This is a genomic window from Macrococcus sp. 19Msa1099 (assembly GCA_019357535.2).
Taxonomy (GTDB): domain Bacteria; phylum Bacillota; class Bacilli; order Staphylococcales; family Staphylococcaceae; genus Macrococcoides; species Macrococcoides psychrotolerans.
The window spans coordinates 634,387-1,095,759 of record CP079955.1 but is presented as its reverse complement, the minus strand read 5'-3'; the positions used below and the strand labels follow the sequence as shown (position 1 = coordinate 1,095,759).

The 461,373-nt window shown below is 37.3% G+C and carries 445 protein-coding genes, 2 pseudogenes and 3 riboswitches (2 of these 450 cut by a window edge); of the genes and pseudogenes, 125 read left to right on the top strand and 322 right to left on the bottom strand.

Features of this window, described 5'->3' with window-relative positions; genetic code table 11:
- Together KYI10_05550 and KYI10_05545 are read left to right on the top strand one after the other, a co-directional pair.
- A protein-coding gene (locus KYI10_05550) for a class I SAM-dependent RNA methyltransferase (GenBank protein ID QYA31862.1) crosses the window boundary here: on the top strand, positions 1-504 show its end. 615 nt of this gene lie to the left of the window's left edge; only the last 504 of its 1,119 coding nucleotides appear in the window; its start codon lies off the left edge, out of view; its stop codon occupies positions 502-504.
- Between the two features lie 113 nt (positions 505-617).
- Entirely contained in the window at positions 618-1,628 is a 1,011-nt protein-coding gene (locus KYI10_05545; protein QYA31861.1) for an MsnO8 family LLM class oxidoreductase, read from the top strand.
- A 46-nt stretch (positions 1,629-1,674) separates the two neighbouring features.
- On the opposite strand, the gene KYI10_05540 is transcribed toward KYI10_05545, so the two are convergent.
- The 3 genes from KYI10_05540 to KYI10_05530 form a co-directional block, all read right to left on the bottom strand.
- Positions 1,675-3,330, bottom strand: coding sequence for a b(o/a)3-type cytochrome-c oxidase subunit 1 (locus tag KYI10_05540; protein QYA33919.1), 1,656 nt, complete (start codon positions 3,328-3,330; stop codon positions 1,675-1,677).
- A gap of 71 nt (positions 3,331-3,401) precedes the next feature.
- On the bottom strand, positions 3,402-3,878 hold the full coding sequence (locus tag KYI10_05535; protein ID QYA31860.1) for a cytochrome B5: 477 nt from the start codon (positions 3,876-3,878) through the stop codon (positions 3,402-3,404).
- A 12-nt stretch (positions 3,879-3,890) separates the two neighbouring features.
- Positions 3,891-4,058 carry a cytochrome c oxidase subunit 2A gene (locus KYI10_05530; GenBank protein QYA33918.2) on the bottom strand — a complete coding sequence of 56 codons (168 nt, stop codon included), beginning with the start codon at positions 4,056-4,058 and terminating at the stop codon, positions 3,891-3,893.
- Positions 4,059-4,189: 131 nt separating this feature from the next.
- Between KYI10_05530 and KYI10_05525 the strand changes: the two genes are divergently transcribed.
- The 4 genes from KYI10_05525 (at position 4,190) to KYI10_05510 (ending at position 10,771) form a co-directional block, all read left to right on the top strand.
- Positions 4,190-7,585 carry a dynamin family protein gene (locus KYI10_05525; protein ID QYA31859.1) on the top strand — a complete coding sequence of 1,132 codons (3,396 nt, stop codon included), beginning with the start codon at positions 4,190-4,192 and terminating at the stop codon, positions 7,583-7,585.
- A 526-nt stretch (positions 7,586-8,111) separates the two neighbouring features.
- Positions 8,112-8,984 carry a 5'-3' exonuclease gene (locus KYI10_05520; protein QYA31858.1) on the top strand — a complete coding sequence of 291 codons (873 nt, stop codon included), beginning with the start codon at positions 8,112-8,114 and terminating at the stop codon, positions 8,982-8,984.
- 63 nt (positions 8,985-9,047) lie between these two features.
- Positions 9,048-10,004: a hypothetical protein gene (locus tag KYI10_05515; GenBank protein QYA31857.1), complete on the top strand. Its 957-nt coding sequence runs from the start codon at positions 9,048-9,050 to the stop codon at positions 10,002-10,004.
- A complete protein-coding gene (locus KYI10_05510; protein QYA31856.1) occupies positions 10,001-10,771 on the top strand; it encodes an HAD-IIB family hydrolase in 771 nt (256 codons plus the stop codon). Before KYI10_05515 ends, KYI10_05510 begins: the two co-directional genes overlap by 4 nt.
- A gap of 1 nt (position 10,772) precedes the next feature.
- On the opposite strand, the gene KYI10_05505 is transcribed toward KYI10_05510, so the two are convergent.
- Positions 10,773-11,165 (bottom strand): ribonuclease HI family protein, encoded by a 393-nt coding sequence (locus KYI10_05505; GenBank protein ID QYA31855.2) that lies wholly within the window; start codon positions 11,163-11,165, stop codon positions 10,773-10,775.
- Positions 11,162-11,842, bottom strand: coding sequence for a queuosine precursor transporter (locus KYI10_05500; GenBank protein QYA31854.1), 681 nt, complete (start codon positions 11,840-11,842; stop codon positions 11,162-11,164). Before KYI10_05500 ends, KYI10_05505 begins: the two co-directional genes overlap by 4 nt.
- A 117-nt stretch (positions 11,843-11,959) precedes the next feature.
- Here KYI10_05500 and KYI10_05495 point away from each other — a divergent pair, with 117 nt between their 5' ends.
- From KYI10_05495 to brnQ, 26 genes are all read left to right on the top strand, one after another.
- Positions 11,960-12,151 (top strand): zinc-finger domain-containing protein, encoded by a 192-nt coding sequence (locus KYI10_05495; GenBank protein QYA31853.1) that lies wholly within the window; start codon positions 11,960-11,962, stop codon positions 12,149-12,151.
- A 9-nt stretch (positions 12,152-12,160) separates the two neighbouring features.
- Entirely contained in the window at positions 12,161-13,285 is a 1,125-nt protein-coding gene (locus KYI10_05490; GenBank protein QYA31852.1) for a virulence factor, read from the top strand.
- Positions 13,282-13,716: a BrxA/BrxB family bacilliredoxin gene (locus KYI10_05485; protein QYA33917.2), complete on the top strand. Its 435-nt coding sequence runs from the start codon at positions 13,282-13,284 to the stop codon at positions 13,714-13,716. The genes KYI10_05490 and KYI10_05485 overlap by 4 nt, the downstream gene beginning before the upstream one ends.
- The gene (locus tag KYI10_05480) at positions 13,700-14,494 is read left to right on the top strand and encodes a hypothetical protein (GenBank protein ID QYA31851.1); all 795 of its coding nucleotides are present in this window, start codon (positions 13,700-13,702) and stop codon (positions 14,492-14,494) included. Before KYI10_05485 ends, KYI10_05480 begins: the two co-directional genes overlap by 17 nt.
- 247 nt (positions 14,495-14,741) lie before the next feature.
- Positions 14,742-15,692: a thymidylate synthase gene (locus KYI10_05475; protein ID QYA31850.1), complete on the top strand. Its 951-nt coding sequence runs from the start codon at positions 14,742-14,744 to the stop codon at positions 15,690-15,692.
- Positions 15,693-15,701: 9 nt separating this feature from the next.
- On the top strand, positions 15,702-16,184 hold the full coding sequence (locus tag KYI10_05470; protein QYA31849.1) for a dihydrofolate reductase: 483 nt from the start codon (positions 15,702-15,704) through the stop codon (positions 16,182-16,184).
- On the top strand, positions 16,177-16,905 hold the full coding sequence (locus tag KYI10_05465; protein ID QYA31848.1) for a lysophospholipid acyltransferase family protein: 729 nt from the start codon (positions 16,177-16,179) through the stop codon (positions 16,903-16,905). The genes KYI10_05470 and KYI10_05465 overlap by 8 nt, the downstream gene beginning before the upstream one ends.
- Before the next feature lie 4 nt (positions 16,906-16,909).
- A complete protein-coding gene (locus KYI10_05460; GenBank protein QYA31847.1) occupies positions 16,910-17,755 on the top strand; it encodes a DegV family protein in 846 nt (281 codons plus the stop codon).
- A complete protein-coding gene (locus KYI10_05455; GenBank protein ID QYA31846.2) occupies positions 17,748-18,296 on the top strand; it encodes a DUF2140 family protein in 549 nt (182 codons plus the stop codon). The genes KYI10_05460 and KYI10_05455 overlap by 8 nt, the downstream gene beginning before the upstream one ends.
- A gap of 4 nt (positions 18,297-18,300) precedes the next feature.
- Positions 18,301-18,831, top strand: coding sequence for a peptide-methionine (S)-S-oxide reductase MsrA (gene msrA, locus KYI10_05450; protein ID QYA31845.1), 531 nt, complete (start codon positions 18,301-18,303; stop codon positions 18,829-18,831).
- Positions 18,821-19,252 carry a peptide-methionine (R)-S-oxide reductase MsrB gene (msrB, locus tag KYI10_05445; GenBank protein ID QYA31844.1) on the top strand — a complete coding sequence of 144 codons (432 nt, stop codon included), beginning with the start codon at positions 18,821-18,823 and terminating at the stop codon, positions 19,250-19,252. The genes msrA (KYI10_05450) and msrB overlap by 11 nt, the downstream gene beginning before the upstream one ends.
- A gap of 14 nt (positions 19,253-19,266) precedes the next feature.
- On the top strand, positions 19,267-19,767 hold the full coding sequence (locus KYI10_05440) for a PTS glucose transporter subunit IIA (GenBank protein ID QYA31843.1): 501 nt from the start codon (positions 19,267-19,269) through the stop codon (positions 19,765-19,767).
- The gene (locus KYI10_05435) at positions 19,767-19,988 is read left to right on the top strand and encodes a YozE family protein (protein ID QYA31842.1); all 222 of its coding nucleotides are present in this window, start codon (positions 19,767-19,769) and stop codon (positions 19,986-19,988) included. The genes KYI10_05440 and KYI10_05435 overlap by 1 nt, the downstream gene beginning before the upstream one ends.
- Before the next feature lie 82 nt (positions 19,989-20,070).
- On the top strand, positions 20,071-21,537 hold the full coding sequence (locus tag KYI10_05430) for a S41 family peptidase (GenBank protein ID QYA31841.1): 1,467 nt from the start codon (positions 20,071-20,073) through the stop codon (positions 21,535-21,537).
- Between the two features lie 12 nt (positions 21,538-21,549).
- Complete coding sequence (locus KYI10_05425) at positions 21,550-22,611, top strand: undecaprenyldiphospho-muramoylpentapeptide beta-N-acetylglucosaminyltransferase (GenBank protein ID QYA31840.1); 1,062 nt, start codon at positions 21,550-21,552, stop codon at positions 22,609-22,611.
- 11 nt (positions 22,612-22,622) lie between these two features.
- Positions 22,623-23,246, top strand: a complete 624-nt coding sequence (locus tag KYI10_05420; GenBank protein ID QYA31839.1) for a phosphatase PAP2 family protein — start codon at positions 22,623-22,625, stop codon at positions 23,244-23,246.
- A gap of 195 nt (positions 23,247-23,441) precedes the next feature.
- Positions 23,442-24,038, top strand: coding sequence for a GNAT family protein (locus tag KYI10_05415; GenBank protein QYA31838.1), 597 nt, complete (start codon positions 23,442-23,444; stop codon positions 24,036-24,038).
- An 11-nt stretch (positions 24,039-24,049) separates the two neighbouring features.
- Positions 24,050-24,721 (top strand): response regulator transcription factor, encoded by a 672-nt coding sequence (locus KYI10_05410; GenBank protein QYA31837.1) that lies wholly within the window; start codon positions 24,050-24,052, stop codon positions 24,719-24,721.
- Positions 24,718-26,088: a HAMP domain-containing histidine kinase gene (locus KYI10_05405; protein ID QYA31836.1), complete on the top strand. Its 1,371-nt coding sequence runs from the start codon at positions 24,718-24,720 to the stop codon at positions 26,086-26,088. The genes KYI10_05410 and KYI10_05405 overlap by 4 nt, the downstream gene beginning before the upstream one ends.
- Positions 26,089-26,181: 93 nt before the next feature.
- Positions 26,182-28,956, top strand: a complete 2,775-nt coding sequence (locus KYI10_05400) for a 2-oxoglutarate dehydrogenase E1 component (protein QYA31835.1) — start codon at positions 26,182-26,184, stop codon at positions 28,954-28,956.
- Between the two features lie 13 nt (positions 28,957-28,969).
- Complete coding sequence (odhB, locus tag KYI10_05395) at positions 28,970-30,205, top strand: 2-oxoglutarate dehydrogenase complex dihydrolipoyllysine-residue succinyltransferase (GenBank protein ID QYA31834.1); 1,236 nt, start codon at positions 28,970-28,972, stop codon at positions 30,203-30,205.
- A gap of 68 nt (positions 30,206-30,273) precedes the next feature.
- On the top strand, positions 30,274-31,125 hold the full coding sequence (locus tag KYI10_05390; GenBank protein QYA31833.1) for a VOC family protein: 852 nt from the start codon (positions 30,274-30,276) through the stop codon (positions 31,123-31,125).
- 40 nt (positions 31,126-31,165) lie between these two features.
- Positions 31,166-31,372 (top strand): DUF6501 family protein, encoded by a 207-nt coding sequence (locus tag KYI10_05385; protein QYA31832.1) that lies wholly within the window; start codon positions 31,166-31,168, stop codon positions 31,370-31,372.
- A gap of 157 nt (positions 31,373-31,529) precedes the next feature.
- Positions 31,530-32,312 carry a MoxR family ATPase gene (locus KYI10_05380; protein ID QYA31831.2) on the top strand — a complete coding sequence of 261 codons (783 nt, stop codon included), beginning with the start codon at positions 31,530-31,532 and terminating at the stop codon, positions 32,310-32,312.
- Positions 32,312-34,153 (top strand): hypothetical protein, encoded by a 1,842-nt coding sequence (locus KYI10_05375; protein ID QYA31830.2) that lies wholly within the window; start codon positions 32,312-32,314, stop codon positions 34,151-34,153. Before KYI10_05380 ends, KYI10_05375 begins: the two co-directional genes overlap by 1 nt.
- Before the next feature lie 84 nt (positions 34,154-34,237).
- Positions 34,238-35,566 carry a branched-chain amino acid transport system II carrier protein gene (brnQ, locus tag KYI10_05370; GenBank protein ID QYA31829.1) on the top strand — a complete coding sequence of 443 codons (1,329 nt, stop codon included), beginning with the start codon at positions 34,238-34,240 and terminating at the stop codon, positions 35,564-35,566.
- Positions 35,567-35,578: 12 nt separating this feature from the next.
- On the opposite strand, the gene KYI10_05365 is transcribed toward brnQ, so the two are convergent.
- From KYI10_05365 to KYI10_05355, 3 genes are read right to left on the bottom strand one after another with little or no spacing between them, the layout of a single operon-like run.
- Positions 35,579-36,736 carry a toxic anion resistance protein gene (locus KYI10_05365; GenBank protein QYA31828.1) on the bottom strand — a complete coding sequence of 386 codons (1,158 nt, stop codon included), beginning with the start codon at positions 36,734-36,736 and terminating at the stop codon, positions 35,579-35,581.
- A 2-nt stretch (positions 36,737-36,738) separates the two neighbouring features.
- Positions 36,739-37,446: a 5-bromo-4-chloroindolyl phosphate hydrolysis family protein gene (locus tag KYI10_05360; protein QYA31827.1), complete on the bottom strand. Its 708-nt coding sequence runs from the start codon at positions 37,444-37,446 to the stop codon at positions 36,739-36,741.
- Between the two features lie 18 nt (positions 37,447-37,464).
- A complete protein-coding gene (locus tag KYI10_05355) occupies positions 37,465-37,731 on the bottom strand; it encodes an acylphosphatase (protein QYA31826.1) in 267 nt (88 codons plus the stop codon).
- 126 nt (positions 37,732-37,857) lie between these two features.
- On the opposite strand from KYI10_05355, the gene KYI10_05350 reads away from it, so the two are divergent.
- Both KYI10_05350 and cspA read left to right on the top strand, forming a co-directional pair.
- Positions 37,858-38,157, top strand: coding sequence for a DUF1033 family protein (locus tag KYI10_05350; GenBank protein QYA31825.1), 300 nt, complete (start codon positions 37,858-37,860; stop codon positions 38,155-38,157).
- A 214-nt stretch (positions 38,158-38,371) separates the two neighbouring features.
- The gene (gene cspA / locus KYI10_05345; protein QYA31824.1) at positions 38,372-38,572 is read left to right on the top strand and encodes a cold shock protein CspA; all 201 of its coding nucleotides are present in this window, start codon (positions 38,372-38,374) and stop codon (positions 38,570-38,572) included.
- 144 nt (positions 38,573-38,716) lie between these two features.
- Here the strand turns inward: cspA and lysA are convergent, their stop codons facing one another.
- The 9 genes from lysA to KYI10_05300 all read right to left on the bottom strand — a co-directional run bounded on the left by lysA (position 38,717) and on the right by KYI10_05300 (position 48,741).
- On the bottom strand, positions 38,717-39,988 hold the full coding sequence (gene lysA, locus KYI10_05340) for a diaminopimelate decarboxylase (GenBank protein QYA31823.1): 1,272 nt from the start codon (positions 39,986-39,988) through the stop codon (positions 38,717-38,719).
- A complete protein-coding gene (gene alr / locus KYI10_05335; GenBank protein ID QYA31822.1) occupies positions 39,966-41,051 on the bottom strand; it encodes an alanine racemase in 1,086 nt (361 codons plus the stop codon). Before alr ends, lysA begins: the two co-directional genes overlap by 23 nt.
- Positions 41,048-42,193: a M20 family metallopeptidase gene (locus tag KYI10_05330; GenBank protein QYA31821.1), complete on the bottom strand. Its 1,146-nt coding sequence runs from the start codon at positions 42,191-42,193 to the stop codon at positions 41,048-41,050. The genes alr and KYI10_05330 overlap by 4 nt, the downstream gene beginning before the upstream one ends.
- A 54-nt stretch (positions 42,194-42,247) precedes the next feature.
- On the bottom strand, positions 42,248-42,967 hold the full coding sequence (gene dapD, locus KYI10_05325) for a 2,3,4,5-tetrahydropyridine-2,6-dicarboxylate N-acetyltransferase (protein QYA33916.1): 720 nt from the start codon (positions 42,965-42,967) through the stop codon (positions 42,248-42,250).
- 12 nt (positions 42,968-42,979) lie between these two features.
- On the bottom strand, positions 42,980-43,702 hold the full coding sequence (gene dapB, locus KYI10_05320) for a 4-hydroxy-tetrahydrodipicolinate reductase (protein ID QYA31820.1): 723 nt from the start codon (positions 43,700-43,702) through the stop codon (positions 42,980-42,982).
- The gene (gene dapA, locus KYI10_05315) at positions 43,699-44,589 is read right to left on the bottom strand and encodes a 4-hydroxy-tetrahydrodipicolinate synthase (GenBank protein ID QYA31819.1); all 891 of its coding nucleotides are present in this window, start codon (positions 44,587-44,589) and stop codon (positions 43,699-43,701) included. Before dapA ends, dapB begins: the two co-directional genes overlap by 4 nt.
- A gap of 11 nt (positions 44,590-44,600) precedes the next feature.
- Positions 44,601-45,590, bottom strand: coding sequence for an aspartate-semialdehyde dehydrogenase (locus tag KYI10_05310; protein QYA33852.1), 990 nt, complete (start codon positions 45,588-45,590; stop codon positions 44,601-44,603).
- An 18-nt stretch (positions 45,591-45,608) separates the two neighbouring features.
- Positions 45,609-46,832 (bottom strand): aspartate kinase, encoded by a 1,224-nt coding sequence (locus KYI10_05305; protein ID QYA33851.1) that lies wholly within the window; start codon positions 46,830-46,832, stop codon positions 45,609-45,611.
- A 71-nt stretch (positions 46,833-46,903) separates the two neighbouring features.
- A riboswitch (Lysine riboswitch) is annotated at positions 46,904-47,077 on the bottom strand.
- Between the two features lie 62 nt (positions 47,078-47,139).
- Complete coding sequence (locus tag KYI10_05300) at positions 47,140-48,741, bottom strand: ATP-binding cassette domain-containing protein (GenBank protein ID QYA33850.1); 1,602 nt, start codon at positions 48,739-48,741, stop codon at positions 47,140-47,142.
- Between the two features lie 174 nt (positions 48,742-48,915).
- On the opposite strand from KYI10_05300, the gene KYI10_05295 reads away from it, so the two are divergent.
- Positions 48,916-49,782, top strand: coding sequence for a S1-like domain-containing RNA-binding protein (locus tag KYI10_05295; protein QYA33849.1), 867 nt, complete (start codon positions 48,916-48,918; stop codon positions 49,780-49,782).
- Between the two features lie 31 nt (positions 49,783-49,813).
- Here the strand turns inward: KYI10_05295 and KYI10_05290 are convergent, their stop codons facing one another.
- Together KYI10_05290 and pepF (KYI10_05285) are read right to left on the bottom strand one after the other, a co-directional pair.
- Positions 49,814-50,515 carry an SDR family oxidoreductase gene (locus KYI10_05290; GenBank protein QYA33848.1) on the bottom strand — a complete coding sequence of 234 codons (702 nt, stop codon included), beginning with the start codon at positions 50,513-50,515 and terminating at the stop codon, positions 49,814-49,816.
- Between the two features lie 17 nt (positions 50,516-50,532).
- Positions 50,533-52,332 carry an oligoendopeptidase F gene (gene pepF / locus KYI10_05285; GenBank protein QYA33847.1) on the bottom strand — a complete coding sequence of 600 codons (1,800 nt, stop codon included), beginning with the start codon at positions 52,330-52,332 and terminating at the stop codon, positions 50,533-50,535.
- A 153-nt stretch (positions 52,333-52,485) separates the two neighbouring features.
- Here pepF (KYI10_05285) and KYI10_05280 point away from each other — a divergent pair, with 153 nt between their 5' ends.
- Positions 52,486-52,869, top strand: a complete 384-nt coding sequence (locus KYI10_05280) for a hypothetical protein (GenBank protein ID QYA33846.1) — start codon at positions 52,486-52,488, stop codon at positions 52,867-52,869.
- Between the two features lie 98 nt (positions 52,870-52,967).
- Here KYI10_05280 and KYI10_05275 read toward each other — a convergent pair whose 3' ends face one another.
- Positions 52,968-54,242: an aminoacyltransferase gene (locus KYI10_05275; protein ID QYA33845.1), complete on the bottom strand. Its 1,275-nt coding sequence runs from the start codon at positions 54,240-54,242 to the stop codon at positions 52,968-52,970.
- A 21-nt stretch (positions 54,243-54,263) separates the two neighbouring features.
- Positions 54,264-55,505, bottom strand: coding sequence for an aminoacyltransferase (locus KYI10_05270; GenBank protein QYA33844.1), 1,242 nt, complete (start codon positions 55,503-55,505; stop codon positions 54,264-54,266).
- A 210-nt stretch (positions 55,506-55,715) separates the two neighbouring features.
- On the opposite strand from KYI10_05270, the gene KYI10_05265 reads away from it, so the two are divergent.
- Both KYI10_05265 and KYI10_05260 read left to right on the top strand, forming a co-directional pair.
- Positions 55,716-56,387: a hypothetical protein gene (locus KYI10_05265; protein ID QYA33843.1), complete on the top strand. Its 672-nt coding sequence runs from the start codon at positions 55,716-55,718 to the stop codon at positions 56,385-56,387.
- Positions 56,378-56,743 carry a hypothetical protein gene (locus KYI10_05260; protein QYA33842.1) on the top strand — a complete coding sequence of 122 codons (366 nt, stop codon included), beginning with the start codon at positions 56,378-56,380 and terminating at the stop codon, positions 56,741-56,743. Before KYI10_05265 ends, KYI10_05260 begins: the two co-directional genes overlap by 10 nt.
- A gap of 28 nt (positions 56,744-56,771) precedes the next feature.
- Here KYI10_05260 and KYI10_05255 read toward each other — a convergent pair whose 3' ends face one another.
- The 3 genes from KYI10_05255 to KYI10_05245 all read right to left on the bottom strand — a co-directional run bounded on the left by KYI10_05255 (position 56,772) and on the right by KYI10_05245 (position 59,780).
- Positions 56,772-57,428, bottom strand: a complete 657-nt coding sequence (locus KYI10_05255; GenBank protein ID QYA33841.1) for a type 1 glutamine amidotransferase domain-containing protein — start codon at positions 57,426-57,428, stop codon at positions 56,772-56,774.
- Positions 57,429-57,497: 69 nt separating this feature from the next.
- Complete coding sequence (locus KYI10_05250; protein QYA33840.1) at positions 57,498-58,538, bottom strand: M42 family metallopeptidase; 1,041 nt, start codon at positions 58,536-58,538, stop codon at positions 57,498-57,500.
- 153 nt (positions 58,539-58,691) lie between these two features.
- Entirely contained in the window at positions 58,692-59,780 is a 1,089-nt protein-coding gene (locus KYI10_05245; GenBank protein ID QYA33839.1) for an MFS transporter, read from the bottom strand.
- Between the two features lie 227 nt (positions 59,781-60,007).
- Between KYI10_05245 and KYI10_05240 the strand changes: the two genes are divergently transcribed.
- The gene (locus tag KYI10_05240; protein QYA33838.1) at positions 60,008-61,612 is read left to right on the top strand and encodes an ABC transporter substrate-binding protein; all 1,605 of its coding nucleotides are present in this window, start codon (positions 60,008-60,010) and stop codon (positions 61,610-61,612) included.
- A 64-nt stretch (positions 61,613-61,676) separates the two neighbouring features.
- On the opposite strand, the gene KYI10_05235 is transcribed toward KYI10_05240, so the two are convergent.
- Positions 61,677-62,864 carry an MFS transporter gene (locus tag KYI10_05235; GenBank protein ID QYA33837.1) on the bottom strand — a complete coding sequence of 396 codons (1,188 nt, stop codon included), beginning with the start codon at positions 62,862-62,864 and terminating at the stop codon, positions 61,677-61,679.
- A gap of 109 nt (positions 62,865-62,973) precedes the next feature.
- Here KYI10_05235 and KYI10_05230 point away from each other — a divergent pair, with 109 nt between their 5' ends.
- On the top strand, positions 62,974-63,525 hold the full coding sequence (locus tag KYI10_05230) for a helix-turn-helix domain-containing protein (protein QYA33836.1): 552 nt from the start codon (positions 62,974-62,976) through the stop codon (positions 63,523-63,525).
- A gap of 165 nt (positions 63,526-63,690) precedes the next feature.
- Here the strand turns inward: KYI10_05230 and KYI10_05225 are convergent, their stop codons facing one another.
- From KYI10_05225 to KYI10_05215, 3 genes are all read right to left on the bottom strand, one after another.
- Complete coding sequence (locus KYI10_05225) at positions 63,691-64,953, bottom strand: Y-family DNA polymerase (protein QYA33835.1); 1,263 nt, start codon at positions 64,951-64,953, stop codon at positions 63,691-63,693.
- 195 nt (positions 64,954-65,148) lie between these two features.
- Positions 65,149-65,580: a hypothetical protein gene (locus tag KYI10_05220; protein ID QYA33834.1), complete on the bottom strand. Its 432-nt coding sequence runs from the start codon at positions 65,578-65,580 to the stop codon at positions 65,149-65,151.
- Positions 65,581-65,769: 189 nt separating this feature from the next.
- Complete coding sequence (locus KYI10_05215; GenBank protein ID QYA33833.1) at positions 65,770-66,264, bottom strand: isochorismatase family cysteine hydrolase; 495 nt, start codon at positions 66,262-66,264, stop codon at positions 65,770-65,772.
- A gap of 517 nt (positions 66,265-66,781) precedes the next feature.
- Here KYI10_05215 and KYI10_05205 point away from each other — a divergent pair.
- The 3 genes from KYI10_05205 (at position 66,782) to KYI10_05195 (ending at position 68,607) form a co-directional block, all read left to right on the top strand.
- Complete coding sequence (locus tag KYI10_05205; GenBank protein QYA33831.1) at positions 66,782-67,954, top strand: MFS transporter; 1,173 nt, start codon at positions 66,782-66,784, stop codon at positions 67,952-67,954.
- Between the two features lie 130 nt (positions 67,955-68,084).
- Positions 68,085-68,342, top strand: a complete 258-nt coding sequence (locus tag KYI10_05200; protein QYA33830.1) for a type II toxin-antitoxin system Phd/YefM family antitoxin — start codon at positions 68,085-68,087, stop codon at positions 68,340-68,342.
- Positions 68,335-68,607 carry a Txe/YoeB family addiction module toxin gene (locus KYI10_05195; protein QYA33829.1) on the top strand — a complete coding sequence of 91 codons (273 nt, stop codon included), beginning with the start codon at positions 68,335-68,337 and terminating at the stop codon, positions 68,605-68,607. The genes KYI10_05200 and KYI10_05195 overlap by 8 nt, the downstream gene beginning before the upstream one ends.
- 27 nt (positions 68,608-68,634) lie before the next feature.
- Here KYI10_05195 and KYI10_05190 read toward each other — a convergent pair whose 3' ends face one another.
- From KYI10_05190 to KYI10_05175, 4 genes are all read right to left on the bottom strand, one after another.
- Complete coding sequence (locus tag KYI10_05190) at positions 68,635-69,393, bottom strand: hypothetical protein (protein ID QYA33828.1); 759 nt, start codon at positions 69,391-69,393, stop codon at positions 68,635-68,637.
- Between the two features lie 5 nt (positions 69,394-69,398).
- Positions 69,399-69,884, bottom strand: coding sequence for an NUDIX domain-containing protein (locus KYI10_05185; protein ID QYA33827.1), 486 nt, complete (start codon positions 69,882-69,884; stop codon positions 69,399-69,401).
- A gap of 109 nt (positions 69,885-69,993) precedes the next feature.
- On the bottom strand, positions 69,994-70,806 hold the full coding sequence (locus KYI10_05180; protein ID QYA33826.1) for a phosphotransferase: 813 nt from the start codon (positions 70,804-70,806) through the stop codon (positions 69,994-69,996).
- 9 nt (positions 70,807-70,815) lie between these two features.
- On the bottom strand, positions 70,816-71,556 hold the full coding sequence (locus KYI10_05175; GenBank protein QYA33825.1) for a hypothetical protein: 741 nt from the start codon (positions 71,554-71,556) through the stop codon (positions 70,816-70,818).
- Positions 71,557-71,599: 43 nt separating this feature from the next.
- On the opposite strand from KYI10_05175, the gene KYI10_05170 reads away from it, so the two are divergent.
- Positions 71,600-72,088: a GNAT family N-acetyltransferase gene (locus KYI10_05170; protein ID QYA33824.2), complete on the top strand. Its 489-nt coding sequence runs from the start codon at positions 71,600-71,602 to the stop codon at positions 72,086-72,088.
- Here KYI10_05170 and KYI10_05165 read toward each other — a convergent pair whose 3' ends face one another.
- The 3 genes from KYI10_05165 to KYI10_05155 form a co-directional block, all read right to left on the bottom strand.
- Positions 72,089-72,349: a Txe/YoeB family addiction module toxin gene (locus tag KYI10_05165; GenBank protein QYA33823.1), complete on the bottom strand. Its 261-nt coding sequence runs from the start codon at positions 72,347-72,349 to the stop codon at positions 72,089-72,091. It abuts the gene before it with no gap.
- Positions 72,349-72,600 (bottom strand): type II toxin-antitoxin system Phd/YefM family antitoxin, encoded by a 252-nt coding sequence (locus KYI10_05160; GenBank protein QYA33822.1) that lies wholly within the window; start codon positions 72,598-72,600, stop codon positions 72,349-72,351. Before KYI10_05160 ends, KYI10_05165 begins: the two co-directional genes overlap by 1 nt.
- Before the next feature lie 85 nt (positions 72,601-72,685).
- Entirely contained in the window at positions 72,686-73,150 is a 465-nt protein-coding gene (locus KYI10_05155; GenBank protein ID QYA33821.1) for an NUDIX domain-containing protein, read from the bottom strand.
- Between the two features lie 92 nt (positions 73,151-73,242).
- Here KYI10_05155 and KYI10_05150 point away from each other — a divergent pair, with 92 nt between their 5' ends.
- Positions 73,243-73,383 (top strand): hypothetical protein, encoded by a 141-nt coding sequence (locus KYI10_05150; GenBank protein QYA33820.1) that lies wholly within the window; start codon positions 73,243-73,245, stop codon positions 73,381-73,383.
- 178 nt (positions 73,384-73,561) lie between these two features.
- Here the strand turns inward: KYI10_05150 and KYI10_05145 are convergent, their stop codons facing one another.
- Positions 73,562-73,948, bottom strand: a complete 387-nt coding sequence (locus KYI10_05145) for a sporulation protein (protein QYA33819.1) — start codon at positions 73,946-73,948, stop codon at positions 73,562-73,564.
- A gap of 160 nt (positions 73,949-74,108) precedes the next feature.
- On the opposite strand from KYI10_05145, the gene KYI10_05140 reads away from it, so the two are divergent.
- Together KYI10_05140 and KYI10_05135 are read left to right on the top strand one after the other, a co-directional pair.
- Complete coding sequence (locus KYI10_05140; protein QYA33818.1) at positions 74,109-75,113, top strand: cation diffusion facilitator family transporter; 1,005 nt, start codon at positions 74,109-74,111, stop codon at positions 75,111-75,113.
- Between the two features lie 48 nt (positions 75,114-75,161).
- Positions 75,162-75,350 carry a 2-hydroxymuconate tautomerase gene (locus KYI10_05135; protein QYA33817.1) on the top strand — a complete coding sequence of 63 codons (189 nt, stop codon included), beginning with the start codon at positions 75,162-75,164 and terminating at the stop codon, positions 75,348-75,350.
- Between the two features lie 30 nt (positions 75,351-75,380).
- Here KYI10_05135 and KYI10_05130 read toward each other — a convergent pair whose 3' ends face one another.
- Positions 75,381-76,322, bottom strand: coding sequence for an LCP family protein (locus KYI10_05130; GenBank protein QYA33816.1), 942 nt, complete (start codon positions 76,320-76,322; stop codon positions 75,381-75,383).
- 121 nt (positions 76,323-76,443) lie between these two features.
- Between KYI10_05130 and msrA (KYI10_05125) the strand changes: the two genes are divergently transcribed.
- Positions 76,444-76,947 carry a peptide-methionine (S)-S-oxide reductase MsrA gene (gene msrA / locus KYI10_05125; GenBank protein QYA33815.1) on the top strand — a complete coding sequence of 168 codons (504 nt, stop codon included), beginning with the start codon at positions 76,444-76,446 and terminating at the stop codon, positions 76,945-76,947.
- Here the strand turns inward: msrA (KYI10_05125) and mprF are convergent.
- The 4 genes from mprF to KYI10_05105 form a co-directional block, all read right to left on the bottom strand.
- Positions 76,944-79,478: a bifunctional lysylphosphatidylglycerol flippase/synthetase MprF gene (gene mprF / locus KYI10_05120; GenBank protein ID QYA33814.1), complete on the bottom strand. Its 2,535-nt coding sequence runs from the start codon at positions 79,476-79,478 to the stop codon at positions 76,944-76,946. The two genes, msrA (KYI10_05125) and mprF, sit on opposite strands and share 4 nt — an antisense overlap.
- 131 nt (positions 79,479-79,609) lie before the next feature.
- Positions 79,610-80,746 carry an AI-2E family transporter gene (locus KYI10_05115; GenBank protein QYA33813.1) on the bottom strand — a complete coding sequence of 379 codons (1,137 nt, stop codon included), beginning with the start codon at positions 80,744-80,746 and terminating at the stop codon, positions 79,610-79,612.
- Positions 80,747-80,898: 152 nt separating this feature from the next.
- Entirely contained in the window at positions 80,899-82,938 is a 2,040-nt protein-coding gene (gene ptsG / locus KYI10_05110) for a glucose-specific PTS transporter subunit IIBC (GenBank protein QYA33812.1), read from the bottom strand.
- Between the two features lie 114 nt (positions 82,939-83,052).
- The gene (locus KYI10_05105) at positions 83,053-83,913 is read right to left on the bottom strand and encodes a PRD domain-containing protein (GenBank protein QYA33811.2); all 861 of its coding nucleotides are present in this window, start codon (positions 83,911-83,913) and stop codon (positions 83,053-83,055) included.
- An 89-nt stretch (positions 83,914-84,002) separates the two neighbouring features.
- Between KYI10_05105 and KYI10_05100 the strand changes: the two genes are divergently transcribed.
- Positions 84,003-84,974: a DUF1002 domain-containing protein gene (locus KYI10_05100; GenBank protein QYA33810.1), complete on the top strand. Its 972-nt coding sequence runs from the start codon at positions 84,003-84,005 to the stop codon at positions 84,972-84,974.
- Positions 84,975-85,006: 32 nt separating this feature from the next.
- On the opposite strand, the gene KYI10_05095 is transcribed toward KYI10_05100, so the two are convergent.
- The 3 genes from KYI10_05095 to parE form a co-directional block, all read right to left on the bottom strand.
- Positions 85,007-86,443, bottom strand: coding sequence for an alanine/glycine:cation symporter family protein (locus KYI10_05095; GenBank protein QYA33915.1), 1,437 nt, complete (start codon positions 86,441-86,443; stop codon positions 85,007-85,009).
- 130 nt (positions 86,444-86,573) lie between these two features.
- A complete protein-coding gene (gene parC / locus KYI10_05090; protein QYA33809.1) occupies positions 86,574-88,985 on the bottom strand; it encodes a DNA topoisomerase IV subunit A in 2,412 nt (803 codons plus the stop codon).
- Positions 88,978-91,014, bottom strand: a complete 2,037-nt coding sequence (parE, locus tag KYI10_05085) for a DNA topoisomerase IV subunit B (GenBank protein QYA33808.1) — start codon at positions 91,012-91,014, stop codon at positions 88,978-88,980. Before parE ends, parC begins: the two co-directional genes overlap by 8 nt.
- Before the next feature lie 196 nt (positions 91,015-91,210).
- On the opposite strand from parE, the gene plsY reads away from it, so the two are divergent.
- Entirely contained in the window at positions 91,211-91,798 is a 588-nt protein-coding gene (gene plsY / locus KYI10_05080; protein ID QYA33914.1) for a glycerol-3-phosphate 1-O-acyltransferase PlsY, read from the top strand.
- Positions 91,799-91,907: 109 nt separating this feature from the next.
- Here the strand turns inward: plsY and KYI10_05075 are convergent, their stop codons facing one another.
- The 3 genes from KYI10_05075 to KYI10_05065 all read right to left on the bottom strand — a co-directional run bounded on the left by KYI10_05075 (position 91,908) and on the right by KYI10_05065 (position 96,864).
- Positions 91,908-92,345, bottom strand: a complete 438-nt coding sequence (locus KYI10_05075) for a thioesterase family protein (GenBank protein QYA33807.1) — start codon at positions 92,343-92,345, stop codon at positions 91,908-91,910.
- Between the two features lie 86 nt (positions 92,346-92,431).
- On the bottom strand, positions 92,432-95,140 hold the full coding sequence (gene acnA / locus KYI10_05070) for an aconitate hydratase AcnA (GenBank protein ID QYA33806.1): 2,709 nt from the start codon (positions 95,138-95,140) through the stop codon (positions 92,432-92,434).
- 173 nt (positions 95,141-95,313) lie between these two features.
- Positions 95,314-96,864 (bottom strand): BCCT family transporter, encoded by a 1,551-nt coding sequence (locus KYI10_05065; GenBank protein ID QYA33805.1) that lies wholly within the window; start codon positions 96,862-96,864, stop codon positions 95,314-95,316.
- Between the two features lie 194 nt (positions 96,865-97,058).
- On the opposite strand from KYI10_05065, the gene mscL reads away from it, so the two are divergent.
- Positions 97,059-97,421 carry a large conductance mechanosensitive channel protein MscL gene (mscL, locus tag KYI10_05060; protein QYA33913.1) on the top strand — a complete coding sequence of 121 codons (363 nt, stop codon included), beginning with the start codon at positions 97,059-97,061 and terminating at the stop codon, positions 97,419-97,421.
- Between the two features lie 28 nt (positions 97,422-97,449).
- Here mscL and KYI10_05055 read toward each other — a convergent pair whose 3' ends face one another.
- The 5 genes from KYI10_05055 to KYI10_05035 form a co-directional block, all read right to left on the bottom strand.
- Positions 97,450-98,073, bottom strand: coding sequence for an SCO family protein (locus tag KYI10_05055; GenBank protein ID QYA33804.1), 624 nt, complete (start codon positions 98,071-98,073; stop codon positions 97,450-97,452).
- Between the two features lie 92 nt (positions 98,074-98,165).
- A complete protein-coding gene (locus tag KYI10_05050; GenBank protein ID QYA33803.1) occupies positions 98,166-101,192 on the bottom strand; it encodes an SMC family ATPase in 3,027 nt (1,008 codons plus the stop codon).
- On the bottom strand, positions 101,179-102,297 hold the full coding sequence (locus KYI10_05045; GenBank protein QYA33802.1) for an exonuclease SbcCD subunit D: 1,119 nt from the start codon (positions 102,295-102,297) through the stop codon (positions 101,179-101,181). The genes KYI10_05050 and KYI10_05045 overlap by 14 nt, the downstream gene beginning before the upstream one ends.
- A gap of 78 nt (positions 102,298-102,375) precedes the next feature.
- Positions 102,376-102,594: a DUF2922 domain-containing protein gene (locus tag KYI10_05040; protein ID QYA33801.1), complete on the bottom strand. Its 219-nt coding sequence runs from the start codon at positions 102,592-102,594 to the stop codon at positions 102,376-102,378.
- 23 nt (positions 102,595-102,617) lie between these two features.
- The gene (locus KYI10_05035; protein ID QYA33800.1) at positions 102,618-102,818 is read right to left on the bottom strand and encodes a DUF1659 domain-containing protein; all 201 of its coding nucleotides are present in this window, start codon (positions 102,816-102,818) and stop codon (positions 102,618-102,620) included.
- Positions 102,819-102,911: 93 nt separating this feature from the next.
- Between KYI10_05035 and KYI10_05030 the strand changes: the two genes are divergently transcribed.
- Positions 102,912-103,397, top strand: a complete 486-nt coding sequence (locus KYI10_05030) for a DUF2621 domain-containing protein (GenBank protein QYA33799.1) — start codon at positions 102,912-102,914, stop codon at positions 103,395-103,397.
- 10 nt (positions 103,398-103,407) lie between these two features.
- Here the strand turns inward: KYI10_05030 and KYI10_05025 are convergent, their stop codons facing one another.
- Both KYI10_05025 and KYI10_05020 read right to left on the bottom strand, forming a co-directional pair.
- Positions 103,408-103,887, bottom strand: a complete 480-nt coding sequence (locus KYI10_05025; protein ID QYA33912.1) for a cytochrome c biogenesis protein CcdC — start codon at positions 103,885-103,887, stop codon at positions 103,408-103,410.
- A gap of 11 nt (positions 103,888-103,898) precedes the next feature.
- Positions 103,899-104,573, bottom strand: coding sequence for a cytochrome c biogenesis protein CcdA (locus tag KYI10_05020; GenBank protein ID QYA33911.1), 675 nt, complete (start codon positions 104,571-104,573; stop codon positions 103,899-103,901).
- Positions 104,574-104,725: 152 nt separating this feature from the next.
- On the opposite strand from KYI10_05020, the gene KYI10_05015 reads away from it, so the two are divergent.
- Positions 104,726-105,259 (top strand): hypothetical protein, encoded by a 534-nt coding sequence (locus KYI10_05015; protein QYA33798.1) that lies wholly within the window; start codon positions 104,726-104,728, stop codon positions 105,257-105,259.
- Between the two features lie 85 nt (positions 105,260-105,344).
- Here KYI10_05015 and KYI10_05010 read toward each other — a convergent pair whose 3' ends face one another.
- From KYI10_05010 to KYI10_04995, 4 genes are all read right to left on the bottom strand, one after another.
- Positions 105,345-105,575: a YneF family protein gene (locus KYI10_05010; protein QYA33797.1), complete on the bottom strand. Its 231-nt coding sequence runs from the start codon at positions 105,573-105,575 to the stop codon at positions 105,345-105,347.
- Between the two features lie 102 nt (positions 105,576-105,677).
- Positions 105,678-107,663, bottom strand: coding sequence for a transketolase (tkt, locus tag KYI10_05005; GenBank protein QYA33796.1), 1,986 nt, complete (start codon positions 107,661-107,663; stop codon positions 105,678-105,680).
- 23 nt (positions 107,664-107,686) lie between these two features.
- On the bottom strand, positions 107,687-107,923 hold the full coding sequence (locus KYI10_05000) for a DUF896 domain-containing protein (protein QYA33795.1): 237 nt from the start codon (positions 107,921-107,923) through the stop codon (positions 107,687-107,689).
- A gap of 84 nt (positions 107,924-108,007) precedes the next feature.
- Positions 108,008-108,229 carry a hypothetical protein gene (locus KYI10_04995; GenBank protein ID QYA33794.1) on the bottom strand — a complete coding sequence of 74 codons (222 nt, stop codon included), beginning with the start codon at positions 108,227-108,229 and terminating at the stop codon, positions 108,008-108,010.
- Between the two features lie 144 nt (positions 108,230-108,373).
- Between KYI10_04995 and lexA the strand changes: the two genes are divergently transcribed.
- A complete protein-coding gene (gene lexA / locus KYI10_04990; GenBank protein ID QYA33793.1) occupies positions 108,374-108,994 on the top strand; it encodes a transcriptional repressor LexA in 621 nt (206 codons plus the stop codon).
- A gap of 315 nt (positions 108,995-109,309) precedes the next feature.
- Positions 109,310-109,519: a PspC domain-containing protein gene (locus KYI10_04985; protein ID QYA33792.1), complete on the top strand. Its 210-nt coding sequence runs from the start codon at positions 109,310-109,312 to the stop codon at positions 109,517-109,519.
- Between the two features lie 26 nt (positions 109,520-109,545).
- On the opposite strand, the gene KYI10_04980 is transcribed toward KYI10_04985, so the two are convergent.
- Positions 109,546-109,686, bottom strand: a complete 141-nt coding sequence (locus tag KYI10_04980; GenBank protein ID QYA33791.1) for a hypothetical protein — start codon at positions 109,684-109,686, stop codon at positions 109,546-109,548.
- Between the two features lie 123 nt (positions 109,687-109,809).
- On the opposite strand from KYI10_04980, the gene KYI10_04975 reads away from it, so the two are divergent.
- Positions 109,810-110,514 (top strand): ZinT/AdcA family metal-binding protein, encoded by a 705-nt coding sequence (locus KYI10_04975; protein ID QYA33790.1) that lies wholly within the window; start codon positions 109,810-109,812, stop codon positions 110,512-110,514.
- A 336-nt stretch (positions 110,515-110,850) separates the two neighbouring features.
- Here the strand turns inward: KYI10_04975 and KYI10_04970 are convergent, their stop codons facing one another.
- The 4 genes from KYI10_04970 to KYI10_04955 form a co-directional block, all read right to left on the bottom strand.
- The gene (locus KYI10_04970; protein QYA33789.1) at positions 110,851-111,231 is read right to left on the bottom strand and encodes a VOC family protein; all 381 of its coding nucleotides are present in this window, start codon (positions 111,229-111,231) and stop codon (positions 110,851-110,853) included.
- An 8-nt stretch (positions 111,232-111,239) separates the two neighbouring features.
- On the bottom strand, positions 111,240-111,653 hold the full coding sequence (locus KYI10_04965) for a hypothetical protein (protein ID QYA33788.1): 414 nt from the start codon (positions 111,651-111,653) through the stop codon (positions 111,240-111,242).
- A 119-nt stretch (positions 111,654-111,772) separates the two neighbouring features.
- Entirely contained in the window at positions 111,773-112,042 is a 270-nt protein-coding gene (rpsN, locus tag KYI10_04960) for a 30S ribosomal protein S14 (GenBank protein QYA33787.1), read from the bottom strand.
- A 13-nt stretch (positions 112,043-112,055) separates the two neighbouring features.
- Positions 112,056-112,985, bottom strand: a complete 930-nt coding sequence (locus KYI10_04955; GenBank protein QYA33786.1) for a zinc ABC transporter substrate-binding protein — start codon at positions 112,983-112,985, stop codon at positions 112,056-112,058.
- Between the two features lie 179 nt (positions 112,986-113,164).
- Here KYI10_04955 and KYI10_04950 point away from each other — a divergent pair, with 179 nt between their 5' ends.
- The 4 genes from KYI10_04950 (at position 113,165) to KYI10_04935 (ending at position 116,532) form a co-directional block, all read left to right on the top strand.
- The gene (locus KYI10_04950; GenBank protein QYA33785.1) at positions 113,165-114,358 is read left to right on the top strand and encodes a GTP-binding protein; all 1,194 of its coding nucleotides are present in this window, start codon (positions 113,165-113,167) and stop codon (positions 114,356-114,358) included.
- A gap of 28 nt (positions 114,359-114,386) precedes the next feature.
- Positions 114,387-114,536 carry a 50S ribosomal protein L33 gene (gene rpmG / locus KYI10_04945; protein ID QYA33784.1) on the top strand — a complete coding sequence of 50 codons (150 nt, stop codon included), beginning with the start codon at positions 114,387-114,389 and terminating at the stop codon, positions 114,534-114,536.
- Positions 114,537-114,712: 176 nt separating this feature from the next.
- Complete coding sequence (locus KYI10_04940) at positions 114,713-116,152, top strand: amino acid permease (GenBank protein ID QYA33783.1); 1,440 nt, start codon at positions 114,713-114,715, stop codon at positions 116,150-116,152.
- A gap of 62 nt (positions 116,153-116,214) precedes the next feature.
- Complete coding sequence (locus tag KYI10_04935) at positions 116,215-116,532, top strand: hypothetical protein (GenBank protein QYA33782.1); 318 nt, start codon at positions 116,215-116,217, stop codon at positions 116,530-116,532.
- 136 nt (positions 116,533-116,668) lie between these two features.
- Here KYI10_04935 and KYI10_04930 read toward each other — a convergent pair whose 3' ends face one another.
- From KYI10_04930 to KYI10_04915, 4 genes are read right to left on the bottom strand one after another with little or no spacing between them, the layout of a single operon-like run.
- A complete protein-coding gene (locus KYI10_04930; protein QYA33781.1) occupies positions 116,669-117,478 on the bottom strand; it encodes a Cof-type HAD-IIB family hydrolase in 810 nt (269 codons plus the stop codon).
- 26 nt (positions 117,479-117,504) lie between these two features.
- A complete protein-coding gene (gene thrB, locus KYI10_04925; protein QYA33780.1) occupies positions 117,505-118,407 on the bottom strand; it encodes a homoserine kinase in 903 nt (300 codons plus the stop codon).
- A complete protein-coding gene (gene thrC / locus KYI10_04920; GenBank protein QYA33779.1) occupies positions 118,407-119,468 on the bottom strand; it encodes a threonine synthase in 1,062 nt (353 codons plus the stop codon). The genes thrB and thrC overlap by 1 nt, the downstream gene beginning before the upstream one ends.
- 1 nt (position 119,469) lies before the next feature.
- Positions 119,470-120,684 carry a homoserine dehydrogenase gene (locus KYI10_04915; protein ID QYA33778.1) on the bottom strand — a complete coding sequence of 405 codons (1,215 nt, stop codon included), beginning with the start codon at positions 120,682-120,684 and terminating at the stop codon, positions 119,470-119,472.
- A 191-nt stretch (positions 120,685-120,875) separates the two neighbouring features.
- Between KYI10_04915 and KYI10_04910 the strand changes: the two genes are divergently transcribed.
- The 3 genes and pseudogenes from KYI10_04910 to KYI10_04900 all read left to right on the top strand — a co-directional run bounded on the left by KYI10_04910 (position 120,876) and on the right by KYI10_04900 (position 123,214).
- Complete coding sequence (locus KYI10_04910) at positions 120,876-122,222, top strand: aspartate kinase (protein QYA33777.1); 1,347 nt, start codon at positions 120,876-120,878, stop codon at positions 122,220-122,222.
- A gap of 117 nt (positions 122,223-122,339) precedes the next feature.
- Complete coding sequence (locus tag KYI10_04905) at positions 122,340-122,867, top strand: hypothetical protein (protein QYA33776.1); 528 nt, start codon at positions 122,340-122,342, stop codon at positions 122,865-122,867.
- Positions 122,868-122,968: 101 nt separating this feature from the next.
- Positions 122,969-123,214 (top strand): annotated as a pseudogene (locus tag KYI10_04900) (IS3 family transposase).
- 153 nt (positions 123,215-123,367) lie between these two features.
- Here KYI10_04900 and KYI10_04895 read toward each other — a convergent pair.
- Together KYI10_04895 and KYI10_04890 are read right to left on the bottom strand one after the other, a co-directional pair.
- Positions 123,368-123,718 (bottom strand): hypothetical protein, encoded by a 351-nt coding sequence (locus KYI10_04895; GenBank protein ID QYA33774.1) that lies wholly within the window; start codon positions 123,716-123,718, stop codon positions 123,368-123,370.
- 101 nt (positions 123,719-123,819) lie between these two features.
- Positions 123,820-124,323, bottom strand: coding sequence for a hypothetical protein (locus KYI10_04890; GenBank protein QYA33773.1), 504 nt, complete (start codon positions 124,321-124,323; stop codon positions 123,820-123,822).
- Between the two features lie 268 nt (positions 124,324-124,591).
- Between KYI10_04890 and KYI10_04885 the strand changes: the two genes are divergently transcribed.
- Positions 124,592-124,981: a hypothetical protein gene (locus KYI10_04885; protein QYA33772.1), complete on the top strand. Its 390-nt coding sequence runs from the start codon at positions 124,592-124,594 to the stop codon at positions 124,979-124,981.
- Positions 124,982-125,193: 212 nt separating this feature from the next.
- Here the strand turns inward: KYI10_04885 and glnA are convergent, their stop codons facing one another.
- The 4 genes from glnA to hflX all read right to left on the bottom strand — a co-directional run bounded on the left by glnA (position 125,194) and on the right by hflX (position 129,529).
- The gene (gene glnA / locus KYI10_04880; GenBank protein ID QYA33771.1) at positions 125,194-126,531 is read right to left on the bottom strand and encodes a type I glutamate--ammonia ligase; all 1,338 of its coding nucleotides are present in this window, start codon (positions 126,529-126,531) and stop codon (positions 125,194-125,196) included.
- Positions 126,532-126,547: 16 nt separating this feature from the next.
- The gene (locus KYI10_04875; protein QYA33910.2) at positions 126,548-126,922 is read right to left on the bottom strand and encodes a MerR family transcriptional regulator; all 375 of its coding nucleotides are present in this window, start codon (positions 126,920-126,922) and stop codon (positions 126,548-126,550) included.
- 65 nt (positions 126,923-126,987) lie between these two features.
- On the bottom strand, positions 126,988-128,247 hold the full coding sequence (locus KYI10_04870; protein QYA33770.1) for a methionine gamma-lyase family protein: 1,260 nt from the start codon (positions 128,245-128,247) through the stop codon (positions 126,988-126,990).
- Between the two features lie 4 nt (positions 128,248-128,251).
- The gene (gene hflX, locus KYI10_04865; protein ID QYA33769.1) at positions 128,252-129,529 is read right to left on the bottom strand and encodes a GTPase HflX; all 1,278 of its coding nucleotides are present in this window, start codon (positions 129,527-129,529) and stop codon (positions 128,252-128,254) included.
- A gap of 58 nt (positions 129,530-129,587) precedes the next feature.
- Here hflX and KYI10_04860 point away from each other — a divergent pair, with 58 nt between their 5' ends.
- Positions 129,588-130,061 carry a glutathione peroxidase gene (locus KYI10_04860; GenBank protein QYA33768.1) on the top strand — a complete coding sequence of 158 codons (474 nt, stop codon included), beginning with the start codon at positions 129,588-129,590 and terminating at the stop codon, positions 130,059-130,061.
- 229 nt (positions 130,062-130,290) lie between these two features.
- On the opposite strand, the gene miaA is transcribed toward KYI10_04860, so the two are convergent.
- From miaA to KYI10_04800, 12 genes are all read right to left on the bottom strand, one after another.
- On the bottom strand, positions 130,291-131,229 hold the full coding sequence (gene miaA, locus KYI10_04855) for a tRNA (adenosine(37)-N6)-dimethylallyltransferase MiaA (protein QYA33767.1): 939 nt from the start codon (positions 131,227-131,229) through the stop codon (positions 130,291-130,293).
- Positions 131,222-132,118, bottom strand: a complete 897-nt coding sequence (locus KYI10_04850) for an alpha/beta fold hydrolase (GenBank protein QYA33766.1) — start codon at positions 132,116-132,118, stop codon at positions 131,222-131,224. Before KYI10_04850 ends, miaA begins: the two co-directional genes overlap by 8 nt.
- A 128-nt stretch (positions 132,119-132,246) precedes the next feature.
- Positions 132,247-133,920 carry a glycerol-3-phosphate dehydrogenase/oxidase gene (locus tag KYI10_04845; protein ID QYA33765.1) on the bottom strand — a complete coding sequence of 558 codons (1,674 nt, stop codon included), beginning with the start codon at positions 133,918-133,920 and terminating at the stop codon, positions 132,247-132,249.
- A gap of 20 nt (positions 133,921-133,940) precedes the next feature.
- Entirely contained in the window at positions 133,941-135,434 is a 1,494-nt protein-coding gene (glpK, locus tag KYI10_04840; protein QYA33764.1) for a glycerol kinase GlpK, read from the bottom strand.
- A 17-nt stretch (positions 135,435-135,451) separates the two neighbouring features.
- Complete coding sequence (locus KYI10_04835; protein QYA33763.1) at positions 135,452-136,270, bottom strand: MIP/aquaporin family protein; 819 nt, start codon at positions 136,268-136,270, stop codon at positions 135,452-135,454.
- Between the two features lie 133 nt (positions 136,271-136,403).
- The gene (locus KYI10_04830) at positions 136,404-136,946 is read right to left on the bottom strand and encodes a glycerol-3-phosphate responsive antiterminator (GenBank protein QYA33762.1); all 543 of its coding nucleotides are present in this window, start codon (positions 136,944-136,946) and stop codon (positions 136,404-136,406) included.
- A complete protein-coding gene (gene mutL, locus KYI10_04825) occupies positions 136,946-138,847 on the bottom strand; it encodes a DNA mismatch repair endonuclease MutL (GenBank protein QYA33761.1) in 1,902 nt (633 codons plus the stop codon). The genes KYI10_04830 and mutL overlap by 1 nt, the downstream gene beginning before the upstream one ends.
- 9 nt (positions 138,848-138,856) lie before the next feature.
- A complete protein-coding gene (gene mutS / locus KYI10_04820; GenBank protein ID QYA33760.1) occupies positions 138,857-141,397 on the bottom strand; it encodes a DNA mismatch repair protein MutS in 2,541 nt (846 codons plus the stop codon).
- 89 nt (positions 141,398-141,486) lie between these two features.
- Positions 141,487-141,912 (bottom strand): RicAFT regulatory complex protein RicA family protein, encoded by a 426-nt coding sequence (locus KYI10_04815; protein QYA33759.1) that lies wholly within the window; start codon positions 141,910-141,912, stop codon positions 141,487-141,489.
- A 2-nt stretch (positions 141,913-141,914) separates the two neighbouring features.
- Positions 141,915-143,444 (bottom strand): tRNA (N6-isopentenyl adenosine(37)-C2)-methylthiotransferase MiaB, encoded by a 1,530-nt coding sequence (gene miaB / locus KYI10_04810; GenBank protein QYA33758.1) that lies wholly within the window; start codon positions 143,442-143,444, stop codon positions 141,915-141,917.
- 143 nt (positions 143,445-143,587) lie between these two features.
- Complete coding sequence (locus KYI10_04805) at positions 143,588-145,438, bottom strand: ABC transporter ATP-binding protein (GenBank protein QYA33757.1); 1,851 nt, start codon at positions 145,436-145,438, stop codon at positions 143,588-143,590.
- Complete coding sequence (locus KYI10_04800; protein ID QYA33756.1) at positions 145,431-147,149, bottom strand: ABC transporter ATP-binding protein; 1,719 nt, start codon at positions 147,147-147,149, stop codon at positions 145,431-145,433. Before KYI10_04800 ends, KYI10_04805 begins: the two co-directional genes overlap by 8 nt.
- Positions 147,150-147,287: 138 nt before the next feature.
- On the opposite strand from KYI10_04800, the gene KYI10_04795 reads away from it, so the two are divergent.
- Positions 147,288-147,965 (top strand): DedA family protein, encoded by a 678-nt coding sequence (locus KYI10_04795; protein QYA33755.1) that lies wholly within the window; start codon positions 147,288-147,290, stop codon positions 147,963-147,965.
- Between the two features lie 50 nt (positions 147,966-148,015).
- Here the strand turns inward: KYI10_04795 and KYI10_04790 are convergent, their stop codons facing one another.
- The 7 genes from KYI10_04790 to KYI10_04760 all read right to left on the bottom strand — a co-directional run bounded on the left by KYI10_04790 (position 148,016) and on the right by KYI10_04760 (position 154,443).
- On the bottom strand, positions 148,016-148,726 hold the full coding sequence (locus tag KYI10_04790) for an ABC transporter ATP-binding protein (protein ID QYA33909.2): 711 nt from the start codon (positions 148,724-148,726) through the stop codon (positions 148,016-148,018).
- Entirely contained in the window at positions 148,723-149,460 is a 738-nt protein-coding gene (locus KYI10_04785) for an ABC transporter permease (protein ID QYA33754.1), read from the bottom strand. The genes KYI10_04790 and KYI10_04785 overlap by 4 nt, the downstream gene beginning before the upstream one ends.
- Positions 149,457-149,744, bottom strand: a complete 288-nt coding sequence (locus tag KYI10_04780) for an MTH1187 family thiamine-binding protein (protein ID QYA33753.1) — start codon at positions 149,742-149,744, stop codon at positions 149,457-149,459. The genes KYI10_04785 and KYI10_04780 overlap by 4 nt, the downstream gene beginning before the upstream one ends.
- A complete protein-coding gene (locus tag KYI10_04775; GenBank protein QYA33752.1) occupies positions 149,744-150,745 on the bottom strand; it encodes an ABC transporter substrate-binding protein in 1,002 nt (333 codons plus the stop codon). Before KYI10_04775 ends, KYI10_04780 begins: the two co-directional genes overlap by 1 nt.
- A gap of 34 nt (positions 150,746-150,779) precedes the next feature.
- Positions 150,780-150,878, bottom strand: a riboswitch (TPP riboswitch).
- Between the two features lie 68 nt (positions 150,879-150,946).
- The gene (locus tag KYI10_04770) at positions 150,947-151,810 is read right to left on the bottom strand and encodes a 2-oxoacid:ferredoxin oxidoreductase subunit beta (protein ID QYA33751.1); all 864 of its coding nucleotides are present in this window, start codon (positions 151,808-151,810) and stop codon (positions 150,947-150,949) included.
- The gene (locus KYI10_04765; protein QYA33750.1) at positions 151,811-153,544 is read right to left on the bottom strand and encodes a 2-oxoacid:acceptor oxidoreductase subunit alpha; all 1,734 of its coding nucleotides are present in this window, start codon (positions 153,542-153,544) and stop codon (positions 151,811-151,813) included. It abuts the gene before it with no gap.
- A 104-nt stretch (positions 153,545-153,648) separates the two neighbouring features.
- Positions 153,649-154,443, bottom strand: a complete 795-nt coding sequence (locus KYI10_04760) for a TIGR00282 family metallophosphoesterase (GenBank protein ID QYA33749.1) — start codon at positions 154,441-154,443, stop codon at positions 153,649-153,651.
- Between the two features lie 95 nt (positions 154,444-154,538).
- Between KYI10_04760 and KYI10_04755 the strand changes: the two genes are divergently transcribed.
- Positions 154,539-154,721, top strand: a complete 183-nt coding sequence (locus KYI10_04755; protein ID QYA33748.1) for a hypothetical protein — start codon at positions 154,539-154,541, stop codon at positions 154,719-154,721.
- A 75-nt stretch (positions 154,722-154,796) separates the two neighbouring features.
- On the opposite strand, the gene rny is transcribed toward KYI10_04755, so the two are convergent.
- The 18 genes from rny to rbfA all read right to left on the bottom strand — a co-directional run bounded on the left by rny (position 154,797) and on the right by rbfA (position 174,726).
- Positions 154,797-156,356, bottom strand: coding sequence for a ribonuclease Y (rny, locus tag KYI10_04750; protein ID QYA33747.1), 1,560 nt, complete (start codon positions 156,354-156,356; stop codon positions 154,797-154,799).
- Positions 156,357-156,682: 326 nt separating this feature from the next.
- Entirely contained in the window at positions 156,683-157,744 is a 1,062-nt protein-coding gene (gene recA, locus KYI10_04745) for a recombinase RecA (GenBank protein ID QYA33746.1), read from the bottom strand.
- A 277-nt stretch (positions 157,745-158,021) separates the two neighbouring features.
- On the bottom strand, positions 158,022-158,603 hold the full coding sequence (gene pgsA, locus KYI10_04740) for a CDP-diacylglycerol--glycerol-3-phosphate 3-phosphatidyltransferase (GenBank protein ID QYA33745.1): 582 nt from the start codon (positions 158,601-158,603) through the stop codon (positions 158,022-158,024).
- 16 nt (positions 158,604-158,619) lie between these two features.
- Positions 158,620-159,441, bottom strand: a complete 822-nt coding sequence (locus KYI10_04735; GenBank protein ID QYA33744.1) for a helix-turn-helix domain-containing protein — start codon at positions 159,439-159,441, stop codon at positions 158,620-158,622.
- A 15-nt stretch (positions 159,442-159,456) separates the two neighbouring features.
- Positions 159,457-160,248: a YmfK family protein gene (locus KYI10_04730; protein ID QYA33743.1), complete on the bottom strand. Its 792-nt coding sequence runs from the start codon at positions 160,246-160,248 to the stop codon at positions 159,457-159,459.
- Between the two features lie 10 nt (positions 160,249-160,258).
- On the bottom strand, positions 160,259-160,966 hold the full coding sequence (locus KYI10_04725) for an SDR family NAD(P)-dependent oxidoreductase (protein ID QYA33742.1): 708 nt from the start codon (positions 160,964-160,966) through the stop codon (positions 160,259-160,261).
- Positions 160,959-162,227 (bottom strand): pitrilysin family protein, encoded by a 1,269-nt coding sequence (locus tag KYI10_04720; protein ID QYA33741.1) that lies wholly within the window; start codon positions 162,225-162,227, stop codon positions 160,959-160,961. The genes KYI10_04725 and KYI10_04720 overlap by 8 nt, the downstream gene beginning before the upstream one ends.
- Positions 162,227-163,459, bottom strand: a complete 1,233-nt coding sequence (locus tag KYI10_04715) for a pitrilysin family protein (GenBank protein ID QYA33740.1) — start codon at positions 163,457-163,459, stop codon at positions 162,227-162,229. Before KYI10_04715 ends, KYI10_04720 begins: the two co-directional genes overlap by 1 nt.
- Before the next feature lie 9 nt (positions 163,460-163,468).
- Entirely contained in the window at positions 163,469-164,182 is a 714-nt protein-coding gene (locus tag KYI10_04710; protein ID QYA33739.1) for a GntR family transcriptional regulator, read from the bottom strand.
- An 11-nt stretch (positions 164,183-164,193) separates the two neighbouring features.
- Positions 164,194-166,434 (bottom strand): DNA translocase FtsK, encoded by a 2,241-nt coding sequence (locus tag KYI10_04705; protein QYA33908.2) that lies wholly within the window; start codon positions 166,432-166,434, stop codon positions 164,194-164,196.
- Between the two features lie 59 nt (positions 166,435-166,493).
- Positions 166,494-168,167 carry a ribonuclease J gene (locus KYI10_04700; GenBank protein ID QYA33738.1) on the bottom strand — a complete coding sequence of 558 codons (1,674 nt, stop codon included), beginning with the start codon at positions 168,165-168,167 and terminating at the stop codon, positions 166,494-166,496.
- 120 nt (positions 168,168-168,287) lie between these two features.
- Positions 168,288-168,542, bottom strand: a complete 255-nt coding sequence (locus tag KYI10_04695) for a hypothetical protein (protein ID QYA33737.1) — start codon at positions 168,540-168,542, stop codon at positions 168,288-168,290.
- Between the two features lie 67 nt (positions 168,543-168,609).
- Positions 168,610-169,800 (bottom strand): pitrilysin family protein, encoded by a 1,191-nt coding sequence (locus KYI10_04690; GenBank protein ID QYA33736.1) that lies wholly within the window; start codon positions 169,798-169,800, stop codon positions 168,610-168,612.
- Positions 169,801-169,860: 60 nt separating this feature from the next.
- Positions 169,861-171,972 carry a polyribonucleotide nucleotidyltransferase gene (gene pnp / locus KYI10_04685; protein QYA33735.1) on the bottom strand — a complete coding sequence of 704 codons (2,112 nt, stop codon included), beginning with the start codon at positions 171,970-171,972 and terminating at the stop codon, positions 169,861-169,863.
- A 115-nt stretch (positions 171,973-172,087) separates the two neighbouring features.
- A complete protein-coding gene (gene rpsO, locus KYI10_04680) occupies positions 172,088-172,357 on the bottom strand; it encodes a 30S ribosomal protein S15 (protein QYA33734.1) in 270 nt (89 codons plus the stop codon).
- A gap of 107 nt (positions 172,358-172,464) precedes the next feature.
- Positions 172,465-173,418 (bottom strand): bifunctional riboflavin kinase/FAD synthetase, encoded by a 954-nt coding sequence (locus tag KYI10_04675; GenBank protein ID QYA33733.1) that lies wholly within the window; start codon positions 173,416-173,418, stop codon positions 172,465-172,467.
- Positions 173,419-173,427: 9 nt separating this feature from the next.
- On the bottom strand, positions 173,428-174,324 hold the full coding sequence (truB, locus tag KYI10_04670) for a tRNA pseudouridine(55) synthase TruB (protein QYA33732.1): 897 nt from the start codon (positions 174,322-174,324) through the stop codon (positions 173,428-173,430).
- A 57-nt stretch (positions 174,325-174,381) separates the two neighbouring features.
- The gene (gene rbfA / locus KYI10_04665) at positions 174,382-174,726 is read right to left on the bottom strand and encodes a 30S ribosome-binding factor RbfA (protein QYA33731.1); all 345 of its coding nucleotides are present in this window, start codon (positions 174,724-174,726) and stop codon (positions 174,382-174,384) included.
- A gap of 352 nt (positions 174,727-175,078) precedes the next feature.
- Here rbfA and ilvD point away from each other — a divergent pair, with 352 nt between their 5' ends.
- The 5 genes from ilvD to ilvA are packed head-to-tail and all read left to right on the top strand — an operon-like array spanning position 175,079 to position 180,955.
- Positions 175,079-176,767, top strand: a complete 1,689-nt coding sequence (ilvD, locus tag KYI10_04660; GenBank protein QYA33730.1) for a dihydroxy-acid dehydratase — start codon at positions 175,079-175,081, stop codon at positions 176,765-176,767.
- A gap of 11 nt (positions 176,768-176,778) precedes the next feature.
- Positions 176,779-178,446, top strand: coding sequence for a biosynthetic-type acetolactate synthase large subunit (ilvB, locus tag KYI10_04655; GenBank protein QYA33729.1), 1,668 nt, complete (start codon positions 176,779-176,781; stop codon positions 178,444-178,446).
- Positions 178,443-178,688 carry an ACT domain-containing protein gene (locus KYI10_04650; GenBank protein ID QYA33728.1) on the top strand — a complete coding sequence of 82 codons (246 nt, stop codon included), beginning with the start codon at positions 178,443-178,445 and terminating at the stop codon, positions 178,686-178,688. The genes ilvB and KYI10_04650 overlap by 4 nt, the downstream gene beginning before the upstream one ends.
- Positions 178,688-179,680 carry a ketol-acid reductoisomerase gene (gene ilvC / locus KYI10_04645; GenBank protein QYA33727.1) on the top strand — a complete coding sequence of 331 codons (993 nt, stop codon included), beginning with the start codon at positions 178,688-178,690 and terminating at the stop codon, positions 179,678-179,680. Before KYI10_04650 ends, ilvC begins: the two co-directional genes overlap by 1 nt.
- Positions 179,681-179,692: 12 nt before the next feature.
- Positions 179,693-180,955 (top strand): threonine ammonia-lyase IlvA, encoded by a 1,263-nt coding sequence (gene ilvA / locus KYI10_04640; protein QYA33726.1) that lies wholly within the window; start codon positions 179,693-179,695, stop codon positions 180,953-180,955.
- An 82-nt stretch (positions 180,956-181,037) separates the two neighbouring features.
- Here ilvA and infB read toward each other — a convergent pair whose 3' ends face one another.
- The 26 genes from infB to ylqF all read right to left on the bottom strand — a co-directional run bounded on the left by infB (position 181,038) and on the right by ylqF (position 211,494).
- On the bottom strand, positions 181,038-183,218 hold the full coding sequence (gene infB, locus KYI10_04635; protein ID QYA33725.1) for a translation initiation factor IF-2: 2,181 nt from the start codon (positions 183,216-183,218) through the stop codon (positions 181,038-181,040).
- Entirely contained in the window at positions 183,211-183,543 is a 333-nt protein-coding gene (locus KYI10_04630; protein QYA33724.1) for a YlxQ family RNA-binding protein, read from the bottom strand. The genes infB and KYI10_04630 overlap by 8 nt, the downstream gene beginning before the upstream one ends.
- Entirely contained in the window at positions 183,540-183,827 is a 288-nt protein-coding gene (locus KYI10_04625) for a YlxR family protein (protein QYA33723.1), read from the bottom strand. Before KYI10_04625 ends, KYI10_04630 begins: the two co-directional genes overlap by 4 nt.
- A gap of 10 nt (positions 183,828-183,837) precedes the next feature.
- Positions 183,838-184,899, bottom strand: a complete 1,062-nt coding sequence (gene nusA / locus KYI10_04620; GenBank protein QYA33722.1) for a transcription termination factor NusA — start codon at positions 184,897-184,899, stop codon at positions 183,838-183,840.
- Between the two features lie 9 nt (positions 184,900-184,908).
- Entirely contained in the window at positions 184,909-185,376 is a 468-nt protein-coding gene (gene rimP / locus KYI10_04615; GenBank protein QYA33721.1) for a ribosome maturation factor RimP, read from the bottom strand.
- 114 nt (positions 185,377-185,490) lie between these two features.
- On the bottom strand, positions 185,491-189,789 hold the full coding sequence (locus tag KYI10_04610) for a PolC-type DNA polymerase III (protein ID QYA33907.1): 4,299 nt from the start codon (positions 189,787-189,789) through the stop codon (positions 185,491-185,493).
- 77 nt (positions 189,790-189,866) lie between these two features.
- On the bottom strand, positions 189,867-191,573 hold the full coding sequence (locus KYI10_04605) for a proline--tRNA ligase (protein ID QYA33720.1): 1,707 nt from the start codon (positions 191,571-191,573) through the stop codon (positions 189,867-189,869).
- An 83-nt stretch (positions 191,574-191,656) separates the two neighbouring features.
- Positions 191,657-192,937, bottom strand: coding sequence for an RIP metalloprotease RseP (gene rseP / locus KYI10_04600; protein ID QYA33719.1), 1,281 nt, complete (start codon positions 192,935-192,937; stop codon positions 191,657-191,659).
- Between the two features lie 2 nt (positions 192,938-192,939).
- Positions 192,940-194,070: a 1-deoxy-D-xylulose-5-phosphate reductoisomerase gene (locus KYI10_04595; GenBank protein QYA33718.1), complete on the bottom strand. Its 1,131-nt coding sequence runs from the start codon at positions 194,068-194,070 to the stop codon at positions 192,940-192,942.
- 156 nt (positions 194,071-194,226) lie between these two features.
- Positions 194,227-195,012, bottom strand: coding sequence for a phosphatidate cytidylyltransferase (locus KYI10_04590; GenBank protein QYA33717.1), 786 nt, complete (start codon positions 195,010-195,012; stop codon positions 194,227-194,229).
- 10 nt (positions 195,013-195,022) lie between these two features.
- Positions 195,023-195,772, bottom strand: a complete 750-nt coding sequence (locus KYI10_04585) for an isoprenyl transferase (GenBank protein ID QYA33716.1) — start codon at positions 195,770-195,772, stop codon at positions 195,023-195,025.
- 140 nt (positions 195,773-195,912) lie between these two features.
- A complete protein-coding gene (frr, locus tag KYI10_04580) occupies positions 195,913-196,470 on the bottom strand; it encodes a ribosome recycling factor (protein QYA33715.1) in 558 nt (185 codons plus the stop codon).
- A gap of 25 nt (positions 196,471-196,495) precedes the next feature.
- Positions 196,496-197,218: a UMP kinase gene (pyrH, locus tag KYI10_04575; protein ID QYA33714.1), complete on the bottom strand. Its 723-nt coding sequence runs from the start codon at positions 197,216-197,218 to the stop codon at positions 196,496-196,498.
- A gap of 144 nt (positions 197,219-197,362) precedes the next feature.
- Complete coding sequence (gene tsf / locus KYI10_04570) at positions 197,363-198,244, bottom strand: translation elongation factor Ts (protein QYA33713.1); 882 nt, start codon at positions 198,242-198,244, stop codon at positions 197,363-197,365.
- Between the two features lie 125 nt (positions 198,245-198,369).
- Complete coding sequence (gene rpsB / locus KYI10_04565) at positions 198,370-199,137, bottom strand: 30S ribosomal protein S2 (protein QYA33712.1); 768 nt, start codon at positions 199,135-199,137, stop codon at positions 198,370-198,372.
- 208 nt (positions 199,138-199,345) lie between these two features.
- Entirely contained in the window at positions 199,346-200,119 is a 774-nt protein-coding gene (gene codY, locus KYI10_04560; protein ID QYA33711.1) for a GTP-sensing pleiotropic transcriptional regulator CodY, read from the bottom strand.
- Between the two features lie 16 nt (positions 200,120-200,135).
- Positions 200,136-201,509: an ATP-dependent protease ATPase subunit HslU gene (gene hslU, locus KYI10_04555; GenBank protein QYA33710.1), complete on the bottom strand. Its 1,374-nt coding sequence runs from the start codon at positions 201,507-201,509 to the stop codon at positions 200,136-200,138.
- Between the two features lie 10 nt (positions 201,510-201,519).
- Complete coding sequence (gene hslV / locus KYI10_04550; GenBank protein ID QYA33709.1) at positions 201,520-202,062, bottom strand: ATP-dependent protease subunit HslV; 543 nt, start codon at positions 202,060-202,062, stop codon at positions 201,520-201,522.
- Between the two features lie 11 nt (positions 202,063-202,073).
- Positions 202,074-202,946, bottom strand: a complete 873-nt coding sequence (locus KYI10_04545) for a tyrosine recombinase XerC (protein ID QYA33708.1) — start codon at positions 202,944-202,946, stop codon at positions 202,074-202,076.
- A gap of 59 nt (positions 202,947-203,005) precedes the next feature.
- Positions 203,006-204,307 carry an FADH(2)-oxidizing methylenetetrahydrofolate--tRNA-(uracil(54)-C(5))-methyltransferase TrmFO gene (gene trmFO / locus KYI10_04540; GenBank protein QYA33707.1) on the bottom strand — a complete coding sequence of 434 codons (1,302 nt, stop codon included), beginning with the start codon at positions 204,305-204,307 and terminating at the stop codon, positions 203,006-203,008.
- Between the two features lie 164 nt (positions 204,308-204,471).
- Entirely contained in the window at positions 204,472-206,541 is a 2,070-nt protein-coding gene (topA, locus tag KYI10_04535; GenBank protein ID QYA33906.1) for a type I DNA topoisomerase, read from the bottom strand.
- An 85-nt stretch (positions 206,542-206,626) separates the two neighbouring features.
- The gene (gene dprA / locus KYI10_04530) at positions 206,627-207,514 is read right to left on the bottom strand and encodes a DNA-processing protein DprA (protein ID QYA33706.1); all 888 of its coding nucleotides are present in this window, start codon (positions 207,512-207,514) and stop codon (positions 206,627-206,629) included.
- Between the two features lie 130 nt (positions 207,515-207,644).
- Positions 207,645-208,553 (bottom strand): succinate--CoA ligase subunit alpha, encoded by a 909-nt coding sequence (sucD, locus tag KYI10_04525; protein QYA33705.1) that lies wholly within the window; start codon positions 208,551-208,553, stop codon positions 207,645-207,647.
- 15 nt (positions 208,554-208,568) lie between these two features.
- A complete protein-coding gene (sucC, locus tag KYI10_04520; GenBank protein ID QYA33704.1) occupies positions 208,569-209,738 on the bottom strand; it encodes an ADP-forming succinate--CoA ligase subunit beta in 1,170 nt (389 codons plus the stop codon).
- Positions 209,739-209,846: 108 nt separating this feature from the next.
- Complete coding sequence (locus KYI10_04515; protein ID QYA33703.2) at positions 209,847-210,635, bottom strand: ribonuclease HII; 789 nt, start codon at positions 210,633-210,635, stop codon at positions 209,847-209,849.
- Positions 210,622-211,494, bottom strand: coding sequence for a ribosome biogenesis GTPase YlqF (gene ylqF / locus KYI10_04510; protein ID QYA33702.1), 873 nt, complete (start codon positions 211,492-211,494; stop codon positions 210,622-210,624). The genes KYI10_04515 and ylqF overlap by 14 nt, the downstream gene beginning before the upstream one ends.
- Positions 211,495-211,616: 122 nt before the next feature.
- Here ylqF and KYI10_04505 point away from each other — a divergent pair, with 122 nt between their 5' ends.
- From KYI10_04505 to KYI10_04490, 4 genes are read left to right on the top strand one after another with little or no spacing between them, the layout of a single operon-like run.
- The gene (locus KYI10_04505; GenBank protein ID QYA33701.1) at positions 211,617-212,573 is read left to right on the top strand and encodes a glycosyltransferase family 2 protein; all 957 of its coding nucleotides are present in this window, start codon (positions 211,617-211,619) and stop codon (positions 212,571-212,573) included.
- Entirely contained in the window at positions 212,570-212,947 is a 378-nt protein-coding gene (locus KYI10_04500; protein QYA33700.1) for a GtrA family protein, read from the top strand. Before KYI10_04505 ends, KYI10_04500 begins: the two co-directional genes overlap by 4 nt.
- Before the next feature lie 3 nt (positions 212,948-212,950).
- Entirely contained in the window at positions 212,951-215,545 is a 2,595-nt protein-coding gene (locus KYI10_04495) for a YfhO family protein (protein ID QYA33699.2), read from the top strand.
- Positions 215,529-218,129 carry a YfhO family protein gene (locus KYI10_04490; protein ID QYA33698.1) on the top strand — a complete coding sequence of 867 codons (2,601 nt, stop codon included), beginning with the start codon at positions 215,529-215,531 and terminating at the stop codon, positions 218,127-218,129. Before KYI10_04495 ends, KYI10_04490 begins: the two co-directional genes overlap by 17 nt.
- Before the next feature lie 16 nt (positions 218,130-218,145).
- Here KYI10_04490 and rplS read toward each other — a convergent pair whose 3' ends face one another.
- The 21 genes from rplS to KYI10_04385 form a co-directional block, all read right to left on the bottom strand.
- On the bottom strand, positions 218,146-218,493 hold the full coding sequence (gene rplS, locus KYI10_04485) for a 50S ribosomal protein L19 (protein QYA33697.1): 348 nt from the start codon (positions 218,491-218,493) through the stop codon (positions 218,146-218,148).
- A gap of 122 nt (positions 218,494-218,615) precedes the next feature.
- Positions 218,616-219,338 carry a tRNA (guanosine(37)-N1)-methyltransferase TrmD gene (gene trmD / locus KYI10_04480; GenBank protein QYA33696.1) on the bottom strand — a complete coding sequence of 241 codons (723 nt, stop codon included), beginning with the start codon at positions 219,336-219,338 and terminating at the stop codon, positions 218,616-218,618.
- Positions 219,338-219,835, bottom strand: coding sequence for a ribosome maturation factor RimM (rimM, locus tag KYI10_04475; GenBank protein ID QYA33695.1), 498 nt, complete (start codon positions 219,833-219,835; stop codon positions 219,338-219,340). Before rimM ends, trmD begins: the two co-directional genes overlap by 1 nt.
- A 48-nt stretch (positions 219,836-219,883) precedes the next feature.
- The gene (locus KYI10_04470; GenBank protein QYA33694.1) at positions 219,884-220,111 is read right to left on the bottom strand and encodes a KH domain-containing protein; all 228 of its coding nucleotides are present in this window, start codon (positions 220,109-220,111) and stop codon (positions 219,884-219,886) included.
- A 5-nt stretch (positions 220,112-220,116) separates the two neighbouring features.
- Entirely contained in the window at positions 220,117-220,392 is a 276-nt protein-coding gene (gene rpsP / locus KYI10_04465) for a 30S ribosomal protein S16 (protein QYA33693.1), read from the bottom strand.
- A gap of 142 nt (positions 220,393-220,534) precedes the next feature.
- Positions 220,535-221,887: a signal recognition particle protein gene (ffh, locus tag KYI10_04460; GenBank protein ID QYA33692.1), complete on the bottom strand. Its 1,353-nt coding sequence runs from the start codon at positions 221,885-221,887 to the stop codon at positions 220,535-220,537.
- An 11-nt stretch (positions 221,888-221,898) separates the two neighbouring features.
- Entirely contained in the window at positions 221,899-222,243 is a 345-nt protein-coding gene (locus tag KYI10_04455; protein ID QYA33691.1) for a putative DNA-binding protein, read from the bottom strand.
- Positions 222,236-223,486, bottom strand: coding sequence for a signal recognition particle-docking protein FtsY (ftsY, locus tag KYI10_04450; protein ID QYA33690.1), 1,251 nt, complete (start codon positions 223,484-223,486; stop codon positions 222,236-222,238). Before ftsY ends, KYI10_04455 begins: the two co-directional genes overlap by 8 nt.
- Positions 223,483-227,061: a chromosome segregation protein SMC gene (gene smc, locus KYI10_04445; protein ID QYA33689.1), complete on the bottom strand. Its 3,579-nt coding sequence runs from the start codon at positions 227,059-227,061 to the stop codon at positions 223,483-223,485. Before smc ends, ftsY begins: the two co-directional genes overlap by 4 nt.
- Positions 227,061-227,789, bottom strand: coding sequence for a ribonuclease III (gene rnc / locus KYI10_04440; GenBank protein ID QYA33688.1), 729 nt, complete (start codon positions 227,787-227,789; stop codon positions 227,061-227,063). The genes smc and rnc overlap by 1 nt, the downstream gene beginning before the upstream one ends.
- 151 nt (positions 227,790-227,940) lie before the next feature.
- A complete protein-coding gene (locus KYI10_04435) occupies positions 227,941-228,174 on the bottom strand; it encodes an acyl carrier protein (GenBank protein ID QYA33687.1) in 234 nt (77 codons plus the stop codon).
- Positions 228,175-228,204: 30 nt separating this feature from the next.
- The gene (gene fabG, locus KYI10_04430; GenBank protein ID QYA33686.1) at positions 228,205-228,939 is read right to left on the bottom strand and encodes a 3-oxoacyl-[acyl-carrier-protein] reductase; all 735 of its coding nucleotides are present in this window, start codon (positions 228,937-228,939) and stop codon (positions 228,205-228,207) included.
- Between the two features lies 1 nt (position 228,940).
- Positions 228,941-229,837: an ACP S-malonyltransferase gene (gene fabD, locus KYI10_04425; protein ID QYA33685.1), complete on the bottom strand. Its 897-nt coding sequence runs from the start codon at positions 229,835-229,837 to the stop codon at positions 228,941-228,943.
- Complete coding sequence (plsX, locus tag KYI10_04420) at positions 229,830-230,810, bottom strand: phosphate acyltransferase PlsX (GenBank protein QYA33684.1); 981 nt, start codon at positions 230,808-230,810, stop codon at positions 229,830-229,832. Before plsX ends, fabD begins: the two co-directional genes overlap by 8 nt.
- Before the next feature lie 2 nt (positions 230,811-230,812).
- Positions 230,813-231,376, bottom strand: a complete 564-nt coding sequence (gene fapR, locus KYI10_04415) for a transcription factor FapR (GenBank protein ID QYA33683.1) — start codon at positions 231,374-231,376, stop codon at positions 230,813-230,815.
- Positions 231,377-231,539: 163 nt separating this feature from the next.
- Positions 231,540-232,169, bottom strand: a complete 630-nt coding sequence (locus KYI10_04410; protein QYA33682.1) for a class A sortase — start codon at positions 232,167-232,169, stop codon at positions 231,540-231,542.
- A gap of 12 nt (positions 232,170-232,181) precedes the next feature.
- The gene (recG, locus tag KYI10_04405; protein QYA33681.1) at positions 232,182-234,218 is read right to left on the bottom strand and encodes an ATP-dependent DNA helicase RecG; all 2,037 of its coding nucleotides are present in this window, start codon (positions 234,216-234,218) and stop codon (positions 232,182-232,184) included.
- Positions 234,187-235,077, bottom strand: a complete 891-nt coding sequence (gene sdaAA / locus KYI10_04400; GenBank protein ID QYA33680.1) for an L-serine ammonia-lyase, iron-sulfur-dependent, subunit alpha — start codon at positions 235,075-235,077, stop codon at positions 234,187-234,189. The genes recG and sdaAA overlap by 32 nt, the downstream gene beginning before the upstream one ends.
- A 12-nt stretch (positions 235,078-235,089) precedes the next feature.
- Entirely contained in the window at positions 235,090-235,755 is a 666-nt protein-coding gene (sdaAB, locus tag KYI10_04395) for an L-serine ammonia-lyase, iron-sulfur-dependent subunit beta (GenBank protein ID QYA33679.1), read from the bottom strand.
- Between the two features lie 67 nt (positions 235,756-235,822).
- Positions 235,823-237,472 carry a DAK2 domain-containing protein gene (locus KYI10_04390; GenBank protein ID QYA33678.2) on the bottom strand — a complete coding sequence of 550 codons (1,650 nt, stop codon included), beginning with the start codon at positions 237,470-237,472 and terminating at the stop codon, positions 235,823-235,825.
- A 10-nt stretch (positions 237,473-237,482) separates the two neighbouring features.
- Positions 237,483-237,857, bottom strand: coding sequence for an Asp23/Gls24 family envelope stress response protein (locus tag KYI10_04385; protein ID QYA33677.1), 375 nt, complete (start codon positions 237,855-237,857; stop codon positions 237,483-237,485).
- A 253-nt stretch (positions 237,858-238,110) separates the two neighbouring features.
- On the opposite strand from KYI10_04385, the gene rpmB reads away from it, so the two are divergent.
- Positions 238,111-238,299, top strand: coding sequence for a 50S ribosomal protein L28 (gene rpmB, locus KYI10_04380; GenBank protein QYA33676.1), 189 nt, complete (start codon positions 238,111-238,113; stop codon positions 238,297-238,299).
- Positions 238,300-238,345: 46 nt separating this feature from the next.
- Here the strand turns inward: rpmB and KYI10_04375 are convergent, their stop codons facing one another.
- The 4 genes from KYI10_04375 to KYI10_04360 form a co-directional block, all read right to left on the bottom strand.
- The gene (locus KYI10_04375) at positions 238,346-238,984 is read right to left on the bottom strand and encodes a thiamine diphosphokinase (GenBank protein QYA33675.1); all 639 of its coding nucleotides are present in this window, start codon (positions 238,982-238,984) and stop codon (positions 238,346-238,348) included.
- A complete protein-coding gene (gene rpe / locus KYI10_04370) occupies positions 238,981-239,631 on the bottom strand; it encodes a ribulose-phosphate 3-epimerase (GenBank protein QYA33674.1) in 651 nt (216 codons plus the stop codon). The genes KYI10_04375 and rpe overlap by 4 nt, the downstream gene beginning before the upstream one ends.
- Positions 239,631-240,506 carry a ribosome small subunit-dependent GTPase A gene (gene rsgA, locus KYI10_04365; GenBank protein QYA33673.1) on the bottom strand — a complete coding sequence of 292 codons (876 nt, stop codon included), beginning with the start codon at positions 240,504-240,506 and terminating at the stop codon, positions 239,631-239,633. The genes rpe and rsgA overlap by 1 nt, the downstream gene beginning before the upstream one ends.
- A gap of 79 nt (positions 240,507-240,585) precedes the next feature.
- Positions 240,586-240,882, bottom strand: a complete 297-nt coding sequence (locus KYI10_04360) for a hypothetical protein (protein QYA33672.1) — start codon at positions 240,880-240,882, stop codon at positions 240,586-240,588.
- Positions 240,883-240,948: 66 nt separating this feature from the next.
- Between KYI10_04360 and KYI10_04355 the strand changes: the two genes are divergently transcribed.
- Positions 240,949-241,248: a rhodanese-like domain-containing protein gene (locus KYI10_04355; GenBank protein ID QYA33671.1), complete on the top strand. Its 300-nt coding sequence runs from the start codon at positions 240,949-240,951 to the stop codon at positions 241,246-241,248.
- Positions 241,249-241,276: 28 nt separating this feature from the next.
- Here KYI10_04355 and KYI10_04350 read toward each other — a convergent pair whose 3' ends face one another.
- The 12 genes from KYI10_04350 to gmk form a co-directional block, all read right to left on the bottom strand.
- Positions 241,277-242,554 (bottom strand): cytochrome P450, encoded by a 1,278-nt coding sequence (locus KYI10_04350; protein QYA33670.1) that lies wholly within the window; start codon positions 242,552-242,554, stop codon positions 241,277-241,279.
- A 48-nt stretch (positions 242,555-242,602) separates the two neighbouring features.
- A complete protein-coding gene (locus KYI10_04345) occupies positions 242,603-243,472 on the bottom strand; it encodes a hypothetical protein (GenBank protein ID QYA33669.1) in 870 nt (289 codons plus the stop codon).
- Positions 243,473-243,543: 71 nt separating this feature from the next.
- Positions 243,544-245,514, bottom strand: a complete 1,971-nt coding sequence (pknB, locus tag KYI10_04340) for a Stk1 family PASTA domain-containing Ser/Thr kinase (protein ID QYA33668.1) — start codon at positions 245,512-245,514, stop codon at positions 243,544-243,546.
- Between the two features lies 1 nt (position 245,515).
- Positions 245,516-246,253, bottom strand: coding sequence for a Stp1/IreP family PP2C-type Ser/Thr phosphatase (locus tag KYI10_04335; GenBank protein ID QYA33667.1), 738 nt, complete (start codon positions 246,251-246,253; stop codon positions 245,516-245,518).
- Between the two features lie 4 nt (positions 246,254-246,257).
- On the bottom strand, positions 246,258-247,349 hold the full coding sequence (gene rlmN, locus KYI10_04330) for a 23S rRNA (adenine(2503)-C(2))-methyltransferase RlmN (GenBank protein QYA33666.1): 1,092 nt from the start codon (positions 247,347-247,349) through the stop codon (positions 246,258-246,260).
- Entirely contained in the window at positions 247,349-248,653 is a 1,305-nt protein-coding gene (gene rsmB, locus KYI10_04325) for a 16S rRNA (cytosine(967)-C(5))-methyltransferase RsmB (GenBank protein QYA33665.1), read from the bottom strand. Before rsmB ends, rlmN begins: the two co-directional genes overlap by 1 nt.
- Positions 248,643-249,575 carry a methionyl-tRNA formyltransferase gene (gene fmt, locus KYI10_04320; GenBank protein QYA33664.1) on the bottom strand — a complete coding sequence of 311 codons (933 nt, stop codon included), beginning with the start codon at positions 249,573-249,575 and terminating at the stop codon, positions 248,643-248,645. Before fmt ends, rsmB begins: the two co-directional genes overlap by 11 nt.
- Positions 249,568-250,050 carry a peptide deformylase gene (gene def, locus KYI10_04315; protein ID QYA33663.1) on the bottom strand — a complete coding sequence of 161 codons (483 nt, stop codon included), beginning with the start codon at positions 250,048-250,050 and terminating at the stop codon, positions 249,568-249,570. Before def (KYI10_04315) ends, fmt begins: the two co-directional genes overlap by 8 nt.
- A gap of 152 nt (positions 250,051-250,202) precedes the next feature.
- The gene (priA, locus tag KYI10_04310; GenBank protein QYA33662.1) at positions 250,203-252,584 is read right to left on the bottom strand and encodes a primosomal protein N'; all 2,382 of its coding nucleotides are present in this window, start codon (positions 252,582-252,584) and stop codon (positions 250,203-250,205) included.
- On the bottom strand, positions 252,581-253,759 hold the full coding sequence (gene coaBC / locus KYI10_04305) for a bifunctional phosphopantothenoylcysteine decarboxylase/phosphopantothenate--cysteine ligase CoaBC (GenBank protein QYA33661.1): 1,179 nt from the start codon (positions 253,757-253,759) through the stop codon (positions 252,581-252,583). Before coaBC ends, priA begins: the two co-directional genes overlap by 4 nt.
- 55 nt (positions 253,760-253,814) lie before the next feature.
- Positions 253,815-254,024 (bottom strand): DNA-directed RNA polymerase subunit omega, encoded by a 210-nt coding sequence (rpoZ, locus tag KYI10_04300; GenBank protein QYA33660.1) that lies wholly within the window; start codon positions 254,022-254,024, stop codon positions 253,815-253,817.
- Positions 254,024-254,644, bottom strand: coding sequence for a guanylate kinase (gene gmk / locus KYI10_04295; GenBank protein ID QYA33659.1), 621 nt, complete (start codon positions 254,642-254,644; stop codon positions 254,024-254,026). The genes rpoZ and gmk overlap by 1 nt, the downstream gene beginning before the upstream one ends.
- A gap of 133 nt (positions 254,645-254,777) precedes the next feature.
- Between gmk and KYI10_04290 the strand changes: the two genes are divergently transcribed.
- Positions 254,778-256,460, top strand: coding sequence for an NFACT RNA binding domain-containing protein (locus KYI10_04290; GenBank protein QYA33658.1), 1,683 nt, complete (start codon positions 254,778-254,780; stop codon positions 256,458-256,460).
- A 95-nt stretch (positions 256,461-256,555) separates the two neighbouring features.
- Here the strand turns inward: KYI10_04290 and KYI10_04285 are convergent, their stop codons facing one another.
- Entirely contained in the window at positions 256,556-258,583 is a 2,028-nt protein-coding gene (locus tag KYI10_04285; protein QYA33657.1) for an ATP-dependent Clp protease ATP-binding subunit, read from the bottom strand.
- 531 nt (positions 258,584-259,114) lie between these two features.
- Here KYI10_04285 and KYI10_04280 point away from each other — a divergent pair.
- Positions 259,115-259,810 carry a transglycosylase family protein gene (locus tag KYI10_04280; GenBank protein QYA33656.1) on the top strand — a complete coding sequence of 232 codons (696 nt, stop codon included), beginning with the start codon at positions 259,115-259,117 and terminating at the stop codon, positions 259,808-259,810.
- A 45-nt stretch (positions 259,811-259,855) separates the two neighbouring features.
- On the opposite strand, the pseudogene KYI10_04275 reads toward KYI10_04280, so the two are convergent.
- From KYI10_04275 to glgB, 11 genes and pseudogenes are all read right to left on the bottom strand, one after another.
- Positions 259,856-261,151, bottom strand: a pseudogene (locus KYI10_04275) (alkaline phosphatase).
- A 255-nt stretch (positions 261,152-261,406) separates the two neighbouring features.
- Positions 261,407-261,991, bottom strand: coding sequence for a signal peptidase I (gene lepB, locus KYI10_04270; protein QYA33654.1), 585 nt, complete (start codon positions 261,989-261,991; stop codon positions 261,407-261,409).
- 96 nt (positions 261,992-262,087) lie between these two features.
- Entirely contained in the window at positions 262,088-263,098 is a 1,011-nt protein-coding gene (locus KYI10_04265; GenBank protein ID QYA33653.1) for a PTS sugar transporter subunit IIC, read from the bottom strand.
- A 179-nt stretch (positions 263,099-263,277) separates the two neighbouring features.
- Positions 263,278-263,955 carry a thiaminase II gene (gene tenA, locus KYI10_04260; protein ID QYA33652.2) on the bottom strand — a complete coding sequence of 226 codons (678 nt, stop codon included), beginning with the start codon at positions 263,953-263,955 and terminating at the stop codon, positions 263,278-263,280.
- 36 nt (positions 263,956-263,991) lie between these two features.
- Positions 263,992-264,087, bottom strand: a riboswitch (TPP riboswitch).
- A gap of 144 nt (positions 264,088-264,231) precedes the next feature.
- Entirely contained in the window at positions 264,232-265,233 is a 1,002-nt protein-coding gene (locus KYI10_04255) for a DUF1648 domain-containing protein (protein ID QYA33651.1), read from the bottom strand.
- Position 265,234: 1 nt separating this feature from the next.
- Positions 265,235-265,609, bottom strand: a complete 375-nt coding sequence (locus KYI10_04250; GenBank protein QYA33905.2) for a GntR family transcriptional regulator — start codon at positions 265,607-265,609, stop codon at positions 265,235-265,237.
- Positions 265,610-265,738: 129 nt separating this feature from the next.
- Complete coding sequence (locus KYI10_04245) at positions 265,739-268,144, bottom strand: glycogen/starch/alpha-glucan phosphorylase (protein ID QYA33650.1); 2,406 nt, start codon at positions 268,142-268,144, stop codon at positions 265,739-265,741.
- 10 nt (positions 268,145-268,154) lie between these two features.
- Positions 268,155-269,555, bottom strand: coding sequence for a glycogen synthase (locus KYI10_04240; GenBank protein QYA33649.1), 1,401 nt, complete (start codon positions 269,553-269,555; stop codon positions 268,155-268,157).
- A 17-nt stretch (positions 269,556-269,572) separates the two neighbouring features.
- Complete coding sequence (gene glgD, locus KYI10_04235; protein ID QYA33648.1) at positions 269,573-270,676, bottom strand: glucose-1-phosphate adenylyltransferase subunit GlgD; 1,104 nt, start codon at positions 270,674-270,676, stop codon at positions 269,573-269,575.
- Positions 270,676-271,824 carry a glucose-1-phosphate adenylyltransferase gene (locus tag KYI10_04230; protein QYA33647.1) on the bottom strand — a complete coding sequence of 383 codons (1,149 nt, stop codon included), beginning with the start codon at positions 271,822-271,824 and terminating at the stop codon, positions 270,676-270,678. The genes glgD and KYI10_04230 overlap by 1 nt, the downstream gene beginning before the upstream one ends.
- Positions 271,825-271,860: 36 nt before the next feature.
- The gene (gene glgB / locus KYI10_04225) at positions 271,861-273,780 is read right to left on the bottom strand and encodes a 1,4-alpha-glucan branching protein GlgB (protein ID QYA33646.1); all 1,920 of its coding nucleotides are present in this window, start codon (positions 273,778-273,780) and stop codon (positions 271,861-271,863) included.
- A gap of 198 nt (positions 273,781-273,978) precedes the next feature.
- On the opposite strand from glgB, the gene pulA reads away from it, so the two are divergent.
- Positions 273,979-276,018 (top strand): type I pullulanase, encoded by a 2,040-nt coding sequence (gene pulA / locus KYI10_04220; protein ID QYA33645.1) that lies wholly within the window; start codon positions 273,979-273,981, stop codon positions 276,016-276,018.
- A gap of 70 nt (positions 276,019-276,088) precedes the next feature.
- Positions 276,089-277,744, top strand: coding sequence for a phospho-sugar mutase (locus KYI10_04215; GenBank protein QYA33644.1), 1,656 nt, complete (start codon positions 276,089-276,091; stop codon positions 277,742-277,744).
- Between the two features lie 56 nt (positions 277,745-277,800).
- On the opposite strand, the gene KYI10_04210 is transcribed toward KYI10_04215, so the two are convergent.
- The 13 genes from KYI10_04210 to lspA form a co-directional block, all read right to left on the bottom strand.
- On the bottom strand, positions 277,801-278,520 hold the full coding sequence (locus KYI10_04210) for a hypothetical protein (GenBank protein QYA33643.1): 720 nt from the start codon (positions 278,518-278,520) through the stop codon (positions 277,801-277,803).
- A gap of 63 nt (positions 278,521-278,583) precedes the next feature.
- Positions 278,584-279,195, bottom strand: a complete 612-nt coding sequence (gene pyrE, locus KYI10_04205) for an orotate phosphoribosyltransferase (protein ID QYA33642.1) — start codon at positions 279,193-279,195, stop codon at positions 278,584-278,586.
- Entirely contained in the window at positions 279,185-279,883 is a 699-nt protein-coding gene (pyrF, locus tag KYI10_04200) for an orotidine-5'-phosphate decarboxylase (protein ID QYA33641.1), read from the bottom strand. The genes pyrE and pyrF overlap by 11 nt, the downstream gene beginning before the upstream one ends.
- Positions 279,880-280,797: a dihydroorotate dehydrogenase gene (locus tag KYI10_04195; protein QYA33640.1), complete on the bottom strand. Its 918-nt coding sequence runs from the start codon at positions 280,795-280,797 to the stop codon at positions 279,880-279,882. The genes pyrF and KYI10_04195 overlap by 4 nt, the downstream gene beginning before the upstream one ends.
- The gene (locus KYI10_04190; GenBank protein ID QYA33639.1) at positions 280,794-281,552 is read right to left on the bottom strand and encodes a dihydroorotate dehydrogenase electron transfer subunit; all 759 of its coding nucleotides are present in this window, start codon (positions 281,550-281,552) and stop codon (positions 280,794-280,796) included. Before KYI10_04190 ends, KYI10_04195 begins: the two co-directional genes overlap by 4 nt.
- Before the next feature lie 11 nt (positions 281,553-281,563).
- Complete coding sequence (gene carB, locus KYI10_04185) at positions 281,564-284,737, bottom strand: carbamoyl-phosphate synthase large subunit (protein ID QYA33638.1); 3,174 nt, start codon at positions 284,735-284,737, stop codon at positions 281,564-281,566.
- Positions 284,730-285,824, bottom strand: coding sequence for a glutamine-hydrolyzing carbamoyl-phosphate synthase small subunit (gene carA / locus KYI10_04180; protein ID QYA33637.1), 1,095 nt, complete (start codon positions 285,822-285,824; stop codon positions 284,730-284,732). The genes carB and carA overlap by 8 nt, the downstream gene beginning before the upstream one ends.
- Positions 285,817-287,100 carry a dihydroorotase gene (locus tag KYI10_04175; GenBank protein ID QYA33636.1) on the bottom strand — a complete coding sequence of 428 codons (1,284 nt, stop codon included), beginning with the start codon at positions 287,098-287,100 and terminating at the stop codon, positions 285,817-285,819. Before KYI10_04175 ends, carA begins: the two co-directional genes overlap by 8 nt.
- 11 nt (positions 287,101-287,111) lie before the next feature.
- Positions 287,112-287,993, bottom strand: coding sequence for an aspartate carbamoyltransferase catalytic subunit (locus KYI10_04170; protein ID QYA33635.1), 882 nt, complete (start codon positions 287,991-287,993; stop codon positions 287,112-287,114).
- Between the two features lie 11 nt (positions 287,994-288,004).
- Positions 288,005-289,315, bottom strand: coding sequence for a solute carrier family 23 protein (locus tag KYI10_04165; GenBank protein ID QYA33634.1), 1,311 nt, complete (start codon positions 289,313-289,315; stop codon positions 288,005-288,007).
- A 106-nt stretch (positions 289,316-289,421) separates the two neighbouring features.
- A complete protein-coding gene (gene pyrR / locus KYI10_04160) occupies positions 289,422-289,946 on the bottom strand; it encodes a bifunctional pyr operon transcriptional regulator/uracil phosphoribosyltransferase PyrR (protein ID QYA33633.1) in 525 nt (174 codons plus the stop codon).
- A 156-nt stretch (positions 289,947-290,102) separates the two neighbouring features.
- On the bottom strand, positions 290,103-291,008 hold the full coding sequence (locus tag KYI10_04155; protein QYA33632.1) for an RluA family pseudouridine synthase: 906 nt from the start codon (positions 291,006-291,008) through the stop codon (positions 290,103-290,105).
- Positions 290,995-291,486: a signal peptidase II gene (gene lspA / locus KYI10_04150; protein QYA33631.1), complete on the bottom strand. Its 492-nt coding sequence runs from the start codon at positions 291,484-291,486 to the stop codon at positions 290,995-290,997. The genes KYI10_04155 and lspA overlap by 14 nt, the downstream gene beginning before the upstream one ends.
- A 205-nt stretch (positions 291,487-291,691) precedes the next feature.
- On the opposite strand from lspA, the gene KYI10_04145 reads away from it, so the two are divergent.
- Complete coding sequence (locus KYI10_04145; protein ID QYA33630.1) at positions 291,692-292,792, top strand: IS30 family transposase; 1,101 nt, start codon at positions 291,692-291,694, stop codon at positions 292,790-292,792.
- 101 nt (positions 292,793-292,893) lie between these two features.
- Here the strand turns inward: KYI10_04145 and ileS are convergent, their stop codons facing one another.
- The 19 genes from ileS to KYI10_04050 form a co-directional block, all read right to left on the bottom strand.
- Entirely contained in the window at positions 292,894-295,638 is a 2,745-nt protein-coding gene (ileS, locus tag KYI10_04140) for an isoleucine--tRNA ligase (protein QYA33629.1), read from the bottom strand.
- Positions 295,639-295,887: 249 nt separating this feature from the next.
- Positions 295,888-296,454: a DivIVA domain-containing protein gene (locus tag KYI10_04135; GenBank protein QYA33628.1), complete on the bottom strand. Its 567-nt coding sequence runs from the start codon at positions 296,452-296,454 to the stop codon at positions 295,888-295,890.
- Positions 296,455-296,468: 14 nt separating this feature from the next.
- The gene (locus tag KYI10_04130; protein QYA33627.1) at positions 296,469-297,242 is read right to left on the bottom strand and encodes an RNA-binding protein; all 774 of its coding nucleotides are present in this window, start codon (positions 297,240-297,242) and stop codon (positions 296,469-296,471) included.
- 74 nt (positions 297,243-297,316) lie between these two features.
- Positions 297,317-297,610 carry a YggT family protein gene (locus KYI10_04125; protein ID QYA33626.1) on the bottom strand — a complete coding sequence of 98 codons (294 nt, stop codon included), beginning with the start codon at positions 297,608-297,610 and terminating at the stop codon, positions 297,317-297,319.
- Positions 297,607-298,128, bottom strand: a complete 522-nt coding sequence (locus tag KYI10_04120; GenBank protein ID QYA33625.1) for a cell division protein SepF — start codon at positions 298,126-298,128, stop codon at positions 297,607-297,609. The genes KYI10_04125 and KYI10_04120 overlap by 4 nt, the downstream gene beginning before the upstream one ends.
- 9 nt (positions 298,129-298,137) lie before the next feature.
- Complete coding sequence (locus KYI10_04115; protein ID QYA33624.1) at positions 298,138-298,800, bottom strand: YggS family pyridoxal phosphate-dependent enzyme; 663 nt, start codon at positions 298,798-298,800, stop codon at positions 298,138-298,140.
- A complete protein-coding gene (pgeF, locus tag KYI10_04110; protein QYA33623.1) occupies positions 298,778-299,584 on the bottom strand; it encodes a peptidoglycan editing factor PgeF in 807 nt (268 codons plus the stop codon). The genes KYI10_04115 and pgeF overlap by 23 nt, the downstream gene beginning before the upstream one ends.
- A 67-nt stretch (positions 299,585-299,651) precedes the next feature.
- Entirely contained in the window at positions 299,652-300,785 is a 1,134-nt protein-coding gene (ftsZ, locus tag KYI10_04105) for a cell division protein FtsZ (GenBank protein ID QYA33622.1), read from the bottom strand.
- A gap of 32 nt (positions 300,786-300,817) precedes the next feature.
- Positions 300,818-302,194, bottom strand: coding sequence for a cell division protein FtsA (gene ftsA, locus KYI10_04100; protein ID QYA33621.1), 1,377 nt, complete (start codon positions 302,192-302,194; stop codon positions 300,818-300,820).
- A gap of 117 nt (positions 302,195-302,311) precedes the next feature.
- Complete coding sequence (locus KYI10_04095; GenBank protein QYA33620.2) at positions 302,312-303,202, bottom strand: FtsQ-type POTRA domain-containing protein; 891 nt, start codon at positions 303,200-303,202, stop codon at positions 302,312-302,314.
- Positions 303,203-303,209: 7 nt separating this feature from the next.
- Entirely contained in the window at positions 303,210-304,547 is a 1,338-nt protein-coding gene (gene murD, locus KYI10_04090; protein QYA33619.1) for a UDP-N-acetylmuramoyl-L-alanine--D-glutamate ligase, read from the bottom strand.
- Positions 304,548-305,516, bottom strand: coding sequence for a phospho-N-acetylmuramoyl-pentapeptide-transferase (gene mraY, locus KYI10_04085; protein ID QYA33618.1), 969 nt, complete (start codon positions 305,514-305,516; stop codon positions 304,548-304,550). It abuts the gene before it with no gap.
- A gap of 36 nt (positions 305,517-305,552) precedes the next feature.
- Positions 305,553-307,745, bottom strand: coding sequence for a penicillin-binding transpeptidase domain-containing protein (locus tag KYI10_04080; GenBank protein ID QYA33617.2), 2,193 nt, complete (start codon positions 307,743-307,745; stop codon positions 305,553-305,555).
- Positions 307,746-307,788: 43 nt separating this feature from the next.
- Positions 307,789-308,157 (bottom strand): cell division protein FtsL, encoded by a 369-nt coding sequence (gene ftsL, locus KYI10_04075; protein ID QYA33616.1) that lies wholly within the window; start codon positions 308,155-308,157, stop codon positions 307,789-307,791.
- Between the two features lie 12 nt (positions 308,158-308,169).
- Positions 308,170-309,102 (bottom strand): 16S rRNA (cytosine(1402)-N(4))-methyltransferase RsmH, encoded by a 933-nt coding sequence (gene rsmH, locus KYI10_04070; GenBank protein ID QYA33615.1) that lies wholly within the window; start codon positions 309,100-309,102, stop codon positions 308,170-308,172.
- Between the two features lie 9 nt (positions 309,103-309,111).
- Positions 309,112-309,543, bottom strand: a complete 432-nt coding sequence (mraZ, locus tag KYI10_04065) for a division/cell wall cluster transcriptional repressor MraZ (protein QYA33614.1) — start codon at positions 309,541-309,543, stop codon at positions 309,112-309,114.
- Between the two features lie 138 nt (positions 309,544-309,681).
- Positions 309,682-311,271: a bacillithiol biosynthesis cysteine-adding enzyme BshC gene (gene bshC / locus KYI10_04060; protein ID QYA33613.1), complete on the bottom strand. Its 1,590-nt coding sequence runs from the start codon at positions 311,269-311,271 to the stop codon at positions 309,682-309,684.
- A 144-nt stretch (positions 311,272-311,415) separates the two neighbouring features.
- On the bottom strand, positions 311,416-311,589 hold the full coding sequence (rpmF, locus tag KYI10_04055) for a 50S ribosomal protein L32 (protein QYA33612.1): 174 nt from the start codon (positions 311,587-311,589) through the stop codon (positions 311,416-311,418).
- A 19-nt stretch (positions 311,590-311,608) separates the two neighbouring features.
- Positions 311,609-312,124, bottom strand: coding sequence for a YceD family protein (locus tag KYI10_04050; protein QYA33611.1), 516 nt, complete (start codon positions 312,122-312,124; stop codon positions 311,609-311,611).
- A gap of 124 nt (positions 312,125-312,248) precedes the next feature.
- Between KYI10_04050 and KYI10_04045 the strand changes: the two genes are divergently transcribed.
- Positions 312,249-313,322, top strand: a complete 1,074-nt coding sequence (locus KYI10_04045) for a nucleotidyltransferase family protein (GenBank protein ID QYA33610.1) — start codon at positions 312,249-312,251, stop codon at positions 313,320-313,322.
- A 1-nt stretch (position 313,323) separates the two neighbouring features.
- Here KYI10_04045 and coaD read toward each other — a convergent pair whose 3' ends face one another.
- Together coaD and rsmD are read right to left on the bottom strand one after the other, a co-directional pair.
- A complete protein-coding gene (coaD, locus tag KYI10_04040; protein QYA33609.1) occupies positions 313,324-313,821 on the bottom strand; it encodes a pantetheine-phosphate adenylyltransferase in 498 nt (165 codons plus the stop codon).
- A complete protein-coding gene (gene rsmD / locus KYI10_04035) occupies positions 313,818-314,354 on the bottom strand; it encodes a 16S rRNA (guanine(966)-N(2))-methyltransferase RsmD (GenBank protein QYA33608.1) in 537 nt (178 codons plus the stop codon). The genes coaD and rsmD overlap by 4 nt, the downstream gene beginning before the upstream one ends.
- Before the next feature lie 71 nt (positions 314,355-314,425).
- Between rsmD and KYI10_04030 the strand changes: the two genes are divergently transcribed.
- Entirely contained in the window at positions 314,426-314,812 is a 387-nt protein-coding gene (locus tag KYI10_04030; protein ID QYA33607.1) for a hypothetical protein, read from the top strand.
- Here KYI10_04030 and KYI10_04025 read toward each other — a convergent pair.
- A complete protein-coding gene (locus KYI10_04025) occupies positions 314,793-315,038 on the bottom strand; it encodes a YlbG family protein (protein ID QYA33904.1) in 246 nt (81 codons plus the stop codon). The two genes, KYI10_04030 and KYI10_04025, sit on opposite strands and share 20 nt — an antisense overlap.
- An 85-nt stretch (positions 315,039-315,123) precedes the next feature.
- Here KYI10_04025 and KYI10_04020 point away from each other — a divergent pair, with 85 nt between their 5' ends.
- Positions 315,124-316,035, top strand: a complete 912-nt coding sequence (locus KYI10_04020) for a glycerophosphodiester phosphodiesterase (GenBank protein ID QYA33606.1) — start codon at positions 315,124-315,126, stop codon at positions 316,033-316,035.
- 43 nt (positions 316,036-316,078) lie between these two features.
- Here the strand turns inward: KYI10_04020 and KYI10_04015 are convergent, their stop codons facing one another.
- From KYI10_04015 to KYI10_04005, 3 genes are read right to left on the bottom strand one after another with little or no spacing between them, the layout of a single operon-like run.
- Positions 316,079-316,642: a methyltransferase domain-containing protein gene (locus KYI10_04015; GenBank protein QYA33605.1), complete on the bottom strand. Its 564-nt coding sequence runs from the start codon at positions 316,640-316,642 to the stop codon at positions 316,079-316,081.
- A gap of 8 nt (positions 316,643-316,650) precedes the next feature.
- Positions 316,651-317,073 (bottom strand): YlbF family regulator, encoded by a 423-nt coding sequence (locus KYI10_04010; protein ID QYA33903.2) that lies wholly within the window; start codon positions 317,071-317,073, stop codon positions 316,651-316,653.
- Positions 317,074-317,084: 11 nt separating this feature from the next.
- Complete coding sequence (locus tag KYI10_04005; protein QYA33604.1) at positions 317,085-318,143, bottom strand: CAP-associated domain-containing protein; 1,059 nt, start codon at positions 318,141-318,143, stop codon at positions 317,085-317,087.
- Between the two features lie 152 nt (positions 318,144-318,295).
- Between KYI10_04005 and KYI10_04000 the strand changes: the two genes are divergently transcribed.
- Positions 318,296-318,655: a YugN family protein gene (locus KYI10_04000; protein QYA33603.1), complete on the top strand. Its 360-nt coding sequence runs from the start codon at positions 318,296-318,298 to the stop codon at positions 318,653-318,655.
- Positions 318,656-318,725: 70 nt separating this feature from the next.
- Positions 318,726-319,775 (top strand): sporulation integral membrane protein YtvI, encoded by a 1,050-nt coding sequence (gene ytvI / locus KYI10_03995; GenBank protein QYA33602.1) that lies wholly within the window; start codon positions 318,726-318,728, stop codon positions 319,773-319,775.
- 60 nt (positions 319,776-319,835) lie between these two features.
- On the opposite strand, the gene KYI10_03990 is transcribed toward ytvI, so the two are convergent.
- The 7 genes from KYI10_03990 to cyoE all read right to left on the bottom strand — a co-directional run bounded on the left by KYI10_03990 (position 319,836) and on the right by cyoE (position 326,288).
- Positions 319,836-320,297: a DUF420 domain-containing protein gene (locus KYI10_03990; GenBank protein QYA33601.1), complete on the bottom strand. Its 462-nt coding sequence runs from the start codon at positions 320,295-320,297 to the stop codon at positions 319,836-319,838.
- Positions 320,298-320,306: 9 nt separating this feature from the next.
- On the bottom strand, positions 320,307-321,260 hold the full coding sequence (gene ctaG / locus KYI10_03985; protein QYA33600.1) for a cytochrome c oxidase assembly factor CtaG: 954 nt from the start codon (positions 321,258-321,260) through the stop codon (positions 320,307-320,309).
- Between the two features lie 123 nt (positions 321,261-321,383).
- Complete coding sequence (locus KYI10_03980; protein QYA33599.1) at positions 321,384-321,731, bottom strand: cytochrome C oxidase subunit IV family protein; 348 nt, start codon at positions 321,729-321,731, stop codon at positions 321,384-321,386.
- Positions 321,731-322,360, bottom strand: a complete 630-nt coding sequence (locus tag KYI10_03975) for a cytochrome c oxidase subunit 3 (GenBank protein QYA33598.1) — start codon at positions 322,358-322,360, stop codon at positions 321,731-321,733. The genes KYI10_03980 and KYI10_03975 overlap by 1 nt, the downstream gene beginning before the upstream one ends.
- Entirely contained in the window at positions 322,360-324,222 is a 1,863-nt protein-coding gene (locus KYI10_03970) for a cytochrome c oxidase subunit I (GenBank protein QYA33902.1), read from the bottom strand. The genes KYI10_03975 and KYI10_03970 overlap by 1 nt, the downstream gene beginning before the upstream one ends.
- Before the next feature lie 52 nt (positions 324,223-324,274).
- Positions 324,275-325,336: a cytochrome c oxidase subunit II gene (gene coxB / locus KYI10_03965; GenBank protein ID QYA33597.1), complete on the bottom strand. Its 1,062-nt coding sequence runs from the start codon at positions 325,334-325,336 to the stop codon at positions 324,275-324,277.
- Between the two features lie 31 nt (positions 325,337-325,367).
- Positions 325,368-326,288, bottom strand: a complete 921-nt coding sequence (gene cyoE, locus KYI10_03960) for a heme o synthase (protein QYA33596.1) — start codon at positions 326,286-326,288, stop codon at positions 325,368-325,370.
- A gap of 249 nt (positions 326,289-326,537) precedes the next feature.
- On the opposite strand from cyoE, the gene KYI10_03955 reads away from it, so the two are divergent.
- Positions 326,538-327,440 (top strand): heme A synthase, encoded by a 903-nt coding sequence (locus KYI10_03955; GenBank protein QYA33595.1) that lies wholly within the window; start codon positions 326,538-326,540, stop codon positions 327,438-327,440.
- A gap of 58 nt (positions 327,441-327,498) precedes the next feature.
- On the opposite strand, the gene KYI10_03950 is transcribed toward KYI10_03955, so the two are convergent.
- The 3 genes from KYI10_03950 to KYI10_03940 form a co-directional block, all read right to left on the bottom strand.
- On the bottom strand, positions 327,499-330,921 hold the full coding sequence (locus KYI10_03950) for a pyruvate carboxylase (GenBank protein ID QYA33594.1): 3,423 nt from the start codon (positions 330,919-330,921) through the stop codon (positions 327,499-327,501).
- A gap of 166 nt (positions 330,922-331,087) precedes the next feature.
- Entirely contained in the window at positions 331,088-332,287 is a 1,200-nt protein-coding gene (locus KYI10_03945; protein QYA33593.1) for an FtsW/RodA/SpoVE family cell cycle protein, read from the bottom strand.
- A 47-nt stretch (positions 332,288-332,334) separates the two neighbouring features.
- Positions 332,335-332,610 carry a YlaN family protein gene (locus KYI10_03940; GenBank protein ID QYA33592.1) on the bottom strand — a complete coding sequence of 92 codons (276 nt, stop codon included), beginning with the start codon at positions 332,608-332,610 and terminating at the stop codon, positions 332,335-332,337.
- A gap of 120 nt (positions 332,611-332,730) precedes the next feature.
- Between KYI10_03940 and KYI10_03935 the strand changes: the two genes are divergently transcribed.
- Complete coding sequence (locus KYI10_03935; GenBank protein ID QYA33591.2) at positions 332,731-333,207, top strand: hypothetical protein; 477 nt, start codon at positions 332,731-332,733, stop codon at positions 333,205-333,207.
- A gap of 27 nt (positions 333,208-333,234) precedes the next feature.
- On the opposite strand, the gene KYI10_03930 is transcribed toward KYI10_03935, so the two are convergent.
- Both KYI10_03930 and typA read right to left on the bottom strand, forming a co-directional pair.
- Positions 333,235-333,579 (bottom strand): YlaH-like family protein, encoded by a 345-nt coding sequence (locus KYI10_03930; protein QYA33590.1) that lies wholly within the window; start codon positions 333,577-333,579, stop codon positions 333,235-333,237.
- 10 nt (positions 333,580-333,589) lie between these two features.
- On the bottom strand, positions 333,590-335,434 hold the full coding sequence (gene typA, locus KYI10_03925) for a translational GTPase TypA (GenBank protein ID QYA33589.1): 1,845 nt from the start codon (positions 335,432-335,434) through the stop codon (positions 333,590-333,592).
- A 115-nt stretch (positions 335,435-335,549) separates the two neighbouring features.
- Here typA and KYI10_03920 point away from each other — a divergent pair, with 115 nt between their 5' ends.
- The 3 genes from KYI10_03920 (at position 335,550) to KYI10_03910 (ending at position 336,803) form a co-directional block, all read left to right on the top strand.
- Positions 335,550-335,735, top strand: a complete 186-nt coding sequence (locus KYI10_03920) for a DUF5325 family protein (GenBank protein QYA33588.1) — start codon at positions 335,550-335,552, stop codon at positions 335,733-335,735.
- A gap of 191 nt (positions 335,736-335,926) precedes the next feature.
- A complete protein-coding gene (locus tag KYI10_03915) occupies positions 335,927-336,475 on the top strand; it encodes a hypothetical protein (protein QYA33587.1) in 549 nt (182 codons plus the stop codon).
- A 157-nt stretch (positions 336,476-336,632) separates the two neighbouring features.
- Positions 336,633-336,803, top strand: coding sequence for a hypothetical protein (locus KYI10_03910; GenBank protein ID QYA33586.1), 171 nt, complete (start codon positions 336,633-336,635; stop codon positions 336,801-336,803).
- Here the strand turns inward: KYI10_03910 and KYI10_03905 are convergent.
- The gene (locus tag KYI10_03905) at positions 336,800-337,621 is read right to left on the bottom strand and encodes an inositol monophosphatase family protein (GenBank protein ID QYA33585.1); all 822 of its coding nucleotides are present in this window, start codon (positions 337,619-337,621) and stop codon (positions 336,800-336,802) included. The genes KYI10_03910 and KYI10_03905 overlap by 4 nt on opposite strands.
- 103 nt (positions 337,622-337,724) lie before the next feature.
- Between KYI10_03905 and KYI10_03900 the strand changes: the two genes are divergently transcribed.
- The 3 genes from KYI10_03900 (at position 337,725) to KYI10_03890 (ending at position 342,147) form a co-directional block, all read left to right on the top strand.
- The gene (locus KYI10_03900) at positions 337,725-338,336 is read left to right on the top strand and encodes a DUF1054 domain-containing protein (protein ID QYA33584.1); all 612 of its coding nucleotides are present in this window, start codon (positions 337,725-337,727) and stop codon (positions 338,334-338,336) included.
- Between the two features lie 179 nt (positions 338,337-338,515).
- Positions 338,516-341,482 carry a formate dehydrogenase subunit alpha gene (gene fdhF, locus KYI10_03895; protein ID QYA33583.1) on the top strand — a complete coding sequence of 989 codons (2,967 nt, stop codon included), beginning with the start codon at positions 338,516-338,518 and terminating at the stop codon, positions 341,480-341,482.
- Positions 341,482-342,147, top strand: a complete 666-nt coding sequence (locus KYI10_03890) for a hypothetical protein (protein QYA33582.1) — start codon at positions 341,482-341,484, stop codon at positions 342,145-342,147. Before fdhF ends, KYI10_03890 begins: the two co-directional genes overlap by 1 nt.
- A 77-nt stretch (positions 342,148-342,224) precedes the next feature.
- On the opposite strand, the gene KYI10_03885 is transcribed toward KYI10_03890, so the two are convergent.
- The 12 genes from KYI10_03885 to KYI10_03830 form a co-directional block, all read right to left on the bottom strand.
- Positions 342,225-342,992, bottom strand: coding sequence for a DUF4064 domain-containing protein (locus tag KYI10_03885; protein ID QYA33581.1), 768 nt, complete (start codon positions 342,990-342,992; stop codon positions 342,225-342,227).
- Between the two features lie 92 nt (positions 342,993-343,084).
- Positions 343,085-344,158, bottom strand: coding sequence for an ABC transporter substrate-binding protein (locus KYI10_03880; GenBank protein QYA33580.1), 1,074 nt, complete (start codon positions 344,156-344,158; stop codon positions 343,085-343,087).
- Positions 344,155-344,964: an ABC transporter permease gene (locus KYI10_03875; protein ID QYA33579.1), complete on the bottom strand. Its 810-nt coding sequence runs from the start codon at positions 344,962-344,964 to the stop codon at positions 344,155-344,157. The genes KYI10_03880 and KYI10_03875 overlap by 4 nt, the downstream gene beginning before the upstream one ends.
- Positions 344,961-345,767 (bottom strand): ABC transporter permease, encoded by an 807-nt coding sequence (locus KYI10_03870; GenBank protein ID QYA33578.1) that lies wholly within the window; start codon positions 345,765-345,767, stop codon positions 344,961-344,963. Before KYI10_03870 ends, KYI10_03875 begins: the two co-directional genes overlap by 4 nt.
- Before the next feature lies 1 nt (position 345,768).
- On the bottom strand, positions 345,769-346,851 hold the full coding sequence (locus KYI10_03865; GenBank protein ID QYA33577.1) for an ABC transporter ATP-binding protein: 1,083 nt from the start codon (positions 346,849-346,851) through the stop codon (positions 345,769-345,771).
- A 9-nt stretch (positions 346,852-346,860) separates the two neighbouring features.
- A complete protein-coding gene (locus tag KYI10_03860; protein ID QYA33576.1) occupies positions 346,861-347,403 on the bottom strand; it encodes an XRE family transcriptional regulator in 543 nt (180 codons plus the stop codon).
- Positions 347,404-347,498: 95 nt separating this feature from the next.
- Positions 347,499-347,777, bottom strand: a complete 279-nt coding sequence (locus tag KYI10_03855; GenBank protein QYA33575.1) for a UPF0223 family protein — start codon at positions 347,775-347,777, stop codon at positions 347,499-347,501.
- Between the two features lie 67 nt (positions 347,778-347,844).
- Positions 347,845-349,251 (bottom strand): dihydrolipoyl dehydrogenase, encoded by a 1,407-nt coding sequence (lpdA, locus tag KYI10_03850; GenBank protein QYA33574.1) that lies wholly within the window; start codon positions 349,249-349,251, stop codon positions 347,845-347,847.
- A gap of 4 nt (positions 349,252-349,255) precedes the next feature.
- Positions 349,256-350,542, bottom strand: a complete 1,287-nt coding sequence (locus KYI10_03845) for a dihydrolipoamide acetyltransferase family protein (GenBank protein ID QYA33573.1) — start codon at positions 350,540-350,542, stop codon at positions 349,256-349,258.
- Positions 350,543-350,635: 93 nt separating this feature from the next.
- Positions 350,636-351,613, bottom strand: coding sequence for an alpha-ketoacid dehydrogenase subunit beta (locus tag KYI10_03840; GenBank protein ID QYA33572.1), 978 nt, complete (start codon positions 351,611-351,613; stop codon positions 350,636-350,638).
- Positions 351,614-351,616: 3 nt separating this feature from the next.
- Positions 351,617-352,732 (bottom strand): pyruvate dehydrogenase (acetyl-transferring) E1 component subunit alpha, encoded by a 1,116-nt coding sequence (gene pdhA, locus KYI10_03835; GenBank protein ID QYA33571.1) that lies wholly within the window; start codon positions 352,730-352,732, stop codon positions 351,617-351,619.
- Positions 352,733-352,907: 175 nt separating this feature from the next.
- Positions 352,908-353,540 carry a YkyA family protein gene (locus KYI10_03830; protein ID QYA33570.1) on the bottom strand — a complete coding sequence of 211 codons (633 nt, stop codon included), beginning with the start codon at positions 353,538-353,540 and terminating at the stop codon, positions 352,908-352,910.
- Between the two features lie 109 nt (positions 353,541-353,649).
- Here KYI10_03830 and def (KYI10_03825) point away from each other — a divergent pair, with 109 nt between their 5' ends.
- Complete coding sequence (def, locus tag KYI10_03825) at positions 353,650-354,204, top strand: peptide deformylase (protein ID QYA33569.1); 555 nt, start codon at positions 353,650-353,652, stop codon at positions 354,202-354,204.
- A 26-nt stretch (positions 354,205-354,230) separates the two neighbouring features.
- On the opposite strand, the gene KYI10_03820 is transcribed toward def (KYI10_03825), so the two are convergent.
- Together KYI10_03820 and KYI10_03815 are read right to left on the bottom strand one after the other, a co-directional pair.
- Positions 354,231-354,497 (bottom strand): hypothetical protein, encoded by a 267-nt coding sequence (locus KYI10_03820; protein ID QYA33568.2) that lies wholly within the window; start codon positions 354,495-354,497, stop codon positions 354,231-354,233.
- Positions 354,494-355,273, bottom strand: coding sequence for a Cof-type HAD-IIB family hydrolase (locus KYI10_03815; protein QYA33567.1), 780 nt, complete (start codon positions 355,271-355,273; stop codon positions 354,494-354,496). Before KYI10_03815 ends, KYI10_03820 begins: the two co-directional genes overlap by 4 nt.
- Before the next feature lie 207 nt (positions 355,274-355,480).
- Here KYI10_03815 and KYI10_03810 point away from each other — a divergent pair, with 207 nt between their 5' ends.
- On the top strand, positions 355,481-355,693 hold the full coding sequence (locus tag KYI10_03810; GenBank protein QYA33566.1) for an RNA polymerase epsilon subunit: 213 nt from the start codon (positions 355,481-355,483) through the stop codon (positions 355,691-355,693).
- Positions 355,693-357,381: a ribonuclease J gene (locus tag KYI10_03805; protein ID QYA33565.1), complete on the top strand. Its 1,689-nt coding sequence runs from the start codon at positions 355,693-355,695 to the stop codon at positions 357,379-357,381. Before KYI10_03810 ends, KYI10_03805 begins: the two co-directional genes overlap by 1 nt.
- Positions 357,382-357,453: 72 nt before the next feature.
- Here the strand turns inward: KYI10_03805 and KYI10_03800 are convergent, their stop codons facing one another.
- Genes KYI10_03800 through KYI10_03790 form a run of 3 tightly spaced genes read right to left on the bottom strand, consistent with a single transcriptional unit; the run spans position 357,454 to position 360,503 of the window.
- Positions 357,454-358,116, bottom strand: coding sequence for a TrkA family potassium uptake protein (locus KYI10_03800; GenBank protein ID QYA33564.1), 663 nt, complete (start codon positions 358,114-358,116; stop codon positions 357,454-357,456).
- A gap of 15 nt (positions 358,117-358,131) precedes the next feature.
- A complete protein-coding gene (locus tag KYI10_03795; protein ID QYA33563.1) occupies positions 358,132-359,151 on the bottom strand; it encodes a cytochrome d ubiquinol oxidase subunit II in 1,020 nt (339 codons plus the stop codon).
- On the bottom strand, positions 359,151-360,503 hold the full coding sequence (locus tag KYI10_03790; GenBank protein ID QYA33562.1) for a cytochrome ubiquinol oxidase subunit I: 1,353 nt from the start codon (positions 360,501-360,503) through the stop codon (positions 359,151-359,153). The genes KYI10_03795 and KYI10_03790 overlap by 1 nt, the downstream gene beginning before the upstream one ends.
- A gap of 139 nt (positions 360,504-360,642) precedes the next feature.
- Here KYI10_03790 and KYI10_03785 point away from each other — a divergent pair, with 139 nt between their 5' ends.
- The gene (locus KYI10_03785; GenBank protein QYA33561.1) at positions 360,643-360,867 is read left to right on the top strand and encodes a glutaredoxin family protein; all 225 of its coding nucleotides are present in this window, start codon (positions 360,643-360,645) and stop codon (positions 360,865-360,867) included.
- The gene (locus KYI10_03780; protein ID QYA33560.1) at positions 360,860-361,687 is read left to right on the top strand and encodes a metallophosphoesterase; all 828 of its coding nucleotides are present in this window, start codon (positions 360,860-360,862) and stop codon (positions 361,685-361,687) included. Before KYI10_03785 ends, KYI10_03780 begins: the two co-directional genes overlap by 8 nt.
- A gap of 88 nt (positions 361,688-361,775) precedes the next feature.
- On the opposite strand, the gene ptsP is transcribed toward KYI10_03780, so the two are convergent.
- The 5 genes from ptsP to KYI10_03755 form a co-directional block, all read right to left on the bottom strand.
- Positions 361,776-363,488, bottom strand: a complete 1,713-nt coding sequence (gene ptsP, locus KYI10_03775) for a phosphoenolpyruvate--protein phosphotransferase (protein QYA33901.1) — start codon at positions 363,486-363,488, stop codon at positions 361,776-361,778.
- On the bottom strand, positions 363,485-363,751 hold the full coding sequence (locus tag KYI10_03770; GenBank protein QYA33559.1) for a phosphocarrier protein HPr: 267 nt from the start codon (positions 363,749-363,751) through the stop codon (positions 363,485-363,487). The genes ptsP and KYI10_03770 overlap by 4 nt, the downstream gene beginning before the upstream one ends.
- A 156-nt stretch (positions 363,752-363,907) precedes the next feature.
- On the bottom strand, positions 363,908-364,435 hold the full coding sequence (locus tag KYI10_03765) for a DUF697 domain-containing protein (protein QYA33558.1): 528 nt from the start codon (positions 364,433-364,435) through the stop codon (positions 363,908-363,910).
- Between the two features lie 59 nt (positions 364,436-364,494).
- Positions 364,495-365,661: a class I SAM-dependent rRNA methyltransferase gene (locus KYI10_03760; protein QYA33557.1), complete on the bottom strand. Its 1,167-nt coding sequence runs from the start codon at positions 365,659-365,661 to the stop codon at positions 364,495-364,497.
- Between the two features lie 191 nt (positions 365,662-365,852).
- The gene (locus tag KYI10_03755) at positions 365,853-367,115 is read right to left on the bottom strand and encodes a hypothetical protein (GenBank protein QYA33556.1); all 1,263 of its coding nucleotides are present in this window, start codon (positions 367,113-367,115) and stop codon (positions 365,853-365,855) included.
- A gap of 139 nt (positions 367,116-367,254) precedes the next feature.
- Between KYI10_03755 and KYI10_12625 the strand changes: the two genes are divergently transcribed.
- The gene (locus tag KYI10_12625; protein XBW67571.1) at positions 367,255-367,383 is read left to right on the top strand and encodes a hypothetical protein; all 129 of its coding nucleotides are present in this window, start codon (positions 367,255-367,257) and stop codon (positions 367,381-367,383) included.
- A 78-nt stretch (positions 367,384-367,461) separates the two neighbouring features.
- Here the strand turns inward: KYI10_12625 and purD are convergent, their stop codons facing one another.
- Genes purD through purE form a run of 11 tightly spaced genes read right to left on the bottom strand, consistent with a single transcriptional unit; the run spans position 367,462 to position 378,585 of the window.
- Entirely contained in the window at positions 367,462-368,697 is a 1,236-nt protein-coding gene (gene purD / locus KYI10_03750) for a phosphoribosylamine--glycine ligase (GenBank protein QYA33555.1), read from the bottom strand.
- A 9-nt stretch (positions 368,698-368,706) separates the two neighbouring features.
- Positions 368,707-370,185: a bifunctional phosphoribosylaminoimidazolecarboxamide formyltransferase/IMP cyclohydrolase gene (gene purH, locus KYI10_03745; protein QYA33554.1), complete on the bottom strand. Its 1,479-nt coding sequence runs from the start codon at positions 370,183-370,185 to the stop codon at positions 368,707-368,709.
- Between the two features lie 11 nt (positions 370,186-370,196).
- Positions 370,197-370,763 carry a phosphoribosylglycinamide formyltransferase gene (purN, locus tag KYI10_03740; GenBank protein QYA33553.1) on the bottom strand — a complete coding sequence of 189 codons (567 nt, stop codon included), beginning with the start codon at positions 370,761-370,763 and terminating at the stop codon, positions 370,197-370,199.
- A complete protein-coding gene (gene purM / locus KYI10_03735; GenBank protein QYA33552.1) occupies positions 370,756-371,787 on the bottom strand; it encodes a phosphoribosylformylglycinamidine cyclo-ligase in 1,032 nt (343 codons plus the stop codon). Before purM ends, purN begins: the two co-directional genes overlap by 8 nt.
- Positions 371,788-371,789: 2 nt before the next feature.
- Entirely contained in the window at positions 371,790-373,208 is a 1,419-nt protein-coding gene (gene purF, locus KYI10_03730) for an amidophosphoribosyltransferase (GenBank protein QYA33551.1), read from the bottom strand.
- The gene (purL, locus tag KYI10_03725) at positions 373,187-375,373 is read right to left on the bottom strand and encodes a phosphoribosylformylglycinamidine synthase subunit PurL (protein QYA33550.1); all 2,187 of its coding nucleotides are present in this window, start codon (positions 375,371-375,373) and stop codon (positions 373,187-373,189) included. The genes purF and purL overlap by 22 nt, the downstream gene beginning before the upstream one ends.
- A 2-nt stretch (positions 375,374-375,375) precedes the next feature.
- The gene (gene purQ, locus KYI10_03720) at positions 375,376-376,038 is read right to left on the bottom strand and encodes a phosphoribosylformylglycinamidine synthase subunit PurQ (GenBank protein ID QYA33549.1); all 663 of its coding nucleotides are present in this window, start codon (positions 376,036-376,038) and stop codon (positions 375,376-375,378) included.
- Positions 376,038-376,298: a phosphoribosylformylglycinamidine synthase subunit PurS gene (gene purS, locus KYI10_03715; GenBank protein QYA33548.1), complete on the bottom strand. Its 261-nt coding sequence runs from the start codon at positions 376,296-376,298 to the stop codon at positions 376,038-376,040. Before purS ends, purQ begins: the two co-directional genes overlap by 1 nt.
- Position 376,299: 1 nt before the next feature.
- The gene (gene purC / locus KYI10_03710) at positions 376,300-377,001 is read right to left on the bottom strand and encodes a phosphoribosylaminoimidazolesuccinocarboxamide synthase (protein QYA33547.1); all 702 of its coding nucleotides are present in this window, start codon (positions 376,999-377,001) and stop codon (positions 376,300-376,302) included.
- The gene (gene purK, locus KYI10_03705) at positions 376,998-378,116 is read right to left on the bottom strand and encodes a 5-(carboxyamino)imidazole ribonucleotide synthase (GenBank protein ID QYA33546.1); all 1,119 of its coding nucleotides are present in this window, start codon (positions 378,114-378,116) and stop codon (positions 376,998-377,000) included. Before purK ends, purC begins: the two co-directional genes overlap by 4 nt.
- A complete protein-coding gene (purE, locus tag KYI10_03700; GenBank protein QYA33545.1) occupies positions 378,103-378,585 on the bottom strand; it encodes a 5-(carboxyamino)imidazole ribonucleotide mutase in 483 nt (160 codons plus the stop codon). Before purE ends, purK begins: the two co-directional genes overlap by 14 nt.
- 204 nt (positions 378,586-378,789) lie before the next feature.
- Between purE and folD the strand changes: the two genes are divergently transcribed.
- Positions 378,790-379,638 (top strand): bifunctional methylenetetrahydrofolate dehydrogenase/methenyltetrahydrofolate cyclohydrolase FolD, encoded by an 849-nt coding sequence (gene folD, locus KYI10_03695; GenBank protein ID QYA33544.1) that lies wholly within the window; start codon positions 378,790-378,792, stop codon positions 379,636-379,638.
- 180 nt (positions 379,639-379,818) lie between these two features.
- On the opposite strand, the gene KYI10_03690 is transcribed toward folD, so the two are convergent.
- The gene (locus tag KYI10_03690) at positions 379,819-380,709 is read right to left on the bottom strand and encodes a nuclease-related domain-containing protein (GenBank protein ID QYA33543.1); all 891 of its coding nucleotides are present in this window, start codon (positions 380,707-380,709) and stop codon (positions 379,819-379,821) included.
- Positions 380,710-380,922: 213 nt separating this feature from the next.
- A complete protein-coding gene (locus KYI10_03685) occupies positions 380,923-382,065 on the bottom strand; it encodes a globin domain-containing protein (protein ID QYA33542.1) in 1,143 nt (380 codons plus the stop codon).
- Between the two features lie 142 nt (positions 382,066-382,207).
- Between KYI10_03685 and KYI10_03680 the strand changes: the two genes are divergently transcribed.
- The gene (locus KYI10_03680) at positions 382,208-382,618 is read left to right on the top strand and encodes an Rrf2 family transcriptional regulator (protein ID QYA33541.1); all 411 of its coding nucleotides are present in this window, start codon (positions 382,208-382,210) and stop codon (positions 382,616-382,618) included.
- Between the two features lie 153 nt (positions 382,619-382,771).
- Here the strand turns inward: KYI10_03680 and KYI10_03675 are convergent, their stop codons facing one another.
- The 23 genes from KYI10_03675 to KYI10_03565 all read right to left on the bottom strand — a co-directional run bounded on the left by KYI10_03675 (position 382,772) and on the right by KYI10_03565 (position 407,837).
- Positions 382,772-383,932, bottom strand: coding sequence for an O-antigen ligase family protein (locus tag KYI10_03675; protein ID QYA33540.1), 1,161 nt, complete (start codon positions 383,930-383,932; stop codon positions 382,772-382,774).
- A gap of 20 nt (positions 383,933-383,952) precedes the next feature.
- Positions 383,953-385,101, bottom strand: a complete 1,149-nt coding sequence (locus KYI10_03670; GenBank protein QYA33539.2) for a hypothetical protein — start codon at positions 385,099-385,101, stop codon at positions 383,953-383,955.
- A gap of 41 nt (positions 385,102-385,142) precedes the next feature.
- Positions 385,143-386,249 carry a glycosyltransferase family 4 protein gene (locus tag KYI10_03665; protein QYA33538.1) on the bottom strand — a complete coding sequence of 369 codons (1,107 nt, stop codon included), beginning with the start codon at positions 386,247-386,249 and terminating at the stop codon, positions 385,143-385,145.
- 82 nt (positions 386,250-386,331) lie between these two features.
- On the bottom strand, positions 386,332-387,546 hold the full coding sequence (locus tag KYI10_03660; protein QYA33537.1) for a glycosyltransferase: 1,215 nt from the start codon (positions 387,544-387,546) through the stop codon (positions 386,332-386,334).
- A 1-nt stretch (position 387,547) separates the two neighbouring features.
- Complete coding sequence (locus KYI10_03655; GenBank protein ID QYA33536.1) at positions 387,548-388,723, bottom strand: ATP-grasp domain-containing protein; 1,176 nt, start codon at positions 388,721-388,723, stop codon at positions 387,548-387,550.
- Position 388,724: 1 nt separating this feature from the next.
- Complete coding sequence (locus tag KYI10_03650; protein ID QYA33535.1) at positions 388,725-389,237, bottom strand: GNAT family protein; 513 nt, start codon at positions 389,235-389,237, stop codon at positions 388,725-388,727.
- Positions 389,238-389,250: 13 nt separating this feature from the next.
- Positions 389,251-389,838: a sugar transferase gene (locus KYI10_03645; GenBank protein QYA33534.1), complete on the bottom strand. Its 588-nt coding sequence runs from the start codon at positions 389,836-389,838 to the stop codon at positions 389,251-389,253.
- The gene (locus KYI10_03640; protein ID QYA33533.1) at positions 389,831-391,051 is read right to left on the bottom strand and encodes a DegT/DnrJ/EryC1/StrS family aminotransferase; all 1,221 of its coding nucleotides are present in this window, start codon (positions 391,049-391,051) and stop codon (positions 389,831-389,833) included. The genes KYI10_03645 and KYI10_03640 overlap by 8 nt, the downstream gene beginning before the upstream one ends.
- 21 nt (positions 391,052-391,072) lie before the next feature.
- Positions 391,073-392,350: a nucleotide sugar dehydrogenase gene (locus KYI10_03635; GenBank protein QYA33532.1), complete on the bottom strand. Its 1,278-nt coding sequence runs from the start codon at positions 392,348-392,350 to the stop codon at positions 391,073-391,075.
- Positions 392,343-394,154, bottom strand: a complete 1,812-nt coding sequence (locus tag KYI10_03630; GenBank protein QYA33900.2) for a nucleoside-diphosphate sugar epimerase/dehydratase — start codon at positions 394,152-394,154, stop codon at positions 392,343-392,345. The genes KYI10_03635 and KYI10_03630 overlap by 8 nt, the downstream gene beginning before the upstream one ends.
- A 17-nt stretch (positions 394,155-394,171) precedes the next feature.
- Positions 394,172-394,894 carry a CpsD/CapB family tyrosine-protein kinase gene (locus tag KYI10_03625; protein ID QYA33899.2) on the bottom strand — a complete coding sequence of 241 codons (723 nt, stop codon included), beginning with the start codon at positions 394,892-394,894 and terminating at the stop codon, positions 394,172-394,174.
- Between the two features lie 8 nt (positions 394,895-394,902).
- Positions 394,903-395,580, bottom strand: a complete 678-nt coding sequence (locus KYI10_03620) for a Wzz/FepE/Etk N-terminal domain-containing protein (protein ID QYA33531.1) — start codon at positions 395,578-395,580, stop codon at positions 394,903-394,905.
- Positions 395,581-395,747: 167 nt separating this feature from the next.
- Positions 395,748-397,868: a glycosyltransferase gene (locus KYI10_03615; GenBank protein ID QYA33530.1), complete on the bottom strand. Its 2,121-nt coding sequence runs from the start codon at positions 397,866-397,868 to the stop codon at positions 395,748-395,750.
- Positions 397,869-398,072, bottom strand: a complete 204-nt coding sequence (locus tag KYI10_03610) for a hypothetical protein (protein QYA33529.1) — start codon at positions 398,070-398,072, stop codon at positions 397,869-397,871.
- Complete coding sequence (locus KYI10_03605; GenBank protein ID QYA33528.1) at positions 398,072-399,241, bottom strand: glycosyltransferase; 1,170 nt, start codon at positions 399,239-399,241, stop codon at positions 398,072-398,074. The genes KYI10_03610 and KYI10_03605 overlap by 1 nt, the downstream gene beginning before the upstream one ends.
- A gap of 2 nt (positions 399,242-399,243) precedes the next feature.
- Entirely contained in the window at positions 399,244-400,197 is a 954-nt protein-coding gene (locus tag KYI10_03600) for an ABC transporter ATP-binding protein (GenBank protein ID QYA33527.1), read from the bottom strand.
- Positions 400,169-402,349: a hypothetical protein gene (locus KYI10_03595; protein ID QYA33526.1), complete on the bottom strand. Its 2,181-nt coding sequence runs from the start codon at positions 402,347-402,349 to the stop codon at positions 400,169-400,171. The genes KYI10_03600 and KYI10_03595 overlap by 29 nt, the downstream gene beginning before the upstream one ends.
- Positions 402,350-402,358: 9 nt before the next feature.
- Entirely contained in the window at positions 402,359-402,997 is a 639-nt protein-coding gene (locus KYI10_03590) for a hypothetical protein (GenBank protein QYA33525.1), read from the bottom strand.
- Positions 402,998-403,007: 10 nt separating this feature from the next.
- Positions 403,008-403,367, bottom strand: coding sequence for a hypothetical protein (locus KYI10_03585; protein ID QYA33524.1), 360 nt, complete (start codon positions 403,365-403,367; stop codon positions 403,008-403,010).
- Positions 403,364-404,497 (bottom strand): glycosyltransferase family 4 protein, encoded by a 1,134-nt coding sequence (locus KYI10_03580; protein ID QYA33523.1) that lies wholly within the window; start codon positions 404,495-404,497, stop codon positions 403,364-403,366. The genes KYI10_03585 and KYI10_03580 overlap by 4 nt, the downstream gene beginning before the upstream one ends.
- A 13-nt stretch (positions 404,498-404,510) precedes the next feature.
- A complete protein-coding gene (locus tag KYI10_03575; protein ID QYA33522.1) occupies positions 404,511-405,317 on the bottom strand; it encodes an ABC transporter permease in 807 nt (268 codons plus the stop codon).
- A 22-nt stretch (positions 405,318-405,339) separates the two neighbouring features.
- Positions 405,340-406,527: a glycosyltransferase family 4 protein gene (locus tag KYI10_03570; protein QYA33521.1), complete on the bottom strand. Its 1,188-nt coding sequence runs from the start codon at positions 406,525-406,527 to the stop codon at positions 405,340-405,342.
- 53 nt (positions 406,528-406,580) lie between these two features.
- Entirely contained in the window at positions 406,581-407,837 is a 1,257-nt protein-coding gene (locus KYI10_03565) for a nucleotide sugar dehydrogenase (GenBank protein ID QYA33520.1), read from the bottom strand.
- 295 nt (positions 407,838-408,132) lie between these two features.
- Between KYI10_03565 and KYI10_03560 the strand changes: the two genes are divergently transcribed.
- Entirely contained in the window at positions 408,133-409,269 is a 1,137-nt protein-coding gene (locus tag KYI10_03560) for an LCP family protein (GenBank protein ID XBW67570.1), read from the top strand.
- 87 nt (positions 409,270-409,356) lie between these two features.
- Positions 409,357-410,301, top strand: a complete 945-nt coding sequence (locus KYI10_03555; protein QYA33519.1) for an NAD-dependent epimerase/dehydratase family protein — start codon at positions 409,357-409,359, stop codon at positions 410,299-410,301.
- Between the two features lie 42 nt (positions 410,302-410,343).
- Here KYI10_03555 and KYI10_03550 read toward each other — a convergent pair whose 3' ends face one another.
- The 3 genes from KYI10_03550 to KYI10_03540 are packed head-to-tail and all read right to left on the bottom strand — an operon-like array spanning position 410,344 to position 414,004.
- The gene (locus KYI10_03550) at positions 410,344-411,777 is read right to left on the bottom strand and encodes a CDP-glycerol glycerophosphotransferase family protein (protein ID QYA33518.1); all 1,434 of its coding nucleotides are present in this window, start codon (positions 411,775-411,777) and stop codon (positions 410,344-410,346) included.
- 13 nt (positions 411,778-411,790) lie between these two features.
- The gene (locus tag KYI10_03545; GenBank protein QYA33517.1) at positions 411,791-412,897 is read right to left on the bottom strand and encodes a glycosyltransferase family 2 protein; all 1,107 of its coding nucleotides are present in this window, start codon (positions 412,895-412,897) and stop codon (positions 411,791-411,793) included.
- A gap of 9 nt (positions 412,898-412,906) precedes the next feature.
- Positions 412,907-414,004 carry a CDP-glycerol glycerophosphotransferase family protein gene (locus KYI10_03540; protein QYA33516.1) on the bottom strand — a complete coding sequence of 366 codons (1,098 nt, stop codon included), beginning with the start codon at positions 414,002-414,004 and terminating at the stop codon, positions 412,907-412,909.
- A 63-nt stretch (positions 414,005-414,067) separates the two neighbouring features.
- Between KYI10_03540 and KYI10_03535 the strand changes: the two genes are divergently transcribed.
- Both KYI10_03535 and tagD read left to right on the top strand, forming a co-directional pair.
- The gene (locus KYI10_03535) at positions 414,068-415,249 is read left to right on the top strand and encodes a glycosyltransferase family 4 protein (GenBank protein QYA33515.1); all 1,182 of its coding nucleotides are present in this window, start codon (positions 414,068-414,070) and stop codon (positions 415,247-415,249) included.
- Positions 415,246-415,635, top strand: coding sequence for a glycerol-3-phosphate cytidylyltransferase (gene tagD / locus KYI10_03530; protein ID QYA33514.1), 390 nt, complete (start codon positions 415,246-415,248; stop codon positions 415,633-415,635). Before KYI10_03535 ends, tagD begins: the two co-directional genes overlap by 4 nt.
- A 29-nt stretch (positions 415,636-415,664) precedes the next feature.
- Here tagD and tagH read toward each other — a convergent pair whose 3' ends face one another.
- The 5 genes from tagH to KYI10_03505 form a co-directional block, all read right to left on the bottom strand.
- Positions 415,665-416,468 carry a teichoic acids export ABC transporter ATP-binding subunit TagH gene (tagH, locus tag KYI10_03525; GenBank protein ID QYA33513.1) on the bottom strand — a complete coding sequence of 268 codons (804 nt, stop codon included), beginning with the start codon at positions 416,466-416,468 and terminating at the stop codon, positions 415,665-415,667.
- A 23-nt stretch (positions 416,469-416,491) separates the two neighbouring features.
- On the bottom strand, positions 416,492-417,361 hold the full coding sequence (galU, locus tag KYI10_03520) for a UTP--glucose-1-phosphate uridylyltransferase GalU (protein QYA33512.1): 870 nt from the start codon (positions 417,359-417,361) through the stop codon (positions 416,492-416,494).
- A 17-nt stretch (positions 417,362-417,378) separates the two neighbouring features.
- Positions 417,379-420,018: a CDP-glycerol glycerophosphotransferase family protein gene (locus KYI10_03515; protein QYA33511.1), complete on the bottom strand. Its 2,640-nt coding sequence runs from the start codon at positions 420,016-420,018 to the stop codon at positions 417,379-417,381.
- 10 nt (positions 420,019-420,028) lie between these two features.
- Entirely contained in the window at positions 420,029-420,838 is an 810-nt protein-coding gene (locus tag KYI10_03510; protein QYA33510.1) for an ABC transporter permease, read from the bottom strand.
- Positions 420,839-420,907: 69 nt separating this feature from the next.
- The gene (locus KYI10_03505; protein QYA33509.1) at positions 420,908-421,675 is read right to left on the bottom strand and encodes a WecB/TagA/CpsF family glycosyltransferase; all 768 of its coding nucleotides are present in this window, start codon (positions 421,673-421,675) and stop codon (positions 420,908-420,910) included.
- Between the two features lie 241 nt (positions 421,676-421,916).
- On the opposite strand from KYI10_03505, the gene KYI10_03500 reads away from it, so the two are divergent.
- From KYI10_03500 to KYI10_03480, 5 genes are all read left to right on the top strand, one after another.
- Complete coding sequence (locus KYI10_03500) at positions 421,917-423,209, top strand: LCP family protein (GenBank protein ID QYA33508.1); 1,293 nt, start codon at positions 421,917-421,919, stop codon at positions 423,207-423,209.
- Positions 423,210-423,220: 11 nt separating this feature from the next.
- Positions 423,221-423,691 carry a DUF2538 family protein gene (locus KYI10_03495; GenBank protein QYA33507.1) on the top strand — a complete coding sequence of 157 codons (471 nt, stop codon included), beginning with the start codon at positions 423,221-423,223 and terminating at the stop codon, positions 423,689-423,691.
- Positions 423,692-423,905: 214 nt separating this feature from the next.
- Complete coding sequence (locus tag KYI10_03490; protein QYA33506.1) at positions 423,906-427,511, top strand: GW dipeptide domain-containing protein; 3,606 nt, start codon at positions 423,906-423,908, stop codon at positions 427,509-427,511.
- Between the two features lie 250 nt (positions 427,512-427,761).
- On the top strand, positions 427,762-428,745 hold the full coding sequence (locus KYI10_03485) for an acyltransferase family protein (protein ID QYA33505.1): 984 nt from the start codon (positions 427,762-427,764) through the stop codon (positions 428,743-428,745).
- Between the two features lie 99 nt (positions 428,746-428,844).
- Positions 428,845-430,401 carry a M20/M25/M40 family metallo-hydrolase gene (locus KYI10_03480; protein QYA33504.1) on the top strand — a complete coding sequence of 519 codons (1,557 nt, stop codon included), beginning with the start codon at positions 428,845-428,847 and terminating at the stop codon, positions 430,399-430,401.
- Here the strand turns inward: KYI10_03480 and KYI10_03475 are convergent.
- Positions 430,398-430,871: a competence protein ComK gene (locus tag KYI10_03475; protein QYA33503.1), complete on the bottom strand. Its 474-nt coding sequence runs from the start codon at positions 430,869-430,871 to the stop codon at positions 430,398-430,400. The genes KYI10_03480 and KYI10_03475 overlap by 4 nt on opposite strands.
- A gap of 212 nt (positions 430,872-431,083) precedes the next feature.
- On the opposite strand from KYI10_03475, the gene KYI10_03470 reads away from it, so the two are divergent.
- The 3 genes from KYI10_03470 (at position 431,084) to KYI10_03460 (ending at position 432,389) form a co-directional block, all read left to right on the top strand.
- Positions 431,084-431,539: a sigma-70 family RNA polymerase sigma factor gene (locus tag KYI10_03470; GenBank protein ID QYA33502.1), complete on the top strand. Its 456-nt coding sequence runs from the start codon at positions 431,084-431,086 to the stop codon at positions 431,537-431,539.
- 65 nt (positions 431,540-431,604) lie between these two features.
- Entirely contained in the window at positions 431,605-431,787 is a 183-nt protein-coding gene (locus KYI10_03465) for a DUF2187 family protein (protein QYA33501.1), read from the top strand.
- Between the two features lie 2 nt (positions 431,788-431,789).
- The gene (locus KYI10_03460) at positions 431,790-432,389 is read left to right on the top strand and encodes a CPBP family glutamic-type intramembrane protease (protein ID QYA33500.1); all 600 of its coding nucleotides are present in this window, start codon (positions 431,790-431,792) and stop codon (positions 432,387-432,389) included.
- Between the two features lie 56 nt (positions 432,390-432,445).
- Here KYI10_03460 and KYI10_03455 read toward each other — a convergent pair whose 3' ends face one another.
- The gene (locus tag KYI10_03455; protein QYA33499.1) at positions 432,446-433,306 is read right to left on the bottom strand and encodes a hypothetical protein; all 861 of its coding nucleotides are present in this window, start codon (positions 433,304-433,306) and stop codon (positions 432,446-432,448) included.
- A 41-nt stretch (positions 433,307-433,347) separates the two neighbouring features.
- Here KYI10_03455 and KYI10_03450 point away from each other — a divergent pair, with 41 nt between their 5' ends.
- Positions 433,348-434,811: an ATP-binding protein gene (locus tag KYI10_03450; protein ID QYA33498.1), complete on the top strand. Its 1,464-nt coding sequence runs from the start codon at positions 433,348-433,350 to the stop codon at positions 434,809-434,811.
- 81 nt (positions 434,812-434,892) lie between these two features.
- Here the strand turns inward: KYI10_03450 and KYI10_03445 are convergent, their stop codons facing one another.
- The 6 genes from KYI10_03445 to KYI10_03420 all read right to left on the bottom strand — a co-directional run bounded on the left by KYI10_03445 (position 434,893) and on the right by KYI10_03420 (position 441,793).
- Positions 434,893-436,242, bottom strand: a complete 1,350-nt coding sequence (locus tag KYI10_03445) for a TrkH family potassium uptake protein (GenBank protein QYA33497.2) — start codon at positions 436,240-436,242, stop codon at positions 434,893-434,895.
- 6 nt (positions 436,243-436,248) lie between these two features.
- On the bottom strand, positions 436,249-437,655 hold the full coding sequence (locus KYI10_03440) for a trypsin-like peptidase domain-containing protein (GenBank protein ID QYA33496.1): 1,407 nt from the start codon (positions 437,653-437,655) through the stop codon (positions 436,249-436,251).
- A gap of 66 nt (positions 437,656-437,721) precedes the next feature.
- Positions 437,722-438,492 (bottom strand): TerC family protein, encoded by a 771-nt coding sequence (locus KYI10_03435; GenBank protein ID QYA33495.1) that lies wholly within the window; start codon positions 438,490-438,492, stop codon positions 437,722-437,724.
- 15 nt (positions 438,493-438,507) lie between these two features.
- Complete coding sequence (locus KYI10_03430; protein QYA33494.1) at positions 438,508-440,070, bottom strand: peptide chain release factor 3; 1,563 nt, start codon at positions 440,068-440,070, stop codon at positions 438,508-438,510.
- A gap of 11 nt (positions 440,071-440,081) precedes the next feature.
- The gene (locus tag KYI10_03425) at positions 440,082-440,321 is read right to left on the bottom strand and encodes a YueH family protein (protein ID QYA33493.1); all 240 of its coding nucleotides are present in this window, start codon (positions 440,319-440,321) and stop codon (positions 440,082-440,084) included.
- Between the two features lie 2 nt (positions 440,322-440,323).
- On the bottom strand, positions 440,324-441,793 hold the full coding sequence (locus tag KYI10_03420) for a UDP-N-acetylmuramoyl-L-alanyl-D-glutamate--L-lysine ligase (protein ID QYA33492.1): 1,470 nt from the start codon (positions 441,791-441,793) through the stop codon (positions 440,324-440,326).
- A 348-nt stretch (positions 441,794-442,141) separates the two neighbouring features.
- On the opposite strand from KYI10_03420, the gene KYI10_03415 reads away from it, so the two are divergent.
- Positions 442,142-443,311, top strand: coding sequence for a diglucosyl diacylglycerol synthase (locus KYI10_03415; GenBank protein QYA33491.1), 1,170 nt, complete (start codon positions 442,142-442,144; stop codon positions 443,309-443,311).
- Positions 443,289-444,473 carry an MFS transporter gene (locus tag KYI10_03410; GenBank protein ID QYA33490.1) on the top strand — a complete coding sequence of 395 codons (1,185 nt, stop codon included), beginning with the start codon at positions 443,289-443,291 and terminating at the stop codon, positions 444,471-444,473. The genes KYI10_03415 and KYI10_03410 overlap by 23 nt, the downstream gene beginning before the upstream one ends.
- A gap of 145 nt (positions 444,474-444,618) precedes the next feature.
- On the opposite strand, the gene KYI10_03405 is transcribed toward KYI10_03410, so the two are convergent.
- Entirely contained in the window at positions 444,619-445,719 is a 1,101-nt protein-coding gene (locus KYI10_03405) for an AI-2E family transporter (GenBank protein QYA33489.1), read from the bottom strand.
- A gap of 129 nt (positions 445,720-445,848) precedes the next feature.
- On the opposite strand from KYI10_03405, the gene KYI10_03400 reads away from it, so the two are divergent.
- Together KYI10_03400 and KYI10_03395 are read left to right on the top strand one after the other, a co-directional pair.
- Positions 445,849-446,526: an alpha/beta hydrolase-fold protein gene (locus KYI10_03400; GenBank protein ID QYA33488.1), complete on the top strand. Its 678-nt coding sequence runs from the start codon at positions 445,849-445,851 to the stop codon at positions 446,524-446,526.
- A gap of 46 nt (positions 446,527-446,572) precedes the next feature.
- Positions 446,573-447,082 (top strand): YjcG family protein, encoded by a 510-nt coding sequence (locus tag KYI10_03395; protein QYA33898.1) that lies wholly within the window; start codon positions 446,573-446,575, stop codon positions 447,080-447,082.
- 49 nt (positions 447,083-447,131) lie between these two features.
- On the opposite strand, the gene fabI is transcribed toward KYI10_03395, so the two are convergent.
- The 7 genes from fabI to KYI10_03360 all read right to left on the bottom strand — a co-directional run bounded on the left by fabI (position 447,132) and on the right by KYI10_03360 (position 453,935).
- A complete protein-coding gene (gene fabI / locus KYI10_03390) occupies positions 447,132-447,905 on the bottom strand; it encodes an enoyl-ACP reductase FabI (GenBank protein ID QYA33487.1) in 774 nt (257 codons plus the stop codon).
- Between the two features lie 158 nt (positions 447,906-448,063).
- Entirely contained in the window at positions 448,064-449,893 is a 1,830-nt protein-coding gene (locus tag KYI10_03385; GenBank protein ID QYA33486.1) for a monovalent cation:proton antiporter family protein, read from the bottom strand.
- 9 nt (positions 449,894-449,902) lie between these two features.
- A complete protein-coding gene (gene mgtE / locus KYI10_03380; protein QYA33485.1) occupies positions 449,903-451,279 on the bottom strand; it encodes a magnesium transporter in 1,377 nt (458 codons plus the stop codon).
- On the bottom strand, positions 451,254-452,147 hold the full coding sequence (locus KYI10_03375; GenBank protein ID QYA33484.1) for an RluA family pseudouridine synthase: 894 nt from the start codon (positions 452,145-452,147) through the stop codon (positions 451,254-451,256). Before KYI10_03375 ends, mgtE begins: the two co-directional genes overlap by 26 nt.
- Complete coding sequence (locus KYI10_03370) at positions 452,144-452,941, bottom strand: NAD kinase (GenBank protein ID QYA33483.1); 798 nt, start codon at positions 452,939-452,941, stop codon at positions 452,144-452,146. Before KYI10_03370 ends, KYI10_03375 begins: the two co-directional genes overlap by 4 nt.
- An 11-nt stretch (positions 452,942-452,952) precedes the next feature.
- Positions 452,953-453,579, bottom strand: coding sequence for a GTP pyrophosphokinase family protein (locus KYI10_03365; protein QYA33482.1), 627 nt, complete (start codon positions 453,577-453,579; stop codon positions 452,953-452,955).
- A gap of 14 nt (positions 453,580-453,593) precedes the next feature.
- Positions 453,594-453,935, bottom strand: a complete 342-nt coding sequence (locus tag KYI10_03360) for a hypothetical protein (protein ID QYA33481.1) — start codon at positions 453,933-453,935, stop codon at positions 453,594-453,596.
- 148 nt (positions 453,936-454,083) lie between these two features.
- Between KYI10_03360 and KYI10_03355 the strand changes: the two genes are divergently transcribed.
- Genes KYI10_03355 through KYI10_03345 form a run of 3 tightly spaced genes read left to right on the top strand, consistent with a single transcriptional unit; the run spans position 454,084 to position 455,879 of the window.
- Positions 454,084-454,668 (top strand): CYTH domain-containing protein, encoded by a 585-nt coding sequence (locus KYI10_03355; protein ID QYA33480.1) that lies wholly within the window; start codon positions 454,084-454,086, stop codon positions 454,666-454,668.
- A gap of 41 nt (positions 454,669-454,709) precedes the next feature.
- Positions 454,710-455,081, top strand: a complete 372-nt coding sequence (locus KYI10_03350; GenBank protein ID QYA33897.1) for a globin — start codon at positions 454,710-454,712, stop codon at positions 455,079-455,081.
- A gap of 15 nt (positions 455,082-455,096) precedes the next feature.
- Positions 455,097-455,879, top strand: a complete 783-nt coding sequence (locus tag KYI10_03345; protein QYA33479.1) for a ClpXP adapter SpxH family protein — start codon at positions 455,097-455,099, stop codon at positions 455,877-455,879.
- Between the two features lie 326 nt (positions 455,880-456,205).
- On the opposite strand, the gene pepF (KYI10_03340) is transcribed toward KYI10_03345, so the two are convergent.
- From pepF (KYI10_03340) to spxA, 4 genes are all read right to left on the bottom strand, one after another.
- The gene (pepF, locus tag KYI10_03340; GenBank protein QYA33478.1) at positions 456,206-458,014 is read right to left on the bottom strand and encodes an oligoendopeptidase F; all 1,809 of its coding nucleotides are present in this window, start codon (positions 458,012-458,014) and stop codon (positions 456,206-456,208) included.
- 35 nt (positions 458,015-458,049) lie between these two features.
- On the bottom strand, positions 458,050-459,045 hold the full coding sequence (locus KYI10_03335; protein ID QYA33477.1) for a competence protein CoiA family protein: 996 nt from the start codon (positions 459,043-459,045) through the stop codon (positions 458,050-458,052).
- Between the two features lie 66 nt (positions 459,046-459,111).
- On the bottom strand, positions 459,112-459,774 hold the full coding sequence (gene mecA / locus KYI10_03330; GenBank protein QYA33476.1) for an adaptor protein MecA: 663 nt from the start codon (positions 459,772-459,774) through the stop codon (positions 459,112-459,114).
- Between the two features lie 126 nt (positions 459,775-459,900).
- On the bottom strand, positions 459,901-460,296 hold the full coding sequence (spxA, locus tag KYI10_03325) for a transcriptional regulator SpxA (protein QYA33475.1): 396 nt from the start codon (positions 460,294-460,296) through the stop codon (positions 459,901-459,903).
- Between the two features lie 420 nt (positions 460,297-460,716).
- On the opposite strand from spxA, the gene trpS reads away from it, so the two are divergent.
- Positions 460,717-461,373, top strand: partial view of a tryptophan--tRNA ligase gene (trpS, locus tag KYI10_03320; GenBank protein ID QYA33474.1) — the 5' portion only. It continues 336 nt past the right edge of the window; only the first 657 of its 993 coding nucleotides appear in the window; it begins with the start codon at positions 460,717-460,719; its stop codon lies beyond the right edge, outside the window.

Below are 461,373 nucleotides of genomic sequence, written 5' to 3'. Positions count from 1 at the left end.
GCTGCAATGATCGCTCAAAATATCGCACCTGGATTCAATCGTGACTTCGTAAGTGAGGACTGGGATATCATTCCTGAAGGTATGTATGATGAAGAGCGAGTTAAAGCAGAAGAAGTTGCTGAATATGATAAAGAAATATCGATTACAGCAAGTGATATAGATCCGAATATGGTTGAAATTGCCCGTAACAATGCGATTGAAGTAGGGTTTGGAGATATTATTGAATTCAAGCAGATGAATGTCCATGACCTTACTCTAAATGGTGAGAAAGGTGCAATAGTAGGTAATCCACCTTATGGAGAGCGTATCGGTGAAAGAGCAGAGGTAGAAGCGATGTACAGTTATCTAGGGGAACTGATCGAAAAGAATCCTAAATGGTCGTTGTATATATTAACTAGTTTGAAGACATTTGAAGTATTAGTAGGTAAGAAGGCGACAAAACGCCGCAAGTTGTTCAATGGATATATTGAATGTACCTATTATCAATATTGGGGCGAGAGATAAAAGGATTTGAAAGCAATACGTAAAAATGTTCAAGTTACCCACACAAAGTATAAATTTATGTTTTGTGTGGGTTTATATTTATGATAAATATATTGAATAGCAGGTGAAATTATATGAAATTAAGTATATTAGATCAAGTACCGATGTCACGAGGCGAAACGCCGATGGATGCATTGATGCAAACGATAGAACTTGTTCAATTTGCTGAAGAAATAAAATATGATCGCTATTTTGTTGCTGAACATCATAATACGACTGGTTTAATCAGTCATGCACCAGAAATTCTTATGACGAGATTATTATCGATAACGTCTTCAATTAATATAGGTTCTGCAGGCATCCTTCTGCCACAATATAGTCCTTATAAGGTAGCTGAAAATGCAAATTTATTAGAAGCAATGTTTCCTGGTCGAGTGACGATTGGCCTAGGGAACTCTCCTGGCGGGAGTGAAATCACGAGACAAGCTTTAACAGATGGTGCCCAAAGTAAGGTGAGAGATTATGATAGAATGCTAGAAGAATTTTTAGGTTTTATGCGTAACACTTTGCCTTTAGAACACCATTATCGAAGTGTTAAAGCAGGACCGAGAATAGAAACACATCCTGAGGTATTTACGTTAGGGCTGACTGATAATGGTGCTAAAAGGGCAGCAAAATTAGGTATTGGTTTTGTGTTCGGGAATTTTATCAGTGATAAATATCAAGAGAGTGCAATTAAAATTTATCAGCGAGAATTTGTTCCTAATGCATTTATGCAGCGCTCCTATACAATATTTTGTTCCTTTATCATCGTTGTGAAAGATGATGCAGAAAAAGAGATGCAAAGACGTATTTTGGACCATTGGCTATTAAATGTCTCTAAAGGAAGAGATACAGTCATTCCTTCTATTGAGCAGGTTAATAAAATGCACTATAGTGATCAGGACAAACGTATCATTGACAAGAACAGAGGACGATATTATATCGGTAGAAAAGATGAAGTTAAGAATGAGATTAATAGATTGTATCAAACATATCAATTTGATGAATTGATGGTAATTAACAATACTTTTGACTTTGCATTAAAAATAGAGAGTTTCAGATCTATTAAAGAAATTATAGATGAGATTAATAGTGAAGAATAATTAAATTAAAAATAAAAACCATCAAGCGTATGCTTGATGGTTTTTATTACCAGAGTTTGCCTTCACCCATACCAGCTGCACCCGGTGGTGGATCCATAAACATTTGACCAATAGGTACTGTGTAAGCAACTAAAATTAATGCAATCGTTACAACAAGCAAGAACTTCCAGTTTTCAACGAATTTATAAACTGGTGCATGTTCATCCATTGCCTCTGACACAGGGAATGCTTCGTATCCTTTTGGTGCAAAGAATGCAAGCTGTATAAATACGATAACAACTAAGATAATGGATACGAAAAGAATTGTTCCACCAATCGCCTGAATTACTTGATATGGAATCCATTCTGCTGCTATTTTAGAGCCGCCATATTCAGAATATGTTGAACGACGTGGTGCACCGAATAATCCGATGTAGTGCATTGCACCAGACATAATTGACATACCGATTGCCCATAGCACACCTTGTGCGATAGCGAGTTTATTCATTGCTTTTGTCATAACACGGCCAGTAGCATGTGGTATTAACCAGTACATTGTTCCAAAGAACGTTAAAATGACTGCTGTTGCAACTGTTAAATGGAAGTGACCTGTAATCCAGATTGTATTATGTACTACCTGGTCCATTTGAGCAGAAGCATTAACTAATCCACCGGCACCACCAGGAATGAATGCGGCCATTCCGATAAACGGCAACACGAAACGTGCATCGTTCCATGGTAATGTTTTAATCCATCCAAATAAGCCTTTAGCACCTTTATTTCGTCCATATGCTTCAAATGTAGCAAAGAGACTGAATGCAGTCATTAAAGAAGGAATAACGACCATAAATGTTAATACGACCTGTACATATTTCCATGTAACGTCAATTCCTGGTTCAGTTAACTGGTGGTGAATACCAACAGGAATTGAGAAGAACAAGAATAACATAAAGCTCATACGCGCAAGATTATCACTGAATGCTTTAGCACCTATAATCTTTGGTACTACTGCATACCATGACATATAGGCTGGCAGTAACCAGAAATATACTAATGCATGACCGAAGTACCAGAATAACGTACGACTAAGTGAAACATCGATGCGCTCAACTAATCCTAGAGACCATGGAATCATCTGGAATAATACTGTAGAAGCAACACCTATTGAACATACAATCCACATGACATTGTTAATTACTACCATGTAAGATAAAAGAGGTGATTTTTGGCCTTTATGTTCTTTTTTCCATTGTGCGTAACGCATAATTTGTCCAGCTGCAGAAATCCATGAACCAACAATAACTAATGCCATACCTACATAGAAGATAACATGCGCTTTAAGTGGAGCATAGAAAGTATATAACACAGTTGCTTTATTAAGTAGAACCATTGTTGCTGCCATTGCAGTACCGATTAGCATTACCCAAAAACCGATCCACACAAGCTTACGTTGTAATGGACTAAGCTTTCCGCAAGTACGAATGACTGCAGCAGTCTGGAATCCCATGATAAAGAATGTAGTCAAAACTAATGCGAGAATGATCCCATGTACCGTAAGAATCTGATAATATCCAATACCAGCGGGTAACTCTAAAGTTCCAGAGCGGACTAAAGTCTGAACTAATCCTGCCAATCCACCGATGATTAAACAAACTATCGCAACATACATATGAGCCATAATCAACTTACCATCTGGTTTGGACATTTCAACTCGATTTTCCATTTCTTCTCTATGATGATTTCTGAACGAAGCACGTTCATCAAAAGTCCCACTATCCAATTTATATTCGCTCATTATTGATCAACCACCTTAATGTTTGATTTCATATCTGCGTGACCTGTGCCACAGTATTCATTACAAAGTAACAGATATTCACCTTTTTTATCAAAAGTTTTTATAAATTTAGAAATGTGACCTGGTTCAATCATCATATTGACATTTGTCTGTGCAATTTCAAAGCCATGTACAACATCTCTACTTGTTGCTATAATTTTTACTTTTGATCCTTTTGGAATTTCAACTTTACCTGGGTTGTAGTTAAATGCTGAAACAACAAACACAAGTTCGTAATCCCAGTCTTTTCCTTCAACTTTATGTAATCCTGGGTTACTAAATACTTCATCTTTATCAATAAGCTCCGGCGCAATAAATTCACGGCCGCTTGCGATAGGCTCATGACCATTATGTAATGCAGAAACAAAAATAATCCCTAAAAATAAAATTAATGAGCCCATACCTAGACCAAGCCAGATTTTTTCAAACTTATGCAATGTATTCCCCTCCTAAATTCGTTCTATAAATAGTACAAAAATTGCAAACCAAGTGATAACAAATATTGCTCCTAAAGCAAGTACAGCAGCCATTGTTCCACGCAAATCTAAATCATGATGAACGTCTTCATTGACTTGAATTGGATCTTTAGTTTGATTCAAATTTTTATCATCATTCACATTGAACATCCTTTCTTAATAGCTTTTCTTTCTTTATAATAATAGAGTAACTGGTTTATTAATGTGATAAATATCACACTTTTGGATATTTCGTTATATTTTTCACAAATAAAGAGGTAATGAGGTAGAACATGGATAATAAAGAGCAGATCAAACGATTATATCAACTGAAAAAAGAAGTGGAAAAGTCAGACAACACTTTATTATTGAATCAAATCAATGAAGTGATAAAAAAAGTTTATTCAGATTATATTGTATTAAGTTTTATAGGTCATTTTTCTTCAGGGAAATCATCTTTGATTAACAAGATATGTGATGAGGATATTTTACCTAGTTCTCCGATTCCGACAACGAGTAATACCGCTCAAATTATTAGAGATAACATAGATCTAATAAGAATAAATATGGACAACCAGACATACAGTGACGTCGAAAGCTATGCCACTGTTAAAAAGGTGAATACATTGAATACAGATATAGAATCGGTAGAGATTCATAAACAAAACCTTGCATTCCCAGAAGGTACAGTAATTCAGGATACACCAGGTATTGATGCAACGTTCAAAAATCACGAGCAGAGCACAATGAAATATCTACTCATCAGTGACATCGTTTTTTATACGGTGGAATATAATCATGTGAACGCAGAAAAGAACTTCAGCCAGATTAAGATGATGAATGAACTGGGAGTTCCAGTTGTTCTCTTGATTAATCAGATTGATAAACATGATGAAAATGAAATACTCTTTACGGCATTCAAAGAAAAAGTAGAACAAAATATTAAGATGTGGAACTTAAACGTTGAAGCTATTTATTATACTTCAATCTACGCTTCTGAACATAATCAGTTTGATCAATTAAAGGAACAACTCAATCAGCAAGTAAATGAGTTAACTGCAGATAGAGATTTCTACAATAGAATCATCGATTATATTGAACGCGCACAGATAAACTATCTAAATCAAAGAAAAGATAGGCTATTAGAACAGCTCGAGGTAGATGAAGCAGACATATCTCATGCCCTAGATGAGCTTCATATACAGCAGAGTCTGAACAGTGAGCAGCAACTATTGATACAGGATAATCGTACGGAACAATTATTAAAAGAAGTACGGAACATTGTTAAGAATGCTTATTTAATCCCTTTTGAACTGAGGGAAAAGATAGGTGCGATGCTTGAGACCTTTGCTACAAACTATAAAGTAGGTGGATTCTTCAATAAACAGGCAAAGCTTGAGAGTATTCAAAACGAAAAAATAGATAGTGTCATCGAAATGCTTAATGATCTACTGGATAAACAGATTAATTTCCAACTAAAAAATTATTATGAACAGTATATGAAATATAGTGAACAACCAGCGTTACTTGATGATATTTACTATCATATTACAAAAGAGGATGTTAAAGCGCTGAGCAAACCACAGCCGGAAGTTACAAAAGAATATATTCTAATCTATTCTGAACAATTAAAGACATTCATAGAGAAAAAGATTGTGCAGCAACAAAAAGTCTGGCTTGAAAAGTTCATAAAAAGTATAAATATGTCTAAATTAAATACTACAAATCATACTTCAGATAAAAGCATCCTATTTGATGATTATCTAAATAATGAAAAGTTAATGGAGTCAGTCACTACTAAAAATTATATGCATTACTATATTCATCTGGAAGAATCTATCGATAAATTAATAGATAGAAGGTATGTAACATTGTCTATTAATGAAACTGATGAAGTGGTGAACAAGCAGAGCATTATTAATGATAGAAAAGGTAGACAAGATTCACTGAATATTGAAGTCTATGAAACCTTTAAAACGGTTGACTATTTTAAATCAGATATGCGTAAGCTAGAAGCACAGCTTGATAGAATTCACAATGATGAAACTAAAATAGTTGTATTCGGAGCATTTAGTGCGGGTAAAAGTGCCCTCATCAATGCGTTGTTACAGGAAAGAATCTTAATTTCTTCTCCGAATCCTACAACAGCAAGTATTACCGAACTGTATTATGGTCAACAGCATTTTGTAACATTTAAGACAGAAGATATGCTGCTTAACAAGCTTAATGGGATATCATGTTCAGTAAGTGAAAATATGAATACCATTGAGTCATGGATAGAAAAAAATAAAAACAAGATAAATGATTTTTCTGATGAAGATAAAAGCTTCGCATCTGGTGTGATCAAACAATATCATCACTATAAAGCATACTTATCAAATGGACAGACGATTGAAATAGATAAAAATGAGATTGATAAATATACGGCACAAGATGAGCACGCAGCGTTCGTCAATCGTATAAAAATAGGTCTAGAAAATGATTTCCTTAAAAACAAGGTTATTATAGATTCACCTGGAACAGGAAGTACGAATAGCAGACATACGATGGAAACGACAGAGATTATTGCGGATAGCGATTTACTCATATATGTTTCATATTATAATCACGTGTTCACAGAGAAGGACAAAGCATTTCTATCTTACTTAAATGAAATTGAAGTAATGAATGAAGCGAGTGAAAATTTCTTTGTTATCAATGCAGTGGACTTAAGAAAAAATGACGAAGAACTAGTTGCAGTAGAGGATTATTTAAGAACTGAACTCGACCAGCTGAACATTGAAGATAGGATTTATTCAGTTTCTAGTAAACAAGCATTAGGTGGTTATGATGAACGTTTTAACGTGTTTGCTGAAGCAATTGAACATTTCGTAGATTCTACGAGTAAAATTCAAAAGATACATCAGTTTAATAGCAATGCATCGCGTATCGTTCGAAGTGCGCAATTTATGAGAGATGATTATAAAGCGTATATTGCAAAGCAAAATAGAAGAAATTTACAGTATGATGTGTGGCAGAAAGAGCCGCCATTAGAATGGAATATAGTTAGTAGAGTATTAAGTGATATAAAACAACTACTGCATGAACAGGTAAGTTACTTACGTGATAAGATGAAGATCCAGCTTTATGATGTTATCAAGTCAGAAGTAAATACTTCTCAAAAATTGAATATAATCGAAAAAAGTTTTAAAGCATCTGTAGAAAGTAAACTACTTAATGAATTTCAGTTCATTGTACCGAGAATCAATAAAGCTGCGATCCAGAGTTATAGAGACGAAACTTCTCTCACGAAGGCAGCCCTTATAGAATATGAGATTGCAGAAGATATAGTATTTGACTCATTTATTTTGAAATTAAATCAAATGAAGCTGAATCCCATTGTCAATGAAATAGAACAACTCGTATTTCCAGTAGTAAAGGAAAAGCAGCTTAAGAATATGAATTCAAGAAATGAGCTATTTGAAAATATACATGAGCAATCCATGACGGTAATCAATCAAGTACTCCTTAAATATGAAAGCTATATAATAACTGAAATCGAAAATGGTATCGGAGCATTAGAAACACATATTGATGAGAAGAATAAAAATATATCTGAAGAAATTATCGAAAAGCGTGCTACTTCAATTGATGATAGTATCATTTCTGAAATTAAATCAGCATTAAAGCAATTAGAGCTGAATTCATGAAAATATGGATAATGATACACAGAAGCTTGAACAGTTTAATCAGAAACACATACAAAATAGTATTTTTACCTATCCTATATTTATGTCATCTCGTCGGATGAGATTGCTATATTATTGATGGAAGTTATGAAGATTTGGATGCTTTTCACAATATTTTGTATCATAAAATATTTTTCATCCGTCAATAGATGATATATGACGGATGAAAAATTAATATTGACGATGAAAATTTGAATTATAACAAATCAATATTTTTAGATATAGAACCCTTGTTGAAAAATGATGAAGAACGTATACTTGTAGATGCGAGATCTTAGGAGAGGTTTATAGGATTGCTTGAACCAATCGATGCGGTTGGTGGTCACATTCCTTCAAATCAATATTCCGTATAATTATTGATTTGAAGGCGGATATATAAATGACCGTGCGGCATTAAGATCTGTGGATAGAGACGTGGCATTATATGCAGATAGCTTTTCTGAATGGATATCGTTTTATCCTGATAAAATTGAGACTGGAGATTAATATGAAAAATGTACTGATTATAGATGGGATGGCATTGTTATTTCGACACTTCTTTGCAACAAGTCTTCATGGAAACTATATGAGAAATCATGAGGGTATACCTACGAATGGTGTGCAAGGGTTTATAAAGCATGCAATTAGCGCGATCGAAGACACGCATGCAGCACACGTCATCGTATGCTGGGATATGGGTGCCAAAACTTTCAGAAATGACATCGATAGTAATTACAAGGCGCATCGTCCTGCACCACAAGAGGAGATGATTCCACAGTTTGAAATGGCGCAGCGCATTTCAGAAGAACTAGGATTTGTTAATATAGGGGTTCATCAATTTGAAGCAGACGACGTTATTGGTACGTTAGCGAAATATCTTGATAAGGAATACCATATCACTGTAATAAGCGGCGACCGAGATCTACTGCAGATATTAGATGAAAATATTGAAATTTGGCTTATAAAAAAAGGTTTCAGTATATATAGCAAGTACGATTTGAATCGATTTGAAGAAGAATATCACCTTAAACCAAAGCAACTTATCGATGTTAAAGCATTTATGGGTGATACATCGGATGGTTATCCCGGCGTTAAAGGTATAGGAGAAAAAACGGCGGTAAAATTGATCCAGTCTTATCGAGATGTGAGCGGCGTTCTAGCTTCATTAGAAGAATTGCCAAAAGGACAGCAAAACAAAATCATGACATCGATCGATGCTTTGAAAATTTCGAGACGTTTAGCTGAAATTCATACAGAGGTACCTATCAACCTTGAGGATATAAAAAAACGTATGTCGTATGTTTCTGATTATGAGTTTATAAGAAGTGTCTGTGATAAGCATGAGTTAAAATCTGTAAGTAGATTTCTGATTGGAAAATAATTTTTAGATTGATATCATTTCCTCAGTCAATTATAATTAATTGACTGAGGAAAGGGTGGGATTATGAGTTATATATTCGAGACTAAACAACTGAAAATATTGGATCTTGCAACACAGATATATGAGTATAAAGGCATGCAGCGTCTTATCGGCGAGAGACATCACACTGCTTTGCAAAAATTACAAAGAATTACAATGATTAATGCTCTTAAATATACAATGCAATTAGATAGCTTCTATTTTGCAAATACCAAACTGATTCAGATGGTGGACTATAAAAGTAGTATTAAAAATAATGATGATATGATTTTAATGGGTTATCGAGATGCGTTAGTATACATATTTAATGATTATGAGTTTATTGATTTATTACCTATAGAAATTGAACGTATTTATCTTGAAATGTCATTGGGTAATAATGCAATGATTGAAAAGATAAAACAGCAAAATACATCTATGTTGCACACTTCAACTCAAGCATATTATGAACAGATAAGTGATCATTATAATGCGCTTGAACGAGTTCTCACCTTTATATACTCTTTTAATAAAGAACATATATTTGAGGAAGATAATCGTAAATTAACCCATCTACTCTTAACATTGCTGCTGCTTAAAAGCGGATTTATTGTTGTGAAGTACCATAATATAGAGCAATACATAGCCGAAAGAGCAGATGAGTATCTTGAAGTGATGCAGCCAGATAGTCCGTTTGTTGACTTTTACTGTTTTTATCTCGAGATTATCCATCAATGTTATGAGCAGTTTTTTAATCAGTTCGAACTGATTAATATGAACAAATACGATCCTTATTATAGAGTGCTGGAAGTAATTAATCAGTCATTTACACCTTTATCTAGAACGGATATTGAACTTAAGCTGGCTGATATCAGCAGAAAAACAATAGAGCGCGCCTTAGTGAGCCTTCAAAAAGATGATGAGATAAAGAAGGTTGGTATAGGAAAATCAACAAAATATACTTTGAATACGATGTTTCACGTGAAAGGAAAATCTAAATGAAGTTAGTTGCGGTAGATATGGATGGTACTTTTTTAAATGATAATAATGAATATGACGAGGTAAGGTTTAAACATATTTATGATAAAATGCTGCACAATAATATTCGTTTCGTTGTAGCCAGCAGTAATCACTCTTCGTATTTAAAATATTTTTTTGCTGAGTACAATGACATTATTTATATTGGTGCCAATGGCGCATCGCTTGAGTTAGATGATATAAAGAGATATAAGTTGATTGCGCAACGTGATGTTTGTACAGCGATAACACGTCTTATCGATACAAATTATGAGTTTGTAGTATCAACGATAAACAATGCCTTTATTCACCAGACAGCTTCAGAAAGTTACCGAATGATGATACAGCCCTATTATCCAGATATCAAGGTGTTTACTGTTAGTGATGATATTGATGAATCTGTATTGAAAATTACAGTCACGGCTGCCGCTGATGAACTTTCAGATATAATTGAGTTGCTTCCTGCAAGTTTAGATTGTGTCTATAGCGGAGCGCACTGTATAGATATTACAGCCTATGCAGATAAAGCGCATATGCTTAAAATAGTGATGGAACAATTAAGTGTAAGTAAGGATGATCTTGTTGTCTTTGGTGATGGAGAAAATGATATAGAAATGTTCAAACTGTCAAGTCACAGTTATGCAATGATAAATGCACCTCATAAGGTGAAATCTTACGCGAGTGCTATCGCGCCTTCTAATAATGAGAGTGGTGTACTTTATATATTAGAACAGAACATTAAACAGATATAGCTCAGCTATATCTGTTTAATGTTCTTCTTGCGATTGTATCTGCATGCTTATTCTCTGCTCTAGGTATCCAGTCTAAAATGATAAGTTCAAACTGAGATTCAAGCACTAGATATTCCTTGAGATAATTTTTATAGGCTTCTTTTCTCACAAACTTTTTCTGTACAGAATCAGCGACAATTTTGGAGTCTGTTTTTATAAGTAATGACGTGTAGTTATTTTGTAGACTCAATTTGAGAGCGATAATCAGGCTCTGCCATTCCGCATGATGATTATCAATATCTCCTAGATACTCACCGTACTCTACAATGTCAGAATTATGTCTGAAAATAATACCACAAGCACTTTGTAAAGGATCTTGTCTCGTTGCTGCGTCTATATAAACTTGGGTCATCATGCTTCCTCTTTATGGAACGATTTCGCCCAGTATCCGAACGGGACATTGAAAATAGTAGACAAAAGTTTAAATAGATATGTGGTCATAAAGATTTCAAAAAGAACATTTCCTGGCATGAGGCCTGTAAAGGCAATCAATGTGAATAGTGCGGTGTCGATAATTGAGCTGAATACTGTACTGCCATAAGCTCTTACAATGAATGTACGATCAGAAGAAAAACGTTTTTTAATCAAATTGAAAAGATAGACATCCACGTACTGCCCGATAATATAAGCAACAATTGAACCGAGTACGATTCTTGGTACAACCCCGAACAATGTCTTAAGACTTTGCTGTGCAATATCGTTTGCAGCTGGATGGAATTGTAAAGATATCGTCATTAAAACGGTCATTATTATTGCGGATGAAAAGCCTAACCATACAGCTTTCTTAGCAACTTGTCTGCCGTAACGATCATTCAAAATGTCTGTTGCCAGGTAAATTGATGCAAATAATACATTTCCTAGCGTTGCAGTGATTCCGAAAAGTTCAACTGATTTAGTGACTTGAATATTTGCGATGACTGTGCCCACTGCAACCCATACAAAAAGTCCTTCTTTGCCAAAGAACCTATACATAATAACGAGCATCACAAATGTCATGATAAATGCAGCGATAGCCCATAGTTCATTTGTCATAATAAACCTCCTTTTAAAGTTAACTTAAGTATTATAGTGGTATAAATGTATTAATGCAACATGTGTTAAGCAAAGCATCATGCTTAAATATATAAATTTGTTATAATATCGTATGAGGTGGATTTATTGAATAGTGATCAGCAAATTACGTTACGTACTATTGATAAGCTCAATGACCATTATTGTAGTCATTGTCTCTTAAAAGAATATCATCGTAAAGAACATAATAAGACGTTCGCACATAATTACTGTATAAAGAAATGTACGGTTGGAATAGAAATCAAAAGACTAGGAAACGTATTGCAATAGGAGGATAAAATGGAAATAAAAAAGATAGAACCTACACCAAGTCCAAACACATTAAAAATTACGCTCGATTTTAACAAAGAAGATATGAAGAGTACAACTTACCAAAGTATTGAAGCATCTAATCCTACATTTATCAATGAATTACTGAATATTAAAAATGTAAAAGCAGTATTTCATGCATTAGATTTTATTTCAGTGGATAAAAATCCGAGCAGCGACTGGGATATACTGCTACCAGAAATAAAACAGGTATTTGCAAGTGAATCGATAGCGGATGTTAATCATCAGCCAGTTAGTGATTCGGGTGAAAAGCAGGTAGAAGTATTGGAATTCAAAAATATCCCATATCAGATTAAGATAACTTATCTGGATAGTGAAGTACGTAAACAACTTGATTTACGCTTTATTGACGCAATGCTCGACAGTCAGAATGATGATGATAATGTTATATTATTAAGACGCTGGGTCGATTATGGAATAAGGTATGGTACAGATGAAGAGATTGTTAATACTGTAAAAGAAGAGATTGATGCACTATATCCTGCTGAAAGATTACAGGAACTTGTTGAAGCGGGTAAAGCAAATAGATACGAAGATCATTCTAAACAGCTGGAACGTGTTTCAATAGAGACTTATTTAAGTACAGATGACTGGAAGGAACGCTATCGTATGCTGGATCATTACCCGACACCTGATATCAGCGATATCCCGTTCCTGAAAGTGGTATTAAGTGATGATAAACCTCAGCTAAGAAGACTTGCTGTAATGTTCCTTGGCATGATAGAATCACGTGATGTCCTTCCATTGCTGGATGAGGCAATGAAGGATAGAAATATTGCGGTACGAAGAACTGCAGGAGACACAATTAGTGATCTAGGATATAAAGAAAGTCTTGATACGATGCACCAGGCATTAAATGATAAAGCACCAATCGTCAGATGGCGTGCCGCTATGTTTATCTATGATGAAGGTGACGAAACTAGTCTTCCATATTTAGAAGCTCATTTAGAAGACGAAGCATTTGATGTAAAGTTACAAGTGCAGATGGCTTACGAACGTATCAAGAATGGTGAAAGCGCAGCCGGATCAGTATGGAAACAAATAGCTAACAGAAATAAAGGAGAATCATTATGAATGCATACGAACAATATATGAAACAATTATCAGAGGGTATGAGAAGTGAGTTAACAAACAATGGTTTTAAATCATTAGAAAGTAGTGAAGCGGTCGATAAACATTTTAGTGAAGCAGGGGATGCTACTACGTTTGTTGTCATTAATTCTGTATGTGGCTGTGCAGCAGGCCTTGCAAGACCTGCTGCTGTTACGGTTGCGACACAAAATCCAGTTAAACCAGACCATATTGTTACGGTCTTTGCTGGACAGGATAAATTGGCGACTGAAACAATGAGAGGTTATATCGGGCAAGCGCCTTCAAGTCCATCTATGGCATTATTCAAAGGAAGTACGCTCGTAGGCTTTATACCGAGAGAACATATTGAAGGACGACCGGTTGAAGAATTATGTATGGATATTAAAGAGCAGTTTGATGAACACTGCGTATAAGCTGAGGATAACAACGTGTGTTAATCCGGATGAAAGTGTTCTTGATTACGTCAGTATGATCTTAAAGGATCTGGAAAATTATTATTCTGATACGAAGGTTATCATTAGAGGGAAAAAGACAGTAAAGTCTTTCTTCATTGAAAGTGATATACCGCTTCTAATCATCCAGAAAAACGGTATCTATCTATATACTCAAATTGATAACAAAATCAGTTACCAGGAAAGTACGATGAATATTAAATATAAACAGTACGTAAAAACAGGCATACTTCCACCGCTTGTTGCTGCGGTTACTGATAATGCTGATACCCCTCTTCTTATCGCAGACTGTACAATGGGATTAGGTAACGACCTGATGCTGATGGCCAGAACATTACAGCGCGCAAACTTTTATGCCTATGAACAAAATTTTTATATACATTTTGCGATAAAATGGAGCATGAATTACTATTGTAATGCTATCAACCCAGAACTGAGAGAAGCTTTTAATTCGATTAATTTTGTCTTTGGCTCCATTGAACAGGATGATACACTATTTGATGTGATATATGTGGACTGTCTTTATCAGAATACTGTTGATACTTCTAATATTAGTGCGTTAGTCAATTTTTTGACTGGGGATATGCAGGATGCAAGATCGTTACTGGATAATGTTGTTCAAAGGGACGCCAAATTAGTCTTACGTGCAGAATATAATTCACCATTAATTTCGCAGTACCCATTTGAAATGAATATCAGAAGAAATACGATTACACATTATGGCATATTAAAAAAATAAGGATTCAGGAATTGTCCTGGATCCTTATTTTTTATGCACCGAATAATAACTATTCAGTAATACACATACTGATCATATAGCATAATAAAAGAAATAATCCTGAAACTACCATGATTGAAGCATCCATGCAATTCACTCCTCTGTTATACAAATATGCGCGTTTAATATTACAATATGTAATTCTTTAAATGTCGCCTATATATCTGTATTATAATGTATATAAGTAAAAATAGAAAGAGGTGGCGATATGAATTCTTTTGACCTTGAATATCATAATTTATTAAAACTTATTTTAGAGACCGGTAAGGATAAGGATGATAGAACGAATACTGGGACATTGTCAGTTTTTGGACATCAGATGCGATTCGATCTTTCTAAAGGATTTCCATTGCTGACAACAAAGAAAGTATCTTTCAAACTTGTAGCAACTGAACTGATCTGGTTTATCCGTGGGGATACGAATATCAGATACTTGCTTGAATATAATAACAATATATGGAATGAGTGGGCTTTCTTAAAATGGATTGAAAGTGATGAATACATGGGTCCGGATATGACTGATTTTGGTCATCGTGCATTGCGAGACGCTGAATTTAATGAACAGTATCGAGAGCAGCTGAATATTTTTAAAGAAAAGATTCTGACGGATGATGATTTTATGCAACGCTATGGCGATCTAGGGAATGTGTATGGTAAACAATGGCGTCAATTTGAAACGAAGGATCGCGTGACTGATCAGCTAAAGGAAGTGATTGAGCAGATTAAGTTGAATCCACATAGTAGACGTCATATTGTATCAGCCTGGAATCCAGGAGAAATTGATTCGATGGCACTGCCACCTTGTCACACAATGTTTCAGTTTTATGTAAATAATAATAAGCTTTCATGTCAGCTGTATCAACGCAGTGCAGATGTATTTCTTGGCGTGCCTTTTAATATTGCAAGCTATAGCCTACTAACACATTTAGTTGCGAGAGAATGTGGGCTAGAAGTGGGTGAATTTATCCATTCTATGGGAGATGCACATATTTATTCGAATCACATCGAAGCGGTTGAAACACAGTTGATGCGGTCATCTTATGAAGCACCTGAGCTTCAAATTAATAGCGATAAGGATATATTTAATATTGAGTATGAAGATCTAGAAATAATCGATTACACAGCACATCCGGCGATTAAAGCGCCGATTGCAGTCTAAGGAGCAGATATGTTATCTATAATTGTTTGTCATGATAGAAATAGAGTAATTGGATTTGAGAATAAGATGCCATGGCACCTTCCGAATGATCTCAGACGAGTGAAGACATTAACAACGCATAACACGATAGTAATGGGGCGCAGAACATATGAATCATTAGGTAAAGCATTACCTAATCGCCGAAATGTCGTACTCACACGAGATAAAGATTTTAAACCGAATGATGCAGATGTGATTTATAGTCTAGAGGAAATTGATCTGCTTGAAGGTCATGTATTTATATTCGGTGGACAAAACTTATACGAACAGATGATTGATAAGGTGGATGATATGTATGTCACGGTTATTGAAGAGAAATATCCTGGAGATGCATTTTTCCCTGAATATACATTCAAAGATTTTAAAGTTAAATCCATAGAAGAAGGTGTACTTGATGAGAAGAATGTGATACCTCATCACTTTATGCATCTTGTGAGGTATACAAATGATTAGAATGATGAAGACAGTCAGTGTAATTATCGGTTATGCTGCATTTATTACCCCGCAATTTAAACGAATTGAAAAAAAAATACTTGAACAGGATGATGTGTATAAAAGAGATAGGCTTGCTTTTATCGAACCTAAGAAGTGGGCACATGCTGTACTGAAGACTGCGGGTGTCACAGTTCGAGTTAAGCAAGAAAATGCACTTCCTACAAATAGTGTCCTATTTGTCAGTAATCATGAAGGTAATTTTGATATTCCTGTACTGATTCACGCGATTGATAAGCCATTTGGATTTGTATCCAAAGTCGAAGTCAAGAAAATACCGTTTCTCGATAAGTGGATGACAATGATGAACTGTATATACCTTGATAGAACAAATCGCCGTTCTTCATTACAGATGATAAAAGATGGAATCGCATCATTAAAAGCAGGGCATAGTGTACTTATATTTCCTGAAGGAACGAGAAGTAAAGGACATGGTATAGGAGATTTTAAAGCAGGGTCACTGAAGCTTGCAAAATCAGCACAAGTGCCGATTATACCAGTGGCTATAAAAGGTACTTCAAATATTATGGAAAAACATGATAGTAAGAAAATGGTTCCGGGAACTGTGAAAGTGACTATTCTGCCCGAAATTTCGCCAGATATATTTAATGATCTGACGTTACAGGAAGCAGCTGATTATATCAAGAATATAATTGCAACAGAAATAAATAAAGAGGGATGACGACATGAGTAAAATTAAATTAATCGTAGATTCTACACACGATTTGCCAGCGCAATATTTAAAAGATCATGGTATCGTACAAGTACCATTAAATATTGTAATGGAGGGTAAAACATATCTGGATCAGGAAGAAATCACATCAGATGAATATTTAGAAAAACTAATAGCACTTAAGGAAATTCCTAAAACGAGTCAGCCAGCCACAGGTAAGTTTGTCGAAATATACCAAAAATATATCGAGGAAGGTTACGAAATATTAAGTCTGCATATGACGCATCGTCTGAGCGGGACTATTGGCAGTGCGCAGACAGCCGCCGGTATGGTAGATGGAAAGGTCACAGTTATCGATTCTGGATTTATCGCACAATCATACGGATTTATAATACAAAATGTAGCAGAGTTAATCATCAAGCATAAATCGATGGATGAAATAGTAGCGGCTATTGAAAATATGAAAACTCAATCAAAGCTCTTTCTAGTGATTTCTCAGCTTGATTATTTAAAAAAAGGCGGAAGAATTTCGCGAGGAAAAGGCTTTATTGGTGGACTGATGAATCTCAAGCCTGTTGCAGAAGTGGTAGATGGCGAGATTCATGTTCTTCAGAATGTACGTACAATCAATTCAGTCGTTAAGCTTCTGACTAAAGAAGTAAAAGAAATGAGCGAACAATATAAATATTTGAGAATTGGTATATCAGAAGCACAGGCTAATGATTTACTTACGAAAGTGAAATCTGCAGTGGAACCTTTTACTGATGAAAATATATCGATTCATACTACGACACCGATTGTGTCAACGCATACCGGACCAGGTGCAATAGGATTATCGGTATTTGGCTACAATGACTAGAATAATTAAATCACCCATCTGGTTTATACTCTCAATCTTATTAGTTACTGTTATCATTGTTGGATTCACTATCTTTAATCTTAGGCTGACCGATGAGGTATCAAAACAGAATTTTAAGACGAATCATTTATCGAGTAATGACACACTGATTCTTTCGGAATCTACGGTAGCAAAGTATTTACCTCAAGATAAAGATAATAAAATTTATTTTAAGTCAAGCAAGATTTTAATCCACAACAAATCGAAATTTTTAAATCAAGATGTCCACGTATCTTTTATCACAACACCAGAAGTGTATATGGACGGAATTTTAAAGCTTAAAATTGATGATGTAATCATTGGAAAGCTGCCTTTTGGCAAACAGAAACTATTGGCTATCGTTTCTGAATTTGGTAATCTGCCCGATGGTGTAAGCTTAAATAAGAAGGAAGCTGCTTTTTACTATGATTTAGGAGTGATAGAATATGGTAAAACAAATTTATTGCTCAAGGAGATTAATCCCTCAAAGAAATGGGTATTTGATATAAAAATAAAGGAGTGATTTCATGCAAAAAGCAACTTTTGCAGGTGGATGTTTCTGGTGTCTTGTGAAACCTTTTGATACATTTCCTGGTGTTCAGTCAGTAGTTAGTGGATACAGTGGCGGACATGTCGATAATCCATCTTACGAAGAAGTATGCACTAATACAACCGGTCATAGAGAGGCAGTACAAGTCACTTATGATGAATCCAAAATTTCTTACGAAGATATATTAAAGGTTTATTTTATGACTTTTGATCCTACAGATGATAAAGGTCAGTTTTATGATCGAGGTGAAAGCTATACGCCGGCAGTCTTCTATCATAACAATCAACAAAAAATTGAAGCGTTAGAGTATATTAGAAAGCTCGATGATGCGGGCATATTCGCTCAAAAGATAACAACACCGGTATTACCTTATAAGAATTTCTATGCTGCAGAAAAAGAGCATCAAGATTATTATAAGAAGGCGCCGGAACATTATGAACGTTATCAGGTGGGTTCTGGAAGAAAAGCATTTATTGAAAAGCATTGGGGGAATAAAGATGAAAGATAAAGACTTAAATGAACTTACAGAGATGGAATATTATGTGACTAAAGAAAACGGTACGGAGCCACCATTTCAAAATGAATACTGGAACCATTTTGATAAAGGACTCTATGTCGATAAACTGAGTGGTAAACCGCTTTTTACTTCTGAAGACAAGTTTGATTCATCTTGCGGCTGGCCGAGTTTTTCTAAGGCAATTTCTGATGATGAAATCATTGAACTCGTTGATAAATCTCATGGTATGACACGCACAGAAGTAAGGAGTGATGCAAGTGACAGCCACCTTGGGCATGTCTTCAATGATGGTCCAGCTGATAGAGGTGGGTTAAGATACTGTATCAACTCTGCAAGCATCCAGTTTATACCTTACGATAAACTTGAAGCGTTAGGATATACACAATATCTATCTTTGTTCAATAACAAATAAATAGGAGTGGTATAATGTTTAAGAAATTGTTTGGTAAAGGGAGTCAGCCTGAGAAGAACATAGAGATCGTCGCCCCTATTACAGGGAGTTTTATAGCAATCGAAGATATACCAGATCCAGTCTTTGCTCAGAAGATGATGGGTGAAGGTTTTGGTATCAGACCATCCAATGGTCTGGTCGTTGCCCCTGTCGATGGTGAAATTATCAATGTATTCCCAACGAAACATGCCATTGGTATAAAGGCCAATAATGGTGTAGAACTGTTAATCCATGTTGGTCTTGAGACTGTTACAATGAAGGGTGAAGGTTTTAATGTATTAGTTGCCCAAGGAGATCAAGTGACAAAAGGTGATGCACTGCTTGAATTTGATATCAAAAAAATTGAAGAACAAGCGTCATCTATTATCTCTCCAGTAATTATCACAAATTCAGATACTCTGAAATCTATTACTGTAGACGCACCAGAATTGCTGATTCAAGGCGAAACTGTCGTTCTGTCTGTTGAGACAAATTAATGGTAAGGTCTTCATTTTATCATTTTGTTTTAACTGAGCGAGGTGCGGGCAATGAGTTTGGTCAGTTTGCTGAAGCGGTGTTCCTGGATTTAATGTTTCCAAAAGATGAAAGCGATTATAATCAGCTATCAACATATATCGAAGAGTATGGAACAGCAAGCATGTCTTTATCAACATATGATCGTTTATATGAGAAATATTTAGAATGGTTAAAATTTTAGCACGTATCTTATATGATACGTGCTTTATTTATATATTTTTTATATACTAAAATAATAATCAATAGTATATGGATGTGAAAATATGAAAGACAATAACAAGAATGACAAATCTTCAACCGAAAATGTAGAGAGAAACTATGTGATATCTCCATTTAAATTTATCATGATGCTTTTATCAACTATAATAATTACAGCAGCTGTAACAGCATTTGCGATACTCAGTGGCAACGAGAAGATTATAAGCGACGATACGCAAAAAAGATCGGAGTTTGTAAAGTTATATGCCGTATATGATACGTTAAATAAAAAGTATTATAAGAAAGTGGAAAAAGATAAACTGATTGATGGTGCAATCAAAGGAATGGTCAGTGGACTTGACGATCCATATAGTGAATATATGACGAGTGCTGAACAAAATGATTTTACGGAATCAATGCAAGGAGATTTTCAGGGGATAGGAACTGAGATTGAAGAGAAAGATAACAAAATTATGATCAGCAGTCCTATCAAGGGTGCCCCAGCTCAGAAGGCTGGAGTGAAATCTGGTGATATTATCATGGCGGTTGATGATAAATCTGTCGAAGGAAAGTCGACGCAAGATGTAGTTAAACTTGTGAGAGGCAAGAAAGGGACGGTTGTCACACTAACGCTAAAAAGAGGAGATGCTGAACCTTTCGATGTTAAAATTACGCGTGATAAAATACATATGAACAGTATTGAATATACTTTCAAAAAGGATGGTACAGGGGTTATTACCGTAATGAAATTCCAGGAAGGTACCGCTGATGAATTTACCGATGCACTTAAATCCCTACGTGATAAAGGGATGAAACAAGTTGTAATTGATTTGAGAGATAATCCAGGGGGCTATTTAGATGAAGCAGCAAAGATGGCCGAAACTTACTTAGAAAAAGGTAAGGTTATTGTTCAGATGGAAGATGTATCGGGTAATAAAGAATTATTGAAAGCTTCTAAAGATGAAGACGCACTTACAAAGAATCTTCCAACAGTTATTCTCTTAAATGAAGGATCGGCGAGTGCATCGGAAGTCTTCGCAGCGGCGTTGAAAGATAATGGTAAGGCGAAGATTGTTGGTCATAAATCATTTGGAAAAGGAATCGTACAGACAACATCGACGTTTAAAGATAAATCAATGATTAAATATACTGAACAGAAGTGGTTGACACCAAACAGTACATGGATCCATAAAAAAGGAATTACCCCAGATATTAAGGTCGATCTTCCGTCTTATGTGCATGGTCAGATGCTCGATGCGGATGAAGTACTCACACTGCATGTAAAAAGTACGAAAGTAAAATCCATGGAGATGGGCCTTAAAGCATTAGGTTTTGATCCGGGTAAAGTTGATAACACGTTTGATGAATCTACTTTGTATGCTGTCCAGAACTTTCAAATGGAAAATAATCTTACCGTAGATGGCATAATGACAGGTAAGACTACAGATAAATTTATGACACAGCTTGCAAAAAAGATTGAAAATGATGATGTACAGCTTAAAAGAGCGATACAAGAAGCAAAGAAAAAATAGGAGGTTGTCTAATTGAAAATTGCATTTACTGGTGGAGGAACGATTGGGCATGTTGCCGTTAATATGGCACTCATTCCTGAAGCGGAAAAAGAAGGAGTGAGCTGTCTTTATATCGGATCAAAAAATGGAATAGAAGCAGAGGTCATAAAGGAGCAGTTTCCTCAAATTAAATATTATGCGATTTCGAGCGGAAAATTACGTAGATATTTTTCGGTTGAAAATGTCAAGGATATATTTAAAGTTCAAAAAGGTGTATTAGATGCTTTAAGGATACTTAAGAAGGAAAAACCGGATATCATTTTTTCTAAAGGTGGATTTGTAGCTGTCCCTGTTACAATTGCAGCAAAGATTTTGAATATAAGAACGATAATCCATGAATCTGATGTTACACCGGGTCTTGCCAATAAGATTGCACTCAAATTTGCTGACAGAATGTACACGACATTTAAAAAGACGCTGGACTATATCCCTGCTGAACGCGGAGATCATGTCGGTAGTATCATCAGAACGGATCTCTTTGAGGGGCATATTAAAGAAGGATATGCCATCACGCAATTGAATGAACATAAGCCTGTTGTAATGATAATGGGAGGTTCATTAGGTTCTAAGAAAATCAACGATGTGATATTTGAAAATCTAGATATGCTGCTTGAGAATTATCAGCTCATACATCTAGTAGGTAAAGGGAATTCTAATGATATTTCAAGACAAGGATATTATCAGATAGAATATGCAGGTGAAGAACTGAATCATCTGTTCAAGATTACAAACTATGTTATTTCAAGAGCGGGTTCAAATGCTATCTTTGAATTTCTTGCATTAAAGAAGCCTATGATCTTAGTGCCACTCGGCAAAGATCAAAGTAGAGGAGACCAAATTGAAAATGCTGCTCAGTTTGAGAGCCAGGGATATGCTATGGTCATACAGGAAGAAGAATTCACGCTGAATAATTTAATGGATAAGCTGGAATATTTAAATGAACATCAACACGCAATCCAGCAAAATATGAGTTCGCAAAAATCATTATATACAGCTAATGATCTATTGATGAAAATAATAGCCGATGCTAGTTAAGGAGTAGAATTATGTCTCAGGCGAAAAGAATTTTGTTGATATTAATATTCAGTTTTATCTTTGGATTGATTGCATTTTTCCATGAATCACGCATTGGAAAATGGATTGATAATGAAGTCTATGAATTTATATATTCTTCAGAAAGTTTCATTACAACTACAATTATGCTCGGGTTCACAAAGATCGGTGAGGTCTGGTCTATGATTCTGCTGTCTTTACTCATAGTATGTTATCTTCTGCTTAAAAGGTTAAAAATAGATGCGCTATTCTTCGCATTATCTATGATCTTGTCTGGCGTGCTTAATCCTCTGCTGAAAAATATCTTTGATAGAGAGAGACCGACATTATTGCGTCTTATAGATATTACAGGATTTAGTTTTCCAAGTGGCCATGCTATGGGATCTTGTGCGTTTTTCGGTAGTCTGGCAATCTTGATTAAAAACCATTCGGATAGCTCCTTTAAGCCTTATTTAATCGGTATGTGTGTGTTTGCTATCCTTATGATTTCAAGTAGTAGAGTTTATCTTGGCGTACATTATCCGACTGATATTATTGCTGGGATAATTGGAGGAGTCGTTTGTATATTATTATCACAATTAATTTTAGATAAAGTAATTGACAATCGTTCTCAATAAGGTATAATAATAAATGAAAATGATTCTCATTTAAATAGAGTTCCCCCTCTGATGAGCATTTTCACCCCCTTTTATGCCCAAAAGCACCTGACTTGCCCGGTCAGGTGCTTTTTATTGTTCCTTTCTAAAAAATAGCTAATTTTAAACTTTTTGTGGTATTATTTTTTTATAAATTAATGATATGAGGTAATTGAATTGAGCATACATACATTTGAATCACTTGTACTGGAAAATGACAGAATAAAATTAATTCCGATGCAGATTGAGCATGCAAAAGACCTTCATGAAATCAATCACGAATCCATCTGGAGCTATATGTTGTTTCAGGCCACCAGTATGGATCTTATGGAGCAATGGGTGATCGATGCAGTCCATCTTAGAGAAACGTTGAAGTCTATTCCTTTTATCGTAGTACTGAAAGCAACGAATGAAGTAGTGGGGTCCACACGCATTAAAGATATTGACTATGAGAATGATGCCTGTGAAATCGGAACGACCTGGTTTGGTGTAAAAGCTCAGAAAACCTTTGTAAATACTGATAGTAAATATTTATTGCTCGAATTCTGTTTTGAGACACTTAATATGGTACGTGTACAGATTAAAGCGGATGAACGTAACGAGAGATCAAATAGAGCGATCGAAAGACTTGGTTTCCAAAAAGAAGGTGTGATACGTAAGGAGCGCAATTTACATGGTGTTAGAAGAAATTTGATCATTTATTCTGTCATTGATGATGAGTGGCCTGATGTAAAGAAAAAGATACAAGAAATTCAAAAGAAATATTTAACATAGGAAGTGTCCCGATGAAACGTATTCTAGTAGTTGAAGATGAAGCGAACTTAGCGAGGTTTATCGAGCTGGAGCTCACACATGAATCTTACGATGTAACTGTAATGTATGATGGAGAAAATGGTCTGCAAGAGGCACTTAGCTCGGAATATGATTGTATATTACTCGATATAATGCTGCCTAAACTCAATGGACTTGAAGTTTGTAGAAAACTTAGAAGTGAAAAGGACACGCCTGTAATCATGATTACTGCAAAAGGTGAGACATATGACAAAGTAATAGGGCTTGACTACGGTGCAGATGATTATATCGTTAAACCATTTGATATTGAAGAATTGTTAGCGAGATTAAGAGCATTACTCCGTCGCAATAAGAATGAATATGATGGTGAACATCTGCTTGTTGTAGGAAACCTCCAGATTGATAAGGAGGCGTTTACTGTCTCGTGTGATAATCAGCTTATCGAGCTGACTAAAACTGAATTTGAACTGCTGAAATTACTTGCGATGAATAAGAGACATGTTATGACAAGAGAAAAAGTGCTTACAGCTATATGGGGCTATGACAATGAGGTAGAAACAAATGTCGTAGATGTTTACATCCGTTACTTAAGAAACAAACTGAAACCTTTTGGTCAGCATCAACTGATAGAAACTGTTCGCGGTGTAGGGTATGTTATTCGATGAAGGTATCACAGTCTTTAAGAATTAAGTGGATGCTGCTTACAACGACAATTTCATTTATCGTTTTCATGCTCTTTAGCTTCTTAATCATTTATCTGATCGGTGTTTATCAAAAGGAGCAGGAAGCTGAAATAGCAAAAAGAAGCTTGTCTGATATATCAGTGATTATGGCTACTAAAAATATTGCGGAATTGAAGATTGATGATCTTAGTAGATCTCTATCGTCGAGTGATACGTTTGTTTATTTTAATAGGCAAGGAGAACAGCTTTTCAGTATTTCGGGTCAATCTGCGGAGAAGGTTGATATCGCATTCAATCCAACAACTAAGATAATATCTAAAGACGAAGTACATCAAGGCAAAAATTATATCGTTATGTATTCACCACTTAATAATGCCAACTTTCATGGCTATGTTGTATTAGTGCACTCTTTAAAAAACCATGACGATGTCATCGAATTCTTAATCATTATCAGCAGCTTCTCCAGTTTAACCGCACTATTTTTGACGGCCATGCTAAGCTATGTGTTCTCAGGCCAGATTACGAAACCTATTCGTATGATTGCTGAACAGATGAAACGGATAAAAAGAGATGGCTTTCAAAATAAACTCGCTTTTTCAACTCAATATCATGAAACAAATGATCTCATTGAAACTTTCAATGAGATGATGACACAGCTTGAGCAGTCATTTGACCAACAAAAACAGTTTGTTGAAGACGCATCACATGAACTTAGAACACCATTACAGATTATCAATGGCCATCTTAATCTTATAAAGAGATGGGGCAAGAATAAACCGGAAGTACTTGAAGAATCTTTATCGATATCTATTGAAGAAATGGCTAGAATCAATAAACTCGTTGAAGAACTATTAATTTTATCGAAAGATTTGTCGCTGGTTGAGTCTTCGCCGCAAGAAGTAATTGATATTAATGAAGAAATAAAGTCAAGAATTAATGCCTTCTCGCAATTAAAATCTGAATACACTTTTGATTTCCATAGTTCGGAAAAATTGATCAGACTGACGATTAATCGATTTCATTTTGAACAGATATTAACGATATTTTTAGATAATGCGATTAAATATGATGAGAAAAATAAACACATTATTGTTAGGACAACAAAAAAAAATAAATTCGCACAAATCGAAATCATAGATTATGGTATCGGTATTCCTGAAGAAGATCTGCTGAATATTTTTGACAGGTTCTATCGTGTAGATAAATCACGTGCACGCTCTAAAGGTGGAAATGGACTTGGTCTGTCGATTGCAAAGAAATTGATTGAGACGTATTCAGGTACTGTTTCTATTGAAAGTGAATTACATGTCTATACAAAAGTTAAGATACAGCTACCAATTCGCTCATAATATTTCACAAAGTTATGTTTTACCTCTTTAATTTCATGCTTTGCTTTGTTAAAATAAAAATGTAAACGTTTTATAAAAATGGAGGGTGGAACCATGACAAAAGGTAAGAACCTAGAAGAAGCACCTCCTAGATTTGGTACAAATTTAGGAATACTTCTTGAAATGTTCGATCAATATCAAAATGATCCTTCATCAGTCTCTGATGAACTACAGGAACTGTTTTCTAATATTCAGGGGAGTAAGGGGAATTCTGGAATAGGTAATACAGACGCAGATATCATCAAGAGATTGATGCGCCTTGTAGATAATATCAGACAGTACGGGCATCTAAAAGCTGATATTTATCCCTTATATAAACCGAAGCGTGATCAGCATCTCAAGCTTTCTGTAGAAGATTTCGGACTTTCTGAAGAAGTATTAAAGCAGTTACCTGCTTCTCTTGTTTCTGAGCATTATGGAGAAAGATTAAACAATGCTTTTGAAGCAGTTACTGAAATGCAGCAGACTTATCAAGGTCCGATTGCTTATGAAGTTTCTCATATCAACAATAGTGAGGAACGCGAGTGGCTGAAAACTACAATTGAAAGTAAGGTAAAAAGAGATTTCAGTAAAGAAGAGAAAGTTGAATTGCTTAAAAGCGTCGCACGTGTAGAAGGCTTTGAAAAGTATATCCATAAGAATTTCGTCGGTGCAAAACGTTTCTCTATTGAAGGGGTAGATGCGCTTGTACCAATGCTTGAGAATGTTATAAAGTTTGCCAGTGAAAATAATATTCAGGACATTGAAATTGGAATGGCACATCGCGGTCGACTAAACGTTCTGACACATATCCTTGAAAAACCATACGAAATGATGCTTTCAGAATTTATGCATACTGATCCAATGAAGTTCCTTCCTGAAGATGGTTCTCTAGTTGTCACAAAAGGATGGACTGGGGATGTTAAATATCATCTAGGTGGTACAAAAACAACGACACGCTTTGGTAAAACGCAGACCATTTCTTTAGCAAACAACCCGTCTCATCTTGAAATAGTTGCGCCCGTTGTACTAGGAAAGACAAGAGCGGTACAGGAAGTTACAGATGGTGTCAATAAACCAGAACAGGACTTTAATAAAGCACTTGCTGTGTTAATACATGGTGATGCAGCATTTCCGGGTCAAGGTATCAACTTCGAAAGTATGAACTTAAGTAATCTTAAGGGGTATTCAGTTGGAGGATCACTGCACATCATTACAAATAACCGTGTAGGTTTTACAACAGAATCTTATGATTCACGTTCAACTACATATGCTACAGATGTTGCTAAGGGCTACGATTTACCAATCATCCATGTTAATGCTGATGATCTGGAAGCATGTATCGAAGCAATTGAACTTGCGATGGCTTATCGACAGAAATTCAATAAAGATTTCGTTATTGATCTTGTAGGTTACCGACGTTACGGACATAATGAAATGGATGAACCTACAGTGACGAATCCAATGCTGTATAAAGAGGTTAAAGGTCATCCAAGTATAGAAATTCTATATGGTAAGTCACTAGTTGAAGCTTCCGTAATTACTGAGGATGAAATGAATGCAATCTTTGAAGATGTAGCTTCCAGACTTCGTTCAGCTCATGATGCAATTGATAAATCTTCAGTCAATAATGACAGTGAGATGCAAATGCCGGAAGCTGTTGAAGCTGGATATGAAAAATTAGATACAGGTGTAGCATTAGAACAGTTGAAACAGTTAAATGAGGATATGTTATCAACGCCAGAAGAATTCACAGTGTTCAATAAGCTGCAGAAGATTTTAGAGAGACGTAATGATCCATTTACGAAGGATGGACTTGTTGACTGGGGTCATGCAGAACTTTTAGCTTATGGAACAATTATTCAAGATGGTAATCCAGTACGACATACTGGGCAGGATGCTGAACGTGGAACATTTGCACACCGTCACGCAGTACTCCATGATGTTAAGAATGGTGATAAGTATATCCCTTTACAACACATTGAAGGTGCCCAAAGTTCATTCGATATTCACAACTCACCGTTATCAGAAGCGGCTGTTGTTGGATTTGAATATGGATATAACCTGCAAAACAATAAAGCTTTAGCGGTTTGGGAAGCGCAGTATGGTGACTTTGCTAATATGGCGCAAATGATCTTTGATAATTTCATTAGTAGTGCTGAAGCAAAATGGGGAGAAAAAAGTGGTCTTACATTATTGCTCCCGCATGCATATGAAGGACAAGGTCCAGAGCACTCTTCTGCTAGATTGGAGCGATTCTTACAACTAGCAGCTGAACACAACTGGACAGTTGCGAATCTATCGAGTACGGCAAACTATTTCCATTTATTAAGACGTCAAGCTCAATATTTAGGAACAGACAGAATGCGTCCTCTTGTAATAATGAGCCCAAAAAGCTTATTACGTAATAATTTTGTTTCTGATACGATTGAGAAATTCACTGAAGGCGGCTTTAAAGCGATTATTTCTAGTGAATACAAGAAGACAAAAGTTAAGAAACTCTTAATTGCAAGTGGTAAGGTTGCTGTGGACCTTATGACAGAGCTTACTAAAAATCCAAATGACGAAGTTCATGTCATTCGCCTTGAGCAGATTTATCCGTTCCCAGAACAAGATATTAAAGCGATTATAGATGATCTAAAAGGATTAACAGAAATCGGTTTCGTACAGGAAGAACCGAAGAATCAAGGTTCATGGCATTATATTTATCCATTATTAAATAACATTAAGCCTGCTAAGGTAAAATTATCATATTATGGGCGACCACATCGTGCAGCACCAGCTGAAGGTGATAATGAAATTCATAAAATCGTACAATCAAAACTTATTAGCGAAGCGTTAAACATTTAAGGGGGAAATTAAATTGGCTGAAATCAGAGTTCCAGAATTAGCAGAATCAATTACAGAAGGTACAATATCGACTTGGTTCAAACAAGTTGGAGACAGTGTTGAAAAAGGCGAAAATATCGTAGAACTTGAAACAGATAAAGTGAATGTTGAAGTTATCTCAGAAGAAGCGGGGGTTGTTACAGAGCTTAAAGCTGCTGAAGGTGATACAGTTGAAGTAGGTTCAGTTATTGCAATTGTTGAAGCTGGGGAAACACAAAAAGCTACCAATGATGCGTCTCAACAAGAAACATCAGCACCTGAAGAGCAGTCAGAATCTAAAGAAGAGGTAAAATCTGAGGAGAAAACGGAAGCTGCTGATAAATCATCAGAACGTATCGTAGCTACACCATCTGCACGACGCTATGCACGTGAAAATGGTATTGATTTAAGTGATGTAAATAGTAAAGATCCACGAGGACTTATTCGTTCGCATGATGTTAAAAATACACAATCAGCGCCTGCACAAAAATCAGAAGCACCAAAACAAACGGCATCTAACCCGGAGAAACCCATAATAAGAGAAAAGATGTCTCGTCGTCGTCAGACTATCGCAAAGAAATTACTGGAAGTATCTAACAATACTGCGATGTTAACAACATTCAACGAGGTAGATATGACGAATGTTATGGAACTTCGTAAGCGTAAAAAAGATAAGTTCCAGGAAGATCATGATGGAACGCGTCTAGGATTTATGTCATTCTTTACGAAAGCGGTTGTAGCAGCACTCAAGAAATATCCTGCTGTAAATGCTGAGATTGATGGAGATGACTTAATCTTAAAGCAATTCTATGATATTGGTGTCGCTGTTTCTACTGAAGAAGGATTAGTAGTACCAGTCGTTCGTGATTGTGATAAGAAGAACTTCGCTGAAATAGAAGGGAGTATCTATGACCTTGCCGTCAAAGCGAGAGATAAGAAACTGTCCTTAGATGATATGATGGGTGGATCATTTACAATCACAAATGGTGGGGTATTCGGTTCATTGATGTCAACGCCAATCATTAACGGAACACAAGCAGCTATTTTAGGTATGCATTCAATTGTTACTCGACCTGTTGCAATTGATAAAGAACGTATGGAAAATCGTCCGATGATGTATATCGCATTAAGCTATGATCATAGAATCATCGACGGTAAAGAAGCTGTCGGATTCTTAAAGACAATAAAAGAGCTGATCGAAAGCCCTGAAGATTTATTGCTTGAAAGCTAATATTGATTTACGTTCGTCCACTATACATTGTATAATATGTATAGTGGACTTATTTTTTGGAGGTTTATATGCAGACGAATGGATTACATCATGTTACGGTTGTTACACATGATATACAGCGATTTTATAATTTCTACAATAAGGTACTTGGATTTAAACTACTCAAGGAAACTGAGAATATAGAAAATACGGCGATGAAAAACTTGTATTTCGGTGACAATAAGGGCAATGCAGGAACATTACTGTCTGTAATAGAAGTTGTGAATCCTCTATTTGTTAAATATACAACGGATGAAATTTATGCCTATTCACTCAGAGTACCAACGGACTATAGCCTCTATGTATTTAAACTCCGTTTTGACGAAATGAATATCAAATATGATACCGTCATTAAATTAAATGGCAAGCATGCATTACCATTTTACGACTGTGACGGAAGATGCGTATATCTCATTTCTGATGAACATAATAAAGGGATTCCTTTAGGGGAGCCTGATGATGACAGTAATGTAGATGCGATTCATCAAATTCTCGGTTTAGGGCCAGTTCTGATTAATGCTTCAAATCGGTTATTAACATCCAGTATACTGACACAAGTATTAGACTTAAAGCACACATCTAGTTATCAGCTAGCAGCATTTGATAATGATGTTCAGGTGTTTACTTCAGGCGATGGAGGTAATGGTGGAGAAATCCATGTCGTCCAAGGTGCTGCATCAGAAAAGAAACGCGCAGCGAATATTGAGCAGGTGGGAATATCAGTAACTGAAGAAGTATTATTTGATTATAAGAAACGATTAGAATCTGTTAATATTCCGCATTCAGAGATTAGTGATCGCAAATTTTATAAGACAATCTTCTTTAAGGATCCATGCGGAATTGTATTCGAATTAAGTACAAGACCCGATTTTAATTTGTAAGCAGTAAATATCAAGAAATTATTATAAAAGGAGAATGATTATGTTACATGAAGAATGGCAAAACAAAGAAGCGATTAAGCACGTTGAAGTTATTAATGTAGATGCAAAAAAATATAAAGTAAGTGATATGCTGACTGTCGGAAAAGTTTATGATGTTGTCAATGAAACGGAAGAGTATTATCATATCAGAGATAATAGTGGTAAAGTAGGCGGCTACTATAAAGATTACTTTAAAGAAGTACAGTAGTACAGATTGATAACAAAGATGATACAGCTTGATTAATTTATTTGTTCTTCAATATTGAGGTATAGTACAGACCCGTTTAATAAAAGGATACAATATAGTATAATAGAGGATGCAAATCCTCTATTTTTTTATGGGATAATTTGAAAGGATGAATATAATGATTAAATACCAAAATAGTGATGCGAGTATAAAAGAAGATGCATTGATCATGTTGAAGCTGAAGAAAAATGTACTGCTAAAAGGGCCGACAGGATCAGGTAAAACAAAATTAGCTGAAACTTTAAAGGATGAATTAAAGTTAAAGATGAATAGCATCAACTGTTCTGTCGATCTGGATGCAGAAAGCTTATTAGGATATAAGACCATTGAAAATATAGACGGAGAAAGTCAAATTGTCTTTGTTGACGGGCCTGTACTTGAAGCGATGCGAGAAGGTAATATTCTTTATATCGACGAAATTAATATGGCAAAACCTGAAACTCTACCAATTTTAAATGGTGTTCTTGATTATCGTAAGACGATTACAAATCCTTTTACAGGAGAAGTAATTACAGCCCATGAAAACTTTAAGGTGATCGCTGCGATTAATGTCGGATATGTAGGGACATTACCGATGAACGAAGCATTGAAAAACCGATTTGTTGTGATAGATATGGATTATATTTCTGGTGACATATTAAAAGCTGTAATTAAAGAACAGACATTACTTGAAGATGAGCAGTTAATCGATCAGATCATAAAGTTTAACCATGATTTAATTACAATGGCGAGTCAAGGTCAAATTAGTGAAGAAGCGAGCTCAATACGTGCGTTACTAGATTTTTGTGATCTAACGACAGTGATGCCAGTCGAGCGTGCAGCAAAACGAGCTATCATTGACAAATTAGATGATGAGCGCGAACAGAATGCGATTCAAAATGCACTGGAACTGAATTTCTAATGAGTGAAAAGTTTATACTTTTTAATGATGAAGTTGTTGATCCTTCATTAATTATGACATTAACAGACCTTGCACAATTGTTGCTCGAAGATAATGAAGTGAAAGTTGATTTTCAGAAGTTTGCCTATTATGATCTGGTTGAAAATACGATTAACGTATCATTTAAGTGGAAACATCGCAAAGAAGATGAAGTTATAAAATTATTAAAGAGTGACTGTATATTATATGCCTATGGATTTCAATATATAGCACTTGATGCTGTAAAAGAGATTATAGAAGAAGATGTAAGGTACCCATCATTATTTCAGCAGTTATTTATGATGATTGAAGAATACCGATTGATGCACCTTATCAGAAAAAGCCGTCCATTTACAAATAAATTCTTTACTGTACGTGTAAAAGAAAAAATAAAAGACAATGAAGGTCAGATTGATTTTTATAGAACAAAGGCCATGCCTACGGATGAATTATTTCTACAAGTTGAGCATGCATTACTTATGGAAAATGCATTGTCATTTACGTCATACTATAAGCCGGAAACTGAACTTGCTATGCAACTCGCATTGCAGGATGCATTTACATTGAATGATACATATGACAGTATGAATCTTGCAAATAGAGTTTATTATATACTAGAGCAAGTCATCCATCAGGATATGCTCAATGAATATTATCATATCCCTAAAAATGCCTTTATGAATGCACATGCCTATAAGAAGGCCAATATGGATAAAGCGCACCAGGATGTTGATGATATGGAAGCATCAGAGCATGTTCAGACGAAACAAAAAGATATAAAGACAGAGAACGGTGCTTATCTGGAAACAGAAGTAACAGAAGGATCAAATAGTAACAATATTAAAGAGAATGACAGGCAAGGGGATGCAGGTGATGACATCACAGAGATGTTGATGGCTAAAGGGAAAGCATCGCCTCCTCAAGTAGATGCTCACGGTAATGATATCAGTGAATTTGTCGGAGAAGAGAATAAATACACTGAAATTATATGGAAAAACAGTGAACAGAATGAGTCCAGCAGAGCAACATACAATTTGTACAAAGATGAAGTGAATAAAGAAATAAAATCTTTAGTAAATGTGATTAATAAAAGTATTGAACACGAACAGACATCTGCCCGTATGAATTTAAGCAAAGGGAAGCTAAGTCGCAAACTCACTACCTGGTTCCTGGATGATAAAAAACGTGTATTCTATAAAGAGGATCAGGCGTCTTACAAACTTGATGCTACATTTTTGCTGCTTGTTGATGCCTCTTACAGTATGGAAGATAAAATGGTAGAAACGATGAAAGGGATTGTGTTATTTCATGAGACACTCATGCAGCTTATGATAAATCATGAAATTATCGCGTTCAATGAAGATGGATTTGAAGCGGATCAATATAATCAACCAAATTATTTTGAACATATTATTCCTTATGAACATGCATTAAATGATAATTACTCAGCAAATATTGTGAGTTTTCAAAATGGAGAAGATAATCGTGATGGGCTTGCAATTAGAGTTGCTGGACAAATGCTGAAGCAAAGAAATGAAAAACAGAAGTTTTTAATTGTATTTTCAGATGGTGAGCCATCTGCATTTGATTATGAATCGAATGGAATTATTGATACACATGATGCCGTCGTTGCTCTCAGAAAAGAAAATGTATACGTCATCAATATCTTTTTGAGTCAGTCAGTTATAGATGATAATACACGTGCAACTGTGCGTAATATCTATAATGACTACTGTATTTTTGTGGAAGGAGTGGAAAAGCTACCAAGCATTATTCAGCCTTTACTAAAAACGTTATTGCTGCAAAGCATGAAACAATTTTAAAATATTCAGAAAATATAAAAACTTGCTTGTTTTCAACGGTTTAAAGTGTTATTATAATTTTTATTAATCAATAGGAGGTTTTATATGAATAAGAACACTTGGATCGTGGGTTTTATGCTATTTGCAATATTTTTTGGTGCAGGAAACTTAATTTTCCCTCCGAATTTAGGTTTTTCTAGCGGACAGTTCTTCTGGCCAGCAATCTTTGGTTTTGTGATAACTGGCGTGGGATTACCTTTATTAGGCATCATTGTAGGGTCATTAGATGAGGATGGGTATAAAGGTGCATTAAAGAAGATTAATCCTACGTTCGGTGTCATCTTTTTAGTTGCAATTTACTTGACGATTGGACCGCTTTTTGCGATTCCTCGTACAGGTGCTACTTCTTACGAGATGGCAGTTGTGCCATTCTTAGATAAACCATCCGCAATGTCTTTATTTATTTTCACTTTAATTTTCTTTGGAATTACTTTATGGTTATCAATCAATCCGTCCAAGATGGTGGATAGAATTGGCTCCATATTAACACCATTGCTGCTCGTTTCAATTATTGCATTAGTTATTAAAGGGTTTATGCTATTATCTGATGAATCTCCAGTAACAGCTGATAGTAATATCTATACTGGTAATACGCGTAGTTTCTTCACTGGATTTACAAATGGGTATAATACCATGGATGCTATCGCTGCAATTGCGTTCAGTGTAATCGTTATTTCTGCGATTAAAGGGAAAGGTATCACGAAGGAGACAGGTTTATTTAAACAGACTGCTTTTTCAGGAATTATAGCTGCGATTGCATTAGGATGTATCTATGTTTCATTGGGCTGGATAGGCAGTCGTTATCATTTAACACAAGATGAACTATCAAATATTTCGAATAACGAGCTAGATTTAGGAACTTATTTATTAACACATGTAGCTAACGCAACATATGGCACTTTCGGGAAACTATTGATTGGTGCTATCGTTTCACTTGCATGTTTAACGACAGCTACTGGTTTAGTTGTAGCTGTATCAGAATATTTTCATGAAATATTTCCAAAAATATCTTATAAAATGTATGCAGTTGTGTTTACCTTGTTTAGCTTAGTTTTAGCAAATCAAGGTTTGAGTTCAGTAATCGCGATGAGTGTTCCTGTCTTATTGGTACTATATCCAATTGCGATGACACTTTTACTAACAATGCTCTTAGCTAAGTTTATTCCGACACCGCAGCTTGCAATGCAGATTCCAATCTTTATCGTGACAATTATTGCAATCTTATCCGTACTACAAAGCCAGTTTCAGATTGCACCATTTATGGATCACTTACCGCTTAAAGGGGAATCGATGGAATGGTTATTATTTGCAATTGTAGGTTATGTGATTGGTCTTTTAATTGGTAAGGATAAAGAAAAAATTGTATATTCATAACAAAACCAGAGATTAATATCTCTGGTTTTGTTCTTGTTGAAGTTGTAGAAGCTGTGTTTTTAAATCCTGTTCCATCTTGCTGAGCTCTATTTCTGCATTGCGTCGTTTTTCCTTTCCTTCCGCCTGTATATGCATCGTTTCACGTATAGTATCTACTATATTTTGCTGTGTTATCTTTAAAGTTTCTAATTCAACGATGCCACGTTCGTTTTCTTCAGCAGTACGAATTGTATTCATCTTTAACATCTCTGAATTTTTGAGTAGGAGTTCATTCGTCGTATTTGTAACTTGCTGCTGCGCTTTAGAAGCCTTTTGCTGATGAAGCAGACTCATTGCAATAGCCATCTGATTCTTCCATAACGGAATACTTGTGAGAATTGAACTTTGAATCTTTTCGGCTAAAGTTTGGTTAACATCTTGTATCATACGAATTTGAGGCGCAGACTGCAGTGTAATTTGTCTGGATAGTTTAAGGTCATAGATTCTTTTATCGAGTCTGTTGACATAATGTCGCATATCATTAACTTCCTGAACAATCATCTGATCATTTGTGTGCAGCGCTTTTTGCTCAAGTTCAGGTAGAAGTTGATTATTAATTTCATCTCTCTTTTCTTCTGCTGCGATAATGAACATGTCAATCGCTTCAAAATATTCCTTATTCTGATCGTATAGCTGATCCAGCATATTGATATCACGCATTAATACATTCTTTGAATTATCAAGTTCCACTGAAATTCTATCAATCTGACTTGCGACAGATTGATATCTTGAAATAAGTTCATTTACAGATTTTGATACACGTTTAAATAATCGTTTCACCTTACTCTTATCGATATTCTGTATTTCATCTGGATCAACTTCTTTAAGCTTCTTCATAAGCTGATCTAGATTATTGCCGATAGAACCAATATCTTTTCCTTGAACCTCATCTAATATTTGGTGTGAGAACTGAGATAATTTTTGCTGTGCACCTGCGCCATAAAGTAAGAGCTTTTCATTATCTAATGGTACAATCTGATTTTTTATCTGATTGATTTGTTCACGTTTTTCAATAGACATCTCACTGTTATCAAAAGTCGTTGTAATATTATTTTGTTGTTCAGGAATTATTTCTTTCTGAATTTCGAAAGGGTTGCTTACGAGTTCGTCTGTTAAATTTTTATTGCTCATGGTTATTTCCTCTCTTCTTCATAGTGAACTGCATTTTTAAATTGAAGTGGAGCTTTCTCTTTATGCTCAATCTGTGATTGTTTGTCATTAAATAATTGTTTAGTTGTATAGTTATCTGCCAGATTAATTTCAACTCTCATTGTTTCATAACTCTCTTTGTTGAGTGCACGTAAATCGGCTTGTAATGTACGCTTTAGTTCATCTAACGTCAGTCTGGCATGATTTAACAGTTGCTGATCCTCTTTTGTTTTATGAGGCATTCTTGACAAATAAAGATATTCATTTAATAAATTGACCGTATTGTCGAGATGTGAGAAGAAAAAGCTATCCACATTAAAAAACTTTGATGGAGACTTCTGAACATTCTTAAAAATCACGCGTGCCAGTTTATTTATCTCATTAACATTTTTAAGTTCACTTAATGAGCGGACTTTCTTGTATTGAACTAATAGGTGTTTGATTTTTGGTTCTGCAATTTTTAACTGTTTCCTAACGTATTTATAATCATTTTTTGATAGGCCAATTTCTTTAAGATAAGTATGTGCTGCTTTTTGCTGTACAGGTAAAAACGTCATGATATAAGATCCAAACATTATTAAAGTATCAAGCCACATTTCAAATTGAAATATGTTCATGGAGATTATACCAGTTATAATCGCAACGGGTATAGCTAAAATTGCACCTAATATATAGGAGGTATTATATTTCATATAATCAATCCTTGTCATTTATTTAAGCGTTGTAAATCTATTGAATTGCTGAGGCGATATTTCTTCTGATGTATATGACTCCACCTTAGACATAGGAGATGCACCGCGTATTACAGCCTGTTCAAATTGTGACAAATTTTCATCGCCAGTCGCATAGATTTCTACATGCTCATCTACATTTTGAACAGTGCCAGTAATGTGATATTGTAGCGCTAGTCTTTCGGTAAAATATCGAAATCCAACGCCCTGGACTTTACCGAAAACTTTAATATGCAATGTTTTCATTAATGTCACCTCTTATTTATTATTATAAGTAAGAATGCAAAAAACTCCTAATAAATCGCATTGGTAATAGCATTTACTTGAACTTTTTTATGATGACATTCATAATGTGATGGAGAGGTGAATGCCATGTATGAAGTCGTTACTATTCGAGCAGAATATGAAGGATGGTGGCTTTTTGAAGATTTATGGGATTGTGTGACAGAACTTAATAGATTTAGTACGTTAAAAGACACAGAGACATATTATAGTGAGCAACTCAATAAGCTAAGAAAAAAATTTAAAAACGAGCTTATCGGAAAGCATAATATTCATGCATTCTATAATAACTGTGAACTGATTTACTGTGAAGACTGTGATGATGATATTCAAATCTTTCATAGTCTGATCGTCTTTAAAGATAAGCAGGTCGTCACGATGAAGCTTTAATGTTACAATAGATTAAAGATTGTAAAAAGTTAAAATATACAGTTTATTGTATTGCATATCTAAGTTGTGTATCTTATAATATTATATAACCAATAGGATTATTCCATATTACAAAGTAAATGTAAGAAGATGTATAAGAAATACACTGCACATGTTTATTTTGTAATATGTGAATAATCACATATTGAATTATATAGTGTGGAGGTTTCTTATTATGAAACAAGGTACAGTAAAATGGTTTAACGCAGAAAAAGGATTTGGATTCATCGAGATCGAAGGAGAAAATGATGTATTCGTACATTTCTCAGCGATCAATCAAGAAGGGTACAAATCATTAGAAGAAGGACAAGCAGTGGAATTCGAAGTTGTTGAAGGCGACCGTGGACCACAAGCTGCTAACGTTGTCAAATTATAATTTTAATGCAATAAATTATATATGAACGTTAATATTAACCCCCAACATTAGTTGGGGGGTTAATATTTTTTAACTATAAAATATTATAATAATGTTATGTAAACTTTTATTTATATTTAAAAATCCCCAAAAATAAATAGGGGATTAAAGAACTTCGTTTGCAGTCAGATGTTCTAAAGATTGTCTTTTTATTACTTGTCGTACGTTATCTTTCGTGACAAATATTACTGCTGGCTTTAACATCTGGTTATAATTAGAACTCATACTATAATGATATGCACCTGTCGCTTTAACCACTAGCAAATCACCACGTTTAATTGATGAGGGGAGCATTATATTGCGCATAATAATGTCGCCAGATTCGCATAATTTACCAGCGACGGTTACTTCTTTATCGTGTATTTCATTACGATCTACAAGTAGTAGTTCGTATTTCGCATTATATAATGCTGTCCGTATGTGATCGCTCATCCCACCATCTATTGATACATAACAGTTTGTATCAGGAATATCTTTGACAGTACCAACCTCATAGACTGTAATACCAGCTTCACCAACGATTGAGCGCCCCGGTTCTAATGATATTTCTGGTACAGGATAGGAATGTTTCTTACATTCATTTATTAGTGTTTCAGTTATCCTCTTAATACCTTCTTCGATAGGGTAGCTGATATCTTCTGAAGTATATTTGATGCTGAAACCACCACCAATATTTAATATATCAATTTCAATTTTGTGTTGTGTCAGCCAGTTTATGACAAGTTCAATCGTCTTGATTGTGCCCGTAGACTCAAATATTTGTGATCCAATGTGGAAATGAACGCCTTTGAATTCGATATGAGGTGCGGCTTCAATTTGTCTTACGCCTTTTATTGCTAGTCCATGTCTGATACTTAAACCAAATTTACTATCTTCCTGGCCAGTCTGAATAAATTCATGCGTATGAGCTTCAACGCCAGGATTAATGCGTAGTACTGCTTTTACAGTTTGTTCTAATGAACGCGCAATATCATTGATGCGTTCGATTTCATCAAGGCTATCGATAACAAAATATTCAACCCCTGACTCAATCGCGTATTTAATTTCTCGATCTGTTTTATTGTTTCCATGAAAATGGATCTGTGAAGGTGAAATTTTAGAATGTAGTGCTGTAAATAGTTCTCCTTCACTAACGACATCAAGTCCCATATGCTCTTCATTCATTAAATTAAATAACTGAACAGATGTAAATGCCTTAGAAGCATAAGAGATTGTGTAGTTTAATCCAGATGCTTTTAATGCACTATGAAATCTTCTGCATTGATTACGTATTTCATCCTCATCGTAGATAAATAGTGGGGTACCATATTCTTCAGTAATTTGTCGAATATTATGTCCGTTGATTGTAAGTTGATTATTGATATACGTTAATGTCATTGATATACTCCTTTTTTAATGAATGATGGTTCAGTGCACTGAGCTGTTCAGAATTTGCTCCGACACCTTTAAAAGTGAACGCATCGATTCTAATCTCGTTACTATATAATATTACTTCATCTCCAGCTTGCACTGTATCATCTACTTCTACAAACATATGACTCATCATCAAAGCGCGGATAGGATGACGTTTACCCTTGATGATGCAGTCATGCTTACTTCTCGTCCTCAATATGCCATCACCATAACCGATATCTACTACAGCAAGCTTCGTTTCTTTCTCTGCTGTAAAGGCGAAGCTGTATCCTGCAGATTCTCCCTTTGATATATTTCTTACTTGAATTACATTTGCACTAACAGTCAATGATTGGTGGGTAACAGATTCGTCTAATGATGCATAGGGTCTGCTTCCATAAAGAATAATGCCAATTCTGACATGTGTATGATCATCAAATAGGCTATCTCTCATAAAGCTAGCGCTATTTTGACTATGGATCATTTCAAAAGCATGATACTCAGAAATCCATTTCAATCCTTTTAACCAGGCTTCTTTTTCATTTTCGTATTCCGTAACATCAAATTCATCGGCATAACCGAAATGTGTCCATATCCCGTTAATATTCATCTGTAAGTGAACAGGTAACTGATTATTGTCATCAATTACAGCTTTCATTTCTTCAAATGTTTTAAATCCAGAGCGATGGAGAAGATTTTCATATTCGAGATGTACTGATATCCCATCTAATTCAGTCTGATACTTATGATAGAATGCTAGAGAAGGTAACGTCATTTGAATATCATATTGTCTTAAGTCGTTGAATTGAGTAACAGGATTCATCAAAAATATAGTAGCTTCGGGTGCTATTTTTCTTATGAGAATTGCTTCATTTAAATTCGTTGTACTAAAAGTTGTAATACCAGCTTGTAGAAATGCATCTATTGCAAATTCCAGTCCATAATGATAGGCATTGTTCTTTACGACGGCCATTACAGGAGTATTGCTCTTCACGGATTTCACATTTTCCACAAACTTAGTACGATCTACAGTCCATCGCGCAGTCATTTTGATCCCTCAAATCTGTTAAAAATTGCTTCCAGAACGTCAATCCCATATATCAATGCGGATTCATCAAAGTTGAACGTCGACGTATGAAGCCCTGTAACAAAATGTTTATCTTCGTTTCTGCACCCTAAAAATGCGAAGGTGCTGGGTATGATTTTTCCGTAGAAAGAGAAATCCTCTCCAAATAAATAAGGTTCTTCTTTTTCTATTCTATTGATTTTACTATCAATCAAAGCTTCGCTCATGAATGCATATGCTAACTCGTTATTTATCGTTGGAGGATACCCTTCCGCAAATTTAACCTCTATTGTACAACCGGTAATTAACTGAGCAGAGGTTGCAATATGATCCATCTGTTGTTTAATAACTGCTAGATTGTCCATATCGTATGTTCTGATTGTACCTTCTAAGTAACCATTGCTAGGCACTGTATTGATTGCTTCACCTGCATGCAATTTACCGATATGGATGATATTCGACTTTAAGCCTGGAAGATGATAATGCTGGATTTGAGAGAGTTGATTGAGTATCATCGTCAAGGCTTCAGCAGTCGAATGTCCTTGTTCTTTGTTGGCAACATGACTCGATGTGCCATTAATAAAGAAACGATATTCAGTTGCGCTGGCAGTTAATGCACCAGGTCTGCTTAATAATGTACCTTCATCGTTATCGGGCTGCATATGTAATCCGAATATATATGAAGGCTGAATTTCAAATTGATATGCATTCAGTAGATGATGAGCGCCAGCACCTGACTCTTCAGATGGCTGAAATATAAAGTAAACAGTTGAATTTAACGGTGTAATATCATGGCTTTGTTTAATGCGTCGTATTAATGCGAGTAGCATTGTCGTATGACCATCGTGTCCACAAGCATGCATTACTCCATCACGTAGAGAACGGTAGGGCACATCATTTTCTTCATGAATCGGCAGAGCATCAATATCTGCTCTAAAAGCAATTGAAGATGTTCCTGTACCTTTAATATAAGCAACACAACCAGTACCTAGGGGAGAATCATAAGCGATTCCCATTTTATTAAGTTCTGATTTGATTAATTCTGTTGTTTTGTATTCTTCAAATCCTAATTCTGGATACATATGCAATGTGCGTCTAATATGTGTAATATAATCTAATTCCATTGTTTCACCTCATAAAATTTAAAGCTAATTGTGACAAGCACAATTAGCCTTCTGCTATTTCTTTAACTGTCTTAATGCCTGTACAATCTCAATCTTACTGCCTTCTACTTCATGAGCTTGCTTAATTACTCTAGCAGGTGTCCCAGCTACTACACTACCAGCAGGGACATCTTCAGTAACAATCGCTCCAGCTGCTACAACTGCACCTTTGCCGATACGTACACCTTCTAGTACAACGGCATTTGCTCCGATAAGTACATCGTCTTCTATGATCACTGGTTGTGCACTTGGAGGTTCAATTACGCCAGCAAGTACTGCACCTGCACCAACATGAACATTCTTACCAGTTGTTGCACGACCACCAAGCGTGGCATTCATATCAATCATTGTTCCTTCTCCCACGACAGCACCGATATTAATCGTTGCACCCATCATGATAACTGCATTATCATGAATGACTGCATGTTCACGAATGAAAGCTCCTGGTTCAATTCTAGCGTTAACTTTTGTCTGATCAATCAATGGAATTGCTGAGTTTCTTCTGTCATATTCAATTTCAACATCAATCACAAGTGTTTTATTATTTTCGTAGAACTTTTCCCACTCTGACAGTTCAGTGAAAATTGTTTTTGATGTCTCGCATCCAAATACTTTCATAGTCTCCGGAAAAGTTACATCTGAAAAGTTTCCATTTAGATAAACTTTAATTGGTGTCTTTTTTTCTGAGTTACTAATGTATTGTATAATTTCCTGTGCTGTAAATTCCTGCATTATTATGCTCCTTTATTATAAATTTTCAAATGTGTAATAGCCTTTTTCTTTCTGAATTAATTTCTCTGCAACATCGATACTTCCATTGGCGAATATATCTTTACTTAATGCCTGATGGGTAATCTGAATTGTTTCGTCATGTCCTGCAAATAATATTTCGTGTTCGCCGACAATTGTACCCCCACGTACAACACTGATACCAATATCATCCTTATTACGTGGGGTATGAACGTCTGTGCGATCATAAACGGGGTTTAATGAACGTTCTGAAGTAATTGCATCTAAAAGTTTAACGAGTGTCCCGCTTGGCGCATCAACCTTTTTATTATGATGACGTTCAATCAGTTCGATATCCATATTCGTTAACAACGGTACTGCATATTTAACGAGTTCCGTGAGTACATGGACACCGTAACTCATATTTGCACTGAAAAATACAGGAGAGTGCACACTTTTTAATTCTAGCAGCTCGATAATTGATTCTTTTTCTCCCGTTGTAGCCATAACGATAGGAGTATCGACATCACTTTTTAATAATGGAATAGATAAGGCTGGATTAGAAAAGTCTATGATAACATCAGCTTCTGGAAGTGTTTCTAATTTGTCTGATGTATAGACAGGGTAGGGTGCTGACCTTTTTTTGCTTAATATTATACCTGCTATTTCATGTCCTCTATTCTCAGCTAGATGTGCCACACGTTGATTCATAGCTCCGTAACCATTTAAAATAATCTTCATGAAAGATCACTTCCTTTAGCAATACGATTATATACTTCAATCAGCTGTTTTGTATCTTGTTCTAACATCGGAACTAAAGGCAATCGTAATTCACCATTCGCATAACCGATATAAGTGACCAGTGCTTTGATCGGTATAGGATTGACGTCTACAGATAATGCATCTATGAGGGGCAGCACATTATTGAACTGATGCTCAGCTTGATTGCGATCAACCTGATATATTCGGTAAACATCACTGAACTCTGCTGGTATCACATTTGCAATAACTGAAATTACGCCGTCGCCACCCGCTTCATAAAATGGCAGGACACTATCATCATTACCACTATACAATGCGAAGTCATCAGAGACCGCAGATTTTAATGCTTTCATATAGTTCATATCACCTGTTGCGTCTTTTATACCGTATATATAAGGGTGTGCCGCTAAGGTTGCGACAGTTTCTGGTTCTATCGTCATATTGGTTCTGGAGGGTACATTATAGAGTAATACTGGCAATTCTACAGCATCTGCAATTGCGGTGAAATGGGCAATGAGGCCACGCTGACTTGTTTTATTATAGTAAGGCGTAATCAGCATGATACCATCAACTCCTAAAGTTTTGACCTTTAATGAATGATCTATTGATGCCTGCGTATTATTTGTACCGGTACCAGCAATTACAGGAACTCTGCCATGTGCAACGCGTACTGCTATTTCAATAGTTTTAAGTTTTTCATCTTCTGTTAATGTAGAACCTTCACCCGTTGTCCCATTAATTATTAATGCTTCAACATTATTATTGATAAGAAAATTTAAATGTTCTTCGAATAATCTGTAATCTATCGTTTGTCCATTAAATGGAGTAGTTACTGCAACACCTGTTCCTTTAAAGTGTACGTTCATAATTTCACTCCTTATCGATTTAATTGATGCGTATGAATCTGTCCTAGAATTTGAACCGCATTCAGTGCTGCGCCTTTTAGAAGGTTATCGGCAGTACACCAGATATGGAAGGAATTCTCTAATGAGTCATCTCTTCTGATTCGTCCTACATAAACATGATCAGTTCCTGTCGCTGTAATCGCCATCGGGTATTCATTGTCCTGTGGATTATCTATAAGCACGACTGAATCGTCATTTTCGAAGAGCTGTTTTATCTCTTCAACTGTAGCTACTTTATCAAGTGTGACATTGATTGCAACTGAATGGCTATCCTGGACTGGAATTCTGACACAAGTTGCTGTCACCTTTACATCTTGTAATCCAAGAATCTTCTTCGTCTCATCAATCATCTTCTGTTCTTCTTTTGTGTATCCACTGTCTAAGAATACATCGATATGAGGTAAAGCATTGTTATAGATAGGGTGGGGATAGTTTGTCGGTGCAATCCCTTGTGCGCCATTTTTAAGATCATTGATGCCTGCGACACCGCTTCCTGACACTGCTTGATAAGTTGTGTAGGCGACGCGTCTAATACCATATTTATCTTGCAGTGGTTTAAGAGGTACGACAGACTGAATCGTAGAACAGTTCGGATTAGCGATAATTTTACGTTTAAGTTTAGGTGAATTGACTTCAGGAACAATGAGGTCGATATCCTCATGCATTCTAAAAGCACTTGAATTATCTATTACGATGCTGCCTGCTGATTCAAAGATAGGTGAAAAACGTTCACTTGTAGCACCGCCTGCACTCATAAGCACAAAATCAAATTTCTGGTCTGCTTCTTCTTCAGTCAAAGCTCTTACTGTATAAGTCTTGCCTTGATATTCCATAGATTTACCGGCTGAACGCGGTGAGGAATATAATACGAGTTCATTAAATGGAATCTGCTTTCTTTCTAAAACTTCAAGCATTTTTTGTCCGACTAAACCTGTAGCACCTACAACTGCAATTTTATACATAATTGACTCTCCTTAATTTTATATATTAAATACTTTACATAATGACTGTACTGCATGTTCACCGTTTTCTTTATCTATAACATATGAAATTGATATTTCACTTGTTGTTACCTGATAGAAGGGGATTTCATTATGAATCAATGATTTAAATACCTTTGATGCAACGCCGCTCATATCTCTCATACCTGAACCGATAACAGAAAGCTTTGCATACGTTGAACGCGACTGATGGCTGATAGCCGGGTAGTTTGTACTTAATCTATTAAAAATACGTTCAATCTGTAACTTATCTGTGTCTTTCATTGTGAATGAAATTTGAAGGCCATCTAAGTTTACGATTTGAGATATCATATCGATATTGACTTCTTCTTGTTCTAATTCATCAAATAATTGATTTAATAATTTCGTATCATTCATCGGGTAGCTTAGTGTCACATACTCCATATCGTTATCTAAGGCGACACCAGTCACTGCTTTTTTCTCGAGTATTTGGTCTTTTGGCATAATCCAGGTTCCTCTCTCATTCGATAAAGTTTTTCCGAGATAAATCGGAATATTATAGTTTCTAGCAATTTCAACACTTCTTGTCTCAAGTACTCCAGATCCGAGAGAGGAGAGTTCCATCATCTCTTCAAAGCTTAATTCATCTATATGTCTTGTCTCAGGATAGATACGTGGGTCTGTTCCAAAGACACCTGTAACGTCTGTATAAATTTCACAAGGAGCACTTAACGCTGCTGCTAGTGCTACCGCCGTAGTATCACTACCACCACGGCCGAGCGTAGTAATTTCATCCTGTTCATTTATACCTTGAAACCCTGCGATAATGATAACATCATGTGATTTGAAATTTTCAATGAGCTTCTGATCATTAATTTCAGTAATCTTACTTTTAAGATAATGTCCTTTCGTGCGAATGCCCGCCTGACTACCGGTCATCGCAATAGATGCAACGTGTAGATCATGCAATATAATCGATAAGTAAGAGATGGTCTGCTGTTCTCCAGTAGTAAGCAGCATCGCTAATGCACTTTCTTTCGGTGTACTAGAGATTGAACTGACATTTCTCATAAGGTCATCTGTAGTTTTTCCCATTGCAGAAACGACGACAACTAGTTTTTCATTATTTTCTGTGCGTTCCTTTAAGTAATTAGCGACTGTGCTAATCTTATCGAAATCACTAACTGATGTACCTCCAAACTTTAATATACGAATGTTTGATTGAGTTATTTGATTATGCAATTAAAATCCCCCTATGGCATCTGCAACAAAAAAACAAGCCCGGATATGCTCCGGGCTTGTTAACGTTTATATACAAGCGATGCACTCCATTATAGTAATATAATGACAGATTCCTAGCTCTTAACCTGTGAATCCAACACTATGTATGCTGCAACATAATATAGCGTTTCGGCATCGCACCCTTTCCATAACTTATTGCAGTAGGGTAGTTATGTACTCATGATTGATGCGCCTCATCTGTTTCTTTATTAAGTTATGAATATAATCATACAAAAAGTATTCTGAATTGTAAAGTATTTTTAGAAAATTATTTTAATACGCCTTGTTCCTTTAAGTATTCTTCATAAGTGATCTCTTTTGATAGACCACCAGTTACATTTAAGTCGATGACACGGTTAGCGATAGTATTGATGAATTCAAAGTCATGTGAAGTAAAGATGATTGAGCCTTTAAATGCTTTAAGGCCATCATTTACTGCAGTGATACTTTCTAAGTCGAGGTGGTTTGTTGGTTCATCTAATAATAATACGTTTGCACTAGACAACATCATCTTACTTAACATACAACGTACTTTCTCTCCCCCTGATAATACGGTTGCTTTCTTGCGAACTTCTTCACCTGAGAAAAGCATACGTCCTAGGAAACCACGTAAGAATGTTTCAGTTTGTTCTTCTGGTGGAGCATACTGACGTAACCATTCTACAAGGTCAATGTTTTTGCCATCAAAGTATTCAGAGTTATCTTTTGGTAAATACGTCTGACTTGTAGTGACACCCCATTTATAAGTACCTTCATCAGGATCCATTTCTCCGGCCAAGATTTTTAGTAATGTTGTCTTAGCAATCTCTGAATCACCGACAAGCACAGCTTTATCGTTTGGATTCATTGTGAATGAAATGTTATCTAAGACCTTAACGCCATCAATTGATTTTGATAATCCTTGCACTTGAAGCAGCTCATTACCGATTTCGCGTTCAGGTTTAAAGTTAACGAATGGGTACTTACGACTTGATGGCTGGATGTCGTCAAGTTCAATTTTTTCAAGCATCTTCTTACGGCTCGTTGCTTGCTTAGATTTTGATGCGTTTGCTGAGAAACGTGCAACGAAATCTTGAAGTTCTTTAATTTTTTCTTCTTTCTTCTTGTTTGAATCCTGTAACATTTGCTGTGCAAGTTCACTCGACTGATACCAGAAGTCATAGTTACCAACATAGATCTTAATCTTACCGTAGTCAAGATCAGCAATATGCGTACATACGTTGTTCAAGAAGTGACGGTCATGGGATACTACGATCACAGTGTTCTCAAAGTTGATTAAAAATTCTTCTAACCAGCTGATGGCAGGGATATCAAGCCCGTTCGTCGGCTCATCCAGTAATAATACATCAGGTTCACCAAATAGTGCCTGTGCTAAGAGCACTTTGATCTTCTGATTGTTTTCAAGCTCTGACATTTTCTTTTCGTGCAGATCGTCTTTAATACCGAGTCCAGAGAGTAATACTTGTGCATCACTTTCTGCAGTCCAGCCTCCCATTTCACCAAATTCGCCTTCAAGTTCAGCTGCGCGCATACCATCTTCATCCGAAAAGTCAGGTTTCATGTAGATTTCATCTTTTTCCTTCATTACAGTCCATAATCTTTCGTTCCCACGAAGTACGACGTCTAATACGCGTTCCTCTTCATAAGCAAAGTGATCCTGTTTTAAAACAGATAAACGCTCATCTTTTCCTAATGAAACGTGGCCTGTCTGTGAATCAATTTCACCAGATAGGATTTTTAAAAAAGTTGATTTTCCGGCACCATTTGCACCGATTAAACCATAACAGTTGCCTGGAGTAAATTTAATGTTTACATCCTCGAATAACTTTCTATCGCCGAAACGTAAACTTACATTAGATACTTGTAACATGTATGATCTCCTTTATAATTATTTCGCGTAAATTATACCATATTTGGATAACAAATTTGCATTCCATATTCAATAATAGCATGCTTTCCGGTACATTTATACATTAACAGACTATATTTTAATTATGTGTTATAATAAGTAATTGATAAAGGCAGAGCCTTAAAGGAGAGACATATGGAACAAAAACAATTATCAGGAAGTATCGACTTCCTTCGTGTAGACCGTTTAGAAGGATCTACTTATTATTTATTAGGACCAAACAGCGAAGAAGTAAAGCTCAATGCATCTGAAGTATTAGAGGGTGATGAGCTAGAAATCGGCGAAGATTATTCATTTTTCGTTTACCCAGGTCGTACTGGTGATCTATTTGCAACACAAAATATACCTGATATCTCAACAGATCGTTATGATTGGGTAAAGGTTATCAAAAAAGACCGCGATGGTGTAACCGTAGATATCGGTATACCGCGTGAGATCATCATCCCTTGGGAAGATCTTCCCAAATTAAAAGAAGTGTGGCCTGAGGCAGGAGATGAAGTATTTGCATGTTTACGCGTTGACCGAAATGATCAGTTATATGGTCGTCTTGCAAGTGAAACGATTGTAGATACGATGTATACAGCGGCGCCTGAAACATTACTTCATACAACGATTACAGCACATCCTTATCGACTCTTACGTGTCGGCACATTTTTACTATCAAAAGAAGGGTATAAAATCTTCGTACATGAATCAGAACGACGTAGTGAACCACGTCTTGGTGAAGCTGTAGAAGTACGTATCATTGGTCATAAAGAAGATGGGATATTAAATGGCTCATTTTTACCACTTGCGCATGAACGTATGGATGATGATTCTGAAATGATCTTAACGATGCTGAATGAGTATGGCGGGGAGCTTCCGTTTTCTGATAAATCAGATCCTGAAGCGATTAAAGAAGTATTTAATATGAGCAAAGGTAGCTTTAAACGCGCAATCGGCAGATTATACAAGAATAAGCGCATTACTATTGAACCCGATAAAATTAAATTAAATCAATAAAAAAACGGCTGATTCAGCCGTTTTTTTATTTTTATTGTAATGACCATCCCTGGTCATTGTGATAAATCATTAATTTACTCATACCACCGTCAATCGTAATGTTTTCGCCTGTTATAAATGCTGCTTCTTCTGAACATAGAAATTTGGCCATTTCCGCAATATCTTCAGGTTTACCAACACGACCTGCAGGGTGCTGGTACGCATTTGCACCTTTATAGATTGTATTTGTAGTGTCAATCCACCCCGGACTGATAGCATTTACACGCGCAATGCCGCTTAAACTCACTGCCAGTGCATGGGTAAGCGCATGAATACCGCCTTTTGCTGCGCTGTAACTTTCAGTCTGAGCTTGACTCATCGCTGCACGAGTAGAGCTGATATTTACAATTGACGCACCTTCACTTAGATGAGGTTTCAATAACTTCACAAGATAGAATGGGGCAGTTACACCGACTGAAAGCGCATGTTGAAATTCTTCATATGTACAATCATCAATACCTTTCATAGCTGGTAATGCGTTATTAATAATAATATCTACTTTTTGGTAGTGTGTTATTACTTTCGACACAAATGCTTCCAGTACCTTCTCATCAGCGATATCACCGTGATAAAAACTTCCTTCCTGTATATCGATACCACATACAATTGCGCCAATTTTTTCAAAACTTTCTTTAATACATTTACCGATACCACTCTGATCACCAGTAATGACAACTACTTTTTGTTTAGACATTACACATCAGTCCTTTATTAATTCTCAATTTCTTCTGTTAGCTTTTCAAGTTCATCAACGAGACTTCCGATATAAGCAATCGTTTCTTTAAGTGGGGCATCCGTAGTTAAATCAATATTGACCATTTTGGCAAGTTCTACAGGAGCTTTAGAGCCACCAGCCTTTAATACTTCAGTCCAAGCTTCTACAGCAGGTTGTCCTTCTTCTAATATTCGTTTAGACATAAGTGTCGCAATCGTTAGTCCTGCAGAATACGTATACGGATATAACCCCATATAATAGTGAGGTTGACGCATCCATGTCAGTTCCGCACCTTCAGTAATTTCCACAGCATCTCCCCAGAAATCTGAAATGACGTTACGCTTTATTTCATTAAGAAGTGGGGCAGTAAGCGATTCACCTGCATCTACGCAATTATAGACTTCACGTTGATATGCCGCTTCTAACAAGTGTGTCACAAAATTGTGATAGTACGTTCTAGAGATAATCGATGCAATCACCCAGCGTTTAAACTTAGGATCATCCGATTCTTTTAATAAGTAATTTGCCATAAGCATTTCATTCATCGTACTTGGTGCTTCTACAAAATACAGCGAGCAGTTAGCATCAAATATATTCTGGTTATTATTCGCATAGTTAAAATGACCAGCATGTCCTAATTCATGTGCTAACACAAATACTTCAGTCATTTTAGACGTCCATGAAATTAAGATAAACGGATTCGTAGCATATGGACTTGCACAAAAAGCACCAGTAGATTTCCCTTTATTCTGTACAAAATCAATATAGCGTTTGTCATAAGAATCGTTCACGAGCTGCATATATTCTTCGCCCATTACAGAAAGTGCTTTCTTAATGTAATCATGTGATTCTTCTACTGTAATATCTGGTTCAGATGACTCATCCAATGAAATTTTTAAGTCTTCAAATTTCATTGTTTCAAGTTTATTTGCTTTTTGTATCAGTTTTGCATAACGACGCATATGTGGAGCAAGTTCTTTCGTTATTAAATCAATTTGGCGATTGTATAGATCACGTGACACTTCCTGATCATGTAACAGGAAGTCAATGACTGAATCATATCCTCTTAATTCAGATTCAATCTTTTCCTGCTGCACTTGTGTATCATAAGTCTTTGCTGTAGTGTGTTCGTACCTTCTCAAAGTATCAGAGAAAGCTTTAAAGGCGTTGCGTCTAACTTCTGTATCATTATCAACTTCTAGTTCACCTTCGAACGAAACATAACTCATCGGTATCGTCTTACCGTGTGCTTCAAATGTACCGAAATCGATATCCTGCATTTTAGTCGTATCATATAAATTATAAGGAGCATTAAACACTGGAGAGAACGATGCTAAAGCCTTTTCAACCTCTGGATGTAATTCATATGGTTTCGCTTTAATTAATTTTTCAAAGAAACGACTATATGGCAGGGTATCTTTCAAAGTTATAAGCTCTGATTCTTCTTTTGCTATAAGTTCCGAATTTAAAAATGTAAGCTCGCTTGCAATCTTACCGTAACTTGAAGAAAATTTGCTATATAGTTTTCCGGCATCAGGATTTGTCTGATCTGTACTGAACTGCAAGTTTGCATAATTTCCTAAAGTATCTAATGCGATATTAAGCTCTGCATATGTATCTAACGCTTCATGGATTATGTCTGCGTTGTTTAAATTACCTTTATATTTCTTGTTGAATTCACGTGCATTTTCTACTGCTTGTTCTAACGCTTGATAAAACGAAGCATCATCTTTAAATAGGGGAGATAAGTCCCATGTTTCTGACACATTAACTTCGCTTCTTGATGGTAATCCCATAAATCATCTTCCTTTCATTTTTAAATTAACACTCTCATTGTACTACTATTCTAATAATTTAGAAAGTTCGTTTATTTATGATTTTATGTTATATTTAGCGACAAATTGGATATAATACTAAAAGTATTAAATAAATGATAAAGGAGTGACTGGATGTTTATAGTAGGAGATATTAGTTTTTATGAAATCCCAAACTTTTTATTGATTTCAATTGTAGGAATGGTTGTTATTTCAATACTATTTGGATTGTTGATGGGAAGATTTATTTTCGCGCCGGTTCTAACGTTTTTAGCTTTAGCGATTGCTGCGTTTATTTTACCTAATTTTTATGCCATCAAATATCAGCCCTTGTTAGGATATGCTGTATTTCTGTCTGTGATTGCATTAATTTTAAGCATCATTTTCTGGTATGTGACACGCGATCATAGAAAAGCAAAACGCATGAAACAACAAGCATTAGATGAACAGAAACGTTATGATGATATACAGAATCGATCAGAGATGGAATCTATAAAACGTCATGAAAAAGAGCATTAAACCAGAACGAGTAGGTTCTGGTTTGTTTCTAATCTATAACTTCTGATAATATATATTATGTAAACTAAAATATATAAAAAAGTAATCACTTAAAGTGATTACTTTTTTATACGTTGTTTTATTTGTGCAGCTTTAGTACGCGCATTTGTTAATAGCTGATATGCATTGTATCTAGTTTTATTGATTGGTTTTATAAAGTCACCGACGAGCTCCTCAATCTGTGCGTTAAACCCACGTTTAAAACGATATACACCATAATCTTCGCTGTCTTCAGTGAAATCTCCGGACACACCATAAAAATTATAACGGTCATAGCCATGGTCCAGACAATAATTGATCATATACCAATGCATTGCATATGGACCCATGAACTTGTTATATTTTGTGCTTGAACCCCCTGAGTAATAATTCACTTCATAATGATTCTGGAAGAACATGCCCGCTGCCAGATCTAGTATTTGCCCATCTGTTTTTCGCAATTCGCTTATTTCAAGCAGCTCTTGTTTTATGTGATCGATATCACGATCTTTCTGCGCAATTTTCGTCAGTTGCTTTTCGCTCTTATTTTCATTTGCCATCATCTGATCTCGTGAAGTTTCTGCTTGTGTAAGTTCTTCGGAAAGTTGCTGCATATATTCATCTAAGTCTATATACGCTAATGGTAGTAGTATATTTTCTCCATATGTATCATTGAATCCTTGCATATAGTCATCCGGTCTTGATATAAATCCGGTTCTCTCTTCAGTTTCTCGATAGAGATCAAGAAATAGATTCAGTTCATCCTTATGCAGCATTCGTACTTTTACACCATATTTTTGTGCTTTCTTGATATTGCGCTTTCTTTGGGAATCAAATTGTTTCATCAGAGATTGCGGGGTCTCTCCATGCAAATACATGACGCTCATCCAGCGTACTTGTTCATCTGGTGAGTATCCTCTTTTGAATCCTTTATGCTGATAGCCAAGCTGTTTGAGCTGATGAATAATCTCATCGTTCGCAGCATCATCCTTTTCATTGACATCCTTGTCATAACGTTTGTATATCCAATAAGGATCAATCTTTACGAATACTGCCTGATGACGTCTCAAGTAATGGTCAAGACCTCTGAAGAAGAAGTCAACCAGTTTCGAATCATGGAAGTCCATCACAGGTCCCCTATTAGAATAGTACTGATAACCTCCAAGCATCGGAATCTTCGAGAAGAGACTTGCAGCGATGACGCGTTCTCCTTCTTTTACACCAAGCAATACAACGGGATAACCTTTTTGTTCACGATTTTCTATATTCTCCTTCATTTGAAAATAATGACTCATCGCCTCAGTTTTCCACATATATTGGTCATATTCCTCAACGGTTAATTCTGTAAACTTCATAGATACTGCCTCCAGTAATACTTATTTCTTGATTCGTTTGTATATATTATAAACACCTTTATTGACAGGGAGTTCAAAATCACCGATATACTCAACGACATCGGCATTATAACCTTTTTTAAATTTAATAACACCCGCGTCAGGTGCATCCTCATTGAAGATACCGCTAATGCCATAGAAATTATATTTGTCGATGCCATGATCTATAGCATAGTTGATCATGTGCCACTGAATTGCATAACTTCCAGAGAAATGTCTGAATTCATTCGAAGACCCTCCGGCATAATAAACTACTTCATGTGGATTTATAAAGTAAAACGCAGCAGCAATCGGTAATGTGTCACCATGATTTTCTTTCAGTTGCTGTGCTTCTTTCAGTTTCTCTAAAAGTGCTTGTTTTTGTCTTTCGTTATCCGCTAACTTATTTTGTGCCTTTTTATTTTCTGGTTTACTCTCGATATCAGCTTTGGCTTTGTCTATTGCACGTTCTATTTCTGTAAGCTCTGCTTCTAGCTCGGGAATATAAGTATTAAAGTCAATATAGGCAAGCGGCATCTTCACACGATCTCCAAATTTTTCTAATCTTGAGATATAATATTCATCTCCACGATCTTCGAAATCCTTCTTATCACTTGTATCCTGCATAAATGAACGGAAAATATGGAGCTCGTCTTTTTCCAGATATCTTACTTTAATACCATTTTTAATGACCTTCTTAGTATTACGCTTCCTAAGACTATCCATATCCTTTATGAGCTGTTCCTTAGTTTTACCTTTTAGGTCCAGGACTGAATGCCATCTGATTTGGTGTATCGGGTGAAATCCAGTTGTAAACCCATCATGCTTGAAACCAAGGGATTTCAATATTTCAAAAATATCATCTGTCTTATATGTTTCGATGATGTCCCCATCGTGATTACGTAACTGGTATGGTACGTAAGGGTCTATTCTTAAATTTAACGCTTTATGCTGTTTCATATACTTCTTAAGTTCATTAAAGAAGAACGTGACGAGTTCTCTATTGTGATAATCCATGACAGGACCACGGTTTGAATAGAAATATTTGAAGATTTTCATTATAGGAACTGATGTAAATAGACCTGCTGCTATGATTTCATTATTCTCATCTTTCACACCGAGCAGATGTGTCTCTATACCTTCTGAGATCTTCAGATCATAGTTTACAGCCATCTGTGTAAAATGACTTGGATGCTGGTCTGTGAAAGCACTGAATGCTTCACGTGTAAGTGTTGTAAATTTCATTTGTTTTCTCCTTCTTTTATCATCTCAAGCATCATATTAACATATTCATACCGTAAAAATCATTTATAATTATAGTTCGGCTCCTTTTAAGGCTATTACTTCAATCTTTAATGCACTATCTTTGTGATTTTACGTTGCTCATGATAAAATTCGGTTATATAGCCGGAATTTTAAAAATTCGGTTATATAACCGAATTTTGGAGGGGTATTATGCTTTCTATATTTATTATGGACGTTTCAAATAGTACACAGCTGAATAATACAGATGACATCAGTAAAGCTCTCGAAGGGATGACAGAAAGTATCGAACAATGGACGCAATCCCTTAACTTCAGCTATATTAATTACAGAATGGGCGATGAACTTTTTTTTGTTAGTGATTGTACACATGCGACGCTATTGATATCGTACTATATTAAACTGTTATGGCCCTATAAATCTCAGCCAGTAAAATTTGGTATTGCAGCAGGCAATGAGGAGGTTCCTAAACGGCATATTGAACACTGGAACAGTAAGCTGACAAAAGCAGCACGTAATAATCTGGAGCGCATTAAGAAATCAGATATCAGTGATTTTTATGTTACGATTGAAGCAACAGACATGTCGCTTTATAATGATGTCTTATTCCCTTATCTTACTGAAATTGTCCAAAATCATTCGCTGTTACAGCAAGCGATCTTCCAGCAGTCGCTCTATATCGATACACAAAAAGAAATTGCTCAGCTGAACAACAAGAGCGTTTCCACTATTTCAGAACATCTGAATAAAGCGCATTACAAGCAGCTCGGACTAATCAAGAAACATTTAACATTTTCTGATGCACAATGCACTATTGAACCTTCAATCATCCAGTCGTTACAAGGAGGTTTAACATGGCTCTAAAAATAATCATCATGCTGATAGGTACACTCTTCTACCTGCTATCAGGCCCGGTCGTTAAACGTATTTTAACTTTTATGAGCGCGAGTGAAATGAAGACATCCGATAACATCGGATTACTTATAGGTTATATAGAAAGAATGCTGGTTATTTTATTTTTTATACTCGGCGAATATACAGCAATCGGGCTTGTAATAGCAAGCAAATCAATATTACGGTTTAATGATCTTAAAGATGATGGTACGCATCATAATCCTGATAAAATCGATAAAAAAAGTGAATATATTTTACTTGGGACGATGCTAAGTCTCCTTATAGGCATCATTAACGGCATCATTTTCAAGCTTGTCTTTATATAATAAAAACCGCACAAGAGTGCGGTTTTTATTATAGTGCTTTTACAAATGCTTCTGCAACATCTGTACTGGACTGAGGGTTCTGTCCAGTTACAAACTTACCATCCGTTACGACATTTGATTCAAATGCCTTACCTTTCACAAAACCTGCGCCGTTTGTTTCGAGTTCAGTTTGTAAAGCGAACGGAACGTTGTTGTCCAAGTTCATCTGTTGTTCCTCTTCATTTGTGAATCCAGTTAGTTTGACGCCATCGATCAATGAACTGCCATCTTTTAGTTTAGCCCCTATAAATGCGCTTGGACCATGACAAACTGAACCGATAACGCGATTATCATCTTTATAGAACGCCAATATATTCTGTAAATCAGGATCTCCTGGTAGATCGTACATTGTACCATGGCCTCCTGGTATGAATATGCCGTCATAGTTTTCAAATACGATATCTCTTAATTTCAATGTTTTCCCTAGTTTTTGTACGACGTCCTGGAATTTCTTCGTTTCGTCGTTCTGAGTAGAATTGGGATCAAGTGGTACAGCACCACCTTGAATCGAAGCGAAATCTACTTCAATATTATTGCGTTGGAATACTTTGTAAGGCTCTGCAGCCTCACCGAGCCAAAGACCTGTTGGTGTGCCATCGTTCAAAGTGTCGTGATTCGTTAAAACCATTAGAACTTTCTTCGCCATAATAAACACTCCCTTTCTTTGTTATAAATACATTATAACGAAGAAAGGGAGTGAATAAAAACATTTAACTTAAAGTACAGGACTCATAACATAATGATAGATAAGTTTTTCTGTGTTCAGTAGCGAATCTTTGTGTGTACGTTCCATCGCATGGCTAGATTCAATACCCGCTCCAAATAGACCATGTTTAACATCGTGACCAGCACTCATTGCAGCACTTGCATCACTACCGTAATATGGATAAATATCTACTTTGTAATCAATATTATTGTATTTGCAAAGATTTACTAAATGTTGTTTCAATTGATAGTGATATGGGCCTGAGCTATCTTTTGCACAGATGGATACCGTATATTCATCAGATGCCTGCCCATCACCTAACGCCCCCATATCAACAGCGATATATTCTACAACTTGTTCCGGAACATTAGAGTTACCACCATAACCGATCTCTTCATTATTTGAGAAATAGAAATGTGTCGTATGCGGCAGTTCAATATTTTCAGCTTTTAAATGACGTAACAACTGAATCAGCATCGCAGCGCTTGCCTTATCGTCTAGATGACGCGATTTTATAAATCCGGATTCAGTAATCTCGCATCTTGGATTAAACGTAATAAAATCTCCGACACTGATACCTAACTGTTCAGTATCTTCCTGAGACTTCACGATTTCATCAATACGCACTTCCATATGATCCTCATCACGTTTGATATCACCTGCGTTACGATAAACATGGACACTTGTCTCATGGAGACAGATCGTTCCTGTATACACTTTATCATTCGCATGGATTTCACAGTACTCCCCTTCAACAGCATTCCACCTGAAACCACCCACCATTGATAAACGTAAGCGGCCGCTCGGTAGAATCTCTTTAACCATCGCACCTAACGTATCAACATGCGCTGTTAAATATTTATGACGTGTATCATCTTTTCCAGGTACAGTAACTAATACCCCACCTTTATTAGTCTGCTGTACATTGTAACCAACCGCTTCTAACGTTTCAGTCACATAGGCAATTGCTTTAAACGCAAAACCTGACGGACCTGGAATATTTACTAAACGCTCAATCTCTTGCATCGTGCTATTAACATCTGGATACATTTTCATTCTCCTTTTCAAATTTACTGATAATTTAATCTTATCTGATAATGAGAGGGAGTACAATGGTTGATAAGAAAAATACAAAAACTTTCAGTTAACTGAAAGTTTATTAAATTTTCTAAGGAATTATCAGTCTACTGAAAGTTTTTATATCTATGTAATATTAATTTTTTTCATTTTAAACAAGCTATTCATCATGAGCATTGCCCCTATTGTAACAATCACAAACACAACTACACTCATCGCATATGGATTTAAATATGTTCCGAGGATTAAAGACCCATTAGATAATAGCTGTGCGCCACTAAACGTGAATGAACTGAATGTATTATAGGTACCTCGTTTTTCTTTTGGTATTAGTGTCAGCATTTCAGCACTTTTAATCGGCGCAAAAATCATTTCACCAAATGTAGCAATAAGTATGGCTATGATAATCAGCCACCACATATTTGCTGAAGTGAGCACAGCATATCCTATTGCGTACATCAATAGCCCAAATCCTAGGATTCTACTTACTTTAAATTTATCTAACCATTTACCAATTAGTAAAGAGAATGAAACAACGGTAATTGTATTAACGAGGTTAATGATTGTAAACATTCGAACACCGGTAATTTCAAAGTTGAATAAGTAAATCGTTTCAAAGTTCTTATGAAGCCTTACAGCAACGTAAGTACTTGTCATGAGCTCCACAGTTGCAATGAACATCGTACCGATTACCATCAATACGAATCGTTTATCTTTAACGACAGTCTGATAGGCAATGAACAGGTCTACAAAGACATTATTATGTTCTTTTTTACGGATAAAGCTGTTTGTTTCTTCAATATATTTCATATATAAAAAACTTAATATAAGTGCCATCATCGCTGAAGCAAAGAATAGCCAGCTTTTATGTTCGCTATAGAATAGCCCACCCAGGAGTGCTCCGATTGCCAGTGATAAATTTATTAGCCAGTAATCCATACGATATAATAATTTCTTATTTTCATCTGTTGCTGAATCCTGTACAAGTGCACTCATAGAAGGTCTGCGAAATGCACTAAATATGGTAAAGAGTATAAATGTCGTCATAAATAGATAAATCCATGAGTTGACAACGGTTAGCCACATAAATATTAGCGATAATGCTTCTGTGAATGAACCAAATATCAGCATCTTCTTTCTCGGAAATTGGTCGACTAAGTAACCTCCCCAAATATTACTGATAAACTGGACAAAGACGATTGATGCTAAAAACAATCCAACGATTCTTGCATTCAGCTGATCAGTTAAATAAAGTGAATAAATGGTAGTGTCGCACTATAAGTACAGCGATTGACAAATGAACCCCACAATCTGAGTTGGATATTAATCGGTAAATCACGAACTTTCATTTTCATTCCCCCTAACTTTCTACATATGATAAAGTAGACTTAATGATTAAAAAATGGACAATATTTTATTTTAGTCCACTTTTAGGAGGAGCTATGGAGCGATTATTACTGTCATTCTATAATTTAAAGATTACAGCATTTCATCAATCGTCTGTCAGTGAACAGTTAAAGGTGAGTCAGAAGCATTTATCCAGAAGTTTAAAAAGATGGCAGGATAGTGGTTATCTAACTTTTAAGAGTGCACGTGGTCGCGGGAATAAATCAACGGTTCAATGGTTCGTGGATATCGATACATTATATTTCAATAAGGTGAATGCAATGCTAACGCGACATCAATTGTCAGATGCTATTCAATATTTAACGTGGGACTGGTCTATTCATCATAAACAGATGCTGATTACGAAAGCGAATCAATTACTTGGGGTATCTACAGCTGATGCAGATAAATTAGTCGTTAAGAAGCGCTACGCCCCACTCTATTCTCATCCTTTAGAAGTGGTTGATATCAATAGCTCAAATATATTAAGTAATATTTATGACACGTTAATCGCATATGATAGACATTCGAATCAATATCATTATAAGATAGCACAGCATATCGATTTCTATGATGATTATGCAGTGATATATTTACGGAAGAATGTTTACTTTCATGATGGTACTCAAGTAACTGCTGAAGATATTAAACGATGTCTGAGTCATGCGATAGCGTATCAGGAGACGAAAGTGCTATTAAATCCAATTGTGTCAATTGAAGTGATTAATAAACTTACAGTTAAAGTATATTATCACGATTTTTCATATTTCAAAGACGTATTATGTAAGTTAAATCTTGCAATCTATAAGCAGGATAAGCAGCAAATTATCGGTACTGGACCATTTTATATCGCAATGAATAATGAATTTCAGACGACTTTAAAATCATTTGATCAGTATTATGGCTATCAATCATATATTGATAAAGTGGAATTGATCTATATACCGAAGCTTAAAGAAAGTAACTTTACGTTAAGTGATAGTGATACGTTCCAGCATATCGAAGTAACGGATGGTTTTTATTATGTCCTGTCACTCGCACAAAATAAGCTATCAGATATACAGAAAGCAACTGTGCATTACTTATTTCAGCAGTCCGTTCATCAAGTTACAGATATACACACAAGTAAAGGAACCCCTTATATTCTGAAAGATCAGCCACTTTCGCTTAAATCACTAAATAAATTAGAAGATCATTTCTCTATAACAATGGTCTATCCGAGCTATATCGAAAAAAAGATGCTCCAGTATAAAAGGTATTTAAAGCAATACAATATAGAAACGGTATTAAAACCTATCGATATTATGACTTCCTTTAAAAGTGAAATAACAATTGAGGGGGATATCTATATCCACGGTATGTTCTTTAGTGAAGCGGAATCCTTTGAATACTTTACGATGCTCTATCAAAATAAAACGATGCATCACCATTTATCACAACAATATCCTCTTTTAAGGGATTATTATAATAGATATATCACAACAGATGCCCGCGAGTGGCACGTACTGAATCATGCGATTAATCAGTCGTTATTTGAATCACATACACTCTACCCTATCTTCAACATTACTCAAGATGTTAAAGTACCAATCAGCATTCATAACGCCAAAGTGACTACTGCTGGATTCTATAACTTTTCAGAACTTGTGATTAAACGATAAAAAAACTTTCAGGAGACCTGAAAGTTTTTTTGTTTTATGAATGGTGATTACTTTTTAAGATTTTCTATTTAATTGTATGTCCTTCTATCGTATGTTTACGTCCTGCAAGCATTCCAACTATGAGCATCAATAAAGCATCTGCCAATAGGAAATATAATGAATGATTCCAGTTATGTGTATAATCATGAATTACGCCGAAGATAAGTACGCTAAGTGCTGCAAATAAATAGCCGATTGCCTGTGCCATTCCTGATAACTGTTTCGCTGTATGTGTATATTCTGTTTTCAGGGAGAAGAATAAATTTACAAGTCCAAATGATATTCCAAGTGCTACTCCTATGAAGAGGATATAAACAAGCATATATTTAACATCGCCATAAATCATCCCAGCTATTCCCGCAATAAATAACAACCCATTTATACACCCTAAATAAACCTGGTGTGCCATGTTAGCTGCAATCATTGGAATAATAAATGTAAAGATAATAATTGCTATTTGTAATACTGTTAAATAACCTCCTGTTACTTCTACGGGTATATGTTGTTCCTTTAGTATTATCGGAAGAAAATTGATCAAGCTATAGAAAATGACCGACTGTCCACCCATGAATAGTGTTATCTGCCATGCCAGTGGTGATCGCCAAATACTCGATGTCACGGCTACAGGCTGTGGTGCTTCTACTTCTTTATCTTTCTGTAATACGATTATCCAGAAGATTAGTGTGATGATTGTAACAATACCAATCATTGCTAATGAAATATTATAGTTTGTAGCCTTTGCAATTGGTGCGGATACTGCTGATGATAATGCACCAAATATATTCATACTAACTGTATATAACGCTGTCACTAAACCAACCTGTAAAGGGAATGATGCTTTTATAAATACTGGAGCTAGTACATTACCGAATGCAATCCCTATACCGATTAACAGGATTCCTGTAAATAATAACGTGCTACTGCCTAATGATCGGAGTATAATACCAACTGTAATGACAATCAAAGCATAGACGATCGTTCGATTTAATCCTATCTTGGTACTAACAGGTGCAGCAAATAATGAAGCAAATGAGAATGCCAGCAATGGCAGTATCGCGATAATACTTGTAGCAAATGCTGACAGCTGTAAGTCATCATTGATTGCAGGTAATAATACGCCAACCGATGTGAGTGGTGCGCGTAAGTTTGCTGATAACAATAACACAGCAACCAGTAATAAAAGCTTCAACCCTCTAAACCTTTTTGTGTACAAAACAATCCCTCTTTCTATTAATCTGTTATAATGAACAAAATATCTGCTATAAAAACAACATCTGTTATATTATACTTTTCGTCTAATATAGTCAAGAAAGAGGTTTAATATGGAAAAAATTAATTTAGTCGTGTCACAAAACCTGATGCATATAAGAAAAGAACAGCAATTAAGTCTCGAAAAGCTTGCTTCAATTTCTGGTGTAAGTCGTGCGATGCTTAATCAAATAGAAAAAGGACAATCGAATCCGACAATTTCTACCCTCTGGAAAATATCCAACGGCTTAAAAGTCCCATTATCTAAACTTTTACATGAATCTGAAAATACGGTGCATGTGATCAAAAAGAATGATATTCAAACAATCTATTCTGAAGACGGTCTTATTCAGATAACACCGTATTATGATAGTGAAGAACAGATTGAAATATTGAAGATGACATTACAGCCGCATTCTGAAATTATTTCAAGTGATCAGGCTGCGCATTCTGAAGAATATATCATCGTTAATGAAGGGCTATTTACGATAATCGTGGATGGGGCTTCATATTCACTTGAAAAAGATGATTCAATCCGTTTTTCAGGAGGCTTAGATCATACATATCGGAATACATCAGAAAAGCCGGCAGAGATTACATTGGTGATTAAATATCATTTTTCTTAATCGTTGATATACTTAATAACCCACGAAACCCCATCAAGCATATTTACGCTCGATGGGGTTTCATTATTGTGATATCTTCTTATTCAGATTCATTTGATAAATCTATATCACGCATATACGCTTCACTACCATAATAGAGTGCTTGTTTAAATCTATGATATCTGACTACGCCTTATGACCAGCGATCAATCCATTACGTTTACGCGCGGTGCCTTGTTCAGTGTAGGAGATTGCACGAAGTACGCTATTCTTCCCGAAGCGGGTACGCAGTTCATCAATTGTTCTTTCTAGACGTTCTTCTTTCGCACGTTCAAACTCATCTACAAATAGTGAAAGCTGCCTATCTTCTTCCTTCATCAAGTTTGTCAGAGCGATATTTACAGTACGATACTTTCTATTCGAATCACACATCTGCTGCATAAACCCCCATACGATTCTAAATACATCTGAAGTAAGATTTGTACCTTCTGATAACGTATAGCTCTTACTGACGCTTCCTTCATCACTATAACCGATTGTAAAGCTGATTGTTCTGGCGACACGATTATCCGCACGTAATCGAAATGTAACCTCTTCGATATGTTCAATCACGACTGCACGGAGCTCGTGAAAATGATAATCACGCATTAGAATCTGACTCTTATTCACAGAAGGTTTGTAGATCTGGTGTTTCTCTCTTATAATGCTGGAATCAATACCATTTGCATGCAGATGAAGATCAACACCAATCACACCGAAATCACGCTTTAAATAGTGAAGAGGATAATTTGCAAGTTGTCCAATGGTGAAAATCCCCTTCTGATTCAGCTTCTTCTCTGTACGTCGATTAATCCCCCAGAAAGTACTTAATGGTTCTATCGACCACATCTTCTCAGGTACATCTTCATAACGCCACTGTACAACACCACGATCTGCTTTCTTAGCTTCCATGTCTAGCGCAATCTTACTTAACAACACATTTGGACCTATACCTACAGCACAGCGAATTTGAGTTTTCTCATAGATTTCATCCTTTATCTTTAATGCCAAATCATAACTCGAATCTGCAAACAGTTGGTAGCTGTTTGTCACATCCATAAAAAATTCATCAATACTATATTGATGATAATCTTCTGGTGCGACATATTTCAGAGCAATTTCTGAAATTTGACTTGCGACCTTTAGATATTCCTTCATTGAGGGATTGATAATATAAATATCCGGATGATGTGGGATTTCGAATAGACGTGATCCTGTTCTAATACCAATAGCTTTAAGTGGCGATGTAGCAGCAAGAACGACAGAACCCTGGCGTTTTGTATCTGCTACAACAGCAAGCTTTGTCGTCATGGGATCAAGCCCTTTCATGATGCAGGAAACACTGGCAAAGAAACTCTTCTGGTCAATACAGAGTACATCTCTTCTCTCGCATAAACTGTAATCATACATATTAAGCACCCTCTTTATAATCTTTATGTTAATTTAATCATAACAGAACATACGTTCGTTTTCAATAAAAATAGAACGTATGTTCTGTTTTTTGGTCAAATAAAAAGTCCGTCTATTATGGGATACAATTCCATATTAGACGGAGTAAATACAATCATAACAAAGAATAAATCATTAAACATATACACGATAAGATTACAGATTGAAATATTTCATGACTTCTTCGTGAGTATAGGTTACTTTGTGGTTCAAATGCTCACGATAAGCAAAATCAGTATCAAGCGTATCCTGTATATCTTCCATATGACTTTGACATCTCTCAATCCATAGTTTTTCAAACTCTGCTTCTACTAGAATGCGATGGGATAAATCATTAATATGATAAATATTTTCTTGTTCACACCACTTTATACAATCAAGATATAATTGCATCTCTACTGATGTATTATCAACATCATAAATTTCAACCGGGATATCAATAACCCCTTTTTGAAAAGCAACGAAACATCGTGTATGACCATCAACGATATAAAATTGATTGTCGTACTGAATTACTGAGATTATTGTATTTTTGACAGAAACATCATCCAGCCATTCACTTACCTCATCCACTTTACGTTGATTCAAATAGAGTTGAGTAAGCTTTAGATTATTAATATCCATGAAATAATCACATCCTATTAAGAGTGTAGTTCACTAATATAGTATCATGAATCGATAGGTATATTGTTTATTTATATGAAAATTAGAAACATCAAACCTAAAATTTATCCTCAGCTAAAAATGACCTCAACTTAAAAAAATAAATAACCCAAATCACACATACTCGTCTATCATCAGAACTTCTACTTCATCAGACCAATGCAAAACTGTAGATACAAAGTCATTAATATCTAACCCAGGCATTTCATATGTTTCTGAATTATTAACTGTAGCACAAGCATCTTCGATTACTGTAACTTTAAAGCCAAGTTCATTAGCAATAATCGCATTAAATAAAATACAATATTCCATATTAAAACCGATAATGATCAGTTCAGTAACACCAAGTGAAATTAAATATTGTTGCAAATCCGTATCTTTAAAAGCACTGGGTTTATTTTCAGAATAAATCTTATCGGCATTTTTATGAATAACTGGCTCTAAAGGAAATGGCTTATTTGTTTCGTGATTAATATGTTCCACTGCAATGACAGGTAATTTGTTTTCTTTAAATACTTCTACTAGATGAATAGCATTCTTCTTAACTACTGAAAAATCACCCTTTTCTAAAAAGTGTGTATGAAAATCAATAACTAATAAAGCTTCCAAAATATCACCTCAAAATAAATAAAAAATTCATTTGTCCATGCGAAAAAAATAATAAAATTACATAATATATTAAAGAATATGTAACACCCTCAAATTAATGTATTACATTTATTATAAAGGATTTTCGAAAAATTAAAATGAAATAAAAGGAGAAAACTATGAAAATATATCCTTTGGAGAAATTGATAATCACAATTCATTCAGTAAGAATACAGAGGTATTCTTTGAAGCTGGTGAAATGCATGAAACAAGAACGAATAATGGTTTAAATGCAGTTATTATTGAAAGACCAGATTTAAAAGATGATTTGTTTCATATAATCAATAAATTCTCCACTTTAATATTGTACAAATTTTCTGATAATGATAAGATTAATGCATTAAAAACAATAAAAGGTGATTTCATATGTAATGATTTCTTTCTAATTCATCAATTAGACGTAGACTTACAAGTCAAAACTAACAATTAAATAAGTTGTATTTGTAAGTCTATGATCTTCTTAAATTGGGAGGAAATCATGAAAGGATTTACAAATAACTTTAAATACTTATACTTTAGTCAGTTATTCGCCAATACGAGCGATAATATTTATATTATTGCACTGATTGCTTATCTATATGAATTAACGCACTCTATTCAGTTAAGTGCATTAGTTCCTATTTTCATCACATCTGCTTATTTTGTAAGTGGGTTTATCGCACCAATTGTATATTCAAGATTTCAAAAGCAATATATTTTAGTGTTTAATCAAACGATGAAATGTGCCTTGCTGATCATATTGATCGGTACAATGTATGTTGAATTGCACTATATTTATATATTAGGGTTAGCATTTATGATTGCGTTCTTAGATGGTTTTACAAATCCATTAAGCAACACGTTAATCCCCTACTTTGAGTTAAAGGATAATATACTTAGAGCAAACGGAAAAATTAGCACTATGAATAATATGATACAAATTTCAGCTTGGGCATTAGGTAGTATATTGTTAGCATTCCTGCATAGTGATGGATTGATTATGTTTTGTATCATCTTGTCTATCATATCTGTGATATTTATGATGAAGATAAATTTTAATATTAATACTGTAGAGAGTGAGCGTATAGGTTCCAAAAATTTCAAAGCGGTTATAAAAAGCAATCGTACCAGCTACAGTCAATATTTAAATTGGAATACTTTTATCGCGTCATTTGGCCATGCTGTCTGGATTGCTGCAATAATGATTGCCTTTGTAAAAGAATATTTAAATGCCCCATCTTACTGGTTTGGTATTATCAACGCGGCATTTTTCGTAGGTTTACTTGTCGGATCAAAGATGATTCATTTGATTGAAAGATTTAAAATGGTGCACTTCTATTACAGTGGATATATGCTGCTTTCACTCATTACGTTTGTCTTCGGGATTAACAGGTGGTTAATATTAGCAGTTCTGCTATCATGGCTTTATGGCATTATAGAGCAACTATTATCTATATCACTACACACAGAAATACAAAAGCATTTAAATCATGAAACACTGCTTGATACTTATACACTGAATCAGAGTATATATAGTTTAGGATTTTGCTTATCAACATTTGTGATGTCGTTACTAGCAGAACACGCTACCTTAACATTCGCATTTGTTATAGCATCGCTTGCTTACTTATTGATTTGTTTACTCACATATCGATATAAAAATATATTCTAAAGCATAAACCCATCGCTCAAATGTTTGAGTGATGGGTTTTTAAAATCAGTATATTCAGGAGTAAAAAGTAATAATTATATGCATAATACCTCTTGAGTGGTACAATAATATTGTACAAGGAGGCGATAAAATGAAAGTCACAACTTATTCTAATGCAAGATCAAATTTTAGAAAAATAATAGATATTGTTAATGAAGACTGTGAACCTTACACAATCACAACAAATACGCATAATGCAGTGATATTATCTGAGCATGACTATAATAGTATGATTGAAACACTTTACTTACAAAGTACACCTGCGAATGCCGAAAGATTACAAAAAGCGATTGATGAATCAATTGATAAAAATAACTTACTTCAAGTTGAGATTGATTTAGATGCCTAAGAAAAAGATACTATTTTATTCAAGTGGTTTTGAAGATTATACGTACTGGCAAACTAAAGATAAAACTGTATCAAAGAAAATAAATAAACTAATAAAGAGTATTATGATTGATGGTGCAAATGTAGGTATAGGTAAGCCAGAAAAATTATTAGGAAACTATACAGGTTGCTATAGCAGAAGGATCACTCATGAACATAGGCTCGTATATAAGATAGAAGATGATTCCATTTGTATTTTACAATGTCGTTTTCATTATAAAAGGTAGAATAGCCATTCATTAGACTATCCTACCTTAATTTTTTTTATAAATTTTATAATTAACTTCATCTCTTTTACTTTGAATCGTCTCAAATCGTTCTATCATCCATGGTTCCCAGAATGTCTGTCCTTGCTTGTTAAAGACATATTCGTCATCAATCGCATAACATGCATGTGTAAGTAAATCGTCATAATAGAAACAGATAATATCTCCACTGCTAAATGAAGATTCCACTTCTTTGTATCCAAGACGGTTAAGGAAGAGCATAAAGGTTTCCTGATGCACCCACTGTTCTAATATAAATGGATTTTTAGTTAATGCATAAATTGTGGCCGACAAACAATTTGCGCCATGGTTTTCCGGGAATTTATTATGCAATGCAGTAAGATGAGATATTCTACTGAACTGCGTTATATCTGTTTTGCTAGGTTCATCATCGAACTGTTGGATAAATCTTATTTGTTCTTTTTGAGAGAGCGTATCCCAATATGCTGAAGTTATTAATCTATCAACATGGATCAGCTGCGTACCATTATCGATCATTTCTTGTTTCAATGCATCTTTAAATGTATTTTCTATGCTTTCATACCATCCTGGTTCGGCTACAATAACAAATTCATATGTCAGATGCCATGTTTGATACGTTGAATGGTTAACAACATTCGATAAACTACTGTTTTTCTTAAACTCTTCTTTCGGAACAACTAAGGTGTTTAATAAATTATATTGATGTTCATTTAAGAAAGCTTCTGATATAAAGAAAAGGTCAAACTCAAACTTCAAATTACGCATGTTAACTACCCCACTTTAATATACTTACAATATCTATCCCATAAATCTGGTATTACTTCATCTAAATTTTGTTCAATTTCATTCGGTGCTACCCACTTAGCATCAACAACTTCTTCAGCCTGAAGATTAAATGTAATGTCATTGGTTGGTGATTCGTATAGATAAGTCTCAGTAATATAATGTGAATGCATGGTATAACCTTTGAATTGAATATCATCTAAAGGCGCAAATATACCTGCTTCTTCAAGTAACTCACGATGTGCAGCAAGTACACCATCTTCTCCTGCAACAGCAGATCCTCGACTACATTCCCACTTCAAACCAAGTGGTTTATCAGGATGACGTTGTGTAAGTAGCAAATCACCATTTGGTTTCTGTACCCAGATTTCTACTACTAAATGGTACAATCCATCAGGTACTGTAATGCCTCTTTCATGGAGGATACCAGTTTTTTGTCTATTCATATCTAGAAGTTCCCATACTTCACTCAAGTGTATCCCTCCAATGATGTAATTCGCAATATTATTTATACCATTTAGGAATTACAATATTAAAATCTTCATAATACTTACGTTGTACTTCAAATTCTTGTTTCATGACTTATATTTCTTTGACACCGAATTGGACTGCCCATGGTAATGAAGATAAGATATTCGTAGCAATATAAACAGATAATACTTCCCAAAATGTCTTATGTACTTTACCATCAAAATATCCATCAACGCGCCCTCTACTAAATACCTCACTCGTATTTACACACCAGCTGATACGATTGAATTCTTCAAATGGTACACCGATACTACATCTGTCAAAATCAATAATCCACAGTTTACCTTTTTCATCAATGACCATATTCCCAACATGATAATCGCCGTGGTGGTAGACAACAGGTTTATCGATGATACGATTTTCATACTTTTCTATTACATTAAATAAACACTGATCGTTATCATATTTATATTCACAGTTTAGATACATTGATTTCTTACGTTCGATTTTCTTTAGAAAAAAGTCACGCCATCCAAACTGATTTGCGCCAGGTATAGCATGAATGACTTTCAATATTCTCCCGGCTTCAAGACCAAGCTCATATTGTTCTTCTGAAGTTAATGTCGGTAATATTTCTTTAGCTTCATGACCTTCAATCCATTGGTATAGTAAACAATAATGATTATGATAGTCGCCGTGTGATACTAATTGTTGCACTGGAAGTCCAAGGTCCATACACTGTTCAACTAAATTAATTTGCAATTGAATATCCTCTATTCTATCAATAGAAGAAAGACGTAATAGATACTTATCATCTCGAGTTGTAACAATATATTTTTGATCATCCGACCAACCCTTGTTAAAGCTTTCTAACTTCAAAAAATGAAAGCCTGGCAAGTGATCATTTAAATCATCAATATGCATGGCACCCTCCTAAATATGTGTTTTAAAATAATGCGCTAAAGATACCTTTCTCCCTTCTTTATCCCAATCATGATAAAGTTTAAATAAACGTGATACATCTCCATCTACAAGACTTACAAACTGAGTGACTTTAACAAAACTCATCCAGTAATGGAACATAATATATTCCTTTGGGTGCGAGTAAATATCATATGTAAAGTGTTCTAAAGGTAGGTCACCAAATTCATTTAAATAATATTCATAGAGCGTCTTTTCTAGATGATATACGTCACAGAATAATCTTTCATCAAAAAAGAACTTTCTAGGAAGATAAGTCGCCATTCCTTCTTCAAACCACATATCTTCACACCTTGGTTTATCTTCATCAAATTCAGCAAGAAATAGATTAATATGATGCGTGAGTTCATGTCCTAATATTGCAAGCATCTCATCTTTAGTGTGTTCGGTATAATATGACGTGTATTTATCTTTTAAAACTTCTGGAAGCAACGCTGTTAAATATTGTTCCCAGTAATCATGATCAGCACACATGTAGATGGTTTCATCTCTCGTAAAAGCAGGTACAGGTTTTTCGAGCACCTCTTCCATCACAAAACGTGATGTCCAGAATACACCATGTGGTATATCCTTTAACTGAAAATAATCTTCAAGGTATTTTTGGAAATCATTAATTTGTGTATGGAAATATGTTATATCAGCATGATACTTATTTAAATCAGCTGATTGCTCAAAAGTATAGATTGGTTTCATTAATATGCACCTTTCTGTGTTTATCATAAGAAAAAAATATATAATGATATTATACAGAAAATTCTTACAAAAAGGTGATTCGATGTTAAAACAAGTTTATGAAATCAACGATGAAATTTTAGAGTTATTGCTATTAGCTGACCCTTCGATTGAAATGATTAATCGATATATTAGTGAAAGTTCAATGTATATATTAGAACAAAGTAAACCTATTGGTGTTGTCGTATTAAAAGAAGTTAGTGAATCAACCATTGAAATAATGAACATTGCAGTAAGTGAAGCTTATCATGGGAAAGGTTATGGTAAGGTGATGTTAGAAGAAGCGGAGAAAATAGCGAAGCATTCAGGATACGATAAGTTAATCATCGCCACAGCGAACTCAAGTCTGAATCAACTCGCGTTATATCAAAAGTGTGGATTTAGAATTCAAGAAATAGAAAAAGACTTCTTTATCAATGAATATAAAGAAGTCATTATGGAAAATGGTATTAGGGCGATGGATAAGATAATGCTCAGTAAAGTTGTAGAATGATCACTCATAACGCCCATATGCTGAATAGATTGTTACAATTTTATCTTCGTCATTTACTGTATAAACAACACGATGTTGTACATTTAACCTTCTCGAATAAAACCCCTTTATTGGGGGAATTAGTTTTTCGAAAGAATGGTTATTATTATATGGATTTTCTTTAAGCTGTTTAATGATTTTTAGAAAGTTCGTTTCTAAGTGTGTGTTTTTTATCTTTTTCAGATCTTTCTTGACACTAGATTTCATAACCACTTTGTACATTAAATATTATCCCATGTACTGTCAAAATCAATTTCTTCTTCATCTTTACGTTGTTCGATTTGATAAGCAATACCTTTTTCTAATAAGAATAACGTCTCCTGAATGGCATTCCAATCATCTTCACCAACTAAAACAGCTCCTTTTTCTCCAATTTTAGTTGGTGCAATGTAAATTTCCTTACTATCTTCATTAACAGATTTTATAATGTTGAAAAAATCTTTTCTAGCACTAGTAGGTGTATAAGTATTCATAAATGACCCTCCCGTAACGTACAATATCGTGTACATTATAACATTAGAGATAGAATTGTCCAAATAAATATATCTAAATTCCTCCTTAGTCCTTTTCATGATTAATAATATGTTCAAAATCCTTATTCTCGCTTAACAGCTTTTCCTTTAATATTACTGGTTGAATATTGATCTTATCGATTTCATTTACCGGGAACCATCGATACTCCATATCTTCTCCATTTTCATTTCCGATTATAGATATTCCTCTATCCCATAATGATTTGGAATGACAAAAATAATAAACGCCGAGCTCATGGAATGACTTTTCTTGTGAATGATATGTTTGTTCAATGAAAATAGCAATTTGTTCTATCTCTATGTCAGTTGATAGTTCTTCTAATATCTCTCTTTTCAAGGCTATTTTAGAATCTTCTAGCATTTGAACTTTGCCGCCAGGTGGTGTCCAGTAATCATTGAATTTTTGTAATAAAATATGATTATTTTCTATAATTAGCGCTGAAGCTCTATATTTGAAACGCATATTATCTTTTGTAAATGTGATGTCCATAAATTACTCCTCTAATAATATAATTTTATTTAAAGAATTTTCTGATTAATATATCATATAATTAAATCAATAAATTTACAACGGAGGTTTAAATGAAAGAATACAATGTTAATACATATAAATACGACCATTCTATACACTATTCATGGAAATCAGAACTTATAGAGGAGAATGAATCATACATTCTTCTTAAGTCTCTGCCACTCAGAAAGCTTATTCATCATACACGATGAAGACGAATTTGAAATTAACATAATAAAATATCAATATCCGGCAAGCTTAATAACAGAGGTAAATCACCTAAAAGAAAAACTAGAATCTTTATATCGTAATAACGTGTTCCCTTTTGACGGTTTTCTATTAAGAAATATTGAAAATTTAAGAAATTATATCAATTTTTATTTACTAAATTTAACGGACACTTTCAAAGTAAATTTCATCTTCATCATAATAATCAACTGAGCTACTGACAAATACATGTGTAATGATCACGAACGTATGATTTACATCTTCTACGTTATGAATTGCCGGAAATGTGAATGGAATTGTTTCTGATCCTCTGTTTTCGATGGTAAATGATGCTAATTTCTCATCTAAGTATTCAAATTGGCTCATTTCATCCTTATTTTTCTTACGTTCAATTAATGATAGTTCTATGTGATCGATCTCCAGCCCATCTAATTCGTGTACATCCACTACCCCGTTAATATCTTCGTCTAACCTGAATGATGTTTTCTCCAGCTTTGTGTTGATTTTAGAATCTCCGATACCGATAGATGTTAATAATTCTTTAAACATAATAACCCTCCTGAAATAAGTTACTTCTATTGTCGCATAGTTAATTGAAAATTTAAAATAAAGTAATAGCATTAAATCAATCAAGTATCCTTTTTATTATGTTTATTTTCACCTATAATAGGTAAAGTAAATATAAAATTAAATATGTTAGGAGAATTCTATGACAGGATTATTTACATTACTCAAAAAAGGGAGTAAATCTTCTTTAATTGCAGCAATCGTCAACTTTATTTTAGGTACTTTAAAGCTAGTTGCCTATATATTTACCGGTAACGTTGCAATGTTCGCAGAGATGATGCACTCTTATGGTGATGCTGCAAACCAACTTTTTGTCTGGGTCGGCTCAGCTGTTTCTAAGAAAGCACCGAATGAAAGGTTTCCATTTGGATATGGCCGCCTGGTTAACATCGTTTGTTTATTCGCCGTGATCATCGTTGCAATTTTAGCTTATGAAACAGTGTTAGAAGGGATACATCATATTATGAATCCGACGCATCAAGAGCAATCGTTAAATCAATTTTTAATTGCTATTGGTGTATTATTAATTGGGGTTGTATTAGAAGGATCAGTATTATATAAAGCAGGACAAGAAGTACTTGAGGAAGTTCACAAACCTGCCACTGGCCTTCATCCTTTAACTACTAGTTATGCTAATATTGGAAGTGCCAAACCTGCAACGAAACTGGTATTCATGGAAGATACAGTGGCAACTGGCGGAGGATTCATTGCATTAATCGCTATTATTATTGCTCGTTTTACAGGATGGAGTCAGGTTGAAGGTATCGTTTCAGTCATCATCGGTTTAGCAATGTTCTATGTTGTGTTTAAAGTCTTCATGGAAAATGCAGCTGGTGCAATCGGACGTGCAGATGAAGAGATGGAAGTTAATGCTTCTAAAGTGATATTAGAACATCCTGATGTTTCAGATATCAAACGTCTTGTTGTAATGAAAGAAGGCGAAGATAAGCACGTTGAAGCATTGATCGAAGTTTCAAACCATGAATTTAATTTAAGAGAATTAACAGAAATCAAAAAATCGGTAGCGAGCGCATTATTAAAACAGCCTCATGTTACAGATGTTAACGTCGAGATTATGGAAGACGACGGCATGGACGACTGGGTAAGTGGTAATGGATCCTCTGTTAACCGTAATATCTATGAATAGTATATTATAACTTTGAACAATAAATTTAAGATGTAAAGGAGAATGTTTATGCCATTCGTAACAGTAGAATTAGTTGAAGGTCGTTCTGAAGAACAGTTAAAGAAAATCGTTGAAGAAGTAACGGAAGTTGTAAGTCGTAACTCTGGAGCGCCGAAAGAGAAAGTTCATGTATTTATTGAAGAACTTAAAAAAGAGCGTTATGCAGTAGCGGGTCAACTATTATCAGATCAACAATAAAAACAGGAGAAGCAATCGCTTCTCCTGTTTTTACTCATTTAAGAACTTCTGTATCGCCTTTTTATTCACTTCTTTATCTATTTCAAGTACAGCCCCTGCTTCAGGATAGCTTGCCTGCTGAAAGCTTCCTTTTACTGGCACAGTCAATGTGCTCTGCTTCTTATCACCACGAATAACAAAGCTTGTACCCATTCGAAATATCTCGCCATCTTTAAGGTCTGTATTGACATAACCTCTTGCAATACCCGCCAATTTCGGTGTTTTAAAGAGTACAGGAAGACTGACCATCTCTTGTTTTAACGCAGAAATCACTTGCTGCTGACGTCTTACGCGTCCAAAGTCCCCTTCTTCATCATGTCTAAAACGAGCATAACCTAGTAATTCTTTACCATTTAGATTGTGCTGACCTTTCTTTAAAGATACATCGATATTCTCAGACATATCCTTTTCCACATTTACCGGTACTCCAGACGGTGAGATTTCATCTACCATGGCTTCGAACCCTTTGAAATCTATAATCGCATAATGTTCTATTGGAATACCTAAATTTTTCTCTATCGTCTTACGCAGTAAATCCGGCCCACCTAACGTGTAGGCTGTATTAATTTTATAGTTTCTATATCCGGGGATTTCAGCATATATATCGCGCATGACTGAAATGATTTTTACCTTCTTATTAAGGAAGTCATACTGTGCAATCATAATGGAGTCCGTTCTTGCTGAGCCATCAATCATGCGATCTTGACCTAAAATTAAAACATTTGATTTACCGTCTTTATTCGATACTCCATTAAAGTCATAGTTGACATGCTTTTGTCCATGTTTTGCTGCTAAATCTAGGCCACTATTATAACTTGATTTGATAAAAACTACTACCAGTATAAGTAATAAAACTAATCCCAAAATTACAAATGGTAGTTTTTTTAATCTGATTTTCTTTCTTTTTCTTCTTGGCGTTATCCCTTCGCTCATATATACCCTGCTTTCTATATTACAATATAATAAACTTATAAAAGAATTTACATTATTGCAAGCATATATCGGTTTCTTTTCCAAATAATAAAGTAAAATAACAAAAAGGAGGTAGAAATATATGAAAAAGAAAATATACTTAGCAGGTGGCTGTTTCTGGTGCATGGTTAAACCTTTTGATACATATGATGGCGTATCATCAGTCACTAGTGGTTATATGGGGGGGCATATTGAAAATCCAACCTATGAACAAGTAAAAACCGGTACGTCTGGTCATCTTGAAGTCGTAGAAATACAATATGATGATCAAGTATTCACGACGTTACAAATACTTGAAATATTCTTTAAGATTATTGATCCGACTGACAATGATGGGCAATATCAAGATAGAGGAAGTCAGTATCGCACGGCAATCTTTTACTCAGATAATAACCAAAGAGAGATTACTGAAAACTATATTAGCAACATTCAACCTAATTTCGATAAACAGATTGTCACAGAAATAAGAGAATCAAAGACATTCTATAAGGCAGAGGACTATCATCAGGACTTCTATAAGAAGGATCCTGAACGTTATAAAAGAGAACAAGAAACAAGACAAAAAATAAAAGACAAGAAAAATTAATTTCTTGTCTTTTTATTAATGAGATAACTCACTCTTATCATAGACGTCATCAGACTATTCCCCTTCTTATAGACGAGATAGCGTGGCTCCCAGTTCGGATTAAATTTCTCTTTATAGTTACGTAATCCTTTAAAACTATAGATATGAGAAATTGTCTCAAATATCCTTCCTGCAAAGCGCTCTCTATAAAATGCATATCTATGGCTGCCAACGTTCGATAGTGGTGCCATTCCCATATTAAAGTAATCGTAATGTTCTTTGACGTATAACATCGTATTTAAATATAGACCGTCCATCATCTGAAACTCATTCTCTTTCCAGCGGATCATATCAACTGAAATAGAGTGATTATAATTTGTCGGCATAAATGATACAAATCCTATGATTTCTTCTTCATTTCTTATGACGCCAACAGGTGCCTTATTGAGATAATACGCATTAAAGCTTCCAACTGAAAAGTTCATTTCTGATCTTCCATTTAACCATTCATCAGATACAGTTTGTAACTGGTTTATAAAATCCGAACTGAATGGTGGATGCACAACCTCATAAAAATAGCCTTGTGATTCAAACTTATTCACCGTTGCACGAAATGCACGTTTCTTCTTACCACTGATAGTAAAATCGTTAAGAGGTATCACTGCTTCTTCACCTAACTTGAAGAAGATATTTCCGAAATCATGATATAAAGGAAGATAATCAGGTTTCACCTGATAAAAGATGATTTCATATCCATAATAGTTAGCTTGGTTGTAGAAATCGTATAATAAATCTCTGAATGATTGCTTATTTCCTATAGGATCTCCAAGCACGAAAATTGTATCATAATGTGTCTGAAACATGATAAAAGCATCTTCAGCTTGATTAATGAAATACGATTTATCGGTAGAATAATGAAGGTGACTGACAAAGTTACCTCCATACATATCAATAATTTGTGCACGCTGTTCTTCAGAAACATCCATTGCGATATTAGCAATATATTTCTTATTGAAGAAATACGAAGTTAAACTGATTAGTAATATTGTTGCAATAATAAAGAATAGAAAGTAATTTCTCATTAAATTGCCGTCAAAATCGATACTATCCTGTGCCAATAGTTCACTTAGCTGTATTCTGATAAGCCAGCTATTGAGCGAAAGGATAATGACAGAAAACAGTATCGTTAAGCCTGCTCTAAACAGTGTGATTGGACGTTTAATCATCTTAATGTTCATATTCCCAATAAATAGAAGTAAAATAAGTGCTGCAATCCAAATGTATACAAGCCAATTTCCAAATGTTAAGAAAAGAATGATTAATATTACAGCAGCAGCAACAATACTGATGATATGTGCACGTCTCGTATCATGCATCACACCTTTCGCATTTATCATCAGCAGTAAGCAAGCAAGCGTGAAGAAAGAAGATAAGAAGGTGTATGTATTGTGCTGGACATCAAAGATAGCATCGTTTATCAATATACTGTTTGTCATCAGAAATACAAACCCAGTAATAAAAGAAAGGATACCAAGGGCTATAGCTGGTAGATGTATTAACACATCTTTTAACAGATTTAAAAATAATGAACTTGTTTCAATCGCAGGTGCAAAATACTTATTATCTTCAAAGCGTTCTTCAAATTGTTTCTTTGCAAATCCCTTAAACTCAAAGGTGGATAAAACCATTGCGACAAGGAAAGGAACGAAATAATAGACAACGCGATATATGAGGAGTGCAAGCAATACATTTTCTTCGGTGATACCAATACTTTTAAATCCAATAAGGATCATCAGATCAAAAGCACCAAAACCACCTGGAACCATGGAGAGTAGTCCAGCTAAAGCAGCGATAACAAAGATACCTATAATTAACGAATACTGGACATCGATATGTATAAACTTAAATATCAGATAGAATACACCGCTCGCTGCCAGCCATTCAACACTTGACACAAGCGTAAATATTATTCCCAGAAATTTATCATTGTTAACAGGCTTAATAAGTGTGTACAGAAGAAATACCGGCAAATAGAGCGCAATGATAAAAATACCAATTTTATACCAAGTGTACTGATCAAAAGCATGGGTATTCGGAAATATATTAAAAACGATACCTAAACTCAGAATACTCATCCCTGAAATCATCGATAACAACATCATTGAAATGACCTTGATAAGCGTTTTATCATCCTCAGTATAATTCCTATAAATAAGTAAGCGGAGCCCTGCCCCTATCATTCCTCCAAATCCAATAACTGCATTTAATGCATTTGCAATAAAACTAACATTAAAGAGTTTCATATGCTTGATTTCCAGATGCATCCTCTTGGCTAATACAAAATCATATAAAGATAAAATACTGACTGAAATAAGACCAGAAAAAATAAGGATCGCCAGCTGTATAGAGTCTAAATGTTTAAATGCCGTCATCGTCGATTTGAAGTCAATCGTCGATAACTCACCCTTTAGACGATATATCACAAAAATAAACAGTAATGCCATAAATAAAAACTTAATTACATTCCGATAATTATTAAATAATATTTTCATAAAACCCCTACTCACAATAATTAATTTGAATTCATACATATTCTACAGAAAAACAAGAAAAAAACCAAATATTATTGGAAATAAATGAAAAATAAGTCATCATCCGTCTGGAATGATGACTTATCTCAAAATCAATATACTTCCCCATCTTCTGATAAATACATATTATAACGTTTCTTAAATTTATCGAATATATACTGAGTCAAAACCTTTAATATAGCATATAAAGGAATACCTAATATAACGCCTATTAAACCCAATAGATTCCCTGCACAAAGCAGAACAAAAATAATTGTTAAAGGATGAATCTGCATTGTCTTTCCCATAATATTAGGAGAAATAAAGTGACCTTCTAAAAACTGCACGGCCATCCATACAACTGCAAGCTTCAACAACATGACAGGTGAATCAACTAGCGCAATCACAATAGCAGGACTGATAGCAATCATTGGTCCTAAATATGGAACCACACTCGTTACTGCAGCGATACAAGCAAGAATTAAAGCATACTCAAGCCCGATAATCATATAACCAATAAACAATAGCACTCCGATACAGAAAGCAACAAACATCTGACCCTGTATATACGAACCGACCTGAACATTCATCTTATCTAAAATATCATGAAGATCTTTTCTAAATTTTGGTGGTGTTAACTTTAATACATAATTTTTGAACTGTTCGCCATCTTTCAGCAAAAAGAAGAGTACGAATGGGAAAGTCATGATGACAATAGCTACGCTTGCAACTGTATCGACAACCGATCGCAGACGAGTTGAAAAATCACCAAGGTACTCTCCTACCTTCTTTGGAAGATCACTAAGATTTGTATTTACCCATTCCTGAATGTTCTGCAGGAATGGAGCAAACTTGGAATTGTTCGATAATCTATTAAAGTCTTTTAATAGATGATTTAAATAATCTGGAGCATTCTGAACCAACCCAGTGATCTGAACTTCTATAACAGGAATTAGCCAGGTGATGAGTAAAGCAAAAAGACTGATAATGGTCCCAATCAATATAATGATACCCCATAATCTATTAATACGATAACGTTCCATCAAATTGACAAGCGGATTCAAAAGATAATATAAAATGAAAGCCAAGATGACAGGACCTATTACTGTATTGAAGATAACGATAAATGGTTTAAAGATAAAAGAAATTTGATTAACTATCAATACTAATATTCCAGTTAATATTAATACAGTTAATGTGAACAATAACTTTCTGCCCCCAAAAAACTGAAAAAAATTACGATCTGACATACGCACCCTTCCTTATGTAACATATTATTTTACTTATATACTTTTAGTTTACATAATATATTTATAATATTTATTTATACAATATAAATAAATTTAACCACATATAACAAAAAAAATCAAGGAACATCGTTACAGATGTTCCTTGATTTTACTTATTTAACTGAAAGTAAACGTTCTCCAGATTGAATTTTTCCATAGTTGACATCATGGATCATTTGATTATTCAAATTAGTGAAGATAATTGGTGTAATATCACTATCCGCATTTGCTCTGATATAATCCAGATCTACTTTTAACAACGACTGACCTTTAGTGATTTTATCACCAGGCGCTACGAGCATTTCAAATCCGTTACCTTTTAATCCAACGGTTTCTAATCCGAAGTGGATTAAAACTTCAAGACCGTTCTCATCTTCAAGTCCAATCGCATGTTTCGTCGGGAAATCCATCTTCAAGACTCCATCGAATGGTGCTACCACTTCACCGACAGAAGGTATGATTGCAACCCCATCTCCCATTAGCTTCTGGCTGAATACTTGATCTGGTACTTGAGATAAATCTACTACCTCACCAGTAATCGGAGCATATACAATATGTTCCTCTATTGCTGGTACAGCTTCGATTTGTTCTTCAGCTTTAACCGTATTCATCTCTTCAGTGACAGTCGTTTGTTCTGGACGCGTTATGTCTCCTGAAATGATTCGAGCCATATCATGTTTAATCTGATCTGACTTAGGCCCAAAGATTGCCTGCATATTGTTTCCTACCTCTAACACGCCAGCTGCACCTAATGCTTTTAACTCGCCGACATCTACTTTGGACTTATCGTTAACTTCAACTCTAAGTCTTGTAATACAAGCATCTAGATGTTTGATGTTCTCTTTACCACCCATTGCATCAAGCACGTGAAATGGAAGTTCATTAGTAGACGTTTCTTTAACTGTAACTTCTTCATCTTCACGACCAGGTGTTTTTAAGTTAAATTTAGTAATACAGAATCTAAATACTGTGTAGTAAATCAATGCATAGACTAATCCGACAGGGATTACTAACCACCATGGAGTTCTGCCTTGTAACATTCCAAAAGTGAAGAAATCAATAAATCCTCCTGAAAATGTATAACCGAGGTGTAAATCCATTAGATATAGTATTAAGAATGATAATCCATCTAACACTGCATGAACAAAGAATAAAATTGGTGCTGCAAATAAGAATGAAAATTCTAAAGGTTCAGTTATACCTGTTAAGAATGAAGTTAATGCAGCTGATGCCATTAATCCTCCTACAAATTTTTTCTTTTCAGGTTTTGCTGTATGATAGATGGCTAACGCCGCCGCTGGCAAACCAAACATCATAACAGGGAATTCACCTTGCATAAATGCTCCAGCTGTTAAAGGTACTTTATCTTGTATTTGAGCCATAAAGATATTTAAATCACCATGTACAACTTTTCCGGCTGCATTCGTATATGTACCAAATTCAAACCAGAAAGGTGCATGGAAGATATGATGCAAACCAAATGGAATTAATAATCGTTTAATCATTCCAAAGAAGAATACGGCTAATGCCTTGTTTTCTTCCATCAAGAACAATGATAAACCATTCATACCACTTTGAATTACTGGCCAGATAAAGAACATTATTATCCCTAATATAAACGAACTAAATGCCGTTACAATAGGCACGAATCTTTTACCAGCAAAGAAACCTAAAAATGGCGGTAAATTAATATTATAGAACTTATTATAAGCCCATGCGGCTAAAATACCTATAATTATTCCACCAAAAACACCCGTCTGCAACGTTGGAATTCCTAAAATTGTAGCGTATCCTGGACTTTTTGTAACATTCTCAGCAGTGATACCACCAATCTGACCCATAGTTACATTTAAAACTAGATATCCTACAAAGGCTGCTATCGCTGCAACCCCATCGCCACCTGCAAGTCCTACGGCCACTCCCAAAGCAAAGAGTAATGGTAAGTTATCAAAGATAACTCCACCTGCAGCTTGTAACATTGAAGCAATTTTTACGACAATGTCATTCGCTAAAAACGGGAAAAAATCTACTAATGATTCTGTTTGTAATGCTGCTCCAATTCCTAGCAGTAACCCTGCAGCTGGAAGGATTGCCACCGGAAGCATCAATGCTTTACCGATACGTTGTAATTGACCGAAAAACGTTTTCCACATACTGTATTCCTCCTAAATAGTTTTTTGATGTAAAGTGATGCAGTGTCCCATATAAAAAGGCATGAGTATACACTGGTCCCATGTACCAGTGATAACTCATGCCTGCATTATCAGTTACACGTTATCAACTTCAGTATTAAATGCTTGAATATGCATCGTAAGATATACCAATTCCGAGTCATAGACAGGCTTATTTAAATAAGTCTGCATCATCTTCACGATCTTTACAGATGTATTGTAACACAGAGGATACTGCTGTTTCAATAGGATTTCTAATGTTTTTTGTTCCGGCATCCTCTCATCAGACATCACACGTTGCACAGTAAATGTAATATGTCTTAAAAATCTTGAATATGTAATAGAATCTCTATCAACAGTAACCTTTAGATCCTGCTCAATAATCGTTATTGCATGTTGAACAACTTCAGTCATCAGACGCATATCTCTTAACGAGTGATTGTTCACCGACGAATGGATATGCAGTGCAATAAAACCTACTTCTGTCTTCGGGAATTGTACCTGCAGTCTGTCATTCAGCATTGCTACGACCTGTTCAGCAATCAGAAACTCCTGTCTGTAGAGACTTTCAGTTTCTTTCAGGAAAGGATTGGCCACAATAATACCTTCCTGATAACGTTTTAATGCAAAAATGATATGATCCGTAAGAGATAAAAGAATATTATCATTCATCTCTCCATTCGTTTTATGATCGATAAATTCGATCACTTCTATGACTGTCTGGATTACTTCATCATTTGTTAGAGTTAATAATGACTTATATCTTTCCTGCTCAGAAGATGACTTAAGTTCAAATATCTTCTCTATACGTTCAAGTTCACTATCCTTTAAAACTGCCCCACTTTTCTTACCAAAGCCTATACCTTTGCCTATCAGGATAGTTTCTCCTTCATGTCCTTGAGTTATCACAACATTATTATTCAATACTTTAATCACATGATATTTCAAAAATAACACCTCATTCCAAAGACCTATGTCACAATAAACATGCTCATGATAATATAAAGGTATATACTAATATATATAGATTATCAGGAGGATTATATATGAAAAAACTTATTATTTTAATCTTAACAGTATTTCTTTCGTTAATGCTCATGATCCCTCAGCGTGCCCATGCGGTAACGCAAGAAGCATGGTCTGAAGCAGTGACGGTGTATGGTGCAGCATTAGAACAGAATAACGTCCTTAAAGATAAGACGAGTGACCTGCTTCAAACGGATGCCCAGGATAAAACGACGTATGTCTATGCCGAAGACTTAAGAAAGTACTTAAATCTGCAATCAAGTAACGATGTATTAAAGTCTAGTATTCGTATCAAAAAGCTATCTGCTGGTAGTGGTCTCACTTTAAATATAAACCAATCTGCCGGTAAAATCACTAAAATCACTGAGGATACTTATAAGAATGCTTTACTTACGGCAGGTGTAACAGATGCTAATGTTACTATTGCAGCCGCTGAAGATGTTACCGGTGAAAGTGCACTCGCTGGTGTCTATAAAGCATTCGAAACACAAGGTGAGCCAATCGATCAGTCGAAGACACAAGCTGCTCAGGATGAACTTAATTCTATCTCTAACATTAACGAACAAAATACAGGTGTCAATGGTTACTCTCAAGAACAGCTCAATAAAGCGATCGCTGAAGCGAAAGCAGAGATTGCAAAGCAAGGTGCCAATCTAAATACGACAGAAATCAAAAACATTGTTCTTCAGAAGATTGAGAATAATGGTCTGACAAATATCATTAATGACAATCAGATTAATATTATCGTTAACTTTATAGAAAATGCACAAAATAACGGCGTTTTCAGTGGTGAAAATAAAGATAAATTTATTGAAGGCACAAAAAATTATGTAGATGATATCAAAAATTCTGAAGGCTTTAAAAAAGCTACAGATAAAGCAAAGGAACTTGGTAATAATATTAGTGACACACTGAAAGATGAAGGCTTCTGGGACAAGATTATGAACTTCATCCAATCTATAATCGACTGGATAGCGAGCCTTTTCAAATAAAAATACTAAGCTGCAGCTGCAGCTTAGTATTTTTATTTATGATTTATTTCTTTATCTCTAAAGTGATACGGGTTATCTCCCCAAGTCTCAACGTCTGATAAATCCGCTTTAACATTCTCTGTTCTAAATACAGGATTAAGCCCTTTCTTACGCTGTTCTCCGTAATCTTTAGCAACTTCAAATACGACATGTGCTAATCCGATAAGCGCAGTAATATTCAAGATCGCCATAAGCCCCATAAATAAATCTGCAGTCGCCCAGACCGTCTCTACTTTAACTACTGCACCGAAAAATACCATGAGTACGACAATAAATCTGAAGATAAACATGACTACTTTGTTAGTCGTTAAGTATTCAATATTTGATTGCCCATAATAATAGTTACCAATCACTGAAGAATACCCAAATAAGAATACTGCTACTGTCAGGAAGAAACCACCGAAACTACCGACATGGTTATTTAGCGCAGCTTGTGTAACTGCTACACCTTGTGGTACTTTCTCCCCAAACTCTAATCCTGAGTATAATAAGATCATAATTGCAGTTGCAGTACATACAATCATCGTATCAAAGAATACACCTAATGACTGAATTAAACCTTGCTTTACCGGATGGCTAACAGCAGCTGTTGCAGCAGCATTAGGTGCTGATCCCATACCAGCTTCATTTGAGAATAATCCACGCTTAATCCCCTGCATAATAGTAAAACCTAATGCACCGCCAAATGCCTGTTCCATACCGAATGCGCCTTTTATAATACTGATTATCATCGGAATTACATCACCAATATGCATAATTAAAATAAAGAGCACAAGCAGAATATAAAAAATTGCCATAACAGGTACGACAGCAGAAGTTACATTTGCAATCCATCGTACACCACCGAAAATTACAATCGCTGTAATGATTGCTAGAACTACTCCTGTAATCCATGCAGGTGTATTATATTGTGTATTTAAACTTTCGGCAATCGTATTTGATTGCACAGTATTGAAGACAAATGCAAACGTAACAGTTATTAAAAGCGCAAAAGTTGTTCCTAACCACTTCTGTCCAAGCCCCTGTTCCATATAATATGCCGGACCTCCACGAAAGCCACCCTTTTCATCTTTAACCTTATAAACTTGCGCTAACGTCGCCTCAAAGAATGCACTTGCTGCACCAAAAAAAGCAATAATCCACATCCAGAATACTGCACCAGGTCCGCCAAGAACAATAGCAGTGGCAACACCTGCAATATTTCCGGTACCTACACGACTCGCTGCACTAATAGCAAACGCCTGGAAAGAAGATATGCCTTTTTGTCCATCATCCAATGTCTCTGGTTTCTCACCGATGACTCTAAACATCTCTGGTAACCAGCGAAGCTGTATAAATCTAGAACTTAAACTAAAGAAAAATCCAGCAAGCAATAATAATCCAATTAAAAATTGCGACCAAATCATATCATTTCCGGTAGATACTATCATCTTAAACCATTCCGGAATCCACGCATCAAAATTTACTTTTGATATATCCAAAATAAAAACCCTCCACTATTCAAAGTAAAATAAGACTAAAACTATTTTACCATAGATAGTGTAAGGGTCTACACAAACTTTATAAATCCACAGAATTTATATAAAGTTTAACAACTTCACCAAAAGCTTTCTCATCAATGATAAAGCTGCCATTAGTATAACGATCTGTTTTTCTGATTGCTTTTGTTATTCCATGTTTTTCATGGTGTTCCGATACGAGTGTATATGCCATATCTTCAGTGATGATGTATGCACCGATAATCTGGTGAGGATTATTTTTTAATTCTTTTAGTATCATCAGACCGCGTTGGGCACGTTTTCCTTCTTCAAATAATTGAATATCCATTTTTTTCATTGCACCACGTTGTGTTGCGATCAGCAATGAACTTTCTGGATAGATGATTTCCGTTGTTATGACAACATCATTATCTTTAAGATTGATTGATTTAACACCTGCAGCTTTAAGTCCTGTATCATTAAGTTCCGTTAATGAATAATGCAGACTCATGCCTTGCTTCGTAACGACAAGAATATGTTCACTGCCCGTTACTACATGAATAGTATTCACAACATCATTATCTTTTAGCTTCATATTAATGAGCGGTCTAGAATATCTTGTAACTTCAAAGTCCTTCAACGAAGATAATTTTATCATACCATTTCTTGTAGCGGCTAAAATTTTCGCGTCTGAATTGAAGTCCGTGACCGTAATCATATGAATCACGCGCTCATCGCCATCTATTGGTACAATTTGAGAAATATGCGTTCCAAGATCTTTCCATCTTATTTCAGGCAACTGATGATTTGGAATATACATATATCGTCCTTTATCTGTAAATACTAACGTTATATGCTGAAGATTGCTTTCACGATAAGCTAGTAATTGATCGTCTTCTTTCATACCAAGCTCGGTTACACCACTAGCACTAAAACTACGTGGAGATGTGCGTTTTATGTAACCTTCCCTTGTAATACTGATCACTGTTTCTTCATTGGGAACAAGGATTTCCTTAGAAATCTTAATTTCTGCAATTTTTTCTTCAATATTGCTCAGGCGCACTTCTTTAAATTCCTTTTGGATTGCTTTTAATTCCTTTTTGATCACTTTTTTCAGATGCGTCTCATCATTCAATATAAGTGATAACTGCTTGAGTCTATCTTTTAATGCTTCATGCTCTGCTTCTAATGCCACAATATCTGTATTGGTTAATCGATAGAGTTGAAGCATAACGATTGCTTCAGCCTGTGCTTCAGTAAAATCAAACTTATGTACCAGGTTGTGTTTTGCATCAGCTTTATTTGACGAATTACGGATGACTTCAATTACCTGATCTAATATAGAAAGTGCTTTGATCAATCCTTCAACAATATGCATACGCTTCTCTGCGTGATCATAGTCATATTGACTGCGTCTTGTAACAACTTCTTTTTGATGACTGATAAAACTGTTAAGCATATCACGAACCCCTAGCAGTTTCGGGCGACGATCGCTAATTGCTACCATATTAAAGTTATATGCAACCTGTAGGTCTGTATTTTTATAAAGGAAATTAAGAATGCCTTCACTATTTGCATCTTTCTTCAACTCGATAGCAATCCTTAATCCGTTTCGATCCGTTTCATCACGCACCTCGATAATTCCGTCGACCTTCTTATCTGCACGGAGTTCATCAATACGCTTAACAAGATTACTCTTATTCACTTCAAATGGAATTTCTGAGATAATAATCTCTTCTCTCCCACCACGTAGTTTTTCAATATCTACTTTTCCGCGAACCTGTATCTTACCTTTTCCTGTCTCGTATGCCTGTTTAATACCTGATTTACCCATTATTATGCCGCCTGTCGGGAAATCGGGTCCTGGTAGTACCTGCATTATTTCATCAGTAGATATATTCGGTTTATCTATGACTTTTAACGTCGCATTAATCACTTCATCCAGATTGTGCGGGGGTATATCCGTAGCATATCCAGCTGAAATACCAGTCGACCCATTAACGAGTAGATTCGGGTAGTTCGCCGGTAATACCATCGGCTCCATCGTAGTATCATCAAAGTTCTGTACAAAATCAACGGTCTCTTTATTAATATCTTCAAGCAAGATGTTAGCAAGCTTAGATAACTTAGCTTCAGTATAACGCATTGCTGCAGGCGGATCGTTATCGATACTTCCGTTATTACCATGCATCTCAACAAGGACATGTCTCAGTTTCCAGTCCTGACTCATACGGACCATTGCATCATACACGGATGAATCCCCGTGCGGATGATAGTTTCCGATGACGTTACCAACCGTTTTTGCGCTTTTTCTGTAGTTCTTGTCGTATGTATTTCCTTCTGCGTACATCGCAAATAAAATACGGCGTTGAACGGGCTTAAGCCCGTCACGTACATCCGGAATCGCTCGATCCTGTATAATATATTTACTATAGCGACCAAAACGGTCACCGATTACATCTTCAAGCGGAAGACTTTGTATATTCTCATTCATTATCCTCACCCTTTTCATCATCCTGAATTGTTTCGATATCCTCTACTTCTGTTAAGCGTTCGACTTCATCGTTTTCCAGGATGCTTACATCTTCCTGCATACCGAACTCAACATGGCGTTCAATCCAGTCACGTCGTGGTTCAACCTTGTCTCCCATTAATGTTGAGACACGTTTAGCACTTCTAAGTTCATCATCGATTTCAACACGAATTAAAGTTCTCGTCTCAGGATTCATCGTCGTATCCCATAGTTGATCTGCATTCATTTCTCCAAGCCCTTTATATCGCTGTAGAATAAAGCCCTTACCTACCTTCTTTTGAACCCCTTTAAGTTCATCATCTGTCCAGGCATATTCAATGACTTCGTTCTTCCCTTTACCTTTAGAAACTTTATATAACGGTGGTAACGCAATATAAACTTTGCCAGCATCAATCAAAGGTTTCATATATTTAAAGAAGAATGTCAGAAGCAGCACTTGAATATGTGCACCATCTGTGTCCGCATCTGTCATTATAATGACTTTGTCATAGTTTGCATCTTTAATTTCAAAATCATTTCCGACACCTGCACCAATCGTATGAATAATGGTGCTGATTTCTTCGTTTTTTAGAATATCTTCGAGCTTTGCTTTTTCTGTATTGATAACTTTACCACGTAACGGAAGAATCGCCTGAAACTTACGATCCCGCCCAAGTTTAGCAGAACCACCTGCTGAATCTCCTTCGACTAGGTAAAGTTCGTTACGGCTCGTATCCTTACTTTGTGCAGGTGTGAGTTTACCTGACAATAATGTTTCTTTACGTTTATTCTTCTTACCATTTCGCGCTTCTTCACGTGCTTTACGTGCAGCATCTCTTGCCTGAGCTGCTTTTACCGCTTTCTTCACTAATTTCTGACTTAATACTCCGTTTTCCTCAAAATAGAATGGAAGTTGTTCACTTAATACACTATCCACTGCACTACGCGCTTCACTCGTTCCAAGCTTCGACTTCGTCTGTCCTTCAAACTGCAGTAGATTCTCGGGAATCTTAACCGAAATGATTGCAGTCATCCCTTCACGAATATCATTACCATCGAGATTCTTATCCTTAGCTTTCAACTCTCCGATTTTTCTGGCATATTCATTGAATACTCGTGTGATAGCAGTCTTCATCCCAACCTCATGTGTACCACCATCTTTCGTTCTCACATTATTAACAAATGAAAGAACGGTCTCTGAGTACTGATCGTTAAACTGAAATGCGACTTCAATTTCGATATCATGTGACTTACCGCTAAACTTCGCCACTTCGTGTAACGTTTCTTTACCTTCGTTGACAAAGTTGACAAAATCTTTTAATCCATCCTCGTAATAGAACACTTCCTGACGTTCCTCATTATTTCTAAGATCAGTGATCTTGATTTTAAGGTTGTTGAGTAGAAATGCAGATTCACGTAACCTTTCACTTAACGTATCAAAATTAAATTTAACTGTCTGTTTAAAGATAGATGGGTCAGGTTTAAATGTCACAGTCGTCCCTGTCTTTTTTGATTTCCCGATTTCTTCTAACGTTGTAGCGGGTACTCCACCATCTTGAAAGCGCTGCTTGAATATCTTTCCATTATTATATATTGTCACCTCGAGCCAGCTGCTTAAAGCATTAACAACAGAAGCTCCAACTCCGTGCAGTCCTCCAGTTGTCTTATAGCCCCCTTGACCAAATTTCCCTCCTGCATGCAGCACAGTAAATATTACCTCTGGCGTTGGCTTTCCGGTCTTATGCAGCCCTGTTGGCATACCACGACCATTATCTGTTACTGTTACAGAGTCATCTGCATTGAGAACAACGTTAATTTCATTACCGTGACCATTCAATGCTTCGTCAATTGAATTATCAAGAATTTCATATACAAGATGATGTAATCCTCTTGAATCCGTAGATCCTATATACATCCCTGGTCTTTTTCTAACTGCTTCAAGACCCTCTAAGACTTGAATGGATTCATCATTATACTGATTATTTGCCAAGTGCTTACCTCCTACAAACATACGTTCGAAAATTTATATACATTCATTATTTTAAATGAAACCCTTAAAAATGCAAGCTTTTACAAATCGTTATTATTTAAGTTTACATAATAATATTATTTATTTTTTATAATATTTTTCTACACAACTATTTTTGTATGCGTTATAATAGATATAGTTATGAATTACTATTAGTACCTACCCATAAAGGAGAAAAATTATGCAGATTGCATTATTACTAGCAATTGCCTATCTACTTGGTGCAATTCCAACAGGTTTGATTGTAGGCAAACTATTATTTAACAAAGATATTCGTAAGTTTGGCAGTGGAAATTTAGGTGCAACCAACACTTTTCGAGTATTAGGTAAGAATGCCGGTATATTTGTCACGATATTCGATGTTGCGAAAGGGGTTCTTCCTGCAATATTTCCAATTATATTTGACCTTGATATTCATGGTATATGGTTTGGACTTGCAGCAATAATTGGTCATGTTTACCCTATTTACTTGAAATTTAGAGGCGGAAAGGCAGTAGCAACAAGTGCCGGTGTGATTCTTGGAGTAAATCCATTGATCTTCCTTATCATCGCTGTAATATTCTTTGCCTTACTGTTTACAACACGAATGGTATCGTTAACAAGTATTTTGACGAGCATCGGAAACTTTATTACTACATTATTTTTCGAAGATATCATTTTGAAGATCATCTCATTTCTGATTATGTTGATTATTATTATTCGTCACAGCAGCAATATCAGGAGAATTATTTCAGGAACAGAGCCTAAGATACAGTTTAAAAAATAATATATCCCTTTTATAGCAGAATTAAAAATCCGAACACTGTAGTCAAACGATAGACTCCCCACAGTGTCCGGATTTTTATATTCCAACTTTTCTTAATTAAGCTGTATAATCAATTGATATTATCGTTATCATCAGATGAAAGTTCAATATATTTCTCATGCCATTCAGGATAGTAACGATCAAGTCGGATAGGGATTTCACTACCTCTTTTTATAACGACATGCGTTGTTCTACCAGTCGCTGCGATGGCTCCATCCTCTTTAACAATCTCGTATGCATAAATGGTCTTAAGCTTACTATATCGTTCAATCCATGTTCTTACAGTAATTGTCTCTGGATAAGTAATCGATTTCCTATATTGTACCGATACATCCACCACCGGAGAGATTAATCCTTCATCTTCCATCGCTTGATAGCTAAATCCTGCTTTCTTTATAAAATCCGTTCTTGCAACTTCAAACCAGATTAAATAGTTCGCATGATAGACGACACCCATCTTATCCGTTTCAGCGTATCGAACCTCAATATCTTTTTCTGTTATATACATTCATCTGACTCCTTATTTATACTATTGTATCTATCATACACCAGTTTCAATAAAAAAACAGGGACAAAAAAGTCCCTGTCAACCTATCACTCAGCTAATTTGCCTCGTAGCACCATTTGAAGGATACCACCGTGACGGTAGTAATCGAGCTCCACTTCTGAATCAAAACGAGCTAAAGCATTAAATTCTACTTGAGTACCATCTGTTTTAACTGCTGTTACCTTAACTTCATCACGAGGTTTAATACCTTCATGAATATCTACAGAGAACTTCTCACTGCCATCCAGACCTAATTTTTCTGCTGAATCCCCTTTTAAGAACTGTAAAGGTAGTACACCCATCATGACTAAGTTAGAACGGTGAATACGCTCGTAACTTTGCGCGATTACAGTTTTCACACCTAAAAGATTAGTACCTTTTGCAGCCCAGTCACGACTAGAACCCATTCCATAATCATTACCTGCTAATACAACCAGTCCTGTGCCATCTGCCTGATATTTCATACAAGCATCAAAGATAGGCATAACTTCACCTGTTGGCCAGTAAGTAGTATATCCACCTTCCGTACCAGGTGCAATCTGGTTTTTAATACGAATATTTGCAAATGTACCACGCATCATTACTTCATGGTTACCACGACGAGAACCATATGAGTTGAAGTCACGGATTTCTACGCCATTCTCACGCAGGTACTTTCCTGCTGGCGTATCTTTACCGATAGCACCTGCTGGAGAGATGTGGTCAGTTGTTACTGAGTCACCAAATTTACCCATAACGGCGAGATTTTCTAATGGTGCAATGCTTCCTGGTTCTTTTGATAAACCCTGGAAGAATGTTGGATTTTGAATATATGTTGAAGTTGGATCAAAATCATATAATGGTTGATCAGTAGACTCAATCTGGTTCCACATTGCATTTGAATTAAATACATTCTCATATTCTTTGCGGAATAATTCTGGTGTTACTACTGAATTTACTTCATTTTTAACTTCATCAATTGTCGGCCAGATATCTCTTAAGAATACATCTTTACCGTCATGTCCTTTACCGATTGGATCGTTTTGAAGATCGATATTAACAGTACCCGCTAAAGCATAAGCGACAACGAGCTGCGGTGAAGCTAAGTAGTTCGCTTTAACTAAAGGATGGATACGGCCTTCAAAGTTACGGTTACCTGATAATACAGATGTCACTAATAAATCTTCATTAGAAATTGTCTCTTCAATTTCAGGCAATAACGGACCTGAGTTACCAATACATGTTGTACATCCGTAACCTACAGTATTAAATCCTAATTGATCCAAGTACGTTTGAAGTCCTGAATCTTCTAGATATCCTGTTACAACCTTAGAACCCGGTGCAAGTGATGTTTTTACGTAGGCAGGGACTTGTAATCCTTTTTCTACTGCTTTTTTTGCAACAAGGCCAGCACCTAACATAACGTAAGGGTTTGAAGTATTTGTACATGATGTAATTGCTGCAATTGCAATATCACCCGTTGTCATTGTGATAGACTTTCCGTCAGCTAAAGTTGTTGTGGCAGTTTTGTCAAATTCAGCTTTATCTAAGCCGTGACCTTGGTTACCAGCTTTAGCAGTAACAGATTTAACGAATTCTTTTTTCATATTGCTTAATTTAATCAAATCTTGTGGACGTTTAGGTCCTGATAATGATGCTTCAACCGTAGATAAATCAAGAGTTAATGTATCAGTATATGTTGGATCTTCTTTATCTGTTGTAAAGAACATATCATTCTTCACTAAATATTCTTTAACGAGCTCGATATGTGCTTCATCGCGACCAGTCAAACGCATATAATTTAGCGCTTCTTCATCAACAGGGAAGAAACCACAAGTCGCACCATATTCTGGTGCCATATTGGCAATTGTCGCGCGGTCTGCAAGTGGTAAATTCACTACGCCCGGACCAAAGAATTCAACAAATTTTCCTACTACACCTTTTTTACGTAATTCCTGCGTTACACGTAATGCTAAGTCAGTTGCAGTTGTACCTTCAGGAAGCTCTCCAGTAAGTTTAACTCCAATTACTTCTGGTACTGGGAAGTATGAAGGTTGACCAAGCATACCCGCTTCAGCCTCAATACCACCAACACCCCAACCAAGCACACCGATACCATTAATCATCGTTGTATGAGAGTCCGTTCCTACTAAAGTATCAGGAAATGCAACTTGTTCACCATCTACATCACGCACATGAACAACGTTTGCTAAATATTCTAAGTTAACTTGATGCACGATACCTGTTGCTGGTGGTACTGCACGGTAGTTATCAAATGCTTTTGTCGCCCAGTTCAAAAATTGATAACGTTCTTTATTACGTGCAAATTCAAGCTCCATATTTCTTTGTAACGCTGTTTCGTTACCATATGCATCCACTTGCACAGAATGGTCAATTACAAGGTCCACCGGTACTTCTGGATTAATCTTTGTTACATCTCCACCTACATCATCCATCGCTTTACGAAGTGATGCTAAATCAACGACAGCAGGTACTCCTGTGAAGTCCTGCAAAATAACACGTGATGGCTTAAATGGAACCTCTGCGTTAGGATCGTTCTTCTTCCCCCACTTAACAAGATGTTTAATATGTTCTTCGTTAATCACTCGCCCATCGTATTGACGAAGAACAGACTCAAGTAACACACGGATAGAATAAGGAAGCTTCTTAACTTGTCCAAGCCCTAGTGATTCTAGTGACTTTAAACTGTAAAACGTAAAAGTCTTACCGTTTAACTCAAATGTCTGTTTTGCAGTTTGCTGTAAATTTGAATTCATATGTGTTCCCCCTATTTATTGATAAAGCCTTTACATATTCATTCTAATCAATATTTTATAAGAAGTAAATATTATCACATTCCAAATTAGCTATACTTAGCTATAAGTTTTACTTATAAAAAATACCTGTCGACAATTCACAATTGATTTGTCGACAGGTATTTTAAAATTTATTATTTTTGGTTATTTTGATTTTCTTGATATGATTTTCTGAATTTCTTATCAGGTTTTAACGTGAGGCCTATTCTCATACGTTCTGCATTGCCATCTTTATATAATGATAACAGCATCAGTATAAGTACAAACGAAAATGGAAAAGCTACGATGATCGCTGCACTTTGTAAGGCACTCAGTCCCCCAGCATATAAAAGTACCGCAGCAATAATTGACTGTGCCAGTCCCCATATCACCTTGATGTTGTTTGCGGGCTCAAGCGATCCATTTGTAGATTGCATACCCAGTACAAATGTCGCTGAGTCAGCTGATGTAATAAAGAAAGTACAAATTAGAAGTAATGCTATTAATGATAATCCCATCGCCATCGGCATATGCTCGAATATTGCGAACAGCTGTGTTTCAACAGCAAGGTCACCAATTTCAGGGAATTTCTTAAATATCTGTATCCCACTTACACCGAAGACACTAAACCACAGCATACTGATAATCGTAGGAACGAGTAATACACCGATTAAAAACTCTCGAATTGTTCGTCCTTTAGAAACTCGCGCAATGAATATACCAACAAATGGACTCCAGCTCATCCACCAACCCCAATAGTAGATTGTCCAGCCGTTCATCCACTCACGTTTCGACTGGTCTAAAGGTGCAGCATCAAAACTCATAGACAAGAAGTTCTGCAGCAAGTTCCCTAACGATGTTGAAAATATATTCATAATTAACACTGTTGGACCTAAAAAGAGAACTGCAACAAGTAATAATGTTGCTATCCCTATATTAAAATTACTTAAAATCTGTATCCCTTTTGATAGACCACTCCAAGCACTCATTAAGAATAATATAGTAACAACGACAATGATTATTAACTTTACGTTAATCGTATTTGGTACATCGAACAAGAAATGCAAACCACCATTGATCTGCTGAGCACCCATTCCTAATGAAACTGCAACCCCAACTACAGTTGCAAATACTGCAAGTACATCAATGATTGTTCCTAAAATACCATCTACTCTATCGCCAAGCAATGGTCTTAATGTCTTTGATAATAATCCCGCTTCACCTTTTCTGAATTGAGCATATGCAAGGCCTAAAGCGACTATTCCATATGTAGCCCATGCGTGAAATCCCCAATGAAAGAACGTATAGCGAAATGCATCCATCATCGCTTCATCTGACTGAGCATCAGCTGTTGGTGATTTTATAAAGTGGCTTAATGGTTCTGCAGCACCATAGAATACGAGTCCGATACCCATCCCTGCGCTAAATAACATCGCAAACCAAGATATTGTACTAAATTCTGGTTTATCTGATGGCTTACCTAATTTTAGTTTACCGATAGGGCTAAGAATCAGAAACAAACAGGCAAATACAAATATCGACGTAATCATTACATAATACCAACCGAAATATTTTGTAATGAATGCATTAATCTGGCTCGTAACCTCACCAAATCCCGACGGACTTATTACACCTAACAAAACAGTAATGATTACAAGTGATAACGCAATAAAAAATACAGGTGTCAATTTTTTTCCTGATGTCATAAAATACTCCTTCCAAATTAAAATTTTAAAAAACAGTTCTAAGTATAACAAACTATAATTAATTACACAAATAGAAACGTTTTTTCAAATCCTAATTTTTAAAGTAGGCAACTATAAATAATTTATGAAAATGAATTGATTTTTAAAATGTTACAATGTAAACTAAATATAGTAGGAGGTGACTATACATGTCTATATTAAAAGAATTCAAAGAGTTTGCTGTAAAAGGAAATGTACTTGATTTAGCTGTCGCAGTTGTTATTGGGGGTGCATTTGGTAAAATTGTTTCTTCATTAGTGGCTGATGTAATTATGCCGGTCATTGGTCTTATTTTTGGAAATACAGATTTTGCATCAAGCTGGGCTTATAAAGGAATCAAATACGGTGTCTTCATTCAATCAATCATCGATTTCTTAATCGTTGCAGGTGCAATCTTCTTGTTTATTAAACTTATCAATAAGATTACGCGTAAAAGCGACGTTGAAGAAGTTGAAGAAGCAGTCGAAGAGAATACAGTGTTATTAACTGAAATCAGAGACTTATTACGCTCCAAATAAAAAACTTCACCATCATGGTGAAGTTTTTTTATTTTTTATACGGTCCTTCTTCGATCATCGTTTTAACGTCTTCCACAATTTCTGACTTCGGAAATTTTTTATCTCCAGTATCTTTTCCCGCATAATCTTTTATTATCATCCCATTCTGATCAACAAGATAAAACGATGTACCATGTGTAGCCTGTGAGTTATTGGCTGTAGGTGGAACGACGATAGTTTTGAAGTTCTCTTCTGCAAACTGTCTGATAAACTTCTCATCATACTGTGTCACAGCTTTCCAAATCCCTTTTGGAGGATTATGCTGATTGATATAGTCACTAAGTTTCTTTGGCGTATCTTTCTTAGGATCGACACTAAAGCTGATGATGCCATAATCATCATGACTGACGCCATCCTTCTCAAGCTGATCGACAACCTGACTCATATTATAAGTCATGGGTGGACAGACTGTTTCACAGTTAGTAAAGATAAAATCCACTAGCCAGACCTTTCCTTTAAGATCTTTATTTGAAATTGACTTACCGGTTTCATCCGTTCCACTGAACTCAGTCATTGTATTGCCATATAAAGACTTTGGTTCTAATCTTGAATTACTGCACGCTGATATTATTAATGCTAAAAATAATATTAAGAAAATATTTAACTGCTTCATAGTGACCTCCTTATGTATTCATATAATACTATAGCAAACTGACTATCAATTAAAAGTCCATACTTCATATAAATTTGACATAGTTGTTACAATTACTTCAACTGAAATTCTGTATCACTATTAAAACCGTCAGTTCTAACCTTTAATATCGCAGGCATATTTTCCTGGAGCGATTGTACATGACTAATTATACCGATCAGTTTTCCGGTCTGCTGGAGTTCGATCAGAACTTCAATTGCTGTCTCAAGCGTATCACTATCTAAACTTCCGAAACCTTCATCAATGAACACCGACTCCAGATTGATTCCACCTGAAATCTGCATGACGTAATCACTTAAGCCTAGCGCTAATGATAAAGAGGCGATAAATGTTTCACCTCCAGAAAGCGTTGTAATATCCCTCACATTATTTGTGTGATAATCGAAGACTTCAATTTCAAGCCCACTTTTTTTTCTGGAGTGAACCTCCTTTTTCCTTACGAGCTTGTATCGGTTATGGGTCATCTGAAGTAACCTTTCATTAGCTAACAGAAGTATTTGTTCCAGATAGTATACGAGCACATAATTTTCGATTGATAGTTTTAAAGTATTCTTTCCGTTCAGTACTTCGAAAAGTCTGATCTCAGAACCTATATCCTCCATCTGCTTGACATAACTTTTATGTACTACTTCCAGCTGCATTATAATATTGTTCATCAGCTTTAACTGACTACGCTCATCATTGATTGCTTGTTCAAACGCTTTCGCTTTAGACGATAGCTCAGCATATTCATTTGACAGCTTTTCAATATCAGGGGCTTTTTTTCCGCCAATCAAATCCTCTAAGGTCTTTATCGTATTTTCATGAAAATGAATATCTTTATAATAACTTTCAACAGCACTCTGCAACGTTTCTAGTTCTTGCTCTATATCTTTGTCCATATATTCATCCACTATTTTATCCGATATATGAAATGAGTTTTTTGTTGATTCTAATTGGCTTAATAATTTTTCGTTATAGATAAGATGGGTATTATATTTATCCACGATATTCTCTTTTGATCGGATGAGTTCTGAACAAGAGGCAATCGTTTCGTTTAGATGATTCAGATGCTTATCATAATTTTCATAGAGATCCCTTTTCTCATCAAACTGAGCCTTGAAATCATCATAATTCTTAAACCCTGTGAATGATACAAATGTATGATATCGCTCTTTTTTACCATTGCGTTCATTGATCTTTTTCTCATTTGCATCGATAACGTCTTTTAAGGAGATAATGGAGGCTTTGTTATTTTTAAGTTCATTACTCAGGTCCTCGTACTCGTGATCGATATGATTTAAATGGTCATTGAGCGTTTCAAGTTTCTGCGTTAACATCTCTTGTTCATGAATAAGCAGTTCACCAGTATTTTGCATATCTTCATGTTTATAAGTAACTTTAAACTGCTCATATGCAAGTAACTTATCGGTGACTGCCTTCATCAACGCTTCAATCCACTCTATCTTAGTTGCATTGGCCTCTTGTTCACGTGACAACGTCATCCTTCTTTGTACAAGGTTATGGTATTCATGATGAACACCATCCGTTTTCTCGGTGACGATATGATTACACACCGGACAATTTTGACCTATTTTCAATTGTGCACGAATAGAGTCCACTGCATCAATATCCAGCAGATCATCTCCGAAATTAAAACGTTCGATAAGTGATTCACATGACAATAGTTCTTCTGTTAGCATGTCCTGATTTTCTTTAATCGCTTGCAATGCTTTATAATGTGAATCATATTCGTTGATCAATGAGATAATCGTTTCATTATCACGAATATGATTCTGAAGCTTCACCTTTTCTTCATATAATTTTGTCTTTTCTTGAATCAACGCTTCTAGGGAACTTTGAATGGTCTCATTTGCTTGATGTGTACTTGATAGCTTATCGCTCAATGCTGTCGTTTCATTTTTCAGTTCATTTAGCGTATTGACATCTTCTTCTAGACCATGGTATTTTTCATCGACAAATCTTTCCTGTTCTATTAATTGATGATTGAGCCGCTTCATTTCTTCATCATCTTGCATAACTTCGTTTAATGCACTTTTCAGTTGCTGAAGCTTATCCTTATTTTCACTAATCTGTTGTTCTTCATCCTTTTTTTGCACGCTTAAATGCGCATCATCTTTCTTCAATTTCTCCAGCTGACTGATACAGGAAAGGTAGGATTCGAACTGCACGAGTTGCTGAACCGTTTTTTGTGTATTCTCTATTTCTTCACGCTGTTCATATAACATTGCTAGCTGATGTTTATGCTGCTTGACAGATTGTATATTATTATTTAATATCTCCGCCGCTTTCAAGGCGTCTCCTTTAAGCTTCAGTTCATTTGATTTATCATTTAATTCTGATATGTTCTGTGAAAAGACCTTTTGTAACGCTTCGTAATACAAGTTAGCTGTACGGATCTGTTCGTCGTAAGTAACCATATATGGCGGAAACCCGACACCGAGCTGCTGTATATGGAATTCAATCTCTTTTTCCTTCATTCTTATAGCATCGATTTTATCATCAACATTCTCCTTTAATCGCTTGACCATCAGCTCAAGATGCTTCGTATCGAACAGTGTTCTTAATATCTCATTCTTACTTTCGCTATCTGATACAAGAAAATTTTTAAATTCCCCTTGCGGCAGTATAAGGATTTGTCTAAACTGATCTGCCTGCAGCTTGACGATATCTACAATCAGCTGGTTTGTCTCGGTCTTTTTATTGGTACTGATTAAGCGCTTCTCATTGTCATGGATTTCATAAACTTCTAATTTAGATGTGATCGGCGTCTTATTCCCTGCCTTTATGTGTGGTAAATTGCGAATAATTAAATATTGTTTATCCTTGATGGAAAATTGAAATTTAATCATCGTCTCTTCTTCATCGTATGCGTGTTTATTTCTCATCGCCTTATGATTTCTGGAAGAAGTGGACGCCGTGCCATAAAGGGCATACATCATCGCATCAAAAATGGTAGTCTTTCCTGAACCTGTCTTACCACTAATAAGAAAAAGTGTATGGTTATTCAGCTGCTTAAAGTCAATCGTTTCATTTTTAAATGGTCCAAAATGCTGAATCTCTAACTTAATCGGTCTCATCCATTAACCTACTTTCATTAATAAGCTGTTCTATTAATAACGTCTGCGTTTCATCCATCTCACTATCCGTCATATCTAAATAAAACTGTTTGACAAGTTCCAGATGTGAGAGCTGCTGTACTTCTCTTTGTTTATAATGAATATCCCTATTGTTTATCATTGGCTTTAATTCTAATAGATACGGATATACTTGCTTAAGCTTGAACATCGGATCATTAATATGCTCCATGTCACTTAACTCAAGCTTTAAATATGAATTCCTATCTACAGCTAACTTCATTTTAATTGCATCTCCAAACGTTCCAGTAGCATATTCCAGATCTCTCGGGGGTGACAATGTAATAAAACTAACCTGCTGCTTTTTAAGATCAAAAATTCTGTAACCCTTTCTTTGATGCACTTCATCGAACGAATATTTCATGATACTTCCACTATAGAACACTTTTTCATCACGTATTGCGTCAGGTGTATGAAGATGTCCGAGCATTACATAATCGAATGCATCAAAAAGCTTGAGCGAGACATTCTCTATTGTACCTACGATGATTTCTCTTTCGGACTCAGTTGTCATACCTCCTGTAACAAATAGATGGCTTACTAAAATGTTTATTCTGCCTTTATCGATACGCTGTTCAATTTGTTCAATGATTCTCTTATATGTATCATGATGCGTGCGAATACTATCGTCTTCAAAGTAGTGTCGTGCAACAACCGGTTCTACGTAAGGGACAAGATAAAAGTCAACTCCATCGATCGAAACCGGATTCAAAGCATCATCAATTGTAGTGCCGATATGCATCTCATGCCCTTTATACCAAGCCTTACCATAGCCAAGACGTTCTGCGCTATCATGATTACCACTGATCAGCAGTACAGGAATTTTCTGCACCTGGTTCACTTCATAGATAAAGGTTTCAAACACCTTCATTGCCTCCCTGGAAGGGATTGAACGATCATAGATATCTCCAGCAATCACTAATACATCAATTGACGCTTCCCTGATATCTTGAACCAGCCTATTCAATAATATCGATTGCTCTTCTAATAAATTCTGCTGATTAATTGTCTTGCCAATATGCAAGTCCCCTAAATGCATGATTTTCATGTGCTCACCTCATACATCATTATACTAAAAAACACATCTCATTGCTGAGATGTGCTGATAATGACAGGGAGATCATTATTATTTATTTTCAAATAAAATCTGTTCCGTACGATCAATTAGTTTTGCAGATTTAATCGCTTTTAATGCACCTGAATTTGTCGTGATATAATTTTGACTGATCAAAGATTCCATTACTTGTAATACCTCTTCAGATGTCACCCCTTCTTTAGGTCTTATGATTGACATCGTATAATTCTTTCCGATTTCTGTAACAAAATTAAGCTGAAGTGTTTTCATCTTATCTCTCCTTTCTTAAATTTTTATATTTCTTTCTTTTCAATCTTATTCACAGATACATAAACCTCACCAGTAAGTCTTGAAACTAATAGCGCAAAAGCACGCGCTTCTTCATCTGTGATGTTCAGAACGACCTGATTGAATCTACGTGTTTTCATAATAGATTTACCTTCTTCTGTAACTTCTTTAACAAAAGCAAGCTCGAGAATAACATCCTTTATCATTGTTTCACCTCCTTTACGCTATATATATCGTCATATCTTTATTAGATAGACATTACATTTTCAGTTCTATATAATATGTGATGAGGTGATGACGTGAATGAATGGTTTATTATTTTAATTTTTTTATGGACAATACTCTTTATGGGGTTGCTTACTATCGGTGGGTTCTTTATGTTCAGAAAGTTTCTAAAGAGGCTGCCGAAAGACGATGGTAAAAGTGAACTGGACTGGCAGGAATACTATATCAATAAAGCCCTTCCGTTATGGAATGACGATGCACGCAACCTTCTGAATGAACTTGTCAGCCCTGTACCAGATTTGTTCAGACAAGTTGCTAAGGAAAGAATCGCCGGACGAATTTCGAAGATTGCACTTGATGAAGGTGCAGAAGATATTGAACTTGATCATATTTTAAGGGGATATATCATTGCGACTCCAAAACGCGATCATCCTTTTATGAAGAAAAAACTCAATCAATTGAATATTGACTATACGCCATATGAGCATTATTTTAAATATGCTGATGACGAAAAGCAGAAGTTCTCAATCTTCGAGCATTCTGAAATCGCAAAAAAATAACAGCAGTGAGCTAATGCTCACTGCTGTTATTTATTGTACGCGCAATTTTCATATACTTTCTATACATCGCAATACGCCACGGGACTATCATACTGAAGGCTAGCAGGAAGAACATTCCTGCTAGTTGACCCGGATGTATTGAACTGCTCAGGAAAAATTTCATTGCTGAGCGGATGACAAGAAGAGATATGAGAATCAAAGGAAATAATCTAGATCGTTTCATATATATCTGCTGGTCTTTCACTTCAAAATTTGATGTAAAAATTAAAAATATGGAAAAAAACATCCCTACAACTACAGCTTCTATTATCTCCATAGTTGTCAATCTAAAATAGGGAAATATGTACATAAGTGCACCTGTAGACATAAAAAATGGCGGTAAAATAATCTTCTTAACATTCGTCGGATAATTCTGTGCTTTCATCCTGACAACAATAACAGCCATACCCATAAATAATGCAACAAGCATAGAAACGATAAAATACATGATTTAACCTACTTTCAACTAAAGTACTGATTGATAACCGTCAGCTTATCAAAGAATAGCAATAAGCCCATGATTATCATTATAACCCCTCCAACTTTAGTTAACAACTGACTATATTTCTTTAGTACATTAATTTTAGTGATAAAGAATGTCAGCAGGAAAAAAGGAATACAAAATCCTAATACATACATAATCATATATATAAGCGCGAGTGATTGATTTACAGCTGCCATAGAAAAAATTACACCAATAATCGGACCCATACAAGGCGTCCAGCCAGCAGCAAATGCAATACCTACTAAAAACGACCCTAAAAATCCTGCTGGTTTATTTTTAAATTCGAATTTATGGTCTTTCATCAATAGTTTAGGATTAAAGATACCTAAAATGATCAATCCGAATATAATGCAGAGCAATCCACCGAGCATACGTATTGTATTGTCATATGACAGTAAAAAGTCCGAAAATATCCCGATACCGACACCTAGAGAAATATAGACGACTGAAAAACCTAGTAAAAAGAATATCGTATGTAACAGTGCATTTCGATTCAACTTCGAATCTTGCAGATCATTATAACCAACACCGGTGATATAGGATAAGAATGCTGGATATATCGGTAATACACATGGAGACACAAAGCTTAATAAACCTGCACCAAATGCAACCGCTATCGTAATATCATTCATCAAAAAAAACCTCCATTCCATTCTATTTTAGCAAATATTCACTTCAAATTAAGATGATTTTTATGAATTAAATGTGACAAAAAGTTGATAAAAAATAAATAATAATTGAATAAAATATGATATATTTAAATAAATAACGAGGAGGAAGTTCAATGAAAAAACCGATAGTGTCAATTAGCATTATGCTGGGTCTGATTAGTCTTACAGCCTGTAATAGAGAGAGTCCACCAGAGATTACTACTTCAGTTAGTGATGAACCTTCTAATGAAATAATACAGCACCATAAAATAAAGCCTGATAATAAATTAACTGAAAAAGCAGAGAAAAAAATTACAGCTGTCAAAGAACGCGTAAAATCTACTGAAACAGCGGTTGATTCCGAAACCGTTACTACAGAAGTACCTACAACTGAAGCACCAGCGACTGAAAGCCCATCAACAGAAGCACCAGCAATCGAATCTTCTGAAGAAGCGGCTACAGAAGCACCGGTTATTGAAGCACCAATACAAGAAGCACCTGTAGAACCACTTCCTGAACAGACATATCCTGCTGAACAGCAGCCAGTTACTCAGGAACCACCAACAGAACAAGCAACTGATATTCCTGTTACTGAAGAAATAGCTGAACCTGAGACAACAGATTCTGCTGAAACTCTTCCTGCTGAATCTACAGAACCAGTCCAATAAATGATTTTAAAAATTAAAACATTAAGACCCGTGAGTGATTCATACAATCATTCACGGGTCTTGGCGTCTCATTAAAGACCTTTATTTATTTAAGATTTTGATTCATATTTCTATTCATCATCTGCATCATTTGATTAATTTTCTTTTGAGATGGTTTCTGACCCATTTGCATCATCATCATACGAAGCATTTCTTCATTGATCGGTGGATTTTTCTTCAAGTAATCCATCATATATTTTCTTGCCAGGAAGAATCCTAAAGCAGCACCTGCTGCTAATGCAAGTAGTACAATCAATATCCAAATCCAAGTAGCCATTTGTTCACCCACTTTCTTATACCATTAAAATTTTACTAAAAACAAACTTTTTTTTCAATATGTTTTCTATAAATAATAAAAGGCTGATATACAGCCTTTTATTTACTTCATATTCAAAATGTTATTTACAACATTTTCTACAGTAAATCCATATTTCTCCATAACTAATTCTCCAGGTGCACTTGCACCAAATTTATCAATACCAATTACAAGTCCATCCAGACCAACGTATTTGTACCAACTATCAGAAGCAGCCATTTCAATTGCAACACGCTGCTTAATTGAAGATGGTAATACTTCTTCTTTGTATGATTTATCTTGTGCATCAAATTTTTGAGTGTTCGGCATTGATACCACTTGAACACCTTTACCTTGTTTTTCTAACACTTTTGCTGCATCAATCGCTAAATTCACTTCCGAACCAGTTGCGACTATTAATATCTCCGGATGCTCAGACTGATATACAACATAACCACCACGTGCAACTCCCGCTTCTAGTTTGTCCTGTTCAATATCAATCGCAGTTAAGTTCTGACGCGTAAGGACAAGTGCAGTCGGTGCATCAGTTGATTCAAGCGCAATTTTCCAGGCGGCACGGCTTTCATTACCATCGGCCGGACGAATCACATTTAAGTTAGGAATCGCTCGTAAACCAGCCAGCTGCTCGATTGGTTCATGTGTCGGCCCATCTTCACCAACTGCTATTGAGTCATGTGTAAATACATATGTGACTGGTAAGCCCATTAACGCTGATAATCTTACTGCCGGCTTCAAATAGTCACTAAACACAAAGAATGTCGCACCGTATACTTTAAGCCCACCGTGAGCAGCCATACCATTTAAAGCAGCACCCATTGCAAACTCTCTGACACCAAACCAGATATTCTTTCCTTCAGGCGTTTCAGCCGAAAAGTCTTCTGTATCTTTAACATTTGATTTATTAGAAGATGCTAAATCTGCAGATCCCCCAAAGAATGAAGGAACTGTTTTTGCGATTGCCTGGATCATATCACCACTCGTTGCACGGGTAGCAGCTGATGTACCAGCCTCATATACCGGTAAAGCCTCCGCATAGTCAGAATTTAATTCACCAGCTATCGCTTGTCTAAGCTGTTGTGCTAGTTCAGCATTTTCTTTTTCTAATTGCGCAAATTTCTCATTCCATAACTGCTCTTTTTCATTTGCACGTTTTAGCATCGTCTGCTGGAATATTTCATAAACGGCTGGATCTACATGGAATTTCTTATCTGCCTCTAAACCGTATGCTTCAAATACAAGCTTACGCTCATCTCCTCCTAATGGAGCCCCGTGGATGCCATTCGTTCCTTGCTTATTCGGAGAACCATAACCAATAATTGTCTTAACTTCAATGATCGTAGGTCTATCACTTGATTTCGCTACTGAAATAGCTTTATCAATGGCTTCCATATCATTACCATCGGACACTAAAATATGTTCCCAGCCATAGCTTTCGAAACGCCCTTTAACATCTTCAGAGAACGCTTTATTCAGCTCTCCATCTAAAGAGATATCATTCGAATCATATAAAGCAATTAATTTATTAAGTTTTAAGTGACCTGCAAGACTTGCAGCTTCGTGTGATATACCTTCCATCAAGTCTCCATCTGAAACTAATGCATACGTATAATGATCAATAATATCTGACTGCTGATTGAAAGTTGCAGCAAGATGTTTTTCTGCCATCGCCATACCGACACTCATCGCAAATCCTTGCCCTAGTGGCCCTGTTGTGATTTCTACACCTTTAGTATGACGGTATTCTGGATGTCCCGGAGTTTTAGAGTCCCATTGTCTAAACTGCTTAAGTTCCTCTATTTCTAGTCCACCAGAAACATGCAGCAATGAGTATAACAAAGCCGAACCGTGTCCTGCTGATAGTACAAATCGATCTCTATCGAAGAAATGATGTGATGACGGATTGAAATTAAGATGACGTGTCCATAAAGTGTAAGCCATAGGTGCCGCACCCATAGGTAACCCCGGATGGCCCGAATTCGCTTCCTCAATCTGATCGATACTTAAAGCTCTAATACTATCTACTGCCAATTGATCTTTTTCATTAAACATATAAATGCTCCCATCTACAAAATTTATTTTCTGATATTATTTAATCTTTGAATGTCTTTCACCTTGTCAGGTGTTACATCATTACCTTCAGGGTCTATGACGGTCGTGTTCTCAATCGTTTTCTTGAAAGACTGTCTGAAGGACTGTAAATATTCTTTACGTAATAAAGTCTGTTCTTTACCTTCTTCCTCCGTAAGACCTGCTGTCTTTTTCTTCTGAGCTAGTTCATTAATTCTCTTCATCTTATTTTCATCTAGCATAACTCTCATTCCTTTCATTATAAAGATACCAAAAAAAACGAGTGAAACCAACTGGCTACACTCATAATACATTAAATATTTTAATTAATTTACAACACCAAGTACCTCACCATTGGAAACAGGATCATGATAAGAATCGGAATGCGGTAATCTGCCATTGTCTTGTTCTCCTATCTGTTCGGTAAATCCAGGTGCTTCATTATAATAAATAGCTTGCGATTGTTCTATATAAAGTACCGAAAAAAGCGTAATCATTAAAAACAAGATACAATATAGTATAAATTCCTTAGAAATTCTAACGGTCATATCAAATTCCTCCTAGAACATTTGTTTGTATTCACACTTTATCAGAACGTGTGTTCTATGTCAATAAAAATACGAACAAATGTTTGTTACATGCGAACGTGTATGCTATAATACGTGTAACACCACATATAAGGAGTGTTTAAAATGAGAGAACTCACTAAAAGACAAGAAGAGATATATGATTATTTAAAACATATTGTATCAACTAAAGGATATCCACCGAGTGTAAGAGAGATTGGAGAAGCTGTCGGACTTGCCTCAAGTTCGACTGTGCACGGCCACCTTTCTCGTCTCGAGGAAAAAGGCTATATTAAACGAGATCCAACGAAGCCCCGTGCCATTGAGATTATACACGGTGAAAATTCACAAGATTATTCTGAGGCTACAATTCATGTACCGGTTATCGGAAAGGTTACTGCAGGGGTCCCGATTACTGCAATCGAAAATGTTGAAGAATACTTTCCATTACCTGCACACTTCACTTCTAGCCATAACAGTGACATATTTATTTTAGAAGTCGTTGGGGAAAGTATGATTGAAGCGGGCATTCTTGATAGAGATAAAGTAATTGTAAGAAGACAGTCCATCGCAGAAAATGGAGATATTATCGTTGCGATGACAGATGAAGATGAAGCGACAGTTAAACGCTTTTTCAAAGAAAATAATCGTTACCGTCTACAACCCGAGAATCTGACAATGGAACCGCTTTACCTTGATTCAGTCACTGTTCTTGGTAAAGTTGTAGGTCTATTCAGAGAATTTTAATATTAGGCCATACGTTTTGCTACATGTATATAATTTTTAATACCAATATCACAACACCCGAGCCAGTTAGAATAAAACTTTTCTAACTGGCTCGGGTGTTGTAATATTATTTATCAATTGGATCCTACTTGCCTAATATCGTTTTAACTTGTTCAAGTATATCTTTTTCATTTTTCTTCTCTGTTGTTTCCATGTTACTATCCCCTTAAATAATCTATCTTTACTATACCCATAATACTATATGTTAAACATTTTAGTATATCATTGGAATAATCTACATCTATTTGCTATATTTAAAAAAAGGAGTGATAGATAATGAAAAAACGTCTTACAAGGTCAACAACTGATCGCTATGTTGCTGGAGTTCTTGGTGGTATTAGTGAATATTTTAATATTGATTCTAAAGTAGTTCGAATCACATTCATTTTAGTCTCATTTTTTACAGCGAATATACCTACATTTACAATCTATATCCTACTCGCCTTATTTATGCCAAAAGATACAGATGTTCTGGATAACTACTAAATAGAGCTGGAAGCCTTCACCCTGCTCTATTTTTTTCTGTTTGAAAATCCGAATAATGCTAATCCACCAATCAGTAGCAGAAGCGTTACTTGATCATTCAATATTTGGAATCCATATCTTAAGACAAATAATAGCAGTACATAGCTAAAAATCAAAGTTAGTTTCATATAGACAAATTCCTCTTTCAATATATTTAAATTCATTCTACCATAAATTTAAAATTTACCATTGACGAATCATGTGGGTTGAAGTAATATTTAAATCGTAATAATTACGATTGGAGAATACATATGAAAACACAATTGATTATCGGTACAACTGTCTCACTTGCTATATTGCTCACTGGATGTAGTGACACCACTGAAGATAAAGCAGCTGTAAAAAAAGAACAGAAGATTGAACATCATAAAGACAAACAGGTACATAGTCACAAACATGAACATCATCTGACAGATTCAGACAAAAAAATCTACGAAGGGTATTTTGAAGATGACGCTGTAAAAGACAGGCGGTTAACAGACTGGGAAGGTGACTGGCAGTCTGTGTATCCCTTCTTAAAAGATGGATCTCTTGATAAAGTATTCGAACATAAAGCGGAAGATCAGAATAAGTCGAAGAAAGAAGTAAAGGAATACTATAATAAAGGATACGAGACTGATGTCGCCCATATCAAAATTGGTGAAAAAGACATCATCTTTACAAAACAAAATAAAAAACATCGTGCTAAGTATGAATATGATGGCAAAGAGATTCTGACTTATGAAAAAGGAAATCGCGGCGTTAGATACATATTCAAAAAAGTATATGGAGATAATGAGGCACCCAACTATGTGCAGTTCAGCGATCATATCATCGCTCCTGAACGTGCACTTCATTTCCATATCTATATGGGGGATGATCGTAAAGCACTCCTAAAAGAACTTGAAAACTGGCCAACATACTATCCTGATGACCTATCTGCTAGAGAAATACAAGAAGAAATGCTGGCACATTAAAAAGAAGAGAGGATGACGAGAAATTAATATTCCCTGTCATCTTCTCTTCTTTTTAATCGTATTTAACCGTTATCAAAGTCTATTATATCCATATATTAAAGGTATGCATAAACAATATTATTGCCGTCAACAATACAAATAATCCAGTATAGAGCATTCGCATCTTTATATGTCCAATCAGCATACTCATGTATAAACCAAGAAGTGTAAGAACATAAAGCAGCAGGCGGACATAGAGATTAATCTGTCCCCTTCCGTGTATCGAAGGAAGAAAATATAACAGCAGAATACTTGCGGTAAAAATTAATATTACAATTTTCTTATACATAAATTACCTCACATTACCATCACATTGAAATAATGACCATCAAGATCCGTGAATATAAACCCATAATAACCATTTTTTACCGTAGGCTTACTTACTGCATTTCCGCCCGACTGAACAATACGTTCATATAACTCATCGACATTGTGTTTTTCAGGCAGATCAAAGGAAATGATAATCTCAGGGTGATCAGCGTAACCTTTTAATGGTGTCTGCATAAACTGCTCAAGTATATCCTGCTTAAATATACATATCGTATTATCACCAATTTTAAAGGCACCTAATGTTTCATTGTTACTTCGTTCATCAATGATTTCAAATCCGATATTACGATAAAAGTTTAGAGCACGTTCAACATCAGTAACAGCAAAATTTAACCAGTAACTTTTCATAATATCTCCTAATGTAGATTGATTAAGGGCACACTTGATTTTATCACTTGATTGGATATAATCAGCTGTTTTAATTCATCAGCGATATCAAGCTGATCGAGGTAATCAAAATCAAGCCACGCATATGGATGTCTTACTTTAAATTCAGATTGATTGCGTGTATTGAAAACAAAAGCAGTATCATTAACCATCGTCTCAAAAATCAATCCTTTAAACGGCTTTTTCTCCTCAACAACAAACAAGATACCTCCTACTTTGATTTCTTTATTTAACTTACGCGCAAATTGCTCAGCAGTCTGTTTAATTGTATATTGACCTTTTTTTACGACACCTGGTAATTTCATTCGCTTGTTGCCATTGTCTTGAATCAATATTTTATCTTCAGTCGTGATTAAAAGTGATGCAGTTATTTTTTCTTTCATGGTTTACTCCTAGATCATAATTTCATTTTATTATATCAAACATATGACATAATAAAAATTATAACATAAAAATAAGGCTAAGACTTTTTATGGCCTTAACCTTTCTAATTAAGCATGTACTACCAGCTCGATTTTTTTATACCAGGTAGCTGTCCTTTATGCGCAAGTTCTCTTAGTGCGATACGAGAAAGTCCGAATTTACGATAAACGCCTCGCGGTCTTCCTGTAATATGACATCTGTTCGTAAGTCTTGAAGGTGATGAATCTCTTGGTAACTTGCTTAAACCGACGTAATCTCCAGCAGCTTTCAACGTTGCTCTTTGTTCTCTATATTGTTCTACCAGCTGCTGCCTTTTTAGTTCTTTTGCTATTTTTGATTTTTTAGCCAAAATATCGCTCCTCCTATTTATTTAAAGCTTCATCAATAGCTTTGACATTATCTTCCATTAATTGCTGATACGTAATATTCCCTTTATCGTCTTTTGTTAATACAGCCATATTGTGAAACCTTACCGTTTTTGCATTCGTTTTATTCTTAATAATATCTGTCGTTTTGGATGGTATATTCTGCTCATATAAAATCACCGATGCTTTAGACTTTTCAATATTATTAATCATATTGATAATATCACTTTGGGAAGGTTCTTCATTGTTCATACCAGATACACCTTCTTGCATAAATCCATAGCGGTGTTCAAGATAACCTAATGAATCATGAGAGATATATACCGTATCATGTTTTTTATTCTTCGCAATATCTTTCATCTTGTTATCAATGGCATCAAGATCTTTGATCAGCTTGTTATAGTTCTCTTCATAGGCCTTCTTATGCTTTTTATCTTTAGCAACGAGCTCATCTTTTATCGTCTTTGCAAAAGATTTATTAAACACTGGGTCTAGCCATATATGCGGGTCATGTACGCCATGATTATGATCTTCATGTTCATCACCATGTTCATGTGATTCACTGGCAAGCAAATCAGATTCTTTGATTTCATGTACTAATGACACGACTTTAGTTTTATCTTTTGCAATATTAGCAATCTTAGCACCAACCGGGTCCAAGTCTTTACCTGAATAGATAAAGATATCAGATTTCGCTACACGTAAAGAATCTTTTTGTGTAGGCTCAAAAGTATGGATATCGATTCCTTTCGGATAAATTGATTGCACCTCAACGTGCGATCCACCAATTTGCTCAATAATACTCTTATATGCAAATACTGTCGTATAGACCTTTAGTTTACCCTCCTTTTGAACTGTATCTGCTGAACCACAAGCTGATAACAGCATCACTACCATTACCACTAATAGTGAAAAATACTTCTTCATTTCATCATCTCCTATTTCGTAATCGTTACGTTTTAATATTCTATACTTCTTTATTTACAAATGCAATAGATAGAAGCAAGATTATCTGAAGAATTATCTTTTTGATTTTTTACTTTACAAATGGTCATAAAAGCGATAACATATTAAAACGTAATGATTACGAATTGGAGGTTATACATTTGAAAGTCCCTATTACGGTATTAAGCGGATTTCTAGGAAGCGGGAAAACAACATTGCTTAATCATATATTGATGAATAACGAAGACAAACGCGTTGGTGTCATCGTAAATGACATGTGCGAGATTAATGTTGATGCTGACCTAGTAAATATGTCACGTACCGATGAAAAGATGATACAGTTACAAAATGGTTGTATATGTTGCACGTTACGAGAAGATTTGCTGGTTGAAATTAATAAGCTCATTACAACTTCAGAATTAGATTATATTGTTATTGAATCTACTGGCATCTCTGAACCTTTACCAGTAGCTCAAACGTTAACATTAAACGATGAAGTGCTAGGTATAAACTTAAGTGACAATACAGTGTTAGATACGATGGTTACAGTTGTTGATGCGAACAGATTCTGGGATGATTATGCATCAGGTGAATCGCTGCTTGAACGCCAGATGGCAAATGATGAGCATGATACACGTGAAGTCATTGACTTATTAATTGATCAAATTGAATTTGCAAATGTTATTCTATTAAATAAAACGGATTTAGTGCATGAGGAAGATGTTAAGGAACTACGTGCATTAATCCATCAGTTAAACCCGGATGCACTAATTTATGAGACAGATCACTCAAAAATCCACATGGATAAAATTTTAAACACGAAGTTATTTGACTTTGAAAAAGCATCTCAAAGTGCCGGATGGTTAAAAGAATTAAACGATGAGCATACACCGGAAACTGAAGCGTATGGTATCGGCTCATTTGTATATAGAAGAAAGCGCCCTTTCCATCCTGAACGTTTTATGCATTTCCTAGAAAACTTTTCATTAGATGTTATACGTTCAAAAGGATTCTTCTGGTTGGCATCCCGTAATGATATGTGTGGATTAATCAGCCAGGCAGGTAACTCGATGCAGATTCAAGGTGCTGGTGAATGGATTGCAACGTTAAGTACGGATGAGATAGCTCTGGAAATGATAGAAGATCCTACACTTAAGGAGAGATGGGATGCATTCGGTGATCGCCAGACTGAAATCGTTTTTATCGGAATCGAAATGAATCAACAGCAAATTGTATCTGACCTTGATCGCTGTTTATTAACAGACGAAGAAATGAAGATGGACTGGACAATATTTAATGATTCCCTGCCTCAGTTTACGGTAGCAGAAACAAATCCTGATATCATATTAGACTAAAAAGAATAAATTTATAGGAGTGAACAAAATGAGATTAAATATTACTTTAGCTTGTACGGAATGTGGCGATAGAAACTATATCACGAAGAAAAATAAAAGAAATAATCCTGAGCGTATTGAATTGATGAAATACTGTCCAAGATTAAAAAAATACACTTTACACCGTGAGACAAAATAATAATTATTAACAATTTTTCTGGACTACGAAGAGTCAACACTTATTTTCATAGTCCAGTTTTTACTCGCATTTATACTTTAACGTTTAAAAGCATAAACGCATTAAAACTTTTTCTTGATAAATTTTCTTAATTATCTTACAATAGGGATTATATTTTTAGGAAGATAGGTGATTATATGGAACATAAGAAGATGGATAGAGATTTAAAGACTCGTCATATTTCAATGATAGCAATCGGAGGTTCGATTGGTACAGGATTATTCATGGCAAGTGGTGCAGTTGTTGCACAAGCTGGACCCGGTGGTGCATTAGTCGCATATGCTGTTATCGGTATTATGATTTACTTTTTAATGACAGCACTTGGAGAACTCGCAACATTTTATCCCGTGTCTGGTGCATTTAATGCTTATGCAACCCGTTTTATCGATCCAGCTGCAGGGTTTACAGTTGGTTGGTTTTACTGGATTATTTGGAGCTTAGTAACAAGTGTCGATATATTATCTGCTGCTAAAGTCCTAAGTTACTGGGAGATGTTCGGTGGCATTCATCCTTTTATATGGAGTCTTATTTTTCTAGCATTGATTTTCATGTTGAATGCATTTTCTGTTAAATCTTTCGGAGAAGCTGAATACTGGTTCAGTATTATTAAAGTAGCAACCATCTTCTTATTTTTGATCATGGGGTTATTACTTATTTTTGGAATTATTGGTGGTGAGCCTATTGGATTTAAAAATTTTACGGTTGGTGATGCCCCTTTCCATAATGGTATATTCGGATTACTGGGAGTATTAATTGTCGCTGGATTCTCATTTGGTGGAACTGAAGTCGTGGCTGTTACAGCGGGCGAGTCTGAGAATCCAAGTGAATCTATGCCAAAAGCAATTAAGCAAGTCTTCTGGAGAATTTTATTGTTCTATATCGGTTCTATATTTATTATTGCTTGTATTATCCCATATACAGATCCTCAGCTCATTAATGAGAATAGCGATGTGTCTATGAGCCCATTTACTATCGTATTCGATAAAGTAGGTATCCTGTTTGCTGCTTCTGTAATGAATGCAGTGATATTAACTGCTGTGCTTAGTGCAGGTAACTCTGGATTGTACGCAACAAGCAGACTATTATTATCATTAAGTCAGGATAATAAAGCACCGAGGTTTGTTGGAAAACTAAATAAAAATAATATGCCATTTAATGCATTAATAGTAACAACAGGTTTCGTTATACTCACATTAATCTATGCAAACATCAATGCAGGAGGTTATTTCAAACTATTAAACATGGTGGGATCGCTTGTTCTAATCGTATGGCTTATCAGTATAATAAGTCATATGCGTCTAAGAAATGCAATTATAAAACAAAATAAAGATATCGACGCTTTACTTGCATATAAAGCACCCTTATTCCCATTAGGACCGATTATCGTAATTTGTACCATTATTTTCTTGTTAGTTGGTCAGTCATTTGGCGATATTAAGGCGATGAATTATGTTAAGGTCGTTGAATCATATATTCCTATTATCGTTGCAATCATAACTTATTTTAGCTATAAATTAGTTAAACGTACAAAAGTCATTAAACTTGAAGATATCAATCTTGAAAAGCATACGTTATAAGACAACAACCCTATACATTGTGTAGGGTTTCTTTGTATAATATGTATAAAGGAGTGGTGATAATGAGTAATGGACAAATTAACCTATTTGATGACGTACTAAAAACTGATGAAAAATTTGTAATTGTAGTGCAGGGTGTCTATGAAAAACATAACCAGATTATTAAAAAGATTTTACGTGAATATCCAGGACTAGATCGCACTGCAATGATCCGATTATTCGACCATCTAAAGGATACGTACCTTTATGAGCCGTTTGAAGACGATATGGTATTCTACGATATTACTGTCTATACAAATGAAGATTATGCTGCTGATAATATATTTGCACATACAAAAAGACATCGCAATGCTTCAGAATGGACACATACAGCAAAATAATTGTTGCTGCTTGTCAAAAAAGAGGCCAGAAAATTCTGACCCCTAGATTTATCAAGATTATAACATCATTGCTTCGTACTCCATAGATTACATAATTTTCAAGATGCTTCATTATCATCAACATATCAATGAAGCATCATTTTTTATATAGATATGTTTCTATTATTTGTGCGATTCCATCCTCATCATGACTGAGTGTGATGACATCTGCAGCTTCTTTAATCGTATTATTCGCATTCCCCATCGCCACGCCCAGTCCTGCAAATTCAAGCATATCTTTGTCATTATTGCTGTCACCAAATGCAATAATTTCTGACTGCTGAATTCCAAGCTGCTCCGCCAGACGTTGTAACACCTTTCCTTTTGAAACATCACGATGCATAAATTCAAGGAAGAATGGCTTTGAGGTCGTAGCGTGGATGTCAGAACCAAAACTTCCTTCCAGCTGCTTGTTTAAAACCTCAATATGTTCAATATCTCCGACGCCCATCACTTTAGGCACATCTTCTGTAATGACAGTTTGCAGATTGTCTACTTTAATCATTTCTAAACCTGTAAGTTCACCTTCTACTTGTTCGTAGGCTGACTGACCTTCATAATAAATTGTGTTGTCCTTATATGTCAGTGCCATTACATTTTCCTTTCTTAAAAATCGTAAAATTTCACTAAAATGCGCTTGCTGAACATATGTTGCATCTACAACTGTGCGATCATTCATCCTTGTTACAACAGCCCCGTTATAGCTGATAATATAGGATTGATGTGTGTCCAGCTGTAGTATTTCTGCTGCATCTATCATGCCACCTGTCGGCCTGCCGGATGCCAGCACAACCATAGCACCATTATTCTGTGCCTCTATCAATGCCTTGATCGTTGAAGGCAATATTTCGTTCTTAGATGATAGTAATGTATCATCCATATCGAGCACTATCAGTTTATAGTTCATTTTCTCACTCCTAAAAATTGATAGTATTAGTTTACCATACGACCTTCTTTTTCAAAGGTAATTACGCCTTCCTGATCGGGTTCTATGCTTTTTACGTCACAGTCGGGTAACTTTAGTAGATTGAAACGATTTTCATCATACTGCTTAGGATGAGATACAATAAAGATCGATGGCCCTGCCCCACTTAAAAATGCAAAGCAGTCCTCAGTGATAACATCCTTCACCATCTGATAATGCGGCACAAGGTGTGCACGATACTGTTCGTGATAAAGATCACTTGTCATCATCTTCCCCATTGTCCTATAATCTTCAGAGTAAAGTGCTGCTATAAGCATATTACCTATTGCACCTGCACGAACTGCATTTTCAAACGATATGTGGTCGGGAAGGACATTTCTTGATGCTTCAGTTTTCAGTTCATAATTAGGAACTACAACCATGATCGGCCACTTAATCACAGGAACATCTAATGTCACCGTTTCATCGGTTACATTATTATAATATCCTGCAACAATACCACCTTTAATACTCGGTGCAACATTATCTGGATGTCCTTCAATTCGAGAGAGTATACGAATACGTTCTTCTCTTGTTAAATTTAATTGATAGAAATGATTGATAATTTCAAGGCTTGCAATGAGTGCTGAACCACTACTTCCCAGGCCACGCGCTAATGGGATATCAGAATACATTATAACTTTAAACTTTTTTTCTTCTAGATTAAACTGCTGCATAAACAGTCGACACATCTTCCTGATGTAATGATCATCATTATCATCCAGTTCAGATAGTACATCACCGAGATGCTGAATTTCCCAGTTTTCACTTTCTTCTACTTCAAGTTCAAGATAGATGTTTACAGCCATACCGATCGAATCAAATCCTGGTCCTAAATTGGATGTTGACGCTGGGACTTTTATATATAGCATTATACTCGCTCCTCAATGTATCTAATAATCGCTGATTCATCGTTCTTTAGCACAGCAGGCTGTATTTCAATTGAATCAATCGCAGTCTGCGGGTCTTTAAGCCCATTTCCCGTTAATACTGCAACAATCGTCTGCCCCTTTGACAGACGACCTTCACGTTTTAACTTTAACAGACCAGCAATACTTGCATTGCTGCCCGGTTCAGCAAAGATACCTTCTTTCTTTGCAATTAAGTCATATGCTTCTAGTATCTCATCATCTGTTACAGCATCTATCATTCCTTCCGATTCATCACGTGCTGCTTCTGCGAGCTTCCAGCTTGCAGGATTCCCGATACGAATCGCAGTAGCAATCGTTTCTGGCTGCTCGATAATACGACCTTTTACAATCGGTGCAGCACCTTCTGCCTGGAAACCATACATTTTTGGTAAACCAACGTTATGATTTGCATCATATTCTTTAAACCCCTTCCAGTATGCCGAAATATTACCAGCATTTCCAACAGGAATCGCTAACACGTCTGGAACTTGTCCAAGCTGTTCAATTACTTCAAAAGCAGCTGTCTTCTGACCTTCTAGTCGATATGGATTAACGGAGTTTACTAGTGCGATATCATCACGTTTTTCTGCAACATGTCTTACAATCTTCAATGCTTCATCAAAGTTACCTTCGATAGAAACGATATCAGCTCCATAAACGATTGCCTGAGCCAATTTACCCATAGCAATCTTCCCTTCCGGAATTACTACAATCGTTTTCATTCCGGCTCTTGCAGCATAGGCAGCTGCTGAAGCTGAAGTGTTCCCCGTAGAAGCGCAAATGACAATTTCTTTCCCCTCTTCTTTAGCTTTTGCTACAGCCATCACCATACCGCGGTCTTTAAATGAACCTGTAGGATTCGCACCTTCATATTTCACATATACTTCATTTTCAAGAACCTCTGAAAGATGAGCACAATGTATCAATGGCGTACCGCCTTCATTTAATGTGAGTTTCGGTGTTGCCTCACTTACGGGTAAAAAATGTTTATATTCTGCGATTAACCCTGACCATCTGTTCATTCTATACACCTTCAATTCTATAAGTTTTATAGTTTAATTGCTGTTCTTCTAGATATTCATAATTTACTTCTCGGTCTGTTTCAATTGCAAGCATGCCATCCCTTACAATATGTCTTTCAACTGAAATTTCATTCAGTATTGCTTCAATATTACTATCTGCATACAAATCGATAATCAAAAGTAAACAAGAAGGCTGTTCACGCGTCTCCTGCTTAATTTCAAGATGCAGCGGCAAGTTGTGAAGATCAGTCCCTATGAGTTCTATTACGTTCAGGATATCACTGACAACAGCACTTCCTGTTGCAAGACTACCGGCTCCTTTACCGTAATACATTGTATCTCCAACAGCATTTCCATCAATGTAAATTGCATTATATTCGTATTCGACATGCGATAACTGATGATCAGATGGAATGCACATCGGCTCTACATATAGAGATACATCATCACCATTCATGACACCACTACCAATCAATTTAATGCGATATCCAAAAGCTTTGGCAATATCGATATGCGATAACTTCACTTCTCTGATCCCTGTATATCGACAATCCTCAAGTTTTCTGAATTGATTAAAAGCAAGATAGCTCATAATGGTTACTTTTCTGGCAGCATCTATACCATCTACATCTGCTGTAGGATCTGCTTCAGCAAAACCTAATTCTGTAGCAATTCGTAATGCTTCTTCATAAGATTGTCTTTCATGTGTCATCTTACTCAATATAAAATTAGACGTTCCATTGAATATTCCCATAAACTTGCCGATACCGTTCGCGTTTAAGCCATAATTCAAAGCATTTACTACAGGAATACCTCCAGCGATGCTGGCTTCATATTTTAAAGAGACACCGTTATTATGGGCCGCTTGCTCCATCTCTTCTAGATGCTCTGCAAGCAGATCTTTATTTGCAGTAATTACATGCTTCTTCTGATTCAATGCATAGAGTAATATCTCTTTCGTATTTTCTATTCCACCCATTACTTCGACATACATATCTATCGTATCATCATTTTTGATATCTTCTATATTATCAGTGAGTTGATAATGTGCGGTCTCGATACTTCTTGGCTTTGTTACATCAGAAACAAGTATCCATGTAATTCGAATATCCGTATTCAGCTTCTCTTTTATCTGTTCATGGTTCTCCTTAAGGATCTGAACGACACCCGTACCCACCGTTCCTAGACCTAATAACGCAATATTAATTTGTTTCATTATCTCACTCCCGATTATGTTTTTACCAAGAATACAAATGTATTCTTGAAAAGGATTCATAAATATAGTATAACTAAAACATCATCAATGTAAAGATTTATAGAATAATTTATGAAAATGATCATATACTCTATATTCTATTACACTTTAAAGATAAAATAACAATAACATTAAGCGAAATGAGTGATTTTATGAAAGTTTGTAAATTTGGTGGTTCAAGTGTGGCCGATGCTAAACAGATTAAAAAGATACTGAATATTATTAATAATGATGCAACGAGGAAATACATTGTCGTATCTGCACCCGGAAAACGTCATAATAAGGATGTTAAAGTTACAGATTTGCTTATTGCTCTGGTAGAAGCTGTTACATATAAAAAAGATTATCAGGAGCTCATCTCACAAATACTTGAACGATTTCTACAAATAGAACGAGAGCTGAATATACGTCACTCATTAATCGAGACTTTCCGTACTCAGCTCAATGACTATATTATGCGCTATCAAGATCAGCCCGAGCGACTGACAGATGCTTTGAAGAGCTGCGGAGAAGATTTCAATGCGCAGCTTATAGCAAGCTACAACAACGAACAAGGAATAATGACGACTTATTTATCTCCAGGAGATATTGGGCTTATCGTCAGTGATGAACCCTCTAATGCCATCGTATTAGAAGAAAGCTATGAAAAAATAAAAAATAATCTTGCTCATGCTGAAGGCAAAGTAATCATTCCTGGATTTTTTGGTGTTAATAAGAACGGAGATATCAACACCTTCTCTCGTGGAGGCAGTGATATTACAGGGGCAATTATCGCCAGCAGTTTAAGCAGTGATGTCTATGAGAATTTTACAGATGTATCAGGTATTTTCTCAGCAAATCCCAATATCGTTGATCATCCTGCTTCAATTATACAGTTGACATATGAAGAAATGCGAGAACTCTCCTATGCTGGTTTCAGTGTGTTTCATGATGAGGCATTACTTCCTGTCTATCGTTCTCAAATACCTGTAAACATCAAGAATACGAACGACCCAGATCACCCAGGAACACTCATTACGAATACACGACAATCTACAGGTGTCGTTGGTGTAAGTTGTGATACAGGGTTTGCCAGTATTAATATGAAGAAATATTTGATGAACAGAGAAATTGGATTTACACGTCGTCTCTTATCAATTCTAGAAGATATGAATATTTCATATGAACACATGCCTTCTGGAATCGATGATATTAGTATTATATTACGCGCCCACCAGCTTGAAGGAAAGGAAGCAAAGTTACTAGAAAAAATAGAACACGAATTAAAAGTAGACGCTCTTTCAATAGAAAAGAATATCGCAATACTGATGGTTGTAGGTCTAGGTATGAAAACACTTGTAGGTACCGCTAATAAAGCAACAGAGGCATTTAAGGCTCGCAATATCAATTTAAAGATGATCAATCAAGGCTCATCAGAAATAAGTATGATGTTTGGCATCGAGGATAAAGATGCAGACCAAGCGGTAATTGCCGCATATGAGGCATATTTTACGCATTAACAAAGCTCATATATAGAGGAACCGATTCCAATTAAGTATAGACGATTCACATATTTCTATTAACTCAAGTGGTAAAATATCTTCTTTCTACCCTAATTAAAAATGGAGGGCTATGTTTTGAGAGTTACAAGCTTTGCTTATAATATACATTTGAATGACTTAGAATATAATTACAAAAATAACCAATTAACATCTGAAGGGCGAAGACTTTCTCTTATTCCAATCGGTGCAGATTTTAAAAAAGTTGAATTGTTTAGTAATGAAGATAATGAAGGATATTTTGAAGGTAGTATTTGTATTGAAGACAGTGGAAATATAATTGTAGACAAACAAGTTCAGACTGGTGACTTATATATGCTATGGTATGATTTATATCAAGCAACTATTATGAATGAGTATATAATTTCATATTTAGATGTAGATTTTGAAATTTATACATTTAAAAAAGAAAATAATATTGTTCTTACAATTTTAGAAGAAAAAGATAAACGTACAACATATTCATTACCTTTAAATGAATTCAATCATGCTGTAAAAGAAGGATTAATTGAATTTTATAATCACTTGAATCATGATTATATGCGTAATGACTTTGATAGTCCATACTACTTTAAACTTAAAGATATTTATACTGATATTTGTTAGTTATATCTTATTTACTAGTAACCCCAAGAGAAACAGACATATTCGTTAATGAATATGTCTGTTTCTTTATTAGTTATGCGACCTTACGACACGTAGATTGTTTAAAGACTTTTGAAATCAAGCGTTCATTAAATGCTAAAGACTGTCCATATGATAACGCTGTTGCAGAAGCAACGATGAAAGCACTGAAAACCGAATTTGCAAAACAGATGAAATTTGAAAGCTTAGAACAGTTAGAAACAGAATTATTTGATTATGTGAATTGGTACAACAATTTTAGACCACATTCTTCATTACAGTATTTAACACCAATGGCGTTTAAAGTTCTACACATGAAAAGTGTCTAAGAACCTGTTGACATTCCATTGGTTTGATTTTTAACCAACACTTTTTATGGATCAAGTAAGCGTTAGCGCGCTAGGAAAATAAAAAAACTGCGAAGCAGAGTCGTACGCACTCTACTTACACAGTTTATTTTACATTCCTGCATAACCAGTTAATTAACTTCTTTTATGTGGATTATTATCAAAATTATAGTTTATATTTTTAAACTGTTCTATAACTTTTCTTTTTTCTAACTTTCCATCTTTAATATCTATAGGGCTGTATACTGTAGGATCAAACACCTTACATCCACTTTTAATCCATTCTTCTCTCGATAATTGGTGTGCCTTTTCTACAGCTTCTTTATCATTTAAAGTCTCATAGTTTATGCCTGGATTATCATAATCATCGACACCATATTCAAAACCACAACAAGCACATATGACATTGCTACCCGCAAAGTCTTCGTAATATGGAGTTTCATCTAAATCTAGGTAACCACAAACACAACAAGTAAATATATTCATATTATTCTCCTACTGTTTATTAAAATATAAAATACCCCTACTATTTTTTAAGTAAACAAATGCAAGATATTAATGAAGTTTTATATGTTCTATGCTTCTTTTCACATACTACTCCAAGTCCACAATACATTTGTTACAAATATTACTTTTTCTTCGTCTTTTCTTATGTAATAAAGTATATCTAACTTATCATTTTCACCTAAATTAATATAATCTACAAAGTTCATTTCCGTTATAGAGACCATGCGCTTGAACTTCAAATCAAATTTACTTTCTATTTGTTTGAGATAATTAGGAATTTTTTCTAAAGATTCCTGCCTGAGGTTTAAATTAAAATCATTACTATCGTCACTTATAATTATATGACTATTCAAAATATTTAGTTCATCTATCACATACATAAAATTTGCATCCTTTGGAATAGAATGTTTAGTATTTTCAATTAGAACATTGATAATTTGATATTCTTTCCCATTGATATCTTCATTCATAAAACCTATTTGCGGAACATATAATTCTATATATCCATTATATTTAATAAAATTTTCATGATAATTATCCAAGGTTGATTTAAATATTCTCTTAAGTCCTCTATGTTTTTTCATATACTCTCACCTTTTATAATTTTATTCTACCTTTTATAATATTTCTACATGACAACAAACCTATTTTATACTATTTTTAGTAAATTGTGTTAAACTACATTATAATTATATAAAATTAATAGGAGTTTTATTTAGTCAAATACACAGGTAGAAACACAGGTGCTAAAATTCTATAAAATAAAGCGACAGGTACAATATTAGTAGTAAAAAATAATCATGTCGTAACTTCATATATACAAAAAAAGAATGTATAAAAGGACACAAAAATATGGAAAAAAAGTTCGTACTTAAAGATAGAGACTATAAAGAAAATAATATAGCTCTTATATTAGTAAAAAAGGAAGAAAGAGATGTATGTACTGTATATAACTTGATAATAAGTTATGACAATAGGAATGTTTCAAAAGAAATCGCGTTATTCGAAGAAGATATACTTTTAATGAATACATATAAGCTTGAAAATACTCTCAACTTTCTATATTTTACAGAACCAGACTTATCTTTCACAATAATTGATTTAGAGGACGGTATTCTTGTTTACATTAATTTGGACTCCGGAATTGAATACTCAAATATAGCTACAGATTCAGGATTATCAATAAGACTTAATATCACTTATGATTCTTTTACAAGATTCTTATCATCCATTACACTTTAATTAAACCTTTATTATAGGACATTTATCCTATAACATTAGAACTTACACAAGCTTTGAAATATTGATTCCATTTAAAAAGGGAGAGAATACTAGATTCTCTCCCTTTTTAGATATTTGATTTTGATTATATATTCATTTTGTTTAATACCTGGCATTTACTAGATAAATTCTATTTGTCTTTGATTTAATAAGCAATATGCAGCCTACTTCTATTAATACTGTTTCATATATTGGTCACGTTCCCACTCAGACACCTGCATACGATACATGTCCCATTCAATAGTTTTTGAGTGGATGAATGCACGATAGATGTGGTCACCCAGTGCTTCTTTTAAAATATCGTCTTCTTTCATCGCTTTAATCGCTGTGTAAAGTGTTGATGGTAAGTCTTCTACACCAACTGCTTCACGTTCTTCACGATTCATTTCATAAATATTCTGATCAACTGGTGCTGGACAAGCTAATTTATTCTTGATGCCATCTAACCCTGCTTGAAGAATCGTTGCTAATGCCATATATGGGTTAGCAGATGGATCAACCGAACGTACTTCTACACGTGTAGATAGTCCACGTGATGAAGGAATACGAATTAATGGCGAACGGTTTTGGCCACTCCATGCGATATAAACTGGTGCTTCATAACCAGGTACTAAACGTTTGTAAGAGTTTACTAATGGGTTACACACTGCAGTAAATCCTCTTGCATGTTTAAGAACTCCTGCGATAAAGTGACGCGCATCTTCAGATAATTCCATTTCTCCGTTCGGATCATAGAACGCATTTTCTTTCGGCCCTTTGAATAACGAAACGTTAAAGTGCATACCTGAACCACTTACACCATATAATGGTTTAGGCATAAATGTTGCATGAAGATTATGTTTACGCGCAATTGTTTTAACAACTAATTTGAATGTTTGAATGTTATCACATGCAGTAACTGCATCTGCATATTTAAAGTCGATTTCGTGCTGACCCGGCGCTACTTCGTGGTGACTCGCTTCTATATCAAAGCCCATGTCTTCAAGTTCTAAAACGATGTCTCGACGACAGTTCTCACCTAAATCTGTAGGCGCTAAATCGAAGTATCCACCATTATCATTTAATTCAAGTGTTGGTTCCCCTTTTTCATCTAATTTGAATAAGAAGAATTCTGGTTCTGGTCCTAAGTTGAATTCAGTGAATCCTAACGCTTCCATTTCTTTTAAGACACGTTTTAAGTTACTACGTGGATCTCCTGAGAATGGTGTACCATCTGGCTTATATACGTCACAGATCAAACGCGCAACTTTCCCTTTATCAGAAGTCCATGGGAAAATAACCCAAGTATCTAAGTCTGGATATAATTTCATATCTGATTCTTCGATACGAACAAACCCTTCAATTGATGAACCATCGAACATCATTTCATTATCTAGTACTTTCTCTAACTGGCTGATAGGCACCTCTACGTTTTTAATTGTACCTAGAATATCAGAAAATTGTAGTCTTAAATAACGTACGTTTGATTCCTCTGCTAACTTGATGATGTCTTCTCTTGTAAATTTCGCCATAATATCCTCCAGTTGTTTATTTAAAAAATCTTGACAAATCCCCACGGTTAATAGGGACTTTACTACGGTCGAGCTTTGAAACTTCGTAATCAAGAGATTCTTTAATCTCAAATGTGGGTTGTTGTGACTTCTCCTCATTGATAATCGATTTAATACGCTTCATATTAAACCCTTTTTCTAAAAGCAGTTTAATATCAAGTAATAAATCCAGATCGTTCATTGAAAATAGTCTTTGGTTCCCACTTGTTCGTTCAGGTGTAATCAACGACTGTGATTCATAGTATCTAATTTGCCTTGCAGAAAGCTCTGTTAGTTTCATAACGACACTCATTGGAAACACCGGCATATTTCTTCTTATTGCATCACGCATCTTCAACACCCTTTCGAACATAGTTGTAATTTATCATATTTTTTTATAAAAAACAAATCCATGTAAGGAAACCTTACATGGATTTGTTATAACGTTATAATTTCTTTTTCAATCAGTATTTCAATCGCTTTTATTATTGCGAGTTTAACGTGTTCATAAGTTAATCCGCCTTGAACATAAACCTCGTACGGTGAACGTATCGGACCGTCTGCTGTAAGTTCAAGTGATGCGCCTTGTATAAATGTGCCTGCTGCCATAATAACATCATCCGTATAGCCAGGCATATATGCCGGCATCGGTAAATACTGTGAATTTATAGGAGATGCCATCTGAATAGCCTGTGTAAATGCAATCATCTTTTCTTTATCATTGAAGATGACTGATTGAATGAGGTCTGTTCGCTCATCATTCCAAAGTGGCGTTGTATTCAGATTCAAAGACCCAAGCATCGCACTAGTAAATACTGCGCCTTTTAGTGCCTGACTCACAACATGCGGGCTCAGGAAAAATCCTTGATACATTTCATGCAGACTGTAAAGTGAGGCACCTGCTTCTTTGCCGATACCTGGTGCTGTGAGACGATATCCAACACGCTCAATCAAATCTTCACGTCCTGCAATATAACCACCAATTTTACACAGTCCACCTCCTGGATTCTTAATGAGCGAGCCCGCAATTAAATCTGCACCCACTTCTGACGGTTCCTGAATTTCTGTGAATTCACCATAACAATTATCGACAAATACAATAACATCAGGATGTTTATCTTTTATCGCTGATATTGCCTCACCTATCTGTTTAATTGTCAATGATTTACGTGAGCTGTACCCTTTAGAGCGCTGAATACCTATCATCTTCGTTTTTGATGTTATAGCTTCTAAGACATTTTCGATATCGATTTCATTGTTGACCAAATCGATATCCTTATAGGCAACACCATTTTCAATCAATGAACCGATACCGTTACCTGTAATACCGATAACTTCCAAAAGCGTGTCATAGGGTTGACCCGTTATGTAGAGTAATTCGTCCCCGAATTGTAAGTTAGCGCTTAATGCAAGCGTTATTGCATGTGTCCCGCTGATGACTTGTGGACGAACGATGGCATCCTCTGTCTTAAAAACATGTGCATACACCGCTTCTAAGTTATCTCGCCCACTATCATCATAGCCATAGCCATTCGTACCGCCGAGATCAGCGTCTGTAATTTTTATATCATTAAATGCATCTATTACTTTTTTTTGATTATAAAGGGCGATAGATTCTATCCTTTTAAATATCGGCGTGATTTTAATTTCATTGTCATCGATTAATTGCTGGAGCTGTTCATACTTCGTAATTTTCATAGTATTATAACCTCTTTATCTGTTCATTACTTAATAGCTTATTTAATATACCTTCACGACGATGTTCATAGCCACATATTTCATATTTATCTTTGTCTTCATTAAAATTTATTGCTGAAACTAGTGTATGTTCCTTCAGGAAAGCGATTATCTGTCCGGCATCCTTCTCAACTTCAATTGTGTATTTTGACATATTACGCTGCATCATATCAATGAGTTTGCTTTGTATATGTGTCTTATCTTGTTGATCAAACACTGATACAAGCAATTCATCTTTCCCTGCAGCTGTGACGAAGGATTCGAGCTTATCTTTTTTATTCAAAAGCGTAAGTACCGGAATTGTATCCATATCTAGCTCCTTTAACAGAGCAACGACCGTATCGATATGATTCATATAGTTTGGATGACTTCTGTCAACGACGTGAATAAGAATATCTGCATACTTCGCCTCTTCTAATGTCGAACTGAATGCTTCGATTAAATGAGTCGGCAACTGCTGGATAAAACCAACAGTATCACTTAATAGTACTGGATAACCTTCATGCAGCTTCATCATCTTACTCTTCGGATCAAGCGTCGCAAACAGTAGATCTTCCATATATGTGTCACTGTCTGAAAGTGCATTGAACCATGTCGATTTGCCTGCATTCGTATAACCAACAAGCGCAACCTGGAATATATTTCTCTTTTTTCGGTTTTCTCTATAACGCTGCCGATGTTGTTTAATCGTTTCGAGTTGTAGCTTGATATCATGAATTCTGCTTCTGATATGTCGCCTATTCATCTCTAGTTTCGTTTCACCAGGTCCACGTGTCCCGATACCACCACCAAGTCTTGATAAACTTAGTCCGTGTCCAGATAATCTTGGCAATAAATATTCGAGCTGGGCAAGCTCCACTTGTAATTTACCTTCTCGACTTTTTGCACGTTGTGCAAAGATATCCAGTATAAGCTGAGTACGGTCTATTATTTTACAGTCAAGCACTTCATTTAAATGTTTCGATTGACTTGTTGTGAGTTCATTATTAACAACAACCATATCGAATGCTATATCTTCTCGTTCCTTTAACTCTAATATTTCTTCTAACTTTCCTTTACCTATATAATAACTATTATCAGCTCTATCTTTATTCTGAATAACAACTTCGGTAACTTCAATGCCAGCTGTATGGCATAATGATTTAATTTCCTCTAACGATTCACCGAAGTTAAAATCATCGTCCTTTTTTAGATGAACTGCTATAATAAGAGCACGTTCAGTCGCTTTTTGTGTATCTTTCAAAGTTTCACCTCAATTATTTGATACTTCATTTTAACATATTTAGAAAGGATGCGTTTATATGTCTATATACGAATATACGGTTACTAAAGCAAATCACGAATCATATTCACTTGCAGAATACAAAGATCAAGTTGTTCTGATCGTTAATACTGCGAGCGAATGTGGATTTACAAAACAGTTTGATGGACTTGAAAAACTCTACCAGGAATACAAAGGACAAGGGTTTACTATATTGGGATTCCCTTGTAATCAATTTGGAGGCCAGGAACCCGGAAGTGGGGCTGAAGCTGAACAGAATTGTCGTTTGAACTATGGCGTTACTTTCCCGATTCATGAAAAAATAGATGTGAATGGAGATAACGCACACCCGCTGTTTAAATATATAAAAGAAGAGACAAAAGGGATCATGGGCAGTAAGATCAAATGGAATTTCACAAAATTTTTAGTTGATAGACAAGGTAATGTTGTTGCGCGTTTTGCACCTACAACTACACCCGAGCAGTTGAAAAAGCATATAGAAAAATATCTATAAAAATAGAACAATTCCTTTCAGAGGAATTGTTCTTTATTACTTACAACATATTTACACTGCAAAAGTACAGATGGTATGCTTGTAAATGAGATTGTGTTTATCTCCTGCTTTAAGCTGGATGACATTTATCATAGTTGAGTACCACACCTTCTATATGAAAGCCTTTTGTTAAAAATACTGTTAATTCTTGCTGATTTCTTTGGAATTATCTAAAAATGTGTCCTGCAGTTTAGCTGAATTCATCATTATCATCCCTCTGTATGTTTGTAGTAATTTGTTCGACGATTGATTCTATCGTCAATTCAGACGTATCAAACCATTCAATCGTCATCTGATTATTGAACCATGTCAATTGACGTTTTGCAAAATTCCTGGAGTTTTGCTGCAAATGTTCTATCGCCTGATTCAACGAAACTTCTCCATCTATATAAGGAATCATCTCTTTATATCCTATTGCAGTCATGCTTTGGCTCTGTCTATAGCCCTTACTTATCAATGTCTTCACTTCCTGAACAAGTCCTTGTTCGACCATAAGCAATACACGGCGGTTGATTCTGTCATATAGTGTAGGACGCGGCATATTAAGCCCTATAATATATGTATCGTATTTAGAACTTAATGTATGAAGCTTCTTCTGGTCAGTGATAGATTTATGGTGCATTTCATAATATGTCAGAGCACGTAACACTCGCTGTCTATTATTAATATGAATTTGAGACGCAGCCTTCATATCCTTCTCAGTTAACAGACGATAAAGCGTCTCCTTATCCAGACTTTCATAGTGATCCATCAGTTCTTTCTTCAGCGCTTGATCCTCTTCTACAAATTCATATTCATATAGTACGCTTTGTATATATAATCCCGTTCCGCCGACGATCATCGGTGTTTTTCCCCTGCTATATATGTCTTCAATCAGCTTTTCAGCATGGACTTTAAACTGTGCTGCTGAATATGCCTCATCTGGGTTTAAAATATCAATCAGATGATGCGGTATGCCTTCCATCTCTTCCTGTGTAATCTTTGCACTACCGATATCCATACCTCGGTAGACTTGAATCGCATCCCCACTAATAATTTCACCATTAACAGCTTTCGCTACTTCAATACTTAATGCTGTTTTACCTACAGCTGTAGGTCCCACAATAACGATTAACGGAATTTTATTCATTCTTCAACCACTTTCTAATATTTTGTAATACTTCATTTTGATTCTTTTCAAATAATACCTCATGTCTTGAATTTTCATAGAGCTGGATAAAGACATGTTTAATTCCACATTTTTTATATAATCGACCTGTCTTTTCCACCCCTTTCCCGAAATTAGAAAACGGATCGTCCTGACCAGCAATAAGCAGAATCTTTAACGATTTGTTCATGCGTTTAACATTCTTTTTACTGCTAGTAAACTTTAATGATTCATTAATTGAATTTAAAGCACCTATCGACATATTAAATCCTGCATCAGGATCTGAGACAAAAGCATCGACATTATCCTCATTCAAACTGATCCAGTCACTCTCTGTTCGTAAAGGTCTGAACTTACGATTAAAATCGTTCAGAGTCAATTTATTGACGAAATCTAGCTTTTTATAGGGTGGATGTATCTTTAATAGTGGTTTAAGCAATAGCGCAGCTGCCTCATATTTCTTACTATAGAAACTAGTACCTGACAATATGAGTCTATCGAATAAACCAGGGTAACGGATAACATATTTTCTAGCGACGATACTTCCCATAGAATGTCCGAACAAAATAAATTCTCCTTTAAAATCAAATGTTTCAAATATTTCATATGCATCCTCTACCAAAGTATCAATCGATGGGAAATGTCCTTGTTCTGAACTTCCAATATCCTTGCCATGCCCTCTGTGATCATGTATCAGCACATCATACCCCATATCACAGAAATATCTGCACACTGCATCATAACGTTCTTTGTGTTCGGCCATACCATGAAGCATCTGAATGACACCCTTGCTTTCCTCTTGTCTATAAAGTTTAAATGCAATACGTGTGTTATCCTTCAATGTAATAAACTTATTTGTAATTTCCATCATTCTTCACCTCATCTTTATTATAGCGAAACAATTTATTTTCGTCATAGCCTTATCATCATCTGAAAATATAGGAAAACCATCCAAATATTATTTGGATGGTTTGAATCACAATTGCTATTCTCCGTAATTTATTCTACCGAAACTTGAACAGATGGTGATTTTGCTTCATTAATCTTTTGTTCAAGCTCACGTGTATATTCTGTGCGTTGCGCATTATCATAGTTAAGCAAATTAGCCATCGTATCAATAACCGCTTCCTTATATTGTTCAACTTTTTTAATATCGAAATATAGATCACCTGTTCTACGTGTCAAGAAATCAGTAGGTTTAATCACCATTTCTTCCTGGATTGAATATACAAGTTGTGCGTAATAAGCTAAAGGCAGGCCATTGACTTCAGCAGTATGTTTCGTATGTGCAATGTTAAATAATTTCTCTACATTTGAACCATATTTTTTAATCAGAAATCTTTGTTCATCTTCCGGCAGATAACTATAGAGTTCAGGTTTCAATGACTTTTCAATAAAGTGCTCAAAATTAGTACTGCCTCCTACATCTCCACCAGAAATTGTTGCATGTTTCGTGTTGCTTTCTTTAAAGCTAAGCTTATATTCTTCTTTTAAACGTTTTGCAACTAAGTCAACGATCTCCTGTGCCATATGGCGATACCCTGTTAATTTACCACCAGCAATCGTCAGAAGACCTGATTTACCTTCCCAAATTTCATCCTTACGCGAAATTTCAGATGGGTCTTTCCCTTTTTCTAAGATTAGAGGACGAATACCAGCCCAAGTTGATTCAATATCTTCGTCTTTAACTTTTACAGTCGGGAACATATAGTTGATTGCATCAATGATATAATCACGATCTTCCTGTGTTACTTTAGGACTTGTCTTATCATTATTATAGAATGTATCTGTAGTACCGACATACGTTTTACCATCACGAGGAATGGCAAAAATCATACGTTTGTCACTTTCAGTATCAAAGTAAACTGCCTGTTTGAGCGGAAAAACACTTTCGTCAAAGACAAGGTGGATTCCTTTTGTCAGACGGAGTTGTTTATTATTTTTCGAATAATCTTTTCCACGCACTTCATCAACCCATGGTCCAGATGCATTGACAACTTTGCGCCCTTGAATTTTAAACTTCGTATTTGAGATTGTATCAATTGCTTCAATACCACTCACTTTGTTTTTCTTGTTATAAGTAAAACCGGTTGCTTTTGTGTAGTTTAAAATATCAGCACCAAATTCTGCCGCACGTTTCATCACTTCAATCGTCATACGCGCATCATCTGTTTTATATTCAACATAATAGCCCCCACCCTTAAGGCCATTTTCTTTTACGAGAGGCTCTTTCGCTAATGTTTCTTTTGCAGATAGCATTGTTCTTCTTTCCGATTTCTTTACACCTGCTAAGAAGTCATAAACTTTTAATGCAAGAGACGTTGTTGCTGGTCCAAACGTACCCCCTTTATGCATCGGTAAGAGCATCCATTCTGGTGTCGTTACATGAGGTCCATTTTCATAAACAATCGCTCTTTCTTTCCCAGTCTCACTTACAACGCCAATTTGCAGCTGTTTTAAGTAACGTAATCCACCATGAACAAGCTTTGTTGAACGTGAAGAAGTTCCGCTTGCAAAGTCCTGCATTTCAACGAGTGCGACTTTCATACCGCGCTGCGCTGCATCAAATGCGATACCTGCACCAGTGATACCACCACCAACCACTACGATATCATAATATTCTTCCTTCATTTTGTTCAATGTTTGATTTCTATTCAGACTTGAAAGTTGCATTATTATTCCTCCATTAAATCTTATTTTTTAAATACTTGTGTAGCTTTAACCGCTGTCTGCCAGCCTTTATATAAATCATCTCTCTTTGTTTCATCCATTTTAGGATCAAACTGCTTTTCAAGGTTCCAGCGATCACGAATTTCATCTTTTGATTTCCAGTAACCCACTGCAAGTCCAGCCAGGTATGCTGCACCTAAGGCAGTTGTCTCGTTAATTTCCGGTCGCTCTACTGGTACATCTAAAATATCAGACTGGAACTGCATCAAGAAATCATTCTTGACAGCACCACCATCAACTCTTAATGTTTTAACTTCAATCTTCGAATCTTTTTCCATCGCATCAAGAACATCACGGGTCTGATATGCAAGTGACTCAAGTGTTGCACGAATAAAATGTTCTTTTTGTGTACCACGCGTTAGACCGAAAACTGCACCGCGTGCTTCAGAATCCCAGTAAGGTGTACCTAGTCCGACAAATGCAGGCACGACATACACACCATCAGCATCTGTAACATTTGTAGCATACTCTTCACTTTGCGGAGCACTTTGAATCATACGCATACCATCACGTAACCATTGAATTGCACTTCCCGCAACAAAGATGGATCCTTCAAGCGCATAGTTGACTTTGCCATCAATACCATAAGCTAAAGTCGTTAATAAGCCATTTTCACTCTTAACTGCTTTTTCGCCTGTGTTCATTAACATAAAGCAACCTGTACCGTATGTGTTCTTAGCTTCTCCTGACTCAAAGCATGCTTGTCCAAATAGCGCTGCCTGCTGGTCTCCAGCAATACCTGCAATCGGAATCTGATGACCAAAGAAATGATGATTTGCTGTTTTACCGTATACTTCACTTGATGGGCGTACTTCAGGTAGCATTGAAGCAGGTACAGTTAAATATTCAAGGAGCTCTTCATCCCATTTCAATTCATGAATGTTATACATCAATGTACGACTTGCATTTGAGTAGTCAGTTACATGTACTTTACATCCAGAAAGTTTCCATACAAGCCACGAATCAATCGTACCGAATAATAGATCACCATTCTCAGCTTTTTCTCTAGCACCTTCTACATTATCAAGAATCCATTTGACTTTCGTACCAGAAAAATAAGGATCGAGTAGAAGGCCTGTCTTTTCTCTAAATTCATCTTCCAGTCCTTTATCTTTAAGTTCATTACAGATTTCCTGCGTCTGACGAGACTGCCATACGATTGCATTATAAATTGGACGCTCTGTATTTTTATCCCATACGACTGCTGTTTCACGTTGATTTGTGATACCAATACCCTCAATCTGTTCAGGTCTTATATTCGATTCTGTAAGGACGGATGCAAAACATGATAATACAGTTGACCAGATTTCATTGGCATCATGTTCAACCCAACCTGCTTTTGGGAAATGCTGCGTAAATTCTCTTTGAGATACCCCTTTAATCTCTCCATCTTTATTAAAAACAATTACACGTGTACTTGTTGTCCCTTGATCAATTGATAAAATGTATTTTTCCATAATCATCACCCTTTGTTTTATATTAAGTCTGTTTTTTCATTTTTTAATACTGCTTTATTCAAGAATACACCAAGCACTAATGTAGCGACAATTAATACGATTGATAGACCAAATAACATATATTGATCTTCTTTGAATAAAACATGGAATAATGTAGCGCCGAAGACACCACCTACCATCGGACCTACCATTGGAACCACTGCATATTTCCAGTTGGAAGACCCTTTACCTGGTATCGGCAGAATCGTATGAGCGATACGCGGACCCCAGTCACGTGCCGGATTGATTGCATACCCAGTTGTTCCACCTAAACTTACTCCGATGGCTATAATCAATAACCCTACTACAAGAGGGTTCAAACCTTCAGAAAATTTATTTCCGCCAATGAATAACAGTGCCATAACTAAGATTGATGTCCCTATGATTTCTGATACAAAATTAGAAACATAGTTAGGATAAGCTGGTCCTGTAGCAAATACGCCAAGTTTAGTACCTGCATCATCTTCTTCTTTAAAATGCGGCATAAACTGGAACCATACTAATGCTGCTCCCAGTACCCCTCCAATCATCTGCCCCGCAAAATACGGAAGGACTTGATTCCACGGAAGGCTGCCATCAACTGCCATTCCTATTGTAACTGCTGGATTTAAATGCGCACCAGTAATTGATCCGACTGCATACACACCCATAACCACAGCAAGACCCCAACCTACTGCGATAACAATCCAGTCACTGCCTTTTGCGTACGTCCCCTTTAAATTAACGTTCGCATTTACACCACAACCAAATAAGATTAAGATTGCAGTCCCGATTAATTCTCCCACAAAAGCATTCATAGACCCACTCCTCATTGTTTAGTTAAGTTAAAAAAAGACAAAGAGACCCCTAATACTTCAAATTAGAGGTCTCTTCTACTCGTCCCAAATATTAACTTAACACAATCATATCTAATAATGTAAACGTTGTCAATTATTTTATTTCACAATGTTTCCAAAGGTCCTTATTACTTGTCGTCACATACGTAGCACCTGCTGATAATGCCATCTCCACTTCCTCTGGATATTCAATAAGGCCCCCTGCAATAATTTTTTTGCCGGTTACTTTGTGAATATTTTCAATTGCCTTATAAAGCAGGCCAGGCAGTACTTCGACAAAATCAGGATCAGCACTTTGTATAAGCTCATAACTTTTTTTCAGTGCACTTGAGTCTATGATAAACGTTCTGAGAATCGTTTTAACACCGAGCTGGTTCGCCCTCTTTATAATCTTTGGTTTTGTGGATACGATACCATCAACTTTATACTTCTGTATAACATACTCTGTCGCATATTCATCAGATGACATCCCTTTAATTAAGTCGATATGTATAAATGCTGACTTCTGGTGCTGATTTAGAAATTGAATATAGTTACTGATATGGCCAATATGCATATCTAATATGACACAGGTGGAATACTGAGTCGTCACAAACTTCTCAAGATCTTTCATAGAACGGATTGCCGGTAAAATCATTACATCACCCTCTTAAATAGTTTCTCAAGTTCATAAGTTGTAAATTGAATGATGATAGGTCTGCCATGCGGACATGTGTATGGTTCTACAGTATGTGCAAGTTCTTCTAGTAAATAGTTCATATCTGTAATCCTTAAATAATGATTCGCTTTTATCGATTTTTTACAGCTCATCATAATCGCAGTCTCTTCACGGAATTTATTCAAATCTATCTGTCGATGTTGCAGAGCATAATCTATCAATTCCTGTACCGTTTCTTCATAGTTGTCCGGGAACCATACAGGGATATCATTTACTATATAATCATTGCCTCCAAAATGTTCAAGATGAATCCCAATACCTTTAAGCAGCATATTGATTTTATTTAAGTTTATTGCTTCATCTTTACTTAAAGTTACTGTAATCGGAATGAGTAACGACTGCATTTCCAATCCTACATTACCAATTTGTTTTTTGAAGTACTCATATTTAATTCTTTCTTGTGCTGCATGCTGATCAATCATAAACATACCATCCTCATTTTGAGCAATGATGTAAGTCCCATGAACTTGACCGACAATTTCCATGTAAGGGATCTTTCTTTTAGCATGGGATGTATTAGTACTTGTATTTTCAATTACGTCAGATGATTCATTTGTTTCTGGTAAGACTTCTGCAGTTGTATTTAATTCTGCTTCTGAATCACTAATAAATCCTGATGTTTCTTTAGTGCCTTCACCGTCCTGAATTCTTTGTTTATCCAGTCGTGCTGCTTTATGCTGTTCTTTAAAGTTTTCATCGATTTGATTCACTGGTGTATGTTCACTATGGTCGGATTGTTTTATCTTATCATGATGTTCTCTTAATAGATCATATTCAAACTTTTGCTGCTGAAATGTTTCAATCACCTTTTTCTTTTCTACTTTTGGAATTAAATTCTGTTTCCAGATCTTTTCCTTTATCAATCGCTCGATAAGCTCCATCAACTGAGATTCTTTAGATAATCTTACTTCTTGCTTTGTCGGGTGAACATTCACATCTACTAATGCAGGATCCATAACGATATTAATTGCAAGAATAGGATACCTTCCAACAGGTAATAACGTATGATAGCCTGATAATATTGCTTTTGTGAGCATAAAGTTCTTGATATAACGCCCGTTGATAAAAAGAGACATATAATGCCTGTTGCTTCTTGTATGTTCCGGCTTGGCAATAAAACCATGCACTTCATAATCACCTGTTCGGCCGTTGACCTCAACTAGGTCCTGTGCGATTTTCATCCCGTAGACCACAGCCATCGCTTCCTGCATCTTACCATTGCCATTTGAGGCTATAAGTACTCTGCCATCTGCTACTAAAGTAAATTTAATATGGGGGAAGCTGATAACAAATCGATTGATGATATCTGTAATTTTCCCGAGCTCTGTATGAAGACTTTTTACATATTTTAATCGAGCAGGCGTATTATAGAAAAGACCTTCGACAGTTGTTTCTGTTCCTTGACGTGCCTGTGCCAAAGTTCTATCTACTATTTCTCCGTCAATTACATCAATTTGACGGCCTATCGTCCCGTCATGACATGTAGTGACGCGCACTTTGCTAACAGAAGCAATAGATGCTAATGCTTCTCCTCTAAATCCTAGTGAACGAATATGAAATAGATCGTGCTCATTTTCTATTTTGCTTGTTGCATGTCTTCTGAACATTAATTCAAGATCTTCTTCTAAAATTCCAGATCCGTTATCCGTTACTTTGATTTTTGATAAACCCGCTTCTTCAACTTCAATCGTGATACTTGTACTCTTTGCATCAATGGCGTTTTCAACGAGTTCTTTAACGACAGATTGCGGGCGTTCTATCACTTCACCTGCTGCGATTTTATTGCTTATCGTACTATCTAAAGCTTTAATGATTCCCAAGTGATCCACCTACTTTATTCGGGATTTGATTTCCTGTAATTTCAATAACGCATCAATCGGCGTTAATTCGTCAATCGATATATCTTTAATTTGCTGAATAATTAATTCATGCTCATGATTCGAATTATTATTATTAATATCCTCGTTTTCTATTTCAAACAAATTAAATGATGGTTGAATTATCTTATTTGAATCTCCTTTTCTAACCTTTTCATTGTGTTCAAATTCATCTAATAATTCACTGGAACGTGCAATGATCTCAGCTGGTAACTGTGCAAGTTTAGCAACATGAATACCATAACTATGTGCGACAGCACCCGGCATCACTTTGTGCAGAAATATTAGTTCGCCATTATATTCTTTTGCTGCAACATGGATATTGTTCAGACCATCAAGTGTTTGTTCAAGGTCGACAAGTTCATGATAATGGGTTGAAAACAATGTTTTTGCACCAATCTTATTGTGAACGTATTCAATCATCGATTGCGCTAATGACAGACCATCATATGTACTTGTGCCTCTTCCAATTTCATCAAATATAATCAGACTATTTTCTGTCGCATTCTGTAATGCATTTTTTGCTTCTAACATTTCTACCATAAAGGTACTTTGTCCTGATACAAGATCATCTGCTGCGCCAATTCTCGTAAAAATCTGATCAAAAATCGGAACTTCAGCATAAGAAGCTGGTACAAATGCTCCCATCTGCGCCATGATACTAATTAATGCGACTTGTCGCATATATGTACTTTTTCCGCTCATGTTAGGGCCTGTAATTAAATAAATAAACGTATGGTCATCTAATTTGCAGTCATTTGCAACATACTGATCACGTTCCATCACTGTTTCAACAACTGGATGTCTTGCATTTTTTAAGTTCAATACCTTAGTGCTAGATATAATCGGTTTGGTATATTGATGTTTTGTAGCAATTTCACTGAAATTTTGAAGACAATCAAGCACTGCGATATTTTTTGCCTGCTGCTTTAAATTTAATATAAATGTTTTCACAAAATCACGTAGTTGAATAAACAGTTCATATTCAAGATTCATCAGCTTCTCTTCTGCACCGAGAATTAAAGATTCTTTTTCTTTAAGTTCCTCTGTTATAAAGCGTTCTGCATTACTTAACGTCTGCTTTCTCGTGTATCCGAACGCATCAACATCTAAATTAACAAGATTCGCTTTAGATATTTCAATATAATAACCAAAAACTTTGTTATAACCAATCTTTAGTGACTTCACACCTGTGCGTTCACGTTCTTTTGCCTGAAGTTCATTTAGCCACTGCTTACCATTTTTAGAGGCATATCTGAGTTCGTCAACATCATCATTAAATCCATCTTTGAAGATACTACCTTCTTTAATAGAAGTCGGTGCTTCGTCCAATAAACTTGCTTCTAACATATCGTATAATGGTTGTAATGCATCGATATTATCTAATGTACGAATCACTTCATCGTGTTCTTTTAGAAGTGATTGTATCATAGGCAATTGTTCTAATGAGTATTTTAACTGCACAAGATCTTTAGCCGAGACATTACCAAACTGTACACGTCCTGCTAAACGCTCAATATCATATACATGCGTTAGCGCCTCTCTCAGTTGATGTCTTAAAATGAAATGCTCATTAAATAATTCGACACCGTTATGTCTCTCTTCAATCTCCTGATGGTTCAGTAATGGTCGTTCGATCCATTCTTTAACAAGGCGATTCCCCATCGGTGTTTTACATTGATTAAATATAGACAGTAAGGTGCCCTTCTTATTTTTATGACGTATACTTTCAGTAAGTTCTAGATTACGTTTCGCATACATATCAAGACGCATATAATGCACTGGTTCATAGTATACAGCTTCGTCGATATGGGCAAGCGCACGCATTTGTGTATACTGGATATAAGATAATAATAAATTAACTGCTGGTTGCAGCGATTGATCAACACTGTCAGCCTGTTTAAATGTATCATTTACTTCAAATCTTGAAATGACATCCGTAATCATTTTTATTTTATTGATTAGTACTTCGTTCAAATCGATATTTGTAATGATTTCTTTCGGATTTACGGATGATAACTCATTTAACATTTCATCCTCATTTAATCGGGTCACTTTTAGCTCACCTGTAGATACATCACTATAAGCAAGTGTAAACACCTCTTCATAATGAATACTTGCAATGTAGTTGCTTTCGTTTTCACTGATCATATCATCCATAACCGTTCCAGGCGTTATGATTTTAACAACTTCTCGTTTTACCATTCCTTTAACTTGTTTTGGATCTTCCATCTGTTCAGCAATGGCAACTTTATAACCTTTTTCAATTAAACGTTCGATATAAACTTTTGCTGAATGATGCGGTACCCCACACATTGGAATATTGTTTTTTTTATCACGGCGCGTCAATGTAATCTCTAGTTCTTTCGCTGTTAATTCGGCATCTTCATAGAACATTTCATAGAAATCACCCAGCCTGAAGAACAAGATACAATCTTTATATTGCGCTTTCATCTGTAAATATTGTGTCATCATCGGTGTAGGTTTAGACATATTCTCAATCCTTTATTCATAATTTCCATTTAGGGATTCGTTTAAAAAAGAGGTTCAGACAAGAATCGTCTCAACCCCTTTAATTGTTATTAATTTCCACATCCAGGTGCTGCATTTTTCTTTTCTGCACCCGTTTCACCTGTTAATAAGTCGCCACCTGTTGAAACGATAATCTCATCCGTTACGGTCTGGCTGATTGCATGAGAAACCATCTGTAATATGCTATTCACTTCAAATTGCGCTTCTTTGAACTGATCAACAATTGGCATTTCATCAAGTTCAGCTTCAACTTTTGCAATTTTTTCTTCGACCATCTGTAATGCTTTTTCTTTGCCGTATTGTTCGAAGTTGACGGCTTGCTTTTGTAATGATTTTAAAGACGCCATTTTCTCTCTGACAACCTGCGTTTCATGAATCTGTGCCTCTGCACGTTTAAAGAACTCAACTGCTTCTGTTTCTGCCATCATCTTACCTAATTCTTTTGCTTTTTCCAAAATTTCATCATTTGTATACATCTCTACACCTCAACTGGTTTAATAATTTCTATTAGTTCGCCGTTCATTGAATATTGTTTTGTTTCTGTAATTCTTACTTTAACAAGCTGTCCAATTGCTTCTTTCGGTCCTTTAAAGTTCACTAATTTATTCTTTTCAGTGTATCCTGCGAGAATTTCATCATTTTTCTTAGAAGGTCCTTCACATAGTACGATTACTTCCTGATCAAGATAATGGGACAATGCACGTTCAGTATAGTCACCAACAAGTTTATTTAATCGTTGCAGACGATCCTTTTTCTCACGCATCGGTACATTATCTTTCATCTTTGCAGCCGGCGTGCCTTCACGCGGAGAATACAAGTAAGTATAAGCATGGTCAAAAGCAACTTCCTCATAGAGAGATAATGTTTCCTGGAACTGTTCTTCTGTTTCATTCGGATAACCTACGATAATATCTGTCGTCAGTGCAACTTCTGGCATCGCTGCTTTAATTTTACCAATCAGCTCCAAATAACTTTCACGTGAATACTTACGCCCCATAATCTTCAGCACTTCATTGTTACCGCTTTGAACAGGAAGATGGATATGCGGTACAATGTTACCTCCTGCAGCAATCACTTCAATAAGGCGGTCATCAAAGTCCCATGGATGACTTGTAGTGAAACGTACACGTGGAATATCAATCTTCTGAATATCTGCAAGTAAATCGCCTAATCCGTAGTTCAGTCCATCGATATCTTTACCATAAGCATTTACGTTTTGTCCAAGTAAACAAATTTCTTTGTACCCACGTCGCGCAAGATCACGTACTTCAGCAATAATCTCCTCTGGCATACGACTACGTTCTTTACCACGCGTGAATGGCACAATACAATATGTACAGAATTTATCACAGCCGTACATAATGTTGACCCATGCTTTCGTATCACCGAGTCGTGACTTTGGTAAGTTTTCAATAACATCGCCTTCTTTAGACCAGACTTCTACAACCATCGCTTTAGACATATAGGCTTCATCTAATATTGCTGGCAGTCGATGTATATTATGGGTACCGAAGATCATATCCACATTTTGATAAGATTTTAAGATCTTATTCACTACAGATTCTTCTTGTGACATACATCCACATACACCGATGAGTACATCTGGTTTCGCTTGTTTGATATGTTTTAGATTCCCAATTTCACCGAAAACTTTATTCTCTGCATTTTCACGAATGGCACACGTATTGAGTAAAATAACATCTGCATCATTGACATCACTTGTCGCTTCATATTCTAGAGCCTCAAAGATCCCTGCCATTACTTCTGTATCATGTTCATTCATCTGGCAACCATAAGTTCTAATATAAAATTTACGACCGCGACCTAACCCACGATACTGTTCATCAATTTTAAAATCGCTATGGTAATTCACATCTTCTTTGCCACGACGCTTCGCTTCTTTTAGATTTGGTCCTTGGTAAACATGCTCAAAATATTTGCTATAATCTTTCTCAGGTACTGCTTTGCCTTTTGCACCTGAAGATTGTATTCTACCTTCTTCGTTCATTTAAATAACCCCATTTTATTCATAATATCATTACTATAGTATAGCTTTTATATCAAATATTTTCAAAGTATTTTTACTGTAGATACATCTCACATAAAAACATAAATTTAATCCGTCATTTATATAATAATGACGGATTAAATTTATTCTAATAATGCTTCATCTCCACTTTTTAACATTTCCGCATAAATACCATCTCTTGTAATTAAATCTTTTTGATAGCCTTGTTCTAATATTTCACCTTTTTCAAGTACAACAATTTTATCAGCTTTTTTAACCGTATTTAAGCGATGCGCAATGATGATGCTCGTTCTATTTTTCATTAGACGTTCAATCGCCTGCTGAAGTTTCATTTCTGTAACGGTATCAATGTTACTCGTCGCTTCATCCAGCAACAAAATCTTTGGATCTAATATCAGCGCACGCGCGATATTGACTAACTGTTTTTCACCTTGGGAAAGATGTGTTGATTCAAAACTAATTTCTGTGTCGAAACCATTTTCTAATCTCATAATAAAATCATAAGCATTTGCATCTTTTGCTGCCTGAATCATGACTTCATCAGAGACGTGCTGATTTCTGTACTTTATATTTTCTCGAATCGTACCGTCAAAGATAAATGGATCCTGCAGCACATAAGCCATCTGATTGCGTAACGTTTGTTTTGGAATATCTTTTATATCGATACCATCAATCATTATTTTACCTGCGTTAATTTCATAAAACCTTGCCAATAGCTGTACAAGTGTCGTTTTACCTGCTCCTGTCGCACCAACTAAGGCGAGAGATTCCCCTTGATTTAAATGTATCGTCACATCATTAATGGTTGGTTTTAATTGTTCTTCGTTATATTTGAAAGTCACTTGTTCAAATGAAATTTCCCCACGTATCGTTAAATTTCTATTACTGTTATCGATATCTACTTCAGGTTCAGTATCGATGATTTCAAAGACACGCTCTGCACCACTTAATGCAGATAATACAGTGTTGAACTGATTGGCCAGATCATTCAAAGGACGTGTAAATTGTCTTGCATATTCTGCAAATATAACAATTGTTCCGACAGTAATACCATTTCCGTTTAGTGCTAATACCCCTCCGATACCTGCTACAATTGCAAATGATAAATTGTTAAAGAAGTTCATCACTTTCGGAATAAGACCAGAATAAGATACCGACCAGTAGCTGATATCTCTTACTTTTGCGTTCTTCTCAGTAAATCCTTCGGTCACACGGGCTTCTCTTGTAAATAACTTTACAACTTCCTGACCTGAAATAATCTCTTCAATATAACCATTCATTTCACCGATTGCTCTTTGTCTTCTTTTATACAGAATACTCGTACGATTTGTTATCCAGCGCATCGCAATTAACATTAAAGGGATGATCATCATCGTTAATAACGTTAACAGTGGACTAAGCAGCAACATCACAATAATTGTACCAATAATCGTTATAATACTTGATGTAAACTGTATAAATGACGAATTCAGCACTTGAGATATTGTATCGATATCATTTGTCATACGGCTCATCAGTTCACCATGCTGGCGTTTATCAAAAAATGGTATCGGTAACTTCTGAAGTCGACTAAATAGCAGCATTCGTAATTTATACACCGTTTCCTGAGCGATCGTTACCATAATTATTGCAGCAACATATGAAAATAATGATAAACCTATAAATATAAAGAACAGAATCAGAAGATCATTTTCAATGCCTTCAAAATTTTTCTTCAGTATTTTATTATCAATCATCTGTCCAATCATATATGGTCCTACGAGTCCTAATAAAGATGAAATAATCACCGACACTATAACAACTGTAAGCTTTAACCTATTGCCTTCCATCAAGGACCAGATGCCACCGATAGCGTATTTCCAATTGCGTGATTTCGGTATTGGATTGCCTCTTTGATCTGTTTTAATACTTTTGCTCTCTTTTATATCTTTACGCGTTAAAATTACTGGATGACCCAATATCGATTTAATCATGGAGATCACCTCTTTCCTGCGAGTGATAGATTGCTTGATACAGTTCTGATGTTTCTATCAATGACTGATGATCCCCGAAACCAACGATTTCTCCTTTATCTAATAACAGGATATGGTCAGCTGTCATTGCTGTCTGGATCTTCTGTGTCACAATAATACGCGTCATACTTAGCTTAGATAATTCTTCAAATAAATTATTCTCTGTATGGATATCAAGCGCAGATGTACTGTCATCTAAAATCAGGATGTTCGGCGACTTTATGACCGCCCTGGCAATCGCGAGTCGTTGTTTCTGTCCACCCGATAAATTCACACCTTGCTGTCCGACTTTGGTGTCGTACTGTGCATCGAAATCCAGAATATTCGTATGGACTTGTGCGATCTTCGTTGCTTCTGTTACATCCTCAGATTCAGCATGTGCATTTCCAAATAGGATATTATCAAACACGCTACCTGTAAACAGTATGTTTCTCTGAGGTACATATCCAATCATATCCCTAAGATCTGTAATCTCCATTTCTTTAATATCAATGCCATTGATCATAATCTTACCTTGTGTCACTTCATACATTCTAGGGAGCAGACTAAGTAAAGCGCTTTTACCAGATCCTGTCGCACCCATAATAACGAATTTCTCCCCCGCTTCAATATTGAAAGAAATGTCTTTAAGCACCATTTGATGGCTTAACGGATATTTAAACGATACATTATCAAATACAATTGATGCGCCACCACTCACTTCAATATCCGTGCCTCCGTGATATGTATCTACATCAGTAGTTAATATTTCAGACATACGTTCTGCACTTGCTTTTGCTCTTGAATACGCAATGATGATAAATGCAAACATTGAAAACCCACCTTGCATTCTGAGGGCATAGTTAATGACTGCTACGAGTGCACCTACATTCAGTGCGTTATTAGTGACATCTATCGCTCCAATATAAATTACGAACAATAATGCGATATTCATTACGATCAAAAGAAATGGAAGTATACGTTCCATCAACTTTAGTGCACGTGTTGTATCTTCTTTAAGATCTAAGGCGGTATGTTCGAATTTTTCAGATTCATAGTCTGCACTCATATTCGCACGTATCATACGCACAGAAGATAAATTCTGCTGGATATTACGATTCAGTCCATCAAGTTTTTTCTGAACACGTGTAAACAGATTCATACCTGCCTTAGAAGTATAATACAGAAACACAAATATTATCGGAGCACCAATTAAAAGATAGAGTGCTAAGTGCGGCGCAACAATAAAGCTCATGATGATACTACCCAACACTAGAAGTGGTGCACGCAACATAATACGTAAACTCATAAAAAGTACCATTTCACACGCAATCACATCATTTGTCAATCGTGTAATGATACTGGATGTCTTAAAGCTTTCTATGTGTTTAAGTGAAAACTGCTGCACCTTCTTGAACAAGGCGTTTCTCAAGTCAAAGGAGAAACCATGACAGACATGACTCGAAATAAATGAATTGATCACACCACAGATAAACGCAGCAACACTTATGATCAGCAGTATGATTAAATATTGAAGCGTAATATCCATATTCTGCTTGATTAATCCCTCATTAATAATGAGCGATAATATAATCGGTAAACTGAGTTCAACCGCTAGTTCTAATAGCATTAGTATGAGCGCTATAACAATCCATAAGCGATATGGTATTGTAAACTTTAATATCTCTTTCAATAGAACCCCTCCCATTTTGTTTATTTTATACTATTATACATATCGGTTTCCGAAATGTATAATTTATGCTCTATTCCATCGCAACTTTTTTTAAAATAAAGTATAATTAATAATTATTTGGAGAAACGAGGTTTAACCATGTCATTTATCAGTCAACTTATGGATTTTATTTTACATATTGACGAACATCTAGTGAATATCGTTAAAGAATATGGAACATTGACTTATGCAATCTTATTTTCAATCGTCTTCGTAGAAACAGGACTTGTGATCATGCCATTCTTACCTGGAGACTCAATGCTTTTTGCAGCTGGTGCACTCGCCCCTCAAGGCGCATTAAATATCTGGATATTATTTATCGTGTTGTTTGCTGCAGCTGTAATCGGTGACACGGTTAATTATCACATCGGTAAATTTCTTGGACTTGGTGTCTATAATCATCCTAAACTCGGTAAATTCATTAAGAAGGAACACCTTGATAAAGCAGAGGATTTCTTTAATACTCATGGCGGTAAAACAATTGCAATTGCCCGCTTTATGCCCTTTATCAGAACTTTTATACCGTTTGTAGCTGGTGCCAGTAAGATGAAGTATGGTTACTTTATTACGTATAATATTATCGGTGCAATTCTGTGGGTTGGTATATGCCTACTTGCAGGTTACTTCTTCGGGAATATAAAGATCGTTAAAGACAACTTTGAAATCGTATTAATATTAATTATATTAGTATCAGTGCTTCCTGCCGTCTTTAGCTTCTTACAATCCTATTCCGTCAGAAGAAAGATGAAAAGAAATGAAGACAGAAAAAAATATTAATGCATCACCATTAATATTAATAACCGAATGTGAGTCAATCTCACATTCGGTTATTTTAATAATTGAATAATTTGTGCTTTTAATTCTGCGATTTGCGAAACAGATAAATCCTGGTTCACATCTATCGATCTGACTATCGTAGCAGGTTTCTGATTTAAAACGAGTATACGGTTACTCATCTTAATTGCTTCATCAATACTATGTGTAATCATCAGCACCGTTTTATCACTCTCCAATAATAAAGACCTCAACCAGATCTGCATATCATTACGTGTTATTTCATCCAATGCTGAAAATGGTTCATCCAGTAACAGTAATTGATGTTCTGTATTTAATGCACGTAGGAATGAAACACGCTGCTTCATTCCCCCAGAAAGCTCATTGGGGTATCTATCTTTAATGGAAGTGAAGCCTGCTCTTTCTAACAATTGTTCTGATTTATTCACGCTATCATTCGCACTGATCTCTGTTGCGAGGTTAATGTTTTGTATCACTGTACGCCATGGCATCAGTGAGTGTGTCTGAGGCATAAAGGACACATGTCCTGTTTTCCCATTGATACGTTCCCCTTGCAATAAGCACTCGCCACTTGAAGGGATGAGTAATCCACCGATAATATTTAATATCGTACTCTTACCGCTGCCACTCGGGCCGATCAATGCAACAATCTCACCTTTATTCAGTTCTAGGTTAATATTATTAATTACAATATCTTTATCGTAACGATGCATAATATCGTTAAGTTGAATAATAGGAATCATCGTTGCCACCTCAATACAATACGCTGAATAATATATATAACAAGATAAATGACCATAGCAAAGATAATGATCCAGACAATTGCTACAAACACCTGATCTACTTGAAATGCACGCTGAGCTATAAGCATAAATTTACCTAAACCTTTATCACTGCCAAGCCATTCAGAAATGATTGCACCCATTACTGAGTATGTGCCAGCAATCTTTAATCCATTAAAGAAATAAGGCATACTATTTGGCCATTCAAGCTTTTTGAAACGTTCAAGACGCGTTGCCCCCATCATCTTCATATATTTCTCTAATTCTTTATCTGTCTCATTAAATCCTTCAAGTAAGCTCACAGTTATCGGAAAGAAACACACAAGTGTTATCACGATAAGTTTCGGCAATATTCCAAATCCGAACCAAATGACTAGTAGTGGTGCAATGACGATAACGGGTACATTCTGACTCATTATGAGCAATGGATAGACATACTCATGCAGCCCAGGGATTAAACGTAATAGTACGGCTACAGTAATACCGCATAATACCGAGCAAATAATGCCTAATATAACGAGTAATAGAGTCGGATATAAATGCACATGATATGTGTTAAAGTCATTAAAGAAGCTGATAAATATTACGCTTGGCGCAGGTAACGTATATGCATCAACTTGTAGTAACCGAACGAGCAGTTCCCAAAAATAAAGTAGTACTATAAAAAATAGAAAAAACTTAACATATTTCATCATCTATACTTCTGTACAAGCACATCCATCGATACTTCTTCGGCATGATAAAACTTTACTTGTGAAATAATAGATGGACACCCCATTTCACGCATCTCTTTATTCATTAATTCGATTAACTTAAGCAACTCATTCATGTTCCCCTCAATTGATGTTTCAAGCGGATTCACGATGTACTTTAAGTTTGATGCTTCAATCACTTCAATTGCGCGATCAACATATGGAATTACATCTTCACCATTTGGCGTCTTCGGAATAATTTGTATGCTCATTATTGTATCTGCCATTATTTACCCTCCACATATTCATTTGTAAATGCATCTTTAGCAATGAAGTCTTTAGTAATCACTTTGTTATCTTTCATAAACTGTCCAAAATTCTTCCAGATACGTTCTTCCTGATAGCCCCAGTATTTCGCATCATCCTGATATTTAGGTGACAAATATTTTTGTGATGCATATACGAGCTTTTCTTGTTTTTTAAGTTCTGGAACAGACTTCATCAAAATATCTGCACTCTCTTTGTCATGTTTAATTGAATACTCATAACCTTCTTTAAGTGCGGTCATAAATTTCTTAGCTGTCTCACCATTTGATTTTAAATACTTTTCATTTGCAATAACGACAGGTGTGTAATAATCCAGATTTTTATCGTAATCAATTAAATACTGCATATTTACATCGATATTACGTGTTTCTGCTTCGATTCCAGTCCATCCATAATAAACCCATGCGAAATCGATATTCTTCTTAGATGCAGTAAAGAAATCAGTATTTCCCATATTGATAATTTTAGTGTCTTTCACTGATGCTCCGTCTTTTTTCATAACTGCATCAATCATTGGCTGTTCAATCGGTGCACCCCATCCACCGTATGTTTTCCCTGCATAATCTTTCGGTGATTTAATATTCTTATCTTTCAAGCTCATAAATCCACTCGTATTATGCTGGATAATTGCTCCAATCGATTTCACTGGAATGCCTTCAGAACGTGATTGCGTCACTGTTTCCTGTGCACTAATTCCGAACTGAACATCTTTTTTGTTTGCTGCGATAAGCTGATCGGCATTCACTTCACCAGGTGTCTTAATTTCAACATCTAAACCCTGTTTGTCAAAGTAACCTTTCTCTTGTGCTACATATAGTCCTGTATGATTTGTATTCGGCGTCCAGTCCAGCATAATCGTCACTTTTTCTTTCTTATCTTCCTTACCTTTATCGGCTGACTGATCTCCACAGCCTGCTAGTAAAATGACACAACTCGCACTTAACAATAACTTTTTATTCATATTAGCCTCCAAAAAAACACAACCTGATTGCAGGTTGTGTCAGTTGACACTTCCCTACGCTGGTATAATCCAGATCAGGTATATAAGGGTTTAGGACGAATCCAATCTCAGAATAACTCCCCTAGTGTTTAAAAATTTATATTATTTTGTACTGTTTTAGTATAACAGCTTTATTATAAATAAGGTACAGATACTTAGTTTTTATTTGAACTGAGCCATTAAAGCATCAAATTCCTCTTGTTTAATATTTAGATCTGCTTTTGTTAAGTTCTCACTGTAGCCATCAATTTGTGATTCGTACGTCGGTGCATCGGTATCCTGATACACGATACCTGTAACAAGCCCATCTTGTTCGTGTACTGTATTGATCGCCAGCTGTTTATTGGTATGATCATAATCTTCAATATTAGCAAGTTTCGTCAAATTTTCTTTAAACCAGTCATACGTATTTACTTTGTTGTATGTGACACACGGAGAAAATACATTGACGAATGAGAATCCTTTATGATTAACTGCCGCTTCAATAATTGATGTTAAATCTTTTATATCACTAGAAAAGCTTTGTGCGACAAAAGTTGCGCCACTTGCAAGTGCAAGTTCAAGCGGAGAAACATGCTTCTCAATCGAGCCTTTTGGCGTTGTCTTAGTGACAAATCCATGTGCTGAACTTGGTGATGTCTGTCCTTTAGTCAGTCCATAAATTTGATTATCCATTACAATATACGTGATATCAATATTTCTACGTAGCGCATGAATCGTATGCCCCATACCAATCGCAAAACCATCACCATCTCCACCGGAAGCGATAACTGTAAGCTCCTGGTTTGCCATCTTCACACCTTGTGCCATCGGTAATGCTCGACCATGGATCGAATGCACACCATATGAATTTACGTATCCAGACAGACGTCCAGAACAGCCGATACCTGTTATTAACGCGAGCTGTTCTGGTTCTAAGCCGATGTTCGCACATGCTTTTTGTATCGCCGCTTGTACTGAGAAGTCCCCACAGCCAGGACACCAGTTCGGTTTCACATTATTTCTGAAATCTTTAAATGTTGCCATCTATATTAACTCCTTTAATGTTGCGTTGATTTTCTCTTCAATTTCGTGAGGTAAGTAAGGTGTACCATCATACTTACTCATCTGAATCATCTTACCTTGATGATTCGTATTCATCTTGATAATCTGTCCAAGTTGTCCGTTAAAGTTATGTTCAACAACAATCACTTTCTTCACTTTATCTATCGCTTGCTGAACCTCTTCTGTCGGAAACGGATGAAGTTGTTTCATATGCAGATGGTTTACCTTTCCTTCTACACGATGGATTGCTTCATCAATCGCTCCATACGTTGAAATATAACCAATCACTAACACATCTGCATCTTCATGATACGTATTGTATACAACAGGTTCAGTAATCTTCAGCTGTTCTAATTTACGCATACGTTTTTCCATCTGCTTTGCACGGTTTACGGGAGATTCGCTCGGCTTTCCTTCTTCGTTATGTTCAACACCTGTAACGTGATGGATACCGTTTTTCACACCAGGAATCGTACGTGGTGAAATGCCATTATCTGTTACCGCATAGCGTTTGAAGTATGCTTTATCCTCCGTTGGTTCAACTTCAGTAACAAGTGAACCACGATCAATATTAATCTTATTATAATCAAGTACAGGAACAGTCTGTTTCCCTAAAGAAAGCTGTAAATCACTTAAAATAATAACCGGACATTGATATACTTCCGCTAGATTAAATGCCTCGTTCGTTAAGTAGAAGGCATCTTCAGCAGTTGTTGGTGCAAGGACAATCTTTGGAATCTCGCCATGCGTTCCGTAGATCATCTGCATTAAGTCTGACTGCTCCTGTTTCGTTGGCAATCCTGTAGATGGACCTCCGCGCATCGTATTTACGATGACTAACGGCTGTTCAGTCATACCACTCAGTCCAATCGCTTCCATCATTAACGATAGTCCTGGACCACTTGATGCAGTAAATGCACGTACGCCCGCATAGTTTACGCCTATTGCCATAACTGCTGCAGCTATCTCATCTTCTGTCTGAATTACAGTCCCACCAAAGCGTGGTAATTTATCAATCATATATTCCATAATTTCACTCGCTGGTGTAATTGGGTATGCAGCCATAAAACGTGCTCCACCTGCTAATGCGCCAAGTGAAATTGCTTCATTACCAATCATAAATAAATGTCCTTCTTCGGTTGAAGGTTCTAATTTATAATCCACAGTAAGTTCTGAATGACTTTCAATTTCTGCATAACCTTTGTGTAGCGCTTCTTTATTTAATGTACAGATCTTTTCACCTTTTTTAGCAAACAGGTCATCCACTAAAACTTCGAAGTGCTTTAGGTCAGCGCCTATAAGATTCGCTGTAGCACCGACCGCCACCATATTCTTCATCAATGCCGTACCAAGTTCTTTTGCAATTTCAGTGAATCCCATACTAATAAATGCGCCATTGTAATCCTCTGGTGCAACAGGATCAAACTTACTATCTGCTAGTATTATACCTTCAGCCGTCAGTTCATGATAGTTTAAATCAATCGTCTCCTGATCAAATGCCACAAGTATATCCAGATCATCACTGATAGCATAGACAGGTGTTGTTGATACACGAATCTTATTGTTCGTATGTCCACCTTTAATACGTGATGAGAAATGACGATAACCATATAAATAATAGCCCAGACGATTCAGCGCAGTTGAGAATATCTCTCCAGTACTTTCAATTCCTTCACCTTGCTGACCGCCGACTTTCCAAGAAATTTGTGTCTTCAAAACAATTCCTCCCTAAATTAACTATCTCTAATATAACAGAAAAACCTATGTCTATATAACAGACATAGGTAAATTATATAAAAATCAGTCGAATGGCCGATACGTTATCGACTGAGCGGTTGATCCTCATTGATAAGTATTCTTTCAATTTTCTTTGCTTGACCATTGGATTTAAGTTCTACAAATACACCGCTTAACACACCACGTCCTGTATCGGGAACAACATGTTTAACTGGCATTCCTGTTAAGAAGCGGTGAATGACCTCATCCTTATTAATACCAAGTATCCCATCATAGTAACCTGTCATACCGACATCTGTAATAAAAGCCGTGCCCCTAGGTAAAATACGGTTGTCACTCGTCTGAATATGTGTATGTGTCCCAACAACGACGCTCGCTCGGCCATCTGCATAATATGCAAATGCACCTTTTTCACTTGTTGTTTCAGCATGAAAGTCTACAAAGATATAATCCGTCTCCTGTTTAGCGATTTCATATAGCGCATCGAACTTCTTAAACGGACAGTCACTCTGCATCATAAATGCTCGCCCTTGTAGATTGATCACAGCAATCTTCTTATCATTAAATTTAATGATTTCCATTCCTTTACCTGGCGCTTCATCAGGAAAGTTTGCTGGACGAATAATCTTATGATCGCTATTTAGCAACTCATAACTATCACGCACGCCATATGTATGGTTACCCATCGTGACACAATCAACTCCGAGCGTCATCATTTCTTTAAATATCTTTTCTGTAATCCCTCTTCCATGCGCAGCATTCTCACCATTGACTATCGTAATATTCGGTCCATACTTCTTTTTAAGCTGTGGTAAGTACTCATCTAACATATTACGCCCAACCGCACCTACAACATCACCGATAAATAATATTCTCATAATTCACTACCTCTACTCTATTTGTCTTTATTATATAGAAAATCATAAATGAATTAAATGATTTTTATTGATACAATCAAAAATGAGGTGATAAAATGCATTTTATCGGAACAGCAGTCACATTGTTCATCGTATTTTTTATTACATATATGATATGTGATCGCATAACGAATTATTTTAGAACAGTAAAACAGCCCCCTAAGTATAAATCAGCACTAGTTGGGGGCATCATTTTCTCGATTGGATTATCTATCATGCAATACTGGTCCACAATGTAAAAAAGATGACTAGAAATATAACATTTCTAGTCATCTTTTTTGATTCTACTCATGTCTGACCGCTCGTGTCACGACCTATTTTGCATATTCAACTGCGCGCATTTCTCGCACAACAGTTACTTTTATATGTCCAGGATATTGAAGCTCTTCTTCAATCTGGTTTTTAATATCTCTTGCGATACGATGTGCTTTTAAATCATCGACTTCTTCAGGCGTCACAATGATTCTAATTTCTCTACCTGCCTGAATCGCAAATGATTTCTCTACACCATCATAGCTTTCAGAAATTTCTTCCAGACGTTCTAAGCGGCGTACATAATTCTCAAGTGTTTCACGTCTGGCACCTGGGCGTGCTGCACTTAATGCATCTGCTGCTGCCACAAGAATAGAAATAATATTGTCTGGTTCCACATCTCCATGATGTGAATGAATTGCGTTAATTACGGTTGGATGTTCACGATATTTCTTCGCAAGATCTACTCCGATTTCAACGTGCGATCCCTCAACTTCATGATCAATCGCTTTTCCAATATCATGTAAAAGTCCCGCACGCTTAGCGAGCGCAACGTCTTGTCCTAGTTCTGCAGCTAACATACCAGAAAGGTGTGCAACTTCTACGGAATGTTTCAGTACATTCTGTCCATAACTCGTACGATATTTCATTCGTCCAAGTATCTTCACGATATCAGGATGCAGATTATGTATACCAAGTTCAAACGTTGCAGCTTCTCCTGCTTCTCGTATGATTTCATCCACAGATTTTCTTGCCTTTTCAACCATTTCTTCAATACGACCTGGATGAATTCTTCCATCAGACACTAAAGATTCAAGCGCTGTTTTCGCAATTTCTCTTCTAATTGGATCAAATCCGGATAAGATGACCGCTTCTGGTGTGTCATCGATGATAAGATCTACACCTGTTAGCGTTTCCAATGTACGAATATTACGACCTTCTCGGCCAATTATTCTACCTTTCATCTCATCATTTGGAAGGTTAATTACAGAAACTGTAGATTCAGAAGTATGTTCAGCAGCCAATCGCTGTACAGTCGTAGCTAGAAGCATTTTCGCTTTTTTATCAATATTCTGCTTTGCTTCCTGCTCTTTCTCTTTTACCATGACTGCAATATCATGCGTCAATTCTTCTTCAACCTGATCAATAATTTCTTGCTTCGCTTCTTCTTGTGTCAGTCCGGAGATGCGTGTTAATTCTTGTTCATGTTGTGCTATGATTCCTTGAACACTTTGCTCTAACGCATCTACATGCTGTTGCTTTTCTTCAATTTTAGATTCTTTTTGTTCTAAAAGATCATCCTTTTTATCTAAAAGGTCACTTTTACGATCTAAGTTTTCTTCTTTTTGAAGGAGTCTTGCTTCTTGTCTCGCTAAGTCTGAACGTCTTTCCTTATAATCTTCTTCCAGACGATCATTACGTCTTTGATATTCTTCCTTCGCTTCAAGAAGCTTCTCTTTCTTAAGACTTTCGGCTTCTTTGTTAGCCTCAGTAACGATAAAATCTGCAGTTGTTCTTGCCTGAATCTGCTGATTTGTTAATACGTTCTTCGCAACAAAATAACCGATTGCAACACCGATTATGATACTAAGCAAAATGAATAAGAGGATAGTTAAGCTCACATAAACACCTCCTTATTTGCTTTTATATATCAATAAAACATTATATGAAGTATATCCATATAAATTAATTGTACGTTTATGAGTTATACTCGTCAAGCTGTCATCCTCATTAAATATATAAATTTACATCATTTTACTCAAATTGTTGTATGAAATTTTAATTTGTTACAAATTTACCATAATATAAATCTGATATTCACTCTCGCATGTAAACTAAGTTCATAATGACGAAAATTTATCTATAAAAAACGAACGATGTTAAAAATAAATAACATCATCCGCTATAAAATCGGGAGAGGCACTACGCTCCTCCCTTAGGCTGTTAACTATTCTAACTCATCGTCGAATAACTTATCTTCTACTGGCACTTCTTCTTTCTGTGCTGACGCCTCTTCTAACGAAGCACCGACACCCATCGCCTTACGAATCTTCTGATCGATTTCGTCACGTACTTCTGGGTTTTCTTTCAGATAAGTCTTAATATTTTCTCGCCCTTGACCAATACGTTCTCCATCATAAGAGTACCATGCCCCTGACTTTTGCAGCACTTCATATTCTGCACCTAAATCAACGATTTCTCCTTCACGAGAAATACCTTTACCGTACATAATATCAACTTCTGCTACTTTAAAAGGAGGTGCAACTTTGTTTTTAACGACCTTAATCTTTGTTCTATTCCCTACAATTTCCTGACCTTGTTTCAATTGTTCTGCACGTCGTACTTCGAGACGCACTGAAGAATAGAATTTAAGCGCACGACCACCTGGAGTCGTTTCTGGATTACCGAACATTACACCAATCTTCTCACGTACTTGGTTGATGAATATTGCAATCGTATTAGACTTAGATATAGAACCTGATAACTTACGTAACGCTTGAGACATAAGACGCGCTTGAAGTCCCATATGCGAGTCTCCCATCTCTCCTTCAATTTCCGCTTTAGGTGTTAAGGCTGCAACTGAATCGACCACAATAATATCTACCGCACCACTTCTGACAAATGCTTCTGCAATTTCCAGTCCTTGTTCACCATGATCGGGTTGAGATAAGTAAAGATTTTCGATATCTACTCCAAGATTCTTAGCATATACCGGATCAAGTGCATGCTCAGCATCAATAAATGCGGCAACTCCACCTTGGCGCTGTACCTCTGCGATAGCATGTAGTGCCACCGTTGTCTTACCTGAACTTTCAGGACCATAAATTTCTATAATACGACCTTTCGGGTAACCACCGACACCAAGTGCACTATCTAATGTAATAGAACCGCTTGATACTGTAGAGACATTACGGTCAGTACGGTCTCCTAACTTCATTACTGCACCTTTCCCAAATGATTTTTCCATATTTTTAATAACTGTGTCTAATGCTTTTTGTCTTTCACTCATATATATCCTCCTGAAGATCAATTAATGATTGTATATTGAACTATTAAATATTCTTTAGCTGTTATTTACTACATTTAATACTATACGCATTAATGTTAAAAATAGCAAGTAAAATGCGAACGTCTGTTTGTATTTTTTGTGTAATAATTAAAAAATAAGAACGTGTAAGCGTTTTTATTCCAGTGATACTTGAGAAAATTGAAAAATGACACGTTTAAAATTTAATTATTGTAATAAAAAACATTTAGTATTTTTAGTATACTAAATGTCTTTTATGCTACTTTGAATTTTTAAATACATCGCGTCCGTGATAAAAATATTCAATTCCAGATAATACAGTGAAGAATACTGCGACATACATGAGAAGATAGCCACTGTTAAAACCTGTCCACTCTGAAAATGGTTCATTAAGTAACAGTAGTGTCATCGCAAGCATGGTTACTGCGGTTTTAATCTTTCCTAATTGTCCTGCAGCAGAAACGAACCCTTGCTCAATCTGTAAAAGACGCAGTCCAGTAACTGCAAATTCACGTGCAATAATAACGATTGCCACCCATGAAGGTATCGCATCAAGCTCGACTAATGCTATTAGACCGCTTGAAACAAGTAATTTATCTGCTAATGGATCTAGAAATTTTCCCATATTCGTTACGAGCTGCCATTTACGCGCCAAATAGCCATCTATCCAGTCCGTCAGCGAAGCAAAAATAAAAATTAATGCTGCAATAAACTGTTCGATGCGCATTACTTCAGACCCAAGCACAGAAATATCACCCATATTGAAATCTACGAGTAAGAATACTAGGAATATCGGTATTAAAAGTACTCTAGCCACTGTAATTTGATTTGGTATATTCATTTTATTCATCCTAACTCTATTTTTTTGAAACTTTAAAGAAATAAGTTCGCGTGATAAGATTCTCTGCTTCCTTTGGAACCGAAACTTTCTGGTTATTTATATAGATATCTGCTGAAGTAGAATTACCTGAAATAATTGTTACTTCCTTGGCATCCTTATCAATGTTGAAACTCTGTTCTTTAATTTCATTGTATACATAGTTCTTGTTCTTATCATCAAATACCTGTACCCATGTCGGCACTTTAGAAACGATCTTCACGGTCAGGGGTTGCTGTGACTTAACTTCATAGGTTAAATTACTACCATCAAAGTTTTTATATGTCAGACTTGTTTCAGGTTTCACCTGCGTTTTAACAGCTGGTTCGTCAGCCTTTGATATAGTTTCTTGTTTCTTCTCAACAGGGATGTTACGTGAAGGATTGAGAGATGCGGGTTTAAACGTCTCATCTTTATTTGTAAAGAGCAGTTGACTGAGTATCCATATGATGAAAAGAATACCTAAGCTCGCTATAATGATATAAAACAATTTACGCGTTGAATGATCATTCTCTGTAATATGCGTCGCCTTTAAAGTGCCTATTGCTTCTCTAGCCGATTTTTTTTCGACTGGAAGTTCTGATTCATGCTGTTTAATCAATTCTTTCCCATTAAGATTTACACAACGTGCATATTTTTCAATGAAACCTCGTGTATAATCTGGATTTGGCAGGTGTTCGAAATTATTCTTCTCAATCATTTCAATATATTTTTTTTGGATTTTAATTTTCTTTTCAAGGTCGATTAATGTCATACCAAGAGATTCACGTTTAGATCTTAAAATTTGTCCAATTTGTTTCATTAAAGTGCTCCTTTATTAAAAAAATCCAAATTCATCGTTATCAAACAAATTATTTTTAGATAATTGTTCATAAGTAATTTCTTGAGTTTCAGTTTCACGAATCTCAATAATATAATCAAAATCTTCTAATGTATAATCGGTTTTCTGTACAAATAAATCAGGATGTTCAATCACTTTCGTTGCAGGCAGTGCCATCACTTCACGAATTAGATCCAGATGCTCTGGCTTTTGTCTGATTGATAGCGCGCCATCTATAATGTAAATATGACTGTCATCATATTCTCCTTTAAATAAAGAATTACGCACTGTCTGCTTAATCATTGTCGAAGAAATAAATAACCATTTCTTATGTGCACATACACTTGCTGCGACAATAGATTCCGTCTTCCCTACACGCGGCATTCCTCTAATTCCAATCAATCGATGCCCATCCTCTTTAAAGAGCTCTGCCATTAAATCGACCAGTATTCCCAGTTCTTTACGAACAAAGCGAAAAGTATTTTTCTCATGGGTATCTTTCTGTATATACTGCCCATGGCGCACTGCGAGACGATCTGTCAATCTCGGTTCGCGCAGCTTAACGATTTCAATATCATCAAGTTGACTGATAATATGCTCGAATCGTTTTACCTTCTCAACATCATCTGTCTTAATGAGCAGTCCACGCTTTCCCTGGTCAACACCATTAATCGTAATAATGCTGATTCCAAGTGCACCTAGTAAACTTGATACATCTCCTAGAAGACCCGCACGATTAATCACTATCTCATATTCAAGGTACCATTCCTTTTTTAAAGTTTGTTCCATTCGCTTCCTCCTATATATACCAGCCACCATTGATCCGTATTACAGTGCCTGTTGTCGTATGGGCATACTGGTGTAGCAGAGTGCGTACACAATGGCTGATTTCTACCGGCTGTACACATTTTCTTTGAGGAATCTGTTCAATGATGTCCTGCACATCATCTCCAAGTGCATCCGTCATCTTTCCGGCAACGAGGCCCGGTGCAATAATGTTTGCGGTAATGTTTGTTTGTGCATATTCTTTAGCGATAGATTTTATAAAGCCGATTTGTGCCGCTTTGAAACCACTATAGATACTTTCCATGCTACTACCTGTTTCACCCCATATAGAACTAATTACAATAATTCTACCATTATTTCCTTGTAATAAGCCACTAGAAGTATATTGAACGCACTTCACAAGGTTAAAGAAATGAATCGCGTACTGTTCATGAATTTTATCATCTGTGACATCACGAAGTTCTGAAAAATAGGACTTACCAGCAACATAGATTAAACCATCAAGATGTGCTGTCATCCATGTTTCAAAAGGATTCTTTTGTAAAGGAACCGATAAGTCAAGCTGTAAAAAAGAAATTGCCTGTCCAATAAACTGTTCTTTCAACTGCGTAATATCTGCACTAAAGTACTGAGCGATGACTTCATGTCCATCCAATAGCAAATCTCGTGTAATCTGACTGCCGATATCTCCGCTCGCTCCAATAACCATATATTTACCCATTCGGTAGCATCCTGCTATCTGTAATTGAGGCAGATGCTATCGCTGTTTTATACGTTGATATACAGTCCTCGAGTTGTAACTGATTGAGTATCGGTAATAAATCAAAGAGAATGTCTCCATTGAAGAAATAGCGTGTAAACTGATTAGCAATATATTCAGGACTATTCATACTGGAAACATATTCACCTATTGTCTGTTTTATCAGACGTCTAAAGGACGCCTCATCATTCAGCATTTCAAAATGATTCAGCTGTAATAAAATACGTTTCTTCAGTTCTTCAATATTATCAGTTGAACCGGCGATCAATATATGAGAAAAAGTAGGTTCAATAATAAAACTATACCCAAACGTGTCATCGATGAGGTGTTCATCTAGTAGCGATTGATAAAAATCAGTCTGCTCTCCAAATAAAAGATCTAATGCAAAAAGCATTTCCATTTCAATTTTCATATGAGATTCATGTCGATGATGAACATTCGTCTTAATACCAAGCATCAACTTATCCTTTTGTATACTTCCCTTTGATTGGATCATCGGTACATACACATCCGTCGGTTCATCAATCTTCATAAGTTCGGCTGGAACGTATTTATCTCTTTTTGTACCTAAACCATTAACATATTGGTACATTTCCTCGGGTGCTACATCTCCTACGATAAACATAACCATGTTCTCCGGATGATAAAAGGTCTCATAGCATTGATATAAAGTAGTGTCAGTAATTTCAGAGATACTTTCTATCGTACCCGCGATATCATATTTTACGGGATGATGATGATACATCGCATTTAAAGTCTGATAATAGAGCTTATAGTTGGGCTGGTCTTGATACATCTTAATTTCTTCAGCAATGATACCCACTTCTTTGTGCACACTTTCTGGCGTAAAATATGGGGTATCAAGCATATGCATTAGTAGCTTGATATTTTCTTTGAGACTTTCGACAGTCGTAAACAAATAGCTCGTTCGGTCATACGATGTAAATGCATTAGCAGAACTGCCATGCTCAGAAAATTCATTGAACATGTCTCCGTCCTCTTTTTCAAACATCTTATGTTCAAGAAAATGTGCAATCCCTTTTGGCATATGTATCAACTGGTCATCGAGATAAAAATCATTATGTATAGAACCATATTTAGCGGTTAAAGTAACATAGGACTTTTTAAACCCTTTTTTAGGTATGATAAATAAATCAAGACCATTATCAAGCTGATATTCATAAAGTGATTCATCTATAGAACGATAGTATGTTTTCTTCATTATTGCACCTCACTCACTAGACAATATATTGTGTGAAAATATCCAGTTTTCGCTAAATCTATGATGTCAGCCTTTGTCACAGCTTGAATACCTTCAATCCATTCTTCCTGTGATATTTCAGACCCAAATGTATTAGAAAAACTTGTTTCCACAAATCCTTTCGGACGATCCGTTGACTCAAGTCGGCTGTTGATAATCAGTCTTTTTGACAAATCTACCATCTTTTCTTCAATCTCACCACTTTTTATCATTTCAAATTGGTTTTGAATCGTTTCGATTGCACGTGCTTTATTTTGTTGATTTACACCTGCAAGTACATACAGCAATCCACTGCGCGCATCAATCTGGCTATGTATTTGATAAGCTAGACTCAATTTTTCTCTAACGTTCATAAAGAGCATACTGGACGCATCTCCACCAAAGAGATGATTCAATACGATAAAGCTGAAGTACGATCTGTCTGGATGATGCACTTCAAACTTCATACCTATATTAAGCCGCGCTTGTGTGGTATCGATTGTTTCCTCAACATAATTTGTCTCTTTATTCGATGTAGGTCTGCTGTCATTTAAAGTTACCGTTGAAGAATTGAGCTGTATATATTTTTCATAAAGTGATTCAATTTCTTCTGAGTCGATTTCACCTACTGCATAGAAATAAATTTCATCTTCTTGTTCCATCTTCTGAAAGGTTTGATACAACGCTCTGCCATCAATATTGTCCAGTTGATGCTCATCGCCAAAGCTTGGTAGTCGGTTCGGGTCCTCCGGAAACATTGTGTGCAGCAACTGATAAAATCCATATTGCCCAATATTTTCTTTTATCGCCAAAAATTTATTCTTTAATAAGCGTTTTTCTTGATTCACAAGCCGTGTATTAAAAGCCTGATTCTGCACATTCGGGAAGTATAGTACTTCGTGTAATAATTTAAAAGCTTCTTCAAGTAAGTTTGTATCTGTTAAATATTTATCGTTAACAATATCTACACCTAAAGTGATGACATGTGCATTGTTCTGTTTTAAAACAGAGCTGTATAAATTTGCCCCATACAGTTCTGATAGATGATTCATCATCTCTATTTCTGTAGGATACTTCTGTGAAGTTTTCTGCATTAACTTTGATAACACACTTCTTGCTGTCATTGTAGATTCATCAAGCGGTGCTTTAAATTTAATTACGAGCGATATCGTCTTAAATTGAGAAGTATTTAAATAATTAATGTGATGTGACATGTGATTCACCTAATCTTTCTTTGTACGTCTTATTTTAAACTTGACTTGACTCGATTTAAAATAATTCATCGAATAAAGTACAGGATCATGATTATCGTTATAATGAATCTGTTTGAAAAGGAGTAAACTATCATCAGGCACACAATCCAGCGCATTAGAAATATACGGCTCATAGCCGATTGATTCTATCTCAGTCGTAGCATAGCTGATGGCTAACCCTGCATCCATAAGTGCATCAAATAATGACCGTGAATTGATGCCGCTATCCATTTCAAAGTTCATCATATCAATTTTATCCAGACAATAAACAACCGGGGTTTCATCGGCAGTACGAATACGCTCGATAACCGTCACTTTTCGATCATCATCTATACGCAGCACACTTTTATCATCTAGCGACGGTTGTTCAATGTCTTGGCTGATAATGAGGGTGCCGGCTACGTAACCTGCTTCTTCAATCATAGAAGTAATACTCTTTAGTTCATCAACCGGATAGTTGAATGGGGGCTTCTCTTTGACAAAATAACCTTCCTGAAAGTGTTCAGTTATAATTTGCTCAGTTATAAGTTCATGAAATGCGAGTTCAATAGCATCACGTGATATATTTAACTGTCTTGAAATCTCATATTGAGAGGGTATCGGTTTATGACTATTGAAATCTCCAGAATATATCTTTGATAGAATCCAGTCCTTCGTATAGACAACTTCATGATTTACAGACAATATTACCGCTCCTATTCTTCATTTTGTTCTATTAAAACATTTCTTGGTTTACTTCCCGTAGCGGGACCAATTACTCCGTTTGCTTCCAGTTCATCAATTAAACGTGCCGCTCTATTGTATCCAATTCTAAACTGTCTCTGCAGTAAACTGGCTGAAGCTTTCTGTTTTTCGATTACAAATGCATATACTTCCTGATAAAGTTCATCTTCTGAATTAGCTTCGCTTTCTTTTACGTCTGTAGGCGTCATCTCTTCAACGTAATTTGCAGACTGCTGTCTTGTAACAAACTGAACGATAGCTTCTACTTCAGCATCAGATAAGAAAGCCCCTTGTATACGCGTCGGTTTAGATTGCCCATAAGGTAAATATAACATATCTCCTTTACCGAGCAGTTTCTCTGCACCTTGACTGTCCAGAATCGTCCTTGAATCAACAGCACTACTTACACTAAACGCAATTCGCGAAGGAATATTTGCTTTAATTAAACCTGTGATTACATCTACAGATGGGCGCTGAGTAGCGATGATCAGATGAATCCCCGCCGCACGCGCCATCTGTGCTAGTCGCATAATGGCTGCTTCTACATCTTTACTTGCCACCATCATCAAATCAGCTAGTTCGTCAACAATGACTACTATATATGGAAGCTTCGCATTCTTTTCGTTCATCTCCTGATTCTGTCTTTCAAGATACGCATTATATCCTTTTATATTTCGTGTACCAGTATGGCTGAATAAATCGTAACGACGTTCCATCTCACCAACAATCTTCTGCAGCGCCTGAGCAGCTTTCTGAGGATTCGTGACCACTGGCGTCAGTAGATGCGGTATACCATTATAGACGTTTAATTCGACCATCTTAGGATCGATCATCATCAGCTTCACTTCGTGAGGCTTCGCATTCATAAGTATACTTGTAATTATACCATTAATACACACCGACTTACCGCTTCCGGTTGCACCAGCCACAAGTAAGTGTGGCATCTTGTCAAGTTCTGCAGTGATCGCTTCTCCTGAGATATCTCTTCCAAGCACAACCTTCAGCTTATTATCGTTTACAGGAGATGCTTCCAGCACTTCTCGTAAGGTGACCATAGAGACCGACTGATTCGGGACTTCTATACCAACTGCCGATTTGCCAGGTATCGGCGCTTCTATACGGATATCTTTTGCAGCAAGTGCGAGCGCGATATCGTTATGTAAATTGACGATTCGACTGACTTTAACTCCCATAGCAGGCTGTACTTCATATTGGGTAACAGCTGGTCCAATCCTAATTTGACTCACCTTTGCATTGACCCCAAAATTCTTTAAAGTCGTTTCTAAAAGTTGTCCACGTTTTTTTACGTTCTGCATATTGTTCTTTGCTTTTTCAGCAGCAGGATGTAATAAAGTAATCGGTGGGAGCTTATAATTCGGATTCTCATCTTCTGTTGTTGCACTTGTATGTTCCACTGTTTCAAGATCCATATTACCCATCTTAGATGGTACATCTTTACTTGTACTTATAAACGCTTCAGCTTCCACAAGATCTTCATTGTTATCAAATTGCTCTACACTGTCATAAATTGGGATATCCTCAGCATCTTGAGTAAGCACAGGGAGGTCAGACACATCGATGACCTCATTTTGTTGTGTGTTCCTGTCCTTTTTTGCATAGTCTGTAACTTTAGCCATTAACAGGCGTAGATATTTCATGAGCCACAGGAATGTTTTTTCGGCAGCAAGACGAATAGATCTTCCAAGAATCAGCAATGTACTGATGGTTATCATCAGTAGCGATAATAAAAGTGAGCCAAATGTACTGATTAATGTACTGAACACCATATCATACAGATAACCTATGATACCGCCACCAAAAAAATGAATACCTGAATGAGATTGAAGCTCATAAATTGAATTAAATAACGGCACGATGGGCTTACCATTTAACATATGCTCTATAACCTGTAAAAATGAAGGTAGCGCTACAAGCATCAATAACCAGCCATTAACGCGACGATTCAGTGGTATCATCTTTTGATTGACGGTGTAGTATATCGTCACTAAAAGAATCAGTATGTACGCATAAAACCGTGCACTACCCGTAAAGTATGTAAATAGACTGTCAATGCCTACGCCAATGATTCCAAATTGAAATATGGCGGCAAAGATAAGTCCAATAATCAAAAGAGCAATCAAATAACGATAGGGTATATTATCCTTCTTCTTTGTATTACGTTTTTTCTTACGTGTTTTCTTCTTAATAGCCATACTGACACCTACCTTACTAAATAAATAAACAAGCTATTAATAGCTTGTTTATTTATAATTTAAATTTCTGAAATTACAGGAATGATCATCGGACGGCGTTTCGTATGTTCATAGAGCAGCTTGCTCAGCTTATCACGCATTTCCTGCTTAATTTCAGCCCATTCAATTTTATTTTTAGTCAAACCATCCTCTACAATAGCTCTAACCTTTTCTTCAGCTTCTTTGAGAAGATCCTCACTCTCACGTACATAAACAAATCCTCTTGACTGAATTTGAGGTCCTGCAGCGATGGTACGATTTTTTGGATCGATCGTTACGACAGCAATAAATATACCATCTTCACTCAGAAGGCGTCGGTCTCTTAATACGATATTGCCGACATCTCCAACACCAATACCATCAATCAAGACATTACCTGCTGTTACCTTTTCGTTCGCAAGCATATACTCACCGTCAAAGTTCAGACAGTCCCCCTTTTCTAATAAGAAGATATGTTCAGGCAGTACACCTGCTTCAGCAGCAAGCTTCGCATGAGCAATCTGCATCTTAAATTCACCTTGAACTGGAACAAAGTAAGTAGGTTTCATTAAGTTGAGCATCAGTTTAAGCTCTTCCATACATCCATGTCCAGAAGCATGAATCTTCTTATTAGTAGGTATGACTTTCGCACCTGCTTTAACAAGATGATTAATTGTAGAGCCTAATATGACTTCCATATTAGATGAAGGTGTCGTCGTAATAAATACTGTATCCCCTTCTTCTATATTCAGTATATTATGTCTATTGAGCGCCATCTGTGCAAGTGCCTCTATCGGTTCACCTTGAGTACCAGTCGAAATAATGATGACTTCATTCTTAGGATACTTCTCCACATCTTTGATTGGTATCAGCAATTGTTCTTTTATATCAAAGTATCCCAGCTTACGTGCCGTATTAAACGAACTTTCTAATGATTTACCTAGAAATGATACTTTTCGGTTATTTCTAGCTGCACTGTTTAATACTTGCTGTATTCTAATGAAGTTCGATGCGTAGCAGGAAACAATGATACGTCCATTTGCTTTTGCAAATTCATCATTGATATGACTTTCAATGACATTTTCAGGTGTATTGTAACCCGGTTTCTCAGCTTCTGTGGAATCACTGATCAGCATAAGTACACCGTTATCACCAATTTGACCCATCTTTGTAATATCTGGTCTATAACTTCCGGATAAACTTTGATCAAACTTAAATTCACCAGTATAAACAATTGCACCATGTGATGTATGAATCACGATACCAAGGCTATCTGGAATACTGTGTGACGTACTGAAAAATGATACGTTCACATTTTTAAAACGCATAATCGAGTCATTATTTACAGTATAGTACTTAATCTTCTTATTTATATTTGCTTCTTTCATTCGGTCTTTAACAAGTGCAATCGTCAGACGTGATCCATAGATAGGTGCATCAATCTGATTCATAATGTACTTTAAAGCTCCAATTGCATCAACATGTCCATGCGAAAGGAATATTCCTTTTAATTTCGCCTTATTTTCAATGACATAGTTGATATCTGGTATAACTACGTCTATTCCAAGCATCTCATCTTCAGGAAACATAAGTCCTGCATCAAGCATAAACATTTCATCGTCTACTTCAACGATGTACATGTTCTTTGCTATTTCACCTACACCACCAAGGGGTGTCATCTTTATATGTTCATTATCTTTTTTTACTAGATTCAAAATAGTTCCTCCTAAATTCTACCCGTTCAATTCATACTTCTTATATTATAAGCTAAATATAGACAATTTAACAATAAAAAATGCGTAAGCCTCTATAATAAGGCTTACGCACATCTGCTATTATTTTTCTAATTCCATCTTAAATTCGCCACCAGCTACTGTATAGTGCTTTAATGTTAGCCCTTCAGATGCATAGCGATCTGTATCCCCTTTATAAAGTACAAGCTGCACAGGTGCATTTGTTGTCTCAACTTGTTTGAACGCTAATCCCACATCTTCGCTTGTCGTTGACACATGTACAGTTTCATCTTCAATTCTAAAACGTCCTTCTGCTTCAATTTCTGAACCATTCACCTGAATTTTATCAAATACCATAGTTACATCTCCTTGTTATATAGTCATTCATATTATACATTTTTAGCAAGGATTAATCTATAGAAACCTAGTATATTCGGTAACTTGCATACGCTTTCTTAAAAACCTGCAGCGCTTCATTTACCTCTTCTAATGTAACAGCCATTATTTTTTCTTCCAGTTCATGTATATCATATATCTTATTGTAAAGCAGTATGCTCTTACCCATATGCTCCATAATGGACCCATCATAATCTAGATTCATATATAAATTTGTTACAAGATAATGTTTCGTTTTTAAAAGCAACGATTCTTCAATACCTGCTGCAAGCTGCTTGTGTATAAGATGAATCTCTGCCATACATCGTTCTATGTTTTTTGCGTCAGTAGCGAAGTATGTATAAAGAATCCCACCTTCTTCATAAGCATCGACCGATGAATATAATGCATAGCATAACCCTAGTGCTTCCCTTAACCTTCTGAATAGCAAACTCGTCATACTGCCACCATAGATATTATTTATAATCTCATAGCATGTACTTTTTTCATCCAGATAGCTGATCCCTCTATGCGCCAGTATAACATGTGCTTGTTCCATACTTTCTTTATGATGCGTAAGATGAATCGTGTTCATTTTAAATCTTTTCAGTGGGCGTATCACTTTGTGAACAGAGTTAAATTGCTCAAAGTAATCCTTAATAAAATGATAATCAGTTCCAACGTACGACAAGATCATATTATCTGGCTGATAAAATTTATGATAAAACGCTTGAAGCATTGTCTGAGTAATATTATTAACACTGTCAGCCGTACCAAGAATCGGTGTGTTAAATGCAGTGCCTTCAAGTAACGCGCTTTCGAACTGCTCAAATGCACGTTCTTCATCATCATCTTCGATCATCTTTATCTCTTCTAGAATGACCTGACGTTCTTTTTCAAGTTCATCATTCGGGAATGTAGCACAGAACACCATTTCTTTCAGCAATTCAATGGCAACACGTTCAAATCGCTTTAACGTCTTAATCGAATAACATGTATATGTCTTAGTCGTATAGGCATTGACTTCTCCACCAATTGCATCAATTTTATCTGATAATGCTTGAAATGGAAACTGCTCTGTTCCTTTAAACACCATATGTTCAATAAAATGTGCGATACCTGCTGGATACCCTGCCTCATCCGATGTGCCCACTTTAATGTAAAGTCCAATATGAACGACCTCTAATTTTGTTTCGTGATATGCAAATGTCATATCATTCTTAAGTTTAATATGCTCCAAATAATCTCCTCACTGACAAATCAAATAAAAAGGTGAGACATATCGCCTCACCTTAATAATCTACTTTTCTTCTGATGCTTTCTTCTCTTCTTCTAACAGCACTTTACGTGATGCATTTACGCGACCTTGTTTATCAATCTCAGTGACTTTCACCAAGAACTGATCACCAAGCTTCACAACATCTTCTACTTTGTTTATACGTTCTAAAGCAATTTGCGAGATATGTACGAGCGCATCTTTACCTGGGAAGATTTCAACAAATGCACCGAACTTCTCGATACGTTTTACTGTTGCCATATAAATTTGGCCAACCTCAGCTTCACGTACAATATTTTCGATCAACTTCTTCGCCTCTTCTATCATTGATGCATCACTTGAACCGATGAAGACTGTACCATCTTGTTCAATATCAAGTTTAACTCCTGTTGCATCGATAATTTCGTTAATTTTCTTACCACCTGGTCCGATAACATCACGAATCTTATCAGGATTAATATGAATAATTTCAATTTTAGGTGCGTATTGGCTAAGTTCTGCTCTTGGTTCAGAAATTGTAGATAACATATGTTCCATAATATGCAGACGACCTACTCGCGCCTGCTCTAATGCTTCACGTAAGATATCTTCTGTTAACCCGTTAATCTTAATGTCCATCTGTATTGCTGTGATACCTTCTTTTGTCCCTGCAACTTTAAAGTCCATATCACCAAGTGCGTCTTCCATACCTTGAATATCAGATAGAATCGTATAATTATCATCTTTTGTTACAAGACCCATTGCAATACCCGCAACTGGTGCTTTAATTGGTACACCAGCATCCATCAAGGCGAGCGTAGAACCACAGATTGATGCTTGTGAACTCGAACCATTTGATTCTAAAACTTCAGATACAACACGAATTGTATATGGGAATTCTTTTTCATCTGGAATGACTTGCAATAGCGCACGTTCACCTAGTGCACCATGACCAATTTCACGACGACCTGGTGCACGAATTGGCCCTGTCTCACCTACAGAGAAATTCGGGAAGTTATAGTGATGCATGTAACGTTTCTCTTCTTCTACGCCAAGACCATCGATAATCTGATGTTCACCTAATGCACCTAATGTTGCTACAGATAGGGCTTGAGTCTGTCCACGTGTAAATAGACCAGATCCATGTACACGAGGTAAAATGCCGACTTCTGAATCAAGCGGGCGAATTTCGTCTGGGCGACGTCCATCCGGACGCACTTTTTCTTCTGTGATAAGACGACGCACTTCTTCTTTGATCAGTGCATCGAACTTCTTGTTCACTGCAGTGATAACAGCTTCACCTTCACCTTCAAAAGCTTCGATGACCTTTAATTTGATTGCTGTAATATTTTCTTCACGTGCAAGCTTCTCCTGAGTTTGAATCGCCTGAGATAGTCCAAAGCTTTCTGATAATTGCTCTACCTTCGATTCTAAGGCTGTATCCGTTTCAACAGGTACAAACCTAGACTTTACAGGTTGTATCTCATCAATGATCGATTGCTGGAATTCAACAAGTTTCTTAATTTCAGCATGACCGAACATGATTGCTTCAAGCATCTTATCTTCCGCTACTTCTTTCGCACCCGCTTCAACCATGTTGACCGCATCAAAGTGACCTGCAACTTGTAAGTCCAGAACAGAAACTTCACGCTGCTGAACATTAGGATTTATGATGAGTTCTCCATCAACTAAACCTACGTTCACACCTGCGATTGGTCCTTCAAATGGAATATCTGAAACCGAAAGTGCCATAGATGAACCGATCATCGCTGCCATTTCAGGTGAATTATCTGGGTCTACACTCATAACCATAGAAATGACCTGAATATCATGACGGTAACCTTTTGGGAATAATGGACGAATCGGGCGGTCAATCAATCGTGAGGTCAAAGTAGCATCCTCACCTGGACGGCCTTCACGTTTGTTGAATCCTCCAGGTATCTTACCTGCCGCATATAATTTCTCTTCATAATTGACCATTAATGGGAAGAAGTCCACATCTCTAGGTTCTTTACTTGCTGTCGCCGTTGATAATACTACCGTATCCCCGTAGCGTACGAGTACTGCACCATTTGCTTGCTTTGCTAACTGGCCAGTTTCAATAATTAATGGACGACCTGCCCATTCTGTTTTAAAAACTTTCTTTTCTTGAGACATGTATGTATCTCCTCTCTCACATATATCCTTAATCATAACATGACAATTCATATTATGTCATAAATCGCATAAAAAAAAACGAAAGAAACATAGGTTTCTTTCGATAAAATTAGAATTAACGACGTAATCCTAATGATTTAATTAATTCACGGTAACGTTGAACATCGTTCTCACGTAAGTAAGTTAATAAGTTTTTACGACGACCTACCATTTTTAATAAACCACGACGTGAATGGTGGTCTTTTTTGTGTGTACGTAAATGCTCGTTTAACGCATTGATTTCTGCTGTTAAAACTGCGATTTGTACTTCTGGTGATCCTGTGTCAGTTTCATGTACACGGTATTGTGCAATGATTTCATTTTTGCGTTCTTGTGAAATTGCCATTGTTAATAGCCTCCTATAAATTTAATTGACACCGTAACCTGAGCATAAAGTCGGAGTGATCTATAAGCCAAGGAAAGGTTCCTCGTTATTATATCATGAATCAATAATTAATCAAGATGAATGTCATTCAATATTTCAATTGCCTGTGCTTTATCTGCATTTATTTGTGTAATCAGACTATCAATACCATCAAACTTCTTTTCAGCACGTAAAAATTCATACCATTCAATTTCAACACGTTCTCCATATATTGAGTCTTTGAAATCAAAGATATTCACTTCTATCGAAACTTGCTGTTTTTCAGGGTCATGGAAGGTTGGTTTTACCCCCACATTACAGACGCCTTTATATATTTTACCAGTCTGATCGAGCTTCAGCGTAACGGCATACACACCTAAACGTGGCAATACAAAGTTTTCATTCGGCTCAACATTTGCCGTCGGAAATCCAATTGTACGTCCACGCTTTTCACCTTGAACAACAAGACCAGTAATTTTATAAGGTCTTCCAAGTTGTGCATTCACTGATTCAATATCGCCATGAATCAGATCTTTACGAATTAAAGTAGTAGAAACTTTCTCGTCAGCTAGCGCATGTCTTTCTACAGTCGTTACATTGAAACCATCTTTATCCGCTTCAAGTTTAAGCATATTTCCTTTTCCATATTTACCATAAGTAAAATCAAAACCAGCTACAACTTCTTTTACATGATTTTTAGTGAAATAATTCGAGATAAAGTCATGCTCCTCCATTTGAGCGAGCGAAGAAGTAAACGGCACGATAAATAAATAATCAATACCCATCGCTTCTAATATATGCTTCTTCTCCTGCATCGGCGTCAAATAATCTGTGCGTTGTTTTTCAGGATTTAAGACGACAGAAGGGTGAGGGTCAAACGTCATCACCGCTTTTTTCAGTCCTTTATTCTCAGCAATACATATCATGGTTTCAATGACCTTCTGATGTCCAGTATGAATCCCATCAAAGAAACCAATTGCAAGGGCACATGGTTCGTGATCATAACATTGCTCTATTGGATGTATCATTTCAATTGTTTTCATAGCTATCCCCTAATTAAATACTTTTTTAGCTTTGATCAAACCTGGATGCTTCTCATCCGGTATGAAAATTGCTATTACCTTATCATTGTACGTCATCACCGTCTCATCTTCAATCGGCGGGCTCATCTGACGTAACTTTTGGCCATACATAATCTTGACGGATGTCGGCTCATCGACAGCGACATGCCGCATATGGGCAAGACCCGCCTCTATCGGTTTGAGAAGCTCAGCTATCGCATCATAGGGTACTTCACGTAATTCATCTATTGTAATACAGTCTTCAAGCTTAAATCCACCACTCTCCGTTCGTGTCAAATCTGACATATGACCAATAGTACCTAGACTATCTGCTACTTGAGTGGCAAGCGTTCTAATATATGTCCCTTTACCACATGCGACTTCAATATTGAATATACATTTACCATCAATAAAACGAACAGCACTTGTACGTATTAATTCATAAATCTCCACTGTACGTTCTGGACGCTCAACCTCAATTCCTTCACGTGCATATTCATACAATTTACGTCCTTTTACCTTAACCGCGGAATACATCGGAGGAACTTGTCTAATTGAACCCGTTAGTTGAAGTAACACCTCATCGACCTGCGCCTCTGTATACATTCCCTCTTCAATCGATGCCGTATTCACAACCTCACCATGAGCATCTTCAGTCGCCGTCTGAACGCCGAGGGTCACCTCTGCAATATAACGTTTACCACTCTGCATCACATAATCACTGATACGCGTCGCCTTACCGACACAAATCGGCAATACGCCATCCACTTCAGGATCAAGTGTCCCCGTGTGACCGACTTTCTTCGTCCTTAAAATTTTACGTAGCTTAAACACCACATCATGACTCGTCATCCCCCGCGCCTTATTAATACCGATAATGCCATCCATAAAAAAACACTCCTTCAGTAAACTCTAAAATAGTTTACATGAAAAAGTGTGATTGGTCTATTTATCTCTATTTAATTCCGCAATCATACGCTCGATTTTATTACCATAGTCAATGGACTCATCATATTTAAATTTTAAGTCAGGTACAATACGTAAATCCATACGATGTGCGATTTCTGATTTAATGAATCCTTTAGATTTCTCCAGACCTTCTAAAGATTTCTTACGCTCCTTCTCTTCTCCAAGCACCGTTACATAAACCGATGCTAGACTTAAATCACCCGTAACCTCAACTTCTGTCACTGTTACAAAGCCGACATTCGGATTCTTTAGCTTCTGATTGATAATTTCACTGATTTCTTTCTTCAGCTGTTCACCAACTCGTTCACTTCTTAAACTCATATACTTCACCTCTATACTTTCGATTACTTTTATTATAAGGATTCAAACTGCTGATTGTCAATTTTTGCGTTTTTGTATTTTGCTTAATTTTTAGAAAATTTTAAATATTGTGTTGACATCTATGTCATTTTACTTTAAATTTGTAACATACAAAAAAACAGGAAGGACAGATGATGATGAATAACAGACATTTACAACTTAACAACATTATTATTATTATCGGTCCGGACTGGAACTGTAGGTAGATTACACTACTTATAAGTTTAAGTCCTATTTCACATGAATAGGACTGGGAACGATGTCCTATTCAGGGCATCGTTTTTTTTGTTTGTAAAATTAAGGGAGGATTTATATGAGAAGTAATATGATCAAAAAAGGACCTGAACAAGCACCGGCCCGCAGCCTACTGCACGCAACGGGACAAATTAAGTCACCAGAAGATATGAATAAACCATTTATTGCAATCTGCAACTCATATATCGATATCGTCCCTGGACATGTTCATCTAAGAGAACTTGCAGACATCGCAAAAGAAGCGATTAGAGAAGCAGGTGGCATACCGTTTGAATTTAATACGATCGGTGTTGATGACGGAATCGCTATGGGTCATATCGGCATGAGGTATTCTCTGCCGAGCCGTGAAATCATAGCTGACGCAGCAGAGACAGTTATCAATGCCCACTGGTTTGATGGTGTCTTCTATATTCCGAACTGCGATAAGATAACACCTGGCATGCTGCTCGCTGCTGTAAGAACGAACGTTCCTGCTATCTTCTGCTCAGGAGGTCCGATGAAGGCAGGATTATCCGCTACCGGCAAGGCACTGACATTATCTAGCATGTTTGAAGCGGTCGGTGCGTTCAAGGAAGGTACACTCACAAAAGAGGACTTTCTTGATATGGAACAAAATGCATGTCCGACATGTGGTTCTTGTGCTGGTATGTTTACTGCAAACTCCATGAACTGTCTGATGGAAGTGCTCGGACTTGCACTCCCCTTCAATGGTACTGCACTTGCCGTCAGTAAAGAACGTAGAGCACTGATCAGAGAGAGTGCGTTTAAGCTGATGGATCTTGTCAAACGTGATATCAAACCGAAGGATATCGTAACAAAAGAGGCAATCGACGATGCATTTGCGCTGGATATGGCGATGGGTGGTTCCACAAATACTGTTCTTCACACACTCGCACTTGCAAACGAAGCGGGTATCGACTATGACTTAGAGCGTATCAACGAAATAGCTGAAAAAACACCCTACTTATCGAAGATTGCACCAAGTTCTTCTTACTCCATGCATGATGTACATAACGCAGGGGGTGTACCTGCAATCATCAATGAACTGATGAAGCGTGAAGGAATTCTTCATCCTGACCGCATGACAGTTACTGGTGCTACTCTACGCGACAATAATGCTGCTCACACAATACAAAATGAGGAAGTCATCCATACACTGGATAGCCCTTACAGTGAACACGGCGGTCTTTCGATGCTTCATGGTAATATCGCTCCACTTGGAGGGGTTATCAAAGTAGGCGGTGTCGATCCTTCTATACAGACGTTCACCGGTGCAGCCATTTGTTTTGATAGCCATGACGAAGCGGTCGCGGCAATCGATAACCATACAGTACGTCCGGGCCATGTCGTCGTTATAAGATACGAAGGTCCAAAAGGTGGTCCAGGGATGCCTGAGATGCTTGCCCCTACTTCATCCATCGTCGGACGTGGCCTCGGTAAGGAGGTCGCCTTGATCACTGATGGAAGGTTCTCAGGTGCAACCCGTGGTATTGCAGTCGGACATATCTCACCTGAAGCAGCGGCTTTGGGACCTATCGCACTCATTGAAGATGGAGATATGGTCACCATCGACCTTGTGCATCGTACGCTGAACGTCGATGTAACAGATGATGAACTAAAGCAACGTAAGGCACACCTACAACCTTTTAAGGCAAAAGTTAGATCTGGATACCTCGCACGTTATACAGCACTTGTCACAAGTGCTAATACAGGCGGTGTCATGCAGATACCAGAACATCTATTATAAGGAGGAATACCATGAACCATGAACAAACAGGCGCACAACTGCTTGTGCAATCTTTCGTTGACAACGATGTAGAATACGTCTTTGGATATCCAGGAGGTGCGGTACTTCCACTTTATGATGCATTCTACGATGCACCTTTCAAACATATCCTGACACGTCATGAACAAGGTGCGATACACGCCGCAGAAGGCTACGCACGTTCAAGTGGCAAAGCTGGGGTTGTCGTGCTGACAAGTGGTCCTGGAGCGACGAATGCAGTAACCGGTATAACAGATGCTTACTGTGACTCATTGCCCCTTGTCGTCATCACAGGACAAGTGCATCAGCAAGGTATCGGACTAGATGCATTCCAGGAAGCAGATCTGATTTCGCTGACAGCACCAATCACGAAACATAACTATCAGATTCGCTCAGTCGAAGAGATACCTCGAGTTATCAACGAAGCCTTTCACGTAGCCAGTACAGGACGTAAAGGACCAGTAGTTATAGATTTTCCTAAAGATATCGGTATCAGTAAGGCTAGAGGCCCGCTACAGACTGAGATGAACCTGCCGGGTTACACACTTGCACCAAATGTTGACATTGAAACAGTCCACGAGCTGGCAAATTTACTTGCTCAAGCACAGCGTCCGCTTCTATTGGCAGGGGCAGGTATCAATCATTCTCAGTCAAACGATATGCTGACACGTTTTGCAGAAAAATACCATCTCCCAGTAGTGACAACATTGCTCGGACTTGGCGCAGTTCCATACGATAATCCCCTCTTTTTAGGTATGGGGGGCATGCATGGGAGCTATGCTGCGAACATGGCACTTTCTGAAAGTGACTGCGTGATCAACTTCGGGAGTCGGTTCGATGACAGGCTCATCGGAGATGTTGCAGCCTTTCAGCAGAACAAACAGATCGTTCATATCGATATAGATCAAAGTGAACTTAATAAGGTTATACAAGCTGACCTCGCAATCCACGGAGATGTCAGGTCGGTTCTTACACAGCTGCTGGATCTACCTTGCTCTGTCGACAGCAGCTGGACAGAGATATGTATCGAAAGACATCAGCAGTACCCCTTCAAGTATAGACAGGCCGAAACTTTCATCAGACCACAACATGTGGTTGAACTTATCGGTAGGTTTACAGATGAAGCCGTTGTTGCAACGGATGTAGGTCAGCATCAGATGTGGACCGCCCAATACTATCCATTCAAGAAGGCACAGCTGATCACAAGTGGTGGTCTCGGCACGATGGGCTACGGTATTCCTGCTGCAATCGGTGCACAGCTTGGCGCACCTAATCAGATGGTAGTTGCTATTGTCGGTGATGGCGGCTTTCAGATGACCAACCAGGAAATGGCGATATTAAACGAATATCAGCTCCCGGTCAAAATCATCATGCTGAACAATGGTACGCTCGGCATGGTGAAACAATGGCAGCATAAATTCCATGGTCAGCGTTATAGCGAGTCAGTCTTCAGTGGACAGCCTGACTTTCAGATGCTGAGCAACGCATATGGCGTCAAACCCTACCTTATCACGCAGCAACAGGCTCTGGAAGCGACACTTTATGAAGCACTTGCTTATCAAGGTCCTGCGTTCATCGAGATCAGAATCTCCCCTGATGAGATGGTGGTTCCAATGGTTCCATCTGGGAAACCTAATCATGAAGTGGAGGGATACGAATGAACTACTCGCTTAGCATCTGCATGACAGACCGTCCCGAAGTGCTGAATCGTATTACAAGCATCTGTTTCCGACGAGACATTAGAGTTATAGCACTGCATGGACAATCAGAAGGCGGACAATTTAATCTGACATTGGAAGTAGCATTAAGAAACGGCCAGAACATTCATACTGTCATCAAACAACTAGAAAAACCAATAACTGTATTATCAGTAGTAAACAACACAACTCAGGAGGTTTTATAATGGCTAAAGTATATTATGATAACGATGTAAATAAGGAATACTTAAAAAATAAGAAAATCGCAGTACTAGGTTACGGCTCTCAAGGACACGCACATGCATTGAACCTTAAGGACAGTGGCTATGACGTGGTCATCGGAGTACGTGAAGGACAGTCCAGAACACAGGCTGAAGAAGATGGATTTCAAGCATATGACGTCAGTAAAGCTGTAGAACATGCAGATGTTACCGTCGTCCTTATGCCGGATGAAGTACAGCAGCGTGTATTCAACGAGGAAATCGCACCTCATCTCAAACCACAATCGGCTTTAGTTTTCGCTCATGGATTTAATGTACATTTTGGTGCAATCAAAGCACCTGACGATGTTGATGTCTTCTTAGTCGCACCAAAAGGACCAGGACATCTTGTTCGACGTGAATATGTTAAAGGCAGTGCTGTTCCTGCGTTATTTGCAGTCGATCAAGATGTAACTGGTGACGCAAAGGCCCTTGCACTGAACTATGCACACGGCATCGGTGCTACACGCGCGGGCGTCATCGAAACGACCTTCAAAGAAGAAACAGAGACAGACCTCTTTGGTGAGCAAGCGGTACTCTGCGGCGGTATCACAAAGCTCATCCACTATGGTTTTGAAACACTGACGGAAGCAGGTTATCAGCCAGAACTCGCCTATTTTGAAGTACTGCATGAAATGAAACTGATTGTAGACCTTATGTACGAAGGCGGTATGGAGAAGATGAGACATTCCATCTCTAATACCGCTGAGTTTGGAGATTATGTCTCTGGTGCACGCGTTATTACACCTGAAGTTAAGGAGAATATGAAACAGGTATTAGCTGATATCCAGTCTGGCGCATTCAGCAGGCAGTTTATCGAAGACAATAATAATGGATTTGAGTCTTTTAAATCTATGAGAAGTACCCAGGCGGGACATCCTATAGAGAAAGTCGGTGCAGACCTTAGAACGATGATGCCGTTTATCAATAACAACTAGAGGAGGAATAGTATGAACCATACGCATACAAAGATGCCTGTTACAAAAGATGATATAGAAGCGGCATATGAAGTACTGAAACATGTAGTCAAGCATACACCACTTGAAAAGGATCTATATCTATCTCAAAAATATCAGTGCAATGTTTACCTGAAACGCGAAGATCTGCAATGGGTACGCTCGTTCAAGCTAAGAGGGGCCTATTATGCCGTCAGCCAGCTGACGCCCGCGGTTCGACAGCAAGGTATCAGCTGTGCCAGTGCCGGCAACCATGCACAAGGTGTCGCCTACACTGCAAATAAACTCGACCTGCACGCAGTCATCTTTATGCCGGTAACTACACCGAACCAGAAGATAGAACAGGTCAAGTTCTTTGGGCAAGATAACGTGGAGATTAAACTGTATGGAGATACATTTGATGAGTGTCTTGCTGCCGCGCTACAATATACAGAAGATCATAACCTTAGTTTTATCGATCCTTTCGATAACAATCATACAGTGGCTGGCCAAGGAACTGTCGCAAAGGAAATCTTTATGGATCAACCTGTAATCGACTACTGTTTTCAGGCGGTCGGTGGTGGTGGATTAATATCAGGTGTTGGTACATATCTTAAGGATGTCAGCAAAGAAACGCAGATCATTGCAGTAGAACCTCGTGGTGCAAGCAGCATGAAACAATCTCTTGAAAAAGGGACGAGACTCACATTAGATGCTATCGATAAGTTCGTAGACGGTGCTGCTGTAGCAACTGTGGGCGCACTGACATTTGATATCGCACGACAGGTGATCGATGATTGTATCGCTATCGATGAAGGACAGGTCTGCAGCACAATCATCGACATGTATACAAAACAAGCGATTGTCGCTGAACCTGCAGGTGCACTGAGTGTAAGTGCTCTGGAACATTTTAAGGATCATATCATCGGCAAGAATGTTGTATGTATCATCAGCGGTAGCAATAATGATATCAATCGTATGAATGAAATTGAAGAACGTGCACTCCTGTATGAATCTTTAAAACATTACTTTATCGTTAACTTTCCACAGCGACCAGGTGCACTGAAAACATTTGTTAACGATGTACTGGGTCCTGAAGATGATATCACAAAGTTTGAATACCTCAAGAAAACTGCAAGAAGTAAAGGTGCTGTCATCATTGGCGTACAACTGAAAGATAAGAGCGATAAAAATAGTCTCTACCAACGTGTGCAGCAGTTCGATCCTAAGTATATCGCCGTTAACAATAATGAAATGCTCTATTCCCTATTAATCTAAAAAAACACTTCACGAATTTTCGTGAAGTGTTTTAATATTGTAGTTTAGTCTTCTCTTCTTTCAACTCTCAGAAATAGCTTTATTAGACGCGTTTAATCTCTTCCATGACAAAGGCCTCAAAGATGTCGCCTTCTTTGATGTCATTGAAGTTTTCAATCGTGATACCGCACTCATATCCTTGTGCCACTTCACGTACATCGTCTTTAAAACGTTTTAATGCATCAACCTGACCTTCGTAAACGACGATACCATCACGAATGATACGTACTTGTGAATCACGCGTAATCTTACCGTCAGTCACATAACTTCCGGCTACTGTACCGACTTTAGAAATACTGATTGTTTGACGAACTTCCGCCTGACCGATCACTTTTTCTTCAAACTCAGGGTCTAACATCCCTTTCATCGCGCTTTCGATTTCTTCGATTACTTTATAGATGATGCGGTGTAAACGCATGTCTACACCTTCAGCTTCTGCCGCACGTTTCGCATTAACATCAGGGCGGACGTTGAAACCAATGATAATACCGTTAGATGCAGACGCTAAAGTAACATCAGATTCATTAATTGCACCCACTGCTGTATGGATAATACGTACGTTAACACCTTCAACATCAATTTTCATAAGTGATGCTGCCAGCGCTTCAACTGAACCTTGTACATCACCTTTGATGATAACGTTTAAGTCTTTCATCTCACCTTGTTTCATCTGTTCAAATAAGTTATCAAGAGAAACTTTTTGAGATTCCTGACGCTGCGCTAAAATATTCTGCTGCTGACGTGCTTCACCAATACGACGCGCTTTCTTCTCATCTTTAAATACAACAAAACGATCTCCAGCTAAAGGTACATCTTGAAGTCCAGTAATTTCTACTGGTAAAGATGGTCCAGCTGTCTTGATACGTTTGCCAAGATCGTTGACCATTGCACGGACACGACCGAACGTATTACCAACAACAATAGAGTCTCCGATTTCAAGCGTACCATCTTGAACAAGTAAAGATGCAGCTGGTCCACGAGATTTGTCTAATTCCGCTTCAATTACAGTTCCGATCGCTGTACGTTTCGGATTTGCCTTTAATTCTTCAACTTCAGTTACAAGCTGAATCATTTCTAGTAAATCATCGATTCCGTCACCTTTAATTGCGGAGATTTGAACGAAGATAGTATCGCCGCCCCAATCTTCAGGATATAATCCGTGCTCACCAAGTTCCTGCATTACACGGTCTGGATTAGCAGTTGGCTTATCAATTTTGTTTACAGCAACGATGATTGGTACTTCTGCTGCTTTCGCATGGTTAATGGCTTCAACCGTTTGTGGCATTACGCCATCATCAGCTGCTACTACTAATATTGTGATATCTGTTACTTGCGCCCCACGTGCACGCATAGTCGTAAACGCAGCATGTCCTGGTGTATCAAGGAATGTAATAGGCTTATCATTATATTCAATTTGATATGCACCGATATGCTGTGTGATTCCTCCTGCTTCTCCTGCAGTAACACGTGTATTACGGATGGAATCAAGTAATGTTGTTTTACCATGGTCAACGTGTCCCATAATTGTAACAACAGGCGGACGTTCCATAATATCCTCTTCATTAGCATCTACATCTTCAAAATATGTTTCTAGGTCTGTTGCATCCACAACAACTTCTAGTTCAGCTTCTACGCCATACTCATCACAAATAAGCTCGATTGCTTCTTGATTTAAAGATTGGTTGATATTAGCCATAATACCAACCATAAATAAATTTTTAACGATTTCAGAAGCATCTTTACCTAGTTTTTCAGCCAGCTCTCCTACTGTAATGCCTTCTTCATACGTAATTTTAGATGGTGTTTCTTTTACAACAGGTACTTCTTGTTTTGGTTCAGGTTTTTGTTTACCTTTGCCTTTACCTTTTTTGTTTTTAGATGGACCGCCCGTACCTGGTTTATTATGACTTCCAGGACGATGGTTTGGATTACGTTTTTGATTATTATTTTGAGGCTTCTTCTGATCGCTTTGCTTTTTCTGTTCTTCTTTTTTAGGCTGTTCTTTTTTAGGTTCTTCTTTTTTTGATTCAGCTTTTTGCTCAGGTTTCACTTCTGCTTTAGCATCAGATTTCTTGAAGATTTTATCTAATGCACTGATTTCTTTTGCTTCGATTACCTGCATATGACTCGATGCTTCAATATTCATTTTCTTTAATGCATCGATAATATCTTTACTTTTTAAGCTGACTTCTTTTGCGTATTCATATATTCTCTTTTTACTCATAGCTTCTCTCCTCATTGATGTCTCGAATCAAAGCTTTCATTGACTTCGCAAATCCAGCATCCAGAACGCCAATTGTTACACGTTCATCTTTACCAAGTGCATAGCCTAGTTCATACCTTGTACATACTTGTTCTAGAGCGACTTGATAGGACTGGCATTTGTTCGAAACATTTTTCATAGTATTGTTTGATGCGTCTGTAGAAATGATGACGAGCTTAGCACGTTTACTTCGTACATCATTTAATACAAGCTCTTCTCCAGTAGATAATTTTCTTGCACGCATCGCAAGACCTAGCAGGTTTAATAACTTATCTTTAGATGTCATCGTTTTGGAATCATCTCTCTATAGATGAGTCGAATAATTTCATCATATACTGGATTCATCACCGTTTCATCGGTCTCGAAATAATGTTCTAATTTCTTTTTTTCACGTGCTTTATTTACGATATCTAAATCCATCGAAACATATGCACCACGCCCATTTTGCTTACCGGTCGCATCTGCAAATATTTCGCCTTCTTTATTTTTAACGACACGAATCAGTTCTTTCTTAGGTTTCATTTCATTAGAAAGAATACATTTTCTCATGGGTATTTTACGCTGCTTCATTAAACCCCCCCTATTCTGCCGGGTAAATGCCCGCTTCTTTAGCATCTGTCTCAGATTTAATATCAATCTTCCAACCCGTTAGCTTGGCAGCAAGACGTGCATTCTGACCTTTCTTACCAATAGCGAGCGACAACTGATAATCCGGAACAATTACTGTTGTTGACTGATTCGCTTCATCTACCAATACATCGACAACTTGAGATGGACTTAATGCGTTCTTAACGAAAGTCTTTGTATCTGCACTCCATTCAACAATGTCAATTTTTTCTCCACCGAGTTCTTCCACAACCGCTTCAACACGAGCACCTTTCGCACCGACACATGCTCCCACAGCATCGATATCAGGATTATCGGAATAGACGCTGATCTTTGAGCGATCTCCTGCTTCACGGGCTACAGATTTCACCACTACCGTGCCATCAAAAATTTCAGGAACTTCTTGTTCGAATAAACGTTTTAATAATCCTGGATGACTACGTGACACAAAGATTTGAGGTCCTTTAGTCGTCTGCTCAACTTTGTTGACATAGACTTTAATACGTTCTGTCGGACGATAAACTTCATTCGGACTTCTTTCTGCTTCAGATAAAACAGCCTCTGTCTTACCTAAAGTCACATAGACATAACGGTGATCCACACGGTCGATGATACCAGTCATAATATCATCTTCCTTATCGATAAACTCATTATATAATATACCACGTTCTGCATCTCTTAATCTTTGTAGTACAGCTTGCTTTGCAGCTTGTGCTGAAACACGTCCAAAATCTTTTGGTGTAACATCTTCTTCATATATATCGCCGATTTCATATGCGGGGTTCGACAATAATGCTGTTTCAAGACTTACTTCATCTCTTGGATTCATTACTTCTTCAACTACGTCTTTACGTGAATATACTCGGTATGCTCCATTGTCCATATTCAGTTCAACGCGTACATTGTTGGCCGAATTATAGTTTTTCTTATAAGCAGTGATCAAAGCTGCTTCAATCGTTTCTATTAATACGTCTCTTGGAATCGATTTTTCTTTCTCAAGAAAATCAATCGCATTTAATAATTCATTGTTTTTCATAACTGCCTCCTATAGAATGACTGCAAGACGAATCTTAGCAATACGCTTACGGTCAATTTCAATCACTTTTGTTCTCGTTTTAATCTTTGCTGACAATGTTATCGTATCTTTTGAGACTTCTTTTAATTCACCGATCCATTCTTTATCCCCTTCAACAGGTTCATAAAGTTTTACATAGACATGCTTACCAATTGCGTTCTCGTAATCCTTTTCCTTTTTGAGCGGACGTTCTGCACCTGGAGATGAAACATCTAGGAAATAAGCTTCTGTAATCGGGTCTTCTTTATCCATCACTTCACTGATTTTTTCACTTGCCAGTGCACAGTCACTAATATCGATACCACCTAGTTTGTCTATGGCGATACGTAGATAGTAATCCGGACCTTCTTTCACATATTCCACATCTACAAGTTCAAACCCTAAAGATTCAACTACCGGCTGACATATCGCTTCAACGCGTTCTGTAACTTTACTCATATAATCCTCCTAACATAAACGTAAGAAAAGAGCGGGGATTCCCACTCTTTTCGCTAGTAGAGTATTTTCTTTAACAATTAAATCATAACATAAAGTTGTGCATTCATCAAACAATTACAAGTCAAAAATTGAGAGCTGTGCCTTATCAGGCATACCAGAAAGACTTCCGAGTTCATCTAGATAATCAATGATCTTTTGAGAAACGCCTGCTTTTTTATTCAGCTCTTCTTTTGACAAGAATGGTCCTTCGTCTCTCGCTACTACAATGCGTTTCGCAACGTTCTCACCTAGACCCGGAACAGAGATAAAGGGCGGAATTAATGTGTCATCTTCAATGATGAATTCAAAGGCTGTACTTTTTTCCAGTGAAATCGGCTGAACCTTAAAGCCACGCTGCGCCATTTCATTAGTAATTTCAAGCACTGTGAGTACATCTTTCTCTTTCTTACCGAGGTCATGAAAACGACTATAGTAATCTTTCACTGTTGCTTTAATCGTATGCTTGTCTTTCGTCATCGTCAATAAATCAAAGTCACTCGCACGAACAGTAAAGTAACTTGCATAATAATATAACGGATGATGCACTTTAAAGTATGCGATACGTACTGCCATGAGTACATATGCCGCTGCATGGGCTTTCGGGAACATATATTTAATCTTTTTGCATGAATCTAAATACCATTCAGGCACCTTATTCTCGCGCATTGCAGCTTCAAATTCTTCAGATAGTCCCTTACCCTTACGCACAGATTCCATAATCTTAAATGCAAGTGATGGTTCTAAGCCGGCATACATTAAATACACCATAATATCATCACGACATCCGATAACAGAACTTAAATCACATGTCCCGCTCTTTATAAGTTCTTGAGCATTGCCAAGCCATACATCTGTCCCATGAGATAATCCAGAAATCTGCACGAGCTCACTGAATGATGAAGGCTTTGTATCTTCAAGCATTTGACGCACGAAGCCAGTACCAAACTCTGGCACACCTAGGGTTCCAGTCTTACATAATATATCCTCTTCAGTGACACCTAAGGATTCAGGGCTCGAGAATATTTTCATCGTTTCTTTATCATCGACAGGAATTGTCTTAGGATCCATACCTGATAAATCCTGTAGCATACGAATCATCGTAGGATCATCGTGTCCGAGTATATCTAACTTCAATAAATTATCATGTATAGAATGGAAATCAAAATGAGTCGTTTTCCATGCACTGGACTGATCATCTGCAGGATATTGAATCGGTGTAAAATCATAGATGTCCATATAGTCTGGCACAACGATAATACCGCCAGGATGCTGTCCTGTCGTACGTTTGACACCCGTACATGACTTTACAAGCCTATCAATTTCAGCACCACGTTTATGCGCACCTGAATCATTCATATAGCCTTTCACATAACCAAATGCCGTCTTCTCTGCAACCGTACCAATCGTACCTGCCCGGAACACTTTATCTTCTCCAAATAGTACTTTTGTATAGTTATGCGCAATTGGCTGATATTCTCCGCTAAAGTTTAAGTCAATATCTGGAACTTTATCGCCTTTAAATCCTAAGAACGTTTCAAATGGAATATCCTGCCCTTCTTTAATGTATGGCACATTACATGATGGACATGATTTATCGGGTAAGTCAAAACCACTCGCAACGCTTCCATCTTCAAAGAAGTGACTTGATTTACATTTCGGACAAATATAATGCGGAGGTAATGGATTGACTTCAGTGATTTCAGTCATTGTCGCTACAAAACTTGATCCAACCGAACCACGACTCCCTACCAGGTAGCCATCGTCCAGACTTTTCTTCACGAGCTTCTGAGAAATTAAATATATAACGGCAAATCCATTACCTATTATACTATCCAGTTCCTTCTCTAATCTGGCAACAACAATTTCAGGAAGTTCTTCCCCGTATATACTACGTGCACGTGCATAGCTCATCTCTCGAATTTCTTCATTTGCACCGTCGATATTCGGTGTAAACAGTTTATCCTGAATAGGAATAACCGTCTCTATACGATCAGCAAGTTCATTTGTGTTTTTAATGACGATTTCATAAGCTTTCTCTTCTCCTAGGAAATGGAAGGCATCTAACATTTCATCGGTCGTTCTAAAATGTGCATCTGGTAATGTCTGCCTATTCAACGGATTACCCGGATTTGATGCAATCAAGATTTCACGTGCAATCTTATCGTGTTCATTTAAGTAGTGGACATTACCTGTGGCTAGAACTGGAATATCTAGTTTTTCACCAACATCGAGGATACGCTTATAGATTTCTTCCATCGTTTCATTATCACGGATTAAGTCTTTATCTAAAAGATGCTGATATAGTGCTTTTGGCTGTACTTCAAGATAATCATAGTAGCGCGCAATTTTCTCAACTTCTTCTTGATCCTTCTGCATCACCGCCGTAAACACTTCACCGTTATCACACGCACTTCCGACCAGTATACCTTCACGATATTTATTTAAAAGTGAGCGCGGGATTCTTGGTGTTCTATAGAAGTATTCCACCATAGAATCACTTACGATTTTGAAAAGATTCTTTAATCCTTTTTGATTCTGGACGATTAATGTTACGTGCATCGGTCGCGCACGTTTATAAGCATCCTTATTTGAGAGCTTCAGGTCAATCTCCTTGTGATTCGTAACACCAAGCGCTTCCATCTGTTTTAACATCTTCACAAAGATATGCGCAGTCGTTTCAGCATCATAGATGGCTCTATGGTGCTGTGTTAATTCTACACCATACTTCTTGGCAAGAAAGTTAAGGCCATGTTTGCCCATTTCAGTATTGATCGTTCTTGAAAGTTCTAACGTATCGATGACACCATTTTCCGTTGTTCCATATCCTAAACGGTCGAAACCAGTATCGATAAATCCCATATCAAAGCTTGCATTATGCGCCACGTAGATTGCATCCCCTACAAAATCTTTAAAATCCTTCAATACAGATTCGATTGGCGGTGCATCTATAAGCATATCATCAGTAATTCCAGTCAAGTTCTTAATCGTTTCATTCAGACGTTCTCCGGGATTGCTAAAGCGCTCAAACTTATCGATGATTTCTCCGTCTTTCACTTTAACTGCCGCAAGTTCAATAATTTTATCATATTGTGAGCTTAAACCTGTTGTCTCTACGTCAAAGACAACGTAGGTCGCATCTTTCAGTGGTATATCTTGTGGTTTGTAACTGATGTTCACACCCTCATCGACAAGCATCCCTTCTATACCATAGATCATCTTAATGCCCGCTGCACTTGCTGCAGCATGTGCATCCGGAAATGCCTGACAGCCGTTATGATCAGTTACCGCGATTGCTTTGTGGCCCCATTTTGCAGCTTGAGCAACATATTTTCCGATATGCGTAATACCATCCATCTGGCTCATCGCACTATGCAGATGGAATTCAACACGTTTGTCCTGTGCTTTATCTTGCTTTTCAGGTTTTTTGATGGCCTCGATATCATCCATCATCATGACCAAATCTCGTACAAAGGTGTCCATTTCAATACGACCTTGTACACGCACCCAGTCACCAATTTTCAATGACTCAAAATGCTCTAAGTCGTTTTTACCTTTGCGTGTGAACATCTTAACGATTAAAGAATCTGTGTAATCTGTTATTTTAAGCTGCACGATATGTCGTCCGCTTTTTAGTGCTTTAATATCGATATCGAAGACTACACCTTCAAGTGCAACTTTATATTCTTCTTCGATAATGGATTCGATACGTTTAACATTTTCAATTTGTATCGGCTTCCCAATCTGACAACGTGTCACTTCAGGGCCATCATCTTCTTTACGCTGTTTTTCTCGTTCGATCATCTTTTCTCTTAATATTTTACTATGATTTTCTTCTTCTTCCTGTATATACGCTTCTAAAGATGCCAGCTCTTCTTGTTCAGCATTGTCTGACACTTCAAATACACAACGTGAGACATTAAAACCTACGTCTTTAAAGGCTTTAAGAAGCGCGCCATTACAGTTCTTTTCAAAGTGAACTTTCTCGATATCATTCGTCACATTGAATTTTAATATATCACCGCTGAATGTAAACGCTTTACTATTTAACTGATGCTTTAAACTTGGACTCATATTCGTCTGGCTAATCGCATAAGGAATATATGCGCAGAGTTTCTCTGTATCAAGAGCATCCAATACTGCTATTTCAAATGTCACTGTTGCAATATGTTCAAAATGTTCTTTAATCTTAGATTTAAGCAGAGCAAATAATTCATATGGCAGGTGCGTTTGAAATTTAAAGTACATATGCCATCTACGGTCATTCTTATAAACATCAATCTTAGTGAGTTCTGCTTCATCGAGATCAGGTATTGTAAATAAATCTTCAATCTGCAGCTGCTTTAACAATACTTTAAATTTTTCGTTATTATTTATTGTCACGTTTTTTACCACCTTCAAAATGAAAAAGTAACACGCAGGTGCGTATTACTTTTATTATTCATTATATCAAATTATGATTCAAAAGATGCATAAATTGATTGAATCGTTTCTTGTAAGTCATCTATATGGACTTCAACAGCGTCCCCAGTACGACGGTTCTTAACCTCGACAATACCGTCGGCTGCTTGTTTCCCAACCACCACACGAACCGGTATTCCGATTAAATCTGCATCATTAAATTTCACACCCGCACGTTCTGCTCGGTCATCATACAGTACTTCATACTGCGTGCGATATGCAGCATAGAGCTGGTCTGCAAGGTTTTTTTGGGCTTCCTGCTTAGGATTCACACTGATGATATGCACTTCATATGGGGTAATAGCAGTTGGCCATATAATACCTTTGTCATCATTATGCTGCTCGATTACTGCTGATAATGTACGTGAAACGCCTATTCCGTAACATCCCATTATCATAGGCTCTGCTCGGCCTTGATCGTTTAAGAAAGTCGCATTCATGCTCTCACTATATTTTGTACCGAGTTTAAATACTTGTCCGATTTCAATACCTTCAGCAAATTTAACTGGACCACTACCATCTGCAGCTGGTTCACCTTCTAAAATAAATCGGAAATCACCATATGCTTTCACGTTAAAGTCACGATCGGCATTCGCATTCACATAATGATAGTCATCTTCATTTGCACCGACTGCTAAATTATTTAGATCCTGTACACTGTTATCTGCATAGATATCAATCTTATTAACTCCTACTGGGCCTAATGAACCTGGACTCGCATTTAAGATTGAACGAATATCATCATCTGTTGCCATCTCTACATGTTCAGTTCCAAAGAATGATTTTACCTTAATATCATTTAATTCATGATGTCCACGAATTAAGAACATTACAAACTGGTCATCGACTTTAACAATCATTGATTTCACAATTTCATCTAAGTCACGCTTTAAGAAATCTGCTAACTGCTGCGCTGTTTTTACACCAGGCGTATGTACTTTTTCTAATGCTTTCTCTTCTGTATGTTTCTTATTTGGATGGTATACGACTTCTGCTTTTTCGATATTTGCTGCATAATCACTGCCATCTGTATAACAAATCGTATCTTCACCAATTTCCGCTAACGCCATAAATTCATGCGTGTGGCTGCCACCAATTGCACCACTATCTGCGATAACTGGACGGAACTGCAGATTAAGTCGTGTAAAGATCTTGGAATATGCATCATACATGTCTTGATATGTCTCATCAAGTGATGCTTCTGTCGCATGGAAGCTATATGCATCCTTCATAATAAATTCACGGCCACGTAACAATCCGAATCTAGGACGCTTTTCATCACGGAACTTGTTTTGAATCTGGAATAACGTTACCGGTAACTTCTTATAAGACTTTAATTCATCACGCACTAGTGATGTAATAATTTCTTCATGCGTCGGTCCAAGCGCAAATTCACGACCATGACGGTCTGTCATACGCATAAGCTCTGCGCCGTAACTTTGCCAGCGACCAGATTCGCTCCAAAGCTCTGAAGGCTGTAAGGCAGGCATTAGTATTTCGACACCATCAATCGCTTCCATCTCTTCACGTACGATAGCCTCAATCTTGTTCAATACACGTTTCGCAATCGGTAAGTAGCTGTATACACCACTTGCGACTTGTTTGATCATCCCTGCTTTAAGCAGTAGCTGGTGACTTTTGCTATCTGCATCGCTTGGAACTTCTCTTAATGTTGGAATAAACATCTTACTCTGTTTCATAGCTGCCTCCTAAAATCTATAATACATATATCATATAATAAAATAATCATTAATCAAACAAAAAATAAACAGCACAGTGCTGTTTATTTTAAGAAATATCTTGAAATATCGTTCCACGTCACCATTATCATCACAAAGAACATAAATATTACCCCTGCTCCGACGATAATCATCTCTACACGTTTATTCACAGGACGTCTGAATATAGCCTCATACAGAACAAACAATATACGTCCGCCGTCTAAAGCAGGAACAGGTATCAAATTCATAATCCCGATGTTTATAGAAAGCATTGCTGCTAAATTAAGCAGTGGGATAAGTCCTTGCTGCGCAACAGTATCTGTAAATTTATAGATACCTACAGGTCCATTTAACATATTAAATGAAAAACTCCCTGTAAATATAGAAGTAAACAGTTCGATAAGTAATGTAAAAATCAGCGTTGCATAGCGCATCGTTTCATTAAAGCCATTTATAAATGGGTCTGTGAGTGAAAACTGTCTTTCTGGTAAGAAACCGATCTGATAAGTCGTTTCTTTCTTTGTTTTAGAAATCTGAGTGACAATCTTTTTAGGTTTCAGTTCTATCTTTTCAGCACGGTCTCCACGTTCAACGGTTACGCTTAACGGATTACCCTCATTATTCGCAAGGTAAGATTTTATTTCGCCAAATGTACTTACCTTCTCGTCATTGAGCTGTACTATTCTATCACCAGCCTTCAGTCCTGCACTCATTGCAGGAGAATCTTCAGCTACTTCTTTCACAGCATTTGTAGGAGAACCTATCATAAATGCAATGATAATACATAGTACAAGTGTCAACAGAAAATTAAAGAATGGTCCTGCAAATAATGTTAAGAACTTTGGCAATGGTTTCTTCGTTCTGAACTGTCTGCTCGGAGGAGCAATCTGAATCAAGTCTCCTTCACGGACAAAATATGACTGTTCTGCAATACGAAGATGCTCTTGCTGCTGCGTATATTGATTGATACCTTCAATAAACATTGCATCATCCATATCACTATCAACGACTTCAATTTGTTCAATTTGCTGGAATTGATGCTGCTCATCAAGCAGAATATGCGTCACTTCGCCATTAGGATTCCTCTTAATATTAACATTCATCCCTGCTTTTAGCGGATTTTCTTCCATGCCGCTTCCAGCCATCATCACATACCCACCAACTGGCAGCATACGAATCGTGTACAGCGTTTCATTCTTCTTGTAAGAGAAGAGCTTCGGTCCCATACCAATTGCAAACTCCGGACACATAATACCTGCACGTTTTGCGAAGATTAAATGTCCAAGTTCATGCACGGTAACGATTAATCCGAAGACTAATATAAAGGCTAATAATCCTAACATCGCTACACCTCATACTTTCTTGACTTATACTGTGCATCAATTTCAAGAATGGTTTCAAGATCTGGACTTTGTATCACATCATGTGCATTCATTTCACGTTCAATAATTGTCTCAATATCTAAAAAGTCAATCTCTTCATCTAAAAACTGCTGCACGACAACTTCGTTGACTGCATTCATTACGACTGGCATCGTGCCACCAATCCTGATTGCATCATATGCAAGTTTCAGACATCGATATCTATCAAAATCCATCGCCTTAAAGTCCAGCTGACCAACTTCAGCAAGATTTAGTCGTTCTGCTTTACGTGCGAGACGATCCGGATAACTAAATGCATAAAGAATCGGCATACGCATATCCGGTGTCCCAAGCTGGGCAATCACACTTGTATCATTGAACTCTACCATTGAGTGTATGATACTTTGCTTATGTAACAGAGTTTCAATTTTATCGATTGGCATATCAAACAGCCATCTTGCTTCAATGACTTCAAGTCCTTTATTCATCATTGTCGCAGAATCAATTGTAATCTTCTGACCCATCGACCAGTTCGGGTGTTTCAGTGCATCCTGTACAGTAACATCTTTCAGTGCCGCGCGAGATAAATCTCTAAATGAACCTCCACTCGCTGTAATAATCAGTTTCTCAATATGTTTATGATCTTCACCATTTAAACACTGAAAGATTGCAGAATGCTCTGAGTCTACAGGTATTATATTCACATTATTTTCACGGGCGAGCTGCATAATAATTTCACCTGCAACAACAAGCGTCTCTTTATTGGCAAGCGCAATATCGATGCCGTGTTTAATCGCATGAACAGTAGGCTTTAATCCGACACTCCCCATAATTGAATTTAAGAGCATATCATTTTTGTGATATGCAGCTATTTCCATCAATCCATCATTACCATATACGACTTTAATAGCCGTTGATCTAATCTTATCTACATCTTCTTTATTTTGTACACAGCAGATGTCCGGTCTAAATTCTTCAATAATTTCATTTGCCAGATCAATATTTTTACCAACCGAAAAACTCACAAGCTTGTAAGCATGCGGATATTGTCTAATTATATCTAATCCTTGTGTACCAACTGATCCGCTGGCACCTAATATTCCTATGTTTTTCATTGTTTCACCTTTTTTACGTTTAATAGCTTTATTCTATCATAAATCTTGCAATCATAATAAGCATTCAAATACATTTATCACATGAAAAAATAACCCTGTTCACGATTTAGCAAAACATGAACTGGGTTATTATGTATAAAATAATGCTGTGATTGTTTATTTGAAACTAATCAATAATATATTCATCAAAGGCAGTACAAAGATAAAAGAATCAAAGCGATCGAGTATTCCGCCATGTCCAGGCAACAGATTACCTGAATCTTTAACATCAAAGTGACGTTTTAGCGCACTTTCCACTAAATCACCGAGCTGCCCGAACATACTGAATAACCAAGTTAAAAGAATCAGTGGCAGGATCGATAGCGGCATATCATAATTGATACTGAATATAATTGCTATTATAGTAGAACTTAGAATACCTCCTACAAAGCCTTCTATCGTTTTATTGGGACTGATTTCTGGCCACAGCTTATTCTTGCCAAATAAACGTCCAAATATGTATGCACCTGTATCTGTTACCCATACGATAAGTAAAGCGAATAAAATATAAATCAGACCGTTGTTACGCGTTTCATAGAAATACATAAACCCAATCCCAATATATGCAACTGCAAGCATACAAAATGCAGCATCCACGAAATTGAATCTATTCTTACTCATCACTGTATAGCTCAGCATAATTAAACTCATTAATATTAAAAAAGGAACCTGATAATCGAGCGCAACAAGCTTACTTTTTTCTGGTAACATAATTAAACATATTGCGACTACACTAATAATACCGGGTAATGAATAAAGCTTAATATTCTTCATATTCAACACTTCTTTTAGCGCTACAATCGCAAGTAAGTATGCCATAATTAATAGTGGCAGCTTACCATATACAACCACGGGCAAAAAGATTGCCATTGCGATTATCGCAGTAATCGTTCTTGTTTTCATGATTTACTCCTTATAATCCACCAAATCGTCTATGTCGATTCTGGTATATTGAAATACATTTATCTAAACTTTGTTCTGTGAAGTCCGGCCAGTATTCATCTACAAACACAAACTCACTATATGAACATTGCCAGATTAGAAAGTTACTTAAGCGCTCTTCACCAGATGTACGGATGAGAAGTTCTGGATCCGGCATATTTTTAGTAAATAAAAATTCATTAAACTGAGACTCATTGATTTCATCTAATGAAAGCTCTCCAGATTTATATTGTTCTGCAATTAACTGTACCGCAGAGATGATTTCTTTTCTGCCACCATAATTTAATGCAAATACTAACTTTAACCCTGTATTATCCTTTGTTCTTTCTTTCGCCTCTAGTACAGCCTTCTTTGTGTGTTCTGGCAGATCATCAATAAATCCAATCGTTTCCACCTTTACGTTCTTTGCAATCAATTCCGGAAGAAAGGTATTTAAGAAATCTCCTGGTAACTTCATTAAATAATTTACTTCATCTTTAGGTCGTGACCAGTTTTCGGTAGAAAATGCATACAATGTTAAATATTCTACTCCGAGATCACTTGCATGTCCTGTTATCTTCTTTACTGTCTGCATGCCTTCGTAGTGCCCTTTAATGCGCGGCATCTTCTTAGCTTTCGCCCATCTCCCATTACCATCCATTATAATAGCAATGTGTTTCGGAATATGCGCTTTACTCATTTGAATACTTTCTGTCACTTTCCTTTTCTTAAATGGGAACATAGCCGCCTCCGTAATTCAACTTATTCATATATTTTAACATAAGATATATGTATATTCATGAAAATCACAAAAAAAGGTCGAGCCAAAAATGATTTGGCTCGCCATTTATTCAAACTATAATTTATTTTATTACAGGTACCCTATACTTCTAAAATATCTTTTTCTTTAGACGCAGTTAATTCGTCAATCTTTTTAATAAATTTATCAGTTTCAGCTTGAACATCATCAGAAAATGATTTTAAATCATCTTCAGTAATGTCTCCAGCTTTTTCAGCTTTTTTAAGTGCATCGTTCGCATCACGACGGATGTTACGAATCGCAATTTTTGAATTCTCTGCTTCTTTCTTAGCTTCTTTAACGAGTTCTTTACGGCGTTCTTCTGTTAAAGCTGGTATTGTAATACGGATTACATTCCCGTCTGAAGTCGGGTTAACACCAAGGTTTGCCATATTAATTGCCTTTAAAATATCATCAATTGATGTTTTATCATATGGCGTAACTAAAAGCATTCTTGCTTCAGGAACTGATATACTTGCTAATTGCTGAACTGGCGTTTCAGCACCGTAATAAACTACAGATACACGATCTAACAGATTAGCATTTGCATGGCCCGCACGAATCGCAGCAAAGTCACGCTGTAAGCTCTCGATACTCTTTTCCATCTTTGATTTTAATTCATTCATAATTTCAGTTGTCATTCTTTTTCTCCTTTGATTCTATATTTTATTTTGTGATGATAGTCCCTATCTCTTCACCCATAATTGCACGTTTAATATTACCATCTTCCATAATTGAGAATACCATGAGTGGAATATCGTTGTCCATACAGAATGAGCTTGCTGTTGAATCCATTACTTGTAGACCTTCTTGTAACATTTCGATATATGTTAAGGTTTCATATTTCTTCGCATTTGGATCTAGTTTCGGATCAGCTGAATATACACCGTCTACGTTATTCTTACCCATAAGAATGACATCTGCTTCCATCTCGGCAGCACGTAATGCAGCTGTTGTATCTGTTGAGAAATAAGGATTCCCAATACCAGCAGCGAAGATGACAACACGACCTTTCTCAAGATGGCGTATCGCTCGACGTCGAATGTAAGGTTCTGCAACTTGCTTCATTTCAATAGAAGTTAGCACACGCGTGTCACAATCCAATTGTTCTAAAGAGTCCTGTAATGCTAATGAATTCATTACCGTAGCAAGCATCCCCATGTAGTCAGCAGTACCGCGGTCCATACCTAGGTCACTTCCCGTTTTACCGCGCCATATGTTACCACCGCCTACGATTACAGCAATCTCACAATCCATCTTCGCTACTTCTGCCACTTGTTTCGCAACACTTTTAATCACAAACGGATTAATGCCAAAGCCTGTTTCTCCAGCAAGCGCTTCTCCACTCAACTTTAATACGACACGCTTATATTTAGAAGTTTCAATCATTATTACCCGTCCTCTCAAAATATGTGTACTGTACACAAAACTATAGCCATTATATCAATAATCTTCTGTTAAATAAATCATTATATGTAGTTTTTCTAACCTTTTATGTATAAAAAAAGACACCGAAGTGTCTTTATCAGAACATTATTTACCCATTTGCCCCATTACTTCATCAGCAAAGTTATCTTGACGTTTCTCGATACCTTCTCCAACTTCATAACGTACGAATGATTTTAATGAACCACCTTTTGATTTTAAGAATTCAGCAACAGTTTGATCTGGATTTTTAACGAATGGCTGATCAACCACACAAATTTCTTCTAAATATTTACGTAGACGACCTTCTACCATTTTTTCAACGATATTTTCTGGTTTACCTTCATTTAATGCTTGTTGTTTCAAAATTTCTTTTTCGTGTTCTAATTCTTCAGCAGAAACTTGTTCACGAGAAACGAACTTCGGATTTAATGCAGCGATGTGCATTGCAACGTCTTTTGCAGCTTCAGCATCAGTTGAATTTTCAACTACTGCTAATACTCCAATACGTCCACCCATGTGTAAGTATTCACCAAATGCATCTGCATCTGTTTTTTCAGCTAATACGAAACGACGTAAAGTTAATTTCTCACCGATTGTAGAAATTGCTTCGTTCAATTTAGTTTCAACATTTTTACCTGCTTCGATTTCAGACGCCATTAATGCATCAAGATCAGCTGGTTTAGTTGCTAGAATATGATCTGCCATTTCTTTAACTAATGCTTGGAAACCTTCATTACGTGCAACGAAGTCTGTTTCAGAGTTTAACTCTAATAAAACTGCAGTGTTGCCACTAGAAGCAACATAAGTTGTACCTTCAGCAGCGATACGGTCAGCTTTTTTAGCAGCTTTCGCAATTCCTTTTTCACGTAAGTAGTCAACTGCTGCGTCGATATCTCCGTTTGTTTCAGTTAATGCTTTTTTGCAGTCCATCATACCTGCGCCTGTTCTTTCACGTAATTGTTTAACTAATTGTGCTGTAATAGCCATGTATAATACCTCCAGAGATTTATGTTTACGGTTTTATTTTACTAAAATTTTAATTAAAACTAAAGCAAATGCTTTAGCTTTTAAAAAAAGTGATAAATGTTATACACTTATCACTTTTATTTCAATTAAGCTTCAGTTGTTTCTTCTGCTTTAACTTCTGCTTCTTCAGATAAATCAATATTTTGTTCAGCTGCAACTTCTTCGTTAGATACGCCTTGACGACCTTCTAAGATTGCATCAGCCATTTTACCAGTTAATAATTTAACGGCACGAATCGCATCATCGTTTGCAGGGATTACGTAATCGATTTCATCTGGATCACAGTTTGTATCTACGATACCAACGATTGGAATGTGTAATTTCTTAGCTTCTGCAATCGCGTTACGCTCTTTACGAGGGTCTACTACGAATAATGCTGAAGGCATAGATTTCATTTCACGAATTCCACCTAAGAATTTGATTAAACGATCATATTCTTTTTTAAGTTCAACTACTTCTTTTTTAGGAAGTACGTCAAAAGTACCGTCTTCTTCCATTTTTTCAATTTCTGAAATACGTTTTACACGTTTAGAAATTGTTTTGTAGTTTGTTAATGTTCCACCTAACCAACGTTCGTTGATGAAGAATTGACCTGCACGTTCCGCTTCTTCTTTGATTGCTTCTTGTGCTTGTTTTTTAGTACCTACGAATAATACAGTACCGCCTTCTTCAGAAATAGATTTTACGAAGTTGTATGCTTCTTCAACTTTCTTAACTGTTTTTTGAAGGTCGATGATATAAATACCATTTCTTTCAGTGAAGATATATTTCTTCATTTTTGGGTTCCAGCGACGTGTTTGGTGACCGAAGTGAACACCAGCTTCTAGCAATTGTTTCATTGAGATTACTGCCATTTTAATTTCCTCCTAATTGGTTTTATTCCGCCATTACAGGCAATTTCAGAAACAACAGATGTTGCACCGTCCGAAATACTTATCTGTAATGTGTGAATTTGGCTTTTTAGCCATAGATTAATATAACATAAATCAATATTACATTCAATAATAAAAATTAAAAGAAACATAAATTATCTCTTATAAGTTTGTATATTTATCACATTGATTAATGTGACGCAGATAGTTCCTCTAAGAAATGTTCTTTTTTAATTTTGATAAATGTACCCTTCATACCAAGCGATCGCGATTCAATAACTCCTGCGCTTTCAAGCTTACGGAGTGCATTAACGATAACCGAACGCGTGATTCCGACTCTATCTGCTACTTTAGAAGCAACAAGTAATCCTTCTGATGCCCCTAATTCTTCAAAGATATGTTCAATCGCTTCTTTCTCTGAATACGATAGTGAATTAATAGCCATATTGATTGCTGCTTTATCTCTCGCAAGCTTTTCAACATCAGCGTGCTTTTCACGCAGAATTTCCATACCTACTACAGTAGCTGCATATTCTCCTAGTACGAGATCCTCATCATCAAACGCTCTATCTACACGGCCTAATACAAGCGTTCCAAGGCGTGTACCGCCCCCTTTTATCGGGATAATAACCGTATTAGACTGAGCGAATAAGTCTGCATTTTCAGATGGGAACACAGAAAGGTCATTTTCTATTTGAATATTGCTCTTTGTCTCATCAATATTTAAAAGTAGCTCAACATATGTTTCTGGAAACTGACGTTCCTCAAGCATCTTGATAATGCGTTCGTTCTTAAGTAGTTCATTAACACCAAAACCTAATAACTTTCCGCGACGTGATAAGATGAACACATTAGATTGCATCGTTGAACCAAGATAATCTGCCATTTCTTTAAAATCAACTGCAATCCCTTTATGCTCCTGTAAAAGTTTGTTAATCTTTCTCGTTTTTTGTAATAATCCCATATTAAAAGGCACTCCTTTAAAGTATAAATTCACTTAAATTTTTATTTTTTGTAATGTTTCCTAGTTTAGCATCGACATATTGCGCAGTAATATCTACATGTGCGTTCGGCATTTCCGAAGCCTCAAACAGCAGATCCTCAAGCATCTTTTCTAAAATTGTATGTAGGCGTCTTGCACCAATGTTATCTGTTTCCTGATTCACTTCATAGGACATTTCCGCGAGTCTGTCAATCGCTTCATCCGTAAACTGGATAGTAACATCTTCTGTCGCCAGCAAACTTTCATACTGTTTTAACAACGATAGTTTCGGTTCTTTTAGTATTCTTTTGAAATCATCTACCGAAAGCTTATCAAGCTCCACCCGAATCGGGAACCTCCCTTGTAACTCTGGAATCAGGTCGCTTGGTTTGGACACATGGAAAGCCCCAGCACCTATGAATAGGATGTGTTCAGTATTAACAGCTCCATACTTCGTCTGAACTACACTACCTTCAACAATCGGTAATATATCACGCTGAACACCTTGTCTTGAAACATCCGGCCCTTGGTTACCTCCGGCTATCTTATCTATTTCATCGATAAATACAATTCCTAACTGCTCAGTTAAGGCTACAGCTTCACTATGCATTGATTCTTCATCGATCAGCTTTGTTGCTTCTTCATCAATCAGAACGTCCCTTGCATCTGAAACCTTTAACGTACGTTCAACCTTCTTCTTCGGCATCATCTGACTGAACATATCCTGCATTTGATTGTTCTGCATATCCATACCGAACATATTCAGTCCTTTAAATTCTTGGTCTACTTTAATCTTGACAGTTTCATCTTCTAATTTTCCTGCTTTCAGCTGAACTTGAATATCTTTACGTTTTAATTTTACATGCTCATCTGGTGCATCTTCTTCTTCTTGGATAGTTTGATTGAACAGCATTTCAAATGGATTTCCAGCTTTATTTTCTTTTTTCTTCATCGCTGGAACGAGCAACTTAACAAGGCGTTCTTCTGCATTTCGTTTAGCTTCTTCTAGAACTTCCTGTTTTTTCTTCTCTTTAATTAACCTGACACCATTTTCTGTAAGATCCCTTATCATACTTTCAACATCGCGACCTACATAACCGACTTCTGTATATTTGGTTGCTTCTACTTTTACAAAAGGCGCGCCAACCAGCTTTGCCATTCGTCTCGCTATCTCTGTTTTACCGACACCCGTTGGCCCAATCATCAATATGTTCTTAGGAATAACTTCCTTTTGAATCTCATCATCTAGTGCCATACGACGGTAACGATTTCTTAAGCTTACCGCCACTTTCCTCTTTGCATCCTGCTGACCGATAATATGTTCATCAAGATGACTAACGATTTGTCTTGGCGTTAAGTTCGCTGACTTCATGATTTGCCTCCTAAATTTCTTCAATAATAATATTATGATTTGTGAATACACATATATCAGCTGCTGTTTCTAAAGAAGCCTGTGCGATATCGCGGGCGCTCAATGTACTGGCATGACGCTTTAATGCACGCCCCGCACTTAGCGCATAATTCCCACCTGAACCAATCGCAATAATATCATCATCAGGCTGGATCACTTCGCCTGTACCACTCACGACAAGCAGTTCATCTTTGTTCATAACAATCAGCATCGCTTCAAGTTGACGTAACATTTTGTCGCCACGCCATTCTTTGGCAAGCTCAACTGCTGCACGTGATAAATTACCATTATATTCATGAAGTTTTGCTTCAAACATTTCAAATAACGTAAATGCATCTGCAACACTGCCGGCAAATCCTGCCATGACTTCATCATTAAAAAGTCTTCTCACTTTTCTTGCAGTCTGTTTCATAATGACCTGTTGGCCGAGTGTCACTTGACCATCACCACTCATCGCCGCCCGACCATTATGTCTGATTGCAAAAATTGTCGTAGCATGTAATTGATTATTCATTCTTTCACTCCTTATGCTCTTGGATGTGCTTTTAAATATGAATTTCTTAAGTGCGCTTTCGTTATATGCGTATATTTGCTCGTTGTCGATAAATTGACATGGCCAAGCAATTCCTGAACAGTACGCAAATCTGCTCCATTATTCAATAAGTGTGTTGCGAATGTATGTCTTAATTTATGGGGATGGATATGTCCATCCGCACTACTCCTCTTAATCAGCATATCAAGAATATATGTCAGTCCCCTAGCGGTGAGAGGACCACCCCGCTGATTAACCAGTAAATAGTCATGCGTTATCACCTTGCTGTTTCTAAAATCCAGATAATCCAGTAATGACCGATGTGCATAGGCACCATAAGGAATAATTCTTTCTTTACGGCCTTTCCCCATCACCTTTACTGTCATAAGTCCTAGATCGAATGCATCACTCTTCAGCTCAATAAACTCTGAAACACGCATACCTGTAGCATACAACATCTCAAGTATGAATTTATCCCTTACTGCGAATGGTTTTGACATGTCGATACTATTAAACAATAAAGTCATCTCTTTTTCATAGAAGAATTCAGGCAGATACTTCTTTTGTTTCGGATGAACAAGTTGTACAAAGGGATTGCTTTCGTCTCCATCATATAAAAACCCATAAAAAGAGCGTAACGCAGAAATTCTTCTCGACACCGTCGTACGTTCAAGCCCTTTGTTATATTGACTCACGAGGTAATTTCTCGCATCACGATATTCAAAAGTTCTAAACTCTAACTGTTCGTGTTCTAAAAACGCAATAAACTGCAGTACATCATTTTTATAGGCAGTAACAGTATGGTCTGAAAAATTACGCTCATTCTTCAAGTAAGTTAAGAATCTTTGCAAATCATTAGTGTCCATACAGTCCTCCTATTTATCTGAATTCTATCACAATTTAAAATTGACACACAACTAAAACACTATAAAGTAACTTTAAAATGTTCTAAAGAAGCTAATGCGCGTGCTGCGAGCGCTTCATATCGTTCTTTTTTATCTTTAATACGTTTATCTAAACTTGGCAAGAGTCCGAAATTGGCGTTCATCGGTTGAAAGTTCTTGCTGCTTGTATGCGTGATGTAATATGCCATTGAACCGATCACTGTATTTTCAGGGAATGTAATCACAGGCTTATTGTCAACATACTTCGCCATATTGATTCCTGCAACTAATCCACTTGCTGCACTTTCCACATAACCTTCTACACCTGTCATCTGTCCAGCCAGAAACAGACTGTCATTGCCTTTAAATTGATACGTCTGCTGTAGATTTGTCGGCGAATTGATAAACGTGTTGCGGTGCATAACACCATATCTGACAACTTCCACATTTTCAAGACCAGGAATCAGCTTTAATATTTCTTTTTGTGCGCCCCACTTCAAATGTGTCTGAAAACCTACAATATTATAAAGTGTTCCTGCTGCATCATCCTGACGTAACTGGACAACTGCATATGGACGTTCCCCAGTCTTAGGATCTTCTAGACCAACAGGCTTCATTGGTCCAAACAATAGTGTTTTACGCCCTCGCTTCGCCATCTCTTCAAACGGCATACAGCCCTCAAAGTAGATTTCTTTTTCGAATTCCTTTAATGGCACTACTTCTGCTTCAAGTAAAGCATCATAGAATGTATTGAACTCTTCTTCTGTCATCGGACAGTTCAAATATGCAGCCTCACCTTTATCATAACGCGACTTCAAATACACTTTATCCATATCGATTGAATCCTTTTCAATGATAGGTGCAGCCGCATCATAGAAGTAGAGATGATCTTGTCCTGTTAGCGTCTGAATTTGTTTTGATAAGCTTTCAGTAGTTAATGGGCCAGTCGCAATTATCGTCGGTCCATCTGGTATCTCCGTAATTTCTTCATTGATAACTTCAATATTTGCATGTTGCTTTAATGTATCTGTCACATATCCACTGAATTCATGTCTATCTACAGCTAGTGCTCCGCCTGCGGGTACGCTTGCGTTATCAGCAGCTTTGATGATTAACGAATCGAGTCTACGCATCTCTTCTTTAAGAACACCGACAGCATTCGTCAATGCATTGCCTCGTAATGAATTCGAGCAGACAAGTTCAGCAAATTTGTCTGTATGATGAGCTGGGGTCTGCTTTACCGGCCTCATTTCATATAGTTTAACTTTAATACCTCGTTTTGCTAATTGGTATGCCGCTTCACTACCCGCAAGCCCAGCGCCAATTATATTTACAGTTGTCATAGTATCTCCTCCTGAATATCCTTCATGATTGTATTACAATTTTGTAATGAAATAAACTATTATTATTAAAAACAGATTCATTTTTCACAAAAATCGAAAAAATAATAGAGAACAGATTATATTTCAAATCTGTTCTCAGATTAACATGATTATTTATGGATGTGTTATTGAGGCTTCTCATCATAATCACAATTCGTGCATACAACTTGTGTCTGCTTCCCTTTTTTGCGTTCCACAAGCTGCGTGTCACACTTCGGACAATTTCTTGCAATAGGTTTATCCCAAGAAATATAATCACATTCTGGAAAATTACTGCAGCCATAAAAAATTCTATTTTTCTTAGATTTACGTTCAACAACTTCGCCATCTTTACACTTTGGACATGGTACACCAATAGTTTTGACGATTGCTTTTGTATTTCTGCAGTCAGGGAAATTTGAACAGGCCATAAATTTACCGTAACGTCCCATTTTATATACCATCGGAGAACCGCATTTCTCACAATCTTCTCCTGCTGGCTCGTCTTTAATTTCAATCTTTTCCATTTCTGCTTCTGCACGTTCAACATGCGTTTTAAAATCACCATAAAATGTTGAAACAACTTTCTTCCATTCCATATCTCCACTTGCAATTTTATCCAATAATGTCTCCATATTCACCGTGAAATCAATATCAATAATTTCAGGAAAGTATTCTTTAACAGACTCGTTGACAATGATGCCAAGCTCCGTCGGATAAAATTTCTTCTGGTCAACTTTTACATAATTACGCTTTTGAATCGTATCTATGGTTGGTGCATAAGTTGAAGGTCTGCCAATACCTTTTTCTTCCATCGTTTTAACAAGACGTGCTTCAGTGTAGCGTGGAGGTGGTTGTGTGAAATGCTGATTTTCGTCGATATTAACAGCCTTAACTGTGTTACCCACTTCCAGCACCGGCAATTTATTCTCTCCGTCTTCAGTCTCTTCATCCTGACCTTCGATGTACACGCTCATAAATCCTTTAAACTTAATTGTCTGACCATTTGCTCTAAATTTAATATTATCCTGAACAAGGTCTACACTGACCGTATCAATGACTGCTGCAGCCATTTGACTTGCCATAAAACGCTCCCAGATCAATTTGTATAGGCGTAGCTGATCTCTAGAAAGATACGCTTTCATCTCAGAAGGCGTACGCATCACCGATGTTGGGCGTACTGCTTCATGTGCATCTTGGGCACCTCCACTCTTACTTCTGCGTTTAGACAAGAATTCTTTACCGTAATGTTCTTCAATATAGCTTGCAGCCTCATTCTTTGCAGTATCTGAAATACGAGTAGAATCCGTACGCATATATGTAATCAGCCCGACTGTACCTTGTTTCTTAAGGTCGATCCCTTCATATAATTGTTGTGCAAGCATCATTGTTTTACGTGCTTTGAAGTTAAGCTTACGTGCAGCTTCTTGTTGCAGCGAACTTGTAGTAAAGGGTTGTGCAGGATTTCTGAGTTTTTCTTTTTTTGTGACATCTGTCACTTTAAATGTATCTGATTTCAGTTGTTTGACAATTGCTTTAACGTCGTCTTCCTGCTTTAATTTCTTAGGTTTATTATTCTCATGTAAGAACTTTGCCTTGAACTGTTTTTTATCATATTCAAATAATCCGTCAATCGTCCAGTATTCCTCTGGTTTAAACGCATTGATTTCTTCTTCTCGATCAATAATAAGCTTAAGTGCCACAGATTGAACACGGCCAGCCGAAAGTCCTTTTTTAACTTTTTTCCATAATACCGGAGAAATATTATAACCTACGAGACGGTCAAGTATACGTCGTGCTTGCTGAGCATCAACAAGATTTTGTTCAATTTGTCTTGGATGCTTAAAACTCTCTTTGACAGCATCCTTTGTAATTTCATTAAATACAACTCTGGATTCTGCTTTTTCATCTATATTCAGTATATGTGCCAAATGCCAGGCAATCGCTTCACCTTCACGGTCCGGGTCACTCGCAAGATAAACATGTTTCGCGCGCTTTGCATGTCTTTTTAAATCTTGTACGATAGGCCCTTTTCCTCTAATCGTTATATATCTTGGTTCAAAATCATTTTCAGTATCAACGCCCATCTGGCTACGCGGTAAATCACGTACATGCCCCATAGATGCGACCACTTTAAATTTCTTCCCTAAATATTTTTCAATGGTTTTAGCTTTTGCAGGCGACTCAACAATGACGAGATTTTCTGCCAATTGTATATCCCCCTCTTACTTAATTTGTTTTCAATGATAAATAATATACGTATAAGTAAGTGATTGTCAAATAAAACTCATAAATATAGTTTTAATTTTTTGAAATATCAGGAAAAAAATAATCTTCTATAATATCCTGTGCACATTGAACAAGCTTTGCACCTTCTTTGATCCTTTTATTACATCCTGCTGAAAGTTCATGAATGATAGGTCCTGGCAGACAATAGATGTTCCTATTCTGTTCTAAACCTTGATCCAGCGTTATTAAACTCCCACTCCTCTCTTTTGCTTCAGTGATCAGGATGCCTTGAGCAAGACCGCTAATAATTCTATTACGTTCTGGAAATCTAAACTTTTGTATCGGTGTAGCCGGTGGATATTCACTTATCACGATGTGATGTTTTTCCATCAGCCTTCTTATTAAAGTAGTCTCTGCAGGATAGATGAAATCATGACCATACGCGAGGACTCCAATCGTATGACCTCCATAAAAGTTACATGCCAGATGCGCATAATTATCTGCGCCTTTTGCCAGACCACTGACGATGTATATATTATTTTTTATCAGTACCGGTACAATCTGGTCCAGGGCATCTGCTGTATAATTCGTTGCATCTCTGCTCCCTACAATCGCTAAGGCATTCGTATAGTTAAGAAGATTAATATTGCCTTTTGCGAATAAAACAAAAGGATAATCATAAATTTCAAGCAGTAGTTGTGGGTACGCTTCTGAATCAAAATAGATTGGGGTGATCTCCTTGTTTGCAAGCTCTTCTAACAGCGTTTTGATTTTGAGATTCTGAAATTTTGATAACTTATTATCCAGCGTGCGCTCATGGCAGTTAAGAATTTGTCGTAATATAGGCTTGAGCTGAAGAAAATTTAAATCAAATGAATGGTAAACATTATATATCTTGTGTAACTCCTGAGTCGTGAAACCTGCATAAATGAGTTTTAAAAGTTTATGATGTCGTTTCATATCTGTCACCTCATTACTATTCTAATAGGTGTTCTTTAATTTCATTTCATTTAAGTATTAATATTTGTAAATATTAATAAAAAAATACCGGACGACCTATAACTCATATATAGGTCGTCCGGATTCTTTTTTATTTAACTGTTAAACATTTTTCGTATAAGCCTGCTTCTTCTTTAATACGTTCGATTAATGTAGAACCAATTTCAGAAGGTGTCGCTGCAGTTTTAATGCCGCAAGCATTCATTGTTTTAATCTTTTCTTCAGCCGTACCTTTACCGCCAGAAATAATCGCACCAGCATGTCCCATACGTTTACCTGGAGGTGCAGTCTGACCACCGATAAAGCCTACAACAGGTTTCGTCATGTTCGCTTTTACCCATTCAGCAGCTTCTTCTTCCGCTGTCCCACCGATTTCACCGATCATCACAACAGCTAAAGTTTCAGGATCATTGTTAAACGCTTCTAGTGCATCGATGAAGTTCGTACCGTTTACAGGATCTCCACCGATACCTACAGCTGTTGTTTGACCAATACCTGCTTGTGTTAGCTGATGCACTGCTTCATAAGTCAATGTTCCAGAACGGCTTACAACGCCAACGTGACCTTTTTTATGAATGTATCCTGGCATAATCCCGATTTTACACTCATCAGCAGTAATAACACCAGGACAGTTCGGTCCAACTAAGCGTGTTTTCTTACCTTGCATATAACGTTTCACTTTAACCATATCTAATACTGGAATATGTTCTGTAATACAGATTGCTAAATCTAATTCAGCATCTACACATTCAACAATTGCATCTGCAGCAAATGGTGCTGGTACATATATAACAGATACCGTAGCACCTGTTGCTTTTACTGCTTCTTCAACGGTATTAAATACCGGTACGCCTTCAACTTCCATACCACCTTTACCTGGTGTAACACCGGCAACGATCTTTGTACCATATTCAATCATTTGTTTCGTATGAAATAATGCTGTTGATCCTGTAATTCCTTGTACGATTACTTTTGTATCTTTATCAATAAATACTCCCACGATTATCCCCGCTTCCTATTTAGCTTCTTTTACTAATTCAACGATTTTTTGTGCACCTTCAGCCATCGTGCTTGCTGGTGTAATTGCTAATCCTGAATTACCTAGAATTTCTTTACCTTGATCCACATTTGTACCTTCTAAACGTACCACTAATGGGATTGTTAATTCTAATTCTTTAGCCGCTGCAACAACACCTTCTGCGATTACATCACACTTCATGATACCACCGAAGATATTAACGAAAATCCCCTCAACCTTCTCATCACCTAAAATGATTTTGAATGCTTCAGTAACTTTCTCTTTCGTTGCGCCGCCCCCTACATCAAGGAAGTTCGCCGGATTTCCGCCGAAATGATTAATTGTATCCATCGTTGCCATCGCAAGACCGGCACCGTTTACCATACAACCGATATTCCCATCTAAAGCGATATATGATAAATCATATTTAGATGCTTCGATTTCCTTTGGATCCTCTTCATCTAAATCACGTAGTTCCATAACGTCTTTTTGACGGAATAATGCGTTTGCATCAAAGTTAATTTTAGCGTCAAGCGCTAAAACTTCCCCTTCACCTGTTGTTACAAGTGGGTTAATTTCAATGATTGAAGCATCTTTCTTCATAAATACATCATATAGACCTAGCATAATTTTTACTGCTTTATTTACAGATTCTTTCGGAATATTAATGTTAAATGCTAGACGACGTGCTTGATAAGGCATTAATCCAACAACTGGATCGATAACTTCTTTAAAGATTTTTTCAGGTGTCGCTTCAGCTACCTCTTCAATTTCAGTCCCACCTTCTTCAGAACCCATTAATACTACACTGTCTGTAGCACGGTCTAGTACGAAACCTAAATAATATTCCTTTTTTATATCGCATCCTTCTTCAACTAGAAGACGTTTAACTTCCTTACCTTCAGGACCAGTTTGATGCGTAACTAATACTTTTCCAAGTAATTCTTTCGCGTAGCTTTCAACTTCTTCTAAAGATTTTGCAATCTTAACACCGCCAGCTTTACCACGGCCACCAGCGTGAATTTGAGCTTTAACGACGTAGACCCCTTCTTTTAGACCTTTAGCTACTTCAACTGCTTCTTCAGGTGTATAAGCAACAGAACCGTTCGGAACTGCTACACCCATAGAGCGAAAAATCTCTTTCCCTTGATACTCATGGATATTCATTGTCCATCCTCCTATAGTGCACATTAATTTAGCTTACGTTCCAATTATAAAAAATGAAAGCGCTATTGTAAACCGCAAACGCTTAAAAAAAACAGACAATTACGATAGTTACGTAATTGTCTTTGCGTTTTCTTCTGTTTTTATCATTGATTTAATCGGCTCAAATGATTTGCGATGATGCTCTGTTATCCCATACTGCATCAAACCTTCTAAATGTCTTTTAGTGCCATATCCAGCATTATGATTAAAATCATAGTAAGGAATATCTTTATGAATCTCTTCCATCAGGTGATCGCGATAAACTTTCGCAATAACACTTGCTGCAGCGATAGAAATACTTTTAGCGTCTCCTTTAATGATTGATTCCTCAATTAAACCTGTATTCAGTTTCATCGCATCTATCAGTAGTACGTCAGGCTTTACAGGTAACTTATCTATCGCTCTGTGCATCGCAATTTTCGTTGCTTCGTATATATTGAATTTATCAATTTCCTCCACACTTGCTTCTCCTATCGCATATGCAACCGACTGTGTTAATGCGTCATAAAGCGATGCCCTCTTATGCTTTGATAACTGCTTCGAATCGTTTAGACCAATATAGTGATGGCCATCGTTTAAGATGACAGCACATGCGATAACTGGGCCCGCTAATGGACCACGCCCGACTTCATCAATACCACAAACGACTTTTCCGTTATAGCGACGTTCATATTCGAGCATTTGTTCATATTCATCTATTGCTTGAGTTTCCTGCGCGATTTGTTTTGCTCTCGCCTGCTTTACTTTTAACGCACCACTTCTCGACTCTTCTTCAAAAAAATCAATAAGTTCTGTTTGATTCATCTCTCTTACTTTTTCTTTAAGTAAAGCGATGGTATAGTCATTACTCTTCATCATCAACCTCTGACATTGAAATATGATCGAATGTATATTTTCCTATTTTTTCGTTACGTATATCTCTTATAATTAATTCTACAACCGATTCATAATCTATTTCATTACCCTTTAACTTTAGGCCACGGCTTCTGCCGATCGCATCAAATACTTCAATATACGGCGTATCTGCTGTGACATCAATATTATAGTGCTTGTTAAATGTGTTCAGGTCTCTTTCCTGCAAAAACGAAATCCCATATATAGCGACTTCATCTAAATGAACAATGCTATCTTTAATTGCACCTGTTAAACTTAATTTTTTGCCGACAGTCTGATCCTCAAACTTCGGCCATAAAATCCCGGGTGTATCTAATAGTTCCAATGTCTTTCCAACCTTAATCCACTGCTGTTTCTTTGTAACCCCTGGCATATTCCCCGTCTTTGCGATTGACTTCTTTGCAAGGCGATTAATTAAAGTTGATTTACCCACATTTGGAATGCCGACAATCATTGCACGAATTGCACGTGGACGTAACCCTTTTTGCTTCATGCGGTCAAACTTTTCTTTAGTAACGATTTCTGCCGCTTTCGTTACTTGGGATAGATTTTTACCATTTTTGCTATCAATGAGCACAGGATAAAAGCCCTGTTCCTCAAAATAGGACATCCACTTTTTTGTTTCATTTAAATTTGCCATATCCATCTTGTTTAATAATACGACGCGCGGTTTATCCTTGATTACTTCATCAATCATAGGGTTTCGTGAAGAGTAAGGGATGCGTGCATCAACAAGCTCAAATACTACATCGACGAGCTTAAGCTGCTCTGTAACTTCTCTCCTTGCCTTTGCCATATGTCCTGGGAACCATTGTATTGCCATAATTTCACTTCTTTCCAGTTATTTAATTTAATCATCATACAAAATACGATTTACTTCATTGTATGTTAAAATATCTTTATGATTTATAATTAATATTTTAACACATTACTTAAGGAGTCTTTATGCTAATTTCACTCATCGCACCAATTTATAATGAAGAGAAGAATATTCAGCTACTTACTGAACAGATTGATGCTGTGATGCATAATAACAACTACAACTATGAACTCATACTCGTCAATGATGGAAGTAAAGACCATTCTTTATCAATCATAAAAGAGCAGGCAACCCTTTTTCCACAAATAAGGTACATTTCCTTTTCTCGCAATTTCGGTAAAGAGTCTGCTATGATCGCCGGACTCAATGCAGCTCGTGGAGACTGTGCTGTTATTTTAGATGCTGATTTCCAGCACCCTCCTGAACGCATACCGGAGATGATTCATTATTATGAAGAAGGATATGACCAAGTGGTCATGCGCAGAGACCGTTCAGGAGAGCATGTCATCAGGAAATTCCCAACTCAGTTATTTTACAAGCTTATCAACAATGCAGTTGATATTCAGCTAACAGATGGTGAAGGTGATTTTCGTCTGATCTCAAGACGTGTGATTGATAGCATCCTTTCCTTAAAAGAATATAACCGATTTTCTAAAGGGATATTTGAATGGGTAGGTTTCAGCAAAAAGACATTAAACTTTAAAAATATTGAACGTTTTGAAGGACAGTCTTCATTCTCTCCAAAAAGACTGATTGACTATGCAATTGACGGTATTATTAGCTATAACAATAAACCATTACGTCTTTGTTTCCATTTTGGCGCACTCACTATGACGTTATGCTTACTCTATATATTGATCACTTTCATACAAATTATGCGCCACGGCGTAGAGTCACCTGGATATTTCACAATCATTGCATCGGTATTGTTTCTCGGTTCCGTTCAACTGTTTGGCCTTGGCATTATCGGCGAATATATCGGTCGGATTTATTATGAGACAAAGGGTCGACCCCACTACATTATTAGCGAAACTAATATTAGTAAAAACGAGCTGCAGGAGAACGTGAGAACACGCATATGATAAAACGTTACAGTCGACTGATCAAGTTTATTGTTGTAGGTTTCATTAATACATTCAATTATTACCTTGTCTATTTGCTATTATTAAAGGTTTTACATTTAGGTTATTTAACGAGTCATCTAACGGGATTTCTCGTGTCATTTATTATTTCTTATTTTTTAAACTGTTATTTTGTGTATAAAGTGAAACCCACCTTTAAAAAATTTATTCAATTTCCACTGACGCAGGTTGTGAATATGGGTGTACAGACGCTGCTACTATATATATTCGTGGAATCACTGCATATCGATAAAGTTTATGCCCCTTTCCCTGCACTAGTCTTTACGATACCTATTACTTATTTCGTTACAACTTATATCTTAACAAAGGAGTAAATGATGAAAAACAACAGAAAAATATTTATTCCGGTAATTGCCTTGATGCTTGCTATCTTTGGGCATAGTTATTATATTTACCGTTTTTTGCAGGATGGTACAATTTTTACAGGTCCAAATGATGGATTAGAACAAATGCTGCCAATGCAGCTTTACCTTTATAAGAAATTTATTAATGGTGAGTTCTTCTACAGTATGGATTTCGGTCTTGGTGGCGATTATTTTACGGATTTATCATATTACTATTCAACAAATATTATTTACTTTATAAACATCATATGCGTCTGGTTTCTAGATGTATTTTTCAACTTTAAAACAGACAGTATTTCATTTTGGGCCAAAAACGCTTTTTATGTTTCTATCGTTAAATCTGCTATCGCTATTATTTTCAGTTACTTATACTTTAGAAAGATTCGTTTAGCAGGATCATCAGCAATGCTTGCTGCTTTTTTATTTGTCATGTCCGCTATATATTTCAGATTTACATTGTACTGGTCGTTTTTTAGCGATGTCTTTATTTTTTTACCACTTATGTTGCTTGGAATTGAATATTTCATTCAGAATAAGAAACATTCTATATTTATCATTGCAGCAGCACTTATATTTATTAATAATTTCTATTTCGCATATTATCACCTGCTTGCAGGACTTATCTATTTTATTGCAAGAAATATATTCAGATCAAAATATGATGTTGTGCCTCGTAAAACACAGTGGCCTCATTTTGTTATCATGTCGATCATCGGATTACTGATCAGCAGTGTGTTCTTCTTCTATGGTGTTAAGAGCTTTCTACAAAATGAACGTGCACCATATAAAGCGGGTATTTCTTTATTTGATTCTTTCGATCAAAATGCAAATATCTTCTATGACAATTACTTAGTCATTGTATTATTCTTAGCGGTTCAGGCCATCTTTACTTTTAAATTATATGACAATTATTTTTACAGATTCTTTAGTATCATGTCGATTATCTTTATGTGTTTCAGTCTTACACCCTTTATAGATGCTGTATTCAATGGATTCAGTGCTCCACAAAAACGCTGGCATTATTTAATATCCTTCTTCACAAGTGGTCTGATCGGAATGTATATTATGCACTTTAGAACAATCACGGTTAAACACTATCTCATCTCCGTTATTCCCGGGATATCGATGGTCTTTGCGAGTCATCTTGTGATTCATAAAGCGGTGAGCTGGGTATATATTGTTCCGATCATCATTATCGTCGGACTATTAGTATTAATCGTAAAGGATAAAAAACAGCAGCGTGCGCTCTATATTTCTATGATTATCTTAATTCTTATCTTCAACTGGGACGTCATTCGAGTGCATAATAAACTGGATAATTATAATCCGGGTATCAATGATCGTGCGAAGATGAGCTATATTGTATCAAGTGTTTATGATTCACCTTTGCAACAGCATATTATCGATCAGCTAAAACAAAAGACGAAAGCTGACGAACGTATCGACTGGAGGGTGCTTGAACAAGATAACACACCGATGTATCAAGGGTTTAAAGGTGTAAGTCTGTATTCAAGTATATTCGATGGTGCTTTAGTCGATTTCTATTTTAAAGACATGAAGATTAATCTGAAGGAGGAGTCAGTCAGTCGATACTCCACCTTCCAGTCAAGAAGCAACCTTGAGTCATTGTTCAACGTCAAGTATCTCGTTCGTAAAGCATATCAGACTGACGTACCCGAAAACTTTAAACTCGTTCAGAATGACGGAAAATATAAAGTTTATGAGAACACACAGACCATTCCTTTTGTCAGGATTACAAATAAATTTGTCAATACTAGGGATCTCACTGAAATTATCGACCGAGAACATGCGATGATGGAAGGTATCATTTCAGAAGACGAACCTACAAGCTATCCTTTCAAGAAAAATAAAAATTTAATCGATAAGGTACACATCAATACAAGCGGATCAAATTGGCTTACCCAAAATGAGAAGCTTAAAGTCAATCCTCCAAGTGGTGGATTAATCATCGAAATCCCTCAAAACCTACAACAACAATACAAGGATTTCTATGTCGATATGCACGTTGAAATCATTTCACCTATCACAAATCATCAGATTAATGTGAACAAATATGCCAACAACCGTCTTTTCCAGACAAGTAAGTATCGTACACATTATGATGATTTGCTGTATCGTGTAAAATCACCTGAGAACGGAAAGATTCTAATCGGTCTGACACCTGGTACTTATAAACTGAAAATCAATGGTATTTATGGTGAAGATTATAAACAGTTGAAGAGCATGAAGAAAGAAATTGACTATAATTTCAAAGATGAAGGTAATAAAATGACCATCAACCTAAAATCTTCTAAAGATGGCACGATGGTTGTTCCTATCGTTTATCGTGATGGCATGAAAGCTCACGTGGATGGAAAGAAAGCAGAGGTAAAGCGCGGCAATTATATTATGACTACAATCCCAGTAACCAAAGACACAAAGGAAGTTGTTCTAAATTACACACCTCCATACTTTTATCTCATGATACTATTGTCATTGATGGGTATCATCCTGGCTGTATTCTACATTAAATTTACGAGGTTAACTAAAGATGAGACAAAGATTTAAGCGTTATCCCAATATATCTCTATTGCTTGCTTCAATACTATGTGCATGTATCGCACATAGTGTTGTCCTTTATCGTATGTTTGACCGCGGGACATTGTTCACCGGCAAGGGTGATGGTATTGCACAGATGCTGCCATTTCAGATGTATCTGTATAATAAGTTTTCTCATCTTCATTTCTTCTATGATATGGACTTTGGCATCGGTGGAGACTTTCTTAAAAGTCTTTCTTATTATTATTCTACATCGCCGATAACATATTTAAATTTTATCTGTATCTATATTGGAGATATTTTTTTATCCTATGATGTGACTGACCCAGTATTCTGGGCAAAAAATCAAATCTTCATCTCAATCATCAAACTATCACTTATATTTTTTGTGACTTATAAATTTTTAAGATATATGAATATAAACCGCTATGCCGCATTTACCGGCAGCTTTATTTATGGCTGGTCAACAGTGTACTACTTCTTTACATTTACATGGAGCTTCTTTAGTGATGTAATGTTGTGGCTCCCAATGACAATCTTTGGTCTCGAACGACTGTTCAGAGAAAGAAAGCCGCTTCTTTTTATAATTGCAGTTGCGCTGACACTGCATGCTAACTTTTATTTTAGCTACTATGAATTTATTTTCGTATCTGTATATTTTTTATATAGATCGATTTTTAGTAAAGATGATGATCTACTGAACTTAAAGGAAAAGCTGATTACAGGTAGCATAAGCGGCATCCTTGCACTGATGATCAGCAGTGTCGGATTTTTCACTGGTGCTACAAGCTATTTAATGAATGACAGAACACTACCCCCAATTAAGCTCAATCCTATCATTGATATGGTCGGTTTCTATAATTTATTTTATGATGGCTATTATGTCGTTATTTCAGCAGTGGCTGTTATCGCTTTAGCGACGTTTGTATTGTATAAGCATTATGATTATAGACTTTATGCGATACTTTCTATTATCTTTATGATCGGTTCTTTAAGCCCATATTTTGATAGTTTCTTTAACGGATTCTCAATTGATCAGAGGAGATGGGTCTATCTACTTGTATTTACGACTTCCATTCTAGCTGCGATCTATCTTGATAAATTAAGCGAACTTAAAATGAAGTCATTTCTAATTTCTTTAATACCTGCACTATTCATCTATCCTGTTTCTGTAATTGGTCACGAGAAGTTTCTGATCTGGCTGATTTATATTCCGATAATCTGTGTTCTAATCGGATATTATATCTATAATAAAAAAAGATACCTGTATATACTCATACATGCCGTTATCTTTATCATGACCAATTTCTTTGTATATGAATATATGACCGAACAGATTGATACGTTGCATCCTGAAAAGGAGCGAAATATCGAATATATTACAAGTAAAACTTATCAATCGCCGATTCAAAACAGAATTATCGATGAAATCAAGGCGGTGCTAAAGCCTGGTGACCGTATAGACTGGCAGACATCAATCACACATAATACACCGATGTTACTGCAGTTCAATGGGATAAAATTATATTCAAGTATCTTCAACAAAGATATCTATCAGTTTTATGATAAGGATCTAAATATTACGATGGATACGGATAGTAACTCTATTTACTATCGTCTTGGTGAACGCGCAAACTTAAATAGTTTATTTAATGTCAATCAGATTATCAGAATCAATGAATTGATGACTATCCCCTATGGGTATGAGCGTGGTAACCTCTATGCTGAGAATGACTTGTCGCAAAAGTACTATGTCTATAATAATACTCATAGACTTCCATTCGTTCGTGTGACCGATAAAGTATATAATGCAAACGAACTGAAACAGCCTATAGATAGAGAACACGCGATGCTAAATGGTGTTGTACTTGAAGGCAAGGGCGACAGCAAGATTAAACCACAGAAGAACTTAATGCAAGATGCCGAGCCGCAATTGCGTAATGCGACACTTCAGGGCAATAAACTTATTGTGAATCAGGAAAACGGCGGCATCACTTATAAACTCGGTAGCAAGAAAATCAATAAGTATAAGGATCTTTATGTAACTTTGAGCATTGAATCAAAGACAGCTACAGATTATCATTATGTCTGGATCAACGAAATTTATCAGTCAAGAAAACCTTTGAATGATGATTATCGCCGATTTAATCCTGTAATCACGTTAAAAGTCAAAGCAACAGATGTTATCGATCTAAAATTAAAGACAGGTACTTATCACTATAAACTTCTTGGAATATATGGTGAGGATTACCAACAACTAAAAGAAGCATCAAAGAATACAAATACACATTTGTTTAAGAAGAATAAAGACAAGATGGAAATTACACTTGCAAAGCATAAAGCAGGCTATGTGGTTATACCCGTTCCATTTTTAGAAGGTATGAGTGCTAAAGTTGATGGTAAAAAAGCTCAGATTTCTGAAGGGAACTACTTGATGACAGCCGTTAAGGTTGATGCTGACGCAAAACATATAACGATTAAATATACACCACCATATTTCCATTTAATGCAGGTAATTTCTGTTATAGGCATGCTTCTTACCTTCTTATATATTCGTTATTTAAAAAACAGAGCTAGAGACATAAGTCTCTAGCTCTGTTTGTCTAATATTAGCGAATTTCTTTAATACGTGCAGCTTTACCACGTAAGCTACGTAAGTAGTACAATTTAGCACGACGTACTTTACCACGACGTAATACTTCAATTTTCTCGATTTTAGGTGTATGTACAGGGAATGTACGCTCAACACCAACACCGTATGAAATTTTACGAACTGTGAAAGTTTCAGAAATTCCACCACCACGACGTTTGATTACTACACCTTCGAATACCTGGATACGTTCGCGAGTTCCCTCAACGATACGTACGTGAACTTTTAAAGTGTCACCAGGACGGAATGCAGGAATGTCTGTACGTAATTGTTCTTTTGTTACTGCTTCGATTAATTTGTTATTCATTTTACCTTCTCCTTCTGCCTATGTTCTTAAGTCTTCGCTCAGCGGATCATAGTGATTTATGTGTGATTCACACTTTTAAAATAATATCATACTTCACTGTGTAAAGCAATATATATTGACACCTAATTATCATGTTTAAGGTGTTCTAAATATTCTTTATCTGACTGAGTCAGTGGGTAGTGTTCTAATAAATCTGGTCGGCGTTCAAAAGTACGCTTCAAGCGCATTTCATGGCGCCATGAGTCGATATGCTTATGGTTACCACTAAGCAGTACATCCGGTACTTTCATTCCATTATAGTCAGCTGGTCTCGTATATTGTGGATGTTCAAGTAATCCTGTTGAGAATGAATCATCCCTATGACTCTCTTCTTTTATTGATTCAGGAATCAGTCTCACGATTGCATCTGTCATTGTAATTGCTGCAAGTTCTCCGCCGGTTAATACATAATCACCGATAGAGAGTTCATCAGTTACAAGATGCTCGCGTATACGTTCATCATATCCTTCATAATGACCACAAATAAATACAAGATGTTCTTCTTGTGCTAACGATTCAGCCACTTGCTGCGTGAAAGGTTTTCCTTGCGGACACATAAGGATAACACGTGTCTTGCTCGTTTTATCAATGGCATTCATTGCATTGAATATCGGTTCTGGCTTTAGAACCATGCCTTGCCCCCCACCATATGGATAATCATCCACTTGGTTATGTTTATTACCTGAATAATCTCTGAAATTAACCGTGTTCAGCTCCACAATTCCTTTTTCCTGAGCACGTTTCATAATAGAGTGATTCAGCACGTCAAACATTTCAGGAAATAATGTTAAATAATCAATCTTCATTATAATAACCCTTCAATCGCTTCAATGATGATTGTTTTATTATCAATATCGATTGACTTAACAACATCTTCAATGTATGGAATTAAATATTCTTTATCGCCTTGAACAACCCATACGTCGTTTGCTCCTGTTTCAAAGATATCATTCACAATACCGATTTCGCGTTCGCCATCAAACACAGTGCACCCAATAATATCTGAATAGAAGTATTCATTTTCGTCCAATATAATATCTTCATTCTCAATATCCTGATAGACATCCAGACCCTTATACTTCTCTACATCATTTATATTGTTTAAACCTTCAAATGCTACCATATGGAAGTTTTTATGGGTGCGATACGATTTGATTGTGAGCGTAACTCGCTCATCTTTAAATGGAATCATTAGCACTTTACCCGGCTTAAAACGTTCTGATGCAAAATCAGATGCCGTTAAAATCTTTACTTCGCCTTTCACACCGTGTGTATTGACGATTTTCCCTACATTCATTTCCATTTCACAAAACCTCCATCTCATAAAAAAAGAGTACCAAAAAAGGTACCCTTAATCAATCTCTACAAACACTTTCTTAACAGACGCAAGCGCTGCACCACTCGTAACTGTTCGCATTGCTTTAGCAATACGACCTTGTTTACCGATTACTTTACCTTTATCGTCCTGATTGACTGATAGATGATACGTAATGCTGGATGCATGTTCTTCCTTCGTGATCTTAATATCTTCAGGATGACTCACAAGCGGTGTAACAATGGTTTGTATTAATTTTTCCATAGCGATTACTTCGCGATTTTTTGGTTATGGAATTTCTCCATAATACCTTGCGTTGATAAGATATTACGAACTGTATCAGTTGGTTTTGCGCCATCAGCTAACCATTTTAAAGCTAAAGCTTCATCAACTTTGATTTCTGCTTCAGGTTTAGCAACTGGATTATAAGTTCCAATTGCTTCGATGATACGACCATCACGTGGTGCGCGTGCATCTGCTACTACAATACGGTAGAATGGGTTTCTTTTAGAACCCATACGAGTTAAACGAATTTTTACTGCCATTATAAATCTCTCCATTTCTAATCTTTTCTCAAGTACTAATATTAACAGGAAACTTACTTCCTGTAAAGTGTTTTTTCTTTACAAAAATAAATTTAATATAAAAGACAGAAAAAATCAAGTTTTTTCTGTCTTTTAGTAAATATTAAAACGGTAAATTCATGCCCTGGAATGGATTACGCCCTTTTTTACCTTTTTTCATTCCTGTAAACTGCTTCATCATCTTCTTCATCTCGTCAAACTGCTTAATCAGTTTATTCACTTCAGATAAACTTCTGCCTGACCCTTTTGCGATTCTCTTCTTACGTGATACATTGATAATCGCCGGATTGTTACGTTCTTCTTTCGTCATTGAACGTATAATTGCCTGCACATGATCGATTTGCTTAGCGTTCATATTAACATTATTCAGACCTTTCATCTTGTTCGCACCAGGAATCATCTTAAGCAGTTCATCAAGAGGCCCTAGAGCTTTAACCTGTTCGAGCTGCTCCAGAAAATCATCAAAAGTGAATGATGAGGTCTTCATCTTCTGTTCAAGTTCTTTCGCTTTAGATTCATCTACTTGAGACTGTGCTTTTTCGATTAAACTTAACACATCACCCATACCTAGAATACGAGATGCCATGCGTTCTGGATGAAAAGGTTCTAGTCCATCAAGTTTCTCACTCATACCGACAAACTTAATTGGTTTTTGTGTGACACTTCGAATCGAGAGCGCTGCCCCACCACGAGTATCTCCATCAAGTTTCGTTAAAGTAACACCCGTAACATCCAGCTGATTATCGAAACTCTCAGCGACATTCACTGCATCTTGACCTGTCATAGAATCTACGACAAGCATAATTTCGTCAGGTTGACTGATTTCTTTAACTTCAACAAGCTCATTCATCAATGCTTCATCAATATGCAGGCGTCCTGCTGTATCGATAATCACAAAGTCCAGATGTTCTTCTTTTGCGTGTTGCAGTGCACGTTCTGTAATTTCTTTAGGTGATACTTGATCCCCTAAAGTAAATACCGGTACATCAATCTGCTTCCCTACTGTTTGTAGCTGCTGTATTGCAGCTGGTCTATAGATATCACATGCGACAAGCAGTGGTTTCTTGTTATATTTCTTGCGCATTAAAAGTGCAAGCTTACCTGCAGTCGTCGTTTTACCTGCCCCTTGTAAACCTACCATCATCACAACAGTCGGTGGTTTCTTGCTCATATTAATCTGAGTATTCTCAGAACCCATTAAAGTCGTTAGTTCTTCCTGTACAATTTTAATAATCTGCTGTCCAGGCGTTAATGACTGCATCACTTCTGAACCAATCGCACGATCGGATACTGTCTTAACAAATTCTTTTACCACTTTAAAGTTAACATCGGCTTCAAGTAATGCTAAGCGTACTTCGCGCATCATCACTTTTATATCCGCTTCTGTAACTTTACCCTTACCTTTAATCTTCTGCATTGTAGCCTGGAGTCGATCTGATAATCCTTCAAAAGCCATACAATGACCCCCTATTCTATTCTTTGTAATTGTTCTATATATGCTTCTAACTGCTGATTACGTTGTGCATTATTCTGTAATTTAGTTAATTGAAGCATCTCTTCGTATATAGCCTGACGCTGTTCAAATTTATGATATAGACCAAGCTTACTTTCATATTCTTCTAATAAATCACCAGTCCGTCTAATATTATCATAAACTGCTTGTCTTGATACATCAAACGTTTCAGCAATCTCAGACAGTGATTCATCATCCATATAATACTTTTCGAGATAGTTTCTCTGTTTATCTGTTAATAATGACTGATAAAAGTCAAACAGATAGTTCATGCGCATCGTCTTTAGCAGATCATTCATCGTCTGAATTATCCTTCATTACTTCTGCCGCCTTATTCTCTTCTTCAGTAGAAGCTTCAATCATATCAGCAAATAATCCGTATACATAACTTTCTGCATCGAACGGCTGTAAGTCATCTAGCTTTTCACCGAGTCCGACAAATTTAACAGGGATGTGCAGTTCGTTTCGAATTGCAAGTACGATACCACCTTTTGCGGTACCATCTAGCTTCGTCAGAACAATTCCCGATACATCTGTCACTTCTTTAAATGCTTTTGCCTGTACGAGCGCATTTTGTCCTGTTGTCGCATCCAATGCAAGCAGCACTTCATGCGGAGCACCTGGTACAGCACGAGATAATACTTTTTTAACTTTCTCTAATTCTGTCATTAAATTTGCTTTATTTTGAAGACGCCCTGCTGTGTCACAGATTAAAATATCCGCGCCACGATTTTTCGCAGCCCCGATTGCATCGTACATAACAGCTGCAGGGTCTGAGCCCTCACTTTGCTTAATTACTTCAACACCGACACGGTCACCCCATACTTGAAGCTGTTCTATGGCGCCAGCACGGAAGGTATCTCCTGCAGCAAGCATCACTTTTTTTCCTTGTCCTTTGTAGCGATGCGCAAGTTTACCTATTGTCGTTGTTTTTCCGACGCCGTTAACACCAACCATAAGTATTACAGTCAGTCCATCTTCCTGGATGTTCATTTCCTGTAGTTTATCGTCTTCTTGTTCATAGATCTCTACAATCTTCTCTACGATAACTTCTCTTAAGTCAGCGGTCTCTGTAATATTGCGGCGTTTCGCCTCCATACGAAGAGATTCCACTAAATCCATGACCGTATTAAATCCAACATCTGCCTGTATCAGCATTTCTTCTAAAGCTTCGAAGAAATCTTCATCAACAGTACGGTACATCGCAAGTAAATCGTTAAGTTTATTCTGGAAGTTTTCACGAGATTTCTCTAGACCTTCACGGAATTTCGCACCAATCTGCTGTGCTTCAAGCTCCTCAAACTCTTCGATGGAAATTAAATCATCATCATCAAAGTCGAAGTCCCAGTCAGATTTCTTTTCCGTTTTCTTCGGCTGTTCAATAACTTCAGCGCGACTTACACTTTCGCTTGTCTGCACATCATGAGTTGGATCCTCCTGCTGCGGATCTAGTGTATCGTCTGGTGCTAATGTTTTCAATGGATCCGTTGTTTCTTCGTTATTTCCGACAAATTTATTTTTTAATTTTTTAAAGAAACTCATTTCGTCAACTCCTTAAATTTTTTATCGTCAATTTCTTTAAGATTAACACTTACTAGTTTGGATATCCCTGAGTTCTGCATCGTAACACCATAAAGTCTATCACTTTCTTCCATCGTCCCTTTACGATGAGTAATCACAATAAACTGGGTATCTTCCTTTAAAGTTGTTAAATAGTGCGCAAATCGACTGACATTTGCTTCATCAAGCGCTGCTTCCACTTCATCCAGGATCACAAATGGTGCTTTCTTTCTATTTAAAATTGCAAAGAGCAGAACTATCGCAGTCATCGCACGTTCACCGCCCGATAACAATGACAAGTGCTGTCTTTTCTTTCCTGGTGGCTGAACATAGATATCTATTCCGCTTGTTAAATAATCTTCTTCAGTCAGAATCAATCGTCCTTCTCCACCACCGAACAATTGTTTGAAGATGTGCTCAAAAGCATTTGATATCACTTCAAATGTAGTCTTAAAGCGCTCAGCAACTGTATGATCCATATCTCTTATGATCATTTCTAGATTATCTTTGGCTTCAAGTAGATCTGCTTCTTGTGATATTAAGAATTCATAACGCTCACTCACTGCTGCATATTGTTCAATCGCATTCATATTCACAGGTCCTAGTTCATCGACGGCAATCTTTGTCAGTTTGACACGACTTCTTAGTTCGTTTAACTGCTTTGCATCATCGACCGTCAAGCGATGTTCAAATATATAGTCCTCTGCAGCCTCATAGGTCATTTCATAAGTAAAGTTTAGATGTTCGAGATAGTTTTCAAGCTTTACATCTAATCTCGAATGCTGTACTTTGAGTTCACCGATGCCATTTTCAATGCCACTTATTTGACGCACAAGTTCTTTGTTCTGCATTTCAAGTTCGGCTTCTTGTTCGATATATTCACCGAGAGTCTGCTGTATATTTTCAATTTGTCGATGCAGGAAACTTTTCTTTTCTTTGTCTTCACCAATATATTTTTCAAGTTGAATGATTTCTTTTTGAAGCTTTTCTCGGTCAATCGCATGCTCAAGTTGACTTAAATGTTTAAGTTCGCCTTCTGTTGTCTCTATTTTGTCTAACAGATCTCTTTTTACCTTTTGATGATAATGAATATCTGCTTCTAGCTTATTTATCGATTTATTAATACTGTGCATTTCATGCTGCATATTTTCAAGTAAAGATTTTTTATTCTGTGCATTATTCTGATATAACTTTATTTTGTCTGTTAGTTCCGATAGTCGTGATTCGATTGTCTGAATGTTGTCATAGATAAGCGCTTTATCTTTCTCCAGCTGATTGATTTCTTGTCGCTCTTTATCATATTGTGTTCTAGTCTCAAGCTTTGACTGCAGACGCTCTAGCTTTATATGAATTTCTTCACGCGTTAACTTTAGCTGATGTAATTCATCACGCAGCTGAATTCCACTCTGTTTATCCTGTTCAAGCTGGAATTCAGCCTCTGAAATTGATTCATTCAACTGACTTACCTTTTCTCTTAGCTGTAAAGTTTGTGATTCATAGTCGTTTAATTGCTGAGACAATTGCTGTAATTCATTTCGAGATGACAAGGCTTGCGTCGGTTTTTGTTTACTTCCACCTGTCATTGAACCTCCTGGATTAACGACTTGTCCATCCAGTGTTACAACTTTATGTCTGTATGATACAAACTTTGCAATCTTGTTGGCTTCAGCAAGTGTCGTTGCGATGATAATATGTCCTGCAATATTATCTATAATATTTTTGTATTTATGATCTGCTGTAATAAGCGTATTTAAAGTGCCGATATACCCTTCGAATTGGGTCAATCCAGTTAAGATATCACTCGTGATGTTTCTAGGTTTGATGACATTTAACGGTAGAAATGTAGCACGTCCTGCTTGCTTTGACTTCAAGAATTCTATCGCTTTACGTGCAACTTGTGCATCTTCTACGATAATATGCTGTAAGACCCCACCTAAAGCACTATCCAGCGCATCATTATAGCGAGGTTCTACTGCTATGGTATCAAGTACCGTATGATGAATACCATGGAGCTTCTCTTTATTTTTTAGCAGTAACCTGACACCTTGATAATACCCTTGATATTCTTCCTGCATTATTTTTAATCGGTTCACTTTAGATTCTAGTGTGGAGATAAAACGGTCAGCTTGTTTTAAGTTTTCACTTTCCCTAAAGTAAAGCTGTTTTTGCTTAGTGATATGTTGCTGACGCTCTGTATAGGATAGTCGTTTGTTATCAACCATCTGTTCCATACTATTAATCTGTTCGTTCAACGACTGCTGCTCTGAGAGCAAATCTTCATACTGTGTCATTGTCGATTCATCAACTTGCGCTTCTTCCTTACGATTAAACTGTTCGATCCTTGAATTCATATGCTGTATATCATTTTCAAGTTTCGTCTTCATCGTAAACTGTTCATAGTATTCACTTCTTGTCTCTTCAATCAACGCTTCGATATCATCGACTAATGCAGATTGGTCGTGCTCTGTCTGGGATAGTTTTTGTTTTTTTGATAATTTTTCCTGTTTTAAAGTTTGTATTTTCGCTTCTGTTGCTGATAACTCTTTTTTTGTATGTTCCAGCGTCTGGGCAAATGTTTTTTGCAGCTGATGTTTCTCCTCAAAGTTCGCATCCTGGTGAATGAGACGCTCTTTATTCACATTCAGCAGACCGATATTACGTTCAATACGCTCAGTAATGTGTAACAAATCAGACTTATACGTTTCAAGAAGCTTCTGCTGTTCATTTCTTTCCGATTTATGTGCATCCAGCTTATTAGAAATACGTGCACTCTTATCCTTCCTATATTTAAGCTGTTCGTCAAAACTTTGAATCTCCTGCTGCAGACGTTCATATTCTGCACTACTCTCCTTGATATCATGTACCGTCACTTGAATATCTGCATCCTTCATTTCTTCAGATAATGCGATATATTCTTCAGCAATACTCGCTTCAATTTTAAGGGGCTCTACGCGATCCTTTAGATCAAAAATAATATCATGCACACGACTGAGGTTATTCATCGTGTCTTCAAGCTTCTGTTCAGTTTCCACTTTACGTTTCTTATACTTCAATACACCGGCCGCTTCTTCAATCAATTGTCGACGTTCGCTCGGCTTAGCATTCAGTACCTGATCGACCTTTCCCTGAGAAATAATACTGAAAGCATCACGACCAAGACCACTATCTAGAAATAACTCCGTGATATCTTTAAGTCTTACTTTCTGATGATTCAAGAAATATTCACTTTCACCAGAGCGAAAGAGTTTACGAGTAATCAGTACTTTATCAGAATCAACAGCAAGGCTGCGCTCAATATTATTGATCGTAAGTGTTACTTGTGCAAAGTTAGTTGCATTCCTATCCTGTGCACCTGAGAAGATGATATCTTCCATCTTTGCACCGCGAAGGGATTTTGCTGATTGTTCGCCAAGCACCCACTTGATAGCATCTGTAATATTACTTTTCCCCGAACCGTTTGGTCCAACAATCGCTGTAACACCTTCATCAAACAGCACGGTTGTCTTATCTGCAAACGACTTGAAACCAGTTGCTTCTACCGACTGTAAATAAATCATTATGACTCTCCTGCTGTCAGAAGCAATAGAGCAGTTTGGGCTGCCTGTTGCTCTGATTCTTTCTTCGTTCTTCCTGTGCCTGTACCAATCACTTTATCTTCAACATAAACTTCAGACGTAAACGCTTTGAAATGTGCCGGTCCTTCCTCTTTAACGAGGCGATAGGTAACTTGTAAGTTTTTAGTTTTATGAATATATTCCTGTAAATAAGTCTTATAGTCAATAAGGCCATGCAGCAGATCTTCAGTTATAGCAGGAAAAATATAGCTGTTAAAGAATCTTTTTGTTACATCATGTCCTTGGTCAAGATATAACGCCCCGACGAAGGCCTCAAATACATCTGCAATTAAAGAAGGACGTGTTCTGCCACCTGTCTTTTCCTCGCCTTTGCCCAGCAAAATCAACTGATCAAACTTCAACATCTTCGCAAATGTCACAAGTGAAGGTTCACATACAATTGCAGCGCGCAACTTTGTCAGCCTACCTTCTGGCAGATCACTATGCTGCTGGTATAAATATTGTGAAACCATCAATTCTAACACCGCATCTCCTAGAAATTCCAGGCGTTCATTGTCCTTATTTTTATCAAGCTTGAAATCATTAATGAAACTCGAGTGTGAGAATGCCTGTACATACAGTTCAACATCATTTGGTATAATATCCAGGTGTGTGAGCACCTTGTTTAACTTTACTTTAAATTTATCGATTATTAGCTGTCTTTTATTCATTTCGTCCTCCTTATCTATGTTTTTATTTTACGTTATATACGCTGTAAAAAAAAGTGATTGCTTAATAAACTTTAAAATAATCATCATTAATAACTTAAATCCGAACACAGCTGCAAATGGTGTGTTCGGATTATGTATTTATAGCCTTATATTATTTTTCTAATGATTCGATATATTTCACTGCATCACCAACCGTGTTGATTTTTTCAGCATCTTCATCAGGAATCTCAGTTCCAAACTGATCTTCTAATTCCATAACTAATTCAGCGATATCTAAAGAATCGGCACCTAAATCGTCTTTGAATGAAGCTTCTGCAGTTACTTTATCTGCATCTACACCAAGACGATCTACGATAATATCTTTTACTTTGTCGAAGTTTTCCATAATTTCACCTCCTTAAAATAATTATAGTGATTACTGCATATACATACCACCGTTAACATGAAATGTCTGTCCTGTAATATACTGTGCTTTATCACTCGCCAGAAATGCTACCATATACGCAACATCTTCAGGTCGGCCCATCTCACCTAACGGTATCTGACTTTTCATCGTTTGAACAAGCGTCTCATCCAGCACGTCGGTCATATCACTTTCAATAAATCCAGGGGCTACTGCGTTAACACGGATACCACGGCTGGCAAATTCTCGAGCAAAGGTTTTCGTCATTCCTTCAACACCTGCTTTAGCTGCAACATAATTGACTTGTCCTGCATTTCCGATACTTGCAACGATACTGCTGACATTGATGACAGTTCCTGCACGTTGGCGTAGTAATTGTCTTGAGGCAGCCTGGATGACATTGAATACGCCCGTTAAATTCGTATCGATGACATCTGCAAATTCTTCTCTCTTCATACGCATCGCTAAATTATCTCTAGTGATCCCTGCATTGTTGACGATACAATCTAACGATCCAAAAGTAGCAACGGACTGATCTATCATCGATTTAACTTCTTCATGATTACTGACATCTGCTTTAATCGCAACAGCTTTCTGACCTTTATCAATAATTGCTTGTACAACCTGCTTTGCTTTTTGTTCATTTCCTGAATAATTGACGATAATATTAAATCCTTCGTCTGCCAGAGCTAAAGCAATACTTCTGCCGATACCTCTGGAACTTCCCGTAACTAAAGCCGCTTTCATATTAAACCTCACTTATTTCATTTGTAGTAGTAATATTTCTAACAGTAATATTACGTTCTATCTTTTTTACGAGTGCAGTGAGCACCTTTTTAGGTCCGATTTCAACAAACTCAGTGACTCCTTGATCAATCAGATAACGAATAGAATCTGTAAATTCCACTGGAGAATATAATTGTTTTACTAAATTCTCCTTGATGCGTTTCGCATCAATTTCTGATGATGCACTTACATTTTGCACAACAGGAATTTGTGCTTCTTGAAAATCAAACTGCTCAAGATACGCCCTGAATTCTTCTTCGATTACTTTCATAAGCTCTGAATGAAATGGACCACTCACATTGAGCGGAATAATTTTCTTTAAGCCGAGTTCATGTTTTCTGTCAATGAGTGCTTCTATACATTGCGTATGACCAGACACAACAATTTGTCCTGGACCATTAATATTTGCAACGTTTAATAGATGACCATCATTGCTAACAGCTTCACAAGCCTCTTCTATAACCCATCGATCTGTTCCAATAACTGCCGCCATCTTTCCCACACCTTGAGGATATGCTTCGCTCATTAACTGACCTCGTTTGTAGACGATTTGAACAGCGTCCTCTTTAGTTAATACACCAGATGCGACTAATGCACTGTATTCTCCTAGACTATGGCCTAGACAATAGTCAAACGGCTGTTGAATTTGCTCTAACAATACAACGCTGTGCATTACAATTGCCGGTTGTGTATACTTCGTGTCATTAACCGCTTCATCATGGCGCATAATATTGACGAGGTCGACATCAAACAGACGATTCAATTGTTTAAGCGTCTCTTGCCCCCGCTCGTTAAAATCGTCGGTCATACCAATAAACTGTGACCCTTGTCCCGGAAACAGTAGCGCCCGCTTACTCATGTGTCACCTCTTGCTTTAACAATGATATAACATCTTCTGTTGCTGATTGTCGTGCTTGTTTAAGCGCATTGAAGAATGCTTTCTTATCACTCGAACCATGCGCTTTAATAACAATTCCATCAACTCCAAATAATACGGCACCTCCATACTCTGAGTAATCCATCTTATTTTTAAGTTGCATCAAATCTTTTTTTATGAGCCCTGCTGCAATTTTTGTTTTTGTTGAAGCTAACAAAGTTTCTTTCAGCATCTTAAAGATATTGTTCGCTGTACCTTCTAAGGTCTTTAGAATCATATTTCCTGTAAATCCATCAGTAACAACGATATCTGCTGCATAGTTTAGCAGTGCTTTAGATTCAACATTACCGATAAAGTTGATTGATGTCTCTTCTTTTAGCAGGTTAAACGTATCACGTGCGAGTTGATTCCCTTTTTTATCTTCTGTGCCAATATTTGCGAGTCCTACAGACGGGTTACTGATACCACGATTTTTCTGCGTATAAATCGATGCCATTTTAGCATATTGGACGAGGTGTTCTGGCTTGGCATCAGCATTTGCACCCATATCCAGTAACATAAATCCTTCATCATTAATTGTTGGTAATGTCAGCGCAAGTGCAGGACGTTCGATTCCCTTTATTCTTCCGATGACAAATAATCCCGCAGCCATCAATGCACCCGTATTACCAGCAGAAACAACAGCATCAGTTTCCTTTAGTTTCACGCTCTCTGCTGCACGCACCATGGAAGCATCCTTCTTTCGTCGAATCGCACGCACAGGTTCATCTTCCATCGTGATGACTTGTGTTGTATGATGCATCTTTAGTCGCGGATGATTAAGTCGATTGTCTTTTTCATCACCGTACAGATGGATCTCTACATCATTAAATTCCTTAAGGAACATTTCAATTCCATCTAGAACAATGTCCGGTGCATTGTCTCCCCCATGCATATCTACTGCTATCTTAATCATATTTAAGCTCCTTTATTATTGTAATACATCTCAAACTCGCCATAGAACACTTGACTTTGATTGACTGTGCTGAAGACTTCGATCTTTGCTCTTTGGTCCTTCTTCTCAATAAGCACTGCCTTTGTTATAACTCGGTCACCAAGCATTACAGGCTTCTGGAAATGTATATTGCTTGAAACAGTCAGTGCAAATTCATCATTGATTAGAGCAACACACAGTGAATTTGCCTGTGCAAATAAATAATGTCCTCTCGCAATGTTATTTCGACTGAACACATGCTCTTTCTTAATATCCAGAATAGATAATGCCATATGATCAAGTTCAATATCGATAACTTCTCCAATAATATCATCCATAGATAACGTTCTAATTTCGTCGTGTGATTTAACCGCTACATTCTTAATACGCTCTCTTAATTCGGGTATATTAAGTTCCAGACGGTCAAGACGAATGGTCTGGATGCTTACATTAAATTCATGACTTAATGTTTCATCCGTTATGAATGGGTCGTTTTCCAATAATTGCTGTAACTGTTCCTGTCTTAAGTGCTTTGACAACTTTTTCATGCATTCATTTCCCTTATTAGTAGTTGGTCTTAATACTAGTAAATATAACAAAAATATACACACACTGCAACAAAAAAAGGAAAAGACATTTGTATGCCTTATTCCTTTGACCTTCACAAAACGATTCATTTTTATAAGCGTATCTATTTTACCTTTTGACCTGCTACTTTTGACCATTTCTTTCAATTATCTGCGCTTTGACAATCATTCGCTTCTCAAACATTAAAGTATCTGGGTTATAATCGTTACACGTAATCAAGGTAAGTTCCTGTGGATTTCCAGGCTTTTCATCTAGTACACCGACTTCAGTCGGTTGCACATCATAGATCTTTGTAATCTTATAAATATTCTTGCCGCTTCTCGATAATAATTCAACGGTATCGCCAACTTTTGCACGGTCCAGATAGTTGAAACGAATTCCTGCACCTTCTACACGATGACCCGCAATCGCAACATTCTGTTCTGTTATCTTTTCACCTTTATCTACAAGTACGACACCATTTTTCATTGCTTCTTGGGTTGCCGGTCCTTTATATAATGGCTCGTTTATATCCGCAGCCGGCACTTTTAAGTAGCCGATCATATTGTCTTTAAGCTTTAATTTTTCAGGTTCCGTTTTAGTGATCCATTTTTCAAAACCATTAACATTTACTTTATCATCATTCTTCTCATATGACTGTATAATCTTTTCGTTGACTGAATGCGTGAAATACGCACGAATATCCTGCCAGAAAAACATCGTAATCGCTGCTACGATACATAGAACTCCAATCAATCTTACGATAACTCTCATTTCAATCTCCTCTTAGTCAAGTTGATGTTCAGCAAGGTCTGCATCTAGACGCATCTTTAATGCGTGTAATTCAGGTTGCGCGATTGCACCACTTAGTATTAACTTGCTTGCTTCGTCACGCGCAACTTCCAGCATGCGATAATCCTCAACAATATTTGCTACCTTAAAGTCCGGTAGACCACTTTGCTTAATGCCGAAGAAGTCACCTGGTCCTCTCATTTCCAGATCCTTTTCACTGAGTACAAAGCCATCTGTTGTCTGCGTCATAATCTGCAACCTTTCTATGCCTGTTTCGCTTTCTGGGTTGCCGACCAATATGCAATAGCTTTGATAAGAACTTCGACCGACGCGACCTCTTAACTGATGCAAAGTAGATAAACCAAAGCGTTCTGCATCATAGATGACAATCAACGTAGCGTTCGGAACATTCACACCGACTTCAACGACTGTTGTAGATACTATAACATCAAATTCATGGTTTTGGAATTTATTCATCACTTCATCTTTTTCTTCTGTCTTCATCTTACCATGGAGTAGTCCTACTTTATCAGTGCCAAATAGCCTTTGATAAGCTTCATAGATTTCAATTGCGTTTTTTACATCTAAATGTTCTGAAGCTTCAATCAGCGGACATATCACATAGACTTGTCGGCCTGCTCGTATTTCACGTGCAGTCTTATCATGGACAATTTCAATTTCCTCATGTTTCGCCCATTCTGTAATAATGGGTTTACGTCCTTTTGGCATCTGTTTAATCGTTGAAACGTCAAGTTCACCAAATACAGAGATTGCTAATGTACGTGGTATCGGTGTAGCCGTCATAAAGAGTACATTTGCATCATTGCCTTTTTCACGTAATAATTTACGTTGATTTACTCCAAACCTATGCTGCTCATCGGTGATAACTAAACCGAGATCATGAAATTGCACGGGTTCACTGATAAGCGCATGTGTACCTACAATGATATCGATATCGCCACGTTCTAACGCTTCTAAAATTAATCTCCGCTTTTTACCTTTGACTGAACTTGTAAGAAGCGCAATGTTTAGTGATTCACCATAGATTTCAGATAAACTTTCTGCATGCTGTTCAGCCAGTATTTCTGTCGGCACCATCAATGCACTTTGTCTACCTGCAGTCATTAATGCATACATGCAAATTGCAGCAACGATAGTCTTCCCTGATCCTACGTCACCTTGGAGCAGCCTATTCATGCGAAATTCATGCTTCATATCCCGAAATATTTCATTGACAACTTGTTTTTGTGCATCTGTCAGTTCGAAGGGCAGCGTATCAATAAACGCCTTAACCTTCGTAATATCATAATCGACCTTGCTATGTGGCGCCCCACTTTGTTCAAGCTGATTAAGCATACGCATCTTAAGCTGAAAGAGTAATAATTCGCAAAAAGCAAAACTTCTACGTGCCTGCTGCAAATGTTTATGGTTTGAAGGAATATGTAACTCATATAGCGATTGATCCAGATCCCAGAGTTTATATTTCACTTTTAAGTGATCCGGCAAAAAGGGATGAATTTTCACGGTCTGAAACGCGCTGTCAATCATTTTTCTAAACTGTGCTCGCTTAATCAAACCTTTCAGACTATATTGCGGGACAAGCTGCACACCTGAATGTTCATCTTCTGATATTTTACTGCCTTGAATCACTTGCTTTGATCTGTTCCATTTGCCGGTGACTTTGACCGTCTTGCCTATCTCTGCAATCCGCTTCACATACATCTGATTAAAGAATTCTATTTTCACCGCGACATTGTCAACCATCATATGGAATGATACTTTAGATTTTCCGCGCCCAAAATGAGCCAAAACAGGCGCAGAGTAAATTTCACCCTGCACCGTTATTTTTGCACCCTCTTCGGCTTCATGTAAATTAATGACGGTTTCATCTTCATATTTATAAGGCAGATATAATATGAGGTCTTCAATAGAATGTATATTGAGTGAATTGAGACTCTCTAAAGATTTCGGGCCGACACCTCTTAACTCCTTCAATGTACTATCTGTTATTAGAAGATGCTGATTTTCCAAAGATTCTTTCCTTCATTTCCTGGCCAGTCTTAGTGCCTGCAAGACCTCCACGACCTGTCTCACGCAGTGCACTCGGCATTGTTAAACCTATCTTATACATCGCTTCAATTACTTCATCTGTCGGAATTCTGCTCTCCACACCTGCAAGCGCCATATCTGCTGATACAATAGCGTTGGATGCACCAGCTGCATTTCTTTTTACACACGGTACTTCTACAAGTCCAGCTACAGGATCACATACAAGACCCAGCATATTCTTAAGACAAATACTGAATGCATGTGCACTCATCTGTGGCGAGCCACCAGCCATCTCTACGATCGCTGCTGCTGCCATAGCTGCTGCGCTGCCTACTTCTGCCTGACACCCCCCTGCAGCACCGGAGATAGAGGCATTATTAGCCACAACAAATCCAAATGCTCCAGTCGTAAACAAGAATTTAATCATCTGTTCACGCGATGGATTCAGTCTTGCTTTCATAGCAAATAATGTTCCTGGTACTACTCCAGCACTGCCAGCAGTCGGTGTTGCACAAATTAATCCCATGGCAGCGTTCACTTCATTTGTCGCAACCGCTTTTGAAACTGCATCCAGCAAGGTCGCGCCACTCAACGTATTGCCCTTTGCAATATAATTTCGTAACTTCACCGCATCCATTCCAGTTAAACCTGTAGGACTTGTAACACCATCCAGACCACGCGCTACAGCTTGTTCCATTACGATTAAATTTCTTTCCATATTCGACATTACTGTTTCGTAATCAAGCTTACTTACAGCCATCTCTTGTGCAATCATAACGTCTGCTATGCTTTTATTTTCTGTCTCACAAATATGTATCAGTTCTTCTACGCTTTTAAACATAACTTCTCCCCTCTATGATTCTGTCATCAACGTTACAGTCTGAATACCCTCACAACGCCTAATTTGCTCTAGTACATCATCTGTTATCTCATCATCTAGTTCACATGTCATTAAAGCAAGGTCGCCTTTTTCCTTACGTGAGACCTGCATCTGACCGACATTAATTTTGTGGTCGCTAAGAATACTTGTAACTTTCGCAATCGTGCCGAACGTATCTTTATGAAATACGAGTAACGCAGGATAATTCCCCGAAATTGCAATCGGAAAACCATTTAATGCAACTATTTCAATCTTACCCCCTCCAATTGAAATGCCTTCGATAGAGAGCTGCTGATCATGACTTCTCATGTTGAGAACGGCAGTATTAGGGTGACTTCTTTCTTCTGTCATCTCAATAAAATTTATCTGTAATCCTGCTTCTTCCGCAAGTTCAACGCTTTTTGGAATACGACTGTCATCCGTATCAAAACCTAACAGACCTGCAACTAATGCCACATCTGTTCCATGTCCTTTATATGTTTCCATAAATGAACCATATAAATAGATATCAACAGCATCCGGCATCCTTCCAAATAAATCTCTGGCAACTAAACCGATTCTGACTGCACCTGCTGTATGTGAAGATGATGGACCCACCATCACCGGGCCGATAATATCAAATACACTTCTATATTTCATAAAGCTCCCCCTTATCCATTAAAAAGAACTACACTTTAAAGTGTAGTTCTAATACATATAGATTAACTTATTCTACAGAAAACATAAAGCTATATATAGGCTGTTTTCCATCTTGTATTTCAATTTCAATATCTTCATAATTTTCACTTAAGAAATTTTCAATGGTAGCAACATTTTCATCTGCAGCATCGATTCCTTTAATGATCGTAACAATTTCTGCATCTTCATCAATCATTGATTTCAATAATTCAATACATACTTTGTTCTGATCTTTATCCGATACCGTAATCTTACTCTCATTAATACCCATAAATGCATCTTTCTCAATATTAACACCATCAATAGTCGTATCTCTGACAGCATATGTAACGGAACCTGACTTCACATGCTGCATCGCTTCTGTCATTAATGCCTTATTGTCATCACTAGATGCTTCCGGATTGTATGCAAGCATCGCACCTAACCCTTGTGGTATTGTCTTAGACGGCACTACTGCTACAGGAATATCCACAACTTGAGCTGCTTGTTCTGCAGCCATAATTATGTTCTTATTATTCGGTAGAACGACCGCTTCTTTACATCCACTTGCTTCAATAATCTTTACAATATCTTCAGTAGATGGATTCATCGTCTGTCCACCGCTAATAACATGCGTTGCACCAATCGACCTGAATAACTCAGTAATACCCTCACCCATAGAAATTGTGATCAACGCTTTTTCTACTTTCTCAATCTCGTTTTTAGTTTCCTTAATACCACGCTTACGTAACACTTCGCGATGCTGTTCACGCATATTCTCTATCTTAATCTTGATAATCTCTCCATATTGACTACCATATGTTAATGCTTCCCCAGGTGTTTCTGAGTGAACATGCGTTTTAACGATTTCTTCATCAGAAATCACAAGGAGCGAGTCACCAAACTTAGACATATCTTCTCTGAAATCATCTTCATTAAATGGTTTCATTCCATCTTTAAATCGAACCATAAATTCAGTACAGAATCCTGGCACGATGTCTTCAGTTTTAACCACATCACCGAAGTCATGATCATCATTAATAAAGTCGTCATTAATATCTCGCTTAACAGGTGCTGCAATTGTTTCACCCTTTAAAACAGCAAGGAATCCTTCATAGACATACATCAAACCCTGACCGCCGCTATCTACTACCCCAACTTCTTTTAATACTGGAAGTAGGTCTGGTGTACGCTTTAATGATTCGTTCCCAGCTTTAACGAGCGCTTCCATAATTACGATACAGTCATCCGTTGATTCACTAGCCTTCATAGCAGCTTCTCCAGCTTCACGGGCAACTGTAAGAATGGTACCTTCAACGGGTTTCATTACTGCCTTATAAGCTGTTTTTACACCTGCTTGAAATGCTTTAGCAAATTTTTGGGCGTCTATCGCACTCTCCGCTTCGATATACTTAGAAAACCCTCTGAATAGCTGTGATAGAATAACGCCCGAATTCCCACGTGCTCCCATTAATAAACCTTTTGAGAATGCAATTCCAACGTTTCCAATATGTGCTTCAATATTCTCCTCAGTTTCTTTCGCACCTGAACTCATCGAAAGATTCATATTCGTTCCAGTATCACCATCTGGTACCGGAAAGACGTTCAGTGAATCTACATAGTCTGCATTTTGAGATAAGTTATTTGCTCCTGTGATGATCATTTCAGCAAATAGCTTGCCGTCAATTGTTTTCATTATGAAATCCTCCCTATTCTTCATCATCCAGTTTGATGACACGTACACCTTGAATGTATATGTTTACTGAATTAACCGTTAAGTTTAAAGTTTGTTCTAAAGTGTATTTAACTGTCGATTGTACATTACTTGCAATTTCAGAAATTTTTGTGCCATATGCAACAATAATATACATATCAACATCTAAAGTACCGTTATTATTTGTTACGATAACACCTTTAGAATAGTTGTCACGCCCTAAAATATCTGCAATACCATCTCTAACCTGATGTTTACTTGCCATACCGATGATACCATAACATTCAACTGCCGCTCCACCTGCAATCGTTGCGATAACATCGCTAGAGATATCGATTGAACCAAATTCATTTGCTATTTCTAATGTCATTTCATTGCCTCCCTTGTTTATACACTCGTCATATTATTATAATCAATAAATATTCATAATTACAAGAAATCTATTGTTTAAAGGTAAAAATAATATTATATATAATATTATCTTAAGTAACTACTGTAATTTTTACTCTATTGTTACAACTGATAAACAAAAATTTATTGCATTACATATTGAATTATGTTAAATTATTATGGTATGTAAAAGATAAGTGTATCTCTATATTCTATTAAAGGAGGCAAAAACAATGGCTAAAGTATGTCATGTTACAGGTCGTAAAGCCGTAACAGGTAACAATCGTTCTCACGCAATGAACTACAGCAAACGTCGCTTCGGAGCTAACTTACAAAAAGTCCGCATCTTAGTAGATGGTAAGCCTAAACGTGTATGGGTTTCAGCTCGTGCATTAAAATCAGGTAAAGTGACTCGCGTTTAATTGAATATATAGATACAAAAAAGACCTTTGTGTGAAAGGTCTTTTTTTATTGCTCTGTACTTTGTATACAATAAACCATCCCTTGTTCTACCGTAACTTGCGCACGACGCTCAACAAATTCATTTGAAATCGTTCTTGTAATTCCAAGATTCACTTCCAGGCGATCAGCATCATATTTAAATCCTTCAAGTGTCAAAGTTACTCCGTCATTCACCGGAATAAAGGATATATACTTTTTATCAGGTTCATGTTCAATAATGTGTGTGCCTGCAGTAAGTACCTGAATCGTATTATACGCATTAACGATATGAAATTCGCTTGCCGACAATAATATTTCTGGATGCAATAATGTCTGCAGGTTTCCAAGAAAATGATCGAGTCTTCCGCCCGTCGCACCATGAATAAATACTTTGTTGTATTCTAAGTCTTTCGCATACTGCATTGCAACTTCAAGGTCTGTTTCATTCTTTTCAGCAGGAAGAAGGTCGATATCGATAACAGACTCTATACGTAATTTCTCTGTCTCATCAATAGAATCGAAATCTCCAAATGCTGCGATTGGTCGAATGTTATGATCAATCAGCATCAACGCACCATAATCCACACCTATCCAGTCATCACTTCCATACATCTCAAATATCGATTCATCTACTTCCAGCTGCGTACATAATATATGAAGATTCATCCTACTTCTCCTTTCAATATCTTTACTGGTACTTTATAATCATCATGCTTAAAGAAATAAGAACCTGCTACAAGCACATCAGCACCGGCTGCTTTACATAAAAGTGCTGTATCTTCATTGACACCGCCATCAACTTCTATTTCATATGAAAGTCCATGCTTATTTCGATATTCATTTAAGGAACGAATCTTATCAACACTACTCTTGATAAATGACTGACCACCGAAACCTGGATTAACTGTCATAACGAGAACAAGATCAACCATATCAAGAACCGGGATAATCGATTCGACCGGCGTTCCTGGATTAAGTGTAATCCCTGATTTCTTGCCAGCATTTCGAATCATCTGCAACGCTCTATGAATATGCTTCGTAGATTCTACATGCACAGTGATAATATCACTGCCTGCATCAGCAAATGCTTGAATATACCGTTCCGGATCTTGTATCATCAAATGTGTATCAATCGTCAGATCTGTTATACTTCTAATTTGCTGTAATACTGGAAAAGCAAAAGAAATGTTCGGAACAAATTGGCCATCCATCACATCAAAATGAAGGTAATCTGCACCTGCTGCATGGAGGTCAGCTATTTCCTCTTTCAATTCAAGAAAATTACAGGACAACAAGCTTGGAGCTACTTTCATTAATATCTCACCTTTCTATTCTCAATTTCAGACATCATCTGTAAATAATGATCATACCTTGATTGCAGTATTTCACCTGTTGCCAGCGCTGTCTTTATCGCGCATTTCGGTTCATTAAGATGCAGGCATTCTCTAAACTTACATTGAGGCGAAAGCTTAACAAAATCCGGGAACATATTTTTAAGTTCATACTTATCAATGTTATCAAGTTCAAGAGAACTAAACCCTGGTGTATCTGCAATATAACCATTTTGTAGTGGTATTAGTTCGACATGCCTTGTCGTATGTTTACCACGATTTAAAGCGTTACTGATGACACCGGTATTTAAATTAGCATCAGGAATGAGGCTATTGATAAACGAAGACTTACCCACACCTGATTGGCCTGCCAGCACAGTGATTCCTTGAACGAGTGCGTCATAAGACTGTTCATTCAAATTGGTCACAAAATAAGTTTCATATCCGATAGATTCATACTGGTTTAGTGCACGTTCAATAAATAATGCCTCTTCTTTATTAATCAGGTCTTTCTTTGTCACAAGAATTACAGGTTCAATGCCATAAGATTCGACTTTAACGAGAAACTTGTCCAGTAAATTCAAGCTGAATTCAGGTTCTTTTGCACTTAGAACCACGATTACGCGATCAATGTTTGCTACAGGTGGACGTACCATACTGTTGTTCCTTTCATCAATAGACAAGATATAGCCGTCCGTCTCATTTTCAACTTGAAATTCTACAAAATCACCTACTAACGGAGAAATACCGCGTTTTCTAAAATTACCTCTCGCACGGCACTGATATATTTTCGCCTCACTTTTTACATAATAGAAACCACTTAATGCTTTTATAATCTGACCTTTAATACATATCACCTCTTCTTAATATTCACTTAAATTATAACATTCTCTTAGCTGTGAATATATATAAAACCACTTCTAGAATTCGAAGTGGTCAGTCAACTCTTTTTTGTAAGTATGATTTATATTCCTCTTTAAGCTCAAGGTTATACTTTTGAATGAGCTCTTTTTCAACCTCAGCTTTAATTCGATCGACATAATGCTTACTCGTCTGTCTGTATATTTTGTAAAGCAAATATAAAGTAAATCCTAAAATAACCAGAATAGATCCAAAACCTAATAGAATCATCGTCGTGAGCATATCAATCATATGATGTAACTGTGCTTCTTTATCTGCAATAAATTCCTGCACCCTGTCCAATGGATTCGTAAATAATATTATCTTCATCACCTCTTTTGTTATATTTTTAATTTTAGCCTAAACAGTGTATGATAAACAAAAAAGGAGGAAAATAATATGAAACATATTACAATAGATGCGTTACAAGATGCGTTACAGATTGGTACAGAAGCACATATTATTGATGTAAGAACACCAGAAGAATATAATGAAGGGCATATTAAAGGTGCAAAGAATATCCCACTGGATACAATTCCTGCTTCAGTCGATTCATTTAATGATGAAGATGAATACATCATCATCTGTAAGCGTGGAGGACGTGCGCTTCAGGCTGCTGAATATCTCGATAATGAGAATTTAAACATTACAGTAGTCGACCAAGGGATGGATGACTGGCAAGGTGAAATCACAAAATAAAATGACTGAGGCGTGCGCCTCAGTCATTTTATTTTGTACGGTCGATATTCACCCTTATATTTTCAATATCCATTCCAGAAGCCACTTTACCAGGAAACTTTGTCGTATCCACTGTAAAGTCTTGAGGTGGTACATCATAAGAGATTTCATTTGCAAAGAATTTCATTGTTTCCTCCATAATGATGATCGTCATCCATTCACCTGCACAGCGGTGATTTGTGTAATAATCTCCTCCGCCTTGAGGGATCAGATCAAATGGGCTTCCGTCCCAGTTCTCAAAGCGGTAAGGATTAAATCTTTCAGGTTCACTGAATAAATCGTCTCGATGTAATGTACCATAGATATCCAGGAGCATCATCGTATCTTTTTTAATCTTGTAACCATCAAATGTAATATTTTCTTTCGCTTTACCTGGCAGGAATGGAACGAACGGATAATATCTTCTTACTTCCTGCACGAATTTATATGCATAATCCTCTTCGTTTAATGCAACACGAACACGTTCTCCAGGAAACTCGTGCAACGCTAGCACACCAAAGCTCACAAACTTATTGATTGCGACAAGCGGACGTATGACATTCATCAAGTCAACCGCGCAAAGTCTTGCGTCCATTGGTTTACCGTTCATATCTTCCCAGTGACTAAATTCATATAAGGCAGTTCCTTTTTCCGGATGAATCTTTCCTTTACGCACAGCTCTAATTTGATCCTCCAGAAATTGCTCGACACGTGCACGTGCTTTTTTCGCTTCACGATAGCCGCCATATAATGAACCAATCGCACTGAATGAATCAATCATCTTATTCATGTCATCTGCCATCTTTTTGATATTATCAGGGTTATCAGCAATACCTGCCCAGCGTAGTCCAACTTTAGTAAGCAGTTCAGTTGCTTCTTCATAGACATTTACTTTTTGTTTATATTGCATATGCTCAATGTTCTGGAACCAGTAAATACGCGTAAGCTTTCTTAAGTAGGCTAAGTTTTCATCGGTCATAAGAGACATAAATAACGCCTTACGATCAATATGCGTCTTACCCGCTGTAGTATGTATTGCACCTTTACCGAACAACGTCTTTACAACACGTTTAGGTAATGTACCTTTACGTTCTGTCTTATCGTTATCATAAAATAATTCAGCTGCGTCTTTACCGCTGATAACAACAGCAGCTTTACCTCCTAAAACATGCGTTTCGAAAATATTCGTATTGAATTTCTTCATACGTGCGGGAACGTATTCATAGCCTTCTTTCATAATCTTGAATGAATTATCAATACCTCTATCTTTAGGAATTCTTTTACTCATTGTTATACCCTCCATATTTATGTAATCAATAGTAAACTCTACCCTTAATTAGATGTTTCTAACATGATTCACTGCATATTCTAAAATCTTATCTTGTGCAGCTTCATTATCAATTTCTACATCCGGATATGCTGTTCTTTCACCGGTTATACCATATTCAAAAGTATATGGTCCTAATTCAAGTGTTTCATACTCACTTAATGCACCAAAAGTCTCTTCACCTACTTTTAATGCATCACTGTTAGAGGCAAAGGCTTCAGCACTTCCTTCAGTATGTCTGCTGATCAATATGATTTCCGGCTGGATATCATATAGTTGCTGTATCCCCTTTGTGTATCTTAAGTCTAGTATAATTGGAGTATCTTTAATGATAGTTTCTTGAATATTCACAAGTTGATCCGGTGCATAGATAGTAATCTGCTGATATGTATCTCGGATAAGAACTTGAGGTTCAGGTAACGCATAGCTATTTAATGTGAAGTGATAATGCTCACTTCCTCTCCTTATCTCTGCATCGTGCTGCTTCATGATTAGGGGTGCCCATTCTTGTTTATGGAACGTATCATGAAAGAGCTGCTTGCGGTAACGGTCACTCAATACATCAACAGCATCACCGCTTAAATGTGTAATAATATCCCCGGTTACAAATCGTGTATCCTCATTCACTTCAATCACTTCAAGTCCCTCGTCTATTCTATTTACTACGAATCCGCTATGACGTTGATGTTGATAAAACTTAAAACTTTTCTGCTGATATTCTGCAAGATATTCTTTCATAATTTCAGCGAAGGTAAAATCGTTACCAGGAGCTAGCTGCTTCACAATCGTCGTATAGAGCTCTTTCGTTGCTTCATCATGTATATGTAATACCTCACTAATTTTTTCTGATACAGCTTTAAAAATATGATGATATTTCATAGACACTCCCCCTTTTATAGTTATTATACATTGAAAAGCAAAAGAAAAAAACTGGATGCACCTGCATCCAGTTAATTACCGAGTTCATTATAATTGATGTGTTCATTCATATACGTCTTACCATCAACTTTTACGAGGATGATTCCCTCTTTATCCTTACCTATTGTGAGATTAAAATTCTTTGTCGTGCTCTCTGTCGTCTTATATGATTCATACACTTTATCTATGTCATTATCTTTATCCTGAATAAAGATTTCAACTTTCTGCTTAGAACCTTCTCCTCGGTATGGAATCGTAAATGTTCCAAAATATGATTTGTCATAATTGGAAGCGCTCGTATCGTTCTTTTCTTTTGGTTTTTCTGATGATGCCTTGTCCTCGGAAGAACTTTCCTTACCTTTAGATATAACGAAATTGATGATTGAGCCGTATTGATAATTTATATTACGTATATCCTGAGAAATAATTCTGCCCTTTGGTATCGATTCAGAAGTTGTACTTTGCGCCACATTGACAATAAAACCGAGCGCTTCTAGTTCCTTTTTTGCAATATCGTAGGACTGCCCCGTAAAATCAGGAACATATACTTGTTCTGTACCTTTAGAAACTGTCAGAACTATCTCTGTATCCTCAGGAATAACTTTAGTACCAGCAGTTACACTTTGTTTCAGAATCTCTCCGGAGGAAGCCATGTCAAAGGTTTCTTTCAGTTTAATGCGCTTAAGCTGCTGTTTTTCCAGTTCTTTCTTTACATCTTTAATATTTTCCCCGACGTAGTCACCAATAGTGAAAGTTTTAGCCCCTTTTGAGATTTTTAAATCTACTTTCGAATGTGCATCTATCTTATTACCGGCAAGTGGCTTTGTATCAACAACTTGATTTTTTTCGTCTTCATTTGTAAACGTGTAGCTGACCTCGCCTTTTCTCAAATTATTATCGTCTAAAATTTGAGTTGCCTGTGTTAAAGATTTTCCATTTAGTTCAGGGACCGTTACTTTATATACTTTGAATAGAGCCGCATATACAACGGTACTTAAGGTAAACATAAGGATCAATGGAACAAGCCATAAAAGCCACCGCTTTTTATTTGCTGGTTTCTCAACGTATTGCTCCTTATGAATCGAACTTTCCTTAACGGATGGGGTCTCAGTCCTACTGTCTTTAACAACAGGAATCATCTTTGTCTTATCGTCTATCTCTGCTACTTTATCTTCTTTAGTTCTGCTAGCATCAAGCGCAGTTGTTACGTCTTCATACATCTCCTGAGTCGTTCGATACCTTCTGAGCTTATCTTTCATCGTTGCTTTATTGACTACATTTTCAAGGCTTTGGGGTATAGCGCTATTTTCCTCACGAATCGAAGGAATCGTCTCCTGGATATGTTTAATCGCGATACCAACTGCGGACTCCCCTTCAAAGGGGGGATGCCCAGTAAGCATTTCAAATAGCACGATACCTATGGAGTAGATATCGCTTGACTCATCGGTCCTGATTCCTTTTGCTTGTTCTGGAGAGAGATAATGGACGCTCCCCATAATATGATTTGTCTGAGTCATCGCTGTCTCACTCAGTGCACGTGCGATCCCAAAATCGGAAATCTTAAGCTCTTTATTGTCTGTCATCAATATATTTTGCGGTTTAATATCACGATGCACAATACGGTATGAATGAGCATGTTCAATCCCTCTCAAAATCTGTTTAGTAAAAAATACAGCTTCTTCAGGTGATAATGGGCCATGCTGCTGTATATATTCATGGAGGGTTGGACCTTCTACGTATTCCATGACTAAATAATAGTGTCGCTCATCTTCATCTACATCAAGCACTTTAACAATATTTGGATGAGACAATGTCGTAGCGTTTTGAACTTCCCTCTGAAATCTTTGAACAGCACGTTCAACATCAACGTGAGGAATATTAATTATCTTAACCGCAACCCTCTGATTCAGGATAATGTCTTGAGCAAGATACACGCTACTCATGCCGCCTCCGCCAATATACTTTAGAAGCTTATAACGTTCACTAACGATCGTACCGAGCATGTTACATGCCCCCTTTTAAAGAAGCGATCACAATCGAAATATTGTCTTTAGCAGCGCTGTTTATAGCAGTCTCAATCAGCTGATTACCGATATCTTCGATTAGATTAATAGATTTAAATATGTCATGTATCTGTGTTTCTTCAACATAATCTGTCAATCCATCAGAAGTTAACATAATATAATTATATCTATTAAAATCATATACAAATACATCAGGATGCAAATATTTATCACTCCCCATAACTTTTGTAATTACATTACGTTGAGGATGATGTTTCGCCTCTTCCTTCGTCAGACCCCCAGCCAAAAGAAGATGGTTGACAAACGTATGGTCACTGGTCGCTTGTCTAAGCTCTCGTTCATTTATAAGATAGGCTCTTGAATCTCCGACATTCGCGATGACCACATGATTATCGTAAAGCAATGCGCAGACAAGTGTCGTCCCCATACCCTGGTTATCGTCATTCAAATGAGATTGTTTATAGAGCTCACGATTAATTTCAGCGATGTTATTTCTAAGCCAGCTTTCTGCATATTCAAACTCTATGAAATTTTCTTCTTCAAAACGTGATTTAAGCATATCGTTGACCAATGCACTGGCAACATTTCCTGCATTATGTCCGCCCATACCATCGCAAATCACCATTAACATCTGGCCTGTATGATTATAATAAACGCCACCTGCGTCTTCATTTCTTGCTCTTACTGGACCGATATCGGTAAAAAAGCGTGCATGCATATCTCTACCTCGTTTCTTCTTGTCTCTCTTTCGCTCTTAACTGACCACAAGCTGCGTCAATATCAGAGCCATGTTCACGTCTAATTGTAGCATTGATTCCATTGCGTTTTAATTCTTTTTCAAACTTAAAGATATCTTCTTTCGGAGTACGAACATAGTCACGTTCAGGCACATGATTTACAGGGATCAAATTGACATGGCAGTTTAGGTGTTTAATCAGCTGGGCTAATTCTTTAGCGTGATGAACCTGATCGTTCACACCACCGAATAATCCATATTCAAAAGTAATACGGCGTCCTGTTTTATTGACATAGTATTCTATTGACTCCATTAACTTCTCTAGATCATAAGCGCGGTTAATCGGCATTAAGCGACTTCTAATATCGTTATTTGGTCCATGTAAACTAAGTGCAAAGTTGATCTGCAGTTCTTCATCGGCAAAGTCATAGATACGTGGGATGATGCCTGATGTAGATACTGTAATATGTCGCGCACCGATATTAAGACCATCATCATGATTAATAACCTTTAAGAAATCCATCATCTCTTCGTAGTTTTCAAATGGTTCACCAATACCCATAATAACGACATGGCTTACTCGTTCCTCTACTTCGTCTAATGCTTTTTGAACATTTAGTACTTGTGCAACAATTTCGCCAGCTTCTAGATTTCGTTTCAAACCACCTAGAGTTGATGCACAGAACGTACAACCGATACGGCAGCCTACTTGCGTTGTTACACACACTGAATTGCCATAATCATGACGCATTAACACTGTTTCAATCGTATATCCATCCTGTAATTCAAATAGAAATTTAATTGTCCCATCTTTACTTTCCTGCTTAACAACAGTTTTTAACGTTGTCATCGTAAAGTTATCCTCTAACACTTTACGCAGTTCTTTCGATAAATTTGACATCTCTTCAAATGAGTTAACACGTTTTACGTATAACCAGTCGTAAATCTGTTTCGCTCTAAAACTTTGCTGACCATGCGTTGCCAGCCATTCTTTTAATTCTCCGAGTTGTAATGAATAAATTGAGGGTTTATCAAAGTTCGGCATGAACTTTTTATTTTTCTTTTCTAATAATGCCATTATTTACACTTCCTTCTTAGTTTTGCAATGAAGAAGCCGTCAGAATTAAAGTCTTGCGGCAACACCTGCAATAATTTTTTCTTACCGATAACCGGCAGTTCAATCGCTTCTATTTCAAAGTCTTCATTTTGTTTGATAAATGAATACACAACGTTTTCATTTTCCATCTGTTCGATCGTACAAGTGGAATATACGAGAACACCACCAGGTTTCACTGCGTTAGCCGCATTTTTCAATATTTCAAGCTGCAGTGGCCAAAGCGTATCGATATCCTTCTGTGTCTTCTCATACTTTATCTCTGGTTTACGTTTCATTACACCAAAGCCCGAGCACGGTGCATCCACTAATACACGATCATACTGTTTATCAAACGGAACTGTTGCATCGTGCACGCTCGGATGAATATTACGCAGTGATAGTCGTGTGATATTATACTGGATTAGATCTATCTTATGTGGATGAACGTCGTGACTATCAATATGTCCTGTTCTGTTCATCTTTTCTGCAATATGACAAGCTTTACCACCTGGTGCACTACATGCATCAAGTATTGTTTCATCTGGTTGTGGATCCAGCACATTCGCAACAAGCATACTTGAAGCATCTTGAACACTTAAGAAACCATGTTTAAATAATTCATGCTGCACGATAGGCGGTCCATCGATTGTTAAACATTCAGGTAGAATTTCTGATTGTTTAACAGTGTAACCCGCTTCAGTCAGACGTTTTATTGCATCTTCTGGCGTAATCTTCGTCGTGTTCACACGAACTGTCGTATCCGGATAATTTAGAAATTCCTCCGCCATCTCACGCGTTGTGTCAAATCCAAAGTGTGTATTCCAGTGCTTTATCAGCCAAAGTGGTGTACTTGTTGCAACACTTAAACGCTTTAGGTCATCCTTTATTTCATTTAAATCACGTAACGGATTACGCTGAAAGTTTCTCAAAATTGCATTTACCGTATTCGCACCACCCACTGAGCCTCGGCGCTTCGTTATCTCCACCGCTTCATTGATGATGGCATGATCCGGCACTTTATCTAAATAGACAGACTGATAAATACTCATAAGTATAAGTCTTCTCATCCACCCTTTAATATTCGTCTTAATATACGGCGCCGCATAAAATTCTAACGTCAGTTTACGCTGCAGCGTGCCATATACAAGTTCCGTTAAGAGCGCACGGTCAACAGGTTCAACATAACCTTTTTTTATTGCTTCATTAATCAGTAGATTACTATATGCACCTTCTGTTAAAACTGCATCCAGTATTTCAAGTGCGACACTTCTCACATTATGATTCATTAAACTTCATCCCAACAAGTTGTGACTTCGCACCTGCAACAAAACTTGCAGCATCCATGCGTTTCTTACCAGCAGGCTGTAATGATGTAATACGCACTGCTCTATCATTCGTCGCAATAACTATACCAGACTTGTCTGCCTGAATAATTTCTCCAGGTACACCACTGCCCTCAGCAATTTCTGAAGCCCACAGCTTCATAACCTTACCATCAAAGTTCGCAAATGCAACAGGCCATGGACTTAGCCCGCGAATATGGTTATGCACTTCAAGTGCACTGCGGTCAAATGTAACAAATTCTTCTTCACGACTGACGTTAGAGGCAAATGTCGCTTCACTATCATTCTGGGATGTACGACTATTCGTGCCATCCAGTACGCTAGGCATTACTTCAAGTAATAGCTGCGTTCCTGCATCGCTTAACTTGTCGTGAAGTGTTCCGACTGTATCATCGATTTCAATCGGAACTTTCACAGTGTCAATCATATCTCCTGCATCAAGACGTTTCACCATATACATGATCGTCACACCCGAATACTTCTCACCATTAATAATCGCTTTATGAATCGGTGCACCACCACGGTACTTCGGTAACAGCGACGCATGTACATTAATACAACCTAGACGTGGAATATCAAGAACACGCTCCGGTAAAATCTGACCAAAAGCAGCTGTAACGATTAAATCAGGACTAAGCGCACGCACTTTCTCGAACGCTTCATCACTTTTCATCGATTCGGGCTGATATACTTCAATCCCTAAACTTTCTGCCATCACCTTAACAGGAGGCGGTGTTAGTACGCGTTTACGCCCGACAGGCTTATCCGGCTGTGTAATAACGAGACTCACCCCATATGATTCGTGTAATGCCTTTAATATTGGTGCTGAAAAGTCAGGCGTACCCATAAATATAATCTTACTCACCGTACATCTCCTCCAGTTCTTCCTCAGTTAACTGTTTCGTCATCTTTTCTGTGAACAATTCACCGTATAAGTGATCTACTTCATGCTGAATAATACGCGCAATATCATCATACGCAGTCATTTCAATCTTATTACCATCTAAATCGTTTGCTTCAATGACAATCTCAATCGAACGATCGACAAGACCGAATACACCAGGAATTGACAGACATCCTTCTACATCACTTTCCGTCTCTTCTGAATAAGAAACAATCTTCGGGTTCACAAGTTGCAATATACCATCTGATTCCATATCTACTAATGCAACCTTTAAATCCACACCAATCTGAGGTGCAGCAATCCCAACGCCATCATGATGGAATAATGTATCTTCTAAATCTTTGATCAATGCCTTTAGACTCGCATCAAACTGAGTAACATCCTTAACTTCACGATGTAACAATGGGTTTTGTTCTTCTATTAATTGTTTAATCACGTAACTTCTCCTTTATATCTTCAATCATTCTATTTTACATGAAAACGCACTGTATTACCACGTATTGATATAAATGATAAAACTCTCCTTAAACAAAGTTAAAGAGAGTGCTCGGTGTTATTTTACTATATTTTAAGAGAGATGACGAATGATTACATCATCATATACGGGTTTATATCTATATGCAGCGAGAACTTATCTTTCACAAACAGTTCATGGTAATGGTCATCCAGATAGTTAAGTGCCTTTAACAGTTCGGGTTCTGATTTAAACTTAATCAATATCTGGAAACGATGCTGATTATTAATTCGTGCAATTGGACTCGGTGCGGGTCCGAGTACATATGCTTTTGGTGATAGGTGCTGCACTAATATATCATGTATATGCTTACTTTCGGTCAGTACGGTCTTTAAATTATGATGCTGCATATTAAGATAGATCATATAGAAGTACGGCGGATACTTGCCGAGTCTTCTGTATTCCATCTCCTCTTTAAAGAATGCTTTATAGTCATAATTTACTGCGTGTTGTATTGCGTAGTGTTCAGGATTATATGTCTGAATGACGACCTCGCCTGTCTTTTCACTTCGTCCAGCGCGTCCAGCGACTTGTGTTATAAGCTGGAATGTTTTCTCGCTTGCTCTGAAGTCCGGTAAATTGAGCATCGTATCGGCGTTCAGTACGCCAACGAGTGTAATGTTCGGGAAATCCAGTCCTTTTGCAATCATCTGTGTGCCGAGTAAAATGTTCGCTTCTCCGTTTTTAAACTGTTCAAGCAGTCGTTCGTGTGCACCTTTCTTACGCGTCGTATCATTATCCATACGGATAACTTTTGCATTTTGGAACGTCTGATAAATGATCTCTTCAACTTTCTGCGTACCGACACCCATTTCGCGTATATGTTCACTTTCACAGCTCGGACATATATTACCAGGTGGTTCCTTATGTCCACAATAATGACATTTCAGCTCATCCGTATATTTATGATACGTTAAACTAATGTCACAATTCGGGCACATCGGTACGTGTCCGCAGTCACGGCATAGCATAAACTGTGCGTGCCCTCTTCTATTTAAGAAGAGCACGACTTGCTCTCCTTTATCAATCTTCTCCTGAATCTTATCATGCAGTACGCCGGAGAACATCGAACGATTTCCCTGCATTAGTTCATCTCGCATATTCGAGACGATCATCTCAGGCATCGCGGATTTGTTTGCACGTGTTAACATTTCGAGTTTCGTATATACACCTTTTTCTGCACGTGCATAACTTTCAAGTGATGGTGTGGCGCTTCCGAGCACGAGCGGACAATGGTGATACTTGGCACGCCATTCTGCAATTTCGCGGGCATGGTATCGTGGATAGTCTTCCTGCTTATATGTTGTTTCATGCTCTTCATCGATAATGATGATGCCGATATTTTTAAATGGTGCGAATATACTGGACCTTGCACCGACAGATACGCGTGCCTCCCCCATCTTTATCTTGCGCCACTCATCATAGCGTTCACCGTTAGAAAGACCTGAGTGCAGTACGGCCACTTCATCACCGAAGCGGGACTTGAATCGATCTACCATCTGAGGTGTCAGCGCAATTTCAGGTACCAGTACGATGGCATCCTGTCCTTTGTCCAGCACTTCTTTAATGAGCTGAAGATATACCTCTGTCTTACCGCTTCCAGTAATCCCGTGTAACAGGAATGTTTCTGACTGATTTTTATTAATAGTTGCCATAACAGCGTTATATGCACTTTGCTGTTCATCATGCAGTGCTTTTTCCTTATCTTCAAAGAACACTTTATGCGCATACGGATCTCGCGTCGTTTCAATATTGATTTTTTCTAAAAATCTTTTTTGGACTAAGTTATTGACTACAGCGTTTGATATGCCCTCTTCTTTCAGTTCGATCAATGTCAGTTCTCCTGCATCATTTATGAGTTCGATCGCACGTATCTGCGTTTCAGATTTTAGCTGTGAAATGATGTCATCTACATTCGAATGATTAAGCTTCACACCGACGAATGTTTTTTTCTTGTATTTTTGAGAGACTTCGATATCTTCAACGACGTCACCACATTCAATATATGGCTTGAGCAGCGAAACAATTTCAAGCTGCTGCGCGCGTTCCAGTGTTAAGGTTGCATCTTTAAAATATTGCTTGAGTTCTTGCGGCATACGTTCATCATCTATTAAACGGAATATCTTCTTATACTTCCCTTTTACTGCGTTTGGCAGCATCGCATCGAGCACTGCAATACGCTTTGAGACGTGAGAATAGCTCATCCACTCACTTAAATCTATTAATTCAGGCGTAAGTTCCGGTATAAAGTCCTGAATCGCAATGACAGGCTTTAGCTTGTCGTATTCTGCATTATCCGTCACTTTGATAACATAACCCTGTATTTTTCGTGGACCAAACGGCACAACAACTCTCTGGCCAGGTACGATATCGCTTTTTAGATGTTCCGGAATATAATAATCAAATAACTTATCAACACGTTTACTATTAACGTCTACGATAACTTTTGCAATCACTTAAATCCCTTCTCTTTTACATGTGATAATATTTCATGTGCAATGTTAAGCTTAGATTGTTTTGGAATATCGATGTGCGTTCCATCTTTAAAATACATCGTTACAGCGTTGTCATTCGATTTAAATCCGATAGATTTATCACCTACATTATTTGCAACAATAACATCTGCATTTTTCTTGTTCAATTTTCCGCGTGCATACATTTCGACATGCTCTGTCTCAGCTGCAAAGCCAACTACAAGTTGTGTCGTCTTATGCTCACCAATATATTTCAGTATATCCTCTGTACGTTTAAATGTAATCGTGAGATCTCCCTCTTGTTTCTTTAATTTCTGGTCATGTGTTTCTACTGGTGTATAGTCTGCTACTGCTGCTGCTTTAATAATCAGATCTTGTTCCATATTATCTTTTACTGCATTGAACATATCTTGTGCACTTTCAGTCTTAATATGACGTACCCCATTCGGCACAGGTATTCCTACGTCTGTCGATACTAATGTTACATCTGCACCTCGCAGGCTTGCTGCTTCAGCTAAACTATAGCCCATCTTACCCGATGAACGGTTCGTTAAATAGCGCACTGGATCTATCGTTTCAATTGTAGGTCCTGCTGTGACCAATACTTTCTTGCCTTGCAAATCTTTTTCTATATTATCTTCACCAATAAACTTCATGATATCAAGTGGTTCGCTCATGCGTCCTTTTGCTATATAGCCACACGCCAAGAAACCTTCTCCCGGTTCTATGAATTTGAATCCACGCTTCAGTAACGTTTGAATATTGTCCGTTACTGCCGGGTTATTGTACATATTACTGTTCATGGCAGGTGCTAAATAAATCGTCTTCGTAAACGCAAGTACAGTTGCAGTCAGCATATTGTCACTGATACCATGTGCAATCTTACCGAGCGTTGATGCAGTTAATGGTGCGATGATCATAATATCTGCCCAGTCTCCAAGAGCAATATGCTGAATTTCAGCTGGGTTCTGTTCCACGAAGATATCTGTGTATACAGGATTTCTGCTTAACGCCTGAAATGCAAGTGGCGTTACAAACTGCTCTGCACTCTCCGTCATAATGACACGCACTTCATGACCATTCTGTACGAGCTTACTTGTTAAATCTATCGCTTTATATACCGCAATCCCACCAGTAACGCCTAATACAATCTTCATAAGTCTAAATTCCTCCTATAAAAAAACTGACAAACATTACATTTGTCAGTTTATACTATTCCTCAGGGTGTTCGCTTGTAATATGAATCTTACCTGCAGCAATCTCTTCTAAAGACTGACCAACAGGTTTATACGATAGGTATCGGTCATTCAATTTTACATCTGGATGATCCTGCATTTCACGTGCACGTTTCGCCGCAAGGGTTACGATTAAATATTTAGAATTCACTTTTTCTTTTAATTTATCTAATGGTGGGTTTAACATTATTTTGCCTCCAGTATCATTTTTCTGAATCGTGCTTCTACACGTTCACGTTTTAAATGTTCAGCTTCAACAATCATCTGAACCTTTTCCTTTGCATCCATCACTTCATCATTGATCACTACGTAATCATAGAGATTCATCATCTCCACTTCTTTACGTGCTTCACTTATTCTATGATTGATGACTTCCTGACTTTCAGTGCCACGACCGATAAGTCGTTCCTCTAGATGTTCAAGTGTTGGTGGCGCTAAGAAGATGAATAGTGCTTCAGGAAATTTCTTTCTGACTTGCTTTGCTCCTTCAACTTCAATCTCTAAAAATACATCCTTACCACGTTCCATAGTATCCTTAACATACTGTACAGGGGTCCCGTAGTAGTTCCCGACATATTCAGCATATTCGATAAATGCATCTTGCTCAATCAGTGTTTCAAATTCTTCACGTGACTTAAAGAAATAATCTACACCATCTACTTCGCCTTCCCGTTTGTTTCTAGTCGTCATTGAAATTGAGTATTCGAAATCAGTATCCGGATCCTCAAATATCGCACGACGCACAGTTCCCTTACCAACTCCAGAGGGACCAGATAATACAATTAATAAACCTTTTTCTATATCCATGTCTACGACCTTTCATAAAAATGATATAAATTAAATTTATCATATAAATGAATAAAAATATAGATGAAACATTCGCCTTGTGAAATTGTTATTTCATGTTACACTATAAACATTATAAAAAGAAGGTGAAGACATGGCTTTTGACGGCTTATTTACGCATCAGATGATTAAAGAAATATCATTTTTAGAAACAGCACGAATCAATAAGATTACACAACCCGATCAATTTACGGTCATCTTAACGATAAGAGCGAACCGCAAAAATCAAAAATTAATGCTCTCAATACATCCAAACTTTGCACGTATGCAAATCACAAATAATCAGCTCGATAATCCATTTGAACCTCCGATGTTCTTACGTGTGCTGCGTAAACATATTGAAGGTGGTATCGTCGAACGTATCGAACAGATTGGAAATGACCGTATTGTTCATTTTACTATCAATAATACCGATGAAATTGGTGATCGTATTAAGCGACATCTCTATCTGGAAATAATGGGGAAACATAGTAACATCATCTTAACAGATGATAGCAATAAAATATTAGACAGTTTCAAACACTTAACACCCAACACAAACAGCGCACGTACTTTAATGCCTGGATTCAACTACGAGTTTCCACCAACAGACAAAAAGACAAATCCATTCACAGTAGATACAATCAGTGACAAGCTTGACAACACGCTCGCTATTCATAAAGCAGTACTAAGACTACTTGAAGGATTCAGTCCTCTCGCAGTCAAGGAGATGCTATCGATGGATAATGATATCGATATCGCATTTAATCGATTCATGCAGACGTTACAAACAAATGCTTCAACGTTTTCCATTGATGGCAAAGAAGATTTCTATTTCCGACCAGTAGCGCACAGTACAAGTATCGAAACTTATCATAATTTAAGCGAGATGCTGGATATCTATTATAAAGACCGAGCAGTGCGTGAACGTGTCCGTAATCAGACGAACGATCTTTCACGTCACTTAAATTCATTACTTCAAAAAAATGAAAAGAAGCTCGCAAAACTTGTTGATGAACTAGAACAGACAAAACAGATGGACAAGATGAATCTTTATGGAGAACTTATAACGAGCAACATGTATCAGCTCAAACAAGGCATGGATGAATTCACAACGAAGAACTATTATAATGAAGAAACTGTGACAATTCCACTGAACCCAAGAAAATCACCAGCAGAGAATGCACAGTATTATTACAAACAATATAACCGTCTAAAAACACGTAAAGCACATGCTGCTGAGCAGATAAAGGCGACTCAGGATGAAATAGCATATATAGAGACGATTCAGATGCAGCTGGATCATATTTCTGTAGACGATATCGATGATATCCGTACAGAGCTTGCAGAGCAAAACTTGATCAAGAAAAAACATAAAACAAAACAATCCAAAAAACAGCAGTCCTCTATCGATTATTACTTATCGCGTGACGGCCAAGAAATTGTGGTCGGCCGCAATAACCTTCAAAATGAATACATTACGCATAAATTAGGGCGTAACAACTATCTATGGTTTCATACAAAAGATATTCCAGGCAGTCATGTCGTAATTCTTGATAGCAATCCAACAGATGGCACAGTTGAAGATGCTGCAATGCTTGCCGGCTACTTCTCAAAAGCACAAGGTTCTTCTAAAATTCCAGTTGATTATACAGAAATCAAGCATGTGCATAAACCAAGCGGTGCTAAACCCGGATTCGTAACGTATACCGATCAGAGTACTGTCATGGTTACACCTGAAGAAGACTACGTCGAACATTTAAGAAACAGCTATTTAAATAAGGAAGTACCAAATTAACTGTTAATTTGGTACTTCCTTTTCATTTTTTACAAAAAAAGAGCAGGGACCAGATTGCTAAGTAATCTGGTCCCTGCTCACGCTCATCCTAATAATTATTCTTTAACCATTAAACCATCTTCTGTTTCATTCAGGTCGATGGTCACCTGTTTTACATCAATATGATCTAAATAGTAATCTGTAATAGAATCACGTACTTCACTTTCGATCAATCGACGTAATGGTCTTGCACCTAAAGCCTGATCATAGCCATGCTCGACTAACCAGTCTTTCGCACGTTCTGTCACTTCCATATCTATTGATTTACGTGCAACTACCTCCTGCACATCATGTAACAATAGTTCTACAATTTGTTTCAAATCTTCTTTAGCTAAATGCTTAAATTCAACAATCGCATTGAAGCGGTTTAAGAATTCAGGTCTGAAGTATCCTTTTAACTCTTCATAAATGGATGTGCGTTCACGGTCTTCACCAAACGATGCATTACTTGTTGCTATTATTATCGTATTCTTAAAGTTTACCGTATTACCCTGACCATCAGTCAGAGCGCCATCATCTAATACTTGTAGCAGCAATGTGAGAACCTGAGGGTTTGCTTTTTCAATTTCATCTAATAAGATAACTGAATATGGATTACGACGTACTTGTTCAGTTAATGTATTCGAGTTGTCATCATATCCAACGTAACCGGCAGTTGTACCGATCATTTTAGAGACAGCTGTCTGATCCATATATTCACTCATATCCAGACGGATCATCGATTCAGTCGTACCAAATAGTTCTAAAGAGAGTTGTTTAGCAAGCTCTGTCTTACCGACACCTGTTGGACCTACAAACAAGAAGCTGCCGATTGGACGATTACCATCATCAAATCCTGCACGATTACGTCTGATTGCTTTCGCAACAGCTTGAACAGCTTCATCCTGACCGATGACTTTACCTTCAAGTCTGGATTGCATATGTTTTAGACGCTCAATTTCATTATCATCCATCTGAGAAACGGGCACACCTGTCATGCGTTCTACAGTAGCAGACACATCTTCTTTTGATACATGATTACTTTCCACACCGGCTGATAATTTATCTTTTAAAGCTTTAATCTTCATCTGCAATTCATGTGCGCGATTAAAGTCTTCCTGCTCGACTGCCTGCATCTTATCAGCTTCGAGCGTTTCAATTTCTTTTTCAGTCTCTACTTTGTCTACAACCGTATTACGGGATGAAACATGTGCTGCCGTAATATCCATCAAATCAATTGCTTTATCCGGTAGCATACGGTTTGGCATATATTGGATGGATAAATCAACGATTGTTTCTATCAAATCATCACCAATCTTAACATTGTGGTGATTTTCATAATTTTCCTTAATCCCTTTTAAGATTTTAATTGTATCTGCTTTCGACGGTTCATTCACAACGACTTCATTAAAACGACGAGCAAGTGCCGGATCTTTCATTATATTATTGCGATACTCGTCCTGCGTCGTTGCACCGATAATAGATATCTCACCACGACTAAGCGCTGGTTTTAATATATCGGACAAACCTTTGCTTCCAGAATCTCCACCAGTTGCACCACTGCCAATAATCTGATGAATTTCATCGATGAATAATACTACATTTCCCTGCGCTTTCACTTCTTCAAGTAATTTCTGTACATTTTCTTCAAATGCACCACGATACTGAGTCCCCGCTTCAAGCGATGACACATCGATTGAAATGATTTCCTTACCTTTAATCGAAGCTGGTACATCCCCTTTTACAATTGCCTGGGCAAGACCTTCAACGACCGCAGTTTTACCTACACCTGCTTCACCGACTAGAATCGGGTTATTCTTAATACGTCGACTTAATACTTCAGCAGCTTGACGAACTTCGGATTCTCTACCTATAACAGGATCCAATTCATTGTTTCTTGCTTCCTCTGTTAAATTTCTTCCTATCTTACTTAAGAAAGTATCGCTCGTTTGTTTTGAAGTACGAGGTTGTTGTTGCTGCATCGCATCACCCGATACCTCCTGTCCGTTAATATAGAACTTGCGTGAGACCTGCCCTTCATTCATTTCATTAAACATTCTATTAAAAATCGCATCAAAATTATTATCAAAAATACCATTATTCATATTAAATCACTCCTATATTCAATTTTAATCGTGCTAACAGAAGTTTCTTATCACTTCTGTAATTACATTATACACCAATAGTCAAAGATAGTCAAATATAATTTTGATTATCTTTGACTAATTGAATTCATATTTTTATTGTGTTAAATAAAAATAATTATATTTTTAATTGTAATTAATTACATATATTAACATGAAGAAAAATGAAAGAAGCTGCTGCGATTTATATAAAAATAAAAATCTTTACTTAAGATTTATTTTGAAAATTAATTTCCAATTCATATTTAGATTATTAAATTTATATCCCTTTTTATTTGTATTATCGAATTGATTATGTTTTAATATGTGCTGTTACAGACATAGTACATTTCAACAAATATTACGAGAACATTTCAACGTTGTAATGAATTGTTATGTAGCTGTAACGCACAGACATATTAATTGTGTTAGTGTATGTAGTATCACTTAGCCAAATGAATCTTACTTTGATTCAGAATATTAATTAAACAAATTACTGGAGGATTTTATATAATGAAAAAAGCAATTATGACTTCAACATTAGCATTAGCATTAGGAGTAACTGGTGTTTCAGCTTCTCAAGCAGATGCATCTACGGAAACAGCAGAAGCAAATCAAATCAACAAAGCCGAATTAGCAAACTTAGCATTAAACAACCCATCAGCTTTAAATGAAAACCCTGTACACGAAGGGGCTTATCACTATGAATTCACTAAGGATGGCTATCATTTTACCTTTGATTCAAATGGTGCGCACTGGACTTGGGAATATAACCATACTGGATCAGCAGATTCAGAAGCATTCAGCTCAGTAACAAATAACAACTTCAAACAGGAGGCACCTGCTGTACAAGCACAGGCTCCTGTAGCAAAGACACCTGCTCAAACGTATGTAGCACCTAAAGCGCAGAACTATCAAGCACAATCAACATATAAAGCGCCAGCTCAAACACGATCAGCAACTTCACCAGTAAGTGTTAACTCACATTTACAAGTAATTGCTCAACGTGAATCTGGCGGTAATATCCGTGCAATTAATCCTACTTCTGGCGCAGCAGGTAAATACCAATTCTTACAATCTACTTGGGATTCAGTAGCTCCAGCTGAGTGGAGAGGCGTATCTCCAGCATCAGCACCTGAAGCAATCCAAGATGCAGCCGCTGTTAAGTTATACAATACAGCTGGTCCATCTCAATGGGTTACAGCTTAATCTAAAGTTTAAAAAAATGAATGTGCCATTCGGCACATTCATTTTTTATTTCTTAAGATATTCAAAAATTCGTTTTGCGTTATCTGTATTATCCATATTACCTCTCCAAGCTTGTGCACCTGGACCATATCCATAGACGTTTACATCTTCTCCTGTATGGCCATTCGTTGTCCATCCTGTGTAGCTACGTTTGTTAACTGTCGCTTCAATTGCATCCTCAATCTTTTCATCATCTTTTTTAGTAACAGCTTCTTTTATGGCTTTCATTTCAGCAGCTTCTAATGTAAATCCAATATTTTCTGTGATTATTTTATCTATATTTGCATCTTTTTTCAGCAACGCTGCGCTCAAATATTCAGGAGTATGCTTCATCTGTTTGATAGGATCAACAAGGAAGTTATATTCTCCACCTTGTCCCATCGACATTCCACCTGTAGAGTGATCGGCAGTTGCAATGACTAAAGTATTACAGTCTTTCTTCGCAAAGTTAATCGCTGTCTGGAAAGCTAAGTCAAAATCCTTCATTTCGCTCATCGCACCTGTAATATCATTTGCATGTCCTGCCCAGTCAATCTGAGATCCTTCAACCATCAGGAAGAACCCATCTTTATCACCGCTTAATTTTGTCAAGGCAGTTTCGGTCATATCTTTAAGTGACGGCATACTTTCATTTCGATCTATCATCTTCGGCATCCCACCTTGTGAGAACAGACCTAGAATTTGTTGATTCTTAGATTGCGCTGCTTTTGTCAAAGAAGCTTTATCTGTGACATAGCGATATCCATCTTTTTGGAATGCTTTGACTAAATTTCTATCCTTACGTTCAAAGTATTCTTTACCGCCACCGAGCAGTATATCTACTTTGTGCTGTCCATTTATCATTTCATCATAATAATCATCAGCAATTTGCGGCATATTCTTTCTAGAAATGTCGTGTGCCCCAAATGCTGCAGGAGTCGCATGTGTAATCTCACTTGTCGCAACTAAACCCGTAGCTTTACCTACTTCCTTCGCCTGCTCAAGAATAGTCTTTACTTCTTTCTTCTGTTTATCAACAGCGATTGCATTATTATAAGTTTTAGTACCGGCGCTCATCGCTGTCGCTGCAGATGCTGAATCTGTAATATTCTCATGATCATCATCAGCAATTGTGCGTTGTGCACCTAGTAAATAATGGTCGAAAGCAACTGGATCTAATTCATGTGTCTCTTCCTTATCTTCCATGTATCGATATGCTGAAGTATATGAAGGACCCATGCCGTCACCTATCATAAAGATAACATTTTTTGGTTTCTGTTTATTGCCACATTGAACGACCTCTGATTTTACACCATTATTTTGTGGCAAAGGTTTTCCTCCCGCAAATGCAGTGGTCGGCGCAATTGCAGATAAAATTGTAGATACAGCTAATGTTCCAGCTGTAATATAACGAAATCTAGTCATTAATATTCCTCCAAATGTAAAAGAAATTTTTATTACTTGTTTAGATTAACAATCAATTATTAAGAGATTATAATACCTTTGTAAATAATTTATTAAGGATTAATAAATATATGTAAATAAAAATGGTTGAGACTAAAATCGTCTCAACCATTTTTATTTATTCACTTTATCAAAGTTGTCTTCGAAAAAATAACGCGTAAACGCATCAAATGGCCATATACGCAGAGATACTTTACCCACGACATCGCTTTTATCAATAAGTCCTAATTCTCTTCTACTATCAAGGCTGACTTCACGATTGTCTCCTAATACCAGGTATTTACCTTCAGGAATCTTCTTATTACCGTCCGCATTTACTAACATATCTACAGTAAAATCATCTGTCAGCTTTTCATTCGTCTTGTTCTTGCGATTTTCTTTCAAATAATCTTCCTGAATATACTGTCCATTTATATAGAGTTTATCATTCTTATATTCAACCGTATCGCCAGGCTTACCAATCAATCGCTTTATATAGTCATTTTTAGTATCTGTATGAAAGACAATAATATCTCCACGATCAATGCTATCTGTCTTTGTCGCAATCTTATTGATAATCACGCGCTCTTTATCCTTAAACGTCGGGAACATAGAGTCACCATTGACTGCATACGTTGCAAATAAAAATGTATGTACGATATAGAAAACGACAAGTGCAACAAGTATTGATATGATCCATTCTTTTATCTCTTTTAACATATGTTATCTCCTTATTTCAAAATTCTATACTATTATACCATTAATAATATATAAAAAGATAATGTCATACTGCCATACTTTAGATGTATAAACCAATTATATAAATTCTGATTTCCTGCGCAGAGGATAAGATTTAAATATACGGCTTCCTACTAGCCCAACAATTAGACAGATTACCGCAATAACGCTACCCCATCCAATAATCTGAAGTGGTTCGTTAAAGCCGAACATCACTAAAAATCCAGCTAGAGGACTCGCTGTTCCAGGTGCATCATTAATCATTCCAGAATGTGCAATAACCATACCCGCAAGTGCACCACCGATAAAGTTACAAGAATAGATCGGTACAGGATTTAAGGATATAATATCTGCCTGTGATAACGGTTCGATGCCAACAGCTAAGATAGAGGCACGATCTCCTAACTTTAATTTATAGAACATCGTTGAATTAATAAACGCTGAACTGAATGATACCATTGCAGCAATCGCCATCGGTAACCCTGTCAGACCAAGTAGTGCTGTTAGAGCCATCGAACTCAGTGGTGCAGTTCCTACAACCGTAATAATACCACCAAGCACAAATCCCATAACCAGCGGACTCGCATCTGTAGATTGCTGTATCACTTCACCAATTTTAATTAGCGTATTATTTACTAATGGTGTAACAAGCATTGCTAGCATCCGTGCAAGCGGTGCGATAATAATAATTCCTACAATTAGATCAACACCTTCAGGCACATATTTTTCAGCATATTTCATAACATAACCAACGACATACCCTGCAACGAACCCGGGTAATAAATCAAGGCCACCACAGCTTGCTGCTATAATGAGTGCATAAACGGGAGATACACCAATAGATAAAGCAACTAAACCAGCTGCTGCTACACCACCGAGACTTCCGGCTGTATCTCCTAATTCTTCTAGAAACTTTATTCCGAATATATTTCCACCAACGTATTTCTGAAACGCCTCGACAAGAAATGTTGCAATCGCGGCATTCGCTAATGCCCCCATCGCCTTCATACCAGATGGTGCTTTATACGTAAATAACGTAAACAGCACAAGGACAAGGAGTAAGAAACCTGTTCCAATCAAAATATCCATATCAACAATCCCTTCCTGTTTTTATAATATACATATGTGTTCTTATTATAGTAACAAAAAATAATCGATTGTTGTCGTATACATTTCACACTTTTCAAAATTTTCTTTTTAAATAAATAATAAAGTCAGAAGCTAAGCATCCGCTTAGCTTCTGACTTTAACTATTCTAACATTACAACTTACTTCACTGGAATGTCCCAATGTGCTTTAAATTCACACATCTCCCAGAACATATACTCGTAGTAGCTTGTTTTAACAATAATCTCCTCTAAATCTGCAAGTACACGCTCCGGCATACCTTCAGCAAGCTCATCCATCAGTGCAATTGCATCATTCGTAAGTTCCGTAAATGCTTCCCCTGAATATGTTTCAATCCAGTCACGATATGGATTATTATCATCTAATGCGCCGTCCTGCTCCGCTAAATGATTCCCGATATAGTTATAACTCCATGCGCACGCAAGCAGACACGCCGTAACATGTTCGGCACCACCACGCTGTACATGATTCAGCATATAGCTCGTATATGCTGTATTCACTGATGCCGCTTCAGTTGCTTCTAATTCACTTTCAGAAATGCCAAACTGTTTCGCATAGCTGCGATGTAAATCCATCTCCATAAACAACGTACCATGCAGCAGTTTAGAGAATATGCCCATCACACGCAGGTCAGGTGCCTTCGCACTCCCGATCGCCATTAATTTAGCATAATCAATTAAATAAACATAATCTTGTTTTAACCAGAACTGAAACTTTTCCTTCTCAAGCGACCCATCACCTAGCCCCTTAACGAAAGGATGTTCCAGATAAGAAGCCCATATCGGTTCGACACGCTTTAATATGCGCTCAGTAAACATGTTATTCCTCCTCAATAAAAAACGCCTATACGCAGGTATAGGCATTAAGCACTTCCCTACGCTGGTATAAACCAAACAGGTTCAAAGGGTCGGATTACTCCTCTCAGCACGAATGCACCCCTAGTGACATTTTTATTTTTATTTGTAGTACAGTATAATCGTATCATATTAAATATTTATCTCAAGTCATTATAATCATAATCACTATCGGTATTATAGGAAACACAATAATCATAAATGCGATAAACCATGCAGCTGGTCTTGCCATATTGAGTGTCATCCCAAATTCAGATAATTTTGGTACCCACACGTTATCATCTTCTTTATTATAATAAAACAGTCCCCATATATAATTTTTTCATTATGATACGGTGCTTTATCATTTAAAGCGGCTGAGGCACGATACTTCTTATCATTGCTAATCTGCTGAACAATACCAAATATCACCACGACAATTGATATAAATATAATACTTTCCATTATATAAGGTGGCATATATTCTTTCCCGAACAGAACAGGTCTTACGAGAATGAAGATAAATAAAATTGTCATAATAAATGATATGACGTGCAGTAACATCTCGTTATTGCGCTTTGTATCTGTCGCATACTTTTTCGAAGCTTCTTTATTTGCCGGACTCACATTTGACTGGTAAAGTGATAACCCTTTGCTTGAACCCCATAACACAAATATCATAAAGAGTGCTATGCCTGAAGGGAAGAATACAGTTATTATATTTTTATCACTCCAATCATCCGGTACACCATTAAGCCCCCAGTGCGTCGCAATTGTGTCAGGTATTGCATTGTAGTTGATTGCAACATATATAATCGCAGCAGCGAGCATTACGAGCTGTATGATATAGAAGTATGAAGACTTCGAATTTTCTTCATCCATTAAACTTGTATCTACAGCTTTATACATTTTAATATCTGCCATCCAGTCTTCTTTTTCTTTTAAGAACCTCATCTGATTAAATGCACTTCTATATATCCAGATCATTGCGATAATCAATAGGAATATAAGTATCGTAAACAGGATAAACTGCAATTCAGATTGTAATATCGTCATCAACAATAAATGAATAACTGCAAATAATATACTGATAATGAATACATTTCGTTTATACGTTTGCGCAATATTTCTCACCTTACTATCATTACGCTTACTGTCTGGAACATACACACTAAAGAGAATATTTCTTCTGATATATCGTGCATTCAGTAAAAAGAGTAGACCTGTACAAAGTAAGATAATAGTTGTAATAACGGCTTCCATATTATTCACGCTCCTCTAATTTTTTTAATAAGTCTGATATATCGACCTGCTTGCATTTCGCTTCATCAATTATCGGCTTTAATCGTTCCAGCAAATCTTCCTGTTCGGCTTTCGAAGCAGCCTTCAATGCATCCGGATGAATGATCGCACCTGACTTAGGCTGAACGAGTATCAACCCCTTATCTTCCAGGTAATGGTATGCTTTATTCACAGTATGCATGTTAATTTGTAATCCACGAGCTAAACTTCTGCTTGAAGGTAACGCATCATATGGCACTGCATTTTCTGATGCTATATTCGCAATTATCGCATTCGCAAGCTGCAAATATACAGGAGTCGTGCTCTCTTCATTTAATTCAATATATATTATCAACACCCCTTTTTGTTATACATATTATAGAACAATTCAAAATACAAAATAAAAAGTTTCTGTTATATATTTAGTATAACAGATGATGGCGAAATTTCCATAAAAAAGCTGAGACTTTATCGTCTCAGCTCTTAATTAATTCAACTTCCAAATATCAGTCGCATATTGCTGTATCGTTCGGTCACTAGAGAATTGACCCGACTTCATTATATTCGTCAAGCTCATCTGATTCCACTTCCTCTTATCCTGATACGTTGCCATCGCAGTGAGATGAATATCAATATATGAGTTAAAGTCTTTAAGCAGGAAGTACGGATCATTGTTTGTCAGTACATGGTAGTACAGGTCATTAAATGCATAGTTTCTGCCGAACTGTTCATTGATAAGCGCGTCCATCGCATTTTTCACACGTGAATCCGTCTTATAGATGTCCTCTGCTCGGTAGCCACCATTTAACTGATAATTAATGACTTCTTCAGAACTTAAACCAAAGATAAAGATATTCTCTTTACCTACAAGCTCAGCAATTTCAACATTCGCGCCGTCCATCGTACCAAGTGTAATCGCACCATTCATCATCATCTTCATATTACCTGTCCCTGATGCTTCCATCGATGCAGTTGAAATCTGTTCTGATATTTCTGCTGCCGGCATAATATCTTCAGCTAATGTCACATTGTAGTTTTCTAGAAATACAACTTTAATTCTATTATCAACATCTGTATCATGATTAACTACATTTGCAACAGCATGAATCAGTTTGATCACTTCTTTAGCAATATGGTATCCCGGCGCTGCTTTGGCACCAAAGATAAATGTTATCGGTTGTATTTTTATAGACGGCTTACGCTTAATTTCATTATAGAGGTAGATAATACGCAGTAAATTCAATAATTGTCGCTTATACTCATGTAATCTTTTCACTTGCACATCAAATACAGAATGTTCATCTACTTCGATGCCTGTCTTATTGTAGATGACCTCTTTAAGTGCTTTTTTATTGTGCAGCTTCACTTCAGCTAATCGATCCAGGAAAGCATCATCATTATAATAATGCATCAACTGCGTTAATTCCTGAGGATGTTTCACCCAGTTATCCCCGATAGTATCACTGATTAAGTTTGACAGCTCAGGGTTAGAGGTCATCAACCACCTTCTATGCGTTATACCGTTCGTCTTATTATTAAATTTCTCTGGCGTCAGCTTATAGAAATCATTAAATGTATAATCTTTAATAATTTCAGAGTGGAGCGCAGCTACACCGTTCACACTGAAAGAACCGACGATAGCAAGCTTGCTCATATGAACCACATTGTTACTGATGACTGCAAGATCACCAATCTTATCACGCATTTCTGGATGTGCTTCATATACACTCTTACAGAAACGTTCATTGATTTCATTGATAATCATAAAGATACGCGGGTTAACATTCTGAACTTGATATACTGGCCATTTCTCTAGCGCTTCCTGCATGATTGTATGATTCGTATAGGCAAATGTGTGCGTAGTAATGTGCCACGCGTCATCCCATCCGAGCCCTTCTTCATCCATCAGAATACGCATCAGTTCTGGAATACCGAATGTAGGATGCGTATCATTGATCTGAATACAATGATACTTATGGAAGTCTGTTACAGGCAGCTGATAGCGTTCTTTGAATTGATTGATCAGCGTCTGAATCGTAGATGAAACTAAGAAATACTGTTGCTTGAGACGTAAGAATCTACCTTCTTCAGTTGAATCATCAGGGTATAAGAAACCTGAAATACGTTCTACACTTTGCATATGCTCAAGTCGATTCTTGTTATCTCCATGATCTATCGTGTCGTGTGGTAGTTCAGCACTCCAAAGACGCAGCTGATTGACATTATCATTATCATATCCTACAACACCTACATCATATGGCACTGCAAGTACTGTCTCCTGGTTACTATAAGTAAATTTAAGATTGCCATCTTCAAGTACTTCTGAAGTGACTTGACCTCCAAAATTTACAGGCACCGCTTCCTCTATTCTTCTTGTTTCCCAAGGGTATACTTCCTGTAACCAGTTATCTGGCAATTCAATTTGTGTACCGTTAACAATACGCTGTTCGAATAACCCATAGCGATAACGTATACCAAAACCGTTCCCCATATACCCTAAAGAGGCGATAGAATCTAAGAAACACGCAGCAAGTCTGCCAAGACCACCATTTCCTAATCCAGCATCATTTTCTTCACTATAAATTTTCTTAGGGTCACGACCGAGCTCAGTCAGTACTTCATTACATACATCTAATAGTCCGGCATTCAATAGGTTACTTTCAATTAATCTTCCAATCAGAAATTCCATCGATAGATAGTTAATCTGGCGTCTTTTAGCTTCAATGTTATGATGTCTAGTATCCACTCCTGCCTGATTAATTTCATCTTTTAATATAGAGCATATTGCGTAGAATATATCGTTATCTGTAGACTCTTCCAAGGTTGCAGTACGTTTATTCATCAACTTAGTTTCTAATACTTTACGAAATTCTGATTTTGTATATGTTTTCATTGAAGTCTCCTTAATAGATGTCTAAGTATTGTCTTGCTGAAGCATCCCAGCTATGATTCACTTTTGTGATGTTCTTAATCAGAGCTTTATATTTATTTTCATCATGATAGATTAATAATGATGCATAAAGCCTATCTAATAATTCATGTGCATTATAGTTGGCAAAGGATAACCCAGTACCTTCCATCGACACTTCATTGAATGGAATGACGGTATCCTTCAGCCCCCCTGTTTCACGAACTATTGGAATTGAGCGATATTGCAGCGCAATCAGTTGACTCAGACCACAGGGTTCAAAAAGTGACGGCATGATAAAGAAATCGCTTGCCGCATAGATTTGTCTTGAAACCTGCTCATCAAACCCTCTATAGAAGCGTACTTTATCTGGATACTTCTCCTGAAGATAATTAAAGTAGTTTTCAAACTCTACTTCGCCATTTCCCATGATAAAGAGCTGTACCTCATTCTGGATAAATTCTTCCATAATACGCATCACAAGATGCAGACCCTTTTGTTCTACCATCCTCGTGATTATTGCGTACATCGGTATATGAGCAGAATTCGGAAGATCGAACGTTTCCTGAAGTATCGTCTTATTCTCTCGTTTCTTAAGTATCGAACTTTTGAAATTGACGGCGATGTTCTTATCAGTAAGCGCGTTATAGTCTTTAACATTTATCCCATTGACAATACCTGTTAAATCACGTGCACGCATATTCAATAAGTCTTCAAGCCCTTCGCCGTAGTATGGTGACTTAATTTCTTCAGCATAGCTCGGAGATACTGTTGTAATCTTATCAGCATGGAAGATACCTGCTTTCATAAGATTCAGCATGCCTCTCCACTCGAAACCCGCGAAATGAACGCGCTCGAGGTTAAAAAGGTTGTCAAACGCATCGTACATCAGCATTCCTTGATATTTGATATTGTGGATTGTGAATACAGTACGCATTCCAGCAACAGGTTGCTTTATATTACAAAAGGCAACTGCCGCCCCCGCTTGCCAGTCATGTCCATGAAGTACGTCCGGTTTATAATCTCCTCTATAGATAAATTCTATTACAGCATTTGAAAAGAAGACAAAACGTTCTCCATCATCATCATAACCGTACAGTGTATCACGACTGAAATACTGCATATTATCAACAAAATAATATATAATACCATTCCATTTTAATGATAGAATGCGTGTATATTGAAAACGCCAGCCTACATGTGTCTGAAAAATCATTTCTTCTTTAAGCTGTTCCTTATATTCAGATTTCAAGTCTTGATAAAGTGGTAAAATCACACGTACTTCACAGTCACCTGTTTGATTTAAATATTGAGGAAGACTGCCGATTACATCAGCGAGTCCTCCAGACTTAAAGAAAGGTGTACATTCTGAAGCTACAAATAATATCTTTTTCATCACTTTTCCAACTTTCTTTAAATTGTTTGTCTTTTCGCAACAACAAACGGCTTATCTTGTGACCCGATTAATTTCTGATGCTCATTCACAATGACGTCTTTGTCTAATATAACATTTTCAATCAAAGCACCAGCTTTTATATGGCAATTGGTCATAATAATCGAATTTTTTATCGTTACACCTGGTTCAACACATACGCCGCGGTAAAGAATACTGTTTTCAACATGTCCTGCAATTTCACACCCATTGGCAACAATCGAATTTAGAACGGTACAATCGCCAATATATTTTGTCGGAGGTTGATTAGAAATCTTTGTTTTAATTCTATTTTCCTTCATAAATATTGCTTTGTAACGTTCAGGCTCTAAAATGCTCAAGTTATTCTTATAGAATGTCTTAAGTGAGTTGATATACATTGTCACTTCCTGAATATCATAATATGTGACATCCAGATCATCTATTCTTTCGAATATACCATGGAAGAAGAAATTATCTTTATAATTCTGAATGCAGTAATCCATGATTTCAAATAATTTATCCTTCTTTATAATATATGTTCCAGTAAATACGTGGGCATTGGCACTATCATGGTTAAGATATGTCACTTTCGAACCTTCATTATTTACACGTAATAATGGTTGATGCATTTCTTCAAGCTTATCCACATTCTCTGAAATCAATGTGATATCTGCATCATTTTCTATATGAAATTTAAATGCGTCCTTAAAGTCCGTGTTTGCAATCAGCTGTGATCCAGAAATAATCACATCCGTTGCATTACTTCTAATAAAGAAATCACGGTTGTTATGAAAATGCCTTAAATCTCCTTTAGAAATATCCGATGGATCGTGCCAATCCGGAGGGAGCACAAATAATTTTGATTTTCGGTCATCAAGCCCAAAATCATCACCATTTCCAAGATGGTCCATTAAAGAACGGTACTTCTGGTTGACAAAGATTGCAACTTGATCAGTACCCGAACTTACTATATTAGAAAGGCTGAAATCTATCAGACGATATCTCCCTGCAAATGGAACGCTCGCACCATTTCGAAAATACGTGAGTTCTTCTAAATAATCCTGTTCATTTGATAAATTGATTAATCCCATAAGCGAACGCATTATGCATGACCTCCTGTAAATTTATGAATATTTTTAGGACCAACAACAATCGGTTCCTGCTCATTTGTTCCGTCAATCGTAACACCATCTGGAATGATAAGGTTATCCATGATAATTGCTTTTCTGATTGTACATTCTTTACCGATTACAGTTTTTGGATGGATGATTGCATCCTGAACGATAGCACCTTCGCCTACCATAACTTCGCTGAACAGCACTGAATGATCGACATGACCAAAGATAAATGACCCTGGACAGACGAGTGAATCATCGATATTTGCTTGAGTACCTACATATTGTGGCGGCAAGTTTTCTTCATGAGAATACGTTGGCCATGACTTGCTGTTTAACAGCTCTTTTAAATCTTCTTCTAGTAAATCCATATTCGCTTCCCAATAGGACTGTATCGTACCTACGTCCTTCCAGTATCCTTCGAATCGATACGCATAAAGAAGTTTGTTAGCATCCAGCATTTTGGGGATGATGTCGTTACCAAAGTCATGTTCAGATTGCGTATCTTGTTCATCTGCGATTAAATACTCACGTAAAACTTTCCAGCTAAAGATATAGATTCCCATCGACGCAAGATTATTCTTTGGATGTTCTGGTTTTTCGTCGAATTCATAAATCTTAAGATCCTCTTCAGTATTTAGTATTCCAAAGCGACTTGCTTCTTCAATCGGCACTTCAATTACAGAAATCGTCGCATCGGCCTGCTTTTCTTTATGGAAATCGAGCATCTGCTGATAATCCATCTGATAAATATGATCTCCTGAAAGAATCAGTAAATATTCCGGGTCATACTGATCGATAAAATGGATGTTCTTTGTAATTGCATCGGCAGTACCTTCAAACCACGAAGCGCCTTCCTGATCAGCAAATGGAGCAAGCACAGTAACGCCACCATCCTGCTTATCAAGCGACCACGGTTTTCCTAATCCAATATGTCGGTTCAGCATTAGTGGTGCGTACTGAACAAGCACTCCTACTGTCGATATATTTGAGTTCGATAAATTACTTAATGTAAAGTCAATGATGCGATACTTTCCTCCAAAGGGCACTGCTGGCTTTGCAATATTTTTTGTCAGCTGACCTAATCTCGTTCCCTTTCCACCTGCAAGTAACATTCCAACAACTTCATTTGACATGATATCCCCTACCTCATTCATATTTTTTTGTAATATCTATGATGTTCTTTTTCGTTCTTTAACTTTTTTATAGATTACAAATCCGAACGGTGGTATTTTCCCTTTTATCGCATGTTTGAAACCGGTTACCTCGATAGTTTCTGAAAAAAGATAGTTACTGACTACTTGATTAGAGCCACCGTATATTTTTTTATCTGAATTAAAATATTCTTTATACTTACCAGGCTGATCTACTGCCACGGTAAAGTCATAATAAACTTCCTTCGAGAAATTAAGCACTATAATCAAAGTGTTACCCTTACGATCTGTACGCATGTAACTCGCAATATTCTGTGTATTATTGTCTGCATCTATCCATTTGAAGCCTTCTGTTTTGTAATCTAATTCAAATAGTGGTCTTTCTTTTAAATACAGCTTATTCATATCCTGAACAAAATCCTGCAGTCCTTGATGAATGGGATAGTCCAGCAAGAACCAGTCCAGCTGTTCTTTATCTTTCCACTCAGCATACATTCCAATCTCGCTACCCATAAAGTTAAGCTTCTTACCCGGCTGGGTCATCTGATAGCCATATAATAAGCGATACTGCGCGAACTTCTGCCATTGATCTCCCGGCATTTTATCCAGCATACTAAGTTTACCGTGGACCACTTCATCATGTGAGAAAGGTAGGATAAAGTTTTCGTCGTAGCGATAGACAAGCGGAAAGTTCAAATAATTGTGGTGATGCTGCCTCATAATAGGATCGAGTTCCATATAATCAAGCGTGTCGTGCATAAATCCAAGATCCCATTTAAAGTTAAACCCAAGTCCGCCAGAAGCAACTGGCGCTGTAACATTCTTCATATCTGATGAGTCCTCTGCAATCATTAATGTATACGGGTAATGTTTGAAAACTTCGGTGTTCAGCTTCCGTAAAAACGCAACCGCTTCTTTATGAATCGTTGTCCCATCCTCATTAAAAATTCTCTCATGTGCTTTATGATTCTCAAAATTAAGATCCGTCATTGAATGTACAGCATCCACACGCAAACCATCGATATGATATTCACTCAACCAAAATAGTGCATTTGACACGAGGAAACTCTGTACTTCTGTTCGTCCAAAATCAAAGGTCAACGTCCCCCAGCCACGTTTTTCTGCACGATACATATCGGGATGTTCAAATAACGGAGTCCCATCAAACATCCTGAGACCGTGCGCATCCTTACAAAAATGAGCCGGTACCCAGTCCAGTATCACTCCAATTTGGTGCTGATGACATTGATCGATAAAATATTTGAAATCCTGTGGTGTACCAAATCGGCTTGTAGGTGCAAAATAACCCGTTACTTGATAACCCCAGGACAAATCGAAAGGATGTTCAGTAATTGGCATCAATTCAATATGAGTATAGCCCATCTTCTTCACATACGGGATTAAGGACTCCGCCATTTCTCTATATGTATAATATGAACGATCTGTAAACGCATCGATGGATTCTCCTTCGTAGCGCTCAACATTATGTTTTTTCCACGTTCCAAGATGAACTTCATAAATATTGATTGGTTGATCATAAGGAGAAGTCTTATTACTCTGCCATGCTTCATCTGACCATTGATAGGAGATATCCGTGACAACCGATGCTGTTGCAGGTCGTTTCTCAGCATAGAATGCATAAGGATCCGCCTTGAATATTTGTTGACCTTGTTTAGTTTCGATTAAATATTTATAGATTGAACCAATACATACATTAAATGTACCTGTAAACAATCCACTATCCGGTACTTTCTCAAGTTCGTATCCAGTACCCGTCCATTGATTCGCATCTAATGCAACACTTACCTTGCGCGCATGTGGTGCCCATACGGTAAATGTTGTCTCACCTTTCTCTTTGTTGAAATGAGCGCCCATAAACTGCTGGGATGCATAATGCGTCCCTTGATGAAATAAAAATCGATCTAATTCAGTTACCATTTCATCCCTCCGTCATATTGCTTATTTTCAGTATAATTGAAAAATGTGAACGATATGTTAATTAAACATTATTTAATTATATTTTCATCTCTATATTATACCCTTTAAATGAATAAAATTTCCTATATTCAAAATATTTTTACTTTTATATTTTCCATGTTACACGTTATAATATTAAACGAGTAGGAGGTTTTACCATTGCAAGCTTATATAGATGATTTTAATCTCATAACCATTCAATCAAATGTAAAATTAAATGGACATTTTCAAATCGATAATGATGGTATCTTCAAACTAGAATTGATGAAACAATTTAAACTTGAAAATAACTACTATTATAAATTGAAGATGTCACATCCTATACATCTGTCTCAAACATATCATATATTATATGACGGGCAAGAAATTCCATTATTCATAGGAGATATCACGAGAACCTCAAATTTTGAATCAGCATTTAGTGCACTGGATGAAACCCTCGGTGCAACGATTAAAGATGATAAGACGACATTCTCTGTATGGTCACCAGTTGCGCAGTCTATAATCGTCGTAACAGATGACCATACGTATGAAATGACTCGTAAGAACAACGGTACATATACCGTTGTCGTTGATAATAATCTCCATGGTATTTCCTATCAGTACGAAGTCATGATCAACAACAAGAAAATACGAGTGAACGATCCCTACGCTAAAGGATTAACTGTCAATAGTACGAAAAGCGTGGTCATCGATATGAATCAAGTGCAAGACTTTCCTTCTCAATTTCCAGAAATAGAACGTAATGATGTCATTATTTATGAAGTCCACACAAGAGACTTCTCGATGCATCCGAATAGCGGTATACAGCATAAAGGCAAATTATTAGGGTTAATCGAAGAAGGAACCTCAACCCATACGGGGCATACTACTGGCTTTGATTATATAAAATCATTAGGCACCAGTCATATTGAATTATTACCCGTAAACGATTTCGCTCGCGTTGATGATATTGATTTCACGTCCAATTACAACTGGGGATATGATCCGGAATTCTATCAGACGATTGATGGCAGTTATTCTACAGACGCGGTGCATCCTGTGAAACGAATCGAAGAATTAAAGATGGTAGTACAGAAATATCACGAAGCAGATATGGGTGTGATTTTAGATGTCGTCTTTAATCATGTATATAAGATGGAGACTTCTCCATTTGAACAGCTCGTGCCAGGATATTATTTTCGCTATCATAAAGATGGTACATTAAGCAATGGCACTGGGGTTGGAAACGATGTTAAGACAGAACGCGTCATGATGCGTAAATATATATTGGATACATTAGAATATTATATTGATACCTTTAAGATCGACGGCTTCCGTTTTGATTTGATGGGTGTTATTGATATTGAGACGATGCAGCATATCGAAAGATTGATCCAAAGTAAGAATAAATATGGCTTTATCCTAGGTGAAGGCTGGAATCTATATAGTGCAATGCCGGATGCTATAAAGACGATTCATGAGAATATCGATCAAGTCCCTGACGTTCATTTTTTTAACGATTTCTTTAGGGACACATTAAAAGGGAACAATTTCGACCTTAAGGATCGAGGCTATTTCAACGGAAAAGGGCGATACTATGAAAGAATGTTCACACTCTTCACAGGACAGACAGGTATCCCAGCCAAGCAGTCGATTAACTATGCAGAAGTACATGATAACCATACATTATTTGACCGCATCAACTATACGACTCAGACCGATATACAGTTGCAGCATAAGATTCATCAGATGATTACAATCTTCACCATTCTGTCACTAGGGACTCCTTTCATCCATGCTGGACAAGAGTTTTTTAGGACAAAATATGGGCATGGTAACACATACAACTTGAGTGATTTCATCAATAGAATCGACTGGAACAGAAGAATCAAATATGACAAAGAACTTGATGTCATCAAACAAGCCATACAAATAAGACGTACTTATGAAATATTTAAGGTTCAGACGCTTGAAAATAAGTCAAAACGTATCATACAACTTAACATTGACCAGCCTTTATTCGGGGTATTGCTTTTCGATAGAAGATATGAGTTTATACTTCTTTTTAATCCTACAGCGATCAATTATGACGTACCCTTACCAAGAATGGGTCAATATGAAGTAGTACTGACGAATGAAAGCACTCAACAGAAGCTCGTCCAGTCACAAGTGACATTAAATCCGTACCAATGTCTGCTACTAAAAAAGAATTTTTAAATAAATTATCAGCATATCAGTGGTCGGCGTATACAATTCATGATTTAATGAAGTTAATCTATATAAGGAGATGGAACATTTGACAAATCAAAGTACATGGGAAGCACATATCGATGATAGTTTAATCAGTATTGAAGCTTATGAAAAGTTATCTGAACAGGATAAGCAAGAGGGTTATGTAGGCAATTTATCTTTTGGTACAGCTGGTATTCGAGGTAAGATTGGACTTGGACCGAACCGTCTGAATAAATACACGGTGCAGAAAGTAGCAACAGGCCTTGCACAGTATCTCATTGAACTTAAAGCAGAACCGAGCGTGGTCATCGCATACGATACGAGACATTTCTCGCCGGAATTCTGTGATGCAATTGCTGAAGTATTAGGTCACCATAATGTTAAGACATATATCTTCGACAGATATCATACGACACCTGAATTGTCTTTTGCTGTGCGTCACCTAAAGACCGATGCAGGCGTAATGATAACTGCAAGCCACAATCCACCTGAATATAACGGGATTAAGATCTATGGTCCAGATGGCGGACAGCTAGCGCTTGAAGCTTCACAAAAGGTAAGTGCTTTTATCGATGATATTGATGATGTATTTGCACTTAACTCTACAAGTAAAGCTGAACTGCTAGCACACAGCAGGATTGAATATTTAGATGATAGCATAATCAACGCCTATAAATCGGAAGTTATTTCACTCGTCGAAGATATCCCGGCATCTGATCTTAAAGTCGTTTTTACAAGTTTGCATGGTACAAGTGTACCGATCATACCTGAACTATTAGATGCACTTAACTTTACGCAATATGAAGTGGTTAAGGAACAGGCGATTCCAGATGGCGATTTTACATCTGTAAAATCTGCGAATCCAGAAGATCATGACGCATTTGATTTGGCTGTCAATTACGCGAAAGCCTCAAATGCAGATCTACTGATTGCGACAGATCCGGATGCGGATCGTATGGGAATAGTTGCATATGTAGATGGCAAATTTCATTATTTCAATGGGAATCAAATAGGCGCTTTACTCCTCCACTATCGTATTCAGTCTACTAAAACGACTGAAAATCGTGCTGCAGTAAAATCCATAGTAACGAGTGACCTTGGCCGCAAGATTGCTGAAGCAAACAATGTAAAAATGTTTGACGTCTTAACAGGTTTTAAATTTATAGCAGAGAAGATTGCTCAATTTGAATCTTCTTTAGCGTATAACTATATATTTGGCTATGAGGAAAGCTACGGTTATATGGCCGGTCCATTTGTACGTGATAAAGATGCTGTTCAAATCGTCCCGCTCATTATCAAACTGGCAAGTGAGCTCAAGAATGAACAGCGTACAATTGTAGACCAGATGAATGACATTTATTCTAAATATGGTCATTATCAGGAGAAATTATTCTCCCACACCTTTGAAGGCCAAGAAGGCAAAGCACATATCGAAAAGATAATGAGTGAAAGCCGTGCCCAATTCCCTTCTGAAATAGCAGGTCAAAAAGTTATCCGTGTTGATGATTATCTTGCACAGACTTCTTATGCTGATGGTTCTGAAACAAAGATTGAGCTCCCGAAAGCTGATGTGCTAAAGTTTCATTTTGAGAATGGATGGATTGCACTACGTCCATCAGGTACTGAGCCGAAAATCAAGCTATACATATCAATGATTACAGATGATATCGCATCACTTGCAGAAGAAATGAACCAGGCTTTCTTCAATTAATTACTAAATAAGCACTTGAAACCTCAGAGGCTTCAAGTGCTTATTTAGTACTTTATTTACACAGAAGGAACAAACTTAAAGAAGTTCAGCCATGGCATGTCTCTAGTAATATAAATATAGCTCACCATAATGATGATATATAGAATATGCAACGGGAAGACATCAATCTCTATCTTGTTCATCTCTTTATATGTAAAGAAGAGTTTGATCGGCACTGTCATAATAATTAAAAATCTTATCGTATAGATGATCATGACGAATTCTGGGCGTAGATACACACAAAGCAGCTCGATAAGCATAAAGAAATTGTACAGCGTATAGTAGCTGATCGTATCTACAAATACTTTATAGAAGTTATTACTCCGATTTAAAGCAAGCATCTGAATTAAATACGTCATTAGAATAGCGATTAAAGCAAATGTACCCCCACTGACTACATAATTAATGCCTTCCAGATTATTAAACGTACGTAGGTGAAATGCACCAAGCAGATAGAGCATACACAAGAAGATACAGTAGTTACTAACCGCAAAATAAAAATATTTACTACTTTTGCTGTTATCTATTATTTTATTCGGCATGACAAATGAGCGGTAAGCATAGTTCAAGAAAGAATCGATATGGTAATCAAATTCTTTAATCGGTTGCTTTACTTGTGCGATTACCTGTTTTCTTTTGCTGGTCTTTACATGTTGCTGGTCCAATGAATCGTTGACAACGTTCTTTCTATCGTCATCTTCTTTAATAAACTTATTAATGTGGTCCCATTTGCCCATTCTCTCACCTCAAAAAAATAAAAACTGTTTAATGATAGTATACATTAAACAGTTTCTTTTTGCTTATAAGTTATCACGCCAGTTAATTAATCCTTCAATATCACTTTGTTCAATCTTCCCTGTCTCACTTGCAACCTCAACGAGACTATCGAAATCAGAAAGCGTATAGTATGGATATCCTGCTTGTGCTAATCTTTCTTTCCCTTTGCTTAATCCGTATGTAAATATTGCAACGATGCCTAATACATCCGCACCATGCGCTGTTAATGCATCCGCTGCTTCAATCGCTGATCCCCCAGTAGAAATTAAATCTTCTACGACAACAACCTTCTGCCCTTCTAATACACGGCCTTCAATCTGATTCCCTTTACCATGTTTTTTACTGGATGAGCGCACGTAACTCATCGGTAAGTTCATCTTCTGTGCAGTAAATGCTGCATGTGGAATACCTGCAGTCGCTGTTCCTGCTAATACCTCTACATCACTGAAATGTGTTTCAATCAAAGACTTTAAACCTTCAGCAATCTGATCTCGTACCGCAGGATAACTCATTGTTAATCGATTATCACAGTATATCGGACTTTTAATTCCTGAGGACCAGGTAAACATATCATTCGGTTGTAATGATACTGCTTCAATTTCTAGCAATGCTTTTGCGATTTCTTTATTTAACATCTGTTTCCCACGCTTTCTTTATTTGATGATATTTTGCGACTGGATTTGTATCTTGTGTAATTGAACGCCCGACAACGATATGTGTTGCACCATTCAATTTCGCAAATTCAGGCGTTGCAATGCGTACTTGATCGCCTTTTGCATCTTCAGGTGTACGAATACCCGGCGTTACTTTCAGAAATGCATCACCAAGTACCTCTCTAATCATTGCACTTTCATTTGCCGAACATACGACACCATCAAGTCCAGACTTCTGTGCTAACGTTGCATAGTTTAAAATACTGTCATTAATGGAAGACTGAATGTTCTGCTCCTGCTGCATCATGAGTTCGGAAGTACTTGTCAGCTGTGTCACTGCAATCAGAGATGCATTGCTACCGCTATCACGTAACCCTTCTAAGGCACGCTGCATCATGATGGAGCCGCCAGCAGCATGTACATTCACCATCTGAATATCTAGATTTCCTAATCCTTTCATTGCCTGACCAACTGTATTCGGAATATCATGCAACTTTAAGTCCAGAAAGATCTCATGACCTTGATTACGAATTTCTTTTATGATATCCGGGCCATTCTGTAAATAAAGTTCCATCCCTACTTTAACAAATAATGATTCATTGAACGGCTTTAAAAATATTCTTACGGCTTCCATATCTTTAAAGTCTAAAGCTATAATGGGTTTTGTCATTTCACTGCCTCCTGTGTACGTCCTTTTAATTCATGAATATGATTAGCACCCAATTTATCTAAAAGACCTGGCAATGCATCAATGATATCTTTACAAACTGTCGGATTCTGGAAGTTTGCTGTACCAACAGCGACGGCATCTGCACCAACTGAAATATAGTCGATAACGTCCTGTGCTTCTGTAATGCCACCCATAGCGATAATCGGAATATTCGGCAATGCGCGACGCACTTCATAAACCATACGCATCGCAACTGGTTTAACAGCAGGGCCACTTAATCCTCCGATTACGTTAGAAATAATCGGAACACCCGTTCTTTCATTGATCCTTAACCCTACTAATGTGTTAATCATCGTAATACCATCGGCATATTCAGCAACTGCACTCGCCATCTCTACAATGTTTGTAACATTTGGAGAAAGCTTGACGTATATTGGAACACTTGATACTGCTTTAACTTTACGCGTTAATTCCTTCGCAGTGTCAGGATCAGTCCCGAACTGTATACCGCCCTCCTTAACGTTCGGACATGAAATATTAAGTTCAAGTGCACACACATTCGGAGCCTTTGAAATCTTCTCTGCAACTTCAACGTAATCTTCAACTTTAGAACCTGCAACATTTGCGATGATGGGTGTTTCAAATTGTTCCAGCCACTTCAGTTCATGCTGAATAATATGGTCGACACCTGGATTCTGCAATCCTATCGCATTGATCATACCACTTGATGTTTCTGCAACACGCGGCGTCGGATTACCGAATCTGCGTTCTGGTGTCGCAGCTTTAATCATTATTGCACCGAGTTCATTTAAGTCCATAAACTGTGCATACTCTTTACCGAAAGCAAAGCATCCACTCGCAGGCATGACCGGGTTTTTTAAGTTCAATCCTGGTAGTTCAATATTTAATCTCATAGTGCAAGTGCCCCTTTCTCAAATACTGGGCCGTCCGTACAAATCTTCACGTAGCCATCTTCATTATCCGCTTCACATACACATGCATAACATGCCCCGATACCGCATCCCATACGCTCTTCCAATGAAACAAAACCTGGCGTATGTGGTAACGTCTCCTGTATCGCCTTAATCATGACGATTGGACCACATGTATAGAACGTATCATAGTCGACCGGTATCGCATTTATAACATCTGTTACAAAACCTTTCGTACCATATGTCCCATCAACTGTCGCAACATGCGTCGTACCAAGCGCTTCAAACTGTTTAATATAAAACATATCTTCAGCCGACTGAAAGCCGAGCACGTGGATTGTTTTAATGCCACGTGCATTGAGTTGCTTAGATAATTCATATAATGGTGGTACACCGATACCTCCACCGATGAGTAATGCTGTTTTCTGTGCAGCTTCTACTGGAAAACCATTCCCTAGTGGTGCTAATATATTTACGCTATCACCTGATTTCAGTTGTGATAACTGCGTTGTACCTTTTCCTTCAGCACGATATAAACACGTTAAAGTCTGTGCCTGTTGATCTACTGAGCAGATAGAAATTGGACGTCTCAGCATAAACTCTGAACTGTTGCCAACACGCATATGCACAAATTGTCCCGGCTTTGTCATGTTTTTCGTAATGTCACCTTGTAAAACGATTTCGTATATATTTCTTGCGATACTTGTTTGTTTAACGACTCGCATCTCTTCCTGCATCAATAGACCCCCTACATTTGATTCATATTAAATGTCATGCTTTCAATGACTTCAAGTAATGCTCGTGCTGTATCAAGAGATGTTAGACATGGTACACCGTTATCAACTGAATCACGACGAATCTGGAAGCCATCACGTTCAATTTGCTTCCCTTTCGTCATTGTATTGATGACGATCTGGACATGTCCGTCACGAATAACATCAAGTAAGTTAAATTCGCTACCAATCTTACTCACTTCAACAACCGGAATATCATTTTCTTTAAGCAACTTCGCTGTACCACTCGTTGCCATAATGCGGTACCCTACTTCATGGAAACGTTTTGCAAGCCCTAGTGCTTCTGCTTTATCTTTATCAGCAACTGTAATAAGCACAGTGCCGTGATCCTTAACTTGAAGTCCACTTGCAACCAGCCCTTTATATAGTGCTTTTTCTAACGTAATATCTTTACCCATCACTTCACCTGTAGATTTCATCTCAGGTCCGAGTGTAATGTCAACATTTTTAAGTTTAGAGAAGCTGAATACCGGCGCTTTGACATAAACACCTTCTTTGTAAGGAACAAGTCCGTCTTTGTAACCTTTAGAAATTAACGATTCACCTAAAATTGCTTTCATCGCTAAGTTTGCCATCGGTACGTCAGTAATCTTACTTAAGAATGGTACTGTACGGCTCGCGCGTGGGTTTACTTCAAGCACGAATACTTCATCATTACTAATAACATATTGAATGTTCAGTAATCCTTTAATCTCTAAACCATGTGCTAAACGTTTCGTATAGTCTTCCAGCGTCGCAATTTGCTTTTCAGTTAATGTTTGCGGTGGATATACCGCAATCGAGTCACCTGAGTGAACCCCTGCACGTTCGATATGTTCCATAATGCCTGGAATTACGACCGTTTCACCATCACAAATCGCATCAACTTCAATTTCTTTACCTGTTAAATATCTATCGATTAATACAGGATGCTCAGGACTCGCTTTAACAGCTTGCGTCATATAATTGATCAGTTCTTCTTCGTTATAAACAATTTCCATCGCACGTCCACCGAGTACATATGAAGGACGCACAAGAACAGGATAGCCGATAAAGTCTGCATTTGCTACTGCTTCTTCAACAGAAGTTGCAGTTTTACCCAGAGGCTGCGGAATTTCAATTCTCTGCATTAACGCTTCAAATTCTTTACGGTCTTCGGCACGATCTAAATTTTCTAAAGATGTCCCTAATACTTTCACACCATATTTCGTAAGTTTTTCAGCTAAGTTAATTGCTGTCTGTCCACCAAACTGAACTACAACGCCTTCTGGCTGCTCCAGGTTAATGATGTTCATCACATCTTCTTCCGTTAAAGGTTCAAAGTATAGTTTATCTGAAATAGAGAAATCTGTTGAAACAGTCTCAGGATTATTATTAATGATAATTGCTTCATAACCCGCTTCACGAATCGCCCATACAGCATGCACTGTTGCATAGTCAAACTCTACCCCTTGACCGATACGGATTGGTCCAGATCCAAGCACGACAACTTTCTTCTTATCAGAACGAATAGATTCATTTTCCGTTTCATACGTTCCATAGAAGTAAGGCGTATTCGATTCAAATTCAGATGCACATGTGTCCACCATTTTGTAAACAGGCAGAATATTGTTTGCATGACGGATATCATAGATTTCTTTTTCTGTCATATTCCAGCGATGGGCAATCACTTTATCACTGAATCCGTATTTCTTAGCCCAGATTAAGTGATCGATATCACCGACATTGTCCTTTAAGTCATGCTCGATATCAATGATATGCTGGAACTTATTTAAGAAGAAATAATCAATTTGTGTCATCTCATGAATCTCTTCTAAAGTCACACCTCGACGGATTGCTTCACCGATGAAGAAGAGACGCTCATCATCTTGTTCACCGATTCGCTGTTTAATGAAATCAAGTTCAAAGTCTTCACCGTTTGGTAATCCAAGGTGATGTACACCATACTCTAACGAACGAATTGCTTTAAGCAATGACTCTTCATATGTTCGTCCGATCGCCATAACTTCACCAGTCGCTTTCATCTGCGTACCTAGCACACGTTCACCTTTTTCAAATTTATCGAATGGGAAACGCGGAATCTTAGATACAACGTAATCAAGTGCTGGTTCAAATGCAGCATAGCTTGTACCTGTTACTGGGTTCATCATCTCATCAAGCGTTAGCCCTACAGCAATCTTCGCGGCAAGTTTCGCAATCGGGTAACCTGTAGCTTTAGATGCAAGTGCTGACGAACGTGATACACGTGGGTTTACTTCTATAATGTAGTAATTGAATGAATGGGGATCCAGTGCTAACTGTACGTTACATCCACCCTCTATCCCTAATGCACGGATAATCTTCAACGATACGTCACGTAACATATGATATTCTTTGTCTGTTAACGTCTGACTCGGTGCGACAACGATCGAGTCTCCTGTATGAATTCCAACTGGATCAATATTCTCCATATTACATACTACGATGGCATTATCGTTTGAGTCACGCATCACTTCGTATTCAATCTCTTTATAACCTGCAATGGATTTCTCAATCAAACATTGTGTCACAGGTGAATATTTCAGACCATTTGTCACGATTTCAACGAGTTCTTTTTCATCGTGACAGATACCGCCTCCTGTTCCCCCCATCGTGAATGCTGGACGAACGATTACCGGATAACCGATACTTGTCGCAAAATCAATCGCCTGTTGAACCGTATTAACGATATCACTTTCAGGGACAGGTTCATTCAGTTCATTCATTAAGTTACGGAATAAATCTCTGTCTTCCGCTTGTTCTATTGAAGATAATTTCGTTCCAAGCAGCGTAACATTATTTTCTTCCAGAATTCCTGCTTCATGCAGCTGAACCGCCATGTTTAATCCTGTCTGTCCACCAAGTGTCGGCAGTAATGCATCTGGCTGCTCTTTACGAATAATACGTGAGACAAAGTCTAACGTTAAGGGTTCGATATAAACCTTATCTGCAATTTCAGTATCCGTCATTATCGTTGCAGGGTTTGAGTTCACCAATATTACTTTATATCCTTCTTCTTTTAATGCCAGACATGCTTGAGTACCTGCATAGTCAAACTCTGCAGCTTGTCCAATAATAATTGGCCCTGAACCGATTACGAGAATTGTTTTGATATCATTACGTTTAGGCATTTGTGACACGCTCCTTATTTTCTTTCATTAAGTCGATAAACTGATCAAATAAATAGTTTGGATCATGAGGACCTGGTGACGCTTCTGGGTGATACTGCACCGAGAATGCAGGTAATGACTTATGCTTCAGCCCTTCTACTGTTCCATCGTTTAAAGCTGTATGTGTAATTTCAAGGCCCGTGTTTTTAATCGATTCCGGATCCACCGCGTAACCATGATTTTGAGATGTGATTTCAATCTTACCTGTCGCTAAGTTTTTCACTGGATGGTTAGCACCACGATGTCCAAACTTCATCTTGAATGTCGTTGCACCACTTGCGAGTGCGAACAGCTGATGTCCTAGACATATACCGAAGAATGGAACTTTTCCTAAAATCCCTTTTATCATTTCGATTCCTTCAGTTACAACTTCTGGATTCCCTGGTCCGTTCGACAGCATTACACCGTCCGGTCTCAGCCTGATAATCTCCTCAGCTGTTGTCGTATATGGCATTACTGTTACGTCACAGCCACGTGAGTTCAGTTCACGGACAATGTTTTCTTTCTTTCCGAAATCGATAAGCACGACACGCAGATCGTTACCTGTAGACACATATGCACTTTTTGTTGATACTTGCGCAACTTCATCTGTAGGTAGCGTTTCTTCTTTCAAACGTTCAATTGTCGCATCAATATTACTTTCATCATTGATGATGGCAGCTTTCAGTACCCCGTGCTGACGGATTATACGTGTTAATTTTCTAGTATCTACACCGTCAATCCCCGGAACATCATAGCTTCTTAATGTCTCATCCAGTGTCGCCATATTGCGGAAGTTACTCGGCAAATCACATGCTTCACGTACAACCATACCTTTAAGAGAAGGGGTTAACGTTTCGAAGTCGTCACGGTTAATACCGTAGTTTCCGATTAACGGATAAGTGAATGTAATGATTTGTCCTGTATATGACGGATCTGATAATGTCTCCTGATAACCTGTCATCGCAGTATTAAATACGATTTCTCCTACTACCTCTTTGTCACTTCCAAATCTATATCCTTTAAATGTAGTGCCATCTTCTAATACAAGATATCTTTGTTTACGCATGTTGCCCCTCCTGATAAGCGATTTGTCCTTCGACAAGTGTTAGCTTCACATTGCCGTAGACACGTTCTCCGATAAATGGTGTGTTGTTTGACTTTGATAAGAAGTCTTCAGCTTTAATTTCATATTCCTCGTCGAGATCAATGACTGCGATGTCTGCAATACTACCAACTTCTAAAGATTTGCCGTATGGTAAATCAAACACTTGACCTGGTTTTACTGCTAAATAGTCAATAAGCTGGCCTAATGTCCAATCCTCATTTTTAACGAATTTTGTATATAACAATGGAAATGCTGTTTCACTGCCAACGATACCAAACGGTGCTTTTATCATCGGCTGATCCTTCTCATCTGCAGCATGAGGTGCATGATCTGTTGCGATAAAGTCGATTGTGCCGTCAAGTAATGCCTCTATTAATGCCTGATGGTCCTCTTCACTACGAAGCGGTGGATTCATCTTAAGAATCGCATCATCTTCTGTAATTGCAGTTTCATTCAGTAATAGATGATGGGGCGTCACTTCTGCCGTCACTTTAATGCCTGCACGCTTTGCGTCACGTATGACACGCACACTTTCTTTACTCGATACGTGGCACACATGATAGTGACAATCCGCTGCTTCAGCTAATAGTACATCTCGAGCAATCTGTACAGCTTCACAAATTGAAGGAATACCAGGAATATTAAGGGCTTTTGATACTTTCCCTTCATGCATTGCACCACCGTAAATGAGTGAATTATCTTCACAATGGGCAACAATTGCCATATTAAGTTGTGCAGCCTGCTGCATCGCTTCATACATGATAGATGCTGTTTGTACACCGACACCATCATCTGTAAAAGCAAATGCACCGTGTTCTTTTAGCGCCTTAAAATCCACTAAGTCTTTTCCAAGTTGTCTTTCGGTGATAGATGCATACGGTAACACACGCACTTTCGCATGCTGTTTAATCGATTGATTCAATGCTTCAATACGTTCCACACTATCAGGAACTGGTCGTGTATTCGGCATCGGACAGACTGTTGTAAATCCACCGCGTGCTGCTGCACGTGTGCCTGTTTCAATCGTCTCCTTATGTTCACCACCAGGTTCACGCAGATGAACATGTACATCAACAAAGCCCTGCGTTACAAACTTACCGTCAAGGTCAATAATTTTTGAATTATAGACGTTTAACTTTTCACCCATCTCTACTATTTTCCCGTCTTCTATTCGAATATCCTTTGAAACAAGTTCATCATTAACTAATACTTTTCCGCCTCTTAATAAAGTTGACATATTCAACACTCCTATCGATTATTTTCAATGACTTGACTTAAAATACTCATACGTGTGTAGACACCGTTTTCCATCTGCTTAAAGATACGTGACTTCGGCGCTTCAACAAGTTCACTATCAATCTCGACACCCCGATTCACTGGGGCCGGATGTAATATAATAGCGTCCTCCTTCAATCTATCGTACCTTTCTCTTGTTAACCCATACATCCTGTTATAGTTGACTTGAGAAAAGTTTGAAGCATCTTCGTCATGACGTTCATGCTGCACACGTAGCAGCATACAGACATCAACCTCTTCAATCGCATCATCAATCCTGACATATTCAGCATCCAATGAATGATCCTGCCAAATTTCAGGTGCAACAAATTTAACTTGTGCACCTAGACTAGAAAGCGCATGATAATTACTTCTTGCGACACGTGAATTTAAGATATCTCCACAGATGATTATCTTCAATCCTTCAAACTTTCCATATTCTTCATAGATGGTCATCAAATCCAGTAGACACTGTGTCGGATGCTGACCGCTGCCATCTCCTCCGTTGACTACCGGTATGTTAAGGCGCTTTAACTGCTCGTAATAATTATTCTCAGGATGTCTGATTACCAGCACATCGCACCCAATACGCTCAAGCGTCTTACAAGTATCATACAGACTTTCACCTTTCGTTACACTTGAAGTACTCGTTTCAAACGGTATGACTTGCAGGCCGAGCTTTCTCTCTGCCATCTCGAATGAGCATTTTGTACGTGTTGAATTTTCAAAGAAGAGATTTGCCGTATAAATATTTTCATAGCGTTTTATTTCACCATTTTTAATCATTATTGCACGTTCAATCGTGTGCATAATTTCATCATTTGAAAGTTCAGTAATCGAATGCAGATGTTTCATTATTCCACCCCTTAATAGTCTTCATGTACTTTTGATTCAGGTAATATCGCATTGAGTAATATTCCAGCCAGTGCTGCGAGCGCCATGCCTTCGATGTTCAAGTTGATTTGACCGACACTAAAGTCAAGATGTGCTTTACCGATACCCAGCACTAATATGACTGAAGCAATCACTAAGTTACGCTTATCCCCAAAATCCACTTTGGATTCGACGAGCATTCTTAAGCCACTTGAAGCGATAATCCCGAATAATAATATTGAGACACCACCCATAACTGGTGTCGGAATACTTGATACGAGGGCTGTAAACTTACCTACAAATCCAAGAATCACGGCAAGTGCTGCGGCCCCTCCGATGACCCATATACTATAGATACGTGTAATCGCAAGCACCCCGATGTTCTCACCATATGTCGTGCTCGGTGGTCCACCGATAATTGAAGCGAGCATCGTTGAGACACCGTCTCCAATTAAGCTGCGATGTAATCCCGGATCTTTGAAGAAGTTATGTCCGACGATCTTATTGATCACAACCTGGTGACCGATGTGTTCACTCACTGTTACGAAGACGATCGGCAGCATAATAAGGACAAGCATCCAGTCAATACTCGGTGTATAGCTTACGAACGGAACATGTACGTCCGGAAGCTGGAACCATTTTGCTTTTTGAATGCCACTTAAATCTACGACCCCAAGACCTAATGCTGTGATATATCCGACAATTATGCCAATGAGTACTGGAATGATTGACAGGAAGCCTCGAACGAGCACCGAGAAGATAATCACTGTAACGAGTGTTGCGAATGCAATAAATAAGTATTTAATGCTATACCCTTCCATCGTCCCACTATTTGTATACATCGCCATGTTTACAGCTACAGGGGCTAGTCCAAGTCCGATGACCATAATAACAGGCCCGACAACAACAGGTGGCAGTAATTTAAGCAGCCAGTTCACACCTACGAACTTGATGACTATTCCGATAATCACATACATCAGACCACTCATAAAAAGCGCCATCAACATTTCACCTAGACTATGTGTTTTTAATCCCACAATAATCGGTGTGATAAATGCAAAGCTTGAGCCAAGATATGCAGGAATCTTTCCTTTAGTAATCAATATATAGAGCAAAGTCCCTAATCCTGAAGCAATAAGCGCTGCTGATACAGGTAGCCCCGTCAGAAAAGGTACAAGTACAGTTGCACCAAACATTGCAAATAAGTGCTGAGAACTTAAGAGTAACCACTCACTTGCTTTCGGTTTCTCATGCACATCTAATATTGGTTCAACTGTTCGTTCATAAATTTCTTCGTTTGTCATAATATCCCTCCATATAATAAAAAAAGTCTCTTTGCGTACGCAAAGAGACTTAAGTGTCTGTTATCACTTAAACCCTTTGCTGGTCTCTCGTACCAATTTAAAAGGATTACTTAATATATACTTGTGTTTTGTCGTCAACTTCATCCAGCATGACAACAATTTCTTCACTTAATGCTGTTGGAATATTCTTACCGATAAAGTCTGCACGAATCGGGAGTTCACGATGCCCTCTATCTATTAACGTAGCTAAGCTGATACGTTTTGGACGTACATGATCGAGTATCGCATCAAGCGAGGCGCGCACTGTTCTCCCTGTATAGAGCACATCATCAACGATGACGACATGTCTATTATTCATATCTGTATCAATCGTATATGCAACGACGTCCTGTGAGACACGATCTGTCACATCATCACGATATTGTGTTACATCTAATACACCTGTAGGCACAGTAATTCCATCAATCTTCTCAATTTTAGACTGAATGCGTTGTGCCAGATAAATACCACGCGTTCTAATACCGAGTAATACAAGGTCATGTGCACCTTTATTATTCTCTAATATTTCATGTGCGATTCGTGTCAACGTGCGGTCAATTGCCTTGTCATCAAGAATAATACGCTTATCCATAGTGTCCCTCCTAAAAAAACCTCACGCCAAATAGACGTGAGGTTTTCTCGACGCCTTATAAGTCTCTCTGGACTTATTTAAAAGCTTAACGTGATTTATTTAGATTAATACTAACACTCTAAAATGTTTTGTCAATCGAAAAAGTAAAATTACATACTATTTTCTTAACTTTGTCAGCAGTTCTTCAAAGTATTCTGGAAGCGGTGCACTGTGTTCAATATATTCTCCAGTAACAGGATGTTCAAAGCCTAATACGCCTGCATGTAACGCCTGTCCACCGATATCCATCGTCTTCTTCGGACCATATTTCGGGTCTCCGACAAGTGGAAAACCGATATGCTTCATATGCACACGAATCTGATGTGTACGACCTGTTTCAAGCACACATTCTACAAGTGTATACTTATCAAATGTTTCAAGCACATTAAAGTGTGTAACTGCGTGTTTACCATTGTCAACAATAGCCATTTCCTGACGGTCTTTCTGATTACGCCCAATCGGCGCATCAATTGTACCAAATTCATGCGGAATCACGCCATGAACTAATGCCGTATATTTACGCGTAACGGATTTATCCACGAGCTGATCGACTAGACCACGATGTGCAATATCATTCTTGGCAATCATCAATAGTCCTGAAGTATCCTTATCGATACGATGAACGATGCCTGGACGAATCTCACCATTGATACCTGATAAGTCTGTGATTGCATGCATCAATCCATTCACTAACGTTCCATCTGGATGTCCTGGTGCAGGATGTACCACCATACCTTTTGGTTTATAGACAATAGCAACGTCCTTATCTTCATAATAAATTTCTAAACCTAAATCTTGTGCTACGAGATCGATCTCTTCTACTGGTTTCTCAGTCACTGAAATTTCATCATTTAAACGCAGTTTATAATTCGATTTAATGACTTTGCCGTTCACTAAAACGAGATCGTTTTTAATCCAGTCCTGAATCTGACTGCGTGACCAGTCTGGATTTGCATCCGCAAGAAATTTGTCAATACGTATGCCTGTTTCTTCTTCGTTTATTTCAAAATTAAATGTTTCCATGTGATTTCTCCTCTTTTTGGTTAAATAAAAGCTCATAAAGTAAAATAAATACGCCGATTGTCAGACAACTATCCGCAACATTAAATATCGGAAAGTCATAGTTAATAATCTTCGTATCGATAAAATCAACGACATTCCCTCTAAATAATCTGTCGATAAAGTTTCCGATTGCACCTGCAAAAATAAGCATTAGTCCACACTGCATCAGTAAATTATCTGCTGCTTCCTTATAATAAAAATAGATAAGTGCAATGAGTACGATGATAGTAATAATATAGAAGAAGATCATCTGATTTTGAAGCATTCCCCATGCCGCTCCGTAATTACGATGAGAAGTTATTTGTAATACATCACCGATTACAGGTATGCTCTCTCCGATATTCATTGTCTTTACAATAATATATTTTGAAATTTGATCCATCAATATCAATATGGCGGTATATAAAGTCATTGGTATAATGCGATATTTACGATTCATGTCCTCACTCCAATCTTTGTTATTTTAACACATAAACGTCGTTTCGTCTTCAAACTTATTAGTTTACATAATATTTTTATTTAATTTGGGAAATTCTATAATCAAGTTAGCCACCTACGGTGTGCTTTAAAAAAATAAAAAATGAGCCATGTGCATCCATGTTAATATTGTAGTTACCACAACAAACAATAAGGAATGAATGCAAATGACTCATCTAAATGGTACCACTAATCATATTAAAGGAAAACACTTAACTGAATTTGAAAGACATCAAATTCAGATTTTGAAGAGTGAAAATTATTCAAATCGTGCTATTGCTAAAATTTTGAATAGAGCACCTCAAACGATTAACAATGAGATCAATAGAGGAACTGTTAAACAAATTAAGCGCATAGTTTCTAATAGTAAAGAATATTTTTATGATTATGAATGCTATTTCCCTGATGTTGCTCAACTTAAATATGAAACAAATCGTATGAATTCTTGCAGGACACCAAAACATCAGTTATCTCATGCTTTTATTGATTGGGCTGATAAGATGATGTTGAATAAAAAATGGTCTCCCGATGTTGTAATAGCCTATGCTAAAAAGAATAATATTTTTTGTGATTCTATTATTCCTTGTGTTTCAACACTATATAACTGGATTGAAAGAGGAATTATGAAGACCTCTAATATCGACCTTATAGAGAAGATATCACGAAAACCAATTACAAATAGAAGACCTAGTCGAAAAAATAAAAAAGTATTAGGAAAATCTATCGAAGATAGAAGTCACGAAATCAATTCTAGAGATGTCTTTGGTCATTGGGAAATTGATACTGTTATTGGTTCTAAACTTAAAAACGAAAGAGCGTTACTTACACTTGTTGAAAGACAGACACGATATGAAATCATCGTTCCTATTAAAAGTAAAAATAATGATGCTGTCACATTAGCATTAAGTCAATTAAAAGATCAATTAGATAATTCATTTTCACGAATATTCAAGTCTATTACTTCTGATAACGGATCAGAGTTCAGTGACCTTACGGAGACACTACCTGACACTGAAATATACTTTACGCACCCTTATTCATCATGGGAACGAGGTACTAAAGAAAACCATCATAAATTCATTAGACGGATAATCCCTAAAGGAATCAGTATGGAATCAGTATCTGATGAGATAATTTATCGTATCCAAAACTGGATGAACAATTATCCCAGAAAAATTCTAGATTATGAAACACCTAAATACCTGTTTCTGAAGTCACTAAAATCCGAAGGATTATTAAGTGAACCATTAAGCTACTATCTCTATTAATTTGGATGTAGTGGCTAACTTGCAATTGAAATTTTCGTTTTATTTAATTTTAAAATACTTAAAAAAAAAAAAAAAAAAACCAGGAGATCCTGGTTTTAATATTATTTAGATTCAAGTACTGATAAACATCTTGGACACACATGTGGGTGTGCGTGGCTTTCTTCTGTAAGTACTGTAGAGTAATTCCAGCAGCGTTCACATTTCTCACCTTCAGCATGCTTTACAAGTACGTTACTCAAGTTATAATCTGTTCCTTGCGGTTCATCAACAACTTCTGCATAAGATGTGATGAAGAGTTGATGCAGATTATCGAATGATTTGAGCAATGCTTGGTCCTCTTCGTTTTTCGCCTGAATATATACAGCCGCTTCAAGTGATTTACCGATTACTTTATCGTTACGTGTTTCTTCGATTGCTTTTAGTACATCATCGCGAATCTCTAGGAAATGATTCCATTTACCGATCAACGCTGTGTCTACAGTCTGTACTTCTGGCATATCTGCTAAATGTACGCTTTCTTCATCCACATGTGGCGTATGGCTCCAGATTTCATCAGCAGTATGTGGAATAATTGGTGCTAACACTTTCGTTAATGATGTCAATACTTCATAGACAACCGTCTGCATACTACGACGGACATGACTATCCTGTGCTTCGATATAAAGGATATCTTTACCATAATCCAGATAGAAGTTACTTAATTCTACGTTGATAAAGTTCTGTAACTCTTGATACATGAATAAGTAATCGTTATTATCATAATGTTTATGTGCATTATTAACGAATGTATATAATTTATTTAACATAAACTGATCAATCTCTACAAGTTCTGCATAAGGAACGGCATCCGTTGCCGGATTAAAATCATTTACATTTCCTAACAGGAACTTAAATGTGTTACGAATCTTACGATATACTTCAGAGACTTGCTTTAAGATATCATCAGAAATACGAACGTCTGCTAAATAATCTACGGACATTACCCATAGGCGGATAATATCTGCACCCATCTGTTTGACAACTTTCTCTGGTAGTACTGTATTTCCTAATGATTTACTCATCTTACGTCCTTGTCCATCCATTACGAAACCGTGCGATAATAATTTCTTATAAGGGGACTTGCCACGTGTAGCAACTGCTGTTGTGATCGATGAGTTGAACCATCCACGATACTGGTCACTCCCTTCGAAGTATAAATCAGCTGGGAATGATAATTCCGGACGCGCTTCCAATACACCACGGTGAGATGAACCTGAGTCAAACCAAACGTCCATAATATCTGTTTCTTTTGTAAATACTCCGTTCGGACTACCTGGATGTGTAAACCCTTCTGGCAATAAATCTTTCGCTTCTCTTTCGTACCAAACGTTTGTCCCATGCTTTTCAACAAGTGTCGCAACATGTTCAATTACCGCTTTATCCATGATGATGTCACCATTTTCGGCATAGAATACTGGAAGTGGCACGCCCCATACACGCTGACGTGAAATCACCCAGTCACCACGGTCACGAATCATATTGTAAATACGCGTCTTACCCCAGTCCACTTTAAATTCTGTTTCTTCGATTGCATCCAGGATATCTTGACGCACTTTATTAATCGATGCAAACCATTGTGGTGTGGCACGGAAGATAACTGGTTTCTTCGTTCTCCAGTCATGCGGATATGAGTGCTTGAAGAAGTCAAGTTTTAATAGGTGACCTGAAGCTTCTAACTTCTCAGTGATTACTTTATTCGCTTTGTCGTAGTACATCCCTTCAAATTCACCAGCTTCACTTGTGTAAACGCCTTTACCATCCACAGGTGAGATCACATCTAACTCATATTTCTGACCGATGATAAAGTCATCTTCCCCGTGTCCTGGCGCAGTATGTACACATCCTGTACCAGCGTCTGTTGTAACGTGATCCCCTAAGATGATTAAAGACTCACGATCGATAAATGGATGACGTGCTTTAACAAATTCTAAGTCAGCACCCTTGAACGTCTTCTCAATCTGAACACCTTCTTTGTCCCAGCCAACTGCATCACAAACATTATCTAATAAAGCCTGTGCTACGATATATGATGTATCATTTACACGTACTTGTACATAGTCTAAATCTTTGTTTAACGCAATCGCAACGTTAGCGGGTAATGTCCAAGGCGTCGTCGTCCAGATAACAAATTTCACATCATCATCGACTAAACCTTTACCATCTAATACATCAAATGCAACATAGATTGAAGGAGATACTTTATCTTGATATTCAATCTCTGCTTCAGCTAATGAAGATTCGCTTGAAGGCGACCAGTAGACAGGTTTTTTACCTTTATAGATATATCCTTTAGCAGCCATGTCACCGAACAGACGAATCTGCTCAGCTTCAAATTTTTCCTGCAATGTAATGTATGGATTCTCCCAGTCACCATTAACACCTAATCGTTTAAAATCGGACTTTTGTAATTCAATTTGTTCTAAGGCATATGCGCGACATAATTCGCGGAACTCCGCTTCAGACATTGATTTGCGGTCCACTCCTTTTTTCGTCAGTGCCGTTTCAATCGGAAGACCATGCGTATCCCATCCAGGTACATAAGGGGCATAGAATCCATTCATAGCTTTATAACGCATAATCATGTCTTTAATAATTTTATTTAATGCATGTCCCATATGAATCTGTCCATTTGCGTAAGGAGGACCATCATGAAGAACATAAGGCGTTCTACCTTCGTTTTTCTTTAATATTTTTTCATAGAGCTTCTTTTCATCCCACTGCGCCTGAATTTGGGGTTCTTTATTCGGTAAACCTCCACGCATCGGAAAATCTGTCTTCGGCATTAATAATGTGTCTTTATAATCCATAGTTCTTCTCCTTTAAAAAAGCGAGTCTATAATCATTAATCAGGACGACAATTGCCGCGGTACCACCTGGATTAACTCTTACAGAGCTCGCTTTATGTTTAGTATGGTTTTTTTGAGTAGAGTGATCTGATTAAAGGCGTTATGCCAAGGCTCACACTATCCCTCGTTCGCTTTCATAACAGGACTTCAATCCGGTTCTACATGTTTGTTATTTCTAATATTAACATGAAACTTTAAAAAACGTAAGTCCTAGTTTTCAGAAATTTCATTTTTATCTACTGATCCGCCACCTTGATTTACAGCTGGATCTATTTGAGGGGCAGCATCTTCTTGTAATGGACGTGTATCCAGTTCATAGTTAAGCAAATAATCCCAGTCTTCAGTTTTAAGAAGGTCTAGCTGCGCTTCAACTAACAGCTGGAAACGTGATCTGAAAATCTTAGATTGGCGCTTCATATCTTCTGTCTGATAAGCAATTTCACGCGCTTTTTGCATAGCATCATTCACGATGAGATCGGCATGACTTTTTGCATCCTTAATAATGACATCTGCCTGCATGCCTGCAGCTGCCTTGATTTCATCGCCTGCACGTTGTGCGACTAGGATAGCATCAGAAATCGTATTCTCTACATTCTTAAAACGATTGATATTCTCGTCTTTATCAGCAATCAGCTGTTCCAGCATCTTCTTTTCACGACGTAATGTTTCAAGTTCATTGCTTAATTCTTCCAGATAGTTACGGACTTCATTTTCATTCAGACCTTTATGTACTACGTTGAACTGTTTTAACTTAATTTCTTCTGGACTATATTTCATTGTCTCACCTCGTACTATTGATTAAATAATGTTTTATATGTAATTCGGTTTTTATTCTTTTTCGTTAAATCTCCTATTTCAGTAAGCTGCGCACGACCATAGCCTTTAATTGAGAGTGTATCCCCAGACGCAATAACGAAGCTTACTTTATCTATTATAACATGATTTACCTTAATATGACCTGCTTCGATATGCTTTTGCGCTATCGCTCTTGATTTACGCATCATTTCAGCAACAACCACATCGAGCCTTAAACTAGAAACTGTGGCATGATGTGATTGATATGTTTCAACGGCCTCATTCAATGTATCTGCATCTATCGCAATAAGTTTTACGGTTGATCCTTTAAGTTTTGTCAGATGCTGTACTAGATAATCATTCAAATGAGAGGCAATTACAATCTGTAATTCGTCACCTATAATTATATCCCCGAGATACTCACGTTTAAATCCAAGTTGCATGAGTGCACCAAGAACGTTGCGATGGGTTAACGTTACAAACTTCTGTGCATATTTCACTTTAAAGGCACTGACCTCGAAATCTTCTTGCTGTGCTTCATAGTATTCTGGATAAATGAGTGCACGGACACGTTCTCTTTCGCCACTTCCACCATAAAAAGATACGTTTAAATCCGTTCTGTTGACGAGTGTCGTTAAAATAAACTGCTGTCTTGGATCTAAAAAGTGCGTGAGTATTGGTGCATACTGGCTTTTTGCCTGTGCGACCAGGTCTTCCAATACTTTAACAGTTTCAATTTCTTCATATCTGAAATGCTGATAAATACTCATAAATTCCCTTTCCCAAACATAATTTACCGGTCATAATAGTTTATAAGTAACAAAGCTATCATAACCGGTACGACTTATGCCAAACTGTTTAATATGATGTTGAATATCGCTGCGATGCCTTGCATGAAAAAGCGCAAAACAATCAATGCCGCTATTGACGAAACATCAAACATACCTAGTGGCGGAATCACTCTTCTAAAGGGTTCTAGTATCGGCTCATATACTTTACTCATCATGCGACCAATCTTTGATTCTCTTGCTCCTGGCAGCCATGACATAAAAAAGTAGATGATCATGCCCCAGTAAAATATTTCTAAAAATAGCATTAAAAAATTAAATAGATTATAAACAATCATATATGTACTCATTCATTCTCCTCTTCTGGTGCCTCTAGCATTTCTGTTATCGTACCTGCCACTTCAACGTTGTCAGGTGTACACAAAAAGATATCCTGACCGATACGCTGTATATCTCCGCCAATAGCATACACTGTACCACTTAAGAAATCGATAATACGCTTTGCTGATATTTTATCGATACGCTGCAGATTTACGAGCGTTGCACGTCTATTCTTTAATTCATCTGCAATATCTTGTGTGTCTGAGAATACGCGCGGTTCAAACAAACATACTTTTGAGCTTACATTCATTATATCATCATGCATATTGACAACATTCGCTTTCGTCACTTTTTCTTCATTCACTTTCATCTTAGGTTTCGATTGTTTTTGGAAACTTTCTGTACGTACAACCTTTTTTTCAGGAACATAAGTTTCTTTGACAACCTTTTTTTGCGCAGGTTCTCTTACTTTGTCACTTTGTTCCTCTACATAATCTTCTTCATCTTCATATGCAAAGAATCCTTTAAATACATCTTTAAAAGCCATTATATCCTCCTAACCGACGAGCTTCGTACCAATACGAATAAACGTCGCACCTTCTTCTACTGCAATCTGATAATCATTACTCATGCCCATAGATAATTCTGTACATGGTGCATAAGATAGGTGTGCATCCTGAACCTTCAGCTGCAGCTGCTTCATCGCCTTAAAATATGTTCTTAGTTCTGATTCATCTGCATCTGCTGGCGCCATCGTCATTAAGCCAACCACTTCAATTTGACTATAAGATGCTAAAGTATGAATAAAGTCCATCACTTCATCTCTCTTAATTCCGTGTTTACTCTGTTCATCGCTAACATTTACCTGTACAAAACATTTGATCGTCTTTTCAGCACGTTTGTCAATTTCCTTTGCAAGAGACAATCGGTCAAGTGAATGCAGATAATCCACCTGATTGATGACCTCCTTAACTTTACGTGATTGCAATGTGCCTATAAAGTGCATCGTCGCATCACCTAAAGCTTCACGCTTTTCCAGGAAGCCTTCAATTCTATTCTCGCCAAGATGACAGATACCTGCTTCCATCGCCTCTTTTGCTCGGTCTATTGTAACATATTTTGTCACTGCAATAATAGTCGGAGCTTTGTGATCAGCAGATTTCTGAAGTGCACTTTCAATTTCCTGTTTAATTGTGTCAAGATTCTTTCTGACTTCCATTGTCATCCCTCTTTCCGATATAAGCTAACATCCTGCCGGTATTACCTGCTTCTTTTCGATATGAGAAGAAATCCTCATTTCCAGTTGAGGTGCAGCGCTGTGAGACATGGATATGCGAAGCGGCAATACCAGCATGCTGCGCGATACGCCTATTGATTTCTTTCAGCTCTATTTCATACATATCACCATTCGGTATAAAGCAATCTTCCAGCTGGAGATTCAGTGACATAAACTTTGCTCTAATCTCATCATTAACGACATATGCCTTGCCACTAATCGAAGGCCCGATCACACAATGCAGATGTGTCTTATCACCTTTATATACATTAATGAGCTTTTCGGTGATCATTCCTACAGTACCACGCCAACCTGCATGTCCGAGCGCGATAAAGTTATCGGTCACACTATAGATATAGATGGGTACACAATCTGCAAAACACATGGTCAATAATACTTCTCTATCATATGTATAGAGGCCATCCACATCGTCCAGGGCAGTGGTCAATTCAGTAATATTTATCCCTCTGTCTTCTAATGAAACTTCTTTAATATGAGTTCCGTGCTTTTGAATTGGAAAGACCCACTTTGAAGTATCAAAATTGATTTCTTGAGCAACACGCTGTTGATTGCGAGATACATTTTCTGGTGCATCTTCTATATATCTTGCCATATTCAAAGAAAGCTCTGGATAGTCACTGACACCACCATTGCGACCTGTAATACCAATTATATGTTCATCATCCTTATAGTTAAACGTAACAGCTTTTCTCTTAAATATATCCATAACGACCCCCAATATTGAAAAAGGAGTGGAACATGAGAATGGTCCACTCCTAATATTAAAGCCTTCATTATCTTCTTGATCGACGTGTTCTTGAACCACGATCTCGAATAAAGCTTGGTACATCTAGTCCTTCATCGTTTGATTGACGCTCTCTTGTTTCCTGTACGGGTGTTTCATTGCGCACTTCACGCTCAGGTGCTGGTGCTGAATGACCAAATGAGCTTGCAGGAGATACCGAACGTGTCGGTTTGTCATTAAATCCTGTTGCAATAACTGTTACAACGATTTCATCTTGTAATTCCGGATTAATAACCGTACCGAAAATCATATTTACATCTTCGTCAGCTGCGTCCTGAACGATATCTGCCGCTTCTTGTGCTTCGAATAAAGTCAATGATTCTCCGCCGGTAATATTCATTAGAACCCCTTGAGCACCAACGATTGACGTTTCAAGCAATGGAGAAGAGATTGCCTTTTTAGCTGCTTCGATTGCACGGTTTTCACCGCTTGATACACCAATACCCATCAGTGCTGAACCTTGGTTACTCATGATTGTTTTAACGTCTGCGAAGTCTAGGTTCACTTCCCCAGATACCGCGATTAAATCTGAGATCCCTTGTACCCCTTGACGTAATACGTTATCCGCTTCTTTAAATGCTTCCATCATCGGCGTTGACTTATCAACGATATCTAATAGACGATCATTTGGAATGACGATTAATGTGTCAACTGCCGCTTTCATTGCTTCAACACCGGCAGCAGCCTGTGTCTGACGTTTACGACCTTCAAATGAGAATGGACGTGTCACAACACCAACGGTTAATGCCCCCATCTCTTTGGCAATCTTAGCAACAACAGGTGCAGCACCAGTTCCTGTTCCGCCACCCATCCCAGCAGTAACGAATACCATATCCGCTCCTTGGATTGCATCTTCAATTTGTTCACGTGATTCTTCTGCGGCTTTCTTACCGATTTCAGGGTTTGCACCTGCACCAAGTCCACGTGTTAACTTTTCACCAATTTGAATCTTTGATTCAGCTTTAGATAAGTTTAAAGCCTGGCCATCCGTATTAATCGCAATAAATTCTACGTTGTTCATACCGTGATCGATCATTCGGTTGACGGCATTGTTACCGCCTCCACCAACACCGATAACTTTTAAAGTTGCTAAGTGATTAAAGCCTTGTTCAAATTCTAACATTGTTTTTCCTCCTAATATTTTAAATGGCCATTTTAATCAAATAATGATTTCATTATCCTTTTCATCATACTTGGTTTTTCTTCATCATTGTCAAGCGCATCTTGATGACTTTCTGCTGGTGCAGCCTTCGTTTCTTCTTTAGAAGTATAGACACGCGTTTCAACATTGTCTTTCTTACGTTTGAATAATCCATCTAATGCGCTTTTCTTCGGCTCAGCTTCAACCGGTTGTTCTTCTGTTTCTGAAGGCACATCATGATTATTAATTGTAACATAATCTAATAATTCATCAAATACTATACCGCTGTTGATTGTCGAGATTGCTGAAGTAAATTCAGGCTTTCTAATGCCCATCTGTTGTGGAATATGAATTCTTACCTTCTCGCTTACCATATCTGAAAGTAATTCCTTAATTCCGAGCATATTACTGGTTCCGCCTGTAAGTACAAAGCCACCGTTAATTTTATTTAATCCCATTTCCTGCAGTAATTCAAATACTTCAAGGAAGATTTCTTCCGCTGTACCTTCGATAATATCGCTCAGATCCTTCTGACTGAAACTCACAGGGGATTCGGCGTCAATCTGCGTAACGTTAAATACATCTTGTTCGCTCGCCAGGTCATAGAACGCATGTCCATATTGTTCTTTAACTTTTTCAGCTTCATCAAATGTAATATTCAGTTCTTCAGAGATATCTTCAGTAATATCACTCCCTGCAATCTGAACATGATCTGCATCAAATAATGTACCGCGTTCATAATATGCCACTTGCGTTAACTGGTCACCAATATCGATGACACACGTGCCAAGTTCAATTTCGGTCGGTGACAGGATGTGCTGATAGTTATAAGCATCAGAATAGACATCCAGAACATGCACGCCACTGCTTTCGACGCATTTTAAGATATTGATAAGTACACTGCGTTCAATTGTGATAACGCCTGCGTCTACTGCCAGGCTTTGTGTCGCAACCATTTCTTTTGGATCCGTTACTTCATGCAGATCATCGACTTTAAACATCTTTGGATAGACACCGATAATCTCAATATCTTTTGAAGCATTCTTAGCACGAATGCCATCCAGAACATCTTCAATATGTTCACCTGTTATTTCAGTTGAAGCACCCTCAAATTTAATTTCATGCACTACATCATGAATTTCAGAATAGATAATTGGCATCTTTAAGAAAACATCCTGAATTTCAATTCCTGAGGCAATCTGTGCCTTTTTAATTGTATCTTTAATCGCATGCTGTGCGACATCAAAATCATCAATCATTCCATTTTTAATACCTGTAGTAAAAGTCTGGCCTGTACCTATCACATTAATGCCATTGTGAAACTTTTCTCCTACCACTACTTTTACACTCGATGAACCGATATCAATTGATACGTAATAATGTTCTTCCATCGATAGGCACCTCCTAAACATTTTATTCAGTCATACACTATTCTTATTATAGTCGTTATTTGAAAAACTATAAACTGTTTTATGAATATTAGACTTTTTTTTTTGAAAATTTATACTTTAGCTGTTCTTTTTGACCTGATTTAACTCTTTCTTCAGTTTTTCTACAGATTTTTCAAGCTCAGCTTTATCTTTTTGAGAGCGTTCTTCCATCGCTGCTTCTAATTCAATTCTTCTTTCCTCGGCTTGCTTCGATTCATAGGGGATAAATACTGCTCCGACCTCAAGATCGATAATACCTGGTTTCAGTATTCGACCGTTACTATCTTTTTTGAGTTTACTTGCCATCGCCGGGAAGTAATTCAGTTTGTTGTCGATGGTACGCATATCACCGATAACTTCCAGTCCATTTTTCATATAGAACTGGACGCGGTTAGAAGCTTCTGCTTTCGGTATAAAGTTAATCTCTGAAATTTGATTGATGATTTCATCATCAGAGGCACGTAAAACTTTAACAAGCTGATTCAGCGCCTTACTGCTAAAATTATTTAGAAGGGGTACTTCTGATGGCTCAGCGTAATTATGCTTATGTAGAATCTGTCCATTCTCCAGTGCAGGATGGTAGTGCTCACCATCCTTTACAACACCAAGCACATCATATTCTTCTACATTGATACTGACTACATTCGGAAAATGACGTCTGACAGTAACTGATTTTACCCCATCAAGATATTCAATATTTGACACAATTTGTTTCGTATCCAGACTGTAGATACGCGCTTTAGGTTGAATACCTGATTTCTCTTTGATTGTCTTTGTACTGTTAATCAACGTATCATTAACTGATATTTTCTTTACATAGCTGATACTCGTGAACATATAGATAAGAATCAAAGACACGATTGCAACAATGCTTAAGAAGATAAATAGCTGCAGTCTCTGACGTTTCTTTCTGCGCATTCTTCCTTGTTCATCAAAACGGGGTGTATGAATAATTTTATCCTCCATCATATCACCTCTAAATTAATTTGACCTGACTGATAAAGTGTTCTCCTCTTACTTCGTACGTAGGATATTGGTCCCAGCTGGCACATGCCGGACTGAGCAGCACTACCTCACCTTGTTCAACATATGATGCAGTTTTAATCACTGCATCTGTCACATCTTTGCATATCGTACAAGGGATATGATGCTGCGCTGCAAAAGCTGTAAGTTTTTCAGTTGTTTCTCCAAAAATATACATTCGCTTCACATGATGAATGTGTGTGTCTAATTCTTCAAACCCATTCCCTCTATCCAGTCCCCCTGCAAGCCAATGAATCGGGTGCTGGAATGAATCGAGCGCAAAGCTTGTTGCTAATGTATTCGTGGCCTTAGAATCATTGTAATACTTCACCCCATCTGTCTCAGTTACAAACTGCAGACGATGTTTAATCCCTTCAAACGTCTTTAATGTATCACAAATATGAATGTTATCTATGCCTGCAAGTTTTGCAGCCGCAATACTTGCCAGCACATTTTCAAGGTTATGTATGCCTGGCAGAACGATGTCTTCCACATCGATGATAAATTCATCATAGAAATATACTTTGTTTTGATCTATATACGCACCTTCTACTTTTTCGTCAGTAGAAAAATAGACGACCTTGGACTTTATATCATATTTTTGCAACAATGTACGTTGCTTATCATTGAATATAAGGTAATCTTCACTGGTCTGATTTTTAATAATCTGCATCTTAGCATCAGTATAGTTCTGCTGATTACCATGGTAATCCAGATGAGCGGAATAAATATTCGTAATGAGCGCAATATGCGGTCTGAATTCTTGAATTCCCATCAACTGGAACGATGATAATTCCATAACAAGCGTATCATGAGCGCCTGCATTCTGAGCGACTTTCGAAGCTACAAAACCAATGTTCCCACATAGTAACCCTGCATGTTGATGTGATTTAAACATATCTCCAATGAGGGATGTAACAGTCGTCTTACCATTTGTACCCGTAATACCGATAATGGAGCTTTCGGTAATTTCATAAGCTAATTCTACTTCAGTAATGATAGGAATATTCAATGTTTGTGCTTGTTCTATTAACGGTAATGTGTAAGGAATACCTGGATTCTTGACAATGAGCGTCGTATTTTCAAGCAATGAAAGGGGATGATGGCCTCCGATAATAGTAATGCCCATCTCTGTCAGTTCGCGATATTGCTCTGTCTGAGAAACATCTTTACCGTCATTGATCGTAACTTGTGCCCCAAGACGATACAGCAGTTTCGCTGTTTCATAGCCACTTTTTCCAAGTCCGAGAACGAGCACCTTTTTCCCTTGATACTTTTGTATATGTTTCATTTAATTCACTCCTAAATAAATTCCGATGAGTCCAGTTAATATACCGACAATCCAGAACACGGTTACAATCTTCCATTCGCTCCAGCCCACCATCTCAAAGTGATGGTGAAGCGGACTCATCTTGAAGATCCTTTTACCAGTCAGTTTGAATGATGTGACTTGCATCATCACCGACAATGTCTCAACAACAAATACAAAGCCTATAAAAATCAGCGTTAATTCCTGATTCAGCATAATCGATACTGTCGCGATAACCCCACCAAGTGCTAATGAACCTGTATCACCCATAAACAGCTTCGCCTTGTTCTTATTATAGATCAAGAACCCACACAGACTCCCGATTAAGATTGCTGAGAAATAAGCTATTGCTGTAGCACCTTGCACCATTGCAAGATAAAAATAACAGCTGAATGCAATGATTGATAACCCTGTTGCCAGTCCGTCAAGACCATCCGTTAAATTGACTGCATTTGAGAAGCCTACCTGCCAGAAGATGATGAAGATGACATAGAATATAGATAATGGAATCCCGATATCCGTAAATGGAATATTAATTTCGTTGCTGAGTGATAGTAATCCAAGAACATTACTTACAACATAGAAAAGAATTGCAATAATGATCTGGAATAAAAGTTTCTGTTTCGATGTCAAACCTTGATTGTTCTTTTTTACAACGATAATATAATCATCGACAAATCCAATAAGTCCGAACCCTACTGTAACAAGTATCAATAGTATCAACGGCCCATTGTCTTCAACGAAGAAGCAGGCGATCGCACTTAGTAAGATCGTACTGATTAAAAACGTCAATCCTCCCATTGTCGGTGTGCCGCTCTTTACCATATGACTTTTCGGCCCTTCTTCACGAATAGACTGACCAAACTTCATTCTTTTTAATAGAGGGATAAACAAAGGGACAAGTATTGCGGTAAGTATAAATGTAATGACTCCAAAATAAATTTCATTCATAAGTTTCACATATCAGAATTACTGATTTCCTTTCTTTTAATTCGAATTTTTTAGTTTTTTATCTTTTATCTGTTCTTTTAACACTTCTTTTTCCTGCTGCAGCTGTGCTTTAATAACATCATTGTAGACTGGAGACTGTTTTAGAGGATCTAATGAATCAAGTTCAACTGTCAGCTTATCACCTTGCTTTATAGGATTATTTGCATCAATAGACTGGCTGATGGCATAACCGTTACCTTTAAACTGTATCTCTACTCCGGTCAACGTACTGAACATCAGAAGATCGCGTCTACTCCATCCAGTGATATCCGGCATCACTTTTGTACCTTCAGTCAGAATAAATACTTTATTATCGGCTATTAACTTCGTGTCTTTAGCAGGTAACTGGTTCGTCACGGTACTGCCGCTTCCAATCTGAACAGGTTGAAGCGAAGCACTTTCAATCTCAGTAGATGCCTTATCAGGCTTACTTCCAATGACATCCGGCGTATTAAATATAAGCTTTGCATTATCCTTGTTAGGTGATCCTACATTCAAATATTTCAATGTATTTTCCATAAGGGGTGTATACCCTTTTGAAACCCCCTGTGCATATGCTTCAGCATCATTCTTCTGTGCAAGACTCATACCGTAGTAGATGATAACTTTAGGGTCTTTGGCTGGTGCATACCCCATAAAGCTGACCATATATGGATTAGCCCCTTGGACGTAGCCACCTTTTTCCGTATCCGGCACTTGTGCTGTACCGGTCTTACCAGCAACTTTATAATCTTTTAGACCATAGTTAAATGCATGCATCTCCTTACCATTTACAACATCATAGAGCTGCTGCATCGTTTTTTGTGCTGTCGATTTTGAAATCGGCTGTCCAATGATATCTTTCTGACCAGTGTAAATATCATTATTATCTTTACTCGTAATGGACTTCACAAAATAGGGCTTCAGCATCTTACCTTCATTGACGATTGCACTTTCAGCCTGTAACATCTGAGCCGGAGTTACGGTTGTAGACTGCCCGAATGAGCTTACTTTTTGACTCAGTTCATCATTCCACGAAATATGCCCGGTAGCTTCTGAATCGAAAAGTGATTGCGTCGATCTGCCAAAACCAAACTTTTCATAATATGTCTTCATCTTATCGGTGCCTACTTTGTCCTGCAGTTTCATCATCAGCACATTTGAAGACAATTGGAATCCTTTGCTCATAGTGATTGTTCCCCACCCAACGTCATTCCAGTCAGAAATCGTTATGCCATCTATTTCTCGTTCACCTGATTCGTACTTCGCTTTCGGGTCATACTGATCTTCTTCAATTGCTGCTGCAAGACCGTAAGTCTTAAAAGTAGAACCTGGCTCATACGTATTCTGATACAGATCGTTGGCCCATTTTTCTCCGAATCCTTCTCTTGTCTGAGGATTAAACGTTGGTCGCTGACTACTTCCTAATATTTCTCCCGTCTTTGCATCCATTACAACAGCAAAGATGTCTTTCGGGTTATAGCGTTTGACCATCATATCGAGTGAGTCTTCCACAAAAATCTGAATGTTCTTATCAATCGTCAGCTTAACATCGTCCCCATCCTGTGCCGGCACGACATTGCCTGACTTAGGCAGTACATAGTTCCATATATCCTGTTTAAAGGTCGTTTTACCTGGTTTTCCCGATAGATAAGAATCGAATATCTTCTCACTACCAAGCATTCCGGTCATCATATTTGTATCTCCATTTTTTTCTGCCAAACCAATTAAATGAGAAGCGAAATTCCCATTTGGATAAAATCTTTTCTTCTCAGAGAAGAATGTGAGTCCAGGCATCTTCAAGTTCTGTATCTTCTGTTTCTGATCAAACGTCAGGTCTTTACCCGCCTTACCAAATTCGACCTGAAATGCTTTTTTATTGCTCAGCACTTTATAGATGTCCTTTTCTTTCATATCGATGATGTCAGCTAAAGCTTTAGCTGTCTTCTTCTTATTAACGACATGTCTCGGTTGCTTACTTCCTTCTGAAAATCGTTTATCGAGGATTGCGACAAGCTTATAGGATTCAATATCCTCTGCAAGCACCTGTCCATTGCGATCTAGAATCTTACCACGTTCAGGCTGATTGACGATATTCCGAACATATTTCTCGCTCGCACGCATTTCAAGATCCTGACCGCTGGACTTTCCTGTAAGCATGATCATGCCATATTTAAAAATCAATGAAAAAAAGAGCAGTCCGAATAGCATGATCAAGAGGACTGCTCCTATTTTGTTTTTCTTTAGTTTTAGTTTACTTCGTGACATCTTTTTGCACTACCTTTACGTTATCGTTTTTCAAGCTTAATCCATATGATTTCGCTTTACTATAGACACGTTCGTATGAAGACTGTTTCATCACTTCAGAATTCAGTTCTCCGTTGACACTTTGCTGGTGTACAATCTTTCCTTCGATTGCTGCAATTTGAGTGTTCGTCTGATACGCATCATATTTCAAAGATAGCATATAGATGCTTACAAACGCAATCAATGACACTAATGTTAAATAAATTAATTTTTCAAGCTTTGAAAGGGAAACAACATGTGTTTTTGAAACAGATTTAACTTTAACTTGTTCATTGACCTGATTGTAATAGTTCGGATTGATGTACTCTACTGCCATGTTGTCACCTCTTTATTTTAATATTTCTACGACTCTAAGCTTTGCGCTTCTCGCTCTATTATTATGTTCGAGCTCTTCATTTGAGGATATAATTGGTTTTCTAGTGATTTTCTTTAGTTTCGGCTGGTATTCAGGGGGAACGACCGGTAATCCACGAGGGATGTCTGGCCCTTTACTGTACTCCTGAAAGACTTGCTTACATAATCGATCCTCAAGAGAATGAAATGTAATGACTGAAATTCTTCCACCCGGCTTAACACTATCAATCGCTTGTTCTATAGAAGATTCAAAGGCACCTAATTCGTCATTGACAGCAATTCGTATCGCCTGAAAGACACGCTTAGCTGGATGCCCTCCAGTTCTTCTTGCGGGTGCCGGAATTGCTGCTTTAATAATTTCAACTAGTTCAGTCGTTGTTTCAATTGGCTGTAACTCACGTTCAGCTTCAATCTTTCTTGCAATTTGTTTAGAAAATTTCTCTTCACCATAACGGAAGAATATAGAAACAAGCTTCTCGTATGGCCAGGTATTGACCACTTCATAAGCTGATAGTGCCTGTGTCTGGTCCATACGCATATCAAGCTTAGCTTCTTGATGATAGCTGAAACCACGCTCTCCTACATCAAGCTGCGGGCTTGATACTCCTAGATCATATAAAATCCCGTCAACCTTCTGAATACCAAGCTGTGTGAGGATATCAGAAAGATTGCGAAAATTATCCTTAACAAACGTTACCTTATCGAGATAATCTTTCAGTATGATGTGCGCATTATCAATCGCAGTCTGATCCTGATCAATCGATATGAGGTGCCCTTCCTGCAATTGCTTCACAAGATATAGACTGTGTCCTGCTCCACCTAATGTACAGTCGACGTATATCCCATTTGGATCAATATTCAGCTGATCGACCGTTTCTTCTAATAATACTGTTACATGATGGAACATAGAATCCTCCTAAAAATCAAAATCAATTAATTCTTCTGCAATTGTCTCAAATTCTTCTTCTGTCTCTTCATAGAAATCAGACCATAACTTACGATCCCAAATTTCTATGCGACTAGATACACCGATAACTGTAGCTTCTTTAGATAGACCCGCATATTCCATCAGATGTTTCGGAATATTGATACGTCCTTGCTTATCCATCTCGACTTCCACAGCTCCGGAGAAGAACATACGCATAAATTTTCTAGCGTCTCTTCTTGTGAGTGGTAATGCTTTTAGTTTTTCTTCAATAGCTGCCCACTCGGTTAATGTATAACCAAAGAGACATTTGTCAAGGCCACGTGTAATCACGAAATGTTCAGTTAATTCTTCGCGAAATTTAGCAGGCACAATCATTCGGCCTTTCGCGTCAAGCTGATGCTGAAATTCACCCATAAACATTTCGATTCACCTCGCCTTAAATCTAATTTACCATACCCCCCCACTTTCCTCCACTATTTATGCAATTTTTTTTATAATTAATTGTTTAAAACAGAAAAAGCCTGTTACATTGTTAAGATCAATGTAACAGGCTTCGTCTTATTCATTTGTTTTAATTATTAAATGTTCGAACTGATACGTTTCAAACGTATCGATAACATCAGAGAATACATCCAGGCCATAACGGTTCAATAATTGCGCGGGGTGCATGATACGCTCTTGCAGTCCCCCAGGTGTCAGCTCATTGCGCAGCTTGTTGAAATGCTTCATCTCAGTATTATGTCTGCGTTTAATCTGCTTGCGATATGTCTCTAAAAAATAGTTGAACTGCATATGATGGTGTTGAAGATTCTTTTGTGCCAGTTTTGCTAGCTCTACATCACTATCTAGCTGTTGAATCGCTTTAAAAGATGCATCCAGCTGCTGCTGCATCGTATTAATCTCTTGTTCAACTAGATAGTTTTCTTTTGACTTTAAGAAGTTTTGCTCAAAATACTCTATACCTTCTTGAAACAGTCCATCTATTGATATATCGTAACGTGCCATAATCTTTAAATGTTCCGGAGTAATATACGTAATACGCATACGCGGCACAACAACTGGCATGTTAATATTCGCAAGATTGAATACTTGTGTCAGTTCTCCCCAATACTTAATTTCTGAAGGTCCACCGATAAAAGCGAGCGTATTAAATACAAGTTCCTGCATCAGCGGCCTTGTCACGACATTATTTGAGAATATTTCTGGTGACGCGGCAATCATCTGCAAGATTTCTTCTTTAGTAAATGAGACCTCTGACTTTGGTAACACATACTTCCCCGCTTCATACTTCAGCAACTGACGGATACCATCATACTGCATGAACATATGAACATTCGTATCCGTAACAATCTGACGTTCACCTATAGTTTCAGCAAGTTTGTCCTGCCCCTCACGAAAAGCACGATCGATCTCAAGATGGTGCTCAAACTGCCAAGTTAACAGTTCTCGCTCTAATTCCCTCAATTGACTATAATGACTGTCAATAAACAGAACACCATAAGCCTTAAATAGCTCGTGTACAATCTTATGGAAGTGTTCCGTCCAGTTATCTGGAAGTTGAGAGAGCATTGCAAAAAGCGGTTTCGTATGTTCAGTTTCATCCAGCAATGAAATCAGTTTGTTTAACGCTGCATGGAAGGCTTCTGTTTCCATCTGAACGTGACTGACAGAATCCGTTACCTCTTGTTTTGGATAATACTTCACACGATGAATAATGCTTTCGTTGTCATAAATATTTGCGTGATTCACTTCATCAAAATCATGATCTTCTCCTGCAATCCAGAATACCGGTACGATATGCTTTCCAAGTCGCTTTGATTGTTCCTTCGCCATAACAACAATAGAGATAATCTTATGGATTGTATACATCGGGCTGACAAAGAGTCCTGCCTGCTGTCCACCGATAACGACTTGGTGACCTTCTCTTATTGCTGCAATGTTAGTGCGCTGAGCATGTGAGATGTCATCGCCCATATATTGTGCAATCACATCGCTCAGTTCTCGTTCTCTTCCATTAGGACGTACGTCACTTCTTGCCGCTAGTCCCGCCTCGCTTACTGCATAATGATAGAACGCACTCAATTCCGTATGTATGTATCGATCAATAAATGACCCTGATGACTCTTCTAAAAATTTATAATGTTCCACTATCTACACCTCGCATATAATCACTACTTAGTATAATGATTATCATCTTAAAAAACAATTTAACGGCTTATAAATAAGTAGCCTTAGTCAGCAATGACACAATAAAAGAGACCGGAATTTGTTTCCGGCCTCTTGCAATCACTATTATTTAGATACTACTTCTTTACCATTGTATGACCCACATGATGGACATACGCGGTGAGATAACTTCATTTCTCCGCATGATGGACATTCAACCATACCAGGCACTGATAATTTGAAGTGTGTACGACGTTTTCTTTTCGCTGTTTTAGATGTTCTTCTAAATGGAACTGCCATTGTTTTTGCCTCCTATCACTTATTGTTCAGACATACTGTCTTTTAAAGCTTGAAGTTTCGCTAACCTAGGATCAACCTTAGGTAATTCCTCTTCTAATTGACTTTCATCAATAACTTCCCAACCGTTACCTTTCGTTAATGTCAGATCAACATCATCCTTTACCACACGTGCAGGTTTGTTGAGCACGACTAACTCCTGGATAACAGGTTTAAGGTCAATCACACCATTTTCTAATGGATGTCTGTTATCTTCATAGTCAACTTCAAATTCACTATCATCAAAATACTCAATCGATTGGATATCAAACGGAACAACTACATCTTCAAGCGACCTTGCACACGTCATTACATAATGACCCGTAAGATGTAAGTCAGCGATAACTTCGTTAGACTTCGGTGTCAGCTTACCTTCAACATGTATCAGAGATAAATCGACTAAGTCCAGGCTTTTGATTAATTCATTTAAGTTGATTTCTGAATCAACTGACAAAGCATTATCACGATGCTTTCTTAATTCAGTTAATGACCATTTCATATGGTTTCACCTCTTACAAACACAAAATTTATTTTACACTTTATATATGTACTTTGTCAAGATATTTTCTTAACAGATAAATCTGTTACAATGTCATTATAAACGCTGAAAAGGAGAAATACTAGTGAAGGCAATAGCGATCATCGCAGAATATAACCCATTTCATAACGGACACCTATTTCATATCAACAAAATAAAAGCAGCATTTCCTGAGCATGTTATCATCGCGATTATGAGCGGGCAATTTACGCAGCGCGGTGAGCCTGCATTCGTCAGTAAATTTCAGCGTGCACAGATGGCCATTCATCATTGTGATCTTGTCGTTGAATTACCGCAATTCTATGCGATGAGCTATGCAGATGATTTCGCATATGGCGGCGTATCAGTAGCACACATGTTACAGGCTGATACATTGTCATTCGGGAGCGAAAGCAATGATCTGCAAGCACTCACTCACGAAGCGATGCGACTTGATAATATAAAACCGACACGCAGAGATATCGGATACGCAGAACTTATGTCAAACGGCCTAAAGAGTAACGATATCCTTGCAGTACAATATATAAGACAAGGTGCACATACCGGACTATCGTTCTTTCCCGTACAAAGGGTCAGCAATGCCTATCTTGATGAATCATTGACCGGAGAAATTTCAAGCGCAGCAGCAATCCGTAAAGCCTATTATAACGCAGCACGCTTCCAGCATGCGCTGCCTCAGTCTTCATTACAGTATATCGCACATCCGTTAAATAAAGACATGCTCTTTCAGCTGTTAAAATACCGCATCGTTTCGAGCGACTTAAGTACACTGCGCACAATATACACGATGTATGAAGGTCTGGAATATCGCATCAAGAAGTATATTCATGAGGCTCAAAGCTATGATCACCTTATAGAATGCTTAAGTACTAAGCGTTATACGAAAGCACGGATTCGAAGACTACTCACCTATATCCTGCTCAACGTATCGGAATCAAAGCCTCAGATTGAAGCAATCCGTGTACTTGCTATGAATGAACAAGGAAGAAATTATATTAAACAGGTGAAGACTCTCTGTCCTGTTCCAATTATAACGAATATTAACAAACAGAATGTGCATTATTTCTCGCTGGAAGTTAAAGCTACTGATGTATACAACATACTGACGGGTCAATCACAGACAGAATTCAACAACCCAGTAATCTACAGAAGGCCTTAAACTAAGGTCTTCTGTTTATTTCTGCATATTTTTGTTTTAAAGCAAGTTCAACATTTGGGGGTACGATACTTGAAACGTCCCCACCGTACTTTGCAACATCTTTCGTCATACTTGATGAAATAAATGAATACTGATTATTTGTCATCATATATAATGTTTCAAGATCATCATTAAGCTTCTTATTCATACTTGTCAGCTGCATCTCATATTCAAAATCACTGACTGCACGTAGACCACGCACAATTTGTTTTGCACCTACTTTGTTGCAGTAGTCCACAAGTAGTCCTTGAAAATACTCAACTTCAACATTCGGAATATCTTTAACCGCTTCACTAATCATTTCGATACGTTCTTCAATCGTAAAGAACCCTTGTTTACTTGCATTGTTCAGCACTGATACATGAACCACATCGAAGAGCCCTGCACTGCGTTTAATGATATCAAGATGCCCTAAAGTAATCGGATCGAAACTGCCAGGTATAACTGCTATATTCTTCATTCTATCCCTCTTAATAAGATTAGTTTTGTAATGCCATAATTCTCATGTTTCAGCACTTCATAATCTAACGTATCGATTGTTTCGTGCTTTTCACATTCTATCATAATTAAGCCGCCTGGTTTAAGTAACTTGTTTGCGCGAATGAACGGCAGTGCATCATTAATAATCCCCTTATCATATGGCGGGTCTAAGAAGATGATATCGAACTGCATCTCTCGCTTAACAAGAGCCTTGAGCGCTCGTTTATAATCGTTCTTATAGACTTCAACCTGTTCATCAAGCTTTGAAACATTCTTCTTGATGACCTGGACCGCCTGGAAGCTGCCATCTACAAATACAACATGCGTTAGTCCCCTACTTATCCCTTCTATTCCAAGAGCACCACTGCCAGCAAACAGATCAAGCCCGCTTCCTTCCAGTGACCCAATGATATTGAACATCGTCTCTTTTATTTTATCTGTCGTCGGACGACTTGTGACACCCTTTAACGCTTCTAAAGGAAAGCGCTTATATTTACCACCGATAACTCTCATAATACTCCCCCATATTCCATTCCATAAAAAATTTAGTATACTTAATTTATCACCTAAAAAGGAGTCGAACGATGAAACAGACATTTATACCTCTAGGAACAGGATTAAGCGACCTGTTTGAATTCGAACAGCTGATGAAATATAATCACGAACGCGTCCACTGTCTATTATTTCTGCATACGACACTTGAAGCTGAGCCGAAGACGTCCTGTATTCTGATTATGCATCCGGCACAGGATAAGTTTCAGGCAATGTACAGCATATTTGAATGCATCAAATATCCATATCATGGTCAAAGCAAGAAATATGATATGCTCAAGAATTGGGCCGATCAATATAATATCAAAGTGATAGAGCACGAGATAAAAAGCAAGCAGCATTTTTATGAAGATGAACTCTACTATCAATATTTAACAGGTGTCTTACGTCTACAGCGTATTATTCCACCGATGTATTAGAATAATCTTTCTTCAGTAATTTGTATGAAGAACTTACGACGTTTGTAACGAACTTAAGTTTTTCAAGCTGTTCAAGCGTCCATTCTAGTTTATCGTTATTTATGTACATTGATAACCATTTTTCACTACGATTAATATGCACGATATGTCCGAATTTGCGTAGCTGTCTTTCGTGTTTCGGACTCTTTATATAAATTATGAGTTGTGTTCTCTCAACGATGGACATCATCATATTCCTCTCTTTCATTTCTTTAATAGTACCATGTGTTCTGTTAAAATTAAATTATCAAAATTATTCGGAGGTCAAACAGTTGAATAAATATATGAAACTACTTGCCATAGGTGGTGCTTTCTACGCCGTTAGTACGGCGCTTATCAGCAGACGAAAAGCGCCAGCAGCCAAAAATGTTAAACCATACTTTAAAGGTCATGCACCTTATATATTTGCACACCGTGGCGGGCTGCAGTTACGTCCTGAACATACAATGCTCGCGTTCAAGCATGCTCAGACACTTGATGTAGATGGCTTTGAGATTGATATTCGCTTAACGCGTGATAATGAGGTCGTTGTGCTGCATGATGCTACGGTTGACCGCGTGAGTAATGGATCAGGACTTGTATATGATCATACGTTAGCAGAGTTACAGATGCTTGACTTTGGCTACCGATTTACAGATATTAATGGTGAGCAGCCATTTCGTGCCCATCCAGATGCAAAGATTGTAACATTATCAGACCTTATCCGCATATTTCCAGATATTCGTATTAATATTGATATTAAAGATGGACCGGATACAGCTGCTGGCAAACGTATCATCGACGCATTATATGCAGTCATTGAAGATGCTCAAGCTTTCAATCAAGTATTAATCACAAGTTTCTATGATGAGCAGATCAGACGCTTCCGTAACCGATGTGATAAAGAGATCGCATATGGTGCCGGAGAAAAAGAAGTCGCACGTACTTTTCTGCTTTATAGTACTAACTATAAAAATATGGCTCATGTACAGGCGGATACGTTTCAGATTCCTACGCATTTTTATGGCATTTCATTGGCACAACCTCAGTTTATACAATTTCTGCAATCTCAAAATGTCGCCCCCGGTTATTGGGTTATCAATAGTATCGATCAGATGAAACAATTGTTAAAGGCTGGTGCCCATACAATCGTCACCGATCGACCAGACATTGCGATGAGGCTTAAACGAAATATTAGTCAATAATATGATAATAAGAAACATCGTGCGTACGCACGATGTTTCTTATTTATTTCCTTTTAAGCTCATAAATCAGCATATTTTTATATGCAGTTTCTTGTGTCACCGTTAATATAGTATTTTGTAACAATGGCTCAAGATTCAACTTTGGATGTAAAATACCTTTACGCTGAAACAGGATGATGCGCCCTTTTTTCTTTGTAACACGCTGCAGTTCTTGAATGAGCGCCTCATGTTCATAGAAACTGTCAAAAGGCTGATTGATAATCACTTTATGAAACTTACGTTCTTTAAAGGGAAGATGCTCATCAGAAATATCATAGTTGAAATGCGGATAAAGATGCATGGCATACTGGAGTTGACGTACGGACTGATCGAGTATATATCCTTTGATATTCACCGTTCTATCGATATCACTAACCCACTTTCCACCATGGCAACCGATACATAGCACCTTATCATGATAGTTAAAATGAATATATTTAAGTATATAGGCACTCATCCACTGTGTGTAGAGCAAATCTGTACTTCGACTACGATAAAGCATTTCATCCGGCCGATTCAAAAATTTCTTCTTTCTTATCCATTTTTGAATCAACTTATCCTCTTTCATATATCCTCCTAACTACAGCCACACCCCGAACTGCAAACATGATCTACAAAAAACGGATTCCCTCTTTCAACCTTTACTTCATTTGAAATCGCATGTGCCACGATGGTAATAATCTCATCTAGTAACTGCTGCAATTGCGTTTCCTTCTGTTTAAACAGGACTACAAGTGGATGCATATCATATGCCTTCTTACGCTTTCTTGTCTCCATCATAATCTTCGTATAGTCTGGATGATACCTGCCAAATCGTTGAACTTCCTCATATTGTATTTTTATTTTCAGAAAATCACGTTTCAGCTGCTGCACCTCTTTATTTTGTGCAATTTCTATATAGCTATCACGGTATTCATGATAGGCGCTACTGTGCTTTAACATCGTATTGATGTGTTCAGCACTTTCAATACATTCAAATATTTCTTCTGTATATAACAAGACTTCACTTCCTAATCTTCTTTCAATGATAAATCCTCTAAAAATATAAGTGAGTTATAGCTCCCTGAAATGCCTCCACCCATCGCGTTGATGTTTTTATTCAATAGATTGTTACGATGTTCCACTGAATTCATCCAGCTATTGATAACACCTGGTACATCTTCAAAGTTATAGGCGATGTTTTGAGACAGATGATGATAATCGATTCCTTCGGCACTGAGTTTAGAGCCGATCTCGTCTTCTACCGATGTGACCTGCTGCTTCTCATTGCTGAGCTTAGCTACTTGAAACTGAGCAGTATGATTGATAATTTCATTCGTATCTAGAGGTTCAAGTGCATTCAGTTCACGCATTGTGTTTGTCAGTTCAAACATCGTAAGGACCTCATTACTGTTAATAGCAATTTCTTCTATTCGATGCACTTCGTCCTTGAGCTTCTTCTCTATCGTCTTTCCATTATAACTCATTGCATAGGGCTGCATTTCTACTAATGTATCCGGAGAAAGATATCTCACCGCCATTATTTTACCTGTAAACCTATCGATAAAGACCTGCATAAAGAGCCCTTCATATTCCACAAGTGCCTGCGTCTTTATGTCAGCCTCAGATAACTGGAACTGATAATCTCCATCCTGCGTAGAAATAATAGGTTCTGATACAATATTGCTACCATCGAACATTTTGCCGGAAGGACTTAATATTTCATACGGTGCAACATCTGCATCCTTGCCTGTCGCATAGATCATCTTGATGCGGTTGTCTTTCACTCCAACAATATAATAGGCATCCTTCAATTTATAAACAAAATTTCTGTAACTGAAGTTCGAACTATAGATACGATTCGGATAACCAAATTTATTCGTCATTACATCGATAGGTTTACCGATATACTGACCGATCCCCTCAGTTAAAGCAGGTTGCTTTACTGAATGCGTTATTTTTTTTTCAATTTGTTTATGCGAAACTTTATCCTTTGCTGGATTTTCTAATATATCAAACTTGCTCGACGGCGAATAGAACAGATAAAATAAAAATATCGAGCCAAGTAATATAAATAATAACTTTATCAATATACTTTTCAAAAATACACCTCAATTCCTGACAATCTTCCTTTATTCTATAACTATTTTAACATTATTTAAAATCAAATGAATATTCGATTGCAGAAAGTATGATTTTATCATAAAATTAAAAGTAGAATGACTTAGGGAGGAACTATAATATGGTATTCGCAAATTCAGGCATTGAATCAATCGTTGCTGATCAATCATTAATCCAGCACGTAATGAATAAGCATGGCTTTGTTCTTGGCGGGCATTGGGATTACGAACGTGTAACCTACGACTTAAAATACGAACTTGATGAAGGAATCTACTACCTACGTATTCCTGGTTACGCAGTTGAAGGGGATGTTGGAGCACGTGATGCCAAACTTCAGATGATGGACCCTTATTTAGGTAAACATTATTATCCAACAGGTATTGAATACGGAGAAGATGAATACTTCTCAGATAAGCTTGTGGACCATTGCAAACGAACAATCAATAAAGTATTTAATGATATCGTAGCAATTCAAAAATAATATTAAGTATAGCCGAGTGATGCATAATTTTCTATGTTTCATTCGGTTGTTTATTATATGAGGTGATGCAATGTTCAAACGACTAATAACAAAAAGAAATATCGCATTCTTAGCAATTGCGGTCATCGCACTGCTCTTCTTCTACTTTATCGTTCCGATATCCATTCCGCTTATCGTCGCACTTATTCTGGCGCTTATGATAGAGCCCTTTGTAAAGTTGCTGGAGCAAAAGGTGAGGAGCCGAAAATGGAGCGTAACGATTGTTTATACTTCTATCCTGTCGTTTATCCTATTATTTATGTATTTATTCTTAACGAAGCTTATCCAGCATATTATTCAGTTTTCAAAAGACTTGCCAGACAAGATGAACAATATATTAGATGCATGGACACAATTTGAAGCACGACTTGCTAAGATGATTCCAGAAAGTGTTTCCAATGCATTATTTGATGAAACTCAGAAATTTCTATTTAATCTAAGAGATGCAATATTAAACTATTTTAACGCTGAACGTATCACTAATTTAGTTGCAAGCTTACCAGAAACTTTTATTTCTGGACTTGTGTTTTTAGTCGCCTTATTTTTATTTATGCTGGAAATACCGAATATGCATGCCTTTATCAGAAAGCATACGTACGATAAAACTTATGAAAAAGCGATGTATATATGGAAAAGAGTATCCTCATCCGTATTTGGTATGCTGCGTGCGGCTTTTATATTATCCGGAATCACCTGGTTCTTCACCTTTATCGGACTGTTATTTATCACACCAAAAAATGCACTCGTATTAAGCTTTATCATTTGCCTCGTCGATTTGCTGCCCATACTCGGTGCTACAGGTGTGACTATTCCATGGGCGCTCTATGCATATATAACTGGAGACTCATCACTCGCTGTCAAACTCGTTCTATTATCGGTCTTCCTGCTCATTCAAAGAAAAGTATTAGAACCGAAAGTGATGGGCAAAGGCGTTGGACTCAGTCCACTCCCTACGCTTATTGCGATGTTTATCGGATTAAAGCTTATGGGCTTTGTCGGTTTCTTCATCGGGCCGATTGTATTGATCATCATACTCATCATATTAGAGTCAGGTGCCTTTAATTTAAACTTTAAAGTGTAATCCTTTAAACCTTTATGCATATAAAAAACGATCAGACATAGTGTCTGATCGTTTTTTTATTTAGCCACCTATAATCGCTTTAATAACCGATGTTGTCTCTCCACCTTTATAAAATACATAAAGCAGTAGATAAACAGCTACACCTGTAATTGCTGTGAAGAACCAGATAATTGAGGCAATCGGTCCTATTCTACGGTGAATCTTTAAATTATTTTTAAGACCCGTAATAATATTGATTAATCCTAGCACCCCACCGGTCGTTGCAAGTGTAATATGAAAAATCAGAAAAATTGTATAGTACGGTTTGATACTATCAGGTCCGCCAAATGCTGTATTCCCAATAAAGATTGTTCTTGTAGCATAGATAATAAAGAATGTCAGGGCCGCTGCACCTGCTAGTAGCATCGTCTTCTTATGTCCTTCAATATCACGTCGTGCGATTTTAAACCATCCGATTGCTACCAGTATGGCACTGATAACGATAAATGTCGTACTGATTGTAGGTAAAATTGGTAAATTCATATTCTTCTCCTATCTGTATTGATTAAAATAAGCATCCTGCTGTAACTTTTCATCCAAACTTCTCTGTGTTATTTCCTCAGAACTCATTCTCTCTTCTCTTGACCATCTAAAGAAAACGTGGAACAGCATGAAGCCAAAGAATATTTCCTGTAGCACCTTCATGATTACGCCACCGGTCTGCTGATCTTCTTTTGGTGTCATATTTGTGAAATACTGCGGGCCACTAATACTCGAATTTTGAACGATATCCTGTAATGTCCCTGTAGGCACACAAAGGGTCATGGCACTCATCCATGCCGCTGGATCTGTATATGTCTTATACATGGCATGACTGGCAAAGATAATCAGCCCGCACGCCGGCGTCAAAAGTACGCCGATTGCGAAGATATAGCCAATCTTCACAAGACCTGACAGCTGCTTACGCTCAAGAGCTGTCCTGTTAAATATTGGATACCACATAAAGAATGCAGTAATAAACAAAAGAATTGTAAACAATGAGTGTAATGTCGCATTCTGCTTTAAACCATCCAGTATGGCTGGAATATGATAGATTGAGAACAATCCATTAAACGTAATCAGCGCTATAATCGGACGCGTCAGAAAATTAAAGACACGTTCAATAATAGGCAGTTTAATACAATAATCAATTAGATATTCCGGTATCGCAAAGAATAACAGTGGCACGATAAGTAAGTAAAGGATGGCCATCTGTAACATATGGAAGCTAAAGATAATATGACTAAGTAGATCCACTGGCGCACCTTTCATTGCATACAGTAAAAACATACATATAATAAATATAACTGCTTCTGAACGTTTCAACGGTCGATTGCCAGGAATTTCATGGCGCCATCTCCCTGTTATCAAGAAAAACACGATAGTCGTGAAAATAATGGCAACTAAAAAGAAAGGACTCCAGTTCGCTAAAAATCCGAATATCCTGATAGAACTAATACTACCCATAAAATCACTCCAAAAATTTATACTTCAATCATTTCTATTATAGCGTACAATTTGAAGAATAAAGCACAATATTTCAACTAATTTGTGGCAAAAATAAAAACCCGGATTACTCCGGGTTCACTCTTATTTTAATGGGTCACCTAACCAAGTTAAGTAAAGCGCCATAAAAACAAAACTACCTGCAATAAACAATCCAGTTAACATAAATAACTGAGCTGTTCCATGCCCTTTATGTTTCATATGCATAAAGTAATAGAATTGAAGAATAACTTGAATGAGTGCGAGTAATAAGACTGCTGGGATAACAAATTCTTTGCTTAGTCCAGCTGCAACCATTGCAAAAGAAACAAATGTTAAGAAGATCATAATTGCAAAAGTTGTTACCTGCATTCTCATTTCTTCTGTTCTTGAACGTTTCTCAAATTCATAGCGTTCTTGATTAAAATTCGTATGATTTAATTCATTTGACATTATCCTAACACCCCTAACAAGTAAACTACTGTAAAGATGAATACCCAGACTACGTCGATAAAGTGCCAATATAATGCTGCTGTATTAAATTTCGCTGCATTATATACGCTTAAACCACGCTTCATATTACGTACGATTAACAGAATAATCCAAGTTAATCCAATAATAACGTGGAATCCGTGTGTTCCTACTAAGAAGTAGAAAGCTGAACCAAAAGCACTTGAACGGAATGTATGACCTTTATGAACATATTCAACAAACTCATAAATTTCTAGACCTAAGAATCCTAAGCCGAGAAGTACTGTGATAATTAACCATGTAATCATCTTTTTGAAATCATAGTTCTTCATGTGATACAGTGCATACACACTTGTAAGAGACGAAGTTAAAAGTAACATCGTCATTACAAATGCAAGTGGTAAATGAAACAAATCTTTCGCTAAAAGATGATCTTCACTAGGAACATGGTCCTTAAGTGCTAAATAAGTTGCAAACAATGATGCAAATAGTGCTGTTTCTCCACCCAGGAAAATCCAGAATCCTAATAATTTGTTCTTACCTTCTAATGAAGCTGTCTCAGGATGACTTGGCCATCTCTCGACTGTCATCTGTTCTTCATGATGTGCCATTATTTAACACCTCTTTCGTACTCGATAAGCTCTTCTTTAGTAATATGATAACCGTGATCATCAACTACAGAACGTGTAATCATTGCTCCTGCTGTAATCGCTAAACCTAAAACTAATACAAATGGAGCCCATGGTTGAACCGGTAAATCTTTAACTGCATCAAGTGCCCATTTTTGTCCATCTGCTAAGTATAAAGCACCAAATGCTGCAACGAATAATCCTAATGACTGAACGAATGGTAAGATTGAGTTATTTGGCATATGAACATCACCTAATGACTCAGCTGGTAAGATTTCACCATTACCTTGTTTCTTCTCAAGATCAAATGCATCTAATCCACGCACAAGTGGTGTTTGTGCAAAGTTATAAAATGGTACTGGGATTGGTAATGACCATTCTAACGTACGGCCATCGCCCCAAGCGTCACGTCCTACTTTAGGACCTTTCACTGTAGTTAAGATAATATTTATCAATAAAATAATGACTGCTACGGCCATCGTTAAAGCACCGATAGTAGAGATTAAGTTAAATGTGTCATAACCTTGACCAGGTAAGTAAGTGAATACACGACGTGGCATACCCATTAATCCTAAGAAATGTTGTAGGAAGAATGTTAGATGGAAACCGATAAAGAATAGTGCGAAGGAAACTTTACCTAATTTCTCACTTAACATCTTACCGAACATTAATGGCCAGTAGAAATGCAAGCCTGCAAGTAACGCGAATACTACCCCACCAACGATTACGTAGTGGAAATGCGCTACGATAAAGTATGAATCATGGTACTGATAGTCAGCTGGTGCTGATGCCTGCATTACACCAGTAACACCACCCATTACGAATGTAGGGATGAACGCTAATGCATATAACATCGGCGTCGTAAATTCGATACTACCACCCCAGATAGTAAGCAACCAGTTGAAGATCTTCACACCAGTTGGTACGGCGATTGCCATTGTCGCTACTGCGAAAATCGCGTTCGCTGTTGGACCTAGACCTACAGTGAACATGTGGTGTGCCCAAACCATGAAGCCTAAGAAACCGATTAATACTGTTGCAAATACCATTGCAGAATAACCGAACAAACGTTTTCTAGAGAATGTTGCAAATATTTCAGAGAAAATACCGAATGCTGGTAATACTAAAATGTATACTTCAGGGTGACCGAAAATCCAGAATAAGTGTTCCCAGATAATTGTGTTACCCCCTTGTGATACTACAAAGAATCCTGTTCCAAACATTCTATCGAAAATAAGCAAGAATAATCCGATAGTCAGTGGAGGGAATGCGAATACGATTAAAGCTGAAGCAACTAATGTTGTCCAAGTCATTAATGGCATACGCATAAATGTCATACCAGGAGCACGCATATTAATAATGGTAACAAGGAAGTTAATCCCTGCAATTAAAGTACCAGCACCTGAAATTTGTAAACCTAATGCATAGAAGTCAATCCCATGCCCTTCTGATGCAAGTGACAGTGAAGCATATGAAGTCCACCCTGCATCTGGTGCGCCACCTAAAATCCAAGATAAGTTTAAGAATACACCTCCGAAGAAGAATAACCAGAACCCTAATGCATTTAGGAATGGGAATGCAACGTCACGTGCACCAATTTGTAACGGTACTGTTGCGTTCATATATGCAAACAGTAATGGCATTGCTGCCAAGAAAATCATTGTAGTACCGTGCATCGTAATCATTTCATTGAATAATCCCGCAGAGACGAAATCATTTTCAGGAACTGCAAGCTGAATACGAATGATCATCGCTTCGATACCACCCATGGCGAAGAACAATCCACCCATGATTAAATAAAGAATTGCAATTTTTTTATGGTCTACTGTCGTTAAGTACTCCATTAGTAAACCACGCTTTTTTTGTGTAGCCAAATGTGTAACCTCCCTTTATTTACTACTTTTCAACTTTACGTTCCATTAAGTATTTAGCTAGCGCATCAATTTCACTATCTGAAACTTTGTAAGCACCTGTCATTTTGTTACCAGGTTTTACTGATTCAGGATCTTTGATCCATTTTTTAAGGTTTTCTTCATTATGATCCATAACACCAGCAACGCGGTTACGGTCACCAAATGTTGTTAAGTTTGGACCTTTAGCACCTTTACCAGTTGGTGTTACAGCATGACAACCTTGACAAGACTGCTTGAATACTTTTTCGCCCTCTTTAGCATCTGTTGTTGCTACAGGGTTTTTGATAGCTTTCATATCAGATACCCAAGTTTTGAACTGGTCTTTATCCATTGTTTTAACTTTGAAGTCCATCAATGCGTGAGATGGTCCGCATAATTCCGCACATTTTCCGTAGAACATGTTTTTCGCGTCTTGCGCTTTCTTATCATCAAACACTAAGTAGAATTTATTGATGTTTTCAACGTTTGTATCCATCTTACCACCCACTGCCGGAATCCAGAATGAGTGTTTTACGTCAGCTGAATGCAGACGGAAGTAAACTTTTGTATCTGTAGGAACAACAAGTTCCTGACTTGTTACGATACCTTCGTTAGGGTACTCAAATTCCCACCAGTACAGATTTGCAGTTACATCAACAATCATTTCTTTATTCTTACCTTTAGCATCAACCTTATCCATTGCTTTCGTATCTGCTAGTTTAAATGTTAACATAACAGTTGGTATCGCTAAGATGATAAGTAAGATGATTGGAATCGTTGTCCAGATCACTTCTAACTTATGGTTCCCATGAACATCTTTCGGTACAAAGTCTTCACCGACTTTGCCGCGACGGAATTTAAATACAGCTAAAATAAAGATAACTACTACTACAATAATAACGAAAACCATAATACCTACCGCAAGCATCATTAAATTAAATTGATCCTTTGCAACTTCCCCTGCAGGACGTAAAGCAGACAGTTCATTTTTACCACAACCCGCTAAGGTCATTAACAATAATGAAAATAAACCGATCAGCTTTACATTTTTTAAATTGTTCTTCATTAAATTCTAACCCCTCTTTCACCATTCATAATCAAATCGTTTGAATTAATGTAACTACTACTATCATAACAAAAAATATCATCAAATAGTTTAAAGAATAAACAAACATTGTCATTGCCCATTTATTTTCTTTAACATTTGATTTAAATCCAGAAATCGCTAATAACAGCCATCCTAGATTTAGTACCGAAGCAAGTACGATAAATACCGTGCCGAGTTCCTGCATAAAAAATGGTGTCGGTAACAAAAGCAGCACCCAAAACAACATGGAAAGCCTTGTACGTTTAAACCCTTTAACTGAAGGTAGCATCGGTATGCTAGCAAGTGCATATTCTTCACTACGTTTAATCGCAAGCGCATAGAAATGTGCAGGCTGCCATATAAACATAATGATGAAAAGCATCCACGCTGTGCTGCTAAGAGATGGTTCAATCGCTGCATAGCCAACAAGCGGCGGAATCGCACCTGGAAAACTTCCTATTACTGTGTTGGACACAAGATGTCGTTTAGACCAGACTGAATATAAGACAACATAGCCAAAGATGCCAAGAAATCCGATGATTCCTGTCTCGATGTTAATCATGAACAAAAGTATTTCTCCGACGACCATAAGCACAAGACTGAGCTGTAGAATCGAAGCTGTAGAAACTTTACCGGTTACAGATGGTCGATTTTGCTTACTTGGCATAATACTGTCAATATCCTGGTCATAAAAGTTATTCAGTGCACAACTTCCTGCCATAATTAGTGTAGTGCCGAAAAGCATCGTTAAAAGTTCAGGTATACTACTTAAAAATGAACGATCGCTTAACATAATTGCAATAAACGCACCTGCAAACGCCGGTATTAAATTGCCTTGTACGAGTCCAAGCTTCACAATCGCTTTTACATCTTTAAAAGTCAGACGCCGTTCAACTGGTTTAACACCTTTTAAAATGTGTTCATTCTGCATTTTCACCCTCCTTTTACAATACTAACGCATATAATAACAATAATATATGAAAACTGTCACATTTTCTATACATTTTCGAAATTAAATTGTGACATTTTTCTTTTTTACAAGTAATTTCAATTGTTCACGAATGTGACACATTTACTTATCCCTATGATTGATATACTATAACTTAAGTATATACTATTTAGAAATGAGATAAAATGACATTATTTATAGATGTTAAGAATATAGATAGAGGTGTTTTTGTTGTTAAAAGAAAAGAATTTAAAATGGTTATCATTGTTTACGACCGTGCTCATGCTATTTGTTCAGATTGGTGGTGCACTCGTAACAAAGACAGGATCTGCAGATGGCTGTGGTAGTAGCTGGCCACTTTGTCACGGAAAGTTTGTTCCGACTCATATTCCGAAAGAGACCTTGATTGAGCTTGCTCACCGTGGCGTCTCAGGTCTCGCATTATTATCTGTGACATGGCTTGTAATACTCAGCATAAAATATATTGGTCATAAGAAAGAAACAAAGTTCCTTTGCTATATGAGCATCGGATTTATCTTTGCACAGGCTTTGATCGGTGCGGCGGCAGTGATGTGGCAGCAGAATGGTTTTGTACTTGCGCTTCACTTCGGAATATCACTGATTAGCTTCAGTGCTGTATTTCTACTTACACTGCTTATCTTTGAAGTCGATCAGAAATTTGATGCAACTAAACTCACATTACAGCCGAAGCTTAGACGTCATACGATCGGGCTCACAAGCTTTATCTATTTTGTTATCTATAGTGGTGCACTCGTACGCCATGAGAAAGCAAGCCTCGCCTGCTCCAGCTGGCCGCTCTGTCGTAAAGGTGCGTTTACACTGCCTCAGAATTTCTATGAATGGGTGCAGATGAGCCATAGAACGCTTGCTTTCATTCTATTTATATGGCTGACTTATGTTGCCTTTCATGCTATGCAGAACTACGCGCAGTACCGTGTTATTAAATACGGTTATATGATTGCTTTCATATTAATCTGTTTACAAGTAACAACTGGTGCATTAACGATATTTACAGCAGTTAATCTCTACATCGCGCTACTCCATGCCTTGTTTATAACTTTACTCTTTGGCCTGTTATGTTACTTTATCCTGCTTATTAGCAGAGCAAAATAAATGATTTCACATAAAAACAAGCGTCGGCAATGTAATCATTGCCAACGCTTATTTTATTTTATTCAAACTCGACTAACAAATCGCCTGTCTGGATAGCTGTTCCAGTTGCTACATGGATGTGTTTCACCACCGCATCTACAGGCGCCTGTACACTTGTCTCCATCTTCATCGCTTCAGTAATCATCAACGTTTGACCCGCACGAACGTGCGCTCCTGCTGACACTTTAATTTCTCCAACCGTACCTGGCATCTGCGCTCCAATATGCTTGTTATTCTTAGCATCTGCTTTAAGTAATGTATTGACACTTACTTCAGCCGCATTATCTTTCACACGTACTTGTCTTGGCATCCCGTTAAGTTCAAAATATAACGTACGATATCCATCTTCATGCACATGTCCAATGCTCAGTAGTTTCACAATCAGCGTTTTGCCGGCATCGATATCTATTTCTACAGTTTCACTTTTGCGCATACCATAGAAGAATGTCGGGGTGTCGAGCAATGAAATATTGCCATATCGCGCTTCTGTCTCTTTATATACTTCAAATACTTTCGGATATAGTGCATAACTGAGGACATCTTCCTCAGCGACATCTTGAAAACGTTCTGTAAGCGTCTGCTGCAGTTCATTGAAATCTACATGTGCTAATGCTTCCCCAGGTCGTACAGTAAGCGGTTCTTTTCCCTTTAATACGACGTTTTGCAATCTTTCAGGAAAGCCATTTGACGGTTGTCCAATCTCTCCTTTAAAGAAGGATACGACGGAATCCGGGAAGTCAAGGCTTTCTCCGCGTTCTATAACTGTCTGTTCATCAAGGTTGTTCTGCACCATGTATAATGCCATGTCCCCGACGACTTTGGAAGATGGTGTAACTTTAACAATATCACCGAACATCATATTCACTCTTTTATACATATCTTTAACCGCTTCAAACTGATCGCCAAGACCTAGGCTTTTCGCCTGCTGTTCAATGTTCGAGTATTGTCCTCCTGGCATTTCATGCTGGTATATTTCAGTGTTTGGTGACTGTATATCACTTTCGAAGTTATGATAGAACTTGCGCACCACTGACCAGTAATGTGAAAGTGCTTCAAGTCCTTCTATATCTGCACGTACCTGTCTGTCTTTTCCTTCTAAACTGTAATAGAGACTGTTCAACGAAGGCTGACTTGTCAGTCCACTCATACTGGAAATCGCTGTATCAATAATATCAACACCCGCATCGATTGCTCTATTGTACGTCATAATACCATTACCACTCGTATCGTGTGTATGCAGATGAATTGGTAATGATACTTCTGCTTTTAATGCCTGAATTAATATATAAGCTGCTTCAGGTTTCAACAGGCCAGCCATATCTTTTATCGCTAGGATATGGAATCCTTCTCGTTCCATCGCTTTAGCCATCTTTAAATAATAGTCTAGCGTATAGACATCTGAACGCTTTGGATTTAATATATCGCCGGTATAACAGATGGTCCCTTCAGAAATTTTACCTGCATTCAGTACCGCTTCATTGGCTACTTTCATCTGATCGAGCCAGTTAAGCGAATCAAATATTCTAAAGACATCGATACCATTATCACTTGCCGCTCGGATGAACTGCTGCACAACGTTATCTGGATAGTTCTTATAACCGACAGCATTCGATGCTCTTAAGAGCATTTGAAATAGTATGTTTGGTACAGCCGTTCGTAACTTTCTGAGCCTCTCCCACGGATCTTCTTTCAGAAAGTTATATGCTACATCAAATGTTGCACCGCCCCACATTTCTAATGAGAAGCTATCAATTAGGTGATGATTGGTCTGTGATGCGATTGCAAGCATATCTTTAGTACGCACACGTGTTGCCAGCAATGACTGATGCGCATCTCGAAATGTTGTATCAGTAATCAGTACTTCTTGTTGCGCTTTGATCCAGTCGCTGACATAAGATGGCCCATGTTCATCAAGCAGCTGCTTCGTTCCTGATAAACCAGTGGCTTTAAAGGTCTTGGTAAGCGGAAGTTCAAAGTCAGGTTTCTCGGTCTTTTTAATACCCGGAAAACCGTTCACAGTAATATCAGCGATATATGCTAACGTCTTCGTCCCTCTATCTTTAGGGGCTTCTATGTCAAATAATTCAGGATAAAGTTCCAGGAAACGCGTATTGTAATTACCTGCAGTAAACATAGGGTGCTGAACTACGTTCAGAAGGAACTGTAAGTTCGTCTTAATACCGCGGATCCTCATTTCTTTTAATGAACGTACCATCTTTTCTTCAGCCTGCTTGAAGGTAAGAGCATGCGTAGACAATTTAACGAGCAGTGAATCATAGTAAGGAGAGATTTCAGCGCCCTGGAAGCCATCACCTGCGTCAAGACGCACACCAAACCCGCCACTTGAGCGATACGCTGTGATACGACCTGTGTCCGGTAAAAAGTTATTAGCAGGATCTTCTGTCGTAATTCGACATTGAATCGCATAGCCGTGTGTCACAATCTCGTGCTGCTGTGGAATCGCGATACGTTCATCACTTAACTTTGCCCCATCAGCTATCAGTAGTTGTGACTTAACGATATCTATCCCTGTGACCATCTCTGTAATCGTATGTTCTACTTGAACACGCGGGTTTACTTCTATAAAATAAAAATTCTCTCCCTGAACTAAAAATTCTACCGTTCCGGCGTTGACATATGAAATCTGCTGCATCAGATCAACCGCAGCATTGCAGATGTTCATTCTTACGGTATCACTTAATCCGACTGATGGCGCAACTTCAACTACTTTCTGGTGTCGACGTTGTACTGAACAATCTCGTTCAAAGAGATGAACAATATTGCCGAACTTATCTCCAATGATCTGAACTTCAATATGCTTCGGCGCATCTATGTACTGTTCAATATAAATTTCGCTGCTTCCAAAGGATTTCATTGCCTCTGATTGTGCGCGTGAAATGGCTTCTTCCAGTTCTTCAGCATTGCGCACGATACGCATGCCCTTTCCACCGCCACCAGACAGTGCTTTTATCATAACCGGATACTTATCATGTGCAAACTGCACCGCTTCATCTAAACCTTTAATTGCATCCTTTGTTCCGGGTATCACCGGAAGTCCAGCCTGGATTGCTGTATTACGTGCTTTTATCTTGTCACCAAACATATCGAGATGACGGACTTCCGGACCGATGAAGATGATATTCTCTTGTGCACAGCGCACTGCAAACTGCTGATTTTCACTTAAGAAACCATACCCCGGATGAATTGCATTTGCACCACATGATTTTGCAGTCTCTATAATCGCTTCAATGTCAAGATAGCAATCAGACGGACTTGCGCCTTCAATGATATAAGCCTCATCTGCCTTATATCGGTGAAGTGCACCTTTGTCTTCTTTAGAATAGATTGCAACAGTCGGAATATGTAGTTCTGTAGCAGCCCTAAAAATACGTATTGCAATTTCACCACGGTTAGCGACAAGTAATTTCTTAATCGTTTTCATATACAGCCTCCACTCAGTTCATTTCATTTCTTATACATTATATTATAATTGTTAAGAACATTCTGCTTTTAGCCATAATTGACACGAACTCGTCATATTGTTACCGTTTTCACATGGTAGTAGAAAAAAAGAGAAAGGCATTAATCATCCAGTCTCTAATTTATTTCTATACTTTTCTTCGTTCATTATCTCGCTTAATATCCTTCGATGTCATAAGCAGTAATCCGATTGCAATAGATAAACTCATCAAACTCGATCCACCATAACTTAAAAATGGTAACGGCACTCCAGTTAAAGGAATTAATCCGGAGATCCCACCGAGATTAATAAATGTCTGGATTCCGATATAGCTGGATACGCCGACACAGATCAGCTTATGAAACATTGTACGCGCGCTTGCTGCATAGACAAACCCTTTAAACACAATATAAAAGAGCAGACTGATGATGACAATCACACCGAGCAGCCCCAGTTCTTCAGCAATCACGGCAAAGATGAAATCGGTATGCGGCTCAGGCAGATACCCAAGCTTCATCACCCCGTTACCTAATCCTTTACCGAAGAATCCCCCATTACCGATAGCAAGCAGTGAGTTGGATAGGTGATATCCTGCCCCACTTTCATCTTTGAAGGGATTTGCAAGTACTTCAAAACGCTGTTTCTGATGGGCACCGAGAAAGTTTGTAAGGCCCGTGCCTAGAGAAAATAATGTAACGGTCGCTAGACTCACAGCGACTAATGCCCCCATCTTAAGTACCGTCTTAATAGCAATACCTGAATATAAGAAGATACTGCCAACAATCATCAGGATCAGTGCTGTGGAGCCGAAATCATTCTGCATCAGTACTAAACCAGAACAAAGTCCTACAAGAATTAGTGGTGCGATGATATCCGTACTCAGTTTATCAAGATTACGTTTCTTGTTATAGATATATGCCAGGTAGATGATCACCACAATCTTCAGCAGCTCAGAAGTCTGTAGCTGCATAAATCCTAAATTTAGCCAGCTCTTCGCACCATTGACCTCACGTCCGAAAATTCGGGTGAGAATAAGTAGCGCCATGACACCAAAGATTGCAAACTGCTGTAATCTCTTGTTGTACAACAGATTAATCGACATAAAATAAGTCATTACAAAAACGATACCGAAGCTAAGGATAATTGCAAACAACTGTCTAACATAGAAATAGTTTGCATTGACAGGTATACCACCGGTCAATGTCCCACGTGTCGCCGCAACCATACTCGCACTGTAGATCATCACAAGCCCTGTAAGCGTAAGTACAACATATGTAATCAGCAACGGAAAATCCACATATTTAGTATTGTGCTTAACATAATCAAAAAATTCTTTCAAGTAATTCATCAAATCCGCTCATTTCTAAAAAATAGTCTAAAGCATGCGCTTTAGACTTAAATATTGGTAAACGCATCATGGAGCTTAGATAATTCTTTCTCAAGCGTCACAAGTAATGCTTTCCCTTCATCGGCGTCCACAAGTCCTATCTTCACTGCAAAATCAACTTCACGGCTTAACCCGAACATCTGTGTATCTAAAACTTCCTCATAAAGTGGACATTGAGGCATCGTTAAGTTATCCATCTGGACTTTAATCAGCTGCAGAATCTTGTCTGCATCTTGATTAAGCTGGTCATATGCCTTTTGTTTGTAATCATTATTCCCCTGCATAGCATACTCCCTCATTTCATATTCTATACTTTAAAATTCTATAGCACGAGCCTTTAAAAATCAAGCATTTACTAATCGACCAATGTATATCATAATATGATTGAAAGGGTGATTGTGATGATAATTCAAATTAAGGGAAAAGTAAATTTTAATATTACACTGGATCCTTCAACTTTTATCTTTGATGATCGTAAAGTTGAGATGGATACAATCAAGAAAACGATTAAACTTGATGATGATACCATTTCATTTCAGGATAATTATGAATGGAATCGAGAGATATTAGAAGGCGGTTCAAAGCCTCCGACACTTGTTTCAGAAAAGAAATACAAGAAGCAGCAACTGCTTGAAGGGACATTCTTAATGAACCTCGAACCATTTATTAGGAATGCTGAGCCTCATCAGGATGCTACACGTATAAGGCTGACTAACGAAACTGAAAGTGCTGAGATTCAATTAGATGCGTTACCGAATTTTTATGTTCAGTTTTCTAAAGATGGTAAACGTCTATATGATGACGGGATGGTCGATGCCTATTTACTGGAAGATACACTAAATTTGAAACTTGCCCATGTAACGGGAATTGAAATTATATAGACATAAAAACAGAGATCAGGCTGCTGCCTAATCTCTGTTTTCTATTTTCTGATTACGTTCTTTATGCAGTCGATAGCGATATAATCCTAAAACGATGGCTGCGATGATCAGGCTTTCCCCTACCGGTAGAAATACCGCAAGGAAGTTAAGTATGATGCATCCTAAAAATAGCATGATATAGATCACTACATTCTGCCATAGCTTTAACTTACGTGCAAAGCCTAGATTATAGACGATTGCACTTAGTATAAAGATTGCGATAAGTAAATACCACATGCCAGCTTCTGGATTTTTATCTACTGCAAACAGTTTTGCGAGAAATGACATTCTTTGTTCAGGATCCGTGCTTACGTTCCCTATAAGAAAGTTCATTTAATCACTCCTATTCTTCTTCCTGTAATGCAGCTTTAGCTTTCTTCTGTTCTCTTTCACGTTGCGATTTATCTAATGTTTTCTTTCTTAGACGAATAGATTCTGGTGTAACTTCCACTAACTCATCATCGTTTAAGTATTCTAACGCTTCTTCAAGTGTTAAGATTCTCGGTTTCTTCATCGTTGTTGTCTGTTCTTTTGTCGCAGAACGAATGTTGTTTGCTGCTTTCACTTTCGTAATGTTAACCGTTAAGTCATTATCACGTGAGTTTTCACCAACGATCATGCCTTCATATACTTCAGTTCCTGGTTCCATGAAGTTTACACCACGGTCTTCCAGCGCTAAGATGGCATACGTACTTGCTACCCCTTTATCGATAGACACAAGAACACCGTTACGACGACCACCGATACGTCCTTTAAGTAATGGACGATATTCATCAAAGGTATGGTTTAAAATACCGTAACCACGTGTCATCGACATAAATTCCGTACGGTATCCGATTAGTCCACGTGCAGGCACGTTAAAGATAAGACGTGTATGGCCATTACCACCATTAACCATATCTACCATTTCACCTTTACGTACTCCAAGAGATTCTATAACAGAACCTGTATGTTCTTCCGGTACATCAATTTGTACACGCTCATACGGCTCATATTTCTTACCGTCGATTTCTTTTACGATAACTTCAGGCTTTGATACTTGAAGTTCGAAACCTTCACGACGCATATTCTCGATTAAGATGGATAAATGCAGTTCCCCACGACCAGATACAGTCCAGCTATCCGGACCTACAGATTCAACGCGTAATGATACGTCTGTTTCAAGCTGTGATTCAAGACGGTCTTGAATATTACGTGCTGTAACGAATTTCCCTTCCTTACCTGCAAATGGTGAGTTATTTACAGAGAATGTCATCTGTAAAGTCGGCTCATCGATGCGCAGAACAGGTAACGCTTCAGGATTGTCAACTGGCGCCACAGTTTCTCCTACGTTAATATCTTCCATACCAGAGACTGCGATTAAGTCTCCTGCATATGCTTTTTCGATTTCAACACGTTTTAATCCGAAGAAACCGAAGATCTTCGTCACACGGAAATTCTTGATTGTACCATCTAATTTAATCAATGATACTTGTTGACCCACTTCCATCGTTCCACGGAATACGCGACCGATACCAATACGACCAACATAGTCATTATAATCAAGTAATGCAACCTGGAACTGCAGATCCTCATCACGGTTATCAATCGGTGCAGGGACGTAATCGATAATTGTTTCGTATAAGCTCTGCATGTTCTCATCTTGTGTCGCTGCATCTAAACTTGCAGTTCCATTGATTGCTGAAGCATACACTACAGGGAAATCGAGCTGCTCATCATTTGCTTCTAATTCAATAAATAAATCATATACTTCGTCTAAAACTTCTTCAGGTCTTGCTGAAGGTTTATCTATTTTATTTACTACAACAACTGGCTTTAAGTTTTGTTCTAACGCTTTCTTTAATACGAAACGCGTCTGTGGCATTGTTCCTTCGTATGCATCAACAACAAGAATAACACCATCTACCATTTTCATGATACGTTCCACTTCTCCACCAAAATCGGCGTGTCCTGGTGTGTCCAGAATGTTGATACGCGTTCCTTTATAGTCTATCGCTGTATTCTTTGCTAAAATCGTGATACCACGTTCTCTTTCGATATCATTTGAATCCATTGCACGTTCATCAACCTGCTCGTTCTCACGGAATGTTCCCGATTGCTTTAATAATTCATCTACTAAAGTCGTTTTCCCATGGTCGACGTGGGCTATAATTGCAATATTACGTACATCTTCTCTTAATTTAGTCATGTGGTCTTTCCCTTCTTAATCAACTTACAGTTTTTATGTAACTGTGATATTATATCATATAATACGATATTAATATATCATGGAGTTTATAGAAAGTAAAAAGGAGTAAATTTATATGAAGAAAAGTACAATTACACAATTCGCACTTGCTTGTTTCGCAGTACTGATGCTTATCCTCTTTAGTATCGGACTTGCTGAAGGTAACTTATTACTTATAGGTATAGCAGTGATATTATTTATCGCCACTTTTGGCGTAGGCTTCACTTTCAAGAAGAAGTTTCGTGAAAATGGTGAGCTTTAAAAAAATTTTTTATCGATTTACCGCTTTTTAATTTTGAGACACTATTTTTTAATCTTTCATACTATTTTTAATTAATCACACTAAAATTTTTAAATTTTAGTGTGATTTTTTTGTAATTTTTTAAATATAGCAATTTGAATATCTCCAATTGAGTCGCTATATTATAATCATCAATGCAAAGGAGAACTGATATGCACATTAAACCATTAAGCAAACCTCATACATTAACTGCACTGGAATCGCTTGTCCATCGTACATCCAATACGCACTGCGCCGCACAGCTACATGAGCTGAATAAACGTTATCAGCTTGAGCATGCCTTTATGGCGCTTTTAAATCAGATTGACCATACACACTTTGAGTGCATATGGCAGTATCAGACGCATCACAATATCTATATCAACCTGATTATTATCACTGATAATGCAGTACATTTATTTAAGTTCAATGATTATAGCGGTTTACATCATATTGACGGTGACGGTATGCTTATAAATAGCACAACTTATACCACACACGCCGATATTTCCGAACTGCATTGTATGAAGTATTCTGTTATCAATGTGATGCCTGAAACTTCAACGCAACTGCCCGTGTATACAAAATGTGTGATGTTCAATGAGACCTTCATGCTTGATATCCATAGTCACCCGGGCGATATTCTGCTAAAGGATCAGATTTTACCCTATCTTGAGCGCATGAGTATCTGCTCAAAAAAAAAAAAAAAACAGCACCATTAGCACTGTCTTAGTCGATACTTCTGTAATACATGAAATCCATCTCCCCGACTACAAAAAGGGTGTCAGCTGTCCTGACTGCTTAGCGCTGAATACACTCAACCGGTTCAAATCTCTGAATTACTGCACACATTGTAATGCAATCATCGATTCAGAAAGCTTGTTCAATCATAATATTTCACAGTTTAAAGCGATATTATCCGAACAAAGACTGACGAGACGTAATTTCGCTGAATTTACAGCGCATTACTTCCCACCTTTTATACTCACGAAACTGCTGAATAAACACTTCCAGAAGTTCGGCACAACTAAAGGTGCCTATTATATTTAACGGCGATGGAACCTCTCTTGATGGATGCTATCAAGAGCAGCTGAATGTGGTTTCAAATACTGTGTATAAATTTCATCGTGGAGCGCTTTGTTTGCCACCATAATTGAATTCGCATGGAGCATATCCAGCGGTTCATTCAGCTGGTTCGTAACGACTGCCCCCACTTCCTCAGCGATGATGGCGCCACCGGCAAAGTCCCATGGATGGAGCCTGAGCGTAATATAAGCATCCACTTTGCCTGTTGCAACATAGGCGAAATCTAACGCTGCTGAACCATAGCTTCTTGCACTTCTTGCTTTGATGACGATGTCACTATAGATGTCTTTCGTATAATCTTTCGTTAACCAGTTCGGGTTCATGGAGATGATAGATTGATGCAGTTCGCTATCAATAAGTGGTGCTATCGGCTCTTCATTCTTGTATGCCCCGTGTCCTGCACGTGCGCTATACATCGTGTCACGCATGACGTCATAGATGACACCCGCATACTTCTTCCCATCAACAAATACACCGACAGAAATCGCAAAGTTTTCCTGCTGATGTACAAAGTTCAAAGTACCATCAATCGGATCGATAATCCATACCGTACCTTCCATAGAGGTAATATCTGTACCGCTTCCTTCTTCACCGATAATATGGTGCATTGGGTAAGCTTGCATTATTGCATCATACAGCAGCTGTTCGGTTTCTTTATCCATATTCGTGACAAGATCATTTGGATTTGATTTCGTTTCTATTAATAACGGCTGATTAAGTTGAGCTCTAATATTACTGCCAGCCTGATAAACAATCTGTTTCATAAATTCAAATAATTCCATAGCATCTCCTCCTAGGATCATTATACAATATCTTAAACATAAGCAAAATTGTTTCAACTTTATGTATATAATAGTATATATAAAAGAAAAAGGTGAGTGAACTATGGCAAAATATCATTTTACTTCAAAAGATTTCAATGTCTTTAACGTGGAAGGCTTAGAGCCGCGTATGGAAGCATTGATCGAAACAACGCGTCCGAAGCTAGAAGCACTTGGTGAATATTTTAGCAGCTATTTATCTCAGCATACAGATGAAACATTCTATCCACATGTAGCAAAACATCTGCGTCGAAAAACGAATCCACCGAACGATACATGGGTTGCATTTTCAACAAACAAACGCGGTTACAAGATGCTGCCCCACTTCCAGATTGGACTCTTCGATGACCACGTTTTCGTACTCTTTGGCATTATCTATGAATCCCCTGAAAAAGAGCGCATGGCGGCAAAGTGGCAGCAGCAAGTTAATGACATATTAGCACTTGATCGTGATTTTATCATTAAGGGCGATCATATGAAAAAGACATATGAAGCAGTTCATTCACTAGATGAAGATGCGCTGAAACGTTATATCGATCGTCTCATCAATGTAAAAAAAGGAGAACTATTATTCGGCAAAGTATTCTTACCTGATGATGATGCATTGATGTCAGATAAAAAGTTTTTAGCAGCGGTAGAAGATACGTTTTTTAAATTACTTCCTTTATATATTTAATACGTATGAGATGAGGGCAGATGATTACGCATCATTTGTTCTCGTCTCATATTTTTATCTGTTTTATTTCTATTCATTACTGAAATCAATTCAATAATAAAATTGCAATAATACTCAGATAATTTATAATTAGGTTAGGGCATATATTTTTTAAAATAAATATGAAGTGGGGTAATTTTATGAATGATGTAACATCACAAACGGTCAGTATTACGCTGAACGGCAAACCGATGGAAGTTCCGGACAATGTAAGCATTCTCGACTACTTAAGGTTTAAGGGCATTGATGTTCCAGCACTATGCTATCACCCCGATCTTGGTGCAATCGAAACATGTGATGCATGTATCGTTGAAGTCAATGGTGAGCTCGTACGTTCATGTAGTACACAGCTTAAAGACGGGGACATTGTCAAGACAGGATCAAGTGAAGCATTTGAAGCACAGATGATTGCGATGGACAGAATATTACGTAATCATGAACTTTATTGTACAGTATGTGATTTTAACAATGGAAACTGTACAGTACATAATACCGTTAAGAATTTAAAGATAGATCATCAGGCTACTGCCCAGTCTCCTAAAGGTGCACCAAAGAATATCGGTAAGTTCTACCGTTATGATCCAGATCAATGTATACTTTGTGGTCGCTGTGTGCAAGCCTGTCAGAATGTACAGGTCAATGAAACATTGATGATTGACTGGGAATTAGAACGTCCACGTGTCATCTGGGATGGGAATACGGACTTAAATATCGATGATTCCTCTTGTGTCAATTGTGGTCACTGCTCTACCGTATGCCCATGTAATGCAATGATGGAAGTTGGCATGGTTGGTGAAGCTGGTTTCTTAACTGGTATGCTTAAGGACGCATTCCGTCCGGCTGTAGAAGTTACGAAAGCAGTAGAAACAGGGTACACACCGCTTATGGCTATCTCAGACGTTGAGGCAGAGATGCGTAAGGATAGAATCAAGAAGACTAAGACAGTTTGTACGTACTGTGGTGTCGGATGTTCTTTCGAAGTATGGACGAAAGGTCGCGAAGTGCTGAAAGTAGAACCAAGCCCTGAAGCACCGGCGAACCAGATTTCTACATGTGTTAAAGGTAAATTCGGCTGGGATTTCGTAAATTCAGGTGAACGTCTAACGAAGCCATTAATTCGTGAAGCGGATGGCTTTAGAGAAGCGACCTGGGAAGAAGCACTCGACTTAATCTCTTCTAAATTTAAAGAGACGATTGATACGCGTGGTCCTGAAAGATTAGCGTTCATCACTTCTTCTAAGTGTACAAATGAAGAATCGTACTTAATGCAGAAGCTTGCCCGTCAAGTCGTAGGTACGAACAACGTAGATAACTGTTCACGTTACTGTCAGTCTCCTGCAACGATGGGATTATGGCGTACGGTTGGTTACGGAGGAGACTCAGGTTCGATTACAGATATCGCACGTGCAGAACTGATTATTGGACTCGGAACAAACACAGCTGAAGCACATCCTGTTATCGCAACGCGCGTAAAGAGTGCTCAGAAATTACACGGCTCTAAATTACTTGTAGCAGATATCCGTAAACATGAGCTGGCAGAACGTGCTGATATGTTCGTGCGTCCGAATCCAGGTAGTGACTTAGTGTGGTTAAATGCAGTAACGAAATATATTATCGACAATAACTGGCAGGACCAGGCATTCATCGATAAGCATGTGAACAACTACACTGCCCTCGTTGAAGGACTACAGAAATACACAATCGATTATGCTGCAGAACATACTGGCATGTCGAAAGAAGAAATTATCAAGATTGCAGAAATGATCCATGAAGCAAAAACGACAGCCGTTATGTGGGCGATGGGTGTGACTCAGCAACGTGGGGGTAGTGATACTTCTACTGCGATCTCTAACCTATTGCTAGTAACAGGTAACTATATGAAACCAGGTGCAGGATCTTATCCATTACGTGGTCACAACAATGTTCAAGGGGCTTCAGATATGGGAAGCATGCCAACACATCTTCCTGGTTACCAAAAGATTGCAGACAAAGCGGTGCTTGAAAAATTCAGCAAAGCATGGGGTGTAGCATTAAACCCTAATGTCGGTCAGAATAACCACCAGATGGTAGATGCAATGCATGCGGATGAGCTTGATGTATTATACTTAAAAGGTGAAGATATGGGTATCGTTGATTCGAACATCAACTACGTCCGCGAAGGATTTGAAAAGCTGAAATTCTTCGTTGTACAAGACATCTTCTTCTCAAAAACTGCTGAATATGCAGATGTTATTCTACCTGCAGCACCAAGTTTCGAAAAAGAAGGAACATTCTCGAATACAGAGCGTCGTATTCAGCGTCTCTATCAAGTAATGGAACCTTTAGAAGGTACGAAACCAGACTGGAAGATTATTCAGGAGATTGCACAGCATATGGGCGCAGACTGGGATTATGCGCATCCAGGTGACGTAATGGATGAAATCGCGTCATTAACACCAATCTACTCAGGGGTATCCTATGACCGACTAGAAGGGTTCAATAGCTTACAATGGCCAGTTAAAGAAGACGGCACAGATTCTCCGTTATTATTTACAGAAGGCTTCCCATTTGATGATAAGAAAGCGAACTTCTTCCCTGTTGACTGGACAGAGCCGACTGAATATGAAGCACAATATGATATTCATGTTAACAACGGACGATTGCTTGAGCATTTCCACGAAGGTAATATGACATATCGAGTTAAAGGTCTTGCAATGGAAACACCGGATGCATTCTTAGAAATTTCTCAGGAACTTGCAGACGAACGTGGTATTCAAACAGGTAACCTCGTACGCTTACAGTCACCCTACGGCAAGGTTGATGTACGCGCATTAATTACTGACCGTGTATTCGGCAAAGAAGTTTACTTACCGATGAACGATAATGGCGATGCAGCGATTAACCTGCTCTCAAGCTCTATCGCAGATAAAGACACATCAACACCAGCTTACAAAGAAACAAAGGCAAAGCTTATCATCCTAGATAAAGGTAAGAAATCACCATTACCAGAAAATAACTTCCGCTTCGGGAACCGTGTACCACAAATGGGCGTTAACGTTGAAGCGAAATGGAGACGAGATGACTATGTGTATCCAGGCGATATCGTTAAAATGAGAGGTGATAGATAATGGCACAACCAACACGTGTAATTAAACCGACTGAAGTAGATATTGAAGCACTCCGACAAAAGGAATTACGTGAATTAGAAGATCAGCTGATCCAGCATAAAGATACGTTACTTAAATTATTCCGTTTACTCGAACAGCTCGATGAGCATGAAGCATTAAATGCAGCCAATGCTGCGCTCTCTCAAAGCGATCCGATATTAACGCGTGTGTTAAAGGCCATCAATGAAACTGAAAGTGACCAGGCGATTCGTAACGCACTCCTACTCGTCCAAGGATTAGGTAAGTTTAACTTCAATGATATCGAACCGATGATCTTGAAGTTCAATAAAGGTCTGAAATTATCGACTGAATATAATCAAAGCACACCACTTGGGTGGACCGGATTACTTAAAGTATTAACAAATAAAGATTTCGTTGAAGGTTCTATCGTACTGACAAAGTTTGTTAAGGGTTTCGGTACATCCTTCCAGCAGCTGAAACAGGAGCAGGGCATCGTTGACCCTGTACATACAAATACGGGTGATGTAGCGCATGCACATCACACAGAACTTCCGAGTAAATCTAAGCGGGATGAAGTACGCGGCACTTCAAATTCAAAGTACGTTGGCATTGCAGCGCTTGGTGGCGCAGCACTTTCAATCGGCTCATTACTCTTAAAAAAATAAAAGGACAGGTAATCCTGTCCTCATAATAAAAACCAGAAACAATCGTTTCTGGTTTTTATATTGGTCTTAAGTTTTACTTATCTTCTATTGTTATAGTTGTCTCGACGTTCGTCGACTGCATCTTTTGTTTTATCAACGTAAGTTACACGGTCTGAATCACTATCGATATTGTTATCGAAATGTGTATCTACTCTGTCTTCACGAACTGTAGAACGTTCTACATCATCTACCACGACATCGTCATGCTTGTCGTCTGCATCATAAGTGAAATCCTTTTCTTCTTCGATACGAGCATCGCGTTCAACATGTGATGGTGCAGCGTGCTGTTCACGCTCAACATGTGCAGGGTCTTCATAATAGTCATTATTCTTAATTACTTTATCTTTACGCGCAAATAAAAGTATTGCTGAAATAAAGAAGAATAATGGAATAAATCCTAAGATGAATGTAAAGAAGAATGGTGTTGTAAACAATCCAGCAAGCAATAACATTATTCCTGCAAAGATTCTCTTCTTCATCTTAAGTAATCCGATTAATCCTAAAATAATCGGGATTAAAGAATAAGCTAAGAAATACCAGAAACTCTTAACAAATAATGGTACAGCTTCTTCAACTGTTAACCCCATTTGGTTAAAGGCATCTGCCATTTGGTTATTTTTCTGCATCTCTTCATTCAATCCATCTTTCATTGCCTGAATGAATTCTGGGTTGTTCCCATTCACTAATAATTGATAAAGACCAAATAATGAAAGTGCTAATAGTGGTAACCATGCTAACCACCCAAAGATTTTTTCAGGAACTCGACTTACGGGTTGTACTGTTTGAGTATATTCTCTACGACTCATATATCCATCTCCTTTAAACTTATTTCTTATATAGTACCCTCACAAATAAATTTTATGCACAAATATTGAAATTGGCTGAAATCAACGTACGCTTATCTCAAAGACATCTTAAATTTAAGGAAGAGTTCGTTATATCTTTTTATATTTTCATAACCAAGGTCCTCATATACTTCCAGCTTCTCCTGCACTGCTTTATTCGGATAGAATCGTTCATCTTCTCGTGTTTCTTTATCCAGTAATCTTAAAGCCGCATTATTTGGTGTCGCATATCCGACCCACTCCGTATTCTTTTTTGCATTTTGTGCATCAAGCAGAAAGTTAATAAATTCATGTGCCCCTTCAATATTTTGTGCCGTTTTTGGGATGACGATATTATCGAACCATAGATTCGATCCTTCTTTTGGTACAACAAAGTCCAGATTTTCATTTTCTGTCATGATATCAGCACCCATGCCACTCCATACAACCGCAACATCCGCTTCTTTTTGTACCATCATCGTATTAATTTCATCTGCTACAACACCTTTTACATTCGGTGCAAGTTTCTCAAGCTTCTGCTCTGCCTTAAGTAATTTATCAGGGTCAGTCTCATTTAAAGATTCCCCCATACTATTCAGCGCTAATCCAAGTGCTTCACGGGCACCGTCAACAATAAGAACGTCGTCTTTCAGGCGCTTATCCCATAAACTATCCCAGCTCGAAAAATCAATGTCTTTCGTTGTGTCCGGATTGTATAGAATGCCTACAGTACCCCAGAAATATGGGATAGAGTATTCATTTTTCTTATCAAAAGGGAGATCCATAAAATCTTTATTAATATTTTTTAGATTTGGTATTTTATCATGATCGATGGGCAGCAATAACTTTTCATTTTTCATCTTCTGAATCGCATATTCACTAGGGACAGCAATATCATAGCTTGTCCCCCCATTCTTAATCTTTGCGAGCATCGCTTCATTGGAATCAAACGTCTCTAGTACGACACGAATCCCTTTTTCCTTCTCAAACTTTTTAAGCAGATCAGGATCGATATATTCGCCCCAGTTATATACATAGAGGACATTCCCTTTTCCACCTGATGGCGGTGGATTGATAAAGCGGCTTGAGAATAATAATAATACGGCAACTACAAGTGAGATGAAGATTAGCTGCATCAGTTGTTTCATGATTTTGCACCTGCCTTTAACTTCTTCTTATCTGCATTTGTTGTTACTACGTAGTAAATTGCAATGATTGTCATCACCACTAAGAACATTAATGTGCTGATCGCATTGATTTCCATTGAAATGCCTTTACGTGCCATCGAGTAGATTTCAACAGATAATACGCTAAAGCCATTTCCAGTGACGAAGAAACTGACTGTAAAGTCATCCAGACTATAAGTCAGTGCCATAAAGAATCCAGCAAGTGCACCAGGGAGTATATGCGGGATAATGACATTTTTGATCGTCTGCCATGTGCTCGCACCTAAGTCATAGCTCGCATTAATAAGAGATGTATTTAAATCATATAGTTTTGGTAATACGAGCAGTACCACGATGGGCACACAGAATGCGATATGTGATATAAGTACAGACCAGAATCCAAGCCCAAGCCCTGTAAAGTGACCGATCGCAGTAAATAAGATTAAAAACGAAGAGCCGATCACTACATCAGAACTTACCATCAATATATTGTTTAATGTCAATAGTCCGATTTTAATCTTCTTATTGCGCATATAGTGTATCGCAATAGCGCCACAGATACCAATCACTGTAGAGATGCTTGCTGCAATAAGTGCCACAGCGAGTGTATTCACGATAATAACGAGTAGGCGCTTATTCTCAAACACTGCCTTGTAATGATCTAACGTAAAGGATTCAAAATGATTCATATTGCCAGCAGAATTAAAGGAATAAAACATTAAATAGAAGATCGGGAAATATAAAATGAAAAGTGCGACCGCTAAAAATAATTTACCTCTTAGTTTCATTTTATATCCTCGCTTTCGTTTTTAGATTTCGTGATGATCATCACAAATGCCATCGCTAAAATTAAGAATACGGCAATCGTCGAACCCATTCCGTAGTTCTGTGTCACTAAAAACTGTTCTTCAATTGCTGTCCCTAAGTTGACAACCTTATTCCCTGCAATCAGACGGGTAATCATGAACAAGCTTAAAGCCGGGATAAATGTAACTTGTATCCCTGTTTTCACCCCTTCAAGTGATAAGGGCATGATGATCTTTCGAAAGGTCATCCACTCGGATGCACCGAGATCGCGTGATGCCTGGATTAAATTGTCCGGAATTTCATTCATACTATTAAAGATCGGCAGTATCATAAATGGTATATAGATATAGATAGATACAAAGATAAATGCTGTATCTGTAAACAGTAGATTTGCTGCAGGTAGATGTAAGAAGTGCAGCACATCATTGATAGTGCCTTGTTTACTGAATATACCGATGAACGCATACGTCTTTAATAACAGATTGATCCAAGTCGGTAAGATAATGATCAGCAACCATAGCTGTTTATGTTTCGCCTGCTTTAAGACGAGCGCAATCGGGTATGCAATAATTAAGCAAAATAAGGTAATAATCGATGCATAAATAAAGGAAGATAGTGTCATCTTTAAATATGTCGGCGTCAAAAAAGACTGGTAGTTCTCAAATGTAAACTGCCCATCGTGATTCGTAAACGACGTATAAAATATCATAACGAGCGGCATTACGATAAACAGAATAATCCAGAGCATGTAAGGGACTAAGAAAAAGTTTTTCGCTCTTTGCATACTACACCTCGTATGATTCAATACGACGATCGAATTCTTCTTCTGTCTCACCAGGCAGCATAATATGTATTGCTTCCTCGGTAAATGTAAGTCCTACACGTTCACCCGGTGTCGCTGGTTTCGTCGACTGAATAATCCATTCATTCCCTGCTTCGTCAATACAGCAGATTTCGTAATGCACACCACGGAACAGTGTAGAGTCAACAAGCGCATGAATTTTACCCATTTCAGGTGCAGTGATTTCGATATCTTCTGGACGTATTACAATGTCCACCTTTGCATCTGGTTTAAATCCTTTATCGACACATGCAAAGCGCTTGCCGTACATCTCAACGACGTAATCTTTGACCATGATACCGTCTACAATGTTTGATTCTCCGATAAAGTCCGCCACATAACGGTTCACAGGTTCATCATAGATATCCAGTGGTGTACCACTTTGTTCAATTTTACCCTTATTCATTACAAAGATATAATCGCTCATTGCAAGCGCCTCTTCCTGGTCATGTGTAACAAAGATAAAGGTTTTACCGAGACGATTTTGAATTTCTCGCAGTTCATACTGCATCTCTGTTCTGAGTTTTAAGTCAAGGGCACTTAACGGTTCATCAAGTAATATCACTTCCGGGTCATTAACGATGGCACGTGCAATCGCGACACGCTGACGTTGTCCACCACTCATATCCTTAATATCACGGTTTTCAAAATCTGCAAGTTTTACAAGCTGTAACGCCTCTCGGACCTTCGTTTTAATGCTGTCTTCATTTTCTTTCTTGATACGTAGACCATACGCTACATTTTCAAACACATTTAAATGCGGAAATAAGGCGTAGTCCTGAAAGACGGTATTCACTTTACGTTTATTCGGCGGTACATCATTGATACGCGCTTCATCAAAGTATATATCGCCACTTGATGCTTTCTCAAAGCCGGCAATCAGACGTAATATCGTCGTCTTCCCACAACCCGATGGTCCAAGCAGCGTATAAAACTTACCCTTTTCAATTTCAAAGCTGATATCATTAAGAATCGTATTGTCTCCATATGCCTTTGTCACATGGTTAAACTGAATAAATTGTTTCATTGTTCACCTCTATAAGTAAGACTCTGTCGCCACAATCAGTACGCGTGCCACTTTGTCTGTTCGATTAAATAATTGATGGGATTCGTTCGCCTTAAAATAGAACGATTCCCCACATTGCGCATGATAATCTCTTCTACCGATATGAATACTCGCTTCACCCTGTAACACATAGATAAAACTATCTGACATGCTTGGTAAAAACTTTTTATACTTCTTACCGGGTTCAATCGTTATAATGACCGGTTCCATATCAAATTCATTAGAATCTGGAACGAGCCAGTTAATCATGTAGCCATCATCATACTCATCATAGATTGTCTGTTCTGACTTTGGATAATGAATACGCTGCTCATATTGCTGTTCACTGAAGAAATCTTTTGGCTTAGAGCCCAGGACCTCCAAAATATTAAAGAATGTTTCCATTGAAGGGGAACATAGATTGCGTTCCAGCTGTGAAATATATCCTTTTGAGAGATCTGTACGTTCGCCAAGCTCTTCTTGTGTCAAATTCTTCTGGCGCCTTAAATCTTTTATCTTTTTTCCGATATCCATACATTCACACCTTAGTTTAATAATTATAAACAAATAGTTTAATAATGTATTAAATGTATCAAAAATCGATGTACATTTCAATATTCATTAAAAATTTACTTCATTGAAAATACTTTTTCGTTATTTTCTTTCGCTTGTTGTGCACGCTTAACAGTATGATAGCCGGAATACGTCGATACTTGTTCAAATGACTTTAAGATACGATTCTCCTCTGACTTCATCGGTGCCACTTGTTTAAAAGCGCGATAAAGCGTAAGAAAATCTTCAGTATTCACACTACGTTCATACGCATCTTCAATCAAGCTCAAAAAATTAACAACATCTATAATCTCATCTTGTGACCATTCTGTATCGATTGGATAACTATAGTTCATATACATTCCTCCATAAAAAAAGTACTATTCATATAATATGAATAGTACTTTGAAATTGTAAAGTTTATTACATTGTGTGAATTGGGTGACCCATTGCAACTTCTGCTGCTTCCATCGTAATTTCACCTAATGTTGGGTGAGCGTGGATTGTTAATGCAATATCTTCTGCAGTCATGCCCGTTTCAATTGCTAAACCAAGTTCCGCGATGAGGTCAGATGCACCAGCACCGGCAACTTGCGCACCGATTAATAATCCGTCTTCTTTAAGTGTGATGAGTTTTAAGAAACCATCAGTCTCACCGATTGATAATGCACGGCCATTTGCAGCGTAAGGGAATTTAGACGCTTTAAAGTCTAATCCTTCTTCTTTAGCCATTGCTTCAGTGTAACCAACCGTCGCTAATTCAGGTTCAGTGAAACATACAGCAGGAATACCTAAGTAATCTACTTCTGATTTTTCACCTGAAATAGCTTCAGCTGCAACTTTACCTTCATAAGAAGCTTTGTGTGCAAGTGGTGGTCCAGCAACGATGTCACCGATTGCGTAGATGTTCTCAACTGAAGTACGACTTTGAGCGTCAACTTCAATGATACCACGATCAGTCATTTTAATGCCTAAACCTTCTAGACCTAACTCATCTGTATTTGGACGACGTCCTACAGTTACTAAACAGTAGTCCGCTTCGATTGTATGTGTTTCGCCTTTAGCTTCATAAGTGACTTTAACACCGTTTTCTGATTCTTCAGCTGACTTCGCCATTGCTTCAGTAACGATTTCAACACCTTTAGCTTTAAGACCTTTTTTAACAACTTGTGTCATTTGTTTTTCGAATCCGCCTAAGATATCTTTAGCGCCTTCTAAAATTGTAACTTTTGAACCGAAGTTAGCGTAAGCTGTTCCTAATTCAGAACCAATATATCCGCCACCTACAACAACTAAGTGTTCTGGTACTTCAGGAAGTGCTAATGCACCTGTTGAATCGATAACACGTTTGTTGAATTTGAAGTTTGGAATTTCGATTGGACGTGAACCTGTTGCGATAATCGCATTCTTGAATGTGTAAGTCTGAGAAGCTTTTTCAGTCATCACTTTCAAGTTGTTTTGGTCTACGAAGTAAGCTTCACCTTGAACGATTTCAACTTTGCGGCCTTTAAGTAAAGAACCAACGCCACCAGTTAAACGATTAACAACACTGTTTTTGAATTCTTGAACTTTAGAGAAATCTAAAGTTACGTTTTCAGCTTTAATTCCATATTCTTCAGAATGTTTCGCTGTTTCGTATTTATGAGAAGCTGAAAGCATTGCTTTTGAAGGAATACAACCTACGTTTAAACAAACGCCCCCTAAGTTTCCTTTTTCTACGATTGTTACTTTTTGTCCTAATTGTGCTGCACGAATTGCTGCAACATATCCACCAGGACCTGCTCCAATTACAATAGTATCTGTTTCAATAGGAAAATCTCCAACTACCATCTGTTTACCCCTCCATTAATAATAATTCTGGATTATTTAACAAGCGTTTAATATGGTTCATTGCACTTTGTCCAGTTGCGCCATCGATTTGACGGTGGTCGAAACTTAATGATAATGCAAGAACTGGTGCTGCAACAATTTCTCCATCTTTAACGATTGGCTTTTGCGCGATACGACCAATACCTAAAATTGCAACTTCAGGATGGTTAATAACTGGAGTGAACCATTGTCCACCAGCTGAACCGATATTACTTATTGTACATGAAGCACCCTTCATTTCGCTAGGAGAAAGTTTGCCATCACGTGCTTTAACTGCTAATTCATTGATTTCATCAGAAATCGCGAAGATTGATTTACGATCTGCATTTTTTACAACAGGTACTAATAGACCGCGTTCAGTATCAGCAGCGATACCAATGTTGTAATAATGTTTGTGTACAATTTCTTCAGTCGCATCATCTAATGAAGTGTTTAAAGCAGGATATGCTTTAAGTGCTGAAACTAACGCTTTTACAACGTATGGTAAGAATGTTAATTTCGTACCTTGTTCAGCTGCAACTTCTTTAAATTTCTTACGGTGATCCCATAATGCCTGTACTTCTACTTCATCCATTAATGTTACGTGTGGTGCAGTATGTTTAGAGTTCACCATTGCTTTTGCAATTGCACGACGCATTGCCGGAATTTTCTCGCGTGTTTCTGGGAAGTCACCTTCTGGTGCTGCAACTGGTTGAGGTGCTGCTTGTGCTGGTGCTTCTTGAGCTGGTGCTTCAGGTGTACTTGCAGTTGTTTGTCCACCTTCAGCATACGCTAGAACGTCGTCTTTTAAGACACGACCGTTTTTACCAGTACCTTGAACAGCTTTAATGTTAACCCCTTTATCACGGGCTAATTTACGTACTGAAGGCATTGCGATAACACGGCGGTTTTCATCAACTTCAACGTCTTGTGCAGGTGCTTGTGCTTCTGCTTTAGGCGCTTCTGTAGTTTCAGCTTGTGCTTCCTCTTTTGGTTCTTCTTTTGATTCTGCAGCATCATTTTGTGCGTGTGCGTCATCAGAATCGATTGTTACGATAACCTCACCTAGATTTGCTACAGTTCCTTCTTCAGCCACGATCGTATTGATCTTTCCTGTTACTGGAGATGGAATTTCTACTACAGATTTATCACTTTGTACTTCTAACAAAATATCGTCTTCTTGTACTTCGTCACCAGACTTAACGAACCACTTTACGATTTCACCTTCAAATATCCCTTCACCAAGGGCAGGTAACTTAAATTCAAATGCCACAATAAATTCCTCCTAAAGAATTAAGAATTAAAATAAATGAATGAAAAGTAACATCGTGATGCCACTTTTCATTTTACACGTTTATCTTCTAGATTAGAATTCTAACGTCTTTTTCGCTACTGCGATAATATCTTCTTTGTTTGGTAACCAAACGTTTTCTGCTTGAGTAAATGGATAAGCAGTATCAGGGGCTGATACACGTCCAATAGGTGCTTCCAGGCTTAAAATCGCACGCTCTGAAATTTCAGATACGACATTCGCACCAACACCCGCTTGTCTTTGCGCTTCTTGAACAACAACAACGCGACCAGTCTTCTCAACTGAAGCAACGATTGTTTCAATATCAAGTGGTTGAACAGTACGTAAGTCGATGACCTCTACTGAATGTCCATCTTTCGCTAACGTTTCTGCTGCTTTCATAGATTCTTGAACCATTGCACCATAAGTAATGATTGATAAATCAGTACCCTCTTGTTTCACTGCTGCTTTACCGATTTCAACCGTATACTCTTCTTCAGGTACTTCTTCACGGAATGAACGGTATAATTTCATATGCTCTAAGTAAACAACAGGATCGTTATCGCGAATCGCTGAAATTAATAATCCTTTAGCATCATATGGGTTTGATGGGATAACAACTTTAACACCAGGTGTTTGCGCCATTAGACCTTCTAAGTTATCTGCATGAAGTTCTGGTGTATGTACCCCACCACCAAATGGTGAACGGATAACAACTGGTGCAGTTTTTGTTCCACCTGAACGGAAGTGTTGACGAGATAATTGTGCTGCAATTGAATCGAATACTTCGAATACGAATCCGAAGAACTGAATTTCCATTACTGGACGGAAACCAGTTAATGATAAACCTACCGCTAAACCACCGATACCAGACTCAGCAAGTGGTGTATCGAATACACGATCTTCACCGAATTCTTTTTGAAGTCCTTCAGTCGCACGGAATACCCCACCGTTGACACCAACGTCTTCTCCGAAAACTAATACGTTTTCGTCATTTTTTAGTTCTGTTTGAAGCGCATTTGTAATCGCTTGAATCATTGTCATTTGTGCCATGACTTATTTCGACTCCTTCTCTTTATAAATTTCCATCTGTTCCTTAATATTTTGAGGAACGTTATCAGAGTACATAATCTCCATTAATTGCGTCACAGTTTGTTTTGGTGTCGCATCCGCTTCTTTAATCGCGTTTTTAATGTCTTCTTTCGCTCTGTCCATTACTTCATTTTCTTTCTCTTCAGACCATAATCCTTTTGCTTCTAAGAATTTACGGAAACGTACTAATGGATCTTTTTTCACCCACTCGTCATCTTCATCTGAAGTTCTGTAACGTGTAGGATCATCACCGGCCATCGTATGTGGACCATAACGGTAAGTGATTGTTTCGATTAATGTTGGACCTTCACCAGCAACTGCACGGTCACGCGCTTCTTTCGTTGCTTGATATACTGCTAAAGCATCCATACCATCAACAACGATACCAGGGATACCGACCGCTACTGCTTTTTGTGCTAATGTTTTCGCAGCTGTTTGTTTGCTACGTGGTGTTGAGATTGCATAGTTATTATTTTGGATAACGAAGATTGCAGGTGCTTTAAATGCTGATGCAAAGTTGATACCTTCATAGAAGTCACCTTGTGAAGAACCACCGTCACCTGTATAAGTAATTGCTACTGCATCTTGACCACGTTTCTTAAGACCAAGTGCTACCCCTGCAGTCTGAACATATTGTGCACCGATGATGATTTGTGGTGCTAAAGCGTTCATTCCTTCAGGCATTTGAGACCCAACAAAGTGTCCACGTGACCATAAGAAAGCTTTTGTAAGTGGTAAACCGTGCCAGATTAATTGTGGTACGTCACGGTAACCCGGTAAAATGTAATCTTGTTTCTCTAAAGCATAATGAGAAGCTAATTGAGAAGCTTCCTGACCCGCAGTCGGCGCATAGAATCCTAAACGTCCTTGGCGGTTAAGAGAGATAGAACGTTGATCTAATACACGCGTCCAGACCATTCTCTCCATTAATTCAACCAATTGTTCATCCGTTAAGTCAGGCATAAAGTCTTTATTAACGACATTGCCATCTAAATCTAATACTTGTACTACTTCAAATTTTGATTCGATCTCTTGTAGAGTCGAAACTGCATCGAATGGAGCTTGCTTTTTCGGAGCCATTCAATTCACCAAACCTTTCTAGTTTTTATACGTTACAAGTTCATAATATCACAAAATTGTATTACTGTTAAAGAAAAAGTTTGTGACAATATAAAGAGCATGAAATAAGGATTATTTCACGCTGTGTTATAGTAAACGATGAACCTGTTATATATCAAAAATGTAATAGCAGCACTTATTTACCGTTCAAGATATCTGTCATTTTCGTCTTCTCTTGTTCGACTGCTCTTAACATGTTGGCATAGGCCGTAGTATCTTTGTTGAACTGTTCATACTTCTTAGTAACATTTTCAATCTTGGCATTGACCACCTTAGATTTTGGCTGTGGCTGTTTCAAATATGTAAATACATCTTTCTCTGTTTTAAGGATGTCTTTATAGCTATTCATAAGCTGCTGGTGCTGCGTGTACTTTTTATCATTCACCTCTATAAATGATGCGACCTGCTTTTTCTGTGTTTCATCTTTGATATCTTTCGTCATCGCTTTTGCATCTTCATAAATTCCTTTTGATTTGTCCATTGCCTTTATTTCTTCTTGAATGGCGTCTCTTCTGTCGTCAGCATTTTTAAGCAGCTGGTCAGCGTAGCCTTTAATTTCACCTTGCTTCGCTTTATTGATCTGATTAAAGATTTTCACTTTATCATTCTCTAGTTTCTGTAGTTTTTCACCTGTTGTCTTAACAGGTTCTTCCGCTTTTACAGAAGTGTCGATCTGTGTGGCAAAATTGCCGAGCGCTTCTGTCTTACCTTGACAGGCAGCTAATAACAGAACCATTAACAAAGCAAATATTAATTTACTTATCTTCATATTGAACCTCCTTAATTTATGGCTTTATGTTATATCTTTTCAAAATCATTTTCAAACGATAGCACATATCTTAATAATCTGATATATTTTACTCTGAGGAGTGAAGACAATGCTAACAATGAAAGACATTATTCGGGACGGACATCCTACATTAAGAGCGAAAGCTGAGGAAGTTCCCCTCCCCCTATCAACAGAAGACAGACAGCTGATCGATGATATGCTTGAGTTTCTTAAGATGAGCCAGGATGAAGAACAAAGCAGGAAGTATCAGCTAAGAAGTGGTGTCGGCATCGCCGCTCCACAGCTGAACTATAAGAAACGCATGCTCGTCATCCATTTCTACGACGAAAAAAAGGGCGATTATGTGACGCATCAGCTCATCAATCCCAAGATTATCAGCCATAGTGTCGAGAAATCCTATCTACCGACCGGTGAAGGCTGCCTGAGTGTAGATGAAGCTGTACCGGGCATCGTACATCGCTATGCGCGTATCACCGTCAAGGCGTATACCCCAGATGGCGAAGAAGTGAAGCTTAGATTGAAGGACTTCAGTGCAATCGTCGCTCAGCATGAAATCGATCATCTGAACGGTGTCATGTTCTATGATCATATCGATAAAGCAGATCCAATGAAAGTACAAAAGGATGCCATTGCAGTTGAATAAAAACCGAAGCTTAAGCTTCGGTTTTTTTAAATAAATTCATCGTTTCTAACTTGGTATGCAATCCCTTTTTCACCCAGCACCTGTGTGACTTCATCAAGCTCATCAACATGCAGAAACATCGGATCTTTCGGTCTCGGTGCCAAATGTACATCTTCTGCTTCAAACAGGTCTTCGTACAAGAATGTAGCTACGACATCATTTCCTCTGACATTAAATTCTATCATTTTAAGATGAATCGCTTTATTTTCTGACTCTCTTAACATTTCTTGTGCATGTGTATTCATCGTCATCATCCTTCAATTAAATTTAATGCTTTAACTGCATACATTATACCATCTTCATCAACTGCTTTTGTAATGAAATCTGCATACTGTTTCAATTCATCAACACCGTTGCCCATCACAACGCCAATGCCAGCACCTTGGATCATCTCGATATCATTTAATCCATCACCAAACGCAATCGTATCTTCAATATTAAATCCAAGCGAGGCTGCAAGGTGCGTTATCCCCCTCATCTTGGAGCCGTTAGCAGGCACGACATCACGACTCAGTTCATGCCATCGTATAAACTTCAGATGTTCAAATTGCCCATCATAGATTCCATCCTCACTTTGCTGATGAAATATCAGCGCCTGATAGATTTTGTGCTGCATATAGAAAGTATCAGCTTTACGTGGATGCGCCATATGCATCGTATCCAGACTTGTCTTGATATACTCGTGGAAATCAATATTCGCTACAAGGTCATCATGTGTTAAGAAGACCACGGGATGATCATGTCCATGTGCAACATGTTCAAGTGCTTTAAGGCTTTCAGTATCGAGTGGGTTTTCATAGATGACATTACCATTCGCATAGACATACTGACCATTAAATGACACATAGTTCTTAATACCTGTCTCTTCCAGAACTGGCTGCACCAAAAATGGCGCACGTCCTGTCGCAATCGCGACAGTATGCCCTTGTGTCTGCAACGCCTTTATCGCAGCCATCGTTGAATTTGGAATGTTTTTGTCGTAATCATAAAGCGTACCGTCAATATCAAATAATATTAGTTTATGTTCCATCATTGTCCTCCTACTATATTTATTTATAAACTATCAGTTTTCAGTATATTTTCATATAAATATGATTATTCGCTTCATAAGGCTTTACACTTATATTAAAAATCATGTAATATAGTAGTACTCATACATTTTTAATAATGTCTTGTACGGTTATTAAGCCCTAGACTTCTAGGGCATTCTTTATGTAAATTATAGGAGGCAATAAACATGGCAATTTTTAAAGTATTATATCAAGAAGACAAAGCAGAAGTAATCATTCGTGAAAACACACAGGTTAAATTTTTCGACGCAGTGAGCGAAGAACAAGTGAGAAGATATTTAATCGATCGTCCTTACAACATCGAATTTGTTCAGAAACTTGAAGGTGCACACCTTGAGTATGAACAAAAAGCTGAAAATTACAGCGTGGAGAAAATTTAATGAAACAATTAAGCAAAAATGAAGTAGGTGTCTTCGCGCTTGGAGGTATGGGCGAAATCGGTAAGAACACCTACGCAATAGAGTATCAGGATGAGATTGTCGTCATTGATGCAGGTATTAAGTTTCCAGAGGACGAGTTACTTGGTATCGATTATGTCATTCCTGACTACACGTATCTCATTGAGAACAAAGAGAGAATTAAAGGCTTATTTATAACCCATGGACACGAAGACCATATTGGTGGCGTGCCTTTCTTACTGAAACAGCTGAATGTTCCAATTTACGGCGGACCATTAGCATTAGGCCTTATTCGTAATAAATTAGAAGAGCATGGCTTGCTTAGGACCGCAAGTTTAAATCCAATAACTGAAGACAGTATCTTTGAATTTAAACACTTGAAGGTGTCCTTCTATTTAACGACACACTCTATACCTGAAGCATACGGTGTCATTGTAGATACACCTGAAGGTAAGATTGTGCATACAGGCGACTTTAAGTTCGACTTTACACCTGTTGGCGAACCTGCCAACATCGCTAAGATGGCACGTCTTGGCGAAGAAGGTGTGCTGTGCCTATTATCAGATTCAACAAACGCTGAAATTCCGAACTTTACGATCAGTGAACGTGAAGTGGGACAGAACGTCGAACAAATTTTCCGTAAGTGTACAGGTCGTATTATCTTTGCGACATTCGCTTCAAACATCTATCGTGTGCAGCAAGCAATTGAGGCAGCCGTGAAGTTCGACCGCAAGATTGTCATATTCGGACGCTCTATGGAGAACAATATTAAGATTGGTACAGAACTAGGCTATATTAAAGTACCCCCTGAAACATTTATCGAAGCGAATAAGATCAATACAGTACCGAAACATAAATTACTGATTCTATGTACCGGCTCTCAAGGGGAACCGATGGCAGCACTGTCACGTATCGCCAATGGCACGCATCGTCAGATTTCTATTATTCCTGAAGATACAGTAATCTTCAGTTCTTCCCCTATTCCAGGGAATACATTAAGCGTAAACCGTACGATCAACGCCCTTTACAAAGCAGGCGCTGATGTTATCCACGGTAAATTATCAAATATCCATACATCTGGACACGGTTCTCAAGAAGAACAGAAATTGATGCTGCGCCTTATGAAACCGAAGTATTTTATGCCGATTCATGGGGAGTATCGTATGCAGAGCCTGCACGGACAGCTCGGTGTCGACTGTGGTGTGAACCCAGATAATGTATTTATTCACGAAAATGGTGACGTACTGGCATTAACACATGACTCAGCACGTCATGCAGGTCGTGTACAAGCTGGTAATGTACTTGTTGATGGTAGTGGTATCGGCGATATCGGCAACGTTGTTATCAAAGACCGTAAGATGCTGTCAGAAGAAGGCTTAGTCATCGTAGTTGTCAGCGTGGATTTCGAAAAGAATCAGCTGCTTAGTGGTCCTGACATCATCTCTCGCGGCTTTGTATATATGCGCGAATCTGGACATATGATCTATGAAGCGAGCAGACTACTTAAAAAACGCGTTATCGAGAAATTAAATTCTGGCGAAGAACTTGAATGGCATCATATTAAGAATGTCATCAGCGAAACGCTTGCACCATACCTTTACGAAAAGACGAAACGTAAACCAATGATCCTGCCGATGATCATGGATGTTAATAAAGATAAGAAAGAATAATATACACCCTCGTCACTGTATATTTAAATAACAATAACCCCGAATGATTCTAGAATCATTCGGGGTTATCTTCTATTCTTTCATAATCTTCTTCTCAAAACGGTTCAGATCATTATCATGACCGATCATTATAAGAATGTCTCCATTCTCAATCGCGACAGCCGGATCAGGTGACACGATAATCTCTCTGCCACGCTTAACCGCGATAATATTGATACCATAATTTGCACGGATATCCAGGTCAAGAATAGTATGTCCCTGCAATGTTTCACCTGCACGGATCTCAACAATCGAGTGCTGATCAGAAAGTTCAAGATAATCCAGTACAGAGGAGCTCGCAACATTGTGCGCAATGCGTCGGCCCATATCTCGTTCTGGATGTACCACTGTGTCTGCACCGATTTTGTTCAGTACTTTCGCATGATAATCATTCTGCGCCTTCGCTGTAACCTTCTTAACACCAAGATCCTTTAAGATTAATGTCGTCAAGATGCTTGCCTGTATATTATCCCCAATCGCGACAATGACATGATCGAAGTTACGGATACCCAGGCTTTTCAGTACATTCTCATCCGTCGTATCTGCAATCACTGCGTGCGTCGCAATATCAGCATACTCATTGACACGCGCTTCATCTGAGTCAATCGCCATAACGTCCATATCAAGGGCACTTAATTCTTTTACGATACTACCACCAAATCGGCCAAGCCCAATGACAACAAATTCTTTTTCCATAATGACTACCCCTTATTATTTCTTTTTCCCTTTGACATAATCTGCATCAAAGATAAACAATCTCATTAATAAATATAATGAAGGGAGCAGTAAAAGTAAACCTAAAATAAATGCGACGACTAAATAAAAGGCCATCGTCTCATTCACGACTGCTTTATCCATATTCACATATGGGTATAGGATATATGGTAATTTACTGATACCGTAACCATAGAATGCTGTCGCAAACTGCAGCACGACAAAGATAAATGCGATATCAAGTGATTTCTCTAAGTAATACAGCACCAGTGCAATTAAGAAGCATACGATACTGAGTCCGAAGAGCCACCAGTAATCACCTACTGCTGTGTTAAAGTGCAGTGCGTTCTGCTGTCTTAAACTTAAGAATGTGAACTGACAGATGACAAGCATCGGCAATGCCCATATTAAATACCATTTTCTTAAGATTCCATACGCCTTCATATCATTTGCACGCTTTGCATAGACCGTCAAGAATGCTGCAGAGATAAACAGCACGGAAATGATGCATAGAAACACTACGCTCCATGAAAATGGGCTCATCAGGAGTTCAAGCCAGTCGAGTGCGATCCCCTTCTTCGTTTCATGAATAAATCCACCTTCAGAAATCGTCAGAACTGTCGAGAATGATGCCGGAATCAGCAATCCACTGATACCATATAATGCAACCCATGCAAGTTTAGAGTCCTTACCGTATGTCTCAAACGCATAGAACGAACCTCGTATCGTCAGCAACAGGAGTGCAATACTTACAGGTATCAGTAATGTCGTTCCAAAATAGTAGGCAGTGTCCGGGAAGAATCCGACAATTCCTACAAAGAAGAAGACTAAGAAGACATTCGTTACTTCCCATACCGGGTTCAAGTAACGTTTGATGACGTCTCTTAAATCGTTCTCCTGATGTGTCAGCTTGGCATACAGTATAAAGAATCCTGCACCAAAATCAATGGCACCGAGAATAATATAACCGAATAAGAACGTCCACAGTACGAGTATTCCAATATGTTGATAGTCCATTATGCTCTACCCCCATTATACGTTGATTCATATGTTTCAATATCTTGTGCTGCAGACTTATCCTTGAACATTCTGATGAGTACATAACTACAGCTGAATCCGATTATGAGATAAAGTAACCCAAAGCCTACAAGCACTAAGCTGACACCTTCTGCATGCGTCACGCCTTGAGCGACTTTCATATATCCTCTGAGTAACCATGGTTGTCTGCCCATCTCAGCTAAGAACCAGCCGAACTCTATCGCAAGCATACATAACGGACCTGTAAGTGCCATTAAATAAAGCATAAAGTTGCTCGTACTCACCTTTGTACGTACTTTCTTCAAGATGACATAAAGGACACTCACAGCAAACGAGAACATCCCGAAAAATACCATCAGATCAAAGAAATAATGAATAATTAACGGCGGACGTTCATCTGCTTTAAACTCATTCAATCCTTTAACTTCTGTATTAAAGCTGTTATCTGCCAGAAAACTTAAGACACCAGGAATCTTGATCGCACCTTTAACTTCATGTGTCTTTTCATCTAGCACACCGAAGAGTACAAGATCTGCTTGCTTCTCAGATTCGAAATGCCATTCCATCGCTGCAAGCTTCTCAGGCTGTTCATTATGCAGGAACTTCGCAGAAAGGTCACCTGCAAGAATGGTCAATAAACTGAAGATTAGACCGACAATCATCGCCATATTGAGTGCTGACTTATGATACTGTCTATCTTCAGCAAACTTATTCTTCAGTAATTTCACTGCCGCGACACTTGCCACACAGAAAGCAATCGTCATCCCACCTGTTGTCACTACATGGAATGCACGTACGAAGAATGAAGGATTGAGCATCGCTGCAATCGGATCGATATTCACCAGCACCCCGTCTTTCAGATCGAAACCTTGTGGTGTATTCATAAACGAGTTCACACTTGTGATAAATAGTGCACTTAGCGTTGAACCGATGATGATCGGAATATTTAATATCCAATGTATCCATTTATTTTTGAAACGGTCCCACGTATAAAGGTAGATACTTAAAAATATTGCTTCAAAGAAAAACGCAAAAGTTTCCATAAATAATGGTAATGCAATCACCTGGCCCCCAAGCTTCATAAATGACGGCCAAAGTAACGATAATTGTAATCCGATAATTGTGCCGGTTACAACGCCGACTGCGACAGTAATTGTAAATGCTTTCGCCATACGACGTGCAAGTGCAATATATTTCATATTCCCTGTCTTAATACCGATACCTTCAGCAATCATGATCATCAGTGGCATACCCACGCCAATCGTTGCGAAGATAATATGAAAACCTAAAGTCATCGCAGTTAAAATTCTACTCATAACGAGTCCATCCATTAATAAAATCCTCCTTTTGTGATAATACTCACATAACATTTATTGTATATTACTCTGTTCCTTTTTTAAAGTAATTGAACCACTTATTTATGACAAATCTGTGTTATAATCATGTCATTATAAAAAAAGGAGCACTGTTATGAATATTGAAATCTATACACAGGACGATTGTCCGCCATGTACATTTATAAAACAATATTTCACTAATAAAGGTTATACATTTACCGAAAAAAATATTTCACATATGCTCTATAAGATCGAGATGATAGACTACGATGCGATGAGCACGCCGCTTATCAAGATTGACGACGCGCTCTTCTATCAGCCGGATATCGACAAGATTGAAGCGTATCTTCATGCTTAAACAATTGATGTATGCCTTTATCGACCATTTCGGTGAGCGACTGATTCCGATGATGCCCAATCCCGTCAATCAATTGAAGCTCAGCCACATCAAACTTAAGGGACTCCATAAGAAGCATGAAAGACCCTTACGGATTGTCCATCTTTCAGATATGCATATCGGTTTTCAGTTTGATTATGAAGATCTTATCCATGTAATCAAACAGGTGAATCAGCAGAAACCTGATATCGTCTGTATCACAGGAGATGTATTTGATAATCTGGACCGTTTCAAAGAAAATTCTGACCGCTATATACCGCTCTTTAAGACGATACAGGCGCGTCACAAGTTCTTCGTATATGGCAATCACGATCAGCGCGCACATCGCACACATGACCTGGAACGCGTGATGCAGCATGCAGAAATTGAGATCCTGAACAACTACGGAAAGTATATTACATATGATAATGAATCGATCTATATGTGCGGGACTGACGATATCATCAATAGCGGCGGTAACATCGATCAGATGCTTTACAACAAGACACATGATGCCTATACCATTGCACTCATCCACGAACCTGACTTTGCACGTTTCACGAAACGGTTCGATGTCGATCTGCAGCTCTCCGGACATTCACATGGCGGACAGATCGCCCTGCCAATACTCGGTGCACCAGTGAGACCGATGCTTGGTAGAAAGTATTACCGCGGACTCTATACATTAAAGTACAGGCAGCATAAGATGCAGCTCCATACCTCAACCGGGCTCGGAACGACCCATTTTCCAGTACGCATCGGTGCGCGACCGGAGATCACCCTGATCGAGATTAATAAATAACTATACAAATAACCCGAATAATAGAGAAAATGAATTACATTTTCCCTATTATTCGGGTTTTATTGATTCAACTTAAATTTAATTCAGATTATAGATATGCATCTACGAGCTGCACAACTTCTTCTTGTGTCGCACAGTTTAAAGCCTGCTCAGCTACTTTCGCCATCTCTGGCTGACTTAAGTTCTTAATCTGGCGACGTGCACCTAAGATACTTGTCGCACTCATACTGAACTCATCAAGACCTAGACCTAGCAATAACGGAATCGCTGTCGTATCTCCTGCCATTTCTCCACACATCCCTGTCCATTTACCTTCTTTATGACTGGCATCAATGACTTGCTTGATCAGTCTTAAGATTGCTGGATTGTAAGGTTGGTAAAGATAAGAGACACGTTCGCTCATACGGTCTGCTGCCATCGTATATTGAATAAGATCATTCGTACCGATACTAAAGAAGTCAACCTCTTTCGCAAAGATATCGGCCATTGCTGCTGTAGAAGGAATCTCTACCATGATTCCAAGCTCGATATCGTCAGCAACTTTAACTTTATCTGCAGTTAAACTCGCTTTCTCTTCTTCTAAGATTGCTTTCGCCTCACGGAATTCGTTAATTGTCGCAATCATCGGGAACATGATGCTCAGTTTACCGTGGATGGATGCACGCAGTAACGCACGAAGCTGCGTTCTAAAGATATCCTGCTGATCCAGACAAAGTCGAATCGCACGGTATCCAAGGAACGGGTTCATCTCTTTCGGTAAGTTTAAGTACGGAAGCTCTTTATCTCCACCGATATCTAATGTACGCACAACAACACGTTTACCATCCATCTCAGATAGCACCGTCTTGTATGCTTCAAACTGTTCGTCTTCAGAAGGCATAGTATCGCGTCCCATATAAAGGAACTCTGTACGATAGAGTCCGATACCTTCTGCACCATTATTCTTAACGCCTTCAAGATCATTCGGTGTACCGATGTTCGCAGCAAGCTCTACGTGCTTACCTTCTTTAGTGACCGTCTTATCGTTAACCAGCTGCTTTAATTCTTCTTTCTCTTGCAAGAAAGCAGATTGTCGTGCTTTATACCCCGTAATCGTCTGCTCATCTGGATTGATGATGACTTCTCCTGAAATACCGTCAACAATTACAAAATCTCCTTGCTGCACAGCACCGGTAATATTTTTAGTACCAACAACCGCTGGAATTTCTAATGAACGGCTCATAATCGCTGAATGGCTTGTACGCCCACCGATATTTGTCGCAAATCCTTGAACAAACTTCTTGTTCAGCTGCGCCGTATCAGAAGGTGTTAAGTCTTCTGCAATGATGACAACAGGCTCATCAATCATCGTTGGATTTGGTAGTGACACACCAAGAATATGCGACAATACGCGTTTAGATACATCTTTAATATCTGCTGCACGTTCTTTCATATATTCATTATCCATCGATTCAAATATTGTGATAAAGTTCGTTGAAACTTCAGAGAGGCTTGTTGCTGCATTCATCTGATTATTTCGAATGTTATCTTCAATCGGATTAATAAGTTCAGGGTCTTCAAGTACAAGCAGATGTGCATCAAAGATTGCTGCCTTATCTGGCCCAAGCGCTACTTCTGCATTGTTACGAATCTGTGTCAACTCTACCTTTGATTGATTGATGGCAGCTTTGAATTTCTCAACTTCTGCATCTACATCTGTTACTTTTTCATTGTTAAAAGACAGATCAGGTTCAACCAGAAGGTATGCTTTGGCAATTGCAATGCCATCTGATGCACCGATACCTTTTAAAGTTGTCATTATTTGCTTAAACCTTCTTTAACTAATACTTCACTGATTGCATCGATTGCTTCTTTCTCATCGCTACCTTCAGCATAGATTGTAATTTCTGCGTCTTTACCCACACCTAGACTCATAACACCCATGATTGATTTTAAGTTTACTTTCTTCGCATTATATTCTAATTGAATATCAGATTCAAATTTACTTGCAGTTTGAACTAACATTGTTGCTGGACGTGCATGGATTCCTGTTTCGTCAATAATTACATAAGATTTTTGTTCCATAATAATAATCTCCTTTTGGCTGCATTATGCATTAATTTAATATATAAACTACTTGTCTATACGCTTTCAATATACCAAATTTTTTGGCGAAACTCAATCATTTGGATACAGAGCAACAAGCTGTCAAATATTTCTGTTAAAATGTTCACAAAGCATTTAAACGATAAGGTCACGTGCGACACGTTCGCATTTGTCGATATGCTGCTCACCGAGCTTCTTCATCATATAATAGCTGATTGTACCGCTGACCGCCTGGCCGATAACTGGCACCCATTTTGACTGTTTCAGTGCTTCACGACGTAGCATCATCTTGAATACCACAGCAACAAAGCCTTTTGTAACTTTCTTGCCGATGAAGTCACTTCCAGACTTCGCAGCTGAAAAGACGATCTTCTGTTTAATATCATCTGCATAACCGCTAACCTGCTTATGACTTAAGCCATACTCTTTATTGATGTTCTCGATAATATCAGTCATCAGCTTTAAATCTGCTGTCACATCAAGCCCTGGTATTGGCACGACGGCTGCAGCAGACGACATAAGTGATTTATTGTGTAGCATACTTTCTGCGCGTTTACGGCGTTCTATAATATCCGCTTCACTTTGCGGTAAGCTGAGGGTCTTCACTTCTTTATTCTTAAATTGTTTTGCCGCCATATTAATGGCAGTATCTAATAATCCCATAATAGATTCCTCCTAAAATAAATATCTAAAGCTTTATTCCCAGAATAGCTATTGTTTAATCATCCTTTAATCTTTACAAACACGACCTTCAAATATTTAGATGCCTTATACTTGTCTGTCGTCTTGAAGTCTTTTGGTAGACCCATGATCTGCTCAATCTCATAATCGGCACGGTCTGTCAGCGTCTCTTCTATCATTGCTCTGAACTGTTTGAGTGATACATTCGACGCATTTGTCGACAGTACCAGATATCCGCCGTAATTGACGAGCGGCAGCGCCTGTGTAATCAGTTCATGATAGTTATCCTTAACTGTAAATACCTTCTTCTTATGACGTGAGAAGCTCGGCGGGTCGATTACGATGATATCAAATGTCTTTAGGTGACGAGTAAAATAAGCGAGCGCATCAAATGCGTCCATCGTGATAAATGTCTGGTCATCCAGATTCATCTCGTTTAATGCAAAGTTCTGCTGCATCAGTTCAATCGAACGTTTCGCAATATCTACATTGGTTGTCTTGTAGCCATTACTGCCCACTGCTACAGAGAAACCACCTGAGTACGCAAACAGATTGAGCATATCACGATGCTTCGTATCCATATGGAGCAGCTTCTTTCTTACATCGCGCTGATCTAAGAACAGACCGGTCATCGCACCGTCCGTCAGATCGATCATATAATGCAGATTGTTCTCTTTAATTATGATTGGAAATTCCGTACCTTCATCGCTTACCTGATTGGTCGGCACATTCTTATCATAGCGTAGCTTCTCATAGATTGTCTTATACTGAAATACAGCTTTCACCGCTTCAATTATGTCCTGCTTAAAATGATAGATACCCTTTGAATACCACGTGATCAACAGGTGTCCATCGTATGAATCAATCGTAAAGCCCCCAAGTCCGTCGCCTTCACCATTATACAATCTGAAGGCGTTCGTATCTGTACTATTATATAGAGAGGCACGTTCTGCATTCGCGGTTTCAAAGAGGTTAATAAAATATGAAGCATCGATAAACTGTAAATATGCATCACTTACCTTCCATCCAAGACCTTTATGCTGTAACCCTGAATAGAATGTACCAATAAGTTCACCTTGCTCGGTCTTAACGGTGAACAGCTCCCCTTCTTCAATCTGGTCTGTCTGATACACATCATCTGTCTCCAGCAGGACATAACCATGGGTAAATTTCTGCTGCTTACTACGTTTAATCGTTACATTTTTCATACATTTCTCCTTAAAATTTAATACATTAACTATACCATAAAAAATAGACATCTCTATCAGATGTCTATTCCACGTTCATTATTTGATTCACGGAAATTTCTCCCATCCCCATGGTAACGTTTCCATAACGATTATATCGTGAATCCCAGTTTTCCACAATAGAATTTCAGAAAAACATTCAGTTGAAATTATCAGTACCTTTTCTGCAAATGGATTATATACAGCGGTAACTGTATTAACAGCAGTAATATAAGTATCGGAGGGATGAATAGGGATAAGTTGATTCCTTTAAATAGCATCAAGTAGAAACTAACAATCACTTTAATCATTAAAAATGAGATTGTAAATAACTGCCCGAAGTAACCGCGAGATCTAAAATGAATCATCAATGTAAAATAGATGTACATAATTATGATTAAAAGCATTCCGAATAAATTAATCCATTCGTAGAAATACTGCATCTTCACAACATTGAACTTCGTCGCTTCAAACAGCATGTTGCGGTTATTCAGTTCGATTACTGTAATGATAAACAGCAGACTGCTCAGTAGCAGTTCGATATGAAATGCTTTGATCCAGCGCGGATACTTAAACCACGACGGGATATCCTCATCCTGTAGGTTGATGAGCTTTCTTAGAGAGCATCTCTGCATCATAAGGACGACCTTTTCATCTAATTTCAGCGACTCTTCAGATAACCTATTGATCGTCATGTTCGTATTCTCACGGATCATTCGGCTGATCTTAGAATCCCGCTTCTTCTCAGTACGTTTCATGTGATCGGATGCTTTAACGAGCGTACGCTTCAAGAATACATAGTTAACAAGACATAATGTTGCTAAAAGCACAAGCAGGATAAAGAAGAAGTTGAGGGTCATCACATCGAGCGGTGTCACCTTCTCTTCATTCAAATTATCATAGACCGCAAGCTGTGTCATAAAATATGCAAGCGCATAGATGAATATAAGAATATTGATATGCAGCTTTCTAAAATGCGTATTCAGACGCTTTCTGTTCAAAGTATAGTAGACGACGCTGATGAAGAAAAGCAGATATAACAGTGCGTAGAAGCCATACATCTCAAAAATAAGAATCGATGTGATGATATACAGTAATCCACCGAACAAAAGGTAGACTTGAGCAATCACCTTATCATAAAGTGTCGTCTGTCTGAGCTTACGTGATACATAGAAGAATGCACCTCCAATGACAATAAATAGCACACCAGATAAGAGTGTAAACTGATTAATATAATGACTCAGCAGCTTGATCAGCTCAAACGAATAAATATTGATAAAATCAAAGAAACTATACATATGCATCTTATTGATATCGACATCTTTAAAATGTGAAATCTGTTTGTGATTCACAATGACAAATATTCCAAGAATCATATTCATGGTACCTAATAGATATCCAATCAGAATCTCGAAATGTTTTTTAATCCAGTTCATAATTCCACCTCATTCCATATTATAATGTGTTTTATGAGAAATGTCCTAGCATTTCAATAAAATCATGCTTAAGACTGAGATGTTTAATGATCGAGAAGAGGGGTAAACTAAACTATAACAACTTTTAGGAGGAATTATCATGACAGAAAAATACGAAGAGTTAAAGAATAATGCAGAAGAAGCTAAAGAACAAGAAGAGAAAAAACAAGATAGCAATTCAGAAGGTCAGGAACAGACTAAAGAAGACGTACAAAAAACATTTGAATAAATAGAGGCTGGGACAAAAGTGTTCCGCCGTTTAATACAATAGAGGCTGGGACAATTGTCCCAGCCTCTATTGTGCATTTTATTTCAGACCTTTATTTCCAATATCTGTTCTGTAGAACAGACCGTCACTCTTAATTTTCTTAACATTTTCATATGCTGCTTGCTGTGCCTGTTGAAGATTATCACCTTCACCCAATGCAAGCATCACACGTCCTCCACTCGTTACCCACGTGTCATCAACGCGTTTCAACGCACTCACAATATAGTCATCCTGATAATCATAGCCTTCTACGACTGCACCTTTATCGTAACTGCCCGGATAACCATTCGATGCCAGCACGACACCACATATCGCCTTGTTACGCCATACTAAGTCCAGTTCAGTCTTATTATGAGCAGCTTCAATCAACGCTACGAGATCTGTTTCTAAACGTCTTAATAGCACTTGCGCTTCTGGATCCCCGAAACGTGCGTTAAATTCAATAACTTTCGGTCCCTCAGCTGTAAGGATTGCACCGACATAGAGTACGCCGAAGTAGTTCAGCCCTTCTTCATGCATTGCACGCACTGTCGGATAGACGATTGTATCATATGTTGTCTTAAGGACATCTTGAGAGATATGATTTACTGGACAATATGCACCCATACCACCAGTGTTCGGACCTTCATCATTGACAAAAGCACGTTTATGGTCTTGTGCGATCGTATCAAACGGGATACAGAAATCATCATTAACGATTACCATAAGTGAATATTCTTCCCCTTCAAGATACTCTTCAAAGACCACTTTCGCCCCTGCTTCAGCATAGAAATCATTGATGGCATCAACCGCCATATCACGGTTCATTGCAACGACGACACCTTTACCAGCAGCAAGCCCGTCGTATTTAATGACGATCGGTGTCCCTTTGTCATCTAAGTATTTTAGTGCATCTGCTTTATTATCAATCGTTTCATAGCTTGCTGTCGGGATGTCGTATTTTTTCATCAATGCTTTCGCAAAGTCTTTAGAGCCTTCCACCTGGGCAGCCTTCTTGTTCGGACCAAACACTTTAATGCCTGCTTCACTTAATCGATCGCTTAAGCCATCGATCAATGGTTGCTCTGGGCCGACAACGACAAGTTCAACCGTGTTATCTTGCGCAAACTGTACGATAGCATCATGATCATCTTCAGCGATATCCACAAGCGTTGCCACGCGGGCTATCGCATCATTGCCTTTAATAACGAACACTTCCGTGACACGTGGTGACTGTGCGAGCTTTCTCGCCAGTGCATGCTCACGACCCCCACTACCGATTACTAATATATTCATAGCTGCCTCCTAATGTTTAAAGTGTCTGACATCTGTCATCACCATTGCGATGCCGCATTCATTCGCTTTGTCGATTGAATCCTGATCCTTAATAGAGCCCCCTGGCTGAACGATACATTTAATACCTGCAGCATACGCAGTTTCCACCGTATCAGACATCGGGAAGAAGCCATCACTTGCAAGGATGACATCATCGTTCATTTCAATGGCACGTTCGATGGCAATCTTCGCTGCACCGACACGATTCATCTGCCCCGCACCGATTCCGACTGTCTGCTTATCGTTTGCAAGGACGATGGCGTTACTCTTCACGCTTTTAACGACTTTCCAGCCAAGTTCAATTGCTTTCCATTGTGCTTCTGTCGGTTCTGTCTCTGTTACGACACGCATATCATTACGCGTTACGTTCAGCAGATCTTTATCCTGAACGAGATAGCCCCCAGAAACAGATACGAACTCTTCTTCATCTTTATCTGTATCCATATCAATTTCAAGCAGTCGAATGTTTTTCTTCGCCGTCAATATTTCAAGTGCCTCGTCGCTGAACTTCGGCGCGATGATTACTTCCAGGAAGATGGCGTGCATCTTTTCAGCAGTTGCTTTATCCACTTCACGGTTTAATGCGACGATTCCTCCGAAGATACTCTGGCTGTCAGCATCATATGCATTCTGGAATGCTTCGCTGACGACTTCGCCTGTTCCGACACCACAAGGATTCATATGCTTCACAGCAACTGCAGCAGGCATATCAAACTGCTTCACTAAGAACAGTGTTGCATCTGCATCTTTAATATTGTTAAAGCTCAGCGGCTTGCCGTGCAGAATGCGTGCACCAGCTAAAGTGTTCGGTTTTGTATCTGTCCTGATGAAACGCGCCTTCTGATGCGGGTTTTCACCGTAACGCAGCGTTGATGTATTATCGCTGAAGAAGTTAACAATTGCTGCATCGTATTTATTTGTGTGTGTGAACACCTTGATCATCAGCTGTTTACGGAATGTCTCGTCTAAAGTATCGGCTTTTAATTTTTCGATGACTTCCTCGTAATCTGCCGGGTCTACAACAGTGATGACATGCTTGAAGTTCTTTGCTGATGAACGTAACATTGTCGGCCCACCGATATCGATATTCTCGATGGCATCCATTTCAGTAACGTCTGGATTTGCAACTGTCGCTTCAAATGGATAGAGATTCACGACCACTAAATCTAACGGCTGAATACCGTGAGTCTCCATTGCTTTTATGTGCTCAGGGTTGCTGCGGTCCGCTAATATCCCACCGTGAATGTTCGGGTGTAATGTCTTCACACGTCCGTCCATAATTTCAGGAAAGTTTGTTAGTTCACTGACTGACTTTACCGCAATATTATTGTCTTCTAATGCCTTTTTCGTACCACCAGTTGAATAAAGTTCAAAGTTAAGTTCTGTTAACTGCTGTGCAAATGGAATGATCCCCGTTTTATCTGACACACTTAGTAATGCTTTTCTCATAAGTAGACTCCTTATCGAATAATTTTCTTGATGACGCGTGGATAGAGTTCGTACTCTAGATTCTGAATACGTAATTGCAACGTCTCCTCTGTATCTTCTTCGTAGATCGGACAGCTCATCTGGTCGATGATCTTACCTGTATCCATACCGCTATCAACGTAATGGACAGTAGCGCCACTGACACGGCAGCCATAATCCAGCGCCTGTCCGACAGCGTTAACACCAGGAAAGCTCGGTAATATCGATGGATGGATGTTGATCATCTTTCCTTCATATGCATCAAGTAACGTCTTGCCAACAAGCTTCATATAACCGGCAAGAATGACCCATTCCACACCATCACGCTTTAGCTGTTCCAGTATCGCTGTCTCATATGCTGTTTTATCGTCGAATGCTCTCAGTTCATAGATGTGTACAGGCGTATCAAAACGACGGGCGCGCTCAATTGCGAACGCGCTACGTTTATCTGTATAGAGGCCTGTCACTTCAATATAATCCAGGAATCCTGCCTGAATATGCTCCATAATCTTCTCGTAATTCGAACCATTACCTGAAGCAAAGATCGCGACCTTAATCATATTCCACACCTTTGATGTCGATTGCTTTATCCCCACGTACGACATGACCGATTTCAAATACTTCTTCGTTAACGGCTGCACGCACTTTTTCAACTGCATCAGCCGGTACGATAAAGATAAATCCGATACCCATATTGAAGATATTGTACATTTCCAATTTGTCGATGCTGCCTTTTTCCTGTAATAAGTCAAAGATCTTCTGACGCGGAATGTTTGTAACATCGATTTCCGGATATAACCCGTCAGTCACAAAGACACGCGGAACATTCTCAATAAAGCCGCCCCCGGTCACGTGACACATACCGTGTACGTCCGCTGCATTCAAGATTGCCTTTGCACTCTTAACGTATAGACGTGTTGGTTCTAACACAACATCCAGTAACGTCTTACCATTATCAAATTCAGCATCTAGATCGAGATTATTATCTTTAATGATCTTACGGACTAAGCTGTAACCGTTTGAGTGAATACCGCTTGAAGCAAGTCCTAATATCACGTCACCTTCAGCAATACGTTCACCTGTAATATATGCATCCTTCTCAACAGCACCGACAGCAAATCCAGCGATATCATAATCACCTGTATGATACATATCGCCCATCTCTGCAGTTTCTCCGCCGATCAGTGCACATTCACTTTCAGCACAGCCCTCAGCAACACCTTTAACGATCTGTTCGACGATTACAGGGTCTACTTTATTTAATGCTAAGTAATCAAGGAAGTATAACGGCATCGCACCTGTCGTTAAAATATCGTTCACACACATTGCCACTGCATCGATTCCAATTGTGTCATGACGATCACTATCGATTGCAAGACGTAATTTCGTACCTACCCCATCAGTACCTGAAACGAGAACAGGTGCTTTCATGTTCAGCTGTGATAAGTCGAATGCCGCACCGAAACTGCCGAGCCCTCCAAGCACTTCTTTACGCATCGTCTTATTCACATGCTTTTTCATGCGTTCAACCGCTTCATATCCTGCATGGATATCAACGCCTGATTGTTTATAACTTTCAGCCATAATTATACTCCCTTCTTCTTCTTCTCTTTTTCTTCCGGTAATACATGATCCACGATTTCAATCGGGTAGTTCCCTGTAAAGCAGGCATTACATTCACCTTTAGAGTCAAATGAACGGAATACTTCGTGCATACCATCCACCGATAAATATGTAAGTGAATCTACTTCCAGCTCTGCTTCGATTTCAGTAATGCTCTTATTTGCCGCGATGAGTTCTGCGTGCGTTGATACGTCGATACCGTAATAACACGGATGAATGAGCGGTGGACTAGAGATTGCCATATGCACTTCTTTCGCACCTGCCTGCTTCAATGTCTTCACGATAAACTTGCTCGTCGTACCACGTACGATCGAATCATCGATAACGACGACACGTTTACCTTCAATGACGTCACGAATCGGTGAATGTTTCATACGGACCGCACGTTCGCGCATCTTCTGATCCGGCGAGATAAAGGTTCTGCCGATGTAGCGGTTCTTGAGCAGACCTTGTTCGTTCGGAATCCCACTTGCAAGAGAGAAACCTTTCGCTGCCTGTAATGAAGAGTCCGGTACACCGATTACAACGTCCGCTTCGATATTCATCTCCTCGTAGAGTTTACGCCCTAAAGCTTTACGTATTTCATATAATGAATGCTTACGGAATTCTGAATCCGGACGTGCGAAGTAGACATATTCCATAGAACACATATTGGACTGTGTATTCATCGTATAGGCATCTTCTGCCAGACCCTCATGAGATAGGGTAAGCACTTCACCAGGTTCGATATCACGAATATATTCTGCACCGACCGCTGTAAACGCACACGTTTCACTTGCCACACAGTATGCACCATCAACCTTACCGAGCATCAGCGGACGTACACCGTGTGCATCACGTGCTACGAAGAGCTTTTCAGGATGTAACACGAGAAATGAGAATGCACCTTTAATCTGATTTAATGATGCTTTCAAGTTATTCAGCTTATTATCTGATTTCGCCTTTAACAGCAGATGTCCTAACACTTCTGAGTCGCTGGACGTCTGGAAGATTGCACCTTCAGATTCCAGTGCAAGCCTAATCTGCTCAGCGTTCGTCAAATTTCCGTTATGTGCAAGACCAATGTCGCCCTTAGAATGCTTGAAGATAAATGGCTGAACGTTAGACATTTCAGATGCACCCGTCGTTGCATAGCGTACATGACCGATTGCGTGATGAAAGTGGCTTAATGACTCGAGTTTCACCTCACTGATCGCTTCAGGTAATAATCCCATGCCGCGCGCGCCATAAATATTCTTCTCGTCGGAACATACGATACCTGCACCTTCCTGACCACGATGCTGTAATGAATGCAGTGCCATATAAGTGAGTTCCGCGGCATTTGGGTGACCCCAGATACCGAATACACCACACTCTTCGTTTAGACCTCTGATGTCATACATGCGTGAACTGCCCCTTTCCAAGCCTCCGTCATACGATTCACGTCTAATGTAACTTCCCCTTGGTTCGTAGATAATTTAAATGATTCTGTACCGAATGTACCGACTGCTTGTGCACCTTCGATATTAATTTCCATACCTTGTTTCGCAATAACAATGTAGTTCCCCTGTGTTTCAGCAAACAGTTCTGCATCATTCACATCAAGCTGCGCTTCAAGACCTGTATTGAAGTATGCTGCAATCTGTGCAAGTTTCACACCGACCCCACCTTTACCGACCGCTTGAACATGACCAAGCTTACCGTCAATAATATGCTGACGAATCGCTTCACCGCGCGCTACTTCCTGCTCGAGGTCGATCGTTACATCAGTATGTGCGACTTCATTGAATAATACCTTCTCGATCTGGCTGCCACCGAAGTCCGGTTTAACCTCTCCAACGAAATAGATTGTATCGCCTTTAGACGGTTTAAAATCTACTAAATAATCAACATCTTCAATCAATCCGACCATACCCACTACTGGTGTCGGGAAGATTGCATCACCTTTTGTTTCGTTATATAGGCTGACGTTACCTGAAACAACAGGTGTGTTCAGCGCGCCACACGCTTCCGCCATACCACGTGTAGAATCTGCTAGCTGCTGATAGATTTCAGGCTTTTCAGGATTACCGTAGTTTAAGCAGTCCGTCATTGCAAGAGGTAAGCTGCCGACAGCTACTAGGTTACGGTATGCTTCTGCAACGACCATCTTACCGCCTTCATATGGGTTGTTGAATACGTAACGTGCTTCACCATCTAAGGTTGCAGCGATGGCTTTTTTCGTACCTTCAACACGTGTTACACCTGCTGATAGTCCTGGCTTGATGATCGTGTTTGCACCGACCTGCTGATCGTACTGTGAATATGCCCAGTTCTTAGAAGCCATCGTCGGGTGAGATAATAACTTCATCAATGTATCCTGTGCATCGATATTTGAGTAGTCGTGATGCACATCATCAAACTGCGCTGCACGACCTTCTAGTACGTACACCGGCGCTTCGTCAGATAATGGCTGAACCGGAATATCTGCAAATACTTCACCTTCATATGTCAATACGAAGCGGTCTGTATTTGTTACTTCACCAATCACTGCATTATCCAATTCGTAATGGTCGAATAACTCTAAGAATTTCTGTTCCGTCCCTCTTTCAACAACAAGTAGCATACGTTCCTGTGTTTCAGATAACATCATCTCATATGGTGAGATACCCGCTTCACGCGTTGGTACTTTCTCGAGTTCAAGATGGATACCGCTGCCACCTTTCGCCGCCATTTCAGAACTTGATGATGTCAGACCTGCCGCACCCATATCCTGGATGCCGACTAATTCAGGGAAGGTGATGGCTTTAAGTGTCGCTTCCATCAACTTCTTACCGACAAATGGATCGCCGATCTGCACTGATGGGCGTTTAGATTCGCTCTCTTCACTTAATTCTTCAGAAGCGAATGTTGCACCGTGAATCCCATCACGACCCGTCTTAAGTCCCACGTAGATAACAGGATTGCCTTCGCCTTTCGCTGTTCCCTTTTGAATCTTGTCATGGTCGATAATACCGACGCACATCGCATTGACGAGGGGGTTGCCTTCGTACTGACGGTCAAACTCGATTTCACCTGCAACTGTCGGAATACCGATACAGTTACCGTAGCCGCCGATACCTGCAACGACCCCTTTGAATAGACGCTGGTTCTGCTTCTCTGTTAGTTCACCGAAGCGTAAGCTGTTAAGTAACTGGATTGGACGTGCACCGATGGATACGATATCACGGACGATACCGCCGACACCTGTCGCCGCACCTTGGTACGGTTCAATGGCAGAAGGATGATTATGGGATTCAACCTTGAATACAACGGCCTGGTTATCACCGATATCCACGACACCTGCGCCTTCACCCGGTCCCATCAATACGCGTTCACCTGTCGTCGGGAACTGCTTTAAGAAAGGTTTAGAATGTTTGTATGAACAGTGTTCACTCCACATTACTGAGAAGATTCCGATTTCAGTATAGTTTGGCATACGTCCTAGAATATCGACAACTTTGTCATACTCTTTATCTGAAAGCCCCATATCCTGGTATAATTTATTCTCTTTAATTTCATTTGCAGTTGGTTCTAGAAACTTGACCATGATTATTTCCCCCAGCTTTCTAAAATGGATTCGAATAATTTCACACCGTCATCCGTACCAAGCAATGCTTCCATCGCACGTTCCGGGTGAGGCATCATACCACATACGTTGCCTGCTTGATTCACGATTCCTGCGATATCTTCGATCGAGCCGTTCGGATTGTCATGATACGTTAAGATAATCTGATTGTTTGCTTTCAGTTCAGCTAACGTTTCATCTGAGCAGTAGTAATTTCCTTCGCCGTGCGCAATCGGATAGATCACTGTTTCATCTTTATCATACTTATGTGTAAACTTCGTGTCGTTATTGACGATTTTAAGTGGCGCATTCTGACAGATAAACTGATGCTTCGTATTATGCATTAGCGCACCTGGTAATAACCCGATCTCCGTCAGGATCTGGAATCCATTACATACACCAAGCACCGGCTTACCTTCAGCAGCTAAACGCTTTACTTCAGGAACGATGGGCGCAACACGTGCCATCGCACCACAGCGCAGGTAGTCACCAAATGAGAATCCTCCTGGAATTAACACACCATCAAAACCTTCAAGTGACGTCTTACGATAATCTACATATTCCGCTTCAAAGCCAGTATTCAAAGCTGCATTGAACATATCGCGATCACAGTTTGAACCTGGAAATTCAATCACAGCAAATTTCATTATTTCGTCTCCTCATCTTCAACAATTTTGTAGCTGTATTCTTCGATTACAGTATTCGCAAATAACTTCTCACTTAATGTATTGACTATGTTCGCAACGGCCTGTTCGCTCGCTTCGTCAACCGTCATATATAATACTTTACCTACGCGAATATCGTTGACTTGAGTGTAGCCCAGGTCATGTACCGCACGTGTTAACGTTTGTCCTTGTGTGTCTAATACCTGTGGTTGTAATGTGATGTATAGTTCGATTTTAGTCATTTTATAACGCCTCCAGTTTATTATAGAATTTAGTATAAGTATCAATCAGTGAACCTGTGTCTTCTCTGTATACGTCTTTATCAAAGTTTTCTTTCGTGTCCTTATCCCAGATGCGGCAAGTATCCGGTGAAATTTCGTCTGCAAGCAGGATGTTACCGTCCTGATCCTTACCAAACTCAATCTTGAAATCAATGAGCTGTAAGTTCATCTCATCCATCATCTTAATGAGCATGTCATTGATGATTAACGCCTGGCGTTTCAGTTCAGCGATGTCTTGATCATCTGCGATACCCAGTAACTTCACATGGTCATCTGTAATAATCGGATCGTTCAGTGCATCTTCCTTATAATAGAACTCTACAAGCGGTGATTTGAACTGCGTGCCTTTATCAAAGCCGAGACGCTTGACAATTGAACCTGCAGCATAGTTTCTGACAACAACTTCAAGCGGGATAATCGTAACTGCTTTAACCAGCTGTTCAGTGTCGCTTAACCTCTTGATAAAGTGTGACTCCAGCCCTTCTTGTGCAAGGCGCTCGAAGAAATAGCTTGTAATCAAGTTGTTCAGCCGACCTTTACCAGCCATACTATCTTTCTTTGCACCGTTCCCCGCTGTTACTTCATCTTTATATTCGATGCGGAACACATGGTCCTCATCCGTACTGTATACACGCTTTGCTTTTCCTTCATAAACTAAAGTCATTTCATCAGCTCCTTATATATAGGATAATAAGTATCCGTATCATCGCCCAACAAAAGGGTAATATGTCCCATCTTCCTATTTTCTTTCCTAGCCTCTTTACCATATACATGGACATGCCATTCTGGATGTTCTGGGAAGAGGTGTTCCATCAAGTCCAGATCCTGGCCGAGCAGATTATACATCACAGCAGAACTGTGGAGCTTGATTTGCTTCGGTAATCTGTAGCCAAGCACCGACAGAATATGCGTATCAAATTGCGAATAATCACACGCTTCAATAGAGTAATGTCCGGAGTTATGAGGACGCGGTGCAATCTCGTTGACATAGAGCTTACCCTCTTTATCAATAAAGAATTCCACAGTAAACGTACCCACGAAATGAATCTTATGAATGATCTTCTCCACTTCAGCAATCGCAGCTTCTGTATACTCATGCGCATGCTTCACCGTCGTACTGAACAGTATCTGGTTACGATGGACATTCTCCTGTACAGGGAAGTAGACGACCTCTCCCTGAAGATTACGTGACGCTGTAATCGATATCTCACGGTCCAGCGCAATACGCTTCTCTGCAACGAGAATAGTACCATCAGCCATGTTATATGCTTCTTCTAGCTGTGCTTTCTCCGCTACAACAAGCTGTCCTTTCCCATCATAACCGCCGAACACAGTCTTCAGTACGAGTGGCAGACCGATTTCACGCACAGCATCATCGACATCCGCTGGACCTTCGATACGCTTATATGGAACAACCGTAGCGCCACTTCTTGCGATGGCTTCCTTCTCACTGAGACGATTCTGCAGTATGTTTACCGTCTCAAAACCTTGAGGTACATGATTTTCTTTCGCAATGACTTCTAGTGCCTCTGCATTAATATTCTCAAATTCATATGTGATGACGTCGCTATAGCGGCTTAACGTTTTCAATCCTGCAATATCATTGTACGGTGCATGCACGAAATGATGTGCCACGAAGCGTGCAGGACAGCGCTCATCAGGATCAAGCACAGCAACTTTAAATCCCATACGCTGTGCAGACTGTGCCATCATCTTACCTAGCTGACCCCCGCCGATGATACCAATCGTGTCACCGAGCGCAAATTTATTTAAGGTCATGCTGCATCGCCTCCACCTTCTTGACTAAAGATGCTTCATAATCATCCAGCTGTGCTACTAAAGCAGTATCTTTCAGACTGAGCATACGTGCAGCAAGTATACCGGCATTCTTAGCACCCGCCTTACCGATAGCAGTCGTGGCTACCGGAATTCCACCAGGCATCTGTACAATTGATAATAAGGAATCCATTCCCTTCAAAGCCTTCGATTCAATCGGTACACCGATCACCGGAAGTGTCGTCATCGAAGCGACCATTCCCGGTAAGTGCGCCGCACCACCAGCACCCGCGATAATAATCTCAATGCCCTTACTACGAGCAGACTTCGCAAAATCAACCATCGCGAGCGGTGTACGATGCGCAGATACAATACTCGCCTCGTAGTCGATGCCGAAAGCTTCAAGCATTGTAACCGCTTCTTTCATCGTCTCCCAGTCAGAAGAAGACCCCATTATTACTGCTACTGTCACAACTATCACCCTTTATAATTATTTGAAAACCGTCTTCATTTATGTGTATATTACTTATATAGCATAACAATGACAGATACAGATTTCAACGTAAAAAACGAACAATTATTGTTTTTTTTATTAATTATTATTTTTTTGTTCGTATTTTTAGATTGTTTACTGCTATAATGATATTAAATGTTCGAATAAATGGAGGGAACTGGAATGTCAGCAAAAGTATTAGACGGAAAGAAAATTGCAGCGGATTATCGTGCGAACCTTGCACAGGAAGTCGAACAGTTAAAGGCACAAGGGGTTACGCCAAATCTAACTGTGATCCTTGTAGGAAATGACGGTGCAAGCCAGAGCTATGTGAACAACAAGAAGAAATCTGCTGAGAAGATCGGTATGAGCTCAAGTATCATCCATCTTGATGAAAGTACGACTGAAGCGGCATTATTAGAAGAAATCGACAAGTTGAACAAGGATGACAATGTACATGGAATCCTTGTACAAGTCCCACTACCGAAACAAATCGATGAAACGAAAGTGCTAGAGAAGATTGCACCAGAAAAAGACGTTGACGGCTTCAATCCGATCAACATCGGCCGACTCTATGCAGGGGTTGAAACATATATCCCTTGTACACCACTGGGCATTATGGAAATCTTAAAGCATGCAGATATAGACCTGGAAGGAAAGGATGTTGCGGTCATCGGGAGAAGCCATATCGTAGGACAACCCGTTGCGAAACTATTAACAGATGCGAATGCAACGGTAACATTACTGCACTCTCGCAGTAAAGATATGGATGCAGTATTAAAACGCTCTGATGTTATCGTATCTGCTGTAGGTAAACCAGGATTAGTGACGAAGGATGTCGTGAAAGAAGGCGCAGTGATCGTAGATGTAGGAAATACAGTCGTTGACGGAAAGTTAACAGGAGACGTTGTATATGATGAAGTTTCTGAAGTTGCTGGCGCAATCACACCCGTACCAGGAGGCGTAGGACCTTTAACGATTACAATGGTATTAAATAATACATTACTTGCAGCGAAACGTGCGCAGAAATAATAGGTGAGACACTCAACTGAAGTTGGGTGTCTTTTTTGTGGGTGCAGGTACATTATCGGGCCAATATTTAATATGCTATTATTTTGGTACATTTTTGAGTGCCAATATTTCTTAAATAACCTGATTTGGCGCTGAAAATGGCACTCAAATCATTTTTCAGCGCCATTTTCAGTGCCATTTTTACTTCTTTTCATAGTAAATACCTCGATTAATCCCTTTTTTTATATAATGTTTGCTCAAAATTCTCTGTAATGTACGGTTCGGCATTTCTAGATGACGATTCAGATCACATTTACGAATCTTATCCACGCGAAACAGTTCTAACATACGGTACACGATATCGACCGCTTCACGATTACTCACCCTATGCCCGCATCGACATTGATACTTATGACCCTTAACATCTCGAATCATACCAACACGACGACACTTCGGACATCGTATACCTGGCTTTATATCATCCATATCATAATCATCAGTATTATAAAACTTGGAGTCATCCCCGTGATGGGCGATCAGCGCCTCACTCAGCCTCATCATATCTTCACAGATGCCAGCGTTCCCCTTTAAATAGTCCACGACACGTCCAAGATCATAATAAAACAAAATATATTTATCAGTATCCCCGATTAATTGAAACGATTCGTTCATAAATACAACACGACTTGTCACTTTGTAATGAAAGCCGTGCTTCAGTAAAAACTGCTTTAGCCCTACTTCACTAGCAGTAAGCTGCATCATCAAACGCTTATTCACACGACCATTCGCACTTTTAAACAACCCATCCCTATACGCATAAACCCCACTATAATGCTTAACGTCAAAATGAAACACATACTGTCCAGCTAACACTAAAAAATCAAACTGCGCACTATAATCCTCCAGATAAATATCCCAGAGGACCACAACACCATCAATTTCACCCATAACATCCAGAAATTTGCGTTCACCTTCAAATCCAGACAAATAACGCCTCAATAAATCATAGTCTGATTTAGATAAATCCAATCGACCATATAACTCGTGAAGCAGCAATAATTTATCATTCGTTTCATGAAATTTCGCTATCATATGTCACCTCACAAAAAACATAACCGTAACCACCAAATCTGTCAAAAACCTATTTTTCAAAAAATGCACATCAAAATAACCATAAGTAAGGCAAAAAATAAAAAAAGCACATTAAAATATTAAAAAACTGCATGAAATTCATGCAGAAATTAAAATATCATATTAAAAAAAGCACAGCTAGCGCTGTGCTTTAATAACTCTATTAACCAGATACTATACTGTAATACTCATCTTCGGACCAAATGGCTCGAAGTGTACGCGGCTTCTATCGATGCCCATATCACTGAAGATCTCAAGCATGCCTTCCATAAATCCAACGGAACCACACATATAGATTTCTTCGTTACCGTTCATAATTCGTGATAGCTTCTCTTTCGTTAAGCGCCCCGCACTTTCTGAATAGTTAAAGTAGAACGCAACATTGCTGTTATTATGAAGCTTCGTAATCTCATCTTTAAATGGAACAGCATCACGGTTATAAGCTGAATGAATAAATTTAATGCTGCGTTTATCCACCTCATCCTCTAACATACTCATGAGTGGCGTCATACCTACGCCCCCACTTATAAACACGAGGTCCTTATTATCAGTCTCAACTAGGAACTCACCCGCCGGCGCAGATAACAGAATCTCATCTCCTGCTTGCACATGATCATGTAAATAGTTAGAGACCATCCCTCTCTCTTCACCTGCAACGTCACGCTTAACCGCAAACTTAAGTCCACGAGATGTATCAACAGAACAGATTGAATAATGACGTAATGCATCATTTGTTTCATCTTCAGGATGCACCTTCACTGTAATATACTGACCCGCTTTCACAGGTTTCAATTGAACCGCATCACTCTGAACCGTGAATGACTTAATTTCAGGAGACTCCTCCTTAACCGCTACAACCTTGAACGGTACAAATCCTTGCCAGTCCGCTTCATCATACAGTGCTGCCTCCATCTGAATAAATACATCAGCAATCACTCCATATGTCTCTGTCCAGGCCGCCACAATCTCAGGCGTTGCCGCATCACCTAGTACATGCTGAATCGCCCAGATCAAATTCTCACCCACAATCGGATAATGCTCCGGTTTAATCTCTAGCGCTCTATGCTTATGCGCGATTTGGTTGACATTCGGAACAATCGCCTCCAGACGATCAATATGCTTCGCCGCAGCGATAACTGTCTGTGCTAATGCTGTCTGCTGACGCCCTAACTTCTGGTTCGTCTTATTGAAGACATTGAGTAACTCAGGATGCGCTTCAAACATATGCTGATAGAATGCTGAAGTAATCTCCGTACCATGCTCCTCCAGTACTGGAATCGTCGCTTTGATGATATTCTTAGTTTCTTCTGTTAACACATTAACTCCCCCTCTTTAAAGATACATTATAAATACATCTTTAATATACACCTCATCTACACAAATTACAATCATTTATATAATATAAAAACAAAAAATTCACGTTCTAATGCTATAATATGGATGATAAGGAGAGATGACCATGAAACTAACACTTTACTCAGATTACTCATTACGTGTCTTGATGTATATCGCACGTCAAGAGCACCGTGTTCAAATAGATGAAATTGCAAATTTTTACGGGATTTCGAAGAATCACCTGACGAAGGTTGTGAATAACCTCGCGACGCTCGGTTATATTGAAACGACGCGCGGACGCGGTGGCGGCATACGCATCAAGATGGCACCTGAAGAAATTAATATCGGTGCTTTAATAAGAAAGACCGAGGAACATTTCAACTTAGTCGAATGTTTTGATCGTGAGACGAACACATGCCCGATTGCAGGGATATGTGGGCTGCAAGGTGTACTCGGTGAAGCATTGAATGCATATCTATCAGTGCTAGATAAGTATACGCTGCAGGATATATTGTTTAGAAAAATCGCGTTATAAAAGGACTTTGGATAATCCAAAGTCCTTTTATAATACAAAGAATAGTAGCAGCATGACGAAGATTGAAATCATCAGCTTCATCAGAAAACGCAAAAAATCACCCCTGATATATATCGAGGGGTTAAGAATATTGAGTACCTTTTAATTTATTACTTATGAGGTTTCTTTAATATTATTAAAACCAACAGAGAAAATAAGCCATTGAAATAATCCAATAGATAACTGATTTTGGGTTAAAGTGATTTCGAATAACTGATGAAATATTATACCAAAATAAAAGGCTGCAGAAATCCTTACCATTATTTCATTCTTTTTTAATACATAGCTATAAAATATCGTATACAATATGCCCACAAAAAGAATTAAACCAATTATACCTACTTGTAACATTGTATTAATATAAATGTTATGAGGAGACGCATTCAGAGAAATTATTATTGAGGCCTTGACATCCGGACCATATCCAAACCAAGGCTTTTCATTTATTAAGTTCATTACTTCAGACCATATTTCTAATCTACCAGACATAATACTTTTCCCAGTATTTTCAATCATCCAACTCTCTAATTTTGGATAAAAATTATAACTTGGAAGCTTCGCATAAATAACGATTATAAAGACAAGTATACCTATATATGTCACAAAGAAAAGATTTGCTCTAAACATACTCTTAGTTATTTTACCCCAGCTTATAAATACAGAAACAACTATTATTATCGACATAATAATTGATCTAGTATCACTAATAATGATTAGTAACGTTGATAACAATATACCGATGATGGGTAGTACTTTATTATTTGAATAATTAAACTTCAAAATTATAAAAAATAATGCTATAAAACCATAAGCCCCTACTAAGTTAGAATTTGGATATACACTCATAAATTGAGAGAATTTTCCCAAAGTCGCAGCATAAATTAAGTTTAGAGAAACATAAATAAATGACATAATATAAGAAAAATTGATTTTAAAACTATTCCACTTTATCGTAGAAAAACTTATAAAAAATAGCATTATTGCTGCGAATTGTAAAGTGTTATTCAAAGTTGAATTATAGTTTAATACAGACGAAAATAAAGAACTTAATATATATAATAGTGAGATTATAAAGAATGATGTTAATGATTTATTGTAAGTTTTTTTTAAAATTAATTTATAAAGTAGATTTAAAAACATTAACAAAAGGCTAAAAATAATAGATAAATTCCCAACAATGTTCCCAGGGATTGAATTTAACGTTCCAAACAGTAGCAAAATAAAGGTTAAAGCAAAAAGGATATTTTCAATATATATTTTATTAATTTTCAACATCGTTATCTCCATCTTATTTTTTATCTTATAATAGACTTATTTTTATTGAGTAAGATTAGAAACGTTAAAGCTAACTTAACAAATAAATATATAGATGTTGCTATACAATACCCAATCAAACCATAAGTCGGTGTCAATATAAGAGATAGTACTACATACAAAATACAATAAAAAATCTGTAGCTTTAATAGTAATAAAGATTCTATGAACTTAATCGTAAATGGGTGAACAATACTAATAACTAGAGACAAACAGCAAATTACACTTACATAACTAACTATATTGCTAGCTTGCTCTAAATAATTATTATAAAAAATATTTATATACAAAATAGAGCTATATTTTATAACGTAAAAAAGTGGTATTAGTATCACTACTAAAAATATTAATATTTTTAGTATCATTTCTTTTTTTATCTCTTTTTTAGCAATATATGAAAGGATGACGTTATTAATAGGTGTGGTAACTAACGAAACCATTTTTCCTGCCGTAGAAGCAATAAAATATACGTTCACTGCCATAGGGCCTATTATTGGTAATAATATTATTCTATCAAAATAGTTAAGTAAATTTATTATAGAATTAATAACCATTAAGTTTATATAACTAAAATATATTTCTTTATCAAAAGTTATTCTAAAATTTAATGGCTTTCTATCAATAAAGTAGATATATCTAATTAATGTTACCAAGCCTGCCAATTCACCTATTACGAATATAAATGAATAGTTAATATCTAAACATATATATATATATATTCCTAAAAGATAGCTCAAAAATATAAGTATATTTACTTTTAATATTCTCATATAATTTAATTCTTCACGCATGTACACCAGCAAATAAAATCTAGTAAATATAAAGATTGAAAAGAATAAGAATCCACATGAAGTAAATATATCAATTTTATATACTAAGAGCAGTGTAATCGTTATGATTACATTTATTATAGATATAAGAAAAAATAATGATGAAAATACATTGTGTTTTTTTATTATATCTAAAGAATTACTTGTAATAAGCCTTGTATTAGTTAATGTATTGGATAATGCTGTAGAGAGGATCATTATATAACCATACATCACGATTACATTTGAAAAATTTATTTTATCTTCAATTTTATTTAAAGTAGGAAATACTAAAAGCTGTATAGCTAGTACTATTAGCATATTTGATATTATATTAATGAGGGAGTCTTTAAAAAAGCTTTTCATCGCTTCAACTCTACATAGATTTTATTATATATCTTACCTATGGTTTCCCAATTAAAACCTTCTAAAAAATCTTTATTTTCTAAATTACATTGAATATCTGAATAATTTCTAACAATATATTTTATACCACTACAGATTTCATTGTAATTATTAGCTTGAACGGGCACTCCATATTCATAATCATTAAAGTATCCATATATACCTTCATACTTAGTGTATACAATCGGTAAATTCTGAGATAATGCTTCTATATATACTAAACCAAAAGTTTCGTTGAATGATGGCATAACGAAAATATCACTTTCTCTATAAATATTTTTTAATTGCCCCTTTTCCAACTCCCCAAGATAAGTGAAAGGATGTATTAATTCTAGTTGATTAAAGTAATTCTGGTCAATAATTTTTCCGGCTACTTTTATGTCAATTTTATATTCACTTTCCAATCTACTAACCGCTTTTAAAATATTGTGTAGGTTTTTATTTTTATAGATTCTACCAACATATATTAAATTTAATTTGTCTTTTAGTGTACGGACATCTGTATAAACATTATCATGCCAATACGAATCTATTCCATTTGGGATTACCTTAGAATTAATAATCTTTTCGCATAAGATAGCATCAGTTTTAAACAAATCTAAGAGTTTTTTTTTATATGAATTATTGGGAAAAATTATTAAGGATGCATTTTTAAGTGTATTTTTATATAAATGCATATTATACTTTTTATATTTTAGCGAATAGTTGATATCTGTATTCCGTACAGTTAATATATATGGTATTCCGTATTTTTCATTCAACTTCAAGGCCAGAACACCATCATTAGTTAAAGTATGAGCATGTATTAGTTTAATAAAATTTAATGGAATATTATTTTCTAAGTACTTTATGGTTTTAATTGCTCTGTTACGATTAAAAATTCTGTCATATTTTGTAAGTATAACAGGTGCGTAAATCTCGATATTTTCTATGTTATTGTCAAAGTCTACTTCATTATATAACGGATTAAATATGTAATGTACAAAGTCTGAATCCATATTATTAATAGCATTTTTATATATTTCAGTAAAAATATAATTAGAATTTAAATGTAATATCTCCATTATTGATTGGGTCCTTTCGTTGCTTTCATCTAACATTATCAAAAAGTAAAATCAGATAAGATAATAAGTGCTAATTGTCTTTTTAAATTTCTTTTATATATTTTGCAAATTCCCTATAGACTATATCTGCATTAAAATTCTTATCATATAACTTTTTCGCAGCATTTGATTGTTCACTTTGAAAATCGTCATCCATTGTATACCTATCAATTAGCTTAGCCAAGTCTTTTGAATTTTTGTAAAAATTACCACATTTATTTAAAAGTAATAGCTCTTTCATCATTCCTTCAACTCCAACTAATATTGGAACACCAAATGACAAATATTCACCAAACTTATTAGGTAGGTTATTTCTATAGTTAATACTGTCTATGTATGGCGCAATACCTAATATGGAATTATTTAGTAAAGATGATATTTCATCTTGATTTATCCAACCAGGAAAGATTATTCTTTCATCTTTTCCATAAACTTCTTTATACTTCTCTAAGTTTTTACCAACTCCACATAACACTATTTTTATGTCTTGATTATTTAAATAATTTAATGAATCAAAAATAGGCTCAATATTAAATTGATCACTGAAGTTGCCAACAAATGTTATTATTTTATCGTCAGTTTTTAGTTTATATTTAGACCATAAATCATAAAAGTTATTTTCTACATTAAGAATTGGATATGCTGTATGGATTACACAATCCTGTTTTCTTAATTTTATACCTGCTATGTCAAGACCATAATCTAAGAATTTACTAGTTACACCAATTATAGAATATGAATTTTTTAATATTGATTTTAATTCTAATTTATTTTTTTTCACTAAAACATCAGTTAGATATTTCAATTTATTAGGAAGGACATCATAATATATTTCCGGCCATAAATCTCTAATGTCTATAATATATTTTACATTATGTTTTTTTGAGTATTTCATAACGGCTTTTGCTAAATCTATTGGAGCTAACGTACATAAAATGATATCAGGAGTATCCATCATATATGAAACATCGATAAATTTTTTTGATAACACTTTATAATGAATCAATCTATTAATTGAAACATTTTTTTGATATCCTTTTGTAGATAATAATTGAATGTGATAATTTTTATTAATTTCAACCAAAGTGTCATTGCTGGATCTAAATGACTTTGTATAGTGTTGAAAATTTGAAGAAAACCAAATAACTTTACAGTCCTCTGATAATATTTCAGCTAAATTTCCCATTCTTCTTAGCCTAACGTTCGCATCATCTGTTGGTAAAGGCTCTCCATCAGATACTATCCATATCGTTTTCATTTTATTCAACCTCTATTTCAATTTGTTTCATGACTTCTTCAACTTCTTTAATAGCCTTTTCTACAGATTCACTTTTGTAAATAATATGTCCGATTCTAGAGCCGCTACTTGTTAGTTTATTCACTTTGTCATTAACTCTCACATAAAAACATAAATCTACTATGTTATCATTATCATCAACATTTTCTAAACTCAGTTTCTTTACTATGCCCTCTAAACTTTGAAAATATCTAATAGTAGATCCATAACTTTCAATATTTCCAATACTTATCTTTTCTCCAATACTCTGCAAAATATGAAGTTTTAAAAGGTCAACATTTGTAGATTCTGGAACTAAGTGGCTAGTTATAAAATCTCCACCTAATCGTGCTCCTACCTCCACAATTTTCGGTCCAGAGTCAGTAATAATTATTTCAGTGTGTGATGGACCAATTGATATACCTAGAGCTTGATTTGCTTGTTTCGTAACCTCATAAATATTACTTAAGACTTCTCCCTCAAATTTAGAAGGAATTGAATGCCCTAGTTCAATAAAGTGAGGCTTACCAGTTGTAATTTTATCTGTTACTGCAATAATATGAGTTTCACCTTCAATAACTATACTTTCAACACTTATTTCATCACCTATTAAATATTCCTCAATTAGAATATCCCCATTTGTAGAATATTTTTTAGCATGATCAAAGGCATCCCTACTATATGTATCATCTTCTAATAAAAAAATACCTCTACTACCTGATGAATCAACAGGCTTTATAATTTTTTTTCCTTTAAACAGTTGCAATGCTTCAATAAAATCTTGGTAATTGTTAACTTTAATAAAATTAGGTATCGGTACTTGTTGCTCTTGCAGTTTCGTTCTCATTAATGCTTTGTTCGTAGCATTTAATGCAGTTTCAAAATCGATACCAATAAGATTGTATTTGTCATTAATTTTAGCGATTGATTTCATAGGCGAATCTGTAGCTGCAGTAATAATACATTTTGCATTCTCTTCTAAAAAAATAGTTTCAATTCTATCAGTATTATTAGTGCTAACTTCATAAAATTTATCAGCATACTCTATTCCAATGGCATTTGAATTAAAGTCGATTAATACAACTTCTAGACCTAGTTGTTTCGCCTTTTTTATTAGAGGTACTTGTAGTAAACTTCCACCTAAGATAATAATTTTCATACTATTCCTCTTTATCTAAAAATTTTGTCATAATAATAGTGTCAAAATATTCTCCATCATGATACTTTGAGCAAGGTATCTTACCAGTTACATTAAAGTTTAATCTTTTATACAGATTAATTGCATGATTGTTATACTCAAATACAAATAAATAAATAATTTTTAAATTTAAAGTTTTTTTACAGAAATTTGTGAATAGCGATAAGCTTGTTTTCCCTAATCCTTTTCCTCGATTTTCTTGATTTCCGATAAACATAAATATTTCTGCATTACTATTTATTAAGTCTAACCTATTAAATCCGATCATTCCTATAGGCTTATCATTAAAATCAATCATAAATGACTTTGTATTGCTATCAAACATTTTATTTTCAAACCACTTTTTGTGTTCTAATTCGCTTATTGGAAATAAGGTGCCAATCTGATCTCTTAAGAACTTATTTTCTTTCCAATGTAAAATTATTTTTTCATCAGAAATTCTTAATCCTCTAATTGAAATATTATCTTCTATCACAATTCATTCACACCTACTTGTTATTAATATTTTTACTAAATAATACTGAATATAAAGTTCTAATTATGATCTTAATATCAAGAAATACACTTTGATTTTCTACATAGTATACGTCATTTTTAAATTTTTCTTGTTGACTAATACTGTTTCTATAAAATGCTTGATTATATCCAGTAATTCCTGGTTTAACAGTTAATTTTCTTTCTTCTTCTTTTGAATAAATATCTAATGCTTCAACTGTATCCGGTCTTGGGCCTATAAAACTCATATCTCCTTTGATTACATTAAATATTTGAGGTAATTCATCTAGACTAGACTTTCTTAATAATCGACCTATATTTGTGATTCTTGGATCATCGTCAGAATTAAAAGTTGATCCATCAGTATTTCTATAATCTGGTGCATTTTCTTTCATAGACCTAAACTTATAAATTTTAAACTGATTTTTATTAATCCCTAATCTGTTACTTTTATAAAAAATATCTCCTCCATCTTCCAATTTTATTAATATGCTTATCACTATTGAAATGATTAAAAATGGCGGAAAAATTATATAGCATATGTACAAATCTATTAATCTTTTAAAATACTTTTTATACATAATTACATACCTTTTTTAAAATTTTTTTCAAATTAAAACAGATATATTCAATATCATCCTCTGTTAACTGATAATGTAAAGGTAGAGAAATTTCGTTTTTAAATAATTCATATGCATTTTGATAATCTTTAATATCAAATCCTAAATTTTTGTACGCTGTTAATAAAGGTAATGGCTTGTAATGAACATTACATGCTATATTAACTTTTGCCATTTCATTTATTATTTGGTCTCTCTGTTCTGATTTGATACCACCTATCCTTAATAAATATAGATGTCCGGATGATTTATATTCATTTGTAAAATGTTGTGGTTTAATAAATATATCATCGTTTAATAATTCATCATATTTGTTAATAAGGTCTTCTCTTTTATTTAAAAATCTTTGATATTTATCTAACTGTCCTAATCCTATAGCAGCAGAGATATCTGTCATGTTGCATTTATACAAAGGAGCGATAATATCGTATTCCCATTGTCCACTTTTATTTTTTGAAAATGCATCTTTGGTTTGCCCATGTAAACTTAGGTGCATATATTTAGAATAGATATAATCATCACTTATTCCACTTATACTCTTCCATGTAACTGCTCCACCTTCACCTGTTGTTAAATTTTTGACAGCATGAAATGAGAAACAAGTAAAGTCTGAAATGCTACCTATTAACTTGCCATCATAGGAAGCTCCAAATGAATGTGCAGCATCAGTAATAACTGCTATTCTGCCAATTGCCTCTTGCATCTTTCCATTTGCATTAAATTTCTCCTTGTTTTTCTCAACGATTTTAAAAATCTTTGAATAATTACATGGTATACCTGCTATATCTACAGGAATAATTGCCTTGGTCTTTGAATTTATGTAACCTTCCAATTTTGAATAATCCATTTGAAAATTATTCTGATTACTATCAACCATTACAATTTTTGCTCCAGTATGTGCAACTGCTGCAGCAGTTGCACTATATGTATAAGCAGGGATAATAACTTCATCCCCTTCTTTTATATTTAATAATCTTAATGTCATCTCTAAAGCTGCAGTGCAAGAATTGAGGGCAGCTGTTTTTGAAGTTCCTAAATATGATGAAACTTTTCGCTCAAATTCTTTGGTCTTTGGACCAGTAGTTATCCAACCTGACTTCAGAACATCAATAACATTATTAATTTCATCATCCCCAATATAGACTGGAGAAAAATTTATTACTCTATTTTCCATATTTATCGTCCTCCTTATTAGCTAAAGCGCCCAATAATTAATGTTTTCACTCTCGTAATTTTTAAATCTATTTTTTAAGTCAATGATTATACTTTCTTTGTTTAATAATTCTATAAAAATTTTATCATCGTTTTCATGAAATTGTTTATGATCAATCGCATATATTAAACCATCAAATGTATTTTCTATTTCATCAAAATCTTTAATAAAATTTGCTTGTATTCCTTTTTGATCAAAGTTCTCTATAAAAGGATCAATCACATATGGAGTAATATTATAGTCATTTAATTCCTTAATTACATCTAAAACTTTAGAATTTCTAAAATCAGGTGTATTTTCTTTAAATGTTAACCCCGCAATTAAGATTCTAGGGTTTCGTACTTTATTTATTTTAACTAAGTATTTAATTAAATTGGTAGCTATGAATTTCGACATATAGTTATTAATTTTCCTACCTGATGAAATTATTTGTGAATGATATCCTAAATTTTCAGCTTTATATATAAAATAATATGGATCTACTCCAATACAATGCCCGCCTACTAATCCAGGATAAAAACCTAATGCATTCCATTTAGTGTTCATAGCTTCGATAACATCATTAGTATTAATATCCATCAAATTAAACACTTGCGATAGTTCATTCATAAAAGCGATATTAATATCTCTCTGACTGTTTTCTACTACTTTTGCACTCTCAGCCACTTTAATGTTTGGAGCCTTATGAATACCCGCTTCAATAATAGAATCATATACATTAGCAATCAATTCTAATGATTCTTCATCTATTCCGGATACAATTTTGATAATATTTTTAACAGTATTTACCTTATCTCCCGGATTTATTCTTTCAGGTGAATATCCGACTTTAAAATCTTTGATTGACTCTAGTCCTGAAATTTTACTTAATAATGGAGCACAGATATCTTCCGTAACTCCTGGATATACTGTTGATTCATAGACAACGATATCCCCCTTTTTCAAATACTTTCCTACTAATTTAGTAGCACCTTCAATTGGATTTAAATTCGGGGTATTATCTTGTTTAATCGGTGTAGGAACAGTTACAATGAAAAAATTTACTGACTTTAAATCGTCTTCATCTGAAGTAAATTTCATACTGGTATTTTCTAAGCCTTCAGAACCTATTTCTCCAGTAGGATCGATATTGTTATTATATTGATTAATTTTATTTTCATCTATATCAAAACCTATTACTTCGTACTTCTCTGCAAATGCTACTGCTAATGGCATACCAACGTATCCTAAACCTATAACACCTATTTTAATATTATTCATTTTTTCCACCTCTATTATTATTTATGAATCCCAATAAATCTTTTTTTATTTCTGAACTATTTTGTAGATTATTTATCAATAAATTTAATTTATCTAAGGGAGAATCTTCTACTTTTCCTATATATATTTTTTCATATATTTGTTCAGGATGTATTTCATTCTCATTTAATAATTCTTCATACATCTTCTCTCCAGGTCTGATTCCAGTAAATTCTATCGGAATCTCATCCTCTTCAAAGCCACAAAGACGAATCATATTTTTAGCTAGATCTACAATTTTAACGGGCTCACCCATATCAAGGACAAATATTTCGCCACCTTTTGCAAGTGCTCCTGCTTGAATGACTAATCTAGATGCTTCTGGTATCGTCATGAAGTAACGTGTCATATCTGGATGAGTTACCGTTACAGGTCCACCTGCTTCAATTTGCTGCTTAAATTTAGGTATCACAGATCCTCTAGATCCTAATACATTACCGAAACGCACAGCAACAAACCTTGTTGTAGTACTCTCTTTATCCAATGCTTGAATAACCATCTCAGCGACGCGTTTTGTTGCCCCCATCACATTCGGAGGATTTACAGCTTTATCTGTAGATACAAGCACAAATCTACTCACTTCTGCATTTAAAGCAGCTTCAGCAGTATTTTTAGTTCCAATGATATTATTCTTCACAGCTTCTGTTGGATTATATTCCATTAATGGTACATGTTTATGAGCAGCCGCGTGATACACAATATCTGGTTTATATTTCAACATCTGTTCAAACATACGCTCACGGTCTTGAACATCTGCTATAAGAGGAATAATTTCAACACTACCCAGCAGCTTATTGTTTAACTCTTCATTAATTAAGTATATTGAATTCTCTCCATGCCCTAGTAATACAAGACGTCTCGGCTTGTATCTTACAATTTGACGACACAACTCTGAACCGATGGATCCTCCAGCACCTGTAACAAGTATCGTCTTACCTTCTATTTGTTCGGAAATCCCTTGATCATCAAGTTCAATAGGATCACGACCCAACAAATCTTCTACTTCTACTTTCTTAAGCTGTGAAACTTCAAGTTTACCTGCCATAACATCATCGATATTCGGCATAATTAAAACTTCTGACCCCGTTTCAGTTGCAGCTTTATGTATATCATTTAACTTTTGCTTATCCAGACTAGGAATAGCAATTACGATACGTTTGATATCGTATTTAGTTACTAAACTATGTATATCTGAGGTTGTGCCTCTCACTTTGATTCCATCTGTTAATTCAATATTCTTCTTGTTCACATCATCATCGACAGCTACTACAGGTTTCATTCCCATTGTAGGCGTTGTTAACATCTGATGAATCAATAGGTTTCCTCCGCGGCCTGCACCTACAACCAGGGTTGGAATTAATTCGATATCTTTATCAAGGATGTATCGTCTTAATACGCGCCAGCTTATTCTTGATCCACCAATTAATATGAGGTGCATCATCCAGGTAATAAATATTAATCGGATGAAGACTTGGCCATTGATGATAAATGCTAGAACTGAAGTTAATAAGATACTTGCCGTAACCCCTTTTACGATTGCCATCAGTTCATTAATACTCGCATATTCCCACGCACGATGATACAGATTGAATATGTATGCAAATAAATGATGACTTAGAAGAAGGATTACTGAATATACTATTAAATCATTGAGTTGATCACCTTCAAAGAACGGAAAGATAATTGAATAGCAGAAAAAGACAGAAAGTGAAACGATGATTGAATCTAAAAATATTAAGAACATTAACCTTTTTTTAGCAGTCATGATGTAAATCCTTTCGGTTAATTTGATTTGCCGTAGTATTTATAATAGTAGTAGTCTTCTGTGGATGATTGCTCAACATTGTTCAGAACTACTCCTAGTATGTTTGCATCTGATTTCTGTAGTACTTCCTTCGCTTTAACCAAATGATGCTTATTATTTGTTTCCGTGTTCGTGACTATAAGCGTTCCATCAGCTACAGTAGCCACAATTACAGCGTCTGTTACTGCGAGTACAGGTGGTGTATCAATAATGAGCATGTCGAAGTATCCTTCGAAGTTAGACAGTAATTCTTTAAAGCGATTTGAAGATAACAATTCGCTAGGATTTGGAGGAATGGGGCCAGAAGTCAATATTGATAAGTTCTCTATCTGGGTATTTTGAACGGCCTGGTTAACATTTATCTGATTCGTAATCAGATTGGATAACCCGAACACATTCTTTGTTTCAAATGTATGATGAACAGTCGGTTTTCTTAAATCACCATCAATAAGCAAAACTTTCTTTCCTGCTTGCGCATAAGCTACGGCAACATTAGCAGCAGTTGTTGATTTACCCGCTAAAGGCCCGGCTGAAGTGACAACGAGTTTCTTGATTTCATTATCAATCCCTGAGAACATGATATTCGAACGAATCATACGGTACTGCTCACTTACTGGCGATTTTGGATATAAATGCGTAATTAGTTTTCTCTTTTCAGGAAGTTGTGTTGATTTACTTTTTCTCTTAAACAATATATTCACCCATCTTTCTATTTTAAAGTTTTCTCATCGAAGTGTGGAATCGTACCAATCACTGGTAAGCCTAGAATTTCTTGAACTTCTTCTTCCGTTTTAATACGTTTATCTAACATACTATTCAAAAGTGTTATCGCTAACGCCAACAGTAAACCTAAGATTAAACCAATCAATGTGTTGATTAATGGCTTTGGTTTCACTGGAGAAGGCTTTAAATCTTCATCTGCTTTCGTAAGGACAGTGACATTATCTGTCTTCATGATCTTTCCGACTTCTTTAGAGAAGACCCTCGCAGTTTCATTAACAATCTTAGCTGCATCTTTATAATTCTTAGAAGTTGCGCTGATTGTGATCACCTTAGATTGTGTTGAATTTGAGACACTGATCTTTGACGATAAATCGTTGGAGATATTTAAATTATCCGCTACTTTGTCTAAGATGACTGGTGATTTAATAATTTCATTATATGTATTGATTAACTGTAAATCTGTCTGGTTAGCTTGTAACTCGAATTGTGTTTTATCATCTTTAGAATTCACCAGAATTTGTGTCGATGCTGAATATGTCGGCTTAATTAAAAAGAAACTTATTGCAGCAGCTAACAATGCACCAAGCAAAGACAGACCCACAATAAACTTCCAATTCCTTTTCAATAAATTCAAAACCTTCGAAATATCAATTACTTCTTCCATGTCTTCCTCCTAAAATCCTATTTAATTTCTATGTTTTTAATAATATCATAATATTCAATAATTTAGATTTGAAATTTCAAATTCTTAATATTTTTTATACAATGATTTACAATTCTTTGTTAATATTTAAAACAAAATTATTATTATTTACAAAAAAAGATGACGCATTACACATCATCTTCTTTAATTCTAATCTTAATCCCTTGAATCGATTCCATCTCATCCATCGGACTTCCCTTTTCACAGTAAGCAATTACAGGAACACCGCTTCCCTTATAATCACTTAACTTACTCGGCAAATATGGATTCTCTTCTTTAATCCCCTTCGTGTGTGCATCCATAACAATAAGCGCATCGAATTGCTTCGTCGCATTTAGAAATTCAAAGTATGGTAATGCTTCATGTACATTTACTTGAGTCATTTCATAGAGACTGACCATCTGTCTGACACTCGCAGGACTGCTTGTAAAGATATGAAATGCTAATGGTAAGTTAGATAGATTAAGTGCTTCAATAAGTTCTGGATGATCTATCAGTTCCTGAATTTCTTTAAGGCCGCGCGTTTCATAGAAATTACCGAAATAACCGATATTGAACGTTGCTTTATCGACTGTGATCAGTGCACGTTGCTTCTCATAGTAATGTGCACATAGTGTTGGATGTGGTCTGATGACGGATTTCTTGATAATTGACTGCTGTATGTCTTCCGTAAACCTTTTTATCATCTGCGTTCTCTGTTTATTGTTTGTAAATACGATTTCATCTGCAAATATAAAGGGGAGCAGTTCTACGAGATTATACAGGTTATTATCGATGTATGGATGATATTCTGCTGGTGCCTGTCTTTTTATTCTATTGACATAGGTAAAGGGTACTTTACTGTGTCGCTCTTTGTTCTTAATATCGTACAGCACAGGGTCAGAGAACTCTGCGATCCATTTTGTATTATTTGTCTTTAGTTTCCATGCTAATAGATGACTGGCCGGCCATAGTACTCTGGAATAGATTTCTTTATATGTATTGTTTCTTAACTTCTTAGTGCCTTGCTGCACGAATACATTCATCAGCTGATAGTTACTGAATGAGGATTTACTGTTAATGCCATAATGTTTCGCGATATATGGGTCTGATAGTTCGTTTAATGTGTAATCCGTTGTTCTCACATCGCTCATATTATTGGAGATTACATCAGCTGGTACTTTACGTTCGGCGATGCGCTTTCCGAGGATAACACCGCTTGTATCATTATACGGTGCAAAGCAATATCCGATGTATAGTGTCTGTGCGAGTCCTTTGTTTACCGTTTGATACGGGAGGTATTCAGCATGTATGCGCTGTAAATCCTGGATCACCTGCTGATAAGCTGTCACATCATGGTGCAGATATCTATTGATAAATCCTGCCTGAGCATCCATGCGGTTCATGATGAACTGCCTTATTGATATATCGTCTTCCGTGTCGAGTAACTGTGCGAGTGCCTGTATAACACTGATTCTATCTGTAACGTTAAATGCATAGCTCATCGACTGCCTGCTTACCGAGTGCTCGGTCAAATGTCTATAATAGACACATGCTGTACTGTCAATGACGTTGATGAGCGGTCTGAAGCGTGCTATGATGTGCGTCATCAGTACGACATCTTCTCCTGATGTCAGTGTTTCATCAAACCTTATGGTCTTTAAGTAATGTGTCGGAATCAGCTTCGCGCCGTTCATGGATAATATTTTAGTCAGTTTCATATAGTCAGATGTCAGTTGTCCTTTAAGCTGGTTCTTTTCTTTTTCTATGATATTATCCTGTTCAATCTCTTCATTATGAACATTATAGAGATGAAATACAGAAATATTAGCGAAATCGAGATGCTTACTTAGCTCAAATAATGTGTGTGGATGAAGTGTATCATCTGCATCCAGGAAGAGCGTATGAGAATATTGAGCAATTTCAATTCCTTTATTGCGTGCAATCGATGCGCCATGACCTGATTCAATGATGTGATACGTGAATTCTTTTGTAAGTGAATTTAAGGTCTCTCTGTCTTCTTCGACAGAGTCTTTATCTCCATTCAACACAAAGATCACTTCAAACGTCGTTGTTCTGAAGGTGTTAATATTTTCTATCAATTGATGTAAATACTTTCGGCTTTTATATAATGGGACGATAACAGATATTCCTTTATTCTTTATTGGCTGGACGCTTTCTTCTACTGTATCTTCAATATATAAAGGTTCGTTACGTTCAATTTTTGATAGTAATTGATCGATCTCCTGAATTCTCTTTCTTATACGCATTTACTTCAGCCCCTTTACATAGCGTAGTGCATAGCGTAATACTTTCACAGGTAGGAGATTCATTAGTTTATGCCATCTATGTTCATATAGACTGAGCTTCTTCTTTAACAGTGCGATTTCCATGTCCTTATATTTAAGCTGGTTTAAGGCATATCTTTCATTATTTAAACTCTCCACAAGTAACTTCTTCTCTTGCTCTGTCATCAGCTCACCTCAAGGTCATGATATAAATTTAGAAGTTTCTGCTTTTCCTTCTCCCAGTTATACTGTTCTTTACTAACTTTCATTCGTTCTTTCATCGCATTTCTCATCGCTTCATCTTCAAACATCTTACGAATAGCTGCTGTAAGTTCTTCTTCTGAATCATGCTTTATGATTAGCCCTATCCCTTCTTTTTCCACCACCCTTTTTATTTCAGGAAGATCTGTGGCGATCACAGGAATATGGGCCATCATATACTCATAAAGTTTATTGCTCGATGCAGAATAATGATTGAAATTCACATTTTCCAGAATCTGAAATCCTGCATATGCAATCTTTGTATACGAACGTAACGACTCATAAGGAACACGACCGGTAAAGGTCACCTTGTCCTGTAAGTTGAGTGTGCGCGTTAATGCTTCAAGCTGAGGACGAATCTTTCCGTCCCCCACCATCAGTAGATTTGCAGGGATATCCGCCTGCCAGAACGCACGAAGCAGTCGTTCTAAACCACGTCCTTCCTGTAGCCCGCCTTGATAAATAAATGTCTTATCATACTTAAGAGGAAGGTCTACCGCTTCAACTTCCTCTATATCATAGTATTCCGAGTAGTTATAGAGCGACATCGGTCGATATCCATAGAGTAACTCATGATAGGTTGCACGTGTCTCATTCTCTACTATTGTACGATCCGTAAATCGAATAAGAAACTTTTCTATTGTCCCGACTAGACCTACCTTATAGTTTGTACGGCTAGTGTTCACTTCATGAGCATCAAATATTAGTATACGTTTATCTGTTCTCAATTTTGCACAGGCAATCCCTTGAATTAACGTATTCAGATCATGGCTGTGATAAATATCTGCATCTTGCCTGTAGCCTTCCTGGATCATCTTCATCATCAAGAAAGCATTCGGCATGTGCTTTAAAAGTATGGTCTTTAATTTGTTATTATAAATGTGATCCGCTATAAATTTCGGTAGTTCTGTCTTATGTTTGCGTACAGCATTATATCCTTCCTTATAACTTTGTTTAAGCGGGATATGACGTTCATTATTTTCACGTTTAGCGATGACAGTGACATCATAATCAGACTGAAGTGTCTTCGCTTCTCTTGTCACCCTTGCGTCATTAGTAAAGTTGTTCCAGACAAACATGGTCACCTTTTTCACGGTTAAAACATCCCTTTTAACATATTTAGATAATGTGATAGTGGTATGACATTTAATTGAGACAGCATACTGAATATAAATAATGCTGTAACACCGATCAGACCGAATAATGTATTTTTAGATACATTTTCTTTATTTACTTCTATGTCGTTAATCGAGCCTATCTGATTTTGAAGCTGTCCTTCTTTATATGCAAGCTGCTGTTCCTTATCAAACTGATTGTATTTTCTAATAAACCTGCCATATAAACCGACCGTCGGAATACAGTCTCCTTGCGCTTCAATTTTGCCATAATGAATCCATATCGCTTTATTGCACATCTTCTGTATCTGACCGATAGAATGACTGACAAAGAAGATGGTCTTCCCTTCTTCTTGAAACTCTTTCATCCGTTCGATACATTTATTAGAGAATGTGTCATCCCCTACAGACAGCGCCTCATCCACAATGAGTACGTCTGGATCTGTATGGACAGCAATCGCAAAACCAAGGCGTGATTTCATCCCGCTGGAATACGTCTTAATCGGCTTCTTAATGAAGTCTCCGAGTTCAGAGAAGTCGATGATATCATTAAAGTGGTCATTAATCTGTGCTTCAGTCAGACCATGCATCAGACATTTCATACGGATATTCTCTTCCCCTGATAATTCATTATTTAATCCTGCAGATATAGCGATCAGTGAGCTTCGGCCGTTTATTTCAATCGTCCCTGCAGTAGGTGAGATGACTTCTCCCAAGAGGTTTGAGAGCGTTGATTTACCGGCACCATTTAATCCGACAAGTCCAACACTGTCCCCAGCATTCACTTCGAAGCTGATATCTTTCAGCGCATAATACACATCGTCATGTGTCTTATGCTGCCAGAACTTAAGGATATCCAGTATTTTCTGACTTTTACTCTGATTGACCGGATATACTTTAGATACGTTATCGACCTTTACTTTCACTGTTTCCATAAGACACCTCCTCTTTCAGTGTCAACGCTTTATCAAGGTGTTTGTTTATTTCTCGAACAGTTGCTCCATATGCAGAAAAATGGTTCATATCTACTTTGTACAGCTTTTCATCCACTTGTTCAGATAATATACTGCCTTCTTCGATGAATGCCAGTGTGTAAGCTGTACTTCCGAGATAATCGCTGAGCTTAGATGGCAGGTACGGATTAACATCCTTGATCCCTTTCGTATGCGCATCATAAATCATCAGAATATCCATCTGCTCAGTTAAATTTAAGAACTCAAAGTAATCTAAGTAGGGATTCAATCTAATGTAATCTTTAAAATCGCTGTTATTATAGAATCCATTCGTCTTCGCATTTATATTTGTGAAAACATTAACCTTGAAGTTCGTGATGCCATCTAAAATCAGGTATTTACACATTAACTCGAGCTCTCTGAATCCGCGGGTATCATAGAAATTACCGAAGTATGCAAAGTTGAGCTGTGTCTCATCATATTCATAGTGCGCCTGCGCCATATGATAGAATGGCTGCGGCAACGTCGGATGTGCTGAAATGACTGCACGTTTACGAATCGATGCCTGAAGCTCACTGTCAAAGCGTCTGATAATGTATTCGAGCTGCAGCCTATTTGTAAATATGAGCTCATCGGCATAGGCAAATGGTAATATCTCGCACACATTAAATACATTATCATCGACTAACGCCTGATAGGCTTCAGGTAGCGTCTCTCTTAAATGTTCAATGTATTCATTAGACTTAATCGGGGAGAACCTATTCTCAGATTTCACATCTGTTAATAACGGATCAGAGAATTCTGCGCGCCAGTATATCTCAGGTTTACTCAGTTTAATCTCATACGCCAGGAAATGGGACGCCGGGAACATTGCACGGCTATATAGTTTATTATATTTATCTTTGAATGTGCTGAATATCTCCATGCCTAGATGAGTAAACGTTTCGATACTTTCATAGCTGCTGAATGCCTGTTTGGCATCAACGATAAACTTTGTATCGATCAGCCCTTTTGCAATGCCTTCCAACGAATAATCCTTCTTACGGATCCTATCCATATTATTTGAGATAATATCTACTTTATTCCCTTCCATATAGATACGCTTTGCCATGACATTGCCAGAAGTATCATTGTATGGCGGGAAGCAGTAAGCGATGACCAACTCCTCTGCACGCCCTTTATTCAGAATTTCAAGGTTGATCGTTTTAAATGCTTTCAGTTTATCCAGTTCTGTCTCAAGCTTTGTTTCACCTTTATCAATCTTATTACCAATTCTGAGTAACAAGATATCCGCCACATGCTGAATAAATGAATTGACACTCGTAGTATTACGATACAGTGCGACTTCGTTAAGATAATTTAAAGAAGGCATCGTCTCTAAGTCTTTAGTGTGTAGAAGGTTGCGCACTTCAGGAACATACTGAATGTCAGCAAACGGTGTAATCACAAACGCATGATGACATATCATTTCCGTGATAGCTTCGAAACGGTTATCGGTAATTGACGCTTTCAAACGATGGGTCTCTAGAAATTGTTTAGGTATGATAATCCCGTAAAACTCATAGAGCTTAGTAAGCAGATGATTCATAGGGTATTCTACAGCACCGTCCTGTAGTTCATAGTCGTTTAGAGCTTCAATATCGACATGAATCTTTACGACATTAGGATGAACTACTTTAGACGTTTCCTTTTCCGTATCGATCTGTGCAAGCGCTATCTCTTCATCTTCTTTTGTCTCTTCATCTTTCAGTACATGGTTCAACTCGCTATTCATAACGCGTTGCGCAATATAGATATGATTCGACCTGAAATGTACAGGTTCATCAGAACATATAAGATCTTTAATATCTTTCACAAACATTAGATGTGAAGTGCGTACATATTTCAGAACTTCTTTAATATCAAGTTGTTTCGCAGGTGATAATACCAATACATTGTCGTATTGATGATTGCGAATAAGTTCATCATATACCGTCTTATCCTGAGGGATAACAATATAGGATAAGTGTGATTGTATGTGACCATAGTCCAGTGCTTCAGTAATGATCGTCAGCCCTTCCATTATCGTACCGATTTTCTTTCGTACACGTATCAGATCATCATATCTTAGCTTTGCATCATGCTGATAGTTCAATCTCTTCACCTATCCTTTTAAATCCCAATATTTAATCTGTAATTTACCGAGTCTTGAATTACGCAGATTATTTAATCGTTTTAAAGTTTCTTTATACTTATTCATTAACTCATTATATTTCGCCGCTTCATCTTCACGAATCCCCGCCTGAACCTTCGATTCGTAACGTTCAATCTTGGCATTTGCCCATCCAAGTTGACTTCGGTACTGTTTCATCTCTTTATATATCGTGCGGTTCACCGTTCCCTCTATATACGCTTCCATGCTTTCATACTGCTGAATTTGATACCATTTGATCATGTTGCTGCTATTGATAGATGATAACGTTCTATTTTTTAAATTATATGTAATGAACACATAATCAGCATTATTACCTATCTCTGCTAATTCATATTCAATGTTGATACTGTCTTTACATGTATCAAACAAGGAGACAGGAATGCGCAACGTTAATCTCTTAGCATGAGTTGCATGCACTAAATCTCCGAGGTCTCTTGTACCTTCTTCAACAGGAAGACTTTCAGACAGTAATATATCGATATCATCTACTTGCTGAGTGATATGATTCAATATACTTGTATCAATTCCTGCACTTAATTTGAGTGTTGTCGTTGCTTCAGGATAGCGCGTAATCAGTTCGTAAGTCATAATATCCTCCTTACACAGTAAATGAAATCGTATCGATTTCTTTCTGACCCGTCATGCGATTTTTTACGAAGAGACGTGCAAAGTACTTCCCTTTCGGTAGTTGAAATACGAACGTGTTGCTATACTGATACTTCGTCTTGACCAGCTCTTTCTTTGACCTTTGATGATAGAGATAGCATGCATACATCATCGTATCACCAGAAGCGTCGACAATTAATGAAGAGAACGTCTCATCTTTATCTACGACAATCTTATTGATCTTTAGTTTGACAGGATTATCTACCAGTAACTGTCTCGTATCTTCCATCATAAATTCAATCTGAGACTTTAAATCATTATATGCCGCTTCCCAGTTCACTTCATTTGTCATCGTTCAATCACCTCAAGTTCTTTTTTCGTTATCATTTCTTCTCCAGTCAGTCGCCTTATCGCTTGCGCTGCATTGTGGCTGAGACGCAGAAACACATCAGGATGGTTCACCAGAAAATCGATACGCTCGATCATTCCTGCAACATCATCCCTATCTGCAACAAGCCCTGTTTCCTTGTCTAATATAAATTCCTTAATCGCACCGATATCATTGGAGATAGGCACAAGGCCGCTACTCATCGCTTCACACAGCGATACACCTTGCGAATCATGTCTAGTAGGTCCAAGGTAGATGCCGTTTCTTGCGTGAATTTCATGAATCTCATGTTGTTGCACAAATGCTTTATTTAATTTGACATTACTGAATTTTTGAAGCGGTTTCGTTATATCATCAAATAAAGGTCCGTCACCATGCAGTTCGAAAGTCAGCTCATCAAAATATTTCTTCTTGCTTAAACCGATAATGACATCTCTTGTAATATCGTTCGCATAGTTCTTAGCTGTATAAGGTCTGATATTGCAAATGTTAAATCTATCTTCCGGTTTTTTCTGACGATACGGAAATAGGGACTCATTAATCGGGTTATGGATAATATGATATTGATCAGGTACCTTACCCAGATATGGATCGACATATTTTTCTTTATAGCTTTTTGAGACATAGATAAACGTCGCATCATACAGATCCTTATCCATCAATGCAAGAAACATCTCTTTAACTTCTTCGTAATAACTATCTTTTCTTTCCATTACATTTAAAAATGACTGCTTGCTCGATAAGAAGTTGTAATACCTTGAAAACCAAGGTTCGGCTTCAAACCCATGCATCCATATAATTACTGGAGGTACTGTGTGCATCATCTTTAATGCCTGGAACATCTTCAGATTCATAAAATGAATCAGCAGCTTATGGAACGGATGACCATTGACATAATCAGCGAGCTGGAATTCATCCAGAAACTTTACAGTGACCCCGTCATAGACAGCATCAAATCTTACTTTCGTCGTCATAACGACAACTTCAATATCCAGACCTGCCTGCTGGTATGCTTTTACTCTTCTATGGATGAATGCATTCGAATAAATCTTATCTTCACTTGGGTAAGCGTTTGTAATTAACAAATATTTCATTTTGCACCTCAATTTATAAATAATCTACTAAACGATTCTTGAATCGATAATGAATATGCCCGCCGATATACAGCAATAATAGTGTAAACGTCCAGAAATAAAGATGATCTGTGATATTCCCATAGAGCATCCCCTCTCCTTCAATGAATGCATTGCGATATATTCCTATGAGATAAGCAAATGGATTGAGCATCGTAATCACCTTTAGTACAGGTGAAACCGTATTTGCATCCCAGAATATTGGTGTGACAAAGAAACACATACGCAGCACGTTCTGTAGCATCTGCTTCGTATCTCTGATAAGAATGACCAATGTACTCATAATAAGATTAAATGCAAAGATCAGCATATAGGATGCAAATATGAAATACAGAAATTCAAAGTAATGACCAAACGATACAAAGTGATTAAAGTATGAAATTAAAAAGATGATCAGTGTCGTAAATACCAAATTAATAAAGTTAATTACATATGAAATAGACAATAGTACAGAAGAAGGGAATTTCATCTTAGTTACTAGACCTAACTGTGCATGTATCGTATTAGAACCTGCGTTAATTGCCTGGGAAATAAAGATCCATGGAAATAATCCTGTAATCAGATGGAGCAAATAATTCATATCCCCGTTATGTGCATTCCCTCTTAACCCCATCCCAAAGACAATGTAATAAATAACAACCTGCATAAGAGGTTGTAATATATTCCAGAATGCCCCAAGGTAATGATTCGAATATTCACTTTTAAGATTATAGCGTGATAACTTCCAAATAAGATTTAAGTTGTTTATCTGCTCTTCTAACAATTCGATAATAATTTTCATAATTACAGCCTCTTCAATTTATTTAACTGATAAAATCCATTAGTTTATGAATATTTGTCTCCCATCTAAAAACTTCAGAACGAATTTTCTTTGTGTTCTCTGTATGACGCCTTAGCATGAACGGATCATCTTTGTATGTTAAGATGGCTTCCACCAGTTTTTCAGTTGAAGCGGATTCAATATTAATACCCACTTCATAATCCTGTATCAGCGCTTGAGTGAAGCCCCCTAAGTTGGTTACAACGGGCACCTCCATGCATATCGCGTCAATCACCTTGCCGGGAAGTACGTTCATAAATACTTCAGATTGCTTAAGAATGGAGAGTGCCACATGGTGTTCACTCGTAAATGAAAGACATTCAGACTTTGGCAGTGTTTCAAACACGTTAACATATTCGAGTTGCTGTTCATCTACAAATCGTCTGAAGTCATTGGCATGTATACCATAGACAATCGCATTAAATGGAATTTTATTCTTATTAAGTGCTACAGCGATCTCCTCCAGCTGTTTGTTATCCTGTGCAAAGCCTAGATTTCCAGTATATACGATGCTGAATGTTGCTTTTTTCGGTCGAAAGTTAAGTTCTTCATCGTTAATCGCATTCGGCAGGAATAGAAAGTCCTTATTTTTTACATATTTCTGAATATGTGGAATGAACGACATATTATTCACTACAATTTTCTTTGCATTTCTATACATCCGTTTTTCCATCAATCTTAACATCGGCATAAATACGTCGATATTAATCTTATCGAGGGCAGACACACTGTCCGGCCATAAATCTCGAATTTCGAGTATCGTCTTGTTTGTAGTGATGTCACGCTGTAGAAATAATGTCCCCCATGGTGCAAATATATTAGGACTTGTAACATAGATGAGATCGAAATATTTTTCCGTATGCTTTACGAAGTAATGCACTTTCAGCATAAATTCAATATAATAATAAAGCCTTGATGACATACTTTTCTTTTGTTTTTCATGACGCATCGCTAGTCGGATCACCCTATTATCAGCTACGTTATTTAACCGTTCATCATTCCAGTATTTTTCATCTTTATACATCTTCTCGTTCGGGTAAGAGGGCTGCGTCGTTAAGATATAGACATCATACCCATGATCCACGAGATGATTGAATATATTTTTCATACGGTTTGCTGCAGATCCGATTTCAGGATAGAAATTTTGTGAGATGAGCAATATGCTTTTCATAGAAACTCCTTATTAAAAAACAAACAGAATACGAACGTATTCTGTTGTTGTAGTTATAAATTGTATAAATTCCCGAAGTTATAGTATTTAACTTCTTTAAATTCATCCTTAGTCTTAACAACGTTCTTAGTATCAAGAATATATTTATTTCTCATTCCATCAAAATCACCATCAGTGAGCTGCTTAAATTCAGAATGATCACTCAATATCAATACTAAATCGCTGTCTTTAACCGCTGTTCCCATATCTTTCTCAACAAACTCCTGCTTCACATGAGGATCATATGCGACAACTTCATATTGAGATGCAGTTAACATTTCATAAATATCAAATGCAGGGGATTCACGAATATCATCCACATCCCCTTTATACGTCAAACCAAATACAGTGACTTTGTTGCCGCCGAGCCTAGATAAGATGTCCTTCGTACGGCGCACAACATATTCAGGCATAGACACATTGATGTCACGTGCAAGTTTGATTAACAGCGCTTGCTCAGGGGCCTCCGCGATAATAAAATATGGATCGACCGCTAAACAGTGACCACCGACACCAGGACCTGGTTTATGTAAATTAACTCGAGGATGTTTATTTGCCATCTCAATCACATCATTAACATTGATCTCTAAATCGTTACAGATTTTAGCGAGTTCATTCGCTAGCGCGATATTTACATCACGATATGTGTTCTCCATTAATTTGGACATCTCAGCGGTCTTCGCCTGCGTCTCAATCATTTCACCTTTAACGAAGGTCCCATATACACGCTTACCCGCTTCAACACAAGCAGGGGTGATTCCGCCGATAATGCGATTGTTATATACTAATTCATGCATGATCTTGCCCGGCAATACACGTTCCGGACAATGGACAAGATAGATATCTTCACCAATTATAAATCCTTCAGACTCGAGATAAGGCTTCACATGGTCATCCATGGTACGCGGTGCAATCGTCGACTCAACGATTACTATATCCCCCTTCTTAAGTAATGGGACGATACTTTCAACACCAGACATCACGATCGAGATATCACATGATCTATGTTCATCGCTGTTATTTGGTGTCGGTACCGCAATGATATATGCATCTGCCTGCTCTGGTGTCGTCGAAGCTTTGAACTTACCCGAGGCCAGCACTTCCTCCAATGATTCTTGTAACCCAGGTTCTTCTATATGAATCTGGCCGTTATTTAATTTATCTACAGCTTCTTGTTTAATATCAACCCCAACAACATCAACCCCATGTTTCGCAAACATAATTGATGTTGGTAATCCGATGTACCCTAGACCGATTGTTGTAAGTTTCAAATGAATCCATCCTTTTCTCAAGAAAACTCATATTTAATTAAGTAATATTTTTTATCTACTTCATGGGTAGTATAACTTAAGAAAATACGGAAAAGTGAGAATTAAACAAATCTTCATAGTAGTTTTACGCTGGTTATAAATTATTAATATTGAGTTAATAAACAGCTCATTTATATACTTTTTTAATATAATATGTTGATTGTAAACATAATGTAAAAGAAAAAAATTTAATATCAACGAATTTAATTTTATGTTAATATATTACAAGATATCACCAACATGACAGGAGCGACTTATGAAGAAAAGAATATGGATAATCACACTCATCATCATCTTAATAGGATTACTTGCAACTGCAGCAGTTGCTTATCAAACATTAAACACAAAGGTAGAGAAAACTGCTAAAGTAATCCATACAAATATCAGCCGAGAAAAGTCCGACCTACGCAAGGAACAAGTATCAATCAAAGATCATGATGCTATTTCAATCGCACTGTTCGGAGTTGACTCTAATACAACAAGACTCGCTACAGGAGATGCAGGACGCTCAGATACAATCATCATCATAAGTATCAATCCAACGAAAAATACAAGCGTAATGGTATCGATACCGCGAGATACATACAGTGAAATAGCCGGGCATAATACACACGAAAAAATTAATCGCGCATATAATCATGGTGGTGCTAAAATGGCAGTAGAATCTGTGGAAAAATTAATGAATGTCCCAATTGACTACTACGCCACGATCAATATGGATGGCATAGAAGAAATGATCGATACAGTCGGAGGAATCGACGTCGTAAGTAATGCAACCTTCAGCTATGAAGGTCATGATTTCGTACAAGGTGAACTGACGCATCTTAATGGGAAAGAAGCACTATCTTTCATTAGAAGCAGGAAGCAAGTAGGCGCAGGCGGAGATTTCGGAAGGCAAGAACGCCAGCAATTAGTGATTCAGGCGCTGGCAGATAAACTGATTAGTATGAGTTCTGTATCTAAAATTGATTCATTATTAAAAACGATAGAAGGAAACGTCGTAACAGATGTGACATTTGATGACCTGAAGACTTTAATCAGCAATTATTCAGAATCATTAAATACGGTCGAAAGATTTCAATTAACAGGATACGGTCAATTTCTTAACGACAACCTATGGTACTTTATTCCTAATCTAGAGGAAAAGCATCACATACAGAATACGTATCTAGAGAACTTGGGCTTACCCCAATTATCCATCGAGGAAGATGGCTATGAACCTCCATCTATTGAATCACAATACATTAATCCTTATAATGATTATTCTAATGACAATGTGATTAATTATGATTCGACGGATGAACCTCCATCTATTGAATCACAATACGTTAATCCTTATAATGATTATTCTAATAACAATGTGATTAATTATGATTCGACGGAAGTGCCTTAATATTATTTCTAAGTATAGATAGAACTGATTTTATAAAATTTTGATTTTCATGTATTATATAAGAGTGACATTAGAGGAGGAATATTGATGAAATTTTTAATCACAGGAGGCGCAGGTTTTATCGGTTCTAATATCGCAGAAAAGCTGGTTAATAACGGCAATGAAGTGCATATCTTAGATAATCTTACAACTGGTAAAATTAGCAACGTGCCATTCATAAAAGAAGAATATATACATATTGAAGACATAAGGAACCATGATTTTATAAGAAATTTACTTATAAAACATAAATTTGATTATATTATCCATCTTGCAGCTATGGTAAGTGTAGTCGAAACGATTGATAAGCCTCTCGAATCAAACCAAATTAATATCGATGCTACCATTAATTTATTAGAGATTATTAAATCTTACAATCCTGACCTGAAGAAATTTATCTTTGCATCTTCTGCAGCATTATATGGAGATTTGCCTGGACTTCCAAAATCGGTCGAAGATCCTTTAAAGCCATTATCTCCATATGCGATTCAAAAGTTTTCTTGCGAATCTTATGCAAAAATTTATAACGACTTATATGATATTCCAACGACTTCTTTTAGATTTTTCAATGTCTACGGTCCAAAGCAAAATCCAGAATCTGACTACTCCGGTGTCATCTCTATTTTAAACAAAAAGTTTGAAAGTAAGTCTACCTTTACTTTTCTCGGTGATGGTCATCAAACACGTGACTTCGTTTATATCGATGATTTAGTATCAGCAGTAATGTTAACTTTAGATAACGATCAGACGAATGGTAAGGTGTATAATCTTGGCACAGGTAATGAGACAAGTTTATTAGAAGTATACAATGCATTCAAAAATAGTTTTTCTTATGATATACCTGTTGAATTCAAGGACTCACGTAAAGGTGATATCAAATACTCAGTTGCCGAAATTACACCATTAAAGGAATTAGGTTACAGTGCGAAATATAGTATTATTGATGGTATAAAAGCATATACCGAATTTAATCATCGCAACCATCAAAAATAAGAAAATCTCTATCGACTTTAATTAATGTCGATAGAGATTTTTTTATTTTTGAGATAAACAATGAATTTGATTACAAAGATTATATAGAATTTCATCATTCGGTATGTATTTTACTAATCGATTAGTGCAGGATGATATATTATCTCCATTCACTGAATTAAAACATAGTTCTTCTGGATTTGAAATTTTTACAAAGTGATCATACGATTCAATATCAATTAATGGTGCTTGAGTATGTTGTTCAAAGAATGCTTCTTTATCAAATTGATAGAGTATTACATCTTTTTGCATGACATTAAAATCAAAGAGAACAGAAGAATAATCGGTAATAAGTACTTTGGCTTTCATCAATAGCTCTGGTATCTTGTCATTGTCTTTTTGAATATCTATATTAATATTTGAAAAAAAGTCGTTGTATCGCTTAAATTCATAATGTTGGAAGAATACTATTCTTTTGTCAGGAAAGTCTTTATTGAGTTTTTTTAATAATTTATGATACATAATAAAATAGTCAGATTCTAAAAATTGCGCTTCATCCTTAATATAACTTCTCCATGTGGGCATGATTAATAGATCTATTGCGTCCAAAGATTCACTTTTATCAATCAATTTATTGAACCTCGGTAGTCCTGAAGTGACGATTTCATCATCCGTATAATGATGTTGAACTAAAAAATCTTTTTCATGTTCAGTCGACACAACGACTAAATCAAAATGTATTTTATTTTTGTCAATATAATCGCTAATATCATTATAGAACACGCCGTGCTGTAAAAAGACTTTTTTATAGTTTAAAATATCGCCAAATGTTTCTAGTAAACCTTTTTTACCATAACCTTCAAAAGACATATATCTTTCAATATCATAAGCATTTACACAAACTTTGCTATTTAAAAAGTACAAGATATGTTTAAGCGTATTAATTTTTATGACTTTATCAGTTTTGTCATTAGTGTGTAAATAATAGCCGTTGTTATATTTTTTATTAAAATAATTAAAAAATAAATAAGAACTATTATCAGACATCGTATCTGGGCGCTCTCCAAACAATATAATATTTTTTCTTATAAAAAATGGCTTGGTCAACCAATACAACACTCTTATTTTAGCTCCAGTTTTAAGCTTTTTATTTTTAAAATCAAAAATTTTATTAAGTTGAAATTTAATTTTTTTTTGTAGACTCAGATTTAAATATAGTAAGACGTTTTCCTCGAGATTAAAATATTTCTGATTTCTTGAACGATTTTCTTCAGAAATATTTATAATATATGGATTATCGCTAATTAACTCATATTCGGTATGTTTGAATTTCGCAATATCAAAATTAATCTTTAATAAATCTAAAGTTTTTATGTTATTTTCAGGATACACAATATGGCCTTTATTACTTTGCCATCTTATATTGCATGGCAATGAATAATTAACAAAGATGGATAGACATTTATCATTTTTCTCTATTCTCACTATATTAATCATACTACTCCTTAATTTATATACTTATTTTTATTTTTCTACATACCTTTTTCGTGATTAATTTAATTCTAATACACATCTTTGTCGAATAAAAATTAACTCTATCAGGAAACATTTTATTAATGTTATGTGTATTAATATGTTTATGAACCATTTCAAAGTAAGGTTTTTGTTTAATGAATCGTGTGTAATCTAAATTATTAATTACCTGATTAAAATATATTTCTTTAATTCTATTTTTATCAACACTCGTTTTTACAGCAGAAGTATTTAAATAATCATCTATTATTTTAGTTATTTCAATTAGTTGGTTATTTTGAGCAGCCTGTAATAATAATGGAAGCATTATATAATTTGTGATTCTGTAACCATAGAAATTTAATGCTTTATGGAGTTTATTCTGTTCTAAAATTGAATGCACTTTAATATGTGATTCAATTAAATTCATCATGTATTCCTTCACATTATTATTAATCGTCTGAGTTGCAGAGTTATTCTGCTCGCGAATATGATAGTAATAAGCTACATTTTCAATTGTATAGATTTTCTTGCTTTTCACATATGCAGCAACAATAAATTCATGTTCTTCAGCAAATTTAAAGTTAATGGGAAACAATAAATCACGTATTAAATCTCGTTTAAACAGCTTAGCAGTCGGTCCAATAGAATGCAGGATTTCAGGATTTTCTTCTAATGTTTTATATCCACCTCTATAAACCCCATCTAACAGGTAGGTAGAAATTTCTTTATCTTGACCATTTATTTTGTGAACCATCTTCCCAATAACGATATCAGCATCCTTTTCAAGTGCAGCTGCATAAAGTTTTTGCATAGCATCTATAGGGATTGTATCATCACCATCGATAAAATAGATATAATCCCCTGATGATATTTCAATACCATAATTTCTAGTTGCACTAACACCTTGATTTTCTCGGCTATAAAGTTTAAATCTGTTATCATTGATAATTTCACGCTCTATAATTTTTTGTGAATCGTCTGTTGAACCATCATTGATTAATATACATTCAAAGTTTTTAAATGTTTGATTTTTAACAGATGTAATAGTGTCAATGATATATTCTTCTTGATTATATATTGGTATTATAATAGATATCTTCATGTTGCATCCCTAACTTTCTTCATCTATAAACTTTATGAGTCGACTTGTAGCATCTCCATTATTGTACTCATTCCATCTTTGATTCAATTTTTCATTTGGTGTTAATGTTTCATTAATGCGTTTCATTAATTCCTCATTCGTCCGAATGACCTCACTATCAATAAATTCAAAATAGTTATCTACTAACCCTCTTTTTTCATCATATTCTTCGAGATCATAATTATAAAATAGAACTGGAACATTTAAAAAGCTCGCTTCTATCGCTAATGATGAGTAGTCAGTAATAATAATATCCGAAATAAGCAGAAGTTCAGTCGTCGTCATTTTAGTATCCCATTTATTCTGAGACTTTAGATTTACAGCCGGATGTAACTTTACGAAACATTGATATCTTTCATCAAGTGCTGAGAAATCAATTGGTAATTCATGAACTACCATTTCGTAGTCTCTATAAGTCGGTACGTAAGAGACAACTATTTTTTCTACTGGAACACCATGGAGTTTTCTAATAGTATCGTTTTCTTTTTTCCGGTTTAATGTCTTATATTTATCCATTCTAGGGAGGCCTATCCTCAAAAATTTTGAATCAGATAGACCAAAACTCTTCTTGAATATATTTTCCATTACATTAGATCCTACTAGCACGTAATCAAATGTATTATATACGAGCTTATACTGTTTTATTGCTTTATCAGATGCGTTTTTTAAGCTATGATCCTGAAGTCCAAACTTTTTTAAGGCCCCTGCTGCATGCCATGTCTGAATCAGTTTCTGTCCCTTTTTCTTCTTCATTCCAGCTAGTATTAAATAATAAGTATCGACTATAATCCATTTAGAAGTCGACAAATGATAGAGCTCTTTAATAACACCCTTATTAGATTGTGAAAAATTATGATATTTATAACCTTTGATATAATTTTCTAATTTAGGGTGATATATCACTACCACATCATACCTGTCAGGTATCTGCTTTAAGATTGGATCAATATCTTCTTGAAATGTAACATAAATTGTTATTTTGTTTTTTCTTACTTTAGTGAACTGAAATATTAATGAAAATATTGCTAAAATATTTAAATACAAGATTTTAATAATAGTTCTCTTCATATCAATCAACTCTCTCATTGTGTATAATCATAAATATATATTAACATAGATTGGAGCAATATCATGGGTAAAAATATCGTTATTCTAGTTCATAATGTCTATTACATGGGGGGAACCACAAGAGCAGTCACTAATCTTGCGAATATGCTAGATGATATCGGACACAACGTTACAATTGTTTCAGTATTTAAGGGGCAACGTGATACCTTTTTTAAATTTAATGAAAATATTAGATTAGAATCACTAATTGATTATACAACTTTAAATCAACACTCTATTACTGAAATCATTAATAAAAAGATTAGAAAAATATTTACACAATGGAGTTACCCACAATATATTCATCCTGATGAACCTGGCATAAATCAATTTTCTAGATACTCTGAAGCATTAATCATTCGTTTTTTAAAACATTTAAAATGTGATATGATAATTTCTACTAGAGCTAGTTATAATTTATTAGTTGCTCAATACGCACCTGAGCATGTTATTAAAATTGCTCAAGAACATATGTTATTTGAAAAACACTCACAAGCTTTAAAAGAAAGTATCATAAAATATTATTCAAAATTTGATCTTGTGATTTCATTGACACAAAAAGATAAAGACATCTATGAATCACATTTAACTTCGTCCAAGATAAAAGTGATACCTAACGCACTACCTAAAGGATATTTTAATGTAAAGACTGATAAAGAAAAAAGTAATATTATAATCAGTGCAGGACGTTTTGAAAAAGAAAAAGGATTTGACTTATTAATTAAAACTATTGCTTTAATAAAAGATGATATCAGAGATTGGAAAGTTAATATTTATGGAGATGGCAAAGAGAAGGCGGTATTACAGGAATTAATCGAAAAAAATAACCTAAATGAAATTATCACATTGCATCCAACTACAAAAAATCTTCCTACATTACTAGAAGAAAGTAAAATTTATATTTTGCCTTCCAGATATGAAGGTTTTGGATTAGTTTTAATAGAAGCAATGGCTAAACATAATGCTGTGGTCGCATATGGTTGCCCAGTTGGGCCTTTAGAATTGATTAATGATGAAGTAAACGGTTTATTAGCTCAAGCTGAATCATTAACTGATTTATCCAATCAAATATTGAAAGTCATTAATAATCAATCTTTATTCAATACCCTTCAGCATAATGGTTTTGAATTCAGCAAAAAATTTGAATATGAAATCATTCGAAACCTTTGGAAAAATACTATAGAAAGTGTGAATAAAACATTATGAGACGAGTAATAACTTATGGAACATTTGATTTACTTCACTATGGACATATCGAATTGTTAAGACGTGCAAAAGAATTAGGTGAATATTTAATTGTTGGATTATCAAGTGATGAATTTAATAAGCTTAAAAATAAGAAATCATATTATAATTATGAACAACGTAAAATGATGTTAGAATCAATACGTTATGTTGACTTAGTAATAAAAGAAGAAAACTGGGAGCAAAAAGTAAAGGATGTTACACTTTATGAAATTGATACATTTCTAATGGGTAGTGATTGGAAAGGTGAGTTTGATTATCTAAAAGACTACTGTGAAGTCGTTTATTTAGAAAGAACTGAAGGCATATCTACAACTCAAATAAAAAAAGAACTTTATGGCAATTAATTTAATCAAAAATCGCGATAGTCATACGACTACTGCGATTTTTTTCTTACTTTTCTTTTATCATTTAAATTTTTCTTAAAATTTTCTTGATCTTCCTTACTCATCTTTTTGAAATCATTAATAAACTCTTCATAATGCTTCATAACAGTATCTTTGTCACCAAATTCTTTTAAAAATCCGCCCTCAATCCAAGCAATTTTTGTACAGAATTTCTTTACTTGTCCTAAATTATGACTCACAAAAAATATTGTTTTATTCTGCTCTTTAAACTCTTGCATTTTCGCTAAGCTTTTATCAGCAAATGTCTGATCACCAACCGATAATGCTTCGTCTATTACTAGAATATCAGGATTTACAGTGACACTAATAGCAAAGCCCAACTTCGATTTCATACCACTAGAATATTTTTTCACAGGTTGATAAATAAAATCCCCTAACTCTGAGAATTTTACTATTTCAGGCGTAAGTGCTTTAATTTGTTTCTGAGAGTAACCTAATAACAGACATTTAAATTCAATATTTTCCATACCTGTTAAATTTCCATTTAACCCAGCATTAATAGCAATCACGTTGACTTCTCCATATTTTTCTAAGTTACCTTCAGTAGGTGGTATAATACCTCCTATTATATTCGATAATGTTGACTTACCTGAACCATTGATACCGACAAGTCCGATTACATCACCTTCATATGCGGTAAACGTAATATCTTGAAGTGCATAAAAATCCTCTCCCGCTTTACCTGGGATTATTAAATCTTTTAATCTTTCCTTATTAGATTTGTACATTCTATATTTCTTGGTTACATTTCTAATTACTACTGATTCATTCATAACTTATTCACCTATTCACTGGCTTATTGTTGCGCGATTTTCTTGATGTATTCCATTACTTCTTCACGCATTTCTTTATTTTTTAAGGCAAAATCTATTGTAGTTTTAACAAACCCAAATTTTTCTCCAACATCATGTCTAACACCTTCAAAATTATAGGCATAAACAATATCATCTCGATTTAACCTTTCTATTGCATCAGTGAGTTGGATTTCTCCACCTGCACCTTCACTTTGGTTTTCGAGGTAGTCAAAAATATCAGGAGTCAAGACATATCTCCCCATAATAGCAAGATTAGAAGGGGCCGTTCCTTGTGCAGGTTTTTCTACAAACTTATTAACTTTGTATAATCTATTGTCCTGTTCTAACGGATCAACTATTCCATATCGATGTGTATTCTTTGGTTCTACTTCTTGGACACCTATTATAGATTTAGATGTTGTATCATACTGGGCGATAAGTTGATGAATCGCTGGTTCATCAGCTTCAACGATATCATCACCAAGCAGTACTGCAAATGGCTCATCTCCAATAAATTGTTTTGCTGTCCAAATGGCATGACCTAATCCCTTAGTTTCTTTTTGACGAACATAAAAAATATTAGCAAGGTTAGTTGAACGTCTTACTGCCTCTAACATTTCAAATTTTTCTTTCTCAAGTAAAGCCATTTCAAGTTCGAATTGATTATCAAAATGGTCTTCAATTGCTCGCTTATGCTTACCTGTTACGATAATAATATCTTCTATACCTGCAGCAACTGCTTCTTCAACGATATATTGTATCGTAGGTTTATCAAGAATCGGTAACATTTCTTTAGGCATTGCTTTTGTTGCAGGCAAGAATCGTGTACCGAGACCAGCAGCAGGAATAATCGCTTTTTTTACTTTCTTCATTTTACAACATCCTTTATTTATTTATTTATAGCATCATATACTCTTTCACAATTGTTTCTGTCATTAAATTCATAAAAATCTTCTACTCTTTGAACATATTTTTCTTCCATCTTACTCTTATTATCTATCAAATTCTTTATTTCTTTAAATAGAGATTGGTATTCATTAACCACTGGTCCAAAACCATGATTTTCAAATGAAAAATAACTTTTTTCAAAATGATGTTCATCAAATTGATAATACAATACAGGTTTTTTACAGTAACTAAAATCAAAGTGAACACTTGAAAAATCTGTTATTAATATTGATCCTGCTTTAAATAATTCTTGGTAACTCGTATCAAAATTTGGTATCACTACTCTAGTGTCAGGTGTAAAGTCTTTGATTTGAGTTCTAATATCTGGATGTGGGAAGAAATATAATTCATAACCATGTTCCTCTAATAAATCCATCAATTGTTTGTCTTGAATTACTTCATTGATTTTATTAAAATATTCCGTATCTTTAAAATCGTCATTATATAATCTATTACCTTCAGAGTCTCGCGTCGTACTAACTAAATGTTTTCTCCAAGTCGGCATAAACAAAATCTTTTTATCTGAATCTGAAGTTAATTTGTCAAACCTAGGCATACCCGTTAATTTAACTTCATCCTCTGTATAATAATAATTATTTGTTAACATTGAATCATATTCTAACCGTGATGAGGTAATGAGCTTGTCAATATTCTTACTGAATTTATTAAACCATTTAGAATGATCTACCATAGTTACACCATGCTGTAGGAATACTAATTTAAATTTAAATAAATCTTGATAGTATACGATTGTGCTTCCAAAAGGGTTTAATACCCATTCATCAATATGGCTAGAAATAATCTTATCTGATAATAGATGCAATAATTTATGTTTATAACTTCCATAGCCAACAACATTATAACCATTTGATTTTAATGTAGTATAAGTGTCTGTATTTTTACGGACAATAAAGTATTTCTTAATATTATCATTTTTTTGATTAGCATATTCAAGCAATGCTTGTGCATTATCGTCACCTTTATTGATTCTGTCATGCATTAACCATACATCTTTTTTCTTTAAAGTATTAAGTGCATAGTATGCTGTTCTAAATAACACAGCCTTATAACCAGGTTTACCTTTTTTCATTAAGAATTTCATTTTTTCTATTTCTTTTTTAGTATGTTCCTTGACGCTGTATTTTTTAAAAATTAACTTATTATTTTCTATATAATATAATAAGTCTTTAAGTACAGCATACGACGTTTTCTCTTTTTTATTTAATTTTGAAAATCTTAATGTATTTGTCAATAACTTAACAAATGATTTATCTGACTTAAAATAAAATGATATTTCATTATTAGTCACAAAATGTTTTGGAATCTCTAAAATAAATCCATATTTTTTTTGGGTAATTTCATCAAATGAAACACTATCTTCATTTGCTCTTCTAAACAATTTACATGGAAATTCTCCATTCCCTACTTTAGCGATAATTTCAAATTTTTCGATATCTGCGAAGCTTCTGAAACCACCTTCAATAATCAAATTGTCATCTTTAATATTAACAATCTCGACATCTACCGCTTCTTTTGTCAACTTATTTAAGAACGTATTCTTATACATTAAATACACATTCGACTTTCCTTCTATAACTTTAAATGGATTTAAACCTGCATACTCACTCTTCATCATTAGTGCACGCTTCTTATGCAATTGGCTGAACTTAGTAGATATAATTATATCATCATCTATAAATTGCAAAGTTTTCTTAATATTTTCTTTAAATTTCTCATATTCTTCTTGCGTTAACGGAGTAGACTCACAGTCTAATACTCTAAACTTGAATTTCAAATCATACATAATAATATTCTGTACATACCTTGGAATAAATCCCAACTTTTCTATAGTGATATTCAGTAAATCTAAACTAAATCTTTCTAATGTATGATTATACCAATTTCCGTTTTCTTCCATTGTTTGGATTGCACTGCTACCATCTTCCCTTACGCGATACATATAGGCAGCGTCTTTAACAACTCCATACCTACCCGATTCCAAAATAATACTTGTAGAATATTTAGCATCTTCCCCAATTTTACATGTTTCATCAAACTTAAACTGTTTCGCCACCTCTCTCTTTACGTAAGTAGATGCGGCATGCATTAATATAAGATTATATTGATCATAAATATCAATGATTCTTGTTTGATTAAACTTTCTATTTAGTACATGATTCCCACTCATCGCCTCAAACATCTTTATTGGAATTGCAACTAAATCTATTTCTGCTTTTTTTTCATCAAAAAATTGATATACAGCTTCTAACGTATTTTCAGAAAGCATATCATCAGGATCTAAGCATTGAATGTATTCACCTGTTGCCGCTTCAATCCCAGCATTTCTTGCACTACTAACGCCACCATTTTTTTTATCAACAAAAACTACATTTTCAGGATAAAGAGATTGATATTTTTTTATTATTGAAACTGAGTTATCTGGAGTCTCATCATTAACCAATACCAGCTGAATATTGTCTTCGAATCCAATCGTTTGATTTACCACACTCAGTATAGCTTCTTCTAGGTATTTCTCTACATTATATATTGGCATAATAATACTAAATTTAAATTTTTTCATTATATACTCCTTATAAATAATCCAAAAATTGGTTTCTAAACTTCATGTGTGCTTTCGAACCTAAGTATAATAAAACTAATACAACAAACCAGAAATATAATGTATACTCCCAATGCGTTATAATAAACCATTCGTCTTTCAGCAAGGCTGCTCGATAGAAATCAGCAATATAATGAATAGGATTAAGTTTTAATAATATTTGTAGTGATTCTGGTAAAAATCTTTTAGGATCCCATAAAATTGGAGAAAGGTAAAACATTATCCTCATGAGAGATTGAACAATCATGTGGATATCTTGTATTAACACAGCTAAAGTTGAAAACAATAAAGTTGCTGCAAATACAAACATATACCCAGAAAACATCATAATTGGTATCTGAAGATAGGACCAAGTTGGATGGAAACCATAGAAATTTATTACAATTATCACTAAAAATAGTAGAATAATATGTGCGTAAAATTTTGCAGTCAAAACATAAGACGGTAGAGCAGAAAGCGGGAAATTCATTTTAGCTACCATGTTAATTTTATTAACAATTGCCTTTGTACCTTCTAATATACCTTGGTTCATGAAAAACCACATACTAATGCCTACTAGCAGGTATGGTAAAAATGCCATACCATCTACTTCTCTTCCTCCTGCGATACCTTGTCCAAATACAAACCAATAAATAAAGATCTGGATTGCTGGATTTAATATTTCCCAAAGTGATCCTAAGTAGTTACCTGTATTATCAATCCTAATTTGATAAATTGCTAACCTTTGAACCATTATAAATGAGGCTATTTGTTCTTTTATAATACCAATTAGATCTTTCAATTATATTCCCTCTTTACTTTGAAATTCATTATTTAATAAGTTTACCATATTTCCAATCAAAAAATTGTATCACCATAATTCCTCTTCATAATTAAATGGTTTTTTCTTCTGTTTGTATATTTCTAAAAGAAATAAAGGGATTATTGTTATTCTTTTAATTCTTTTAAAATCTGTAAGCAATCTATAAAGCCACTCTAAATTCATTTTTATAAATATAAGTGGAGCTCTTTTGACTTTTCCACTAAAAACATCAAACGATCCTCCCACTCCCATAAATACAGTATTCTTAAAATGGGGCTGATTATAAAAAATCCAGTCTTCTTGTTTAGGATATCCCATTGCTACAAAGACGATGTCCGGTTCAAATTTTTTTACTTGTTCTAACCTCTTATAATCAGTAATATCTTTATATCCATGTTTAGATTTAAACTTTATATTAGGATACAACTCTTTCAAATTAGCTTCGCAAAGTTTGACAGTTTCTTTACTGGCCCCTAACAAGAACACTCTTTTATGTAATTTATTTGCTTCAATTAATATATTTTCCATTAACTCTATCCCAGGAACCCTTTCTTTCAGTTCTGTTCCAAGTTTTTTTGAAGCTTTAACGATACCGATACCATCTGGGACAATGAGATCTGCAGTTTTTAACTTATTCATATATCCAGTATTTTTCTTAGCATAATATACAATTTCTGGATTAGCAGTAACTATAAACAAATTTCTATCAGTATAATTTTCCATAAAACTAACTACACTCTCTGTTACTTCCATCATGCTTAAATTATCAAAATACGTCCCTATTACATTGACCTTCTCATTCGTATTATGATTCATAGCATTCCTACTTTCATCACATAATCATACGTGTTTAATTTACATTAAATTAACGATTTTTACAATCTTTTAATCAAATTTATTAATCATGGAATATTGTCTTACTTTATTCTTTTTAATATATCTATCTTTTTAAAACTATATTGATATCTATTTAATTCTGAATATATAAAAATTGTAATTTATCATTTTACCCTTTATAATTAAATAGTTTATTAATTTGAAAATAGGAAGTGTAACAATGAATAGAATATTTAAATGGATGCTTATACTATTGTCACTCAGCCTGATTGCAGTCCCTGTCGCTTATGGTGCTTATCTATATCATTCAACAAAAACGGCAATCGATACATCCTATAATAAAGCATACGAAAAGTCTCAACTGCGTGATAATACCGTTAATCCTTCCGTAGATAATTTCTCTATCCTGTTCCTCGGTATCGATGACAGTCCTGAGCGCCGCGACAATGGTCAGAAGATAAGTGAGGCACGTACTGACTCTATGATTCTCGCGACATTTAACCGTGATGACAAACAAGTCCGCCTGATTGGTATACCGCGTGATACACTAAGTTACATTCCATCTGTTAAGATGTATGATAAGATTACGCATGCGCACGCTGAAGGTGGTCCTAAAAGTTCAGCACATGCTGTGGAGCAGAAGTTCAATGTACCAGTAGATTACTATGTAAGAGTGAACATGCAGGCGTTCGTTGACATTGTGGATGAACTTGGCGGTATTACGTTCGATGTGCCGTTTGATATCGACGAACCGACGAAGAATGACAAAGGCAGAATTAAGATAGAGAAAGGTCGCCGGCTTCTAAATGGTAATGAAGCTTTAGCCCTTGCCAGAAGCAGAAGTGTAGACACCGATCTTGGGCGTGGTAAACGTCAGATGGAGATGATTGTTGCACTGGCTAAGAAAGCGAAAGATTCAGGTTCAATCAGCAAGCTGGACGATCTGATAGAGATTCTTGGTAACAATGCAAAGCATAACTTAACGTTTAATGATATCAGTGCGATGGCACAGTATTATGCTTCAAATGATGTAAAGTTCACACAACGTCAGCTGCAAGGCACGGATTATATGTATAACGGTGTTTATTATTATAATCCAGTAATGGAAGACGTCTATGATATTTCTAAACTACTGCATGAAGATCTTGAGCTTAAGATGACTGAAGAAGATGACCTGCTGGACTACCAGGTACGTACGCTTTATAATGATCTCATTCCTTTGATGGAGCTGGACAGAGAAGAAGTTCGAGATGCTTATGAAAATACTAACGACAGCAGCGAATCCCCTTCACCAGAGTTTGATGATACTACAAACAGCAGTGAATCTCCTTCACCGGAGCTTGATGATACTATAGACAGCAGTGAAGCCCCTTCACCAGAGTTTGATGATACTACAGACAGCAGCGAATCTCCTTCACCGGAGCTAGATAACACTACAGAAACTGTAGTGCCAGAAAACAATCTTAATAGTGAAGCAACTATAGAAGAACCGATAGATACGAGTATTTATTAAAGGAGGCCCCTATGACACGCAAAACTTATGAGAAGTATCAGCATATTGATAAAGTTTTTGATCGATTAGAAACAATCATGATCGAGAACAAAGACAGAGAGAATTTGCGTAAAGATTTCTTTTACGTGAACGATTATCACCGTCAGAACTATGAAGCATTACTCATCTATTATGGAGATGCCAGCGAAAATCCGCTCATGGATGGCGCCTGCTATATTGTAGGAATTCCTGAAATCTTTGAGCAGCTTAATATATTCGATTATGATGTGCCACTGGATTTCGTATTTGATGACGGACACTTAAGTGAGAACTTTAAATCAATTGATGTGCATTATCAGTATTTAATCGCAGCTGCGCTTGAAGTTTCTGACGTTCAGATCTTCAAACCTTCCGGCTTTGCGATGGGTATGAATCACTGGAATATTAATACAATGAAGCTCTTCTGGCAATACACAGCAATCATCAGATTAGAAGCGCTTTAGACGATTAGGACTTATACACAGTATAAGTCCTTTTTATTATGCTCAACTTTAGTTCTTTACTCGATATATATAGTGATAATGACCAGGGCCGTATCATCAAGATTGGTGTTGCAAATGTTAAGGGATTATTACAAATCATTAAGCTTATATACTAAAATTTTCTGACAGTATATAATTACATTGTTAATAAGTTCATATTAGAAAGGAAACTTACATGGATAATAAATTTTACTACAAAACACCTGCTGCACTGTTAATGATGCTTGCTGGAGGAACAACGGTGGCGCATGCAGCTGAACAAACACAAGTGACACCTGAAAAAACACAGACTGATATCACACCTACAACAGCAACAAAGACTGTACAAGAGACTGCGACATCGCCTGCACAGCAGCCAACACCAGCACAAGCTGTTCCAGTGAAGACTCAGACGGCGACTGTAGATGTAAAATCTCAATACAGCTTGTCTCAAGCAGGTAAAGCTGCGACAACTTCAACATCTAAATCGACTGCGACAACGCCTTCGTCTACAACGGCGCCTAAGACGACTGCCACTCCGTCACCTTCATCTGCAGATAAAGCACCTGCTGTTCAAGCAGATACGACAGCTGAGAAACAAAGAGCGACCGTTGCTAAGGTGAATACTTCAGTTACACCCACGACACCGACTGTAGAGCAGGCAGCACCCGCTCTAAAATCTGTGAACGCTACGACGCAGTCGACTGCACCTCAAACGACTGCTACAGCCAATAAGACTGCTGCACCCGCTTTAAAATCTGTGAACGCTACGACGCAATCGACTGCACCTCAAACGGCTGCTACAGCCAATAAGACTGCTGCACCTGCTCTAAAATCTGTGAATACTACTAAACAGTCGACAGCGCCTAAGACGGCTGCTTCAACACTTAAGACTTCAGCAACACAAAGTAACATACAGGCGCAAGCACCAAAGTCCATCAAGGCACGTACTTTAACCAATAAATCAAATGTCAGAACGTTAAAGGCTCAAAGTCCTTCAAACATGTCAGTAAATGAATATATCAAATATAATAATTATCAAGTTCCTCAATATGAAACACGTTATTTCAAGGATGCACCACAGATTGCCTATCGTAATGGTGTTGCGAAGCCTGAAGGAATCGTCGCTCATGAAACCGCCAATCCGAATTCAACGATTGAAGGCGAGATTTCATATATGTCGCGTAATATTAACAACGCATTTGTTCACGCTTTCGTTGATGATAATAACATTATCGAGACAGCGAATACAGATTACTTATCATGGGGAGCTGGCGGTGTATCGAATTCGCGTAATATTAATGTTGAGCTCGTGCGTGTATACGGGAAAGATCGTTTCAGTAAGTCTGTTAATAACTTAGCAGATTACTTGGCGACGAATCTCATCTACTATAAGTTACCGGTTGATAATGCACATAACGACGGTAAAGGTACCGTATGGTCACACCAGGCCGTTTCAAACTATCTCGGCGGTACAGATCACTCAGATCCCGTTGGCTGGTTTGCTGAAAACAATTATACCTTTAATGAGTTCTATAGTCTTGTACAGGAGAAATATAACTATAAGTTAAATGGTACGAAACCTACGCCTCCAGTTACAGTGCAACCGACGCCACCAAAGCCGGCTGAGACGGTTAAGGGCACAGTAACAACTTCAAGCGCTCAGATGATGGCGCGCGTCAACAGCACGAAGGCGAAAGTCTATGCTTCTGTTGACAGTGCAACGGGTGTGAGTGCGGGTCAAAAGGCCGGCAACACTTACTATGTGAATAAGAAAGCGACATTAAACGGCAATACGTACTATGCGCTTACAGACGAAACGAAAACGCCACGTGGCTGGGTAAAAGCAAATGATACGACTGCAGTGAATCGCAGTGCTGAAACGGCGGTTACGGGCAACTTTAACGTTAACAACCAAGCAACGAGTCTCTACAAGACGCCTTGGGGTACAGCGAGTCAAATTGTTACAAACTTAAAATCACATGTCGGCAAGAAGTTTACACCTACAAAGAAAGTCACTGTCGGAAAGACGAACTACTACTTCGGTACGGTGAACAATTTAACAGGATGGATTAACTTTAACGAACTGACACTGAACGCCCCTAAACCGGTTGTTAAGCCTGCACCACAGCCGATCAAGGTGTCTGCAGCTCAGATGGTTGCTAAAGTTAAACTTCCAACTTCTAAGATCTACGCCTCAGTTGATCAGAAGTCAGGTGTTAATGCATCAGATAAGGCGAACCGTACGTATTATGTGAATAAGAAAGCAACGTATAACGGAGCAACCTACTATGCATTAACAGATGAGCTAAAGATCCCGCGTGGCTGGGTGAAAGCAAGTGATGCTGTAGTCTCAAGCCGTTCTTCAGAAGTTAAGATGAATGGTAAATATAAAGTAAACAGCAAAGCAACTTCGTTATACAGCATGCCAGATGGTACGATAAAACAAGTTGTAAAGCAGTTGAAACCCTTCATCGGCAAATCATTTACACCTTCTAAGAAAATGACGGTAAATCAGTCTGTCTATGTTTATGGTACATTAAATAATATTAGTGGCTGGCTGAAACAGCATGAAATTTCAGTAGACAGAACCCCTGTCATCACAAAGTCTAAACCGGTGAAACTGATTGGTCGTACAGCACCGAAACAAGTGCTGATCTATAAAGATCTCAAAACAATCAAACCTGTTACAAAGCTTGTTGATACTCAAGTCTATGTAAACGAAACTGCGAAACGCAACAACGAACCGTACTATAAGGTAGCAGACAATAATAAGGTACTTGGATGGATCAGCAGCAAGTTTATCAAGACGGTACCGACCGCTACGGTCAGCTGGACAAAGTCCGCACATACAGTGAAGAAACCGACCAGCTATATCTATAATATTCCAAGTGGTGCGAACAAACAGCGTACCGATAAACTGTCTGCTGTTAAAGGGGGTACACTGCAAGTGATTCGCACGGATAAAGTCGGCCGTACGTTATGGCATAAGGTTATCTATAATAACAACAAGATCGGTTATGTATCATCCAGTGACTTATTCACGCAGAACATTACGAAGCTGAAATCACCGACAACATTATCTGCTGCAGTCAAAAAGCAGATGAACCTTGCTAAAGTTCATGCAGGCAGCGCACCTAAAGTTGTGTTTAGTACGTCTAAGAGCGCATACAATGTACGCAACGCTACAGCTGCTGAAGTTACAAAGGCAATGCGTACGCAAGATAAACTAACAGACCCTGTAATGAAATATCAGTTCCTGGACCTTGGTAAGTCAGAAGGCATCAACGCAAAGACATTAGACAAGCTGCTTGTCGGTAAAGGTGCACTTGCCGGACAAGGCCGAGCATTCGCTAAAGCAGCACAGCAATTCAACATCAATGAAGTCTACCTGATTGCCCATGCGATATTAGAGACGGGTCATGGTTCAAGCAGGCTAGCAAATGGACTTAGTATCAACAGCACGAATACTGCGACTACTTCAAAAGGCACGAAGTACTTTAATATGTACGGTGCAAAGGCTGATGATAACAACCCAGAAGTCGGCGGCATTAAATATGCTAAAGCACAAGGATGGGATAATCCGTCTAAAGCGATTGTCGGCGGTGCAAAGTATGTCAGAAGTGCTTATATCGATCATGGTCAGCGTACATTACATCAGATGAGGTGGAATCCAGCAAATCCTGCAACCCATCAATATGCAACTGATATTAACTGGGCAGCGAAGAATGCAGCGATTATCGCTAGCATGTACAAGACATTAGGTTTAGATGCAGTGAACTATGTCATCCATGAATACTAATCTTCAAGCTTAATAGTAACAATCCAAGACCCGAATGATACAGTGTTTTCTGTATCATTCGGGTTTTATGCTGTATTCCTTTATCGCACAGTAAAAAGAACAGCAAGAATACGCAATTCTTGTGGTCCTGCAATTTAATGATTAAAAGGAACGAATAACGGCTATAGTAGTTATTGGTTAGAAACGAAATGTATAATCTATTCCAATATAAGATATCGTTGCAAACTATATCATTTGAAAGGAGTAAACCATGACAAAACAAAGAGAGTTCTATTTCGATAATGCGCGGCTTTACCTCATCATCCTCGTTGTATTTGGTCATTTATTACGTTCATACATTGATGAGAGTCCGTTCTTATATGCACTTTATATGTTTATCTATAGCTTTCATATGCCTGCATTCGTTCTCATTTCCGGTTACTTTGCTAAAGGTATTCATAAACCTGGCTATATTAAGAAGGTCACAAAGAAACTGCTGGTCCCTTACATCATCTTTCAGACTTTCTATGCTGTTTATTATTATGTCATCGATGATGTGTCGACGATTAAATTAAATCCCTTCGATCCACAATGGGCGATGTGGTTCTTGATGAGCTTATTTTCATGGCAGCTGATATTGTTCTTTATTAAAGACATTAAGCCTCAGATTGTGCTGCCTGTAACGTTCTTCATTGGTATCGCAGCAGGTTACTTTGACTTTATCAACAACACGTTAAGCCTGTCCAGAACGCTTGTATTCCTGCCGTTATTTCTTATCGGTTATTATGCTCAGCCTGAACACTTTAAACATGTCAGAGATAAGCGCTATGTGTTATTCTCCATAATTACATTGCTTTTTGTCTTTATCTTCTATATGTGTTTTAAGATTGATTTCAGCTGGCTGTTCGGTAGTAAACCTTATGCATCACTGGAAACACATACACCAGATATATATAGTGGCCTTAAACGCGCAGCAGTGTACGTGATCATATTGATCAGTACGGTAAGTTTCTTGAATATTGTGCCGAACAGAGAGCTCAGATTGACTTATATCGGTTCGAGGACGATGTTCATCTATTTACTGCACGGATTATTCGTCGGTATCTTCCGTGCGAAGAACCTCAACCACTACTTTAATGACCATATTTTCTCTATATTGACGTTTATGGTGCTCACGACGGTCTTTCTCGTCTACTTCTTCAGCCATCGTAAAGTGAAACAGCTCACATCACCAGTAATAGAACTAAAAAAGTAGCTTTAGTTCTATTGCTATTTTTTTATTCTTTTTTATGCGTATAATAAGAGTAAGTGACAGCAACAGAGACGCTCACAATTCTTATTTAAGGAGTTCTTTATGAACACATTATGGCAGACACCGGAAGCTAGAATTGAATTATTGAAACGACTTGTAAAGAATGACAGTGTGACAAACAGCGAAGGAGAACAGCGCTTCCCATTCTTCTTAAAGCAGCAGCTGGAACAGCTCGACTACTTTAAGCATACGGAATCTCATATTCAGCTTGTAGAAACATCAGATCATAAGAATGCTATCTGTGCGCTATATCGGAGCTATGATACGGATCGCACCATTATTATGATGAGTCATTACGATACAGTGGATGTGCAGGACTACGGGCAGTTAGCGGCATACGCTTTCGACAGTGATGCGTTAATCGAAGCATTCAAAGGACAGGCGCTATTTGATGAAGACGTTGAAAGAGATGTGCATTCTGACCACTATTTGTTCGGTCGTGGTGTGATGGATATGAAGTCTGGATTGATGATGCAGATGAGTATATTAGAAAAAGCGACATTAGAGGCCTGGCCGGTCAATATCATCCTCGTTTCTGTTCCGGACGAAGAAGTTGGATCATCTGGTATGAAAGCTGCAACAACATTCTTAAATGAATGGGTTCAGTCCTTGCAGCTGGATGTTAAGCTGATTATGAATTCTGAGCCTTCATTCAGCCAGCTTCCTGGCGATGAAACACATTATATCTATACGGGTTCCATTGGTAAGCTGATGCCTGGTGTGATGGTCTACGGCAAGGAGACACATGTAGGTGAACCCCTAAAAGGACTCAGTTCTAACTATATTATCAGTCGCATCAATCAGGAGATTGAATACAATGCAGCATTCACTGAACATTATAAGAAAGAGACGACCCCGCTACCTGTTGCCTTAAAGATGCATGACTTAAAGCAGGATTATAATGTTCAGACACCGTTTATCTCATCTGCTTATTATAATGTGTTTATCTTCAGAAAGACGGCTGAAAGTGTGCTCAGTCAGTTTGAACATATCGTCCGCCGTACTGTAAGTGAAATTAAACGTGACCTGTCCCACATCATACCTGATATGCCGAACATTAACGTCATCACCTATCACGATTTGCTAAAGCAAGATGATGTCGATATCGAACAATTGATTACTGCTGAGACTGACCAGGAAATTACTGAACAGATTGTTCAAGGTTTACTGTCATCCCATCATCATAATGATTATACTGTCGTCACCTACTTTGCACCGCCCTATTATCCGGCAGTAAATTCAAGTGAGGATAAGCTCGTTACACAGATATCGAAATACGCGATAAAGCAGATGGATAAATGCTACCATCGTAAGCTTAGAAAGATTCATTATTTCAATGGCATTTCAGATCTAAGCTATGTGAACTATCAGGCAAGCATGAAAGATGCGGATTTCTATATGAATCAGACACCTGGATACGGTCGTAACTATAACATACCGTTTGCCGATATGCAGGCACTAAGTGCACCTGTCATCAATATTGGTGCCTTCGGTAAGGATCCTCATCAGCTTTCAGAACGCATACATATCAAGAGTGTGAGTGAAGAAATTCCTGATATCATCGAAAAAGTGATACAGAAATTCCTATGGCATCATTAACGACAATCATACAATGATTGTCGTTTTATTATTTTATACTGTGTATCGACAAGACAGATACACTTTTCATATTGTTTCTGAACATGTTTCACCTTCTGTGGCAGACGCAGTTTCGCGCCGTCCAGAAATGTAATATCTGTATATTCATCGCTCCCCTCTATGTATGTTACATATTTCTGATTAATATACGCTTTATAATGCTGCTTATTCTGATGAACCTGAAAAAATGCCCAGTTCAAATGCGCCTCCATCATAATCGGAATATACTTTTTCGTACGCATCAGAACCCTTGCAGATGATTTGCGTGTTTTAAGCGAACTCCCTAAGAGCACAAGGGTTTCATCGAGCAGTTGATCTGCAGGCCTGTCCATGGTAACCGTCTGTTCATTAAAACGTCTTAACTCTGTACGACCTTCAACTTCTCCATATTGATAGAGATACATTGTATGTATAGATATTGGCAGCTCCATAACAGCACTCCTTATTTGTTTTACAACATAATTATACAAAATCTTCTTTTTTTTGGATGATTTTTAAGCATTTTAAACGAAAAATTAACAAAATCTTTAACATTTCAACAGATTTTGCGCGTTTGTTAATTACCTATTTATCATTTCTTTCTTTAACATAAAGCTATCCGGAAATCACAACAATATCTAGATGTTGAGAATAGGAATCTTCAATGTCATTTGAACAGCTGCTACAAGATAACGAACGCATCATCCATTATTTGATCCACAAGTATCGCCTGCAATATATGTATGACGATATGTATCAGCTCGCCACAATCCGATTATGGAATATTTATCATACGTACGATCCTACGAAAACGCCTGATATGCAGCAATATATCTTTACGAAGCTGAACTTCTGCTTTATCGATGAAATTCGCAAATTGAAACGAGAACTGGATCGTTATGCACCGATGGAAGCAATAGAATCCTTCACCTATATGGATGAATCTCTAGTAGAATACCAGGCCTTTTTAGAGCAACTTAAACCTAATGAATATACTTGGCTCATGCTGACACTAGAAGGCTATAAACAAAAAGAAATTGCACAGCTGATGAACTTGAGCACCTCTTCACTGAAAGCATATCGCAAATCCTGTCAGAAGAAACTTCAGAAATTGATATAAAAAGATACTCATCAGCATGCTTTTCTAGTATAATGTTCATTAGTACTTTTTTGAGGAGGATGACTATGACTGTTGCTAAAATTGGAGATATCATTGAATTTCATGACGGACTGCAAGGTGTGGTCGAAAAAATCAATGAAAATTCTGTGATCGTTGACTGTACGTACATGGAAAACTTTGAAAAGCTTGAAATACCAGAAAGAACTGTAATCAACCATAAACGCTATAAGATTATTCACGAGGCATAGCCGTGAAAAAAATTGACCACGCGCTTGTTGTATTATTTGCGATTTATGCTTTCATGCATGTGGTACTCTTTTTGTTACGTGATGAAGCACAGGTCTTCTGGCATGTCTATACCGGCCTTTTGCTCTTTTCATCGCTTGGCTATATCTTCTATGAGCGTAATATCACATCGAAACGACTGATGACGTCAATCGGTGCGGGACTGATAACGAGCGTTATTATCGTCTTGATATATCGTATCCTGCTACAGCTGAATTTCGCATTATCATTTACTGCACTACTGCGTGAGCTTGTAGCAATGGGTGTGTACTATAAATGGCAGCTCATCATCACATTGATTGTTGCCGTTCCATTACATGAACTATTCATGCGTGCACTCCTGCAGGATAATATGACACGTTACATGCACCCTATACTTGCCGGTGTCATCAGTAGTCTATTATCCGCCTTGCTGTTTAGCTATGCCGTCGACCTAGAAGTTGTCGTTATACTATTTATCATCCAGCTCATATTATCATTCAGCTATCTTTATACGAAACGACTGATAACGCCTGTTCTCGGTGCAGTAACAGCAATTATTACGCTCATCATCTATGGACAATAATCGCAATGAAAAAGTCTGACCTTAAGAAATTATACGATTTCTTAAGGTCAGACTTTTTATTGTATTTGTTCACTGTATTGTCTATATTCTTTCTCGTCATAATAGACTTTCTCCATCAGGTTCGGATCATTTGGGTATAGATCGATACTTACAGGAGCGACATCCTTTTTAATATATTCAAAGGAATTCGTGCGTTCCTTAAATTCCAGATCCACTTGTGTTAAGTGTTCTTGACCTGAAGTATAGATGATCTCTCTCTCTGTGTCCTGTAGTCTTTCATTACTGTTGGTAATAATTAAATCCAGTCCTTCTGTACGCAGATGGCCATCTCTTTCAATCGTCTGAATATCTCCATTATGCAAGCCAATGACGAAATCCGGATTCTCCTCATCATACAGATAACGTATCCATGTGCGTATAGCATTGACTGGGTGCTCCACTTCAATATCTTCAATGATATCTGTAACATCTCCTATCTCGCTTATCGCAATGACTGCAATCTTGATGCCTTTAATTGTCTTGATAATATAGGGTTTGTTATAGTAAGGTTCCTTCGTTCGTGAATTGATGATATTCACCGAAATAAAAGGAAAATCGCTTAGACTCTGTGAGCGGTTGAAGTACATTCTGCCGAGCTTAAAGTCATGGATACTGATATTGCTGGCATCATAATGCATCGCATTCATTATCGTAATCTGAGGATTTCTTCTGAATGATCGATGCGCTGCAAAGTATTCCGCAGCATAAGAACCCGTTAATGTCTGTCCATTATTCAATAGCAACAGATCATCGCCTGTACGACGCATTCTTACAAACGTCGCTGCTTTTATCAATCCAGGATGATTGCTTTCACTGAACATTCTCCCGCATATATCGCTTGTTATGATAATATGTATATTAATGATTCCTTTCTTCATGAAATCCCCTGCCCTTATTAAATAATTACTGTGGAGTGCCTATGAAAAATATAAAAAAGTACGTACTTTATCATTTTATACTATTTATCCTGATGAATATACTCATAACTTATTCGCTTGCAGAATTAGAAAAAGAAAAGCTTAACGATGAACTAAGACGCTCAATCAATATTTATAGTAATCAAGTTGATTCATTCATCAATGAGTCCCTGTCTATCAACGATAATCTTACGACGGCATTTCAGTATACAAGCGCTGTCACAAAAAGAATGGACGAGATTAAGCATAATGATCCTCGCATCATCAACATCTATATACTAGATGATACGAGCACGATTCTTCATGCAACTTCAAAGATGCGAGTGGGGAGTAAATTGAAATCGCGCGCATTCTTTATGGGAAATGTTCAGCCGAATTCGAACCACGCTTCAATTAGCAATGTCACAAAAAATGAATTTAATAAGAAGGTCTTCTACATTTCAAGAAGCGTGAACAAATTAAATCAGCAGTATATCATCACGATGGAAATCGATGTGAATACGATTGGCGCGGTTATCGATTCCCTACAGAAGGATACGACCGTCACTATCAAAGATTTTGATGATCAGATCATCTTCCAGTCCATCAATCCACACAGAAATTCTATTTCTGCAAGCGAAAAGTTCTTTAAAGTACCATGGGAAATCACACTGACGACAAATAGGAATATTTATTATGATGTCTATAGCACTGCGCTTATCTATACGCTTATCGCATCTTTGATCTTCTTAACATTACACCTACTATATATCAGCTACAGAAATAAACGTGCTAACGAAAAGGTACTTGAAGATATCAACACGCAGCGTAAAGAAATTATCGGGTTGCTGGCTGCCAATACTGCACATGAAATCAAGAACCCGCTGACCTCAATAAAGGGCTTCGTTGAGTTACTTGAACTGCAGTACGATCCTAAACATAATAACCAGAAGTTCCATATCGTTAAAAGCGAGCTCGAACGTATCAATCTCATCGTCAGCCAATTCCTGCTGCTTGGTAAACCGACAACAGTCGATACAGAACGTGTGGATGCCCGAGAAATAATACGTGATATCTTAAACTTTCTGGATTACGACCTGGCTATTCATAATATTATGGTCGTAAAACAGTTTACAGATGAACCGACATTCATCAGTGTTTCTAAAGATCAGTTCAAACAAGCGCTCATCAACTTGATCCAGAATGCCAAAGATGCAATGGTACATGCAGACCCCGCAATACTTAAGATTACGGTTGAGAATGCCAATGGATTTACTGTCATCCGCTTTATCGATAATGGTGAAGGCATGGATAAAGACGTGCAGCAAGAACTCTTCAACCCCTTCTTTACGACAAAACTGCACGGCACGGGGCTCGGTCTACCGATAACTAAAAGTATCGTTGATGCCCATCACGGTTTCATTGAAGTGGTATCAAGGAAACAAAAAGGTACGACATTCATTATTTCTTTCCCGACAGTACAATAAAAACCCGAATGATATGAAGAAAGACATTTCTTCTTATCATTCGGGTTTTTATTATTATGTGCTGCTTAACTTAACGATCGATCATCCAATCATGATACGTTCTTTCGGATATCTGAACTTCTCTGGTTCAGCCTTGCCACCGAGCATAATAATGAACGAAATCAATCCGACACGTCCGATAAACATCAAGACCATGATGACTAGCTTACTCAAGTTAGACAGATCCGCAGTAATGCCAAGAGAAAGCCCACACGTACCAAATGCACTCATCACCTCGAAGAAGATTTCAAGCAGTCCATATTTACCATTTTCAAATGATAATATAAGCAGCAGTCCGTTGAAACAAATTAACGTCGCAAGCACCATAACGGCAAATGCACGGTTAATATCGATCGGGTCAATCTCTTTGTTGAAGACTTTAATAGAGTTTCTTCCATTGCTATAGTTGATAAGAAATAGTATCAGAATCGCAAATGTCGTCGTTCTGATTCCACCACCTACCGAACTAGGACTCGACCCGATGAACATCAGACCAGACATAAAGAACTGTGTGGCATCTGTCAGCTGTGTCAAGTCGATTGTCGTAAGTCCTGCGCTACGTGTCGTTGCTGACTGGAACATCGCATAAAATAAAGCTTTATGCCACGAAATGGACTTAAAGGCATGATGGTATTCAAACACATAGATGGTCAGTGTCCCAAGGATAAATAACAGCATATATGTGACGATCGTCAGCTTAGCAAAGAGACTGAGGCGAAAGTTCGGTATCTTGTTCGTCAAATAACTCTTAACTTCGATGAGTACAGGAAATCCGATGGCTCCTAGTACAATGAGGAACATCGTTATCGTCTGTACGAAGTAATCATTTGCATAAGAGTTTAAACTGTCTCCAGTAATGTCCAGTCCGCCATTGGTCGTAGCAGATACTGCTGCAAACATCCCGTGGAACAGCGCCTTTGTAATGCTATCCATATCCTTATAGAAATAAAAAGCTAGCATTAATGCACCGCACAGCTCAATTACAAGCATCGTCTTCACAATCTCAAGAATTAATGTTACGACGCCACTCATCTTATACTGATTATGATCGACCATAATGAGCTGACGTTCGCGCATCCCAATCTTCTTACCAAGGATAACCCAAAGAAGCGTTCCCATCGCCATAACCCCGATACCCCCGAGATTCAGTATGAAAATAATTATCATCTGTCCGAATGTCGAATATGTATCCACGATGGATACAGGGGACAACCCTGTCACACTAATACCTGAAACTGCGACAAACAGCGAATCAATATATGAAATTGTAATCCCTTCTTTATGTACGTATGGAATACGCAACAATAAGAATGAAATAAATATTGCAACAAGATAATAGAGTACAATACCTTGCTGTGGTGTAAGCCGCATCAATAGCTTCGTCATCATCATTCTTCCTTACTTTAATTTAAGTTTAATCGTCTTTTTGATACCTTGTCTTTCAAGCTTAACCGTTAACGTTTCGCCTATCTTCTTATCGTTGAACAATACTTTTCTGAAGTGGATCTTATCTTCAATCTTCGTCTGATCAAGATGTGTTATAACGTCACCCTGCATAAGACCTGCCTGCTGTGCGACAGATGCTGCTTCTACTTGCATGATCTGCACACCTTGTTTCAAGTTTCCGGTATATTCAGCTGAAGCTAAATCTTCTACGCTGATCCCCAGTTTCGGACGCTTGATTGAACCGCTCTTTTCTAGAGCTTTAATATGTTTCTTGACATCATTTGCAGGTATAGAAAAGGCAATCCCTTCGACACCGTTCATCGTAATCTTAAGTGAATTCAGTCCAACCATCTCACCCTTATCATTAAACAAGGCACCTCCTGAATTACCCGGATTGATGGCAGCGTCAGTCTGAAGGACATCCATTGACCAGTCATACTCATTATCGCCATCAATATCCACAGGTACCGTTCTATCGAGCCCAGAGATGATTCCGCTTGTTACACTTCCTGCAAATATTTTGCCAAGGGGACTACCTAGCGCCAGCACATGCTCTCCTGCTTCAAGTTTACTGCTATCACCAAAAGTAACGGTAGATTTCAGATTCCCTTTAGGTATTCTGATCACTGCGATATCGGTCCATATGTCCTTGCCGACAAGCGTCGCCTTTTCCTTTAGTTTTCCTTGTGTCACTTCAATTGTGGGTGCTTTTGCCACAACATGATGGTTCGTTACGATATATGCATATTTTTCATCGAGCTTATAGATAACGCCACTGCCGATGCCTGTTTCCTCAGGTGCCTTTTCAGAAGCCTGTGCATCGATAGGTTCATCTGCTGATGCCTTTTGCAGATTTGTAACCGTTACGACCGTATCCTTATGCTTTGCAATCCATTCCGTCTGAGTAAGCGCCGCTTCTTCCTGTGGCTTATCTTTTTGCTGGAACATCTTTGGTAATAACAGTGCAGCTAGCATTATTCCTACAAGAATACCCATAAGTAATGGTAATAACCATCTAAAGCTGCTTCCAGAGACTTCTTCTGCCAATGGTTCGGTAGACGTTTCGTGTGCTTTCACTTCTTGTTCAGATGCTTTTTCAGGCATTCCAGGCGTTTCCGTTTCAACTGTTTCCTCAGCAGGCGTCTCTTTGGTTTCATCCTGTGGTTGTTGTGAGAGGGTTTCCGTGACCGGTGGAATAGCCACACCTTCATCCACTGTATCCTTAGTATCAGGTTCAATGATTAATTTTTCTTCATCTCTCTTATGCAGATACGGAAATATATGGCGTTTACCCTGCCCCTCATAAAATAGGCGTTTCGGTCTTCTATAATCTCTTCTTTTTATCGTAATCTTCTTCATCGCTGCCTCCACTAAAAAAACTTAATGTTTCTATTATAATATAGATACATTAAGTTGAGTATTGTATTATGCTTTTTTCTTGTTGCCGCTGAACCATCCGATTACAAGAATGCCAAGCAGGACTGTCCAGAATATTACTTGCCATAATGTACTATGTGGGAATTCGTGTGGTAATATGCCTACCTTTTCGTGTGCAAGCACCATCACAACAAGCTTGACACCGACCCATCCGACAACCGCAAATGCTGCTGCTTCAAGTGAAGGATTGTCATGCAGCAGTTTAACAAACCATGTTGCCGCAAATCGCATGATGATCACACCAAGCATTCCTCCCGTAAACATTACAAGGAACTGACCGAGATTCATACCACCGAACTGTGGTCCTACTTCCGGTAATGTCAGTGCGATGGCGATTGCTGCAAGCATTGAATCAATGGCAAATGCGATATCTGCGAATTCAACTTTAGCAACAGTCATCCAGAAGCCGCTTCCTTTGCTACTACCATATTTCTCAAGCTCAGCTTCTTCTGACGCACTTGTTGCATCGTCTGTTCTAAAGTAATCTATGAGGTTTTTAGTGGACATATATAACAAATATGCAGCCCCCGCTGCTTGAATCTGCCAGTAGTTGGCAAGGTAACTGATGGCAAAGAGTGCCCCAAATCTAAAGATAAATGCACCGACTAATCCATAGAATAAAGCTTTCTTACGACGTTCTTCCGGTAAATGCTTGACCATTACTGCCATAACGATAGCGTTATCTGCAGCAAGCAGGCCTTCTAATACAACGAGTACGAGTATAACCCACAGATAGGTAATGATAATTGACGGATCCACTATAACTCCTCCTTCTTACAGTAAACTGTAGAGCTTAATTTCTGGGAACTTATCCAGGAACCAGCGCGTCGCAAATTCATTCTCGAACAAGAATACTTTGTTTTCAAATCTATCTTCCACAAGAATCGAACGGCTTGAGTTCATAACATCTCGAATATCCGCTTCGTTCTCAATCCAGCGGGCAATCTTTCTCCCTACAGGTTCCATAATGACGTCTACATTGTATTCGTTATTCATACGATGTTCAAATACTTCAAACTGAAGCTGCCCGACTGCCCCTAAAATAATCTGATTGGTATGCAGTGTACGATAAAGCTGAATTGCACCTTCCTGGACAAGCTGTTCGATTCCTTTATGGAAATGTTTCTGCTTCATTACGTTCTTCGGTGACACTTTCATAAAGATTTCTGGTGTGAACTGCGGTAATTTCTCGAACTCGAATTTCTGATTTCCACCGACAAGCGTATCACCGATCTGGAAGTTCCCAGAGTCATATAGTCCGATAATATCACCACTTACAGCATGGTTTACCGTTTGTGTATCATCTGCCATAAATGATGTTGAACGTGAAATCTTCATCTTCTTATCTGTACGCGTCATCTTAATGTCCATGCCACGTTCAAATGCACCACTGACGATACGCATGAAGGCGATTCTATCTCTATGCTGTGGGTTCATATTGGCCTGAATCTTGAAGATAAATCCACTGAAACTTTCATCAAATGGTGATACTTCTTCACCTGACTCCGTTTTACGTCCAGATGGCATCGGCGCATGATCTACGTATGCATTCAGGAAGTTCTGTACACCGAAGTTCGCAAGGGCTGAGCCGAAGAATACAGGTGTTAGATCACCTGTCATCAGTTTCTCTTTATCAAACGTCTCGCCTGCTTCATCGACAAGCATCAACTCCTCTATCGCCTGTTCATATGCGCTGTCTGAAGTGATCGCATGACTTTCCTGAAGTTCATAATCTTCATTTAAGTGCAGCACGTTCTCTTCATCTCTAAACGGCTCTATCGTTTTCGTCTTGCGGTCAATAATACCGAAGAATGATTGCCCCATACCGATTGGCCAGTTCATCGGATATGTCTCAATTTCAAGCGTCTTCTCGATTTCCTCCAGCAACTCAAACGGTTCTTTACCGACACGGTCAAGCTTATTGATGAATGTGAAAATCGGAATCCCACGCATCTTACAGACCTTAAATAACTTTAACGTCTGTGGTTCTATCCCTTTCGCGCAGTCGATCACCATGACAGCACTATCTACCGCCATTAACGTACGATACGTATCTTCCGAGAAATCTTCGTGTCCAGGTGTGTCCAAAATATTAATTTTAAAGTTATCATAATCAAACTGCATCACAGAACTCGTTACAGAAATGCCACGCTGTTTCTCTACTTCCATCCAGTCACTCGTCGCAAACTTACCCGTCTTCTTACCCTTGACGGTACCTGCTTCACGAATGGCACCACCGAATAATAATAATTTCTCCGTTAATGTGGTCTTACCGGCATCCGGGTGAGAGATGATGGCAAATGTCTTTCTTATTTCTACTTCTTCTCTTAATGTCATAAATTCGCTCCTTAAGTTTCGCTCGTCCATTGCACTATGCGGCGTGCAAGTTCAGATGCATCTTTTTCGTCTAATAAATTAAATAGATGTAAATATAAATGTTCTTCTAAAGCTTCTCCGTATAGATCATAATCGAACTGAATAGAGAAGAAGATATCCGGAATACTTACTAAAAACGTTTCTTCCTTTTTGTTTTCATGAATATATACTTTACATTGCAGGTTTTCTCCTATGCTGTTTCTAATTTTCATCGTTACTCTCTCCCATATTTATCATATGCCGCTTCCAGACCAATCAAATCATCACGATGCGGTACTTTAATGTAATTTTCCATAATCTGATAAGGCTCACGTCCTTTTGAAGCGAGGACGACCATATCTCCAGGTGCACTTACTTCAATCGCGTGACGAATCCCTTGTGCACGGTCTAAGAAAGACACATAATTTGAATGTGTTGCACCACTTTCCAGTGCATCGGTTAATTTACGCGGGTTATCATTCGCAGGATTATCCGGTGTAAATATCACATAATCTGCGCGACAAGCAATTGCACCCATTTCAGGTGTCTTCGTTAAATCTCTTTCTCCTGCCATACCGATTAAGAAAATCATCTTACCACGTTTAAAAGGTTCAAGCGCATCGATAAGTTTGTTCATGCCGTCTGGTGTATGTGCATAATCAATCACTAAGTCTATCGGTAAGTTGCGGTCCAGCACTTCTAGACGGCCCTCTACTGGCGGTAAACTTTGGGCTGCTTCAGCAAGTGCACTCAGAGCATGACCTTGCGTCCACAGTGCAGTGAGGGCTGCAAGCATATTATAGATGTTGAATCGACCAATATAAGGACATGTAATCTCAACATTGCCATCTGGTGTTTCAAGTGTAAAAGCAATGCCATCGATAGATTCTTTAATATTTGTTGCTTTAATATCTGTATTCTGTTCAATGCCATATGTAATCACTTCTCTTGGTGAAGCAATCATCAGTTCTTTCGAATAATCATCATCTCCATTTACCACTGCATACTTCTGCTGCTTAAAGTCATTCCCAAGCTGTGCAAAGAGCAACGCCTTATGAAAACCATAACGTTCCATCGTTCCATGAAAATCCAGATGATCTTGTGTTAAATTCGTGAAGATTGCAACATCGATGTCAACACCATCCGTACGACCAAGTGCTAATCCATGGCTCGACATTTCCATCGCCATCGCCTGTGCACCTTGTTCTACTGCATGTGCAATATGCTGATTTAAGGTAATCGTTTCAGGGGTTGAATTCGCGCCTTTAGCAACTTCTTCATTATATTGAAAGCCATTCGTACCGAGATATGCACTATTTATATTCAGTGCGCGGTGCAGATGATGAATCATCGTTGCCACACTCGTCTTACCGTTCGTACCTGTCACACCATAAGTCGTAAGCTGATGTGACGGGAAATCCATTACATGCTGCGTGAATATACGTGCTGCCTGCAAAGTATCACGCACAACAACCTGCCCGATATCCAGTCCTTCGATATAGTGATCGACGACAATCATACGACAGCCCTGCCTAACAACATTCGGTATAAATTTATGGCTGTCTACTGTATACCCATGACTAGCTACAAATACACTCTCGCTGTCTGCTGCTCTTGAATCTACAACCACTTTATTGATATGTTCAGGAAATGTTCCGTAAAGCTTCTTGGCTTTTATTTTAGAAAGTAATTCAGACGTTTTCACTGATAAGCCTCCTTTAGTCAATTCTTAATTATACACCTTTTTTATAAGATTATGAATTGTTGAAGATAGGTTTAAATAAATAATTTGTATAAAATAGAAGGATATTAGCGTATAATTAATAAATAATTTTATGTTGTCTATGTTTTCAGTAGTATTTACCATACTGAATATCATATTATTAAAGAAACACCACAATCATCTCTATCATTGATAAAGAATAGAGATAGCATCAATGGATATTTAACTTATTATAAATATTGTAATTTTTTTGTATTTAAGATGACAAGTTGTATAATTTCATTAATAATGATAATAGAACGTTTAACCTTTAGAATCGGAGTGTGCACTATGTCAAACAATAAGAAGATTCTGATCATCACAGGTTCCTATGGTAATGGTCATATCTCAGTGACAAATGCAATTGTTAATCAGTTGAATCGTATGCAGTTACCTCAGTTAACAGTGATTGAACATGATTTATTTCAGGAGGCACATCCTATCATCAATAGCATTGCCAAGAAATACTATATTAACAGCTATAAGTACTTTAGAAATTCTTATCGCTATTTTTACTATGCAAATCAAGATAAGCCGGAAAGCTGCTTCTATCGTTATTACGGATTAAATCGTCTCATTAATCTCATCATGAAGGAGAAGCCTGATTTAATTCTTCTAACCTTCCCGACACCGGTGATGTCAATCATCAAAAAAGAGCTCAACATCCATACACCGGTAGCGACTGTAATTACCGATTACACAATGCATAAAAACTGGCTGACGCCAAACAGCAACCGTTACTTTGTTGCTACAGAAGCGCTGAAATCTGAACTGATAGCGCTCGGTGTAGATGAAGCGATCATCGATATTACAGGGATACCGATTCATGAATGCTTTAATGACCCCGTCGACCGAGACGCCTGGTTATTATCGCATGGTCTGTCTCCTGACAAGAAGACATTGCTGATGGTTGCAGGTGCATTCGGTGTGGTCAGCGGCTTCAACGAAATGCTTAAAGACTTAACTGCAGCGAGCACGCATCAATTTGTCGTTGTTTGCGGTAATAACACACAGCTATTGCAGCAGCTGCAGTCTGAGTATAAAGACAATCGTAACGTGATCATCATCGGTTATACACAAGAGATGGCGCAGTGGATGTCTTGCTGTGACTTAATGCTAACAAAGCCTGGTGGTATCACAATTTCAGAAAGCTTATGCAAAGGTATTCCACTCGTATTCTTTAACCCGGCACCCGGGCAGGAAGGTGAGAATGCAATCTATTTCACGAAACAAGGGTTCTCGCGTATCACACAGACGTATGAAGAAACAACGTCAACTGTGCTTGAGTTACTCTCAGACGAAGTCCTACTTAATCAATATAAATACAATATGCAGCAACATTATATACCAGATGCCTCACTTAATATTTCACGCACATTGCTCCAGATGTTAGATCACACCTCATCAGATGCAATGATGACTTCTAAAGCAGGACTCTATGCCCGCCTCTTCGCAAGGTAAGTTTAAAGGTAAGAATTTCTGGTTAATGATTGTCATATTGTTTCTGATGGAATTTGCACGCGGGATGTATATACTCAGCTTTCTGCCGGTATTACCTACCCTGTCAAATGTAACCGTCGGTATTATCTCTGCATGTATTACATTGCATTTTGTCAGTGATGCACTGACAAATTTCGGAATCGGTTTTCTGCTTAAACGCTACGGGACGAAGAAAGTGCTGAATGCCGGTTTCTTTATCGCAGCCGCCGGTCTTGCACTCATTATATTTGACCGTCACCCAGTGACGCTTGTGGCAGCAGCAATACTGCTCGGTATTGCGGTCAGTCCAATCTGGGTGATTATGCTGTCATCTGTTGAAGATAATAAGCGTTCCAAACATATGGGATATGTTTATTTTGCATGGCTTGTCGGGATGATGAGCGGGATGATCATCATGAACCTGATCATTAAAGTTCATCCTGTTCAGTATATATTCCTGATGCCATTATTTGTACTCTGTGCATGGGTGCTGTATTTATTCGTGCATGTCGAGGTTTCATTTATCGAAAAGAAATCACTGAAGACTCAGTACAAACATATTAAGCATGTAATGTCACGACATCTCGTGCTGTTTCCTGGCATCCTCTTCCAAGGGATTGCCATCGGGATGCTTGTTCCTATACTGCCATCTTACGCTGTACATAGCCTGAACGTCTCTACACTTGAGTATACGTATCTGCTCATTGCTGGAGGTGCCGGATGTACTGTATCGATGCTCTTTATTTCTAAATTTATGGATGATGTTTCAAATATTTATGCTCATATCGTCATTCTTGCCGGATTCTTTATCTTTGGAATCAGCATTCTTCTTATGACACAGGTAACCAACTATATGATTGTTCTCGGTGCCGCACTTGTCATCGGTTTATTCTATGGATTGCTTCTGCCAGGATGGAATGCATTTATGGCAAGCCAGGTCGATGTTGCATTAAAAGAAGAATCATGGGGTGTATTTAATAGTCTGCAAGGCATCGGCACCATGCTCGGTCCAATTATTGGCGGTCTGATTACGGAGCTGTTTCATAATACAAATTACACATTGTTCACCTCAGCCATCGTATTTATTGGTCTTTCATTCTTCTATCTGTTCTATTTCTATAGAACAAAGCGCATCCAAAGATAAGCACATGCTTTTATAGTATACAACAGAAGAATGACCGCCACAGAGATAAATTCTGTAGCGGTCATTCTTTATTTTCATTTACGTTCTTCTATTAATGCTTCTAGAAATGGAATCAGCGCTTCTAACTGGTGCTTAATATCCTGGATTACCTCGTATGTCGTTCTTTAACAATCTTATTCGCTTCAGAAGTAATCTCCTGTCGATGCATATAGAAGTTTCTTACGATTGTCTTTAACACAGCATAAGTTGGTACGGCAACTAAGATGGCTAAGAAACCACCAAGGTTTCCAGCTGCAAGGATGACCGTAATAATGGTTAACGGGTGCATATTCAATGTCTTACCCATAATATTCGGTGTAATGACATTTCCTTCTAGCTGCTGGGCCACAAACATAATAATGATCACGTAAATCGCCATAACAGGGTCTTGGATCAACGCAATAATAATGGCAGGTATTACCGCCATATATGGTCCTAGGAATGGAATTAAGTTCGTTACCATGCCCCACATCGCGAGAATTACTGCATAATCTAATCCAATAACTAAGTAGCCGGCAAGGAGTAGTAACCCCAGAATGATACTGACCGTCACCTGCCCTTGAATATATGAACGTAACGTCTTATCAATATCTTTAAATAAAGTGACAACGAACACCTTACGCTTCCCTGTGAACGGTGCTGATACAAAGGGTACGAAGCGGTCATGATCTTTCAGCATATAGATCAGGAAGAATGGTACTAAGATTAACAAGAACAGCGTAGAGATGAACTGTGTAATAAAAGAGAACGCATTCGTTACAATCTTCCCTGAATATTCGTTCATCTTCTCTATCCCATTATTAATCCCGTCTTTAACATTCTCAGGTAATTTATCGCGCTGATCTAGTGCCAGACTTACATACGATTGAAATTCCTTTTGAATTGCGGGATAGTTATCTATGAAATTATTTGTCTGCTTTGATACAATAGGTCCTACAAACGAGAATAATAGACCGATAATTAAACACAGTGCAATCATGATTAATGTAACACTTTGCCAGCGTTTTAAATGACGCTTTTCTTCCAGCTTATCCTGGAACGGTACTACAATATAGTACAGGAAACCACCGAGTAATAACGGCAGGATAATAGATTTTACAATGATGATGATCGGGTAGAAGATATGGTTAATCTCTAAGAAATACTTGATGATTAAAAATGTAAGCAGAAGCCCTACACCGAATCTAAACCAAACTTTATTTGTCATAAATTCCTCCAAATTGTCTTTATTTCTCATTATACCCCAGATTCCTCCTGTTTATCACAATTTGAAAAATCCTTTTCATAAAAATTGATGTAAAATTGTATAATATATTTAAACTAAAGGAGTGATTATATGAAACCAGGACTTATTCATCCCCTAGAAATAAACAGCACAGCACTCGAGCGTATCGTTAAGCTTGGCATCTATATACCAGAACATATCGAATCGCCGAAAGTCATCATTGCTTTTGACGGACAAGATCTTGCTCAGATGGCGCAGTTACATAGGCAGTATGAAGCACTGAATATTAATCAGCATATCATTGTCTTCATACATTATCCGAATGTTGCAGTGCGTGCTGAAGAATATCATCCACAAGGTGATAAGCAAACTGCGATGATGACCTTCGTCCATGATGAGCTGCTGAACTATCTGCTCGTCCACTACAACATTAACACGAATGACATTCTGCTTATCGGTGACAGCCTGGCTGCAAGCATTGCACTGATGCTTGCGATTCAGTATCCAGTCTTTAATAAGGCGGTGCTGTTCAGCCCGATGCTGACGCACGACATGATTACAGCTGCTGCCGAGACAGACGCTGATTATTATATCGCAGTTGGTGATGAAGAGTATGAATTCACACTGAAGGACGGTACATCAGCTGACTTTCTGACGCCGATACAAGAACTGCACGACACACTTAACCAGAATGGAAAGCCGCATTACTACAAAGAACTATCAGGCTCACATAACTGGAAGACATGGAAACCGGAAATAGAAAACATGTTAAGCTATTACTTCTTATGAACTATCTGATATAATTGAATTATCAAAAAATTTAGAGGTGATCAATATGAAACTTGGTATCGTATTATATCCATCAAAGGCTTATCAGGATTACATCAATAACTACCGAAAGCGTTATGACAGTCATTATGGGGTGATTGCACCACATATTACACTCAAGGACGCATTCGAAGTATCAGAAGATGAGGTCGAAACTGTTACAGAAAAAATTGCTGATGTCGCAAAGTCAAGTGCACCGGTTGAGGTAAACGTTGAGAAAGTATCAAGCTTTGTTCCGACAAAGAATGTCATCTATCTGAAAGTCACACCAAACACAGGATTGAAGAAACTCTATGAAGCATTCAATAATGGTGACTTCTATGGACAGAACGCACACCCTTTCGTTCCACACTTCACAATTGGACAAGGACTATCGTCACAGGAGTTTGAAGACATTTTCGGTCAGCTACAGATGAAAGATGAAAGCCATCATGAAGTAATCGATAAAGTCTGTCTATGTTACCAATTAGAAAACGGAAAATGGAATGTACTGGAAACGTTTAAACTTGGAGAATAACCTAAACGGCTAGGACACATGTCCTAGCCTCTCGTTTTATAGTCCAGTTTTATCCTACAATATGATAACCGCTATCCACATGAATATTTTCTCCGGTGACACCACTTGATAAATCACTTAACAGATACAGTGCTGTCTTACCAACTTCTAACGTATCTACGTTACGTTTTAACGGTGCTTCATTTTCAATCCGTTTTAATATCGTATTAAAGTCTCCGATGCCTTTTGCGCTTAATGTACGAATCGGTCCTGGTGATACGGCATTCACACGGATACCATCTCGACCGAGGTCTAATGCTAAATATTTGACATTGGCTTCAAGGCTTGCTTTCGCAACGCCCATGACGTTATAGTTAGGAATCGCGAATTCTCCTCCAATATATGTCGTTGTCACGATAGATCCACCTTCAGACATTAACTTACTCGCTTCTCTCGCTACAATCGTTAGCGAGTATGAGCTGATATCCTGAGCAAGTAAGAACCCTTCACGGGTCGTATCAATAAAGCGACCTCGCAGATCTTCCATATTGGCAAATGCGATCGAATGGAACACGCCATCGATATGCCCTACTTCAGCTTTAATCTGTTCAAACGCACGTACGACATCTGCGTCTTCTTGCACATCACATTGAATCATCAGTGCATCATGATTATGCTTTAAATTAGGGAGCAGACGTTCCAGTTCTTTCATGCTACGCTCTTTACGATATGTAAATATCAGCTTAGCACCAACTTCATCTAATACTTGTGCCACACCATATCCGATACTGCGTTTATTCGCCACACCCATAATGACATACACTTTATCCTGAAAATTTAACATATAAGTCTCCTTTTATAAAAGTAAGTTCTAGTACCTACTACTAAATATATCAGAAGTTCATTTGAATTTCAGTAAAAAATAATATATTTTTAAGAAATAATAATTGGAGACTTCAATAAAAAATACGCCTTGAAGTTTCCTTCAGGCGTACTGTAAACTTAGAACAATTCGAGTTCCCGTTTAATTTCATCTACATACTCTCTTGACCCTGTTACGATAAGACGGTCTTTAAAGTGTAATTCGGTTTCTCCATGAGGCACGATTGAATCTTTGCCGCGTAGTATGCGGACGAAGATAATATCACCGCTGAACGGAAACTCACGTAGACGCATTTCATGATAACGCGTATTCAACATTTCTATCTCATACAGTGATGTCTCTACGTTAGACAATAAATTCAGCATATTCGGTGATTCGATCAGACCTTTCAGCAATGTCTTCGTACTCTGGAATTCGCTGAAGATTTCAATATCTGCCTCCAATAGTTCATCGTCTTCTTTCTTGGATTCTACGCGACAGATAACACGCTCAACACCTTCTTCTTTTGCCATCAGTGCCACACTGCAGTTAATCGATTCATCATTTGCTGAACATACGACGATATCAAAATCGAACAATCCGATTGAATTTAATTCATCGTAAGTATATTCATCGATCTCAATGACATCGATATCACTGATTTGACGTGCATCGTTATTCTTCCTGTAGATAATTGTTGGTATATACAGCGCTGATTTAAAGCTTTGTGCTACAGGTATCGAGAGCTGATTATTTCCGATAAATGCAATTCGAATGACTTTCTCTTCGCTTAACTGCACCGGGAAGAGCTTCTTAAAGAAGACGGGCACGATCACGCAAGTAATCACTGCTGCAAGAATCAAAGTTCCTGATGTTGCACTATCTATCGCACCTAACCTCTCAGCAATCTTGGCACTGGCGATAACGAGTGACAATGTTGCAGTCAGTAGAAAGGTTGATGCAAGCACCGTCTGCTTATCATACCACTTGAGCAATACTGCAAGGGGTATCGCTTTCGTCAAGTAGAATACGATGAATAGGATGGGGATTAACACAAGCTTCGATGGATCCATAAATAATGATGGAATATCGAGGTCCACCCCTACCATAATGAAGAATATCGGAATAAAGAACCCATAGCCGAATGAATCAAGCTTGTCGACCATATCTTTGTCAGGACCGAGTAAACTCACGACACATCCCGCTAAGAAGGCACCAAGGATATTCTCTGCACCGACACTTTCAGCAAGTGCAACAAGTAACAGAATAAGAGCAAATACCGCACGTATTCCAATCTGCGTTGTTCCTGCCATTAAATTATGCAGAAACTCTAACTTCTTCAGACGGTTCCCCATCACATAGAAGAGTGCAGTGAATACGACGAGTATCCCGATCAGCCATACCGGAGAATCCCCTTCTGCATGCAATGTTCCATAGAGCGTTAACAGGAGAATTGTCGCTAGGTCTGCGATTACGGCTACAAGTAAGATGATTTGTCCGATACTCGTCTGCATCAGATTCATTTCCTTTAATGTCGGTACAACGACACCAAGCGAAATTGTCGAGATAATAATAACCATCAGCAAGACATCATCAACAAGTCCGGCCCATTTAAAGAGATAGGCAGCGCCAATACTTAACAACAGTATCCCGAGAAATATAGAGAGCGTTAAAATTAAAGGATTCGGTTCTTTTCCTTTTTTAGTGCCAGGCTTTGATTTAAATGTCTTAAAGTCAATTTCCAGACCACTTAAGAACATAAGGAAAATAAAGCCGAGCGTCGATAAGATATTCAGCATCTCTGTTCTTTCTACCCAATTGAACAATGATTTTCCGACGATAATCCCCATCAATATCTCTGCAACAACAACCGGCAGGAATGTAATACGTAGTCTATTGAGCAGTATCGGCGTTAAAAACGCACATACTACGACTACAACGAGTGAAATTAACTGGTCATGATTTTCCATATAACCCTCCTAAACTAAATAGCTCATAAATGTCGTTGCAAGACTGAAATAGATCAGCATACTGATAATATCATTGATTGTCGAAATAAAAGGACCACTTGCAACTGCAGGATCTATCTTCATTCTGTGCATGAGTAACGGGACCAATGCACCAGACAATGTTGCCACCGTCATCGCAATCGTTAAACTAAAGGAAACGATGAGTGCAAGAATCGGCGTTTGATAAATCAATACAATAATAATAAACAATAATACCGCACAACACAATCCTGAAAGCAATCCAGATCCCGCTTCTCTGAGTGCGAGCTTTACTTTACTCTGCTCATCCACTTCACCCGTAGAAATCCCGCGCACTGCAACCGCCAGACTCTGTGTACCAGAATTCCCGGCCATTCCCCCGATAATTGGGATAAAAGCTGCAAGCAGTGCTACTTTCTCCAGCGTCTCTTCAAAATTGCCAAGGATCGTTGCTGTAATCATTCCAAGTACCGTTAGAATCATCAGCCACGGCAATCGTTTGCGTGCTGTTGTAAAGACCGTATCTTTCGTCGAGTCAATATCGCTGACACCGGCAAGTCTAGAGTAGTCTTCACTCGCTTCTTCGTCAATAACATCGAGGATATCATCAATCGTAATAATCCCGAGCAGATGATTCTGATAGTCAACGACAGGTACTGCAAGAAAGTCATAATCTCGCATAATCATCGCAACATCTTCCTGATCATCAGCAACATTGACACTGATAACACGTTCATTCATCACTTCTTCTACGTATGCATCATTTTCTGCTACAATTAATTCTCTGAGTGAAATAACACCGACGAGCTTCTTTTTGTCGTTCTGCACAAAGATGACATAGATTGTCTCAGCTTTTGGTGCTTGCTCCTTTACATGAATCATTGCTTCACGCACGGACATCATCTCTGAAATTGAAATATATTCAGTTGTCATCAAACTTCCAGCTGTATCTTCTTCGTAATGCAATAACGCTTTAATTTCTTCTGAAGCGTCTTTATCCATCAACAGCAGTAAGCTTGCAACTTTTGTTTTCGGTAAGATCTTCAGTAGATCGACCGCATTATCAAATGACATTTCAGACAGCATATCACTGGCATAACGTGCATCCATCGTATCGAAGATATGATCGTAATCTTCATCTTCCATTTCTGTCGTCTCAAGCAACTCTGCGACTTCTTTCGGAGATAATAAATGATACATCTGATTTCTCAGTTCATCATCTGCTTCGGTAAAGTATGCTCCTTGGTCGTATGTATGAAGTTCCAGGAATTCATCGCGAAATGCATCTATTTCATTATTCAATAAGAGTGAATCGAGCAATGCTTTATCATACATTGCTTCGTCAGTCATAAAATCTTGTTCTGCCATGATGTACCTCCATATTTACTAATAATGTTTCAAGATCCTCCGGTAGGGCATCAAGAATATGCAGCTTTTCCCCTGTAATCGGATGGGTCAGGCGTACTTCAGCTGCGTGTAACGCCTGTCTATTCATCAATGAATTGCCCCCATAGAGGCTATCTCCAGCAAGCGGATGTAAAGCTGCACTGAAATGCACTCTAATCTGGTGCGTTCTACCTGTATGTAACTTTGCGTGTACAAGACTTATATCTAACACTGCATCATAATCTATTAAATGATATTCTGTACGTGCATGCTGTCCGTTAATAGCAACAGTACGTGTAATGATAGAATCAGATGCTCTGTCAATCGGATAGACATAGTTACCATGGTCTTTCACATGACCTGCAACAATGAGAATATAGAATTTCTCTATCTTCCCTGTTAACAGATGATGGGTCAGCTGATGTTTGCTGAATACAACAAGTCCACTCGTATCACGATCTAACCTGCTGACTGGATGGAGCACGCTCTTATCACCGTGCGTTTCCAGATAACCATATACTGCTTCTATCAAACTGTCATGCGGATGCTGCTTTGAAGGTATCGTATTCATAAAAGGGGGTTTAGACACAACGATCAGATACTCATCGTTATAGTGTATTCGTATTGGAATATGACTTGCTATAAGTGCTTTACTTCTTGATTCCTCAGGGAGCCAGACAGTTAAAGTATCATCCTTATGCATCTCATATCGCACCGTCACCTGACGCCCATTAACAAGTAAAGCACCATTTTGTTTAATGGCGCTTATACTCTTTCTGCTATATTGATGGTTCTGAAGAAATTTCTTAACTGTTATCTGTTCTGTCACTGCATAAGTAAGCTGTTTCATTCGCTTGCGATAAATGAATCGTGCACACGTTTCCAGAAAGGAAAGGGTCTGAATCGTGCAAATCTCACTTTCTCATCCGCAACACGGTACTGTATCGACGAAACACCTTTATGATCCGCAGTGATATGATCAAATGTAAGCTGTAATGTGATTGGATTTGCAGGTTCCACCTGACAATTATGATGTTTAGGGAGTACGAGCGGTGAACCGACTGTACGGAACACACGATTGTTAATCGAAGCAATTTCGGTCACTTGAATTGCATCCAATGAAGGATGTATCAGTGCACCGCCAAGCGCTTTATTATATGCCGTAGAGCCGCTCGGTGTTGAAATACACAATCCATCGCCTCTGAAACGTTCAAATAGCTCACCTCTTAAACTTATATCTGCGACCAGCGTTGCACCATTATGCGTCTTTACAGTAGCTTCGTTCAGTGCGAGATATCGACTCGCCTTACCTTCATCGTATCTGACAACAACTTCAACAAGCGGGTATTCGATGACCTGGAATGAATCATTATTGATTGCAATGATCAGTTTTTCCACTTCATGCGGGAGCCAGTCTGCATAGAAGCCAAGATGTCCCGTATGTATACCAACAAAACTCGTTTCTTCCAGTTGATGACTATATGTATGAAACGCCTGAAGTAATGTCCCGTCTCCCCCAACAGAGATGACAATTTCAGGAGTCGCTGTATCTTCTGTCATATTGAAGTCATTCATATAACTGACCATCTTCTGCTTTAAAGCATTACTCTTAGAGTCACCTTTAGTCAATATTGCATATCTCATCGCTTCACCTCTTAGCGTTTTTCGCTGCGTTGTTCGGTATAATATTTTTGTGCTTCCTGTATTTCTTCACGAATTTCAGACATCTCTTCATCCAGCAGAAATGCAGCTTCAGCCGCACGTTCCAGTCTCGTTCTGATTTCCGGTGGATAGTCCCCACTATACTTATAGCGCAGCGTATGTTCAATCGTTGCCCAGAAATTCATGGCAAGTGTACGAATCTGAATTTCTGCAAGAATAAACTTCTGGCCCGATAACGTTTCTATCGGATACTTGATGATGACATGATACGAGCGATATCCGCTTTCCTTCGTATCTTTGATATAATCACGCTCTTCAACGACTTCAAAGTCACTTCTTGCTTTAAGCATATTAACGACAACATCGATATCATCTACGAACTGACACATCAACCTTAAACCCGCAATATCATACATCTCTTCACTGAGCTTATCAAATGCGATTCCTCTCGTATTCGCTTTCTCGATAATGCTTGGTACCGGCTTTACGCGTCCGGTCACAAATTCAATTGGTGATGATTTACCTTCATTAATAAACTGTTTCCTTATGCCTTTAAGCTTCACTTTAAGTTCATCAACCGCCTGATAATACGGCGACAAGAATAAATCCCATTGATTCATACGCTCACTCCGTCCTACAATTCAAATGCATGCTCAACACTCTCTGTAAATTCTTTCCCATAGTTATAGTTACCTTCTATGTTCTCAAGCAGAAACTGCAGTTCTTCCTTAAAGTTATCTAACTGTAGCGTTCCGTATAGATACCAGTCTTTATCCTGATACTGCTTTAACATCGGCCATGTTTCCTGGACAAATCGTAAGTGATGGAATTCCCCATCATCCAGCAGATAGACAAACTGCATATGATCACTATCTACGACCATTGTTCCTGTTGCTGTAACGTCCAGTTGTGATTCCTCTGTATATATCTTGACTTTGTTATCTTCCAGTTTGATTTCGTTGACATGTAAATTCATAATATCCACTCCTTAACAACAATATTTTAACATAAAACGGCACATAACTTTAACGGATTGATAATTTCTATATAAAATATGTTAATTTCTTTACTTAAAAGTACAGTTTTCGCATAATAAAGTTAACATTTATTATTGGAGGCTCACGATGAATCACCTGGAAATCGAATTCAAGAACATGCTTAACTATGAAAGCTATGCCTTACTTAAATCACTTTACTTTAAAGACGTATCGCCTTTTACGCAGACCAACTTCTATATGGATACGAAAGACTTCAAGCTTAGAGATAAGCACATCGCACTGCGCATAAGAGACGCCGGAAAGCTTAAAGAGATGACATTGAAGATTCCTCAGCAGATTGGCGTCATGGAATATAATATTCCACTTGATGATAGCGATCTAACACAAGATTTCTATGAAGTAGATACGCTACCGGAACCCATTCGCAGTGAACTGATCAGACGGGATATCCACGCACCGCTGAAAGTATTCGGCGCATTATCAACTGAACGCATGGAGACGGAATACGAATCCGGCCTGCTTGTACTTGATGCCAGTGCCTATCTGGATACAGAAGACTTCGAACTTGAATATGAAGTCTCAGATTACGATAGCGGTAAACAAATATTCGATAACTTACTAAAACAGCACAGTATCCCTGTTTCTGTAAGTAAAAATAAAGTACAGCGATTCTATGATCATTTCGTGCAGTTACAAGCAAAAAACTTTTAAAAAGGAATATACATGATATATTTAGTTAAAAAGGAGCTGGCATATTGAACACGCCATTTGAACAAATCGGTCAGGAAACGTTGTATGAGATGATTGATATCTTCTATCGATATGTCGCACATGATACACGTATCAACCATCTGTTTCCTGGCGACTTCGAAGAAACGAGCCGTAAACAGAAACAATTCTTAACACAATTTCTTGGTGGACCTACACTATACTCAGATGAGCATGGTCATCCAATGCTACGTGGCAGACATATGCCGTTTACTATCGGTTCACAAGAAAAGGACGCATGGCTTGAGAACATGTACAGGGCAGCACATGAAGTGGATATGGATAAGGATGTCAGAACGTATCTATTACAAAGGCTGACATTAACAGCAGAACATATGGTAAATGCTGAATATTAATTGCAGGTGAATACAATGAATCATTTACAGCTTGTACGCGAAAAACAATATGAACCATTGATGCCTAAGAAGAAAATCGAAATCTATTCTTTCTTCGATCCCTTCTGTAAGGACTCATGGCAGATGAAATCGTTACTTCGTAAGCTACAAATAGAATATAATCAGTTTGTCGACATTAAGCAGATTCTTCTGCCGAGCTTGAAAGTCCTGACTAAATGTCAGGCGCAAAGTACGACAATCGATGATAATATCGCACTTGCATTTAAAGCCGCTGAACTGCAAGGTCGCAAAAAGGCTGCACACTTTTTGAACTACATCCAGAATGCTATTATGCCTAAACAGGATATCATCACCAAAGAACTGATACTCCATTCAGCGGACAAAGCAGGGATTGATGTTGAAGTATTCTTAGAGGATATTAAAAGCAGTCATGTGACTACATCACTAAAATGCGATCAGCATATTTCGAACGAAATGGATGTCAACTATACACCGACACTCGTGTTCTTCAATGAAAACTTCGAAGATGAGGGGTTGAAGGTGGAAGGCATTCAGAACTATTCAATCTATACGTATATTATCAGTGAATTGATGGATGTTCCTATAGAAAAAGAACTACCACCAAAACTCATGGACTATATCAACGAACAGGAGCTCGTCAGTGAATCAGAGCTCGAAGTCATCTATGAATGGCCGAAACCTCTGCTCATCAATGAACTACGTAAATTGAAGATGCAGCGATTAATAGAAGATGTCCACTATGACCATGATCTTTTCTGGAGAAAGGTCAGTATATAGAATTTATATTCAAAAATAAATCACCCGAACAATACGTATCCTCAGTATTGTCCGGGTGATTTTATCTACTATATGTTAACTTTAAAAGAAGGCATAAAAAAAATACCGTGTCTGTATACACGGTATTAAACAAAGGGGATGGGAGAAATCTTTCACTCAAACAAAGGGGTATGTTTGGTATGTGATCAATTTCATGTATAAAATATAACATGTGTGATTGTTCATTTCAACGTTTTTATCTATAGTTCACAAAATAGACATATTGTAAACGATTTCACAAAGTCTTTGTATCTTTTCGTGATTTTGCGCGTGTCTGTTCGCGAGTGTTACGACCTTGATTTAATTAATGCTTCGAATGCATCCAGACGTTCTTCAAATACTTTACATGCATTTTCGATTGGTGTTTTTTCGTTCATATCGACACCTGCTTTCTTCAGCACTTCGATCGGATAATCAGAACTTCCGGCTTTCAGGAATTCATTGATATACTTTTCAACTGCTGGTTGCCCCTCTTCTAAAATCTTCTTACTTAATGCGTATGCTGCACTATATCCAGTTGCATATTGATACACATAGTAATTGTAATAGAAGTGTGGAATTCTGCTCCATTCATATTGAATATAGTCATCTGTAATTACAGCGTCCCCGTAATACTTCTCGTTTAACTTGCGATACTCTGCGTTTAGTCGCTCTGCTGTCAACGGCTCATTCTGTTCAGCAAGTGTATGAATTAAATATTCAAACTCTGCAAACATCGTCTGTCTGAACACTGTACCGCGGAATCCGTCTAACTGATAGTTCAGTAAATAGAGCTTCTTCTTATCATCATCTAGATGTTTATACATATAATCAGCAAGTAATGCTTCATTACAAGTTGAAGCAACTTCTGCTACGAAGATAGAATAGCCTGACATATTTGACGGCTGATTATTTCTTGAGAAATAACTATGTGCACTATGTCCGAATTCATGCGTCAAGGTGAATGTGTTGTTCACACTATCTGTCCAGTTCATTAAGATGAATGGATTAGTACCGAACGTACCTGAAGAGTATGCTCCGCTTCTCTTGCCCTTATTCTCATAAACATCCACCCAGCGATTCGTTAAACCTTCTTTGATGACATCTGTATACTCTGATCCCATCGGTTCTAAACTTTTCAGCATCCACGCTTTCGCTTCTTCATATGTCACTTCGAATTTCTCATCCTGAATTACTGGCGTGTACATATCATACATATGCATTTCATCTAATCCAAGTAATTCCTTACGCAGCTTCGTATAGCGATGTAATAAGTGCAAGTTATCATTCACTGTCTGCACTAAATTATCATAAACCGATTCTGGAATATCATTGTTAGACAGGGCCTGTGCACGTGCACTTTCGTAGTTTCGAACTTTGCTTGAAAATACACTCGCCTTCACTTTACCTGCTAATGTCTGTGCTAACGTATTGTTGAACTGTCCATACTTTGAATACACTTCTTTATATGCATTCTCTCTTAACACACGGTCATCTGATTCTAGATAGGTAATATAGTTGCCGTGAGATAATGGTAAGCTGTTCCCCTCTTTATCTTTGACGTTATCAAACTTCAAGTCAGCATTGTTAAACATACCGAATGTGTTTGTCGACGCAGATAATGCCTCAGACGCTTCTGCAAGAATCTTCTCTTCACTTTCACTTAACACGTGTGGACGCTTCTTATTGATGCGCTCTAAATCAAACTTAAAGCGCTGTAAGCCATCCAGCTCAGCGACATAAGATTTTAAAGTCGCTTCGTCAATCGACATCAATTCAGGCAGCATAAAGCTCCAGCGTGCACTGAACTGGCTCGCTAAATTTGCAGCACGCTGTTCAAATGCTGTATACTTCGCATTTGAAGTATCCTGATCATGCTTTAAGTGTGCATATACATAAACTTTTCCGAGCTGTTCATCGATTTCAGCATCTAATAGCAATGCTTCTAATAAGTTTTCTGCACTATCACCGATTTTCCCTTTTATTTCTTCTTCTCGGCCGAGGTATCCTTCAAGCTTCTTGAAGGCACTTTCCCATGCGTCATCACTTTCAAAGATTGTAGTTAAGTCCCATGTATTCTCTAGTTTCTGTTCATCTCTAGTAATCAGTTCTGACATAAATATCCTCCTAAAATAAATTTATCTTAATTTTCTCATTTTTTCGCAGAAATTGCACGTATTTGCTTCGATATCCGATAATATTCTTGTAAAATGTGTGTGCATAAAGAAAGTTCATGACCATAACACTGTGCTGCAGGATGAATATTCAATACCGAACTGAATGCCTCTAATGTAAACGCATCATGATGAACCATACGTTCCAGTTCCAGCTGCCAATAGATTGGATGCGCATTCAACAGTATCTGCTCAGGCAGAATGATGCGATAGTGTAAAGGTATATTGTCCTTGTGAATATTCAGCTGATAGAGGGCACTTAATGTCGGTTCTAATACAGAACGTCTCGCAACGCAGTTTCTAATATACTGCTGCACGTCTCTATCGTTCATCACCTTATGTGCCGATTTCAGTAGTGAGTGTATCATATGATGGAAGAGCTCTTCCTTTGATTGCACTGTAAACCGCTGCACCTTATATTTAAAACGCCCCACTACTTGCTGAATCTTCAGGGCATAAAGTGTCTCATCTGCAATGTCCAGTACAAACAAAGTATGTGACGGATAATAGATCAATGACTGCTGAAAATAATTCAATATGAGTATATCTTCCTCTATCTTAAGCGAACGATAATCGGTAATCCAGCACACTTTCATGCCGAGCGACTGATAGCCTGCTGTCCTGCTTGCAACTATTCGCGCAGGGATTACTGATAGCTGAAGTTCTAATGCAACCCCTTCGTTCAGCATAATATCAGGAATCTGCTCAATCTCACTGATAAAGTATTCAAGAGATGCTTGATGTGCCCCGAACATGCGGTAAAGCATATACTTCCCTTGCAGATGACTGAGCGATTCTTTACGGTAGACGTTACTGAAACAATCATGTGTTGAAATATGCGAGAAATGAGGAATCTTCATCTCTCCTCTTCTCAGCACAACCTTCTGGTGGCATACCGGGCAATAATAATGTTGATTACGCGCTGCAAACTGTGCTTGTACTAATTCTCCGTTGCTATTCATCGCCTGAATCAAAAAACAGCACCTCCTGATGATATATATCAGAAAGTGCTGTTTTGATTCTATAAGATTTTGTAAAGATTACTGTTTAAAATACTGCTTTACTTGACGCTTTACATTGTGACTCATCACAATCTTACCGTATTCATCAAGCTGTTCATGAGAGATTTGTGTCTCATCCGCATATTCCAGCATATGTGCAATATAACTATGAATCGCATCTTCTGACATATGGTCATCGAACTCTACATAGTAATAATACTTACCTTCATACATATACAATAAGTCTTCAATGTCTACATCTTCATAATTATGATAACTAAATTGAATCAAATCTTCCAGATCATCAAAGTGTACAATAAAGAACTGTTCTGTCGATTCTTCTGACGCACGCTTGAGTAAATCACGTAGTTCAGAATCGTTGTGCATTGAATTATTAATAAAATCATTCACTTTCTCATCTATATTTAAGTCACTGTCATCTTCTGGTAACTGCAGATCATCATTCTTAGATTTTGTTACAACAACCTCAATTCCTTTATCAAAGGCATGGACTTGTATCCATAACGGACCATCGAAAAAGAAATCCTCTTCCTCATTAACCTCTTCCATCACAGACCAGAAGAATTCCTCACCTTTCTTGCGGCTCGTCCACAGATCATCACGCTTGAAACCACGCGCTTCAATATCAGTATATGTCAAATAAAATTTTAAAGTTGATTCATTCACTCGCTCTATTCTCATGAGTCATTCCTCCAATCCTATGTATGAATGGTAATATCATTGTACACGAAGAAAAGATTTCCTACAATAAAACTGTTTATAAAAAGAGGTACCTGCAAAATGCAGGCACCTCTTTTTATATCAATATTACTCTACCATACGTTGTGCTTCTAATAATTGGAATGTACGAACCTTACGTGGCAAGAATCTTCTGATTTCATCTTCGTTGTATCCAACTTGAAGACGTTTCTCATCTAAAATAATCGGACGACGAAGTAATCCAGGATTCTTCTGAATAATATCGTATAAATCTTGTAATGGTAATGAATCGATATCTACATTTAATTTCTGGAATGTCTTAGAACGTGTAGAGATAATTTCATCTGTACCATCTTCTGTCATTCTTAAAATCGCTTTAATCTCATCAATTGATAAGTTTTCTGAAAAAATATTACGCTCCGTATACGGAATGTCATGTTCTTGTAACCATGCTTTCGCTTTACGGCAAGATGTGCAACTTGGTGAAGTAAATAATGTTACCATACATCTCACTCTCCTAATTGTTTAGATTTATCGGTTAGTTCTTTCATACGAGGTGTGTACTCTACCTATATACCCGAATACCGGGACGTTAAACATATGATTTGACAAATCTTTAAACTATTTGTCTTTCCTAACCTGATAATGTCATTATAATACGTAAACATTAAAATTAAATGAGAATTCTCTAATATTTTAAAAAGATTTTATATTACTTTCAGATAATTCACATTTTTGCCTTATTTATATCTTAAGCAAGAACCTAAATAAAACTTTTAATATTTACTCTTACACTATACACCCATCAAACAATAATAACAATACGTTTTCATAAAGTTTCACAATCGTCATATTTCGATAATGTATATTTTATAGTACAATGAATAATAATATAGATGAAACTTAATCAAAGGAGTTAATCAAATGGAAACATTATTCTCAGGTATACAGCCGAGCGGGGTTCCGACAATTGGTAACTATATCGGCGCATTGAAGCAATTTACAGAGATACAAGATGAGTACGACTGCTATTTCTGCATCGTTGATCAGCATGCTATCACAGTACCACAGGACAAAGCGGCACTACGTAAGAACATCCGCTCACTCGCAGCCCTTTACCTAGCAAGTGGTCTCGACCCAGAAAAAGTGACACTCTTCATTCAGTCAGAAGTCCCGGCACATGCTCAGGCTGGATGGATGCTGACTACCATCTCATCAATCGGCGAATTAGAACGTATGACACAATACAAAGATAAAGCGAAAGACCGTAAAGAAGGCATACCTGCAGGATTACTTACATATCCACCACTAATGGCGGCAGACATTCTTTTATATGGAACGAACATCGTACCCGTTGGTGAAGATCAGAAGCAACATCTGGAATTAACACGCGACTTAGCAGAACGCTTCAACGCACGTTACAACGACATCTTCACAATCCCTGAGATACGCATGCCTAAAGTCGGTGGCAGAATTATGAGCTTACAGGAACCGACGAAGAAAATGAGTAAATCTGACAGCAACACGAAAGGATTCATCTCATTACTAGACCCGCCAAACACTGTCGCTAAGAAAATTAAA

Coding starts and splice junctions, on each gene's coding strand:
- KYI10_05545 (QYA31861.1), top strand. CDS start 618: ATGAAATTAAGTATATTAGATCAAGTACCGATGTCACGAGGCGAAACG.
- KYI10_05540 (QYA33919.1), bottom strand. CDS start 3,330: ATGGAAAATCGAGTTGAAATGTCCAAACCAGATGGTAAGTTGATTATG.
- KYI10_05525 (QYA31859.1), top strand. CDS start 4,190: ATGGATAATAAAGAGCAGATCAAACGATTATATCAACTGAAAAAAGAA.
- KYI10_05520 (QYA31858.1), top strand. CDS start 8,112: ATGAAAAATGTACTGATTATAGATGGGATGGCATTGTTATTTCGACAC.
- KYI10_05515 (QYA31857.1), top strand. CDS start 9,048: ATGAGTTATATATTCGAGACTAAACAACTGAAAATATTGGATCTTGCA.
- KYI10_05510 (QYA31856.1), top strand. CDS start 10,001: ATGAAGTTAGTTGCGGTAGATATGGATGGTACTTTTTTAAATGATAAT.
- KYI10_05505 (QYA31855.2), bottom strand. CDS start 11,165: ATGATGACCCAAGTTTATATAGACGCAGCAACGAGACAAGATCCTTTA.
- KYI10_05500 (QYA31854.1), bottom strand. CDS start 11,842: ATGACAAATGAACTATGGGCTATCGCTGCATTTATCATGACATTTGTG.
- KYI10_05490 (QYA31852.1), top strand. CDS start 12,161: ATGGAAATAAAAAAGATAGAACCTACACCAAGTCCAAACACATTAAAA.
- KYI10_05485 (QYA33917.2), top strand. CDS start 13,282: ATGAATGCATACGAACAATATATGAAACAATTATCAGAGGGTATGAGA.
- KYI10_05480 (QYA31851.1), top strand. CDS start 13,700: ATGAACACTGCGTATAAGCTGAGGATAACAACGTGTGTTAATCCGGAT.
- KYI10_05475 (QYA31850.1), top strand. CDS start 14,742: ATGAATTCTTTTGACCTTGAATATCATAATTTATTAAAACTTATTTTA.
- KYI10_05470 (QYA31849.1), top strand. CDS start 15,702: ATGTTATCTATAATTGTTTGTCATGATAGAAATAGAGTAATTGGATTT.
- KYI10_05465 (QYA31848.1), top strand. CDS start 16,177: ATGATTAGAATGATGAAGACAGTCAGTGTAATTATCGGTTATGCTGCA.
- KYI10_05460 (QYA31847.1), top strand. CDS start 16,910: ATGAGTAAAATTAAATTAATCGTAGATTCTACACACGATTTGCCAGCG.
- KYI10_05455 (QYA31846.2), top strand. CDS start 17,748: ATGACTAGAATAATTAAATCACCCATCTGGTTTATACTCTCAATCTTA.
- msrA (QYA31845.1), top strand. CDS start 18,301: ATGCAAAAAGCAACTTTTGCAGGTGGATGTTTCTGGTGTCTTGTGAAA.
- msrB (QYA31844.1), top strand. CDS start 18,821: ATGAAAGATAAAGACTTAAATGAACTTACAGAGATGGAATATTATGTG.
- KYI10_05440 (QYA31843.1), top strand. CDS start 19,267: ATGTTTAAGAAATTGTTTGGTAAAGGGAGTCAGCCTGAGAAGAACATA.
- KYI10_05435 (QYA31842.1), top strand. CDS start 19,767: ATGGTAAGGTCTTCATTTTATCATTTTGTTTTAACTGAGCGAGGTGCG.
- KYI10_05430 (QYA31841.1), top strand. CDS start 20,071: ATGAAAGACAATAACAAGAATGACAAATCTTCAACCGAAAATGTAGAG.
- KYI10_05420 (QYA31839.1), top strand. CDS start 22,623: ATGTCTCAGGCGAAAAGAATTTTGTTGATATTAATATTCAGTTTTATC.
- KYI10_05410 (QYA31837.1), top strand. CDS start 24,050: ATGAAACGTATTCTAGTAGTTGAAGATGAAGCGAACTTAGCGAGGTTT.
- KYI10_05405 (QYA31836.1), top strand. CDS start 24,718: ATGAAGGTATCACAGTCTTTAAGAATTAAGTGGATGCTGCTTACAACG.
- KYI10_05400 (QYA31835.1), top strand. CDS start 26,182: ATGACAAAAGGTAAGAACCTAGAAGAAGCACCTCCTAGATTTGGTACA.
- KYI10_05390 (QYA31833.1), top strand. CDS start 30,274: ATGCAGACGAATGGATTACATCATGTTACGGTTGTTACACATGATATA.
- KYI10_05385 (QYA31832.1), top strand. CDS start 31,166: ATGTTACATGAAGAATGGCAAAACAAAGAAGCGATTAAGCACGTTGAA.
- KYI10_05380 (QYA31831.2), top strand. CDS start 31,530: ATGATTAAATACCAAAATAGTGATGCGAGTATAAAAGAAGATGCATTG.
- KYI10_05375 (QYA31830.2), top strand. CDS start 32,312: ATGAGTGAAAAGTTTATACTTTTTAATGATGAAGTTGTTGATCCTTCA.
- brnQ (QYA31829.1), top strand. CDS start 34,238: ATGAATAAGAACACTTGGATCGTGGGTTTTATGCTATTTGCAATATTT.
- KYI10_05365 (QYA31828.1), bottom strand. CDS start 36,736: ATGAGCAATAAAAATTTAACAGACGAACTCGTAAGCAACCCTTTCGAA.
- KYI10_05360 (QYA31827.1), bottom strand. CDS start 37,446: ATGAAATATAATACCTCCTATATATTAGGTGCAATTTTAGCTATACCC.
- KYI10_05355 (QYA31826.1), bottom strand. CDS start 37,731: ATGAAAACATTGCATATTAAAGTTTTCGGTAAAGTCCAGGGCGTTGGA.
- KYI10_05350 (QYA31825.1), top strand. CDS start 37,858: ATGTATGAAGTCGTTACTATTCGAGCAGAATATGAAGGATGGTGGCTT.
- cspA (QYA31824.1), top strand. CDS start 38,372: ATGAAACAAGGTACAGTAAAATGGTTTAACGCAGAAAAAGGATTTGGA.
- lysA (QYA31823.1), bottom strand. CDS start 39,988: ATGACATTAACGTATATCAATAATCAACTTACAATCAACGGACATAAT.
- alr (QYA31822.1), bottom strand. CDS start 41,051: ATGACTGCGCGATGGACTGTAGATCGTACTAAGTTTGTGGAAAATGTG.
- KYI10_05330 (QYA31821.1), bottom strand. CDS start 42,193: ATGGAATTAGATTATATTACACATATTAGACGCACATTGCATATGTAT.
- dapB (QYA31820.1), bottom strand. CDS start 43,702: ATGAAGATTATTTTAAATGGTTACGGAGCTATGAATCAACGTGTGGCA.
- dapA (QYA31819.1), bottom strand. CDS start 44,589: ATGAACGTACACTTTAAAGGAACAGGTGTTGCAGTAACTACTCCATTT.
- KYI10_05310 (QYA33852.1), bottom strand. CDS start 45,590: ATGTATAAAATTGCAGTTGTAGGTGCTACAGGTTTAGTCGGACAAAAA.
- KYI10_05300 (QYA33850.1), bottom strand. CDS start 48,741: ATGTTACAAGTATCTAATGTAAGTTTACGTTTCGGCGATAGAAAGTTA.
- KYI10_05295 (QYA33849.1), top strand. CDS start 48,916: ATGGAACAAAAACAATTATCAGGAAGTATCGACTTCCTTCGTGTAGAC.
- KYI10_05290 (QYA33848.1), bottom strand. CDS start 50,515: ATGTCTAAACAAAAAGTAGTTGTCATTACTGGTGATCAGAGTGGTATC.
- pepF (QYA33847.1), bottom strand. CDS start 52,332: ATGGGATTACCATCAAGAAGCGAAGTTAATGTGTCAGAAACATGGGAC.
- KYI10_05280 (QYA33846.1), top strand. CDS start 52,486: ATGTTTATAGTAGGAGATATTAGTTTTTATGAAATCCCAAACTTTTTA.
- KYI10_05275 (QYA33845.1), bottom strand. CDS start 54,242: ATGAAGTTTACAGAATTAACCGTTGAGGAATATGACCAATATATGTGG.
- KYI10_05270 (QYA33844.1), bottom strand. CDS start 55,505: ATGAAATTTACAACACTTACACGTGAAGCATTCAGTGCTTTCACAGAC.
- KYI10_05265 (QYA33843.1), top strand. CDS start 55,716: ATGCTTTCTATATTTATTATGGACGTTTCAAATAGTACACAGCTGAAT.
- KYI10_05260 (QYA33842.1), top strand. CDS start 56,378: ATGGCTCTAAAAATAATCATCATGCTGATAGGTACACTCTTCTACCTG.
- KYI10_05255 (QYA33841.1), bottom strand. CDS start 57,428: ATGGCGAAGAAAGTTCTAATGGTTTTAACGAATCACGACACTTTGAAC.
- KYI10_05250 (QYA33840.1), bottom strand. CDS start 58,538: ATGTATCCAGATGTTAATAGCACGATGCAAGAGATTGAGCGTTTAGTA.
- KYI10_05240 (QYA33838.1), top strand. CDS start 60,008: ATGGAGCGATTATTACTGTCATTCTATAATTTAAAGATTACAGCATTT.
- KYI10_05230 (QYA33836.1), top strand. CDS start 62,974: ATGGAAAAAATTAATTTAGTCGTGTCACAAAACCTGATGCATATAAGA.
- KYI10_05225 (QYA33835.1), bottom strand. CDS start 64,953: ATGTATGATTACAGTTTATGCGAGAGAAGAGATGTACTCTGTATTGAC.
- KYI10_05205 (QYA33831.1), top strand. CDS start 66,782: ATGAAAGGATTTACAAATAACTTTAAATACTTATACTTTAGTCAGTTA.
- KYI10_05200 (QYA33830.1), top strand. CDS start 68,085: ATGAAAGTCACAACTTATTCTAATGCAAGATCAAATTTTAGAAAAATA.
- KYI10_05195 (QYA33829.1), top strand. CDS start 68,335: ATGCCTAAGAAAAAGATACTATTTTATTCAAGTGGTTTTGAAGATTAT.
- KYI10_05190 (QYA33828.1), bottom strand. CDS start 69,393: ATGCGTAATTTGAAGTTTGAGTTTGACCTTTTCTTTATATCAGAAGCT.
- KYI10_05180 (QYA33826.1), bottom strand. CDS start 70,806: ATGCATATTGATGATTTAAATGATCACTTGCCAGGCTTTCATTTTTTG.
- KYI10_05175 (QYA33825.1), bottom strand. CDS start 71,556: ATGAAACCAATCTATACTTTTGAGCAATCAGCTGATTTAAATAAGTAT.
- KYI10_05170 (QYA33824.2), top strand. CDS start 71,600: ATGATATTATACAGAAAATTCTTACAAAAAGGTGATTCGATGTTAAAA.
- KYI10_05165 (QYA33823.1), bottom strand. CDS start 72,349: ATGTACAAAGTGGTTATGAAATCTAGTGTCAAGAAAGATCTGAAAAAG.
- KYI10_05160 (QYA33822.1), bottom strand. CDS start 72,600: ATGAATACTTATACACCTACTAGTGCTAGAAAAGATTTTTTCAACATT.
- KYI10_05155 (QYA33821.1), bottom strand. CDS start 73,150: ATGGACATCACATTTACAAAAGATAATATGCGTTTCAAATATAGAGCT.
- KYI10_05150 (QYA33820.1), top strand. CDS start 73,243: ATGAAAGAATACAATGTTAATACATATAAATACGACCATTCTATACAC.
- KYI10_05145 (QYA33819.1), bottom strand. CDS start 73,948: ATGTTTAAAGAATTATTAACATCTATCGGTATCGGAGATTCTAAAATC.
- KYI10_05140 (QYA33818.1), top strand. CDS start 74,109: ATGACAGGATTATTTACATTACTCAAAAAAGGGAGTAAATCTTCTTTA.
- KYI10_05135 (QYA33817.1), top strand. CDS start 75,162: ATGCCATTCGTAACAGTAGAATTAGTTGAAGGTCGTTCTGAAGAACAG.
- KYI10_05130 (QYA33816.1), bottom strand. CDS start 76,322: ATGAGCGAAGGGATAACGCCAAGAAGAAAAAGAAAGAAAATCAGATTA.
- msrA (QYA33815.1), top strand. CDS start 76,444: ATGAAAAAGAAAATATACTTAGCAGGTGGCTGTTTCTGGTGCATGGTT.
- mprF (QYA33814.1), bottom strand. CDS start 79,478: ATGAAAATATTATTTAATAATTATCGGAATGTAATTAAGTTTTTATTT.
- KYI10_05115 (QYA33813.1), bottom strand. CDS start 80,746: ATGTCAGATCGTAATTTTTTTCAGTTTTTTGGGGGCAGAAAGTTATTG.
- ptsG (QYA33812.1), bottom strand. CDS start 82,938: ATGTGGAAAACGTTTTTCGGTCAATTACAACGTATCGGTAAAGCATTG.
- KYI10_05100 (QYA33810.1), top strand. CDS start 84,003: ATGAAAAAACTTATTATTTTAATCTTAACAGTATTTCTTTCGTTAATG.
- KYI10_05095 (QYA33915.1), bottom strand. CDS start 86,443: ATGATAGTATCTACCGGAAATGATATGATTTGGTCGCAATTTTTAATT.
- parC (QYA33809.1), bottom strand. CDS start 88,985: ATGAATGAGAATATACAAAGTCTTCCGCTTGAAGATGTAATCGGTGAC.
- parE (QYA33808.1), bottom strand. CDS start 91,014: ATGTTTGTAGGAGGTAAGCACTTGGCAAATAATCAGTATAATGATGAA.
- KYI10_05075 (QYA33807.1), bottom strand. CDS start 92,345: ATGTATATAACAGAAAAAGATATTGAGGTTCGATACGCTGAAACGGAT.
- acnA (QYA33806.1), bottom strand. CDS start 95,140: ATGAATTCAAATTTACAGCAAACTGCAAAACAGACATTTGAGTTAAAC.
- KYI10_05065 (QYA33805.1), bottom strand. CDS start 96,864: ATGACATCAGGAAAAAAATTGACACCTGTATTTTTTATTGCGTTATCA.
- KYI10_05055 (QYA33804.1), bottom strand. CDS start 98,073: ATGAAGCAGTTAAATATTTTCTTAATATTATTTTTAGCATTAATAATA.
- KYI10_05050 (QYA33803.1), bottom strand. CDS start 101,192: ATGAGACCGATTAAGTTAGAGATTCAGCATTTTGGACCATTTAAAAAT.
- KYI10_05045 (QYA33802.1), bottom strand. CDS start 102,297: ATGAAAATCATGCATTTAGGGGACTTGCATATTGGCAAGACAATTAAT.
- KYI10_05040 (QYA33801.1), bottom strand. CDS start 102,594: ATGAAAACACTTCAGCTTAATTTTGTTACAGAAATCGGAAAGAATTAT.
- KYI10_05035 (QYA33800.1), bottom strand. CDS start 102,818: ATGATAAAGGATGTTATTCTCGAGCTTGCTTTTGTTAAAGAAGTTACA.
- KYI10_05020 (QYA33911.1), bottom strand. CDS start 104,573: ATGAATGATATTACGATAGCGGTTGCATTTGGTGCAGGTTTATTAAGC.
- KYI10_05015 (QYA33798.1), top strand. CDS start 104,726: ATGAAAAAACCGATAGTGTCAATTAGCATTATGCTGGGTCTGATTAGT.
- KYI10_05010 (QYA33797.1), bottom strand. CDS start 105,575: ATGGCTACTTGGATTTGGATATTGATTGTACTACTTGCATTAGCAGCA.
- tkt (QYA33796.1), bottom strand. CDS start 107,663: ATGTTTAATGAAAAAGATCAATTGGCAGTAGATAGTATTAGAGCTTTA.
- KYI10_05000 (QYA33795.1), bottom strand. CDS start 107,923: ATGCTAGATGAAAATAAGATGAAGAGAATTAATGAACTAGCTCAGAAG.
- KYI10_04995 (QYA33794.1), bottom strand. CDS start 108,229: ATGACCGTTAGAATTTCTAAGGAATTTATACTATATTGTATCTTGTTT.
- lexA (QYA33793.1), top strand. CDS start 108,374: ATGAGAGAACTCACTAAAAGACAAGAAGAGATATATGATTATTTAAAA.
- KYI10_04985 (QYA33792.1), top strand. CDS start 109,310: ATGAAAAAACGTCTTACAAGGTCAACAACTGATCGCTATGTTGCTGGA.
- KYI10_04980 (QYA33791.1), bottom strand. CDS start 109,686: ATGAAACTAACTTTGATTTTTAGCTATGTACTGCTATTATTTGTCTTA.
- KYI10_04975 (QYA33790.1), top strand. CDS start 109,810: ATGAAAACACAATTGATTATCGGTACAACTGTCTCACTTGCTATATTG.
- KYI10_04970 (QYA33789.1), bottom strand. CDS start 111,231: ATGAAAAGTTACTGGTTAAATTTTGCTGTTACTGATGTTGAACGTGCT.
- KYI10_04965 (QYA33788.1), bottom strand. CDS start 111,653: ATGAAAGAAAAAATAACTGCATCACTTTTAATCACGACTGAAGATAAA.
- KYI10_04955 (QYA33786.1), bottom strand. CDS start 112,985: ATGAAGAAGTATTTTTCACTATTAGTGGTAATGGTAGTGATGCTGTTA.
- rpmG (QYA33784.1), top strand. CDS start 114,387: ATGAGATTAAATATTACTTTAGCTTGTACGGAATGTGGCGATAGAAAC.
- KYI10_04940 (QYA33783.1), top strand. CDS start 114,713: ATGGAACATAAGAAGATGGATAGAGATTTAAAGACTCGTCATATTTCA.
- KYI10_04935 (QYA33782.1), top strand. CDS start 116,215: ATGAGTAATGGACAAATTAACCTATTTGATGACGTACTAAAAACTGAT.
- KYI10_04930 (QYA33781.1), bottom strand. CDS start 117,478: ATGAACTATAAACTGATAGTGCTCGATATGGATGATACATTACTATCA.
- thrB (QYA33780.1), bottom strand. CDS start 118,407: ATGCTATATATAAAAGTCCCAGCGTCAACATCCAATTTAGGACCAGGA.
- thrC (QYA33779.1), bottom strand. CDS start 119,468: ATGAACAGATGGTCAGGGTTAATCGCAGAATATAAACATTTTTTACCC.
- KYI10_04915 (QYA33778.1), bottom strand. CDS start 120,684: ATGAAACAAATTAATATTGCGTTATTAGGTCTAGGAACGGTGGGTACG.
- KYI10_04910 (QYA33777.1), top strand. CDS start 120,876: ATGAAAGTTTGTAAATTTGGTGGTTCAAGTGTGGCCGATGCTAAACAG.
- KYI10_04895 (QYA33774.1), bottom strand. CDS start 123,718: ATGAATATATTTACTTGTTGTGTTTGTGGTTACCTAGATTTAGATGAA.
- KYI10_04890 (QYA33773.1), bottom strand. CDS start 124,323: ATGAAAAAACATAGAGGACTTAAGAGAATATTTAAATCAACCTTGGAT.
- KYI10_04885 (QYA33772.1), top strand. CDS start 124,592: ATGGAAAAAAAGTTCGTACTTAAAGATAGAGACTATAAAGAAAATAAT.
- glnA (QYA33771.1), bottom strand. CDS start 126,531: ATGGCGAAATTTACAAGAGAAGACATCATCAAGTTAGCAGAGGAATCA.
- KYI10_04875 (QYA33910.2), bottom strand. CDS start 126,922: ATGTTCGAAAGGGTGTTGAAGATGCGTGATGCAATAAGAAGAAATATG.
- KYI10_04870 (QYA33770.1), bottom strand. CDS start 128,247: ATGAAAATTACGAAGTATGAACAGCTCCAGCAATTAATCGATGACAAT.
- KYI10_04860 (QYA33768.1), top strand. CDS start 129,588: ATGTCTATATACGAATATACGGTTACTAAAGCAAATCACGAATCATAT.
- miaA (QYA33767.1), bottom strand. CDS start 131,229: ATGAATAAAATTCCGTTAATCGTTATTGTGGGACCTACAGCTGTAGGT.
- KYI10_04850 (QYA33766.1), bottom strand. CDS start 132,118: ATGATGGAAATTACAAATAAGTTTATTACATTGAAGGATAACACACGT.
- KYI10_04845 (QYA33765.1), bottom strand. CDS start 133,920: ATGCAACTTTCAAGTCTGAATAGAAATCAAACATTGAACAAAATGAAG.
- glpK (QYA33764.1), bottom strand. CDS start 135,434: ATGGAAAAATACATTTTATCAATTGATCAAGGGACAACAAGTACACGT.
- KYI10_04835 (QYA33763.1), bottom strand. CDS start 136,270: ATGAATGCTTTTGTGGGAGAATTAATCGGGACTGCAATCTTAATCTTA.
- KYI10_04830 (QYA33762.1), bottom strand. CDS start 136,946: ATGATTTTACCGGCAATCCGTTCTATGAAAGATCTTGAGAAGTTTGTG.
- mutS (QYA33760.1), bottom strand. CDS start 141,397: ATGTCTAAACCTACACCGATGATGACACAATATTTACAGATGAAAGCG.
- KYI10_04815 (QYA33759.1), bottom strand. CDS start 141,912: ATGTATACAAATGATGAAATTTTGGAAAAAGCAAAAGAATTAGGTAAG.
- miaB (QYA33758.1), bottom strand. CDS start 143,444: ATGAACGAAGAAGGTAGAATACAATCTTCAGGTGCAAAAGGCAAAGCA.
- KYI10_04805 (QYA33757.1), bottom strand. CDS start 145,438: ATGATTAAATCGATATTGGGTCATCCAGTAATTTTAACGCGTAAAGAT.
- KYI10_04795 (QYA33755.1), top strand. CDS start 147,288: ATGTCATTTATCAGTCAACTTATGGATTTTATTTTACATATTGACGAA.
- KYI10_04790 (QYA33909.2), bottom strand. CDS start 148,726: ATGATTCCTATTATTCAACTTAACGATATTATGCATCGTTACGATAAA.
- KYI10_04785 (QYA33754.1), bottom strand. CDS start 149,460: ATGATGAAATATGTTAAGTTTTTTCTATTTTTTATAGTACTACTTTAT.
- KYI10_04780 (QYA33753.1), bottom strand. CDS start 149,744: ATGGCAGATACAATAATGAGCATACAAATTATTCCGAAGACGCCAAAT.
- KYI10_04775 (QYA33752.1), bottom strand. CDS start 150,745: ATGAATAAAAAGTTATTGTTAAGTGCGAGTTGTGTCATTTTACTAGCA.
- KYI10_04770 (QYA33751.1), bottom strand. CDS start 151,810: ATGGCAACATTTAAAGATTTCAGAAATAATGTGAAACCGAACTGGTGT.
- KYI10_04760 (QYA33749.1), bottom strand. CDS start 154,443: ATGAGAATATTATTTATCGGTGATGTTGTAGGTGCGGTTGGGCGTAAT.
- KYI10_04755 (QYA33748.1), top strand. CDS start 154,539: ATGCATTTTATCGGAACAGCAGTCACATTGTTCATCGTATTTTTTATT.
- recA (QYA33746.1), bottom strand. CDS start 157,744: ATGAGTGAAAGACAAAAAGCATTAGACACAGTTATTAAAAATATGGAA.
- pgsA (QYA33745.1), bottom strand. CDS start 158,603: ATGAATATACCAAATCAAATTACAGTGGCTAGAGTACTTTTAATACCG.
- KYI10_04735 (QYA33744.1), bottom strand. CDS start 159,441: ATGAAACAAATTGGACAAATTTTAAGATCTAAACGTGAATCTCTTGGT.
- KYI10_04730 (QYA33743.1), bottom strand. CDS start 160,248: ATGGAACAAACTTTAAAAAAGGAATGGTACCTTGAATATGAGATAGTG.
- KYI10_04725 (QYA33742.1), bottom strand. CDS start 160,966: ATGGGTAAATATATGGTTATTGGAGCGAGCGGAGATATCGGCAGTCAG.
- KYI10_04720 (QYA33741.1), bottom strand. CDS start 162,227: ATGAAGAAAACATACTATCGTTCTATAGATGAATCACTTTATGAATAT.
- KYI10_04715 (QYA33740.1), bottom strand. CDS start 163,459: ATGTCACATCACATTAATTATTTAAATACTTCTCAATTTAAGACGATA.
- KYI10_04705 (QYA33908.2), bottom strand. CDS start 166,434: ATGGCTATTAAGAAGAAAACACGTAAGAAAAAACGTAATACAAAGAAG.
- KYI10_04695 (QYA33737.1), bottom strand. CDS start 168,542: ATGGTATTTGATAAAATTCAGGTGAATGGTTCAGAAATTGAAGCAGAA.
- pnp (QYA33735.1), bottom strand. CDS start 171,972: ATGTCTCAAGAAAAGAAAGTTTTTAAAACAGAATGGGCAGGTCGTCCA.
- rpsO (QYA33734.1), bottom strand. CDS start 172,357: ATGGCAATTTCACAAGAACGCAAAAATGAAATCATTGCACAATACCGT.
- KYI10_04675 (QYA33733.1), bottom strand. CDS start 173,418: ATGAAAACAATTGAAATGATACATCCAATAGAGCAATGTTATGATCAC.
- truB (QYA33732.1), bottom strand. CDS start 174,324: ATGGATGGCATTATCGGTATTAATAAGGCGCGGGGGATGACGAGTCAT.
- rbfA (QYA33731.1), bottom strand. CDS start 174,726: ATGAGTTTAAGAAGTGAACGAGTTGGTGAACAGCTGAAGAAAGAAATC.
- ilvD (QYA33730.1), top strand. CDS start 175,079: ATGAGAAGTAATATGATCAAAAAAGGACCTGAACAAGCACCGGCCCGC.
- ilvB (QYA33729.1), top strand. CDS start 176,779: ATGAACCATGAACAAACAGGCGCACAACTGCTTGTGCAATCTTTCGTT.
- KYI10_04650 (QYA33728.1), top strand. CDS start 178,443: ATGAACTACTCGCTTAGCATCTGCATGACAGACCGTCCCGAAGTGCTG.
- ilvC (QYA33727.1), top strand. CDS start 178,688: ATGGCTAAAGTATATTATGATAACGATGTAAATAAGGAATACTTAAAA.
- ilvA (QYA33726.1), top strand. CDS start 179,693: ATGAACCATACGCATACAAAGATGCCTGTTACAAAAGATGATATAGAA.
- infB (QYA33725.1), bottom strand. CDS start 183,218: ATGAGTAAAAAGAGAATATATGAATACGCAAAAGAAGTCAGCTTAAAA.
- KYI10_04630 (QYA33724.1), bottom strand. CDS start 183,543: ATGACATCTAAAGATAAGTTATTAAACCTGCTAGGTCTTGCGATGCGT.
- KYI10_04625 (QYA33723.1), bottom strand. CDS start 183,827: ATGAAGCAGCGTAAAATACCCATGAGAAAATGTATTCTTTCTAATGAA.
- nusA (QYA33722.1), bottom strand. CDS start 184,899: ATGAAAAACAATGAATTATTAAATGCGATTGATTTTCTTGAGAAAGAA.
- rimP (QYA33721.1), bottom strand. CDS start 185,376: ATGAGTAAAGTTACAGAACGCGTTGAAGCGATATGTCAGCCGGTAGTT.
- KYI10_04605 (QYA33720.1), bottom strand. CDS start 191,573: ATGAAACAGAGTAAGATGTTTATTCCAACATTAAGAGAAGTTCCAAGC.
- rseP (QYA33719.1), bottom strand. CDS start 192,937: ATGTTAGGATTATTAGCCTTTATATTAGTCTTCGGATTAATCGTTACC.
- KYI10_04595 (QYA33718.1), bottom strand. CDS start 194,070: ATGAAAAACATAGGAATATTAGGTGCCAGCGGATCAGTTGGTACACAA.
- KYI10_04590 (QYA33717.1), bottom strand. CDS start 195,012: ATGAAAACAAGAACGATTACTGCGATAATCGCAATGGCAATCTTTTTG.
- KYI10_04585 (QYA33716.1), bottom strand. CDS start 195,772: ATGTTCCCATTTAAGAAAAGGAAAGTGACAGAAAGTATTCAAATGAGT.
- frr (QYA33715.1), bottom strand. CDS start 196,470: ATGACAACTGAAATTATGAATGAATTAAAATCAAAGATGGAAAAGAGT.
- pyrH (QYA33714.1), bottom strand. CDS start 197,218: ATGATTGAAACTTCTAAATATAAGCGTGTCGTATTAAAGTTGAGTGGA.
- tsf (QYA33713.1), bottom strand. CDS start 198,244: ATGGCTATTACAGCACAATTAGTTAAACAATTACGTGAAAGAACAGGC.
- rpsB (QYA33712.1), bottom strand. CDS start 199,137: ATGGCAGTAATCTCAATGAAACAATTGCTAGAAGCTGGTGTTCACTTC.
- codY (QYA33711.1), bottom strand. CDS start 200,119: ATGGGATTATTACAAAAAACGAGAAAGATTAACAAACTTTTACAGGAG.
- hslU (QYA33710.1), bottom strand. CDS start 201,509: ATGAAGTCAGCGAACTTAACGCCAAGACAAATCGTTAGTCATCTTGAT.
- hslV (QYA33709.1), bottom strand. CDS start 202,062: ATGAATAATCAATTACATGCTACGACAATTTTTGCAATCAGACATAAT.
- KYI10_04545 (QYA33708.1), bottom strand. CDS start 202,946: ATGGACACTAATGATTTGCAAAGATTCTTAACTTACTTGAAGAATGAG.
- trmFO (QYA33707.1), bottom strand. CDS start 204,307: ATGACAACTGTAAATATAATTGGCGCTGGGCTTGCGGGTAGTGAAGCG.
- dprA (QYA33706.1), bottom strand. CDS start 207,514: ATGAAACGACATCATAAACTTTTAAAACTCATTTATGCAGGTTTCACG.
- sucC (QYA33704.1), bottom strand. CDS start 209,738: ATGAATATCCATGAGTATCAAGGGAAAGAGATTTTTCGCTCTATGGGT.
- KYI10_04515 (QYA33703.2), bottom strand. CDS start 210,635: ATGATGAAGAGTAATGACTATACCATCGCTTTACTTAAAGAAAAAGTA.
- ylqF (QYA33702.1), bottom strand. CDS start 211,494: ATGGCAATACAATGGTTCCCAGGACATATGGCAAAGGCAAGGAGAGAA.
- KYI10_04505 (QYA33701.1), top strand. CDS start 211,617: ATGCTAATTTCACTCATCGCACCAATTTATAATGAAGAGAAGAATATT.
- KYI10_04500 (QYA33700.1), top strand. CDS start 212,570: ATGATAAAACGTTACAGTCGACTGATCAAGTTTATTGTTGTAGGTTTC.
- KYI10_04495 (QYA33699.2), top strand. CDS start 212,951: ATGAAAAACAACAGAAAAATATTTATTCCGGTAATTGCCTTGATGCTT.
- KYI10_04490 (QYA33698.1), top strand. CDS start 215,529: ATGAGACAAAGATTTAAGCGTTATCCCAATATATCTCTATTGCTTGCT.
- rplS (QYA33697.1), bottom strand. CDS start 218,493: ATGAATAACAAATTAATCGAAGCAGTAACAAAAGAACAATTACGTACA.
- trmD (QYA33696.1), bottom strand. CDS start 219,338: ATGAAGATTGATTATTTAACATTATTTCCTGAAATGTTTGACGTGCTG.
- rimM (QYA33695.1), bottom strand. CDS start 219,835: ATGGAAATGAATGTAGGGAAAATCGTCAATACACACGGTGTGAAAGGC.
- KYI10_04470 (QYA33694.1), bottom strand. CDS start 220,111: ATGGAAAAATTAATACAAACCATTGTTACACCGCTTGTGAGTCATCCT.
- rpsP (QYA33693.1), bottom strand. CDS start 220,392: ATGGCAGTAAAAATTCGTTTAACTCGTATGGGTTCTAAAAGAAACCCA.
- ffh (QYA33692.1), bottom strand. CDS start 221,887: ATGGCTTTTGAAGGATTATCAGATCGACTCCAGGCTACAATGCAGAAG.
- KYI10_04455 (QYA33691.1), bottom strand. CDS start 222,243: ATGAATGATCTGCTAAAGACGATGCGCATGAACTATCTGTTTGACTTT.
- ftsY (QYA33690.1), bottom strand. CDS start 223,486: ATGAGTTTCTTTAAAAAATTAAAAAATAAATTTGTCGGAAATAACGAA.
- smc (QYA33689.1), bottom strand. CDS start 227,061: ATGATTTATTTACAGTCGGTAGAAGCAACTGGTTTCAAGTCGTTTGCA.
- rnc (QYA33688.1), bottom strand. CDS start 227,789: ATGAATAAAAGACAGCTAATAATCGATAAATTTAAAGTAAAGTTAAAC.
- KYI10_04435 (QYA33687.1), bottom strand. CDS start 228,174: ATGGAAAACTTCGACAAAGTAAAAGATATTATCGTAGATCGTCTTGGT.
- fabG (QYA33686.1), bottom strand. CDS start 228,939: ATGAAAGCGGCTTTAGTTACGGGAAGTTCCAGAGGTATCGGCAGAAGT.
- fabD (QYA33685.1), bottom strand. CDS start 229,837: ATGAGTAAGCGGGCGCTACTGTTTCCGGGACAAGGGTCACAGTTTATT.
- plsX (QYA33684.1), bottom strand. CDS start 230,810: ATGATTAAGATAGCAGTAGATATGCATGGGGGAGACAATGCACCGGAC.
- fapR (QYA33683.1), bottom strand. CDS start 231,376: ATGAAAAAGTTGTCAAAGCACTTAAGACAGGAACAGTTACAGCAATTA.
- KYI10_04410 (QYA33682.1), bottom strand. CDS start 232,169: ATGAGAGTTATCGTAAGATTGATTGGAGTTCTATGTATCGTAGCAGCG.
- sdaAA (QYA33680.1), bottom strand. CDS start 235,077: ATGTTTAAAAGCGTAGAAGAACTGATACATATTTGTGAGACAGAAAAT.
- sdaAB (QYA33679.1), bottom strand. CDS start 235,755: ATGAAATATAGAAGTGTATTTGATATTATCGGCCCGGTGATGGTGGGT.
- KYI10_04385 (QYA33677.1), bottom strand. CDS start 237,857: ATGACATTAGAAATAGCAAATGAATTTGGTTCAATCGATATCTCTAGC.
- rpmB (QYA33676.1), top strand. CDS start 238,111: ATGGCTAAAGTATGTCATGTTACAGGTCGTAAAGCCGTAACAGGTAAC.
- KYI10_04375 (QYA33675.1), bottom strand. CDS start 238,984: ATGAATCTTCATATATTATGTACGCAGCTGGAAGTAGATGAATCGATA.
- rpe (QYA33674.1), bottom strand. CDS start 239,631: ATGAAAGTAGCTCCAAGCTTGTTGTCCTGTAATTTTCTTGAATTGAAA.
- KYI10_04355 (QYA33671.1), top strand. CDS start 240,949: ATGAAACATATTACAATAGATGCGTTACAAGATGCGTTACAGATTGGT.
- KYI10_04350 (QYA33670.1), bottom strand. CDS start 242,554: ATGAGTAAAAGAATTCCTAAAGATAGAGGTATTGATAATTCATTCAAG.
- KYI10_04345 (QYA33669.1), bottom strand. CDS start 243,472: ATGAAATATCATCATATTTTTAAAGCTGTATCAGAAAAAATTAGTGAG.
- pknB (QYA33668.1), bottom strand. CDS start 245,514: ATGCTCGGTACGATCGTTAGTGAACGTTATAAGCTTCTAAAGTATATT.
- KYI10_04335 (QYA33667.1), bottom strand. CDS start 246,253: ATGCATGCACGCTTTTTTACCGATATCGGTCCAGTAAGAGCAAGAAAT.
- rlmN (QYA33666.1), bottom strand. CDS start 247,349: ATGGCATTATTAGAAAAGAAAAATAAAAAGTTCATGCCGAACTTTGAT.
- rsmB (QYA33665.1), bottom strand. CDS start 248,653: ATGAATCATAATGTGAGAAGTGTCGCACTTGAAATACTGGATGCAGTT.
- coaBC (QYA33661.1), bottom strand. CDS start 253,759: ATGAAGATTGTATTAGGCGTTACTGGTGGGATTGCGGTATATAAAGCG.
- rpoZ (QYA33660.1), bottom strand. CDS start 254,024: ATGTTAAACCCACCATTAGATAAATTAAAAGAAAAAGTGAATTCTAAA.
- gmk (QYA33659.1), bottom strand. CDS start 254,644: ATGGATATAGAAAAAGGTTTATTAATTGTATTATCTGGTCCCTCTGGA.
- KYI10_04290 (QYA33658.1), top strand. CDS start 254,778: ATGGCTTTTGACGGCTTATTTACGCATCAGATGATTAAAGAAATATCA.
- KYI10_04285 (QYA33657.1), bottom strand. CDS start 258,583: ATGAATAATGGTATTTTTGATAATAATTTTGATGCGATTTTTAATAGA.
- KYI10_04280 (QYA33656.1), top strand. CDS start 259,115: ATGAAAAAAGCAATTATGACTTCAACATTAGCATTAGCATTAGGAGTA.
- lepB (QYA33654.1), bottom strand. CDS start 261,991: ATGTTAAAAGAGATAAAAGAATGGATCATATCAATACTTGTTGCACTT.
- KYI10_04265 (QYA33653.1), bottom strand. CDS start 263,098: ATGGATATTTTGATTGGAACAGGTTTCTTACTCCTTGTCCTTGTGCTG.
- tenA (QYA33652.2), bottom strand. CDS start 263,955: ATGTTTACTGAGCGCATATTAAAGCGTGTCGAACCGATATGGGCTTCT.
- KYI10_04255 (QYA33651.1), bottom strand. CDS start 265,233: ATGGAAGCCGTTATTACAACTATTATCTTACTTTGTACAGGTCTACTC.
- KYI10_04245 (QYA33650.1), bottom strand. CDS start 268,144: ATGAAAACATATACAAAATCAGAATTTCGTAAAGTATTAGAAACTAAG.
- KYI10_04240 (QYA33649.1), bottom strand. CDS start 269,555: ATGAAAAAGATATTATTTGTAGCTTCAGAATGTACACCTTTCTTTAAG.
- glgD (QYA33648.1), bottom strand. CDS start 270,676: ATGCGTTCGCTTATGGGATTAATCAATTTATCAAATGAACAGGATTAT.
- KYI10_04230 (QYA33647.1), bottom strand. CDS start 271,824: ATGTCAAATGAAGTTGTTGGAATGTTACTTGCAGGTGGAAAGGGAACG.
- glgB (QYA33646.1), bottom strand. CDS start 273,780: ATGGTAACTGAATTAGATCGATTTTTATTTCATCAAGGGACGCATTAT.
- KYI10_04215 (QYA33644.1), top strand. CDS start 276,089: ATGGAACATTTGACAAATCAAAGTACATGGGAAGCACATATCGATGAT.
- KYI10_04210 (QYA33643.1), bottom strand. CDS start 278,520: ATGGGCAAATGGGACCACATTAATAAGTTTATTAAAGAAGATGACGAT.
- pyrE (QYA33642.1), bottom strand. CDS start 279,195: ATGTTAAATAAAGAAATCGCAAAAGCATTGCTAGAAATTGAAGCAGTA.
- pyrF (QYA33641.1), bottom strand. CDS start 279,883: ATGACAAAACCCATTATAGCTTTAGACTTTAAAGATATGGAAGCCGTA.
- KYI10_04195 (QYA33640.1), bottom strand. CDS start 280,797: ATGAGATTAAATATTGAACTACCAGGATTGAACTTAAAAAACCCGGTC.
- KYI10_04190 (QYA33639.1), bottom strand. CDS start 281,552: ATGCAGGAAGAGATGCGAGTCGTTAAACAAACAAGTATCGCAAGAAAT.
- carB (QYA33638.1), bottom strand. CDS start 284,737: ATGCCTAAACGTAATGATATCAAAACAATTCTCGTAATCGGTTCAGGG.
- carA (QYA33637.1), bottom strand. CDS start 285,824: ATGCGTAAACAAAGATATCTTGTATTAGAAGATGGCACTACATTTAAA.
- KYI10_04175 (QYA33636.1), bottom strand. CDS start 287,100: ATGTCAACTTTATTAAGAGGCGGAAAAGTATTAGTTAATGATGAACTT.
- KYI10_04170 (QYA33635.1), bottom strand. CDS start 287,993: ATGAAACATCTGCATTCGATTACTGAACTTTCAAATGATGAAATTATG.
- KYI10_04165 (QYA33634.1), bottom strand. CDS start 289,315: ATGACAAACGAAGAAATTTATGAACGAACAGTTGAACCAATATTAGAT.
- pyrR (QYA33633.1), bottom strand. CDS start 289,946: ATGGATAAGCGTATTATTCTTGATGACAAGGCAATTGACCGCACGTTG.
- KYI10_04155 (QYA33632.1), bottom strand. CDS start 291,008: ATGGAAACATTTAATTTTGAAATAAACGAAGAAGAAACAGGCATACGT.
- lspA (QYA33631.1), bottom strand. CDS start 291,486: ATGAATCGTAAATATCGCATTATACCAATGACTTTATATACCGCCATA.
- KYI10_04145 (QYA33630.1), top strand. CDS start 291,692: ATGACTCATCTAAATGGTACCACTAATCATATTAAAGGAAAACACTTA.
- ileS (QYA33629.1), bottom strand. CDS start 295,638: ATGGATTATAAAGACACATTATTAATGCCGAAGACAGATTTTCCGATG.
- KYI10_04135 (QYA33628.1), bottom strand. CDS start 296,454: ATGAAATATAGTCCAGAAGAAATTAAGTTAAAACAGTTCAACGTAGTA.
- KYI10_04130 (QYA33627.1), bottom strand. CDS start 297,242: ATGAGTATTTATCAGCATTTCAGATATGAAGAAATTGAAACTGTTAAA.
- KYI10_04125 (QYA33626.1), bottom strand. CDS start 297,610: ATGAGTACATATATGATTGTTTATAATCTATTTAATTTTTTAATGCTA.
- KYI10_04120 (QYA33625.1), bottom strand. CDS start 298,128: ATGGCTTTTAAAGATGTATTTAAAGGATTCTTTGCATATGAAGATGAA.
- KYI10_04115 (QYA33624.1), bottom strand. CDS start 298,800: ATGGAAGTCAGAAAGAATCTTGACACAATTAAACAGGAAATTGAAAGT.
- pgeF (QYA33623.1), bottom strand. CDS start 299,584: ATGGATATATTTAAGAGAAAAGCTGTTACGTTTAACTATAAGGATGAT.
- ftsZ (QYA33622.1), bottom strand. CDS start 300,785: ATGTTAGAATTTGAACAAGGCTTTAATCACTTAGCAACTTTAAAAGTT.
- ftsA (QYA33621.1), bottom strand. CDS start 302,194: ATGGAAGAACATTATTACGTATCAATTGATATCGGTTCATCGAGTGTA.
- KYI10_04095 (QYA33620.2), bottom strand. CDS start 303,202: ATGATGGAGGATAAAATTATTCATACACCCCGTTTTGATGAACAAGGA.
- murD (QYA33619.1), bottom strand. CDS start 304,547: ATGAAACATATACAAAAGTATCAAGGGAAAAAGGTGCTCGTTCTCGGA.
- mraY (QYA33618.1), bottom strand. CDS start 305,516: ATGAATGAAATTTATTTTGGAGTCATTACATTTATACTTACCGCAATA.
- KYI10_04080 (QYA33617.2), bottom strand. CDS start 307,745: ATGCTATTCGGACTGCTCTTTTTTTCATTGATTTTTAAATATGGCATG.
- ftsL (QYA33616.1), bottom strand. CDS start 308,157: ATGGCAGTAGAGTACATCAATCCGAACTATTACAATCAGGTCAATGAA.
- rsmH (QYA33615.1), bottom strand. CDS start 309,102: ATGTTCCATCATGTAACAGTATTATTAGAAGAAACGGTCGATCAGCTG.
- mraZ (QYA33614.1), bottom strand. CDS start 309,543: ATGTTTATGGGTGAATTTCAGCATCAGCTTGACGCGAAAGGCCGAATG.
- rpmF (QYA33612.1), bottom strand. CDS start 311,589: ATGGCAGTTCCATTTAGAAGAACATCTAAAACAGCGAAAAGAAAACGT.
- KYI10_04050 (QYA33611.1), bottom strand. CDS start 312,124: ATGAAATGGTCATTAACTGAATTAAGAAAGCATCGTGATAATGCTTTG.
- coaD (QYA33609.1), bottom strand. CDS start 313,821: ATGAAGAATATAGCAGTTATACCTGGCAGTTTCGATCCGATTACTTTA.
- rsmD (QYA33608.1), bottom strand. CDS start 314,354: ATGAGAGTTATCGGTGGTAAATATAAGCGCTTTCCTTTAGAAGCGTTA.
- KYI10_04030 (QYA33607.1), top strand. CDS start 314,426: ATGAAACAGACATTTATACCTCTAGGAACAGGATTAAGCGACCTGTTT.
- KYI10_04025 (QYA33904.1), bottom strand. CDS start 315,038: ATGTCCATCGTTGAGAGAACACAACTCATAATTTATATAAAGAGTCCG.
- KYI10_04015 (QYA33605.1), bottom strand. CDS start 316,642: ATGAAAGAGGATAAGTTGATTCAAAAATGGATAAGAAAGAAGAAATTT.
- KYI10_04000 (QYA33603.1), top strand. CDS start 318,296: ATGGTATTCGCAAATTCAGGCATTGAATCAATCGTTGCTGATCAATCA.
- ytvI (QYA33602.1), top strand. CDS start 318,726: ATGTTCAAACGACTAATAACAAAAAGAAATATCGCATTCTTAGCAATT.
- KYI10_03990 (QYA33601.1), bottom strand. CDS start 320,297: ATGAATTTACCAATTTTACCTACAATCAGTACGACATTTATCGTTATC.
- ctaG (QYA33600.1), bottom strand. CDS start 321,260: ATGGGTAGTATTAGTTCTATCAGGATATTCGGATTTTTAGCGAACTGG.
- KYI10_03980 (QYA33599.1), bottom strand. CDS start 321,731: ATGTCAAATGAATTAAATCATACGAATTTTAATCAAGAACGCTATGAA.
- KYI10_03975 (QYA33598.1), bottom strand. CDS start 322,360: ATGGCACATCATGAAGAACAGATGACAGTCGAGAGATGGCCAAGTCAT.
- KYI10_03970 (QYA33902.1), bottom strand. CDS start 324,222: ATGGAGTACTTAACGACAGTAGACCATAAAAAAATTGCAATTCTTTAT.
- coxB (QYA33597.1), bottom strand. CDS start 325,336: ATGAAGAACAATTTAAAAAATGTAAAGCTGATCGGTTTATTTTCATTA.
- cyoE (QYA33596.1), bottom strand. CDS start 326,288: ATGCAGAATGAACACATTTTAAAAGGTGTTAAACCAGTTGAACGGCGT.
- KYI10_03950 (QYA33594.1), bottom strand. CDS start 330,921: ATGAAAACGATTAAGAAATTACTTGTCGCTAACCGTGGTGAAATTGCA.
- KYI10_03945 (QYA33593.1), bottom strand. CDS start 332,287: ATGAATTACTTGAAAGAATTTTTTGATTATGTTAAGCACAATACTAAA.
- KYI10_03940 (QYA33592.1), bottom strand. CDS start 332,610: ATGCAGGGGAATAATGATTACAAACAAAAGGCATATGACCAGCTTAAT.
- KYI10_03930 (QYA33590.1), bottom strand. CDS start 333,579: ATGAACTTTCTTATAGGGAACGTAAGCACGGATCCTGAACAAAGAATG.
- typA (QYA33589.1), bottom strand. CDS start 335,434: ATGACTAAATTAAGAGAAGATGTACGTAATATTGCAATTATAGCCCAC.
- KYI10_03920 (QYA33588.1), top strand. CDS start 335,550: ATGAAGAAAAGTACAATTACACAATTCGCACTTGCTTGTTTCGCAGTA.
- KYI10_03915 (QYA33587.1), top strand. CDS start 335,927: ATGCACATTAAACCATTAAGCAAACCTCATACATTAACTGCACTGGAA.
- KYI10_03905 (QYA33585.1), bottom strand. CDS start 337,621: ATGGAATTATTTGAATTTATGAAACAGATTGTTTATCAGGCTGGCAGT.
- KYI10_03900 (QYA33584.1), top strand. CDS start 337,725: ATGGCAAAATATCATTTTACTTCAAAAGATTTCAATGTCTTTAACGTG.
- fdhF (QYA33583.1), top strand. CDS start 338,516: ATGAATGATGTAACATCACAAACGGTCAGTATTACGCTGAACGGCAAA.
- KYI10_03890 (QYA33582.1), top strand. CDS start 341,482: ATGGCACAACCAACACGTGTAATTAAACCGACTGAAGTAGATATTGAA.
- KYI10_03885 (QYA33581.1), bottom strand. CDS start 342,992: ATGAGTCGTAGAGAATATACTCAAACAGTACAACCCGTAAGTCGAGTT.
- KYI10_03880 (QYA33580.1), bottom strand. CDS start 344,158: ATGAAACAACTGATGCAGCTAATCTTCATCTCACTTGTAGTTGCCGTA.
- KYI10_03875 (QYA33579.1), bottom strand. CDS start 344,964: ATGAAACTAAGAGGTAAATTATTTTTAGCGGTCGCACTTTTCATTTTA.
- KYI10_03870 (QYA33578.1), bottom strand. CDS start 345,767: ATGCAAAGAGCGAAAAACTTTTTCTTAGTCCCTTACATGCTCTGGATT.
- KYI10_03865 (QYA33577.1), bottom strand. CDS start 346,851: ATGAAACAATTTATTCAGTTTAACCATGTGACAAAGGCATATGGAGAC.
- KYI10_03860 (QYA33576.1), bottom strand. CDS start 347,403: ATGGATATCGGAAAAAAGATAAAAGATTTAAGGCGCCAGAAGAATTTG.
- KYI10_03855 (QYA33575.1), bottom strand. CDS start 347,777: ATGAACTATAGTTATCCAATCGATACAGAATGGTCACAAGATGAGATT.
- lpdA (QYA33574.1), bottom strand. CDS start 349,251: ATGGTAGTTGGAGATTTTCCTATTGAAACAGATACTATTGTAATTGGA.
- KYI10_03840 (QYA33572.1), bottom strand. CDS start 351,613: ATGGCACAAATGACAATGATTCAAGCGATTACAAATGCGCTTCAAACA.
- pdhA (QYA33571.1), bottom strand. CDS start 352,732: ATGGCTCCGAAAAAGCAAGCTCCATTCGATGCAGTTTCGACTCTACAA.
- KYI10_03830 (QYA33570.1), bottom strand. CDS start 353,540: ATGAAGATAAGTAAATTAATATTTGCTTTGTTAATGGTTCTGTTATTA.
- def (QYA33569.1), top strand. CDS start 353,650: ATGCTAACAATGAAAGACATTATTCGGGACGGACATCCTACATTAAGA.
- KYI10_03820 (QYA33568.2), bottom strand. CDS start 354,497: ATGATGACGATGAATACACATGCACAAGAAATGTTAAGAGAGTCAGAA.
- KYI10_03815 (QYA33567.1), bottom strand. CDS start 355,273: ATGGAACATAAACTAATATTATTTGATATTGACGGTACGCTTTATGAT.
- KYI10_03810 (QYA33566.1), top strand. CDS start 355,481: ATGGCAATTTTTAAAGTATTATATCAAGAAGACAAAGCAGAAGTAATC.
- KYI10_03805 (QYA33565.1), top strand. CDS start 355,693: ATGAAACAATTAAGCAAAAATGAAGTAGGTGTCTTCGCGCTTGGAGGT.
- KYI10_03800 (QYA33564.1), bottom strand. CDS start 358,116: ATGGAAAAAGAATTTGTTGTCATTGGGCTTGGCCGATTTGGTGGTAGT.
- KYI10_03795 (QYA33563.1), bottom strand. CDS start 359,151: ATGGACTATCAACATATTGGAATACTCGTACTGTGGACGTTCTTATTC.
- KYI10_03790 (QYA33562.1), bottom strand. CDS start 360,503: ATGGATGGACTCGTTATGAGTAGAATTTTAACTGCGATGACTTTAGGT.
- KYI10_03785 (QYA33561.1), top strand. CDS start 360,643: ATGAATATTGAAATCTATACACAGGACGATTGTCCGCCATGTACATTT.
- KYI10_03780 (QYA33560.1), top strand. CDS start 360,860: ATGCTTAAACAATTGATGTATGCCTTTATCGACCATTTCGGTGAGCGA.
- KYI10_03770 (QYA33559.1), bottom strand. CDS start 363,751: ATGGAACAAAAATCTTATGTAATTATTGACGAAACAGGAATCCATGCA.
- KYI10_03765 (QYA33558.1), bottom strand. CDS start 364,435: ATGGGATTATTAGATACTGCCATTAATATGGCGGCAAAACAATTTAAG.
- KYI10_03760 (QYA33557.1), bottom strand. CDS start 365,661: ATGAAAAATGTAACGATTAAACGTAGTAAGCAGCAGAAATTTACCCAT.
- KYI10_03755 (QYA33556.1), bottom strand. CDS start 367,115: ATGAACTGGATTAAAAAACATTTCGAGATTCTGATTGGATATCTATTA.
- KYI10_12625 (XBW67571.1), top strand. CDS start 367,255: ATGACAGAAAAATACGAAGAGTTAAAGAATAATGCAGAAGAAGCTAAA.
- purD (QYA33555.1), bottom strand. CDS start 368,697: ATGAATATATTAGTAATCGGTAGTGGGGGTCGTGAGCATGCACTGGCG.
- purH (QYA33554.1), bottom strand. CDS start 370,185: ATGAGAAAAGCATTACTAAGTGTGTCAGATAAAACGGGGATCATTCCA.
- purN (QYA33553.1), bottom strand. CDS start 370,763: ATGATTAAGGTCGCGATCTTTGCTTCAGGTAATGGTTCGAATTACGAG.
- purM (QYA33552.1), bottom strand. CDS start 371,787: ATGGCTGAAAGTTATAAACAATCAGGCGTTGATATCCATGCAGGATAT.
- purF (QYA33551.1), bottom strand. CDS start 373,208: ATGTATGACATCAGAGGTCTAAACGAAGAGTGTGGTGTATTCGGTATC.
- purL (QYA33550.1), bottom strand. CDS start 375,373: ATGGTCAAGTTTCTAGAACCAACTGCAAATGAAATTAAAGAGAATAAA.
- purQ (QYA33549.1), bottom strand. CDS start 376,038: ATGAAATTTGCTGTGATTGAATTTCCAGGTTCAAACTGTGATCGCGAT.
- purS (QYA33548.1), bottom strand. CDS start 376,298: ATGACTAAAATCGAACTATACATCACATTACAACCACAGGTATTAGAC.
- purC (QYA33547.1), bottom strand. CDS start 377,001: ATGACTTTAGTTTATGAAGGAAAAGCAAAGCGTGTATACAGTACGGAT.
- purK (QYA33546.1), bottom strand. CDS start 378,116: ATGACCTTAAATAAATTTGCGCTCGGTGACACGATTGGTATCATCGGC.
- folD (QYA33544.1), top strand. CDS start 378,790: ATGTCAGCAAAAGTATTAGACGGAAAGAAAATTGCAGCGGATTATCGT.
- KYI10_03690 (QYA33543.1), bottom strand. CDS start 380,709: ATGATAGCGAAATTTCATGAAACGAATGATAAATTATTGCTGCTTCAC.
- KYI10_03680 (QYA33541.1), top strand. CDS start 382,208: ATGAAACTAACACTTTACTCAGATTACTCATTACGTGTCTTGATGTAT.
- KYI10_03675 (QYA33540.1), bottom strand. CDS start 383,932: ATGTTGAAAATTAATAAAATATATATTGAAAATATCCTTTTTGCTTTA.
- KYI10_03670 (QYA33539.2), bottom strand. CDS start 385,101: ATGCTAATAGTACTAGCTATACAGCTTTTAGTATTTCCTACTTTAAAT.
- KYI10_03665 (QYA33538.1), bottom strand. CDS start 386,249: ATGGAGATATTACATTTAAATTCTAATTATATTTTTACTGAAATATAT.
- KYI10_03660 (QYA33537.1), bottom strand. CDS start 387,546: ATGAAAACGATATGGATAGTATCTGATGGAGAGCCTTTACCAACAGAT.
- KYI10_03655 (QYA33536.1), bottom strand. CDS start 388,723: ATGAAAATTATTATCTTAGGTGGAAGTTTACTACAAGTACCTCTAATA.
- KYI10_03645 (QYA33534.1), bottom strand. CDS start 389,838: ATGTATAAAAAGTATTTTAAAAGATTAATAGATTTGTACATATGCTAT.
- KYI10_03640 (QYA33533.1), bottom strand. CDS start 391,051: ATGGAAAATAGAGTAATAAATTTTTCTCCAGTCTATATTGGGGATGAT.
- KYI10_03635 (QYA33532.1), bottom strand. CDS start 392,350: ATGAATAATATTAAAATAGGTGTTATAGGTTTAGGATACGTTGGTATG.
- KYI10_03630 (QYA33900.2), bottom strand. CDS start 394,154: ATGACTGCTAAAAAAAGGTTAATGTTCTTAATATTTTTAGATTCAATC.
- KYI10_03620 (QYA33531.1), bottom strand. CDS start 395,580: ATGGAAGAAGTAATTGATATTTCGAAGGTTTTGAATTTATTGAAAAGG.
- KYI10_03615 (QYA33530.1), bottom strand. CDS start 397,868: ATGCGTATAAGAAAGAGAATTCAGGAGATCGATCAATTACTATCAAAA.
- KYI10_03610 (QYA33529.1), bottom strand. CDS start 398,072: ATGACAGAGCAAGAGAAGAAGTTACTTGTGGAGAGTTTAAATAATGAA.
- KYI10_03600 (QYA33527.1), bottom strand. CDS start 400,197: ATGGAAACAGTGAAAGTAAAGGTCGATAACGTATCTAAAGTATATCCG.
- KYI10_03590 (QYA33525.1), bottom strand. CDS start 402,997: ATGACTTACGAACTGATTACGCGCTATCCTGAAGCAACGACAACACTC.
- KYI10_03585 (QYA33524.1), bottom strand. CDS start 403,367: ATGACAAATGAAGTGAACTGGGAAGCGGCATATAATGATTTAAAGTCT.
- KYI10_03580 (QYA33523.1), bottom strand. CDS start 404,497: ATGAAATATTTGTTAATTACAAACGCTTACCCAAGTGAAGATAAGATT.
- KYI10_03575 (QYA33522.1), bottom strand. CDS start 405,317: ATGAAAATTATTATCGAATTGTTAGAAGAGCAGATAAACAACTTAAAT.
- KYI10_03570 (QYA33521.1), bottom strand. CDS start 406,527: ATGAAAAGCATATTGCTCATCTCACAAAATTTCTATCCTGAAATCGGA.
- KYI10_03560 (XBW67570.1), top strand. CDS start 408,133: ATGAAGAAAAGAATATGGATAATCACACTCATCATCATCTTAATAGGA.
- KYI10_03555 (QYA33519.1), top strand. CDS start 409,357: ATGAAATTTTTAATCACAGGAGGCGCAGGTTTTATCGGTTCTAATATC.
- KYI10_03550 (QYA33518.1), bottom strand. CDS start 411,777: ATGATTAATATAGTGAGAATAGAGAAAAATGATAAATGTCTATCCATC.
- KYI10_03545 (QYA33517.1), bottom strand. CDS start 412,897: ATGAAGATATCTATTATAATACCAATATATAATCAAGAAGAATATATC.
- KYI10_03540 (QYA33516.1), bottom strand. CDS start 414,004: ATGAAGAGAACTATTATTAAAATCTTGTATTTAAATATTTTAGCAATA.
- KYI10_03535 (QYA33515.1), top strand. CDS start 414,068: ATGGGTAAAAATATCGTTATTCTAGTTCATAATGTCTATTACATGGGG.
- tagD (QYA33514.1), top strand. CDS start 415,246: ATGAGACGAGTAATAACTTATGGAACATTTGATTTACTTCACTATGGA.
- tagH (QYA33513.1), bottom strand. CDS start 416,468: ATGAATGAATCAGTAGTAATTAGAAATGTAACCAAGAAATATAGAATG.
- galU (QYA33512.1), bottom strand. CDS start 417,361: ATGAAGAAAGTAAAAAAAGCGATTATTCCTGCTGCTGGTCTCGGTACA.
- KYI10_03515 (QYA33511.1), bottom strand. CDS start 420,018: ATGAAAAAATTTAAATTTAGTATTATTATGCCAATATATAATGTAGAG.
- KYI10_03505 (QYA33509.1), bottom strand. CDS start 421,675: ATGAATCATAATACGAATGAGAAGGTCAATGTAATAGGGACGTATTTT.
- KYI10_03500 (QYA33508.1), top strand. CDS start 421,917: ATGAATAGAATATTTAAATGGATGCTTATACTATTGTCACTCAGCCTG.
- KYI10_03495 (QYA33507.1), top strand. CDS start 423,221: ATGACACGCAAAACTTATGAGAAGTATCAGCATATTGATAAAGTTTTT.
- KYI10_03490 (QYA33506.1), top strand. CDS start 423,906: ATGGATAATAAATTTTACTACAAAACACCTGCTGCACTGTTAATGATG.
- KYI10_03485 (QYA33505.1), top strand. CDS start 427,762: ATGACAAAACAAAGAGAGTTCTATTTCGATAATGCGCGGCTTTACCTC.
- KYI10_03480 (QYA33504.1), top strand. CDS start 428,845: ATGAACACATTATGGCAGACACCGGAAGCTAGAATTGAATTATTGAAA.
- KYI10_03475 (QYA33503.1), bottom strand. CDS start 430,871: ATGGAGCTGCCAATATCTATACATACAATGTATCTCTATCAATATGGA.
- KYI10_03470 (QYA33502.1), top strand. CDS start 431,084: ATGTCATTTGAACAGCTGCTACAAGATAACGAACGCATCATCCATTAT.
- KYI10_03465 (QYA33501.1), top strand. CDS start 431,605: ATGACTGTTGCTAAAATTGGAGATATCATTGAATTTCATGACGGACTG.
- KYI10_03455 (QYA33499.1), bottom strand. CDS start 433,306: ATGAAGAAAGGAATCATTAATATACATATTATCATAACAAGCGATATA.
- KYI10_03450 (QYA33498.1), top strand. CDS start 433,348: ATGAAAAATATAAAAAAGTACGTACTTTATCATTTTATACTATTTATC.
- KYI10_03445 (QYA33497.2), bottom strand. CDS start 436,242: ATGATGATGACGAAGCTATTGATGCGGCTTACACCACAGCAAGGTATT.
- KYI10_03440 (QYA33496.1), bottom strand. CDS start 437,655: ATGAAGAAGATTACGATAAAAAGAAGAGATTATAGAAGACCGAAACGC.
- KYI10_03430 (QYA33494.1), bottom strand. CDS start 440,070: ATGACATTAAGAGAAGAAGTAGAAATAAGAAAGACATTTGCCATCATC.
- KYI10_03425 (QYA33493.1), bottom strand. CDS start 440,321: ATGAAAATTAGAAACAGCATAGGAGAAAACCTGCAATGTAAAGTATAT.
- KYI10_03415 (QYA33491.1), top strand. CDS start 442,142: ATGTCAAACAATAAGAAGATTCTGATCATCACAGGTTCCTATGGTAAT.
- KYI10_03410 (QYA33490.1), top strand. CDS start 443,289: ATGCCCGCCTCTTCGCAAGGTAAGTTTAAAGGTAAGAATTTCTGGTTA.
- KYI10_03405 (QYA33489.1), bottom strand. CDS start 445,719: ATGACAAATAAAGTTTGGTTTAGATTCGGTGTAGGGCTTCTGCTTACA.
- KYI10_03400 (QYA33488.1), top strand. CDS start 445,849: ATGAAACCAGGACTTATTCATCCCCTAGAAATAAACAGCACAGCACTC.
- KYI10_03395 (QYA33898.1), top strand. CDS start 446,573: ATGAAACTTGGTATCGTATTATATCCATCAAAGGCTTATCAGGATTAC.
- fabI (QYA33487.1), bottom strand. CDS start 447,905: ATGTTAAATTTTCAGGATAAAGTGTATGTCATTATGGGTGTGGCGAAT.
- KYI10_03385 (QYA33486.1), bottom strand. CDS start 449,893: ATGGAAAATCATGACCAGTTAATTTCACTCGTTGTAGTCGTAGTATGT.
- mgtE (QYA33485.1), bottom strand. CDS start 451,279: ATGGCAGAACAAGATTTTATGACTGACGAAGCAATGTATGATAAAGCA.
- KYI10_03375 (QYA33484.1), bottom strand. CDS start 452,147: ATGAAACAGCTTACTTATGCAGTGACAGAACAGATAACAGTTAAGAAA.
- KYI10_03370 (QYA33483.1), bottom strand. CDS start 452,941: ATGAGATATGCAATATTGACTAAAGGTGACTCTAAGAGTAATGCTTTA.
- KYI10_03365 (QYA33482.1), bottom strand. CDS start 453,579: ATGAATCAATGGGATTTATTCTTGTCGCCGTATTATCAGGCGGTTGAT.
- KYI10_03360 (QYA33481.1), bottom strand. CDS start 453,935: ATGAATTTACATGTCAACGAAATCAAACTGGAAGATAACAAAGTCAAG.
- KYI10_03355 (QYA33480.1), top strand. CDS start 454,084: ATGAATCACCTGGAAATCGAATTCAAGAACATGCTTAACTATGAAAGC.
- KYI10_03345 (QYA33479.1), top strand. CDS start 455,097: ATGAATCATTTACAGCTTGTACGCGAAAAACAATATGAACCATTGATG.
- pepF (QYA33478.1), bottom strand. CDS start 458,014: ATGTCAGAACTGATTACTAGAGATGAACAGAAACTAGAGAATACATGG.
- mecA (QYA33476.1), bottom strand. CDS start 459,774: ATGAGAATAGAGCGAGTGAATGAATCAACTTTAAAATTTTATTTGACA.
- spxA (QYA33475.1), bottom strand. CDS start 460,296: ATGGTAACATTATTTACTTCACCAAGTTGCACATCTTGCCGTAAAGCG.